Origin of the sequence: Paenibacillus sp. FSL W8-0187 (genome assembly GCF_037969755.1) — a bacterium.
In the GTDB taxonomy this organism is placed as follows: domain Bacteria; phylum Bacillota; class Bacilli; order Paenibacillales; family Paenibacillaceae; genus Paenibacillus_AQ.
The window spans coordinates 4,719,028-5,180,400 of the sequence record NZ_CP150206.1; the positions used below are offsets into that span (position 1 = coordinate 4,719,028).

At 48.5% G+C, this 461,373-nt stretch carries 442 protein-coding genes, 4 pseudogenes and 1 riboswitch (2 of these 447 cut by a window edge); of the genes and pseudogenes, 77 read left to right on the plus strand and 369 right to left on the minus strand.

All coding sequences use genetic code 11. The features are described 5' to 3' along the window. Positions 1-1,712, minus strand: partial view of an ATP-dependent helicase HrpB gene (hrpB, locus tag MKY48_RS21115; RefSeq protein ID WP_339290764.1) — the 5' portion only. Its footprint begins 799 nt before the window's first position; 1,712 of the gene's 2,511 nt are visible here — the first part of the coding sequence; it begins with the start codon at positions 1,710-1,712; its stop codon lies beyond the left edge, outside the window. 182 nt (positions 1,713-1,894) lie between these two features. Here hrpB and gluQRS point away from each other — a divergent pair, with 182 nt between their 5' ends. Continuing rightward, a complete protein-coding gene (gluQRS, locus tag MKY48_RS21120; RefSeq protein WP_339290766.1) occupies positions 1,895-2,872 on the plus strand; it encodes a tRNA glutamyl-Q(34) synthetase GluQRS in 978 nt (325 codons plus the stop codon). A gap of 124 nt (positions 2,873-2,996) precedes the next feature. Here gluQRS and MKY48_RS21125 read toward each other — a convergent pair whose 3' ends face one another. The 10 genes from MKY48_RS21125 to MKY48_RS21170 all read right to left on the minus strand — a co-directional run bounded on the left by MKY48_RS21125 (position 2,997) and on the right by MKY48_RS21170 (position 14,504). Beyond that, entirely contained in the window at positions 2,997-3,377 is a 381-nt protein-coding gene (locus MKY48_RS21125; protein ID WP_076322109.1) for a DnaJ family domain-containing protein, read from the minus strand. Positions 3,378-3,485: 108 nt separating this feature from the next. After that, positions 3,486-4,283: an SDR family NAD(P)-dependent oxidoreductase gene (locus MKY48_RS21130; protein ID WP_076322110.1), complete on the minus strand. Its 798-nt coding sequence runs from the start codon at positions 4,281-4,283 to the stop codon at positions 3,486-3,488. Positions 4,284-4,442: 159 nt separating this feature from the next. After that, positions 4,443-5,285, minus strand: a complete 843-nt coding sequence (locus tag MKY48_RS21135; RefSeq protein WP_339290769.1) for a hypothetical protein — start codon at positions 5,283-5,285, stop codon at positions 4,443-4,445. Between the two features lie 12 nt (positions 5,286-5,297). Further along, complete coding sequence (locus MKY48_RS21140; RefSeq protein ID WP_076322112.1) at positions 5,298-6,050, minus strand: vWA domain-containing protein; 753 nt, start codon at positions 6,048-6,050, stop codon at positions 5,298-5,300. A gap of 44 nt (positions 6,051-6,094) precedes the next feature. Continuing rightward, positions 6,095-8,164 (minus strand): hypothetical protein, encoded by a 2,070-nt coding sequence (locus tag MKY48_RS21145; protein ID WP_339290771.1) that lies wholly within the window; start codon positions 8,162-8,164, stop codon positions 6,095-6,097. A 165-nt stretch (positions 8,165-8,329) separates the two neighbouring features. Continuing rightward, positions 8,330-8,605, minus strand: coding sequence for a WXG100 family type VII secretion target (locus tag MKY48_RS21150; protein WP_006211202.1), 276 nt, complete (start codon positions 8,603-8,605; stop codon positions 8,330-8,332). Positions 8,606-8,762: 157 nt separating this feature from the next. Next, the gene (locus tag MKY48_RS21155; protein ID WP_339290773.1) at positions 8,763-9,275 is read right to left on the minus strand and encodes a hypothetical protein; all 513 of its coding nucleotides are present in this window, start codon (positions 9,273-9,275) and stop codon (positions 8,763-8,765) included. Positions 9,276-9,302: 27 nt separating this feature from the next. Further along, positions 9,303-10,109: a hypothetical protein gene (locus MKY48_RS21160; protein WP_339266123.1), complete on the minus strand. Its 807-nt coding sequence runs from the start codon at positions 10,107-10,109 to the stop codon at positions 9,303-9,305. Positions 10,110-10,125: 16 nt separating this feature from the next. Next, positions 10,126-14,103 (minus strand): type VII secretion protein EssC, encoded by a 3,978-nt coding sequence (gene essC / locus MKY48_RS21165; RefSeq protein WP_339290775.1) that lies wholly within the window; start codon positions 14,101-14,103, stop codon positions 10,126-10,128. An 89-nt stretch (positions 14,104-14,192) separates the two neighbouring features. Beyond that, on the minus strand, positions 14,193-14,504 hold the full coding sequence (locus tag MKY48_RS21170; protein ID WP_076322205.1) for a hypothetical protein: 312 nt from the start codon (positions 14,502-14,504) through the stop codon (positions 14,193-14,195). A gap of 365 nt (positions 14,505-14,869) precedes the next feature. Here MKY48_RS21170 and MKY48_RS21175 point away from each other — a divergent pair, with 365 nt between their 5' ends. From MKY48_RS21175 to MKY48_RS21195, 5 genes are all read left to right on the plus strand, one after another. Beyond that, a complete protein-coding gene (locus tag MKY48_RS21175) occupies positions 14,870-15,109 on the plus strand; it encodes a hypothetical protein (RefSeq protein ID WP_098746871.1) in 240 nt (79 codons plus the stop codon). Between the two features lie 440 nt (positions 15,110-15,549). After that, entirely contained in the window at positions 15,550-15,879 is a 330-nt protein-coding gene (locus MKY48_RS21180; RefSeq protein WP_071220202.1) for a PadR family transcriptional regulator, read from the plus strand. Continuing rightward, positions 15,872-16,432 carry a DUF1700 domain-containing protein gene (locus MKY48_RS21185; protein WP_076322117.1) on the plus strand — a complete coding sequence of 187 codons (561 nt, stop codon included), beginning with the start codon at positions 15,872-15,874 and terminating at the stop codon, positions 16,430-16,432. The genes MKY48_RS21180 and MKY48_RS21185 overlap by 8 nt, the downstream gene beginning before the upstream one ends. Continuing rightward, complete coding sequence (locus MKY48_RS21190; protein ID WP_339290777.1) at positions 16,429-17,277, plus strand: DUF4097 family beta strand repeat-containing protein; 849 nt, start codon at positions 16,429-16,431, stop codon at positions 17,275-17,277. Before MKY48_RS21185 ends, MKY48_RS21190 begins: the two co-directional genes overlap by 4 nt. Before the next feature lie 263 nt (positions 17,278-17,540). Beyond that, the gene (locus tag MKY48_RS21195; RefSeq protein WP_098746877.1) at positions 17,541-18,167 is read left to right on the plus strand and encodes an FMN-dependent NADH-azoreductase; all 627 of its coding nucleotides are present in this window, start codon (positions 17,541-17,543) and stop codon (positions 18,165-18,167) included. 93 nt (positions 18,168-18,260) lie between these two features. Here MKY48_RS21195 and MKY48_RS21200 read toward each other — a convergent pair whose 3' ends face one another. Beyond that, positions 18,261-18,569 (minus strand): DUF2087 domain-containing protein, encoded by a 309-nt coding sequence (locus MKY48_RS21200; RefSeq protein ID WP_339266129.1) that lies wholly within the window; start codon positions 18,567-18,569, stop codon positions 18,261-18,263. Between the two features lie 179 nt (positions 18,570-18,748). Between MKY48_RS21200 and MKY48_RS21205 the strand changes: the two genes are divergently transcribed. The 7 genes from MKY48_RS21205 (at position 18,749) to MKY48_RS21235 (ending at position 23,972) form a co-directional block, all read left to right on the plus strand. Further along, positions 18,749-19,726, plus strand: coding sequence for a YpdA family putative bacillithiol disulfide reductase (locus tag MKY48_RS21205; protein WP_339290780.1), 978 nt, complete (start codon positions 18,749-18,751; stop codon positions 19,724-19,726). A 20-nt stretch (positions 19,727-19,746) separates the two neighbouring features. Next, positions 19,747-20,190, plus strand: coding sequence for a DUF441 domain-containing protein (locus MKY48_RS21210; RefSeq protein WP_215153827.1), 444 nt, complete (start codon positions 19,747-19,749; stop codon positions 20,188-20,190). 223 nt (positions 20,191-20,413) lie between these two features. Then, positions 20,414-21,319 carry a decaprenyl-phosphate phosphoribosyltransferase gene (locus MKY48_RS21215; RefSeq protein ID WP_076322121.1) on the plus strand — a complete coding sequence of 302 codons (906 nt, stop codon included), beginning with the start codon at positions 20,414-20,416 and terminating at the stop codon, positions 21,317-21,319. 28 nt (positions 21,320-21,347) lie between these two features. Beyond that, positions 21,348-21,980: an HAD family hydrolase gene (locus MKY48_RS21220; protein WP_339290784.1), complete on the plus strand. Its 633-nt coding sequence runs from the start codon at positions 21,348-21,350 to the stop codon at positions 21,978-21,980. Further along, positions 21,968-22,309, plus strand: a complete 342-nt coding sequence (locus MKY48_RS21225) for an EamA family transporter (RefSeq protein ID WP_076322123.1) — start codon at positions 21,968-21,970, stop codon at positions 22,307-22,309. The genes MKY48_RS21220 and MKY48_RS21225 overlap by 13 nt, the downstream gene beginning before the upstream one ends. Further along, positions 22,299-22,619: an EamA family transporter gene (locus MKY48_RS21230; RefSeq protein ID WP_076322124.1), complete on the plus strand. Its 321-nt coding sequence runs from the start codon at positions 22,299-22,301 to the stop codon at positions 22,617-22,619. Before MKY48_RS21225 ends, MKY48_RS21230 begins: the two co-directional genes overlap by 11 nt. 60 nt (positions 22,620-22,679) lie before the next feature. Continuing rightward, positions 22,680-23,972 (plus strand): DUF6080 domain-containing protein, encoded by a 1,293-nt coding sequence (locus MKY48_RS21235; RefSeq protein WP_339290785.1) that lies wholly within the window; start codon positions 22,680-22,682, stop codon positions 23,970-23,972. Between the two features lie 97 nt (positions 23,973-24,069). Here the strand turns inward: MKY48_RS21235 and MKY48_RS21240 are convergent, their stop codons facing one another. Beyond that, complete coding sequence (locus MKY48_RS21240; RefSeq protein ID WP_076322126.1) at positions 24,070-25,815, minus strand: ABC transporter ATP-binding protein; 1,746 nt, start codon at positions 25,813-25,815, stop codon at positions 24,070-24,072. Positions 25,816-25,948: 133 nt separating this feature from the next. Here MKY48_RS21240 and MKY48_RS21245 point away from each other — a divergent pair, with 133 nt between their 5' ends. Then, positions 25,949-26,461 (plus strand): ADP-heptose synthase, encoded by a 513-nt coding sequence (locus tag MKY48_RS21245; RefSeq protein WP_098746891.1) that lies wholly within the window; start codon positions 25,949-25,951, stop codon positions 26,459-26,461. Positions 26,462-26,600: 139 nt separating this feature from the next. On the opposite strand, the gene MKY48_RS21250 is transcribed toward MKY48_RS21245, so the two are convergent. Together MKY48_RS21250 and MKY48_RS21255 are read right to left on the minus strand one after the other, a co-directional pair. Further along, positions 26,601-27,050, minus strand: a complete 450-nt coding sequence (locus MKY48_RS21250; RefSeq protein WP_076322128.1) for an NUDIX domain-containing protein — start codon at positions 27,048-27,050, stop codon at positions 26,601-26,603. Positions 27,051-27,096: 46 nt separating this feature from the next. Next, positions 27,097-27,402, minus strand: coding sequence for a HesB/YadR/YfhF family protein (locus MKY48_RS21255; protein ID WP_076322129.1), 306 nt, complete (start codon positions 27,400-27,402; stop codon positions 27,097-27,099). 582 nt (positions 27,403-27,984) lie between these two features. On the opposite strand from MKY48_RS21255, the gene MKY48_RS21260 reads away from it, so the two are divergent. Beyond that, positions 27,985-29,742: an ABC transporter transmembrane domain-containing protein gene (locus MKY48_RS21260; RefSeq protein WP_339293540.1), complete on the plus strand. Its 1,758-nt coding sequence runs from the start codon at positions 27,985-27,987 to the stop codon at positions 29,740-29,742. Continuing rightward, entirely contained in the window at positions 29,743-31,845 is a 2,103-nt protein-coding gene (locus tag MKY48_RS21265) for an ABC transporter ATP-binding protein (protein WP_339290788.1), read from the plus strand. It abuts the gene before it with no gap. A gap of 161 nt (positions 31,846-32,006) precedes the next feature. Here MKY48_RS21265 and MKY48_RS21270 read toward each other — a convergent pair whose 3' ends face one another. The 8 genes from MKY48_RS21270 to MKY48_RS21305 all read right to left on the minus strand — a co-directional run bounded on the left by MKY48_RS21270 (position 32,007) and on the right by MKY48_RS21305 (position 39,191). Next, positions 32,007-32,936: a protease complex subunit PrcB family protein gene (locus MKY48_RS21270; protein ID WP_339290790.1), complete on the minus strand. Its 930-nt coding sequence runs from the start codon at positions 32,934-32,936 to the stop codon at positions 32,007-32,009. 67 nt (positions 32,937-33,003) lie between these two features. Beyond that, a complete protein-coding gene (locus MKY48_RS21275) occupies positions 33,004-33,468 on the minus strand; it encodes a hypothetical protein (RefSeq protein WP_076324908.1) in 465 nt (154 codons plus the stop codon). 79 nt (positions 33,469-33,547) lie between these two features. Beyond that, positions 33,548-34,276 carry a hypothetical protein gene (locus MKY48_RS21280; protein ID WP_339266142.1) on the minus strand — a complete coding sequence of 243 codons (729 nt, stop codon included), beginning with the start codon at positions 34,274-34,276 and terminating at the stop codon, positions 33,548-33,550. After that, positions 34,276-35,166, minus strand: coding sequence for an ABC transporter ATP-binding protein (locus MKY48_RS21285; RefSeq protein WP_339266144.1), 891 nt, complete (start codon positions 35,164-35,166; stop codon positions 34,276-34,278). Before MKY48_RS21285 ends, MKY48_RS21280 begins: the two co-directional genes overlap by 1 nt. 286 nt (positions 35,167-35,452) lie before the next feature. Then, positions 35,453-35,890: a hypothetical protein gene (locus MKY48_RS21290; RefSeq protein WP_339290792.1), complete on the minus strand. Its 438-nt coding sequence runs from the start codon at positions 35,888-35,890 to the stop codon at positions 35,453-35,455. Positions 35,891-36,244: 354 nt separating this feature from the next. Continuing rightward, entirely contained in the window at positions 36,245-37,465 is a 1,221-nt protein-coding gene (locus MKY48_RS21295) for an ROK family protein (RefSeq protein WP_339290794.1), read from the minus strand. 207 nt (positions 37,466-37,672) lie between these two features. Next, positions 37,673-38,011 carry a four-helix bundle copper-binding protein gene (locus MKY48_RS21300; RefSeq protein ID WP_076324913.1) on the minus strand — a complete coding sequence of 113 codons (339 nt, stop codon included), beginning with the start codon at positions 38,009-38,011 and terminating at the stop codon, positions 37,673-37,675. A gap of 127 nt (positions 38,012-38,138) precedes the next feature. Beyond that, the gene (locus MKY48_RS21305) at positions 38,139-39,191 is read right to left on the minus strand and encodes a GTP-binding protein (protein ID WP_339290795.1); all 1,053 of its coding nucleotides are present in this window, start codon (positions 39,189-39,191) and stop codon (positions 38,139-38,141) included. 107 nt (positions 39,192-39,298) lie between these two features. Between MKY48_RS21305 and MKY48_RS21310 the strand changes: the two genes are divergently transcribed. Next, positions 39,299-39,817 (plus strand): molybdenum cofactor biosynthesis protein B, encoded by a 519-nt coding sequence (locus MKY48_RS21310; RefSeq protein WP_339290797.1) that lies wholly within the window; start codon positions 39,299-39,301, stop codon positions 39,815-39,817. A gap of 466 nt (positions 39,818-40,283) precedes the next feature. On the opposite strand, the gene MKY48_RS21315 is transcribed toward MKY48_RS21310, so the two are convergent. Continuing rightward, a complete protein-coding gene (locus tag MKY48_RS21315; protein WP_339290799.1) occupies positions 40,284-41,399 on the minus strand; it encodes an IS110 family transposase in 1,116 nt (371 codons plus the stop codon). 392 nt (positions 41,400-41,791) lie between these two features. Between MKY48_RS21315 and MKY48_RS21320 the strand changes: the two genes are divergently transcribed. Then, positions 41,792-41,896 carry a hypothetical protein gene (locus tag MKY48_RS21320; protein ID WP_339290800.1) on the plus strand — a complete coding sequence of 35 codons (105 nt, stop codon included), beginning with the start codon at positions 41,792-41,794 and terminating at the stop codon, positions 41,894-41,896. Between the two features lie 196 nt (positions 41,897-42,092). Here the strand turns inward: MKY48_RS21320 and MKY48_RS21325 are convergent, their stop codons facing one another. Continuing rightward, the gene (locus MKY48_RS21325) at positions 42,093-42,620 is read right to left on the minus strand and encodes a hypothetical protein (protein ID WP_339290802.1); all 528 of its coding nucleotides are present in this window, start codon (positions 42,618-42,620) and stop codon (positions 42,093-42,095) included. Between the two features lie 92 nt (positions 42,621-42,712). Beyond that, positions 42,713-43,711 carry an acryloyl-CoA reductase gene (locus MKY48_RS21330; RefSeq protein WP_339290804.1) on the minus strand — a complete coding sequence of 333 codons (999 nt, stop codon included), beginning with the start codon at positions 43,709-43,711 and terminating at the stop codon, positions 42,713-42,715. A gap of 212 nt (positions 43,712-43,923) precedes the next feature. Here MKY48_RS21330 and MKY48_RS21335 point away from each other — a divergent pair, with 212 nt between their 5' ends. Continuing rightward, positions 43,924-44,724, plus strand: coding sequence for a hypothetical protein (locus tag MKY48_RS21335; protein ID WP_339290805.1), 801 nt, complete (start codon positions 43,924-43,926; stop codon positions 44,722-44,724). Positions 44,725-44,803: 79 nt separating this feature from the next. Here the strand turns inward: MKY48_RS21335 and MKY48_RS21340 are convergent, their stop codons facing one another. The 27 genes from MKY48_RS21340 to uxaC form a co-directional block, all read right to left on the minus strand. Next, positions 44,804-46,258, minus strand: a complete 1,455-nt coding sequence (locus MKY48_RS21340) for a nicotinate phosphoribosyltransferase (protein WP_339273603.1) — start codon at positions 46,256-46,258, stop codon at positions 44,804-44,806. Between the two features lie 57 nt (positions 46,259-46,315). After that, entirely contained in the window at positions 46,316-46,873 is a 558-nt protein-coding gene (locus tag MKY48_RS21345; protein WP_339290806.1) for an isochorismatase family cysteine hydrolase, read from the minus strand. Between the two features lie 70 nt (positions 46,874-46,943). Continuing rightward, positions 46,944-47,729 carry an NUDIX domain-containing protein gene (locus tag MKY48_RS21350; protein WP_071220157.1) on the minus strand — a complete coding sequence of 262 codons (786 nt, stop codon included), beginning with the start codon at positions 47,727-47,729 and terminating at the stop codon, positions 46,944-46,946. 162 nt (positions 47,730-47,891) lie between these two features. Next, entirely contained in the window at positions 47,892-48,341 is a 450-nt protein-coding gene (locus MKY48_RS21355; RefSeq protein WP_076324921.1) for a YlbF family regulator, read from the minus strand. Positions 48,342-48,441: 100 nt separating this feature from the next. Then, on the minus strand, positions 48,442-50,001 hold the full coding sequence (gene miaB, locus MKY48_RS21360) for a tRNA (N6-isopentenyl adenosine(37)-C2)-methylthiotransferase MiaB (RefSeq protein WP_339290808.1): 1,560 nt from the start codon (positions 49,999-50,001) through the stop codon (positions 48,442-48,444). A gap of 306 nt (positions 50,002-50,307) precedes the next feature. Then, entirely contained in the window at positions 50,308-50,880 is a 573-nt protein-coding gene (locus MKY48_RS21365; RefSeq protein ID WP_076324923.1) for a phosphate propanoyltransferase, read from the minus strand. A gap of 178 nt (positions 50,881-51,058) precedes the next feature. Then, positions 51,059-52,015: a dipeptidase gene (locus tag MKY48_RS21370; protein WP_339266158.1), complete on the minus strand. Its 957-nt coding sequence runs from the start codon at positions 52,013-52,015 to the stop codon at positions 51,059-51,061. Positions 52,016-52,106: 91 nt separating this feature from the next. Further along, on the minus strand, positions 52,107-52,367 hold the full coding sequence (locus tag MKY48_RS21375; RefSeq protein WP_006211249.1) for a stage V sporulation protein S: 261 nt from the start codon (positions 52,365-52,367) through the stop codon (positions 52,107-52,109). 129 nt (positions 52,368-52,496) lie between these two features. Next, positions 52,497-53,291 carry a TIGR00282 family metallophosphoesterase gene (locus MKY48_RS21380; protein ID WP_179090707.1) on the minus strand — a complete coding sequence of 265 codons (795 nt, stop codon included), beginning with the start codon at positions 53,289-53,291 and terminating at the stop codon, positions 52,497-52,499. A 136-nt stretch (positions 53,292-53,427) separates the two neighbouring features. Next, the gene (rny, locus tag MKY48_RS21385; RefSeq protein WP_096774480.1) at positions 53,428-54,969 is read right to left on the minus strand and encodes a ribonuclease Y; all 1,542 of its coding nucleotides are present in this window, start codon (positions 54,967-54,969) and stop codon (positions 53,428-53,430) included. A 359-nt stretch (positions 54,970-55,328) separates the two neighbouring features. Further along, positions 55,329-56,066 carry a RecX family transcriptional regulator gene (locus tag MKY48_RS21390; RefSeq protein ID WP_339290810.1) on the minus strand — a complete coding sequence of 246 codons (738 nt, stop codon included), beginning with the start codon at positions 56,064-56,066 and terminating at the stop codon, positions 55,329-55,331. A 139-nt stretch (positions 56,067-56,205) separates the two neighbouring features. Further along, positions 56,206-57,267 carry a recombinase RecA gene (gene recA / locus MKY48_RS21395; protein WP_076324928.1) on the minus strand — a complete coding sequence of 354 codons (1,062 nt, stop codon included), beginning with the start codon at positions 57,265-57,267 and terminating at the stop codon, positions 56,206-56,208. 289 nt (positions 57,268-57,556) lie between these two features. Beyond that, on the minus strand, positions 57,557-58,819 hold the full coding sequence (locus MKY48_RS21400) for a competence/damage-inducible protein A (RefSeq protein ID WP_339290812.1): 1,263 nt from the start codon (positions 58,817-58,819) through the stop codon (positions 57,557-57,559). Between the two features lie 109 nt (positions 58,820-58,928). Further along, positions 58,929-59,516, minus strand: coding sequence for a CDP-diacylglycerol--glycerol-3-phosphate 3-phosphatidyltransferase (gene pgsA / locus MKY48_RS21405; RefSeq protein WP_076324930.1), 588 nt, complete (start codon positions 59,514-59,516; stop codon positions 58,929-58,931). A 258-nt stretch (positions 59,517-59,774) separates the two neighbouring features. Further along, positions 59,775-60,266 carry a YajQ family cyclic di-GMP-binding protein gene (locus tag MKY48_RS21410; protein WP_076324931.1) on the minus strand — a complete coding sequence of 164 codons (492 nt, stop codon included), beginning with the start codon at positions 60,264-60,266 and terminating at the stop codon, positions 59,775-59,777. A gap of 147 nt (positions 60,267-60,413) precedes the next feature. After that, positions 60,414-60,587, minus strand: coding sequence for a DUF4175 domain-containing protein (locus MKY48_RS21415; protein WP_146746999.1), 174 nt, complete (start codon positions 60,585-60,587; stop codon positions 60,414-60,416). Positions 60,588-60,663: 76 nt separating this feature from the next. After that, complete coding sequence (locus tag MKY48_RS21420) at positions 60,664-61,656, minus strand: helix-turn-helix domain-containing protein (RefSeq protein WP_076324932.1); 993 nt, start codon at positions 61,654-61,656, stop codon at positions 60,664-60,666. Positions 61,657-61,703: 47 nt separating this feature from the next. Beyond that, a complete protein-coding gene (locus MKY48_RS21425; RefSeq protein ID WP_076324933.1) occupies positions 61,704-62,471 on the minus strand; it encodes a DUF3388 domain-containing protein in 768 nt (255 codons plus the stop codon). Between the two features lie 204 nt (positions 62,472-62,675). Beyond that, a complete protein-coding gene (locus tag MKY48_RS21430; RefSeq protein ID WP_076324934.1) occupies positions 62,676-62,930 on the minus strand; it encodes a DUF3243 domain-containing protein in 255 nt (84 codons plus the stop codon). 108 nt (positions 62,931-63,038) lie between these two features. After that, positions 63,039-63,809, minus strand: a complete 771-nt coding sequence (fabG, locus tag MKY48_RS21435) for a 3-oxoacyl-ACP reductase FabG (protein WP_339293541.1) — start codon at positions 63,807-63,809, stop codon at positions 63,039-63,041. Beyond that, the gene (locus MKY48_RS21440; RefSeq protein WP_339290813.1) at positions 63,809-65,089 is read right to left on the minus strand and encodes a pitrilysin family protein; all 1,281 of its coding nucleotides are present in this window, start codon (positions 65,087-65,089) and stop codon (positions 63,809-63,811) included. Before MKY48_RS21440 ends, fabG (MKY48_RS21435) begins: the two co-directional genes overlap by 1 nt. A gap of 3 nt (positions 65,090-65,092) precedes the next feature. Continuing rightward, positions 65,093-66,373: a pitrilysin family protein gene (locus tag MKY48_RS21445; RefSeq protein WP_339290814.1), complete on the minus strand. Its 1,281-nt coding sequence runs from the start codon at positions 66,371-66,373 to the stop codon at positions 65,093-65,095. Between the two features lie 125 nt (positions 66,374-66,498). Then, the gene (gene sleB, locus MKY48_RS21450; RefSeq protein ID WP_339290815.1) at positions 66,499-67,311 is read right to left on the minus strand and encodes a spore cortex-lytic enzyme; all 813 of its coding nucleotides are present in this window, start codon (positions 67,309-67,311) and stop codon (positions 66,499-66,501) included. A 192-nt stretch (positions 67,312-67,503) separates the two neighbouring features. Beyond that, complete coding sequence (locus MKY48_RS21455) at positions 67,504-68,616, minus strand: glycoside hydrolase family 88 protein (RefSeq protein WP_339290817.1); 1,113 nt, start codon at positions 68,614-68,616, stop codon at positions 67,504-67,506. A 45-nt stretch (positions 68,617-68,661) separates the two neighbouring features. Next, the gene (locus tag MKY48_RS21460; RefSeq protein WP_339290819.1) at positions 68,662-70,176 is read right to left on the minus strand and encodes an altronate dehydratase family protein; all 1,515 of its coding nucleotides are present in this window, start codon (positions 70,174-70,176) and stop codon (positions 68,662-68,664) included. Further along, positions 70,173-71,684 carry a tagaturonate reductase gene (locus MKY48_RS21465; RefSeq protein WP_339290821.1) on the minus strand — a complete coding sequence of 504 codons (1,512 nt, stop codon included), beginning with the start codon at positions 71,682-71,684 and terminating at the stop codon, positions 70,173-70,175. The genes MKY48_RS21460 and MKY48_RS21465 overlap by 4 nt, the downstream gene beginning before the upstream one ends. Before the next feature lie 8 nt (positions 71,685-71,692). Continuing rightward, positions 71,693-73,117, minus strand: a complete 1,425-nt coding sequence (uxaC, locus tag MKY48_RS21470) for a glucuronate isomerase (protein WP_339290823.1) — start codon at positions 73,115-73,117, stop codon at positions 71,693-71,695. Between the two features lie 194 nt (positions 73,118-73,311). Here uxaC and MKY48_RS21475 point away from each other — a divergent pair, with 194 nt between their 5' ends. Continuing rightward, the gene (locus MKY48_RS21475; protein ID WP_339290825.1) at positions 73,312-74,172 is read left to right on the plus strand and encodes an AraC family transcriptional regulator; all 861 of its coding nucleotides are present in this window, start codon (positions 73,312-73,314) and stop codon (positions 74,170-74,172) included. 78 nt (positions 74,173-74,250) lie between these two features. On the opposite strand, the gene MKY48_RS21480 is transcribed toward MKY48_RS21475, so the two are convergent. The 77 genes from MKY48_RS21480 to sucC form a co-directional block, all read right to left on the minus strand. Beyond that, complete coding sequence (locus MKY48_RS21480; protein WP_339290826.1) at positions 74,251-76,917, minus strand: DNA translocase FtsK 4TM domain-containing protein; 2,667 nt, start codon at positions 76,915-76,917, stop codon at positions 74,251-74,253. Between the two features lie 40 nt (positions 76,918-76,957). Further along, positions 76,958-77,200 carry a YlzJ-like family protein gene (locus tag MKY48_RS21485; protein WP_076324945.1) on the minus strand — a complete coding sequence of 81 codons (243 nt, stop codon included), beginning with the start codon at positions 77,198-77,200 and terminating at the stop codon, positions 76,958-76,960. Then, positions 77,197-77,973 carry an ATP-dependent Clp protease proteolytic subunit gene (locus tag MKY48_RS21490; protein WP_339290828.1) on the minus strand — a complete coding sequence of 259 codons (777 nt, stop codon included), beginning with the start codon at positions 77,971-77,973 and terminating at the stop codon, positions 77,197-77,199. The genes MKY48_RS21485 and MKY48_RS21490 overlap by 4 nt, the downstream gene beginning before the upstream one ends. Before the next feature lie 267 nt (positions 77,974-78,240). Further along, positions 78,241-79,920 carry a ribonuclease J gene (locus MKY48_RS21495; protein WP_076324947.1) on the minus strand — a complete coding sequence of 560 codons (1,680 nt, stop codon included), beginning with the start codon at positions 79,918-79,920 and terminating at the stop codon, positions 78,241-78,243. A 224-nt stretch (positions 79,921-80,144) separates the two neighbouring features. Further along, complete coding sequence (gene dapA, locus MKY48_RS21500) at positions 80,145-81,026, minus strand: 4-hydroxy-tetrahydrodipicolinate synthase (protein ID WP_076324948.1); 882 nt, start codon at positions 81,024-81,026, stop codon at positions 80,145-80,147. Between the two features lie 103 nt (positions 81,027-81,129). Further along, complete coding sequence (gene dapG, locus MKY48_RS21505; RefSeq protein WP_076324949.1) at positions 81,130-82,344, minus strand: aspartate kinase; 1,215 nt, start codon at positions 82,342-82,344, stop codon at positions 81,130-81,132. A 70-nt stretch (positions 82,345-82,414) separates the two neighbouring features. After that, on the minus strand, positions 82,415-82,609 hold the full coding sequence (locus MKY48_RS21510; protein ID WP_339273758.1) for a hypothetical protein: 195 nt from the start codon (positions 82,607-82,609) through the stop codon (positions 82,415-82,417). An 81-nt stretch (positions 82,610-82,690) separates the two neighbouring features. Next, positions 82,691-83,281, minus strand: coding sequence for a dipicolinate synthase subunit B (locus MKY48_RS21515; RefSeq protein WP_339266184.1), 591 nt, complete (start codon positions 83,279-83,281; stop codon positions 82,691-82,693). Next, positions 83,282-84,178 carry a dipicolinate synthase subunit DpsA gene (dpsA, locus tag MKY48_RS21520; RefSeq protein WP_098746977.1) on the minus strand — a complete coding sequence of 299 codons (897 nt, stop codon included), beginning with the start codon at positions 84,176-84,178 and terminating at the stop codon, positions 83,282-83,284. A 241-nt stretch (positions 84,179-84,419) separates the two neighbouring features. Then, the gene (dut, locus tag MKY48_RS21525) at positions 84,420-84,866 is read right to left on the minus strand and encodes a dUTP diphosphatase (protein ID WP_179090701.1); all 447 of its coding nucleotides are present in this window, start codon (positions 84,864-84,866) and stop codon (positions 84,420-84,422) included. Next, positions 84,841-86,109, minus strand: a complete 1,269-nt coding sequence (locus MKY48_RS21530; protein ID WP_339266186.1) for a pitrilysin family protein — start codon at positions 86,107-86,109, stop codon at positions 84,841-84,843. Before MKY48_RS21530 ends, dut begins: the two co-directional genes overlap by 26 nt. 91 nt (positions 86,110-86,200) lie before the next feature. Then, the gene (locus MKY48_RS21535) at positions 86,201-87,193 is read right to left on the minus strand and encodes a polysaccharide deacetylase family protein (protein WP_339290832.1); all 993 of its coding nucleotides are present in this window, start codon (positions 87,191-87,193) and stop codon (positions 86,201-86,203) included. Between the two features lie 213 nt (positions 87,194-87,406). Beyond that, positions 87,407-89,512: a polyribonucleotide nucleotidyltransferase gene (gene pnp, locus MKY48_RS21540; protein ID WP_339266188.1), complete on the minus strand. Its 2,106-nt coding sequence runs from the start codon at positions 89,510-89,512 to the stop codon at positions 87,407-87,409. A gap of 406 nt (positions 89,513-89,918) precedes the next feature. After that, on the minus strand, positions 89,919-90,188 hold the full coding sequence (rpsO, locus tag MKY48_RS21545; RefSeq protein ID WP_339266190.1) for a 30S ribosomal protein S15: 270 nt from the start codon (positions 90,186-90,188) through the stop codon (positions 89,919-89,921). A gap of 165 nt (positions 90,189-90,353) precedes the next feature. Continuing rightward, a complete protein-coding gene (locus MKY48_RS21550; protein WP_339266192.1) occupies positions 90,354-91,307 on the minus strand; it encodes a bifunctional riboflavin kinase/FAD synthetase in 954 nt (317 codons plus the stop codon). A 35-nt stretch (positions 91,308-91,342) separates the two neighbouring features. Continuing rightward, the gene (truB, locus tag MKY48_RS21555) at positions 91,343-92,254 is read right to left on the minus strand and encodes a tRNA pseudouridine(55) synthase TruB (RefSeq protein WP_339266193.1); all 912 of its coding nucleotides are present in this window, start codon (positions 92,252-92,254) and stop codon (positions 91,343-91,345) included. Continuing rightward, positions 92,251-93,228: a bifunctional oligoribonuclease/PAP phosphatase NrnA gene (locus MKY48_RS21560; protein WP_339290833.1), complete on the minus strand. Its 978-nt coding sequence runs from the start codon at positions 93,226-93,228 to the stop codon at positions 92,251-92,253. Before MKY48_RS21560 ends, truB begins: the two co-directional genes overlap by 4 nt. A 30-nt stretch (positions 93,229-93,258) precedes the next feature. Next, complete coding sequence (gene rbfA / locus MKY48_RS21565; protein WP_076324958.1) at positions 93,259-93,612, minus strand: 30S ribosome-binding factor RbfA; 354 nt, start codon at positions 93,610-93,612, stop codon at positions 93,259-93,261. Positions 93,613-93,631: 19 nt separating this feature from the next. Further along, complete coding sequence (gene infB, locus MKY48_RS21570) at positions 93,632-96,298, minus strand: translation initiation factor IF-2 (protein WP_339266197.1); 2,667 nt, start codon at positions 96,296-96,298, stop codon at positions 93,632-93,634. Then, positions 96,291-96,614, minus strand: a complete 324-nt coding sequence (locus MKY48_RS21575) for a YlxQ family RNA-binding protein (protein WP_179090708.1) — start codon at positions 96,612-96,614, stop codon at positions 96,291-96,293. The genes infB and MKY48_RS21575 overlap by 8 nt, the downstream gene beginning before the upstream one ends. Beyond that, a complete protein-coding gene (locus MKY48_RS21580) occupies positions 96,607-96,918 on the minus strand; it encodes a YlxR family protein (protein WP_053492673.1) in 312 nt (103 codons plus the stop codon). Before MKY48_RS21580 ends, MKY48_RS21575 begins: the two co-directional genes overlap by 8 nt. A gap of 25 nt (positions 96,919-96,943) precedes the next feature. Further along, positions 96,944-98,041: a transcription termination factor NusA gene (nusA, locus tag MKY48_RS21585; protein WP_076324961.1), complete on the minus strand. Its 1,098-nt coding sequence runs from the start codon at positions 98,039-98,041 to the stop codon at positions 96,944-96,946. A 32-nt stretch (positions 98,042-98,073) separates the two neighbouring features. After that, positions 98,074-98,535: a ribosome maturation factor RimP gene (rimP, locus tag MKY48_RS21590; protein ID WP_076324962.1), complete on the minus strand. Its 462-nt coding sequence runs from the start codon at positions 98,533-98,535 to the stop codon at positions 98,074-98,076. 179 nt (positions 98,536-98,714) lie between these two features. After that, positions 98,715-103,031 (minus strand): PolC-type DNA polymerase III, encoded by a 4,317-nt coding sequence (locus MKY48_RS21595; RefSeq protein WP_339266198.1) that lies wholly within the window; start codon positions 103,029-103,031, stop codon positions 98,715-98,717. A 257-nt stretch (positions 103,032-103,288) separates the two neighbouring features. After that, entirely contained in the window at positions 103,289-104,746 is a 1,458-nt protein-coding gene (gene proS / locus MKY48_RS21600; RefSeq protein ID WP_339266199.1) for a proline--tRNA ligase, read from the minus strand. A 216-nt stretch (positions 104,747-104,962) separates the two neighbouring features. Next, positions 104,963-106,237 (minus strand): RIP metalloprotease RseP, encoded by a 1,275-nt coding sequence (gene rseP / locus MKY48_RS21605; RefSeq protein WP_076324965.1) that lies wholly within the window; start codon positions 106,235-106,237, stop codon positions 104,963-104,965. 131 nt (positions 106,238-106,368) lie between these two features. After that, positions 106,369-107,508: a 1-deoxy-D-xylulose-5-phosphate reductoisomerase gene (locus MKY48_RS21610; RefSeq protein WP_339266201.1), complete on the minus strand. Its 1,140-nt coding sequence runs from the start codon at positions 107,506-107,508 to the stop codon at positions 106,369-106,371. 17 nt (positions 107,509-107,525) lie between these two features. Beyond that, positions 107,526-108,326 carry a phosphatidate cytidylyltransferase gene (locus MKY48_RS21615; RefSeq protein ID WP_098747006.1) on the minus strand — a complete coding sequence of 267 codons (801 nt, stop codon included), beginning with the start codon at positions 108,324-108,326 and terminating at the stop codon, positions 107,526-107,528. A 20-nt stretch (positions 108,327-108,346) separates the two neighbouring features. Continuing rightward, positions 108,347-109,114: an isoprenyl transferase gene (locus MKY48_RS21620; protein WP_339266204.1), complete on the minus strand. Its 768-nt coding sequence runs from the start codon at positions 109,112-109,114 to the stop codon at positions 108,347-108,349. Positions 109,115-109,187: 73 nt separating this feature from the next. Next, complete coding sequence (gene frr, locus MKY48_RS21625) at positions 109,188-109,742, minus strand: ribosome recycling factor (RefSeq protein ID WP_071220110.1); 555 nt, start codon at positions 109,740-109,742, stop codon at positions 109,188-109,190. Continuing rightward, positions 109,742-110,470, minus strand: coding sequence for a UMP kinase (gene pyrH, locus MKY48_RS21630; RefSeq protein ID WP_006211297.1), 729 nt, complete (start codon positions 110,468-110,470; stop codon positions 109,742-109,744). Before pyrH ends, frr begins: the two co-directional genes overlap by 1 nt. A 297-nt stretch (positions 110,471-110,767) precedes the next feature. Further along, the gene (gene tsf, locus MKY48_RS21635; protein WP_339266207.1) at positions 110,768-111,418 is read right to left on the minus strand and encodes a translation elongation factor Ts; all 651 of its coding nucleotides are present in this window, start codon (positions 111,416-111,418) and stop codon (positions 110,768-110,770) included. Between the two features lie 246 nt (positions 111,419-111,664). Beyond that, positions 111,665-112,363, minus strand: a complete 699-nt coding sequence (gene rpsB, locus MKY48_RS21640) for a 30S ribosomal protein S2 (protein ID WP_036642081.1) — start codon at positions 112,361-112,363, stop codon at positions 111,665-111,667. Positions 112,364-112,602: 239 nt separating this feature from the next. Then, complete coding sequence (locus MKY48_RS21645; RefSeq protein WP_076324969.1) at positions 112,603-113,211, minus strand: endolytic transglycosylase MltG; 609 nt, start codon at positions 113,209-113,211, stop codon at positions 112,603-112,605. Further along, positions 113,208-113,753, minus strand: a complete 546-nt coding sequence (locus MKY48_RS21650) for a hypothetical protein (RefSeq protein ID WP_339266209.1) — start codon at positions 113,751-113,753, stop codon at positions 113,208-113,210. Before MKY48_RS21650 ends, MKY48_RS21645 begins: the two co-directional genes overlap by 4 nt. A gap of 25 nt (positions 113,754-113,778) precedes the next feature. Continuing rightward, positions 113,779-114,090, minus strand: a complete 312-nt coding sequence (locus MKY48_RS21655; RefSeq protein ID WP_076324971.1) for a hypothetical protein — start codon at positions 114,088-114,090, stop codon at positions 113,779-113,781. Between the two features lie 58 nt (positions 114,091-114,148). Next, on the minus strand, positions 114,149-115,558 hold the full coding sequence (locus tag MKY48_RS21660) for a FapA family protein (RefSeq protein WP_339266212.1): 1,410 nt from the start codon (positions 115,556-115,558) through the stop codon (positions 114,149-114,151). A 30-nt stretch (positions 115,559-115,588) separates the two neighbouring features. Beyond that, positions 115,589-116,377 (minus strand): FliA/WhiG family RNA polymerase sigma factor, encoded by a 789-nt coding sequence (locus MKY48_RS21665; protein ID WP_071220103.1) that lies wholly within the window; start codon positions 116,375-116,377, stop codon positions 115,589-115,591. A gap of 15 nt (positions 116,378-116,392) precedes the next feature. Continuing rightward, a complete protein-coding gene (locus MKY48_RS21670; protein ID WP_098747017.1) occupies positions 116,393-116,794 on the minus strand; it encodes a hypothetical protein in 402 nt (133 codons plus the stop codon). Between the two features lie 3 nt (positions 116,795-116,797). Further along, a complete protein-coding gene (locus MKY48_RS21675; RefSeq protein ID WP_006211305.1) occupies positions 116,798-117,295 on the minus strand; it encodes a chemotaxis protein CheD in 498 nt (165 codons plus the stop codon). Further along, positions 117,288-117,914: a chemotaxis protein CheC gene (locus MKY48_RS21680; protein ID WP_071220100.1), complete on the minus strand. Its 627-nt coding sequence runs from the start codon at positions 117,912-117,914 to the stop codon at positions 117,288-117,290. The genes MKY48_RS21675 and MKY48_RS21680 overlap by 8 nt, the downstream gene beginning before the upstream one ends. 3 nt (positions 117,915-117,917) lie before the next feature. After that, positions 117,918-118,379 carry a chemotaxis protein CheW gene (locus tag MKY48_RS21685; RefSeq protein ID WP_076324974.1) on the minus strand — a complete coding sequence of 154 codons (462 nt, stop codon included), beginning with the start codon at positions 118,377-118,379 and terminating at the stop codon, positions 117,918-117,920. A 53-nt stretch (positions 118,380-118,432) separates the two neighbouring features. After that, positions 118,433-120,502 carry a chemotaxis protein CheA gene (locus MKY48_RS21690; protein ID WP_339266214.1) on the minus strand — a complete coding sequence of 690 codons (2,070 nt, stop codon included), beginning with the start codon at positions 120,500-120,502 and terminating at the stop codon, positions 118,433-118,435. 23 nt (positions 120,503-120,525) lie between these two features. After that, positions 120,526-121,863 (minus strand): chemotaxis response regulator protein-glutamate methylesterase, encoded by a 1,338-nt coding sequence (locus MKY48_RS21695; protein WP_339266216.1) that lies wholly within the window; start codon positions 121,861-121,863, stop codon positions 120,526-120,528. 38 nt (positions 121,864-121,901) lie between these two features. Continuing rightward, positions 121,902-122,792 carry a MinD/ParA family protein gene (locus tag MKY48_RS21700; protein WP_339266217.1) on the minus strand — a complete coding sequence of 297 codons (891 nt, stop codon included), beginning with the start codon at positions 122,790-122,792 and terminating at the stop codon, positions 121,902-121,904. Then, a complete protein-coding gene (gene flhF, locus MKY48_RS21705) occupies positions 122,789-124,237 on the minus strand; it encodes a flagellar biosynthesis protein FlhF (protein WP_339266219.1) in 1,449 nt (482 codons plus the stop codon). Before flhF ends, MKY48_RS21700 begins: the two co-directional genes overlap by 4 nt. Beyond that, a complete protein-coding gene (flhA, locus tag MKY48_RS21710; protein WP_339266221.1) occupies positions 124,234-126,267 on the minus strand; it encodes a flagellar biosynthesis protein FlhA in 2,034 nt (677 codons plus the stop codon). Before flhA ends, flhF begins: the two co-directional genes overlap by 4 nt. A 24-nt stretch (positions 126,268-126,291) precedes the next feature. After that, positions 126,292-127,380 carry a flagellar biosynthesis protein FlhB gene (gene flhB, locus MKY48_RS21715; RefSeq protein ID WP_098747031.1) on the minus strand — a complete coding sequence of 363 codons (1,089 nt, stop codon included), beginning with the start codon at positions 127,378-127,380 and terminating at the stop codon, positions 126,292-126,294. Positions 127,381-127,400: 20 nt separating this feature from the next. Continuing rightward, on the minus strand, positions 127,401-128,189 hold the full coding sequence (gene fliR, locus MKY48_RS21720; protein ID WP_076324980.1) for a flagellar biosynthetic protein FliR: 789 nt from the start codon (positions 128,187-128,189) through the stop codon (positions 127,401-127,403). A gap of 11 nt (positions 128,190-128,200) precedes the next feature. Beyond that, complete coding sequence (gene fliQ / locus MKY48_RS21725) at positions 128,201-128,470, minus strand: flagellar biosynthesis protein FliQ (protein WP_009594725.1); 270 nt, start codon at positions 128,468-128,470, stop codon at positions 128,201-128,203. A gap of 39 nt (positions 128,471-128,509) precedes the next feature. Continuing rightward, entirely contained in the window at positions 128,510-129,262 is a 753-nt protein-coding gene (fliP, locus tag MKY48_RS21730; protein WP_076324981.1) for a flagellar type III secretion system pore protein FliP, read from the minus strand. Continuing rightward, positions 129,259-129,783, minus strand: coding sequence for a flagellar biosynthetic protein FliO (locus MKY48_RS21735; protein ID WP_076324982.1), 525 nt, complete (start codon positions 129,781-129,783; stop codon positions 129,259-129,261). The genes fliP and MKY48_RS21735 overlap by 4 nt, the downstream gene beginning before the upstream one ends. A gap of 11 nt (positions 129,784-129,794) precedes the next feature. Then, positions 129,795-130,160, minus strand: coding sequence for a response regulator (locus MKY48_RS21740; RefSeq protein WP_006211317.1), 366 nt, complete (start codon positions 130,158-130,160; stop codon positions 129,795-129,797). Between the two features lie 29 nt (positions 130,161-130,189). After that, positions 130,190-131,449: a flagellar motor switch phosphatase FliY gene (fliY, locus tag MKY48_RS21745; RefSeq protein WP_339266224.1), complete on the minus strand. Its 1,260-nt coding sequence runs from the start codon at positions 131,447-131,449 to the stop codon at positions 130,190-130,192. Then, positions 131,439-132,437 (minus strand): flagellar motor switch protein FliM, encoded by a 999-nt coding sequence (fliM, locus tag MKY48_RS21750; RefSeq protein ID WP_076324984.1) that lies wholly within the window; start codon positions 132,435-132,437, stop codon positions 131,439-131,441. The genes fliY and fliM overlap by 11 nt, the downstream gene beginning before the upstream one ends. A 35-nt stretch (positions 132,438-132,472) precedes the next feature. Next, entirely contained in the window at positions 132,473-132,937 is a 465-nt protein-coding gene (locus tag MKY48_RS21755; RefSeq protein WP_339266225.1) for a flagellar basal body-associated FliL family protein, read from the minus strand. Beyond that, the gene (locus tag MKY48_RS21760; RefSeq protein WP_009594749.1) at positions 132,934-133,158 is read right to left on the minus strand and encodes a flagellar FlbD family protein; all 225 of its coding nucleotides are present in this window, start codon (positions 133,156-133,158) and stop codon (positions 132,934-132,936) included. The genes MKY48_RS21755 and MKY48_RS21760 overlap by 4 nt, the downstream gene beginning before the upstream one ends. Before the next feature lie 51 nt (positions 133,159-133,209). Next, positions 133,210-134,034, minus strand: coding sequence for a flagellar hook-basal body complex protein (locus MKY48_RS21765; protein ID WP_098747042.1), 825 nt, complete (start codon positions 134,032-134,034; stop codon positions 133,210-133,212). Positions 134,035-134,108: 74 nt separating this feature from the next. Next, complete coding sequence (locus MKY48_RS21770; protein ID WP_098747045.1) at positions 134,109-134,498, minus strand: TIGR02530 family flagellar biosynthesis protein; 390 nt, start codon at positions 134,496-134,498, stop codon at positions 134,109-134,111. After that, positions 134,495-135,148, minus strand: a complete 654-nt coding sequence (locus MKY48_RS21775; protein ID WP_098747047.1) for a flagellar hook capping FlgD N-terminal domain-containing protein — start codon at positions 135,146-135,148, stop codon at positions 134,495-134,497. Before MKY48_RS21775 ends, MKY48_RS21770 begins: the two co-directional genes overlap by 4 nt. A gap of 20 nt (positions 135,149-135,168) precedes the next feature. Beyond that, positions 135,169-136,512, minus strand: a complete 1,344-nt coding sequence (locus tag MKY48_RS21780) for a flagellar hook-length control protein FliK (RefSeq protein WP_339290839.1) — start codon at positions 136,510-136,512, stop codon at positions 135,169-135,171. A 47-nt stretch (positions 136,513-136,559) separates the two neighbouring features. Continuing rightward, positions 136,560-137,492 (minus strand): kinesin, encoded by a 933-nt coding sequence (locus MKY48_RS21785; RefSeq protein ID WP_339266230.1) that lies wholly within the window; start codon positions 137,490-137,492, stop codon positions 136,560-136,562. Between the two features lie 39 nt (positions 137,493-137,531). Continuing rightward, positions 137,532-137,975, minus strand: a complete 444-nt coding sequence (gene fliJ / locus MKY48_RS21790; protein ID WP_339266232.1) for a flagellar export protein FliJ — start codon at positions 137,973-137,975, stop codon at positions 137,532-137,534. Positions 137,976-137,984: 9 nt separating this feature from the next. Continuing rightward, positions 137,985-139,304: a flagellar protein export ATPase FliI gene (gene fliI / locus MKY48_RS21795; protein WP_339266234.1), complete on the minus strand. Its 1,320-nt coding sequence runs from the start codon at positions 139,302-139,304 to the stop codon at positions 137,985-137,987. Then, on the minus strand, positions 139,288-140,142 hold the full coding sequence (locus MKY48_RS21800; RefSeq protein ID WP_339266236.1) for a FliH/SctL family protein: 855 nt from the start codon (positions 140,140-140,142) through the stop codon (positions 139,288-139,290). The genes fliI and MKY48_RS21800 overlap by 17 nt, the downstream gene beginning before the upstream one ends. Then, positions 140,135-141,151 carry a flagellar motor switch protein FliG gene (fliG, locus tag MKY48_RS21805; protein WP_071220479.1) on the minus strand — a complete coding sequence of 339 codons (1,017 nt, stop codon included), beginning with the start codon at positions 141,149-141,151 and terminating at the stop codon, positions 140,135-140,137. Before fliG ends, MKY48_RS21800 begins: the two co-directional genes overlap by 8 nt. Positions 141,152-141,162: 11 nt before the next feature. Continuing rightward, a complete protein-coding gene (gene fliF / locus MKY48_RS21810; protein WP_339290841.1) occupies positions 141,163-142,743 on the minus strand; it encodes a flagellar basal-body MS-ring/collar protein FliF in 1,581 nt (526 codons plus the stop codon). 34 nt (positions 142,744-142,777) lie between these two features. Next, positions 142,778-143,086, minus strand: coding sequence for a flagellar hook-basal body complex protein FliE (gene fliE / locus MKY48_RS21815; RefSeq protein WP_076324995.1), 309 nt, complete (start codon positions 143,084-143,086; stop codon positions 142,778-142,780). 44 nt (positions 143,087-143,130) lie between these two features. Next, positions 143,131-143,580: a flagellar basal body rod protein FlgC gene (gene flgC / locus MKY48_RS21820; RefSeq protein ID WP_339266238.1), complete on the minus strand. Its 450-nt coding sequence runs from the start codon at positions 143,578-143,580 to the stop codon at positions 143,131-143,133. Positions 143,581-143,585: 5 nt separating this feature from the next. Then, positions 143,586-143,993 carry a flagellar basal body rod protein FlgB gene (flgB, locus tag MKY48_RS21825; RefSeq protein ID WP_076324997.1) on the minus strand — a complete coding sequence of 136 codons (408 nt, stop codon included), beginning with the start codon at positions 143,991-143,993 and terminating at the stop codon, positions 143,586-143,588. A gap of 457 nt (positions 143,994-144,450) precedes the next feature. Beyond that, positions 144,451-145,857: an ATP-dependent protease ATPase subunit HslU gene (hslU, locus tag MKY48_RS21830; RefSeq protein ID WP_076324998.1), complete on the minus strand. Its 1,407-nt coding sequence runs from the start codon at positions 145,855-145,857 to the stop codon at positions 144,451-144,453. A gap of 49 nt (positions 145,858-145,906) precedes the next feature. Beyond that, the gene (gene hslV, locus MKY48_RS21835) at positions 145,907-146,449 is read right to left on the minus strand and encodes an ATP-dependent protease subunit HslV (protein WP_006211334.1); all 543 of its coding nucleotides are present in this window, start codon (positions 146,447-146,449) and stop codon (positions 145,907-145,909) included. Positions 146,450-146,478: 29 nt separating this feature from the next. Further along, positions 146,479-147,807, minus strand: a complete 1,329-nt coding sequence (gene trmFO, locus MKY48_RS21840; RefSeq protein WP_076324999.1) for an FADH(2)-oxidizing methylenetetrahydrofolate--tRNA-(uracil(54)-C(5))-methyltransferase TrmFO — start codon at positions 147,805-147,807, stop codon at positions 146,479-146,481. Positions 147,808-147,828: 21 nt separating this feature from the next. Then, complete coding sequence (topA, locus tag MKY48_RS21845) at positions 147,829-149,928, minus strand: type I DNA topoisomerase (protein ID WP_076325000.1); 2,100 nt, start codon at positions 149,926-149,928, stop codon at positions 147,829-147,831. A gap of 36 nt (positions 149,929-149,964) precedes the next feature. Further along, the gene (dprA, locus tag MKY48_RS21850; protein ID WP_339266243.1) at positions 149,965-151,140 is read right to left on the minus strand and encodes a DNA-processing protein DprA; all 1,176 of its coding nucleotides are present in this window, start codon (positions 151,138-151,140) and stop codon (positions 149,965-149,967) included. Positions 151,141-151,271: 131 nt separating this feature from the next. Further along, on the minus strand, positions 151,272-152,201 hold the full coding sequence (gene sucD / locus MKY48_RS21855) for a succinate--CoA ligase subunit alpha (RefSeq protein WP_071220478.1): 930 nt from the start codon (positions 152,199-152,201) through the stop codon (positions 151,272-151,274). Positions 152,202-152,297: 96 nt separating this feature from the next. Continuing rightward, positions 152,298-153,458, minus strand: a complete 1,161-nt coding sequence (gene sucC / locus MKY48_RS21860; protein ID WP_006211339.1) for an ADP-forming succinate--CoA ligase subunit beta — start codon at positions 153,456-153,458, stop codon at positions 152,298-152,300. Between the two features lie 488 nt (positions 153,459-153,946). On the opposite strand from sucC, the gene MKY48_RS21865 reads away from it, so the two are divergent. Next, positions 153,947-156,187 (plus strand): AraC family transcriptional regulator, encoded by a 2,241-nt coding sequence (locus MKY48_RS21865; protein ID WP_339266246.1) that lies wholly within the window; start codon positions 153,947-153,949, stop codon positions 156,185-156,187. A gap of 38 nt (positions 156,188-156,225) precedes the next feature. Here MKY48_RS21865 and MKY48_RS21870 read toward each other — a convergent pair whose 3' ends face one another. From MKY48_RS21870 to MKY48_RS21880, 3 genes are all read right to left on the minus strand, one after another. Continuing rightward, complete coding sequence (locus MKY48_RS21870) at positions 156,226-157,089, minus strand: carbohydrate ABC transporter permease (RefSeq protein WP_339266248.1); 864 nt, start codon at positions 157,087-157,089, stop codon at positions 156,226-156,228. 12 nt (positions 157,090-157,101) lie between these two features. Next, positions 157,102-158,019, minus strand: coding sequence for an ABC transporter permease subunit (locus tag MKY48_RS21875; protein ID WP_339266249.1), 918 nt, complete (start codon positions 158,017-158,019; stop codon positions 157,102-157,104). 141 nt (positions 158,020-158,160) lie between these two features. After that, the gene (locus MKY48_RS21880) at positions 158,161-159,696 is read right to left on the minus strand and encodes an extracellular solute-binding protein (protein WP_339266251.1); all 1,536 of its coding nucleotides are present in this window, start codon (positions 159,694-159,696) and stop codon (positions 158,161-158,163) included. Between the two features lie 374 nt (positions 159,697-160,070). Between MKY48_RS21880 and MKY48_RS21885 the strand changes: the two genes are divergently transcribed. Then, a complete protein-coding gene (locus tag MKY48_RS21885; protein WP_339266253.1) occupies positions 160,071-161,681 on the plus strand; it encodes a YifB family Mg chelatase-like AAA ATPase in 1,611 nt (536 codons plus the stop codon). Positions 161,682-161,833: 152 nt separating this feature from the next. Here the strand turns inward: MKY48_RS21885 and MKY48_RS21890 are convergent, their stop codons facing one another. The 17 genes from MKY48_RS21890 to wecB all read right to left on the minus strand — a co-directional run bounded on the left by MKY48_RS21890 (position 161,834) and on the right by wecB (position 176,065). Further along, entirely contained in the window at positions 161,834-162,217 is a 384-nt protein-coding gene (locus tag MKY48_RS21890; RefSeq protein ID WP_076325009.1) for a YraN family protein, read from the minus strand. After that, a complete protein-coding gene (locus MKY48_RS21895) occupies positions 162,217-162,528 on the minus strand; it encodes an EscU/YscU/HrcU family type III secretion system export apparatus switch protein (protein WP_076325010.1) in 312 nt (103 codons plus the stop codon). The genes MKY48_RS21890 and MKY48_RS21895 overlap by 1 nt, the downstream gene beginning before the upstream one ends. After that, positions 162,525-164,519, minus strand: a complete 1,995-nt coding sequence (locus tag MKY48_RS21900; protein ID WP_339266256.1) for a hypothetical protein — start codon at positions 164,517-164,519, stop codon at positions 162,525-162,527. The genes MKY48_RS21895 and MKY48_RS21900 overlap by 4 nt, the downstream gene beginning before the upstream one ends. Before the next feature lie 80 nt (positions 164,520-164,599). Then, positions 164,600-165,217, minus strand: coding sequence for a ribonuclease HII (locus tag MKY48_RS21905; protein WP_076325012.1), 618 nt, complete (start codon positions 165,215-165,217; stop codon positions 164,600-164,602). A gap of 355 nt (positions 165,218-165,572) precedes the next feature. Continuing rightward, complete coding sequence (gene ylqF / locus MKY48_RS21910; RefSeq protein WP_076325013.1) at positions 165,573-166,439, minus strand: ribosome biogenesis GTPase YlqF; 867 nt, start codon at positions 166,437-166,439, stop codon at positions 165,573-165,575. A gap of 55 nt (positions 166,440-166,494) precedes the next feature. Then, on the minus strand, positions 166,495-167,109 hold the full coding sequence (gene lepB / locus MKY48_RS21915) for a signal peptidase I (protein WP_076325014.1): 615 nt from the start codon (positions 167,107-167,109) through the stop codon (positions 166,495-166,497). Positions 167,110-167,211: 102 nt separating this feature from the next. Further along, positions 167,212-167,556, minus strand: a complete 345-nt coding sequence (rplS, locus tag MKY48_RS21920) for a 50S ribosomal protein L19 (protein ID WP_015736355.1) — start codon at positions 167,554-167,556, stop codon at positions 167,212-167,214. Positions 167,557-167,794: 238 nt separating this feature from the next. Continuing rightward, positions 167,795-167,938, minus strand: coding sequence for a hypothetical protein (locus tag MKY48_RS21925; RefSeq protein WP_213644152.1), 144 nt, complete (start codon positions 167,936-167,938; stop codon positions 167,795-167,797). 111 nt (positions 167,939-168,049) lie between these two features. Next, positions 168,050-170,161 carry a collagen-like repeat preface domain-containing protein gene (locus tag MKY48_RS21930; RefSeq protein WP_339266260.1) on the minus strand — a complete coding sequence of 704 codons (2,112 nt, stop codon included), beginning with the start codon at positions 170,159-170,161 and terminating at the stop codon, positions 168,050-168,052. Positions 170,162-170,348: 187 nt separating this feature from the next. After that, positions 170,349-171,164 (minus strand): tRNA (guanosine(37)-N1)-methyltransferase TrmD, encoded by an 816-nt coding sequence (trmD, locus tag MKY48_RS21935; RefSeq protein WP_339266261.1) that lies wholly within the window; start codon positions 171,162-171,164, stop codon positions 170,349-170,351. A 3-nt stretch (positions 171,165-171,167) separates the two neighbouring features. Further along, a complete protein-coding gene (gene rimM / locus MKY48_RS21940; RefSeq protein WP_076325016.1) occupies positions 171,168-171,689 on the minus strand; it encodes a ribosome maturation factor RimM in 522 nt (173 codons plus the stop codon). A gap of 112 nt (positions 171,690-171,801) precedes the next feature. Beyond that, positions 171,802-172,032 (minus strand): KH domain-containing protein, encoded by a 231-nt coding sequence (locus MKY48_RS21945; protein WP_006211360.1) that lies wholly within the window; start codon positions 172,030-172,032, stop codon positions 171,802-171,804. A 21-nt stretch (positions 172,033-172,053) separates the two neighbouring features. Continuing rightward, the gene (gene rpsP / locus MKY48_RS21950) at positions 172,054-172,326 is read right to left on the minus strand and encodes a 30S ribosomal protein S16 (protein WP_006211361.1); all 273 of its coding nucleotides are present in this window, start codon (positions 172,324-172,326) and stop codon (positions 172,054-172,056) included. Positions 172,327-172,374: 48 nt separating this feature from the next. After that, entirely contained in the window at positions 172,375-173,757 is a 1,383-nt protein-coding gene (gene ffh / locus MKY48_RS21955; protein ID WP_339290844.1) for a signal recognition particle protein, read from the minus strand. Positions 173,758-173,778: 21 nt separating this feature from the next. Beyond that, complete coding sequence (locus MKY48_RS21960) at positions 173,779-174,135, minus strand: putative DNA-binding protein (RefSeq protein WP_076325018.1); 357 nt, start codon at positions 174,133-174,135, stop codon at positions 173,779-173,781. Positions 174,136-174,273: 138 nt separating this feature from the next. Beyond that, positions 174,274-174,921, minus strand: coding sequence for a hemolysin III family protein (locus MKY48_RS21965; protein ID WP_076325253.1), 648 nt, complete (start codon positions 174,919-174,921; stop codon positions 174,274-174,276). A gap of 79 nt (positions 174,922-175,000) precedes the next feature. Beyond that, positions 175,001-176,065, minus strand: coding sequence for a UDP-N-acetylglucosamine 2-epimerase (non-hydrolyzing) (gene wecB / locus MKY48_RS21970; RefSeq protein WP_339273608.1), 1,065 nt, complete (start codon positions 176,063-176,065; stop codon positions 175,001-175,003). Between the two features lie 259 nt (positions 176,066-176,324). On the opposite strand from wecB, the gene MKY48_RS21975 reads away from it, so the two are divergent. From MKY48_RS21975 to MKY48_RS21995, 5 genes are all read left to right on the plus strand, one after another. Beyond that, complete coding sequence (locus tag MKY48_RS21975; protein ID WP_339266264.1) at positions 176,325-177,353, plus strand: glycosyltransferase; 1,029 nt, start codon at positions 176,325-176,327, stop codon at positions 177,351-177,353. Next, positions 177,350-178,522: a glycosyltransferase gene (locus MKY48_RS21980; RefSeq protein WP_339266266.1), complete on the plus strand. Its 1,173-nt coding sequence runs from the start codon at positions 177,350-177,352 to the stop codon at positions 178,520-178,522. Before MKY48_RS21975 ends, MKY48_RS21980 begins: the two co-directional genes overlap by 4 nt. A gap of 29 nt (positions 178,523-178,551) precedes the next feature. Beyond that, entirely contained in the window at positions 178,552-179,562 is a 1,011-nt protein-coding gene (locus MKY48_RS21985) for a polysaccharide pyruvyl transferase family protein (protein ID WP_339266267.1), read from the plus strand. Positions 179,563-179,626: 64 nt separating this feature from the next. After that, on the plus strand, positions 179,627-179,902 hold the full coding sequence (locus MKY48_RS21990) for a hypothetical protein (RefSeq protein ID WP_256720743.1): 276 nt from the start codon (positions 179,627-179,629) through the stop codon (positions 179,900-179,902). A gap of 63 nt (positions 179,903-179,965) precedes the next feature. Beyond that, positions 179,966-180,169, plus strand: a complete 204-nt coding sequence (locus MKY48_RS21995) for a hypothetical protein (RefSeq protein WP_076325023.1) — start codon at positions 179,966-179,968, stop codon at positions 180,167-180,169. Between the two features lie 92 nt (positions 180,170-180,261). On the opposite strand, the gene ftsY is transcribed toward MKY48_RS21995, so the two are convergent. The 12 genes from ftsY to MKY48_RS22055 form a co-directional block, all read right to left on the minus strand. Then, positions 180,262-181,263, minus strand: coding sequence for a signal recognition particle-docking protein FtsY (gene ftsY, locus MKY48_RS22000; RefSeq protein ID WP_098747111.1), 1,002 nt, complete (start codon positions 181,261-181,263; stop codon positions 180,262-180,264). A gap of 27 nt (positions 181,264-181,290) precedes the next feature. Beyond that, a complete protein-coding gene (gene smc / locus MKY48_RS22005) occupies positions 181,291-184,860 on the minus strand; it encodes a chromosome segregation protein SMC (protein ID WP_339266269.1) in 3,570 nt (1,189 codons plus the stop codon). A 204-nt stretch (positions 184,861-185,064) separates the two neighbouring features. Further along, positions 185,065-185,763, minus strand: coding sequence for a ribonuclease III (gene rnc, locus MKY48_RS22010; RefSeq protein ID WP_071220044.1), 699 nt, complete (start codon positions 185,761-185,763; stop codon positions 185,065-185,067). Positions 185,764-185,775: 12 nt separating this feature from the next. Then, on the minus strand, positions 185,776-187,014 hold the full coding sequence (gene fabF / locus MKY48_RS22015; RefSeq protein ID WP_076325026.1) for a beta-ketoacyl-ACP synthase II: 1,239 nt from the start codon (positions 187,012-187,014) through the stop codon (positions 185,776-185,778). Between the two features lie 161 nt (positions 187,015-187,175). Further along, a complete protein-coding gene (gene acpP, locus MKY48_RS22020; RefSeq protein WP_006211375.1) occupies positions 187,176-187,409 on the minus strand; it encodes an acyl carrier protein in 234 nt (77 codons plus the stop codon). A gap of 109 nt (positions 187,410-187,518) precedes the next feature. Further along, positions 187,519-188,268: a 3-oxoacyl-[acyl-carrier-protein] reductase gene (fabG, locus tag MKY48_RS22025; protein ID WP_339266271.1), complete on the minus strand. Its 750-nt coding sequence runs from the start codon at positions 188,266-188,268 to the stop codon at positions 187,519-187,521. Positions 188,269-188,314: 46 nt separating this feature from the next. Continuing rightward, positions 188,315-189,247, minus strand: coding sequence for an ACP S-malonyltransferase (gene fabD, locus MKY48_RS22030; protein WP_339266273.1), 933 nt, complete (start codon positions 189,245-189,247; stop codon positions 188,315-188,317). A 49-nt stretch (positions 189,248-189,296) separates the two neighbouring features. Beyond that, on the minus strand, positions 189,297-190,286 hold the full coding sequence (locus MKY48_RS22035) for a beta-ketoacyl-ACP synthase III (protein WP_339266275.1): 990 nt from the start codon (positions 190,284-190,286) through the stop codon (positions 189,297-189,299). Between the two features lie 8 nt (positions 190,287-190,294). After that, on the minus strand, positions 190,295-191,281 hold the full coding sequence (gene plsX, locus MKY48_RS22040) for a phosphate acyltransferase PlsX (RefSeq protein ID WP_215156350.1): 987 nt from the start codon (positions 191,279-191,281) through the stop codon (positions 190,295-190,297). A 24-nt stretch (positions 191,282-191,305) separates the two neighbouring features. Beyond that, positions 191,306-191,917 carry a transcription factor FapR gene (gene fapR, locus MKY48_RS22045; RefSeq protein WP_179090709.1) on the minus strand — a complete coding sequence of 204 codons (612 nt, stop codon included), beginning with the start codon at positions 191,915-191,917 and terminating at the stop codon, positions 191,306-191,308. Positions 191,918-192,059: 142 nt separating this feature from the next. Continuing rightward, positions 192,060-192,233 carry a 50S ribosomal protein L32 gene (rpmF, locus tag MKY48_RS22050; RefSeq protein WP_006211382.1) on the minus strand — a complete coding sequence of 58 codons (174 nt, stop codon included), beginning with the start codon at positions 192,231-192,233 and terminating at the stop codon, positions 192,060-192,062. Positions 192,234-192,286: 53 nt separating this feature from the next. Further along, positions 192,287-192,796 carry a DUF177 domain-containing protein gene (locus MKY48_RS22055; protein ID WP_339266279.1) on the minus strand — a complete coding sequence of 170 codons (510 nt, stop codon included), beginning with the start codon at positions 192,794-192,796 and terminating at the stop codon, positions 192,287-192,289. 197 nt (positions 192,797-192,993) lie between these two features. On the opposite strand from MKY48_RS22055, the gene MKY48_RS22060 reads away from it, so the two are divergent. Next, the gene (locus MKY48_RS22060; RefSeq protein ID WP_339266281.1) at positions 192,994-194,229 is read left to right on the plus strand and encodes a nucleotidyltransferase; all 1,236 of its coding nucleotides are present in this window, start codon (positions 192,994-192,996) and stop codon (positions 194,227-194,229) included. Here the strand turns inward: MKY48_RS22060 and MKY48_RS22065 are convergent. Beyond that, on the minus strand, positions 194,219-195,259 hold the full coding sequence (locus MKY48_RS22065; RefSeq protein ID WP_076325033.1) for a SepM family pheromone-processing serine protease: 1,041 nt from the start codon (positions 195,257-195,259) through the stop codon (positions 194,219-194,221). The two genes, MKY48_RS22060 and MKY48_RS22065, sit on opposite strands and share 11 nt — an antisense overlap. Positions 195,260-195,372: 113 nt before the next feature. Between MKY48_RS22065 and MKY48_RS22070 the strand changes: the two genes are divergently transcribed. Continuing rightward, the gene (locus MKY48_RS22070) at positions 195,373-196,605 is read left to right on the plus strand and encodes a nucleoside recognition domain-containing protein (RefSeq protein WP_339290850.1); all 1,233 of its coding nucleotides are present in this window, start codon (positions 195,373-195,375) and stop codon (positions 196,603-196,605) included. Here MKY48_RS22070 and coaD read toward each other — a convergent pair. Both coaD and rsmD read right to left on the minus strand, forming a co-directional pair. Beyond that, on the minus strand, positions 196,583-197,098 hold the full coding sequence (gene coaD, locus MKY48_RS22075) for a pantetheine-phosphate adenylyltransferase (protein ID WP_076325035.1): 516 nt from the start codon (positions 197,096-197,098) through the stop codon (positions 196,583-196,585). The genes MKY48_RS22070 and coaD overlap by 23 nt on opposite strands. After that, entirely contained in the window at positions 197,088-197,693 is a 606-nt protein-coding gene (gene rsmD / locus MKY48_RS22080; RefSeq protein ID WP_076325254.1) for a 16S rRNA (guanine(966)-N(2))-methyltransferase RsmD, read from the minus strand. Before rsmD ends, coaD begins: the two co-directional genes overlap by 11 nt. Positions 197,694-198,170: 477 nt before the next feature. Here rsmD and MKY48_RS22085 point away from each other — a divergent pair, with 477 nt between their 5' ends. Both MKY48_RS22085 and MKY48_RS22090 read left to right on the plus strand, forming a co-directional pair. Continuing rightward, entirely contained in the window at positions 198,171-198,377 is a 207-nt protein-coding gene (locus tag MKY48_RS22085; protein ID WP_339266288.1) for a DUF5316 family protein, read from the plus strand. A 393-nt stretch (positions 198,378-198,770) separates the two neighbouring features. Next, complete coding sequence (locus MKY48_RS22090; RefSeq protein WP_339266290.1) at positions 198,771-200,744, plus strand: stalk domain-containing protein; 1,974 nt, start codon at positions 198,771-198,773, stop codon at positions 200,742-200,744. 276 nt (positions 200,745-201,020) lie between these two features. Here the strand turns inward: MKY48_RS22090 and MKY48_RS22095 are convergent, their stop codons facing one another. Together MKY48_RS22095 and MKY48_RS22100 are read right to left on the minus strand one after the other, a co-directional pair. Then, positions 201,021-201,152, minus strand: coding sequence for a sporulation protein YjcZ (locus MKY48_RS22095; protein ID WP_083397613.1), 132 nt, complete (start codon positions 201,150-201,152; stop codon positions 201,021-201,023). Positions 201,153-201,333: 181 nt separating this feature from the next. Further along, entirely contained in the window at positions 201,334-201,588 is a 255-nt protein-coding gene (locus MKY48_RS22100; RefSeq protein ID WP_076325039.1) for a helix-turn-helix domain-containing protein, read from the minus strand. 178 nt (positions 201,589-201,766) lie between these two features. Between MKY48_RS22100 and MKY48_RS22105 the strand changes: the two genes are divergently transcribed. Further along, a complete protein-coding gene (locus MKY48_RS22105; protein WP_339266293.1) occupies positions 201,767-202,438 on the plus strand; it encodes a tetratricopeptide repeat protein in 672 nt (223 codons plus the stop codon). 83 nt (positions 202,439-202,521) lie between these two features. Here the strand turns inward: MKY48_RS22105 and MKY48_RS22110 are convergent, their stop codons facing one another. From MKY48_RS22110 to rpiA, 4 genes are all read right to left on the minus strand, one after another. Further along, positions 202,522-203,157, minus strand: a complete 636-nt coding sequence (locus tag MKY48_RS22110; RefSeq protein ID WP_076325041.1) for a GDSL-type esterase/lipase family protein — start codon at positions 203,155-203,157, stop codon at positions 202,522-202,524. Between the two features lie 128 nt (positions 203,158-203,285). After that, positions 203,286-203,717: a GNAT family N-acetyltransferase gene (locus tag MKY48_RS22115; protein WP_339266296.1), complete on the minus strand. Its 432-nt coding sequence runs from the start codon at positions 203,715-203,717 to the stop codon at positions 203,286-203,288. A 30-nt stretch (positions 203,718-203,747) separates the two neighbouring features. Beyond that, positions 203,748-204,197: a MarR family transcriptional regulator gene (locus MKY48_RS22120; RefSeq protein WP_076325043.1), complete on the minus strand. Its 450-nt coding sequence runs from the start codon at positions 204,195-204,197 to the stop codon at positions 203,748-203,750. A 49-nt stretch (positions 204,198-204,246) separates the two neighbouring features. Next, positions 204,247-204,963 (minus strand): ribose-5-phosphate isomerase RpiA, encoded by a 717-nt coding sequence (gene rpiA / locus MKY48_RS22125; RefSeq protein WP_339266298.1) that lies wholly within the window; start codon positions 204,961-204,963, stop codon positions 204,247-204,249. An 87-nt stretch (positions 204,964-205,050) separates the two neighbouring features. Between rpiA and MKY48_RS22130 the strand changes: the two genes are divergently transcribed. Beyond that, positions 205,051-205,248: a hypothetical protein gene (locus MKY48_RS22130; protein WP_339266300.1), complete on the plus strand. Its 198-nt coding sequence runs from the start codon at positions 205,051-205,053 to the stop codon at positions 205,246-205,248. A gap of 225 nt (positions 205,249-205,473) precedes the next feature. On the opposite strand, the gene MKY48_RS22135 is transcribed toward MKY48_RS22130, so the two are convergent. From MKY48_RS22135 to MKY48_RS22145, 3 genes are all read right to left on the minus strand, one after another. Further along, on the minus strand, positions 205,474-206,049 hold the full coding sequence (locus tag MKY48_RS22135; protein WP_076325045.1) for a macro domain-containing protein: 576 nt from the start codon (positions 206,047-206,049) through the stop codon (positions 205,474-205,476). Between the two features lie 69 nt (positions 206,050-206,118). After that, positions 206,119-206,550 carry a hypothetical protein gene (locus MKY48_RS22140; protein WP_076325046.1) on the minus strand — a complete coding sequence of 144 codons (432 nt, stop codon included), beginning with the start codon at positions 206,548-206,550 and terminating at the stop codon, positions 206,119-206,121. A gap of 56 nt (positions 206,551-206,606) precedes the next feature. Then, a complete protein-coding gene (locus MKY48_RS22145) occupies positions 206,607-207,230 on the minus strand; it encodes a TraX family protein (RefSeq protein WP_339290853.1) in 624 nt (207 codons plus the stop codon). 219 nt (positions 207,231-207,449) lie between these two features. Here MKY48_RS22145 and MKY48_RS22150 point away from each other — a divergent pair, with 219 nt between their 5' ends. After that, on the plus strand, positions 207,450-207,623 hold the full coding sequence (locus MKY48_RS22150) for a hypothetical protein (protein ID WP_179090703.1): 174 nt from the start codon (positions 207,450-207,452) through the stop codon (positions 207,621-207,623). A gap of 71 nt (positions 207,624-207,694) precedes the next feature. On the opposite strand, the gene MKY48_RS22155 is transcribed toward MKY48_RS22150, so the two are convergent. From MKY48_RS22155 to MKY48_RS22170, 4 genes are all read right to left on the minus strand, one after another. Beyond that, complete coding sequence (locus tag MKY48_RS22155) at positions 207,695-210,919, minus strand: cellobiose phosphorylase (RefSeq protein ID WP_339266303.1); 3,225 nt, start codon at positions 210,917-210,919, stop codon at positions 207,695-207,697. Positions 210,920-211,025: 106 nt separating this feature from the next. Then, complete coding sequence (locus MKY48_RS22160) at positions 211,026-212,036, minus strand: LacI family DNA-binding transcriptional regulator (RefSeq protein ID WP_076325049.1); 1,011 nt, start codon at positions 212,034-212,036, stop codon at positions 211,026-211,028. A gap of 153 nt (positions 212,037-212,189) precedes the next feature. Further along, positions 212,190-213,398: an SLC45 family MFS transporter gene (locus tag MKY48_RS22165; RefSeq protein WP_339290856.1), complete on the minus strand. Its 1,209-nt coding sequence runs from the start codon at positions 213,396-213,398 to the stop codon at positions 212,190-212,192. Positions 213,399-213,402: 4 nt separating this feature from the next. Next, the gene (locus MKY48_RS22170; protein WP_339290858.1) at positions 213,403-214,140 is read right to left on the minus strand and encodes a glycerophosphodiester phosphodiesterase; all 738 of its coding nucleotides are present in this window, start codon (positions 214,138-214,140) and stop codon (positions 213,403-213,405) included. A gap of 224 nt (positions 214,141-214,364) precedes the next feature. On the opposite strand from MKY48_RS22170, the gene MKY48_RS22175 reads away from it, so the two are divergent. Further along, positions 214,365-214,829, plus strand: coding sequence for a MarR family transcriptional regulator (locus tag MKY48_RS22175; RefSeq protein WP_076325052.1), 465 nt, complete (start codon positions 214,365-214,367; stop codon positions 214,827-214,829). Continuing rightward, the gene (locus MKY48_RS22180) at positions 214,822-216,060 is read left to right on the plus strand and encodes an MFS transporter (RefSeq protein WP_339266307.1); all 1,239 of its coding nucleotides are present in this window, start codon (positions 214,822-214,824) and stop codon (positions 216,058-216,060) included. The genes MKY48_RS22175 and MKY48_RS22180 overlap by 8 nt, the downstream gene beginning before the upstream one ends. 192 nt (positions 216,061-216,252) lie before the next feature. On the opposite strand, the gene MKY48_RS22185 is transcribed toward MKY48_RS22180, so the two are convergent. The 5 genes from MKY48_RS22185 to MKY48_RS22205 form a co-directional block, all read right to left on the minus strand. Continuing rightward, positions 216,253-217,533: an MFS transporter gene (locus tag MKY48_RS22185; protein WP_339266309.1), complete on the minus strand. Its 1,281-nt coding sequence runs from the start codon at positions 217,531-217,533 to the stop codon at positions 216,253-216,255. 110 nt (positions 217,534-217,643) lie between these two features. Beyond that, positions 217,644-219,347, minus strand: coding sequence for a methyl-accepting chemotaxis protein (locus MKY48_RS22190; protein WP_339266311.1), 1,704 nt, complete (start codon positions 219,345-219,347; stop codon positions 217,644-217,646). Between the two features lie 312 nt (positions 219,348-219,659). Beyond that, positions 219,660-221,990, minus strand: coding sequence for an RNA polymerase recycling motor HelD (gene helD, locus MKY48_RS22195; protein WP_339290861.1), 2,331 nt, complete (start codon positions 221,988-221,990; stop codon positions 219,660-219,662). Between the two features lie 294 nt (positions 221,991-222,284). Further along, positions 222,285-223,343 carry an aromatic acid exporter family protein gene (locus MKY48_RS22200; RefSeq protein WP_339266314.1) on the minus strand — a complete coding sequence of 353 codons (1,059 nt, stop codon included), beginning with the start codon at positions 223,341-223,343 and terminating at the stop codon, positions 222,285-222,287. A gap of 107 nt (positions 223,344-223,450) precedes the next feature. After that, complete coding sequence (locus MKY48_RS22205) at positions 223,451-224,140, minus strand: phosphatase PAP2 family protein (protein ID WP_339266315.1); 690 nt, start codon at positions 224,138-224,140, stop codon at positions 223,451-223,453. Between the two features lie 180 nt (positions 224,141-224,320). On the opposite strand from MKY48_RS22205, the gene MKY48_RS22210 reads away from it, so the two are divergent. Next, entirely contained in the window at positions 224,321-224,965 is a 645-nt protein-coding gene (locus MKY48_RS22210; RefSeq protein ID WP_339266317.1) for an SDR family oxidoreductase, read from the plus strand. A 187-nt stretch (positions 224,966-225,152) separates the two neighbouring features. Here the strand turns inward: MKY48_RS22210 and mnmH are convergent, their stop codons facing one another. Together mnmH and selD are read right to left on the minus strand one after the other, a co-directional pair. After that, positions 225,153-226,205 carry a tRNA 2-selenouridine(34) synthase MnmH gene (gene mnmH, locus MKY48_RS22215; protein ID WP_339290863.1) on the minus strand — a complete coding sequence of 351 codons (1,053 nt, stop codon included), beginning with the start codon at positions 226,203-226,205 and terminating at the stop codon, positions 225,153-225,155. A 39-nt stretch (positions 226,206-226,244) separates the two neighbouring features. Continuing rightward, the gene (gene selD, locus MKY48_RS22220) at positions 226,245-227,297 is read right to left on the minus strand and encodes a selenide, water dikinase SelD (RefSeq protein WP_098747190.1); all 1,053 of its coding nucleotides are present in this window, start codon (positions 227,295-227,297) and stop codon (positions 226,245-226,247) included. Positions 227,298-227,592: 295 nt separating this feature from the next. On the opposite strand from selD, the gene MKY48_RS22225 reads away from it, so the two are divergent. The 3 genes from MKY48_RS22225 to MKY48_RS22235 all read left to right on the plus strand — a co-directional run bounded on the left by MKY48_RS22225 (position 227,593) and on the right by MKY48_RS22235 (position 230,460). Then, a complete protein-coding gene (locus MKY48_RS22225) occupies positions 227,593-228,663 on the plus strand; it encodes a permease (RefSeq protein ID WP_339290866.1) in 1,071 nt (356 codons plus the stop codon). A 134-nt stretch (positions 228,664-228,797) separates the two neighbouring features. After that, positions 228,798-229,982 carry a peptidyl-prolyl cis-trans isomerase gene (locus MKY48_RS22230; RefSeq protein ID WP_339290867.1) on the plus strand — a complete coding sequence of 395 codons (1,185 nt, stop codon included), beginning with the start codon at positions 228,798-228,800 and terminating at the stop codon, positions 229,980-229,982. A 133-nt stretch (positions 229,983-230,115) separates the two neighbouring features. Continuing rightward, positions 230,116-230,460, plus strand: a complete 345-nt coding sequence (locus MKY48_RS22235; protein WP_339290868.1) for a hypothetical protein — start codon at positions 230,116-230,118, stop codon at positions 230,458-230,460. Between the two features lie 85 nt (positions 230,461-230,545). Here the strand turns inward: MKY48_RS22235 and MKY48_RS22240 are convergent, their stop codons facing one another. Continuing rightward, positions 230,546-231,490, minus strand: a complete 945-nt coding sequence (locus MKY48_RS22240; RefSeq protein WP_339290870.1) for a hypothetical protein — start codon at positions 231,488-231,490, stop codon at positions 230,546-230,548. 271 nt (positions 231,491-231,761) lie between these two features. Here MKY48_RS22240 and MKY48_RS22245 point away from each other — a divergent pair, with 271 nt between their 5' ends. Beyond that, the gene (locus tag MKY48_RS22245; RefSeq protein ID WP_339266326.1) at positions 231,762-232,460 is read left to right on the plus strand and encodes a TIGR02206 family membrane protein; all 699 of its coding nucleotides are present in this window, start codon (positions 231,762-231,764) and stop codon (positions 232,458-232,460) included. A gap of 103 nt (positions 232,461-232,563) precedes the next feature. On the opposite strand, the gene MKY48_RS22250 is transcribed toward MKY48_RS22245, so the two are convergent. The 4 genes from MKY48_RS22250 to MKY48_RS22265 form a co-directional block, all read right to left on the minus strand. Beyond that, the gene (locus tag MKY48_RS22250; protein ID WP_339290871.1) at positions 232,564-233,556 is read right to left on the minus strand and encodes an aldose 1-epimerase; all 993 of its coding nucleotides are present in this window, start codon (positions 233,554-233,556) and stop codon (positions 232,564-232,566) included. Positions 233,557-233,691: 135 nt separating this feature from the next. Then, positions 233,692-235,422, minus strand: a complete 1,731-nt coding sequence (locus MKY48_RS22255) for a glycerol-3-phosphate dehydrogenase/oxidase (protein WP_339290873.1) — start codon at positions 235,420-235,422, stop codon at positions 233,692-233,694. Positions 235,423-235,611: 189 nt separating this feature from the next. Beyond that, positions 235,612-237,102, minus strand: a complete 1,491-nt coding sequence (gene glpK, locus MKY48_RS22260) for a glycerol kinase GlpK (RefSeq protein WP_076325066.1) — start codon at positions 237,100-237,102, stop codon at positions 235,612-235,614. A gap of 69 nt (positions 237,103-237,171) precedes the next feature. After that, the gene (locus tag MKY48_RS22265) at positions 237,172-238,374 is read right to left on the minus strand and encodes an ROK family transcriptional regulator (RefSeq protein WP_339293542.1); all 1,203 of its coding nucleotides are present in this window, start codon (positions 238,372-238,374) and stop codon (positions 237,172-237,174) included. A gap of 431 nt (positions 238,375-238,805) precedes the next feature. Between MKY48_RS22265 and MKY48_RS22270 the strand changes: the two genes are divergently transcribed. From MKY48_RS22270 to MKY48_RS22285, 4 genes are all read left to right on the plus strand, one after another. Further along, positions 238,806-240,068, plus strand: a complete 1,263-nt coding sequence (locus tag MKY48_RS22270; protein ID WP_076325067.1) for a sugar ABC transporter substrate-binding protein — start codon at positions 238,806-238,808, stop codon at positions 240,066-240,068. A 47-nt stretch (positions 240,069-240,115) separates the two neighbouring features. After that, positions 240,116-241,057 carry a sugar ABC transporter permease gene (locus tag MKY48_RS22275; RefSeq protein WP_076325068.1) on the plus strand — a complete coding sequence of 314 codons (942 nt, stop codon included), beginning with the start codon at positions 240,116-240,118 and terminating at the stop codon, positions 241,055-241,057. A 16-nt stretch (positions 241,058-241,073) separates the two neighbouring features. Further along, complete coding sequence (locus tag MKY48_RS22280; RefSeq protein ID WP_339290875.1) at positions 241,074-241,910, plus strand: carbohydrate ABC transporter permease; 837 nt, start codon at positions 241,074-241,076, stop codon at positions 241,908-241,910. A gap of 394 nt (positions 241,911-242,304) precedes the next feature. Further along, on the plus strand, positions 242,305-243,267 hold the full coding sequence (locus MKY48_RS22285; protein ID WP_339290877.1) for a Gfo/Idh/MocA family oxidoreductase: 963 nt from the start codon (positions 242,305-242,307) through the stop codon (positions 243,265-243,267). A gap of 138 nt (positions 243,268-243,405) precedes the next feature. Here MKY48_RS22285 and MKY48_RS22290 read toward each other — a convergent pair whose 3' ends face one another. The 5 genes from MKY48_RS22290 to MKY48_RS22310 all read right to left on the minus strand — a co-directional run bounded on the left by MKY48_RS22290 (position 243,406) and on the right by MKY48_RS22310 (position 248,825). After that, complete coding sequence (locus tag MKY48_RS22290) at positions 243,406-244,830, minus strand: NAD-dependent succinate-semialdehyde dehydrogenase (RefSeq protein ID WP_339290879.1); 1,425 nt, start codon at positions 244,828-244,830, stop codon at positions 243,406-243,408. A gap of 176 nt (positions 244,831-245,006) precedes the next feature. Beyond that, positions 245,007-245,978, minus strand: a complete 972-nt coding sequence (locus tag MKY48_RS22295) for a siderophore ABC transporter substrate-binding protein (RefSeq protein WP_339290880.1) — start codon at positions 245,976-245,978, stop codon at positions 245,007-245,009. Positions 245,979-246,179: 201 nt separating this feature from the next. Continuing rightward, complete coding sequence (locus tag MKY48_RS22300) at positions 246,180-246,938, minus strand: ABC transporter ATP-binding protein (protein ID WP_076325073.1); 759 nt, start codon at positions 246,936-246,938, stop codon at positions 246,180-246,182. Continuing rightward, positions 246,935-247,882, minus strand: coding sequence for an iron chelate uptake ABC transporter family permease subunit (locus MKY48_RS22305; RefSeq protein WP_076325074.1), 948 nt, complete (start codon positions 247,880-247,882; stop codon positions 246,935-246,937). The genes MKY48_RS22300 and MKY48_RS22305 overlap by 4 nt, the downstream gene beginning before the upstream one ends. Continuing rightward, on the minus strand, positions 247,872-248,825 hold the full coding sequence (locus tag MKY48_RS22310; protein WP_076325075.1) for an ABC transporter permease: 954 nt from the start codon (positions 248,823-248,825) through the stop codon (positions 247,872-247,874). The genes MKY48_RS22305 and MKY48_RS22310 overlap by 11 nt, the downstream gene beginning before the upstream one ends. A gap of 526 nt (positions 248,826-249,351) precedes the next feature. Here MKY48_RS22310 and MKY48_RS22315 point away from each other — a divergent pair. Together MKY48_RS22315 and MKY48_RS22320 are read left to right on the plus strand one after the other, a co-directional pair. Continuing rightward, positions 249,352-249,954 (plus strand): nitroreductase family protein, encoded by a 603-nt coding sequence (locus MKY48_RS22315; protein WP_339290883.1) that lies wholly within the window; start codon positions 249,352-249,354, stop codon positions 249,952-249,954. A gap of 182 nt (positions 249,955-250,136) precedes the next feature. Then, a riboswitch (TPP riboswitch) is annotated at positions 250,137-250,239 on the plus strand. Positions 250,240-250,324: 85 nt separating this feature from the next. Continuing rightward, positions 250,325-250,930, plus strand: a complete 606-nt coding sequence (locus MKY48_RS22320) for a YkoF family thiamine/hydroxymethylpyrimidine-binding protein (protein WP_339266344.1) — start codon at positions 250,325-250,327, stop codon at positions 250,928-250,930. 71 nt (positions 250,931-251,001) lie between these two features. Here the strand turns inward: MKY48_RS22320 and MKY48_RS22325 are convergent, their stop codons facing one another. Both MKY48_RS22325 and MKY48_RS22330 read right to left on the minus strand, forming a co-directional pair. Further along, positions 251,002-251,100 (minus strand): sporulation protein YjcZ, encoded by a 99-nt coding sequence (locus MKY48_RS22325; protein ID WP_076325078.1) that lies wholly within the window; start codon positions 251,098-251,100, stop codon positions 251,002-251,004. Between the two features lie 117 nt (positions 251,101-251,217). After that, positions 251,218-251,916, minus strand: coding sequence for a nucleotidyltransferase domain-containing protein (locus MKY48_RS22330; RefSeq protein WP_339290886.1), 699 nt, complete (start codon positions 251,914-251,916; stop codon positions 251,218-251,220). A gap of 147 nt (positions 251,917-252,063) precedes the next feature. Here MKY48_RS22330 and MKY48_RS22335 point away from each other — a divergent pair, with 147 nt between their 5' ends. Both MKY48_RS22335 and MKY48_RS22340 read left to right on the plus strand, forming a co-directional pair. Further along, a complete protein-coding gene (locus MKY48_RS22335) occupies positions 252,064-252,786 on the plus strand; it encodes a methyltransferase domain-containing protein (RefSeq protein ID WP_339290888.1) in 723 nt (240 codons plus the stop codon). Between the two features lie 184 nt (positions 252,787-252,970). Beyond that, positions 252,971-254,221 carry a methyl-accepting chemotaxis protein gene (locus MKY48_RS22340; protein ID WP_339266347.1) on the plus strand — a complete coding sequence of 417 codons (1,251 nt, stop codon included), beginning with the start codon at positions 252,971-252,973 and terminating at the stop codon, positions 254,219-254,221. Between the two features lie 200 nt (positions 254,222-254,421). Here MKY48_RS22340 and MKY48_RS22345 read toward each other — a convergent pair whose 3' ends face one another. The 18 genes from MKY48_RS22345 to MKY48_RS22430 form a co-directional block, all read right to left on the minus strand. Then, the gene (locus MKY48_RS22345; RefSeq protein WP_339290891.1) at positions 254,422-254,982 is read right to left on the minus strand and encodes a histidine phosphatase family protein; all 561 of its coding nucleotides are present in this window, start codon (positions 254,980-254,982) and stop codon (positions 254,422-254,424) included. Next, complete coding sequence (locus MKY48_RS22350) at positions 254,979-255,443, minus strand: NUDIX domain-containing protein (RefSeq protein ID WP_339266350.1); 465 nt, start codon at positions 255,441-255,443, stop codon at positions 254,979-254,981. Before MKY48_RS22350 ends, MKY48_RS22345 begins: the two co-directional genes overlap by 4 nt. A 2-nt stretch (positions 255,444-255,445) precedes the next feature. Further along, on the minus strand, positions 255,446-256,153 hold the full coding sequence (locus tag MKY48_RS22355) for a class I SAM-dependent methyltransferase (RefSeq protein WP_339290893.1): 708 nt from the start codon (positions 256,151-256,153) through the stop codon (positions 255,446-255,448). A gap of 102 nt (positions 256,154-256,255) precedes the next feature. Then, the gene (locus MKY48_RS22360; RefSeq protein ID WP_339290895.1) at positions 256,256-256,804 is read right to left on the minus strand and encodes a nucleotidyltransferase family protein; all 549 of its coding nucleotides are present in this window, start codon (positions 256,802-256,804) and stop codon (positions 256,256-256,258) included. Between the two features lie 415 nt (positions 256,805-257,219). Further along, a complete protein-coding gene (locus tag MKY48_RS22365; protein ID WP_074961828.1) occupies positions 257,220-257,405 on the minus strand; it encodes a hypothetical protein in 186 nt (61 codons plus the stop codon). 249 nt (positions 257,406-257,654) lie between these two features. After that, positions 257,655-258,566, minus strand: a complete 912-nt coding sequence (gene rbsK / locus MKY48_RS22370) for a ribokinase (protein ID WP_339290897.1) — start codon at positions 258,564-258,566, stop codon at positions 257,655-257,657. A gap of 20 nt (positions 258,567-258,586) precedes the next feature. Continuing rightward, the gene (locus MKY48_RS22375; RefSeq protein WP_339290899.1) at positions 258,587-260,707 is read right to left on the minus strand and encodes an ADP-ribosylglycohydrolase family protein; all 2,121 of its coding nucleotides are present in this window, start codon (positions 260,705-260,707) and stop codon (positions 258,587-258,589) included. 63 nt (positions 260,708-260,770) lie between these two features. After that, positions 260,771-261,925, minus strand: a complete 1,155-nt coding sequence (locus tag MKY48_RS22380; RefSeq protein ID WP_339266359.1) for an ADP-ribosylglycohydrolase family protein — start codon at positions 261,923-261,925, stop codon at positions 260,771-260,773. Positions 261,926-261,938: 13 nt separating this feature from the next. Further along, positions 261,939-263,432, minus strand: a complete 1,494-nt coding sequence (locus MKY48_RS22385) for an extracellular solute-binding protein (protein WP_339266361.1) — start codon at positions 263,430-263,432, stop codon at positions 261,939-261,941. Positions 263,433-263,502: 70 nt separating this feature from the next. Continuing rightward, the gene (locus MKY48_RS22390; protein WP_215160247.1) at positions 263,503-264,375 is read right to left on the minus strand and encodes a carbohydrate ABC transporter permease; all 873 of its coding nucleotides are present in this window, start codon (positions 264,373-264,375) and stop codon (positions 263,503-263,505) included. Positions 264,376-264,389: 14 nt separating this feature from the next. After that, positions 264,390-265,283 carry an ABC transporter permease subunit gene (locus MKY48_RS22395; RefSeq protein WP_339266363.1) on the minus strand — a complete coding sequence of 298 codons (894 nt, stop codon included), beginning with the start codon at positions 265,281-265,283 and terminating at the stop codon, positions 264,390-264,392. A gap of 3 nt (positions 265,284-265,286) precedes the next feature. Beyond that, positions 265,287-265,613, minus strand: coding sequence for a DUF4387 domain-containing protein (locus MKY48_RS22400; RefSeq protein WP_083659789.1), 327 nt, complete (start codon positions 265,611-265,613; stop codon positions 265,287-265,289). A gap of 13 nt (positions 265,614-265,626) precedes the next feature. Continuing rightward, positions 265,627-266,976 (minus strand): acyclic terpene utilization AtuA family protein, encoded by a 1,350-nt coding sequence (locus MKY48_RS22405; protein WP_339266366.1) that lies wholly within the window; start codon positions 266,974-266,976, stop codon positions 265,627-265,629. 90 nt (positions 266,977-267,066) lie between these two features. Continuing rightward, the gene (locus MKY48_RS22410) at positions 267,067-267,765 is read right to left on the minus strand and encodes a FadR/GntR family transcriptional regulator (RefSeq protein ID WP_076325091.1); all 699 of its coding nucleotides are present in this window, start codon (positions 267,763-267,765) and stop codon (positions 267,067-267,069) included. A gap of 267 nt (positions 267,766-268,032) precedes the next feature. Continuing rightward, positions 268,033-268,326, minus strand: a complete 294-nt coding sequence (locus MKY48_RS22415) for a hypothetical protein (RefSeq protein ID WP_339266367.1) — start codon at positions 268,324-268,326, stop codon at positions 268,033-268,035. Positions 268,327-268,374: 48 nt separating this feature from the next. Next, entirely contained in the window at positions 268,375-269,166 is a 792-nt protein-coding gene (locus MKY48_RS22420; protein WP_076325093.1) for a lipid II flippase Amj family protein, read from the minus strand. A 100-nt stretch (positions 269,167-269,266) separates the two neighbouring features. Beyond that, a complete protein-coding gene (locus tag MKY48_RS22425; RefSeq protein WP_076325094.1) occupies positions 269,267-270,178 on the minus strand; it encodes a xylose isomerase in 912 nt (303 codons plus the stop codon). 27 nt (positions 270,179-270,205) lie between these two features. Continuing rightward, a complete protein-coding gene (locus MKY48_RS22430) occupies positions 270,206-271,288 on the minus strand; it encodes a Gfo/Idh/MocA family oxidoreductase (RefSeq protein WP_339266369.1) in 1,083 nt (360 codons plus the stop codon). Positions 271,289-271,655: 367 nt separating this feature from the next. On the opposite strand from MKY48_RS22430, the gene MKY48_RS22435 reads away from it, so the two are divergent. The 3 genes from MKY48_RS22435 to MKY48_RS22445 are packed head-to-tail and all read left to right on the plus strand — an operon-like array spanning position 271,656 to position 275,517. Further along, the gene (locus MKY48_RS22435) at positions 271,656-273,188 is read left to right on the plus strand and encodes a spore germination protein (protein WP_339266371.1); all 1,533 of its coding nucleotides are present in this window, start codon (positions 271,656-271,658) and stop codon (positions 273,186-273,188) included. Between the two features lie 32 nt (positions 273,189-273,220). Continuing rightward, positions 273,221-274,312 carry a spore germination protein gene (locus MKY48_RS22440; RefSeq protein ID WP_339266373.1) on the plus strand — a complete coding sequence of 364 codons (1,092 nt, stop codon included), beginning with the start codon at positions 273,221-273,223 and terminating at the stop codon, positions 274,310-274,312. Then, on the plus strand, positions 274,309-275,517 hold the full coding sequence (locus MKY48_RS22445; RefSeq protein WP_339266374.1) for a Ger(x)C family spore germination protein: 1,209 nt from the start codon (positions 274,309-274,311) through the stop codon (positions 275,515-275,517). The genes MKY48_RS22440 and MKY48_RS22445 overlap by 4 nt, the downstream gene beginning before the upstream one ends. Here the strand turns inward: MKY48_RS22445 and MKY48_RS22450 are convergent. The 3 genes from MKY48_RS22450 to MKY48_RS22460 all read right to left on the minus strand — a co-directional run bounded on the left by MKY48_RS22450 (position 275,496) and on the right by MKY48_RS22460 (position 276,572). Then, positions 275,496-275,924: a GNAT family N-acetyltransferase gene (locus MKY48_RS22450; RefSeq protein ID WP_339290902.1), complete on the minus strand. Its 429-nt coding sequence runs from the start codon at positions 275,922-275,924 to the stop codon at positions 275,496-275,498. The genes MKY48_RS22445 and MKY48_RS22450 overlap by 22 nt on opposite strands. 13 nt (positions 275,925-275,937) lie before the next feature. Next, positions 275,938-276,312 (minus strand): sensory rhodopsin transducer, encoded by a 375-nt coding sequence (locus MKY48_RS22455; RefSeq protein ID WP_339290903.1) that lies wholly within the window; start codon positions 276,310-276,312, stop codon positions 275,938-275,940. Between the two features lie 101 nt (positions 276,313-276,413). Continuing rightward, a complete protein-coding gene (locus MKY48_RS22460; protein ID WP_339290904.1) occupies positions 276,414-276,572 on the minus strand; it encodes a hypothetical protein in 159 nt (52 codons plus the stop codon). 236 nt (positions 276,573-276,808) lie between these two features. On the opposite strand from MKY48_RS22460, the gene MKY48_RS22465 reads away from it, so the two are divergent. From MKY48_RS22465 to MKY48_RS22490, 6 genes are all read left to right on the plus strand, one after another. Continuing rightward, positions 276,809-278,542 (plus strand): histidine kinase, encoded by a 1,734-nt coding sequence (locus tag MKY48_RS22465; protein ID WP_339290906.1) that lies wholly within the window; start codon positions 276,809-276,811, stop codon positions 278,540-278,542. Between the two features lie 13 nt (positions 278,543-278,555). Next, a complete protein-coding gene (locus MKY48_RS22470; RefSeq protein ID WP_339290908.1) occupies positions 278,556-280,103 on the plus strand; it encodes a response regulator in 1,548 nt (515 codons plus the stop codon). Positions 280,104-280,246: 143 nt separating this feature from the next. After that, the gene (locus MKY48_RS22475; protein ID WP_339290910.1) at positions 280,247-281,587 is read left to right on the plus strand and encodes an ABC transporter substrate-binding protein; all 1,341 of its coding nucleotides are present in this window, start codon (positions 280,247-280,249) and stop codon (positions 281,585-281,587) included. Positions 281,588-281,712: 125 nt separating this feature from the next. After that, positions 281,713-282,612: a sugar ABC transporter permease gene (locus MKY48_RS22480; RefSeq protein ID WP_009589786.1), complete on the plus strand. Its 900-nt coding sequence runs from the start codon at positions 281,713-281,715 to the stop codon at positions 282,610-282,612. Between the two features lie 5 nt (positions 282,613-282,617). Continuing rightward, positions 282,618-283,451, plus strand: coding sequence for a carbohydrate ABC transporter permease (locus MKY48_RS22485; protein ID WP_339290911.1), 834 nt, complete (start codon positions 282,618-282,620; stop codon positions 283,449-283,451). A 43-nt stretch (positions 283,452-283,494) separates the two neighbouring features. Then, positions 283,495-284,526, plus strand: a complete 1,032-nt coding sequence (locus MKY48_RS22490; RefSeq protein WP_339290913.1) for a glycoside hydrolase family 88 protein — start codon at positions 283,495-283,497, stop codon at positions 284,524-284,526. A 102-nt stretch (positions 284,527-284,628) separates the two neighbouring features. Here MKY48_RS22490 and MKY48_RS22495 read toward each other — a convergent pair whose 3' ends face one another. After that, the gene (locus MKY48_RS22495; protein ID WP_339266386.1) at positions 284,629-286,710 is read right to left on the minus strand and encodes a penicillin-binding transpeptidase domain-containing protein; all 2,082 of its coding nucleotides are present in this window, start codon (positions 286,708-286,710) and stop codon (positions 284,629-284,631) included. Between the two features lie 27 nt (positions 286,711-286,737). Continuing rightward, complete coding sequence (locus MKY48_RS22500) at positions 286,738-287,355, minus strand: NUDIX hydrolase (RefSeq protein ID WP_339290915.1); 618 nt, start codon at positions 287,353-287,355, stop codon at positions 286,738-286,740. 144 nt (positions 287,356-287,499) lie between these two features. Here MKY48_RS22500 and MKY48_RS22505 point away from each other — a divergent pair, with 144 nt between their 5' ends. Further along, positions 287,500-287,988 carry a hypothetical protein gene (locus MKY48_RS22505; protein ID WP_339290917.1) on the plus strand — a complete coding sequence of 163 codons (489 nt, stop codon included), beginning with the start codon at positions 287,500-287,502 and terminating at the stop codon, positions 287,986-287,988. A gap of 164 nt (positions 287,989-288,152) precedes the next feature. On the opposite strand, the gene MKY48_RS22510 is transcribed toward MKY48_RS22505, so the two are convergent. The 16 genes from MKY48_RS22510 to MKY48_RS22585 form a co-directional block, all read right to left on the minus strand. Continuing rightward, positions 288,153-288,491, minus strand: coding sequence for a potassium channel family protein (locus MKY48_RS22510; protein ID WP_339290919.1), 339 nt, complete (start codon positions 288,489-288,491; stop codon positions 288,153-288,155). Between the two features lie 101 nt (positions 288,492-288,592). Continuing rightward, on the minus strand, positions 288,593-291,928 hold the full coding sequence (locus MKY48_RS22515) for an SNF2 helicase associated domain-containing protein (protein WP_339290921.1): 3,336 nt from the start codon (positions 291,926-291,928) through the stop codon (positions 288,593-288,595). 210 nt (positions 291,929-292,138) lie between these two features. Beyond that, positions 292,139-292,444: a hypothetical protein gene (locus MKY48_RS22520; protein WP_339290922.1), complete on the minus strand. Its 306-nt coding sequence runs from the start codon at positions 292,442-292,444 to the stop codon at positions 292,139-292,141. Positions 292,445-292,465: 21 nt separating this feature from the next. After that, positions 292,466-292,975, minus strand: a complete 510-nt coding sequence (locus MKY48_RS22525) for a GNAT family N-acetyltransferase (protein ID WP_076325112.1) — start codon at positions 292,973-292,975, stop codon at positions 292,466-292,468. Between the two features lie 108 nt (positions 292,976-293,083). Beyond that, positions 293,084-293,974: a TIGR01777 family oxidoreductase gene (locus MKY48_RS22530; protein WP_339290923.1), complete on the minus strand. Its 891-nt coding sequence runs from the start codon at positions 293,972-293,974 to the stop codon at positions 293,084-293,086. A gap of 191 nt (positions 293,975-294,165) precedes the next feature. After that, entirely contained in the window at positions 294,166-294,735 is a 570-nt protein-coding gene (locus MKY48_RS22535; protein WP_215163152.1) for a methyltransferase domain-containing protein, read from the minus strand. Between the two features lie 157 nt (positions 294,736-294,892). Next, entirely contained in the window at positions 294,893-295,822 is a 930-nt protein-coding gene (locus MKY48_RS22540) for an aminoglycoside phosphotransferase family protein (protein WP_339290925.1), read from the minus strand. Further along, complete coding sequence (locus MKY48_RS22545) at positions 295,819-296,364, minus strand: STM3941 family protein (RefSeq protein WP_339290927.1); 546 nt, start codon at positions 296,362-296,364, stop codon at positions 295,819-295,821. The genes MKY48_RS22540 and MKY48_RS22545 overlap by 4 nt, the downstream gene beginning before the upstream one ends. Positions 296,365-296,425: 61 nt before the next feature. Beyond that, a complete protein-coding gene (locus tag MKY48_RS22550) occupies positions 296,426-297,313 on the minus strand; it encodes a PhzF family phenazine biosynthesis protein (RefSeq protein WP_339290929.1) in 888 nt (295 codons plus the stop codon). A 290-nt stretch (positions 297,314-297,603) separates the two neighbouring features. After that, the gene (locus MKY48_RS22555) at positions 297,604-298,719 is read right to left on the minus strand and encodes a methyltransferase domain-containing protein (protein WP_339290930.1); all 1,116 of its coding nucleotides are present in this window, start codon (positions 298,717-298,719) and stop codon (positions 297,604-297,606) included. A 327-nt stretch (positions 298,720-299,046) separates the two neighbouring features. Then, on the minus strand, positions 299,047-301,182 hold the full coding sequence (locus tag MKY48_RS22560; protein ID WP_339290932.1) for an Ig-like domain-containing protein: 2,136 nt from the start codon (positions 301,180-301,182) through the stop codon (positions 299,047-299,049). A 210-nt stretch (positions 301,183-301,392) separates the two neighbouring features. Then, positions 301,393-301,977 carry a CDP-diacylglycerol--glycerol-3-phosphate 3-phosphatidyltransferase gene (gene pgsA / locus MKY48_RS22565; RefSeq protein WP_076325118.1) on the minus strand — a complete coding sequence of 195 codons (585 nt, stop codon included), beginning with the start codon at positions 301,975-301,977 and terminating at the stop codon, positions 301,393-301,395. A 46-nt stretch (positions 301,978-302,023) separates the two neighbouring features. Then, positions 302,024-302,449 carry a metallothiol transferase FosB gene (gene fosB / locus MKY48_RS22570; protein WP_339266411.1) on the minus strand — a complete coding sequence of 142 codons (426 nt, stop codon included), beginning with the start codon at positions 302,447-302,449 and terminating at the stop codon, positions 302,024-302,026. Further along, on the minus strand, positions 302,446-303,144 hold the full coding sequence (locus tag MKY48_RS22575; RefSeq protein WP_339290935.1) for an HAD family hydrolase: 699 nt from the start codon (positions 303,142-303,144) through the stop codon (positions 302,446-302,448). Before MKY48_RS22575 ends, fosB begins: the two co-directional genes overlap by 4 nt. Before the next feature lie 17 nt (positions 303,145-303,161). After that, entirely contained in the window at positions 303,162-303,641 is a 480-nt protein-coding gene (locus MKY48_RS22580; protein WP_339293543.1) for an 8-oxo-dGTP diphosphatase, read from the minus strand. A 224-nt stretch (positions 303,642-303,865) separates the two neighbouring features. Then, positions 303,866-304,600: a sigma-70 family RNA polymerase sigma factor gene (locus MKY48_RS22585; protein ID WP_339290937.1), complete on the minus strand. Its 735-nt coding sequence runs from the start codon at positions 304,598-304,600 to the stop codon at positions 303,866-303,868. Positions 304,601-304,775: 175 nt separating this feature from the next. Here MKY48_RS22585 and clpP point away from each other — a divergent pair, with 175 nt between their 5' ends. After that, complete coding sequence (clpP, locus tag MKY48_RS22590) at positions 304,776-305,357, plus strand: ATP-dependent Clp endopeptidase proteolytic subunit ClpP (RefSeq protein ID WP_036664303.1); 582 nt, start codon at positions 304,776-304,778, stop codon at positions 305,355-305,357. Between the two features lie 70 nt (positions 305,358-305,427). Beyond that, a complete protein-coding gene (locus MKY48_RS22595; protein ID WP_339290938.1) occupies positions 305,428-305,634 on the plus strand; it encodes a hypothetical protein in 207 nt (68 codons plus the stop codon). 33 nt (positions 305,635-305,667) lie between these two features. Here the strand turns inward: MKY48_RS22595 and MKY48_RS22600 are convergent, their stop codons facing one another. From MKY48_RS22600 to MKY48_RS22615, 4 genes are all read right to left on the minus strand, one after another. Further along, positions 305,668-306,579: an aminoglycoside phosphotransferase family protein gene (locus MKY48_RS22600; RefSeq protein ID WP_339290940.1), complete on the minus strand. Its 912-nt coding sequence runs from the start codon at positions 306,577-306,579 to the stop codon at positions 305,668-305,670. Positions 306,580-306,609: 30 nt separating this feature from the next. Then, a complete protein-coding gene (locus MKY48_RS22605) occupies positions 306,610-306,897 on the minus strand; it encodes an antibiotic biosynthesis monooxygenase (RefSeq protein WP_339290942.1) in 288 nt (95 codons plus the stop codon). 41 nt (positions 306,898-306,938) lie between these two features. Continuing rightward, positions 306,939-307,292 carry a DUF952 domain-containing protein gene (locus MKY48_RS22610; RefSeq protein WP_339290944.1) on the minus strand — a complete coding sequence of 118 codons (354 nt, stop codon included), beginning with the start codon at positions 307,290-307,292 and terminating at the stop codon, positions 306,939-306,941. 537 nt (positions 307,293-307,829) lie between these two features. Further along, positions 307,830-308,945 (minus strand): IS110 family transposase, encoded by a 1,116-nt coding sequence (locus tag MKY48_RS22615; RefSeq protein WP_339267677.1) that lies wholly within the window; start codon positions 308,943-308,945, stop codon positions 307,830-307,832. 289 nt (positions 308,946-309,234) lie between these two features. Between MKY48_RS22615 and MKY48_RS22620 the strand changes: the two genes are divergently transcribed. Then, positions 309,235-310,497 (plus strand): IS110 family transposase, encoded by a 1,263-nt coding sequence (locus MKY48_RS22620; protein ID WP_098748207.1) that lies wholly within the window; start codon positions 309,235-309,237, stop codon positions 310,495-310,497. A 650-nt stretch (positions 310,498-311,147) separates the two neighbouring features. Here MKY48_RS22620 and MKY48_RS22625 read toward each other — a convergent pair. From MKY48_RS22625 to MKY48_RS22675, 11 genes are all read right to left on the minus strand, one after another. Next, positions 311,148-311,585, minus strand: coding sequence for a Type 1 glutamine amidotransferase-like domain-containing protein (locus MKY48_RS22625; protein ID WP_339293544.1), 438 nt, complete (start codon positions 311,583-311,585; stop codon positions 311,148-311,150). 9 nt (positions 311,586-311,594) lie between these two features. After that, positions 311,595-311,846, minus strand: a complete 252-nt coding sequence (locus tag MKY48_RS22630) for a hypothetical protein (RefSeq protein WP_339290947.1) — start codon at positions 311,844-311,846, stop codon at positions 311,595-311,597. Positions 311,847-311,859: 13 nt separating this feature from the next. Beyond that, entirely contained in the window at positions 311,860-312,072 is a 213-nt protein-coding gene (locus MKY48_RS22635; protein ID WP_339290949.1) for a hypothetical protein, read from the minus strand. Positions 312,073-312,111: 39 nt separating this feature from the next. After that, a complete protein-coding gene (locus tag MKY48_RS22640; protein ID WP_339290951.1) occupies positions 312,112-313,122 on the minus strand; it encodes a phosphotransferase in 1,011 nt (336 codons plus the stop codon). 3 nt (positions 313,123-313,125) lie between these two features. Next, on the minus strand, positions 313,126-314,211 hold the full coding sequence (locus MKY48_RS22645; protein ID WP_339290953.1) for a dienelactone hydrolase family protein: 1,086 nt from the start codon (positions 314,209-314,211) through the stop codon (positions 313,126-313,128). Positions 314,212-314,416: 205 nt separating this feature from the next. Then, positions 314,417-315,049: a histidine phosphatase family protein gene (locus tag MKY48_RS22650; RefSeq protein WP_339290955.1), complete on the minus strand. Its 633-nt coding sequence runs from the start codon at positions 315,047-315,049 to the stop codon at positions 314,417-314,419. Between the two features lie 48 nt (positions 315,050-315,097). Beyond that, positions 315,098-315,643 (minus strand): NUDIX hydrolase, encoded by a 546-nt coding sequence (locus tag MKY48_RS22655; protein WP_339290957.1) that lies wholly within the window; start codon positions 315,641-315,643, stop codon positions 315,098-315,100. Between the two features lie 40 nt (positions 315,644-315,683). After that, positions 315,684-316,565 (minus strand): GNAT family N-acetyltransferase, encoded by an 882-nt coding sequence (locus MKY48_RS22660; RefSeq protein WP_339290959.1) that lies wholly within the window; start codon positions 316,563-316,565, stop codon positions 315,684-315,686. Positions 316,566-316,705: 140 nt separating this feature from the next. After that, on the minus strand, positions 316,706-318,400 hold the full coding sequence (locus MKY48_RS22665) for a M3 family oligoendopeptidase (protein WP_339290960.1): 1,695 nt from the start codon (positions 318,398-318,400) through the stop codon (positions 316,706-316,708). A gap of 141 nt (positions 318,401-318,541) precedes the next feature. Beyond that, entirely contained in the window at positions 318,542-318,856 is a 315-nt protein-coding gene (locus MKY48_RS22670; protein ID WP_339290961.1) for a multidrug efflux SMR transporter, read from the minus strand. Continuing rightward, positions 318,856-319,203 carry an SMR family transporter gene (locus MKY48_RS22675; RefSeq protein WP_339290962.1) on the minus strand — a complete coding sequence of 116 codons (348 nt, stop codon included), beginning with the start codon at positions 319,201-319,203 and terminating at the stop codon, positions 318,856-318,858. The genes MKY48_RS22670 and MKY48_RS22675 overlap by 1 nt, the downstream gene beginning before the upstream one ends. A gap of 145 nt (positions 319,204-319,348) precedes the next feature. On the opposite strand from MKY48_RS22675, the gene MKY48_RS22680 reads away from it, so the two are divergent. Further along, positions 319,349-320,215, plus strand: coding sequence for a LysR family transcriptional regulator (locus MKY48_RS22680; RefSeq protein ID WP_339290964.1), 867 nt, complete (start codon positions 319,349-319,351; stop codon positions 320,213-320,215). Positions 320,216-320,232: 17 nt separating this feature from the next. On the opposite strand, the gene MKY48_RS22685 is transcribed toward MKY48_RS22680, so the two are convergent. The 15 genes from MKY48_RS22685 to MKY48_RS22755 form a co-directional block, all read right to left on the minus strand. Next, on the minus strand, positions 320,233-321,114 hold the full coding sequence (locus MKY48_RS22685; RefSeq protein ID WP_339293545.1) for a Cof-type HAD-IIB family hydrolase: 882 nt from the start codon (positions 321,112-321,114) through the stop codon (positions 320,233-320,235). A gap of 181 nt (positions 321,115-321,295) precedes the next feature. Continuing rightward, complete coding sequence (locus tag MKY48_RS22690; protein WP_339290966.1) at positions 321,296-321,556, minus strand: hypothetical protein; 261 nt, start codon at positions 321,554-321,556, stop codon at positions 321,296-321,298. A gap of 20 nt (positions 321,557-321,576) precedes the next feature. Beyond that, positions 321,577-321,768 carry a hypothetical protein gene (locus MKY48_RS22695; protein WP_339290968.1) on the minus strand — a complete coding sequence of 64 codons (192 nt, stop codon included), beginning with the start codon at positions 321,766-321,768 and terminating at the stop codon, positions 321,577-321,579. Between the two features lie 22 nt (positions 321,769-321,790). Beyond that, on the minus strand, positions 321,791-322,423 hold the full coding sequence (locus MKY48_RS22700; RefSeq protein ID WP_339290969.1) for an HAD-IA family hydrolase: 633 nt from the start codon (positions 322,421-322,423) through the stop codon (positions 321,791-321,793). A 406-nt stretch (positions 322,424-322,829) separates the two neighbouring features. Continuing rightward, positions 322,830-323,234 (minus strand): RDD family protein, encoded by a 405-nt coding sequence (locus MKY48_RS22705; protein WP_076325151.1) that lies wholly within the window; start codon positions 323,232-323,234, stop codon positions 322,830-322,832. 36 nt (positions 323,235-323,270) lie between these two features. Further along, positions 323,271-323,558 (minus strand): hypothetical protein, encoded by a 288-nt coding sequence (locus MKY48_RS22710; protein WP_339290972.1) that lies wholly within the window; start codon positions 323,556-323,558, stop codon positions 323,271-323,273. 57 nt (positions 323,559-323,615) lie between these two features. Then, complete coding sequence (gene yqeK / locus MKY48_RS22715; protein ID WP_339290974.1) at positions 323,616-324,227, minus strand: bis(5'-nucleosyl)-tetraphosphatase (symmetrical) YqeK; 612 nt, start codon at positions 324,225-324,227, stop codon at positions 323,616-323,618. Between the two features lie 263 nt (positions 324,228-324,490). Continuing rightward, positions 324,491-324,904: a VanZ family protein gene (locus tag MKY48_RS22720; RefSeq protein ID WP_339290976.1), complete on the minus strand. Its 414-nt coding sequence runs from the start codon at positions 324,902-324,904 to the stop codon at positions 324,491-324,493. A gap of 23 nt (positions 324,905-324,927) precedes the next feature. After that, positions 324,928-325,404, minus strand: a complete 477-nt coding sequence (locus tag MKY48_RS22725; protein ID WP_339290978.1) for an NUDIX domain-containing protein — start codon at positions 325,402-325,404, stop codon at positions 324,928-324,930. Between the two features lie 178 nt (positions 325,405-325,582). Then, on the minus strand, positions 325,583-326,503 hold the full coding sequence (locus MKY48_RS22730; protein WP_339290980.1) for a gfo/Idh/MocA family oxidoreductase: 921 nt from the start codon (positions 326,501-326,503) through the stop codon (positions 325,583-325,585). Between the two features lie 230 nt (positions 326,504-326,733). Beyond that, positions 326,734-327,315 (minus strand): histidine phosphatase family protein, encoded by a 582-nt coding sequence (locus tag MKY48_RS22735; RefSeq protein ID WP_339290982.1) that lies wholly within the window; start codon positions 327,313-327,315, stop codon positions 326,734-326,736. 42 nt (positions 327,316-327,357) lie between these two features. Next, positions 327,358-327,696 (minus strand): YrdB family protein, encoded by a 339-nt coding sequence (locus MKY48_RS22740; protein WP_339290984.1) that lies wholly within the window; start codon positions 327,694-327,696, stop codon positions 327,358-327,360. A gap of 49 nt (positions 327,697-327,745) precedes the next feature. Then, a complete protein-coding gene (locus tag MKY48_RS22745; RefSeq protein WP_339290986.1) occupies positions 327,746-328,189 on the minus strand; it encodes a DinB family protein in 444 nt (147 codons plus the stop codon). Positions 328,190-328,227: 38 nt separating this feature from the next. Then, a complete protein-coding gene (locus MKY48_RS22750; RefSeq protein ID WP_339290988.1) occupies positions 328,228-329,319 on the minus strand; it encodes a winged helix DNA-binding domain-containing protein in 1,092 nt (363 codons plus the stop codon). A gap of 46 nt (positions 329,320-329,365) precedes the next feature. After that, on the minus strand, positions 329,366-330,154 hold the full coding sequence (locus MKY48_RS22755; protein WP_339290990.1) for an ABC transporter ATP-binding protein: 789 nt from the start codon (positions 330,152-330,154) through the stop codon (positions 329,366-329,368). A 325-nt stretch (positions 330,155-330,479) separates the two neighbouring features. Here MKY48_RS22755 and MKY48_RS22760 point away from each other — a divergent pair, with 325 nt between their 5' ends. Then, positions 330,480-331,229: an MBL fold metallo-hydrolase gene (locus MKY48_RS22760; RefSeq protein WP_339290991.1), complete on the plus strand. Its 750-nt coding sequence runs from the start codon at positions 330,480-330,482 to the stop codon at positions 331,227-331,229. 22 nt (positions 331,230-331,251) lie between these two features. Here the strand turns inward: MKY48_RS22760 and MKY48_RS22765 are convergent, their stop codons facing one another. Both MKY48_RS22765 and MKY48_RS22770 read right to left on the minus strand, forming a co-directional pair. Continuing rightward, positions 331,252-332,217, minus strand: a complete 966-nt coding sequence (locus MKY48_RS22765; RefSeq protein ID WP_339290993.1) for a hypothetical protein — start codon at positions 332,215-332,217, stop codon at positions 331,252-331,254. 97 nt (positions 332,218-332,314) lie between these two features. After that, complete coding sequence (locus MKY48_RS22770; protein ID WP_339290994.1) at positions 332,315-335,653, minus strand: DUF5107 domain-containing protein; 3,339 nt, start codon at positions 335,651-335,653, stop codon at positions 332,315-332,317. A 169-nt stretch (positions 335,654-335,822) separates the two neighbouring features. Between MKY48_RS22770 and MKY48_RS22775 the strand changes: the two genes are divergently transcribed. After that, positions 335,823-336,716 carry an AraC family transcriptional regulator gene (locus MKY48_RS22775; protein ID WP_339290996.1) on the plus strand — a complete coding sequence of 298 codons (894 nt, stop codon included), beginning with the start codon at positions 335,823-335,825 and terminating at the stop codon, positions 336,714-336,716. A 350-nt stretch (positions 336,717-337,066) separates the two neighbouring features. On the opposite strand, the pseudogene MKY48_RS22780 reads toward MKY48_RS22775, so the two are convergent. The 7 genes and pseudogenes from MKY48_RS22780 to MKY48_RS22810 form a co-directional block, all read right to left on the minus strand. Next, a pseudogene (locus MKY48_RS22780) lies at positions 337,067-337,249 on the minus strand (hypothetical protein); the annotation flags it as partial. A gap of 40 nt (positions 337,250-337,289) precedes the next feature. After that, positions 337,290-338,165, minus strand: a complete 876-nt coding sequence (locus tag MKY48_RS22785; protein ID WP_090907997.1) for an amidohydrolase family protein — start codon at positions 338,163-338,165, stop codon at positions 337,290-337,292. Beyond that, positions 338,152-341,322, minus strand: coding sequence for a GNAT family N-acetyltransferase (locus MKY48_RS22790; RefSeq protein WP_339290999.1), 3,171 nt, complete (start codon positions 341,320-341,322; stop codon positions 338,152-338,154). The genes MKY48_RS22785 and MKY48_RS22790 overlap by 14 nt, the downstream gene beginning before the upstream one ends. A 1,126-nt stretch (positions 341,323-342,448) precedes the next feature. Then, a complete protein-coding gene (locus MKY48_RS22795) occupies positions 342,449-344,560 on the minus strand; it encodes an alpha-galactosidase (protein WP_339291001.1) in 2,112 nt (703 codons plus the stop codon). Positions 344,561-344,661: 101 nt separating this feature from the next. Further along, the gene (locus tag MKY48_RS22800; RefSeq protein ID WP_339291003.1) at positions 344,662-346,275 is read right to left on the minus strand and encodes an ABC transporter substrate-binding protein; all 1,614 of its coding nucleotides are present in this window, start codon (positions 346,273-346,275) and stop codon (positions 344,662-344,664) included. A 122-nt stretch (positions 346,276-346,397) separates the two neighbouring features. Further along, positions 346,398-348,233: a sensor histidine kinase gene (locus MKY48_RS22805; RefSeq protein WP_339291004.1), complete on the minus strand. Its 1,836-nt coding sequence runs from the start codon at positions 348,231-348,233 to the stop codon at positions 346,398-346,400. Continuing rightward, on the minus strand, positions 348,211-349,752 hold the full coding sequence (locus MKY48_RS22810) for a response regulator (RefSeq protein ID WP_339291005.1): 1,542 nt from the start codon (positions 349,750-349,752) through the stop codon (positions 348,211-348,213). Before MKY48_RS22810 ends, MKY48_RS22805 begins: the two co-directional genes overlap by 23 nt. Positions 349,753-349,926: 174 nt before the next feature. On the opposite strand from MKY48_RS22810, the gene MKY48_RS22815 reads away from it, so the two are divergent. Both MKY48_RS22815 and MKY48_RS22820 read left to right on the plus strand, forming a co-directional pair. Further along, positions 349,927-350,904 carry an ABC transporter permease subunit gene (locus tag MKY48_RS22815; protein ID WP_119847286.1) on the plus strand — a complete coding sequence of 326 codons (978 nt, stop codon included), beginning with the start codon at positions 349,927-349,929 and terminating at the stop codon, positions 350,902-350,904. A 19-nt stretch (positions 350,905-350,923) separates the two neighbouring features. Beyond that, entirely contained in the window at positions 350,924-351,817 is an 894-nt protein-coding gene (locus tag MKY48_RS22820) for a carbohydrate ABC transporter permease (protein ID WP_339291010.1), read from the plus strand. 182 nt (positions 351,818-351,999) lie between these two features. Here MKY48_RS22820 and MKY48_RS22825 read toward each other — a convergent pair whose 3' ends face one another. From MKY48_RS22825 to MKY48_RS22895, 15 genes are all read right to left on the minus strand, one after another. Next, positions 352,000-353,883: a hypothetical protein gene (locus MKY48_RS22825; RefSeq protein ID WP_339291012.1), complete on the minus strand. Its 1,884-nt coding sequence runs from the start codon at positions 353,881-353,883 to the stop codon at positions 352,000-352,002. Positions 353,884-353,940: 57 nt separating this feature from the next. Beyond that, complete coding sequence (locus MKY48_RS22830; RefSeq protein ID WP_339291014.1) at positions 353,941-354,897, minus strand: hypothetical protein; 957 nt, start codon at positions 354,895-354,897, stop codon at positions 353,941-353,943. Positions 354,898-354,999: 102 nt separating this feature from the next. Next, positions 355,000-355,575: a DUF6037 family protein gene (locus MKY48_RS22835; protein WP_339291016.1), complete on the minus strand. Its 576-nt coding sequence runs from the start codon at positions 355,573-355,575 to the stop codon at positions 355,000-355,002. 213 nt (positions 355,576-355,788) lie between these two features. Continuing rightward, complete coding sequence (gene avs4, locus MKY48_RS22840; RefSeq protein WP_339291018.1) at positions 355,789-360,513, minus strand: AVAST type 4 anti-phage nuclease Avs4; 4,725 nt, start codon at positions 360,511-360,513, stop codon at positions 355,789-355,791. A gap of 374 nt (positions 360,514-360,887) precedes the next feature. Further along, a complete protein-coding gene (locus tag MKY48_RS22845) occupies positions 360,888-363,278 on the minus strand; it encodes a glycoside hydrolase family 95 protein (protein ID WP_339291019.1) in 2,391 nt (796 codons plus the stop codon). 143 nt (positions 363,279-363,421) lie between these two features. Beyond that, positions 363,422-364,246, minus strand: a complete 825-nt coding sequence (locus MKY48_RS22850; protein ID WP_339291021.1) for a hypothetical protein — start codon at positions 364,244-364,246, stop codon at positions 363,422-363,424. 3 nt (positions 364,247-364,249) lie between these two features. Then, a complete protein-coding gene (locus MKY48_RS22855) occupies positions 364,250-366,031 on the minus strand; it encodes a hypothetical protein (RefSeq protein ID WP_339291023.1) in 1,782 nt (593 codons plus the stop codon). 20 nt (positions 366,032-366,051) lie between these two features. Beyond that, positions 366,052-368,112 (minus strand): alpha-galactosidase, encoded by a 2,061-nt coding sequence (locus tag MKY48_RS22860; protein WP_339291025.1) that lies wholly within the window; start codon positions 368,110-368,112, stop codon positions 366,052-366,054. Positions 368,113-368,396: 284 nt separating this feature from the next. Next, positions 368,397-368,759, minus strand: coding sequence for a hypothetical protein (locus MKY48_RS22865; protein ID WP_339291027.1), 363 nt, complete (start codon positions 368,757-368,759; stop codon positions 368,397-368,399). A 424-nt stretch (positions 368,760-369,183) separates the two neighbouring features. Beyond that, positions 369,184-370,194: an LCP family protein gene (locus MKY48_RS22870; RefSeq protein WP_339291029.1), complete on the minus strand. Its 1,011-nt coding sequence runs from the start codon at positions 370,192-370,194 to the stop codon at positions 369,184-369,186. A 28-nt stretch (positions 370,195-370,222) separates the two neighbouring features. After that, on the minus strand, positions 370,223-370,837 hold the full coding sequence (locus tag MKY48_RS22875; protein WP_339291031.1) for an undecaprenyl-diphosphatase: 615 nt from the start codon (positions 370,835-370,837) through the stop codon (positions 370,223-370,225). Between the two features lie 47 nt (positions 370,838-370,884). Then, positions 370,885-372,009 carry an FtsW/RodA/SpoVE family cell cycle protein gene (locus tag MKY48_RS22880; RefSeq protein WP_339291032.1) on the minus strand — a complete coding sequence of 375 codons (1,125 nt, stop codon included), beginning with the start codon at positions 372,007-372,009 and terminating at the stop codon, positions 370,885-370,887. A 182-nt stretch (positions 372,010-372,191) separates the two neighbouring features. Next, positions 372,192-372,569 (minus strand): hypothetical protein, encoded by a 378-nt coding sequence (locus tag MKY48_RS22885; protein WP_339291034.1) that lies wholly within the window; start codon positions 372,567-372,569, stop codon positions 372,192-372,194. A gap of 251 nt (positions 372,570-372,820) precedes the next feature. Then, complete coding sequence (locus MKY48_RS22890) at positions 372,821-374,221, minus strand: HAMP domain-containing sensor histidine kinase (RefSeq protein ID WP_339291036.1); 1,401 nt, start codon at positions 374,219-374,221, stop codon at positions 372,821-372,823. A gap of 3 nt (positions 374,222-374,224) precedes the next feature. After that, positions 374,225-374,944, minus strand: a complete 720-nt coding sequence (locus tag MKY48_RS22895; RefSeq protein WP_339291038.1) for a response regulator transcription factor — start codon at positions 374,942-374,944, stop codon at positions 374,225-374,227. Positions 374,945-375,895: 951 nt separating this feature from the next. Between MKY48_RS22895 and MKY48_RS22900 the strand changes: the two genes are divergently transcribed. Both MKY48_RS22900 and MKY48_RS22905 read left to right on the plus strand, forming a co-directional pair. Beyond that, positions 375,896-376,312: an FAD-dependent oxidoreductase gene (locus MKY48_RS22900; RefSeq protein ID WP_339291040.1), complete on the plus strand. Its 417-nt coding sequence runs from the start codon at positions 375,896-375,898 to the stop codon at positions 376,310-376,312. A gap of 57 nt (positions 376,313-376,369) precedes the next feature. Continuing rightward, positions 376,370-376,677: pseudogene (locus tag MKY48_RS22905) on the plus strand (metalloregulator ArsR/SmtB family transcription factor); the annotation flags it as partial. Positions 376,678-376,953: 276 nt separating this feature from the next. Here the strand turns inward: MKY48_RS22905 and MKY48_RS22910 are convergent. The 13 genes from MKY48_RS22910 to MKY48_RS22970 form a co-directional block, all read right to left on the minus strand. Further along, the gene (locus MKY48_RS22910; RefSeq protein WP_339291042.1) at positions 376,954-379,572 is read right to left on the minus strand and encodes a DUF4855 domain-containing protein; all 2,619 of its coding nucleotides are present in this window, start codon (positions 379,570-379,572) and stop codon (positions 376,954-376,956) included. A 528-nt stretch (positions 379,573-380,100) separates the two neighbouring features. After that, positions 380,101-380,787, minus strand: a complete 687-nt coding sequence (locus MKY48_RS22915; protein ID WP_339291044.1) for a class I SAM-dependent methyltransferase — start codon at positions 380,785-380,787, stop codon at positions 380,101-380,103. Positions 380,788-380,816: 29 nt separating this feature from the next. Then, positions 380,817-381,101 carry a hypothetical protein gene (locus MKY48_RS22920; RefSeq protein ID WP_339266522.1) on the minus strand — a complete coding sequence of 95 codons (285 nt, stop codon included), beginning with the start codon at positions 381,099-381,101 and terminating at the stop codon, positions 380,817-380,819. 32 nt (positions 381,102-381,133) lie between these two features. Continuing rightward, a complete protein-coding gene (locus MKY48_RS22925) occupies positions 381,134-381,652 on the minus strand; it encodes a hypothetical protein (RefSeq protein WP_339291046.1) in 519 nt (172 codons plus the stop codon). 16 nt (positions 381,653-381,668) lie between these two features. Beyond that, complete coding sequence (locus MKY48_RS22930; protein WP_339291048.1) at positions 381,669-382,550, minus strand: alpha/beta hydrolase; 882 nt, start codon at positions 382,548-382,550, stop codon at positions 381,669-381,671. A 39-nt stretch (positions 382,551-382,589) separates the two neighbouring features. Then, positions 382,590-383,273, minus strand: coding sequence for an HAD family hydrolase (locus tag MKY48_RS22935; RefSeq protein WP_339291050.1), 684 nt, complete (start codon positions 383,271-383,273; stop codon positions 382,590-382,592). Positions 383,274-383,338: 65 nt separating this feature from the next. Continuing rightward, positions 383,339-383,917: a hypothetical protein gene (locus MKY48_RS22940; RefSeq protein WP_339291052.1), complete on the minus strand. Its 579-nt coding sequence runs from the start codon at positions 383,915-383,917 to the stop codon at positions 383,339-383,341. A gap of 40 nt (positions 383,918-383,957) precedes the next feature. After that, entirely contained in the window at positions 383,958-384,365 is a 408-nt protein-coding gene (locus tag MKY48_RS22945; RefSeq protein WP_339291054.1) for an NUDIX domain-containing protein, read from the minus strand. Between the two features lie 99 nt (positions 384,366-384,464). Further along, complete coding sequence (locus MKY48_RS22950; RefSeq protein ID WP_339291056.1) at positions 384,465-384,905, minus strand: NUDIX hydrolase; 441 nt, start codon at positions 384,903-384,905, stop codon at positions 384,465-384,467. Between the two features lie 6 nt (positions 384,906-384,911). After that, positions 384,912-385,451, minus strand: a complete 540-nt coding sequence (locus tag MKY48_RS22955) for a YfiT family bacillithiol transferase (RefSeq protein ID WP_339291058.1) — start codon at positions 385,449-385,451, stop codon at positions 384,912-384,914. 111 nt (positions 385,452-385,562) lie between these two features. After that, positions 385,563-385,985 carry a hypothetical protein gene (locus MKY48_RS22960; RefSeq protein WP_339291060.1) on the minus strand — a complete coding sequence of 141 codons (423 nt, stop codon included), beginning with the start codon at positions 385,983-385,985 and terminating at the stop codon, positions 385,563-385,565. Positions 385,986-386,030: 45 nt separating this feature from the next. Beyond that, positions 386,031-386,519 carry an NUDIX hydrolase gene (locus tag MKY48_RS22965; protein WP_339291062.1) on the minus strand — a complete coding sequence of 163 codons (489 nt, stop codon included), beginning with the start codon at positions 386,517-386,519 and terminating at the stop codon, positions 386,031-386,033. A gap of 148 nt (positions 386,520-386,667) precedes the next feature. After that, entirely contained in the window at positions 386,668-387,936 is a 1,269-nt protein-coding gene (locus tag MKY48_RS22970; protein WP_339291064.1) for a LamG-like jellyroll fold domain-containing protein, read from the minus strand. Positions 387,937-388,267: 331 nt separating this feature from the next. Between MKY48_RS22970 and MKY48_RS22975 the strand changes: the two genes are divergently transcribed. Then, entirely contained in the window at positions 388,268-389,755 is a 1,488-nt protein-coding gene (locus MKY48_RS22975; RefSeq protein ID WP_339291066.1) for an endonuclease/exonuclease/phosphatase family protein, read from the plus strand. Between the two features lie 281 nt (positions 389,756-390,036). Here the strand turns inward: MKY48_RS22975 and MKY48_RS22980 are convergent, their stop codons facing one another. The 8 genes from MKY48_RS22980 to MKY48_RS23015 all read right to left on the minus strand — a co-directional run bounded on the left by MKY48_RS22980 (position 390,037) and on the right by MKY48_RS23015 (position 399,198). Continuing rightward, positions 390,037-391,068 carry a Gfo/Idh/MocA family oxidoreductase gene (locus MKY48_RS22980; protein WP_339291068.1) on the minus strand — a complete coding sequence of 344 codons (1,032 nt, stop codon included), beginning with the start codon at positions 391,066-391,068 and terminating at the stop codon, positions 390,037-390,039. A gap of 70 nt (positions 391,069-391,138) precedes the next feature. Then, positions 391,139-391,963 carry a carbohydrate ABC transporter permease gene (locus MKY48_RS22985; protein ID WP_339291070.1) on the minus strand — a complete coding sequence of 275 codons (825 nt, stop codon included), beginning with the start codon at positions 391,961-391,963 and terminating at the stop codon, positions 391,139-391,141. Beyond that, on the minus strand, positions 391,960-392,844 hold the full coding sequence (locus MKY48_RS22990; protein WP_339291072.1) for a sugar ABC transporter permease: 885 nt from the start codon (positions 392,842-392,844) through the stop codon (positions 391,960-391,962). The genes MKY48_RS22985 and MKY48_RS22990 overlap by 4 nt, the downstream gene beginning before the upstream one ends. A 78-nt stretch (positions 392,845-392,922) precedes the next feature. After that, a complete protein-coding gene (locus MKY48_RS22995) occupies positions 392,923-394,329 on the minus strand; it encodes a sugar ABC transporter substrate-binding protein (RefSeq protein ID WP_339291074.1) in 1,407 nt (468 codons plus the stop codon). Between the two features lie 431 nt (positions 394,330-394,760). Next, the gene (locus MKY48_RS23000) at positions 394,761-395,807 is read right to left on the minus strand and encodes a response regulator (RefSeq protein ID WP_339291076.1); all 1,047 of its coding nucleotides are present in this window, start codon (positions 395,805-395,807) and stop codon (positions 394,761-394,763) included. Beyond that, complete coding sequence (locus tag MKY48_RS23005) at positions 395,785-397,533, minus strand: histidine kinase (RefSeq protein ID WP_339291078.1); 1,749 nt, start codon at positions 397,531-397,533, stop codon at positions 395,785-395,787. The genes MKY48_RS23000 and MKY48_RS23005 overlap by 23 nt, the downstream gene beginning before the upstream one ends. A gap of 473 nt (positions 397,534-398,006) precedes the next feature. Beyond that, positions 398,007-398,480, minus strand: a complete 474-nt coding sequence (locus tag MKY48_RS23010) for a DinB family protein (RefSeq protein WP_339291080.1) — start codon at positions 398,478-398,480, stop codon at positions 398,007-398,009. Between the two features lie 40 nt (positions 398,481-398,520). After that, a complete protein-coding gene (locus MKY48_RS23015) occupies positions 398,521-399,198 on the minus strand; it encodes a class I SAM-dependent methyltransferase (protein WP_076325200.1) in 678 nt (225 codons plus the stop codon). 302 nt (positions 399,199-399,500) lie between these two features. Here MKY48_RS23015 and MKY48_RS23020 point away from each other — a divergent pair, with 302 nt between their 5' ends. Next, positions 399,501-400,709: an S-layer homology domain-containing protein gene (locus MKY48_RS23020; protein ID WP_339291083.1), complete on the plus strand. Its 1,209-nt coding sequence runs from the start codon at positions 399,501-399,503 to the stop codon at positions 400,707-400,709. A 71-nt stretch (positions 400,710-400,780) separates the two neighbouring features. Here MKY48_RS23020 and MKY48_RS23025 read toward each other — a convergent pair whose 3' ends face one another. From MKY48_RS23025 to MKY48_RS23045, 5 genes and pseudogenes are all read right to left on the minus strand, one after another. Beyond that, entirely contained in the window at positions 400,781-401,239 is a 459-nt protein-coding gene (locus MKY48_RS23025; RefSeq protein WP_339291085.1) for an NUDIX domain-containing protein, read from the minus strand. Positions 401,240-401,278: 39 nt separating this feature from the next. After that, entirely contained in the window at positions 401,279-401,722 is a 444-nt protein-coding gene (locus MKY48_RS23030; RefSeq protein ID WP_339291087.1) for a GNAT family N-acetyltransferase, read from the minus strand. A 27-nt stretch (positions 401,723-401,749) separates the two neighbouring features. Then, complete coding sequence (locus MKY48_RS23035) at positions 401,750-402,631, minus strand: N-acetyltransferase (RefSeq protein ID WP_339291089.1); 882 nt, start codon at positions 402,629-402,631, stop codon at positions 401,750-401,752. A 29-nt stretch (positions 402,632-402,660) separates the two neighbouring features. Continuing rightward, positions 402,661-403,149 (minus strand): GNAT family N-acetyltransferase, encoded by a 489-nt coding sequence (locus MKY48_RS23040; RefSeq protein ID WP_339293546.1) that lies wholly within the window; start codon positions 403,147-403,149, stop codon positions 402,661-402,663. 51 nt (positions 403,150-403,200) lie between these two features. Then, positions 403,201-403,590, minus strand: a pseudogene (locus MKY48_RS23045) (GNAT family N-acetyltransferase); the annotation flags it as partial. Between the two features lie 501 nt (positions 403,591-404,091). On the opposite strand from MKY48_RS23045, the gene MKY48_RS23050 reads away from it, so the two are divergent. After that, positions 404,092-404,355, plus strand: a complete 264-nt coding sequence (locus tag MKY48_RS23050; protein ID WP_339266550.1) for a hypothetical protein — start codon at positions 404,092-404,094, stop codon at positions 404,353-404,355. A gap of 70 nt (positions 404,356-404,425) precedes the next feature. Here MKY48_RS23050 and MKY48_RS23055 read toward each other — a convergent pair whose 3' ends face one another. The 11 genes and pseudogenes from MKY48_RS23055 to MKY48_RS23105 all read right to left on the minus strand — a co-directional run bounded on the left by MKY48_RS23055 (position 404,426) and on the right by MKY48_RS23105 (position 413,640). After that, positions 404,426-405,265 carry an aminoglycoside phosphotransferase family protein gene (locus MKY48_RS23055; RefSeq protein ID WP_339266552.1) on the minus strand — a complete coding sequence of 280 codons (840 nt, stop codon included), beginning with the start codon at positions 405,263-405,265 and terminating at the stop codon, positions 404,426-404,428. Between the two features lie 327 nt (positions 405,266-405,592). Beyond that, entirely contained in the window at positions 405,593-406,282 is a 690-nt protein-coding gene (locus tag MKY48_RS23060; protein ID WP_339266554.1) for a hypothetical protein, read from the minus strand. Between the two features lie 72 nt (positions 406,283-406,354). Next, on the minus strand, positions 406,355-407,563 hold the full coding sequence (locus MKY48_RS23065) for a WD40 repeat domain-containing protein (protein WP_339266556.1): 1,209 nt from the start codon (positions 407,561-407,563) through the stop codon (positions 406,355-406,357). A 178-nt stretch (positions 407,564-407,741) separates the two neighbouring features. Beyond that, entirely contained in the window at positions 407,742-409,277 is a 1,536-nt protein-coding gene (locus tag MKY48_RS23070; RefSeq protein ID WP_339291092.1) for a HAMP domain-containing sensor histidine kinase, read from the minus strand. Beyond that, entirely contained in the window at positions 409,274-409,969 is a 696-nt protein-coding gene (locus MKY48_RS23075) for a response regulator transcription factor (protein ID WP_076325210.1), read from the minus strand. Before MKY48_RS23075 ends, MKY48_RS23070 begins: the two co-directional genes overlap by 4 nt. Before the next feature lie 144 nt (positions 409,970-410,113). Next, positions 410,114-410,599: a histidine phosphatase family protein gene (locus MKY48_RS23080; RefSeq protein WP_339291093.1), complete on the minus strand. Its 486-nt coding sequence runs from the start codon at positions 410,597-410,599 to the stop codon at positions 410,114-410,116. A gap of 74 nt (positions 410,600-410,673) precedes the next feature. Then, positions 410,674-411,555 (minus strand): class I SAM-dependent methyltransferase, encoded by an 882-nt coding sequence (locus tag MKY48_RS23085; protein ID WP_339273627.1) that lies wholly within the window; start codon positions 411,553-411,555, stop codon positions 410,674-410,676. 5 nt (positions 411,556-411,560) lie between these two features. Further along, the gene (locus tag MKY48_RS23090; RefSeq protein WP_339266561.1) at positions 411,561-412,082 is read right to left on the minus strand and encodes a GrpB family protein; all 522 of its coding nucleotides are present in this window, start codon (positions 412,080-412,082) and stop codon (positions 411,561-411,563) included. Between the two features lie 42 nt (positions 412,083-412,124). After that, positions 412,125-412,380: pseudogene (locus MKY48_RS23095) on the minus strand (ADP-ribose pyrophosphatase); the annotation flags it as partial. Positions 412,381-412,403: 23 nt separating this feature from the next. Beyond that, positions 412,404-413,144, minus strand: a complete 741-nt coding sequence (locus MKY48_RS23100) for an SDR family NAD(P)-dependent oxidoreductase (RefSeq protein WP_339266563.1) — start codon at positions 413,142-413,144, stop codon at positions 412,404-412,406. 19 nt (positions 413,145-413,163) lie between these two features. Then, complete coding sequence (locus MKY48_RS23105) at positions 413,164-413,640, minus strand: GNAT family N-acetyltransferase (protein ID WP_339266565.1); 477 nt, start codon at positions 413,638-413,640, stop codon at positions 413,164-413,166. 151 nt (positions 413,641-413,791) lie between these two features. Here MKY48_RS23105 and MKY48_RS23110 point away from each other — a divergent pair, with 151 nt between their 5' ends. After that, complete coding sequence (locus tag MKY48_RS23110; RefSeq protein WP_339266567.1) at positions 413,792-414,265, plus strand: VOC family protein; 474 nt, start codon at positions 413,792-413,794, stop codon at positions 414,263-414,265. Positions 414,266-414,343: 78 nt separating this feature from the next. Here the strand turns inward: MKY48_RS23110 and MKY48_RS23115 are convergent, their stop codons facing one another. From MKY48_RS23115 to MKY48_RS23190, 16 genes are all read right to left on the minus strand, one after another. Beyond that, positions 414,344-414,787, minus strand: a complete 444-nt coding sequence (locus tag MKY48_RS23115) for a GNAT family N-acetyltransferase (RefSeq protein WP_339266568.1) — start codon at positions 414,785-414,787, stop codon at positions 414,344-414,346. A 353-nt stretch (positions 414,788-415,140) separates the two neighbouring features. Beyond that, positions 415,141-415,953 carry a class I SAM-dependent methyltransferase gene (locus MKY48_RS23120; RefSeq protein ID WP_215155446.1) on the minus strand — a complete coding sequence of 271 codons (813 nt, stop codon included), beginning with the start codon at positions 415,951-415,953 and terminating at the stop codon, positions 415,141-415,143. A gap of 25 nt (positions 415,954-415,978) precedes the next feature. After that, positions 415,979-416,377 (minus strand): DUF1801 domain-containing protein, encoded by a 399-nt coding sequence (locus MKY48_RS23125; RefSeq protein WP_076325220.1) that lies wholly within the window; start codon positions 416,375-416,377, stop codon positions 415,979-415,981. Between the two features lie 40 nt (positions 416,378-416,417). Beyond that, positions 416,418-417,215, minus strand: coding sequence for a class I SAM-dependent methyltransferase (locus MKY48_RS23130; RefSeq protein WP_339266571.1), 798 nt, complete (start codon positions 417,213-417,215; stop codon positions 416,418-416,420). 191 nt (positions 417,216-417,406) lie between these two features. Next, positions 417,407-418,300 carry a phosphotransferase gene (locus MKY48_RS23135; RefSeq protein ID WP_339273629.1) on the minus strand — a complete coding sequence of 298 codons (894 nt, stop codon included), beginning with the start codon at positions 418,298-418,300 and terminating at the stop codon, positions 417,407-417,409. A gap of 253 nt (positions 418,301-418,553) precedes the next feature. Further along, positions 418,554-419,099, minus strand: coding sequence for an 8-oxo-dGTP diphosphatase (locus tag MKY48_RS23140; protein WP_339266572.1), 546 nt, complete (start codon positions 419,097-419,099; stop codon positions 418,554-418,556). Between the two features lie 84 nt (positions 419,100-419,183). Then, positions 419,184-419,906: a hypothetical protein gene (locus MKY48_RS23145; RefSeq protein WP_339291098.1), complete on the minus strand. Its 723-nt coding sequence runs from the start codon at positions 419,904-419,906 to the stop codon at positions 419,184-419,186. Positions 419,907-419,951: 45 nt separating this feature from the next. Next, entirely contained in the window at positions 419,952-420,524 is a 573-nt protein-coding gene (locus tag MKY48_RS23150; RefSeq protein WP_339266575.1) for a hypothetical protein, read from the minus strand. 91 nt (positions 420,525-420,615) lie between these two features. After that, complete coding sequence (locus tag MKY48_RS23155) at positions 420,616-420,768, minus strand: hypothetical protein (RefSeq protein ID WP_339266577.1); 153 nt, start codon at positions 420,766-420,768, stop codon at positions 420,616-420,618. 103 nt (positions 420,769-420,871) lie between these two features. Beyond that, positions 420,872-421,357: a DUF4830 domain-containing protein gene (locus MKY48_RS23160; RefSeq protein ID WP_339266579.1), complete on the minus strand. Its 486-nt coding sequence runs from the start codon at positions 421,355-421,357 to the stop codon at positions 420,872-420,874. 59 nt (positions 421,358-421,416) lie between these two features. Beyond that, a complete protein-coding gene (locus MKY48_RS23165) occupies positions 421,417-422,529 on the minus strand; it encodes a Gfo/Idh/MocA family oxidoreductase (protein WP_339266581.1) in 1,113 nt (370 codons plus the stop codon). Continuing rightward, positions 422,516-423,424, minus strand: coding sequence for a serine hydrolase domain-containing protein (locus tag MKY48_RS23170; protein ID WP_339266583.1), 909 nt, complete (start codon positions 423,422-423,424; stop codon positions 422,516-422,518). Before MKY48_RS23170 ends, MKY48_RS23165 begins: the two co-directional genes overlap by 14 nt. Before the next feature lie 78 nt (positions 423,425-423,502). After that, complete coding sequence (locus tag MKY48_RS23175) at positions 423,503-424,303, minus strand: class I SAM-dependent methyltransferase (RefSeq protein ID WP_339266584.1); 801 nt, start codon at positions 424,301-424,303, stop codon at positions 423,503-423,505. A gap of 286 nt (positions 424,304-424,589) precedes the next feature. Continuing rightward, positions 424,590-425,282 carry an AtpZ/AtpI family protein gene (locus MKY48_RS23180; RefSeq protein ID WP_339266586.1) on the minus strand — a complete coding sequence of 231 codons (693 nt, stop codon included), beginning with the start codon at positions 425,280-425,282 and terminating at the stop codon, positions 424,590-424,592. 105 nt (positions 425,283-425,387) lie between these two features. Next, positions 425,388-426,164, minus strand: a complete 777-nt coding sequence (murI, locus tag MKY48_RS23185; RefSeq protein ID WP_339266588.1) for a glutamate racemase — start codon at positions 426,162-426,164, stop codon at positions 425,388-425,390. Between the two features lie 244 nt (positions 426,165-426,408). Continuing rightward, the gene (locus tag MKY48_RS23190) at positions 426,409-427,959 is read right to left on the minus strand and encodes a tetratricopeptide repeat protein (RefSeq protein ID WP_339266589.1); all 1,551 of its coding nucleotides are present in this window, start codon (positions 427,957-427,959) and stop codon (positions 426,409-426,411) included. Positions 427,960-428,202: 243 nt separating this feature from the next. On the opposite strand from MKY48_RS23190, the gene MKY48_RS23195 reads away from it, so the two are divergent. Next, complete coding sequence (locus MKY48_RS23195; RefSeq protein ID WP_339266591.1) at positions 428,203-429,009, plus strand: lipase family protein; 807 nt, start codon at positions 428,203-428,205, stop codon at positions 429,007-429,009. Positions 429,010-429,092: 83 nt separating this feature from the next. On the opposite strand, the gene MKY48_RS23200 is transcribed toward MKY48_RS23195, so the two are convergent. From MKY48_RS23200 to MKY48_RS23270, 15 genes are all read right to left on the minus strand, one after another. Next, positions 429,093-429,929, minus strand: coding sequence for a PIG-L deacetylase family protein (locus MKY48_RS23200; RefSeq protein ID WP_076325230.1), 837 nt, complete (start codon positions 429,927-429,929; stop codon positions 429,093-429,095). A 53-nt stretch (positions 429,930-429,982) separates the two neighbouring features. Beyond that, the gene (locus MKY48_RS23205; protein WP_339266592.1) at positions 429,983-430,405 is read right to left on the minus strand and encodes a VOC family protein; all 423 of its coding nucleotides are present in this window, start codon (positions 430,403-430,405) and stop codon (positions 429,983-429,985) included. Positions 430,406-430,599: 194 nt separating this feature from the next. Beyond that, a complete protein-coding gene (locus MKY48_RS23210) occupies positions 430,600-431,130 on the minus strand; it encodes a hypothetical protein (protein WP_339266594.1) in 531 nt (176 codons plus the stop codon). Positions 431,131-431,227: 97 nt separating this feature from the next. Beyond that, complete coding sequence (locus MKY48_RS23215; protein WP_339266595.1) at positions 431,228-431,827, minus strand: GNAT family N-acetyltransferase; 600 nt, start codon at positions 431,825-431,827, stop codon at positions 431,228-431,230. A gap of 28 nt (positions 431,828-431,855) precedes the next feature. After that, positions 431,856-431,924: a putative holin-like toxin gene (locus tag MKY48_RS23220; RefSeq protein WP_339273631.1), complete on the minus strand. Its 69-nt coding sequence runs from the start codon at positions 431,922-431,924 to the stop codon at positions 431,856-431,858. Between the two features lie 200 nt (positions 431,925-432,124). Further along, positions 432,125-432,523, minus strand: coding sequence for a DUF6508 domain-containing protein (locus MKY48_RS23225; RefSeq protein WP_339266597.1), 399 nt, complete (start codon positions 432,521-432,523; stop codon positions 432,125-432,127). Between the two features lie 82 nt (positions 432,524-432,605). Further along, on the minus strand, positions 432,606-433,373 hold the full coding sequence (locus MKY48_RS23230) for a class I SAM-dependent methyltransferase (protein ID WP_339266599.1): 768 nt from the start codon (positions 433,371-433,373) through the stop codon (positions 432,606-432,608). 62 nt (positions 433,374-433,435) lie between these two features. Beyond that, positions 433,436-434,359 carry a hypothetical protein gene (locus MKY48_RS23235; RefSeq protein WP_339291103.1) on the minus strand — a complete coding sequence of 308 codons (924 nt, stop codon included), beginning with the start codon at positions 434,357-434,359 and terminating at the stop codon, positions 433,436-433,438. A gap of 307 nt (positions 434,360-434,666) precedes the next feature. Further along, positions 434,667-435,092 (minus strand): hypothetical protein, encoded by a 426-nt coding sequence (locus MKY48_RS23240; protein WP_339266603.1) that lies wholly within the window; start codon positions 435,090-435,092, stop codon positions 434,667-434,669. Between the two features lie 136 nt (positions 435,093-435,228). Continuing rightward, positions 435,229-435,705 (minus strand): DinB family protein, encoded by a 477-nt coding sequence (locus MKY48_RS23245; protein ID WP_339266605.1) that lies wholly within the window; start codon positions 435,703-435,705, stop codon positions 435,229-435,231. A 307-nt stretch (positions 435,706-436,012) separates the two neighbouring features. Next, entirely contained in the window at positions 436,013-438,304 is a 2,292-nt protein-coding gene (locus MKY48_RS23250) for a glycoside hydrolase family 3 N-terminal domain-containing protein (protein WP_339266607.1), read from the minus strand. Between the two features lie 284 nt (positions 438,305-438,588). Next, positions 438,589-441,705, minus strand: coding sequence for a glycoside hydrolase (locus MKY48_RS23255; RefSeq protein ID WP_339291104.1), 3,117 nt, complete (start codon positions 441,703-441,705; stop codon positions 438,589-438,591). A gap of 3 nt (positions 441,706-441,708) precedes the next feature. Beyond that, positions 441,709-443,082 (minus strand): alpha-L-fucosidase, encoded by a 1,374-nt coding sequence (locus MKY48_RS23260; RefSeq protein WP_339291105.1) that lies wholly within the window; start codon positions 443,080-443,082, stop codon positions 441,709-441,711. Positions 443,083-443,438: 356 nt separating this feature from the next. After that, the gene (locus tag MKY48_RS23265) at positions 443,439-444,956 is read right to left on the minus strand and encodes a DUF3502 domain-containing protein (RefSeq protein ID WP_339266613.1); all 1,518 of its coding nucleotides are present in this window, start codon (positions 444,954-444,956) and stop codon (positions 443,439-443,441) included. A gap of 125 nt (positions 444,957-445,081) precedes the next feature. Next, positions 445,082-447,361 (minus strand): helix-turn-helix domain-containing protein, encoded by a 2,280-nt coding sequence (locus MKY48_RS23270; protein WP_339291107.1) that lies wholly within the window; start codon positions 447,359-447,361, stop codon positions 445,082-445,084. A gap of 458 nt (positions 447,362-447,819) precedes the next feature. On the opposite strand from MKY48_RS23270, the gene MKY48_RS23275 reads away from it, so the two are divergent. Together MKY48_RS23275 and MKY48_RS23280 are read left to right on the plus strand one after the other, a co-directional pair. Next, positions 447,820-448,746: an ABC transporter permease subunit gene (locus MKY48_RS23275; protein WP_339291109.1), complete on the plus strand. Its 927-nt coding sequence runs from the start codon at positions 447,820-447,822 to the stop codon at positions 448,744-448,746. Positions 448,747-448,783: 37 nt separating this feature from the next. Then, on the plus strand, positions 448,784-449,662 hold the full coding sequence (locus MKY48_RS23280) for a carbohydrate ABC transporter permease (protein ID WP_339291111.1): 879 nt from the start codon (positions 448,784-448,786) through the stop codon (positions 449,660-449,662). Between the two features lie 231 nt (positions 449,663-449,893). On the opposite strand, the gene MKY48_RS23285 is transcribed toward MKY48_RS23280, so the two are convergent. The 8 genes from MKY48_RS23285 to MKY48_RS23320 all read right to left on the minus strand — a co-directional run bounded on the left by MKY48_RS23285 (position 449,894) and on the right by MKY48_RS23320 (position 457,516). Further along, the gene (locus MKY48_RS23285) at positions 449,894-450,298 is read right to left on the minus strand and encodes an NUDIX domain-containing protein (protein WP_339291113.1); all 405 of its coding nucleotides are present in this window, start codon (positions 450,296-450,298) and stop codon (positions 449,894-449,896) included. A 19-nt stretch (positions 450,299-450,317) separates the two neighbouring features. Further along, entirely contained in the window at positions 450,318-450,935 is a 618-nt protein-coding gene (locus MKY48_RS23290; protein WP_339291115.1) for an SUKH-4 family immunity protein, read from the minus strand. Between the two features lie 61 nt (positions 450,936-450,996). Continuing rightward, entirely contained in the window at positions 450,997-451,791 is a 795-nt protein-coding gene (locus tag MKY48_RS23295; RefSeq protein ID WP_339291117.1) for a hypothetical protein, read from the minus strand. 57 nt (positions 451,792-451,848) lie between these two features. Continuing rightward, positions 451,849-452,355 carry a DinB family protein gene (locus MKY48_RS23300; protein ID WP_339293547.1) on the minus strand — a complete coding sequence of 169 codons (507 nt, stop codon included), beginning with the start codon at positions 452,353-452,355 and terminating at the stop codon, positions 451,849-451,851. 346 nt (positions 452,356-452,701) lie between these two features. Beyond that, positions 452,702-453,823: an MFS transporter gene (locus tag MKY48_RS23305; RefSeq protein ID WP_339273635.1), complete on the minus strand. Its 1,122-nt coding sequence runs from the start codon at positions 453,821-453,823 to the stop codon at positions 452,702-452,704. 168 nt (positions 453,824-453,991) lie between these two features. Continuing rightward, positions 453,992-454,303: a metalloregulator ArsR/SmtB family transcription factor gene (locus tag MKY48_RS23310; RefSeq protein WP_076325855.1), complete on the minus strand. Its 312-nt coding sequence runs from the start codon at positions 454,301-454,303 to the stop codon at positions 453,992-453,994. A gap of 314 nt (positions 454,304-454,617) precedes the next feature. Further along, positions 454,618-456,378 carry a dihydroxyacetone kinase subunit DhaK gene (dhaK, locus tag MKY48_RS23315; RefSeq protein ID WP_339291118.1) on the minus strand — a complete coding sequence of 587 codons (1,761 nt, stop codon included), beginning with the start codon at positions 456,376-456,378 and terminating at the stop codon, positions 454,618-454,620. Between the two features lies 1 nt (position 456,379). Continuing rightward, positions 456,380-457,516: a glycerol dehydrogenase gene (locus tag MKY48_RS23320; RefSeq protein WP_076325853.1), complete on the minus strand. Its 1,137-nt coding sequence runs from the start codon at positions 457,514-457,516 to the stop codon at positions 456,380-456,382. Between the two features lie 204 nt (positions 457,517-457,720). Here MKY48_RS23320 and MKY48_RS23325 point away from each other — a divergent pair, with 204 nt between their 5' ends. Next, positions 457,721-458,767 carry a PocR ligand-binding domain-containing protein gene (locus MKY48_RS23325; RefSeq protein ID WP_339291119.1) on the plus strand — a complete coding sequence of 349 codons (1,047 nt, stop codon included), beginning with the start codon at positions 457,721-457,723 and terminating at the stop codon, positions 458,765-458,767. Positions 458,768-458,806: 39 nt separating this feature from the next. Here MKY48_RS23325 and MKY48_RS23330 read toward each other — a convergent pair whose 3' ends face one another. From MKY48_RS23330 to MKY48_RS23340, 3 genes are all read right to left on the minus strand, one after another. Next, positions 458,807-459,382, minus strand: coding sequence for a GNAT family N-acetyltransferase (locus tag MKY48_RS23330; RefSeq protein ID WP_339291121.1), 576 nt, complete (start codon positions 459,380-459,382; stop codon positions 458,807-458,809). 80 nt (positions 459,383-459,462) lie between these two features. Beyond that, a complete protein-coding gene (locus MKY48_RS23335; protein ID WP_339291122.1) occupies positions 459,463-460,221 on the minus strand; it encodes an ABC transporter ATP-binding protein in 759 nt (252 codons plus the stop codon). Positions 460,222-460,225: 4 nt separating this feature from the next. Then, on the minus strand, positions 460,226-461,373 hold the 3' end of the coding sequence (locus MKY48_RS23340; protein WP_339291124.1) for an ABC transporter permease. 1,171 nt of this gene lie beyond the right edge of the window; only the last 1,148 of its 2,319 coding nucleotides appear in the window; its start codon lies beyond the right edge, outside the window — the gene reads right to left on this strand; the stop codon is at positions 460,226-460,228.

Here is a 461,373-nt window from a genome sequence, read left to right on the forward strand (position 1 = left end):
GCGCCTTGATCATCAACTGCAGCGACCACAATATACGGGGCACGGCTCATAGGCTGTACCGACACCAATTTCACACCTCTGCCGCTTCGCATAAGGAACCCGGTTCCTCCCCTGTTCTTTGCGATCCGATCCGGGTAGGCGAATGACAGCAATAGTCCACAGAGGTTCAGATCCCCGCTTACTGTATATGTGATATTTAGCTGTGTATGCAGTTTCCTAATCTCTTGTTTCATCCGCTGCAGTACGGCTTCATTGGACATATCTTGTTCGGCGAACCGCTGCCCACCTTGTTCATACGCGAGAAGCCGCTCCACGCGCGAACGCATATCCTGATCCCTTAAGGCTTCACCTCTGCTCATGATATCACGCTCCTGAAGCAGTACAGCCATTCGGATGGCCAGCGATGCCTCGCCTAGTTCTTGTGCCTTCAGCAGCATGTGGGCCAGCCTTGGATGAAGCCCGAGAAGCGCCATCTCACGGCCATGCTGTGTAATACTGCCCGAATCATCCAAAGCCGACAGCTGCTTCAATAACGTTTGCCCTTGCGTAAGAGCTGGTCGAGGCGGCACATCAAGCCAGGCAAGCTGCTCCGGGTCGCGCGTCCCCCATACTGCCAATTCCAAGGCCAGCGGCGTCAGATCGGATTCACGGATCGCCGGAATGGTGCTTTCCGGCAGATGGCGATGCTCTTCCTCACTCCATAAGCGATAACATACACCAGCAGATACACGTCCAGCCCTTCCCCTCCTCTGATCCGCGGATGCCCGGGATAACCGTCTCGTAATCAATTGCGGCAGTCCCGTTCTCGGCGAGAACACCTCCGTCCGCATATAACCGCTGTCAATAACGGTCATGATCCCCTCAATGGTAATACTGCTCTCGGCAATGCTTGTGGAGAGTACGATTTTACGCCTGCCATTCGAATCGCGTCTAATCGCTTCATCCTGCTTATCTATGGGAAGCGCGCTGTATAACTCTCGAATGACGACATCTTCCCTTAAACCCATTCTTAATAATTCGTTAGCGGTCCTCCTGATTTCGCGGGCGCCCGGCAAAAATACTAGAATATCGCCTTCCTGTTCGGAGAGTGACCGCATGATGGCACTCGCAACACCTTTATGTAACTCTTCGAGAGAGAATGAGCGCAAATAGTGAGTAGACACTGGAAAAGCACGCCCTTCACTAACGATGATTGGTGCATCGCCAAGAAGCTTCGCTACTGGTGCGGCCTCAAGGGTGGCAGACATGACGAGCAGCCTTAAGTCTTCCCGCAGCACCGACTGGGATTCCATCGCAAAAGCCAGGCCGGTATCGCCCTGCAAATTTCGTTCATGAAATTCGTCGAATATAATCATACCAATGCCGGTTAATTCCGGATCATCCTGCAGCATGCGCGTCATGATGCCTTCCGTCACAACTTCGATCCGCGTATTCTGCCCGATCTTGCTGTCCATTCGGACGCGATATCCGATCGTCTCACCAACTGCCTCTCCTAAAGAGGATGCCATGTAACTCGCGGCCGAGCGGGCTGCGATCCTTCTGGGCTCCAACATGATGATCCGCTTGCCTTCCAGCCAGGGTTCATTCAGGAATGCTAAGGGCACCTGGGTCGTCTTGCCTGCACCCGGTTCAGCGATCAAAACCGCATGGGTCCCAGTAGATAAAGCCATTTTCAATTGTGGAAGTATTCGGTGAATCGGTAATTCAGTCATGGATACATCTCCGTTATCCTAATAAATATCAATATAATCCCTTAATTATATAAAACACCCGATGTTCGTCAAGGGGAGCTCCTTGTTCGCCACGGCTGGAAAGTATCGATATAATTGCGCTACAATATGAATATCATTCCCAAGTGAACATCAAGATTCATGGAGTCAAGAAGGTGAACTGTATGGAGCAGCATGCCACATTTCGCGGTCGCTTTGCCCCTACGCCATCAGGCAAAATGCACATCGGCAATGCATTGACCGCTTTACTTGGATGGCTGCAAATAAGGAGTATGAACGGCCAATATATACTCCGAATAGAAGATATCGATGTCCAGCGTTCCCGACAGGAGCTTGCCGTCGAGATTATGAGAGATCTGGAATGGCTCGGTTTGGATTGGGATGAAGGTCCTGGTATGGCCGGTGCCTATGGACCTTATCATCAGGCGGCACGCCAAGCGCTGTACGAGCGGGAAATCAGCAAGCTGAAGGAATCGAATAAACTATACCCCTGCTATTGCAGTCGGGCCGATATCACGGCTGCAGCCAGCGCACCGCACGGCATTGCATCGGAAGGCCTCCGCTACCCGGGAACTTGCAGAGATTTAACTCGGGAGGAAGCGGTGCTTAGAGAGCTTCATAAGAAACCTTCGCTGCGGATGAAGGTACCGCAGACGATCGTTTCCTTTGTTGATGGCATCGCCGGAGAGCAGTCCTATCGGCTATCCGATGGAGGAGACTTTGTGGTTCGCAGGGCAGACGATATTATCTCATATCAACTAGCGGTAGTCGTGGATGATGCCTTAATGGGCATAACCCATGTACTCCGAGGAGCCGATCTACTGGACTCCACCCCACGTCAGCTTCTGTTATACCAAGCATTAGGCTACCACCCGCCACAGTTTGCGCACACCCCGCTGATGGTGGATGCGGAAGGCAGAAGGCTCGCTAAGAGAACCCGCGGACTTAGCCTCTCATTTCTTCGCGGCCAGGGCCTGATGCCCGAACGCATCATCGGCTGGCTGGCTTGGACCGCCGGCCTTCTGGATCATTTGGAATCCGTTCGCCCTGAGGATCTAATTCCTGTTTTTGACTTATCGAAAGTATCCTCTGCCCCGATAAAAATGACGGATCATGTCAAAAATCAGCTGTTTGAATCCTAAGTACAGCTCACCGAAATAAGGGATTCATTGAGCATTATTCAAATTACGTTCCTTCACATCCCGACAAACAATCAGCGCCAGCACTATCATTCTCGAAAAGAGAAGAAAGGCTGGCGCTGTTCTGTTATTCCTCATGGGTTAATCGTTCCCTGACCTTGGACTCATACTGTGTAAACGCGCTATTACCGCTAAGGCCCCGCTGTTCCATCAGCAATTGCAGTCTTAGATGCTTTTCATTCAGCTTGCGTTGAAGCTGCTCCTGCTCACCCTCGTTTTGGGCTGCACCGAGTAGGTCATACAGTTGAACGCATTCCTTGCGAAGTGTAACTTCTTCAGGAACATAACCCGCATTTTTCATGATGCGGTAGGACATTCTCAGATCTTCCGGAATGTGCGAAAGATCGTCGATCGGAAGTTTCTTCCCGGCAAAAGGCAAATGATCGAGCTCCCCGTTACGGATCGCTTCTTCAATCTTCTGCTCAGCCAATCTGGAAAAGATGCTCATTATTATCCAGCCTCCTCCTTTTCCCTTCGTCCTCCTCATCATATAGCAGCGCAGTTTATATTCCAAGTTCTAAATGCAGGGAACCTTTGGGGGTTCAACTGATCTCATTTACAACAGCGATTCGGCTCCATCTATGAATATTTGAGCCCCTGTAATATGTCTCGACTGATCGGAAGCGAGAAACGCCACCAAATCCGCGACCTCTTCAGGCGTACCCGGACCGTCAGACAGCGGCTGGCTCCCCTCCGGATATTCCACCGGAATCACGATCTCCTCCAGATCGCCCTGCTTCTTCGTGCTTTGATCAATGTTGGTAGAAATTGCGCCGGGGCAGATTACATTAACCCTGATCTTGAATTTTGCCAGCTCCAGCGCAGCCATCTTCGCAAAAGCCACCTGTCCCGCTTTGGTTGTGCTGTAAGCGCTCATCCCAAAGTTGGAGAAGGTTCGGGTACCATTGACGGAGCTGGTAATGATAATGCTGCCCTGTCCCCGTTTCTTGAGGTGCGGAATCGCATATTTGACCGTCAGAAACGTACCGTTCAAATTCACGTTCAGCGTCTTGGTCCATTCCTCCAGCTTCATTTCATCAATTGGCGTCATCACGCCATTAATCCCTGCATTGGCAAATACGATATCCACACCGCCAAAAATCTCCACCGTTTCGAGGACCGCCTTCTCCACCCGGTCAGGATCTGTGGTATCCACGTCAAAAGCTCTGGCTGAACCCTCCCGAATCGAGTTGATCTCCGATTCCGCTTTATTCGTTCGGTCATCCAAGAGATCAAATAAGGCAACGTTTGCGCCTTCCTTCGCCAGGTGAATGGCCGCTGCTTTTCCGATGCCTGATCCGGCTCCGGTAATGATCGCTGTTCTCCCATGAAAACGTCCGTGTCCTTCATTCATTATCAACACGCTCCTTTTAATCGTCATCCGTTATGCATTCATCTGTCACAAGATTACCCAAAAGGAGTTGTTTTATAATCATGATTTCTAATTTTTTGCACAAAAAAGCCGGACCCTAGGGTCCGACTCAGCGTTTATCATACCATACTTCTTGGGAACCTACCATACAATCTCCAGAAACGAAGCATCATCTTCCAGACCGTCCGTATGGCGAGCATTCATTAATACTTGCACCTGCTCGTCGGGAATCGGCTCCTTCATCGGGTCCAGATCGTTGAGCCCATCGCTGTATAGCTGAAGCCGATATTCGGTCTCCGGGTCTAATTTGCACGAGAACACATGAGGACTGCCTCCGATCGGTCCACTTCGGGAAGACCAGCGTTCCGACGTTCGGAAACGATCTCCGAATACCGAGGTGATCTCGTCTTCCTTGCGCCACAAGCGTACCCTGGAATCACCCTGCCATGCGAGCCACAGCCTTCCTTTGCGACGAAAACCCGAAGAGAGCTCTATGCGTCCGCAAATATACATGGCTTCGCTTCCCTTGCGCTGCTTCTCCTCCAGTACTTCACGAAGCAGCTTTGGCGTTTCGGAACTCAGCGAATGCGTCCGCATTTCCCGATCGGCTTCATGGGTAAGTTCCTTCAGTTTGCGTTCAAGCGATGCGCTCGTGAGTTCCTCCACCGTTTCCAGCCAGTTCATTAACCCCTGACCCAGCAGACGTGAAGCCACATCGCCTCGATAACTCAATCCGACACCATCACACAGTACAAAATGGCACACATCTTCATTCATCTTTAACGCAATGAAATCCTGACCCATCTCGGAGAGCATGACAGATTCTGCCGCTCTGCCATACGCATAACGACATGTGAACAAATCTTTAATCTTCGTAATCGGTTCTTCCACGGTCTGCTTGCTCTCGTAATAAAACGACGCTGCTTGAGCCTTCTGCTTACGAATTCCCAACGATTCCATGCTTCTCGTGTATGATCGCTTCATCCTTGTGACCTCTTACCTTACCGGCGTGGCAGCTGACATCTGAAACCCGATGGACACCAGCTCAGAGCAAGTGCCTGGAAGCATCATCAAGGCTCCCGGGCTCAGTTGATAATCCGCCTCTAGCAGCATTTCTCGATAGCTTTCGGGAAGAACGGAAGACATCATTTTAAGTTTGCGCGCATGTTCATCCTCAAGCGATGTATCAGCCAAAATCCCCTTCCATCGACGCGGTTCGGATATCGGCTGGCTCATCAGATGATCGGAAATGAAAATATTCTCCACGAGCACGTTGCCGTCCGGAACGCTCATGTTCATGATGCGGCGAGCAATTGGTTCCGGATCCTCTCCCGTGGCTACACCGTCCGTCATATGACACACAAGCGGTGCAGGGCAATCCTGCATATTCGGAATCTCCGATTGCAGAATTTTCTCGGCTTGAAGGAACGCTTTCGCCGAATCGGAGAACCGTTTAGGCGTTAAGTCCGGAAGCGATCCGATCGCCGCAATTTCGTCAATGCCCTTGATCCCGTTTAACAAATCATAGACATCATCGCTGTAAGCAAGAATGGCGATCCGGTACCTCGGCGTCAGCCGATTCCCTTTGGTGGAGCGAAACACCATTTGCCGAATGGCCAAGGATAATGCTTCGTATACGACGTCGATCCGCCTGCGGTCCTCCATCAGCATATTCATAGACGCGCTGATATCAATCAGATATATAATGAGCGCTGGCGTGCGCTGTGATGCTTGAATGGTATAGTTCATCGTGAATTAACATTCACCCCTGCATTTTCGTCATGTTTACTTCTTTATAGTTTTGGTATCCAGTGGCTGTCGTTACTTATGAATTCCTGCAGATTATTAAGGCGGCTGCTCATTTTACCAACCGTCTTATAATAGGCTTTATCGTTGTTATACAGCTCTATGAACTCACGCGCGGCATTCTTAGCGCGGTCTTTATTGCCAGCTACCTGGGCATTATACGCCTTATTATATAGGGCAACCAGTTCTACTACGTTTTGTGAACGCTGCTTCTGAAGCATTGCGGCTTGGGCCTCTTGGGCAGCCCTGGCTTTCGCCTGACGCTCTGCCTCCGCCTTGGCAGCCGCTGCTTCCTGGGCCGCCTTTTTCTTCTTCTCTTCCATTTGGGCTAAGTACGCTTCATACTTGACTTGATTATCATATTTCTCTTGCAATACTTGCTTCTTTTTCTTCTCTTCTAGCGATGCCAGGTAAGCTTCATACTTCGCCTGCTTCTCATACTTTGCCTGAAGCTCGGTTTTCTCCTGTTCCTTCAGCGCCTGCTCAGCTTCTTTAGCCTTCTTGGCCTCTTCTGCCTTCAAGCGCTCCTCTTCCGCTTTCTTAGATTCTGCTTCTTTCTGAGCCGCCTCTTCCTGCTGCTTCCGCGCTTCTTCCTCTTGCTTGCGGGCAGCTGCTTCTTTCTCCTGCGCTTGCTGCTCGGCTAATCGCTGGGCATCCAACTGACGACTCTCTGCCTTCTCCGCCAAAATCTGGTTCACCGTAATCGCAGAACCTGCCAATATGACGATAGCCGCAGCGGCCGAGAGCATGAATTTACGGGATAACAATAGTGCTTTAATGCCTTTGCTGGATGATTCTTCAGCCGGACGAAGCTGCTCCTCGAGCCCCTGTATAGCAGCGGCAAGCTCCACTTCAAGCGGACTATCCTTTTTTACAAAATGATACGCGGAGCGGAATATTTCCAACGCACCGGAAAGATTGCCCGCATCCTCCAGATCACGCGCCTGATGAAACAAACGTCCAACCACACTGTCGTTGACCTCTCGGGTGCCTGGCTCAATTCCAAGCGATGCCATAATCTCAGCCGGCACCTCTTGGGAAGTATCAGAACGGGGTTCATCCGAATGGTCGTCATGGGCAGTTGCAGCGGCTGCAGCGGCTGATACTTCCTCCACCACTTCTTCCTCACTTAATGAGGATAATGCAATCAGCCACTCACCAAAGGTAGGACAGCTGCTCAAATCCTGACTGTCCCAGGTTCTGCCGAACAGATCCGAAATCCGTGTACCCCAACGCTGACCCAGCGACTTTTTCAGTGAAAAATAACGCTCGCACGGAGTCTGCATTTCATGCTGGTCAAAATAACTTTCGCCCCATGCCCGATTAACGATAGCCGGATCGCTCCATCCCAGCATTTCCGCAATGATAACAGCGCCCGCGAAACGGTCGGCATACGCACTCCATAACCCGCTATGTACCGTTCGATGAGCCGCATATCCAGGAGAGCCAGCAAGCAAAACATCAGGTCGATCCATTTTGGGGCTGTACATCTGCTCCACATCGACAAGCTCAACGGCGGCAGCGCCTTCCGGCAGCTTCACTTCCGAAAAAAACGGAAGCATGACATTGGGCGCAGACAGGTCACAGTGTGCTAATCCGCGCTGCTCCATGCTTGAACCGATGGCTGCCAATGCCTTGGCAAGCATCAGACTTTCAGAACGTCCCAGATTACGCTGATCGCTTATTACGTCAAACCAAGTACATCCATGAATCCATGGCATGATGACCGCGTAGAGCAAATCCGGATATTCCGCTATCAAATCTCCGTTTCTTTCGGGAGTGAGCACCTCTCGACTACTTACCTGCAAACCCGGTATCTCGCGATAATTCCCCATATGCTCGGATTGGTACACCATAGCCGGAATTCTGAACTTAGGAAAAAACACCTTTAGTGCTTTGGCTTCATGCAGCTCCCCATCCACAGGAAGCAGCTGATAGACGATTCCCTGCCGCCCAGCTTGGGCGTAGGCTACGCCTGGCGCTGCGGGATGCTGCCCTACTGTATAAGCCGTTCCATTTACAACAATCCCATCGCCCGGGTTTGGCTGAAATGTCATGAACGTCATCCTCTCTTAACTCCGTTACCTAACTATATAACTCTCTACTCTATTAACCAGATTGTTATATTCTAAACATCCAAAATTGCAAGAAAACCGGGTTGTCTTCCACCCGGTTTATTCTGCCTATTAAACTATTATAAAGCAAAAGTCTCCGAATGGGTATTAACGAGATTCGTCAGCCATACGGAATTTCTGAGCGATCGCTTTCAGCTCATTGCTGATGCTGTCAAGCGTTTGTACGAAGGAGTTCATCAAGCGGCTTGCTTCCTGGAATTCTTGGAAAAAGCGCTGCTTCGTCATACCGTCCCATTGACCTTCCATACCGTTGATCGATTGAGTCAGGCTGTTAACGATTTGCTGACTTTGATCACCGCTTTGTTTAAATTGGTTCGCTACTTGCTCGACTTGCTCTGGCGTAATTAAAATACGTCCTGCCATTTATGTAACCTCCTAGAAATTCGTTTTCTGGTGACACTTGACATCTTAGCCCAAGAGTCTCAGTTTATCAAAATGTCCTCAGACCTAATTTCCAGTTACCCTATACGTCCCAATTTGAAACATTTACCATCCTGATTATCCCAAAGGGAATAGGAATTTAGTTGGCAATACCAAATGAAGACGGATCGGTAAAGGTCCAGCTTTGCCCGGCTAATGCGGCTTGTTTAGCCGAATCCCCGTTGTCTCCACTGGCCATACCTACGGCAGCGGCTACCGAACTCGGGTTCGATATTACCGTCGAGGAATTACCATATTCCGGTAATATGGATGAACGTCCCTCCATGCCGGAAGCCGCAAACAGAGCTGTCGGTGATACTGTACTTATGATTGCATGCTCCAAAATCGTATGGTACTGATGATCCGTTTCTTGAAATTCATCGGCTTTGCTTTGAAGATGCTTGCCCAGCTGAGCTAGAAGAGCTCCCAGATGCTCTCCAAGACTCCGGGCAGACTGCCACTCATCAATAACCGCCGCTTTGAGAGACGTCTCCCAAACGAGTGATTCCATAGCTTGGTTGAGCGTTCTCGTAATCGCTAAATATTCATCGCCACTATGCTGCAGCTGACGGCTTAACGTCCGGAGAGACTCCGGCTCGACAGAAATACGCATTGGTCCTCACCTTTCATACAGGCTCTGTTACTGTTTCAGCCACATGAGTAGCATATGACGAAACTGCTCTTTAGTCGCTGGCGCTGCGGTTAACCAGTCCTGGTCTCCCTCCAGGCTCATACGCAGCAGCCAATTCATGGACTCGTTCACTATAAATGCTGCATTTTGACTTTCCCAGCTGATTCCGTTCCATATCGACAGCTGGAGTTCCCCCGAAGACACCTTGTTTTTCATACATTTCGCTAGAGCGATTGAACCCTCCGCATCATCCGTCAACCTGGCCAAGCGATCGCCGATATCGTCACACTTCTGTTCGGAAACGGAGGTGTAAATATCTCCGAATTCCTTCCGGCTAAGGAGTAGTGCCGGTATATCCCCCCAGTTTTGGTCGCTTAGGGCCAGATCCTGCACCAGTTGATCGCAGGTTTGTTCGATAGTACCAAGTTCGCTAAGCAGGTAACATCGGTTGTCTTCGCTGCTTCTGCATACTTGTATTACCCGTTCGTCCGTAACATGCAGATATCCTTCAAACGCCGAATCCTGATTTTCATATTTCAACCAGCACGCACGTTCCGCAAGTCCGGCAATAGCTACTCTTGAGAAGACTTCGGGTGGAATCGACAATTCCCCGCCTTCCTCTTGAATCAAATATTGCTTGCTTAGGAGCGATTGTTTGGTTTTCTCCCACTCAACCGCGATTTCTTCCGTTAAGTATCCTACAAAAGGATCTTCAACACCAAGTAATCGGTCCGATCCGATAATTCCAGCCAAGAAGAAAAATTCCTTGTCGTTCAGCGTGATCGTTTCTTGTTTGGAAGCATGAATTGTCAACATTATGAGCCACCTCCCCTCAAACTACAACATGCCATCGGTCGCGAATTTCTGTGACCCATCTTTGGGCGTTCCATTCGTCATCGAACGGAACTGCGCCTTTTATTCTGGAAAATTTACGTTTTACATAGTACCCCTGTCCTGGCGGAAGTATTTTTAGTCCTCCAGGACTATTGGCAGATTCGGAAAAAGGAATTCTGAAGAACGATAAATCGTTGGAATCCAATGTTCCGAATAAAAATCCGTTTTGTGCAGCCTTGATATCGGTAAACCAATCGACGCCATACGTCGGGAAATCGGCCGGTACACCGGCAATGACAACATGTACCTTGCGGTCTCTTCCCTGTCTGACGATGGCAGACAGCTGGTCTTTCAAGGTGAAATCGGAAAGCTGCTTGCTGAGCACGTCAGCGTCATCAATCATAAGCAGGATAGTCGGATCTTCACTGTCTTTGGACCGGGTCTGAACCCGTTCATAAAGGCCTGAAATGAGCGGAGCCAAATCTTCCTCATTCTCCGCATGCCCACGGACATGCGGAAGATGGTTCATCCGACTCAGACCACTGCTTCCATAGCGCGTATCTACCGTATATAATTCCAGCTCATCCGGCGATGTATGATATGCAAGTGATAACATCCAGCTAAGGAGGAATGATGTTTTACCACCTTCCATCGGACTCGCCACAATAAAATGTGGTCCATCCTCCAGATCGATAGCAAAAGGGGTCAAGTCATCCGTAGCCACCCCGACAGGAACCCGAAACTTCACCATTCCTGCTGATTCATAAGGCTTTTGTACCTTCAGCAGTTGATGGAGCGGAATCTTGTCCGGCAGTGACTCAATCCGTGGTGCTTCTTCCCCGTGCCACGTTGCCCGGTGAGTGCGAATCGTATCGCGGAGCGCTGCGGAACGGTCCCCCTCTTCCTGACCGGAAGCCGGCAAAGCCGTCTGAAATTCAAGCGGCGGCACCTGCCCTTTAACCAATCCTCTTCCTGGAGGAAGCTGGCTGGGAACTCTTGTTGGACGCCCCACTGCATAATAGTAATCAGCAGGATCGGCGAGTTCGTACGATACTGCTTGCGAGATATTGCTTCGGACCTTCTCGAACATATCCGAAATCCGGTTCGCCGTAATGACAAACGTAATCCCCAGACTGCCGCCTTCTCGCAGCAAGTATTCAAGCATATCATTCTCATCCGGATAGGAGTTGCGGAAATTCAAGTAACCGTCAATAACCACGACCAGCTGCGGGACGGGGCCTGTATTGCCCCGGCGGTAGGACGCAACAGTCTTCACACCTGCTTCAGCAATCATATCTTTGCGAGTCGCCGCCGTTTTCGTCAGAAAACGGAACAGGCGCTTGATACGATCCTCTTCCTCCGCCATCATGACTCCTCCGATATGAGGGAGCCCTGCAAAATCCCGCAGCATCCGGCCCATATCCACGATATACCCATGCCAAAAGTCCGGGGTATACCGATTGGCTAACGACATCAGCATCGTTTGAATAAAGGTGGTCTTACCAAGTCCGGGCATGCCGTATACGGCCCAGTGGCCTTGCTCAAGATTGAGCATCAGCGGCTTCTGGCACTGGTTTGGCAGATCATCAACCATCCCAACATAGGACACAAGTGCCGAATCACTGAACAGATCTTGCTTCTGCAGCTCGGTCCCAGACGGTATGCTCTCCAGATCCAGACTCTCCGGAAGCGGTGGAAGCCAAGGTCCCTGGAGCCGTTCGATCCCTTGCTCCTTGGCCACCTCAGCCACATGGTCGATAAACACCTGGAGCTGTTTGGGCACCTCCAGATGCGCTCCCAGGGAGGGATTAGAAGCAAGCAGAGGCTCCGACTTCCCGTTGATTCGCACCTCGCGAATAACCACTGCGCCTGGTGTATCCTTTTCTTCAATATAAGGAGCGCCGCTCCAGGCAAACTGCATTTCTTCAAACACTTCGTCGCTGCCCACCTGAAAATAGCCTCGTCCGGGCTTGTTAATCCAGGCTGCATTCGGAATCTTCAGCATATCACGGCTGTCGCCCTCGCTTTGTACCCGAAGACAGATCCGAAAGCGCGAGTTACTCCAAATCTTATCGTCCACGACACCTGCCGGTTTCTGGGTCGCAAGGATCAGATGGACACCAAGTGTTCGTCCAATAGCGGCAATGCTGATCAATTCATCCATAAACTCCGGTTGATCTTTCTTCAGCTGTGCAAATTCATCAATGATGATAACGAGATGCGGGAGCGGCTCGCCATGGCGATTGCGCAGCAGCTTGTAGTACTCGTCGATATGCTGCAGATTTCCCGCATCGTTCAATATTTTCTGGCGGCGGACCAGCTCGGCTTTCAGCGACACCTTCGCACGTTCAATCAGATTGTTATCCAGGTTCGTTATGGTGCCTACTACGTGCGGCAAGTTAACAAACGTGTTGGACATGCCGCCGCCCTTATAATCAATAAGCATAAATGCTAGATCATGCGGGTGAAACTCGGAGGCCAGGGAGGCCACAATCGATTGAATAACCTCACTTTTCCCGGAACCGGTTGTTCCCGCAATCAGACCGTGCGGTCCATGACCTTGACGCTCTATTTTATCATGAAGATTCAAATTAATCTTCTTTCCGCCCGCCCGGACACCCATCGGAACGGGTAATGAATCCGGATATCGGTTCTGCTGCCAGCGTCTGTGCATATCCAAATCGTTGATTTTTTGTATATCCATCATCTCGAAAAGTGCCAAAACGCTAGGGATATCGGACGCAGAAGATCGCTTCAGCCGGATTGGCGCCATGTATCGAGCCAAGGCTTCAATCTGCTCTCTGCTAATATGATGGGATTGGAAGGTTTGCTTGGAGACCGTGCCGTCCGCTTTCTTAATCGTGTACGCCGCCTGCTCCCGGTCAACCTCAACAATAAGCTGGCAGTGCATCGGCAAGCTTTCCTTGCGGTCGGACAAGATGATGGTAACCGCATCGGTCGCTTCGGCATCTTCCATCAGCAGAGGCAGCAGCGGTTCTTCCTCGATTAATTGGGTAGCAGATAAGATCACCACGTATGCCGGCGTCTCAATCGATTTCTTCCCATGTTCAGAGCGATTATTTTTACGCCGGTACAAGTGAGTAAATATTTCATCGGCAAGTTGATGGGCATTGCTCCGTCGATCCGCAAGATAGCGGCTGGAACGATCATCATCCCACGTATGAGGGAGCCAGCGCAGCCATTGCCACTCGCTCGCTTCTTTCTCTTCGTAGAAAGCGGCGATCTTCACTTCATCGGGTGAGTGCCGCACAGCCGTTTGGGCCATCATCACGCGCAGCATATTTAATACGCGGTCTCTTCCGCCTACGATCCCTATTACCTTGGATTCGAATAACGGCAGCGCAATCGATGCATCGTCGACGGACTGAAATTCGGAAGACAGCAATTCGGCTGCTTCTATCAGAGGGTCCTTGTCATACCCATCCGCACGGGGTGGCTTTACGTTAATGTAGAACGGAACCTCTCCCTTGCCCACGCAAATCTCCAGAAAATCCTTATCTTCCGGGGAACGTTCCCACAAGCTGCTGCTCCGGTTCTTCACAACGTTGTAACACACGTCCGGATCGCCATGGATATCAAACAGAATATGTACCTGATCCTCCTGCCGCTCCTTAAGCTCTTCCCGGTGCAGGTCAAGCTGTGCACGGTACTTCTGATTTCGTTCGGCCAGCTTCTTCTGATAAGTCTTCTTGTTGCTTAAATACATGAAGAACGGCAGCGTGTAGGAAGTCAGCATCATAAAGATGGTGAGTATCATGTAACTGCTCCCCATTTTGCCGTTTGCGCTCATATAGAAATAGAAACCAACCATCGCAGCCGTCATAATAATCGGAATAATGATGGCAATCATCGAAAACGACGGTTTGCTTGGCTCGGACGGCGGTCTCAGAATCTCCATGTCTTCATTGGGTAAAGCCGGTCTAATACGCGGCGAACGTTGGTACAACACGTTCATATGTCACTTCCTCCTAATCCAGAGCGTCTGAAATGTACAATTATGTATTTTGCTGTTTCAATTAAAACCAAAGGGTTACTTACCCAATCTCAGCTTTCTTGAAACAACAATCTTCTGCCATAGACAGGAGCTTCCTCGGTGGTTGTTGAGAATGCCCGCTGTAAACGGATATAGGAGCCTTCTCTAAGTCCTGCTTCAACTAGGTTAGAATGGCCCCCTACCGTAAACCACAAGCCTTCCGGGAACTTTGCTTCCAATATATATTGAATCCCTTCACCCGAGGGTTCACGAAAAAGACGTAGCCCCAGCAGCTCATTCAACCGTTCAATGGAGCACTCATCGGGTACGTCGATATCAAACCAATCATCTTCATTTCGCCCGCTGATCACGGTGAGTATCATCTGGTTAACCTGCCTTTCCAAAAATGGTAATCCTTATGTTTATTCCATAAGCAAAGTCCAATCACCTATTTCAATAGTTGCAAAAAATAGTTACATTATTGTAATAATATCATCCGAGGGTCAGTTCTGTCAATTTGTGTCATATTTCCTATTTCCTATTTTTCACGCGGCATTGTTAGTCCCGAGGGACTATTTATGTATTGATTATAGGTTAAATCCGGGTTTGTAGTCGGGAAAATATCGTCGTTCACAAAAATGTCACGCTCAGAAAAATGATGCTGATTAATTCTATGAATTTAAGGTTATTTTAAGATTGGCAATTTATAATGCAAATATCATGAAAAATCTTTCGTGAGGTGATTGATATGAAAACACTAATCATGTTCCAAAATAAGCCGGTTCCCGTATACTTTACAACGGATAGCAAGCAGCCGGTACAGAAGGTGCTAAAACTGCTAACCAGCGCGCTTGACCATAAAATTCAAACCGGTAAAAACGCGCTGCAAAAATGCCTCAATTCCCTGATCAGCATTGAAATCGAGGGATCCGAGGCAATTCTTCACAGCAAAAGCGAAAACGACTCTCTTGCGCTATCTCTCTTTTAAAGAGGGGTAGCCCTTTTTTTGTTTAACTTCATTATAACCCGTAATGGCGATCCTCGGCTATCTGCGCTCTCTGAATTCGGATTTGAAACAATTTCACGAGATTTCTCCGCGTTGTGATCTCCTGGCATCTGTCCAATTTTTTTAATATAAACCGATCGATGGACATACTGTTCATCCCTCCATTCTTCTTTTGGAAAAACGACCCAATGTTCTGATAACTTCTATTAACCGTGCCTTTTTAAGATTAAACGAGACTTTCTTTCGTTTAACAAAGCTTCTTATGATTCGACGATATTCTGACGACAGCCTATTTTATAATCAGTACCTTGCATTAATCAGTACTAAGTGATATCTTATTCATAGACCACTACTGAATATTAATTACTACCTCATGTTTACAGCATGAACATGGACTTATGAAAGGAGGTATCATCTGCCGTATGAATGTCAGTATTCAATTCAAAAAAGGCGTGCTTGAACTCTGCGTGCTTGTGTTAATCCATCGCAAGGACCAGTATGGCTACGAGTTGGCTCAAGCGGTATCGAGGCATATTGAGGTAGCCGAAGGGGCGTTGTACCCTCTCCTTCGCCGACTTGTTAATGAAGGTTATTGTACGACGTACCTCCAGGAATCGACCGAGGGTCCGCCCCGTAAATATTATAAGCTGACGCCTAGCGGAGTGATTTATATGAGAGCCTTGGTAAAGGAATGGCAAGCTTTTGTGGGCAATGTGACCAATCTGATAGAGGAAGGAAATTTGTATGACTAAAAAACAGTTTATTTCAATTTTGGAATCGCGTCTTGCCGCGCTTCCCCCCGACGAACGGCGGGAATTCATTCATGATGTGGCGTCCCATTTTGTCATTGGCATGCAGAATGGACGAACCGAAGAGGAAATCGCTCGTGAATTGGGAGATCCTTTTGAAATGGCCAAGGAAGCGTTAGGCGACCGGTATGTGGATATGGATATGCCTGTTCCGGCAGCGATCCGAAGACCGTCTTCTTTTGGAAAATATGCGTTAGGAGTCGGTTTGTTCTTCTGTGCATTGGTGGCAGTCCCCTTCCTTGCAGCATTATGGTCCGGAGGGGTCGCCATTGCTCTGGGAGCCCTGGCAACCTTGCTGAGCCCAGTGCTCGTTCTGATTGACTATATCGTAAACGGAACGTTTTATCCGGCCAAATTATTCTTATCCATCTCTTTGATCGGAATCGGCATCTTCCTCGGATATGCCACACGCTCAGCCATGGTTGGATTGTTATCGTTAACCTTGAGGTACTCCAGATGGAATACGCGTTTGTTGAAGGGACGTGACGCACAGTGAACAGAAAATGGTTGTTCAGTTTAGCAATCGCACTTATATTGGTAGGAATCATCGGCATGGCCTTGAACAAGTTTAAATTCGGTGAAGAGCTTGTCAGCTATCAGAATCGATGGGATCTGCAGGATGCCGTAAATTTGAAAAAATTAACTATTGCCAGCAATATTAATATCAGCTTCGCGTTTGAGGACAGCGGCGATTCGAACGGATATATCGCGTTTGACGGCAAATTAAAACCGGAGCATGTCGATATTCTTAAAAACTTTAATCCATCAGGCCCTGAGGTGAAATTGGATCTGACTACACCTTCCACTTTCCAGTTGATGAGTGTGGGCTTTCGTTCACCGAAAGGAAAACTGACCATTGTGCTTCCATCAAGCACAAAACTCGACGAACTCGATTTATCGACGCTCTCAGACAATATCCAGGTAAGCGGAGCTTCCTCCAAGATGATTGACATCTCCGTGAAGTCAGGCGACATTAACATGAGCGGAATACAAGCCGAGCAGTTAAGCGTTGAGAACATTTCAGGAAATATTCGCGGTTCTGACATCCGGGCATCCACCCAGATGGTCAATCATTCGGGAAATGTCGTGCTGAAAAATATGGAAGGTCCCGTCGACGTTGAGGTCACTTCCGGTAACGTAAACGTGGGATTGCTTGGCGTTTCATCGGTTAATATCCTGTGCAGATCCGGCAATGTGAAAGTGCAGCCTGACCCGTCCTTCCGGGGATTCTATGACCTTAAGACACTATCGGGAGACGTTTCAGCGCCGGAGTCACTGAAAGAAACAACCGATACCATCCAAGTGGAAACCTATTCCGGAAATATCGATATCGTACATTAAGAGGTTGTTCAAAAAGTCCGCTTTTGATCACGAAGCGAATAAGGAAGCAGCTCGACATCGAATCTTGAATTCAGCCGGGCCTTCCGGTGCTCACGTACCCAAAACGTACGCTCCGCTCCTGACGTCCCTAGCTTCATCCAACCTTCTCGGTGCTGAAAATCGACCTTTTTGAACACGCACTTTAAGACGTTGTTGACAAACGATCGAAATGAAATATACTATACTTTATAAAGTAAACTACACAACAAGGAGAGTTTTCATACATGTCTAATGTACTATTCATCAAAGCAAACAACAGAGCCATCGAACAATCGGTAAGCGTAAAAATGTACCATGCGTTTTTGGAATCCTTCAAAGCAAGTCATCCGGAAGACCAAATCACGGAGCTTGACCTTTTTGCAGAGAATCTTCCTTATTATGACGGCACAGCCATTAACGGTATGTTCAAAGCTGCTCAAGGATTGGAATCTACCCCCGAAGAGCAGGCAGCTGCTGCGAATGTAAGCAAATATCTTGACCAGTTTCTTGCTGCTGACAAAATCGTGCTCGCTTTCCCATTGTGGAACATGACCGTACCTGCCGTTCTTCATACCTATATCGACTACCTGAACCAAGCAGGCAAAACGTTCAAATATACGCCGCAAGGCGTTGTAGGTCTGGTGACAGGCAAAAAAGTCGTCATCCTGAATGCTCGTGGAGGTAACTATTCGGAGGGACCTATGGCCGCGGCTGAGATGGCCGTTAACTTCGTAATGGGTAATCTTCGTCAATGGGGCGTGCAAGATATCGAAACCCTCATCATTGAAGGCCACAACCAATTCCCTGACGAAGCGGAAATGATCGTTCAGAACGGTCTCGAGCTCGTTAAAAAGGCTGCTGCCGGTTTCTAATCGAACTTTTACCTATGTATACAACGGATAGTTAATACAAAAAGCCACCTTCCACTGCTCAGGCAGTAAAAGGTGGCTTTTGTGTAATCCCGTTTAAACCTTTTCCCATTGGGTCCATAACTCGCGCGGGTTACGTGTATAGATTTCATGATCACGGCTCATATATTGATGAATGATAAATTCCCGCCGAATGGTCGCATAATCCGCATGATAACGCTTGATAAACGCATTGATATCCTTTTCCGGATATTCTTTCCCTGCTTCAAGCTGCTCTACCAGATACTCCAATATGACGAGTTTCTTTTTGTACTGGGCCGGAATGGAACGCAGCGTTCCGTCTTTCGTTATAAAATTCCGGAGAACGGATGCCTTATAGGCTTCACTTGCAATTGGTTCCATCATGGTGTTCTTCCTCCATTCTAAATAAATTTCACAATCATCTAATTTAACGTTAATCTAATTAGATGGTAATCAAATTTGAAATGTTTGTCAATCCCGTCAAATCTGGATTTATCCTTTTATTTGCTGTAGGATTATTATGCAGATCGATTGCGTAAGGTTATTACATAAGGAGGTTCACCATGCTCGACGTCTTAATTATCGGCGCAGGCCCATGTGGTCTCTCAACTGCCATTGAATGCCGCAACCGGGGCCTCAGCTGCGAGATCATTGATAAACACAATGTAGTTCATTCCATTTATCTCTATCCAACGCATATGCAGTTTTTCAGTACGGCTGAAATGCTTGAAATCGGAGAAGTTCCGTTCGCGATATCGAATGATAAACCGTTTCGGCACGAGGCACTGGCTTATTATCGCAGAGTTGCCAGACACTTTAATCTGAAGATCTTCCCATACGAGGAAGCTCTCACCATAACCAAGCAGCCTGACGGCAGCTTTCAGGTAAAGACCCAGCGCCGCGGCGGTGTAGAGTCCATACGAGAAGCCAAACACGTAGTCATTGCTACGGGTTATTTTGATCATCCGAATTATATTGGCATTCCTGGAGAAGACTTGGAGAAAGTTACCCATTATTTCCGGGAAGCCCATCCGTATGCTGGAATGAAAACCGCGATCATTGGCGGCAGTAATTCCGCTGTGGATGCTGCCATGGAGCTCATCCGTGTCGGAGCCGAGGTCACGATGGTATATCGGGGTGAGGAAGTTTCACAGAACATCAAACCTTGGGTACGTCCTCTGTTCGATAGTATGGTGCAAAAGGGACATATCCAGCTTCACCTGAACTCGCGTGTCGTACAAATCGCAGAGTCTTCCATTACCGTCCTTTCGAATCAAGGCCAGGAAACAATCATTGAAAATGATTTTGTACTGGCATTGACCGGATTCCGTCCTGATCGGAAATTGCTTGCCTCCTCCGGCGTTGAACTGGATGAAGACATGGAGAAGCCGCTCTATAATCCGGATACGATGGAGACCAATGTTTCGGGACTCTATGTCGCTGGTGTCATTGCATCCGGTCGTAATGCCAATGAGGTGTTTATTGAGTCAGGGAGACTACACGGTCGTTTGATTGCCGAGCACTTGGTCTCGAACGCTTAACAAAAAAGGAGCGATCCCCCATGGACGTAACTTCACTCATCCTGCTGGCAATGGCGGGAATTGGCATTATCAGCAGCAATTCGGCCGTGACGATTGCGATGCTGGCATTGCTTCTCATCCGTGTAACCGGCTTTCAGCAAGCATTTCCATGGCTGGAGAAATACGGACTGACCCTCGGCATTATCATTCTCACCATAGGTGTCATGTCACCGCTGGCCAGCGGCAAAATGAGCCTGCAAACGATCGGCGAATCCTTCCTGAACTGGAAATCTCTTTTGGCCATCGCCGTCGGCATGCTTGTCGCTTATCTGGGCGGTCGTGGTGCCACGCTTATGGGAAGCAATCCCACCGTGGTTGCCGGTCTTCTTGTTGGCACGGTACTTGGGGTCGCCCTATTTCGCGGCGTGCCCGTCGGGCCGCTCATCGCCGCCGGTCTGTTGTCCCTGCTCATCGGTAAATCGTGAGGAACAGCAACAGATGCAACATTTTTTTATAAATAACATAAAAAGAACAATAACCTCCCTGCCGGTTCGTGAACGCTTGGGGAGGTTTATTTGTTCTATTAACAAGCCTCGTATCGGACGGATCATTACCATATATAGTCTATTTTATGGTATGATAGCTATCGTGTTTTAGCGATTTTTCCGTAATCCCTTATGAAATATGATGTATCAGGAGGTAACACAATTGTCTTCAACGAATACCGAATCGGCGGCTGCTCCGCTTAGGCAGCTTCCCATGCTGCTCTTCAGGCAGCTGAGGCCGAAGCAATGGACCAAAAATCTGCTCATATTTGCAGCCCCCCTCTTCTCGTTTGAAGTGGTAAATCCAGGCGTGCTCTTCGACACCCTGATCGGTTTTTTCCTGTTGTCCTTCGTTTCCGGCTGCGTCTATATTGTGAATGATTATGCCGATCGCGAAGCGGATCGCAACCATCCGGTAAAGAAATACCGTCCCATGGCCTCGGGTGCGCTGCCGCCCAAGCTGGCTATTGCATTCGGCGTGCTGCTGCTAATCGCTTCGCTGGCCGTATCTTATTTCCTAAATCCGCTGTTTACCGTGTTATTGGTGCTCTATTTTGCCATGAACGTAGCCTACTCCTTCCGGCTGAAGCATGTTGTCATCATTGACATCATGATTATCGCGGCCGGGTTCGTGCTGCGAGCCATCGCGGGCGGACTGGTCATCCACGTCCCGTTCACGCCATGGTTCCTTCTCTGTACGATGCTGCTATCGCTCTTCCTGGCGATCGGCAAGAGACGACATGAGCTCCATCTGCTGCAGCATGACAAAGGCTCTCACCGCAAGGTGCTCGATCAATATTCGTTCGATCTGCTGGACCAGATGAGCAGCATTGTCACCACAGCAACCATCATCAGTTATTCACTGTTTACCTTTACGTCAGGCAGAACCGTTCACCTCATGTGGACCATACCGCTTGTCATATATGGGATGTTCCGCTATCTTTATCTGATTCATATCGAGAAAAAAGGCGGGGCTCCGGACCGGGTGCTCCTGGAGGACACACACATCCTGGTCACCGTGATCCTCTATGTCATCAGCGTTATCGGGATTTTAGTATACTTTGAATAATACAGAATTAGTAATTGAGGGAAATGATATGAAACAGAAATTCGCAATCTTTGACATCGACCAAACGGTCATCCATACAGACTCCATGTTTCAGTTTTTAAAATATGGTATTCGCAAAAAACCGTCCACAGCACCCTTCATTCTGAAAGTCGTGCTGCATTCCGTGCTGTACAAGCTCCGTCTTCTGGAGGCTGAGAAGGCAAAGAGCGCTTATTTTCATGCGATGCGCCATATGGATGATGCCGACCTGAAACATTTTTACGAAACGGAATTAAAACCTGCCATCTTTCCGGCTGCGCTGAAGGAAATGCAGCGAAAAAAAAGCGAGGGTTATCATGTGCTGCTTGTAACGGCGTCCCCCGACGCTTACATGAGATACTTTGCAGAGCTTCCTTGCGTCGATACCGTGATCGCTACGAAACTTTCCGTACGGGAAGGACGCTTTACCTCGATAATTGAAGGAAACAATTGTAAGGGGGAGGAAAAAGTGAACCGGATTCAGCAGTACTTGAACGAGCGGCAACTGAGCATTGATTATGCAGCTTCCTGCGCTTACTCCGATTCCTTGTCCGACCTCCCTATGTTCGGGCTCGTCAAATACAAATATTTGATCAATCAGAAATCTGCTCAGGGATGCGAGGGATTAACATGGAACAGATAAAAGCGCAGAGCGCCCCGCGCCACCTGGGCAAGCTGTTCATGGTTCTATCGGCTTTTTTGACGGCTACCGGCCAGCTGTTCTGGAAATGGGGCCACGCCAACTTGATATACATGGGAATCGGTTTTATCTGCTACGGCCTCGGGGCCATTCTCATGATCAAATCGTTTTCATTGGAGAAGCTGTCCGTTGCCTATCCTCTGATGTGTATCAGCTATATTGTGGCTCTGTTTTATGGTGATTTTTTTCTGGATGAACCATTAACCCTGCAAAAACTGGCAGCCGTAGCCCTGCTTGGAATCGGGGTGACATTAACTTCCTATGAAAAATGACGGGTTCCTATACTTGCTTCTGCTCCTGATGACCTTACTCGGCTCACTGGGCAGCGTATTCTTCAAAGGATATACCGCAAACAAACAAATCAAGCTGCTGCTGATCGGTTTTCTTAGTTACGGATTGGGAGCCTTGTTAAACATATACCTTCTAGGAGAGCTTCCTTATACGCTGGTTATGCCGGCGAATGCACTTACGTTCCTGTGGGCGTTACTGTTTGCCAAACTGGTATTCAAGGAAACCATCGGGATCCGAAAAATCGCTGGCGTCGCTTTTATTATTTCCGGATTGCTCCTGCTGATCTGGTAAGCGAATGCCGCTTGGCCTATTTTCAGTACATATAATAGCAAGATGGGGGGAATGAAAAACATGACTTTTTTCAGTTATTTATTTCGACATAAAAAAGATAATTACACGGCGATCGGCCTAAGCGTCTGTCTGGCCCTATGGTATGTGTTCATGAACCTTCCGTTCGTAGCCTACATCAAGGATCATGCAGCCGAGTTGATGCCTCATAGCCCATTCTATGGTGCGCCCTTTACGCTGAATCTGTTCAACTTCGATCCTTCAATGGAATATGGACCGGAAAATATCTCAATTATCCATCCGTTCATTAATTTCCTGACCAGTCCGTTAACAACGATGATCGGGAGCTCCAACCTCCCTTATCTTCTGATTCAATCGGTCCTGAACGCCTTTAGCGCAGCGCTGGTCTATTACATCGTCCGAAGAAGCGGAGCCAGCTGGTTGTTGTCTCTCGTCACGGCGGCTTTCTTCGGTATCAGCTCTTATTCGCTGTTCACGGCATTCATACCGGATTCCTACGCTTATGCGCAGTTTATGATCATCCTATCAGCCGCTTATTTGCACTATGGCCGGCTTACGAATCGATTTGCCGTCATGCCGAATGCCTCCCTGGCCCTGATTAATTTCGGCATCACGTCTACGAATGTAGCTACGTTCGCAGGAGCACTGCTGATCAGCCAGTTCGATAGAAAACAAAAGGACACGTTTAAACGGTTTATCATGACTATGCTGGTTTTCCTGGGGATGGCGGTGATCGTAACTCTGCTTCAACACTTGCTGTTCTCAGGTAAATCGTGGATCGCCAACGTGTTTTCAAGCGTGCAGAACGGTGCGCTCAGCTATGTTTCTCCTTTTTCATTCGAGCACCATTCCCGAGTCTTCTACATGTTATTCGTAAGTCCCATCCTATCGCCTGAGCTTGCCATGATTGATCCGGGGATCGCTGCATTCGTGACGAATTTGGCCAAGCCGTATCCGATTCATGTCCATATCGTCGGTATCGGGATGCTTATCCTTGCGGTTCTATCCTTCATTAAGGGTATCCGCTCCCGCGATACCTGGGCATTTGGCATCTATATTCTGTTCGCGATTCTGCTGCACATCATCGTTGGGTTTGGTTTGGCTACGTATGCTTACGATCTGTACTTGTACGCAGGACATTATCTGTTTGCCCTGTTTGTGCTTGCAGCACTGTTTATTGCCAAAACAAAGAACCTCCGGATTCAACAAGCTCTGACCGGCATCATGGTACTGTTCCTGCTGATCACCTTGGTGAACAATATCGTATTACACGGGCAGACGCTGGACTATATTCAGACGACTTATGACACGGTGTTCAAGAATATCGAGAAATAAGCCTTTAAACACATCAAAAGACCCGTCCCCTGAAGCATGGCCGAACACCATGCCTTAGAAGGACGGGTCTTTCGTTAATCAATGAAATAAGAGAATATTAATTCTCCAAATGCTGCACGTTGTATAGTCTGGCATAACTTCCATCCAGATTCATCAGCTCGCCGTGCGTGCCTTGCTCTGTAATTCTACCATTCTCCAGCACAACGATTTGATCAGCATGCGTAATGGTAGAAAGGCGATGGGCCACGATCAATGTGGTGCGATTGTTGGACAAGGACTGCAGCGCCTGCTGTATCAGATGCTCGGACTCCAGGTCCAGCGCCGAAGTCGCCTCATCCAGCACCAGAATGTCCGGATCCTTGAGGAAGACTCTGGCGATGGCAAGTCTCTGCTTCTGCCCGCCCGAGAGCTTGACGCCCCGTTCCCCCACTTCGGTCTCATAGCCTTGCGGCAACTGGGTGATGAAATCATGCGCATTGGCGGCTTTGGCAGCGGCGACGATTCTCTGCTCATCCGCTTCCGGATTGCCAAACAATATATTTTCACGAACAGATCCGCTAAACAGGAAGTTGTCCTGCAGGACCATCCCCACCGATCCGCGCAGGCTGTCCAGCGTCAAATCCCTGACATCGTGACCGTTAATCTTCACTGCTCCCTGCTGTACATCGTAAAATCTCGGTATCAATCCAATCAGGGATGATTTGCCGCCGCCGCTCATGCCGACGAACGCAACCGTCTGCCCCTGCTTGATGGTCAGGTTAATATCTTGCAGCACCCAGCCTGCGGCATCATTGTACTTGAAGCTTACGCGGTCAAACTCGATCTGTCCTGCTGTCTTGAGCGTTTTGGCACCCGGACGGTCCACGATGTCATATGGCTCGTCCATGAGCTCCTTGACCCGTTCCAGCGAAGCTGAAGCCTGTGTCAGCACCGTTGACGAGTTGATCAAGCGGCGAAGGGGCGCATACAGCCTGTCAAGATAACCAAAGAAGGCAACAAATGTACCTAATGTCAGATCTCCCTGAATCACCCGATATCCTCCATAACCGATAACCAGAATAGGCGCAATATCGGTGAGTGTGTTGATAATGGAGAAGGTGAGCGCGTTCCAGCGGGTCTGCGCCATCGCTTTTTTCAGAAAATTGCCGTTGATGCCTTCGAATTTCTTCTGGTCGTACCGCTCCAGAGTAAAACTTCGGATGACCGAGATCCCTTGAATCCGCTCATGCAGGTACGCTTGGATGCCGGCGAGAGCCTGCGACCGGTCCTTAGTCAAGCGCTTAAGCCGCTTATACAGCAAATTCACCGCTAACCCGTAGAGAGGAAGAATCGAGATGGCAACTAGTGTCAGAACGGGATTCATGAAGAACATGACGATTAATACAAACACCAATGTAAACATATCCAGCCAGATGTTCATCATACCGACTTCTACCAGGTTCTTGGATTGTTCCACATCATTGATAAAGCGCGATATCGCCTCGCCTACCTTGGTATTCTGATAGTAACGAAGGGATAACCGCTGCAGATGGGCATACAGTCGATTACGCATATCGAATAAAATACGACTGGTAATGAACTGGGCAAAATACTGCCGCAAATATTCCACCGGACCACGTACAACGACAAACAGCACCAGGGTCCCGGCGAGAATCCACATCAGATCCTGGATTTTCTGTTCAATGGTCATCTGCTGGTTGATTAGCAGATCATCCACGACATATTTCATGATCATGGGCAGTAACAACGGGATTGCAAATTTGATCATGCCGATAATAAGGGTCAGGATGATCCACTTCATATATGGCTTAACGAACGGATAATAGATTTTCCATGATTTCAAAGGTGATAACAGCCCCTTTCTGAAGTAACATCCACGTGGTTGACAGGCGAAGAGCAGTTGACATTTATGCGCTTCAATGCTTTATTAGTTCTAAACTTATGAATTGTATCATGTCTTGCAGGAGGATTTAGTCATGACCAGAATTTTCGTGACGGAGGCCGTCATGCTGGCCATTTACGGTCAGCTGTTAGTACCACCTAAACCCGTCGAGTACATCATTCCGTACACTACCATTTTGGAATTATATGAGCTTCATACCACCGAGGAACATCTCATGAATAGCAGTGCTGATGACCAGCACGTCAAGATAAAGATTGGCGAATTGATTTCCTATTTTGAAGAACCACTGAACAAAAAGAAAATCGAGCGCGCCCTGCAGGTGCCTTGGTCCAAGAGCCCCACCATTCCCGTTAGTGAAACTACCCGGGTCTCGGTCATGAATACCATGGACACCGCACCCTATGGGGAATCCTTCGATCCTGTGGAAACCGAGCTGCTGCTGGCATCCCAAAGAGCCGCGGCTCCCATACTGACCGATCAATACGAATTGATTCAGCGTATCGTCGAAAGCGCTCTTCCCGTTCAGGTCTATGATATCGACGATTTTGATTTTGCATTGGAGGTCCCGCTGTCCGGGCAGCCATAATGATCCTATGTACACGCCTTCGCATGGCAAAAGGAGTCCCTCCCCCGGTTTGAATGGGGCAGGGACTCCTCATGTTGACCGAAAAAAATTCCCCGTGCGGGGAATTTAAGGCGTACAAACTGCCACCACTAAACGAGCCTCAGCTGTTCTTTTTTATCTTGTCCAGCAAGCGGACCGTGATCTCATCCATAACGGGCAATGCTTGAAAATCAAAATATTTAAGAGATACTTCCGTATTAGGGGACAAATGAATGGCACTGTGCAGGCCGGTTGCCGCATACACACCTATCACATAATACACTTCATCTCCACCTATTTGCTTCTTCATATACTCCGGACCCGACACAAGGTCCAAGAGTCGCATATCATCCGCTGTCTGGCCGCTCTCCTCCCACAGCTCTCTGGACGCTGTGTCTTCAAGAGCTTCGCCGGGCTTCAGGTTTCCGAGTGGAAGTCCCCACTCGTCCTTGTTCTGCCGCTTCAGGAGCAGAATCTCTCCGTTATCGTTCAGCACAAGCACCGCCGCTTTCACACGGACCACCGAGCGTTTGCCGATGTATTGGCGAATATCGCGGTGATATACGCTCATCTTGGGAACCTCCTTTCCCTAGATGGCGCTGCAGTCTCACATCAGGTTAATTCACTGCGCCCTCTTCTTCATAAATATACGAAATGTCATCCAAGGATTCCTCATACTTCACGCGTAGCGTATATCCCTCCAAGTACCACAAATCCTGTTCTTCCATAAAAAATGTTACCTCTTCGGAATGCTCCGTCAGTCCCGCTTCTCTTGGTTCTTCTACCGAAATACCGAGCGAAAATCCGGGATGGAGACCGCCGCCTGAGCTATATCGTGGAAAGAAGCGAACGAACGTGCCTGACTGAAGATCAAGTTCCTTCTTGTACCAACGTGCCGCCTGGTCGCTGACTTGAATTTGCATGTGTCGTACACCCTCCTTAGACGTCATATTATGTTGACCCCTATCTTTTTGCAGACCGGAGATCTTAGGGACGGTATCTTATAAATAGTTGCAATATTATCATAACGCATACGCACGTTAGGATACAAATCATTTTGATAATAAAATAGTGACATAAGGTTCTATCCTACCTTCACTATCGAATATCTTGCTATGATCCTGAAAAATAAGTTTGACACATTCCAGTTCATGGTGATAAAATTCAGTCCATACGAGATCGATTTGAATAAATTGTAAATTACGAAGAAAGGGTGAGTGACATGTTTAAACCGTTTGCGATGGATCAAGATCATCTGGATCATCATTTCCTACAATTAAATATGGATCGACTCCCCAATGGTGCTGTCTCATCATCATCAAGCCTCGTTCATTCGTTGCCAGAATGATCAGAACGAGCAGCTAACCGTTGCGCGGAAGTCATGATCGCCGTGCGAATGATAAGTTCAAAATTAATGAAGCATATCGTCCGTCGTCGGATGATGTGCTTTTTTTGGTTTTTAGGATGATATGATGCCGGAACGACCTACGAAAGGAAGGGATAATGTGTTTGCCGTACTTAAAAATTTAGGCTGGTTTTTCAAGCAAGAGAAAAAGCGTTATTTGATCGGCCTTGCGCTTCTCATCTTTTGCGGACTGGTTGAGCTGCTGCCGCCGCTTCTGCTCGGAAACGCCATTGACGATATCGTCAGCAGTTCCATAACGTGGGCGTCCCTCGTCCAATATCTGCTCATGATTCTCGGCATCGTTGCTGTCGTTTATTGTGCCACTTACATATGGATGCACCGTTTGTTCGGAGGAGCGAACCTCGTGGAACGCCTGCTCCGTACCCGGTACATGAACCATTTGCTGCGGATGCTTCCGCCGTTTTTCGAACGTAACCGTACAGGAGATCTCATGGCAAAAGCTACGAATGACCTTCGCTCCGTGGCAGCAACTACCGGCTTTGGGATGCTCGTCATGACCGACTCCACCATATACTTGATTGTCGTACTGTTCGCCATGGGCTTCATTGTCAGCTGGAAGCTTACATTGGCGGCTATTCTGCCCATGCCGATCATAGCCATTGGTATGGTCATCTACGGAAGAGCCATCCATAAACGCTACACGCTGGCGCAGGATGCCTTCGGAGACATGAACGACCAGGTTCTGGAGTCTGTAGCTGGTGTGCGTGTCGTCCGCGCTTATGTACAGGAACGCGCCGATCAGCAGCGCTTCCAGGACATTACGGATGATGTATATCGTAAAAACCTGGCGGTAGCCAAAGTGGACGCCTTATTCGAACCAACCATCAATTTCTCCATCGGTCTCAGTTACGTCATCGGTTTAGCCTACGGTGTGTATCTGGTGTTCCAGAATCAAATCACGCTCGGAGATCTCGTATCGTTCAACATGTACCTCGGGATGATGATTTGGCCGATGTTTGCCATCGGGGAATTGATCAACATTATGCAGCGCGGAAACGCTTCCCTGGATCGGGTCAACGAAACCTTAAAGACCCCGCCAGATGTTACCGATGCCGCGAATCCTGTAGAGGTGGAGGTTCCGGATACGATTCAATTTAAAGATGTCACGTTCCGTTACCCAACCTCTACAATTGATAATTTGAAACATATTAATTTTACGCTGCAAAAAGGCCAGACGCTCGGCGTCGTAGGACGCACGGGCAGCGGCAAATCGACGCTGCTGAAGCAGCTTCTCCATGAGTACCCTACCGGAACCGGCGAAATCCTCATTTCCGATATACCAATGGAGAAACTGGCGACTGACCGGCTCCATGGCTGGATCGGGTATGTGCCGCAGGAGCAGATTTTGTTCTCCAAGACGGTGCGTCAGAACATCCAATTCGGCAAAAAGGATGCCAGCGACGAATTGATCATGGAGGCCATTACGACCGCTGCGTTTGACCGCGATCTGGTCACCCTGTCCGATGGGCTTGATACCCTTGTAGGCGAAAAAGGCGTGGCGTTGTCCGGTGGGCAAAAACAAAGGGTCTCACTGGCCCGAGCTTTTATCGGCGACCCTGAAATCTTAATATTGGACGACTCCTTGTCCGCTGTAGACGCCCGGACGGAAGCCAGAATCATCGATAATATCCGGAGCAAACGCGCCGGCAAGACGACCCTGATCTCCACGCATCGACTCTCAGCCGTTCAGCATGCCGATGTCATCGTGGTGCTGGAGGACGGTCGAATCACGGAGCAAGGAACCCATGATGAACTGCTGGAGCTCGGTGGCTGGTACCGTGAGCAATTCGAACGCCAGCAGGTAGAAAACAATCTGACCTCGGAGGAGGTGTCTTAATTGACTCCAACCGATACGACCATATCGAATGAATCCGGCATTGCCAAACGACTGTTCCGTTATGCCTTAACAGCCAAGGGCACCTTCATCGCCGCCTTGATTCTGCTGGCCATCGGCGTTGCCGCAGAGCTTGCAGGTCCCTTCATCGCAAAAACGATGATTGACGAGCATATCCTGGGCATTGAACGGCCTTATTATGAGACGACGCAGGCTCAAGATGCCGCATCCTATAACGGGACTTATTATAAACGCGAGGATCGCTTTCTTGAAGGCGAGACGCGAGGACAGGAAGTACGTCTCGTTCAGGCTGGCCGCAGCTTTTACTTCATTAACGAGCCGGTAGCCCGAACCGAAGGAAACCGCTCCTTTCAGGACGGTGTCATGACAATTTCCTACGCCTCAGAGGAGATGCAGTATCCGGCTGTTAAATTGACCAAGGAACAGCTGTTTGAATTTTATAAACCCGAACTTCCCAACATATATAAGCTGGTCGGCCTGTTTCTGATCTGCCTGTTGATCTCCATGATTACGGTGTTCGGCAGAACCTACTGGCTGCAATCGGCAGCCAATCGGGTCATTCAGAAGCTGCGTACCGATGTGTACGCCCATATTCAGCGGCTGCCCGTCAACTTCTTTGATGATTTACCAGCGGGCAAAGTCGTTTCCCGGGTAACCAATGATACCGAAGCGGTAAAGGACCTGTTCGTTGCGGTATTATCCAACTTCAGCTCCGGCGCCGTGTATATCACGGGTGTCTACGTCGCTTTGTTCCTTCTGGATGTACGACTGGGCTTGATCAGTTTGTTTGTTATTCCGATGTTGATTGTATGGACCATTCTGTACCGTAAATTTGCAACCAAATACAATACCGTCATCCGCTCCCGTCTGAGCGAGATCAATGCCATCATTAATGAATCCATTCAAGGTATGGCCATCATTCGTGTATTCCGCCGCCAAAAAGCGACCCAGGACGAGTTCGAGGCGCTGAATGCGGATTATATGGCTCATCAGAACAAAATGCTCAATCTGAACTCCTTCACCACGCACAATCTGGTGAATGTTCTGCGTAACGTTTCCTTTGTAGTCGTACTCTGGTATTTCGGTTCTGCTTCATTAAATGGTGCCGGCATCGTCTCGATCGGCGTCCTCTACGCCTTCGTTGATCTGCTTGGCCGCATGTTCCAGCCGATAACGGGCATGGTTAACCAGCTGGCAGCGCTCGATACCTCCATCGTCTCCGCCAAACGGGTGTTTGAGCTGATGGATGAAACAGGCGAGAAAGTAACGGATGGCAGCATGCCGCGGTATTTAGGAAATGTAGAATTTCAGAACGTGTCGTTTGCGTACAAGAAGGACTATGTCCTTAAGAACATTTCTTTTGAAGCGAAGCAAGGCCAAACCGTGGCGCTTGTAGGTCATACCGGCTCCGGCAAAAGCTCCATCATCAATCTGCTGTTCCGCTTCTATGACCCGCAGAAAGGCACGATTACCATTGATGGCCAGCCCGTTACCGATATTCCAAAGCAATGGCTCCGCAAGCATATGGGGATTGTACTGCAAGACCCGTACCTGTTCACAGGCACCATTGCTTCGAATGTCAGCCTGGGTGATCCGAGCATTACACGGGAACAAGTGGAGCAGGCTCTGCGCGACGTAGGGGCTGATCGGCTGCTCGCTCATCTTCCGCAAGGCTTCGATGAGCCAGTACTGGAGAAAGGCAGCACACTCTCCGCCGGACAACGACAGTTAATCTCTTTTGCCCGGGCTCTTGCGTTCAATCCGGCCATACTGATTCTCGATGAAGCCACCGCTAACATTGATACGGAGACGGAAGCCTTAATCCAGGAAGCCCTGGAGGTCCTGAAGCGAGGGCGCACGACCTTTATCATCGCCCACCGCTTATCCACGATCCGCAGCGCCGATCAGATTCTGGTCCTTCACCGCGGCGAAATTGTGGAACAGGGTTCCCATGACGAGCTGATGGCCCTGGGCGGAAGATACTTTAAAATGTATCAACTCCAGCAAGGCAGCACGGCTCCGATTGCAGAGAGTAAGGAGACGGTACTTGCCTCCAACAGTAAAATGGCTGGTGGTCATGTATAAACCAAGTTAGAAGAGTTTTTTCTTGCGAAATCAGGAAGACCCAGGCTTCGAAGTTTATACCTACAGATATCAATAAAAGAAGGCTGTCCCCTGTCGAATGTTACATTCGCTTGGGAACAGCCTTCTTTATTGCATTGTATGCTGGCGGTACATTACAAGAATTACTTTGCCGGATGATCAAGAGTAGCTTCTGCTTTGACCGTGATTTTGGTGTACTTGGAAGGCACGAGCACGTCATCTGAAGATTTGGAGATGACTTGCGGGTACATTTTGTCCGGATCGGGTTGAAGAACTTTGTAGTAGATCACGGCTTCGGTATCGCCAACATAGTCGACCGACGTAATTTTAATGCCATACCCCGGATTCGGTAGATCTTCCTTGGTTACCGTGACTTTATTCTGCGCATCATCCACCTTAACGACGCTTGTACTTACATCCGGTTCAGATTGTCCCGGCTTCTCGGGTATCATGTTCTTCTGATGCTCCTCAATAAATTGAATGGAATTGTACGCAAGCTCTGCCGCTTCAATACGGGTTAAACTCTTGGCGGGATGGAACTTGGCGTTGGCGTCGAGCTCAGCGATCTTGGTTAACAGCAGGAACTGCACCGCTCCCCGGCTCTCCTCTTTCATCAAATCCTCGTCGGCCACATGCAGATACATCATGACCACGGGATAATTCCCGGTCTTCTGAATCGCTTCCGAGAGCAATGTCGCGAACCCTTCTCGGGTTATCGGTTCATTCCATTTCATGTCTGCGGATACGGACAATCCGTTCTGAGCCGCTATATTCACAGCATCCGCGAACCAGGCATCCTTCGGCACACTGTCAAACGAACGGCCCGTATAGTTCGGTTGTACCTTCAGGTCGGCGACATTCACAATCATCTGCACCGCTTGGGCGGTCGTTATTGTTTTGGCCGGAGCGAATTTATCGGCACTAATCCCTTGGATAATTCCTTTCGCTTGCAGCTCCTTCATCATTTGTAGTGGCTGCTCCTCTTGAATATCGTTGAAAGCAGAGGCGGCGCCGGCACCGAGCAATGACGAAGTGACAAGCATTGCAGTTAACAATTTCGTAGTTTTTTTCATAATTACACCTCCTAATCTATCTGACGCAGAGGTGCTGGAATATGTTTCATCTCAGCCCTAATTTCTTTTATACGCTTTTTTCGCTGTCCAGGCCAAGCTTCACATACATTTCGCGAGAATAGCCCTGCAGCTTTTGCTCTAACGCTTGAGCCTGGTCCTTAAATGCGGTCAGCTCCCGAATCATTCGGGAACGGCCAGCCGGACTGAACGTCTCATGAATCCGTTCTTTGAAATAATCATGAACGATGTAGTTACGCTGCTTCCAGACTTCTTTTAATTGAAGTGTTTCTTCTTCGGAGAATGGAAAGTAATGCTGGATCTCGTGTACCAGTTGGCCCAGAGAGCTGCTTAATTTCCGATGATATAGTTGGGTGAAATCTTCTTCTGAAGGCACATTCCCTTGGGAAAGCTTGATCAGCATCAACAGATTCGCGAGCTGCTGCTCAAGCGCCTGTGAATAATACACCGCTAATCCGAAATAGGCAAACAGCTCTTTGGAGTGGTCACTATCCATCAGTCGAGATTGTTTCATGGTATCCTCCTCTAGTATTGGCTGTCTTTACCGTTTCTATTTGTGTATATCCCTATGGTAAAGGAAGATTCCTCCTACTTCAACCTACTTTTCGGATTATGGTTGCCGCATCCTTACGACAGGCCGTCCATAGATAAACCGCCAGCAAAATAAAGCTGTATATGAACGTGTACGCAATCGTCATGAATAACACGAACTGGGAACGCTCGTCAGCATGAATGAACATGTCAATCATAACAGAGACAGGTGGCAGAACATAAGGAATCAATCTCAAATCAGCAAGATCATCCTGAACGATAGATTGCCCGGCTAAGGAAATAACGATAACGATTAACAGCCATCCTGCCGCTCTTCCCTGATTCTCCATAAAGCCAAACTGAAAAAATACGGACAGAGAAATCCCAAGCAAGGACAATGCCACATGTCCCAGATAACCCAATGCAAACTGGGATAATGTAATCGGCTTATCAAACATTCCAAATACGATTGGATAAAGGACGGCAAATAAACTGAACAGGATAGATAGAAGCGTTACGGTTACATATTGGGCGGCATAATATCGTATGGCCTTCCCGCTGTGAACGATCAGGAGCATCGTTTGACGCCCTTGATCATGATTGAGAAAGTTCAAACCTAGCCAAGCTGAGCCAACAAACAGAAATGCAGCCGTTACGGCATAACTGTCCATGATCGGATTGGGCCGGTAGGAGTATATAAACACCACCGATATCAACATGAAGGCAATCGGAGCGAAATATCGATAGGATCTCGTGTAACTAGCAAGCATGTAACGAATCAATGACCACATTATGCTCCCTCCCCTTCATTTGATTGACCAGAGGTTGGGTACACTTGCTTTGCCATCTCTCCGCTCCAGGGTTCCAGCCGTATCAGCGAACCACCTGACTGTAAAATATCCAGCAGCATATTATCCGCGACTTGCCGCGACACGACCATCGATGCAGGGTTACCTCTCGAAATCCAATAGTGAAACCCTGAACGGCGTTCCAGTTCCAGCATTTTGTCCTGAGAAACACGCGTGAATTCCAGCTTCATCCGTCCCATCTCCGAACCGGCTTCCAGCGTTCCGTCCCGTTCGATCCGCCCCTGGCGGAGCTGCGTTACCCGGTCGGCCAGCGAAGCAATAAGCAGCGGCTCGTGAACGGACATGACAATGGCTGTCCCTTGTCTTTTGATTTCACTTAGAATGCCAATCATCTCCATTTGAGAAGCCTCGTCCAGTCCCGACAGAGGCTCATCCAGAACCAATAGATCGGGCTGACGAAGCAGGGCCTGCATGATGTTGACTTTTTGCAGCATCCCCTTGGAGCATAGGGTCATCTTCATGTCCTGCAGCTGAAACACATTCAGCATCGCACCAATTCGGTTCTCGGCTTCTTGCTTGTTCATACCCTGAATGGCGGCCATATGGCGCAAGTATTCAGAAGGACGAAATCGAAGCGCAGGGAATCGCTCCGGAACATATCCGACGCGAAGGGAGGTTTCATACTCGACCCGGGACCCTCCCGATGGATTAGCAAGTCCGGCTATTACATGTAGTAGGGTGCTCTTTCCAGCGCCGTTGCTTCCTGTAATAGCAACACACTCGGCTCGGGAAATGCACCAGGTAATGTTATGTAAGATTGCAAATTTACCGAAACGCTTGTGTACTCCGTTCAATTCCAGCAGCTCTTGCAAACATTTCAACTCCTGTTCACTTAATCTGGTGTTGTATGTATTGTAGAGCTATTTTACCTGAAAGCACAACACTTCAAGCTCTGTGAACAAAGGTACCGTTATCTCACATGACATGAAAATCCAGCGATTATTCCGGCCACGAGGCCATTATCAAAAAGCATCGGAGGTCACGGGCAGGAAGATAAAATAAGCAAAGGCGGCCTAATGGCCGCCTTGTTAATCATTCTTTCTTAACGTTTACCTTGGTCATAACCCTTTTCTGATTAACCCAACAATATTTACGTCGCTAATTATTTTTCTTATTCTTCAGATCATCGATATTCTGATCGCCTTCATCCTTGATATCGTCATAAACCTGATTTCCACTTTTCGAAACAGCGTCATATAATCGCTTTCCGGTATCACGAGCGTATTTCCACGCGAAACTTTTGCGTTCATTGATTATTTTGACAAGCTCGCTTCTAGGGAAGTCCTGTTCCTTTTTAGTTTCCAGATATTTAAGAGCTTCCAGAAGATGTGCATTTTCTTTGTTCACTAAGCGTTGCATCTCCTCCTGTGCATTGTTGATAGCTCCCTGCTTTTGTTCTTTTTGTATATTGGCCTCCCCTTCCCCTTTCTCTTTCCACCTCGTCCACTCGCCTTGTAATTCTTCCCTCCTTAATCTAATTGTTGTTATAAGGACCCGGATCTCCTGTGTCTTTCCAAAATCATACACGACAATCAAGTAATTAACACCTAATAATGGATAATCAAATAAATATTAGACTTTCTTCCCATAACCATGGGACCATGAAGAGGACCCACCAGCACATACCGTGATCCTTCTTAATAAATGCCGGATAGCCCGGTACAGTCCGCAATGCCTAGACTTTGGTAAGGATGAATATACTTCGGCAGCAAAAATAGATTAAAAAAGCAAAAACAGCCCGTTTATCGTTGGATAAACGGGCTGTTTTTGCTCCCCTGCTAAACTCACGGATTTGCCTTGCCAAAATCAATACTTGAGCATAGCCAAGAACATTCAGGAATTTATTAAACCTTATTTAATATTAATAAAGGTGAAGAAGTCCTTTTCCCTCTAATCGCTCACTTCATTCAGATATTTTTCAAACATAATCGTACCTGCACCAATGATGCCCGCATGTTCTCCAAGCTCTGAGGGCTGCAGCACCATCTGATTATGGAAGCTGGACGAGCTTCTGTTAAAGGATGTTTCATTAACATGATTGTAGAAATCCGGGTAACGATTAGCCAGTACTCCGCCAAGGATGATAGTTTCCGGTGTAAGCACATTTATCATATTGGCCAGGGATATACCGACATAACATGCCGATTCATGCAGGATATTGGCAGCTAGTGGATCTCCAGCCAGCCCGGCATGGATTACATCGACTACATCCAGATTCTGATTCTCACCATTTAGATAAGAACAAAGAGAACTTTCAGTCCCACGTCCTATCTCCTCACACACTCTACGGACGATGGCAATCCCCGACGCCATTGCTTCAAGGCAGCCGTCATTACCGCAAGTGCAGCGCGGACCGTTGATATCTATCGTACAATGCCCAATCTCACCAGCTCCAAAGGGGAAACCCTGATATATTTTCTGGTTGATGATCAGGCCGCTCCCAATCCCGATATCCGCATCCACGTACACTAGATTGTTGAAATGGCGACCGTTTCCATACCATAGCTCACCGAGTGCCATTACGTTAGCGTCCTTCTCTACATGGGTTGGGAGCTCCGTATTCTCCTCGATTAGTTCCTTTAAACGTACTTGATACAGACCGGGTAAGTTGGGCGGAGACAGAATTTTGCCTTGAAACGGATCAAGCGGTCCGGGAGCCCCTACGCCGATGCCGATAATTTCGGACTCCAAGCCTGACTTGTCCAGTACAGCTTGTATCGTGGATATAATAATATTCACTACACTGCCGCGATTAGCGCTATCTTCAAAGGAGCAATGTTTCGTGAACAACATGTCTCCCTGCAAATTAATGACCGCTGCCCGCACGGAGGCTGCGCTAATATGGACGCCGACCGAATACTTATCGGCGGGATTCAACGAGATGAGCTTGGGCTTCCTGCCACGGCTGGAGTCATCATATAACCCGGCTTCAATGATCAATCGCTCCTTCATCAGCTCTTCCACCAGATTGTTAACCGCCGTAAACGTCAAGTCCATCTTGGCTGCGATTTCCGCTTTCGTTAAACTGCCATAATCGCGAAGCAGCCCGATAATGCCGATACGATTCATATTTCGGACATACCGATTGTTTTTTCCAACTGAATTATTCATGTTACAACCTCATTCTTTACCATTCATTATACTTACCTTCCTCGCACATCTATCATAGGGGAAAATACGAAGTTAGTAAAATTCCTCCAGTTGATCTCGTGGAGAAAAGTCAGTTCACCGAACCTGAAGACACTCAACTTACAACTAAAAAGCCTAATTTCCCGCTTCGGAAATCAGGCTTTGTTATATCGTACTACGATAGTTAACTTACATGTGCTTTAGCATTTCGCGGCATGCGTCGGCACATTTCCGGCACGCGTCGGCACATTGTTTGCAGTGCTCGTGATCATGCTTCCCGCATTCTTCCGCACAAGCCAGGCATGCCTTGATGCATAGTTCGCAAATTTCCTTAACGTAAGGACTTTTCCGTGACATGGCTTGAGCCGCAAACGCGCATATGTCGGCACACTCTCTGTCGAGCGTTATACAATCGCGAAGCATGGCCAGTTCGTATTCTTTCAGACAGGATACATAGCATACATTGCAAGCGTTCATACATTGGAGACATGCTTCAATACATTCTTTATATTTGAGTTCATTTAACATTGGGTAGATCCTCCTTGTAGTTATTACGCTATGCCTTTGTATTAAACTTTGAACTGCCCCCTGAATCAAACATGGGCCAGAAAGACCCCAGTACAATTGCCCAAAAATGATCAGGCAAGTCTGTGACTTATGCCCGACTTATCTTCCCTTCCAGCATTTCAAGCTGCTCTCGCAGCAGCGACTTCTGGAAGTGCTCCCCGATAAATACCACCACATCCGGTACTTGACCCTGAGGCGTAATTTTCATAAAATCGGATTCCCGGAAGGCGTACTGAAATAGAAACCGGCTGTTGGTATCATTGAAGGTGAGGATGCCTTTAGCCCGGTACACATCCCTTGGCAGCCCAGCTATGAATCGCTCGAATTCCACACTGTTTACCGCATGGCTGAAATAGTAGGTGTAGGACATCACATGATCATGAGAATCGTGAGCATGACCATGGTCGTGGTTGTCGGCATGGTCACGATTGCGCACATGTTCATGGCTGTTGGTGTGCTCTTGCTTGTATGTATATTCATGGACATCCCTATCCTCTCGACCATGTACATGCGAATGCTCATTCTGTCCATGTGAACCGCCCTGCAGCAGATCTTCAAAATTCAAGTCGCAGCGTACCGCAGGGATAATCGGAGCATACGGGTTCCAACGCTCAACCAGCTGCTCAATCGTCTCTTTGTCCTGATCGTTCACCAGGTCTATCTTATTGAGGACGAGCGCCGAGGCGGCGCGAATCTGCTCCTGCATCAAACGATAGGTCTTCCCCTTCTGCTCCATATTCAAATGCAGCAGATGCGCGGCATCCACGACAGTGATCAGCTTTTTCACATCGATTCTCATGTATAAAGAAGCTTCTGCTGCTGCGTCCAGGATTTCCATCGGATTGGCGATCCCCGTCGCTTCAATGACGATGACATCCGGCTGTTCCCGCTGGATCAGCATCGCAATTTCAGATGATAAATCGGATCGAATGGTACAACAAATACAGCCACTTAGCATCTCTGCCGTTGGTACCTCTTCACCGGCGACAAGCCCTTCAATGTTGACCTCGCCGATTTCGTTCATGACAATGGCCGGCCGCAAACCCTGCTGCTTGAAGCAGGTAATGAGACGGCTAAGCAATGTCGTTTTTCCACTGCCAAGAAAACCTGATAAAATATAAATGGGTGTTACATGCTCCACGTTCCATACTCCTTTGCGTGCATCATGATTATGCTAGCGAGTGTACTACATTTCATCCGACTACTGCAAGTTCACCACCATTAACTACTACAGGAGATGTCATTTCTATGAATTCAACGCAAGAGCATAAACAGCAATCCCCCGCTTCCGTGAACTGTAAGGTGATTACGGTCTCGGACACGCGGACCAAGGACACGGACAAGAGCGGTAAACTGATGATCGGCTTGCTTGAAGAAGCCGGGCATGCCGTTATATCTTACAGCATTGTCCAAGACGACTATGAAATAATCCGTGAAACGATCTATTCTGCGGTCAGCAATTCGGAGATTGATGTCGTCCTATTAACCGGCGGTACAGGCATATCGAGCCGGGATACCACCTATGAAGCCGTATCTTCACTGCTAGATAAGGAACTCCCCGGATTCGGCGAGATCTTCCGCTTCCTAAGCTTTACGGAGGATATTGGGTCTGCGGCCATTTTGAGCCGTGCGATCGGCGGCACGTTAAGCCACACGGCTGTCTTCTCGATGCCAGGTTCGACCGGAGCTGTCAAGCTTGCGATGAACCGGATTTTATTGCCTGAGCTGCGGCACATCAAATATGAGCTGGATAAACACAAATCATAATAACAGCGAATTTAACATGCTAAAGAGGGTGTCCCAAAAGTTCTTAAATCTGGCGGGATGCCCCCTTTTTCTGTTAGGAGACGCTCCATGTACGAATCGTTCCTCCCATCGCTGATATGAACGAGACCTGTCAAATAGCAGTTTGTAACTCCCTTGTTTTTCCCAATCCCCCTTTATACAAGAGAGGGTGTAAAAACTGAACTAGAAGGCAAAAGCTATCAACGGTGAGCAGTCTGATATCCGCGGGTTTTGTATACCGCATGTTTTCTCTCCGTCTGCAGAGAGTGCACCACGAACTGTTGTCGTGCGTCGTTTCCTTTGGAGGGATGGCACATAGCGATGGACGTGGATTCTCTCTTACGGCTTTTCCCTTTGCCTTCTAACTCAGTTTTTCATCTTCCACCTGTTTTTGGGGGAACGGGATCACCTTGAATACAATACGACTAGATTCCAATAGGAATGGTGATCACCTATTTATCTCTTTCTCTTCAAGTTCTCGGGCAATCGACCAAATAAATCCACTTAGTTCACGCGCCACGGCCACAACTGCTTTGCCACTAGGCTTACCCTTTGACAGCATTTTCGTGTATTTTCGATGTAGTCGATGCTGTGCCTTCCAGGATATGGCCTGAATTTCAGGAGATTTTCCTTGTTGACGTTTCTTTAACTCTCCTTGTAGCGCAGGTTTATAGCGGTAACTCCAAGCGGATTCGACCAATAAACGACGAAGGTGGGTATTCCCCGATTTCGTAATGTTTCCCTGCCATCGGCTTTGGCCACTTGAGTATTCCCTCGGCACCAAACCTGTGTACCCCATGAAAGCCTTCGCATTACCAAACCGGGTAAATGAACACACTTCCGCTACGATTCCTGTTGCTGTCGTTTCAGCTACTCCACGTAAGGTTTGAAGGGCTTGTATTAAGGGGGCGTGGTGCCCTTCCGTGGCTTCTTCGTGAATGGCTGCTTCCATACGCTTCAGACGTTCTTCATTTTCATCCATCTGATGCAGCATTTCCTGCAGAACCAAACGTTGAGAAGCGGACTCGAATGGAATACGTCCTAACCATAACCGGTATTTAGCCGTCCAGCGGCGAAGTGGCTCTTTAGGTGCAATCTGATGACGAAGGAGAAACTTCCCGATCCGCTGCCGGATTCGAGCTCGATCTTCCTTAACATCTTCACGCATTCGTACCAAATCACGAAGCGCTTCTTCCTCTGGAGTAGGTACATGCACACGTGTTAATTCACCTGCTCGAAGTAATTGTGCCAGACGCATCGAATCCCTACGATCCGTTTTTACCCGTTCTCCTGGACGACTAGGCATAAGTGATGGGGCGATAACAATGCAGTCATATCCATGTGCAGTTAGCAAACGAACTAAAGGATATCCTGTTGGACCTGCCTCGTAACAAACGCTTAATTCATTGGGTTGGCCTAACTTCCTCAATACTTTCAAGATGTGATACTCGGTATGAGGAATCGTGCCCAAATACCGAGCGCCTTCTCTTCCTGGATCAGCTACAGATACAGCAATATTTTCCTTCGACACGTCTAAGCCTACGTATTTTATGGTATCCTTCATAGTACAGACTCTCCTTTGCAATTTAGCTCTGATTTTGGTTTTGGTTTAGCTTCTACTACACCATTATTCCCAAAATTAACCTAAGATGTTGCAATTACGGGGAGTCTGTCTCGTTCATGATAACTGTTGCCCCCAAATTTCTTGGAACGGTTCTAAGCAAGGATGAAATTCGGGGACAAAGGCGACCGCTCTCGCTTGTCCGGAATCGTTTCGTCCTCTCCGCTAAGTTGTGCAGATCCCCTACATTAGACATACGAAAAGAAACTGGACTTGGAGGACGACATTCCACCTCATCATCTTGTTTGCATCATTCATGAAGCGGTCAACCGCTTGGATGACCGCATCTTTCGGTCGCCTATCCCGGTGGCGGGCGAGACAGCTACCATCCCAAGATGCTCACCAAAGTCATCATTTACGCCTACACACAGCGAATCTATTTCTCTCGTCAGATCGCCAAACTGGAACACTATTATTTGTATTTCTGCTTCGAGGACTGACGAAAGTGAGCCTATGTCGGATGGCTTTCGCTTGCCCATAATCTACTCAAGCAAGCGACAAAGACCGAAAAGGAAGAAATGGCGGTGCAAGGATAACATCCTGAGCACCGCCATTTCTTCATTTAACACATTTTTTATCTGACGAACCGCCCGTCAAGTGAGCAAACCTACTTATGGACAGCTACTTCTCTCCACTCTAACTGCTGGCGCGTTGTTGATGTTTGGCAAGCAGGGAGGGCGCTATTTTTTTGACCTGGTCATAATAGTTATCCGTTTTGTCGCCCGTCGACGTATATACGATGGACGTTTCCTTGTCGCTCATGATCAGGTTATGCCCGCCGGCCGCATTGGCATCCCCTTCTGTAACGCCGTATATCTCCTTGATTCCTTTTTCCCTGGCCGCTTGATCCTGATAGACATACACGGTAATAAACTGGCTTGCATCATAATTGATCCGGTATTGATACGTGATGTTGCCTACGTTGTCCTCCGCATAGGTTTCATTGGTCAGCGGCATACCCACCTGATTGAATGAGGCCTGGAGATCCTCAAGGAATTTTCCATTCAAACCCCGTCCCGATATCCGGGCCTCCCTGGAACCTTCCTCGTAAGCCCTCATGTTATATAAGCGCGCCTCGTCCCTGGCCACCTGCCTGGAACAACCGACCGATATGGCAAGAATGGAACAAAGCAATAAAGCGGTAACGATTCTGCGGTAATTCATGTTCACTCACCCTTCCTTAGGTGTCAGAGGTTGCCTTCCCTTAGCATGCCTGAGGATGAGGAACATTATGCGTATGAGAAATCAAGGTAATATTATAGAGCGATGACGCTTCTTCCAACCGCCCTGCCCTGCAGAATGGTGTTCAGCACTTCAGGCAGATCGTGTAGACCGTATTCTGTAATTCCTTCTTGAAGAACAGATGCCGGCTTCCATTCATCGGCCAGCTTCGACCATACCAATCGGCGGAAGGCCATAGGACAATACACCGAATCGATTCCGAGAAGATTGATCCCCCTAAGGATAAACGGAAACACCGTCGAATCAAAAGCACCGCCGCCCGTCATGCCGGAAACGGCGACGCTCCCGCCGTATTTCACGCCTTTCAGCAGTGAACCCAATTGGTTTCCACCGACCGGATCCACCACCGCTGCCCATCGCTCGGCAGAGATGGCCCCCTTGGAGGATGCCGCAGCCTCTTCCCTGGATATCACTTCATGGGCTCCCAGCTTTAAGAGCCAGTCCCTCTGACTTGATTTGCCTGTGGATGCCGTTACGCTATAGCCTAATTGACTGAGGATGGAGACCGCGAAGCTGCCCACGCCCCCTGTTGCCCCCGTAACTAGAACAGCCCCCTGTTCCTGTCGCAGTCCATTCCGTATCAAGGCCTCTATCGATAATGCAGCCGTAAAACCTGCGGTTCCGATAGCCATCGCATCACGCGGGGACAAACCCTGCGGCAACGGGACGAGCCATTCGCCCTTAACCCGTGCGTACTGGCTGAACCCACCTTCATGAGATACCCCTAATTCATAACCGGTACAGAGAACGCCATCGCCTTCCTTGTAATCAGCATGAGCGGAATGCACAACCGTCCCTGCCAGATCAATACCCGGAATGAACGGGTACCGGCGGACAATTTTCCCCTCCGGTATGCTGGCTAGACCGTCTTTATAGTTGACCCCGCTGTATAATACCCGCACAATAACGTCACCTTCGGGCAGCTGCTTCAAACTCATGTTCTCCACACTGCCGCGAACCCCTTGCTCATCTTGACGCAGCACGTAGGCCTGAAATTCGGTTTCGTTGTCCACATATATCACTCCTTGGGTTAGTTTAGGTGCTGTAAAGCAATTTGGATCTGCACTATGAATATGTCGAAGCTTCATCCGTACACTCGGAATATGGCGACTTATGCGCTTTCTCGAGAAATGATCCAGTATCGTCCTTTATAATCAGAATTATGTTATTATGGAAAAAGAATACTTTCATAAATAAATTATCAGCAGGAGTTGAAATCCACGTTATGACTCATTTTGATCATGGATCTAAACGTAGATCCTACCGCTTCTCGTTCTTGCTCACTCTGGTGACACTACTTCTGTTACCGGTCATCTATAAACCGATCAGCCAGGTTTTTGGATTCCTTGGTATACATACACAATCAGGGGGCATTGCCGGCTCGTTTCTCGTGTTCTTCCTGAGCTTGGGGCTCATTCTAACACTGTATCGGCTAATCTTCAGAGTATTCCCCATCATTACCCGGCCTGGTCTCAAAGTATACGTATTAATCGGTCTACTCTTCCTATTGTTTACCGGGATCTACGAATACAGGAGCACACACCGCACAGTTGAAGCGGCCGTGTTCAATGGGGAGCATGCTTTTCTTGAGGCATCTTTTAGGGTTGATCATGCTGAAATCATAAAACCAGAATCATCGCCGAACAAGGCGTATGCTTTCTTGGTTACACCTGGAACAGGATTGCATTTATCAACCTATACCAAGGGATGGTTCGGATGGAACACTTCATTTGCAACAATATTGTACCCTCCTGCTGAAGATTCCTCTTCTCCCTCCGTATTCTCGAAGACAGACAAGTATTCATCACTCGTCCTTGGCATATATAGAAGCCAGGAACCCTTTCAGGTCCAAGTAAATGGTCAGCCGGTCCATACCATACCTTATCAGCAACTCAAGCCAGATGTCAGTGAAGATTTGTACATGTGGTATTACGAACGCCAGCCCGACATGCTAGAGAACAAGGACAAGGTTCATCTCACCGCGCGTGACGTCAACGGAAGTATAGTGGATCGACTTGACCTATAGCCGAGTACAAAAAGACGCCCCTTCTCCTGCCAAGCGGCAAGATTGGGAAAGCGTCTTTTTCATTGCTGTATTTTATAACCTACTCTTCATGCTGTTCCATGAACTCGGCCATCATCCGATGTTTCACTTCCCAGACCTCTTCACTCAGATTAACGCGGTATATTTCCGGATTAAGCTTCCGCAGATACTCCGGCCAGAACTGATCCAGCTGAGCATCATGATAGCTGCGAATCTCTTCAAGCTTCGGCAGCTCATACACCAGTTCGCCATTCAGGAACACCGGTTCAAGCATGGACACCGCTTCAAAATTCTTTACATTCTTGCGCATGTAAGGATGCAGCGGATTAAACAGCTTTAATTTCCCGTTTTCCGGCGGCATCTCTTCTTCCGGGAAGCAGATGTAATCGGCTATCGCTTTGCCACTTCCCTTGGATATGATGCGGTATACTTCTTTTTTGCCTGGTGTGGATACTTTTTCGGGGTTGCCCGAGATTTTGAGAGTCGGCACCATCTTGCCGTCAACTTCCCGCTCCACGAGCTTATAGACGCCTCCAAGCGCAGGCTGGTCCGCTGCCGTGATCAATTGGGTACCAACGCCCCAAGTATCCACTTTAGCTCCCTGTGCCTTGAGATCCAGAATCGTTCCTTCATCCAGATCATTGGACGCCACAATGCCAACATAATGAAGACCAGCCTCATCCAGCATCTTCCGTGCCTGAATCGACAGATAGGCCAAATCCCCGCTGTCCAGACGAATAGCATTCATCCGCTTCCCTTGAGCCTCCAGCTTCTTCGCTGTTACAATGGCATGGGGAATCCCGCTCTTTAACGTATCAAAGGTATCCACCAGCAGCGTCACTTGATCCGGCATCACCTCGGCAAATATATCAAAGGCCTCCTGCTCACTCCGGAAGGTCTGCACCCAGGAATGTGCATGCGTACCTTTCGTCGGGATTCCGAACTTCTCGCCAGCCAGCATATTCGATGTGGCATGGAAACCGGCCAGATACGCAGCACGCGCGCCCCAAACCGCCGCATCCGCTTCCTGTGCACGTCTTGTGCCAAACTCCAGCAAGGTATCGCCGCTGGCAACCTGACGGATACGGGACGCCTTGGTGGCGATCAAGGTTTGAAAGTTCATGAAGTTCAAGAGTGCCGTTTCAACCAGCTGTGTTTCAAAAATGGTCCCTTCAACTCGAATGAGCGGCTCATTCGGGAATACCAGCGCCCCCTCTTTCATGGAATGAATATTCCCTTGAAAACGGAACCGGCGAAGCTCCTCCAGAAATTCAGGTTTATACTTCTCTTCCTGTTTGGCCAAATACGCGATATCATCCTCCGTGAAACGCAAGGATTCAATATAATGTACAATCCGTTCAAGACCGGCAAAAACCGCGTATCCGTTACCGAATGGCAGCTTGCGGAAATACGCCTCAAACACCGCACGCGTACGATGAGAGCCATTAATCCAGTGAGCGTACATCATGTTGATCTGGTATTTGTCCGTATGTAGTGCTAATCCTGCTGTCAGCATCACGATCATCCTCCACTGTTACCCGGTTCAACTAGGCTTCCGGGTGGTTCAAGCTGTCTATTGATTAAGAAGTTCCTTACTTCGCACGACCGATGCCCCGAGACTGCCTTGAAAGTGACTTAAAGCCCACTTGTGTCCCTCCGGATTAAAGCTCGCGACGGCATCTTCATAAATCGTAATCCGGTATCCGTAATTATAAGCATCCACTGCAGTATGCAGAACGCAAATATCGGTGCATACTCCGACGAGATCGACTTCGGTAATCCCGCGTTCCCGCAGCTTCTGGTTCAGATCCGTACCGCAAAATGCGCTGTATCTCGTTTTGTCCATCCAATAAATGGCGTCCTTGCGTTCCTCATATACCTGCTGAAGTTCACCGTACAATTCCCGCCCCCGGGTTCCCCGAATGTTATGCGGAGGAAACAGCTTGGTTTCGGGATGATAAGCATCATTGTGCTCATGCAGGTCCACGGCCATTACAACAAAATCACCACGATCACTGTATGACTTGGTTAGCTCCGCGATTGTGTTCTGAATGTTGATGGCGGGTTCGCCTACAGGCAGATTGCCATCCACGAAATCATTCGTGAAATCTATCACGATCAAGGCTTTCATCTGACACACACTCCTCTTCAACATGATTAATGTGATCGATAAAATAACAGCGGGTGAATCCATTCCATTCCTACGTATAAATCGATAGCAGTGGTGCATGATCCGTAAAACGATACAATTGGGCCGGCCGTTGGGAATATTGATTGGAATTTAGCGGCTTGCCGTTCTCATCACGGGCTTCTTCCAGTATCCCCTGCCTGCTGCGGGTCGATGTGATTTTGCGGATGAAATTGGGCTCGTTGAACTCGGGCACGACGGTCTGAATGACCTGGTACAACTCACTCAGTGTAAAATGCTCCGGTAAAAACTGCCGTGCAATTGTCGTTTGCAGCATTTGCTGCTGAATCTTGCGGTACGCATCCATAATGATATCCCTGTGGTCAAAAGCAAGCTCCAGCTCCTCCAGAGCTTCCGCTACAGTAAACAGACCCACCTCTTCCGCATCATCGGCAGCCTGGCGGTGCTCCAGCATCCATTCTTCTACCAACGCATAGAATGCATGGCTGATGATCCAGCCCCTTGGATCCCGTCCCGGTGCGCTGTACACGCCCAAGTACTCCAAGTGACCGCCGTCCACCCCGGTCTCTTCTTTCAGTTCCCGTTTGGCGGCATCGTAAATAGACTCACTCTCACGGCAAAATCCACCGGGGAGTGCCCACATCCCCGCACATGGCCATGATCTGCGCCTGATCAGCATCACCTTAAGCTCACGTATGGGCAATGTCTTGGTGAAGGTTTTCCGTTCCCGCTTCGTCAAGGTAAACATCACGATATCGGCGGGTACACCATCCGGTGTTCTGTATTTCTTGGCACTGCTCTTTGGCGCCTGTTCGCGATCCGTCATTTCCATCACCATAACTATTATTTTGATAATTTCATTATGACATATTTAAAGATGATGTCAAGGATTTCCTGACCTTATCCTCTTTATAAGTGTACTATGCCCTATTCATTCTCATTCTGTGCATAATGCAGCAAGAATAGAAAAGGTGCGGAACCATTCCGCACCTCGTTTCATCTATCCGCAGCTGCTTGGCGGCGTATCTTTTCCTGTTTCCACATTCACTTTTTCCGAAACGGTATCATGAATCACGGACACAACCAGCTGAAGAAGATAATTAATATCGCTTTGACTTTGCTGGAATTCCATCACGAGCGGAATACCGTCAATTTCCTCTTGCAGTTCCTCGATCTCCCGTTCGATTTTGGCAACCATATCCTTGTTCTGGAACGATTCAAAGGCTACGATTTCTTTTTGCTTTTTCTTAATGGTTTTAATCAGGTTTTGAACCCGTTCGTGGTTCTGGATCTTCTCTTCGGCCTGCTTAAACATCTGAACTTCTTCACTGGTGGATATTAATTCAGCCAGCTCGCCGGCTTTTGCTAAAATATCGTCACGTATAATCAATTCACGCGTGTTGTAAGTTGACATACCGTATGTGTTCGTACGAACATGATCATGTGCCAAGGTTCATCGCTCCAATTCTTCATCATCTATATGGGAATATGCAGCACCAGCCGCATTCTGCTCGCAGCCCAATGCTGCATTTGAATGCTGTGCTTCTCTATTATACCGCATCCGAGGCAGGAATCGTGTTCGGGATCATATCCCCTTTGATATACCAGGTCTTCGTATCCGTAATTCGTACATTCACGAAGCTGCCTATGAGATTCGCTGAGCCTTCGAAATGAACCAGCTTATTCGTGCGTGTGCGTCCCGACAGCATGGAATCATTGTTCTTGCTGACACCTTCTACAAGGACCTCCACCGTAGCGCCAAGCAGCCTATCATTGCTCTGGCGGCTGTACTCACTAATGGCTGCATTCAAACGTTGAAGCCGCTCGCTCTTGACCTCCATCGGTACATTATCCTCCATCACTGCAGCCGGTGTTCCTTGGCGAGGAGAATAGATGAACGTATAAGCAGCATCATAACCTACTTCTCGCACAAGAGACAGCGTCTCCTCAAACTGCTCATCGGTCTCACCAGGGAACCCGACAATAATGTCGGTGGTAAACGCTACATTGGGAATTGCCTTCTTAATTTTATGGGCCAGTTCCAAATACATCTCGCGTGTATATTTGCGGCTCATTTTTTTGAGCACTTCGGAGCTGCCCGACTGTACCGGCAGATGAATATGCTCGACCAGGTTGCCACCCTTCGCCAGCACTTCGATCAGATGATCGTCGAAATCCCTTGGATGGGATGTCGTGAAGCGAATACGTGGGATATCGATCTTGTGAATATCATCCATCAGATCGCCGAAACGGTACTCGATATCTTCAAAATCCTTGCCGTAGGCGTTCACGTTCTGACCGAGCAGCGTAATTTCCTTATACCCTTGCCGGGCCAATTCACGAACCTCAGCAATGACATCCTCCGGACGCCGGCTGCGTTCCTTGCCGCGGGTGTATGGAACGATACAATATGTACAGAATTTATCACAGCCGTACATAATGTTGACCCAGCCGCGGAGACCTTCTCTCTTCTTCGGAAGATTCTCAACAATGTCGCCCTCCTTGGACCACACTTCAACCACCATTTCCTTGCTGAAGAGCGCTTCCTGAATAAGGTGAGGCAGACGATGTACGTTGTGCGTACCAAAGATCAAGTCCACGAAGCCATGCTTCTGGAGAATTCGATTAACAACCGATTCTTCCTGCGACATACAGCCGCAAACCCCAAGCAGCATATCCGGCTTTTCGATCTTCAAATGCTTCAGGTGGCCGAGTTCGCCAAACACTTTGTCCTCCGCATTTTCACGAATGGCACATGTATTGAGCAAAATGATGTCCGCCTGCTTCCGATCCTCGGTTGCCTGGTAGCCCATCTGCTCCAGCAATCCCTTAATCGTCTCGGAATCATGCTCATTCATCTGACATCCGAACGTATACACAATATAATGCTTGCCAGCTCCGATGCTTCGGAACTCTTCCGGCAGCTCGGTATCATACAATACTTCGACACTCTGCTTGCCGCGCTGTTTTTCCTGTCTATGATTAGGCTCCGAAAGGATGTTGATTTCCCGGCCATTGATGCGAATTCTCTTCCCGTGTTCATCTTCCGAGAGAACTTTGGCTCCTGAAAAATCAAAATACTTGGAGTAGTCCTTACTTTCTTTGGACATGCTTGGTCACTCCTTAGATCCGCAAAATCTTTGGTTTACATGACAAAATATCTTAAATAGGCACTGTTTTAAATTATATCATGATCTTATTGCCTAAGCTACCACCCTGGCGTTATTGAGGCTAAACCTTAACAGATGAACTTTTTCCTTCAAATTGGCTTCCAGAAACATTAAACCCTTGGGAAATTTCAAAAAAGAGCCTGAAATCGAAGTGAATCGACTCAGGCTCTTCCAGCTGTGATCGCTTAACAGCAGCACATGCGTGACACATACAGTATGTTCATAAAGGTTTACTGAAGCTATGGATTAATCAATAATTTCAGCAGTGTCTCCGGTTTTGGCGCCAGCAGCGTTAGCTTCATCGGTATCGATGTGCATGTCGAGCGCAAAATTATCGGATACGCGGGCAATGACATTCTCCAGTACAAGACCGCGTTCGCCGCCTAAGCGTACCTTCAGCAGATCCTTGTCTTTAATCCCCCATTGATCCGCAACGGACGTATGGAAGTGAATGTGACGAGCAGCTACGATAACACCTTCGTCCACCGTTACTTCACCTGCCGGGCCTTTAATCGTGATACCCGGGGTACCGGCGATGTTTCCGGATTCGCGTACGGGTGCTTTCACACCGATGGCGAAGGAATCCGTGCGGGAAATTTCCAGCTGGGTTGCAGGACGTGCAGGTCCCAAAATTCTTACTTTATCGAATTGTCCCTTCGTTCCAATGACCGCTACCGTTTCGTTGGCTGCGAATTGTCCTGGTTGGGACAATGGTTTGAACTCTGTAAGCTGATATCCAGGGCCGAACAATGCCTCAATATGCTCTTGGGTTAAATGAATATGGCGGGCGGATACACCCACAGGTACAGTTTTACTCATCTGTCTCACTCCTTGTTTTTCTCTATATGCTGTACATGCCATCACCTATTATACTCTCTATTACCCAAAAATAAAAAGGCAACCCGGGTGATTCAGGCCGCCTTCTTCCGTTTCATGAGCAATCTGCAACAGGATTGTCAAAGTTATCCTCGAATCATGGTCGTTATGCGAAAGGTTACTATGCTTGAGTTGACAATGAAGGTAAATTCTGCTCAAGAAAACGGAGGGCATACTCCGACATCCAGCCCTTGACCATCGATTCAGGATAATGTTTAAGCAGCAGCTCCTGAAAATCCGAATACTGGCCCGGATGCTCAAGTCCGGCTACCCATTGATCAATCCCGTCGAAATCCGAACCAAACATGATGTGCTTCTCTCCGCCCATCTCACAAATTTTCTCGATGTGCGGCAATACGTCCTCCGGCTTGACACGCTCTACACCGCTGCGGATAAACCAGGGCACAAACGTGATTCCGATCATCCCGTTTAGCGCGATTAATGCCCTTATCTGTTCATCATTCAAATTCCGGGGATGCTGGCAGACGGAGTACGCATTGGAATGCGAGGCGATAATGGGTCGCTTGGTCAGCTCCGCGAGCTCCCAGAAGCCAGCTTGGGACAGATGGGACACATCCAGAATAATACCTGTCGAATTGCATAGCTCTACCAGTTGACGCCCCCGTTCTGTGAATCCCCCATTTCGCTGCTCCAATGCTCCATCTGCAGCCCAGTTCGCATAATTCCAGGTAATCCCCATAAAACGAACGCCCATCTCATACAAGAGCTGGACGTAATACAGATTCCCCTCCAGCCCGTCAACGCCTTCCAGCGACAGAACGCCGTATCGTCCATTCTTCCGTTGTCCGAACTCCTGGACTTGTTCTCGCCAGAGCAGTGGCTTCAGATGACCCGGTTTAACAATGCGTCTGCGGTAAGTATCTATTTGTCCCAGCACCCGTTCAAAGGAAGGTCTCCCCCATTTCTCCGATAAAAAAACAGCGAACACCTGAAGGGCCAGATCGCCCTCCTCCATGCGCTGCAGCGTTACATCCAAATGCGGGTCATCCACAAAGGAGGCTTGGGAATCTTCCCACATTTTGCTCAAAACATCACAGTGAAAATCAACCGTCCGCATCGCGCCATTCATCTCCCTTCTAAACTTATCACAGCAAAAAGCCTGTTTACACCAAGGAGAGTAAACAGGCTAATACCTCAACATTCGAAATTTATCTAGGTTCTACGATCAATTTAATTGCCGTCCGGTCTTCGCCATCAATCACAATATCCGTAAAAGCAGGGATACAAATCAAATCCACCCCGCTCGGTGCTACAAATCCCCGGGCAATCGCTACCGCTTTAATGGCCTGGTTCAGTGCTCCCGCCCCAATCGCTTGCAGTTCCGCCCCGCCTCGCTCCCTAAGAACTCCAGCGAGCGCCCCTGCAACTGAATTAGGATTGGATTTTGCTGAAACTTTTAATACTTCCATGGTAAGTACCTCCCCTGGGAATGTTGAGTGATGGTTTGCTTCCGCTTACTAGATGTTATTCGTGAGAGGGGAAAAAATTCCTGCTTTTTACCATCCGTTCCTAATTTAATTAAACGGATTCCGCCTTTTTTAATCCATCCGCCATTCGTCTTCGTACATGCGGATTTTCTGTATCTTCCGGGCTCTTCCCGTTTCCTCATCCATATCCACGCATACGGCATGGAACTGCCATTTGCCTTCGTCGACCTGGAAACGAGCAGGAAGCTGGGTCTTGAACTTATACATTACCGCATCGCGCTGCATGCCGAGGATGCCTTCCTTGGAGCCGACCATGCCGGTATCCGTAATATAAGCTGTTCCTCCAGGCAGTATGGTGTCGTCATTGCTTTGCACGTGGGTGTGCGTTCCAACCACCATCGAGGCGCGGCCTTCCAGATGCCATCCCATGGCAATCTTCTCCGAGGTTGCCTCTGCATGGAAGTCCACCAGAATGCACTTCGTCTTCTGGAGAAGTTCATCCACAATGTCATCGGCTGCACGAAACGGGCAATCGATCGCTGGCAGGAATGTTCGTCCCTGTAAATTCACAATCGCTAGCTGTTTGCCGTTCGCTTTGATGATCGTGTATCCGCGGCCCGGTGTGCCGGGCGGAAAGTTTGCCGGACGAATCATGCGAGGCTCATCATCGATAAACTCAAAAATATCCTTGTTATCCCACGTGTGGTTTCCCAAGGTGATGCCATGAATGCCCCAATTAAAAAATTCATTGGCTATGGCCGAGGTAATGCCGCGTCCTGAAGCTGCATTCTCCCCATTGGCAATAATGATGTGCGGATTATATTTGGACTTCAGCTCCGGAAGGGAAGCCTTCAAAGCTTTACGACCTGTACTGCCGACAATGTCTCCGATGAATAATACGTTGATGTCAATCACTCCTTCAGGGATGCTTGTCCTGATTCCCGGCAAGACCGTTCCCGATTCATAAATGTCCGAACTGTATTTTCGGAAATTTCAAAGATAAAAAGTGGCCGGATTGCGGCCACTTTTTAAGGTCCAAACTCTATTTTGCGTAATCCACCGCTCGGGTTTCCCGGATAACGGTGACTTTGATATGACCCGGATAATCCAGTTCATTCTCAATCGTTTTGGTAATGTCGCGTGCCAAGCGGAATGCTTCGGCATCGTCGATTTTCTCAGGCTGTACCATGACACGAACTTCACGTCCTGCTTGAATGGCATAGGATTTCTCAACGCCTTCAAAGGATTCGGAAATTTCTTCGAGCTTCTCAAGACGACGGATATACGTCTCAAGCGTCTCTCTGCGTGCTCCCGGTCTGGCAGCAGACAATGCGTCAGCTGCGCCAACCAGCATGGCAATAACCGAAGTTGCTTCACAATCACCGTGATGAGAGGCAATGCTGTTGATAACCACCGGATGTTCCTTATACTTCTTCGCCAGCTCCACGCCGATTTCAACGTGCGATCCTTCCACTTCATGATCCAGCGCTTTACCGATGTCATGCAACAGTCCTGCCCGTTTCGCAAGCACGATGTCTTCGCCCAATTCGCCGGCCATCAGGCCAGTCAAATAGGCCACTTCCATGGAGTGTTTCAACACATTTTGTCCATAGCTTGTACGGAATTTCAGTCGACCCAGAATTTTGATCAAATCTGGATGCAAACCGTGAACGCCAACCTCGAAAGTGGCTTGTTCTCCGTACTCGCGAATGCGTTCGTCCACTTCCTTGCGGGATTTCTCCACCATTTCTTCGATACGAGCCGGATGAATCCGTCCGTCTGCCACGAGCTTTTCCAAAGCTGTACGGGCAATTTCACGGCGAATCGGATCAAAACCGGAGAGAATAACAGCTTCCGGAGTATCATCGATAATAAGGTCAATCCCTGTAAGGGTCTCAAGCGCACGAATGTTTCGGCCTTCACGTCCGATAATCCGGCCCTTCATTTCTTCATTCGGCAAGGTGACTACAGATACCGTGGTCTCAGCTACGTGATCAGCCGCACAGCGTTGAATAGCCAGCGTGATGATCTCGCGTGATTTCTTATCTGCCTCTTCCTTCGCCTGCTGCTCGATTTCTTTAATCATCTGAGCGGTTTCATGACGAACTTCCTGCTCAACATTACTGAGAATGATGCTGCGGGCATCCTCCATCGTGAGGTTGGAGATGCGCTCCAGTTCTGTCGTTTGTTTCTTGTAAATGGCATCGATTTGCTGCTGGGTCTCTTCTATTCGTTTCTCTTTGTTCGCCACTTGTTCTTCTTTACGTTCCAAAGATTCTATTTTTTTATCCAGCGACTCTTCCTTTTGCAACAATCTGCGCTCCTGCCGTTGAATTTCATTCCGGCGCTCACGAGTGTCTTTTTCAGCTTCGGCTCTGATTTTATGAACTTCGTCTTTAGCTTCAAGAACCGTTTCTTTCTTCAATGCTTCTGCTTCCTTCTTCGCACTTTCTACGATCTGCAAAGCGGCATGCTCGGCACTGGAAATTTTAGCTTCTGCAAGGGATTTGCGAATAAAATAACCGAACCCAAAGAATATAGCGGCTACAACGAGAACGATTATGATCCACCAAATTGGATGCATCTGATCACCTCCTCGTTGGTTCCTCCAAGGCATTCCTTGGGAAATGTGCAATTGTCAGGTTACTCATTCATACATAAAATTTTCCGGCAGTGGAAGCTGCCGTCCATACTGCGAACGCCGTATCACGTACGCAAATTCCGCCTTAACCAGCGGAATACATTTCACTATGAATTGGCGATTTAAGAATCTTTCACAAAGTAGTCACTTTTTTGGAAGGAAAAAGGATTCTAATTTATGATAAAAAGATTCATATTTATTTTAGTATTTATAAAAAGATATTGTCAAGGGAAAGCAATGGGTAAACGTCAGTTTCATCCAACGAAACCATTTCTTTCACGAAAAAGTGCCCAATTTGCCCTTTATTCGAAATCTTCCAGCCCGTCGTCCCACTCGCCCTGTTGCTGATCCTCATCGACCAGACGTTTGAGTACCTGACGCACCTGGTCCCCGCCGAAGCCCCTACGCATTAAATATGCTCCCGTTTTACGTTTGCGATCCAGCATCTCCCCATGGGTTTGCTGCCATTTTTTCCGTCCCACGGCGAGCGCGCTCTCCAATTCGGCATCTGCACTGATCTCGCCCAATGCCTCGGAGATCAGCTCCGTGCCGATTCCCTTCTGTCTCAGTTCCTGCTTGACCCACAGCCGTCCCTTCTTATGGCTGGTCATTCGCTGCTCTGTCCACATCTTGGCGTATAACGCGTCATCAATCAGCTTGTCCTTCTCCAGGCGCTCCAGCGTCGTCTCCACGCTGCTCGGCTCGAAACCTTTTTGCTGCAGTCGCTGGGTGATCTCCTTGGCTGTTCTTGGCTTCCTAGCCAGATGATTCAACGCCTCTACGTAAGCCCGCTGTCGCTCGTCGGCCACGATAATATCTTCCAACTCTTCCTTACGAAAAACATTTCCCTTGAACATCCGGTATTTCAGCATTACATCTTCATGAACGGTCATGAGGTATGGACCAAACGCGATTCGGTATCGATGTTTGGGCTTCTTCAGCATTTCGACTGAAGTTACAACCAAATCCTCGTGAGCCGGAAAATGCTCAATACCTGATGATTCTGCCTGCTCCGACATTTCTTTATTCTCTTCTTCCATATGTCGCTCCTCTCACTACCGCGCCATCCTGAGTAAAATAACCAAGACTGATTCTCAATTCTGGATAAATGCAAAGAAGACCGTCTGGCGTTACAAACACCGGACAGTCCTCAACACTTAATCATTAACCAGCAATTTACTATTCTACTTTAAACAACTCTTGCTCTTCTATTTCCTCTTGTTCCTTATCCTTCTCGGAAGGCTCAGGAACAGCCGTAGTCAGATTGCTCGCTTCACGGATTTTGTTCTCGATAACACTAGCAATCTCCGGATTCTCCTTCAAGAATTGCTTCGCATTCTCACGTCCTTGGCCAAGACGGTCACCTGCATAAGAATACCATGCACCACTCTTATCCACGATATCGAGGTCCGTTCCGATATCGATTAGGCTTCCCTCTCTAGAGATGCCTTCACCGTACATAATATCAAGCTCAGCCTGTTTGAAAGGTGGCGCTACCTTGTTCTTAACAACCTTAATCCGTGTGCGGTTACCCACCACATCGTTCCCCATCTTGATGCTCTCAATTCGACGCACATCCAAACGAACCGTCGAGTAGAACTTCAGAGCACGTCCGCCTGGAGTCGTCTCAGGGTTACCAAACATAACACCAACCTTCTCACGAAGCTGGTTGATAAAGATGGCAATCGTTTTCGATTTATTAATAGCACCCGACAATTTACGAAGAGCCTGGGACATCAGACGAGCTTGCAGACCCACGTGGGAGTCCCCCATGTCGCCTTCAATTTCAGCTTTTGGAACAAGCGCAGCAACCGAGTCAATAACGATGACATCCACTGCACCACTGCGTACCAGAGCTTCCGCAATTTCCAACGCCTGCTCACCCGTGTCCGGTTGGGAGAGCAGCAATTCATCAATATTAACGCCCAGTTTACTTGCATACGATGGATCCAGAGCATGCTCGGCATCGATAAATGCAGCCTGTCCACCAGCCCTCTGAACTTCCGCAATAGCATGGAGGGCTACTGTTGTTTTACCGGAGGATTCCGGTCCATACACTTCAATAATCCGGCCTCTAGGCAAGCCGCCGGTTCCTAAAGCTATATCCAATGCCAACGATCCGCTCGGCACAATCTCAACTTGCATGTGGGTGGATTCACCCAGTTTCATGATGGAACCTTTTCCGAACTGTTTCTCTATCTGACGAAGCGCCATTTCCAGCGCAGCACGACGATCTGACAATTGTTCCACAACCCTTCACTGTTGATAGTCATATCATACCTTGTTTTGACACGTTTGCCAAGCTTTTTTTCGAACATACATTCGTTTTTTTTTATTCAACGCCCCTTCCGGTATATGCTCCATCCCCTATGTATAAAGAACAAGAACCGTGGCAACATCATTCGATATGCCACGGTTCTTCCGTATTTCCCATTATACTTGGAACTGTTCGTTAATTCAAGAAGAGGTACCAAGCAAGGTGTAAATTATTTACTTTTTTTGAAAAGCGGATATCTCTATTTTTGCAAAATTAATCTTGTTTGGAGGCAACAAGACGCTGCCAAAGCCGGCAGAGCAGCGCCTTTGTCGCACGGAGCCGGATCGTCTCACGGTTACCCTGGAGGTGCAGCTCATGCACTTCTGTTGCTTTTCCCCGTTGAGACAATCCGATGTAAACAAGACCTATAGGCTTGCGTTCAGCGTACCCTGGACCTGCTACGCCCGTTACCGATAAACCAAAGTCGCTGTCGGTTACCATTCGAACATGATCTGCAAGCGCTTCGGCAACCTCCGCACTGACGGCTCCCGGCGCATCATCCCCCTCGAGCAGCGCATGCGGGATATGCACAAGCTTCTCCTTGATCTGGTTAGTGTAACAGACGATCCCGCCAAGGAACATCGATGCGCTGCCGGGGATGGAGGTCAGCGTCTCTGCTACAAGGCCTCCCGTGCAGCTCTCCGCGGCGCTCAGCGTCCAGCTATGATCTGCCATCATATCCACGATAACCTTCTCAATGGGCACATCCTCGTTAGCATACATAAACTCAGGGCCTCTCTCTTGGATCCGGGCTTCCAGTTCATTCAACCGGACCATCGCCTCAGCCTCGCTGGAGGCCTTCGTGGAGATTCGGACGGTGACCTCCCCTTCCTTGGCATACAATGCAATCGTCGGATCGGTCTGGGCCGTAATCAGGTCTTCCAGGCGCTTATCAAGCGCGGACTCCCCGATGCCTGCGAATTTGAGCATCTTCGAATAGATGGGAAGCTCTCCCGTAAGCACATGCTGCAGAAGCCAAGGCTTGGCCTCCTGTTCAAACATCGGCATCAGTTCTTTCGGCGGTCCCGGCAACACAATATAATGAGTGCCTTCATACGATACCGCGTTCCCGACGGCGAGGCCTGTTTCGTTCGGAAGCGGAGTCCCTCCCTCGATAGCCAGGGCCTGGCGCCGATTGTTCTCGGTCATTACGGATCCCCGTTCTTGGAAGAAACGTTCGATCCGGTCCATAGCCATCCGATCAATATGCAATGAACGATTCAGAAAGGATGCGAGCGCATCCTTTGTCAGGTCATCCTGTGTGGGGCCCAGGCCGCCGGACAGAAGCACGATATCGGCTCTGCTGCTGGACAGCCGCAAGGTCTCCTTGAGCCTCTCCATGTTATCCCCAACAACGGTTTGATAGTACACATCGATTCCCATTGAGGCAAGCTGTCTGGACAAATACTGTGCATTGGTATTCACAATCTGTCCAAGGAGAAGTTCGGTTCCAACTGCAATGATTTCTGCTTTCATGATTCGTCGATCCTCCTGTATCTTCTATCTCTTCACAATACTCGCCACTCGCCGTCACAAATTTATTACCCTGCGGAAGAAAAAAGCAATAGGATAGCTCCTATTGCCGTTATGCCCCGGTACCTTTAAGAAGATGCCTGTTCTGGACAAAATATTCGATTCCCGAATAGATCGTAATTATCGCGGCAGCCCAGATTGCAATGACATCAAACGGAATTCCCAAGAATACAAACGGGAAATTATTGATCAGAAGCGCGACAATTGCCACAATCTGAATCACCGTCTTGATTTTTCCTGATTGACCTGCTGCAACGACGGAACCTTCCAGGAGCGCAATTTGTCTCAAGCCAGTAACCGCGAATTCTCTGCTGATAATGACAACAGCAATCCATGATTCACATTTCCCCATCTCCACAAGCGATATGAGGATAGCTGCCACCAGCAGTTTGTCCGCGAGCGGATCCATAAGTTTACCCAGGTTTGTCACCATATTGTTTTTCCGGGCCAAATACCCGTCAATCCCATCCGTGCTTGCAGCAAGTATGAATATCAAAGCCGCAATCAATTGGTTATAGGGCAGGACAAAATCATTCCATACAATAGGAGCCGGATAAAAATCGAAATCCACCAGCAGAAAAATCATCATGACAGGGATCAAGCAAATGCGGGCCAACGTGATACGATTGGGTAAATTCATGGGGCAACCTCCCTTGCAACGGGTTGTCTTGAAATTTTCGCAGACCCCGCGACTGTTAACCATCTGTACTTCAATAGGGTCGCTCTTCCCAAGAGCCTAAAGGGTTTGAAGCGTGAAGCGCTGTCTGTCATATTCATCCCCCAGTGATCTATGTATACGTTAATCCTTATATATCGTTTTTTAGTATAATATTTCCGTTGACGCCCTGTCAAAAGAAACAACCTGTCCATCCAATCCTACGTGAGCCTGTGACGGCGTTTATTTGAAATTGGTGAACTGCAGGTCCAGAGAAAGATCCGCTTTGCGAAGCAGCTGCATGATCTGTTGAAGATCGTCCTTGTTTTTTCCGGTTACCCGAATTTGGTCACCTTGAATCTGACTCTTGACCTTCAGCTTGGAATCACGGATCAATATATTGATCTTTTTCGAATTTTCCTGATCGATTCCTTGCTTTAAGGTCAAACGCTGGCGAACGGTACCCATGGAAGCCGGCTCGATCTTGCTGTACTCCACATTTTTCAGCGACAAGCCCCGTTTCACCATCTTGGTTTGCAAAATATCAATAACGGCGTTGAGTTTATACTCATCATCGGATGCAATGACCAGTGCGTCCTTGTCCAGCTTCAAGCTGCTCTTGCTGCCCTTGAAGTCAAAACGGTTCTCAATCTCCCGCTCCGCCTGATTAACCGCATTACTAAGTTCCTGCATATCCATTTTGGATACGATATCAAATGAATTTTCTGAAGCCATGGTGAATCCTTCCTTTCATTAACGATAATGCTTCTATTATAGGTAAAACATAGAGACAAGTCTAATCCCATTAAGGATCAGCGGGTGACCTGGAACGAAAAAGACTCCGCTTATCGCCAACACCCGGCGAAAACGAAGTCTGCTCCTTCAACTGCTAGCTTTCTCATCATGCACCGGACGGCGGAACATGCTCAATATACCAAGCAAAATATGTGCCAGTCCAAAGCCTAATATGCCATATCCCCAGTCGCTTGGAATCAAATAATAGCCCAAGAGGCTGACGATGACGCCTAATCCGAATATAATCCAGTTGACCGTCACAGAGCAACACCTCTTCCATAAAGCGAAATAACAGCATGCAGCTGCATGCTGTTATGATGGCCTGGAGGTGAGACAATTATTCTACATCCGTAGTGCCTGTAGAGTCAGTAGTACTGGTATCCGTAGTCCCTGTGGAACCATCTGCCGGCTCCAGCAAGATACGCGACGTTGATTTCCCATCTGTTACGGGCTGGCCGCCAACCGTAATGGTGGTTGCAGCGGAATTCCCCGATTTCACGTAGAGTCCCTGGCTATCCAGGTCAAAGCTGAGCGCAGCACCATTCTCAAGCATTTGGAAAGCCAGCTTCTCCCCGGAGGTATTGTAACCACGATACACTTCTACCCAGCTCTTTCCTTCACTTGTTGCCACAATTTCAACCTTCACAGACGAGCCTGATACCTTAAATACGGTGTTCTTGCCTTCCGTCCGGTCCTGCGTCACCGTAGTTGCTCCAGGCGTTGTATTCCCTGGTTCATCGATGTCCGTGCCATCTGTTCCATCCGTTGCGTCTGTTCCTTCACCGTCTGTGCCTTCGTTACCTGTACCGTCCGTGGCGTTATCGCCGCCCTGCGCTCCGTCACCTGGCGTGGCGGGATCCGTATTGCCAGAATCTTCCGGCTTTTGCGCTTGATCCGTCTGCGTCTGGTCATTATTGCTTACCTGAGGTTCATCCTTAGGCTCATTCGAATTGATTGCCACCAAATAAATGACGACAACGATCAGAATCGGGAATGTCCACATCAGCAGAGTAGGCAGCCACTTCATGTTCCGTTCGGCTGAAGGTCTGGTGGCACGCTTTTGAATAACCGGCTCCATGGTCGCTTCCGGTTCGGATTTAGGCACATCCTGTTTATGGCCTTCAAGCAGTTCGTCCGGGTCAATCCCCACCGCTTCCGCATAGGTTTTGATGAATGCCCGCACGTAAAAACTGCCGGGAAGTACTTTGTAATCCCCTGCCTCGATGGCTTCCAAGTATCGCTTGCGTATTTTTGTCATTTCCTGCACATCATCAAGGCTCATCCCTTTTTGTAGACGCGCCTCCCTCAATTGCTGTCCCAGTTCGGACATGCCATCACCTCCTACTTTAGAATTTCGTGGTCAAAGTCAAAAAAATATTATAAATCGTCACTATAAGAGCCCGTGAACGTATCATAAACGATTTCCTCTTCCGGATTGTTTCGCAATTCGATTATAATGTCGAAATCATCATAGGAATATTCGGATTCGCGAACAAAAATATCCGGATGCTCGATCACCTTCGTGCTCCCCATCCCCATAATATCCTGCAGGAGTTGATAGTGGCGCTCATTCGATCGGATCGTGCTGACAATCCCGTCAATGATGAAAACGTTGTTCGAGTTCATCTCGTCCTCAGAGAGTTGACTGCGAATGGTTTGGCGGAGCAGCGTAGAGGAGACAAACGTCCAGCGCTTCATCGCGCAGACACTGCCAGCGATAATGGACTCGGTTTTGCCGACGCGAGGCATTCCGCGAAGACCGATGACCTGATTACCTTCCCTTTTGAACAATTCACCCAAAAAATCAACAAGTAAACCGAGCTCATCACGCGTAAAACGAAACGTTTTACGATCATCCGAGTCCCGGTCAATATATCGTCCATGTCGGACAGCCAAAATATCCACCAGTTTTGGGGGTCTCAAGGCTGTTACCGTAATATTTTTCATTTTGTTTAACATTTTGCCCATCAGGATAATTTTTTCTTCATCATCCGTTTCCAGCAGCATTCCGCGAGTTTGGCCTTCAACGCCGTTAATTGTCAGGATGTTGACCTCGAGCATACCTAACACGGATGCAATGTCACCGAGCAAACCAGGTCGGTTCTTATGTATCTTGTATTCCATGTACCATTGATTCGATTCCACAAAGACACCTCTTTGCACTTCTTTTCCATCAATATTCGACAAATTTCAGCGAAAATCGCACGCAAAAACAGGTCAAATGAAAAATGGGTCACGTTAATGATATATAAAATAAAAATGAAAGGCAAGTATTAACGATGACATGAAAATTACATTCTTTTTTCTTGACAAAAAGCCCCCGTTGGCGGGGGGCTCTTTGCAAGAGGGTTATGCGTTGTTCTTGGCCAGTTTCACCATCAGACGCGCGATAACGTGGCGTTCTTCCTCGTTACCTACATCCCACAATTCTTTCAGTGCCCGGTTGGATGAGTTTTGCGGATCAACCTTCTCATCAAGGAAATCACCAATCTCATAAGCCAGCTGAGAAATGGTGTCTTCACTCATACCCGCTTTCTCGGCTTGAACGACACGATCGCCCAGGAATTTCTTCCAAGAATCAAAGTTTTTGATTACGGATGACATGAGTTAAATCCTCCTTTTGCGTGGTGGCAATTCAGATTTAAAGTAACAATAGTAATATGTCCCCGTAACCAATACCTTATGAGTGGTGAATTGCACCACGAACGACGATCAGGTCACCCAGCCGCCATTCGGGCTGATCACTTGCCCGGTAATGTATCCCGACTCGGGCAGCGCCAGAAAATACACCAGTGATGAAATCTCATCCGGCTGTGCCAATCTGCCGACCGGAATCTCATCCTCCAGCATGCGGATTTCATCCGATTCCAGATGCCCCAGCATGGACGTATCCACCGCGCCGGGTGCAACGGCGTTCACCGTCACGCCTGATGGGGCAAGCTCCTTCGCAAGGGCCTTCGTAAAGGAGTTAACGCCGCCCTTGCTTGTTGAATACAATACCTCGCAGGAGGCACCCGATAAACCCCAGATCGAGGACACATTGATAATCCTGCCAAAACGCTGAGAGATCATACGCCCCATAAACGCCTGGGAACACAGAAACATCCCTCTCAGGTTAATGGACATCAAAGTGTCCCACTCTTCTTCCGTCACGTCAGACAGAAGCCCATAATGGGATACCCCGGCGTTGTTTACCAGGATATCGGGCTCCATATCATGACTCTGTAGCTTCTCTTTCATGCGCAATATCTGCTCTTTGTCGCGAAGGTCCGCAGATACGGTTAATACCTTAGCTCCATAGCCCATACAGCGACGGGCAACTTCATTGGCCGCTTCATGCGAATTCATATAGTGAATAACCACATTCATGCGTACCGAGGCAAAGCGCTCGGCAACAGCCGCACCAATGCCTCTGCTCGCACCGGTGATCAGCACCGTCATTTCCCCGATCGGTTTCAGTTCTCTTCCCATGTCTTGCTTCATTACGGACTCACAACGATTGATACGGCCAATTGATCCCAATCGACATGCTCCTGCAGGCGGCGGTTTACATCATCAATGGTAATGGATTCATAAACCGAAAGAACCTTGAAGAAATCCACCCCGCGGAATTGATAGCGAGTGAATTCATGAGCAATGTTTTCCGGGGAATTGAGCATACGCAAGTATCCGCCCATTTTCTTTTTGCGGGCACGTTCAAAGTCGGAGACCTGAAATCCGGTTGCCTTTAGCTTATCCACCTCTGTGCGGATGCGCTCCAGCAGGTGATCCGGATCCTTTGTATCTCCGCCAACCGCAGAGAACGCATACTGGGGTGAACTGTTATACTCATGGCCGAAGCTGTCGGAAATCAAATCTTCGTCATATAACTGCTGATACAATTCCGTACTGGATCCGAACAGGAGATCCATCATCAGCTTCGTTGTCAAATCGCGTCGCAGCTGCTCCTCGGCCGTTAAACCGACCTGCTTCTCCTTGAAGCCGAACAGGCATTTCGGAAGTGATACAGCCAGGCGGCTCTCTCTCCGCTTCTCTTCAACTCCCTGCGGCTCCGGGTCGAATAAACGCTCAATGGAGCCTTGCTTCTCATACGATTTCGCGGCTTGATTCGAACGGATCAGGTTCATCGTTTCTACAGGATCTACGCCACCCACCACGAACAGCAGCATGTTGCTCGGGTGATAAAACGCATTGTAGCACGTATACAGATCTTCCTTTGTAATCGTCCCGATGGATTCAACCGTACCGGCAATATCAATATGCACCGGATGCACCTTATACATCGCTTCGATCAGACCGAAGTATACGCGCCAATCCGGATTGTCCTGGTACATGTTGATTTCCTGTCCGATAATCCCTTTTTCCTTCTCCACGTTCTGATCGGTAAAATAAGGGTTCTGCACGAAATTGATCAGTGTCTCCAAATTTTCATGGATGTTCTCCGTGGCAGAGAAGAGATACACGGTCTGGTCAAAGCTTGTAAATGCATTCGCCGAGGCACCGTTCGAGGCAAACTTGGCAAAAATGTCGCCTTCCGGCTCCTCAAACATTTTGTGCTCGAGAAAATGCGCAATGCCATCAGGAACGCGAGTTTCGGACTCGCCTTCGACCTTGAAATGGTTATCCACCGAACCGTATTTGGTTGCGAAGGTCGCATAAGTTTTCTGGAAGCCGGGTTTAGGCAGCACGTACACGTGCAGCCCGTTATCCATCACTTCGTAATACAGCGTTTCCTGCAGGTTGTCATAATGAATGCTCTCCACCGGCTATTCCTCCTTTTGACCTTTCAGGAAATAGATCGTATCCAGCGAAAATGCCGCAGCCGCCTGCTTCACATCATCCACTGTAATGCCTTCCACCTGCTGCAGCAGCTCATCCGGCGTACGTTCCCGGCCTGACAGCGTTCGATTGAAGTCATAGGCAATCATCTCAAAGGCCGAATCCTGCATTTCCTTAATTACGTTGCGAATCATCGCTTTCGTTTGGGTCATTTCGATATCCGTAATGGCACCCTTAGCCATGTCATCAAGCTGTTGGCGAATAATTTGGACGGCCTTCTCGAAATTTTGAACTTCGATGCCGGACTGAATGGTAGCAATCCCTTTATGACCGTCATATCGGGACGACGCGTAATACGCCAGACTTTCCTTCTCCCTCACGTTAACGAATAGCTTTGAATGCGGGTAACTTCCCAAAATCCCGTTATACATGAGCGCAGCGGCATACTCATCATCGCCGTAAGTAATCGTGCTTCTCAGGCCCATGTTGAGCTTGCCTTGATTAATGTCCAGCTTCTCCACAACCGTCTGCGTCTCGCTCGCGACCGTTCGTGTGGTGGAAGGGACATAATCCTTACTTCCGGTTCGGTTCAGTTTAAAATGCTCCTCTACGAGCTTCTTCACCTCATCCAAATTCGTATCGCCAACTACATACAGATCAAGAACAGATTCATTAAGCCAATTCTGATAGGACTCATACAAGCCTTCCGGCGTGATACCATCAAGATCCTTCCGTTCTCCTAACGGATGCAATCGATACGGTTCGTTCTTGCACATGACCTCAATGCAGCGTTCCGCGGCGTAACGAATCTTATCATTGACGATGGACTCCAGCTTCTTGCGGACCGTGTCACGCTCGGTCTGTACATAAGATTTGCGGAATGCGCCATTCTCTAACACAGGCTGGGTGAAAGCTTCACCCAAAAAAGCAAATGAAGAGCGCAGCAGGCTCTCCGGACTCTTAACAAAAGAGTCATTGATCGTATCCATGCGAAAGTGCACGATCTGATAATCGCCACGCTTATACACGTCAAATCCAAATCCGGCGCCATATAACTGCTCCAACTGCTCTCGGAATGCTCTTGTTTCCGGGTATGAAACGGTTCCTCTGCGCAGCACAAAAGGTGTAAGCGCGGTCGAGGTCACGGTTTCTTCTGCTAATGGACTTCCGGCGTAAAGCGATATCGCAAATGTCTTGAATCGGTTGGTCGGCAACACGTGAATTCGTATTCCTCCGGCCATACCGTGTTCAAATTCCGTTTTCGTCAAGGTCCATATCCCCTTACATCATGGATTGTCGTTGCCATAATTTACTTCATAGATAACTTTCATTCTAACCCATTGCAAAGTGAAGAAGCAACCGAAGACAGGCCCCGGTTGCTGTTGTTTGCGGCTTACATACAGAAGATATGTTGACCGATGGTTTTGACTTGAGGGCGGGTCCATATCCATGGCGAGGTCGCTGTTTTCGGATTAAAGTAATACAGACAGCCCCCTGTCGGATCCCAGCCATTTAGCGCCTGCTCTACGGCTTTCCGCGCCTGCTCGTTCGGCTCAAGCCATATTTGACCGTCAGCTACAGCGGTAAAGGCTCTCGGCTCAAATATAACCCCATGCGGCGAGTTAGGGAAGCTTGGAGATTTCACTCGATTGAGAATAACCGCCGCTACGGCAACCTGGCCTTCGAACGGTTCTCCGCGCGCTTCACCATAAACGGCATTCGCCATGATCCTTAAATCGTTGTCTGAAAGTCCCATGGTATTCGAAGAGGCTAAGTTGTTATTGCCGCCTTCCTTGTTGGAGGCACCGCCGCCCGCACCGGCCGCTGCTCCGCCCCCACCTTCATGAAGCTTCGGAGCGGTCGGACGGAAATCCTTGGTTGCATTATACAGTTTAAGCTTGACCTTCGGACCTACGATACCGTCAACCTTCATGCCAAACTCCGATTGGAACCATTTAACGGATCCTTGGGTTTTGGAACCGAATACGCTATCGATTTTGCCATGATAAAAGCCCAGGTATTTCAGACGGCCTTGCAGCTCATACACATCTTCGCCGGTAGAACCAAATTTGATGGTCTGCTGGCTAAAGGTTGGCAAAGCTTCCTGAAGATTTGAATGATCTGCTTTAAGGCCTCCCTGAGCGAAGACAACGGCAGATAACAGGATCGCAATGCTGATCAGAATCCAGATTCTTGAGTTTTTCATGCTGCGCTCTACCTTTCTCTTGTGGTTTAACAAGCCTCGCTACCGTTATTATGACAAGCCTGCCAGTTTCCTATGCACCTGTTCGGCGAGAGGAGCGAACGAAGACGGCACATCATTGAAACACAAAGAGAGCTGTTCCTCTAAGGAACAGCTCCTTGTCGTTCGGAGTAGAGTTAACGATCCTGCACCGATTTATTCAGATGTTCTGCCAAGTTCTACACACGCCATGACCAACGCTCCGACCCCATGAAGATCATTCTCGCATTGCTGCCTTTCCACATAGTGCTTATAATCGCCGACACCTGTGCCGATGCAGATTTTAGGCATAACCAGATGCCCCTGATCATTCATATATACGGATTGGGCCAGGCCAGTATATCCGTGTCTTGCGTGCGAGATCAGGGAAGAATCCAGGTAACCGAGACGGATTCCTTTGGCTAAGGTATATATGAAGAGACTGGAGCATGAGGTTTCCAGCCAATTGTCCTCCCGGCCCCCTTTATCTATAACCTGATACCACAGCCCGGTCAGTGGATCCTGATAACGCACCAGCGCCTCACTTAATTCGCGGAGCACGACAGCCAGTTCTTCCCTCGCCGGATGATCCTCAGGCAGTAAATCAAGGAATTCCACGATCGACAGCGCGTACCAGCCTAACGCGCGTCCCCAAAATTCCGGGGATTGTCCGCTAACCGGATCTGCCCAAGGCATCGTTCTGCTCTCGTCCCAAGCATGATAAAATAACCCGGTTGCCTGATCCTTGGTATGGGAACGCATCAGCCTCTCCTGGAACAGCACCTCGTCAAATAAATGCGGCTCGTTATACTGCTGCGCATATTTCATTGTGAACACGCCACCCATATACAAGCCGTCCAGCCACATCTGGTAAGGATAGCGATCCTTATGCCAGTATCCTCCATCCGTGGTCCGATTCAGCGTAGATAACAGACGGAGCAGTTTATCTGCGGCAGCCCTGTACCGATGTTCGGGACATACAGCATCCAGCTCCATCAGGAGTTGGCCCGCTTGAACGGAATCCAGCTCCCCCCGCTCCAGCAGCAGATTCCCGTTGGAGTCCACCAGATGATCGACATAACCCTTTACGTAATCCAAAAACTTTGACTCACCGCTAATTTTCCACAATTGTGACATGCCAACCAGAAATACGCCCTGGTGGTAATGCCACCGCCCTGCAGGCGGCAGCTGCTCCGGCGAATACGTTCCCATGATCGATTGACAAGCCTTGGTGCCAAGTTGTAGGGGTGATAAGGTTAACGGTCCTTGCTGCTGAATAGGATTGGACATATGTGCTCCTCCTCTTTTTTCTAACCATCGTTCCAACAACTCACGCTATAAAATGACGCCATCCTTAAAAATGGATATTTCCCGGAAGCCATTGCGTTCATTTCTCGTCTGTTCAACACCCGAGGCTAATTGGACCATACGATTCATGAGTTCCTCATGGAGATCCTCCATGCTTTTGCCTTCCAGCAAAGCACCTGCATTAAAATCAATCCAATGCTTTTTACGAGCGGCCAGTTCGGAATTAGTCGCGATTTTGACGGTGGGGACCGGGCCGCCAAACGGCGTCCCCCTGCCCGTTGTGAACAGGACGAGATGGGCGCCCGCTGCAGCCAAGGCCGTAACCGATACGAGATCATTGCCTGGCGCTTCGATCAGGTTTAACCCCGGCTTCGTTGATCTCACGCCGTAACGGAGTACATCGGACACCGTGGCATTTCCCCCTTTTTGAGTACACCCCAGTGATTTCTCCTCCAGGGTTGTGATGCCACCGTCTTTATTCCCTGGAGAAGGATTTTCATAGATTTCCTGTCCGTGCGATACGAAATATTGCTTAAAATTGTTAATCAGCACCGTAATATCCTTAAACACCTGTTCGTCGGCTGCCCGGTCCATCAGGATCGTTTCGGCTCCGAACATCTCCGGCACCTCCGTCAGCAGAGCTGTGCCACCGTGAGCGGTGATGGTATCTGCAATGCGGCCCGCCAGCGGATTGGCTGTAATGCCCGACAGACCGTCCGAACCCCCACATTTCAGTCCGACCTTCAGTTTGGAGAGAGGAACATCCGTTCGTTTGAAAGTCTCGGCATATTCCACAAGCTCGGATATGAGGGACATGCCCTCCTCCAATTCATCCTCCATATCCTGAGCACGCATATACTTGATCCGTTTCCCGTCCTGCTCGCCAATCATGGCCTGCATTTGATCGATCTGATTATTCTCGCAGCCGAGCCCGATAATAAGCACGCCTGCCGCATTGCCATGCTGGGCCAGGGACGAGAGCAGACGCTGGGTATGGCTTAGATCATCTCCAAGCTGCGAGCAGCCGTAGGGATGCGGGAAGTGATAAACTCCATCAATGCCTCTCCCTTGAAACTGCTGGCCAGCCATACGCGCTAACAGCTCGCAGGTTTTGTTAATGCAGCCGACGGTATTGATGATCCAAATTTCGTTGCGGATCCCAACCTCACCGCTTGATCTGATATACCCTTGGAACATCGAGGATTCCATAACAGTTGGTGAATCTTGAGGCACTGCTTTTGCACTAGGATTATACTGGTACTCCACTTCACCGGATAGTCCGGTTTTCAAATTGTGAGTATGGATCCATCGTCCCGGCAAAATGACTTCCTTCGCCAGTCCGATCGAATAACCGAATTTTAAAACATGGCTGCCCGGCTCTATCAATCGAAGAGCCACCTTGTGACCTTTTGGCACGCTCTCGGTTACCTCGATCGCATGCTCCTTCCCGTTCAGAAACCCGATGGCATGTTCTCCTGCTGACAAAGGACGAAGCGCGATGCCTACATCATCCTTGTTGTGAAGTATGACGATGTCGCTCATGTCTCGATCAGCTCCATTTCTTCGATATAGCTGCTTACAACTTCATGAAGATGGGATATCCGGTTCAAATCCTCGCCCCATAAAGCCTGATTGCCAAGAATGGATGCCACAAGCTGACGTATACTCCATTCCCCGTCTTCTACCTTTTGCCACGCTTGGTAAAATGTCATCAGGCTGTCCGGATCATCTCTTAACAGCATCTGTTTACCATCAAGACACGTTCCGTACCACTGCCCCTCGACCGATTTGGCATGATACAGACGGATCAAGGAGGCCAATCCCCGAGTCATGAGGCTTGGGAGCGTGTTGTGCGAACTGACATATTCCTTTAAGCTTGGCAAAAGCCTCACCTTGAACTTGGAGATGCTGTTCATGGCAATATCCTGGAGCTTGTGCCGAAGAAAGGGATTGCGGAATCGCTCCCATACAGATATGGCATATGCCGTAACCTCTTCCAACGGGAGAGGCACCAAGGGGACGATCTCTTGCAGCATTGCGTCGCGAATGTCTTTTCCCCATTCCGTGCTTTCTGCGATCTCTTTCACTTCAGTGAAACCATGAAGCAAACCGATGGAAGCCATCAGCGTATGCGTTCCATTCAATATTCTTACCTTTCTCACTTGATACGGGGTCAGATCGGGTACCCATCTTGCCTGGAGACCCGCTGACTGCAGGGGCAGCCTGGACTCCAATGACGAGTCGCCCTCAATAGCCCAGAAATAATAGGGCTCCGCCGTGTTCAACAATCGGTCTTCATAACCCCATTGGTCAAAATATCGCTCAGCCTCTTCCGGATAACCGGTTACGATCCGGTCCACAAGTGAGTTCAAAAACAGGTTGCACTCCTCGACCCAGCTCTGAAAAGCCGGCGAAAGGCCCCAATCCTCTGCATGCCGCAGCACAACCGAGCGCAAGACGTCCCCGTTTCGTTCCAGCAGCTCGCACGGGAGGATCAACAGGCCCTTGTCCGGCGAGCCTTCATAACACTCATAACGCCGATATAAGAGCATAGTCAGCTTTGCGGGGAATGACATCGGTGGTTCCGACGGATTCCAGTCACTGAGCTGATAATCGAGACCAGCTTCCGTTGTATTGGAGACTACGATCTCCAGGGAATCCAGCTCGGCGATCCTTAAGAAATTCTCCCATTCCGCATAAGGATCTATGATCTTTGAGAACACCGGGATCCACCGTTCTTCTTCTATCTTCCGTCCATCCTGGATACCTCGGGTCAGCAAACCGTAAATCCCTTCCTGCTCTCGAAGCTGCTCCAGCTTGCGTCGTCCCCTTGGTCTTGGCTGACTGACGGCAACGCTCCCTTGAAATAACCCCTGCCGGTTGCATTCATAGATCATCCAATCGAAGAATCCCCTTAGAAAATTGCCCTCGCCTATTTGAAGCACCTTAACAGGGTAATTCAACATTTCCAAGTGGTTCTGCTGTTGTAATTGTAAAAAATCCCGTCCTATCAACTTCAGCGCTCGCCCACGGTCTGTCTTTGCATCCATGATCTGATCTATCTCCCTTCCATCCCGCCAAATCGGAAGTAACTCTCTGCGTTGTTGTAACAAATATCCTGTACAATTCCCCCGAGCCATGGAATATCTTCCGGCGCTTCTCCCCGTGTAACCCAATCTCCGAAGAGATTGCACAGAATCCGCCGGAAATACTCATGCCGGGTATAGGATAAGAAACTTCTGGAGTCGGTCAGCATGCCGACAAATCGGCTTAACAGCCCCATATTGCCGAGTTTGCTCATCTGGTCGACCATACCGTCCTTGGTATCGTTGAACCACCACGCGGATCCGAACTGAATTTTACCCGGAATGCCGTCGCCTTGAAAACTGCCGATCAGTGCTGCGAGAATATCGTTATCGCTTGGGTTAAGTGAATAGAGAATCGTTCTCGGAAGTGCCCGCTCTTGATCAAGCCGATCCATCAACTTCACGAGCGGTACCGCGATTGGACTATCGTGAATCGAATCATAACCGGTATCCGGGCCCAATTCTCGGAACATCCGGGTGTTATTGTTGCGCTGGGCATTCATATGAAATTGCATGACCCAGCCGAGTTTTGCGTAGATTTGGCCGAGATAAAGCAGCGTATACGTTTTGAATTGTTCCTCCTCCTGACGGGAAACCCGTTCCCCTTTAAGCGCTTTCAGGAATATGTCAGCCGCTTGCTTCTCCGTAACCTCTTGATAGGGCACATAATCCAGCGCATGATCGGATACCCGGCCGCCAACCGAATGGAAAAACTCAGCCCGCTGCTCAAGTGCCTTCAGAAATACCGAATAATCCGTAATCTCCATCCGGCTTCGGTCCGCCAACAATTTTACCCAGGGCAGGAACGTCTCCCGGTTAATCTCCAGTCCCTTATCCGGACGGAATGAGGGGAGCATCTGAAATCCGGTATCACCTTCCTCCGCCAACTTGATATGATAATCCAGGTTATCCGTCGGATCATCTGTCGTACAGACGACTTTCACACGGCTTGAAACGATCAATCCCCGGGTTGTCAAATCATGTTCCTGCAGTCGCTTGTTTGCCGCTTCCCATATCTGCGGAGCATTCTGTTCATGAATGATATCCCTAATGCCAAACAGTCTTTGCAGCTCCAGATGAGACCAATGGAATAACGGATTGCCGATCGTCATCGGAACGGTGCGCGTCCAAGCCAAGAAGCGGTCATAATCGCTCACTCCCGGGCCGCCCGTGACGTATGCCTCTTCCACTCCAGCGGCTCGCATTGCCCTCCATTTATAGTGATCGCCGTTAATCCACGCTTCGGTCACGTTCTCAAACCGGTGATTGTCATAGATCATTTTCGGACTCAGATGACAGTGGTAGTCGATGATTGGCATGTCTTTTGCATAATCGTGGTATAAGGTACGCGCAGTCTCGTTGTTGAGCAAAAAATGTTCATCCATAAAAGATCTCATCATAACACCGCCCATTTCTGTAGATTATCTACTATGTTACGGCATCATCAGTTGGATTTCTTCACGTTTATTGCGAAATTGAAGGATTATTCAACATATCTTGCTTTGTTTTGGTCAATAGAAGTTGCTACAATATAACTGAAGAACTGGAATAGACCTGATCATGAAGGAATTGAAACGAAGCGGGGGCGATTATGATATCCAGCGATACCCATACCGTAACCTACGGAGAAGAAGAAGGGGAATTTTACTACCATCGCATTCATCGCACAAAGCCCTTTGAACGAAATAACCATTATCATGGAACCTATGAAGTCTACTATCTGGTTTCAGGCGAGCGCAATTATTTTATCAAAGAAAAATTGTACACCATTCGGGCGGGAGACCTCATTCTCATCAATAAATTCGACGTTCATAAAACCTCGGGTCAAGGCGATCCTGAGCATGAACGTATCGTCATAAATTTTAGCGATTCTTTTCTGGGGAAAGGCCACCCCTTGCTGGCATCCGGATTGCTGAGCATGTTTAATCAGGATACGCCGCTGCTGCGTTTAACCGTTCCAGAGCAAGCAATCATCATGCAAATTTTGAATAAAATGGCCGATGAGATCAGAGAAGGCTCTGCTTCGTACGAATACATGCTGCAGGTACTGCTTACCGAGTTATTAATTAAAACCTCTCGGTTAACCCATTCCGCCTCGCTGCCTGCTCACACCTCCATGAACCCGCTCCATCAGAAAATCACGGACGTCGTTAAGTTTATTCACGCCCATTACGCAGACAAAATCACGCTGCAGCAATTATCTGAAACCTTCTACATCAGCCCGTTCTACCTGTCCCGGATATTCAAAGAAATTACGGGCTTTACGATCATTAACTATCTGAACCTCACCCGCATTCGCGAGGCACAGCGCCTTCTGACGGATACGGACCTGAAAATCGTGGACATCGCCGAATCGATCGGCTTTGAAAGCCTGACGCATTTTGACCGAACCTTTAAAAAACTTATGAAAATGACGGCAAGCAAATACCGCAAAAGGCACAGCATCCCGTAAACCAACAAAAAAGGAAGCGAACAACCCAAAATTCTGGGTTGTTCGCTTCCTTTTTCTGAAGTTAAGGGATTGACTCCCTTAACTGATTCGATTCTGCTGTTGTTGGTATTGCTCCATAGACATCAGCACTTCCCGCGGTTTGCTTCCCTCGTAAGGTCCGATAATCCCGCGTGCCTCCATGGAATCAATAAGACGCGCTGCACGGGTATAGCCTACGCGCATTCTCCGCTGCAGCAGCGATACGGACGCTTGCTTCGCTTCCAGTACGATGGTCACCGCCTGCTCATACAGCTCATCCAATTCTTCTTCATCCGAATTCGACGATTCCTCTATCTCAGGCACTAACGACTCATCATATTCCGCCTGCCCTTGATCCCGGACAAAATCCACAATGTTCTCGACCTCATGATCACTCATGAAGGCTCCCTGCACCCGAATCGGCTTGGAGGAGCCCATCGGCATAAACAGCATATCCCCGCGGCCAAGCAGCTTCTCTGCTCCCGCCATATCCAGAATCGTTCGAGAATCGACCTGCGAAGACACGCCAAAGGCAATACGCGACGGAATGTTTGCTTTAATGACCCCCGTAATAACGTCGACCGACGGACGCTGCGTCGCGATGATCAAGTGAATCCCGGCGGCACGGGCCATTTGGGCCAGACGCGTGATCGCGTCTTCCACATCGTTGGCTGCAACCATCATCAAATCGGCCAGCTCGTCCACGATCACGACGATATAAGGCAATACTGCCGGCAGATTATCCTTCATCAGATTGTTGTAACCTTCAATATTTCGCGTCCCGGATTTGGAGAACAGCTCATACCGTTTCTCCATCTCTACTACGATTTTCTTAAGTGCCAAGGATGCCCGCTTCGGATCCGTTACCACTGGTGCCATCAAATGCGGAATTCCGTTGTAGACATTGAGCTCGACCATCTTCGGATCGACCATCAGGAACTTAACCTCATCCGGCTTCGCTTTATACAGAATGCTGGTAATGATGCCGTTGATACATACGGATTTACCCGAACCCGTTGCACCTGCAACAAGGAGATGGGGCATGCGTGCCAAATTACCGACAATCGTCTGACCTGAAATATCACGGCCAAATGCAATTGACAGCTTCGATTCCGCTTCCTGGAACGTCGGCGTCTCCATAACCTCTCTCATCGTAACCAGTGATACTTCGTTGTTCGGCACTTCGATCCCGATGGCTGATTTGCCAGGAATCGGCGCTTCCATCCGAATATCCTTGGCCGCAAGTGCGAGTGCAATATCATCGGTCAGATTGACGATCCGGCTGACCTTAACCCCAATGTCCGGCTGAATTTCATAGCGGGTTACTGACGGCCCCCGGACCACCTCCAGCACCTTGGCCCGAACGCCGAAACTTTCCAGCGTCGCCTCCAGCTTACGCGCTGTCTGCATATAATCATTCTGGTCTCCACCCTTACCGCCGTTATTCGGTTTGGATAGCAGCCGGAATGGCGGCAGCTTGTACGGCTTGGGCGGCGGAGCCGGAGGTGCTGCCGGTGCCGTTCCCTCCTGCCCCTCATTACCTGCAGTAGCAGCTCCATTCAACTCGCCATTCGACGCTTCAAGGCCACCCATGGGCTCAGGACTTGCTGCCGTGTTCCCCGAAGGGTCCTCTTGTGCCGAAGGTATCACCGCTTCGTGATCGTCGTACTCGTCATCCAGACGTCCTTCTTGTTTCACTTGCTCGAAGAAATCACGAATAATCGGCGAGGAAGGCACGGATTCTGCTGCAGGAGTGATAACATCGGCTCCCTCCTCCGGTTGAACCGGACTGTTGAACAGGACGACCTCCCCTTTCTCCTTAGCACCATGCCCGTTGCCAACGGTAAATACCGGAGCCGCCTCATCCGCAGCATCCCCAGCCTCTTCCACTGCTTCGTTCCGTTTGTTGCCTTTGGAACCGAACAACTGGAAGAATTGCGGCGTTTTGCGGCGCGGCAGTCTCATGCTCTCCATATCATCCAGATCATCATCTTCATCCAGATCTTCCGGCAGCTGGATGCGTTGTTCCTTCGCGCTTGATTTCGCCGCAGCTCTTGATTTGGTCTGCTGGCTGTTCACTTTTTTCTGAATCCGTTCTCCAGCCTTTACAACCCTCACGCGGAACATCCGCATTAAATCCACATAGGACAGATTGGTAATCAGCATGAAGCTGATCACTAGCATGACAATCACAATCAACTTTGCCCCTATGCTGCCAAACAGCATTAACAGAAAGGCAAACTGCAACGCTCCAATGTAACCACCGCTGATGTCTCTGCCCATGACGGGATGATGTCCATCATCTGCCCCGGCATGAAGGAGCTCGCCTTGCAAATCACTATGTATCTGGCTCATCGCATTTGACGCATTCAATTGTCCAATCGGGGCCAGCTTCGACTCCAAACCTGCAATGCTGCTCATTAAAGTTAGCGATAATACCAAGAGAAGGACACCGGTGCGTCTGCTGTTCCACCGTTTGGGCCATTTCCGGTGAATCATCACCATTAACCCGTAATAGATGCCGATTAGGGGGATGATAAAATAATACTTGCCCAGCAGATATCCCGACATCTTGGACAGGGAACGCCCCACCGGTGCTTCTCCGGATAATGCGATGACCGAAAGTGTCATCAATACAATCCCATAAATTTCATACTTCAATACGGCTGCAAAGGCTGCCTTCTTCTTTCTTTTCCGCTTTGCCAAAAGTGTCACCCCCGAATCCATATTATAGCATAATATTCGGTGGCGTACCTATGTTCTGTTTTCAGCCTTTAGCCTCATTTTCAACCGTCGGAATATAGCGAATCATTGCCCCCGGAGCGTAGCGTGGATTCAAGTAATCTTGAAGCCCGCAATCGAGTAAACGGACAATTTTCGCCTGATCCTCTGCCATAGGTTCAACTTCCATTAGTATTCCTTCAACCCGAACTTCCCTGGACGTGACGGCTGCCTGTTCCCCTTGCAGCATCCCGATCGGATCCAATGGCATGACGCTGTACCATATCATTGCGTAATCCCTCCAGGGTTTATCGTTTTACGTTCTTCAATCATGCTATTCAAACGGCTTAATGCCTGCCCAATGCCCCCCACCTCGTTCATAAGGCCATATTTGACGGCGTCTGTACCTGAAACCGCGGTACCGATATCCCTGTTCAATTCACCGGTTTTGAACATCAGATCCTTAAACAGTTCCTCTGTTATCCTCGAATGACTCGTTACAAAACGTACGACACGTTCCTGCATTTTCTCCATGTATTCAAAGGTTTGCGGTACGCCAATGACTAACCCGCTCATGCGTATCGGGTGAATGGTCATCGTCGCGCTCTCCGCGATGATCGAGTGATCTGCTGCTACAGCGATAGGGACGCCGATACTGTGCCCCCCTCCAATGACTACCGTTACGGTCGGTTTGCTGAGCGATGCAATCATCTCGGCTATGGCAAGTCCGGCTTCAACGTCGCCGCCAACGGTATTGAGTATGATCAAGAGTCCTTCGATCCGCGGATTTTGCTCAGCTGCCACAAGCTGTGGAATCATATGCTCATATTTTGTGGTTTTATTTTGCGGTGGAAGCACGATATGTCCCTCGATTTGTCCAATGATGGTCATGCAAAAAACGTTGGATTCCCCGCCGCTCGGCAGTCCCGTCTGTCCCAGCTGCTGTATCGTTTCCGTTACGGCCGCTTTTTTGCCTTCCTCAGTGGGGACGACCGGAGGCGCTTCCGTCTCGCCAGTCCATCCTGCTCTTCTGTTGCCGGTAGTCCATTGATCTTTCTCCATCGCGCATCCCTGCCTTTATCTTAATGTCTAGCTGCTGCAATCAACACATAGCTAACCCTTAGTATGGCAAATGACGGGATCATTTTATGCTTATATGGGTACATTCAGCTTGGCAGCGGAATAGCAGCAACCAAAAAAACTCCTGCCGAAATCTTTCGGGAGAAGTTTAAGGATCAACCTATAAAAAGCCCCTCTTTCGCGGGAACCGTCCAATTATTACCTGCGAAAAAGGGGCGACTGTGTGCCTGATTATTTTATTATCTTGTATCAGACTTCCATAATGATCGGCAAGATCATCGGTCTGCGACGTGTTTGTTCATACAAGAAGCGTCCCAAAGCGTCTTTTACGCTGGTTTTCAGTGACGCCCACTCATTCACGTTTTCACTCATCAGCTTCTGAAGCGTGCTGGAAACGATACGGTTCGCTTCATCCAGAAGCCCTTCGGATTCCCGTACGTATACGAATCCACGCGAAATAATATCAGGACCGGATACGATGGAACCGTTTTGCTTGCTCAAGGTAACGACAACGACCAGAATTCCGTCCTGGGACAGAAGCTTGCGGTCGCGCAATACGATGTTTCCTACGTCACCAACGCCAAGTCCGTCAATCAGAACATTTCCAGCAGTTACTTTGCCGGCTTTGCGGGCCGAGCCACCTTGGATTTCCACAATTTCACCGATATCGGTAATAAAAATGTTGTCCGGATCAACACCAACGGACTCTGCAAGCAGAGCGTGACGGCGCTGCATCCGGTATTCTCCATGGACAGGGATGAAAAATTGCGGTTTCATCAGATTCAGCATCAACTTGAGTTCTTCCTGGCTGCCATGACCCGATACGTGGACACCCGAATTGGATCCACTATAAATCACGTCTGCTCCAAGGCGGAACAACTCATCAATCGTACGTCCCACATATTTTTCATTACCTGGAACCGGAGTTGCTGCAATGATAACCGTATCCCCTGGCAGAATGTCCACCTTGCGGTGAGTGGAACGTGCCATGCGTGTGAGCGCTGACATCGGCTCTCCCTGACTGCCTGTACACAATACGACAACCCGGTCAGCTGCCATTTTGTTAACCTCTTCAGGTTCGATCAGCATGCCGTCCGGAATGTGCAAATATCCAAGCTCAGCGGCAATGGACACCACATTGACCATGCTTCTTCCGATAACCGTTATTTTGCGGCCCGTGGATTCGGCTGCATTAACAACCTGCTGAATCCGGTGCACATTCGATGCAAACGTTGCAACAACCACCCGCTGCTCGGCTTTGCGGAAAATATCTTCCAGCACGATGCCCACGTTTTTCTCGGAAGGCGTGAAGCCTGGTCTCTCTGCGTTCGTACTATCTGACAGAAGAGCCAATACTCCCTTGCTTCCGATCTCAGCCATACGCTGCAGATCCGCATATTGGTCGTTTACCGGAGTATGGTCGAACTTAAAGTCACCCGTATGCACAACATTGCCTTCCGGTGTTTCGATACAGATCCCTACGGAATCCGGGATACTGTGATTGGTCTTGAAGAAGGTCGCTTTCAGTGTGTTTCCGAGTTGTACTTCCGAATCCGCATGGATCAGAATCCGTTTCGTCTCACCCAGCAAATTCGCTTCTCTGAGCTTGTTTTCCACTAATCCGAGCGTCAATTTCGTTCCGTACACAGGAACATTCAAGTGTTTCAATACGTAAGGGAGGCCGCCGATATGGTCCTCGTGACCGTGAGTCAGCAAAATCGCTCTCACTTTGTCGCGATTCTCCGTTAAATAGCTAATATCAGGAATAACAATATCAATCCCAAGCATATCTTCTTCTGGGAACTTCAATCCCGCATCCACGACAACGATGTCATTGGCATATTGAATGACATACATGTTCTTCCCGATCTCACCGACGCCGCCCAAGGCAAAAATCGATAGTTTATCGTTGCTTATTTTCTTAGACAAATGTATCTAACCCTCCTATAGTTTTGGACGTCGTACCATTGTTATATTAAATTTCAAAAAAATACCGCACCCAGTCACTTGAATTCATTATACATGATGAAAAAGTGAAAACACAAGTCAACCACCTTCGTGAGCCATAGGATACCCAGAAACAGAAGGGTTTAAAACGAAGAAAGCCACTGCCTTCATTGAAGGCAATGGCTTAGGTTTGGTAGGTGCGCAGCTTACAAGGATGACAGCATATTACGGATAAATGCAGCCTCGTTCTCACTAGGAGAAACGAGCGGCAGACGAACGCCGCCGACCTGATAGCCCCGCTCATGCAGAGCGAATTTAACCGCCGCCGGGTTTGGAAGCGGGTCAGGACATTCAAACAGGCCCTTGAACAACGTGAACAAGGATTGATGCAGCTTGGCGGCTTCCTTCACGTTTCCTTCCACATAGGCGTGGATCATATCCTTCATGCGGGCGCCAGCGATATGGCTGGCCACGCTTACGATTCCGTAAGCACCTACCGCCAGAGCAGGCAGGGCTGAGGAATCGTCGCCGGAATAAACGATGAAGCCGTCCGGAGCACCTGCGGCAATGGCGGTGACCTGATCAATCGAAGCACATTCCTTCGTCGCAACGATGTTCGGTAATTGAGCCAGACGCAGGGTGGTAGCCGCGCTCAGGCTGATGCCCGTCCGTCCCGGCACATTGTACAGCATGATAGGTAAGGAAGTTGCCTCAGCGATCGCCTTAAAATGCTGGTAGAGCCCTTCCTGGTTCGGCTTATTGTAGTACGGAGCGACAAGCAAAATGCCATCGACGCCGCAGCTTTCCGCTTTTTTCGTCAATTCTGCAGAATGTGCCGTATCGTTGCTGCCGGTACCTGCGATAATCTTGCTTCGTCCACCTGCCTGCTTCACTGCGAACTTAAACAATTCAAGCTTCTCGTCTTCGCTAAGCGTCGGGGATTCGCCCGTCGTTCCTGCAATGACCAGAGAGTCCGACTTCTGTTCGACAATCAGGTACTCAATCAATCTCGCAGTCTCGTCCCAATTGATCTCGTTATTCTGATCAAATGGGGTTACCATAGCCGTAATCAATCTTCCGAAATCCACAATGATTCCTCCTTAAAGCTCTCCCGAACAGGCAAGCTTCCTTCGTAAGTAATCTTATATATAGTATTTCCTATCAAACGATTAACGAACAGACTCTAAGGTATTATCGGTGAAGTTCAAATTTGTGATGCAATGCGCGCAGCGCTTGAGCCATATCTTCCTTCTTCACAAGCACCCAGATCGTAGTGTTCGAATCTGCCGATTGCAGAATCGGAATATCGTGCTCGCTCAAGGATTCTACGATTTTGGCCATGATGCCAGGAACCCCGTTGATGCCGCCGCCAATAACGGATACCTTTGCACAGCCGGACAAGCTTTTTGGTTTCAAATCCAGGCTCTGCAGCACTTCAATCGCCTTCTCCGAGTCGCTGTCAAACACTGTATAAAGGACTCCCGTAGGGGTAACATTAATAAAGTCCACGCTAATGGAATGCTCCGCCATCGATTTGAAAACCTTCAGTTGAAGACCTTCCGTGCGATCGCATTCCACTGAGATTTGCGTAATATTGCTTACATAAGCAACTCCCGTCACAAAGCGGTCCACAATTCCGGATTGTATATCTCTGAAGCCCTCCGGCTGGGTGACCAGTGTTCCCTCATTATCCGAGAAGGTTGACCGCACTCTGACCGGAATTTGGGATTGCATGGCAATCTCAACTGCTCTAGGATGAATGACCTTGGCACCTTGATGAGCCATATTGCAAATCTCTGTATAACTTACATAGCTGAGTGGCTTCGCATCCTCGACGATGCGGGGATCTGCCGTAAGAATGCCGTTGACATCCGTGTAGATATCAACCATTTCGGCGCGAAGCGCGGCTCCAAGCGCGGTGGCCGAGGTATCGCTTCCGCCCCTGCCCAGCGTCGTGAAGTCACCCGAATCGGTCTGCCCCTGGAAACCAGTGACGATAACAACTTGGTGAGACTCCAACTCTTTCAAAACCCGTTCAGGTTTTACGTCCTTAATGCGTGCATTTCCGAAGTGATCGTCTGTAAGAAATCCGGCTTGGGCACCCGTCAGCACCGTTGCGGTTATCCCTTCATGCTGAAGCAGACTGCATAGCGTTGTGGCTGAGATAATCTCACCGCAGCAGAGCAGCATATCCCGCTCTCTGTCTGGAAGCGCGTTTCCGCTCTGACCGATCCAATCCAGAAGAGTATCTGTAGCGTAAGGCTCCCCGCGGCGTCCCATAGCCGATACGACCACGACCAATTGGTAGTGATTAGCCAGTTCGCGCTGGATGTGCCCAATAACATGGGTTCTTGCTTGCGGTGTAGACAACGAGGTTCCGCCGAATTTTTGAACTAAGATGCGCATAAAATATTCCTCCGTTTATATATGCCCAGGAGACGTAAATTTCGGGCCGACCGATTGAAACGGCCGGCTACTAAGCCAGGCCGTTCCGTTTGTTGACGATGATTTCTGCGATTAGCACGGCATTCCATGCTGCACCCTTCAGAAAATGATCTGAAACGATCCACATGTTAAGTCCGCACTGATGTCCCTCCAACAGTTTGAGGATCTTTTGCCCGACTGCGCCAGTTGCTCCAACAACGGCCACATTATAATAATGCTCGGTCATATGGCTAAATTCCCCTTCATGAATGAAACTGCAGCTGTAACTTTCTATGTTGCCCTTATTGATCAAAAGGCTTTATCGCGGTTAACGCGAATATTCAACGATCATCGGCTGCAGCTGCTTCCCTTCTAGGGCCGCATAACACGCTTCCGGAATCAAATCCATTTTGGCGACAAGCGAGTTAGGCTTCTGCTGCGGATTATCCTGTCCGTAAGGAACAAAATAAATATTTTTCGTTACAAGCAGCTTCGCGATATTCGCCGCATTCAGTCCAAGGCCATCATTCGTTGAAATCGCCAGAACCAGGGGTCTGCAATTTCTCATCTGCGCCTTGGCTGCCATTAACACAGGGCTGTCAGTCATCGCATTGGCCAGCTTGCTGGTCGTGTTTCCCGTACATGGGGCGATAACCAAAACGTCAAGAAGCTTGGATGGGCCTAGCGGTTCCGCCTCCACAATTGTAGAAATAATATCATTCCCGGTTATTTCTTTCAACTGTTTCTGCCAATTCTCCGATGTGCCGAATCGGGTATCCGTTGTCATAATAGTGCTGGACACAATCGGCACCACATTCGCTCCACCATCTTTGAACCGCTGGATCTGCGGCATCACTTCTTCAAGCGTGCAGTGCGATCCTGTCAGGGCATAACCCACTGTTATTCCATTCCAATTCATCTACGCATCCCCCCGAATCTTGATTTCTTCAGAAATCAGCTCCACCAGCGTATTGGCCATAATGATGCCGGCTGTTTTAGGAGCCACGATTCCGGGTAGTCCGGGTGCGAGCATGGCTTTGATACCCCGTTTTTCAGCATAGCGAAAATCGCATCCACCGGGTGCGGAGGCAAGGTCGATGATGACAGCCTCCCGAGGCATTTTCGAGATGATTTGTGCTGTGACTATCATAGTTGGAATCGTGTTAAAAAGCAAGTCAATATCCGACACATAAGAACTCAGATCCCTTACCAGGAAGGGCTTCCAGCCCATTTCCTCCGCTCTGGCATAGTGCTCCGATTTACGTACGCCCATCCGAATTTTGGCACCCAGGCCTTGCAGGCTGCGCGCCATGGTGAATCCTGTCCGTCCCATGCCAAGCACCATGCTGGTTGATCCGTGAATCGTAAAATCCGTGTTTTGGATCGCCATCATCAGTGCACCTTCCGCTGTCGGAATGGAATTATAGATGGCTACATCGTCCCTCTCCAAAATCTCTACCAGCTTGATCTTATATTTGTCACATAGCGAGCGCAAATAGGGCTTCGCCATGCCTGTATAGATCACTCCATGTCCAGGCATCGCTGCGATATGCTCCTCCTGCAGTCGCAATGGCCCCTCTGAGAACAGCGCGCTGACACGTCCCTCATCATCACATCCCACGACAGGCAGGATCAGAGCATCAGCATTCGATAACAGCTCTGGCGTGAGCGGCTCGCGAGTCACTCCCTGAAAAGAATCCTGCAGTTTCTCAAACCCGGCGATCATGACGGAGGCATCCATCTCAGCGCATTTTCGTATGACTTCAATTTGCCTTGCGTCTCCACCTACAAAGACGGTCCGGACTCCAGTCAGCATGGAAGGCCTCGCTCCTTTCTTCTAACCAACGTATAAACCATCTTATGCCGTCGCCTATAGGGTGGTGAGCGCATTTCAATTAAACTACCGCCTTAACGCAATAAACAACACTATAGATGGAGAGTCGGATCCGAAGCCATTTTGCATGGACGCTAACGCAAAAAACACCGCCCGGCTAGGCCGGAGCGGTGTGCTTGATAAAACCATGATGATGATATCCATAAATTATCTATAATATAGATTACTTGCCGGTATGACCGAATCCGCCTGCACCCCGTACGGTATCGGACAACTCGTCAACTTCCATGAATTCTACCGCCGGGACGGTTTTGAACACCATCTGGGCAATGCGTTCATTACGCTCAATTGCAAACGGCTCTTGTCCTAAATTCACCAGCAGCACCTTCACTTCCCCGCGATAATCAGCATCAATCGTGCCTGGAGAATTCAAGCAGGTAATACCATGTTTGTAGGCCAGTCCGCTGCGCGGACGGATTTGAGCTTCAAGCTCGGCCGGCATGGCAATCGCAAAACCGGTCGGGATTAATTTGCGTTCGCCCGGGTTCAATACCACCGGCTCATGAACCGCTGCGTGCAGATCAAAACCTGCGGCTAGTTCGGACATTTTCACGGGAAGTTTCACATCTTCATTACCTGGCAATCTATTGATTTGAACGTAGTGCAACAAATTCATTCCTCCTAAGTACATTCAGCGCTTTATCTGAAGTTCCTACCATCGCTAGTGCATATGGAGTCCCGAACATGCGGTCAAGAACCGCGTCGACATCCTTCATGTCCACCTGCTCAATCCGCTTAATAATTTCATCCAGGCTAAAATGGCGACCCAGCATTAATTCGTTCTTACCCAAGCGATTCATGCGGCTGCTCGTGCTCTCCAGACTCAGAATGAGACTGCCCTTCAGTTGTTCCTTCCCTTTGCGCAGCTCTTCCTCTGTCATACCGTTCTGTGCCAGATCCTGCAGCATTTCCGTGGTCAGTTGAAGGACTTCCTTTGTCTGTTTAGGCGCTGTGCCCGCATAAATGGTGAACATTCCGTTATCTGCGTGCGAACTATGATATGAGTATACCGAATAAGCCAGTCCGCGCTTCTCCCGGATTTCCTGAAACAAGCGTGAACTCATGCCGCCACCAATGGCGTTATTCAAGAGTACCATTGCATACTGAAGCTCGTCTCCGATGGAGCAGCCGGGAAACGACATGCAGATATGATTCTGCTCTGTTTTCTTCTTACGGAACTGAACACCATCCAAAAAGGCAGGCACGGCCAGCAGTTCGGAGCTGCCGTGATTGGCAAAGCCGCCAAAATGACGCTCCAATAACTCAATCGCATCCTCATTAATGTTGCCTGCCAGAGCGATCACTGTATTCTCAATGGTATAGTGTTTGTCCATGTAATTTCTCAGCGCTTGCGAATCCATCGATTCCAGCCGTTCCTTTGTGCCAAGAATCGGATAAGCCAGCGGATGATCGCCGTATGCCGATAACGACATCAGGTCATGCACCAGATCATCCGGTGTATCCTCATACATCGCGATCTCTTCCAGAATGACATTCTTCTCTTTGGCTAACTCGCCCGCATCCAGCTTGGAGTTGAAGAACATGTCGGACAGCACGTCAACCGCAATCGGAAAATGCTCATCCAGCACCTTGGCGTAATAACACGTATATTCCTTGGACGTAAAAGCGTTGACGTTGCCGCCGATAGCATCAAATTCTTCAGCAATGGCACGGGCGTCAAAGCGATCGGTCCCTTTGAACATCATGTGCTCTATAAAATGCGTTATCCCGTTGATGTCCTCCGATTCATTGCGGGATCCGGTCTTCACCCAAATACCGAATGAAACCGAACGACTTGTCGGGATTTGCTCCATAACCACTCTTAGGCCGTTAGACAATTGTATTTTTTTCACGAGGGCCCCCCTAACTGTTCCATCCAGGCTCACTTTGGCTGATTACCAGCCTCATGCCATCCATTCATTCTATCAAACTTTACCATGCCGCTCAACTTCCCTTCGGCATAATTCGCTCAGGAGAAAGCGTCTGGCTCACGGTTCCGATTTCCAGCCCTTTGGCCCGTATTCCGTCAATCATTCCCTTTAACGCCCGGGACGAGGAATCCGTGGGATGCATCAAAATCAGGAAACCAGGCTCCACCTTCGTGGAGATTTTCTGAACGACAGCATCCGGTGCAGGATGCTTCCAATCGACCGTATCGAGCGTCCACAGGACCGTCTTCAATCCCCTTGCCTGGGCGATGGATACGGTCTGCTGATTAAAATCGCCAGAAGGCGGCGCAAACCATTTGTTCTCCACACCGAGGCTTTCTTTGAGCAGATCCTGCGTCTTCGCGATTTCCAGTTCCGCCCGATCTCTGCTGAGACGGCTCATATTCGGATGCGTATAGGCATGATTCTCCACCTCATGACCTCGTTTCAGAATTTCGCCGGCAAGCTCCGGGTTCTTCTTCAACCAGCTCCCATCCAGGAAAAAGGTCGTCTTCACTTTCTCCGCATCCAGCGTGTTCAGCATCGGTACCAGAAATTCATTCCCCCAGGCCACGTTAATCATCAGCGATACCATCGGCTTGTTGGGGTTGCCCCGATAAATCGGTTGCTCTCCAAGATCATTAAGCGTTACTTTGGCCGGAATTTGCCGGTATACGTAAGGAATGGCCTCTCCAGCTTTTCGCTTTTTCGACGATGCTGCTTGGTATGTAGCTTCAATATCGATCTCAAGTCCACTATAACCGGGAATCGCTTTCCACACGGAGTCCACCCTGGCATCCACTGGCTCAATGCGTGATTTTGCCGCAGCGGCTTCGATTTGACTCAATAAATTCAGATCTACTGCATTCTCTGAACCGCTAACGAGTTGCCCCTCGGGTTTAATCTGCAGTCCCGAAACATATCCCCAGGCCCCGCTGAACACGGCAACAGCCGACACCATTGCGGCACCGGTTAGCAGCACAACCATCTTTTTTCCATTCATGGGCATATCCACCCTCCCCTTGAGAAGCTTTGTCCCATTTTATGTAGGTTCAGGAGGAAATATGTGCCTCAAAGTGGGCCTATGCCGTGAAGCCTATTGTAGATGCTTGTTCAAGACTAGAGGAATCCCATGGGCCGAAAAGATTAAAAAAAGAGCCAGAATGATAGGTTCTGCCTCTTTTCCTTGTATCTATATGCTGTTAAACAAACAAAGCGCGGATTAAGATCCGCTCTTGTTTGTTTCCGCAGTCAAAACCGCTTTGCGAGACAGGTTAATCCGTCCCTGCTGGTCGATTTCGGTAACCTTCACAGTAATGACATCACCGATGGCAACCACGTCCTCTACCTTCGCTACGCGCTCAGTCGAGAGCTGGGAGATATGAACAAGCCCGTCTTTGTTAGGCAGAATTTCAACGAATGCACCGAATTTCTCAATCCGTTTGACAGTACCTGTATAGATTTCGCCAACAGCTACCTCACGGACGATGCCTTCGATAATCGAAAGAGCTTTTTTGTTCATCTCATCGTTGGCAGATGCAATGAACACGCGGCCGTCTTGTTCGATATCGATCTTCACGCCGGTTTCCTCGATGATTTTGTTAATGATCTTGCCGCCGGCACCGATCACATCGCGAATTTTGTCCGGATTGATCTGCATCGTAATAATCTTTGGCGCATATTGGGACAACGTTTCTCTTGGCTTTTGAATGGCTTCTGCCATTTTTCCAAGGATATGCATGCGTCCTTCTTTTGCTTGCTGCAGTGCTTCCTGCAAAATCGCGCGGTCAATACCGTCAATTTTGATATCCATTTGAATGGCGGTAACCCCGTCAGGTGTCCCTGCCACTTTGAAGTCCATGTCGCCGAGATGATCTTCCATCCCTTGAATATCTGTCAAGATGGAAACATGATCTCCGTCTTTAATCAAGCCCATCGCCACGCCGGCTACAGGTGCTTTGATCGGCACCCCTGCATCCATCATAGCAAGTGTGCTTGCACAAATACTCGCTTGGGAAGTCGAACCATTTGACTCAATTACTTCGGACACGAGGCGAATCGTGTACGGGAATTCCACTTCATTCGGAATAACCTTCGACAATGCACGTTCACCAAGTGCACCATGACCAATTTCACGACGGCCCGGAGCGCGAAGCGGACGAGCTTCCCCTACGCTGAACGGCGGGAAGTTGTAATGGTGCATGAAACGCTTGGTCTCTTCCAGATCGATTCCATCGAGAATCTGTACATCACCTAGAGCACCTAGTGTACATACGCTAAGAGCCTGGGTTTGTCCACGTGTGAACAGACCGGAACCATGCGTTCTAGGCAGCAGACTGGTATCGCAATCGATAGGACGGATCTCAGACAGACCACGACCGTCCGGACGAACTTTGTCATGCGTGATCAAACGTCGAACTTCTTCCTTCACGATATCGTGAAGCACTTCTTTAACATCCTTCAACAACTCAGGTGTCTCGATATACTTCTCTTCAAATACGGTGTATGCTTCATCATTGATAGCGTCAATCGCATCCTGGCGAGCATGTTTCTCCTCAATGCGAACGGCTTCAACAAGACGGGCTTCGGCGAAATCACGCACTTCACGATTCACCGTTTCATTGACCGCATGAAGTTTAACTGCCATTTTCTCTTTACCGCAAGCGGCTACGAGTTCTTCGATCTTAGCTACGATTTTCTTGATTTCCTCATGCCCGAACATAATCGCTTCCAGCATGACTTCCTCAGGAACTTCGTTCGCTTCGGCTTCAACCATCATGATTGCATCTTTGGTACCTGAAACAACAAGATAGATGTCGCTTGCTTCCTGCTGTGCAATATTCGGATTCACCACAAATTCGCCATCAACACGCCCTACGGCTACGCCGCCGATCGGACCGTTAAAAGGCACATCCGAGATGCTCAAGGCAGCGGAAGTACCGATCATGGCCGCGATTTCCGGCTCGCAATCCTGATCTACGCTCATCACGAGATTTAGAACCTGTACATCATTACGGAATCCTTCAGGGAACAACGGACGAATCGGACGGTCTGTCAGACGGCTGGCAAGAATCGCTTTCTCGCTTGGTCTGCCTTCGCGTTTGATGAATCCACCCGGAATTTTACCGACTGCGTACAAACGCTCCTCATAGTTAACCGTCAATGGAAAGAAATCCAAATCCTTCGGTTCACTGGAAGCTGTCACTGTACACAGGACTGCCGTTTCGCCGTAACGAACCATCACAGCCGCATTTGCCTGCTTCGCAAGGCGCCCTGTTTCGAATACGAGGGGTCTTCCGCCAAGCTGCATTTCAACACGTGTTTCCATGTAATCCCTCCTCATGGGGATAAATTTTTTTGAAATCTTCTTCTACCATCAGCATGTCTTTTGCAAAACACTGTCCACATTTCCTAACCAGAGCCATCCAAACGGTCGAAATCGCAAACCTATGTACAGGAACAACCCGAACCGTATAGAACATTCTCCGTATAGATTGCCCCTGGTTATACCATTAAGCGAAATTTAGCGAACAGACCACGCCTACAATCTATAAGAATCTATATTAAGATAACCCCACAAAGTGGAGTTTAGGCTATGAAGCGTACGCAGTACTTTGTGGGGAAGCTCGAAAACGGTAAATTGTACAATACTTAGAAAAGAGCCCGGCTGTGCCGCTGTCGTTCCAAGAAGGACAGTGGACAACCAGGCTGTTTTCGGCACATCTTATGGATGATTAGCGACGCAATCCAAGCTTCTCGATCAAAGCACCGTAACGTTTAACATCCTTGTTTTTCAAGTATGCAAGCAACTTACGGCGTTGGCCGACCATTTTCAACAATCCACGACGGGAATGATGATCCTTCTTGTGTGTACGCAAGTGGTCAGTCAAGTTCGTAATGTTTTCCGTTAGGATAGCGATTTGCACCTCTGGAGATCCTGTATCGGACTCATGAGTTTTGTGCTCGTCAATCAGTTGCTGTTTACGTTCTTGAGTTAATGCCATCCTGTTCACCTCCCTCATTATAATCGCCGTTGGCCCAGGTACCGACGGTGAGATCGAACATCCAAGCCAAGGTTAAAATCGCCCAATCTTCAGGCGACCTCTAAGAGTATAGCATACTTTACCTGAAAAAGAAAATCCGTTTGCGAACAATTTGTCCCAAAACGTTTATTCACTAATTTCTAATATTTTGCGAGCCTCGACGGCATCTCGCTGAATCCACTCCACAAGCTCCTGAACCGATTCGAATTTATGCTCCTTGCGGATATATTGAACGATATCCACCGTCATGGTCTGATCATACAGATCCCCTTCAAAATCAAACAGATGCACCTCAAAAACAGGCTCTGTGATCCCTTCATGGAACGTTGGCTTCACGCCGATGTTCATCACGCCCGGAATCCAGTCGCGATGCTTATCCGTGCGTGCCCGAACGGCATAGACGCCTAATGCAGGTACCACGAACGGATCCGTCAATTCCAGGTTAGCGGTAGGAAAACCGATCTTTCTTCCCCGCTTCTCCCCATGAATGACCGTGCCGCGGATATGATAATTCCGTCCGAACCAGCGGTTTGCATCCGACAGCTGCCCCGTTTTCAAGGCAATCCGTATGGATGAACTTCCTACCTTCTCGCCATCAACCAAGAATGGCGGAACCGTAACGACAGACATCCGGTCTTCACCGAGTTCCTGAAGTTTGACTGCGTCACCGGCGCCTTTATGGCCGAAACGGAAATCAAACCCGACCACCGCTGTTTGAAGATTCAAGGGAAACAGCATCTCTTCAACAAATGTTTCCGGACTCACCTGGGAGAATTCCTTATTGAACTCGACAACGTACAAAATATCGATGCCCATCTCCTCAAGCAACTGCTGCTTGTCAGGCTGAGGCGTCAGATATCCCTCGTAGCTTCCTTTACCAATCACGTCTTTCGGATGAGGATAAAAGGTAATAACGGCGGCCGGCACTCCATTCTCCCGCGCAATATTGACTGCGGTTGAAAGCACGCTGGCATGTCCCAGGTGAAGACCGTCGAACTGGCCGATTGCAGCTACCTTCGGCTCGGCAGCTTCTCGTACAATATCAGAAGATACAGGATAAGATAAAGAAACAATCCTCATGATTACTCACCTCCACTCACTAAATCCAGTCATGCTTAGGAAAATACTTTCACAGGAACGATAGCCCCTGTCTCCTCTTGCTGCTGATAGATTCCCAGAAAGTTTTCCTTTATATCATACAAGCGAATAGGCTCCGAGCTGTCAACAGGTGGTTCTACCGCTCTCGAGGACAAGCGCTGTCCCTGCAGGGCAGCATCCGTTTTCTCTTCAGAAACCGTATGCTTCGGCAGATAATCAATCGCTTGATCCACGGGAATAAGCCGGGTGTGCAGCGTTTCATCCTTCATGAACTGCTCAATTTGCTCCAGGGTTAAGCACTGCTCCTCCGTGATTCCCGCCGATACTGTGCGTACCAGCTTAACCATGACAGACGGCACGCCGAGTTTCCTCCCGATATCCACGCAAAGCGTGCGGATGTATGTACCTTTGGAGCACAATACTCGAAAAGAAATTTCCGTATACTCCCCTTCAGCATCAAAATCCGTCATTTCGATTTCATGAATCGTTACGGTCCGGCTCTTGCGCTCCACGGTCTTACCTTCTCTGGCAAGCTCGTATAATCGTTTACCATTGATTTTGACAGCGGAAAACATGGGTGGGATCTGAGAAATCTGGCCTGTAAAAGATTGCAGCGCTTCAAGCGCCTCTTCTCTGGTCACATGAACATCATCTGCCGTCTCTACTACTTGCCCAGTGATATCCTCGGTATCCGTCGAATATCCAAGACGGAGGACCGCGTGATACTCTTTAGGCAGTTCCTGAAGGTATTCCACTACTCGCGTGGCCCTCCCCAGGCATAACGGAAGCACGCCTGTTACTTCGGGGTCCAGCGTACCCGTATGTCCAATTCGCTTCAAACGAACCATTCCACGAACCTTCGCCACCACATCGTGGGATGTCCAGCCTGCCGGTTTGTGAACGGCCAAGATGCCTTCTAATTGCGTCATAGCTTTAATCTCACCTGCTCTACTACTCTAGGGATGATGTCATGAAGGGAGCCTTCAATGCTGCAACCGGCTGCCCGAACATGGCCGCCTCCTCCAAATAACTGGGCTAATGCCGCAACATCCACTTTTCCGGCTGAACGCAAACTCGCCTTGACCATTCCGGATTTCAGTGACTTGAATAGAATCCCGACTTCAACTCCTTGAATGTTTCGGGGGTAATTCACAATCCCTTCCAGATCCTCGCTAACGGCGCCGCATGATTCCATAAACTCAGGCGTTACGTATACCCAGGCTATTTTACCATCATCCGACACACTTAACGTATTTAATGCCTGAACCAGCACTTTCATCTGTGGAAGCGTCATTTCCTCTAGTAACGTTTCCGCAATTTCAGGTCCGTTCACGCCATAGGACAACAGATCGGAAGCGATGCTCATAACCTTGGGCGATGTATTCGAGTACCGAAAACCGCCGGTATCCGTTAGCAATCCCGTATAAATCGCTGTTGCAATATCGGCATCCCAGTCCACTTCAAACAAATTCAGCAAATCATAAAGGATTTCTGCGGTTGCTGCCGCATCCGGCACGACCAGGTTGACGGCTCCATAACGATCATTTGTTGGATGATGGTCAATATTAACGATGCTTGCCTGATCGGCAAATACCTGTTTCGTATAGCCTACTCTAGCAAAATCCGCACAATCCACACAAATGACGTGAGAGAACGTTCTTCCTGGCTGCTCTTCAGACAGATTGAGAATGTCTTCTGCATGCCACAACATTTTCATGCGTTTTTGAATGGGCCCCTCATTAATCATCGTGAATTTCTTGCCCAGACATGAGAGAAGCCAGCCCACCGCAAGGGTGGAACTGACTGCATCTCCATCGGGCTGAACATGCGACACAACCAAATAATCATCGTGCTCCAGCAGGAACGATTTCACCTGCTGCAGCTCTTGTTCATAGGTCTGCATTCGCCCTCTCCTTTATAAAAACGAACTACTCTATTTCTCTTCGCGATCCACGATTTCGGTCAGCAGCTTCTCAATATGGCTGCCATATGCAATGGAATCATCGAATTTGAAGATCAGCTCCGGCACATGCCGAAGTCGGATCCGCTTGCCCAGCTCGGAGCGGAGAAAGCCGCTTGCCTTCTCCAACCCTTTTAAGGAAGCTGCCTTCTGCTCGTCGTCGCCGAGCACGCTCAGGTATACCTTCGCTTGAGACAGGTCATTTGTAACATCAACACCGGTCACAGTAATGAAACCGATTCTTGGGTCTTTCATCTCCGATTGGATCAGTTGGCTGAGCTCTTTTTTAATCTGCTCGCCTACGCGCCCAGTTCTGATTTTTGCCATGGTCTGATCACCTCATTCGTTAGCGCTCTACTGTCTCCATGATGAAGGCTTCGATTACGTCTCCTTCTTTGACGTCGCTATAGCTTACCAAGGTAATACCACACTCATAACCTTGTGCCACTTCTTTAGCGTCATCTTTAAAGCGCTTGAGGGAATCGATCTTGCCTTCATGAACGACAATGCCGTCACGGATCAAGCGAGCTTCTGCGTTACGCGTAATTTTACCGGATGTCACCATACATCCTGCAATCGTACCCACTTTGCTCACTTTAAAGGTGCTGCGGACTTCCGCATGACCGATCACGGTTTCTTTGTACTCCGGATCGAGCATCCCCTTCATAGCTTGCTCAATTTCCTCGATTACATTATATATTACACGGTGCAGACGAATATCAACCTTTTCCTGCTCGGCGGTTTGTTTCGCTTGGACGTCCGGACGAACGTTAAAGCCGATAACAATCGCGTTGGAGGCAGCTGCCAAAATAATATCGGACTCCGTGATCGCCCCGGCACCGCTGTGGAGAATTTTGACGCGAACGCCTTCCACTTCGATTTTGTTCAAGGAACCTTTCAGTGCCTCAACAGAACCTTGTACGTCACCTTTGATAATCACGTTAAGATCTTTGATCTCGCCGTCCTTAATGTGTTGGAACAGGTCATCCAGCGTCACGCGAGTATTCGTGTTCAACTCGGATTGACGATGGGTAATCGCACGCTTATCAGCGATATTACGCGCTTTACGCTCATCCTCAAACACCATAAACGGATCGCCGGCACCTGGAACTTCAGTCAAACCGGTAATTTCAACTGGTGTTGAAGGACCCGCTTCTTTTAATCGACGGCCTTTATCGTTCACCATCGCACGAATACGTCCAAAGCAGTTGCCCGCTACGAAGGCGTCGCCCACTTTCAATGTACCATGCTGAACGAGAATGCGTGCTACCGGACCTCTGCCTTTATCCAGCTCAGCCTCAATAACGGTACCGCGTGCGCGTTTGTCAGGATTTGCTTTGTATTCATTCACTTCTGCTACCAGAAGAATCATTTCAAGCAAGTCTTCCAGACCCATCCGCTGTTTCGCCGAAACGTTAACAAAGATGGTATCTCCGCCCCACTCTTCAGGCACTAACTCGTATTCCGTCAATTCTTGTTTAACTTTATCCGGGTTAGCATCCGGTTTATCGATTTTGTTCACGGCAACGATGATCGGCAAACCTGCTGCTTTCGCATGGTTAATCGCTTCGACTGTCTGTGGCATTACGCCGTCGTCAGCCGCAACCACGATGATCGTCATGTCCGTTACTTGTGCACCACGGGCACGCATGGCTGTAAACGCTTCGTGACCCGGTGTATCCAGGAACGTAATCTTCTTGTTATTGATCTCGACTTGGTAAGCACCGATATGCTGCGTAATACCGCCAGCTTCGCCACTTGATACGTTCGCGGAACGGATCGCATCAAGCAGCGTCGTTTTACCGTGGTCGACGTGACCCATAATAGTAACAACTGGTGGACGCTCTTTCAGTTCTTCAGGAGCATCGTTTTCTTCAACGGTCTCAAAACGATCTTCCTCTACCGGAATTTTCACTTCGACTTCTACACCGAATTCACCAGCGAGCAATAGAATCGTATCGATATCCAGCTCCTGGTTGATGGTGGCCATCACGCCGAGGAAAATCAGCTTCTTGATGACTTCGGAAGCGTCCTTATGAAGCAGCTTCGCCGTTTCACCGACGGTCATGTTGCCACGGACGATAATTTTCTTCGGCGTGTTGTCGATTTTCTCGCGAGGCGGCTGCTGATTATATTGATTCCGGCCGCGGTTGTTCTTTCCACCGCGATTGTTGCCACGGAATCCTCCCTGACGGTTGTCATCAAAACGTTTGGAGTCTGAACGATTGTTATTGTTGTTTCTGGAATTGCGGTTCTGGCCGTTGCTGTTATTGCTATTGTTATTGTTGGATCCTGAGAAACCGCCTCCGGTTCCACCCGGCTTGCTCTGTGGACGCGCTCCGCCTTGGTTGTTGCTGCCCTGCGGACGCGTTCCACCTTGATTATTGCCTTGCGGACGTGCGCCGCCTTGACCTCCGCCCTGAGGACGTGATCCGGTCTGCGTGCTGCCGCCTGGTCTGGATGATTGGCTACGATTGTTCTGCTGACTTCCTTGTGCGGAGCCAGACTGAGTTCTTCGGGTATCCTGCCCTCCTTGGGGGCGCTGGGAACCTGAAGTGTTCTGAGTGTTTTGATTCGTTCTACTATTCATACCTACCTGCTTTTCCTGTTGTTTTTTGGGCTGGCTTTGACCTTGTTGTCCTGGTGCTCTCTGTCCTGAATTACGCATACCGTCCTGCCCATTACGGTTGCCTTCGGCACTTACACTAGCGGAAGTGCCTTCTGTTTTTGCATTGGATACAGTTGCAGCCGCATTGGCTCCGGAAACCGCTGGTTTACGGTTCTCGGTTCGGGAAGCGTCACCACTATCCCGTTTGGCTGCTGCATTGGATTTGATATCTTTGAAAAACTGCTCTACCTTGGACACCGTATCGTTCTCCATTACGCTCATATGGTTATTGACCGGAATGTTCAAACGTTTGAGGATCGTGATGATTTCTTTACTGCTCATGTTCAACGATTTAGCATATTCGTATACTCGAAGTTTATTGTCTTTGTTTTCCTGTTTACTCAATATACTCCACCTCCGACATTGTCTCCATTTTCTTGGAGATCATTTCTGCGAATCCTTGATCCGTAACTGCCAGCACAACCCGCTCGGGTTTACCTACACTTGTGCCCAGACTTTCCCGGTCAAATCCGATTACCAGAGGGATATTGTAAGTACCGCATTTATCGCGGAACTTCTTTGTTGTATTAACTGAGGCGTCACCCGCCAGAATAACCAATTTTGCATCAGAAGACCGGATGGCTTTGAGCACGATCTCATCCCCGGTAACCACCTTACCTGCCCTCATGGCCAGGCCGAGCTGAGAAAGCGCCCTATTCATCATCGGCAGCACTCTCTTTTGCAGCCAGGAATTCATCTTCCACCTTGATGAAATCCTGTGCCAACTGTTCATAGATCTCAGGTTTCACATGTTGTTTCAACGCTCGATCCAGTGCTTTATTTTTGTGTGCCAGCTTGAAGCAGGAAACTTTGCCGCATAAATACGCTCCCCGTCCCGATTTTTTGCCGGTGAGATCGATCAGGACAGCATCCTCGGGCGTCCTAACAATCCGGATAAGCTCTTTCTTCGGCATCATTTCCTGACACGCTACACATTTACGCAGCGGTATCTTTCTCTGTTTCAAGACGACAACCCCCTGTCATTTGGAATTAATCGACAGAGACGGAATCCTGGTGCATTTCACCTGATTGGGACTTCGGTCTGCCAAATTCCTGCTCCGCCTGACTTTCGCTCTTAATATCAATCTTCCAGCCTGTCAGCTTCGCCGCGAGACGAGCATTCTGGCCTTTGATCCCAATCGCAAGCGAGAGTTGATAATCCGGAACAATTACACGCGCCATCTTCTCATCTTCAAATACTTGAACTTCAAGTACTTTGGATGGGCTGAGCGCATTGGCCACGTATTCTTCAACCTGATCGGAATAACGCACGATGTCAATTTTTTCGCCGCGAAGCTCATTGACAATCGTCTGTACGCGCATACCCTTAGGTCCTACGCAAGAACCAACCGGATCGACTTCATCGTTGCGGGAAAATACCGCAATTTTGGAGCGGAATCCAGCTTCACGCGCAACCGAGCGAATTTCAACGACGCCATCAAAGATTTCCGGCACTTCAAGCTCGAACAGGCGCTTCAAGAGGCCCGGATGCGTACGGGACAGCATAATCTGCGGCCCCTTGGTTGTGTTCTCAACCTTGGTAATGTAAGCTTTGATCCGGTCGCCATGCTTGAACTTCTCGTTAGGCATAAGCTCGGTAAGCGGCAAGGCCGCCTCGATCTTGCCAAGGTCGATATAGATGTTGCGTAAATCTTGGCGCTGCAGCGTACCCGTTACGATATCATCTTCCTTGTCAATAAAAGCGCTGTAGATCAGGCCTCGTTCGGCTTCTCTAATGCGCTGGGTAACAACTTGCTTTGCCGTTTGAGCTGCGATCCGTCCGAAATCACGCGGCGTAACCTCGATTTCCGCTATATCTTCAATCTGAAAATGCGGATTGATTTCCCGGGCCGCATGCAGCGAAATTTCAGTCCGCGGATCCAGCACCTCGTCCACAATCAGCTTCCGCGCGAACACCTTGATGACACCCGTATTGCGATTCATGTCTACCCGTACATTTTGCGCCGTGTTAAAATTGCGCTTGTAACTCGAGATCAGTGCCGCTTCAATGGCTTCAAACAGCACATCTTTGCTGATGCCCTTTTCTCTTTCCAACTCATTCATCGCTTCAATAAAATCCATACTCATTGAAAATCGGTTCCCCCTTTCAAAACTTCCGTTTAAAAAATGATGGCCAATCTGGCACTGGCTACTTTTGCATATGGAATCACGTGCTGCTTCTTGACGGTTTGAATGACTAGCTCCTCGTTATCGAAGGATTCCAGCTTGCCTTCAAACTCTTTCAACCCGTTAATCGGCTCGTATACCGTAACAAACACGTTCTTGCCGACTGACTTCGCAACATCCTCTTTTTTCTTCAGGGGACGTTCCGCGCCAGGAGAAGAGACTTCAAGAAAATAAGCTGTCGGAATAGGATCGTTCTCGTCCAGCTTCTGGCTCAGGTATTCACTGATTAAACCGCAATCGTCAATGTCAATGCCGCCGTCTTTATCAACAAACACGCGCAAGAACCAGTTGCTTCCTTCCTTAACGTATTCCACATCTACCAGTTCAAAGCCGTGTTCGTCCAAATACGGCTGCACCATTTCTTCCACAGTCGTTTTAATCTTTGATGTGCTCAAAGAACATAACCTCCAAGTTGATTTCCTATATACCAAAGAGTAAAGAGTGGGTTGCCCCACTCTTTACACAACGGTTTTATCTCCATGATTACCAAAAAAATTATAACATAGTCTGGTAATAGTGACAAGTATGACTCCTTGACTGTCAAGGCGTCACGGCCATGAAAGGATGACAAGAATCAGAACAATGACAACTGATTGCTCTCCGGCAGACCGCGGAAGCATCCCATTTGGGTCAACAGTTCCACGGCGGTTTTGCTTGCCTTCGATTTTTGCTGGAAATCCTCTATGGAGAGGAATTCACCGAATTCACGTGCGGCAGCAATATTGCGGGCGGCATTATCACCGATGCCCTGCAGTGCAGAGAACGGCGGAATGAGCGAATTTCCATCCACCTTAAATCGGAGCGCATCCGATTCATACAGATCGATGTTCTTAAACGAGAAGCCCCTTGCCGTCATCTCCAGCGCCATCTCCAGAATTGGCAGCATCCCTTTTTCCTTCGGGCTTGCTCCGAAGCCCAGCTGCTCAATCTCTTCAATTCGGCGATAAATCGCCTCATAGCCCTGACAGCATAATTCGATATCGAAGTCCTCGGCTCGAACCGAGAAGTACGTTGCATAATATTCTATCGGATAATAAAGCTTGAAGTAAGCCGTCCGCACCGCTGAGATAACATACGCAGCGGCGTGGGCTTTCGGGAACATGTACTGGATTTTGAGACAGGAATCAATGTACCACTGCGGCACTTTGCATTTCTTCATCTCGTCAATCCATTCCTGTGACAACCCCCGGCCTTTACGCACACTTTCTGTTATCTTAAATGCGAGGCTAGCATCCATGCCTGCCTTATAAATCAGGAACAACATGATATCGTCGCGGCAACCAATAACGGTTTTGATGTTGCATGTACCATTCTTGATGAGCTCTTGAGCATTGCCGAGCCAAACGCCGGTTCCATGTGATAGACCTGAGATTTGCAACAAGTCGGCAAAACTCGACGGCTGCGATTCCACCAGCATCTGGCGTACAAATTTGGTTCCCATCTCCGGAACGCCGAAGGTGGCCACCGGTGAGCGTATTTGCTCCGGCTTGACGCCCAGCGCTTCCGTTGAGTTAAACATGCTCATCACTTTCGGATCGTTCATCGGAATGGTCGTTGGATCCACGCCGGTCAAATCCTGAAGCATTCTCATCATGGTTGGATCATCGTGCCCGAGTATATCAAGCTTGAGCAAATTCGCTTCAAAGGCATGATAATCGAAATGCGTCGTTTTCCACTCGGCGTTGACATCGTCCGCAGGGAATTGCACCGGCGTAATCTCTTCCACTTCGATGTAATCCGGCACAACGACAATACCGCCGGGATGCTGGCCCGTGCTTCGCTTGACGCCGGTACAGCCTGACGCAAGCCGATTCAACTCCGCGCCCCGCCAGCGCTTGTTGTTGTGTTCCTCGTATTTTTTAGCGAAACCAAACGCCGTCTTCTCTGCCACGGTACCGATGGTTCCGGCACGGAATACATTCTCCTCGCCAAACATCTCTTTGGTGAAATTATGGGCATGCGGCTGATATTCACCGGAGAAGTTCAAGTCAATATCCGGAACCTTATCCCCTTTAAAACCCAGGAAGGTTTCAAAAGGTATATCCTGTCCCTCGCCTTTCATCATGTTTCCGCATTCCGGACAAGCTTTGTCCGGCAAGTCAAATCCACTCGGCACGCTGCCGTCCAGGAACCATTCGCTGTGCTTGCAGTCGCTGTTCAAGCAAATGTAATGGGCGGGAAGCGGGTTAACCTCGGATATGCCGAGGAATGTGGCAACGACGGATGAGCCTACGGAACCCCGTGAACCAACCAAATAGCCGTCCCGGTTCGATTTCTTCACCAGTTTCTCGGAAATCAAATAGTTCGCTGAGAAACCGTATTTAATGATCGGCTCAAGCTCTTTCTCCAACCGGGCCACTACGACTTCCGGCAAGTTCTCGCCATAAATGGACTTGGCCGTGTCGTAGCAGGTGTTGCGGATTTCTTCATCCGCGCCATCCAGAATCGGCGTAAACAGCTTATCCGGGAACAATTCCAACTCTTCAAAGCGGTCGGCCAGCTCGCTAGTGTTCGTTACAACAACTTCATAACATTTGTTTTGTCCCAAAAACTCGAACTCTTCGAGCATTTCTTCCGTAGTCCGAAAATGCGCGTCAGGCTTGCGCATATCCTTGAGCGGGCTGAAACCGGTAATCCCATGGATGGTAATGTCCCGGAACAGCTTATCCCGCGGTTCAAGATAGTGCACGTTTCCTGTGGCGATGACTGGCTTCTTCAGCTTTTCGCCGATGCGCACGACTTTGGAAATTGCGGTTTTGATCTCTTCGGGACTGCCCACCAAGCCTTTGTCCACCAAATGCATATACATCGTCAATGGCTGAATCTCTAGAACATCGTAGAAGTCCGCAATCTCTTCGGCTTCCTCCTCCGTTTTGTTCAGCACCGTTTCGAAGAACTCCCCTTTTTCGCAGCCGGATAGCACCAGTAACCCATCTCGCATCTCTTGAAGCTTGGATTTAGGAATACACGGCACTCGCTTGAAATATTCGGTATGTGACATGGAGATCAGTTTGTACAAGTTTTTCTTGCCCGTCATATTCAAAGCATAAATGCCGCAGTGGAAAGGACGGGTATTGGACAGATCCTTACCGACGTAATCATTGAGGCGGTCCAGCATCTTGACGCCTTTGGTTTTGTCCACATCGCTAAGGAGCCCGTTCAGGATTCCAGCCAGTGCAATCGTATCGTCAATCGCGCGGTGATGGCTTTCGAGCAGTACCTTATACTTATCTGCCAATGTGTTAAGACGATGATTTTTAAGTCCCGGATGCACCAGACGTGCAAGCTCCAGCGTATCCAGGTAGGGATTGTCGAGCGTATCCATCCCGGCATTCTTGAGTGCTGCCTGAATGAACCCCATGTCAAATCGAGCGTTGTGAGCCACAAGTACGGCATCCCCAACGAATTCAACAAACTCTTTCAATACCGGCTCCAATTCAGGGGCATCCTTAACCATATCGTCATTGATATTGGTCAATTGCTGGATATGATATGGAATTCGCTCATGCGGGTTAACGAAGGTTGCGTATCGATCAATCTCCTTGCCATCGTTCATCTTCACGGCAGCAAGCTCGATGATTTTGTTTGCGGTAATGGACAAACCTGTGGTTTCAATATCGAATACCACATAAGTGGCACTGCTGAGTTCAATCGACTGTGCCTGTTCCACGATGTTGACGGCATCATTCACGACATTGGCCTCAACGCCGTACATCATTTTAATCCCATGCTTCTTGGCGTTCTTTGCTGCATCAGGATAACACTGTACACCACCATGATCACTTACGGCGATGGCTTTATGTCCCCAGCTCGCCGCTGTTTTGATATAACGGTCGATCGGCGTGACCGCGTCCATCGTGCTCATGGTCGTATGCAGATGGAATTCCACCCGCTTCTCGGCCGCGTTATCCTTGCGCGAAGGAGGCGACGGTACTTCGTTGAGATCAGACGGGATCATCACCAGCTCAGGCACCTGCATAAACCGGTCGTATTCAACCCGTCCGCGAGCCTTCACCCACTTGCCGTTTTCAAGCAGGCTCAATACCTTAAGATCGTCCTTCGTCTTGCCAAACATTTTCATTTGCAAGGAATCGCTGAAATCCGTCAGATAGAATGTAAATAACGTACTGCCGTTACGAAGCTCCTTACGATCCAATCCGAAGATGGTTCCCTGAATCGTAATTTTCTTCTCTTCGTCTTGGATCTCCTGAAGCGGAACCGGCTGTTCCTTGATATCATACCCAACCTGCAGTCGAACCGCGCCCTCTTCCTCATCTTCCGCGTCCAGCTCAGCTTCCATGCTGCTCATGATCTGCTCGATGACCTCACGCTCTTCTTCTCGTTTCCTCTGCTCGAACTCCTCATAAGCCGCCTGGCCATTATCGCCGACCTGCATTTTCACGCGCAGCGTCAGATCAAAATATTGTCCGAAAAAACGGGTAATGGCGGCATCGATCTGTTTCTTTCGGGCAAGCTCAAGCGACATGCCATCCGACATGGAGAGAAGGACTTGCCCATCCTCCACCTCGTATTTGGCCCTTGCCATCCATCCATTAACCGAAGGGATCTCCCGATGTGCCCACTCTAGGAACAAGCCCCAGTATTCTTGCACGATATCTGTTTCGGGAACGCCGCTTCCATATCGGAACACAAATTTAATCTTCGCGATATGCCCCATCTTCTCCTGAATTCTCAGACAAAATGTGCGATAGACCTCAGCTGGAACCAAGGTCTCCTTCAGGACGGTTATTCTCCAGTCCTTACTGGCCTTGCTTGTCTCTACCTGCTCAATCACGCCGTCCAAAAAATAGGGTTCCACCAGATTGGCCGGAACTTCTCCCTGCTTGATCAGCAGTTCAAATCGCTTCCTTTTATCTTCTGTTGTGCCCATGGTTCCCTCCCCCTGCAATGCATAAAGCTATAAGAAAAAAATTCTATCGACGTACATCCACAGAAGACAGACTGCGTTTAGTCGATGTAAAAAAATAGAATAAAGCCTCCGCTGGCAGCACCCATTCGTCCTGCCCCAATAAAGAAGAGCGTCCGCCATACTGCCATCCGGAAGCTTACTCCAGATGATGAATCCCGGTTTTGGACGAAGGACTCCTCCCTCACCCAAACTTGCCGGGAACTCATAATATCGATTTACTAGTACGCTCTCGCGAACAGCACCGTATGTTTCGCATCATCACCGCATACGAGACACTTGGTTTTCTTCTCAGACGGTTCAAACGGAATGTTTCTGCTCGTAGCACCGGTTTCTTGCTTGACAGTATCTTCACAAGCTTCCGAACCGCACCATCCTGCCAAGGTAAACCCGCGTTTTTCTTCCATGCTTTCCTTCATTTCATCCAGCGATTCCACGGAATAGAAATGATCCTCACGGAACTGCTTCGCGCGCTCGAACATTTCCTGGTGCACCTGCTCCAGCATATTCTGTACTTCCTGTGTCAGATTAGCCTGTTCTACGATTTTCTTCTCACCTGTTATGCGGGAGACAAGCACGCACACGCCATTCTCCATGTCACGTGGCCCGATCTCCAGACGCACCGGAACTCCGCGCATTTCATACTCATTGAATTTCCAGCCTGGACGCACATCCGGATTATCGTCAACGCGTACGCGGATGCCTGCTGATTTCAGTTCACGGAACAGCTCGTCCGTACGACCCACAACCGCATCTCTTGTCTTCGGTGGACCGATTGGAATCATGATCACTTGCGTTGGCGCGACTTTAGGAGGAAGCACCAATCCGCGGTCATCCCCGTGAACCATAATCAAGGAACCAATGAGACGCGTGCTGACGCCCCAGGATGTTGTATGAGCGTATTCCAGCGTATTTTCACGGTTCAAATATTGAATGTCAAAAGCTTGTGAGAAGTTGGTACCCATATAATGCGAAGTACCTGCCTGTACAGCTCGTCCGTCTTTCATCATCGCTTCGATCGAGAATGTATCCACGGCGCCTGCGAATTTCTCCGAAGGTGTCTTCTGTCCTTTGATTACCGGAATCGCGAGATAGTCCTCTACGAATTGCTGATAGATATCCAGCATTTGCATGGTTTCCCCTCTTGCCTCAACTTCCGTTTCATGAGCAGTATGGCCTTCTTGCCATAGAAACTCGCTCGTGCGAAGGAATGGCAGCGTGCGTTTTTCCCAGCGTACCACGTTGGCCCACTGGTTGATCAGCACAGGGAGATCACGATAGGATTGAATCCATTTGGAATACATATGCCCGAACATCGTTTCAGAAGTCGGACGGATTGCCAGACGCTCTTCCAGCTTCTCTCCTGCCGCTTCCGTTACCCATGGCAGCTCCGGATTAAATCCTTCGACATGCTCCTTCTCCTTCTGGAAAAAGCTCTCGGGAATGAACAGCGGGAAATACGCATTCCGATGGCCCGTCGCCTTAAAGCGCCGATCCAACTCCTCCTGGATATGCTCCCAAATTTCATAACCGTCCGGTTTGAAGACGATGCAGCCTCTGACTGGAGAATAATCCATCAGGTCCGCTTTTTTGATGACATCGATATACCAGCGCGAGAAATCTTCCGCTTGCGGCGTAATCTCCGTCACGAATTGTTTATCCTTCGATTCCTTAGACATATAAATCGTGTGCCTCCCATTAATAAAACGCATGGTCAAAGCTCCTGATTCAGGCGGCTCGACTGGCGTTATTGGCGATATGTGTGAACGAGCTGCGGCTATAAAGCCAGCCCTTATAGTAACTCCATTTGCTAGATAGTGAAGCGTCATAATCTGCTAACAATAGAAAAGGTACGGCATTCGTTGCGGCTGGCGCACCGAGCCGTACCTTAGGGTTTATCCGTTGATCAAACGTAAAATATCGTTATAGGTTACGGCTATCATTAACAGGAACAGCATTGCAAACCCGATAAAATGAACCATGCCTTCTCGGTTCGGGTCAACTGGCTTGCCCCTTAAAGCTTCGATCCCTAAGAATACGAGCCGGCTTCCATCCAATGCCGGTATCGGCAGCAGATTGAATATGCCCAGATACAAGCTTAGAATGGCTGCCCAATAGGTCAGCTGTGCGATACCCTGTTTGGCGATTTGTCCCGTCACTTCGAACGTCCGTACAGGACCGCCAAGATCATCCATGGAGAACTTCTGAATCAACTGTCTGAAGCCCTGGAAAATAATATTCGTTGTATCTACCATCGCGGTCCCGGAACTGGTAATTGTCTCCCCAATCCCTGCGGATCGGGTAGGAAGCTTGGGAACAATCCCGACCTTGCCGCCTTCCTGACCCTCCATGGTCCGCGGAGTTAAGGTCAGATCAAATGACTCTTCACCCCGGCGTACCGTCCATTCCATCGGCTTGTCCTTGGAAGCCGCAATCAATTCGATCATCTTCTGATAATCGGCACCAATAGCGGTTCCGTTAATGCTCTCAATGATGTCTCCCTCTTTCAGATTGGCTTCATCGGCAGGCATGCCTTTGGTAATCTCGCCAATCTGTACATAGGTTGGATTCTCAACCGGTATACCGGCCATTTGGATGTGAAGAGCAAACAGCACGAAGGCCAGAATGAAGTTCATGACAGGACCTGCAAAAATCGCAAGCGCTCTTTGGCCCACGGTTTTGCTGCCGAATTGGCGGTCTCTCGGTGCGATCTGCGTCTCTACACCTTTGGCTACCGTTAAGGCTTGCGGATGGATTTCAAATTGCTGGAATTCACCATCCACATCAAGCCTAACCGACAAACGATCCACCATATCCATAAACTGGACTTCGCCGCGAATAACATTCTTACGGTTGTCGAGTTGATCCAGATAAATCTTTTTCACTTGATTCTCTGCATTCAATCGAACCGCAATCGTCTGACCGGGTTGAATCTCGACAAGTTCCGGATCTTCTCCGGCCATGCGGGCATATCCGCCGAATGGAAGAAGACGAAGCGTAAACTGCGTTTCATTGCGTTTATATGAGAACAGCTTTGGACCAAATCCAATCGCGAACTCGCGTACCAAGATTCCGGCACGCCGGGCAAAATAATAGTGACCCCATTCGTGCACGGTAACGATCACAAAAAACATGAGCACCGTTAAAAAAACGACCCGAACCATTTCCAATTCTTTACATCCCCCTTTTCCTCTGAGAACGCAGTATGTCCCTATAGATTATCATTATTCTCCTGTCGTCCACAAGAGAATCACAAGCTGTCCGCTTTTTTTCAAGGGAGATTTCAAAAACACTTCAAATCCTATAGTCGGGAAGCTAATTCACGTGCGATTCGATCATTCTCTTCAATCGTCTCCAGTGCCGGTTCCGGCACAGCATGATGGCTTTGCAGCACTTCCTCAATGATCTCTTCTATCCGCAGAAAAGAGATTTCGCCGCGGAGAAACCGGGCAACCGCAATTTCATTGGCAGCATTGAATACCGTTGGCGCTGTCCCACCTATTTTACCACATTCATAAGCAAGCCTTAAACAAGGAAAACGTTCAAGGTCCATCTCCCGGAAATGCAGCTTGCCCGCTTCTGCCAAAGATAGCCTTGGCGCAGGCGAAGACCAACGCTCCGGATAAGTAAGCGCATATTGAATCGGAACCCGCATATCCGGGTTGCCGAGCTGGGCAATAATACTCGAATCACGGAATTCCACAAAAGAGTGAATGATGCTTTCCGGATGAAGAAGCACGGAAATATTGTCATAAGGAATATCATACAACCAGTGGGCCTCCATCACCTCAAGCCCTTTATTGACCATGGTGGCCGAATCAATCGTGATTTTGGCACCCATGGACCAGTTTGGATGTTTAAGCGCATCCTCCACCGTAACGTTAACCAGTTGTTCACGGGTATAATCCCGGAATGAGCCTCCGGAAGCCGTCAGCGTGATCCGTTCAATATCTTCATGCCGCTCTCCGTTGAGGCATTGGAATATGGCGGAATGCTCACTATCAATCGGCAAGAGTTTTACCCCTTTTGCAGCCGCTCGAGCCGTAACCAGATGACCAGCAGTTACCAATGTTTCCTTATTGGCAAGCCCGATTGTCTTCCCCTCATCGATGGCTGCAAGCGTAGAGGACAGCCCCATGCTTCCAACGACCGCTGTAACCACCATTTCCGCATCCGTCGCTGCCGCAATCTCGATCAAGCCTTCATGACCATGGAACACTTCGGTTCCGGCAGGAAGATCATGCCTGATGCTGTCAGCAAGCTCTTTTGTGGCAACGGACACTTTACGCGGAGAAAACTCCTTGACCTGCTGAAGCAGTAATTCCTTATTACTCCCTGCTGCAAGGCCCTCAATCTGAAAATGTTCCCGGTGTTTCCTCACGACATCCAAGGTCTGGGTACCTATGGAGCCAGTGGAGCCGAGTACGCTGATCTTCTTCATGCACATCTTTCCTTTCATCAGTAAGGCAGGAGACTCAATATATGTACAAACGGAAATACGACGATCCAACTGTCACATCGATCCAGTATCCCTCCATGGCCCGGCAGCAGTTTGCCCGAATCCTTGATGTCATACACCCGTTTATAAGCGGATTGCACCAAATCTCCGAGTTGACCGATAACAGCGCAGGAAAGTCCAATCAGAATCGCTTGTCCAGCCGTCAGGAATCCATCTGAGAAGAATGAAAAGAGCAGTGATGTGAACACGGCAATGACCACACCGCCGAGCGCACCCTCAACCGTTTTGTTCGGGCTTATGGAAGGCCATAATTTATGGCGCCCCATGGCGCGTCCGACAAAATACGCTCCCGCATCACTTGCCCAGATCGAGGCCAGAAGCAGAAAAGTCCAGAATACGCCATGGCCGTCAGGAGCATGTCGTGATTCGGCGATAAAGGAAAATCCGATTCCGATATACGCTGATGCCAAAAATAATAATGAAACCCGTTTGATATCAATTACATTCTTCGTCGTTACGGTCGCCAGCAAAAATAAAAGCAGCAGGAGCCAAAGTACATGTTCCCACGGGATCTGAATATTCAAATTAAGCGGTCCCCATGGAAATACAAGCAGCAGCACCCCCGCGTACCCAATCCATGCCGTTCCCCCGAACGGTGCCGTATTGGTCATGCGCACAAACTCATAATAACCGATTAGCGCCATCGCCAGAATAAGAAGATGGTACCATAGACCGCCTATGAAACATAATCCTAAAAAGACCGCTCCCGCTATAATTCCGGTAATCAATCGCTGTTTCAAAACGTTCCATCCTCCATCGGCTACGAAAGTCCACCGTAGCGCCTTGTTCTTTGTTGATAATCGGCTATGGCCTCCACCAAATGATCTTTGGTGAACTCCGGCCAATAGGCATCCGTAAACCATAGCTCACTATACGCTAACTGCCACAGCATGAAATTACTCAGCCGCAGCTCGCCGCTTGTGCGGATCAGCAAATCCGGATCCGGCAATTCGCCTGTGAGGAGCCGCTGGCCAATCAGTTCCTCTGTAATATCCTCAGGACGAAGAATTCCATCTCGCACTTCTCGTCCGAGCGCCTTGACACTTTCGGTGATCTCTTTCCGGCTGCCGTAATTGAGCGCAAAGTTAAGCACAAGCCCGTCATTGCCGGCTGTCTTCGCAACTGCTTCTTCCATCGCAGACACGGTATGGGACGGAAGGTCTTCCGGATGCCCCATCATGCGGACCTGGACATTTTTCTCGATCAGCTCCTCCAGCTCAATAGCCAGGAACTCCTGAGGAAGCTTCATCAGAAAATCGACCTCATCCTTCGGACGCGTCCAATTTTCTGTCGAAAAGGCATACATCGTCAATATTTTGATTCCCAAATCATCGGCAGCAATGGCCGCTCTTTTGACAGCCTTCATGCCATTCTGATGGCCAACGATTCGCGGCATACCGCGCCGTTTTGCCCAGCGTCCATTACCATCCATGATGATGGCGACATGATGTGGGATGTTGTCCGGAGAGAGCTGATGCGTCTGCTGACTGTCCTCCTGATTCAACCACGATCGAACCCGTTTGATCATTCCATTTCCTCCAGGCATCTTTCTGCAAAAAAAGAGACAAACCCCACCATTGACAGGAGGGGCCACAAGTCTCTTATACTTCCATAATCTCTTTTTCTTTAGCAACGAGGACTTTGTCGACTTCTGCGATAAATTTATCCGTCGCTTTTTGGATATCTTCCTGATGTCTCCGGGACTCGTCCTCGGAAATATCTGTTTTCTCCAATTTTTTGATGTCGTCGTTGGCATCACGGCGAATGTTGCGGATGGCCACTTTCGCTTCCTCGCCGAATTTCTTCGTCATTTTCACCAGCTCGGTTCTGCGCTCTTCTGTCAGTGCAGGTACGACGAGGCGAATTTGATTACCATCATTCGCCGGCGTCAATCCGACATCCGATTTCATGATCGCTTTCTCGATATCGGCCAAGGACGACTTGTCCCAAGGCTGGATCATGAGCGTTCTGGAGTCCGGCGTGCTGATGTTAGCCAGCTGATTCAGCGGGGTTGGTGCTCCGTAGTATTCCACCGTGATCCGGTCGAGTAGCGCTGGTGCTGCCCGTCCTGCGCGCAGCGTTGCCAGGTCACGCTTCAAAGACAGGATCGCTTTTTCCATGCGTTCTTCTGCATTCTTTTTCACCGATTGCGGCATTAATCTACACTCCCTTTGACGATCGTTCCGATTTTCTCGCCCAGAACGACGCGCTTGATATTACCTTGCTCCGTAATAGCGAAGACGATGAGCGGGATGTTGTTGTCCATACATAACGATGAAGCTGTAGAGTCCATTACCCCAAGGTTTTTGTTCAATACGTCTAGATACGTCAGCTGCTCGTACTTCTCGGCAGTTTCATCCTTAAATGGATCAGCGGAGTACACTCCGTCCACCTTGTTCTTCGCCATGAGAATCACTTCTGCTTCGATTTCCGCTGCGCGAAGCGCTGCAGTCGTATCGGTGGAGAAGTAGGGGTTACCTGTTCCTGCCGCGAAAATAACGACACGGCCTTTTTCCAAATGCCGAATGGCTCTACGGCGAATATACGGCTCCGCAATTTGCTGCATGGAGATAGAGGTTTGCACCCGAGTCGGCACGTCGATCTGCTCCAAAGCATCTTGCAATGCCAAAGAGTTCATCACCGTTGCCAACATCCCCATATAATCTGCTGTTGCACGGTCTATTCCGTTCGCGCTGCCAGCAATACCGCGCCAGATGTTTCCGCCGCCGCACACGATCGCGACCTCCACACCAAGCTCGACAACCTCACGAACCTGCTCAGCGATCGATGAGATCGTCTCAGCATCAATACCATATCCATTCTGCCCTGAAAGGGATTCCCCACTGACTTTCAATATCACTCGTTTATATACAGGCTGTTCCAAATGATAACCCTCCACTTTAAGACGGCGCCTAAGTATACGACGCCCGTTTGAAAAACGACAGACAGACACACCGGCACACTGCTTGACGGTTTATAAAAATCGGGTACACACATCCGTCTCAAGTAGAAACTTCTGGTCGTCTAATCAAGACTTAAATCCATACTTTCTTGTGAGATAAGGGTGCCTTTACTCCGAATTTATAACAATCTTATCTCTCTTATGCCTTTATATCTCTTAAAAAAGAAGGAACACAGGTGTGTTCCACTCTTTTCTATAACTTATATTAGCCTATTCGGCTTATTTATTCACCTGGGACATAACTTCTTCAGCGAAGTTTTCTTGTTTTTTCTCCAAGCCTTCGCCAAGTTCAAAACGAGCAAAACGACGGATGGAGATGTTCTCACCGATCGTGCTGATTTTTTCGTTAAGCAGCGTGTTGATCGTTTTGTCAGGATCTTTGATGAAGGATTGCTCAAGCAAGCAATACTCTTCATAGTATTTGTTGATGCGGCCTTCAACCATTTTTTCAACGATTTTTTCAGGCTTGCCTTCGTTCAGGGCTTGGTTTTTCAAAATTTCTTTTTCTTTCTCAAGCTCTTCCGTTGGCACTTCTTCGCGACGAACATATTTAGGGTTTGCAGCGGCAATATGCATCGCGATATCGCGAGCAAACTCTTTGAATTGATCTGTTTTACCTACGAAGTCGGTTTCACAGTTGATTTCAACGAGAACGCCGATTCGTCCGCCGCCGTGAATATAAGACTCGACAACGCCTTCAGTTGCAATACGTCCAGCTTTGTTAGCTGCTGCAGACAAACCTTTTTCGCGAAGTACTGCGACCGCTTTGTCGATATCACCATTTGTTTCATCCAGCGCTTTTTTGCAATCCAGCATGCCCGCGCCTGTTCTTTCGCGAAGTTCTTTTACCGCACTAGCTGTTACTGCCATTAGAATTCCCTCCAAATTGGTATGATGAAGTTTGCGTTTGAACCTCTCGAAAACCGTCATACGATTGTTCTCTCCAAGATTCAGACCGCGTTAAGTAGTTGTTCTTCCCCTGCGATGCCAGGCTCCAGATTCCACGCGTTATTCGCACGTCACCCGTTCTAACATCTTAAAAAAAGGGCAGTGAGAGGTTATACACCTACCAACCACCCTTTTCATTTAATTCATGATTTATACGTTTAATCCTGATTACGCAGTTGTTTCTTCGCCTTGGTGAGCTTCAACAACAGCATCGGCCATTTTACCAGTCAACAATTTAACAGCGCGAATCGCGTCATCGTTACCTGGGATTACATAGTCGATTTCATCCGGATCACAGTTCGTATCAACGATACCAACGATTGGGATACCCAATTTGCGAGCTTCCGCTACGGCGATACGCTCTTTGCGAGGATCGATAACGAACAATGCGCTTGGAAGACCCTTCATGTTCTTGATACCACCCAAGAATTTCTCAAGACGATCTTTCTCTTTGCGGAGAAGGATAACCTCTTTCTTAGGCAATACTTGGAACGTGCCGTCCTCTTCCCAAGCTTCGAGCTGCTTCAAGCGGTTAATACGCTTTTGGATCGTTTCGAAGTTAGTCAAAGTTCCGCCGAGCCAACGTTGGTTGATGTAGTACATACCGCAACGCTCTGCTTCTTCCTTCACGGAATCTTGAGCTTGTTTTTTCGTGCCGACGAACAGGATTGTACCGTTCTCTCCAGCTACGTTTTTCACGAAGTTGAATGCTTCTTCAACTTTCTTGACCGTTTTTTGCAGGTCGATGATGTAGATACCGTTTCTTTCAGTGAAGATAAATTTATCCATTTTCGGGTTCCAGCGACGAGTCTGGTGACCGAAGTGTACGCCAGCTTCCAAAAGCTGTTTCATGGAAATTACTGCCATCTTCACGCACCTCCTAGGTTTGGTTTTTGTGTGTCCCTCCGCCAAGATCATTTTTCATTAAGACTCCCAATCCTGGAAGCACCCTCAACGAAATCACTCTAGCGTGTGTTTTAACACCGTCAATTACTATAACATAACCATGGGCAGGTTGCAATGTCTTTTGTGTACTTGATCAGGTCCATTCCATCAACGGCTGCAACCAGATCCTGTAAAGAAAAAAACCACTCTCAACCGAAGAGCTAGTTGGAGGGTTTTGCTGTGATTTTGGTTATGATCGAATTGTAGCTCTCGCCTGCTGTGAACGAATATGTACCGCTTTGGATCATGGTATTGATCTTTTTCTCGGTTGCCTTATTAATGAATGCTTGTTTGTTATCAATGACGCCAGCACGCAAAAGACTGTTTGCCACATCACTGAGATTATTTCCAGCTGGAATATTCACTTTGATAGGCGCTTCCGCTTTGGCTGGCGTTTTCGGCTTCGCCGGATCCGTCACTTTGAGAGTAGATTCCTGTTTCTTATCCACGCCCGCTTCAGGCTTCTCCGGCTGCTGCGGTGCTTCCGGCTTGTCCGTTCCCGTCTTCCGTGCAGGATCGGCCCCTTCTTCGGACTCACCAGCGCTCTCACCAAGCCTCTTCTCTTCCCACTGCTCCGCCGTCATCAGCTCGTCCGAACCTTCGACAACTTGCATGTCCAAAGCTTCCGCTGCAGCCATCAGCTGCTCCTTCGTTAACTCCTGCGTCTCCGATGCGGCTGTGCCTTGACCGATCCACATCAGCTGAAGCAGTACCGCGCCGATCACGAGACCGCTCCCCAGGCCCATCATAAATGTACGGTTCTTGATCACACGGATTCCTCCTGTTTGGCCAACTGGATAATAAGTTGAACTTCGCCTCGCTGAAGACCCGTGGTCTTGGCAATCATATCGATGGACTTTCCTTGTTCATATAGATCAAACAGCTCCGCGTATCTGGATTTGATGGAATGGACAAGTGGTGCAGGCTCAGCTTCGGAAGCCGCTGCAGCCTCTCCTGCAGACAAAGAAGCGGCCGCAGTCGTTTGCGCCAGCTTCTCTTCCGCTGTTCGAAGACGCGTTTGCGATTCGGTCATTTTCTGCTCCATGGCCAGCATGCGCTGCCGCAAATCACTGACCTGCTCTTGATGTGCTTGCTGCTTGGCATCAAGATCTTTCTTCATCTGACCAACCAGTTCCAGCAGCTGTTCGTTCTCGTGCTGGATTTCCGCCATATATCCTTCAAGCGTGTTCTCCACTTCTTTTACAACCCGCTCGCTGGACACGGCCTCTTCACGACGTTTCGGCAGCATAAAAGCATACAGCACGGCGGCAATGCCAAGCAGCACGATATATATCCATGGTTTCAAATCCATTAACTCCTTTGTGCCTATAAATTATCTAGAGCGAAACATCGAAATTTTTGCCTTTATAGGGATGCTCTGCCGGCTGCTCCAATGTCTCGCCCGTTTCCGCCGTTCCCCGACCTTGTTGCTGCCCAGAGGATTGACGGCTCCCGTCATCGCGCACGGCTGTTTCCGCCGTCTCACTCACTTCAGTACTTCGCTGGGCTTCCGCACGGCTGTTCTTGGATAACTCACCCGCAAGCAGCGTCTGATCATTCATCGGGCGCTGCTGGGATTCATTATGCATCTTACCCGCTTCATTGGTTCTGGGGACCGCAATTTGCATCTCAACCGATTTCAAACTCAATGGAATCACCTCATGATATAGGATCATGTCCACAAGCATTTAAAACGTCTGTTCTGTCCTACAAGAGCGGTACCATAGTGATATCCCCTTCATGATAGTAAAAAGAAACCCGCTGCGTGGGATCCTTAACAAAGCGGGTATACCGCCCTATAACAATTTTGGCACCGCCGTAGATCGTCTTTACCACATTCACTCTTGCTTTGCCGGTATCCTCAAGCATCTTCTCGATTTCCAGCATTCGGTCCTTAATATCGGATTGTTCTGCCATGTTTGATTTTTTGGTGGCATTCAGTTTGATTCGCAGCGCCAGCTTGTCTGGCGACAAATGACCCGAGGAAGCTAACTGATTCAGAAGATAAAGCGCTTTATCGGTTTTATCCATACTTTCCAATGACTGTTTCAATTGGGCTCTAAGATCCGACAGTTCATTCCGCAGCTCGGGGAGAACACCAACTTCAATTACGGTAGCTGTCGACATGCTGTTTCCGATCGTTCGGGCAACCACTTTTTCACCCGCCTGCAAAATGCCGCCTACCACAAGGCCCTTCATACCGTTGCATTCGATATTCCGGACCGCCCGGATATTGGAGTGCATGATGCTCTGCGAGACAAATACGCTAGCGCCGGCTATGACGTTTCCATCCTGGATGAACGAGCTTTTGACATCCTGACCCGCCTTGACATAACCCTTGTTATAACCGATGATTCCGCCGGATATATCGATCGAGCCTTCAGCCTCCAGCTCGGCTCCTTCCACAAAGCCAGTGACTCGGATGTCCCCTGCTGCCTTGATTCTGAATCCAGTCAGCACATTGCCGCGAATGACCACCGTGCCGACAAAGTCGATATTGCCTATACTGTAATCAACATCTCCGTTAATCTCATATACCGGAAACACATTGATTTTTCCCTTTTCGGTTTTGGTGAGGAGTCCGTCAATTGCAGCGTACATGGCGGTTTTCTCGGCGTTAACAACGACGTTCTTCCCAACCTTGAAATGAGCTTCCTTTCCCGGTTTGCTCGGAATCTCCTCTCCGGTCACCGCCGTTCCAGGGACTCCCTTCGTTGGCGGGATTCGGGTGGCAAGCAGCTGCCCCTTCTTTACATTATTTAAACGAATCACTTCTTTATAATCCACTTTGCCATCTTCGATCTCAAGCGGCTTCAGATTCGTCTCATTCCCAAAATTAACGGTAAATTCGATTCTGCCGTTCTGTCCGTGCATAGGTTCCGTTCCCATTGCAATCGGCGTTCTACTATATTGATATTCCTCCGCATGATCTGCGATTCGCCGCAACGTATCATGTTGAAGTCCATATCGTATCTGGTGACTTCTCAGAAATTGTTCAAGAGCTTCTACAGAACAAGAGAAATCCTTCTCCCATTTGGTGAACTGTATATAGGCGACGACCTTGTCATCCGATAGCGTAACGCTAAAGTACTGATCCAATGCATAATCTACAGACAATCCAGGAACCCCCTTCATATATGGCAAGCGTCAATCGTTTTGCATCAGCAAATCCCGATCTTTATCGAGCGCGCCCCGAAGTCTCAAAATCGCTTTGGAATGAAGCTGAGATATTCGTGAAGGTGATAGCGACATCACTTCAGCAATTTCGCTGAGTGATAAATCCTCATAATATAATAAGGAAACTACGGTCCGCTCTTTCGGGGTTAATTTACCGATACCCTTCATCAGGGCTTCTCGCAGGTAAAATTCATGGACCTTGTGATCCGGATTTTTCGCTTTCTCATCAACCAGGAGCGACATTCGGGTCTCAGACTCCTCCTCGCGGATCGGATCCTCCAGAGATGTCAATGTCATGACTGCTACTTCCTGCAGCATGTGCCGGAATTCCTTCTCGGTCACGTCAAGGTAATCACTCATCTCGGAATCACTGACGCTGCGTAAATACTTCTGTTCCAACTGCTGATATGCAGTTTCAATCTTCTTCGCCTTCTCGCGGACAGAGCGCGGCACCCAGTCCCCCTGGCGCAGCGAGTCCAGAATAGCCCCACGCACACGCCAAGAAGCATAGGTTTCGAATTGCAGGCCTCGTTTGTAATCAAACTTCTCGATGGCGTCAATCAGACCCATTACCCCATTGCTGGCCAAATCTCCCTTAGAAACGTTCTTCGGAAGACCGATGGCCAAACGGCTTGAAACATAGTCAACGATGTGCAAATGATATTCGATTAGTTTCTTCTTCGCTTCATGGTCTCCATCTTCCTTCCATGCGCTCCATAAATCCGCATGGTTTAGCACAGAAGCTTTACGTTCGTCCAATTGCCTTCACCCTCCTTATTTTTCCGTAAGGTGACGAACGGCCTTGGCCAGTTCTTCGGGTTCTTTCGTTGAAACCAGCTTAGGAGGATTTAGCGGTACAAAGTCTCCATTCTCTTTGCTGCTGGATTCGGAATGGATTAAATCCATCAATTCCCGATCCTCATCAGGCGTGGATAAATCAAGAACAGTTCCTCGGTCTTGCTCCCGCTGCGTGTCGGCGTCCCCTTGAACAGTGGCTCGCGGACCCGTAATGGCAGCAAACATCCAATTCAACAGGAACGCCAGAAGAAACCAAATCGCACATGCAAGGAGAGCCCGATACATGCTAGTCATCCACAGATTGTTACGTATGGAGAAAATAAATGTGAACACAAACCCGGCAATTCCAGTCATCAGATAAAAACGAAGTTTTCCCATTAGCTACAATTCCTTTATGCCCTTTTGTACGCTTCGTATTGTAAACTTACCCGTTGCACAGTCCAACTCAACGGTTCTTCCGTAATTTCCTCCGGTATCCTCGGCAATTAGCGTTATCCCCATCTGCTCGAGCCCAGCCTTGCAGGACTCCACATTACGAGGACCAATGCGCATGGTGTCACCGGAGCCGGCAAAAGCAAACATTTGGGCTCCCCCCGCCATTTTGGCTACCATACGTGCCGGGGAAGCACCCAAATTCCTCATCTTGTTCAACAGGATCGGAAGAGCCGTATCGGCGTATTTTGCCAGGTTTAGCTGCCCTTCTCTGGCAATCGCTGAAGATGGAAGCATCACATGCGCCATTCCACCAATCTTCGTCACCGGATCATACAACGTCAGTCCGACGCACGAGCCGAGTCCCGTTGTACGTAAAATACCGTTTGGACCTGCGACGTTCAGATCCGCCATGGCTACTTTCACTATGCTTTGTTCTTCAATCATGCTCTAAGGGCACTCCTAAAGCTTCGAAAATTTGAGCAAATGATTGTGGATCAGGTATGAGGAAGAACTGGCCTTCCACCTCGTTCTGCCCTTCTAGGAACGTCGTGTTGATTAAGAGGGCATCGTCTCCCATTTCTCCGAACTGCAGCAGTCCATAACTTAAGATGGCACCTGCCATATCCATCGCGAGAGCTGGCACCGTAGGTGTCATGGACAGATTGGTCAAATCAGCGAGCGACGATAAGTACGAGCCTGACAATATATTTCCGATCTCACATAATGCGGACTGCTCCATCTCGGAGAATTGCTCCTCATCCGACACTTCAAAGCCCGCCAGATTCTGCAGCAAATTCTTCCCGGCTTCCGGACTCATAATAAAGAAGAGATTTCCCGGCGCACTGCCTTCTACCCGTAAAAATACGGCAAGAACGAGTTGTTCGCTCCCTCCTACACTTTCGGCAATCTGTTCAAAAGGCAGGAGTTGAACTTTGGGAACAGCCATATCAATCGGTTTGTTAAGCAAGCGGGAGAGGGCGGTTGCCGCATTGCCCGCTCCGATGTTTCCAACTTCCTTCAAAACATCCATTTTGATTTCCTTGCCATGCTTAAACAGCTCCACTGTCTACTCCTCAAGGCCTTCCAGCTGAATAATCTCACTTTTGTTCAGCACTTCGGACAGATTCAGCATGACGAGAAGGCGCTCCTCTCCTACCTTCGCGACACCGCGAAGATATTTCGCTTTTATTCCGCCGACAACCTCAGGTGGATTGTCAATGCTGTCCGTATTCAAATCGATGACATCACTTGCGGAATCCACGATAAAACCTACCTGCATGTCATTGACCGCCACGATGATAACCCGCGTTTGATCGGTTGCTTCAACCTCTTCCAATCCAAAGCGGCCGCGCAGATTGATTACAGGAATGACGACGCCGCGTAGATTAATAACCCCTTTTACGAAAGCATAGGTCTTGGGAACACGCGTAATGGGCATCATTCGCTCAATGGTCTGAACCTTGTCTACCTCGATGCCGTATTCTTCCTCGCCAAGTCTAAAGACAATAACCTTGATTTCTTCTCCCATGAATAAGTCCTCCTTCAAAATGTGTGGCCTGCCGCCTGAGTTATAGCAACCTGTTATTTGATAAATGCATTTGCGTCAATAATGAGAGCGACTTGTCCATCCCCTAGAATGGTTGCTCCGGATACTCCCTGAATGGCAGGCAGATATTTACCCAAATTCTTAATGACGATTTCACTCTGTCCGATAAAATCATCGATGGTAAGTGCCGCCAGACGATCCCCTTTGCGGATTACAACGATCTCTGTTTCTTCTTCCAGCTCCTCATCAAAATCCGGAATTTCAAACAAGCGGCTGAGCGAGATGACCGGAATCAGCGATTCTCGGAACTGGATCATGCGACTGCCGTGAACATGTTTGATTTGGCCACGCTTGATGATGCCCGTTTCAACAATGGAGGAAAGCGGAATCGCATATTTTTCAGATCCCATCCGGATTAACATAGCTGCAATGATAGACAGCGTTAATGGAAGCTGAACGGAAAAGTTCGTGCCTTTCCCCGGTGTCGAGTAGATGGTGACGTTACCGCCCAGGGCAACTATTTTGGATTTAACAACGTCGAGCCCAACACCTCGGCCGGATACATCCGAAATTTTCTCTGCGGTGCTGAATCCCGGTGCGAACAGCAGTTGATTGACCTCGTCATCGGTCATGGTCGCTGCTTCGGCCTCTGTCACAACGCCTTTTGCCAGCGCGTTCTTTAGAATTTTGTCACGGTAAATGCCGCGTCCGTCATCTTCAATCTCAATGAAAACATTGTTGCCGCTATGAAACGCACGCAGATGCACGGTACCGGTCTCCGGTTTACCAGCAGCGATGCGGTCGGCAACAGGTTCGACACCATGGTCAGCCGAGTTGCGCAGCAAGTGGACCAGCGGGTCACCAATCTCATCAATAACCGTACGATCCAGCTCCGTCTCTGCTCCGGTAATAATCAAATCAATCTTCTTGTCCAGTGTTTTAGCAAGGTCACGCACCATCCTTGGGAAACGATTAAACACCGTATCTACAGGAACCATGCGCAGCTTCAGGACGATATTCTGCAAATCGCTGCTCACGCGGCTCATATGCTCAACGGTGTCCGTCAGCTCCTGATTCTTGGACTCACTGGCCAATTGCTCTAGCCGTACCCGGTCAATCAGCAGCTCACTGAACAGATTCATTAATACATCCAGCCGCTCAATATCAACCCGGATCGTTCTCGAAGGATTACCTCCCCCTGCATTTCGGGCAGGTGCCTTGGACTCTTTGGCAGGCGCTGAAGGACTCTTGGCTTCCGGTGAAGCCACAGCCGCTGGAGCTGCCTCTGAAACTTGCGGTTTGACAGCTTCTGCTGTTGCCGCACTCTCCTGAACCATTTGCTGCAAAGATTCATGATCGAGCGCCACAACCGTAGTAGTCTCGATCTCCGAAACGCCCAGAATCTGGCTTTCAATGTCTTGCGTTTCTCTTTGCGTTATGTAATATAACGAAAATACGCGATCGAATTCACCTTGTTCAATCTCTTGAACGTCCGGATACGTTTTGACGATTTCCCCGGATCTTTCCAGCGTTTCGAATACCATGTAGGCACGAACCGCCTTGAGTTGGCAATCCTCTCGCAATGTCACTTGTATATATAAAACCTTATGTCCTTCCGAAATTGATTGATCAAGCACGGAAAATTGAAACTCATCCAATTCAATTCCTTGGACGGCCACAGCGGAGTTATCTCCTTCGGCAGCTGCCCCTCCAGACGAAGCTCCTTCACCACGTACAATCGACTGCAAGGAAGCCACGATTGAGGAAACATCCGCTTTCCCGTCTCCGCCTTCGGTAATATCCTGCACCATCGATTCAAGAGCGTCCAAGCTTTTGAAGAGCGTGTCAAAGATAAAATCCTGCATCTTTAGCTTTTCGTTCCGGACAAGATCCAGCACGTTTTCCATCTGGTGGGTAAGTGAAGCCAGATCTTCGTATCCCATCGTTGCTGCCATACCCTTCAACGTATGAGCCGATCGGAAAATAATCTGTACGATCCCGATATCGTCCGGGTTGCTTTCTAATTGAAGCATGTTTTCATTTAATGATTGCAGATGATCATTTGACTCATCAATAAACATTGTCAAATATTGATTCATGTCCATTGAGAGACACCTCCTCTTCAAGTTCACTTTCCGTTATTTACAGCTTGAACCATTCTAGGTGCAATATCATGAAGTGGCAGAACGTGGCTTACGCAACCGAGCTCAACAGCTGATCTTGGCATCCCGTATACGACGCAGGTTTGCTCGCTCTCCGCATAGGTGGATGTCACTCCTGAATCGTAAAGCTTCTTCATCATTCTCGCTCCATCGCTTCCCATGCCGGTCATCAGCACCGCATGACGTTTGATCATGGTCAACGGCAGTAGGGATTCGAACAGCACATCTACAGACGGACGGTGACCATTGCGAGTCTCATCCTGACTGATCCTGATTTGGTAAGCGCCGCTGTCCGAGCGGTAAACCCTCATATGGCTGCCCCCCGGTGCAATGTAGGCTTTCCCCGGTTCCAATACCATCCCTTGTTCTGCTTCCATGACCTCCAGCTGACTGAATGAATTCAAGCGCTGTGCAAGCGATCTGGTAAAACTCGGCGGCATATGTTGAACGATGACAATCGGGGCACAGAAGTCGCCGGGAATGGGCTCGAGAAAAGCTTTCAATGCTCTTGGCCCGCCGGTGGAGCAGCCCACCGCAACCAAATCCGTCAATTCCGTTGTCTGCGGTATCTTGGCTTCACGGAGCTGATGACCCTCGTTCTCTGGAAGCACGACTGGAGCTAAGTCTGCAACAGGCTTACGATCTGCCCGTTTTCTCTTTGAACCAGAGGGCTCGGCGCCGTCCGTAACAGTAGGCATCTTCTTCTCAACAGTCCGAGCTGACGGCAAACGAGGCGAATCCATTCGCTTGCTCCGTTGGTCAGTCTCGCGGACCGTCGTTCGCGTCTCATTCAGCTGCGGCTTCTTGTTCAGCGTTTTGTCAGAAGGCTTTGGCGAAAGAGGAACCGTTATGTCCGCACTCCGTCGTCTCTGCTCTTCTTCTTCCCACAATGCCCTCCGCTGTTTAGCCTGCATCGCCGCATTCAGTTGCTTCATTAGTTCTGAACGCACCTGCTCAATATCAAGCGCATTAGAAATGGAAGGCTTTCGTATAAAATCAAATGCTCCTGCCTCAAGGGCAAGAATGGTCTCTTTCATGCCTTGCTCATTAATGCCGGACAACATAATGACCGGACGGGGGCCCGATTCCATAATGAACTTCAGAGCATCCAGGCCGTTCATTTCCGGCATTTCTACATCCAGTGTAATGACATCCGGATTCAATTCCTTTACTTTCCGAACGGCGTCAAGCCCGTTATCAGCTGTTCCGACAACCTGAAAAGATGGGTCACGCTCGATGAAATCGGAAAAGATTTTCCTCATAAATGCGGAATCGTCAACGACAAGCACACGAAAAGGCTTCATAGATGTCCACCTCAGTTTCCATTAATCCAAGCAAAGAATCATTTCGTACGTTTGAGCCACCGATGCATAAATCCTTTGATTCCCTTCGGAGCTTTCGGCTCTGTGGCAGCAGGAACGGTCATGTAGCGAAGCGCGATCCGTCTGATATCACTAGAGGCATTACATCGCGGATAAGCTGCTGTAAATGGGACCTGCCGCTTAACCGCCTGAACAACATGCGTATCATCGGCAATCGAGCCGAGCAGCTTGATGTCAATATCAAGGAAACGCTGGGCCGTCAAAATAATTTTGTTTGCTGCCTCCCGAGCCTCCTGTTCATCACCCGCACGATTGACAATTAGGCTGAACGGAACCTGGTTTTCCGTGCCGTGCACCACCTTGATTAAGGCATAAGCATCCGTAATGGATGTCGGTTCCGGCGTCGTGACGACAAGGCATTGATCAGCGGACGTAATAAACCTCATATTTTCCTTGGACAAGCCAGCTCCCGTGTCAAAAATGATATAGTCCATTTCCGAGGAAATAATTTCAATCTGTGAAATAAAATAATTCATTTCCTCTTCAGACAGGGACATCATGTCAGCCAAACCGGAACCTCCGGCAATGTAAGGAAGCTTGTCCGGTCCATATTGAATTACTTCTTCAATGCTCTTCTCCCGGCGAATGAGATGATACAAGCTGTACCGAGAGCTCACGCCCATAAGAACGTCAATGTTTGCCATCCCGATATCGGCATCAAACACCAATACCTTTTTGCCCATCGACTGTAAAGTCAGCGCAAAATTCAGTGTGAAATTGGATTTCCCAACCCCGCCTTTACCGCTGCTGACCGTAATAATCTTGGCCGTTCTTGGAGATGCTGCCTTATCGCTGTTCCCTGATTGCTGAGAAGAAACAAGCTGGCGGAGCGATTGAGCTTGATCCGTCATGTACGAATCTCTCCCAGCAGTAGATGGCATAACCGCTCGCTGTCGGCCATCAACAGATCATCCGGCACATTTTGACCATTGGTCATATAGGACAAGCGAAGGTTATGGGCATCTATCAGATTAAACAAGGAGCCGTAACTGCCGGTCTCATCCATCTTCGTGAAGATGACCTTATCGAGTTCGTATTTGCTGAAATGATCCGCGATTTCTATCATATCGCTGCTCTTGGAGGTCAGGCTGAGCACAAGATAGGTTTCGCTTTGATCGGAATGGGAGAACAGGCTTTGAAGCTCGGAAACGAGCAGCTCGTTCCGATAGTTCCGGCCTGCTGTATCCATCAACACCAAATCACAATCCTGCAGCTTCTGAAGGGCTCGCTGCATATCACCAGGCGATTGCACGACTTCCATCGGCACATTGAGAATGGATGCATAAGTACGCAGCTGTTCAACGGCAGATATCCGATACGTATCGGAAGTAATAAAACCTACCTTGCGTTGGTTACGGAACAGCTGCTCTGCAGCGATCTTCGCGATCGTGGTAGTCTTACCGACCCCTGTCGGTCCAGCGATATATACAATCCGCGTCTCGGGTTGAACGCCGCCGCCGATACGCCCCTCAAGGAACGCCTCAGCTTGCTTGTAAATCACGTTCTGCAGCTCGGCCTCACTCATCTGCATATGATTAGCTTTCCAGGCTTCCTCCGCAGCTGTAAGCCACTCTTCCGTCAGTTTGGCCGAAAGATCCTGCTTGAGCAGTTGATCCCGAATGAAATGCAGCGGCTCAGGAAGATGCTGCGCTTCAAGATTTTGCCTGGATAATCGCGCAATCCATTCCTTCATTTCCTTAAGTTCTTCAAGGACTCTTTGTTCGGATTCGCTAATTCCTAGACGGGAACTTAAAGACTCCTCCTGTCCACCACGGGATGATTGAACCGATTGAACAGATTCAACGGAAGCTGCTGTTTCCGTTTGATCGTTTCGCATCGCTGCTTGTGCAGCTGCTGCAGGCTGTTGCACATGGCCCACTTCGTTCTTTTGCCTGTTAACTTCCTCCTCGGAAGCTGCAACCTGGCTCAGAATCTCGGCAAAACGACTATAGTCATCCTCATGCTGTACGCCGGAAGCTGTATCCGTGTTACTCGCAGAGTTCGTGGAGGTCTGTGTACCGGGCTTCGAGATTTCAGCCGTTCGTTGATAAGCCTTGGGTACAGCACCAGAAGGTACAGCAGGCAGAACTTTGGACTTCATCGGAGCAGAACCTTTGGATTTCTCCGCTTGCTCTACTGCCGCGATCACCTCGATCTTCTTACGGGTAAACATCCCCAGGAATCCGCCTACCTTGGTTTCCTTCGTACTCAGTATGACGGCATCCGCACCCAAATCCGTACGAATGTGCTGCATCGCCTCAGGCATCGTGTCGACGATATACCTCTTCACTCTCATAAGTTCACCACTCCGACACTTTGAATTTCGACGTTCGGCTCCAGCTCACTATAGGACAACACCGGAATATCCTGCATGCTTCGTTCAATGACCTGCCTTAAATACATTCTTATGGCCGGTGAGGTAAGCAGAACAGGCTGCTGTCCCATCTGAATGATCCGGTTAACCTGTTCACTGAGCTTCTGAAACACACTCTGTGTCGATGCCGGGTCCATAGCGAGATAGCTTCCTTGGTCACTCTGCTGGATGCTTTCGGCGATCTTCTTCTCCAGCTGCGGTCCAACCGTGATAACCCGCATGGCCTCGCCCTCTTGAGCATATTGCTGTGTAATTTGGCGAGAGAGGGCTTGTCTAACATATTCGGTAAGGACATCGGGATCTTTCGAATAATGTCCGTAATCCGCAAGGGTCTCGAGAATTGTGACCATGTCCCGGATTGAGATTTTTTCGCGGAGCAGCTTAGCCAATACCTTCTGTACTTCTCCAATGGTCAGCACAGAAGGAATAAGCTCGTCCACAAGGACCGGATAGCTTTCTCTAATATTGTCAACCAATGCCTTGGTCTCCTGGCGCCCAATCAGCTCATGGGCATGTCTCTTAATTAACTCAGTCAAATGGGTAGCCACAACAGATGGTGGATCGACAACCGTATAGCCGGCAAGATCCGCTCGCTCTTTCATGGCTTCATCTATCCAAAGAGCAGGAAGCCCGAATGCCGGTTCGGTCGTTTCGATCCCCGTTACGGAATCATCCTCGTACCCAGGGCTCATGGCGAGATAGTGATTTAATAATAATTCACCACCGCCGACAGCATTCCCTTTTATTTTTATGACATATTCATTCGGTTTTAGTTGAATATTGTCGCGAATTCGGATAACCGGTACGACGAGTCCCAGCTCAAGTGCGCATTGTCTCCGAATCATAATGATCCGGTCCAATAAATCTCCACCTTGCTGCGCGTCTGCGAGCGGAATCAACCCATACCCGAATTCGAATTCGATCGGGTCCACCTGAAGCAGGTTGATCACACTTTCCGGACTTCGAACCTCTTCGATTTGCTGTTCCTCCTCCAACTGCTCCACTTCGACCTGCTTGCGATCCAGATTGTTTTGCATCCTCCGTGCCGCAATGAATAAGATGAGAGCAATCGGTGCGGTCGTAATCAGATGAATGGGTGTGAAAATCCCTAGCAACAGAACGGTACCTGAAACAATGTACAATAGATGAGGGTAGGAGAAGAGTTGCCCTGTTAGATCCTCCGCCAGGTTCCCTTCCGAAGAGGCTCTTGTAACAATCAAGCCCGCTGCAGTGGAAATCAGAAGCGCCGGAATCTGACTGACCAATCCGTCCCCGATCGTCAGGATGGAGTAAGTGCTCATCGCGTCTCCGAATGACATTCCATGAATAGAGATCCCGATGATAAACCCGCCGATCAGGTTGATCAGCATGATGACAATCGTGGCGATGGCATCACCCTTAACGAATTTACTTGCACCATCCATAGCCCCGTAAAAATCGGCTTCCCGCTCGATTTTTCTTCTGCGCTCCCTGGCTTGCTGCTCATTGATCAAACCTGCGTTCAAATCCGCATCGATACTCATCTGTTTACCAGGCATCGCATCGAGCGTAAATCTTGCCGCAACCTCGGCTACCCGCTCCGAGCCTTTGGTAATGACGATGAACTGTACGACAACGAGAATCAAAAAGACGATGAAGCCAACCGCAATTTCACCATTCGCTATCCACTTACCAAACGTGGCTACAACCTCACCTGCGCTAGCTTCCGACAGGATCAGCTTCGTTGTCGAAATGTTAAGCGCTACACGAAACAGTGTCGTGATGAGCAATAAGGAAGGGAAAATGGAGAAGTCCAGGGCTTCCTTCGTATTCATGGCCACCAGCAAAATAATAAGCGCCAGCGAGACATTGATAATCAGGAGTACATCGAGCAGCCATACCGGGATCGGAAGAATCATCATGAGTACGATGCCAATGACACCCGCAAGGACAGATAGATCTTTTATTTTCACTGCACTGACGCCTCCGGTCCCTAATTATTTCACTTTACCTTTTAGTTTATATACATAGGCCAGCACTTCCGCTACGGCCTGGAACAGGTCTCCCGGAATCGAATCCCCGATTTCCGACCGTTGGTACAAAGCGCGTGCCAGCGGCTTGTTTTCCATCGTTATAATTCCGTGTTCCTTCGCTATTTCTTTAATCCGCAAGGCCATGAAATCCTGGCCCTTCGCAATGATCTGCGGAGCTTCCATCATGGACCCGTCATATTTGATCGCCACTGCAAAGTGGGTCGGGTTTGTGATGATAACGTCGGCATTCGGAACTTCCTGCATCATCCGCTGAAGTGCCATCCGACGCTGGCGTTCCCTGATCTTTCCCTTAATCAGCGGATCGCCCTCCATCTTCTTGTACTCGTCTTTGATGTCCTGTTTGGACATTCGAATGTTTTTTTCGTAATCATATTTCTGATACATATAATCCAGAATGGCTAGAATAATCAGCCCGATGGCAATCTTGAAACCCAGTGACATGGTGATATCGGCCACGAAATGAAAAATGGTGTCGGGTCCCATCGTTGACAAGGAAGATAGTCCTTCCCTCGCAGCCCACAAGGTGGTGTACACGAGGTAACCGATGATGGTCAATTTAATGACCGATTTCAAAAATTCGACCAAGGAACGCATCGAGAATATGTTCTTGAACCCTTTGATGGGATCGATTTTACTGAACTTCATTTTCAAAGTCTCGCCCGTCAGCATAAACCCGACCTGCAAATAATTAGCCACCAGCGCAATAACGAACACCGAGATAAACAACGGAGCCAGCAGAAGCAAGATTTGGACACCGTACTCCCCAAATAACTGCATCACATTGTCTTTCGTAACGTCCATGGAGAGCCGATTAATATAAATGTCGGTGAATAATCGAACGATGCGGTCTCTCATATACCCGCCGAAAATTAACAAGCAAAAGAATGCGGCCAGCAAAACCGATGCACCCGATACCTCCATACTCTTGGCAACTTGGCCTTTCTTACGCGTATCCTGGCGTTTCTTCGGTGTGGCTTTCTCCGTCTTTTCACCAGCGAAAAGCTGTAAGTCGACCGGATACCGGTATGACATCCGCTTCACCTCCATCCTCCTTAAGTCGGCCCGTCTCCAATAACGCCGAGCAACTGCCGGAGTGCTTCAAACATTTTGGCAAACAGATGATCAAATAGTGATACCAGCATCGGCATGAGCAGCATCAGCAGCACGAGTCCAACGATGATTTTGATGATAATACCTATAACAAATACATTGAACTGCGGTGCCGTCCTTGCAAGAAAGCCAAGCCCGACATCGGTCAGGAACAGGGCTGCTACCAGTGGAGCGGCCATTTGAAGTGCCAATACAAAAGAGTGCGAGAATGTCCGTACGAGAAAATCCGTTACATTGCCGTCATGGATCTTCCCAAACACATCACCCGTAATCGGAATCCAATCATAGCTGTACATGATCGCATCGAGCAGATAATGGTGACCATTCATGCTCAGGAATACCAGTAGAGCCAGATAATACTTGAAGGTACCGATTAATGGGGTTGAAGTCCCTGTAAATGGATCGATGACATTGGCCATGCTGAACCCGATCTGAATATCAATTAATGCTCCTGCCGTTTGGACGACGGTCATAATAAGATAAGCAGTGAAACCAAGAAGCAGTCCCACCAATACTTCCTGGACAATCAATATGACATAAGACAGATCTTGCGGAACCACTTCTCCGAGCCCGAACGAAAAATATACGATCAGGGCAATGATGGCCGAAAGGCCTATTTTGTAAGAAGCAGGTATCCCACGTGAAGTAAACACTGGCGATATTACAAAAAAAGCTGTTATTCGACAAAAAATAAGCATGAAAACAGGTAAACTTTGCTGTAACCATTCCATGGACACTCAGCCTATCCGATATATTTGTAGAGATTGTCCAAAATCCCGTGGGTAAAATCCACTAACGTCGTTAATATCCAAGGACCAAACAGCAGTAATGCTACAAGAACAATAATAATTTTTGGTACGAAAGCCAGCGTCTGTTCCTGGATTTGTGTTGTCGCTTGAAAAATACTGATGATAAGTCCGACAACCAGTGCGAGAACCAGCATCGGTGCGCTCACCTGGAGCACAATATAGACCGCTTGTCCTGCCAGACCGATAATAAATTCAGCGCTCACGGCGAGTCCCCCTGTATTCGAATTACTTGCCGCTTATTGCTACGTGTTAAAGCTCATCAGCATGGATTTCACGACCAGATACCAGCCGTCTACCAAAACGAAGAGCAAAATCTTGAATGGCAGCGAGATCATAACTGGCGGCAGCATCATCATACCCATCGCCATCAGCACGCTGGCAACCACGATATCGATGACCAGAAACGGAATGAAGATCATAAAGCCCATTTGAAAGCCAGTCTTCAGCTCACTAATGGCAAATGCCGGTACCAAAACCGTTAACGGAATATCCTCGTAAGATTCGGGTTTCTCTGCGCCTGTGTAATTCATGAACAACAACAGATCCTTTTCCCGTGTGTGCGCGAACATGAACTTCTTCATTGGATCTTGAGCCTTATCCAGCGCTTCCGCTTGAGTAATCTCACCTTTTAGGTAGGGCTGGAGCGCTACATCATTCATCGACGACAACGTTGGAGCCATTACGAATAAGGTAAGAAACAGGGCCAGGCCGATCAACACTTGGTTTGGCGGTGTTTGCTGTGTGCCGAGCGAAGTGCGTACAAAGCCAAGCACGATAACAATCCTTGTAAAACTAGTCATCAGCACCAGTATCGCCGGTGCAATGCTAAGAATGGTGATCAGGAGTATCAAGGACAAGGAGCTTGTCCCCGGTGTGTCTCCCTCATTGCCGATTTGAATATCGATGTTTGGAATCGGATCCGCAAATGCCGTATGGGAAAACAGAAATCCAAACAATATGAAAATCGCGATAGCGTACGAGATCTTTTTATTCATGAATCTTTTTGATCCTCCCGCAGCAATTCTTCGACCTTTTCTTTCCGGTTCGGTACGCTGCGCAGCTTGGATTCGAACACTTCATGGAAAGAAGATGTATCGTCCAATTCCATTTCTTCCGGTGGTTTGCCTTTACGGAGTTTTGCCGCCAATTTCGTTATGAAAGGCGGCAGTGCCCCATTATGTATTCCAGAATCCTGTTCAAATGCAGCTTGGATAAGCGCAACTTCAGCTGGATCAGAAATTTTGTCCACCAACCGGACGTCTTCGCCAACTCCGATCACATAGATGATGCCCCCAATTTCGACGAGCTGAAGGGACTTGTTAGGGCCCATCCCAACCGCACCCAAAGTACGAATGGAGCGGCCCTGCATCCAGCTCTGATTCTTTCTGCTGAGAAAGCGAATCAGGAACACGATCAACGCAACGATGATGGCAAGTACGATAAAGACATAAAATAACTGTAAATAATACCCGGTAGTACTACTTGAGCTTAATCCATCAGAAGCTGCCATCATCATAAGAAGAATCCTTATACGCCAAGCGTCTTATTGATGGCTTCAATGACTCTGTCCGATTGGAACGGTTTAACAATAAAGTCCTTGGCTCCAGCTTGAATCGCATCAATAACCATCGCTTGTTGGCCCATGGCAGAGCACATAATCACTTTTGCGTTCGCATCGACTTTTTTAATCTCTTTCAGCGCTGCGATACCATCCATTTCCGGCATCGTAATATCCATCGTAATCAGATCTGGACGAAGTTCTTTAAATTTCTCGATTGCTTGCGCACCGTCCTGTGCTTCTCCCACAACCTCGAATCCGTTCTTGACCAATATGTCACGGATCATCATTCTCATAAATGCAGCATCGTCCACAATCAGAATTCGGTTAGCCATTGATAAAAATCCTCCCTAAAATGTTTGTGCTATTGTAATTTTTGAATCCGGTCCCATTGGCTTACGATATCCGTCACGCGTACACCAAAGTTCTCATCGATGACAACGACCTCGCCTTTGGCAATCAGTTTATGATTGACAAGGATGTCTACAGGCTCACCGGCAAGCTTGTCCAACTCGATGATCGAACCTTGTGACATTTCCAGGATATCCTTAATTTGCTTTTGAGTCCTCCCTAATTCTACGGTGACTTTAAGGGGAATGTCCATCAGTAAGTTCAGATTGTTTTCATCCACCTGGGTGTATGGCGCAGATTGCAGATTAGCGAACTGTACGGGCTGTACATTCACATTGCGATTTGGCATGCCGCCATACTGTTGCGGCTGCCCTTGGTAAGGCATCTGCGGCTGTCCATATGGCATGGATTGCGGGATCTGTCCTCCCTGTCCTTGCACTGGCTGGCCGTAGCCTTGTCCGTAGTCGAATCCTTGGCCCATGTCATTGCCATTAACAGGGTTAGCCGGTGCTTGAGCCGGTTCCTGTGTACTGACAGGCGCTTCCACCGTCGGCGCGGCTTCCTGCTTCGCAGGCTGCGGCTCTTCCGTCCCGTTGATAAGCATGTGAACCATATCCTTGGAAAAATGAACGGGAAGCAGCTGCATAATGGTTGAATCAATAAGGTCACCGATAATTAATCGGAATGAAATCTTAATCAATGTCTCATCCGGCGGAAGGTTGTTAACCCCTTCACCATTGGCCATGTTCAGAATGTCAATGCCTGGCGGCGATATATTGACAAACCGGTTAAAAATCGTTGACATGCTCGTTGCGGAAGAGCCCATCATCTGGTTCATCGCTTCCTGAACGGCACTGATATGAATCTCGTTGAGTTCCTCTTCCACGGGGTTGCCTTCCCCGCCTAACATCAGATCAGCAATGACCTGAGCATCACGTGTTTTAATGACTAGAGAGTTAATTCCTTCAAATCCATCCACATAAGTAACATGTACCGCTACATGCGGCTTCGGAAATTCTTCCTCAAACTCGCTTCGCTTAATGATCGACACTTTGGGTGTCGTGATATCCACTTTTTTGCCCAGCAAGGTAGACAGAGCGGTTGCAGCACTTCCAAAGGTAATGTTACCAATCTCACCAAGCGCGTCCTGCTCTAGAGGTGTTAATACATCATCGACAGTCGCCGCCGAAGGAATTGATGCTGGTGATGCCATTTCCGACTGTTTTAACAAAGCGTCGATTTCTTCCTGGGATAAATAGTCTTTACTCGTCAAATTCTTCAGCTCCTTCGATGACAATTTCATCGATTTGTACAGCAACCCGGTCTTTTATCGTTCCGGGACTGCCAATAAACTTTAATCTGTCCCCAACCTTTATGGAAAGTCCATCATGCATCGGTTTGTTTAATGAGATGACGTCGCCGACACTCAGTCCTAAAAATTCGGACACCGTAAGCTGTGAAACACCCAGCTCGGCAACAATCGGAAGCTTGGCTTTACTTACACGCTGCTTAAGAGCATCTACTTCCTCTGGAACACTCGCTTTTTTCTCCGAGATAAACCACTGATGCGCCGATAGCTTGGACATGATCGGTTCCAGCACCACATGCGGGATACACAGATTAATCATCCCCGTGGTATCGCCGATTTTGGTGCTAAGGGAAATTAGCGCAATGGTTTCGTTCGGAGAAACGATCTGCATAAATTGCGGATTCGTTTCCAATGCCTCAAGGCGCGGTGAGATGTCCAGCACCGTTTTCCACGCTTCCTGCAGACTATCGAATGCCCGGCTGAAAATGCGCTCCATGATGATTGTCTCGATTTCGGTCATCGAGCTGACGGAAGAAGGAGCAATACCCGTTCCTCCCAGCAAACGGTCCAGCATCGCGTAAGCAATGTTCGGATGGACCTCAAGCACCATGCGCCCGACAAGCGGTTCCGCCTCGAATATATTAAGAACTGTCATTTTGGGTATGGAGCGAATAAATTCATCATATGGAAGCTGTTCAACCTGCACCACATTGATTTGCACAAAAGTACGTAATTGCGCTGAGAAATAAGTAGTCAGATATCGTGCAAAATTCTCGTGAATGCGGGTCAAGCTCCGAATATGATCCTTGGAAAACCGGAGTGCCCTCTTAAAATCATAAGAACGAATTTTCTTTTGCGTTTCCTCTTTTTTCAGTTCTTCAGCATCCATTTCCCCTGAAGAGAGAGCGGCCAATAAGGCATCGATCTCATTCTGCGATAAAACATCAACCATCTACTCACCCCCTTACAGGTCGTCCGACGAACAGTCTAGATACCTACGATCATTACTTCTGTCATTTCGATTTGAATTAACTGCCCGGACGTTAACGACTTATTGATCAGGTTCTGCAGCTTGCCAATAAACTGTTCGCGCCCTTTGGAGTCATTAAGCAACTCGGGTTTCGTGTCGGCCAACGTTTTGATAATAATCGGTTTGATTTTAATCTCCTTGATTTTATCGAATTCTTCCTTTGCTTTTTTGTCATTAAGCTGAAAAGCAAAGGCCATCTGGGCAATATGTTCAGGATCAGCGAGATTCGTCTTGATCCCGGTGATTTCCGAGGTCATCTTGACGATCTCATCGGCTGACAACTTGGATAAAGCCGCTGCATTAGCCGAAGCCTGACTTTTACTGTTATCGCCAAGCAGTTTGTCCGACAACAGGAAGATCGCCACAACGATCAGCGTAATGGATAACAGGATCGTAATTAACCAGGGGAGCATCTTTTTCATGAAGGTTCCTCCAATTGCTGCACTTTAATGGTAGCTTGATGAATGCCTACCTCGTGATGATACGCCTTAACGGAAGCGATGATTTCATTTGCACTTTCAAGCACAATCATGCGCTTTCCATTAATCAATGTAATGTAGGTGTCAGGAGTCTCCTCAACCATTTCTATCAACAGCGCGTTAAGCCACAACTGCGAACCATTTAACCTCGTTACCGATATCATGGACAGCCTCCTTGTTTAATGAGGGAGGGGGCTCCCCCTCCCTCTCCATCCTTATCGTTTCAGATTGACAACTTCTTGAAGCACTTCGTCCGAAGTAGTGATAATCCGGGAGTTGGCTTGGAAGCCGCGCTGAGCAACGATCATTTCAGAGAATTCGCCTGTCAGGTCAACGTTGGACATTTCGAGCTGACCGGCAATAATCGCACCAGTTCCTTCTTCAGCATTATTCCCTTCAAACATAACGGCATCCAGATCGCCATCAGGAACTGCATTCAGGGTCACGCGATACATATTGCCGCCGATTTTCTCAAGACCTTCCGGATTCGGTACTTTCGCAACGCCAATGATGGCTCCCTCTTCCGTTGATCCGTCACTCATCTTCTGAATAATGGCGCCGTTTTGCGCAATCGTGAATGCTGTTACATCATCGCCCAACTGGATAGGCTCACCTGTCGCATCGAGAACAAGCATACCGTCAGACGTTACCAGGTTGCGTGCCACGTCCACATGGAAATCGCCTGCACGGGTCAAGAAAGGCACATCTTGATCCTCACTAAGCTTCACCATGAAAAAACCGTCTCCGTCGATTCTCAGGTCCGTTGGATTCGGAGACATCATCGCGCTGCCTGGGGTATGCATGGTATCAATCGAACCGATCGATACACCAAGACCAACCTGCTTTGCGTTTACACCACCGGATGGATCGTCGGTTCCCGGCGTGACACCGGACATCGTTTGACTTAGTACGTCTTTAAACATCACTCGTCCCGCTTTAAACCCAACCGTGTTTACGTTGGCAATGTTATTACCAATGACATCAAGCTTGGTTTGGAAACCTCTCATTCCGGAAATACCGGAATACATGGATCTTAACATCGATTTTCCTCCTTTTGTTATGGACCGCTTCTGTCGATCAGCGGCCGCCTGGCTTCCTCACGGGCCAGCCAGATTTATGAAATAATAACTGCACTATCAATTTGCGTAAATACGTTATCCTTCATCGCTTTGCCATCCATTGCAGTGACCACGGTCCGATTCGGAATATTCACAATCAGAGCCATATCTTTCATCAAAATGAGAGATTCCTTGCTCCCCTTCGCTGCAGCTTTGTCCACAGCGCTCTGGATCTGCGCAAGCTGATCACTCTTCAATTCAATGCCGCGCTGCTGAAGTCTCTTCGCCGCATGGTTGCTGATTTTAAGAAGATTCTCACTTAAGAGTTCCTGAAACGTGCCCGCGGGTGGATTTACCAGAGCTTGTGCTGGTTTTCGTTCATTGTGAAGCGCTGCGGGATGTATTTTTCCAGGGTATAAATGGCCTATCATCATGCGGTCACTCATGGCGCTGTTCCCCCAGGCTCTTCTCCCCCTTGTCCGGGATCTCCGGCTTCAGGAACTGACGGATCGGGATTGCCTGTTTCGGGTACGGAAGGATCCGGATTGTTTGTTACAGGATCTGTTGGGCCCTGATTACTGGTGTCAGGTACAGAAGGACCCGGATTGTTTATTTCAGGATCTGTCGGACCTGAATTCAATGCATCTGGATCATTCTCGGTTACAGCGTTCTCGATTTTCACAATCTGGTCAAGCGATACTTCACTGTCACCGACTTTGGCATAATGGACGCCTTCACGAACAATGATGGAATCTACGATACCGCTCTTCATGACGGACTCCGAACCATCCTCCGGCTTGAACATCCAGCTGATCTGTTTACCGATCAAACTTGAAGCAGCGCCCAGAGACTGACTCATTGCCGTTAATTGAGTATTGATATTCATCAGCTGCTCCAGGGAAGTAAACTGGGCCATTTGGGCAATAAACTCCCGGTCCTGCATCGGCTGAAGCGGATCCTGGTGCCTTAATTGCGTAATCAGGATGCTCAGGAACTGATCCTTTCCAAGCTCCTGGCCGTTTCCGTTTTTACTGCTGACATTCCCTTTAGCATAGTTGGGCCACATATTTTTCGTAGATACCGGATTAGTTGCCATCCAAGCTCACCTCCTCACTGTTAGGCTTTCGCGGTAAATGTTCCTGCTTGTACAAGTTCATCGTCGGCTTGATGCTCAGCAATCCAATCGTTCAATTCTTCCGTCAGATTTGCGGCCAGCACGGCATCATCGGAAGGACTATCCTTCTCCTTTGAGCGGTGCTGCGGCTGCTGCTGGCCTGATCCAGGCTGACGGCCGTCTTGATAAAGATTCGCATTGGAAGGCTGGCTGCTCTGCGTAACTTCAATTTTCTCGATCTGCAGCCCTTGAGCTTGCAATGCGCTTCGAAGCTGTGCCATTTGCTGGTCAATCAGCTCTTTAGCATCCGTCGAACGTGTCATGAACTGGGCGATTAATTGGCCATTCTGCATCGTAAGTTTGATATCTACTTGACCCAGATGTTCCGGATTCAAGGAGATTCTCGCTTCCGTAAAACCGGTTTGTTTCACGATTTCGAGCTTATTAATAATGAAGGAAGTCATTTCGCTTCCGAAGTTCTCAACAGGCACCGGCGGAGCTGCAGGCTTTACTGCAATTTGCGTACCTGAACGCAGGGCTAGCTGACCGGCAGTGACCGTTCCTTGCTCCAACAGCGAATCGCCTTCGTTAATCACGAACTCAGTTGCTGTACCATCAACGTCGGTACTTGTCGTCAGCGATGACCACTTGGCATTCGCTTGGCCCGTTGTTTGTGATGAAGCCGACTGTCCTGAAGTATTCGTCGATATGTTAGACTGAACGGCATCCGGTTGCTTTTGGGCCAGGATGTTATCAAAACTGCCGCTTGCCTTACTCTCCCCGGTCCCTGTTCCTTGACCAAGCAGACTATGGAAAGATTGGACAAGCTGTTTTACAGCAGCTTCGGTAGTCAGATCCACCTGACCAGATTTGGACAGCATCGATGCCAGCTGGCTGATCGTATCCTGTACTGCAAATCGAATGGTCTCTGGTCTGGAAGCCAATGGAGATATCTCATTCCCATCCGAATTTTCTTGTGCTTGAGGAGAAGCTCCGCTCAGCATAAGATTCGCTTGCGTTAGCCAGTTCTGCAGCTCTTGCAATAAGGATGGATCCTCCATTAATGCCTGATCCATGGTGTCCAGCTCCTGCAGCAAACCTTGGAGCAATTCCATCAAACCTTCAAGTGATGCATCGGTTTCCGAAGAATACTGCGCAAGCAAGGATTCCAGCTTGGCAGCGACTTCCGTCGAAGTTGTTGAAGCGCTGTTACCGCTGCTGTTCATCTGGTAAGCCAGTGTCGCATCAAAGGAAACAGCCGCTGTCGTTTGACCCGCCGCGCTTGTCTTTCCGCTTCCCGAGGGACTGCTCACGGATGAAGACATGTTTTGTACCGTTATTGTCATCGTCTTATTTCACCTCCTTTCCTGGGGATGGAGATTCATTTCAGAGCTTATTTAGAGCCCATCAGGCGATTCAATATCTTTGCTGCCAGCTCCGCATCTTTCGAGGACATCGCATTTAAAATCCGTGAACGAGTAGCATCATCCACTGTATTTAAAATGGTCATGGTCTTAGCGGGACTGATCTTGTACGTTTGCATCAGCAGTTCGGCAGCGTTGGCGGGTGTCATTCCGGCAAAGGTCTGATTCAACTGGTTTTTATCCAGATTGTCGGATGACTTCTTCTGCGCTGCCTCCGTTTCGTTCTTCTTGAGTCTGGATTGCAAAGCCGCGATGGCCAAATCTTCAGAAGTCTCAGCATCTTTAAGCATCATGGTTGCATCCGCTGCCGTTTTCGGATCCATTTTCTGCAGAATGGCAACCCGGTTGCTGCTCTTCATCTGGCTAAGCATAAGCACCATTTCTTCCTGCGTAAGGTTTTGCATAATCGGTGCGGCTTTGCTTGGACTCATGTCGGCGTAGAGCTTGGACAGTTCACGAATCTGCTTGGTATACGCGTCTTCCTCTTCTGTCTCACCGCTTGTCGGTGTGCTCTGCATCGAATCAATCTGGGTTTCCAGCTCTTTCACCTTGTTTTCCTGTGCTGCCTTTTGCTCTGATACTTCATTTAATGTTTCTTCGCGTTCGGCAAGCTGCTTCTTGAGTTCAACAATCGTTGCTTCCGCGCTTTCTTCCTGCTGCTTCGCTTCTTTGAGTTTCTGCTCTTCCGGGGTCAGCACCGGATCCGGGACCCAGTTCTTGATAACCGGAATTTTATTAGCTACATCGATTAGTCCATCCCGAACATCGGCTCTAAAAAATACGGCAAGCGCCCCGAGCAGAACAATCGTGAATATAGCAGGTACCAAAATCAACAGTATCCGTTCAAATCCTCCGCCTGATTCTTCCTTATCAAGCGGCATGTCTTTTCGTGCCACTCTCATTCCTCCTTCGCGGTCATAACCCTTCGGTGTTTGCAAACCTTATCGGGCTTTGATCGCAAAACGTACCGTCGCCATTTCGTCCAGCTCGTTTTGTTCCCGAAGGAGACTTTCATGCCGGAACTTTTCTTGGGATTTATCTCTTGCCTTTAACCACACTTTTTCGTCAAGCATCTTATCAGACAATGCCTTTTGTTTCTTCGTTACATTGACATGAGCGATTCGTATGTCATCCCGTTTCCGCTCAATGCATTCTTCCAAGTACTCTGCATATACCTGAATGTTTCGGATCTCAGCAACCGGCACGCATCGCGATGCCACCTCCTGCTGAGCACGATACATTTGATCCCGCATCTCATACAGCTCATTCAGACTTTTCTCTTCTGCCTGCAGCTTCCCGATGGCACTTGACAGCATCCATTCGGCTTGCGTTTTCTCGTTGCTTTTCAGGTCTACGATTTTCTGGAATGCATAATGAAATTTCATTCTTCAAAGTCATCTCCTTGAAAACTCGGAAATCAAACGTTCCTGAACCTCATTCAATGTTGTCTTCTCATTCACTTTTTGCTTCGTGAAATCCCATATTTGGCTGATATATTCAATCGATTCATCGATATCAGCATTCGAGCCCTGTTGATATGCCCCAATATTGATCAAATCCTCCGAGTCTTTGTATATCGCCATCAGCCGCTTTACGTTCTCGGAAGCATCGATTTGTTCCTCCGGCGAAATATCTTTCATGACTCGGCTAATGCTAGCCAGCACATCGATAGCCGGGAAATGCCCTTTGTTCGCTATATTCCGGTTTAAAACGATATGACCATCGAGGATCCCCCTGACCGCATCCGCGATCGGTTCGTTCATGTCATCACCGTCTACCAGCACCGTGTAAAAAGCGGTAATCGAGCCCGTTGGCCCTGTGCCTGCGCGTTCCAGAAGCTTCGGCAGACTTGCAAAAACAGACGGAGTATAACCACGCATGGCCGGCGGTTCTCCTACAGCAAGGCCTACTTCACGCTGCGCCATCGCATAGCGGGTAACGGAATCCATCATCAGCATCACATTCAGGCCGCGATCCCGGAAATATTCAGCGATCGTTGTAGCGATCAAGGCCCCCTTAATACGGATGAGTGCCGGTTGATCCGAGGTCGCTACAATCACGACGGACCGCTTTAACCCTTCGGGACCCAAGTCCCGTTCAATGAAGTCCAGCACCTCGCGTCCACGTTCCCCGATCAAGGCAATGACATTGACATCGGCAGAAGTATTTCGGGCGATCATTCCCATCAAGGTACTCTTCCCGACCCCGGATCCGGCGAATATGCCGACCCGTTGGCCTTTGCCGATAGATAACAATCCGTCAATCGCGCGGACGCCGATGCTGATCGGCTCCTGAACCCTCGGCCTATTGAGCGGGTTCTGGGGGACATTATGGGTTGAATAATGCGGCATACGCGCCGGAATGATAGATCCGTCCAGTGGTTGTCCCAATCCGTCGAGCACTTTGCCCAGCAGTTCCGAACCTACCTGCACGCTCAGGGGTTTGCCGGTACCGACTACATCACAGCCGGGACCAATAGAGTGAAGCTCGCCGAGAGGCATCAGCAACACTTTGTTGTCTCTAAAACCCACAACCTCCGCTTTGAGCGGCTTGGATTGCTTCGTGGGATAGATGTAACAAACATCGCCGATGCTTGCATCCGGACCTTCGGACTCCACCATCAGCCCGATAACCTGCGTAACTTTGCCGTTGATGCGAACGGGGTCCAGATGTTTCAGATAATCCATATAACGCGCACTATTCAGCTTCTTCATCTTGATTTCTCCGTTCCTCATCATCAAGAGCGAACCGCACGAGTTCTTTTTTGATCTCGGCTAGCTGTGTATCGATGCGGGCATCCACGCTTCCGAAGGAAGACCTGATCACGCACCCGCGATCTTTAACCGTGGAATCCGGCAAAATTTGAAGTTCTGCCTGAGAATCGATCGATAATCCGAGCTCTTCCCGTGCCGCGTATACAAATTCGAATTGCTCAGGAGCTACGCAAAGGGAGATGACTCCTTTTTCCCGCTTGCGTGCCAGGTTCTTTCGAATCAACTCCAGCGTGAAATCAGGTTCAATCGCAAGCTGACGATCCAGTACTTTTTCCGCTATGCTGCAGCTGAGCTCCACCAAGAACGGCTCCGCTTCCTGAATTAAATCATCCTTAGCTTGATGGGCGAGCTGAAGCAATTCACTCGCTTGTAAAGTCGCTTGCTCCATCAGTTCCTTCATCTCAAGTTCTGCCTTGGCTGAGCCCTCGGCGTATCCTTGGTTAAATCCTTCCATTTTCAGCGTCTCAGACAAATCCTCGTCCTGAAGCCTTCTTTCGCTCCACCACGCTTCAATCTGCTGCTGCGCTTCACTCAACAGCCGCTCCGCCTCTTCCGAAGCCTCACGGATTTGCCTTTCGGCAAACTCTTGAGCATCCTTCAGCATCTCATGCTTTAAGCGTTCAGCTTCAGCCAGTGTCAGTACAACAGCCGGCTCGGCAGTCGGGGGAGTATACTCCTCGACCGTTTCCTGGGTTGGTGACGCGTAACGACGAGCAAGATCCAACTCTTTCAACACATCCATCGGTTTATAGTGGGACGATTTGATCAAGTTAGACAATGATGTCATCTCCTCCGCCGCGAGCAATAATGACCTCGCCCGCTTCTTCGAGTCTTCGGATCGTGCTTACAATCCGCGTCTGAGCTTCCTCTACATCACGCAGCCGCACCGGTCCCATGTATTCCATTTCTTCGCGGAAGGTTTCGGCCATACGCTTGGACATGTTGCGGAAAATGACATCCCGTACTTCTTCGCTTGCCACCTTGAGTGCAAGTTGTAAATCGGCGTTCTCGACATCGCGGATAATACGCTGTATCGAACGGTTGTCCACGTTGACGATATCTTCGAATACGAACATCCGCTTCTTGATTTCTTCTGCGAGCTCAGGATCCTGGATTTCCAGGGAGTCGAGGATTGTTCGTTCCGTTCCTCGGTCAACGCCGTTCAAAATTTGAACGATGGATTCAATGCCACCCGCACTGGTGTAATCCTGCGTAACCGTCGCCGACAGCTTCTGTTCCAGCACGCGTTCCACCTGAGCAATGACTTCTGGTGAAGTACTGTCCATGACTGCAACCCTACGCGCTACTTCGGCCTGCTTCTCTTGCGGAAGCGAAGATAGGATCGCGGATGCCTGCTCGTATTGAAGATAGGACAAGACGAGTGCAATGGTCTGTGCATTTTCGTTCTGTATAAAGTTCAGGATTTGGCTTGGGTCCGCTTTGCGGGCAAAATCAAACGGTCTTACTTGAAGCGTTGCTGTCAGTCTGTTGATCACTTCCATCGCTTTTTGCTGTCCAAGTGCCTTCTCCAAAATCTCTTTAGCGTAATTAATACCGCCTTGCGAGATGTATTCCTGGGCTAGACAAATTTGATGGAATTCCTGAATAATGCTATCTTTCTCATCACTGTCGACTTTGCGAACATTCGCAATCTCCAGCGTTAATTGTTCAATCTCTTCATCTCGAAGATGCTTAAATATTTGAGCGGACACTTCCGGGCCAAGTGTAATGAGCAGTATAGCCGCTTTTTGACGTCCGCTTAACATTTGGTTATTTCCCTTAGCCAATGCTTCCACCTCTATTCCTCAGCTAGCCATGTGCGAAGTAAATTCACGAATTCATCTGGCTTCTTCTTCGCCAAGGTTTCGAGCTGCTTACGAACCTGGCTTTCATTGGTTATACTTTCGAGATTAATCGATGGGAATTCCGTAACTGGCGGAAGCTGAATGTCGTCTTCAAATTCTTCCTGCTGCTGTCTGCGTCTGCGGATGATGAAATAGGTTCCTCCAGCAATTAACGCTAACGCAGCGATACCAATCCCCCATAATACAGGTTTTGAAAGAACGGTTTTCGGATTTTCATCCGCATTTACATTAAATACCTGTGAAATAACTGAAACTTTTTTGGACAAATCAGCGTCTGTATAAGTAGAGTCTGTATCCGAGAGCGACGCTCGTACAATATTAACCAGAATGTTCTGTATTGCCGTTCTTGTTGCATCATCCAAAGTTTGTTGTCCGGCAGGTGGTTCAACCGAGACATTAATGGTTAAATCTTTAACAGTATATGGACTTGCTATGATATCCTTCGTAATCCGGTTAACTTCATAGTTAACGGTTTTGGAGAGCTCTTCCGAGTTCGTTTCTCCACTTCCAGAATCGCTAGGATATCCCGGAACAGCTTCTTCGCCTACACCGGCCACTCCGCCGGTTGGACTACTGGTTCCCGAATAGTTCTTCTGGATCTCCTGAACACTGAGCTCAATCCCCTTCATTTCTTCTTCATCAACAGGGGTTACGATGTTTTCTTTGCTCTGCACCTGATCAAAGTTCAGTTTCGAGGCAACCAGAACATTAACTTTATTCGATCCCATGTATTGCGAGAGAAACTGCTGAACATTTTGCCTAACATCGCTTTCGAATTTTTTCTGAAGCGCGAAGTTTTCTTCCACCTTGCCCATCAATCCACCTTGACCGCCTTTAGCTGTTGCGAGCAGCTCGACTTCGTCATTGGTGATTGTAATGTTCTCAACCGGCAAGTTTGGAATGGCTGTCTTCACCAGGTTGTAGTACCCGTCAATGACTTCTTGATTAGGACGATAGCCCGGTTTGAATTGCACAACTACGGAAGCGCTGGCTTGATCTTCGTTTCCGTTCTTGGCAAATACACTTTCTTTTGGCAGATTTAATAATACCGTTGCATCTTGGACGCCCTGCATTTTCTCAAGCAGTCGTTCTACTTCGCCATTCAGTGCATTTACATATTTCACTTCGAATTCGTTATCTGTCATCCCGATGGCCGATGCGTTCTTCTCGAAGGTTTCGAATCCGATCGTACCATTCTGTACAAGTCCTTGAGACCCTACATCAATCTGGACTTTAGCTGCGCTCGTACTCGGAACCAGGATGCTTCTGCCATCCTCGCTCAGCTTGTAGGAAATCCCTTGAGTCTCCAGGTGGCTGATGATTCCTGCGGCATCGCTGGAATTTAGATCCCGGAATGCTACTTCGTACTTCGTCTTAGAGAACTGCATCGTTAGTACGATTAGAGCAATCAAAACAAATGCTATTGTAGCGATTAACATTATTTTTTGTTTGTTGCTGAATTGGTTCCAATACTGGGTCATTCTCTCCCTATATTGGGTAATTCTCTCGTTCACATTGTCACCCCATCCGAAACTTTGCTAGAAACATTTAGATTTGCGTGCGCATGATCTCTTGATAGGCTTCTACCACTTTGTTTCGGACCTGTGTTGTGAGCTGAATGCTCAACAGAGCCTGTTGGGCGGATATCATCGCCTGATCTACGTTTACTTGTCCAATCATTAATTTATCGCTCATGACATGAGCATTTTGTTCCTGTGCTGCCACAGAGTTCAGTGCTTCATTCAGGTAAGAGCCAAAATCGCGAATCGATTCGGAAGGAGTCGCTCCATTTTTCACTTGCTCCTGCAGTTGAAGCGGCTGTACGCCCTGAACACTGAACATTGCATTTTGAATCATCTCTTTCTCTCCTCCTACAATATGGGCTTATGTATTTTCACTTGTTATCTACCGATCTCCAATGCCTTCATAATCATCGCTTTCGAAGCATTTATCGCAGTAACGTTAGCTTCGTAAGAACGTGTAGCTGCTAGCATATCCACCATTTCCTTCGTAATGTCCACGTTAGGCATAAAGACATAGCCTGCCGCATTCGCATCAGGATGTGTAGGGTTATATACCTGTTTCAGCGGGGTTTGATCTTCCCGTACCTGGGCAACCTTTACCCCTTGTCCCACATTCTGTCCATCCATCTGTGCTCTAAGAAGCCCTTCAAACGATTCCTGCTGCGGCTGGAACACAACTGTTTTTCGGCGATACGGAACGGCTTGGCCATTCTCGATTCGTGCGCGTGTAGTTTCTGCATTGGCTATGTTGGAGGAGATGACATCCATTCGAAGCCGTTGTGCTGTTAGAGCTGATGCATTAATACCGAAACTATTGCTAATATTCATGAACCCTATCTCCCTTCAATAGCTGTACGCATCATTCGAATCTGCTCATTTACAGCTTGTATGTATGAATTATAACGGAGCTGATTCTCTGCAAGCAGCGACATTTCTCTGTCTGCATCGACATTATTCTGGTTGTTATTCATGGAGCTGCTGCCATCCTTCATGACCGAAGCATCAGGAATCCCCCCGGTTGGACCAATGACAAAATGCCTGGGATCTGTTCTTCTGCCCTGAAGTGACAATTGGGCCCCATCCATTTCTTTTTTCAGAAGACTCTCAAAGGATACCTCGGATCTCTTAAAATGAGGAGTATCCACGTTGGCGATGTTGTTTGCAATCACATTGTTTCTGAGATTTGCTGCATCCAACCCGCTTTGAAGCCGTTGAAAAGAACTATTATTCAACAGGTTCACTAGCTCATTCCTCCTGACTGGACTTTGCAGAAAGGTATTCCACTCTTCCTAGCTAAATCCTCTTTTTTCGACAAATCATATAATCCGTATGAACTAACCTAGGTCTTAAGTAGAAAAAGACAACATGATGTCACATAAACTAAGTTTCTTAAAGATTGGGACTTTTTACAATAAGAAAAAAGCCCTATCTTTTACCAAAAAGAAGGGCTTTGTGTTCATTTTTATCCGGTTTTTTTCTATATTATTGCAAATCGTACCACTAAATCTGTAAAATTTAAGCGATTTTTCCCGAAGGGTAGGTCCTGCTACGACCCATAAAATTCACAAAAAATTACGAAATCCGTCCCGATCCCTTCCAACATGCGAAAGCGCTTCGACAACTTGCTAGTAGGGTCATGATGAATATCGACAATTATTTCCTTTCGCATACCCGGAAGATAGACCTATATGCATGCAACTACAGAATATACTGGCTCAGATCCCGGTCCTGGGCGATGCCGGCAAGTTTCTCCCGGACATACTGCGGCGTGATCACCATGCGGTCCAGCGTCAACTCAGGCGCTTCAAATGACAGGTCTTCGAGGAGCTTCTCCAATATCGTATGAAGCCTCCGCGCGCCTATATTCTCCGTGTTCTGGTTAACCGAAGCCGCGATTTGGGCGATCTCCCGTATTGCTTCTGGGGAAAACTCAACCTCAAGATCTTCAGTACGCAGCAGATTGACGTATTGCTTGGTTAGTGCATTTTTCGGCTCGGTCAAAATGGATACAAAATCGTCGAGTGACAAGCTGCTGAGCTCCACCCGAATCGGAAAACGCCCCTGAAGCTCGGGTATCAAATCCGATGGCTTCGCAATATGAAAAGCACCGGCAGCGATAAAGAGGACAAAGTCCGTTTTTACCGGCCCGTATTTCGTCATAATCGTGGAGCCTTCCACGATAGGCAAAATATCGCGCTGCACACCTTCTCTGGACACATCTGGACCTGATTGACGGCCCTGGCTGGCAACCTTGTCGATCTCGTCGATAAAGATAATACCGGATTGCTCTGCCCGACGAATAGACTCCTGAATGACATCATCCATATCGATAAGCTTGCCAGCTTCCTCTTGCGTCAGCACTTTCCTGGCTTCCTTGACGGACAGCTTGCGGCGCTTTGTGCGCTTTGGCATCAGATTACCGAACATTTCCTGCATGTTCATCCCCATCTGATCATTGCCCTGCCCCGCAAACATATCAAACATGTTCGGAGCAGCATCCTCGACATCAATCTCAATCGTTTCATCTTCAAGCTTGCCGGACAGCAGGTTAAAACGAACTTGTCTCCGTTTCTCTTTGAGACTAACGTCCTTATCGTCCGCATCCTCATCTTCGGCCTGGGTATCGTTATTGGCACCGCCAAACAGCATCTCAAAGGGATTGCGCTGACTTTTCTGTCCTTTGGTTGAAGGTGCCAACAGCTGAACGATCCGCTCGTTCGCCATTTCCTCGGCTTTGTCCTTTACCTTCTCGGTACGTTCCAGCTTCACCATCCGGATCGCGGTTTCCACAAGATCACGTACCATGGATTCCACATCACGCCCAACATAACCAACCTCGGTAAACTTTGTCGCCTCGACCTTGACGAACGGTGCATGGACCAGCTTGGCAAGCCTTCTTGCAATCTCCGTTTTGCCGACGCCGGTAGGACCGATCATCAGAATGTTCTTCGGTACGATTTCATCCCGCTCGTCATCTGTAAGCAAACTCCGGCGATAGCGGTTCCGAAGGGCTACAGCGACCGATTTTTTAGCGTCCTTCTGCCCTACGATGTATTTATCCAGCTCGGATACAATCTGTCTTGGCGTCATCGATTCTTTACTCATCGCGAATACCTCCACCCCTGATATGGCTATATGTTACTGTATGGCATCCTTACAGCTCTTCGACAATAATGTTGCTGTTGGTATAGACACACACCTCAGAAGCGATCTGAAGCGCCTCTCTGGCTATATCCTTTGCTTCCATATGTCCGGCATGTCGCTTAAGCGCCCGACCTGCCGACAAGGCAAAATTGCCGCCTGACCCTATGGCCAGCACATCATCATCGGGCTCGATGATTTCGCCGCCGCCTGAAATCAGGAGCATTCCTGTTTTATCCATAACAATCATCAAAGCCTCAAGTTTGCGAAGCACACGGTCTTGACGCCAGTCCTTCGCGAGCTCAACAGCGGCACGCTGCAGGTTTCCATGGTGCTCTTCCAGCTTGCCTTCGAATTTCTCAAATAACGTAATTGCATCCGCCACAGAACCGGCAAAACCGGCGACAACTTGTCCCCGGTAAAGACGGCGCACTTTCTTGGCGGTCTGCTTCATGACTACACTTTCACCAAATGTAACTTGGCCATCGCCGGCAATAGCTGCTGTGCCATTATGCCGTACTGCGCAAATCGTCGTGGCGTGAAAAGTCATTTCCATGATGGCAAGACCTCCCTAAGAAAATAAGATTAGATTGTATTTAGTTCGTTAGCATTAATAAATATTCGTACTCCGTCAAGAGCTCGGCTCGCAAGCGCTTCGTTTTTTTCCTTTTTGTTGCGAATGCGCTTCTCGAGACTCGGAAGAAGACCGAAGTTCGCATTCATCGGCTGGAAGTTATCGGGATCTGCATGGGTGATGTAGTAGGCCATACTTCCGATGGTTGATTCCTGAGGGAATACAATCCCCTCCTGCCCCTGAGCTGCTCTTGCTGCATTGATTCCAGCAATCAATCCGGATGCCGCCGATTCAACATATCCTTCAACACCTGTCATTTGTCCCGCCAGATACAGATTAGGCCGTGTTTTCACCTGATAGGTTTGTTCCAGCAGTCTAGGCGAATTAACAAACGTATTGCGGTGCATAACGCCGTAACGCACAATTTCGGCGTTCTCGAGTCCCGGAATCATGGAAATGATCCGCTTCTGTTCGCCCCACTTCAAATGAGTCTGGAAACCGACAAGGTTGTAGAGAGTACCTGCCGCATTATCCTGACGGAGCTGCACCACAGCGTGTGGCAGCTTGCCTGTATGCGGGTTCACCAATCCAACAGGTTTCATGGGGCCAAACAAGGCCGTTTGTTTACCACGCTTCATCATAATCTCGATCGGCATACAGCCTTCGAAATAAATCTCCTTCTCAAACTCTTTCAATTGAGCGACTTCGGCATTGATAAGAGCGTCATAGAAAGCGTCAAACTCCTCTTCCGTCATGGGACAATTCAGATATGCCGCTTCGCCTTTATCGTAACGGGATGCCAGATAGACCTTGCTCATATCGATGGAATCCTTTTCCACGATCGGAGCAGCCGCATCGTAAAAATAGAAATAGTCCTCACCCATCAGCTCACGAATCTGTGATGACAATGCGGGCGAAGTCAGAGGCCCTGTGGCAATAACAACGATGCCTTCTTCAGGTATATGCTGAATTTCTTCATTTACAACCTCAATTAAAGGATGCTGATGCAGGGTTTCCGTAATTTCTCCCGAAAAACCGTCACGGTCAACAGCCAATGCGCCGCCAGCCGGGACGGAATTGCGGTCTGCCGAACCGATGACAAGCGAGTTCAGCATCCGCATTTCTTCCTTCAATACCCCGACTGCGTTGGTTAAACCGTTCGCGCGAAGCGAATTACTGCATACAAGCTCAGCGAACTTGTCCGTATGATGAGCCGGCGTCTTCACGACCGGCCGCATCTCATATAATGTAACGGGTACGCCGCGGCTAGCGATCTGCCAAGCAGCTTCACTGCCTGCAAGCCCTGCACCGATAACCGTAACCCTCTGTGAATCTGTCAAAGTCATTCCCCCCTGTATGCCTTACAAATCTGCTGCATCGTCCTGTTCCTCGACCATTTCGGAATAATCACAAGAAGTACATTGAAGCTTGATGCCTTGCTTGCTTTTCTTCTCTACCATCAAACTACTGCAATTCGGACATGGCTTCGTTGACGGTTTATCCCATGATACAAAATCACATTCGGGATAACGATCACACCCAAAGAAGACGCGCCCCTTCTTGCTCCGGCGTTCCACGACATGACCTTCCTTGCATTTCGGGCACGCCACGCCGATATCTTTCACGATCGGCTTGGTATTCCGGCAATCCGGGAAGCCTGAGCATGCAAGAAACTTACCAAACCTGCCCAGCTTATACACCAATGGCTTACCGCATTTTTCGCAGATCTCATCGGAAACCTCATCTTCGATTTCGATTTCCTTCATTTCTTCCTCTGCTACTTCAAGCCGCTTTTCAAAGGATTCATAGAACTCTGCCAATACTTTGACCCAATCTTCGGAGCCCTCCTCCACATGGTCGAGGTCTTCTTCCATGTTCGCCGTAAACTCCACATTGAGAATTTCCGGGAAGAACTGCTCCATCTGTTCGATGACAAGTTCACCGAGCTCGGTTGGCATGAATTTTTTCTCTTCGATGGCAACGTAGCCTCTCTTCTGGATCGTTTCCAGCGTCGGGGCATACGTACTAGGACGCCCTATACCAAGCTCCTCCAGCGTTCGGACAAGACGTGCTTCTGTATAACGCGGAGGCGGCTGAGTGAAGTGCTGTTTCGGCTCAATATCCTGCTTCTCCAGAATGTCGCCACTATGAAGCTCTGGCAGGTATTTATCTTCCTCTGTCGTCCCGTCGTCGTTGCCTTCAACGTAGACCTTCATGAAACCAGGGAAACGAACCTTCGAACCCGTTGCGCGGAAAACGGTCTTGCCCGCGGTAATATCCACAGAAAGCGTATCCAGCACAGCAGATGACATCTGACTCGCCACAAATCGCTCCCAAACCAGTTTATACAGGCGAAGCTGATCACGACTCATGAACGGCTTCACGGATTCAGGATCCCGCAGCACCGATGTAGGTCGAATCGCTTCATGCGCGTCCTGAGCGTTGGCCGCTTTTTTCGAGTATTGTCTCGGGCTCTCCGGAACGAACGGATCACCATACTTCTCGGTGATGTATTCTTTCGCTTCTTCTTGAGCCGTGCCTGAAATGCGCGTGGAATCCGTACGCATATAGGTAATCAAACCGACGGTGCCTTCCTTGCCAAGCTCGACGCCCTCGTATAACTGCTGGGCAACGGACATGGTCTTGGCAGCCCGGAAACCAAGTTTACGTGCAGCTTCCTGCTGCAAGGAACTCGTCGTAAACGGTGGAGACGGGTGGCGCTGACGTTCGCGTTCTTTTACTTCGCCGACTTGGAAGGAAGCATCCCGAATCGCTTCGAGAATTTCATTGACTTCCTGTTCATTGGTCAGCTCCTTCTTCGCGCCGTTAAGCTGGGTGAATTTGGCTTCGAATGCGGATCCTTTAATGGCCAGCTTAGCCGTAATGGTCCAATATTCTTCCGGAACGAAAGCGCTTATCTCATTCTCACGGTCGAGAATGATTTTGACGGCTACGGATTGAACGCGGCCGGCAGAGAGTCCCTTTTTTACTTTCTTCCATAGAATAGGGCTGATCTTATAACCAACCAAACGGTCGAGGATACGTCTTGCCTGCTGCGCGTTAACCAAATCCATGTTAATTTTGCGCGGCGTCTTGAAGGCGTCCTTCACGGCCGTTTTCGTTATTTCATTAAATACAACCCGCAGGCTTTGAGTATCATCCAGCTCCAATGCATGCGCAAGATGCCATGCAATGGCTTCCCCTTCGCGATCGGGGTCAGCTGCGAGGTACACTTTTTTCACCTTTTTGCTAGCATCCTTAAGTTCCTTTAAGACAGAACCTTTTCCGCGGATCGTAATGTATTTCGGATTGAAGTCGTTTTCCACTTCAACCCCGATCTGGCTCTTCGGCAAATCGCGAACATGACCCATCGAAGCCTTCACGATATACTTGCTGCCGAGATATTTGCCAATCGTTTTCGCCTTAGCAGGCGACTCTACGATGACGAGTGAATCCGCCACAGGTTCATCCTCCTCTCCAACATTCAAACTTTCCCATTAAATGATCTTATATATAGCACCGGGTAATTGGGTAATCTGCTTTTTTATGATTAAAGATAACAGAACTGAATGCAAATGTCCAAAATCCCACCGGGTGCGCTCGATCATCTCATCCAGCGACCCGGGACCCTGTTCGAGCATATGGTATATTTGTCGTTCGTCATTTGTCAACCCGGCTAGTTCATCCGGATACTCCTGACGAGGGGCCCGCCGCTCCTTATTGTATGTATCCGAAGCCACTTTTGGCAACCAGGAATCATATTCTTCTATTATATCACTAGCTTGCGTGACCATCTTGGCCCCTTGCTTGATCAAATCCAAGGTCCCTCTACTCTTGGGTGAAGTGAGAGGTCCCGGAACGGAGAACACGTCCCTTCCTGCCTCCAGGGCTAAATCCGCCGTAATCAACGATCCGCTGCGGGCATCCGCCTCTACCACCACGGTACCTAGCGTGAGTCCCGCAATAATCCGGTTTCGCTGCGGGAAGAATCCCGGGAGCACCTTGGTGCCAGGCGGGTATTCGGAAATGATAAGTCCCTTTGCCGCGATTTCTTCATACAGCGATCGGTTCTCCGGTGGATATATCACGTCAATGCCGGCTCCGAGAACCGCTACTGTCGGTCCCCCGCTTCGCAAAGCCGTATCATGGACTACGCTATCAATGCCTCTGGCCATGCCGCTGACAACCATGAACCCTGCCCCTGCCAACTCCTCGGATAGCATCGTTGCAATCTTGCGCCCATATGCAGTAGGCATTCTTGTACCTACCATCGCAATCCCCGGCCTCGACAGCAGATGAGGATCGCCTATGCAATACAATACCCAGGGTGCCTGTGGTGAAGATTTTAACATGTCCGGGTAGATATCATCGAGGGCTGTTATAGTACGTATTTTTGAACGGTTTGTCAAATTCCATACCCCGGCTTCATGTTGTCCAAACCCGACATCATCCGCACTCGAAAGATCAATCTGCTTTCTTTCGACAACGGAAGAAAAATCTTTGGCCAGTTTATTCGCTTTTTCGACAGATAAACCACAGGCTCTCCAATCATTTGCATCATATGACAGCAGCCCCTGATGCAGTTCACCGTTCAATATGATTCGATTAATGGTCTTCCATCCGATACCTTCGCTTTCATGCAATGCGATGAGCAGTAAGCTATCCAGCTTCATAAACGGGACCTCCTTAAAATATAAAATCAAAAGCAAAAAAGCAACCCTTCATTTCCTATTCAGGAAATAAAAGGTTGCTTACCTTAAATTATAACCATAGGCTTAGCCTAGGATTGCATAAGAATCTAGTTCTAGTGAGTCGTGCAAGACTCCAAAAGACCTTTCTCCTCAAGCACGCTAACCAGGGTTGAGCCCATTTCAGCAGGTGTAGGAGCTACCTTGATACCGCAAGCTTCAAGTACAGAGATTTTCTCCTTGGCTGTTCCTTTGCCGCCAGAAATAATCGCGCCTGCGTGGCCCATACGTTTTCCTGGAGGCGCCGTCGCGCCGCCAATGAAGCCTACCACTGGTTTAGTCATGTTCGCTTTGATCCATTCAGCCGCTTCTTCCTCTGCGGTACCGCCGATCTCACCGATCATAATAACCGCTTTGGTGTTAGGATCTTCATTAAAGAGTCTCAATACATCGATAAACTCCGTCCCTTTAACCGGGTCGCCGCCAATCCCTACGGCGGAGGATTGTCCGATGCCGCGAGCTGTCAGCTGATGAACGGCTTCATATGTCAGGGTACCACTGCGCGATACAACGCCGACGTGTCCTGGCGTATGGATGTAGCCAGGCATGATGCCGATTTTGCATTCACCCGGTGTAATGACACCAGGACAGTTAGGACCGATCAGACGAGTTTTCTTGCCTTCCATATAGCGGGATACTTTTACCATATCCAGCACCGGAATGCCTTCCGTAATACAAATAACCAGATCCATCTCGGCATCAACAGCTTCCAGAATGGAATCGGCTGCAAAAGCCGGAGGCACATAAATTACGCTAGCGGTTGCGCCTGTTTTGGCTTTGGCTTCCTCAACGGTGTTGTAAACCGGCAATTTGACGGTTTCGCCGTTCTCAAGCGTAATTTCAACTTCGGTTCCACCTTTGCCGGGTGAAGTTCCCCCGACCATCTGTGTACCGTAATCCAGGGCCCCTTTTGCATGGAAAAGGGCTGTTTTACCTGTAATCCCTTGCGTGATAACTTTTGTATTTTTATCGATCAAAATACTCACGATTGATTCACATCCCCTATTGTTATTTGAAAATGAAAGCAACCGCACGGCAGGGCTAAAGAGCCCATCGTGCCATGCCCCTTCAGGAATGAAATATTACTGAACGAGGGAGACGATCTTCTGTGCTCCGTCGGCCATGGAATCAGCAGGTACGATATTAAGACCGGACTCAGCCAGAATCTGCTTGCCGAGGTCTACGTTCGTTCCTTCCAAGCGTACAACAAGCGGACGAGTTAAGCCCAGCTGTTTTGCAGCTTCGACAACACCGGTAGCGATAACGTCGCAACGCATAATACCGCCGAAAATGTTGACAAAAATTCCTTTTACTTGAGGATCGGACAAAATAATCTTGAAGGCTTCCGTTACCTTCTCCGTTGTTGCACCGCCCCCAACATCAAGGAAGTTAGCAGGGTCGCCGCCATAATACTTGATGATGTCCATCGTAGCCATGGCAAGACCTGCGCCGTTAACCATACAGCCGATGTTGCCATCGAGAGCTATGTAACTCAAATCGTATTTGGATGCTTCGATTTCCTTCTCATCTTCTTCGTCCAGGTCGCGCAGCTCAAGGATGTCTTTATGACGGAACAACGCATTGGAATCGAAATTGAGTTTGGCATCGAGAGCCATGACGTTTCCGTCACCAGTTACGACTAGCGGATTGATTTCAGCGATAGAGCAATCCTTCTCTACAAATGCCTTATACAAGGCCAGCATGAACTGAACGGCTTTACCTACCAGTTCATTCGGAATATTAATGGAATACGCTAATTTCCGCGCTTGGAATGTTTGAAGTCCGATCGCTGGATCTACAACCTCTTTAAAAATCTTCTCAGGAGTTGCTGCTGCAACTTCTTCAATCTCGGTACCGCCTTCTTCGGACGCCATCAAAACGACACGACCGGTAGCACGGTCAACGACCACACCGATATAATACTCTTTGCGAATATCGCAGCCCTCTTCAATGAGGAGACGCTTGACTTCCTTGCCTTCCGGACCTGTTTGGTGAGTCACCAACACCTTGCCCAGAATTTCTTCAGCATAAGCACGAACCTCATCCAGGTTCTTCGCCACTTTAACGCCGCCGGCTTTACCCCGACCGCCTGCGTGAATCTGTGCTTTGACAACGGTTACGGGACTGCCCAAAGATTGTGCAGCTTCAACTGCTTCTTCTACCGTAAACGCTACCTTGCCGTTCGGAACAGCTACTCCATATTGCTTCAGTACTTGTTTTCCTTGATATTCATGGATATTCATTCTCGAATCCTCCTATCAACATGACTGGAACAAGGCTGGCTAACACGGAACTAATCTATGAAAGATTACCCTGTCAACCTTTATATATTAAACCCAAGCTATTGTAACATGTTTTTAAAACGCTTACCTTAAAAAGTTCACAGTTTATCCACTCTATTTGGCATGGGTATGATTCCTTCCAGATATAAATTGGAGAAATATGTAAAAATCATTTGTTTTTCCGTGCAAAGTGTATCAATCCAATGATCCCCAATGCGACAACGGCAATACCTAACAATCCTGCTAGCATAATCATAATATTTCCCCATAATATGGTCATCACGCTTCCCTCTCCTATCCGAAATAATTAGTATATCGATTACTATTATACCATTAAATCCCTTTTCATTTAAGTTAAACTGTGACGCAAAATAAAACTCTTTATCCTTTTTCCGCTATCCGTTAGAATGATTGAAAGATTAGTGAACGCATTCATAAGGAGATTCAGCATGAGTTGGTTGAAGTCATTTTTTCCACTGCATTCATTATTTGTCAAAATGCTGGTGTATTTTCTCATCGTGATTTTCCTGCTCTCCTCCTACAACCTATGGTCGATGACATTCTACTCCCGTAATGTAAACAATGAAATTGTCAAATATAATCTGACCCTGATTCGAAATACCGTAGATCAATTTGAGAAACAATACTCCACTTGGAAGAATCTCCTCCTCAACCTTCAGCACGATGAATTTGTCGGCAATATCAGCAGGCAGGCCGATTCCGGCGGAAAGAAGGGCATCAATTATCTGCAGGTGGATATGGTGATGGATCAGATCCGGACCTTGGTAAGCCAGCCCTACTATCACTTGAACAATGTCATGATCTACTACCAAAATTATTCCTTCCTGCTTGAACGGGATGGCATCGTTGACGATGACCGCATGTTTAAGCATTACTACATAAGCGACTCCTATCCATACGAGTTCTGGAAACGGAGAGATCACGCAACCGGTTTTCTGCATATGCTCCCCAGCAGCACTTTCTCCATCGGGACAGAGAAGAGCGAGTTACAGCTGATGCCTCTAATTACAAACGTACAGAGCAGTCCCTGGAAGATCATAGCTCTCGTAAATATGAAAAGCTGGTATGAATCCTATAAAGGAATGACCGGTTCCCGTTTTCTGCTGATGGACTCGGAGGGAGAAATTCTGTTCGAATCAGCCCCGGATGTGAACACCCAGCCACTGCCGGAATGGGACGGCCAATCGGAATGGATGATGGAGAAGGGATCTTATTACTTTTTCGAAAAGGGCACCCGCTCCGGCCTCACCTACGTCTCCATTATCCCGCATAACGAACTCAACCAAAGCATCAGCCGCATGAACTGGATTGCCGTGCTGTTATTTGCAGCTACCCTGCTCATCGGGATTCTGGCATCTTGGGTATTTTCCCGCAAAATCAATCGGCCGCTCAAGAGAATGGTTACAGGACTGGGCCAGGCGGAGATGGAGCTATATCAAGGGAGCATTGCCGAATTCAGCGCCATTTCCAACCACCTGAAGGGTTTGCAGCATGAACGAAAGAGCATCAAGGAATGGATGGACCATACCAAACCGCTCTTAACCAGCTACCATTATTTGGCCCATTTCAAAAACTTTGCACTTGATACCGCCGCTGCCAAAGAGCTTTGGGTCAGCGAGGGTGCATTCATGGTTATCGTTTATCAGTTGAGGTACCGGCACGTCCCTTCGCGTCAGCTTGATGCCTTAATGACAAGAGCAACCGGCAAGATCAAAGATATGATCACGCTGCAAATACAAGAATCGTTTCCCCTATCCCACACCCTTCAGATGGAGGGCAAGCAAATCTTGTCCATTGTGTATACTCAAGAAAAATCTGATATGCTGCAGCAGTGTCTGAGTCAGCTCAAACAGATTTTTGATCAAGATCAAAGCACTTATCTCGTGAATATTGCGGTTTCGTCCGTGTTCCAGCAAACCTCTGATTTTGACCGGGCTTATGCAGAAGCCATGTCGCTCCTGCAACAAGCCATGCCGATTGAGGAAACCCAGATCATCTGGGAGAAGGAACGCCGTGAAGATGTAACAGGATTCACTGCCGAGCAAGAGCACGAGTTTTACGTGAATTTACAGGCCGGCAACGAGAGCAGCTGCCAATCGCTTATTGAGCGCGCCCTGGATCGATTGCAGCGGCAAGAGGCCACGGCCGATCAACTAAGCCACTTTGCCAAATCGGTCTCGGTCCGCATGAGAAGGACAGTAGAACTGCTGAAAATCAATATCGACGCACTTCCGGACTACGCAGAAAAGCTTGCATACAGCGTGACCCCTGAGCAATACCGCGACATCCTTCTCGACGAGCTCGCCCATGCAGCCCATGCGATCCGTCTGAAACGAGAGGAACATTACGATATCATTCAATATGTCTTTCATTATCTGGAGTCGCATTACGCTGAAGAAATATCGCTCGAACAGCTTGCTTCTAAACTCAACATGTCGCCTACTTATCTGTCAGGGTATATTAAAGAGAAAACGGGGAACAACTTCAGCGACCAATTGAATGCGATTCGAATAACAAAAGCGAAAGAACTACTGCAGACAACAAATATGCCGATTCAGGAAGTAGGCAACCGGATCGGCTACCGCAATGTCACTTCCTTTATCCGCATGTTCAAAAAAGTAACCGGCCAAACACCAGGTGATTACCGGAAAACCTACTGGATCCGATAACACACAGGTGAGCGGCCGGCCGCTTTAACCTGCAACCTTTAACCTTTTACTGAGCCAATCAAAGCCCCTTTTACAAAATACTTCTGTATAAACGGATAGACAAGCAGGATCGGCAAGGTGGACACCATAATGGTAGCGAATTTCAAGCCATCCTCCACCACCACGATATCGCCTACAACCGGACCATCCGTTCCCGTCAATTGCCCCGACAGCACGATGTTTCTTAAAATCACCTGGAGCGGCTGCATATCAGCATCCCGCAGATACAGCAGCGGTCCCATGAAATTATTCCACATCCCGACGGCATAATACAATCCGATGGTAGCCAGCACCGGCTTGGAGAGCGGGAGCACAATCCGGAAGAAGATTCCGATTTCGGACAACCCGTCTATTTTTCCGGATTCCTCTAGCTCTTGAGGCATACCCATGAAGAAAGTTCGCATGATGAGCAGATTCCAGGTGCCTACCGCTCCGGGCAGCACCATCCCCCATATCGTATTGACAAAGCCAAGCTCCTTCACGACCAGAAACGTTGGAATCATCCCACCGTTAAAAAACATCGTAAAGACGATTAGCATCAAGATCGGTTTGCCCATGACCATCTTGGTCTTGGACAGCGCATAAGCCCCAAGTGCCGTTACAATCATAGAAATGGCAGTTCCTGAAATCACATAAATCAACGTGTTCTTATATCCTTTCAGCACCCGTCCGTCTTCGAACACATACTGATACATATCCAGGTTGAAGCCCCTCGGCCATAGCCATACTTCCCCGGAGGCGATGGATGCGGAATCACTGAGGGACACGGCCAGCATATAAACAAACGGGTATAGACACGCCATCACAATCCCGGACAAAATCAAGGCATTGAGCGCGTCAAACCAGTTCCATTTGGGTTTCATCACGTTCCTCCTTTACCAGATGCTGCTTCCGCTGACTCGTCGGCTGAACGAATTGGCCGCGACAATGAAGATAAAGCTGATGATGCCGGTAAACAGATCAATTGCCGTGGCATAACTGTAATTGCCTTGCGTTAATCCGACCCTGTACACATAGGTGGATATAATATCGGCTGTCTCATAAGTGGCCGGAGTCGAGAGCAGGTATACTTTCTCAAAGCCGATCTCCAGTATTTTTCCGATATCAAGTATCAAGATAATCACGATCGCCGGCGCGATGCCGGGAAGTGTAATGTTCAGCGTCTGCTTCCACCGATTAGCCCCATCCATCCGTGCCGCCTCATATAATTGCGGATCGATTGCCGTCAAAGCAGCCAAATAGATGATGGTGCCCCATCCAATATGCTGCCATACGTCAGTCGTTACATAAATCGATCTAAACCAGGAGGCCTCAACCAGAAAGTTGATCCGGTCGACTCCAATTGCGCTGAGCAACTGGTTGACCACTCCACCTGTCGGGGACAGAAACATGACCGCGATTCCTGCTACAACCACGTTGGATATGAAATGCGGAAGATAACTGACCGTCTGGACAAACCGCTTCAAAAAGGATTTGCTCACCTCATTGATGAGTAACGCAAGAATAATAGGAGCCGGAAAACCGAAAATCAGCTTATATAACCCTAATAGAAATGTATTTCTGAGAACAGGCCAGAAGTCAGGCGTATTAAAAAACATGCTGAAATATTTGAACCCCACCCAGTCGCTCTCCGTGATCCCCTTAAATAAGTTGTAGTCCATAAAGGCGATCGAAATGCCGAATATGGGAACATACTTAAAAATGATGTAATACAGAGCACAGGGAAGAAGAAGCAGCAGCAGGTATTTGTCCCGCTTCACTTTCGTCAAGAAACTCGAATTCTGTTCTTGCAAAAAACGTACCCTCCTTAGCGAAATCAAAACTGACCTACAGGCCCCTTCCCATAAGGACCGGGACCAGCCTATACTTCCGAAAGCCGGTCCGGGAAAGGAAAGCAGTGCGCTCATCTGGCAACATCCGTGCAGGTATAATTTTTACTTGGCTTCGTTTAGGAACTTTTGCGTCCGCTCATAAGCGCTCCTATGAACATCCAGCACCTGCTGCACGCCAAGCTTGTTCACTTCGTTCACGTAAGCATCCCAATCATCCATCGGTTTCTGTCCTAGAATGAACTTGGCAATCTGCTCCTCATGGAACTTTTTCACGGTTTCGCCGACCATGCTCAGCACTTCATTTTCTTCATTTGTATAGGCGAGCCTTGGCTGCGGCTTCGTTTCATGGTCAGGCGCGATTTTCATCGCTTCCCGCATTTTTGGAGAATACATGGACTCGTAAGCCGTCATATCCAATACCGTATGTGCCCCGATTGTTGCGATGCCCGTCTTGGTTCTCAAGTCGCCGAACTCTTTGTAATCCACGTTGAATTTGCGAGCCCCGTTCTCGGTTGTGAATGTCTCCCCTTCCCTACCCCAAGTTGCCAATTCAATTCCTTCGGGGGAGAACAAGAAATCGAGGTACTGAAGAAGCCGATCCCGCTCCTTGGAATTTGCCGCCACCGCAAAGCCGTCGGACTGCAATCCGGCGAATACATTGTGGGACTTGCCATCCGGAGTTCCAACAGGAGGAACCATATAATCGAGACTGAACTCGGATGCCTTATCCCCAAGCATTAACGGAAGTTCATCCATGATGCCGATATAGTCGCTGGCGATAAACGATTTGTTCTGAAGCAGCAGATCGTTAAATTGCTTGCGTTTATGCGCCATAAAGTCAGGTGCTACCAATCCTTCCGCATAAAACTTATTCATGTACTCAACCATTTTCTTGTAATTGTCCTCTGTCGGGCCGTAGCGCCATTCGTCCTTCTCATCATCGTAATAATAGCTGCTATTGGTGTTAAACGCCGGTGCCATATTAACCAGAGGACTCAAACCGTTAAACACGGCAATCGGAAAGCTGTCCGGATATATTTCCTTCAATCTTTTCGCAACCGTGTACAATTCGTCGTAGGTGGTCGGCGGCGTCAGATTGTGTTTCTCGAATACGTCGTCCCGGTAAAGCCATGACCGCCTGGATTGCTGCTCAAGTCCATACAACGGCATAAAATAGTTCTTCCCCTCGGGAGACAGAATAGCTGCCTTTACTTCCGGATGGTCCTCGAGAAACTTCCTGTAGTTCGGCATCTGGTCCAAGTGCTCGAAATAGTCGACAAACGCTCCGCTTACCCCGTGCGTGTTGGCGGCATTCAGGCTGTTGACCATCATAAGATCCGGTATCTCGCCCGAGGATATCGCCAGGTTCATCGTTGTGGTGTAATCACTCATCACAGGTTGTACCTTGAAGGAGATGCCGGTTTCTTCTTTCAAGTACTTATAAATCGGCCAATTTTCCTTATACGGCCAGTTCGTATGAGAGAAAGTCATCATCTCTAGTGTGACTTCCTTACCTAAGGCGACGTTTTCATGATTCTCCTCCTTTACCGCGTTTTCTTTTGAGCATCCGCTCAATAACGTGCCGGTTATAATGGCAGCTAATGCCAGCAACCCGAGCTTTCGGTTCCAAATTTTCACACGAGCCCTCTCCCTTATGTATGATGATGTAACGCCAGCCGCTCTTAAGGCAGCATGTCGTTTATGATTTTGATTCTACTTGCGAACCCGTGCGTTGACTATTGACATTCCTTCCCGTTATTGCCTGTAGCTACGATTCTGAAAAAGTGGCAACTTTCTGAACTACGGTACATTCACCGCTCAGATCCCGCACCATGGATGGGCCCTTGCCTATTGAATGGAGTTTCTTGCATAGTGCGAATTGACAGTCGGGAAGGGAAATTTTACAATACGGACTAGAGTCACCCAACGAAAATGAGGAAGCACCCTTTTCGAATCTTGGATGTTCTATTACGATTCAATCCACTGATATCAGAAATGAGGTGCTTTCATTTATGTACGGAAAACTTCATAGCGCTTGCTTGCACGGCATTGACGGCGTTGTCATCCAGGTGGAGGTGGACCTGGCGAACGGGCTGCCCCAAACTTCTATCATCGGTCTGCCTGATTCCTCCATTCGCGAATCTATTGAGCGGGTTCGGGCATCGATTAAAAACTGCGGTTTTACCTATCCCTTAAAACGGATAACCGTCAATCTTGCACCGGCAGATCTGCGCAAAGAGGGCTCTTCCTTCGATCTGGCGATCGCCGTCGGCATATTGCTAACAAGCGAGCAATGGACCTTTTCGAATGCCGGGCAAATGTTGATCCTGGGCGAACTTGCACTGGATGGTACACTTAGGCCCATCACAGGGGTATTGCCGATGGTAGAGCAAGCGAAAAAGGAAGGGTATGCCGGGGTTATTCTCCCGCGCGAAAATGCTCCGGAAGCTGCATTGATCGGGGGAATCGAGGTCTATGGGCTTCAGCATTTAAAGGAGCTTGTTCAGGAAGGACCCGATGAAAACATCCATCGTAGTGAAACTGGGGGAACTACAAGCTTTACCGTTTCGCTGTCAATGCTCAGATATGATCGGTCGACGACTCAAAGCGGAACTCAAGTGGACAGCCTACGGGGCAAGCAGCTTGAAGACTATCGAGATGTGATCGGTCAGCAGCATATCAAACGTGCCTTGACCATTGCTGCCGCAGGCATGCACAATATTCTGCTCATTGGGCCCCCGGGTACTGGAAAAACGATGCTCATGAAACGCCTCCCCACCATACTGCCGCCGCTGGCGGACCAAGAAGCGTTGACTACAACGAAAATCTTCAGCGCTGCCGGAAAGCTAAAGCCATCCGACGGGTTGATGACAAGACGCCCCTTTCGGTCCCCTCACCATACCATCTCGGCTGGCGGGCTCATCGGAGGCGGCACCATTCCGAAGCCGGGGGAAGTCAGTCTGGCCCATAAAGGCATTCTCTTCCTGGATGAGCTTCCCGAGTTCTCGAGGCATGTGCTGGAGGTGCTGCGACAGCCCCTGGAGGATCGCGAAGTAACCATCAGCCGGGCACGAGCGGTATTTACCTTCCCTGCGCACTTCATGCTCGCTTGTTCGATGAATCCCTGTCCGTGCGGTTATTACGGCAGTGATCACCCCCATCAACGCTGCACGTGCAGCGTTACCCGAATCGCTCAATACCGCGCTAGAATATCGGGGCCCTTGATGGATCGGATCGACCTTCAAGTAGACGTGCCTCGGCCTAAGGAATGGCCGGGAAGCGCAATACCTATATCATCCGAGCAAATGCGGGATCAAGTCTATGCGGCACAAACGATTCAATTGGAACGCTATAAACAGCTCCCGTTCAGCTGGAACAGCGAACTGTTCGGCAGCTTCCTGAGGAAACATGCGGTGCTGGACAAGGACTCGGCAGAGCTCCTGCAAGCGACAATCGATACGCTGGGCCTGAGCATGCGCGCTTATGACCGAATCCTGAAGCTGGCCAGAACCATTGCCGATCTGGAGGCATCCGATGCAATACAAAGCCAACATATCGCTGAAGCGATTCAATACCGTCAGCTGGATCGACAATATATCACTGCCGAAGAAACAACTCGTTGATGAAAGACAATAACCCATGGTCATCAGGCCGATGACTCATGAAGACTGGAAGTTTGCTCCTATTGCATAAAATAAACCTGTCATACGCAAAGAAGGTGATGGAGCTCAGCTCCTATCACCTTCTTTGTTATGGCTGCTTCGGCTCGTACCCATCAAAATGCATTCTCGATATGATCCATCGAGACAGACGTCAGATCCGCGCGAAGCATAACGGAGATAACATCAAAACGGATTGGCCGGTCATAATAACGCTTATGATGAACGTACTGCTGGGCCGTGTTTCGGACCTGCATCACTTTGCGAGCATTCACGGACTCGGCAGGCGTGCCGAAGCTATTCGTTCCGCTTCGGCTTCTGACCTCAATTACCACAAGGGTCTCCCCTGTTTCAGCGACGATGTCCAGTTCTCCAAAGCGGCAGCGCCAATTGCGGTCCAAAATCCGGTAACCTTTTTCAATCAGGGAAGCGGCCGCCAGCTCTTCGGCAGCGGCTCCTTTTTGCTTGCGGCTGTCCTTTTTACCGGATGGCGAGTTCATTAGGGCATCATCCCTCCATCCTTCGCTTCACGATCTGCACGATAAACATATGTCAACACTTCCGCTACAAGCTGGTATAGCACCTCCGGAATCTGCTGATCCAGATCCAGCTTAGAGAGAATCTCCACCAAAGCTGCATCTTCTTGGACAGGGACGCCATGCTCTTTGGCTTTGTCTAATATAGACTCCGCCAATTTCCCTTGCCCTTTGGCAACCACAATCGGTGCTTCACTCTCGCCAGGCGTATATTTAAGGGCTACCGCCTTTTTCATGGCCGTTATTTGTCCTTGCTCTTTCTCTTCCTTGCTCATATCCGCATATCCACCCCTTTATAGGTTTGCGGGGTGTATTCTGCCGCCGTTCCCTGCACGGACGCGTCTGAAGTAAGCGGTGCAACTAAGGGTAGCGGTTCTGTTTTTACGCTAAGCAATTGATAGCCGATAGATGAAACTGCCTGAGCCAACTCTTGCTTTTTCCCCTCAAACAGCTCCGCGGCGTAACTCTGATCATTCCGAAAGCTGAGGCTGACAATCCGGTCAACGACCTGCACATCGATCAAGGTCGGGCCTAGAAATTTCATGTCCAAGTCGAACAACAGCCTGCAGTTGGTTGCATCCAGCTCGCCTTTTCGGCCTCTGCGGGATTGAATATGTACGGATGCCGTCTGTTCCCCGTCGACCCCATGCAGAGGTATGAACATGGTAACCTGTGCGAAAGGTGCTGTTCGATCGGTGTTTAGCAAGAGCTGCTGGCCCGTTAAATGCTGAACGACTTGCTGTGCCGCTTCCTTTAGCGCAGGCGGCGCATCCTGGCTGGACAACACCTGAAGCAACACTCCCTTCAGTGTGTCTTGCAGGGCAAGCGCCGATTCACCCGATGGCGTTGAAGCCATAACGGCTTGCTGTACGCCTTGGGCGATATTCTGCTGCCCGGATGGCACAACTGGCTGCGTCGAGCCCTGTTGATTCACAGCACCGGCCTGCGCATTCGCAGCAGCTTGCTGGCTCGTATTCGCCGCATTCCCTGGCGTGCCAAGAGCCCCAGGTGTAGTCGCTGCTGCGCCACTGCTGCTAGAGGCAGGTGCTGCTGACTGGGAAGCTGCTTGTCCGCCTGCTTGGCCTGCTTGGCCTGCTTGGCCTGCCGCGGCAGCGCTTGGCTCAGCTGCGGCGGGCAGCGGTGCAGCAGCACTCGCAGCTGGAGCAGGAGTGTGTGCTGGCACGGCCGCATTCGCTCCTGGAGCCGCGCCCGCGGCCGTGTTGCTGCCGGGCTGCGCGGCTGCCTGCTGCCCGGCAGGTGGTGCGGCGCTACCCGTGCGCGCCGCTTCGCCCGCGGGGCCCGTACCGGCCCCTCGCAGGGCTTGCTGCTCGTGCTCTGCACCGAGCAGCTTCAAGAGCCGCCCCACCCACGGCTCCGCGCTGGGGGTGGACGGCTTTGGCGAAGGGCCTGCGGCACCTTCGCCTGGAGCTGCCGCTGGGCCCATGGCCACGGCGGCGGGTTGACCGGCGGCAGGCGTTGCCGTGCCGCCGCTGGCCCATGGCTGCGCGAGCTCGCCGCGCAGCTGCTGCAGCAGGCCTTGCAGCTTGGTCAGCAGCGCTTGCTGACCTGAGCCGGCCTGCGTGATACTGCCAGCGGAGGCCTCACCGCCAACCGTGGGAGGTGCTCCGGATGCTGCTTGTTTCCCCGCATCCACCAAACCTCCACTACCTGCGCTTAAAGTAGACGCCAGCTGCTGCTCCAACGACTGCAGTAGTTGATGCAGTTGGGGCCCGAATACCGCTTGATGCAGTCCCTTCACGCTTTCGGGGGTAATCGGCAGTCCGCGGTGAAACGCAATCGCAGCCGACTCCGCCCATTCCGCCGCGGGAATCTGCGGAGGCTTCACGGCCAATGCCTCGCGGAACATGGCAATATTGTCCTTCGTTAGCGGAACTCCCGCGTTCTGCATACCCCGGATCATTTCGCGGTTTTCCTTCGTATCCGGAAGACCGGCAAAATCCAGCACCTCAGCCATGGAAGACGGGGACAGCGGTTGTCCCGGCGTTTGACTAAGCGGCTTGAGAACGGCCGTCCCTCCCTCTCCCGGCGGCTGAACTTGCAGAAGGGCAGTTTCCCCGGCTCGAAGCGGCGTTTCCAGCTTCGCCTTCACTTGAACGCCCTGGATCTGCACCACGGCTTCTTGTCCGTCTTCCGATACGTTCATAACAACACCGCGAACGACCTGACCCGGTTTTAATTCCAACGTCTTGGCGTCTCCCGGCTTTTGCTCTCCCAGGAGGCCGCGAATCAACGATCCGATGTTCACGATAGTTCCTCCCACACCTTCTGTTTACCTTATATATCGGCAGCAGCCCGCCTTTTGACGAGGGCGGGCTGCATCGAAATCTAGAATAAGGACAATTGCTCAATCTCCATATTTTTCAGAAAGCTTCTTCTATGCATAGCGGTAGGTCCGTGCAGCTGCAGCTGTTCACGGTGAAACTTGGTAGCGTAGCCTTTATGTACGGCGATTCCGTATTCCGGATAACGCGTCTCCCATTCCCCTTCGCACAATCTGTCGCGAGTGACCTTGGCAATAATGGAGGCCGCAGCAATGGACTGGCTGTTAGCGTCGCCTTTAATGATGGCACGCTGGGGAATATCGCAATCCACCTTCTCGGCATCAACAAGCAGAAACTGGGGAGTAACAGCCAATTGCTCCATAGCCATCTTCATGGCAAGCCTTGCGGCTTGTTTGATGTTAATTCGGTCAATCGTTTCCGCATCCACCAAACCAACGCCAACCGCCAGCGCCTGTTCCATGATGAGATCATAGAGGGTTTCCCGCTTCTTGGCACTGAGTTTCTTCGAATCATTGATCCCTTCAATCACTAACCCCTCCGGCAAAACAACCGCCGCAGCGACCACATCGCCGAACAAACAGCCGCGGCCTACTTCGTCAATACCTGCAATATGTATATAACGGCTCCAGTACTCACGCTCGTACATTAATAAATCTGTCATAGGTTTAACCCCTTTGGTTCCGAATTACCGCTTGTTTGATGTCTGTACATACGGTGTTTCAAACACGTTCTATCAATCTAGTAACTCTTCTAGATTATCACACTCGCCACAGAGCGTCACCCTTTAACCTCCCCTTTCCTGCTGGAGCTGAGGCGAAAATGCCGGTCCAAACAAGGCACGCACATCAAACGAAGTCGATCTTCAGAGCATCTACCGAGTTAAACTAGATAGAATCAATGCAGTCTAATCTCCTCCTGATCTGATCCAGAAAAAATAACCATTCCGCCGTTAACCGGCAGAATGGTTATTTTTTGGTTTAAACTAGTGGAGGATAGCTCTCGTTCACCCTATTGAATCAATAAGGGGATTCCATCGAATAACGCCCAAGCTTGCCTGCGCGTAGTTCACGTAGGAAAATGCTCGAGGCTTTTTCCAGATCGACTCTTCCTCCGCTGACGATGCAGCCTCGTTTTCTTCCGATCGCTTCCATTATCGCCACAATTTCATCCGGGTTATCCAGATCTGTTGGGCGCTCCTTAAGATCAAAACGTTCGCTCATCGATTCCCAATAATAGTTGGAGAAATATTTGATCGCAAAAAAGGCAATATCCTCTACGTTCAATATTTCCTCTTTGATGGCGCCGGTTACCGCAAGACGATACCCTACATTCTGATCCTCGAATTTTGGCCACAGGATGCCGGGTGTATCCAGCAATTCCATCTCACCACCAGCAACCTTAATCCACTGTTGTCCTTTCGTGACACCCGGACGGTCACCCGTCTCTGCAATGTTGCGGCCGGCAAGACGGTTAATCAGCGTGGATTTGCCTACATTCGGTATACCTACAATCAACACACGCATAGCTCGCGGGTTCATGCCCTTGGCTATTTGTTTATCGATCTTCTCTTTCAGCAGCAGCTTAATCTGGTTCGGAATATCCTTAACACCTGTCCCTGTGGATGCATCTACAGGAAAGGCGGTTAGGCCATTTTCCTTGAAGTGGGCTTGCCATTGCCTTGTGACCTCAGGATCTGCCAAATCGGCTTTATTCATAATAATGAGCCGCGGCTTGCCCTGCAAAATCTCGTCAATCATCGGATTTCTGCTTGAGAGCGGAAGCCTCGCATCGGTCAGTTCAATTACAGCATCGATCAGCTTCAGCTTCTCCTGAATTTGGCGGCGCGCTTTGGTCATATGTCCGGGAAACCATTGTATTGTCAAACGTCGTCACCTCTACTTTGCACTGCAAACTTTCATCGTTTCTTTAGCGCCTTGGCTAATGGTTGATGAGCCCTATGTCTTTAATCGGCCAGAAGATCAAGTCTGCTCGCCCAATAATATCCCCCAAAGGAACATATCCTATCATACGGCTGTCCGTGCTGTTGGAGCGGTTATCTCCCATCACAAACACATGACCATCTGGCACAACACCATCCTGAACGAACGAGTTCGGGAAATCTGTGTTATTGTATAATCTGTTTTCAGCATGGGCTTGATCAATCGCTTCCTGTATGTAGGTTTCATTCACAGGCTCCCCATTGACAAGCACTTTATCGCCTTCAACTTTAACCGTATCACCAGCAACTGCGATCACGCGTTTAATGAAATCCCTGCCCTCATCAGGAACATGGAATACGATAACTTCTCCACGCTCGGGTTTACGGATATCATATAAAATCTCATTGACGATCAGCTTCTGATTGGATACAAAGTTAGGTTCCATGGATGGACCCTGCACAATAAACGGTTTAAAGAGAAGCCAGCGAATGAGAACGACGAGAACCAGAGCAATGAGAAGAGCCTTCAGCCATTCTACAAGCTCGTTCTTAGCCTTTTTGGCCGGTTTCCCCACGTTGGTTTCAATTGCCTCCTGGTGTTGATCTTTCTCCATAACCCACCGTCCTTCTCTATAGATCGCTTTCGCATTATAGCGATTTTTGGATATACAAAAGGGGCTTGTATATACGCACAAGCCCCTTTTACCGCCTTGTAATTAACGACGAATTTCTTTAATTCTCGCTGCTTTACCGCGCAGTTCACGAAGATAATAAAGCTTCGCACGACGCACTTTACCACGGCGAGCCACTTCGATTTTATCGATTTTAGGCGAGTTGATTGGGAAAGTTCTTTCCACACCAACACCGTAAGAAATTTTACGAACGGTAAAAGTCTCACTGATTCCGCCACCGCGACGTTTAATTACTACACCTTCAAACAACTGGATACGCTCACGAGTTCCCTCGATAACCTTAACGTGTACTTTTAAAGTATCACCAGGACGAAAGCTCGGAATATCTTTACGAAGTTGTTCTTGAGTAATCGCTTGAACGATATTCATCTATGACTCCCTCCTCTCACACAGGTGTTCTTGCATCTTCCGGAAACTCTATGTATTTCCTTCATTATCCGCAGCGGACCACCGTATTCACAACAAAAGAAATGATAACATATTTTGTAGACCGAATCAAGTGTTTTATCTTTACACCCTCATGCCTAAACCAGCTTTTTCTCCTAGCTCTGGTCCATAAAAAACCACTTCCAGCATGAAAATCATGCCGAAAGCGGTTAGCCTCACCTTAATTTACGGTTTCTTTCGAGTCGTGCATGCCCTTATGACGCTTGCCATAGTATTCAAGGATGTCATCTACCGTTTGAAATTGAACTTCTGTATTTGTTGTTTCTTCTATTTTCGCTTCATGTTGTTGTCGATGTTCTGTCATGACAAGATGCCTCCCAGTTCTCAAGTGATACTCCAGTTACATATTACCCATCAACGCAGGAGTTGTATCAGCAATATTAAAAAATATGACACTGAAGTATACAAATCTGGGCTAAGAGCCAATTCTAAAGATGGAAATCCTTGCGCCGGTTTGAGGAGCATTAATCGCTTTGCTGACTGGCGATAAATTATAGAGCCCTACGGTGTTACCGGCACTTAAATTGATGACCGCAGATCCTGATACCTCGGCAGTGGCTGAATTCGAGTTCATGTTCGCCGTACTGGTTATATTCCCGTTCACGACGATTCCGAACGTGTTGGGAGCGGTTTGGCCATTTTCGAGCGATATCTGCCAATCAAAATAGTAAAAACCCGCTGTCACAATGGTCAACGTCGTTGTACCATTATATGTTACACCTTGAAGTATGCTCGTCGAGAATGTTACAGGTGAATTAGTAGCCACATTTTGAGTGACTCCATTACTGGCATACAACACGCTGCCGCCGATAAGCGTATTCGCCTCCGTCGGACCGGTTGGACCGGTTGGACCTGTAACTCCCGTTGGCCCAGTTCCACCAGTTGCTCCGGCAACGCCAGTCGGACCTGTTACTCCCGTCGCTCCTGCTGCTCCTGTGGTTCCTGTGGTTCCCGTCGCTCCTATGACGCCTGTTGCTCCGGTTGCTCCTGTAACTCCTGTTGCACCCGTGGCTCCAGTTACACCTGTAACGCCCGTTGGCCCAGTACTGCCAGTTGCTCCGGCAACGCCAGTCGGACCTGTTACTCCCGTCGCTCCTGTTGCTCCTGCTGCTCCTGTTGCTCCTGTGGTTCCCGTGACGCCCGTTGCAGCTGTTGCCCCTGCCGGACCTGTTGCTCCCGTGACTCCTGTTACTCCCGTCGCTCCTGTTGCTCCAGTAGCACCTGTAACCCCTGTTGCACCAATTTCTCCGGTTGCTCCTGTCAGACCTGTCACCCCGGTTACTCCTGTGGCACCTACTTCTCCCGTTGCTCCTGTTGCTCCTGTCGATCCGGTCACTCCTGTGACACCAGTAGCTCCGGTTATGCCTGTTGCTCCTATCGGACCTACTGCTCCTGTTTCTCCCGTTGCTCCAGTTGCGCCTGTTATTCCAGTTGCACCCGTAGCACCGGTCTCGCCTACTGCTCCAGTCGCACCGGTTTCACCAGTCGGTCCGGTCGCTCCTGTTATCCCGCCAGGTGCCCCTGGCGGTCCTTCCGGACCTGTTGGACCTGTAGCACCCACCGCACCCGTCAGGCCAGTTGCTCCCGGCACGCCGTCCAATCCGGGCCCTCCTGTAGCACCTGCAGTGCCTGTCGGGCCAGTCACACCCATGGCTCCTGTCGCTCCAATCACGCCCGGCTGATCGTTACCTGGCACGCCTTCCAACGTTTCCTGGATCGTGAGACCTTGAACAGTTTCAGCGCTCGTCCTTGCTACAGCTGGCAGAGATTGCAGAGCAGCATCTTGGACAGCCACCGGAACGCTTAATGTCGCTATCGTTCCTGAAAGAGCATTCGTATAGTTGATCAACTGTTCATTCAAATGTTCAGGCGACGCCCCATTCTGCAACGATGCATTAATTCCATCCGTTGCTGCTTGCAGCCTGCCCAGCTGTTGTCCGGAACACCCTAATCTCGCAGCCTGCTGGTTAATTCCCTGAAGTACTTCAGTAAGCTGCTGACGAGACCCGGCCACTCGATTCGTCGTTGCATTCATAATGTAAAAATGCAGATTGTTCATTAAATCGATTAGAGGGACAGCATCCGCACTCGGAAACGCATTATCCAGCCTTGATTGAATACCATTTTGCAAAGCAGCGATATCCGGACCGATCTCGCCGCCGACCCCAATTCGTTCTCCATACATTTGAAACAACGTCATGACTTCATTCAATCTTGTTAAAATCCCTTCCAGATTGTCCGAATTGGAAATCCTTGCAATTTGCTGTACAACCTGCCTAAGATCCCGCCGTTCCCGCAGCGAGAACCTCATTTCCGAGACCAGATCGTTAAGGCTCTGCAATTGTATTTTGATAAGTGTGAAATCCTCGTTAACCGGCTGTTCCACAAATGCGCGTAACAGTGATGTTAATTGACGGATCAATGTAACGAATCGAGTGGCTTGGGTCCTTCCGACACGGATTCGTTCTGGCGTAAGTCCCTGAATTACAGCCTTATTGCCGCTGCCCTTCCTTCTTCCTTGCTTCAATCGATTTCACCCCTTACGATTAATGCATCCGCAAACGCCTATTTATCACACTATTCAATTCATACGAATTTTGTTCTCAGGTGCAAACATGAAACGTGCATATTACTACATACTAGCCACATTCAAGAAATAAAAAAACGAACAGACCTGTGCTTACAGATCTGTTCGTGAGATTAAACAAAAAAGCTTATGAGGATCCCGCTTCTCGCTGAAGCTTGTCTAAATATGCCCGATCCTGCTTGGACAACTCCAGCTTGTCTAACAACTCAGGGCGACGCTCCCATGTCCGCTTAAGCGCCTGTTCCCGACGCCACACGTCAATATTTGCATGATGACCGCTTAACAAAATATCCGGCACTTTCCAGCCGCGAAACTCAGCCGGACGGGTATAGTGCGGATATTCCAGCAGGCCAGTACTGAATGAATCCGTCACCGCTGACGTTTCATTGCCTAGTACACCCGGCAGCAATCGGACCACAGAATCGATGGCAACCATCGCTGGCAGCTCTCCACCGGTAAGCACGTAATCCCCGATGGATAACTCATCGGTAACAAGAAACTCGCGAATCCGTTCATCATAACCTTCGTAATGCCCGCATATAAACACCAGATGGTCTTCCTGAGACAACTCTTCGGCCTTTTTCTGCGTAAAGGTCTCTCCTTGCGGACACATCAGAATGACTCGCGGAGGCTTGGCTGTTCCGGAAATTTCCACTGGAATCTCTCCGGCAGGATTAGCCCCATCCTCATGATTCGAAATTTCATCCGTATCAGAAGCAAGGATATCCTCTACCGCAGCAAAAATCGGGTCCGGCTTTAACACCATCCCCCCACCGCCGCCATATGGAGTATCATCAACCTGACTGTGCTTATTTCCGGCATACTGGCGGAAGTTGATGGCATTCAAGTTCACAATTTGTTTTTCGGCTGCTTTACCCAGAATACTCGAATGAAACACACCATCGAACATCTCGGGGAACAGCGTCAGCACATCGATCCGCATGGACTATAACAACCCTTCCATGAGATGCACCCGAACAAGCTTCGATTCCTTGTCTACATCAAGTACGACATCCGGTATGGCCGGAAGGAGAACTTCTTTTCCCTCAGGTGTCTTGACAACCCACACATCATTCGCGCCTGGGGTCAAAATTTCGGTGATCAAGCCAAGCTCCTCGGCAGGGTCTTCGTCGGTCATCACCTTGCAGCCAATGATCTCATGGAAATAGTACTCGTTCTCTGGAAGCTCTTCCTGAAGATCTGCTGTGATCTTCAGCAGCGAGCCCTTATATTTTTCAGCATCATTGATGCCATGCAGCTCCTTGAATTTAACGATATACATGTTTTTATGAAAACGAGATGTATCCACCGTTACTTCAATCTTGCTCCCCTTGTCCGGGACAATATACAACTGGCTCTTTGGAGCAAATCGCTGGTCGGCAAAATCCGTATGCGGCATGACTTTAACTTCCCCGCGGATGCCGTGCGTATTCACGATTTTCCCTACAGTTAACAACTTTTCAGACATGGTCTTCCTCCTGCATCACTTAATAAACGTTCTAAGCTGGTTTGACCGGCTGATTTCTTCAGCATGTACGAAAAAGGGCTAGGACATGCATCCTAACCCCCTTTCGTATATTTTAAGAAATGATATCAACGGTCACCCGTTTATCCATTTTAACCGCCGCCGATGTTACGACTGTACGCAATGATTTGGCGATACGCCCTTGTTTGCCTATGACCTTCCCGACATCGTCAGGATGCACGTACAGCTCATATACAATCAAGTGCTCCTTCTCAACGGTTTTCACAGTCACATCTTCTGGATGATCCACTAAAGCCTTAGCAATAACGCGAACTAATTCTTCCATAGATAACCCTCGCGATCAGTCTTATTTCTGATGCTTCAGCTCATGAAACTTCTTCATTACGCCCGCTTTGCTAAGCAAGTTGCGAACCGTGTCAGATGCTTGCGCACCATTTTGAAGCCAGTTCAGTGCTTTCTCTTCATCGATTTTAACTTCAGCCGGTTGAGCAACCGGATTGTAATAACCGATTTCCTCGATAAAACGGCCATCACGTGGGGAACGGGAATCAGAAACCACCACGCGGTAGAAAGGAGCCTTGTGAGCACCCATGCGTTTCAGACGAATACGTACTGCCATTTGAAAATTCACCTCCTTCAAAAAATGTCCATTCGATATGACCGAGACTTAACGGAATGGAAACTTCATGCCTTTCCCACCAGTCAAGCCTTTTAGCTGTTTCATCGCTTTGTTCTTGCCGCCTTTAGGACCCATCATATCCGAGAACTGCTTCATCACGCGGCGCATTTCGTCAAACTGCTTGATGAGCCGGTTCACTTCAGCCAGCGAGGTTCCGCTGCCTGCCGCAATCCGTTTACGACGGTTGTGATTGATGATATCAGGCTGCTGCTTCTCCGCCGTTGTCATGGAGTGGACAATTGCCTCGATGCGTCCCATCTGCTTCTCGTCAACCTTGAGATCCTTGGCTTGCTTCATCTTGCCCATGCCCGGAATCATATCCATCAGCTGATCCAGAGGACCGAGCTTCTTGACCTGATCCATCTGCTCCAGGAAATCCTCGAACGTAAATTCGGCATTACGCATTTTACGTTCCATTTCCTTGGCCTTGTCTGCATCAATGTTCGATTGTGCTTTCTCGATAAGAGACAGCATATCGCCCATTCCGAGAATCCGCGATGCCATCCGTTCTGGATGGAACGGCTCCAGCGCATCAATCTTCTCGCCAAGCGCCGCGAATTTGATCGGACATCCGGTAACCGCCTTAACCGAGAGGGCGGCACCGCCTCGGGTATCCCCGTCCAGCTTCGTGAGTACGACACCTGTCAGCGTCAATTGCTGGTTGAAGCTTTCCGCGACGTTCACCGCATCCTGACCCGTCATTGCGTCAACGACAAGCAGAACTTCGTCAGGATTTACGACGCTATGAATCTGCTTCAATTCTTCCATCAGCTCTTCATCGACATGAAGGCGACCAGCAGTATCGATAATGACATAATCGTGACCATTATCTTTGGCATGCTGGAGGCCTTGCTTCGCGATTTCCACTGGGCTTGTCTTATCTCCCAGGGAGAACACCGGCACGTTGATCTGATCACCGAGTACTTCGAGCTGCTTGATCGCAGCAGGACGATAGATATCGTCGGCAACAAGCAGCGGTCGGCTGTTCTGCTTCTGAAGCAGCTTGGCCAGCTTGCCCGAAGTCGTTGTCTTACCGGCACCTTGCAAACCAGCCATCATAATGACCGTTGGCGGCTTATTGCTCTTCGCCAGTTTGGCTTGGCTTCCTCCCATCAACTCCGTCAGCTCTTTATTAACGATGTCAATGATCACCATGCCGGGCGTAAAGCTGTCCATCACTTCCTTGCCGATGGCCTTCTCTTTTACTTTGGATACGAAATCCTTAACCACTTTGAAGTTAACGTCAGCTTCGAGAAGCGCGAGCCTGACTTCACGCATGGCGGCTGTTACATCTTCTTCGGACACCTTGCCTTTACCACGAAGCTTGCTGAACACATTCTGTAGTCTGCTGGTCAATCCTTCAAACGCCATATCCGCCACCTCCGTTCATACTTAATCCCATACTTTTAATCGCTCAACCATATCGGTCATTACATTCTTATCATGTTCACCCAGGTCGCTACTCTCCACCATTTCCCGAAACTTATCCAGCTCCCGGATGCGCGTCTCATGCTTGCTCAGGAGCCCCAACTTCTCTTCATAGGACTCGAGCACCTGCTCTGCACGCTTGATATGTTCATAGACGGCCTGACGACTAATCTCAAATTCACCTGCGATTTCTCCAAGGGAAAAATCATCATGGAAATAATATTTCAAAAAGGTCTGCTGTTTCTCTGTCAGCAGCTGCTCATAGAAATCGAACAGCAAATTGATCCGGTTCGTCTTCTCGAGCCGATTCTCCTGACTCATTTAAGGGCACCCCCCTCGTCAAGGAAAAACACTTTACAGTTCGCTTAACGAACCTTATCATACAAAAAACAAAGAAGGATGTCAAGCCATTTCCCTTGTCATCCTTCTTCATGTTCAGGAAGCCTTCATCCTCCCCGTTCAACCGATAGGAAGAAGGTAGATCAGTATCGCAAAAAAGTGGAGAATCGAACCCGCCAGCACAAACAAATGCCAGATGGCATGATGGTAAGGAAAACCCCGCCATACATAGAATATAGTGCCCAGCGTGTACAGCACGCCCCCAATGGCAAGTAAATTCATACCTTGCGGCGCTACAACCGCCGTTAACGGATTCCAGGCAATGACGATCAACCAGCCCATCGCAATGTAAAATACCGTGGAGAGGAACAGAAACTTCTTGACGAAGAATGCTTTAAATACGACACCAAACAGCGCAACGCCCCATACAATCCCGAAGAGACTCCAGCCCAGCGTTCCCCGGATGGCAACCAGCAGGAAAGGCGTATACGTCCCTGCGATAAACAAGTAAATGGAGGAGTGGTCCATAAACTCAAAGAAATCCTTAGCTTTCCCGTCTCTCAAGCCGTGTACGAGCGTTGAGCTCAAATACAGCAGGAGCATCGTCGATCCGTAGATCGTAAAGCTAACCACATGCCAGGCAGTGCCCTTCAAACTTGAAAAAACAATCAGGAGCACCAGTGCTGCAACGCTTAATGCCGCTCCTATGCCATGTGTTATTGCATTCGCTATCTCTTCTCTGCGTGGATATGTGTAAGTATTGGCCATAACAGGTATCCTTTCGCTTAAAATCTTATACTTCATTATACGCCCTGCGGGCATGCAAAATCAAAGCCGCCCCCCTATATCAGCCTCCCTGCGATTGGAAAAATTGCTGAATGGCGCTGACGATTTGGCGGGACGCAGTGCCGTCGCCAAACGGATTATGGGCTCTTGCCATGCTGTGGTACGCTTCCTTATCCGTCAGCAGCTGCTCTATTCCAGCCTGAACCGCTTCACACTTCGTACCGACGCATTTTAGAGTACCGGCCGTGACTCCTTCCGGGCGCTCGGTTTTATCCCTCAGTACCAGAACCGGCTTCCCTAGTGACGGCGCTTCCTCCTGTATGCCGCCGGAATCCGTCAAGACCAGATAGGAACGCTGCATGATATGATGCAGATCTACCACATCGAGCGGTTCGGTCAAGTGAATTCGCTCGTGCCCCTCAAGCTCTTGCGCGACCGCCTCCTGCAGCACAGGGTTTGGATGGACCGGATATATCACTTCAATATCAGGGTGCTTTTGGATCACCCGCTTCACTGCCTCAAATACCCCTTTCATCGGTTCTCCCCAGTTTTCCCTGCGATGCATGGTCATCAGTATTAATCGGCTATTTTTCCGTAACTTGCTCTGTATCGGATGCTCAAAAGGAGCCTGAAGCGTCCACTTCATCGCATCGATTCCCGTGTTTCCCGTTACATATACGTGAGCCGAACGGTTCTCAGCTTTGAGATTTGATGCGGACAGCGCCGTCGGGGCAAAGTGCATATCAGCCACTCTGCCGATCCACTCGCGGTTCATCTCCTCTGGAAACGGCGCGTATTTATCATACGTCCGCAGCCCTGCTTCCACATGTCCCACCGGAATCTTCGCGTAATAAGCTGCTAAAGCACCGATAAATGCTGTCGTTGTATCCCCGTGGACCAGCACAAGATCATATTTTCTCGCTTGGAATACCTTCTCCATCCCTTTTAGCAGATCAGCGCTCAGACTGTATAAGGATTGCCCTTCCTTCATGATATTCAGATCCGTTTGCGTCTGGATTTCAAAAAAACGAAGCACCTGATCCAACATCGCCCGGTGCTGTGCGGTTACGCATACGATTGGAGTTAAACCCGGGGCTGACTCCAATTCCTTGACCAAAGGTGCCATTTTGATCGCTTCCGGACGCGTTCCGAATATAACAAGAACATTTTTCTGTCTCACGAACCTTCACTCCCCCTCGTTTTATATGAAAAGATAGATCTGAATCCTCATATCTTAAACATTATATGGCAAGTTGATAGATTCGTTCCGGTCAGTTGCATCCTTGTAGAAATCAACCATTTTTCGGCCTTTCGCTCATTCGTCCAATTCTATGAAGCTAGCAATGCATATATTATCCCGAGTACAAAAGAAAGGAGGAAACCTCTTGGCTGTTATCATTTATCCGAGAACGATGAACTGGTCGTATATGAAACAGAGACCGCAGCAGCTTATGACTCAATTGGGGGCGCTTGGTCATCAGGTTTTCTTCGAAAACCTGGCACCGCTGGATAAGGAGTTCAAAGAAGTGGAACCGAATGTGTTCCTATTCACAGATACCAAAACATTTCTGCACAAAAAACTGCCTGCCCTTCGCAAAGAACATCCGATTGTCGTCTGGACGACGTGGTCTAAACTCCGGACTCGCATTTCCACTCTCTTTAAGCCCGACATTACGATCTACGACTGCTGCGATGAATTTCCGCATTGGGCTAAGTATGAACCCAAAATGATTGACGAGGCGGACCATGTCGTATGTACCGCAGAGGTGATTCACACCCGGTTGTCCCTGGCTTATCCGGACAAACCGCTCACCCTGATCCCGAATGGCGCTGACTCCTCATTTTTTCATATTCCATTCAGTGAAAGGCCCGCCGATCTCCCTCCGGGTCCTGTTGTCGCTTATATCGGCGCCTGGGCGTATTGGGTAGATCATGAGCTGTTTGCTAAGGCGGCCCTTCGTTTTCCAAACGTCCAATTCGTTTCCATTGGAGCTCCTTACGGCAGCTCCGGCGATTATTCGAAGCTTCCCAATGTGCATATACTCGGTGAAAAGCCGCACCAGGAGCTCAAACGTTATCTGACTCATATTGACGTTGCTTTGATCCCCTTCCAATACCATCCGATTACGCTGGCAACCAATCCAGTCAAGGCGTACGAGTATATGGCATCCGGTGTTCGCGTACTATCAACAGCTCTGCCGGAATGCATTGCCATGGAGCCGCATGTTACCACAGCGACAACCCATGATGATTTCTTGGGCAAGCTGTCCTCCATGCTGCATCACCCGGATACAGCAGAGCATAAGCTGGCACGCATTGCCTACGCCAGAGAGAATCGCTGGGTTGAACGCGGATTGAAAGCCGATCAAGTGATTCGGCAGGCCATCCTGGACAAAGGCATGAGCTCCCATTGAAACCTTATGCCAAACTATGTACGCAGCCATTCGGCTACAGAGCCACCGATACGTTTGCCTATCGCAAACAAATTATTCAGGAAATCTCACAAATAGACCGTGAGTGGATTCTATGGGGCGGTAACTTGTCCTTTTCCAATAAGAGCGCACAGACTTCCATTCCGATGCCAACCCCAATTCCAGATCATATTGTCTGTATATGCATGAACGGTGCCCCGCTGTATTGGAGAAAATCCTGGCTGCTTGCTGCTCTTACCTACTGGAATAACAGGCTTCCGGCTGCCAAATTTCTGCCTTACGACCTGCTGCCTGAAGACCCAAGCCTTACGATGCATCTGGACCCAACGCAAAATCCTCCGTATCAAAAGGATCTGGAGTATATTCTCCCTATTCTGTCCGCAACAAGGATGCGAAATAACACCACCAGCTCCAAAGGGTCTTTATCCCCTGAAATTCCTCAGCAGCCTGTCGTCTCCATTCTGATGAGCATCCACAATATGAAGAACACTTTAGGCTGGAGCATCCGTTCCGTGTTGGCACAATCAAGCGATAACTGGGAGCTGCTAATAGGTGATGACGGCTCTGAAGACGATAGTCTGGAGGAAGCCTGTGCTTATCTTGACAGCAGAATTCGGGTTCTGTCTCAATCGCGTAACCGCGGAAAGGCGATCATGATGAATCGGCTGCTTTTCGAAGCAAATGGTCAATATATTCTGGAATTGGATGGCGATGACTGGCTGGCTCCCGATGCGGCCGCACTCCTGTCCAAAGCGCTTGACAACAATCCGGACAGCAGGATGGCCACGGGCCGGTATGGATGCTGGGAACGCACCCGGCAGTTCGGTCCTCTATGGAGAAGAAACGTTGATTCGGGCAAGCTTTATTCGGCGTGGTCTACTTCCTTAAATCGAACGAATCTACACGGCCACCCGCTCGTCCCCCGTATGTATCGAAAGTCATCCCTAATCGACATTGGCGGCTGGTGGGATCGGGAGGATCGCTTCGGACGTATCTTCGAAGATATCGATGTCATTGCCAGGCTTCTTAAGCACAGCTCACCGATTCAGGTCGATGCCGTATTGTATCATCGCGTCATTTATGGCAGCAGTACCAGCCAACGTAACCGCAACCTCTTCGAAGCCTGGTGTCAGCAAGCACACAAGAGTTAGACAGCGCATGAAAAGGAGGTGATACGTACATGCATATTGCCGCTTCCGGGTACTATGGAATGGGAAACTTCGGTGATGATTTATTTCTTCACACCCTTCGCCAAGTATTCCATGATCATCACGTCTATCCCTGGAACTCCCGATTGGATCCCCGTCAGACGGATGCCTTCATCATCGGTGGCGGAGATTTAATTACACCCTACTCGTTCAGTCCCTATTACTTCCCCCCTCAGCTCGTAGGACAGCCCACTTGGGTCTATGGCGTCGGCATTGTGGATGCCTACCCCGAACACACCTGGCCTGAAGAGCAGGTATCCGCCTATCGGGATATCATTTCCAAGGCAAACCGCGCGGTGTTCCGGGATGAACGATCGTCGGCCATCGCCAAGCGGGCAGGCTTCCACCGGAATGTCGAAACAGCCCCTGACATGGTATTCGGCTATCGTCAGCCCGATATCCCGGTGAAACGTTTCTCTAAACGTCCAACGATTGGCGTCGTTGTGTTTTCCTATGCATCATTTCCGATGGACAACATGACCAAACTGCTGGCACATCTTATCGCCAAAGGCTATCATGCCGTCCTTATCCCGGTCATTCATCATCCGGGCAACGCGTACTCCGATTACAACACATGTCTGCAATTGCAGCAAAAGGTAAAGGAGTCTACACCCGCTGCTTCCATTGAGACGCTGCCGTTTCTTATGGACATTGAGCTCACTTACCGGTTCATTCAATCTGTCGACTATTTGATATCTTTTAAGCTTCACCCGTCGCTAGCCGCTTTACGTGGCGGCAAGCCTGTACTGGCGCTTAGCACCATGAGCAAAGTGCATAGCCTGCTGAGCTCTTTTCATCTCGGTCAGTACTTTACGGATTATCGTCAGCCGCTTGATGTTCTGGTCGATAAAACCGAAACCTTCCTTAAATACGGCCCTGGTCATGTGCAGCAGATTATGCCCCTGATCCGCGCAGCGGAGGAAGAAAGCACCGCTTCGCTTTTAGAATTAAAGAGGCATATCGAAGAGCACAACCGTTGGTAATACAGAAAGGAGAATGACTATGTGTTGCTTCCTGTTCTGCAGAAGACTTGCAAGGCGAGTCAAGATGTTAACACGGCAGGTCGAACTTCTAAGCCAGGAAACCAGTCAATTAACCGAACGGGTAGAATCATTGGAAAGTCAGGTCCTCACCGGTTTAACGATTAATCCGGAGCTGACTCAATTTTTCGAAGTCCGTACCGGCCAACAAGTCCGGGTCAGCACAACGTTTGTCACGTTGGAAGGGGTCGTTTTGGCTACTGCTGAAGATGGTGTTCAGCTCCGTGAGGCATCTGGTGACCTTGTGCTGATTCCATTCGCCAATATTACTTCCGTTCAGTAATTCCATCGAATGATGCTGGATCCTCAGCTTCAAACTTTCATTACGGCAAGGAGGTTAACCGATATGCGCTACGTGGATTGGCTGCAAGGATTTATCGGCTCGGAAACCGAAGTAATGGTGCCCGGAGATGTGATCATTGGCACGCTGACCAAAGTGGGCGAAGGAACCATCACCTTAAAAGTACCGCCCATTATCTATGGTCCTCCTACAGATACGGCCATCATCCCGCTTCGTTCAATTGAATTCGTTCGGATCGTCTCTTCATAAGAAGCATGTGCCCGCAGATCGAGCCGAACATGAAGAAGGACCGAAAGTATATCTTTCGGTCCTTCTATATACATATTCGATTAGACCAGTGTCTAGTCTTGTTGTTCTACAGCATTCTCTTCTTCTTTAATCAAACCCGCGAAGAGGGCATGAACGAACTGCTCGGAGTCAAAGGTCTGGAGGTCGCCCATTTTCTCTCCCAAGCCTACCAGTTTCACCGGAAGATTCAACTCTTGACGAATCGCGATCACGATGCCGCCCTTAGCCGTGCCATCCAGCTTGGTTAATACGAGGCCGGTCACGCCGCTCTTCTCCCCAAACAGCTTCGCTTGGCTCAACGCATTCTGTCCTGTCGTCGCATCAAGGACCATCAGTACCTCATGCGGGGCACTCGGAATTTCGCGTTGAATGACGCGGAAGATTTTATTCAACTCTTCCATCAGATTCGTTTTGTTCTGAAGGCGTCCCGCCGTATCACAGAGCAGAACATCCGCTTGCCGCTGCTTGGCTGCTTGAACGGCATCGAACATAACAGCTGCCGGGTCTGAGCCGGGCTGCTGTTTAATGACTTCAACGCCAACCCGTTCTCCCCATACTTCCAGCTGTTCAATCGCACCTGCACGGAACGTGTCGCCCGCTGCGAGCAAAACCTTCTTGCCCTCCTGCTTGTAACGATGCGCCAGCTTGCCAATCGTAGTTGTTTTACCGACTCCGTTAACGCCGACAAACAGAATGACCGTAATGCCATCCGGATTCTCCCGCAGTTCATTGCTGCTGTCATCACGAAGGAGTCCCATCAGCTTCTCTGACAATACTGGCTGCAGATCGGCAGCGTCTTCAATCCGCCGTTTCTTCACTTCGGCACGAAGATCGTCCATCAGATCCATCACGGTATTCACGCCGACATCAGCACCAATCAGAATCTCTTCCAATTCCTCGTAGAATTCTTCATCGATTTTTTTTCGGCGAATCACCAGGTCCGACACTTTCTCGATAAAACCCTTCCGGGTTTTCTCGAGTCCGTCGCGGAACTGTTTTGTTACATTTTCCGTTTTGCTGGAAATGCTCTCTTTTAACTTCTTAAAAAAGCTCATACGTACCCTCCATGTCGTTATGTTAAATTAGGCAATCTCCGCTTCCTCATTCTCAAGTTTGACAGACACCAGCTTCGACACGCCGCCTTCTTCCATTGTGACGCCGTATAGCACATCCGCCTCTTCCATCGTCCCTTTGCGGTGGGTGACCACAATAAACTGCGTTTGTTCAGAGAACTCCCGCAAATATTGGGCAAATCGGACCACGTTCGCTTCATCCAGCGCCGCTTCGACCTCATCCAGTACGCAGAACGGAACCGGCTTCACCTGCAAAATGGCAAATAGCAGCGCCATAGCGGTTAATGCACGCTCTCCGCCGGAGAGCAGCTGCAGATTTTGCAGCTTCTTGCCAGGGGGCTGTGCGACGATATCGATCCCCGTCTCAAGCAATCGATCCGGATCGATCAGGACCAGGTCGGCTCGTCCGCCTCCGAACAACTTCGTAAATACCGTGCCGAACTCGCGCCGGATCGCATCGAACGTCAGCTTGAAGCGCTTGGACATTTCATCGTCCATTTCCTTAATGACCTGGTACAGCGTTGTCTTCGCTTCAACCAGATCCGCCTTTTGCTCACTCAAGAACAGATATCTCTCATTGACACGCTGATACTCTTCAATGGCCCCAAGATTCACATCTCCGAGGGAAGTTATCGACCTCTTCAAATCACGCACTTCGTTCTGAGCGGCCGTGATGTCTTCCGGAATCGGATACCGCTGCTTGGCAAGCTCATAACTCAGCTCATAGTCCTCGCTTAATTTCTTCAATATATTCTCAAGCTCAACATCGAGCCGGTTTACCCCAATCTCGGTCTGGCGAAGCTGATCATCCACGGACCGCAGCTGCGTGCGCTGTTCCTTGGTTTCGCTCTCTTCCAGCTCCAGCTTCCGGCTTAGCGCGGTGCGTGCAGCCCGTTTGAATTCAAGCTGCTGCGTCGCCTCTTCCTTCTTCAGCTTGTACTGGTTCAGATCCTCGATCTGCTTCACGCTTTCGCTTTCGTTCTGATTCAGGTCGGCTTGAACGGAGGCCAGCATCGTGCGGTTCTGCTTCTGCTCCTTCTCATGGTTGTCGACATCCGACTGAAGGCGCTTGAGCTGTTCCTCCAGTGAGAAGGTTTCCTGATCCAGCTTTCCTTCGCGAACCTTGAGGTTCGTCAACTGACTTTGAAGCTCTTCCTTCGCCGATTCATTTGCTTTCCGGGCAAACTCTGCAGCTTGGATGGCCAGATGGGTCGATTTCTCTTCTTCCTCCAGCTCGGACAACAGCTTCTGCGCGCGTTCACGGCTTGCCTGAATCTCTTTGGCTTCCTTCTCTTGACTGCTCTTCTCTTCGCCTGCCAGCTCGGCTTGTTCGAGTACGTGGCGCAGCTCATGCTCAAGCTGCTTGCGGTCCCCTGCAGCCTGCTGTTCCTCAATCCGCTTATCGTCTCCGGCTTTACGGAGCTCGTCCAGCTTATTCTGAGATTCAATCATTTGATTCCGGACGCTTTCAATGCCCTGCTGCAGCTTCTCCAGCTGCTTCTCGGTTTCCGAAATTTCCTGATCGAGCTGATCCAATTGACGCTTGCGACCCAGCAGACTGTTCGTTTTCTTGTGCTGACTACCGCCTGTCATGGATCCGCCTGCATTGACCACGTCTCCCTCGAGCGTGACTACACGGAAGCGATAGGAGAATCTGGCGGCAATTTTGTTCGCTTGCTCCAAGGTCTCGGCGATGACGACATTGCCCAAAAGGCTGCCGACGATGTTGCTATATCTGGGATCATACTTCACCAACTCGGAGCCAAAACCTACAAACCCGGCTTCCCCTTCTGCCAAATGCCGGTCGGATGCGGATACATTCCGCGGACGAATGACGTCCAGAGGCAGAAAGGTCGCCCGACCTAACTGGCGCTGCTTCAGGAAGGCAATCGCCTGCCTGGATACGGATTCGTTCTCCATGACGATATGCTGAACTGATGCGCCAAGGGCGGTCTCCATCGCAAGCTCAAGCTTTTCCGGTACACGAATAAGCTCGGCCACAGCACCATGAACGCCATGGAGCACGGATTTGCGGGATGCCTTCAGCACTTCCTTAACACCTAGCATAAATCCGTCAAAATCGTCCTGAAGCTCTTTCATGGTATCGCGGCGGGAAATTTGCGCTTCTCGCTTCTGCTCCCATTTCCGAAGGGCTCCCTGCGTCTCTTCCTGTAATTTCTGCAGGGATTGATATCGCTCGCTCTCGCTGATATAACCGCTGCGAAGGTCGGCAATCTCTTTACCGAAGCGTTCAATGCTTCGATCGATACTCTCTTTGCGGCGGAGCAAATCCTCTTTCAGGGCTTCCCACTTACCTGACTCTTCTTGTGCTCGATTCATCCGCCGGTCCAGCGCCTCCTGCTGCTGGTCCGCATACCGGATTTCATTCCGCGCTTGAGCCATTTGGTTCATAAGCTCCAGCAAATTCCCCTTCAAGCTCTCTTCCTGCTGCTGACTGATTCCGCCGGTTACGCCCACCAGCTTCGCTTCTTCCGCTGACAGCTGATCCCGCACCTGGGTTAATTCCTGCTGGAGCTCTTGCAGCTTGCTCTTCATGCTCGCAAGCTCGCTTACGCGCTCTCCCAAACGATGATCGCCTGATTGCAAACTTTCTTCCAACTGCTCGCGCGTACGTTCCAGGTTACGGCGGCGCTCCTTAAGCACCTCGCCATAGCCTTCGCTCTTCTCAAACAGCTCGCTGAATTGGAGCAGCTGGCTCTGCAGATCCTCAACTTCCTGCTCCAGCTGGCGCAGTGCCGATCGGTCACTCTCTAGCTTGGCATCATGCGCGGATACAACGGTGGACAGAGCAAGCTGCTCTTCCTTCAGCTGCTCCAGCTTGGCATTGGCCTCGCTCCATGAGGTATGTATCTGTTCGATCTGATACACATACAGAGAGATTTCCTTGTGCTTCAGCTCTTCCCGAAGTTCCTTGTAGCGAATAGCCTTCTCGGACTGCTCTTTCAGCGGTCCGATCTGATCCTCAAGCTCTGTAACCAAGTCGTGGATACGAAGCAGGTTTTGCTCCGTTTCATCCAGCTTGCGCACAGACTCTTTTTTACGAGATTTATATTTAACGATCCCGGATGCTTCCTCAAAAATCCCCCGGCGATCTTCTGAACGTGTACTCAAAATTTCCTCAATACGGCCTTGTCCGATGATAGAATAGGCTTCTTTACCGATTCCGGTATCCATGAACAGCTCCGTAATATCCTTGAGTCGGCACGATTGCCGATTAATGAAATACTCGCTGTCCCCGCTGCGGTGCACCCGTCTGGTTACGGTTACCTCATTAAAATCCAGCGGCAGCACATGGTCCTCGTTGTCCAGCGTAAGGGAGACCTCTCCATAATTAACCGCTTTGCGCGCATCACTCCCGGCAAAGATAATATCCTCCATCTTGCCGCCGCGAAGCGATTTGGCACTTTGCTCGCCGAGCACCCAGCGGATCCCATCGGAAATGTTGCTCTTACCGCTGCCATTCGGACCTACAACGGCTGTAATTCCCCGGACAAATTCCATCTCCGTCTTGTCGGCAAACGATTTAAATCCTGCTAACTCGATCCGTTTCAAAAACATATTCGATCTATCACCTCTCCTGCTATTGTACCACAAGTAGAATCGGCTTCACCGCCGTCTTTGGACGAGGTCCATTAACGTAATAAGCAGCTGTCCCTTTATAAAGACAGACAACGAAAAGAGCAAAAAACAGTCATCCTATCCGGGTCCGGTTATCCGCTTGACTGCTCTTTGCTCTTTGTTTGTCATCACATCAGCGAAGCTTTAGGCATCCGCACGTTTCAGCTGCTTTAGGGCTACTGCCGCTGCCTGCTGCTCGGCTTCTTTCTTGGATCTGCCGCTTCCACGTCCAAGACATTCGCTTCCCATGTAAACCTCCGAGACAAACTCCCGCTCATGTGCCGGTCCTCGCTCTTCTACGATACGATATTCCAGTGCGCCCATGCCGTGATGCTGGGTCAGTTCCTGAAGCTCGGTCTTATAATCGCTCATCTGCGGACGACCGTTGACGGTCACCGTGGGAAAGACATGGTCGCTTAAAAACCGGCGAACCGCTTCCAATCCCTGATCCAGATAAAGCGCCCCCACAAATGACTCAAATACGTCTGCCAGAAGAGCCGGGCGGGTTCGACCGCCCGTCATTTCCTCTCCTTTGCCTAGCAGAACGTAACGTCCAAAATCCAGACCTACAGCGAATTGAACCAAGGAAGGCTCGCATACGATAGCGGCCCGCAGCTTGGTTAACTCACCTTCCGGACGGTCCGGAAATAGGTTGTATAAGAATTCGCTCACCGTCAGCTCCAGAACAGCATCCCCGAGAAATTCAAGACGCTCGTTGTCCTGGCTCTGACTGAAGCGATGTTCGTTTACATAAGATGCGTGGGTAAAGGCCTGCTTCAGCAGCATTGCATTGCGAAACTGGATTTGAAGTTTATGCTGTAACTGCTTCAGATCTCCACTCAACACACTGTCCCCTTACTCGGCGTATTTTTTCAGGATAATCGTAGCATTATGCCCGCCAAATCCAAACGAATTGGACATGACGATATCCAAATCGGCTTTACGCGGGTGATTCGGTACATAGTCAAGATCACACTCCGGATCTTGATCCTCCAGGTTAATCGTTGGTGCAATGATTTGGTTCTTCAAGCTCAGTCCGCAGATAACGGCCTCAACGCCGCCAGCAGCCCCAAGCAAATGACCTGTCATCGACTTGGTTGAACTAACGGCCACTTTATAGGCATGGTCACCGAGAGCCATCTTAACGGCCTTCGTTTCCGAGCGGTCACCCACCGGCGTTGAAGTCCCGTGAGCATTAATGTAATCCACTTCCTCCGGCGCAATGCCTGCGTCACGGATCGCCATCTTCATGCAGCGGGCTGCTCCATCCGGATCCGGCTCGGTAATATGATGGGCATCGGCACTAAGGCCATAGCCAACCACCTCGGCATAAATGTTGGCACCGCGTTTCAACGCATGCTCCAGGGATTCGATCACAAGTACGCCAGCGCCTTCACCCATTACAAAACCGTCGCGGCCGGTATCGAATGGCCGACTGGCTTTCTCCGGCTCGTCATTGCGGGTTGACATTGCACGCATAGCGCAGAAACCAGCCATCCCTGTTGGACGAATGGTTGCCTCCGCCCCGCCGCAGATCATGACATCCGCATCACCACGCTGAATCAGACGATATGAATCGCCGATCGAATGTGTTCCGGTAGCACAAGCCGTAACCTGTGTGGTGTTCGGACCCTTGGCTCCCAGATTGATCGACATCTGGCCTGAGGCCATGTTTGCGATCATCATCGGAATAAAGAATGGGCTTACACGTTTCGGGCCCTTCTCGAGCAGGATATTATGCTGATCCTCCCAAGTTCCCAAACCGCCGATACCCGATCCGATCGATACGCCAACACGCTCTGCATCGGCATTCACTCCAATTTCAAGACCACTGTCCTCAAGCGCCTTCGAACCGGCTGCAACCGCAAGCTGTACAAATCGGTCCATCCTGCGGGCTTCTTTGCGATCCATGTAATCCTCAGGATTAAAATCCTTCATGGATGCTGCAATTTGCGTTGTGTAATCACTCACATCAAATGCTTCGATGCGGGATACGCCAGACTTGCCTTCCATCAAACTGTTCCAGAATGTATCCAGGTCTTGACCAATCGAAGTCATGACTCCCATTCCTGTTACAACGACTCTATGTTTCAAACAGACTCACCTCTATGTGGACTGCCCGTCCATCTATGAGGCCGCACACGCAGACTCATGATAACGAAGGCAGTAATAATCTATCACTTGTTCGTGCTAAAGCTTGGATTGAATGTGGAGAAGTCCCGTCTTGCTAAAGAACGGGACTTAACTGTAATGACTTAGGTATGAGATTGTATGTAATTTACAACTTCACCTACGGTCGTAATTTTCTCCGCATCTTCATCAGAGATCTCCATATCAAACTCATCTTCCAACTCCATCACCAATTCAACTACATCGAGAGAATCAGCTCCAAGGTCGTCTTTGAAAGATGCTTCTAATGTTACGTCGGCTTCGTCAACACCCAGGCGGTCGATAACGATGCGTTTCACGCGTTCCAATACATCGGACATCCGGCTCACCTCCTCTTGGTAATTATACGAGATATGACTTCAAATTGCCATAGAAGGCATTTGAAAACGTTTTAATGCCCGGCGGCCAGCGCCGGAACAGTAGCGGCGTCTACATATACATGCCGCCATCCACATGCAGGACTTGTCCAGTCATATAGGATGCACTGGAAGATGCTAGAAAAGCAACCACGCCGGCAATCTCCTCCGGCTGACCCAGTCGGGCGAGCGGAATTCCGCCAAGCAGGCCTTCCCGCATGTCCTCAGGAAGTTCCCGGGTCATATCGGTATCGATAAAACCAGGAGCCACAGCGTTCACCGTAATCCCGCGGGAAGCCAATTCCCGCGCGGCTGATTTGGTCAGACCGATGACTCCGGCTTTGGCCGCAACATAGTTGGCTTGCCCCGGATTACCAAGCGCTCCGACAACGGAGGATATATTGATAATGCGTCCATAACGTTGTTTCATCATGGGACGCGTCACCGCCTTAAGACAATTGAATACCCCTTTAAGATTCGTTTCGATCACCTGATCGAACTCCTCTTCCTTCATCCGCATGATTAGATTATCTCTAGTAATCCCTGCATTATTCACCAGGATATCAATTCGACCAAAAGTCTCCATCACCTGCTTTACCATGGCATCGGCTTCTTCAGTCCGTCCAACGTTGGATTTAACCGCGATGGCCGATACGCCCTTTGCGCGAATCGCCTCCACAACCTCGGTTGCGGCCGCTTCGCTTCCTGCATAATTGACAGCAACGTTAGCGCCCAGATCAGCAAGTCCAAGAGCAATGCTCCGGCCAATGCCGCGGGAAGCACCCGTAACAAGCGCAGTCTGTCCTTTTAGAGCTTCACTCATACCTATTCCTCCTTTCCAGAGTGATCTGGTTTTTATCCATCGTTATTTATACTACGGTCTCCAAACTGCTGACGCTGTCCAGACTATTTACATTAATGACTTTGACGGATTTGTCAATCTTCTTGATCAAACCGCTGAGCACGCTGCCAGGACCAATCTCGACGAAGGTATCCACGCCTTGAGCGATCATCCATTCCACGCTGTCATGCCAAAGCACGGGGGAGTATACCTGTTCCACCAGCAAACCGCGGATGGCAGCGGCATCTTCTACCGAACGCGCCGTCACATTGGCAACTACCGGCACGGAAGGGGTATTAAACGCAGCCTGCTCCAGTTTACCAGCCAGCCGGTCAGCCGCCTCCTTCATCAAGGTCGAATGGAAGGGTCCGCTAACCTCCAGGGGGATAGCCCGCTTGCCGCCAGCTTCCTTCACTCTTTCTGCAGCAGCTGCGACGCCTTGAGCTGAACCCGAGATGACGATTTGCCCCGGACAGTTCATGTTCGCAAGTTCTACAACATGTCCCTCTGCCGAAATGCGCTTGCACAGCTCGGACAAAGCCTCACGATCTGCGCCAAGCACGGCTGCCATTGCGCCTTGACCTCCGGGAACGGCTGCCTCCATGTATTCTCCGCGGGCTCTAACGATCGACACAGCTTCTTCGAACGAAAGCACGCCTGCACATACAAGTGCACTGTATTCGCCGAGGGAATGGCCCGCAACGTAATCCGGTTCGATCCCCTTTCCACGAATGGCTTCCAGGTAAGCCATGCTGGTTGCGAGTAGAGCTGGCTGAGTGTTTACCGTTTGTTTCAAATCTTCATCAGGACCATTAAAAATAATGGAGCTGAGCGGAAATCCAAGCTGATCATCCGCGGCTAGAAAAAGATCCCTTGCAGCAGGAACCGCATCATAGGCATCCTTACCCATTCCGACGGACTGAGCGCCTTGACCAGGAAATATAAATGCTGTTTTACCCAAAATCGTGAGCTCCCTTCTCTTATTTCACTAGGCCTAAAAGCTGTTATGTTTACCAGATAAGTACGGAGGAACCCCATGTTAATCCGCCACCAAACCCAACCATCAACACCTTGTCTCCTTCTTTCAGGCGGCCGGACTCCTGTGCTTCGACAAGAGCTAACGGCACGGAAGCGGCTGAGGTATTGGCGTATTTATCAACATTGATCATGACTTTCTCTTCCGGAAGCTCCAAACGCTCCATGGCAGATTTAATAATCCGGATGTTGGCTTGATGAGGAATGAATAAGTCGATATCCTTTTTGTCGATGCCTGCTTTGGATAATACAGCTTCCGTGGCAGATCCCATTACCCGTACCGCAAATTTGAACACTTCGCGGCCGTTCATATAAATAAAGTGTTTATTCGTGTTAATTGTTTCAGCAGAAGCCGGTAATCTCGAACCGCCTGCCTCAATGTACAGATGCGCTCCGCCTGCACCTTCCGCACCAAGATCAAAGGCTTGGAACCCGCGGCCTTCCGGCACTTCGCCGACAATCGCCGCTCCGGCACCGTCGCCAAATAGAACGCAGGTATTACGGTCGGTATAGTCCGTAATGCGGGACAAGCAGTCCACTCCGATCACCAAAGCATTGTTGTACATGCCCGTCTTCACGAAATTTGTAGCTGTAGCCAGGCCGTATACAAATCCCGAGCAAGCAGCCGACAGGTCAAATGCCGCCGCCTTTTTGGCTCCAAGCCGATCCTGAAGCAAACATGCGGTCGATGGAAAGAACATATCCGGCGTAATGGTCGCCACAATAATCAAGTCCAGATCCTCGGCGTTCATTCCGGCTGATTTCAACGCGTTCACAGCAGCGTGGTAAGCCAAATCCGACGTCGCTTCATTTGGAGCGGCAATATGCCGTTCCCGGATTCCCGTCATCGAGACAATCCATTCATCGCTTGTATCTACCATTTTCTCTAAATCATGATTTGACAATATTTTTTCAGGTACGTATTTGCCTGTGCCAATAATACCGACTGGACGCAAATTGTTCATTTCCTCACTCACTTCCCGCTGATTTCATTCGAAATACTCTCTACCAATCGGTTCTGCAGCGCCGTCCGCGCTTGGCGAACCCCATTCTTGATGGCGTTCGCATCCGATGAACCATGGCTCTTAACGACCAGACCGCCCAGACCAAGCAGAGGCGCTCCGCCATGCTCCTTATAATCAAGCGTCGATTTCAGGCTGCGAAGCTCTGGCATCATCAAGGCGGCAGCCATCTTGGTCTTAAGAGACTTGCTGAACTGCTCCTTCAACAGCGAAAAGAGTGCGCCAGCTGTTCCTTCAATCGATTTCAACAAAATATTGCCCGAGAACCCATCACATACGAGTACATCACAAACACCGTTCATGACATCGCGGGACTCAACATTGCCAACAAAATGAATGGGCAGCTCCTCCAGCAACGGATAAGCATGCTTCGTCAGTTCATTGCCCTTGCCCGGCTCGGTACCGACATTTAACAGCCCGACCCGAGGTTTGGTGATTCCATGCACCTTCTCGCGATACAGGCTGCCCATTAATGCGTACTGCTGCAGATGCTCAGGCTTCGAATCCATATTCGCTCCAAGATCCAAGGCGAGCATCCCCTTGCCATCGAGAGTAGGAATCATTGGCGCAAGCGCAGGCCGCTCAATCCCCTTCATCCTGCCCACGACGAGTAGTCCGGTTGTCATGAGGGCCCCCGTATTGCCTGCCGAGATCATGGCATCGGCTTCGCCTTCGCGAATCATGCGCCCCGCCACAACCATTGAAGCATCCTTCTTCCGGCGGACAGCCTTTACCGGCTCATCCTCCGCTTCTATGACTTCACTTGCATGAACCACCTTCAGATTGGACGGTTTGTCCTTCAACAGTGCTCCAATCTGCGCTTCATCCCCTACGAGAATGATCTCGGTATCGCTCCATTCCTGTGCAGCAATGAGCGCGCCTTCGACGTTACTCTGGGGAGCGTTGTCGCCGCCCATCGCATCAATCGCAATTCTCATGCCAAACTTCCTCCTTTACTTATGTCATTCTCCTGCAGATCGGTAGATTACGAAATTCCCCTGAAACACCATTTCATCAGCGACATAAGTAAACACTTCCACCTTGGCCTTTCCCTTCTGGCCGGCAATGGACCTAACGTAGGCTTTGGCAATGCATTTCTCGCCGAGACGCACCTGTCTCAAAAACCGTATATCCGCTGAAGACGTCAACGCGATTTCTTCATTGATTACGGCAATGGCAAGTGAATTGGCTTGAGCGAACACGTAATGCCCGCGGGCAATTCGCGTTTTGCTGAATACATGTTCCTCACGGATTTCAAATATCGATATTCCGCTCTTGTCCAACTGCAAGTCAACGACATCCCCGATCACCTCTTCGAGTGACAAGGAACGAACCTGGTCATAAGAATGCTCCGCCATCTGCTTCATTCGCTCACGAAGCTCCGGGATGCCAAGTTCCATACGGTCAAGGCGTATCGTCTGAATGCTCACTTTAAGCTGGCGAGTCAACTCGCGGTCTGTAACAAAGGGATTCTCGTCGATCAGCTGAATCAGCCGCTGGTGACGGTCTTTCTTGGATAAACGATCGATGACGAAACAACTCCTTCTGCCGCTATGAAAGCCGCCATTCTTCAAACATACATATATGTAAATTAGTCGCAAATATTAGAACCTGGTACTAATGTTAAGTATAAATCATGTCACGTTAAAAAGAAAGGGGGACTTCAGACAAAAAAAATAGCACCTCACCAAAGATGAAGTACTACTTATTTAAAAATTATTGTTTGATGATCTCTCTTGCCTTATACGTTCCGCATACTTTACATACGCGATGAGCAAGTTTCAATTCTCCGCATTGCTCGCATTTCACCATGCCTGGCACAGCCAGCTTAAAATGAGTACGACGCTTGTCACGACGTGTTTTGGACGTTCTACGTTGAGGTACTGCCATGTTCCCACCTCCTTATCAATTCAACCCGCTGAACACGGGTGCCAAATCCATCATCATTTAAAGAAGTCCTTCAGTCCGGCTAGCCTAGGATCGATCACTTCCGTATCGCAGTTGCACGTGCTTTCATTCAGGTCCTTGCCGCAATTCGGGCAGAGTCCCTTGCAGTCGGCTTTGCACACCGGAGCTAGCGGCAGGTGGAGCAAAAATGCTTCTTCTACATAGGGAGTGAGATCCACACTCTCACCTTGCACGTATGTAGTGTCATCATTCTCATCCTGAATCGATTCAGGATCTACCACCGGCTGGAATACTTCATGAAAAGGGATGTGCACATGTTCACTGATCGGCCTCAGACAGCGGGAGCAATTCATCTCCAGCTCGCCTTGCAACCTTCCATGAACATCCACCGTACCAGAAATCGATGAGGCTGCTGTCAAATCCACGTCTAATGGCTGAACAGCAATAATGTCCTTCCGATCCTTAACGGCATTGCTTACATCCACGGTTTGATGGAACTGTAACGGTTGATCGCTGGTTGTCAATTTACGAAATTGAATTAGCATATCCATCACTCCAAACAAACAAAGATTATTATACCGATTCCCAAAGACTTTTGTCAACAGGATAACCCTAAAGAACCATGATTGTTCCCCGATATTTCTCACGCTACAACGAGATTATCACCCATATATGGCGATGAGCTTATTGTTGCAGGAACGTCCTGTAATTATGTTATATTCTTATCAAGGAGTTGAAACTAATGAAGACGGTTGGCATTGTCGTTGAATATAATCCCTTACATAACGGTCATGTTCTGCATTATCGTAAATCCAAAGAAGTAACAGGGGCGGATGCCGTTGTTGCAGTGATGAGCGGTCCTTTTCTCCAACGCGGCGAACCTGCTATTGCAGGCAAACGCGCACGCGCCGAAATGGCCCTTGCCATGGGAGTAGATCTGTGCATCGAGCTGCCGGTAACCTATGCCGTGCAGCCTGCAGAATGGTTTGCATACGGTGCGATAGCTATTCTGGAAGCTACCGGGGTGGTGGACTGTCTTTCCTTCGGATCGGAGAGCGGTACGCTGGAGCAGCTTCTACCGCTGTCCCGTTCGCTTGCCAGCGAATCCGGCGAGCTCCAATCCGAAATTGAAAGGCATCTCCGGGAAGGCATGAACTTCCCGTCCGCTTACGGTGCTGCCGCTGCAGCCCTATTCGGCGAGTCCGGACAAGCAATTGCCCATTTGCAAGAGCTGCTCACGCAGCCGAACAATTCCTTGGGCCTGCACTATCTGATTGCCCTCCACCGCCTTGGCAGCCGCATTACACCCTACACCATTCCAAGAGAAAACGCGCACTACCACGATCCCTTGCCGGGAGACTCGTCCATTGCCAGTGCAACCGCCATCCGTAACATCATTCTTTCACAGGGCTTGGAAGCAGCCAGACCCTACATCCCCGAATTCACGCACAACATCATGGAGCGGGAAATGGAAAGCGGACTAGCTCCCGTCCACTGGGAACAGTTTCGTCAGCCGCTGTTTCAATCCCTACTCACGCATACACCCGCGCAGCTTGAAGGCTTCCTTGAAGTTACCGAAGGCTTGGAATATCGTGTTCAGCGCATGCTTGCGCAGTTGAAGCAGCCCACGGTTGGGTCTCTCCTCGAAGCGTTGAAGACCAAACGCTATACCCGCACCAAACTTCAGCGTATGCTCCTGCACATCATGCTCAATCATGACAAGGCATCCATGAATCGCGAGGAGCTGGCCAAAGGTCCGGGATATATCAGGGTCCTTGGCTTCAGCGACACAGGGCGTTCCTTGCTGAAACGAATGAAGCAGAGCGCCTCGCTACCTGTTATCCAGAAGCCGACAACGCTGGAGCATCCTCAGCTGGAGAGGGACCTGATGGCAGCCGCCGTATACGCCAACGGACACCCTAAGCCGGATATCCGCCATTACTACAGCGATTACCTGCTGCCGCCACTCACCCCTTAGGCGGCAGCTGCTCCAGATAATCTACTGCATCCTGCAGATCGTCAACCGGGACCAACTTCATATCCGTTTTGATTCGGTCCGCCCGCTTCTTGGCTTCATCGTAATTTTTTTGCGGCACAAAAAAGATATCGGCTTCCTTCCGGTCAGCCGCCACGATCTTGTGTTTCACGCCGCCAATAGGACCTACGGCGCCTGATTTGTCAATGGTACCCGTTCCCGCTACCCGATAACCTCTGCTTAAATCACCTTCGGTGAGCTGGTTATAGATTTCAAGGGTAAAAATCAGTCCGGCTGAAGGTCCACCGATATTGGTATCCGCAAAATGAATCGTGTGATCGGGATTCGCCGGCTCTACGCTTTGCATCGTCGCAATCATGACGCCAAGACCCGGACGCTCCGCTCCGGTCTTCTCATCCTTAATGCTAACAAGCTGAACCTGTTCCTTAACGGTTTTCCCCTTGCGTTCAAGCTCCACGGACACCACTTCCCCGATCGTTTTCTCGCTTAACAGGCTGGCAATTTTCTCATTATCCTCTGCCGGCTGCCCATCAATCTTGATCAATTTATCGCCAGGCCGGAAATGCTCGGCATTAGCAGATTTTTCGGAGATCGACATCACGAATACATAAGCAGGCTCGATACTGTAGTCAATACCAGCTTCTTGATAAGCGGCTTCCATTGCAGCGGACTGGGAAGAATTCATGTAATACACTTGTGTGGCTGCATATTCGTCCTTACTCTGATCTCCCATTTTCTCGGCCTTTTTCACAACCTCCGAATTGGGATTAAACGCAGACATCATTAACAAAACCATATTGGCATAGCTTGCCGAAACGGTTGTCATCATAAATGTGCCCTCTTCCGCCGGATCGCTCTTCTCGACATTGATCATGGGGCGAACCTCCTCGGCGCTCCCCGGCTGGTATACAAGATAAGGGGTCGGCATATAAACGACAACGTACAGCATGACCCCAACCATTAATAAATACAGCGCAATTTTTAAGCCATTCGGTTTTACAGACTTCTTCATGTAGTTTCCTTCCCTCCGCCTTATATATCCAGCCTTCCACCAAGTTTGGTCTGACGGTTGTCTCCTTTGCATAAAGTTGTACTAGCCATGTTTACGCTGAAAGGAGATTCCTTATGAATAAAGACAACGCCGTCAAGTCATCAAACGGGCTGTGGAACACCATCCTGCTGGGTGCTGCCGCTTTCCTGCTTGTACTGGCTGTCGTCAGCGCGCCCGAACCTGCCTTCCAAGCCACCCTGCAAGCACTAAAGCTATGGTGGAATATCGTATTTCCCGCTTTGCTGCCGTTTCTCGTTCTGGTGGAAATACTCATCGCCTATGGCTGGGCCCATGGAGTTGGCGTACTGCTGGACCCTTTGATGAAAAAAATATTCAAACTTCCCGGTGCTGGCGGCTGGGTTCTTATAACAGGAATGACAGCCGGGTTCCCGGCAGGAGCGCAGGCCGCCTCCGGAATGTATAGACAAGGCGAGCTTCGTGCCGATGAGGCCGGAAGGCTCGCCGCTTTATCCCACTTCTGCAATCCAATGACCATTCTCGTTGTCATCGGAACTGGTCTGCTCCATCAACCGGAAACTGGTTATCTGCTGCTGATCGTTCATTGGATTTCCGGACTGCTGGCCGCTTGGATATTCGGGCTTTTCCATAAACCGGCTTCCTCAGAAGGAACACGGCAGTTTACAGCATCGTTAAATAAAGTCCGATCAAGCAAATTTACCCAACGTCCCCTTTTAAAAAGGGCAGCGACTGCTGCTCTGGAGGCCCATCAGCGGGATGGACGGAGCTTTGGCAAGTTACTGGGCGACTCCGTTACCCGTTCGGTTCAAACTTTAATGATGACAGGCGGCTTTATCTTGTTCTTCGCCGTCCTGACAAGAGTATTGACCGGTCACCTGCTGCCGCAGCTTCCGCCCTATCTTGTATCTGGACTATTGGAGGCCCATCTGGCAGCCCAATCCATCAGCTCATCGGCATTCCAAGCAGGCATATTGCAGCTGGCTGTACTGTCCGCCGCACTGGCATGGAGCGGAATCAGCGCTCAACTGCAAAGCCTGTCGCTGATGCAGGAGACTGGTCTCTCTTGGCGTTACTTTATGGTGAAGCGAGCCTTGCATTCGGTGCTCGCCTTTGCGATTACACTGGCCATGTGGAAACCGTTCAGCGCCCTATCAGCAGGCATCGTACCAGCCTTCCGAACGGAACCGCTGGATCACGCCAACGCTGATCAGCACTTCAACTTTTGGAGTGGATTGCCTTCATTCTTGCAGGTTCAAGGCGTAATCTGCTTATTATTGATAGCGGCGTTCTGGCTGTGTTCCCGTCTTATTGACCGTTATCGCCACTAAATTTACGGCGCATCGCGGCATGGACCTCGGGGCTGACCAGATCCGTTGTATCTCCATTAAAATGCGCGATTTCCTTAACAAGACTTGAGCTCAGGAACGAATATTTCGGGTGTGTCATCATAAAGATCGTCTCCGCATCCGGATTCAACTTATGATTGGTGGATGCTAATTGAAGTTCATATTCAAAGTCGGTCACCGTGCGGATCCCCCGTACAATGACCTGGGCATTCTTCTGGCGGATATAATTCGCCAGAAGGTCACGGAAGCTGTCGATTTCCACATTCGGAAGATGTGCTGTTTCCTGTCTCAAGAGGTCCTTGCGCTCTTCAATCGTGAACAGCGGGTTCTTGCTTAGATTATTCAACACGGCCACAATAAGCAGATCAAACTGCTTGGAAGCGCGTGTGATAATATCCATATGTCCCATGGTGACCGGATCAAAACTTCCCGGGTATACGGCAACACGGTATGTACTAGTATTCTCATTTCTCATCCTGTAATTCCTCCTCATCAAGCTCTGACGCTTGATCTTGCGCTGTGTCGTAACGGTATATCGATATGGCGGCTTCTCCGTACTTCGCAGTCCGGAAACAACAAAAGTCACCAAATTTCTCAGGATAATTGTAGCTTGATTCGTATTCCAATACCACCACAGCTGAATCTTGCAGCAAACCTCGCTCTGCCATGTCCAGCATCAGCTCATCACCATTCTTAAACCTGTATGGCGGGTCCAAAAAGACCAGATCGAAGCTGTAGCCGCGCTTTTCTAGCGCTTTTAGCGCTCGTGCCGCATCATTGCGGTACACCTCGGCGCCTTCTTCAAGCCTGGTTGCCTTCAAATTATCCTTGATCGTACTGATGCTCTTCGGCTCCACATCAATAAAAACAGCACGTTCCATCCCCCGGCTTAATGCCTCAATGCCAAGGCCTCCCGTGCCTGCGAACAGGTCAAGCAGGACGCCCCCCTCAAAGTAAGGACCGATCATACTGAATATGGATTCTTTCACTTTATCCGTCGTCGGACGGGTGCTTGTACCAGGCACACTTTTGAGCGGCCGGCCCTTTGCACTTCCGGATACTACTCTCACTGCTTCATTCACCCGTTTCATTATCTATAAATTCATTGCCAAGACAACGCCATTGACAGTAATTATCGTAACACAATCATCCCATATATGAAAAACGAAACATAACGTCTCTCCATTTTTTTTCAAAGTCAGGTATATTTCTACCGCAGCCGGGCATCCTTGAAATATCGACATCAATGAATGTCGTAGACAACCGCGGAGAAGACTTACGTTTCCCCATAAGCTCTTCGTCCGGTTTCTCCTCTCCCATGAGGGAATCTCTTCGGAGGTTCCCGAACTAAATCCCTGTAACGGCAATGTCTATTACAGGGATTTAGTTCTTTTTTTATGTTGAGCCGCTCACCTCGTTGAGCGGCTTTTTTCCATATCAATCCTCACCTTCTAGTCAGACGGTTCACCTAACCTTATATGAAAAGCATAACCAATCCCTCTCAGCCAACGTTCTAACGATAAAGGGCATGATGGGAGGAACACGTGATGAACCTGTTTTTATATGCAGGATTGGCTTGCTTGTTGATTGCAGCGCTTCTATCCGGAGCGTTTATTACGGGATACCAACAAAGAGCCAACTTCTATGCTGAATCCAAGGACGACCGCGCATCCAGAGAGAGAGTAGCCAACTGGTTCTTATTAGCCGGTTTCGTATTTCTTGCGGTCGCCGGCATTGTGTATTTGTTCCGCTAAGTTGGCACTTTGAACATTTACTTGCTCCCCGCAGCGCAGAATAAAAGCACAGAAGCACCGTTCAGGAAATTCGCCAAAATCGAAACGATGAAGAATGATTTATACGAGGCTTTATTGATATTGAGGGGGAACCGATATTACTTAATCAGGTTTCTGCTACCGATGATCCCCTTGGCAATCCCCTTAACTTAACACCGTTAGGCCGACGCAGTTCATCATACAATCGCGAGCTTAACTGGCAAGACGCCCCCGGATATCCGGCGAGCGTTTTTTTGTTCCCCTCTTTAAGGTCATAACGCCACGCAACCTTTGCAGGAATAACACCGATTTTGTCGAATCAATAAATCTGTTTGAAAAATATTCCTAATGTTACAGTGAAGAGAGGTCATGTAAGTGAGAAGAACGTTGTATGTTCTCGTATTGTTCAGCATGCTGGTGGGACTTGGCTTTGCGGGCACGACGCACGGGATCGCTGCTGCCGAAGAGTCCAGGCTCCAGATCAGCGATATTGCGGGAAGAAACACCTACCTGATGAGCGATGGCTCCATGTGGTCCCTGATTGACGGACGACATGCCATACGGACGCCGGGTAAAGTTGCAGCCATCAGCGGTTATGAATACGAAGGCATTGGTATGACGCAGGATGGGCGATTAGTGGAATGGGATATCGGCAAGGGACCCCAGGTCGTTCCGGGAACAAGCGGCGTGAAGCAGATAGCGGGTTACTACTGGCTGAAGTCAGACGGTACCGTATGGGGCGGCTCGGAAAAAGCAAAAAACCTCAGCGGCATTTTGCTCATCGCCAATGCCGATCAAGAATTTGCCGCCTTGTCCTCCAACGGGGAGCTGTTACTGCAGGATAACTACAAAAATGGACAATTCAAGAAGCTCGGCATCGTGGAAAACCCTTCAGGGGTTAAATCCATGACGGTTCACAGCGGGCGTGTAGCCCTTTTGCGTGACAACGGTGACGTGGTTGTATACGAAACGTCCAACTTTGACGATAACGGGCGCATCATACCAGTTACCGTCGCTCAGAATGCAGCTCATATCGTTTATGCTTCCAATGAGCCGACGGATCTTCTGATTGTGACGCTCCAAGACGGAACCGTATGGACAACCGGAGTGTATAAAGACCGCTGGAAGCTCAAGGAGCAGGTCTCCGGACTGAGCGGGATCGTAAAAACCTCCATTTACGGAAATGCAAAGGATCTATCGGAGGGATTCTATGCGCAGCGCTCTGACGGAAGCTGGATCCATCACCAGGATGGACAGAACAAATCGGTTGATGTGCCTGTCGTTAAGGCCGTATCGGTTTCGGTATCCGATGCCAAGCCTTATGTAGGGGATGTCCTGGAAGTCAGTATCCAGGAGACTTACACGAACGGGGCCAAGATCAAAGTACCGATTAAAGATGCCCAGATCGATATAGAGAAGCCTTATTTGATGAACATGCAGAAGAATGGAACCCTTAAGTCTGCGGGCGTTGGCAAGACACAGATTACGGTAACCTCGGGTGGTCTGTCCAAATCGATAACGGTATCGTCCAGCCTGCGCAACAATTTGAAATATGCAAAACAGATCAACGGGAATATCATGGTGCCGGCGAAATCCGTCATTCAGGCACTGGGCGGCGCCTACTCGACCAAAAACGGAGCCGTGGAGGCCAAGTTCGAAGAGACCGTGCTCTCGCTTACAGCAGGCAGCAACCAGGCCAAGCTGAATGATAGTCCGCTGCGCCTAAAAGCAGCACCGATCAAAGACAAAGGCGAGCTGCTGATTCCGGCCGCCGTGTTATCCGATGTTCTGGGTGCGAAAATCAGCTGGGATACCAAGTGGAAACAAGCGAATATCTCCTTCGGAAGCGATGCAGAGATGACTATTGTCTCTAACGAAACGGCTGGCTTGATCAAAAAAGCCATGCAAGGCAGCTTGGTTAAATTCATCGGCCGAACGTATTGGGTGAATGATTTCGAAGACCTGGAACGCTTCTCGAAATTATCGGTAACCGACATTTTGCCGGACGACAAAGGCGAATTCAACGTGATCTTCAAAACGGCATCAGGAAAAACAGTGAAAAGCTATCCTATGCGCTCTTCGGAAGTGCTGCAGCTGTTTGCAGACCGTTCTTCTTTATTAAATTACGATCCTTATCAAAAATACAAATGGTCCGCATCGGTCTGGAAACAGATTAAAGCAGGCCAGGTTTCCCTCGGCATGACAAAAGAACAGGTGCAGCTTTCATGGGGGAACCCGGCAGCCAAGGACATTACCACTGGCGGCGGTAAAACCATTGAAACCTGGGGGTACTCGAATTTCGATATCGTATCTTTCGTAAACGGTAAAGTTATACTGATTATGATGTAACATGAGTAACAGGCCGGGGCCAGACCTCTGACCGGATAATATTCGTTCTCCCAAGAACAGACCGCTCTTCTCGAGCGGTCTGTTTTTATTAGTGATGCTCTGATAGACGGTTAAAACGATGATTCATGACAAGTCATGAAAGCCGATTCTCGCTTCAAAAAAACAGGACCGCCCTAAAAAGAGGCCATGCCTCTTTAGGACGGTCTGTCGTTGTGACTGCTCATGGTGCTCGGTATCACTTATTGATTCAATTGGTTTGTTCACTCAAGAGATGGATTAGATAAATGCGCGAGTAATGATCACCAACAAGATGAATAATACCAAAATAGCACCTACAGAAGAGCCATATCCATAGCCACCATAACCTTCTCCTACTCCGCTCACATGAATCCCTCCTTTTTTGAACATACCACATGTTATGTTGGTTCCGCTCAAATGAACTGGGCTGCCGCCTGTTCGGGTTAAGAATAATGAATCAGCCCATGCTTTGGAATCTGCCGGATTTGGATTGAACATTTCCTTTGATTCCGATATGAAAAAGGCGTGGTTTAACCGTCGTTCCACCACGCCTCATGCGATCACTAATTGTCTATACCTGCGAAAGTTGTTCTTTTTCATCCCGATCGGTCTCAGGATCTGAATATACAATTTTTCTGCGGCGATCGACCAAACCTTCCTCGCCCAACTCACGGTATTTGCGCATCCACACTTTCAGCCGTCCGATATCTGATATTTGTAAGGCGGATGCCACTTCTTTCTTAGTCATACCTTCCAGCCGCATGGCGACTGCCTTTTTCTTCGTTTCGAAACTGTAATGATGGAATGTCTGTCCCTTTTTCGCCATGATTATCACCTCTTTACTACCTTTATCGGCTATCATCGACCTTCTTTCAATACCTAGGGCCTATTCCGACATGCGCATGCTTTCAAGGTCTATAGAACCGATGGTATTTCTACCTAAATAAATCCATGTTATGGTATAATTTGTGTTACAACTTTACATAGAAATTGAGGGATCTCTTTTGTTTAAACTCATCATTTTTGGATTTCTGTTCTACATCTTCGGTAATCCGATTACGGCGATCCTGGTGCTGCTTCTCATCGTGTATGTGCTGGATCGCCGTTTTGTCGGGGTATTTCCCAGTTTGACAAAGCCAATCAAACGTGCACGGAATATTTCCAAGCTGCGCAGACAGATTGCAGTTAGTCCCAGCGACGTTTCATCAAGACACGAGCTTGCCAGATTACTCTTGGAGCGCCGTAAGTATGGGGAAGCCCTGAAGCTGTTGGAATCCATAGCATCCAGTCTAGAGGACTCCGCCGAATTCTGGGACGATATTGGAAATGCACGCCTGCATACCGGCAGCATCACACAAGGGGAAGCGAATATTATGCGTGCCCTTGAGATTAATCCGAGGGTCAAATATGGCCGGCCTTTTCTTCGGCTTGCTGATGCATTTCGGGATTCGGATCGGGAGAAGGCGTTCCATTATTTGGAACAGTTCCATTCCATTCACTCTTCCTCCAGCGAAGCCTTTTATTTGCTTGGTTATATGTATCAATCGCTTGGAAGGACTGAGGATGCCAAAAAGTCCTATCAGGAATCGCTGGATGTGTATCGGTCACTGCCGAAATACAAAAAACGGCAAGAACGTAAATGGGCGGTGCGAAGTTTTTTTAGGAAATTATTATAAATCATAAGTGATTATATATAAACCAAAGGGCGTCCACGCGGTCAAGAGACCATGGGACACCCTTTTTTTGATCATTCGGTTTTCTATGCAAGTGGCTTGTACCCAAGTCGATTTAATTGTTCCGCGATCACCCGGTACCCTCGGCCATTCGGGTGTAAACCGTCCACCGACATCAGTTCTTTCTCTCGGCCAGAAAATTGTGTGTAAATATCAGCTACGCGAAAATAGCCGTCGCTTAACCCCATCAAATGCCGATTGAACCGAATCACGTATTCCGTCGCCTCCGTCCAGGCCGGATATGGATTATACAGACCGATAGCGCGAATATAATAAGGTTTGCTGACTGGTGACTTTATTTTTCGGATATGTTTGACGATATTAGCCACATGATTCTGACATCGATACAAGGCAGCGTCCAGCACCTCCCGATTCGGTCGACCTCCCGTGGACTTTACCGCACGTATCAAGTCATTGCCTCCGATCGATATCGTGATGATCTGGGCCTGCTGCAGATGATAGCGAAACGTAGGAAGCTGAACTACCCGATCGTATAACTCATCCGAGGTTAATCCGTTGACCCCGAGATTCTCATGGGCCACGAACTGGCGAAGCTTCTCCTCCGCCATCCGACGGTATAACGGAACAAAACCGCTGCCAGGCATCGCCCCAAACCCAAAGGTCAAGGAATCGCCGACAGCGGTATAATGGTACACCAACATGTTCACCCCCTGCCCCGCTCGTTACGACATTATATGAGGAATGCCGCCATTGCGAAACGGGTTTATTGTCTTGAATGGCAATTTTAATTACACTCCAAGACGGCAAACATGCTTGTAATCTGAATAGCTTATTCTTCGGACTCCTCCACCTCGTAGATGCAGCGGAATCTTTCAACGCCCGGATACTTCTCTCCCAAGCTGTATACCTCAAAGCCGATACTGCGATAGAAGTTTACGGCTTCTTCGTCCGTTTCCGCAATCACTCGGGCCGGTTTAGGCTGAACCTCAAGGAGCAGCTCCAAAATCAATCCGCGACCATATCCCTTTCCCCGATTCTCCGGAAGAACGGCAAGATGCCGAATGGTAAGCTCGTCCTGATCGATATCAAAACCGATGACTCCTAAGAGAAGCCCATCCTCTTCATATCCAAACAACCGGCTGCGGCCCGTCTGATAAGAAGCTGCAGCCTGATCCACCGCTTCCGGATCCGGAAATACCGAGTAACTGAGCAGTTCCTTTACTTCGGGTTGTATCGCTTGCACCGTTATATCTTTAAGCATACTTATCTCCAATCTAAAACTTGTATAGGTCTACAACATCTTCTCTGCACTGATTCCCAGCTTGCGCAGCAGCATCGCCGCCTGCGCTCTCTCGTCCTCCGACAAACCGCTAAGCACCTTAACCATCAATTCCTGATGCTGAGGAAAAATGGCTTCGAAGAATTCTTGTCCCTCTGCGGTAAGCTCAGCATAAATAACGCGGCGGTCCTCAGCGGAAGCCCGGCGAACCAGCAGGTTTTTCTTTTGAAGCTTATCCACCACATATGTAATGTTACCGCTGGAGATGAGCACCTTCTCCCCAATTTTCTGCAGCGGCTGCGGTCCTTTGTGATAGAGTACGTCCAATACACCGAATTCGGTGGAGTTCAATCCGTGACTATTGATGCTGCGATTCGAATGTGTCATAACTGCGTTATAAGCTCTGGCAAGGACAACCAGCAAATGTAACGGGGTATCCTCGTGTTCTTGAATATCCGACATATTTCACCCTCCGAGAGATATCATGTTATTAAGGTTAATGAACGCCGGATCAACTGTCAAATGTATTCTTTGCTTCTATGCTCCCGGAATGCAGTATCCGTACCGTTCCATCCTGGCAGCCTATGATCGCTTGGTCGGCCATACCGATAAACAGCCCATGTTCAACCACGCCCGGAATGACGCCTAGCTGGGAGCTCAATTCCTCTGGGTGGGCAATATGCTGAAACCGGCAATCAGCAATATAATTCCCGTTATCCGTAACATAAAACCCTTCATCTTGCTTACAACGGATTTGCACCGTACAGCCAAGCTGGGCCAGTGACCGAACTGTCCACTCATAAGCAAAAGGGACAATCTCAACCGGCAGCGGAAAAGCGCCGAGTTGAGCTACGGCTTTCGCTTCATCTGCTACAATCACAAGCCGTTCGCTGTGAAAAGCAGTGATCTTCTCGCGGAGAAGCGCTCCGCCCCCTCCCTTGATTAACCGCAGCTGGTCGTCCAGCTCATCAGCCCCGTCAATCGTCAGATCCAAGCGATCGATCTGATGTATGGGCGTCAGGGATATTCCTTGTTCCATCGCCAGCTTCTCCGAAGCTTCAGAGGTAGCCACGGCCTGGATCGAGAGTCCGGATCGGACCATCTCGCCGATTTTGAGAATGGCGTAATAAGCGGTTGAGCCTGTGCCCAGCCCAATCTTCATTCCATCCTGCACATACTTGGCGGCATGCTCTGCCGCCATTTTCTTCATATAATATTCACTCGTCATGTGAACCCCTCTTTCGTCTTAAGCTGAATCAAATGCTATAATATGGGGTAAATTGATGGATTTCATACCAAACGAAAGGATTATACCATGCGAACAGAGAACCAGATCAAATCCAAGATCAATGAACTTACGATGCAGAAGAAAAAGCTGCAAACCCGCTTGGCTGCTCTCGAAGAGAACAGTCCGGAGCGAGCCTCCCTTCTCAATCAGGAAGCCCGCCTCGACGATATGATCACGTTGCTGGAATGGGTACTGTTTGAGCCAAGCGGATCCTATCATATGTAAAGCCGACTGACAAACGTCAGGGGCGCTAACTGCGCCCCTGACTTTCATTAAGATTACAGAATTTATAATTTTTCAGCGGAGCTGAACAATTCTATAATCGCAAAAACCTACCTTTGAATCCGGTCGCTCATCCTTGAAAGGCCTCGATAGAGGTTTGTTTTTGGGGGTCCCTGCAAAGTATTTGGAATAAGCATCGAAGCATAGGCTCCACTTTGTGGGGTTATTTTATATTTGCGCCTCCTTCTCCTGTGTGTACTGCTCAAGCCAATGGACATAGAGCTCTTCATTATCAGGAGAAAAACAAACGAAGTCAATCCGATCCAGGCGGTTATCCGGCAAATCTTCCTCAAGCAGCTTCGTAACCGCCTTTAACGCAACATCACATGCCGGAGCCTTAGGATACTCATAGATACCCGTGCTTATATTAGGAAAGGCGATGCTTCTGGCACCCACCTCGATTGCAAGCAAGAGACTGTTGCGGTAGCATTCCGCCAGCGTATGCTCCTCCCGCCGTCCACCGCCCTCCCATATCGGGCCGACCGTATGAATGATATGCTGGGCAGGCAGCCGACCTGCACCGGTAATCACGGCATTGCCTGGCGGGCAGCCGCCTTGCTGCTTGCGAATTTCCATGCACTGCTCCATGATCTCCGGGCCGCCGGCGCTGTGAATTGCGCCGTCCACGCCTTTTCCACCCAGCAGTCCCGAATTTGCAGCATTGACGATAATGTCGCCCGTCCATGTCGTAATATCGCCTATAAAGACGGAGACCGATGTCCTTCCGATTATAAATGTTTTCATTTCGGAAAATCTCCTTTCGGTCTTTTATTTCTCTATTACCCCGCAAGTGGGTGGATTGACCCTGTTTGCCTATTCTGTTCTGGGCTTTTTTTTCGCAGCTGCAGACAGTCGATCGGTCAAACTCTTCTCTTCCGCTCCTTGCAGCGCTTCCTCCACCGTACGGTAGAACATCAGCGTGCCGGTATCCCTGGCCTTCGTCAAATGATGAAGAAACACATTGCCAGCTTGCTCCAGCTTCAAATCCTCCGACTCATTCTTGACCCGGCAAAGATATACCTTCATCATGCCTTGTGGATCGCGAAATTCCATGACGCCGATGGGACTCATCGATCTTTTGTCCTCCTCCGTGAACTGAGGCGTCATATAAACGGTATATTCCGAAGCAGGCGGAGGAATGTATGCTTCCCGTTTTTTATCCGCAATTAATTTGGAATTCATGAATGCGATGTAACCCGCCGCCGCGAACAATAGAATGCAGGCAGCAATTGCGATATTGAACATGTATGTCTCTCCTTGTATATAATCATCCATCAGGCATTAACCTAAAGAGTTCTTCTCTATAAAAACACCCGTAATAACGCAATAATCAGCAAATGCAGAGGATAAAATGAACGCCATACCCAGCGGCTCACCCGGATAGACTCCAGCTTCCTCCATATATGCGGGCCATAGGCTATCGCAGCCGTCGGGATGACACTCCACATCTGCAGCTCCCAGTTATTAAGGAACCAGAATAACAGGTTCAACACAATATGAAGCGGAACAAGCCAGCTGGCCTGGGCATATCGGAAAATCAAGATCAACAGCAGGCCGTAAGCTCCGTAATCAAACGGAAATTCGCTCATTAGCGCACAGGCGGCAACAACAATCATCCATGATAACAGCTGGGAATCCGATCGTTCCAGCACATACAAAACGATGGCTCCAGCTACCAGGGTAATGACTACATTCAACCCTTTAAGATCCAGCGCAAGCTGATAGGGAATTTGGGAGATTGCCGCAATGACGGCCAGTCGAATGATATACTTGGGTCTCGAAGAAGTGTAGCGGTGCCCCTGAACGAGAGCATAGACGTAGATTGGGAAAGCAATGCGGCCGATGATTCTCCAAATCTCCTGATGCGGAAAAAACACAAGTCCTACATGATCAATCAGCATCGTCAGCATGGCGATCCACTGCATGATAACCCCCTCCTCGCACTCGAAGATGTTGAATCTATATGTACTTGAAATCGATATATCTATTATGGGTTGCAACACTGGGACTTGCAAGCGAAGAAACATGAAAGAACTGGATATCCGGCATCCATGTCCAATATCCTCTATAATAAGAACAACAGCAACTTGAGAAGGAAAAGCGCTTGTTTGGATCAACATGATACAGATGGAGGTGACGGCCGTATGGAAAAGAAAAAGAACAACATGGCCCTTGGGATAAGCATGGGGATCGGCGTTGGCGTAGCCCTTGGCGTTGCCATGGATAATATCGCTATCGGCATAACGATCGGTGCCGCCATCGGCATTTCGTTTGGCTCAACCATGTCAAGCGATAACAAGAAGCCCCCTAATGAATAAACAGAACTTCAAATAACAGTAAATAGACCACCCGATTCTTGCCGGGTGGCCTGTTTGGCGTTCGTTTCCCTCTATTTCAATACAGCATGAATTTCTCGGATGTTCCCGTTACGAACTTCATGAGCCAACGTTCCTGTAAGGAGGGGTCCATCCACCTTGATCGAATCCCCTCCCACCGTGATGAGAGTTAATCGCTGAATCGTAACGCCGTCCTGGCCATACGTATTTGCTGCGCGCTCGCTGCGATACGTCACCTTGACGGAACCAAGAAAGGTGAACGACACTTCTTGATTCTCGTCAAACAGCCAAGCCGGAAGCAGTGGGTTCAGATGCAGCTGAAGCTGGCCGCCTTCGTAACGGAATACCTTCTTCCCTGCCATCATCGTAATCCACATGCTTAGGAATTCGGCCGTCGATCCGCTAAGCCTTGCCACAAAACCTCGTCCATGCACGTGAGGATCCGGATTGACGCTGCTGGCAATGAACGAGGAATTCTCCAGCGTGCTGCGTCCATAAACCGCCGGGTCCAGAAAAGGGACAAGGGATGTTTTGATTTCCGAGAAAAACTCGTCATACAATCCGGCTTTTAATAATGAAAGCAAGTATTTATAGGTCATATGCAAAAATACGGATTCCCGCTCCAGCCACCCGGCTGTAAATGCACGGATGCGTCCGATTTCATCGGTTTCGCCTCCCAGGCTGACGGACGTTTTATACATCCCCAGCGCGGGATCATACAGATCGGAAGCCTTGATCCGATCATACATCGTTCTCGCCTGGCCTTCATCAGCGAGCTTCATTCCGCGGGCCGGTGCCTCCAGAAAATGCGGGAGCGCATATGCCTTGAATTCAAGCACTTTTGCCGCGGGCAAACCATAGCGGGTGATCACCGGGTTCCCCGCTGCATCCCGAACCTCTTCAAAGCGCTCGGCTTCAAAGCGGAAATACGTTGGCACGATTCCGCCTCCCATCTGCTCGGCACGCTGAATCCCTTCTTCGATTTTGTCCAAGAATGCCGCGTACATGACCTTCACGTTTTTCACCGACATCTCAACCTCCAGACCGCTGATCCCGTACCGGACCGATGCACGATAGGATTCACGCTGCCCCGCTACCAAGTCCCAGTAACCGAATGAATCCAATGAGCCGGACTGATATTGCTGTACGGCTTCGTATACACTACCTAAATAAGACGCGATCTCCTCCGGTACCTGAATCACTTGATGGCCACACCGCTCGGCCGCATCCACGATAAATGCGACCAAACGCTTCAATTCCATCGTTTCGCTCATACCCGATCCAAACAGTCCCGGCAAGCCGTTCATTGCGTCATTCCAGCCCGGCTTGTTCGCCTCCATCTCTACCCCCATCCCGTAAGGATCGAGTGTCGCCATTTTATTGAGGGACAATGAGATCATTTTGACAAACAGATTCGTGCGGTACATGCCGCCTAATCCGCCATCTACCCGCAGCCATTCCGCCGCGTTCCGTTTTCTGCCGAGCTTATTCAGCTTCTCCTCGTCCTCCAGCAGAGCACCATATTGCCGAACCTTGCCTCCTTGACTGATCACAACCTTCTCACTCCGCGGAAGGACGTACACCGGGCTGTCAAAGAACGTATACGTATTCTCCTCAAACAATAGTTCCTCATAACGGTCGGGATAAATATTCAAGTAGGTATCAACTAAATCCATATTATACGTCCAATGATCCGACCAGAACCCTTCCCCGAACGAAGCTGCAAAATACTGATCGGATATCGTCAACAGCCCGGATAAGAACTGTTCCTCGCTAATCTCCAACCTGATGGCTTGATCCGAAATCGCGTTGATGATTTTTCCTGGCGTATAGTCCCCGGCGCATGCCTTTGTCAGCTTCTCATAATCTTCCTCAGCCGCGGAAACGCGCAGCAGCTTTTGCAGCTCCTCCTCCTTCCCTTCACTCACGCGAAATTTCGTCCCTTCTACGCTAAGCGGGTTATAACCGTCGGCTTGAATGAGACTGAAAAACATCCGGATATTGAACGTGCCCACCTTCGGGTTAAAAAACACGTCATTTCGTCGATTCTGATTCATATCCCGGAAATTGCCATTCCCTTGTGAATAGTACTCCGGCGCAAGAGAGAAGAAGTTATAATCCCGCTCCAGATCCCCATGCTTGCGGGAGTATAGATGGACAACGGCCCCTTCCTTCCCGTTATCGAATAGGAATGGATATCCGCCCCGCAGAAAATTGTCCAGATAGGACTGACGGCTATATTCGTCAAATAGGGGTAATCCCGTTTTGGTGGCCACATCCGCGGTTAATTTCCGGGTCAACGCCGAGGCCTCCTCGCGTTTACGGAGGATATAGGCAGGAGAACACAAATCTTTGGAACGTTTATTGATTTTACCGATATCGTTCACATGACCAACCAGTGTATAAACGGTCGCCGTCTCCCCAGGCTTAAGCTGAGTCGATAATCCGCTGAATCCGCATGGTACTTTGTTCACGGCATAAGGCGTGGCGTTCATCAAAGATTCCACCGAGCTCACAGCAAATCGATCAGGGTGGATCAAGGAAGTGTTTCCGCCAAAGATCAGCTCAAAGTCTACAAGGGGTTGGAGCAGCTTCCCATGCTGATTAAACGACAGATAGAAGTGACCGCTCGTAACTTCGCTGACTTCCGCCTCGTCGTGCGTACTGGAGCGAACTTTATAGAACGGGATCCCCTGATCCAAGTTCTCCACTTCCATCCAGCTCCGCAGTAGATTGCCGACCTCCTTGTACCCGCTATTCTCGACACCGTAAGGCAGAATCTCCGGCATGCCGTCCAGCAGTTCAAGCGATACAGTCCCGGCTCCGATATTCGTTACGCTGACCTCGCGAACAAGGGCGGCAAAATCCTCACCGGGCAGCTGAAAATACGACACCGAAGTGCGAAGTCCTTTACCGGCATGCTCCTCCTCAATGACCAGCTCATTCTGACGAATCAGCATCGTTCTCTTCGCTTTGGAATCCGGCTGAAAGGATTGGAACGGCTCATAAACGGGCGCTGTCCCCGCCATCTTGATAAACGTGCGGAAACCGGTAGTCGAAACATTCTTATACGAGATATTCGCAGGGGAAAATTCCATGATTGGCGAGTTCTTATCGCGTATGCCGAAGCTGCATATCCCCTGCCCCCGATTCACATAAAAGGTCCACATCGGAATCCCTTTCAGGCCTGCAATTCCGGGCAGAAAGCTGGAAAACGGTTTGGCAAGATCATACTGCTCGATAACAAAGGTATCCTTCTCAAAACGATAATTTGACATGTTAGATCCTCCTTTAATGGGTCATAATCGACTCAACTCTAGAGTCCGATTACTTTCGAAACCGGTTTCGAAAAATGGTAAAAATGATTCCTGCCTTATATTTCACCTAGGTGACCGGGTGGCAGGATTCCCGGATAATCAATTGAACTGGCAGCATAACCGACTTTACTGTTGCGTCTTGCTCTTCGATGGAAGAAAGAAGGAGCTCCGCCGCAACGGTGCCCAGTTGCTCCGTATCCTGGCGTATGGTCGTTAACGCAGGGGTGATGTAACGGGACATTTCAATATCATCAAAACCAATGATGGACACATCTCCCGGTACATGCAGGCCATGTTCCTGAACGGCACGTATCGCTCCAAGTGCGAGTAGATCACCTGCCGCATAAACAGCAGTCGGCCTCTCTCTAAGCCCCAGCAGCTTCTTCATGGCTTCGTATCCGCTCTCGGTGGAGAAAAAATCGCTGCCGGTTATGTACTCTCCCCTTAGATCCAGGTCAAGCTCCCGAAGGGCTTGCTCATAGCCTTGTTGGCGCTGTTCGCCTGCAAACGTATTCAATCCGCCCGATATATGGGCAATTCTGCGATGTCCGAGCGAATGCAAATATCGAAGTGCCTGCATGCTCCCTCCGATATTGTCGGAGTAAACCGAATGCACATGTTCCGGTGACGAATCCAGAATGACGCACGGAATGCCGCTATCCAGCAGCTCCTGGAAATCGGGATCCTCGCTGCTCGACAGAATGACGACCACACCGTCGACGCCTCGGATTTTGCAATGCTCCACATAACTGCTTCTTCGGCCGCCGACATCCTTGGAGATGAACATCAGATCATACCCTTTGGATACGGCAATTTTCTTAAAGCTTTCGATAACAGCTCCAAAATAGGGGTGACGAATCCCTGCTCCAGTGGCTTCTACAAAAAGAATACCAATGGTCCAGGATCGTTTCGTTGTAAGCGATCTGGCGTTTGCGTTTGGAAGATAGCCCATTTCCTTCGCGGTTGCCAGGATCTTGGCTCTCGTCTTCTCCCGGACATCCGGATAGTTGTTGAAGACTTTGGACACCGTCGTAGGCGAATAGCCTGTTTTCTTGGCAATATCATAAATCGTAGTCAACCTTGGAATCAGCTCCTGCACCTTCGCCGGCATATTCTAATTCAAATCTATCTGATATTAGATTCTACCTGTCCTGGCAGGCTCTCGTCAATGTTATTCCGCACGGACGGACTAGCAGGAGCCGAACCTTCGGTTATCCAAAAAACAAATCTTCTAGGACAAGCTGGCAGATGCGGTCTGCGGTTTTGCAGGACTTGCCGTTTCCTTATGGCGAATCATCAGAACGCAGATCAGCGCGAGCAGCATGCTGCCAGCGGCACAATAAAACAGAATCGAATATCCCATGCCATCAATGAGCTTGCCCAGCAGAGGCGGTGACGAGATCGCCGCCAGCGAGGATACCAAATAGTACATTCCTGTCCGCGTCCCAATGCTGTCCTCCGATCCGGTAGATACGATAAACGGATAGGAGTTAATATTGATGCAAGCCCAGAATAACCCGCCAACAGTCAGCAATACACGGAGCAACAGCATTGATTCAACCCATGGTACAAGCGCAAAGACAATCAACAGCCCGCTGACGCCGATCAGAATCATCCGTTTCTTGCCGAATTTACCGCCGAGCCATCCGCTTGGAATGGCGAACAGAACAAAGGCGAGTGAAAAAAACGTTAAGGAAAAGGAAGCCTGCGATTCCGTTAGCCCCATCTCGTTCTTCCCGTACAGAGTAAACAGCGTCTCAACTCCCTGATAAGCGACAAACCAGAAAAATATAGCCGCCAAGAGCAGCACCGTCGTCCGATTGAGCTGACTCTTAAAGGAAACTTTAGTTTTGGCTTCCGTCTGAGCCTGATAGCCTGGAGCGTCGCGCTTCTCCTGGATAAATGTTCTCAAAATGAACAACGACGCCAGCGTTATGCCGGCCGCTGCAATAAAAGGTAGGGAGCGATGAGCGCTATACAGTACCGAGCCCACGCCAAAAGCCAGTATAGACCCTATGCCGCCCATAAAGTTAATGATGCCGTTGGCCCTCGTGCGTCGTTTCTCCTCCGTAATATCCGGCATTAGTGAAACGGTAGGCGAACGATACAGGCTCATAGCCAGATTCATGAGGACCATGAACAGTATCAATGTTACCATTCCGGTGTGAAACGGAATGATTGCGGTAAACAGAGCGCCAAGCGGCATTCCGATGAGCAGGTAAGGCATTCTTCTGCCATACCGGGTATGAGTACGGTCGCTTCGACTTCCAATCCATGGCTGCAAGAACAAGGCAAAGTAATTGTCGATCGTCATAAAAAAACCGATCAGTGCGACACTGGATATGTAATCCTCCAGAAAATAGGGCACAAACGCATTGTAGAGCGCCCAGGTAATGCTAATGCTGAAAAAGCCAAAGCCCAGCAGCCATGTTTTTTTCACAAAGTCACGCTCCCTTGGTTTGTAGCAATCCCCCGAGTACATCCGGATAATCCGTAATAATGCCAGCCACGTCTGCATCGATCAAGGCTTTCATCTGTTCCTCGTCATTGACAGTCCACGGGTGATAGACAACACCATGCTGCTTCGCTTCCGCTACCCATTCCGGTAGAACTGCGCGATGGTATGCATGAAGCGCATCCGCTTTAGCCAATTTGGCATACTCCCACGGTTTGTATAACCCTTCTCCATACAGCAGGCCGGTACGGATTTCAGGATCAATATGTTTGCACTCCACCAGGGAATAATGATTGAAACTTGAGATGACGATTTGCTCTGATATTTTGTAGTGTCTTACGGTCTCGATCACGCGCTTTTCCAGCTCAGGATATTGAATCGACCCGTTCTTCAGCTCAATGTTCACGATCGTGCCACGGTTTTTCGTTAATTCCAGCAGTTCTTCCAGCAGCGGAATCCGTTCCCCTTGAAAAGCCGCTCCAAACCATGAGCCTGCGTCCAACTTGGCCAGTTCGTTGTATGTATAATCTTTGACTAGCCCCTCAGCCCCCGTGGTACGGGCAACACTCTCATCATGGATCAGAACCAGCCTTCCATCCTTCGTCATCTGAACATCGGTTTCAATCCCGGTAGCTCCCTGCTCCAAGCCTTTGGCAAAGGCAGCCATCGTATTCTCGGGGCATATAGCCGATGACCCGCGGTGTGCAAAATTAATCAATTGTGACATTTGTACTTCCTCCTGAGTGGTTAGAAATTGGTTTGTACTATAAATATAGCTCGCAATTGTTAGAGCTATGTTATCATTCCATTTTTCATATTCCACATCGTTTTACGAAACCCTGTCATGCAGACAATTAATTTTTTGAATGGTTTGACTGATTTGCATGTCAGGCATATAATTGTTTAGACAACTATTTTTGAAAACTTGAAATGAAAGGTGTGACTTGTTTCTTGAAAGTACCTAAACGCAACCCCTCCATCGGTTTTCATCTGGGTTACACCTACCGCCGCGCATCCCATTTGTTTGCTAACGCCTTGAAGCCCTATGATATCACCCCTGAGCAATGGCTGGTGCTGTACCACATCGGAGAGCACGAAGGGTTAAATCAAAAGGAAGTTGCCGCCAAAGCGGACAAGGACCAACCGACCACTACCCGCATTTTGGATCTGCTCGAGAAAAAAGGATACACCCGCAAATCCGTTTCGGTAAACGACCGAAGAGCTTTCCAGCTCTATTTGACGGATACAGGCAAACAATTGATCGAGAAAACCACAACGATCGAAAGTCAGTGCGGAAGCCAGTTAATCGAAGGCATTGACGATCATCAATTAGAGATGTTCTGGGACACACTCTCACGCATCAATACCAACATACACAACTTAGAGAATAACAGGAGTGATGTTTCACATGAATGAAATAAATTCGAAACAACGATTATGGACCAAAGAATTCATCACCTTGATGGTCAGCAACCTGTTTCTGTTCCTGACCCTGCAGATGATGCTGACCACGCTGCCCGCATACGCCAAAGAGGCGTTTATGGCAAGCCCGCTTCAGGTCAGCCTGATCACCAGCTTGTTCGCCTTCAGTGCGATCGCTTCCCGCTTCGTGTCAAGCAAAGCGCTGGAAAAAGGAAAACTGCGCCTGCTTCTGTACGTCGGGCTGTTGATATCGCTGGCAGCCACGCTCGGCTATTACTGGGCATCCGGCATCGCCTTTCTGCTGCTGATGCGCGTTTTGTTTGGCATCGGCTTTGGCATGACAAGCACCTCGTTTCCTACGATGGCTTCAGACGTCATTCCTATCAAACGACTGGGCGAGGGCATGGGGTATTTCGGATTATCCACTACCCTCGCCATGTCGATCGGCCCGATGATCGGCTTGACGCTCCTGCAAGACGGGGGTTTTACACCGCTTGTGGTCATCACCGTCATCATCAATGTACTTATCTTCCCACTCGCCTACGTTCTGACGTTAAAATCGGCAAAACGAAACACGGAGCGCCCCTCAGCAGTTAAACCTCGAGTGGAGGAACAACCGAAGGGCTCATTCAATAAAAAGCTGATTCTACCCAGCGTCCTTAATTTTTTGATGTCCATTACGTACGGCGGGCTGCTGAGCTTCATGGCGTTGTTCGGCACCGAGGCTCACCTCCGGAATCCCCAGTATTTCTTCTTGTTCAATGCCATTGCCATCATTCTGGTAAGGCCGTTCTCCGGCAGAATCTATGACCGCTATGGACACAAGGCGCTGGTTATACCCGCTGCTGTTCTGATGGTCACCGGTTTGTTGTTGCTGACCTTCGCCTCATCGACGGGAATTATGCTGTTATCGGCATTATGTTATGGCCTTGGCTTCGGTGCGATGCAGCCGTCCATCCAGACCTGGATGATCCAGGAGGTTCATCCGCTCCAGCGCGGCATGGCCAACGGCATGTTCTTCAACTCCCTGGATTTCGGTGTCGCTATCGGCTCTATCGCGCTCGGCTCCATCGCCAAATCCACTTCGTACACGATCATGTACCGATATTCAGCCATTGCGTTAGTGCTGTTGATCCTGATTTATATCGTCATGCAGGCAACCGGCAAATCGCGCACTAAAGCTACATCAAAGCTTGAGGATACCGAACCCACCGTTGCAGGATAACGGGGGTTCGAAAGCGAATCCAATTTTTTGGCATCTCTTTGATTTCATCCGAATATTTTGCATGCATCAAGCTCTGACCTACCGGATCGGACCCGGATGGATCATGCGGAGCCGTTTACTCGATTATACGAGTGGACCTTCGTTCCCTATGCTCCCGATCCGTACCCGAATATGAGAGAAAGGTCTTGTCCATTATTTATGGACAAGACCTTTCTTTTTCAAGCCCTGCGGTTTCTTGAAATCCACTCGGTATGAATTCCCTCCGGTATCGTCTTCCTTCGCCTCCGGCTTCACGGCGAATAATGTAAGCAGGCCACCTACAGCCGCGACGGCTGCCAACGTGCCGAACAGCACCCAATGATTCGCCCCGAGCAGCAGTGAAACAACTGGCGGACCGAGCGATACGCCGATAAAACGCATACTGCTATATAGGGAGGTAATGGTACCGCGCTGCTCCTTCTCAACACCTTCCGTCAGCAGCGTGTCCATGCATGGCAGTACCATCCCGATCCCGATGCCACCAAGCGTCATCATGCCGACTACAAAATAGATCTGTGCACTAAATCCGGTTACGATCAAGGAAGCCGTCAAAATGGCCATGCCCGCGAAACCGGTCCACTTCTTAGCCGCTTTATTTTTGCCCGTAAATTTACCGGCTAAGTAAGATGAAAGACATAACAAAGCTAGCGGAATCGCAAGCACCAGCCCTTTCACCACACCGTGTAAATGGTAAGTGCTTTCGAGCGTTTCCGACAAATAGAAAAGAACGCCGAACACGCCAAACATCGCGATGCCGCCGATGGCAAATATCGCATACAGCCATCTTCCCTTCTCGTGCAAAACCTGCTTGGTTGTTTTTAAAAACTCGCGAATGGATTGTTTGTCGTTGTCGTTCGACTTCGGTGTCTTCACAAGAAAAATGACAAGCACGATAGAGATCAAGCATAGAATCGGAATAGCTATAAAGGGCAAGAACCAAATAAAACTTCCGAGCAGGGCACCCAGTATCGGGCTAATTACCTTGCCAAACGTATTGGAGGTTTCGATAATACCCAAACTCTTACTAACCTCTTCTTCCTCTTTAAACATGTCACCGACAAGCGGAATGACAATGGGGAATGCCCCGGCAGCACCAATTCCCTGCAGAAACCGACCCGCCAAAATAACGTAATATGCCGCTGTCCCGCTCAGCATCCAAGCTGCTACAGCCGAGACTGCTCCGCCTAACGCCGCAATAATTAAGCTTGGGATGATGATTTTCTTTCGTCCATAACGATCCGATAAATAACCGGCAATCGGAATCAGTAAGATGGCTACAACAGCATATACCGTTATAAGCATACTGACTTTGAAGGAACTGATCCCCAGAGCTTTTGAAATCGACGGCAAAATGGGAATCAGCATGGAATTTCCCAACGTCATGATAAGTGGTATGGATGCAAGGGCAACCAGATCCCATTTTTTGTTTTCCATGAGAGAAAGACCACCTTTGCGTTATCTGTCATCCATATTGTAGGTTCTTTTACCCGGAATATGCATGATTGCAAGGTGGCCGTTTTTTCCCATATGCAATTTTTCCTTATTTATACTTTAAAGCCGGACATCAACTGCCGCAGCTTGCTGGACATTACGTTCAAATCCTCAACGGAATTTGTAATTTCCTCCATAGAGGCCAGCTGCTCTTCCGTGGCTGCACTGACGCTTTGGGTTCCACCTGCCGTTGTCTCCGTGACCTCCTGAATTCTGCGGATGGCATGAACAAGCTCTCCTGCTCCGGAGTCCATCTGTTCAGTTGCAACAGTGACACTCTGAATTTGTTCGTTCAATTCGCCGACGGATTGCTCAATATCCTTAAAGGCTCTCTCAGCTCCTTGTGCCACGTTCATTCCCTCGGTCACTTCGCGGGTGCCCTGCTCCATGACGCCGGCCAATTCAACAATATCCTGCTGAAGCTCATGGACGAATTGTCTGATTTCGACGGAAGAGTTTGAGGCCTGATCAGCCAATTTTCGGACCTCAGCCGCTACAACCGCAAAACCTCTGCCATGCTCACCTGCCCGAGCGGCCTCAATGGAGGCATTCAAGGCAAGTAGTGATGTCTGCTCTGCAATTTCGATTATGATCTGTCCCATCGCTCCAATGTTGGAGGCCTTTTCGCCGAGCGCCCGCACCGATTGCGCAGATTGATCCACACTGGTGCGTATGCCTTCCATCTGAGCCAGCGTATGTATAAGTGCCTGTTCCCCTTCAGCCGCAAGTTGGTTCGTCGTTGCTGCCAATCCGGAGACGTCTTGGGCGGCATGCGCGATATGTTTCATGCCTTCCGCCATGTCCGTTACCGTAGCTGTCGTTTCCTCCGTATCCTGAAGCTGGTTTTCTACCCCGGCCGCCAGCTCTTCCATAATCCCAGAGGTTTGCTGAGAAGCTTGACGGATTTCCTCGGTCGTGGAGTGCAGCGTCGAAGCTGCGACACCAACTTTGCCAGCCGTATCCTGCACCTGTACGACAAGCACCCTGAATCCATCAACCAGTTTATTGTAGGCGTCGGCTACCGCCCTGATCTCATCTTTCGTAGTAATCTGTAATCGGGTAACCAGATCACCACCGCCCTCGGCAATCTTCAAAAGTTGTTCGCTCATCTGATTCAAAGGACGAATCGAGCGAATAAGAAGATATCCCTGTATCGCAAAATAAGCGATACCTGCTATACCGATCAACATGATCACCATGTTCTGAAATCTGCTGCTGTCCGCAATCTGGTCAGCCTGCTTAGCCAAGGCTTCATTTTTATGCACCGTAAATTGGGCGATAAGCGTACTGAAGGAATTACGCACTTCCCGTTCCTTGCTAAACGCAGCCTCATATACCCGGAACGGCACAGCCTTGTAAAAACCGGTATCGTACCCCAATTTGCTCAATACCTCGTTAACGGCTTCAGAATAAATGACATATCCGGTTTCAATCTCGTTAAACACCTTAAGGTCTTCCTCAGCCGTCATCAAGCCTTTGGTTTCAGCCATAAGTTTGGCAACGGACTCCTGTTTCGCTTTCAATGAATCTGCAAAGGTCGAATCTCCGGTCAATAGGTAGCCCCGCTCATCATTAGAGACACCAGTCAATAGGGTCTCCAATTGCGTCAGGTTATAAATGACCTTCTGATCCACTTCAATAATTTCGCTGAACCTCTTCTCCGTCATGTTCGAAGTGATGAACGCGATGATTACGATAACCACCGTAACCGTTGCAAGAATCGTAGACGAAAGAATTAATTTTGTTTTTATCTTCATCCGCAAGCACCCGACCTTTGATATAAGTAATAGACCCCCAATCCTTTTTTCGTCAAATTTGTGTCCAAAATGAATAGACTCGGCGGTCGAGAAAACACTTTTCCCGAAAATAATTGAAAAAAATTATTAATCACCGGTCAAATCATCATAAATATTGGATAACTCCCTCCTTATGGTATAAAGCATACTCCCTATCTCACCCTAAATAGGTTTCCGTTTTTTTCCTTTTCCATGAAACATGTTTGGATTTCATATAACAATCATGAAAAAAAAGGCCTGCCTAAGCCGTGGCTCAGACAGACCTTTATTCATTTAATATTCATCCGGGATAAAGTGGCTTTTTTCCCCGATATGATACACATGAAGTTTGTGCATGGCACGCGTACATGCGGTGTAGAACAGCTTGCGGTCGCTTTCGCGATGGTACACATCCTCAGAGCCGTTGTATATGATCACCGCGTCGAATTCCACGCCCTTGGCCAAATAGGCAGGAACGACAAGCGTTCCTTTCTCAAAAGCCGGAGTGGTTTTGGCAATTAATCGTGTTTGTATATCTGCTGACAACTGCTCGTGTACGCGTCTACTCTCCTCTTCTGTCCGGCAGATCACCGCGACGTACTGGAATCCCTGTTCATGAAGTTCACGGATATCAGAGACAATCGCTGCATGCAGGTGTTCTTCATCGTTCACCGCAACCACACGCGGAGCTTCGCCGCTTCGATTAAATGGAACGATCCGCTCCCCGCCCGGTATCATCTGCCGCGTGAAATCAACGATTTCATACGTGGACCGGTAGCTTTGCGTCAGATTGATAACCTCCGTATCCTCCTTGCCGTACAGACTTACCAGATTTTCGAGATTGCCGAGTGCCTCTCCATGTGCATAAATCGCTTGATTAAGGTCTCCCAGCACCGTCATTTTCGCTCGTGGGAACAATCGCTTCAGGAATTCCAGCTGGAATCCGGAATAGTCCTGTACTTCATCAACAATGACGTGTCGAATCGACGTGTTCGTGCGGAAACCTTGAAGCAGCTCCTTCAGATAGAGGAACGGAGTCGCATCCTCATACAACAGCGATTTGTTGTCCAGTGACGCAACGGTAAGATTGCAGATTTCTTCCCAATAATCCGGGAGCATCTCCAAATTTCCGGCCGCCCGGCGAAATAACGATTCATCCGTATATAGTTTTCGATACATGCCCTTCACATCCACATAACGGAACCGCTTGATCCAGCGTCTGACCGGCTTGAGCCGATTGCTGATGACCATTTTGGCAAGGACGTCCCTTTCCTTATCGAAATCGTCAAACGTGTCTGCCTTCCGGTTTTGCTTACGTCTCATCGTTTGAAAGGCCCGTTGGTAATCCTCCGTATCCAGCAGCTGGATTTGCTCCTCCACCCACGGGGCGTCTTTTTCGCTCTGAGCAAACTCCGACAGGCGTTTCAGCATCCACTCTTTCATGAGGTCGATACGGCCAGCAAGCTTAACCGCCGCATCATAACCATAGAACTGCGCGGACATTTCGTCGGAGCTAACGATAACCTTACCTTGGAATACGACCGGCTTAAAGAGCATCCCGTCCTGTTCCAGCAGCTCCTTATATCGTCTGATGGTGTCCAGATAAGCACCCGAGGATTTATAGGATATACTCTGAAGCCGTGCCCGATAACGCGGCGAATCGTCCGCATTCAGCAGGGTTTCCGTCTGCGTGAACACGTCTTCGAGCTCAAACTCTTTGCCGAGCCGATGCTCCAGATAGGACTGAAAGGTCGTCTGCTGCATATTGTCCTCGCCAAGCTCCGGAAGCACCGTGGATACATAACTGTTGAACAGCGGGTTCGGTGAGAACAGAATCATCTGATCGGCCCGAAGCGTCTCCCGGTACTTATACAACAGATAGGCCACTCGCTGCAGTGCCGCTGAGGTTTTGCCGCTGCCAGCAGCCCCCTGAACGATCAGCATGCGGGTTTTGTCGTTTCGGATGACGGCATTCTGTTCCTTTTGAATTGTAGCTACGATGCTCTTCATCCGATCATCCGCGCTATGGCTGAGCACCTGCTGGAGCAGCTCATCCCCGATCGTTACACCGGTATCAAACAATACCTTGATCTCGCCGTCATGGATGACGAATTGGCGCTTAAGCAGCATTTCGCCTTTGACCGTACCCGAAGGCGTTTCATATTGGGTCGGACCGGGTGCCCCGTCATAATACAAGCTTGATATCGGAGCCCGCCAGTCGTAAACCAGAAACGTCTCCATATGTTCATCCAAAAAAGATCCTGTCCCCAAATAAATGGTTTCCGTCTCCGTGGTTCCATCCTCTTGAAAATCAATGCGTCCAAAGTAAGGGGATTCCACAAGTTTTCTATACTTTTTAAGCAGCTTGCTGGATTGCAGATGAGCATGCTCACGTTCCGCGAGCACCTGCGACTGCTGTCTCAGGTTGGTGGACGTTTCACCCAAATCGTCCGGGTTGCTGAAGTTGACCGTTACTTCGTCCCAAAAGTCTTTCCGCATATCAATAACGACTTCACGGATATCTCCAACGCTCGCTTCCAGCTGAGATATTTTATTACCGATTTTCGTTGTCACTTCCGTTACCCGTGCCTGTTCTTCTTTCCAATCCTGTTCGCTGATAGCCATTTGTTCATCCCCCTAATATACTGGTTGACAGCGCAAGTTGCCTGTGTTATAATACAATTGTGATATTCTAACCACGAATCCTAATTTTAATGACAAATCATTGCTAATTATAACAATGAGCCCCGTATAATTCAACATCGAATTTCAGAACCGACCCACCGGGCGGTTTTTTTTGCGTTTATATACAATACCATTCCCAAAGCTCACTGCCAAGAGAAATCATCATAAATCTGGTGCATGAAAACAGCCGATCAAATATGGCATCTTGATCGGCACCCTCATGGTGAACTTCACTTATTTACGCAGCCACGAGAACAAGACTTCATCCTGCTCTTTATCATCCGTAACGCGGCTGATATGATCCGCCACACGGTTCAGCCGGTCAAGCTGATATCCGTAATCATACATGGAGGCAGCCACCACTGACAGCCGAAGCCCCCCGGCATTGGCGCCTGGCCCGCACATCACCTGCTCCATAAACGCTTCATTGTTCTCCGCCATGGTCTCAGCTTCGTCCTCATTCGGTTTCAGTTTATCTTCGAATTTCCACAAGATATGCTCATGGTACTTCATTAACCGCTCTAGATTATGATCAAACTTCTCGTCGATTTCTTCGGATCGTTCCGCCTGAAAATAGTGGTTCTCCACCGCATCCAGCACTTCATACCCCTTACGAAGGGATTGGAGCAATTGCTTATACACCACTAGCTGCCTTGCTTGACTGTACTTGGCCCGCTTTAGCTTCCTCTGCTCTTCCTCAAACAAATTGTATTTGTCGGACAACGATTTGATCGCCGATTCCAGCTCCTTCTTCTCCGCACGATACACCGAATCCTTCATTTCATGAGAGATGGCCGTGCGCAGCAGAAGTGACATTTTGCCAAATACAATATGAATCCGCGTGATGTACTGTTCCTTGGGTTTCGGGGGAAACACAAGAATATTGATAAGAAATGCAGATATGATACCGATAATCGTCAGAATAAAGCGATTGAGTGCAAAATCCCATTGACCTGAAGCTTCCATCACAGATATTACCGTGACGAGCGTAAGTCCGATGGTCTCACCCATATTCAGCTTCATACAAATCATAATCACTAAAACACACACCAAACCGACGGAAATAGGCTGATTCGATAAAAAGTATCCTCCGAGCATCGCCAGAATCGCACCGAGCGTACTGGTCTGCAGCTGGTCCAGGAAATATCTCCACGACCTATATATGGATGGCTGCATCGCAAAAATCGCGGCTATGGCGGCAACAACAGGGGATTTAAAGTCAAAGAGCATGGCTAAATAAAGAGCCAGCGTCACGGCTAAGCCGGTTTTGAACATTCTTGCTCCAAACGCCACAGACAGCCCTCCTTACCGAACCCAATTTCACATCTATGGATACACACCATGATACATACTCCTCCGTTTGAACCGCTATTACATGAATTACCCTTGCGCTTCCAATGTTATGCAGTTTCTGATCCAATCCTATCTTCCGGGTTGGCCCGCTTCCCCATCCTCTTCTCGTAAGATCGGACCAGAAAGCCAAGCCAAGCGCAAGCAGCCAAATATCCGCCAAGAATATCGCTTGGATAATGGACCCCAAGATAGACTCTGCTTAGTCCGATGCCCAGAATCATGACGACGGAGATGGATATTAAAGTCCCTCTCCCCGCCCTGCTGTCGATATGTCTCCACAGCAAGTAAGCCAACACGCTGTAGAACGAGAAGGCAGCCATGGAATGTCCGCTGGGATAACTATATCCCGTAATTTCAATTAAGCGGTGGATGTCAGGCCTTGCCCGTTGAAAGACCCATTTTAATAATACATTCAGAATAGATGAACCGAAGACGACCACAATAAGGAGAAGGATCTCCGCGCGGTGCCCCAGTACCCAATATAGCACGGCGATTACAATCAGACATAACATAATCACCGGTCCGATAGAACCTATAAACGACAGCCCGATGGCGATATCCGTGATAAGCGGCTGCTCCCAGGCTTGTACCGTTGTTATGATCGCCATGTCAAACGTTTCCAGGCCTTGCCGCTTTACCAAAGCTGCCAGCGTGACAAATCCTATGAGGCTGATCATCGATATGAGAAAAATCCAACGTTGCCTTCCTGAAGTCGGGTGTAGCTTCTGTCCGCTCAACTCTCTTTTCTCCTTTGCCTTTGTTTCGAACCCGTGTCAATTGGTGAAAACAAGATAATATCATTTTCCCGAGATAAAGGAAAGTACATTTGGGATATACATGAAATATCCCGTAGTCTATGTCAAAATCGCAATGATTACTCTTTCAAGGAAATTTTTACCGCAAAGGAGCATGTCCACATGAAGATTCTCGTTGTCGGTGCCAACGGCCAAATCGGCAAACAGCTTACACATCTGTTGCAAGACCATGAAAGATATACCGTGAGAGCAATGGTACGAAAAGAGGAACAGGCCGCCCCATATCAAGCCGCCGGAATAGAGTGTGTTCTTGCGAACCTGGAAGGATCGGTCGAGGAGCTTGCTGATGCGGCGAAGAATTGCCAGGCGGTGGTATTCGCTGCCGGCTCAGGCGGAGCTACCGGATACGACAAAACCCTGTTAATCGATCTGGACGGAGCCGCAAAAATGATCGAAGCCGCCGAGCAGGCATCTGTTTCGCGTTTTGTGATGGTAAGTGCGCTTCAAGCCCATCATCGGGAATTTTGGAATGAGGAGATCAAACCGTATTATGCCGCCAAGCATTACGCGGATCGCATGCTTCGTCAGAGCAGCCTCACGTACACCATCATTCGTCCAGGAGGACTTACAAATAGACCCGGTACCGGTCGTATTACCGCTGCGGAGGATATCCAGGGCGGATCAATTCCGCGCGAGGATGTAGCACGAACGATTCTGTTATCCTTGGATGAAGAAAATACCTTCCGTCGTTCCTTCGATCTGATTTCAGGAGATACTCCTATATCCGAAGCTTTATCCTCTATTTAAAGAGAATGCCTTTGCCAAAAAAAAATCGCCCCTTAGTATAAGCGGTACGGTTGTATCCGCTCATACTTCAGGGGCGATCTTTCAGTTCTGGTTGAATAATATAACCAGCTCACAATAAAAGCAGTCCATGCCAACGCAGCGCATAGATCGTGAATTGCTTCGTCAAATTAGCTTTTGTTTTGTTATCTTACGCGCCTGTCTTCTGCAGCATTTGATTCCGCAATATATCTTTTACCGCATCCACAGCTTCTTCCACCCGGTCCACCGCCACAACGATAGGCGTGCCTCCCTCATATTGACTGAAAGAGTGATTATACTTGGGATCATAATAATGCTCGAGCAGCAGCTGTATTCCCTGAGCAAATCGACCCTCTTCCAACGACTTGCCGATTTCCGCAGCGATCGGTGTGTGGATCCTGCTTTTGATTAACTGGAAGGCTGCTAAATATTGCTCTTTAAAAGCAGCAGGGTTGTAATCCTCCAGAATCTGACGAACACGCTCGGCCATCGGCAGTTCTAACACGATGGCTACCCCAGACTCCTTCTTCTTCATGAGGAAATCGGGAACGGCAATTTTGCCGATCCGTTTGCTCTCCGCCTCAAACAACAAATACGGCGCAGATTCCAGTTGCTTCAGCCGCTCAACCAATCCCGAATCAAACGTCTTCTGATTATTCGCCTGGAGACCGATATGTCCAAAGATCGAGCCGCGATGTCCTGCCAGCCCTTCCAGGTCCACGACCGGGTAGCCTTCCTGCTGGAGCTGTCTAAGCACTGCGGTCTTGCCTGTGCCTGTCAATCCATGAAGGACAAATGCTTCTGCGTCCAGACTCTTATGCTCCAGCGTATCCAGCACATACTTCCGGTAAGCCTTAATCCCGCCCGTAATTCGGTTGACATGGATATCCATTAAAGAGAGAACGGTTGCGGCGGTCCGGCTGCGCATGCCGCCCCGCCAGCAATAGACCGCCTTATCCCCTTCGATCTCCTTGAATTGCTTCACAAAGCTCGGGAGCTTGGCCGACATTATGGCAAGTCCACGCTCTTTAGCCGCATCCACGCTCACCTGTTTATAAATCGTCCCGATCTCCGCCCGTTCTTCATCATTGAAGACCGGAATGTTCAGACTTCCCGGAATGGTGGAATCCCTGTACTCCGAAGGGGAACGGACATCAATCAAAGTAATCTTCTTCTTGCTTTGCAGTTCCATTAATTCTTTTACGGTGATGTCTTGAAACATGTCTGTTCGCTCCTTTATTGATACAAAACCCGATTCCCTTTATAACTCAACGACAATGCGATTCGGATGGTTATCCACGACCTCACCGATTCTTCCTGCTTCCAGACCTGCATGGCGAAGCTCTGACAGAAGCTGATCGGCCTGCGAGCCATCAACCGCAATAAGGAGTCCTCCTGAAGTAACGGCATCGCACAATATCCACTTATCAATCTGGTCCATGCTGTCCGGGAAATCCACGTCATCCTTCACGTGATCATAGTTGTTTTTTGTACCGCCTGGAATAACACCACCATCGGCCATCTCTCGAACCCGCTCCAGAATGGGAACGGAAGATTTAGAAATTCGGATCCCCGTGCCACTTCCTTTCGCCATTTCAAGCGCATGGCCAAGGAGACCGAAACCAGTCACATCCGTGCACGCATGCACCTCATAAGGTTCCATGAGCTCGGCTGCCGTTTTGTTCAATGCCGCCATCACGGCGGTAACTCGGCGAATCTCCTCATCGCTTAACAGATCTTTCTTGATGGAACTCGTCAGGATACCCACGCCGATTGGCTTGGTCAAAATCAATGCATCGCCTGGCTTAGCACCGGCATTGGTTCTTACTCTGTCCGGATGGACAGTACCTGTAACGGCAAGGCCAAATTTTGGTTCTTTATCATCGATGGAGTGCCCTCCAACCAGGGTTACCCCCGCTTCCTTCAATTTATCCCCCGCACCTCTCAAAATATCCGTCAATACCTGCTTGTCCAGCGTTGAGATCGGAAATGCCACGATATTCAAGGCAGTCAACGGCTTGCCTCCCATGGCATAAATATCGCTGATGGCATTTGCTGCAGCCACTTGTCCAAAATCATAGGGATCATCCACAATCGGCGTAAAGAAATCGACGGTCTGAACCATAGCCAACTCATCCGTGAGGCGGTATACGCCAGCATCATCACTTGTATCCAAACCAACCAATAAATTGGGATTCGGCTCGGCTTGCGGGAGCTTGCGAATGACCTGTGCCAGGTCCGCTGGTCCGATCTTGCATCCGCATCCTCCTTTAGAGGAATACGAGGTTAATTTTATTTTCTCCGATTGACTCATCACGGGTCTTCCCTTCGTCTTAAGAGTTAATTTTAACAAAACACATGCAACAACCCCGGCGTGGATGCATAAAAAACGTCTCATCTACCCCGGGGATAATCTGATATTTGTCCGTTTACTAACACTTGTGATCACACACAATATCTATATTATAAGAAATCGGCTGCTCCAAGTCTAATGGTCTTCCTATTTCTTGCAATTACCGGGAATATCTTTCTTCTGTCTGTCCACAATGTGATATACTAATTGATTGGATATGTAAATCATTTCACAACACATCGGGGGAGTATAGATCATGAATCACTCAAGCGACGGCAGAATGGCCTTTGATCATTCGGATCGCAGAAGAACCATCTGGTTCATCACCATCTTCATCATCATTGCAGCAACAGGGCTAACCTACGTAAAATGGTGGCCTTATTACGATAAAGCGCTCAAAGCTATTATGGAGCACAGCATTGGCTCTTCCATATTAGGTCTGGACCCGGGCAATGCCGTGCCTTCTTGGCAAGCAGCCTGGGAATATGCGGTCACGTATTTTAAAGCAGTTTGGAAAGCGGCGGTGCTCGGTATCCTGCTCGGGACCTTGATCCAGTCGCTGCTGCCCTCCCAGTGGCTGCTCCGCGTACTTGGCAAAACCACCTTCGGCAGCACGGCGATTGGAGGAATCGCCTCCATTCCGGGCATGATGTGTTCCTGCTGCGCAGCACCGATCGCGATCGGTCTGCGTAAGAAAAAGGTGTCCGTAGGCTCCGCCCTCGCGTTCTGGATCGGTAACCCGACCATCAATCCGGCGACACTCGTGTTTATGACGTTTGTTTTGTCATGGAAATTCACCGCGCTGCGTTTGATCTTCGGCATCATTCTGACCTTTGGCGTCAGTTATCTGGCTAACCGCTTTGCCAAAGAGGCGAATCCAGTAGAGATTGACGCGCCAGAGAGCACTGAACAACTCGATGAACGTCCACTGTGGAAACGCTGGTTCGCCAGCATCGGTCATATGATTATTCGGGTGGTACCGGCTTATTTTATCGCTGTGCTTCTCCTTGGCGCCCTGCAAGTGTGGATGTTCCCTCATTTGGGAGCTGCTGCTGGAAACACGCTGCTGGCCGTCATTTTCTTCTCCGTGATGGGAATGCTGTTTGTCATTCCAACCGCAGCGGAAATCCCGATCATTCAGGCCTTTATGGCCGCGGGCCTCGGAGCGGGCCCGGCCGCAGCGCTGCTTCTGACCCTGCCGGCCATCAGTCTTCCATCTCTTCTCATGGTGAGACGCTCATTTCCGAGGAACGTCATGTGGTTTGTTGTTGCTGCCGTGGTCCTGCTTGGAATTATATGCGGTATAGCGGGAATGCTGATCCTGTAGGCCCAGCTCCAACTTTTTCGATTATCTTTTCAATTTTTATTTTTTCTTAAGGTAAACCCTTGGCTTATCTGGTAAAGTGATTAAAGAATGAACCAACTCATTATTACATGCAGTCGAAGGGAGTCAATCATTAAATGAAAGATAACGATTTGCAGCCAAACCATCCGGGGCAACCCGAGGATGAACAAGGACAAGCCCAAGAGAAAGAGAATAACCAACAAGATCCGGGCAGCTTGTCTAATGAAGAAGAAAGAATAGATTCAACCCATCCTGAGTCGATCGAGCTTCACAAGGATGAGAACGAACAGCCTGCACTCATGCATCCAACAGGGGATCAACCGCTTAACGATGAACAGTCCCCTGCAGGTGGCGGCGGCAACGGAAGCAAAGGTTGGATGATCGCTTCGCTGGTATTGGCGGCAGCGTTAATCGTCGTCCTGATTGTCCCTCCGTTTGCCAAGGGATCCGGCAATGAAGCTATAGCTAAAGTCAATGACGTTAACATTACCAAGGATAATCTATACAACGAGCTTGTCAGCGCAGGCGGCAAACAAACACTCAATTCCATGATCACAGAGGAATTGATTCAGCAGGAGTTGAAGAAGAAATCCATTACGGTGACCGATGCTGACGTCAATAAAGAAGTGGATACCTTGAAGGGAAGTTTCCCGTCCGAGGATCAATTCAATAGTGCTCTTCAGCAAAGCGGCATGACGCTCGATGACCTGAAAGAGCAAACCAAAACCCAGGTCGAGCTCAAAAAACTGATGGCCGACAAAATCAAAGTCACCGATGAAGAAATTAAAGAAATTTACGACCAAAACAAAGAAAGCTTCGCTACGCCTGAGCAAGTTCGCGCATCCCACATCCTGGTCGAGACCAAGGAAGAAGCCGAAGCCATCGAGAAGCAGCTGAAGGAAGGCGCCGACTTTGCAGCGATTGCCAAAGAGAAGAACCAAGATGCTACGAAAGAAACCGGCGGCGACCTGAACTTCTTCGGACGCGGCCAGATGGACCCTGCATTTGAAGAAGCAGCGTTCAAATTGAAGAAGGGCGAAATCAGCGACCCGGTGAAGAGCTCCTTCGGTTACCACATCATCAAGGTTACCGATCGTAAAGCAGCCACGAACCCTACCCTTGAAGATAAGAAGGAAGAGATCCGCAGTCAGCTTGAGAACCAGAAGGTTTATTCCGAATCCCCAGCCTATATTCAAGAGCTGAAGGATAAAGCAACCATCACCAATACGCTGGAAGAAACTCCGGCTGAAACGCCAGCAGATCCTGCAAAGGAAACACCGGAAGCACCTGCTGCACCATAAATATTAGTCCAAGCCCCTACCCTTGAGGTATGGGCTTTTTTTAATGCGAAATAAAAAGTTCTTTAAACCCCAGGGAAAACATGTTAGAATGTAAGCGTTATCAAATGTTGATCTTGGAAAAGGGGGAAGCAGAATGATGAAGCACGTATCGGAATCCCGCAACATGTATGAGGACTTCGTGGTGGAGACAGACATTCTGTTCTTTAAAACCGGATCGCACGGTTTGGTCAGCTTTCACGGCAGAAACTATAACATTAAAAAGAGAATGACTGCCGAAAAAATCGCATCCCTGCTCTCCGGTAAACAGTTCTATCATGTCGGCGGAAACTGCTACGTTAACGTAGACAAAATCACGACGGTGGAACAAGGCATCGTTTACTTTGGGGAGAAGGCACCTTCTGCCAAACATCTTCGGATTCCGAGATGGAAGCAAGAGGCACTCAAGCGCCTTGTCGCTGAAGTAAAACAGCCTGTTTGAGAGCAGCGCTCTCTTCAGAATCAGGCGTCAAACACAGAAGATCCCGTATCCGTTAACCGGAAGCGGGATCTTTTGGTTTACAGGGTTAAAGCTTCAGTTTTTTAGCATTGAGTATGTACAGATGCTTCAGCGGCATTGCACCGTTTCTGTACTTCCGGGCACCGGATTCAAACAGAACGTACAGATCATTACCCCTCATGGCAATATTCTCGGACATCGGAGGCATCGTCAGCGGCGTAGCCGCAGCCTTTCCCTTTGCTCCACGAGTATATATGAGCAATTTGCTTGCATTATTGCGGCCGCAGGATTGGCTGTACACAACGCGTGATTTCGTCACCACCGCCCCTTGTATACGGTCAGGTGTACTCCATATATAGGTCGCCTTCCGATTCGACGGGAAACCGTCGCTGGACGTCAATGGATAACCTCGCAGTTTGCCCTTAGGTCCCGGCGCACACTGTTTGCCTCCTTGATCCTCACCATCCATATATTCGCCAATCCATAGAATGCCGTCTGAATACGTGGCATAGGATGCTTTATGGCCGAGCGCATATGGAGTCATGACAATATTGCTGTAATCTTTCTTGCTGCTAATTGTACTCAGCGGAATTTTGTACACATTTTTGCCGGACGCTACCCACAGATGATTTTTGCTAACCGCAAGCCCTCCGACATGCCCGGTATGCTTTTTGCTGCCGCTCTCATACAAATAGAGTGTTTTGATACGTTTGCTGGTTTTACTGCTTGTAATCGAGATGCTGCTGGCTTGATTGCTGTCCTTATTGCCCCAATAATGCGAGATAATAATCCAGTTCTTGCTCGGAACGAGAGTCAGTCCTTGAGGAATCCACTCCTTGGTCCCGGAGTAACCAGGAATGGGAGCGCCCTTTTTGCTGATATCGAAAAACTTTTTGTACTTCGAGCTGGCTGCTTCGACCTCTCCGGGATGAACAAGCCAGCTTAAGCTGAAGATCAGCACTAAGCTAAGCAGGAGAAATGCATAACGTTTGGCTCCCTGTCGTTTACTCACAATCAATACACCTCTCTTCCATCGTCATAATCTATAACGGTATGATTTTCACCTTGCTTACCTACTTAAATGTATGTATTCTGGTCTGGTTGTACCTGATGATCGATAGGGATGCAATGGTATGATCCTACCCCTAACTTGCCCCATATTATGGTAATATCAAATTAAAGGCTTATGAACATAGAGAGGATGATTGCGCATCAGTCCCTATTTTGATCCGAAATATCCGAAAGTTTTTACTGCTTTCTCCATTGAACATTGGATAGCCATTATGGTATTTATCGCCCTTGGCTCGCTGTTGTACCTGTTCAGGACTACAATCGCCTCCAAGCCTTCTTTGCAAAAGACCGTGAGATGGGGGCTGCTTGCTGCACTTTCGTTACCCGAAGCCTCCCTTCATATCTGGTATGCGTCAACGGGAATATGGGACCCTGCCACTTCGCTTCCATTGGAATTGTGCAGCTTGACCCTGTTTCTCTCCATCGCCATCCTGCTTACGGATGAACGCCGTCTATATCCGTTAGTTTACTTTGCCGGAATTGGAGGGGCCTTGCAAGCTATATTAACCCCCAATCTGGGTTACCCTTTTCCCCACTTCCGGTTCTTTCATTTCTTCGTTGTCCATATCGCGATCATATTGACGGCGTTGTACATGACATGGGTTCGAGGATACCGTCCAACCTGGAAATCCATTGCCTGGACGATGGTCTTCCTGAACGTATCCGCAGTCGTTGTCGGTCTGGTCAACCTCGCTGTCGGCTCGAATTATATGTTCCTGATGCACAAGCCGGACACGGCTTCGCTGCTAGACCTGCTGGGACCGCATCCCGTATACATCCTCGTTGAGGAGCTCATCGCACTCGCGCTGTTTATCCTTATGTATGCCGCCTTTTTTGTCATTCCGGATCGCTTGAAACGCAGTCGCCGCCGTAAACAAGAACAAACACCTTTTTCTTCGGCTGGCAGTTGAAGAAGGAGTCCTATAAATATAAAGCGTATGGATTGTAAACGCCCTGTGTATTCGGGTGCGGCAATCCATACGCTTTTTTTCAGGGAAAAGCCTAGACTAATCCTTAATCCTTAAGATACAGCCTGGAGGTTGCTTCCCAAATTTCGCCCGGAGCCAAACCGAACAAGCCGATATCGTCAGCCGGCAAGTCCACGTTCGGTGCATTCACCAGGTTGATCTGTGGCTCGGGACAGAAGAACTTCCGGGATGCCTTGTTGTTCCATACCATCCACTGCTTATACGAATTGCCGACATCATAAACGAACGTTTTACCAAGCTTGGTATCCGTCAATTCCATGCGGTTTCTGCCATTTTGCGGAACGGCCGTGTAATGGTTGTCCATCGAATCGAAATAAGGATTTACGCCGCTTGTCCGAAGCAGTTCTTCTTCTGGCGTCAGAGTCTGGAACTTGCCAGTCGGCAGCATCCGCTCACTCATTTCCCACCGCTCGCCCATGGTAATTCTCACGACGCAGTCATCCGCCGTGCTCCCGGGTGCAAACGGAGCGTTGATCGCCGTGTGGAAGGCTAGCAGGCACGGCATGCTGCCGGTACCCAGATTACGGATAAACACATGCTGGGCCAATCCATCCTGATTCAGTGTATAGCGAAGCCGGAAGGTGAACTGGTGCGGAAGCATGGCATACACGGGATGATTCTCATCAATGGTGACCGAAACTACCACGTAGCTTTCAGCCTCGCTGCTGCCATACTCCTCCACACTCCAGGGAATCGTATGTAAAAAGCCATGGAGGTGGTTGCCCGTCTCTTCTTCATTGATTGGGAACTGATAGGTTTGTCCATTCCATGGAAACCGGCCGTCCTCATAACGATTAGGCGGAAAGAGAACAGGAATGCCGTGAACGCCAGGATTGGATTTGAATGCTTCCATCTCGCCTGCTTCCGGTTCGCGGAGGAACCGGTAACCGCTTTCGTTATCCCTAAAAGCGATGAGATTGCCTCCGATTTCGGGCAATATCGCCGCTTCGTAAGGGCCGTGCTGGAGCCAAACCGCGCGCTCTCCGTGATATGATCCTTCATACGCTTGGTGGTTCATCGGGTCATCTCTCCTCTCAAGTGTGAACGTATATAGATTATCATACCAATGCCCTTAACTTCTATATTTGAGGAGGGATAGTCATTAGAGTCATCCGCTCCCCCCTCACCCCGTTTGTTTAAAATTAGATGCCGGTTAAGACGTAAGTTTCGTTTTAGAAGAGTTTTGCAAAATTGGAGCCGGGGCCGATTGATCGCTTGCTGCAGGCTGTGTGGCCGAGACCAACTCCTCATCCAGTTCTTTCGTGTATTCGAGTGTCTGCTGCTCGCTCCAACCCAGTACCGCAGCCATATAATCGATCACAGGCAGCTTCCATTTTCTCGTCCAATCGATATGAAATAATAGGGAACCCGTGCGACGGATAAAAAAGTCAGCCGGCTTCACTGCCATCTCATGCTGAATCGCATACATCAGAGGAACCAGCACCGATACCGGAAGCGCCGCTGCTTCCGCCTGTTCGGAGCCCTCCTTGGCCAAGCGGAACAATTCCGACACGTTGGAGCCGTACGTTCGCGCCCACTGCTCGGCGAGCTTACGGTCAATTCCTTGCGCGGTGCCGATCTCCGCCTGCTTGCGGACAAAATCAGGGAATTGGGCCGAGCCGCCAACCTCACCGCCGGAAATAGGCAGATTCTTCGTTACGCAGGCACCATACGCTTTCCCGCCGCTTTCTTGGATCCGTCTCGCAACCAGGTCGACGACGGTGCCGGCCATTTTGCGATAGCCGGTCAGCTTCCCTCCGGCAATGGTAATCAGGCCAGACGGGGACTCCCAAATTTCATCCTTTCGTGAAATTTCGGACGGGCTTTTGCCTTCCTCCAGAATCAGGGGCCGGACTCCCGCCCATCCCGATTCAACGTCTGCCGGGTTTAGCTTCACACCAGGGAACATGTAATGAATGGCTTTCAATATATAATCCCGGTCCTCCACCGTGATCAAGGGACGTACGGGATCGGCCTTGTAGACCGTGTCGGTGGTGCCTACGTAGGTCTTCCCGTCGCGGGGAATAGCAAACACCATTCGGCCGTCAGGTGTATCGAAGTACACCGCTTGACGAAGCGGAAACTTGGATTGATCGATGACCAGATGAACCCCTTTGGTCAGCTGAAGCATTTTCCCCTTCTTGGACTTATCCATTTCGCGCACCTGATCCACCCAGGGCCCTGCGGCATTTACGATTTTGGCTCCGGTTACGGACTTGGTCCCGCCACCCAGCATATCCCGCACGGTGATACCGATGATTCGTCCATTCGCATCATAATTCAATGATTCGGCCTTCGCGTAATTGAACAGAACCGCCCCTCTGGCGGCTGCCTCCTTCATGACCTCCAACGTCAGCCTGGCATCATCCGTCCGGTATTCCACATAATAACCGCCGCCCTTAAGGCCCTCCTGCTTCAGAAGCGGCTCCCGCTTCAGTGTCTCGGATGCAGACAGCATGGAACGCCGTTCTCCCCGCTTTACGCCGGCCAGGAAATCATACACCATCAGCCCGATAGAGGTGCTGAACCTCCCAAAGGTGCCACCCCGGTGTATCGGCAGGAGCATCCACTCCGGCGTGGTAACATGCGGCCCATTCTCATACACAACGGCCCGTTCTTTGCCAACCTCAGCCACCATGCCAACTTCAAACTGCTTCAGGTACCGCAGGCCGCCATGCACCAGCTTGGTCGAACGACTGCTCGTTCCTGCGGCAAAATCCTGCATCTCGACCAACAAAACTGACATCCCGCGCGTGACCGCATCCAGCGCAATCCCTGCACCGGTTATGCCCCCTCCGATAACAATCAGATCGAAGGTTCCCTCTGCCATTTCTTGAAATCGATGCCTGCGGTCCAAACTTGAAAACGACTGTGCCTGCTTCACAATGAATCCCTCCCAGTATGATTTACCCTGTTTTTATCTATCGTTACCCTTCCAATGCAAAAAGACAGCAAAAAAGAGACCACGAAACGCGCAGTAACAAACCCCATATCATGAGGTATTCCGCGCCTAGTGGTCTCTCCAAGTCTCCAGACATGTATTCACTTAATGATCATTATACCATAGAAAATGCTAATGAAAAGCCATTGCCGCATAAACGGCTTTTTTCCAGCCGCTGTATAATTGCTCCCTTACGTCTTCCTCCATGGTTGGCTTGAAGCTTTGCCCCATGCTCCATTTGCTGCAGATTTCCTCCTGATCCTTCCAGAAGCCGACAGCGAGCCCCGCCAGGTAAGCGGCACCGAGTGCCGTTGTCTCCGTAATGTTCGGCTGTTCCACCGGAACATTCAGGATGTCGCTTTGGAATTCCATGAGAAACGTGTTGGATACAGCCCCTCCATCCACCCGCAGGGATGTGATGCCATAGCCGGAATCTTCTTCCATCACGGATAGGACATCCCGAGTTTGATACGCAAGCGACTCCAGGGTTGCCCGGATGAAATGCTCCTTCGACGTGCCTCGCGTCAGGCCGAATACGGCCCCTCGGACATCGCTGTTCCAGTATGGACTGCCGAGTCCGACAAAAGCTGGCACCACGTACACGCCATCTGTTGAGTTGACCCGACGCGCATAGGGCTCACTGTCCTTCGCCTCGCGGAACATCCGAAGACCGTCGCGCAGCCACTGTATCGCCGAGCCGGCCACGAACACACTGCCCTCAAGCGCATACTGTACACCGCCATCCAGTCCCCAGGCGATCGTGGTGATCAGCCCATGCTCGGATTTTACGGGCTGGTCGCCGGTGTTCATCAGCATAAAGCTGCCGGTTCCGTAGGTCGTCTTCACCATGCCTTCCGAGAAGCAGGTCTGCCCAAATAGCGCCGCCTGCTGATCGCCGGCTGCTCCGGCAATTGGAACCTCGCGACCGAAGAAATGATAGGAAACGGTATTGGAATATACCTCGGAAGAAGGCCTGACTTCGGGCAGCATGGCCATAGGGATATCTAGGAGTTGCAGGAGCTCCTCATCCCATTTCAATTCATGAATGTTGTAGAGCATCGTTCGCGATGCGTTAGAATAATCGGTCACGTGCGCCTGGCCTCCGGACAGCTTCCAGATCAGCCAGGTATCGATGGTCCCGAATATAATGTCTCCGCGCTCGGCCCGCTCACGGGCACCGTCTACATGATCGAGGATCCATTTGATCTTCGTTCCCGAGAAATAAGGATCAATCAAAAGTCCGGTCTTCTCCCGAACCATCCCGTCATGTCCGGCGGCAATCAGCTCCTCGCAGATGCCCGCCGTCTGGCGGGATTGCCAGACAATGGCGTGGTATATCGGTTCGCCACTATTCCTATCCCAAACCACGGCCGTCTCCCGCTGATTCGTAATTCCGATTCCGGCAATCTGATCCGCCTTCACGCCCGCTTCGGATAAGCATGTCGCAATGACCGCAAGAATGGAGCCCCATATTTCATTGGCATTCTGCTCCACCCAGCCCGGCTTGGGAAAATACTGCGGAAACTCCTTATGAGCCGAGTGTACGATTTCTCCTTCCTTGTTGAACAGGATCGCGCGCGAGCTTGTTGTTCCTTGGTCAAGTGCCAGAATATACTGCTCCAATCAACTTCTCCCCTTCCGCATATGCATTTAACCAAAGATAACGTGCAGGTGGAAACGTTGTCAAATCCATTATTCCGTCAGGGAGAAGCCTAGCAAGTCCTGCAGCAGGACTGAGGCCGCACCCATTAACTTGTCTTCCTCGCCAAGGGAGGCCAAACCGAATACCATGTCCTCCTTCAGAATCGGCAGCGCATGCCGGTCTATATAGCTGCGCACCATTTCCAGCAAATTCGGATTTCCATGCGCCATATCCCCGCCCAGGATTAGCGCTTCGGGATTAAACATATTGACCAGATTGACGATGGCTGCTCCCAGAAGCTCAGCCACCTCCTCATTCAGATCCTTTGCCAGCTTGTCCCCTCTGCGAAGAGCTTCCTTGAATACGGACGGAACAATTTTACTGTAATCTCCCCCGCTGAGCTCCTGGATTAGCGTCGGTCTCCCCGTTGCGATTGCCGTAATAATTCGCGAATACACGGCCATCCAGCTGATGTAACTGTCGAGGCAGCCTACATTGCCGCATTCGCAGCGGATGCCGCTGCGGTTTACGCTCGTATGCCCGAATTCGCCGGCACCGCCATGCTTGCCCCTTAGGAGATGATCGTTAATCAAAATACCGGAACCAAGCCCGTCGCCAATGGAGATATAAATCAGGTTCGCAAATGCGTAATCGCCAAATCGGCGTTCAGCCAGTACAACGGAATTCATATCGTTCTCCACCCAGGTGCGCAGTCCATAGCGTTCTTCAATAATCCGTTTCAACGGAACATCGGTCATGCGAAGTTTCGTGTTATAGTGCACCATGCCCTGACTATCACTCACAATACCCGGCACGGTAACGGAAATCCCGACACACCGCTCTAAGTCTTCTTGGCCTGTCATGAAATTGTCCATCAGGCTCAGCAGCCGCTCGATAACGGCTTCTCCTTGGAGCCCGGCTAGAGGATGCGTTTCCTTCTGGAGCACCTTCGCCTCCAGATTCATGCGGGCCAGCATCATAACCGAATTCGTTATCGCTACAGCGAACAAATAATGATTATCCGGATTGAATTTAAGCAGAATGGGTTTTCTCCCTCCGCTGGAGGAGCCCGTTCCAATCTCGGAAACGTAGCCTTCCTTGATGAGTTCCTGTACGGCTGAGGCGACCGTGGAGGGACTCAGCTTGTTTTTTTTGGCCAGATCGATTCTGGATATGGGTCCCTCTGTGCGGATCTTGTTCAGCACCATGGACCGGTTTAATGCCTGAATCAGCTTATGGTCACCTTTTTTCATATTGTTCAAGCAAGCTCAACCTCTCTATCGTTTCTTCGCATAGTGCGACTTTCTGTATCGGAAAAATGAGGATAGAATCACTATAACATGTTCCAGAACTGAATAAAAACTTATTCCATTACTCGAAATAAGATGTAATGTTAGATCTCATGCTGATTCTCTCATATTGTGAAAAAAAGAATTTAAATGGATTTGAAATCGCTATCTTGAAAAATAATCGAGGGGATTATATAATCTTTCGCAATAGAAGCTGGTTATTCTGTCAAGAAAGATAGCATATCGATGTTAACTTTTTTCGACTTATGGAATAACTTTCGCTTTTTACATCACTTACATAAAGGAGGCGCATATGGGGTCCGCTTCACTTCGAACAAGCCGTACGACCAACCACGCTTGATCAAAAACCATGTGAATTCAAGGAGGGTTATCTGATGAAAAAAAGAATGTCTGTCCTGATTTCGGTATTATTCGTGTTCACCGCGTTACTCTCTGCTTGCGGAGGCGGCAATGCCTCTGGAGGAGAAAACGGCAAGAAGGTCATCAGCGTCGCTCTATGGGACGAAAATGTGCGGGACACGCTGGACAAGTCCATTAAAATTTTCAATGAGAAGCACCCGAATGTTGAAGTGAAAGTGACTTACACCCCATGGGCCGATTATTGGACCAAGCTGAAAACCAGCCTCGCCGGCAACAGCGGTCCTGACGTCTACTGGATGAACGGTCCTAACTTTCATTCCTATGCCTCCTCCGGTCTGATCAAAGACCTGTCTCCCCTAATTGAGCAAAGCGGTCTGGACACCTCGGTTTATACCGAAGCGCTCGTCGATATGTACACCTATCAGGGTAAACTTCACGGACTCCCTTACTTCCAGGATTCCGTTGGACTTTTTTACAATAAAGAATTGTTTGACCAAGCAGGTCTGCCTTATCCCGACAAGAGCTGGACCTGGCAAACCGTCGAGGAGAACGCAGCCAAACTGACGGATAAATCGAACGGCATTTATGGCTTCATCGCGCCGATCGACAGCCAGATCGGATACTACAACTTCATTGCTCAAGCAGGCGGATACGTCATCTCGGACGATAAGAAATCATCTGGATTTGATACACCCGAAGCGCTATCGGCCTTCCAGTGGGAGCAGAGCTTGATTGAGAAGGGTTATTCCCCAAGCGCCCAGCAGCAGCTTGAAACGAAGTCCCGCCAATTGTTCGGCTCCGGCAAGGCCGCTATGTTCCCCGGGATTTCGGTTAACTCCCCCGAGTTGTACAAGCTTCTCGGCGATAAACTCGGTGTCGCTGAACTTCCTGCCGGCAAGGAAAAGGCATCGATCGTTCATGGACTCAGCTGGGCCATCAACGGCAAGACGAAGGTCGAGCAGGAATCCTGGGAGCTGATTCAGATTCTTTCCGGCAAGGAAGGTCAGGAATTACTCGCCGAATCTGGATTCTCGATGCCTGCATACAAAGGCACGGAGGGCGGCTGGCTGAAGTCCATCCCATCTCTTGATCTACAGGTGTTCGTGGACAGCCTGGAGTTCGCCGTACCTTATCCCGTATCCCAGAAAACAGCAGAGTGGCAAGACGCTGAAGTCAAGGAAATTCAGGCGGCTTTTCTCGGAAAGAAATCGTTTGAAGAAGCACTGAAAAATGCCGGCGAACAGATGAATGCGATCCTTGCGACAGAAACGAAATGACAAGCGGCCACGCCCAATACGGAAATTAAGAAAGGACGGTGCAGCCTGTGAGCTCTCCCATCACCGTGACCACAGAACCTCCTAAAACAACAACCAAGCGAAAAGTTGGGAAACTTGCCGTACACGAAGCTGTCTGGGGGTATATCTTCATTCTTCCTGTTGTGCTGGGCCTCGGTCTGTTCTATATGGCACCTTCCGCAGCATCTCTGTTCCTGTCGTTTACGTCGTGGGATGGATTAACTTCACCTCAATTCATCGGATTCGATAACTTCGCAAATTTGATGAAGGACGACAAATTCACCGGTTCCTTGCTCAACACGATGCTGTATACGGTCGGTACGGTGCCATTATCCGTTGCACTCGCAACGGTGCTGGCCGTGCTCTTGAACCAGAAGATCAAAGGCATGGTCTTCTACCGCACCCTCTATTTCATTCCCGTGATCACCATGCCGATCGCGGTCGGCATGGTATGGAAATGGTTATACAACTCCGAATTCGGATTGATCAACCATGTGCTGGGCGTCATGAACCTGCCACAGCCCAACTGGCTGTTCGATGAGCGATTCGCCTTGTTCTCCATCGTGCTTGTCAGTGTCTGGAGCAGCATCGGATACAATGCCGTCATTCTGCTGTCCGGTCTGCAGGGCATCTCCGGCAGCTATTATGAAGCGGCTTCGCTTGACGGAGCGGGGACGTTGTATAAGTTTTTCCGAATTACACTTCCTCTGCTCACGCCCAGCTTGTTCTTTGTCTTGGTCATGTCTTTCATCAATTCGTTCCAGGTGTTTGACCTGATCTTCATCATGATGGATCAACAGACCACGATGCTGGAATCCACCCGAACGGTTGTATACAGCATCTGGGAAGATGGCTTCAAATACTTCAACATGGGTTACGCTTCAGCGCAGGCCTTCATTCTCTTTATCGTTATTCTGATCATCACCATGGTCCAGATGTATATTCAGAAGCGCTGGGTCCACTACCAATAACAGGAGGTGTGTAGATGTGAATACTTCAACCAATAAGGGAAAAGCAAGCCGTCTAGCGGTCCACATCCTGTTAGCTGTCGGGGCGCTGCTCATGATTATGCCGTTTCTGTGGATGATATCCACATCCTTCAAGTCCTTTGCGGACTCCATGTCCGTTCCGCCCCAATGGCTGCCTGTGGAATGGCACCCGGACAACTACCTGCGGGTCATCCAAACCATCGACTTCGGTACCTATTACTTGAACACCATAATCGTGACGGTGGGACGGACGGCTGGCCAACTCATTCTGTGCTCCCTTGCAGCCTATGCATTTGCCAGCTTGAGATTCCCTTTCAAGAACGCCATCTTTCTCGCGCTCCTGGCCGTGTTGATGGTCCCTTCCCAGGTCGTTATGATTCCGAGCTTTGTCATCATGCGCGAGTTCAATTGGCTGGACACATTCTATGTGCTGATCGTACCCGGCATATTCAGCGCCTTCGGTACATTCTTACTGAGACAGTTCTTTATGACGCTGCCGAAGGATCTGGAGGAAGCCGCCAAAATTGACGGCTGCAGTTACTTCCGGATTTACTGGAATATTTACTTGCCTTTATCCAAGGCGGCTCTCGTCTCCCTGGCGATCTTCACCATATTAGCCTCATGGAACGATCTGCTGTGGCCGCTCATCATGACGAGCTCCGAGGAGATGCGCGTCCTTTCCATCGGGATATCCAGCTTCCAGGGACAGCATTCCACCGATTACCCGCTGCTGATGGCAGGCGCCTTAATGGCTACCCTTCCCATCATCATCCTGTTTATCTTCCTTCAACGTTACTTTATTGAAGGGATCGCCATGAACGGGATTAAAGGATAACACTCGGATCGCTCGAACCACGCAGAAAAAGAGTGGACGGAAATGTTACAGGGTTAGTTATTGGAGCAGGCACCATGGGAAGAACCCATGGTGCCGCCTATGCTTTGATCCCGGGCGTTAAGCTTGCTGGTATTGCGGGTATCCGGGTGGAGGAAGCGCAGCAGATTTAGCGGACAGACATGGCGTACAGACCTATGCTTCATTTGAAGCAGCGGCACAGAAGGCGTCGTGGTATTTGAGAGGGTCTTCTGTGCTTTTTATCATTGCGCATCCGTCAATCTAGGTTCAAATGAGTGCTTGAATAATATGGATAGCGGGGCTATAATCACGTGTGAGTAATCGAGTTACCGGAATATGTAACCAACATCTTATACGATCAGGAGTGAGGCAACCTATGATTAAAGCAGGCGTGCTAGGAGCGGGAGGCATGGGCGCCGTCCATATCAAAAACCTTCACGGGAACGAACACGTTCAGCTGGCTGCAATATGCGATACCAATGAAACGTTAGCGCAGCAGCAGGCCGAACTGTACGGCACAGCTTACTATACGGACGGCAGCACGATGCTGGAGCAAGAGCATCTGGATGTGCTGTATGTGTGCATTCCACCATTTTGCCATGGGGATATCGAAGAACAGGCAGCCGCAAAGGGCATTCACCTCATGGTGGAGAAGCCGCTGGGACTGGACGCCCAGTCCGTCCGCCACAAAGCCAAGGTCATTGCTGAAAGCGGAATCATTGCAGCTTCCGGCTACTGTCTGCGGTACCTGGACACGGTTGCGATTGCCAAAGACTTTCTCAAGGACAAAAAAATCGGCATGGTTCGCGCCCACTACATTACAACACCTGTACCCACTCCTTGGTGGCGCAAAAAGGAATTATCCGGCGGACAGCTAGTTGAGCAATCCACGCACACCATGGACTTGGTTCGCTACCTGTGCGGCGATATCACCCGCCTGTATGCTGATATGAAGCTGCTGCTGGTAGACGACATCCCAGACCTCGATATTCCGGATGTGGGCGCCATCCAATTCGTGTTGGATTCCGGAGCCGTCGGCCATATGCAAACTGGATTTATCCAGTTCGATCACCGCAGCGGAATCGAGATCATGGGCCGCGACTTCCGCGTCGTTCTGGACGGAACCACGCTCTCCATTGTAGAGAAGGAGAAAGAGATCGTGTATCGGAGCAAAACGGACTTCTACAAAAATCTTACCAACGCCTTGATCGACGCCATTCGTAACAACGACCCAAGCCTTGTGCTGGCATCTTATGAAGACGGCTTCAAGACGCTGGAAGTGACGCTCGCGGCCAATGAATCTGCGGAAACTGGAAAACCCGTTATCCTACAAGCATAATAATATGGGGCATGCTCATGGTCTGAAAACCTTGAGCATACCCCTTAATTTTGAATTGGCATGGAGTAGCGCAGTAACATGTATGCTTGTCAATCCACCCGTTTCGCATTCTTGTGCAAAGATATACTCCCCCCGCTCTTATAAACCAAGCGAAATATACTTCACCTCCAGGAACTCATCCATTCCGTAGTGCCCGCCTTCCCGGCCCAATCCACTCTCTTTGAATCCACCGAATGGTGCTTGCGCCGTCGAAGGTACGGGATCATTCACGCCCACAATCCCGTAGTCCAGCGATTCCGCAATGTTGACCGCTTCGCCTAGATTCTGCGTGAATACATAGGCGGCTAAGCCATAAGGACTGTTATTGGCTCGCTGCACCGCTTCGTCTATCGTCCGGAAAGTGGTAATCGGCGCAAGGGGGCCGAAGGTTTCCTCATTCATACACTCCATGTCATCGGTTGCGTTCATGATGACCGTCGGCTCAACATAATTGCGACCCAGCTCAGATAATGCTTGACCTCCTGCCAGAATGACGCCGCCCTTCTCTTCCGCGTCCTTGATCTGTCTAACGACTTTATCCACAGCGTCTCGGTTAATCAAAGGACCAATATCGACGCCGTTCTCCAGTCCATTTCCTACCTTCAATTGCTTGACAAGCTCAGCAAACTTCGCGGCAAACGCCTGCGCAATGCCTTCCTGAACATATACCCGGTTGGCACACACGCAGGTTTGTCCCCCATTGCGGAATTTAGAGGAGATTAATCCGGCAGCCGCTTGGTTCAGGTCAGCCTGATCCGTCACAATAAACGGCGCATGACCGCCAAGCTCCAGCGATATTTTCTTGACGTTAGCGGCAGCTCCGGCCATCAGCTGTTTCCCCACCTCGGTTGATCCTGTAAAAGACAGCTTTCTTACACGGCTGTCCGCCTGCCACACGCCGGAAATGTCGCTTGAAGATCCAGTTACGATGTTAATGACCCCGGCAGGAATACCAGCCTGATCGGCAAGCTCTACCAGCTTGATGGCCGTAAACGGCGTCTCACCAGATGGCTTGATCACCACCGTGCATCCGGCTGCTAGAGCGGGCGCCACCTTACGGGTAATCATGGATGCCGGAAAGTTCCACGGCGTAATCGCTGCTACCACGCCAACGGGCTGCTTCGTTACGATGATGCGTTGGCGGCTGGATGATCCGGGTATGGTCTCACCGTAGATTCGTTTGCCTTCCTCCGCATACCAGGCCACAAAGCTGTTGGCATATTGTATCTCGCCTGCTGCTTCCTTCAGCGGTTTCCCCTGCTCTGTGGTCATAATCCGCGCCAATTCATCCGTATGCTCCGCTATGAGCTGATGCCAGCGGCGCAGCAGTTCCCCTCGCTCATTCGCCGTTCTGCGAGACCACGCCGGAAAAGCATCGGCTGCCGCATCGACGGCCAGGGCGGCTTCCTTCTTGCCAGCCTTGGACACGGTACCTATCACCTTGTCATCCGCCGGATTATATACATCCATCTGTTCTTCGGTCTGAATCCATTGTCCAGCAATATAGATTTTATTTCGAAACATAGTAAAGACCTCCTCATCGTCTCTTCAGGCTGCAAGTGTCTATTGATCATCATCTTCTAGGTCACGATTCGTCCTTCTTATTATCCGTTACCCACTTACCCTAATGCAAAAAAATAAAACACCGGAGCTCATGTGAAAGCTCCAGTGTTTTCTATATTCATAACGACTTCACTATCTTATTTAATCGCTGCGTCTACTTCCGTGATCATTTCGGATACGGACGTCAGGCCGCCACCGGAAAGATACCAGAAATCCGGATTCAAGTAAACGATATTACCCTCTTTCGCCGCGTTCGTTGTATTCACAAGCTCGTTCTCAACGACCGCTTTAGCGCCTGAATCCCCTTCGCCTGTGGCAACCGCTGCACCGCGATCGACAACAAAGAGATAATCCGGGTTCATCTCAACGATGTACTCATTCGAAATGTCTTTACCATGTGTGCTGACTTCGATGTTAGGATCTACAGCTCCGAAACCGAACACGTCATGCAGAATGCCGAAGCGGGAACCTGGTCCGTATGCACTGATTTTGCCTTCGTTAGCCAGGATGATCAATGCCTTCTTGCCGGTTGCTGTAGCTTTCTCATTCAAAGCTTTGATGTTCTCGTCAATTGTAGCAAGCTCTTTTTCAACTTCTGCTTCTTTACCAAAGATTTGACCCAGCGTGTTCATGTTTGCTTTAAAGGATTCCATGTATTTGCTTGTATCCACACCCAGGAAGATGGTTGGGGCAATTTTGCTGAGTTCATCATACGCATCTTGCTGTCTGCCGGAAATGATGATCAGATCCGGGTTGATGCTGTTGATTTTCTCGAAGTCCGGCTCTTTCAAGCTGCCCACATTCTCATATTTCTTGTCTTCGAATTTGGACAGGTAGGCCGGGACATTCGCTTGGGGTACGCCCAGAACCTCAACGCCCAGTTTATCGACAGAGTCCAGAATACCAAAATCGAAAACAACGACGCGGGAAGGATTCTTCTTCACTGGTGTTTTACCCAGTTGATGGGTAATCGTGATTTCATCGGTTGCAGCCGGTGTATCTCCAACTGCATCTCCGCCGCCTGCGCCGCTTGTTTTATTATCTTGACCACAAGCCGCAAGTACAAGCGTGAACATTGCTACCATAAATAAAGCTAACCATTTTTTCATTATTTCACACCCCATTTTTATATTTAAACGCTTTAACAATCCAACATATATTTGAACTCATGGTTGAATATGTAATTTAATATGAACAGACTAAACCATGCCGTCCTGTATCCAAGGCAGCCCTGTCCTTGTTTATGATTAAGGATTCCGTGCTTCTGTTCCCCCAGAATCCTTATCCTCTACTCTCTACTACCATGTCGCTTAGCCGTAGTAGACGCATACCCGATTGTCATTAATCTCTTCGATCTCAATGTCCATGTCATAGATTCCGCGAAGCACATTGCTCTGAATGATGTTCTCGGTCTTCCCTTCGCTTTCAATGGCTCCATCCTTCAATGCCACGATGTAATCCGAATAGAAGGAAGCGAAGTTGATGTCATGAATCACGATGACAATCGTCTTGTTCAGATCAGCGACAAGCTTTCTGAGAATCTTCATAATCTGTACGGAGTGTTTCATGTCCAGATTGTTCAGAGGCTCATCCAGCAGGATATACTCTGTATTCTGGGCGATAACCATCGCAATGTAGGCACGCTGGGTCTGACCGCCGCTGAGCTGATGAAGATATTTATGCTGCATATCCCCAAGCTCCATATAAGAGATCGCCTCATCTACGTATTTCTCATCTTCCGCGTTCAATCTGCCCTGAGAGTAAGGAAAACGACCGAAGGATACAAGCTCACGCACCGTCAGACGGAGGCTGATATGGTTGGATTGTTTCAGGATGGAAACCTTCTTCGCCAGATCGCCGCTCTTCCATTGGCTAACCTCTTTACCGTCCACCGTAATTTGTCCGCTGTCCTTGCCTGTTAATCTGCTAATCATGGACAGCAAGGTACTCTTGCCGGCACCATTCGGGCCGATAAAGGAAGTGATTTGACCTTTTGGGATCGTAACCGACACGTTATCAACGACTTTTTTGCCGCCATAGACTTTCGATACGTTCGTAACCTGGATCATGCTTTACTCTCCTTTAGTAGCAGGTATATGAAGTAGACACCGCCGATGAAATTGATGATGACGCTGAGCGTTGTAGAGAACGTAAACACCCGTTCTACAACCAATTGACCGCCGACCAGTGCAATAATGCTAATCAGTACGGATGCTGCAATTAAATACGAATGCCTGTACGTCTTCATAACTTCGTACGCAACATTGACAACCAGGAGCCCGAGGAATGTGATCGGACCTACCAAAGCGGTAGCCACCGAGATCAGAACTGCAACCACAATCAGAAGCCGCTTCACAACATAATCATAATTCACGCCGAGGTTGATCGCCTGCTCACGGCCAAGCGCCAGCACGTTCAGGTACTTGGCAAATCGGGCAAAGTACAGCAAGGTCAGCACAACGACAATGACCGACAGGACCAGAAGCTCGGTCTTCACATTGTTAAAGCTGGCAAACATTTTGTCGGCCACAAACTGGAACTCGTTCGGGTCAATCAACACTTCCATAAAAGAAGACATGCTCGAGAACAGGGTTCCAAAAATCATGCCGATCAGCAGCAGGAAGTAAATGTTGTTTCCTTCCCTTTTGAACAGAATCTTATATAAGACTCCGGCGAATAGGATCATCCCGCCGACGTTGATCAGAAAGTTAACGTTGCTGCCCAGTTTGTACAGCGTGAAGGATCCGAAGACGAAGATGACGGTGGTCTGGATCAGTACATATAAGGAATCTAATCCCATAACGCTTGGCGTCAGTATCCGGTTATTCGTGACCGTTTGAAACACCGTGGTAGACAGAGCGATCGCTCCGCCGGTCAGAATGATGGCAAGCACCTTCTTGATTCTTCTTGGAAGCGCGTAATCCCAATTGCCGCCAAGATCAATGAACAGAAAGACTGCCACCAGGATGATTGCCGCTGCGGCCAACAGGCCGAGTTTGGCTTTATAAGTCATAAGCCTTTCTCCTCATCAGTAAGAAAATGAATATACCGCTTCCGAGTACGCCCACGGTTAGACTAATCGGAATTTCATAGGGATAAATAATGATCCGGCCCAGGATGTCACAGAACAGTACGAACCCGGCCCCCAGCAGCGCGGTATGCGAAAGGCTTTTTTTTAAGTGGTCTCCTAAGTACAAACTGACAATATTAGGTATGATCAGACCAAGAAACGGAATCACGCCGACCGTCAGCACAACAGATGCCGTAACCAGCGCCACGATGACCAATCCCAGATTCACAACTCTCCGGTAGTGAAGACCCAGGTTGGTTGCAAACTCCTCTCCCATTCCGGCCACCGTAAACTTGTTGGCAAACAGATACGCCAGAATCAAAAGCGGGATACTAATATAGAGCATTTCATACTGGCCCTTCATGATCATGGAAAAATCACCCTGAAGCCATGCGGACATATTCTGAATAAGATCATATTTGTATGCAAAGAAGGTGGCTATCGAACTGACGATATTACCAAACATCAGCCCTACGAGCGGGATGAAGATCGCATCCTTGAACTTAATCCGATCCAGTATCTTCATGAAGATAAAGGTTCCTGCCAGAGCGAATACAAATGCCACGAGCATTTTGATAAGCGGACCGCTTGTCGTGAAGACGAGCATGGCTACCAAAATCCCCAGTCTGGCAGAGTCCATCGTACCTGCTGTGGTCGGCGATACGAACTTATTGCGGCTGAGCTGCTGCATGATCAATCCGCAGATACTCATGCTGACACCCGCCAATATAAGACTGACAAGCCTAGGAATCCGGCTTACAAGCATAATATGCTGTTGTTGTTCTGTCATCGAGAATAGTTGCAGTGGCGAGATATCTTTAACTCCAATAAATAATGAAATTATCGAGAGTACCACAACGGCTGCAAATAAGTATCTAATCTTCATGGCTCTTCCTTCTATGCGTATGTCTCTAAAATATCCGGGATCTCGCAATTTCCAACGCCATTCTCATTGAGATTGATTATCAATCGCGCTCTGATATGCATTATATCATCCTCATTCTGGCTCGACAAGTGTAATTGAGAATCAAAATCAATTAATTTGTTCATACTTGTATATTTTGTTCATGAATTGTTCATAATATGAAGTTTCGAGAAGACATAGCTAATATCCTCAGGTAGGAAGCACTCCTTTCGTTAAGCCTCCATATAATGAAGCTTCTCAAAAAGCCAAACGGATTCAATTCATATTTAATAGATAAGGGAAATTATATTTAATCAAAAGTCGTTGACAATTACTCTAAGTTATATTAATATACTAACATAAATATTATTCCTAACTAAACGTAAGTTAATATGGAATGATAATTAAAAATATTGCTAAATAAGCAACATGCATATTTGCTTGAAGTAAAGGACATCTTCTTATCAGGCGTATGCAAATTCGATTACACCAGGAGGTTTTTTTTTCAATGTCTAAAGATTTTTCAACTGCACTCAAAAGTCGCCGTTCTTATTATGGGATTAGCAAAGAATCCGTTATCTCGGACGAGCGTATTCAGGAAATCGTAAACGAAGCGGTTAAGTATACCCCGTCTTCTTTCAACTCTCAAAGTGCACGCGTCGTTGTATTGCTTGGCGAACAGCATGATAAACTGTGGAACATCACGGAAGGCATCCTGAAGGAAGTCGTTGGCGATGAAGAAGCATTCAAATCCACTGCCGAAAAAATGGGCGCATTCCGCGCTGGTTACGGTACGGTATTGTTCTTCGAGGACAACAACGTCATTGCCGGGCTGCAACAGAACTTTGCCGCTTATGCCGACAACTTCCCGATTTGGTCCAACCAATCCAACGGCATGCTGCAATTTGTAGTATGGACATCCCTTGAAGCAGAAGGTCTGGGTGCATCCCTGCAGCACTACAACCCGCTGATCGACGAAAAAGTAAAATCCGAATGGAACATCCCGGAAAGCTGGAAGCTGCTTGCTCAAATGCCTTTCGGTAAGCCGGTTGCTGAACCAGGCGAGAAAGAATTTGCACCGCTTGAAGATCGCGTAAAAGTATACAACTAATTAAATAGATGAAAAAAGGCCGCCTTCCTAAGTTTCCGCAACTTGGATAGGCGGTCCTTTTATAATGGACAAAGATTGAAAAACCGATCACTAAGCGATACAATTAGTCAAGTAAGAACCCTCGAACTTCTAAGATAACAGAAGCTCCGGGCAAACTTACGATAACCAACTACATAGGATGTTGGCTGTACTAGGGGTGCCATGTGCTGAGAGACGGCGGTTTGCCGTTAACCCTTAACACCCGATCTAGGTCATACTAGCGTGGGGAAGTGTAGCATTTATGTTTATTTCTTTTCGTAGGCATAACTGCACTTTCTTCACGGGGTGCGGTTTTTTTTGCGTGGACTTATATCATGGGGAGGAAATAACAATGAATGAGCTTGTATGCGGAACCAGTCGGATCGTCGGGTGCCGGTTCTCGGTATTTCCCATGACGGACCGGTTTGTGGAGGTCATCATGGGCGCACTACATTCCGTGGATACGGGGAAGGTATGGATTCAGACAGATGATGTGAGCACCTGTATTCGTGGACGTGCAGAGCATGTCTTTGATGTGACAAGGGCGATATTCGCCTATGCTGCAGCGAGTGGCGTGCATACCGTTTTTAATGGTACTTATTCCATCGGTTGCCCCGGAGATACGGACGCCGATGTATATATGACTGAGGATTCGACTCTCTTAAACAACGACATCGGGGAACATGCCGATATTGAGACTGCTTGCCAATTCGCTCTATACCCCATGGGTACCGATGACTACATGGATGTCATCTACGGTGAAGTTAATCGTACGAAGGCAGCCGGGACATTCGCCGGAAGCGTTCATTACGCCAGCCGATTGGATGGGTCACTGGCCCAGGTGTTTGGATCCCTTGAAGAGGCGTTTTTACATGCGATTCAATCCGACAGCAGCCATTTGGTCATGACTGCGGTTGTGTCCGCACACAGCCCTTCGGTCAAAGCCGCATCGAATTGAGCTTTATTGAGGCAGACAAAAGCCCGGCAAGCGCCGGGCTTCCTGTCACTACTGCCAAGAATCTTGACGGTTTAAACCCAAGCACTCAAGATAATTACGAGCAGGATAAAGAGAACCAAAATAATTCCTACTGAATTGTTCCATCCACCGCCGCCATATACTCCGCTCATGAAGATCCCCTCCTGGATTTAAAGAATGACGTGATGTAATCACACTATTATAGTATTTCCCGTCTCGTGCTAGTGTCACGGCTAATGTACGCCTCTTTTTATATTGGCAAGGAAATTCTATTCCTCATAACCAATGAGAAGCTTGCCTCCGTACGGATGGAGCATTTCCTCGGTGAATGCCATAAGAACTGAAGGATCATCCTGGCGATACATCGCCGTGAGCGCTGCTTCCAATCGTTCTCCCAAGATCGAGTCATAGCGGTTGAACAGACGGAACAGCGTTTTCCCTTCACCCGTCCACTCCCGGTTCACCCTAAGTACAAAATCACAGAGAATCGCCGCTATTTTGTGCACCGTAAACCACTTTTCGGCATCCCTTCGGGGACTCTGCAAATCCAGCAGGTACTCGGTTAGCATATAACGGTATTCGTTAATGTCGGTTAGCATCAAGGGCATGGGTCCGTAATTCAAGTCGCTTCGAGCTTCCGCCTGCACCTCTTCCCCCTCAGGCAGCGCGTGCAGCACCGTCCCTTCTACGACCATCCGCTGCAATGAAGGATTCGCCGCGATCACTCCCTCATCGAAATATTCGCGATAGGAGGATAAAGACAATATAAATATTTCCGCGATCCACCCATGTGCCTCTATCGTCTTCCTGCTGAAATCATGACCATCCCGTTCAATGACTATGATGTCCAAATCGGATTGTTCATTATATTCACCTCTGCTCGCGCTGCCGCCAAGCACAGCAAGCAAACAGTCGGGATAATCGTATTGTATGATGCGTTCCGCTGCCTCTACCGGTTCCATCCTCATGACGTTTCCTCCAGTATGATTCTGATCCTCCCGAAAAAAGGGCTCAAAATATCTAATTCAGCTAAAACCCTAAACGTACCTGAATCATATGGTAAATAAATAAACGATTACCCTCATGTTGATGACAAGGAAGAAGGGATAGATGAGATGAACTATATTCATATGCTCTCCAAATTAGGTATGGGCAGTGCCCACCCGGGAGGATTCGAGGCAACCCTCCGAATGCTGAAGAATTATCCCATTCAACCGGGCAGCCGCATTCTGGAGGTCGGGTGTGGAACGGGCAGAACCGCATGCCATCTTTCGGAGATGGGGTATCAAGTAACGGCCATTGACCTGAACGAAAATATGATCAAAAAAGCCCGTGCAAGAGCCGAAGCGATGGAAATCGACGTGCAGTTCCAACAAGCGGATGTATGCGCATTGCCTTTCGAGGACAACCAATTCGACCTAATCATGGCCGAATCCGTTACCGTATTTACGGATACTACGAAATCACTGCCCGAATATTACCGCGTTCTGGATCATGGAGGCGTCCTACAGGACAGAGAGTTGCTGCTTGATAAACCCATGCCGGAGGCAAAACTTCAGGAACTGCTCGAATTCTTCGGAATTCCTAATCTCATGATGAGGGAAGAATGGGCGGACTCCCTCTTGGCTTGCGGGTTTAAACAGCAAGAAATTCTGGAGTACAACCACTTCAATGACCAGTTAAAGGAAGAGCAAACACGTCATCTGGATACATTTGAACAGCGCGATAAAGGACTCCTGTTCGATGTGGCGCTCTGGGAAACGTTGTTCAAGCATGACCGCATGATCCTGGATAATACCGATTATCTCGCTTCCGCCTTATTCCGGGCTGTAAAATAAAATCACTTCATATCTGTGCATCAAGTGGGGATTCGCATATTTGCTGCGCATCCCCTCTCCCTCCTCAATTTCAGTCCTTTCGACCTAATCCAACACTTTTTGTCAATTCGTTATATCTAGTTTTGCCTGTCGATGCTATAATCATGGTAAATATATCCTATGTTGTTGAGGAGGACTCATTCTTATGGCATGGTTCAACAGACTCCCTATCTCGCGAAAAATTACCGCAGCCTGTTTTCTCATTGCCGCTTTGTTTGCGGTTCCAATGCTGCTTGCATTTATTCTAATGGGTAAAGCAATCATTGGCGTGGTCATCGTCGTGGCACTAACCGGTTTTACTTTTCCTCTTTCTCGTCTTATTGAGAAAACGCTTACCAATTCCTTTGCGGAGATCTCCAGCGTTTCCGCCAAAATCGCCAAAGGCGACTTCACCTTCCAGGTAGAAGAGGTTGGGGGCATGAACGATCTCAGCCGAACGTTCAACAGCATGGTGGACAAGCTTCGAAAAATATTGCAGGAAACCTCGGATATCACCCGCCAGGTCATGTCGTCAAGCTCCAACATCTCGATTAAAAACCAGGAGCTCATTCAAGTGATGAATCAAGTCTCCTTATCTTCCAATGAGCTGGCCGTCGGCGCGAACGAAATATCGGAAGACGTAGCCGAAATGACGCATTCCATCGGTGAGATCGAAGAGAAGGTCAGCAATTATACGCATTCAACCCAGGAAATGAATACCCGTTCGATCGAAACGCTGGGACTGGTTGAGCAAGGAAGGGACTCCGTTGCCAAGCAGTCTGCAGGGATGCAGCGTAATATTGACGCAACAGCCAAGGTCTCGGAATCCATTGATGCGCTGGCTAAGAGCGCCAGGGGAATTACGCAGATCACGGAGACGATCTCGGAACTTGCCGATCAGACCAACTTGTTATCCTTGAACGCATCCATTGAAGCGGCAAGGGCAGGCGAGCATGGCGCTGGCTTTGCCGTTGTCGCCCAAGAGGTGCGTAAATTGGCTGAGGAATCCACATCATCGACTAGAGAAGTATTCAATCTCGTACGGAGCATCGAATCGGACGTCAAACATGCAACTCAGAACATAAAAATTAATGAAGAGGTCGTCAGGCAGCAAACCGAAATGATCCGTGAAGCTGAGCTGGTGTTCATGGAGATTGTAAACAGTGTGCAGTATATTTCGGAACAGATCTCCGCTTTCTCCAAGGAGAGCGAATCCATGCTGGAAAGTGCGAAGAGCATTTCTTCCGCAATTCAGAATATATCGGCGATTACGCAGCAATCCGCCGCAGGCACGGAGCAGGTGTCGGCATCCATGAATGAGGGCATCTCATCGATCCAGAAGATGGCCGAGGAAGCAGAAGCGATGAATAATGCCGTCTTCCGGCTGCAAAAAACGATCAACATTTTCAAATTTTAAGTAGGGTACAGCCTACATCATGTCTATTACTTTCGAAGCAGCAAACGAACCGAAAATGCGAAAAATGGCTGTGCAAGGATACCATCCTGAGCACAGCCATTTCTTCATTGGACACATTTTTTTAATCTGACGAACCATCCGTGTGAGCAGACCCTTCATATGGGACAGCTCCCTTTTATATCATGTCAAGTACACCTGAATTATTGCTCGCTCCATAACCGCGCGATATTCACAAGCCGCCCTTCTTCAAACTCGACTCGATATATATCCGGCAGCGTCATTCCTTGCCAGAAATGATAATCGAATCGTTGATCATAATGCTGCAGCATAAGTGTCATAATGTCGCCGTGCGTGCCAATCACGACACGCTTTCCTAAATGCGTATTCAAGATTCCCTCTAGCACCTGGACTGCTCGGCTTTGTGCGGCTTTGCTGGATTCCCCTCCGGGAAAGGACGTGGTTGGATCCTGAAACAGCATCTTTTTGGCATCGAGGAAGGAATGCCCCTGAAAATCTCCGACTTTCCGTTCCCTTAAGTCCTCTTGCTCCGCAATCGGGAGTCCTAAAGCATCTGCCAATGGTTGGACCGTGTCCCTGGCTCGCTGATAAGGGCTTGAAATAATAGCGTCAATCCCTTCACCCAGGAGCAATTCCTTGACTCGAACCGCAGCGAGGGAGCCCTCCGCGGACAATCCCCGCGACCTTTCCTTCCCATCGATAAAGGGAGATTCCGCATGTCTTACAAAATAGATAGTCGTCATCCTTCGACCTCTGCTTCTTTATGAGCCTCACCCTTTAATACGGGCTCCATCATCATCTCTACAAACGGTGTTAACGGTAACACCCCCAATGACTCCAAGGGAATCCATTTGGCTCCTAATGAGTCTTGGCCGTCACCGTCCGTTTTGATAACAGCTTGAAGATCCAACAACTCGACATCATACATGATACCGATGTGATGCAGCTCTTCCATCTGATTCGCCTCATACTGATATACGATCGTGTAAGATACAGCCGTCCGAATGCTCCCCTTAATCGGAGAAAGCCCGGTTTCCTCTAAAAATTCGCGCTGCAGCGTATGCTCCGGCTCTTCTCCAAACTCAATGGAGCCGCCCGGTAAATCCCACTTCCCCTTGTGCGGTCCTCTCGCTTTCTGGATCAACAGGATATGATCATGCTGAATCAGTATTCCATAAACACCGAGATGCGTATGTTTCACCACGGTCAACAACCTCCTTTTCTTGCAGTGAAGGTAATCCATTGACTTCGGAAAAGTACGTCTCTCCCATCCTTCACTTCCTGAATATCCTGCTGCACCTGCCGCCTCGTTAAGATCTCCCATTCCGAATATAGCTCATCAAGGATGGAAAAGGCTTTGTCGGCGGATAGATTCAACTCGATTAAGCCTGCCTCCTCCAAACCCGTTTCCTGATCGATTTCCTTTACCTCGGTGCTCATCAATATGCAATGTACGCCCTGCTCCACGGTTCCAGCCTGCATCTGTTTGATCTTGGATACTAAGGCTTCCTCGGAGCTCATATGCTCCAGACATGAGCATGCGATGACGTAATGATAAGTATCCTCGGTAATTTCATAGTGTTCTACGTCTGCCACAAGTGCCTCAAGATTTGAGCTTACGCCATGCAAATCGGCATACTGCCGCAGCTTGTCAACTGCCGATGGCAGCAGATCCACGCAGATGACCTTCCCGTTAACCGCTTGGATCCGCTGCGCAACCGGGATGCTGTTACGCCCGACGCCACAGCCTAGATCCAGTACCCGCATCTCATGAAACGGCAATAATTCCAAATGATCCAGGACCGTCTGAACGGGCTTGGCTAACCAGCTCCCAGGTTGAAACAGTACGGCTTCTTCGTACAATGTCTCGTGATACGATATTTCCTTTTCACGTGCGCGGTTGAATATGTCCATGCTATATCCCCTTGTTCTGGCCGTTATAAGGTCACTCTATAAATTCCATACGAACAAAGCTCATTTCCTTGCTCACTGCAACTCCTGCTAGGATACCTTTTTCTAATCTTCGCTTATCGTTAGCAGCGGCCACTGATCCTGCCATTGTTTCTTTCCTACCCGCTCCAAATAATAGCGTCGCTTATGAAAGTTAGGGCATCTGCGAACCCGAAGCGCAAATAAATCCTCCAGTCCGTAAGGACAGCAAAGCTCAAGCTCTCCTTCGGCGTTCAGCCTTGCCCCGACCGCGGTAGCCGTCTCCGTCCAATGAGCTAACGCATCATGGGTCGAATGATAGGGTTCATCTCCATTCTTCACATGCATTCTGGCCTGATTCTTGACCGACCATTTCGGGTTCCCCGTGGTTGTTCTTAGAAGCTCTTCCAATCGAATATCCCGCGCTTCAGACACATCTTCCGGATCGAAATACACCACATCGATATCCGTATGCCGATCCGTCCCTTCTAACCCATGAAGCAAGTCCCACACATAATTTCGGATGTAGCCTGCAGCAATATAGCATTGCGGCAGCCCTAAGTCACGAACGATGTCCAAATCCGTCATCAATTGCTGATGCTGGCTTATGTACTCCTTTAACCGTTTCTCTAACATACCATCCACCGCCAATGACCTAAATTCTTCTCAGCCCTCTTACCATTCAGCTGCCACATGTTCTTATATTAGTTAGCTGCAACTTGAATAAGAGCGTACCCTAAAATCCTGTATTCGTGTAAAAAAGCATAGACCGCTTCACGAAGAGAAGGAAACGGTCTACGCACACTCATAGATATAACTATTATATTCCAGATAATCCCTGAACGGCAAGAGAGAGCAGGGATTATGGGACGCAGCGGGTGATACCCGAGCTGCATGTTGGACAGAAATGTGAGCATGCATGCGCCATAACTGCTTCAACTTGAGCCAGATTGACTTCGGTATGCTCTTGTGAGAGAGCTTATAAGCCGGATTTCGGACAGCCATGCACGAAATAATCCCACTACCGAACAATCAAGTCCAGTGGTGCTAGCTACACAGCCGCGTCCACCCGCTCCTGCGAAGCGCCGTCGCAGCGCTTGCACACTTTCAGGGCAGTCCCGTCCGATTTGGTTCGGGGATACAACAATTTCGTTCGGGTACTCTTGCACACCGGACACGTACCGCGCGCGCGAGTTGGTAGGTTCCACAAGGATTTGCCTCTTTTTTGTTTTGCCATTAGTCAGATACCCCATTTCATAGATTCATTATTATCACTCTTACTTATATGAAAGGGTTCAGCAGAACATGTCGGGCAGCTCCATTTAGATCTCACATACCATCGCTCACAACCATTGCAACCTCATATGATCCGGAATAGATGGTGGATCGCCCTCATGGTACGCCTCCGTCGCACATTAGAAAAACGCGTGGGTAAGATAACAAAAGCGAGAAGGCAATGAAGACGCCCTCCCGCTTGTGCAACGAATTACTTATTTATAAAAGCCACAATCTCTTCCTTGGACGGTATGGAGGCTTGCGCGCCTGGCCGGGTCACCGTCAGTGCAGCCGCTGCAGTTGCAAACTGAAGCGCTTCTTCCGTTTCCAGTCCGTCCGTGCAAGCTGCCGCATAAGCACCGATGAACGTATCTCCTGCCGCCGTGGTATCCACGGGTCTGACGCGGAAAGCCGGAACGGTGAAACGCTCACCTTGTGCATTCCCATAGAAGCAGCCTTGCTCGCCAAGGGTGATGATCACGTTGGAGGTGCCTCTGCCGATAATCGACGCTGCAGCCGCATCCGCTGAAGCAGTGTCCTCCACCTTTAGGCCGCTCACCACTTCGGCTTCCGTCTCGTTCACAATCAAGGTATCGATCAGCGGCAACACGTTATGAGGGATCTTTCGCGCAGGTGCCGGATTCAGCCAGACGCGAACGCCTGCCTTGTTGGCCGATTGGATAACATACTGCGTCGTCTGCCACGGAATTTCATTTTGCAGCAGTACAGCATATACTCCATCCCACTTCACCTCAGTCGCAACATCTTCTTCAGTCAACCGCCCATTGGCTCCTTCCGACAACACGATATAATTCTCGCCCGCCTCATTAACCGTGATGATCGCCATCCCCGAGGTGCCTGTCTTGGAGAGGACGGATGTAACGCCAACCCCGCGCTCCTCCAAGGAAGCAACCAGGGTATTCCCAAAAGGATCAAGACCGACCGCGCCGACCATGACACAATCCGCACCTGCTGAGGCTGCAGCCACAGCCTGATTCGCTCCTTTACCCCCAGGAAAAAAAGATGTGCCGCTGCTATGAATCGTTTCTCCCGGCCGGGGAAACTGCTCTACATTACTCACAACATCCATATTAATGCTTCCAATGACAACTAGCTTGCGCAAAGATAACCTGCTCCCTTCTCTTAAACCAACTTCGGCTCTGATGTACGGACGTGAACATCCCTGATCTCATTCTCGCCATCCTCCAAGCAGCCAAAGCCGAACATGCCATGACCATAGGCGGTTTCCTTGCATTCTAGCACATGGTCTCCATTAATATACAAGATGAACCGATCCTTCTCGGACACCAGCTTCAGGCGGTATTCTTTCCCCCATTCCCAATCGTATCTTGCCGTAATCAGACGCTTGATCCCGAAGTCCTGTTTGATAAACGATACGGAATTCGGACCGTCGAACCCGGCCAGATAATGCCGCATGACCCCCTGCGCCCTCGTAATCAGACAATGGCTGGTGCCTGATATTGGTCTAATGGTTGCTTCAATCTCCATATCTCCTGCATAGTAATTGCCGGAATAGGACGAGGTATCTCCTTCAGATATACAATGCAGTGCTCCCTCACGCAGCTCCCAGTTTCCTCGATGATGCGAGAATGGAGTGACAGAAGCGAACTCTTTGGCCTGCTTGGCAAAATCGATCGTATAATCCGCAGCTCCCGTGATGCTGAATTGACCGACGAACAAACTACCGATAGCGCGGTTCAAGAGCGGCGACGGGCTCTCGAGTATCCAGCCGATCTCATCGATCATGGCGCCTTCGGTATCCGGAATGACGAATTCAACCGCGTTCCACTCTCCGCACTCTGGAGTATACGTTGCCAAACGCACTTCCTCCTGCGTATAAGTATTTCGCACATACGGAGTCAAGGTTACTGGTTCGCCTTCCCACTGATCCACATAAATTTGGGCGGATACGGTCTGCCCGCTATAGGCCAAGGGGGCAAAGGTCGGCTTATATTTCTCATCGTTAAACTCCGCCCGCCGATAGAACGGTTTATAGTAGATTTTGCTGCTGTCGCCTTCTACCAGTCGGTCAAAGACCACTTCCAAGGATCCTCTGCTATCATACGTATTCTTGGTTGAATGGCGCAAGACAGGCGTCTTGAACGAATTGCTTGTCCGAAAGCCGTGCGTGGACCCCGGCAGGTCGAAATCGAAATACACCTCGCCTTGCTTCACCCGCGACACCAACGCTTCGGGGGCCTTCTCTCCATTGAGGCGATAGCCAAGCAATGCAAGCTCTTTGGCAAATGTCGGGAAATCCACCAGATTCAAATAACCGGATACACTCGAAGCCACGATGAAGTCATTGATCGGCTTGCGATAATGATCCGGAATCCCCGCCAGGCCGCCGTAAACGCCTAGGATCGTGCCCACGTTTCCGGCGTTGCAATCGGTGTCCCAGCCACACATCGATGCGATCTCGACCGTGCGCGCAAAATCCCCCTCGCCATACAGAAGGGCAAGCACGCACACGCCCGCATTCGGGATAATGTGGCATACGCCAGTATACTTATCGTATCCCCAGTGATCCTCCAAATATTGACGGCAAGCGCGGAAATCCGATGGATGCTCCCGGTGGAAGTCCATCACCACGTGGACCACGCGCGCATAAGTGGAGTCATCCGGAATCATGCGAAGTCCTTCCGCAATAATCTCATCCATGGATGAAGCATCAAAGGCTTTGGCTATGCAAGCAGCCATGAAGCGGGCGCCGTACAGCCCGTTGCCGTCGTGCGAAACACTGGCGGCTTTTTCCGCATAATCCGCCGCTTTCTCCGCCTGACCCGGGAACAGCAGGCCCCAGGAATCGATGAAGATCTGGCCGCCGATCTGCTCCGCCATCTCCGTGCCGTTGACCTCAATCGAACCGGAGCGCGGGGCTGAAATGCCTTTGCGCAGATTAACATAAGCACGGTGCTCCGTACTGATATCCTCGCCGCCCCACCAAAACATGCCAATCCCTTCCCTTGCGTAGTTGAGCCATGCCTTGCCCACATCCTCAGGCTCAAGCTCGCGGTCCGTCGCATCGTCATACAGCGCGCGAATAAAGAATACCGGTCCGTTCGCGTCATCGTCGGCGGCAAAGGTTTTGTACGGCTTCACGTAATCCCGGATATCGCCGTATACGTCCCGAATGCGTTCATACGTCCAAGCTACCGGTTCGATGGGAGCACCGAGTCTGATGCCAATGTTCATACCGATGAATCCCGCATATACCGTCTCTACATAATGTTTAGGTATCATTTGCTCTCCCTCCTGTATCAACCATTCCTCTACATCCGCTAAGCTGCAATAGCTTGTGAAAAACTATGGACTCACAATATTCTTCCGAGATTCATTGATGCGAAGATCATCCTCAATGATCTGCACAGCAATGGCGCTGAACCTGTCCGCGATGGCACACAGGTCCAAGCGGTTCACCTTATTCAACTGCTCGATATCTTCTTCGCGGATAACCTCACAACCATACATGGCGCCCAGGATGACCCCGGCCATAACGCCGATCGAGTCTGTGTCACGCCCGGAGTTAACCCCGTCCAGAATCGAACGATAGTAATCGCCGTCGTTGAGAACGATAAACGCTAGTGCCATCGGCAGCTCTTCAATCGACCATAGGCGGCTTGGCGTATAATGGTTGCTCGGGATGCCGACCTTGTCGATATGGCGACTCACGTCATCGCCCATCGGCGAATATTTGAGCATGATCGCTTGCAATACCTCGATCACTTTGTCCATGTCATCCCGCTGATGCCGCAATTCGCGGGCGGCTTGCGTCATTTCCACAATGGCTGCTTTCGTGCCGTCTTTTGCCAGGCTGATCGCGGTGCGGACAATATCGTCCACACTCACCCCCGGCTCAAAGGCCTTCGCCACGCAAGCAGCCAGAACGCCTGCGGCTTCCAGACCGTAGCTGCTCTGATGACCCATCGCAAACAGGATGGCCTCATCATAGGCCGCCTTGGGATTACCGGCATTGACGATCCCGATCGGGGCGATGTACATCGCCGCCCCGCAGTTCACCATATTCCCGATGCCCCCTTCTCTCGGATCGCAATTGGCCAACACATGACGCATGAAGATGTATTTTTCCGGATAGAACAACCGGTCAATGATCAACGTCTCCTCATTCAGCTCCGGGACAAACGTCTTGCGGAACGCAATCTCCTTCACGAATTCATTGCCCATATCATAGGCATCCAGATGCCGGCCTTCAGTAAGATAAACATTCATGAGCGCAATGGTCATCAGCGTATCGTCCGTGACAATCCCGTCGCCCCTTACCCGTCCAAGCCGGACGTCGGCGGGCAGATCCATCTTATGCCATCTTGTCATAAGAGATTCCACGCGTCCGTATTTGGACTTAATCTCCTCGTACGTCAATTTCTCGATTGGAGCTCCCATTGCGTCTCCGAGCGCGGTGGATATCACCACGCCCCTCACCCGGTCACGAAACGAAGTCATAGTCATAGGCTCCTTACTTGATGTTTTCGTTGGCATATTTCGTAATTTCTGCACCGCCTGCAGCATTCCAGGCTTCAACGAATTGGTCGAATTGGGACAAGTCTTTCTTGCCCGTAATAAAGTCCGTCGAGTATTCCTTGTACAGATTGTTCATTGCATCCCAATTCGCAATGAATTGCTCAGGAATGATGAAATTGTTGTCTTCCGTGTAGAATTCGGTAGCCATTTTCAACGATTCGGTTCCAGGCTCACCCAATAGCGGCGTTTTCAAAGGCGTTTCGGACTTGATCTCGGTCGGCTCCCAGAAACGCGCATACCATTCGCTGTAGTATTTCTCGTTCAGCTCGATCTCGCCGTCAACGACCTTATAATGCTCGTCTTCGAAACCGAGGCGGTCCAGCATTTGCCCCTTCGGACTTGCAAGGTAATCAAAGACCTTGAACGCTACGTCTTTATGCGGTGACTGCGAAGAGATCGCAAGCCCTCTGGATTCCTTCGTCACGTCGGTTGCCCCGAAGCCCTGCGCTTCGCCCTTAGCCGGCGGCAGGACGATCAGATTGGCGTCATCTCCGCCCAGTTCCTGCATTCTTCCATCATACAAATCGATGATTTTACCGGCTGTGCCCGTGATAACGGCAGCTTCCCCTTTATAGAAGGCGTCCTCCTTGGTATCCCATTGCTTTGTAATGAATTGCGGGTCCAGCAGCCCTTCCTTGTAGAGCTTATTGTAGAACGTCAGCTTTTCTTTTTCTTTCTGAGAAACCTTGGAATACTCATAAGTTCCGTCTTCCTTCTTGAGCCAGGTCGTATCCAAACCGAAAGCCGTATTGAAAATAAAGTTGATCTCGGCAATATCGCCTGCTGCCGTCAGCGCGTAGCTCGGCTTGCCTTCACCCGGCTTCTTCTCCACCAATTCCTTGAAGAAGGCATAATAATTGTCGACACTTGGGTTCTCCATCAAGGCCTTGGAGCTCTCCATGGCATTAAACCAATCCGCCCGGATGACCGGTGTTTTAGGTGCGAGCGGTTTGATCCACAGCAGATACGGATAACTTGCCATCCGGGTCTTGTTGTGCGGCTCCATGATATTTTTGATGTAGGTTGAATTTTCAATATAAGGTGTCAGATCTTCCAACAGACCTTGATCGGCAATTTGCTGGTCACCGCCCTGGAAATAGATGATATCCGGAATGGTTCCGCCCAGCAGCAGCAGATTGAGGTTCTCGGCATAACTGCCTTGTGCCAGATCCACAAGCTCGAATTTCACGTTCAAGCCTTCATCTTCAGCCAGGGATTTCTCCAAGGTCTCGAAGAATTTAACCGAAACGGGGTTTGCCGTTCCTTCATCCTTGTACACGATCTTCAGCGTAACCGGATCCCCGGTCCCGTCAGACTGGGCGGTTCCGGGTTCAGTTTGACCTGCTCCCGGCGTGTTTGACTTCGATGTACATGCCGACATGACCATAACCAGCATGGCAACGATGAATAACAGGCTTAATTTTTTCATGTTCATCTTTCTCCCCTTTTTTGAATTTGAACATTCATGCCTTATAAGTTAGCTGCCTTCGCCTTCCCGCTTAATCCTTCACTCCGCCCTCCAGTTCGCCTTTCGCGTAATATTTAAGAATGAACGGATATAGGAATAACAGCGGTACAATCGCAATCATGATCGTACCTGCCTGCAGGGAAGCAAAATCAAAGTTGATCGAGCTGTCGAACATGTTTTGGTTGCCGATCAAGGACGTATTATCCTTGCGGACAACAAATTGTCTGAGTACAACCTGCAGCGGCCATTTGGTTGGATCCGAAATGTAGAGCGTGGCTCTGAAATATTCGTTCCAGTGATATACCCCGTAGAACAAACCCAATGTCGCCAGCCCCGGTTTGGACAGCGGCAGTATGATCTGACTATATAAGCGAAAATGACCTGCGCCGTCGATTCGGGAAGCCTCCAGAATCTCCTCCGGAATGTCCTGAATGAACCGCATAAGAATAAAGAGATAGTACACGTTGACCGCTTTGTACAGGATCAGTGATGTTAGCGTATTCATCAGTCCGAGATCCTTTACCAGCAGGTATTCGGGAATCATGCCCGGCTCGAACACCATAATGACGATCAGAAAGAACAACACGACTTTTTTACCGATAAACTCGGTTCTGGCCAGCACGTACGCTGCCATGGAGGTCAGCAGCAGATTCAGGAATGTACCCGCTACGGTAATCCATACCGAATTCAGAATACTGCCCGTAATCAAGGGATTGGACAATAACAGTTGGTAATTGATCGTTGAGAATCCCTTCGGAAAAATGTCCAGTCCGCCCATCAAATGGGCTTTGCCGGGATCGGTTAAGGATAGCGCCAGCAGATTCAGGAGAGGAACCAATACCATGAGCGTAAACACAAACAACATGAGATAAATAACGATTTTCGAAACTTCCAGTCGTCTCATCGTAAATCCCTCCTTTACCAGACGCCCTTGCCCGAGAAGCGCTTCGAGATGAAATGCGTGCCCAGGATGAGGATGATACCGATAACGCCCTTGAACAAACTCGCTGCGGTTGCATAAGCAAATTGTCCGTTCCCGATACCGATTCGGTACACATACGTGTCCAAAATATCCACCACACTGATGATGGAATCGTTCATAAAGTTAAACACTTGATCGAAACCAGCATTCATGAAGAAGCCCAGATTCAGAATGAAGACGGTTACAACTGTGCTGTATAAATGAGGAAGCGTAATGAACCTCATCTGCTGCAGGCGGGTCGCCCCGTCAATCTTGGCTGCTTCATACAATCCTGGGCTGATCTTCATGATGGCTGCCAGATAGATGATGGAGTCCCAGCCGGCGCTTCGCCAGATTTCGGAGAATACAAGCACCCAACGAATATGCTCTTTGCTGGTCATGTAATCAATGGATGGCAGTTGAAAGAAATTCGCAATCAGATTGACTCCGCCTTCGGCAGGATTCAAGAGGCTGATCCAGATCCCGGCAATAACGACCCAGGATAGAAAATGCGGCAAATAAACCACGGATTGCACGTATTTGCGGTATTTCGAGCTTCGAACTTCATTAATAAGCAGTGATAACATGATTGGAATCGGGAATACAAATACGATTTTCATCAAACTGATAATGATGGTATTCTCCAGTACGCTTGTGAAGGCGGGCGAACTGAATAGCGTCTTAAAGTGCTTCCACCCGACCCACACATGATCCCCCAGAATCCGGTAATCCTGAAAGGCAAGCTTCATGCCGTATAGCGGAATGATGTGAAAGATAAAAAAGTAGAGCAGAGGCAGCGACAGCATCGCGTATAGTACCCAATCCTGCCTTAAGCGTCTCAACACCTTCATGGCTTACCCCTCCTCCAGATGTTCAATGGATAATTTCATGAGGGGAGCATGCTGCTGGGCTCCGTACACGTCGCGGTCGCCGACACTGCCGGACGATATATCCCGCGACATCGTGATTTTGAAACCCAGCGCCTGGTCGAAAAATACCAGGTGATGAATCTGCTCCTCCCGTATCTGATACAGCTCACATATCGTCCGTTTTGTAATGATGCCGGACTGTTTCACTTTGTCATATTGCTCTTTGGAATCAAACAACACGTCTAAAGTAATTTCGAAGGGGCCTGAATTTTTGCTTCGCAGCACCTTCGCCAAATCGCCGAGTTGAGTCATGGTTTGATCCTCCTTATCGATGCTCTATCCGAAAAGCATTATTGTTCATTTCCATCAGATGGTAGACGGAGAATTCATAGACAGGACCGAACTCGATATCGCTTGGCGCGAAGGGAAAAGCCAGATTGCCTGCCGTTGATTTACGGCCTTCGTATCCATAATGCAGGAAGGTGGAACGCACCGTGGCGCAGATGCTGTTCGCTAACTCCTGCGTCTTGGCCACCACTTCGAACATAACGCCGACCTCGTGTCCGACGAACGACTCCGGCTCCTTGCTTCCGAGAACACCGTTCTTGCCGTAGTTGTAAAATTGAATCTGATAATCCGATTCCGGAATTTCCCGGTAATATTCCCGTGCCTGATTGCGAACATATTCCTCAACCTCTTCCAGCTTCCCGATCAGGATCGGATCCCGGATCCCCGCCACCACGAAGGTCCGATAAGCGACGCGCCTAGCGCCTTCCAGCTTAATGAAATATTTCTCTGCCGGAAGGAACCGGCTGCCGGTTACGCGAACGATGCCTTTCTCCTCTTCCTCGAAGCGGCAATTCTCCAAATCGAGCGTAAATCCGGGACCATGCAGAATATAAGGGTGTTCCTTCTCATAAAAGGTATGGGCCGCAACGCTGGTCGGGCTGCACGTCCGGTCCGGGTTAAGCGACTGAACGGTAAACGAATCGTCGCTGATCGTGCCAAGAATGCTGTCTTTGGTTGTTCCCGGTTCCGCGCACAATGCGCCGCATTCCAATATTTTGCCCAGATGATAGGATAGCCCCGGGTCCTTGCCGTGGTAGATCCCGATCGCCGCGAAAGGCGAAGGATCATACGCCCTGCCGCAGACGATGATGTCCACGCCCTGTTGAAGCGCTTCCACAATAGGTTCATGTCCCATCTGGGCAACGATGCTGTTGGTGGAGTCAATCAACTCACTGGTGAGTGGCGGAATATTTGGACTTAATGCCTTAATCCGCCCTTCTTCCTTCGCCTGATGGATTTCCTCCCGGGTGAAGTCGGCCCATATGACGGACACCTTGGCCTGAAGTCCCCGCTCATCCAAAATTTCATCAATGATGTCGAGTGTCCATTTCACATGGGTCCGTGCGCCCGAGCCGCCGGCCGAGCCGATGATGATCGGAATTTTACGGGGCAAACCGTTCGTGAGCATAATATCCAGGTCTTTCTTAACCGCCCGCTTGCTGACGATCGATACGCCGGCACCCAACTTATGCGGTCCCCCGTCCGTTGAGCCCGCATCAACAACGATGCCGTGCAGCTCGAACTTCAGTCCGTTCATGAAGGATTGTTCAGGAAATCCATATCCCAGCATGCCGCAGGGGGATAGAATTCGAATGTCTGTATTCATCTGCAGTCCCTCTTTACCAAAATATTCACCCATGACCATTGGATAATTGGATTATCCAATTTGTGCTAAAAGGGGTATGTTTCTCCCCTCTTAAACATGAATGTAGTTTTTCTGTATGTTTTCTTTAACCCGGCTGAGATGGTTCAGCAAAGCGAGCTTTGCTTTTACCGGATCGCGTTCCTTAATAGCTTGCAAAATAAGTAAATGTTCTTCGTAGACCTCGCTCTTGCGACCCGGAATCTGGGCTGTTTTGCTCAGCGTCCGCTGAAGCAAATCCATATGCAATTCAATCATATTGACGAGGACCACGTTATGCGTGGCTTTAGCAATTGACAGGTGAAACGCCTGATCCGGCTTCGATCGATCCTCCGCATTCTGATCAATCTCCCCCCACGTCGCGAAGGCTGCCTCAATCTCGGCGATATCCTCATCGGTTGCCCGCTTGGCCGCTAGCTCCACGATTCCTGTCTCGAACAATTCACGCGCTTCTAACAACTCAATGATAGTCGCACGTTCGATATTATCCAGGATGCGGCTTCGATCCTCGGCAACATCCAGTGCCTTGCTCAGGAAGCGCCCGCCGCCGGGTCTGGCTTCAATCAGTCCTTCGCGCTCCAGAATGCGGAATGCTTCCCGCAATGTCCCGCGGCTAATGCCAAACGATTGGGCCAGCTCCCTTTCAGTCGGAAGAACATCACCCGGAGCCAGATTTCCTTCCAGAATCAGATTCTTGATCTGTTCGATAACATCCTCGTACACCCGATGATATTTAATCTTCTTAATGGTCATATGACTACCCTCTCTATCCCTACTTGCGCAAACGATAATTGGGTGATCCAATTAACCGCATGTTTAGCATAAACGCATCGTAAAAGGCTGTCAAGCATAAAAATAGCGCTTACATTATCTTTTTGAAGGTGTTTATTGCCTGATTGAAGACATATGCCGGGTAATTGGGTGACCCAATCATCTTCGGATTTTTCTTTTTCAAAACAAATAACCCTGGCTTTGGACGGAAATCCATAACAGGGTTTATGCTCTCTAGAAAATCCAATATTAAGGTTGCGGTCTTCGTTTTGCCAACATCCATCGAACACATCCATATAAGCCGCCCAATACAATAAAGCCTCCAATTGCAGCCACGGTAAGCCATTCGCTATTCCGCTCGATCATGCCAAAAGTTACTTGAGCCTGGAGGGATTCCGCCCGTTCATATTGCCTGGTCAAATCCAGATCCCGCACATGTCTCTGTGTTAGCACCAGGCCTTGCAGGATCATAAATACAAAATAACCTATGTATATCGCTGCAGCAAACAGCACGGATTCCATAACTACACGTTTACGAGTCATTACGATTCTTCCTCTCTCCTTCTGACTTTCTAACCACAACCATAGTCCTTATATCCACTTCACAATCTCACTGATCACATAAGCGGCCGGAATGATCACGAGCTGTGCCAGCATGGTCCCAAAAAACCTTGAAACCATCAGCATCGTATACACTTTGCCAAGCTGGTCCCTCGCTTCCTCGTTCCGAGTCGCCTTGTCGGTAATCAAACCAAGCTGGGGATCGATAAATATCGTTAAAATAATCGTTGCAATTCCGTTAATCAGTCCCGATGCTTGGGATGCCGTGGTGCTGTACTGAGGAACGAGATGTGCTGCGTACAGAGATGACAGGACACCTACTGTGTAAAAAGCGGTGACCACAATATTCAGCATAATAAACCGTTTAGGTATTCCTAAGTAACGAAACTGACTCCATTTCAAATTGGGCTTTCTTATGTAATGCCTTGTGTTCTTGAGCTGCCCGATGGTCACGCTTGATACAAGTTTCGGAATGGATCCGGCAACCTCCAGCTTGCTGATGACTCTGCTGAACAGATTGACGAAAGTAGGAAATAACGCGATTGCGACAATCGTTCCGATCGAGGCCGCTAACAAAATCGCCCTGAAATAGGAAAGCACGTCAAACGAAGGATCCACCTTCGCATAATCAACAAACTTGGCCGTCAGCGGGGCTTGAACTAAGTTGGATGTTCGGGAAACCAGTACAATGATCCCCGTCAACGATAAGGCAACAGCAATCTTGTTTAGCTTCACCCCGGCATATCTTGCGGAGTATGATAAGGTTTCCGCCGTATGAATAATCATCGTCAGGACAAACACAACGATCAAGCTCTGTATCATAGAGGGCTCCTCCCCACCTGATGTTCAGTTCAAACGCCGTACCCTGTATTGTCGCCAATTGAGTCTGTAAGCTCTAGCCCACTCTTTATATCTATCCGATTTACGATCGAATTAGTACATGCCCTCCCTGCTCTTCCAGCGTCAACGCCGTCCGACTATATATCTGATGCAGCTGCTGTTGAGTGATGAGACTGGCTTTGTGTTCAAATGTTACATGAAACCGTGAATTGCGTTCTGCAAGATACCGCAAATAGGCGTAGGCATCTCCATAGTTCACATCATGATCCTGCTCCGGCAGGACAGGCAGATGATGCGTGAACTTGTCCTCATCATAAAATACGTTACTGTAATGGACCAAATAAACCTGGGATGCCATCCGATCAAGAAAATGATACGGATCGAACCCGTGAAAGGCCCTGCGGGTAATATCAAGCCTGGCCGTGTCCAGCACAAACCCAATTTCAGGATAAGCGTGAAAGCTATCCACAAAAACATCCTCGTAATCACCAAAAAAATCATGCTCCAGCACAATGCGCTGCCCATAACGGAGCTGCAGCTCACAGAGGAACTCAAATAACCGCTTGGAAATTTCCCGGAATTTTGTTTTGCTCAATTGGTTGTAACTATAACGATGTGCAGGATCGGGAAGTCTCGGATATGGGGTAAAGGGCTCCTGGAAGACCGGATAAAATGGATAATGGAACAGCATATAATCTGCGCCCACACTGGATGCTAACTGAACCTCGGCCGAGATTTGTTCTAGTGCTTCCTGAAAGTCCCCGGACTCGGGAGCATTAACTTGAGGCAATCGAAATCCAGCGTCGCCGAGAATCGGGGCATGCACACCGAAAGCGATCCGCTGGCTGCAGCAATAATCGCTGACCTGCAATAATGCCTCCCGATTCGGAAAGCTGCATATTTCCATCCCGCTGATATGCTGGTCAGCAAGCTCATCCCATCGTTCTTCCGTAAAGTGATCCCACATCCCTACCTGTAAACGCCTCGGAATCATGCCTTTGCCCCTCCTTTGACTTTCCTCTTATCCATGCCGAATCATGGATCCATAATCAACGCTGACCCGGCTGTGCGTCTCGGACGACAGACGAATTGCATCCAGAACAGCTTGTACCCTGTGGCCATCCACGAAATACGGCATGTTCAACGTCGGTTTATTTGCAGTTATGCTGTGGTACATGCCATCTATCATCTGATAGAAGCCGTTATAATAGTGCACTGCCGGAGCCTCCAGGTTAGCCGGAGGGTCAAACGGATCAATCGGGATAGATTCAAATGCCCCGCCAAAGCTGCATTCGAGGGTATGGTCATCTCGCATCCTCAGCGTCCCCTTCGTTCCGTAGATCTCTAGCGTCCAACCGACTCCGCCAATTCCCGGGAAAAACACATCCGCAAGGACAGAGGTTCCACCCTTAAAACGACCCGAAAAGGTAAAGGCATCCTCAGCATCCCTGAACTCAAGCCCTGCATCTCCCTTATAGGCAGGGATCTGGGTTCTCAGGTCACCGTACACTTCCGTAATCTCTTCGTCCATCCACCATAGGAGTGAATCTATCATATGCGAACCGATCGCAAACAGGAATCCACCGCCATCCTCGCTGCGGGCTTCCCATCCCCGGTAAGAATTAGCCAGTACAGAGTATCCGGAGAAGCTCCCTGTATATTTGATATGCTGAATATCTCCCAGCTTTTTATCTTGCAGCATCTGTTTTATTCGTTGCCGAATCGGCGTCCATCTCCATTGAAAATTAACGAAAGCATGTCGGTCCAGCCGTTCCGACTCTCTCAGCATTCGTAACGTTTGCTCCGTATTCATGCCCAGAGGTTTCTCTGTCAGGACATGGTGGCCGGACTGCAAGGCGAGCATCGTCATTTCATAATGATGGACGGGTGCCGATACGATCGATACCAAATCCAACGGCTCACTCTCCAGCATGTCACGCCAATTCCTGTAATACGGAATTCCATTCCACAAGCGGTCCTCCGTGCGTTGTCGATGGACACTAGCAATGGATTTCACTTCTATCCCCGGGTGCAGCTGAAGAATGGGAGCATGAACGGTACCGCCAAATCCGGTCCCTATAATTCCTACTGACAATGTCTTCATCTTATGAAACCTCCTAACATCAAGCTACCCGCCTGATGTTATTTTAACATTATTTCCCTCTCCCGTACCCTGTGACTTTGGCCAAGCCTAACTTTTCAATGGTCTAATGTACCCCCGCATCGTCGATGTTTTAAGTTTAAACGGTTGTTGCTTAGATCATAATGGAATTATAGAGGTTTATGTTTAAACGACGCTAATGTTGACTTAGCAGGGGGATCAACATGTGGAAAATGGTGCTTTCCTACCTTCCGGATTGGAAGGTTTTTATGCAGGGTTTCATCGCATTGGTAATTCCGTATATGATCTCAAGGTTTTTTAAATGGATTCATAACTCAAAGGAAGACTGAGGAAATGGCGGGTATCAACAATGAAACAACATGAGAATGAAAAAAGCAAAACATTGAGTTCTGCTCAAGCCTCATTAGAGCATTTTACGGGGAATTTCGCCTTGGATCTTGAACTGGTAAGAGAAGCAATCGGCCATAACTCGGATGTACACTTTAGGGAGTTTCATATTGGAGGCACTGGCATTTGTGCGGCCCTCATTTTCGTAGATGGACTGTCGGATAAAGAACTCATCGACAAACACATCATGAAATCTCTTATGGTGAGCTTCTCCGAAAAAAATAATGAGGATCCATCTTTTGGGCAAGGGACCGTTTCTAAAGAGTTTATTAAAAATCAAGTTCTTACCATTAGTGAAGTAACCGAAGCACATCATGTAAAAGATTTAGTGTCCAAGATATTGACAGGTTCGACCGCACTGTTAGTGGATGGCGTGCAGAATGTGCTCATTCTCGGTACAACCAAAGGGAAATCGCGCAGTATTGAAGAACCTTCCTCGGAACCACTGGTTAGAGGCCCACGTGTAGGCTTCACAGAATCGTTAAGTGATAATACTGCCCTTTTACGACAGCATGGTGACAACTACAACTTGTCCATCATCAAGTTTCAAGTAGGACTACGTTCAAAAAAAGAACTTGTCATCGCCTATATCAAAGATATGGCGGACCCTGCTTTGGTGGAAGAGGTCCAGGAAAGAATCAAAAAAATAAAGATAGATGATGTACCGGAATCAGGATACGTAGAGCAGCTGATCGAGGATAATTACCTCAGTCCTTTTACACAAGTACAGAATACAGAGCGTCCCGACCGCGTTTACAGTGCCTTGATGGAAGGACGAGTTGCGATCTTGTTAGATGGGACGCCTTTCGCATTAATCGTTCCGGTTTCATTTAGTATGATGCTGCACTCACCAGAGGACTATTATGATCGTTGGTTACCGAGTTTTCTCATCCGCCTATTGCGTTATTTCGCGGCCCTTATATCGCTTTTGGGACCCTCCTTGTATATTTCGTTTGTCTCGTTTCACCAGGGAATGATCCCAACCAAACTGGCCTTGTCTATTATGGGCACGAGAGAAGGCGTCCCGTTTCCCGCAATAATTGAAGCACTGATCATGGAAATAGCCATCGAGATTCTGCGGGAGGGCGGACTTCGATTGCCTAAACCCATTGGTCCGGCCATGGGTATCGTCGGCGGATTGGTCATTGGAGAAGCCGCCGTACAAGCGGGGATTGTCAGTCCAATTTTGGTGATCGTGGTGGCGTTAACTGCCATTTCTTCCTTTACCGTCCCTCAATACAGTGCCGGAATTACGTTTCGCATGCTTCGTTTTGTAGCCATGTTTTTCGCTGCTGTGTTTGGATTGTATGGGGTCGTTCTCTTTTTCCTTTTCCTTTGCAGCCATTTAGTGAGGTTGAAGAGTTTTGGTGTTCCCTATATCACTCCGATCGTTCCTTATCGAGCAAGTGATTGGAAAGACTTTATGATTCGTATGCCACTTTTGAAGATGAAACGCCTTCGGAAGGCGATACATAAGAAAGATTCCATCCGCTAATGATAGCTCTCTATGAAAGGAAATACACCAACATGATAGGTAGTTCAAAAGACCAAATTACGACTTCGCAAGCAGTTGTTATCCTCGTCAATTATATTCTTGCAGCCGGGATCCTCACCCTCCCCCGCACATCTGTGGAGAAGGTGAAAACACCCGATGTGTGGATCACCGTTATTTTGGGCGGGATGATCGCAATGATCGTAGGGGTGATCATCGTGAAATTAAACAAGCGATTCCCCGAAAAAACCTTTTATCAATATAACCAAGAAATTGTAGGAAAATGGGTGGGCGGGTTCCTCAGTTTACTTGTGATCGGCTACTTTTTTACCATTTCTGCATATGAAGTCAGAACAATGGCAGAAGTAACCGGCCTTTTTTTGCTGGAAGGTACCCCCACCTGGGCCATCATCCTGCCTTTTATGTGGATAGGTCTCTATCTGATCATAGGTGGAATAAACACGATCGCCCGTTTGTTTGAAATCATATTCCCAATTACGATCGTCATTTTTTTATTGGTTGCCTTTTTGAGCTTAGGCATATTTGAGATTGATAATCTCCGTCCCGTGTTAGGATTGGGAATTGCCCCCATGCTAAAAGGAATAAGGACAACGGCTCTTGCATTTTTAGGTTCTGAAATTATGCTGCTCCTTGTAGCCTTTATGAAACAGCCGGACAAAGCCGTAAAAGTTGTTCTAGTTGGAGTATTCATCCCCTTGCTCTTTTACGGCATAACCGTTGTCATGGTCATAGGAGCCCTATCGATCGATGGAGTGGTCACGAGCACATGGCCTACACTTGAGCTTATGCGAAGTTTTGAAATCCCCGGTTTGATCTTTGAACGGTTTGAATCTTTGCTGCTTGTGATATGGATTATGCAAATATTCACTACCTTTACCATTACCTATTATGCGGCTGCTTTAGGGCTGGCTCAGTTGTTCAAAAAGAAGATCCATCCATTTATATATGGCTTGATTCCGATTATTTACATCATTGCCATGATTCCCAAAAATATCAATGACCTCTTTAAACTTGGGGATACCATCGGTAATGTCGCGTTATTATTATTTGCTGTACTACCATTAATCTTACTTCTAGTATCGAGACTGAGAGGTGGAAAAGCTTGAAGCACATCACGATACGGATCCTCTTGAATGCGCTGTTGGTTCTTATCCTCCTACCTCTTACTGGATGCTGGAGCAATAAAGAAATTGAAGATCTAGGCCTTATTGTAGGCACTTCATTGGATTTGGAAAAACAGGAGGAGGCACAGGAAGAGTCAGCGGGACAAACAGGCAGGTATCCTAACCGGGATCAAATTACGATAACCAATCAATTTCTCACCGCAGAGACAACAGGTAAAACAGGTAAAGGAACAAAAACAGGTTCATCACAAAAAGCTTACAACAACGTTTCTGAAACAGGAGATGCTATCCTGCCGACTTTACGCAATATGGTATTAAGAATCGACAAACGTGCCTTTGCCGAACATTCAAAAGTGATTATCATTGGAGAGGATCTTGCGCGTACTTTGGATTTGCAAAAGTTGTTGGATTTTTTTATTAGAGAACAAGAGATGAGACCAAGCGGCCTCCTTCTAATTGCTCAAAACCGTGCGAGTAAAACACTAGAATCGAAAAAACCGATGGATATCCCAGCATTCCGGCTCGTTGAAATGACACACGGTCACGGAAGAACCACCAAAATTTTGCCTCCAACTACACTTACCAAAATAGAGGGGAAGCTGCATTCCGGAGCCAGCTTTCTTTTGCAAAATGTCGTCTCGTCGTCGAATGGAGAAATAAAATTTGCAGGAGCTGCCGTCATTGAAGGGAAAACTAAAAAACTGCGTGGTTTTTTGAATGAACAGGAAATAGAGGGCTTAACGTGGATAACCGGAAAGGGGAAAGGCGGTTTGGTTAAAAGCGTTGATAAAAAGACAGGTCAGCCTATTGTATACGAAATGCTGTCTATGAAAAGTAAAATTAAACCTCATGTTGATGGAAACAATATCTCGTTTAATATAGAAGTCGAGTCCGAAGGAAGAATCGCCGAGCATTGGGTGGTTTCGGAGAAACCCATTGAAACTGAATTTTTGAAAAGAGTGGAAAAAGCTATTGAAGAAGAGGTTGAGCGTTTGGTAAAGAATGTACTCGATAAAATTCAACATGAATACAAGACAGACGTTTCCGGTTTCGGAAACAAATTGAGAATTAAGTATCCTCATATATGGAAGACAGCCAAAAAAGATTGGGATCAAACATTTAGTGAGGTTCCGATCCAGTATGAGGTCAAAATAACGATCAAAGATTATGGGACATCCGATGAATGAGTTCGCTGTATATCCTTCTTCATCCCAATGGTGAATCGCTGAAAACCCAGCTTCTCATAATACGGCTCCAGCTCTTCCTCACACATCAGCTGCGGGAAGACCCCGAACTTCTCGCAATGTTCAACCAATCGATGGAGGATCTCGCGGCCTATCCCTCTGGACTGATAACCCGGATGTACGCCTAATCCGCATATAACGCCGGTAATAACCCCATCGGAAACCAAACGTCCCATGCCTACCAATTTATGCCCTTCATATGCATAGATGGCATACCAGCTCTGCAAGCACATGGTTTTCAATTCGGTAACGGATAGATGAATAGAGTTCCAACCAAGCGAAGCGTACAAAGCTTCTAATTGACGAAAATCCTCAGGCGCCTCTGAGGTATATATTACGGTCTGTACCATACAATCACCTTCCTTAGGATCTGGTTACCGGATACGCCATAACACTCATCAAGGCATTCTCGGCCTGTGTGGAATCGAGACGGCTGTATTGAACAAATACGGGTGCACTGCTCGTAACTTCCATAGCATAGGGAATACCTGGAGGAATACCGTGCCCGCCGTCCGTTTGAAGCGAGTTGGTTCGTATGTGCTTGGTTCTTCTTGCTGGTACGATGGTTTCCATTCCTAGCAATGGATCACGATCCTCGAAGTAAGCATGAATCGTAACCACAACGTCCTGCTCGGTTAAGTTCAACACACAGACGGATTCATGACTGGTTAGTTCTCCGCTGCTTTCAGGAGGGATATACCCGTCGGGAATAATCCAATGTTTTTCGCCTTTTGACATGCGTTTCACTCCTCGCAACTCATGGATTTAGGCTGCATAAATAAAAATACATTCGCTATCGACACCGAAAATTCCTTTAATCCTCGTTCCGACCCATCACGCTAGCGCAAAAACAGAGACAACGGCTGGAGTCCAAGCGCCTTCAAACGGCGAGCCACCATGTCGGCCAACCTGGCCGCACCGCGCTCTTGAAAATGAGCGTTATCCATGACGCCCTGCGGAAACAGAAGAAACTCCCCTAGCCTCCCCCACATAAACACGGATTTAGTCCCTTCGGGACCCAGCTGGTTAAAATTTTGTCTAAATCCATTATGGATTGGGAGCCTCCGAACATAAATTCAAATAACCGTTCTCCTTGTTCAAATAACCGACTACATAAGCAAAGTCTCATCAATTATTCCAGGTGCTAGAATAACAGCGCTTGTATTGACAGCGTTTACAACCCGGTACATAATGTGTACACAACATTTTAGGACCAGCGCAAGGAGACGTTGCTGTGCAAAAATGGATAACGATTTATAAAAACATGAAAATCAAAAACAAGCTTTCCCTTCTTATCAGCTTAATCGTTGTAATGGCATTTACCTTCGCCGTCATCGTCCAACAATATGCCTTCTCCATCTACGACGAGCAGCTGTACCTCAAATCATCTCAGGTCTTACACCTGTCCTCCTCTGCGATTGAGTCAGAGCTCGAGCGGATCGAACAGCTATCCTTCAACATCATTACCGATACCCAGATTCAAAATATGTTACGTTCCATCGCCGGGAGCGACTCCGATTATGATCGCCTCATCCTGCGACAGCATCTGGTGGACCGCCTCCTGAATTATATAGGCTCCGAGCCGATGCTCTATTCGATCCACCTGATCGATTCCTACGACAAACAGCAGGACGTCGGCAGTGTCGTCCCGATTCCCCCCACCAAAAAGGAGTTTATTCTACAGCTTGCCGGAGAGGCGGATGGAGAAGAACGCTGGGTATACCCGGACGAAACGGATTCGGCTCTTCTACTTTCCCGGGAAATAAGATCCTACTCTGGAACCTTATTCGATCTTAACTACTTGGGAACCATCATTATTCGTATCAATATGGACAAAATCGTCCGAAAATCCACCGGTGGGGAAGGCGACCTAATCGTGACTTCGGGTACGGATATCATCTATCCCGCAACCCCGCACTTCGATCCGGCTGTCATTCAATCCTCCCTATCATCTGGTAACGGGTATCTTACCCGTGAAATGGATGGTCATACCTACTTCATCGCACATAACCGATCAGGCAATACCGGATGGACGTATATGAATGTCACGCCCTTTAATCAATCCTTCAAGCAAATCATATTCATCAAAGAGCTTGTCATTATCGTGTTTACCGTTATTTTCGCAGTTGCGATCCTGCTCGGCATCCGGTTCAGCCGAGGCCTGACACATCCCATCGAGAGTCTCATCACCCGGATGAAGCTCGCGGAAAAAGGAAACTTTGCCGAAGCCAACGTGCTGCCTCAGGATGCTGCCCCTGTCGCCATGAACGAGTTGGGACTGCTGCATCGGACATTCCGCCTCATGATCGAGAGAATCAACGCACTGATTACCGAGAACTATTCGAACCGGCTGTTAATCAAAGAGACCGAGTTCAAAGCGCTGCAAGCGCAAATCAACCCCCACTTTCTGTATAACACGCTGGAATCCGTGAACTGGCTGGCGAAGATGAACAAGCAAACCCAAATCTCCGACATGGTGCAAGCCTTAGCCTTCCTTCTTCGGAATTCCGTCAGCTTGAAGGAGCCGATTCTGACACTGGGAGAGGAACTGGAGATTGTTAGGAACTACGTCATTATTCAGAAATTCCGATTTGAAGACCGCCTAGATTTCACGATGGATGTGAAGGAGCAGGATTTGCAGCGCAAAATTCCAAAGCTGTCCCTTCAGCCCCTGCTCGAAAATGCGATTCATTATGCGCTGGAGCCTTCCGTTAACCCTTGCCGAATTACGTTGTCCTGCAAGGAGACCCCTTCCGCGTTCTGCGTCATCGTGGAGGATGACGGCCCCGGCATGTCGCCGGATACGTTGACGCGATTACGAAGCGGCGAAATAGCCACGAGCGGTAACGGGATCGGACTGTTAAACATCGATGAACGGATCAAGCTGGCTTTTGGCGAGCACCACGGGTTAACCATCGACAGCGGATCGGGGCTTGGAACCCGGGTGATGCTGTCATTACCCAAATAATGGAGGGATTCGGATGTATAAAGTTCTGCTTGTGGACGATGAACGAATTATTCTAGACGGCATATCACAGATGGTGGATTGGTCGGCATACCGAACCGAGCTGGCCGGTACCGCCCAGAACGGAATTCAGGCATATGAAAAAATCGTCAGGGAGAGCCCGGATATCGTCGTATGCGATATTCGCATGCCCGGACTGGATGGGCTTGAGCTCGTAGCCAAAACCTATGCCTCCCACCCTCACATTAAATTCGTGCTGCTGTCCGGCTTCGGCGAATTTGAGTATGCAAACCGTGCCATGCAGTACGGAGTCAAGCATTACCTGCTCAAGCCGACCGACGAGGTCAAGATCGGAGGAGCTCTGAAAGAGGTCACTGAAGAGCTGACCCTGAACCAAAACAAGGACTCATTTATCCAGGAAATGAAAGGCCGTCTTCGCAAGGTGCTTCCTCATGTCAAAGAACAGGTGCTCAAAGAGTTTGTCACCAACAAAACCTATGGACGCCATGACCTGGAGGAATACCGCAGCCTGTTCGAAACTAATTTCGATCAGCCCGTCCGTCTGCTGTTGTTCCAACTGGAGGGCATTGTCGAATACGAGCATCAATTCGCCGTGAAGAACATCGCCGAGGATCTGTTGGACACCACGCTGCTGAGTACGACGATCGGGCAGCATGTTCTGGTGCTAATCGAGAACCACCATGATCAGCAGCGGCTCCATCAACAGCTGCAGGATATCCGCTGTACTTTTAAACAGTATTACAAGATGGACGTCACAATCACGATCAGCGATCCCGGACCTGTAACCCTGGCGCGGAAGCTGTACCGGGATACGCTGCAATGCCTGAACTACCGTTTCTATCTGGATGAGAGCGGAATGATCACCACGGAAGATACGCTTCATGCCGGCGGCTTGGAAGGAACGTTTGTCCTCGATGAGGAGCGCCTGTGCATGCCGGTCCGATCCGGCCACCGCAACGAAGCGGAGCTTGCCCTGGCCGAATTCATTCAGGAGCTGAAGCGTGCGCAGCTTAGTATCGACATGACCAAATCCTATGTCATTCAGCAGTATGTATCCCTTATCCGTCTAACCGACCCGGATCAGATGCAAGAACGCTATGCACGGATTCCGGAAATCGCCGAGATGAGTACGCTTCAAGCCATTCAAGCCTTTTTGGAAGAAACGGTTCGGGAAATCACGCTGCGAAACTTCGAGCAGAACAAAGTCAAATATAATGCCATCGTCCGCAAGGTGGTTGAGATTATCGAGGAGCAGCTGGGGAACTCGGAGCTTACGCTCAATTTGGTGGCAAACGACATGCTGTATATGAACGCCGACTATCTCGGCAAGCTGTTCAAGAAAGAGACCGGCGAGAAATTCTCAAATTACGTAATGAAACTACGGATGAAGCGCGCAACCGAAATGATGGCAAGCGATCCCGATATCAAGATTTTTGAAATGGCCGAGCTGCTCGGTTTCGGCGATAATCCCCAATATTTCAGCCAGGTGTTCAAAAAACAGATCGGGTGCACCCCCTCCGAATATATGAAAAAGAGTGATTAACTTGTACGTACATCTCTGCTTTTTAAACAAATTACACGGTTTTTTTCCTTACTCTTTCCCCGCCAAAACAAGATAATTGGGAATGTAAGCACTAACATTTGAAACGATATGAAGTGGTTTATCAACAAAGGGGAGGAAATGGAATGAAAAAAGTGTTAAACGCGGTTCTGATGTTTTCCCTGATCGGAAGCTTGATTGGTTGTTCGGGCGGCGGCGCTGCAGAACCGCCAGCCAGCGGCGGAACCGGAACGGAGACACCGCCGGCGGCTGCAAGCGATAGCAAGGATCCGGTCAAACTCCGCATTGCTTGGTGGGGCGGACAGTCCCGGCATGATTATACCTTGAAGGTCATTGAAATGTATGAGTCCCAGAATCCGCATGTCACCATTGAGCCGGAGTATGCTCCATTCGATGACTACTGGAAAAAGCTTGCTCCCCAAGCGGTGGCTGGCGGACTCCCGGACATTATTCAAATGGACATCTCCTATCTGAATCAATATGCCGGCCGGAATCAGCTGGCGGATTTGAAGCCGTTCACCGAGAGCGGCGAGCTGGATGTCGCCGATGTCAGCGAGAATGCACTGAGCGGCGGTGAGGTCAACGGCAAGCTCGTTGCCATGAACCTCGGCGTGAACGCACTTCAGACCACCTTCGACGTTGAGACGATGAAGAAGAACGGCATCGATATTCCATCCAAAGAATGGACTTGGGACGACATGGACAAAATGGGCGCCCAAGCCAAGGAAAAAGGCCTGCAGATCGGAGGTTTTGCTTACCGGCATGACGTCTTCTTCCCTTACTACCTAAGAACTATCGGCCAGAAAATGTACAGCGCTGACGGTAAAACGATCGGATACAGTGACGACCAGCTCTTTATCGATTATTTCACACGCTATCAGAAATGGTACGACAACGGATATATCCTCTCTCTGGACAAGGAAGCCCAGAAAAAAGGCGTAGCGGAAGAGGATGAAATTGTCCTTGGCAACTCCATATCGGGCACCGGCTGGTCCAACCAATTCCTTGCAGTGGCCAATCTGGTCACCGATCGTCCGTTGGAGCTGAATCCAATGCCTGGGCCTGGAACGAAGGACGGTCTTTTCCTGAAACCTTCGATGTACTTCTCGGTCACCGAAACGTCCAAGCATAAAGAGGAAGCCGCTAAATTCATCAGCTTCTTCATTAACGACATCGAGGCCAACAAGCTGATTAAGGGCGAGCGCGGCGTTCCCGTATCCGCCAAGGTGAAGGAAGCGCTCAAGCCGCTCCTCTCGGAGAACGAAGCCAAAATTTTCGACTATGTTACTTGGGCTGAGGCCAACAGCACGCCAGGCGATCCGCCTAACCCGATTGGCGCGGTGGAGATCGAGAAGCTGCTGCGAGATCTCAGTGAACGTATTCTGTTCAAGAAAATCTCGATCGAAGATGCCGCGGCTGAGTTCCGCAAGGAAGCGAACGCCATCTTGGCCAGATCTCAGCAATAACCAGGACATGGTCAGACAAGGGCATCTCCCGCACGTCTTTCCCGTGTGCGCAAGAGATGCCCTTTTTGACATCCGTGACCCCTGCACGGGGCGCAACCAAATCTAAATCGTAGGGGTTGAAGTCTATGAAGAGGCTCCGTGAGAACGAGCATATCACCGGTTATGTTTTTTCTGCACCGTTCGTTCTTGGTTTTCTCATCTTTACCTTATATCCAATCCTGTCGTCACTGTATTATTCGTTCACCAATTACAATCTGATGGAAGCGCCAAGATGGCTGGGCCTCGGGAATTATGAGCGGTTGTTCCTGGAGGACGACAAGATCGGCAAGTCATTTCAGGTCACGTTCACCTATGTATTTGCCAGCGTCCCCCTCCGCCTCATCTTCGCTCTATTTGTTGCCATGATTCTGAATACCGCGACCAAGGCGGTGGGACTGTACCGCTCGGCCTTCTACCTGCCTTCTCTTATTGGCGGAAGTGTGGCCGTGGCTATCATGTGGCAGCAGATCTTCGGTGACAAGGGTCTTGTGAACTCTGCCCTGTCCCTCTTCGGGATTCATTCCACGACCTCCTGGATCGGGAATCCAAGCACAGCGCTGTGGACGCTGATCGCGTTATCGATCTGGCAGTTCGGTTCCTCGATGATCATTTTTCTGGCCGGCTTGAAAAATATCCCGAAGGATTACTATGAAGCTGCCAGCGTGGACGGCGCCAACGCAGTCCATCGCTTTTTCAAAATTACGCTGCCTATGCTCAGTCCGATTATTTTGTTCAATCTGACGCTTCAGACGATTTCTGCGTTCCTGACCTTCACCCCCGCCTACATCATTTCGCGCGGAGAAGGCGGACCACTCGATCAAACGCTGCTCTATTCGCTTTATTTGTACCGCAAGGCGTTCTCGCATTTTGAAATGGGTTACGCGTCAGCGCTTGCCTGGATCATGCTCATTATTGTCGGTGTCCTGACCCTGCTCATCTTCAGATCATCCACCCGCTGGGTTCATTACGAGTCGAAAGGAGATTGACGATTATGACCAAATCCAGACGTGTTCTCTACCATACCCTGGTCGGATTGTTCGCCCTCGGCATGACCTATCCGATTCTGTGGCTGGTGGCAAGCTCGCTTAAACCGAACCATGAAATATTCACGACGGCTTACAGCCTGATTCCGAGTCGGCTGGAATTCTCGAATTATGCTACGGGCTGGAAGGGATTCGCCGGGACCACCTTCGGTACCTTCTTCAAGAACTCGTTCATCATTGTCATCATTTCCACCATCGGTGCCGTCGCTTCCTCTGCGCTTGTCGCCTTCGGCCTGGTTCGGACCAAGTTCTTCGGCCAGCAATTCTGGTTTGCCTGCATGATGATTACGATGATGCTGCCCCATGATGTCGTGATCGTCCCGCAGTATGTCATGTTTGCCAAATTCGGCTGGCTGTCTTCCTTCAAGCCGTTAATCGTTCCCCAATTCTTCGGCATTCCGTTCTTCATCTTTCTGATCATGCAGTTTATCCGCACGATTCCGAAGGAGCTGGATGAAGCGGCCAAAATTGACGGATGCAGCAAGTACGGGATATTCTTCCGGGTCGTTGTGCCGTTGATCGTGCCCGCTCTGATCACGTGTTCGATCTTCTCCTTCTACTGGAGATGGGATGACTTTATCAATCCGCTTATTTACTTGAACAATCCGGAGAAATACCCGGTATCACTCGCCTTGAAGCTATTCCTTGACGGGGAGTCGCTCAATAACTGGGGCGGCATGTTTGCCATGGCTAGCTTATCGCTGCTGCCGGTCGTCATCGTCTTCTTTATCTTCCAGAAATACATAGTGGAAGGGATCAGCACAACGGGATTGAAAGGGTAATTTAATAGAATAAATTCAATGGAATATGAAGGGAGCTCATACGATGCCTGCACTTGTATTTGATGATCAACAGATTGAGTTTGTCATAGACCGCGTGGTCGACCGGACCTTTCGTATGGATTTCAGCTGGGATTGGCCGGGCGGGGTCGCCTTTTACGGAGTATGCGAAGCCTATAAGGCCACCGGCAAGAAGGAGTGTCTGGAACGGCTGAAAGCCTGGGTCGACGAAAACATGGAGGAGGGGTTGCCGAAGCTGTCCGTCAACGGCGTCTCCATCGGCCACTCCTTGTTAACGTTGTACGAAGTTTATGAGGATGAGCGGTATATCGAAACGGCCAAGGAAATGGCCGAGTATCTCACGCATGATGCGCTGCGTTTCGGCAACGGCATCTTTCAGCATACGGTGAACTCCGAAACGTATAACTTTCCGGAGCAGGCGTGGGTTGATACGATGTTCATGGCAGGCTACTTCCTGCTTCGGATTGGCGTGATGCTGGACCGGGAGGATTATTTCGAGGATGGCCTGAAGCAGTATCATGGCCATGAGGATTGCCTGCAGGATCCCGTTACAAATCTGTATTACCACGGCTGGGACAATATCGCCGGCAACCATATGTCCGGCGTCTTCTGGTGCCGGGGCAACGCCTGGGCTGCCCTTACGATGGCCCGTGCCCTGGAGCTCGTCCCGGTGACGCATCCCTCCTTCATGATTATCGAAGGCTCGCTGCGCGACCAGCTCAGCGCCCTGGTCCGGCTGCAGCATGAATCCGGCCTGTGGCATACAATCACGACCGATCCGCAGTCTCCGCTGGAAACATCCGGGTCGGCCGGTATCGCTGCTGCCCTGCTGACCAAAGGACGCATCTACAATAAATACACGCAGAAATCAATTGACGGGATCTTGTCCAAGATCACCGAGGATGGCACCGTAACCGGCGTATCTGCGGGAACGGCGGTCATGAAGGATACCGCAGGGTACAGAGGCGTGCCCGATAAGCGAATCCAGGGCTGGGGCCAAGGTCTGGCCTTGACCTTTCTCGCGGAAGTGCTGAAGATCAGGAACAATCCTTATTGATTAAATAAGATACAAAAAAGGCAGGATGGAGAGGATCAAGTTCGCCTCTACAGCCTGCCTTTTTGTTATATGCAATTTAACGCGATTCTGCGACTACGGTTCTTATCTATTGTCCTCTGTCTCGTCCTCACTGCTTTCCTTCTTCTGCTCTTCAGTCTTCTTCGGATGCGGCGTTCCGTCAAGTCCGTAGACTTCATCATAAGCGTCGAATATTTTCCTCGCAATCGGCGCAGCGCTTTGCGATCCGAAGCCGCCTTCCGGTACAACGACGGCAACCGCCAGCTTCGGATTATCCCGCGGAGCAAAGGCGATGAAGACGCCGTTATCAATCTTCTTCCACGTTCCATTCACTTTAGCTTCCTGCTCGGAGGTTCCCGTTTTTCGGGCAAAATCATATTTAAAATCTTCGAATGCTGCCAGCCCCTGCGTATTCATCCCACGCTTGACGGTCTGCCAATACGCTTTGGGGAATTCGACCTCGTTCAGGATCTCGCGACCGAACTCCTTGACCACGTTGCCCTCCTGATCCGTGATTTTGCTGACCAGTTGCGGCTTGATCCGCTTGCCTTCATTCGCCAGCATAACGGTGTATTGGGCTAGCTGGAGCGGCGTGTATTTCCCCATCTGACCGAAGGAAGCATAGGCTAAAGCTGCCAGATTACTCCCCGCTGCCTTTGTATTCGTATACTCCCCACGGCCCTTAAATTCCCCGGGCAAGCCGCTCCCCGTGGCAACACCAAGACCAAACTGCATCATATACTCATCCCACTTTTTGACGCCTTTCTCCCCGCCGTACTTGCCAACTAACTCCTTGCCGATCATATCGATCATAAAAGCATTCGAGGATTGCTGGATTGCTTGCTGCGGCTTAATGGGTCCATTTCGATGTCCGCTCGAGTTGGAGATAGCCTTCTCATATCCTTCCCGGCCGATTAAAGCGTACCCTTTATCGTCATACGTTTCGTTCAAGCCAAATAACCCCTCATTCAGCCCGATCAACACGGTCAGCGGTTTAATGACAGAACCAAGATAGATCGTGGATTCAAACCCGTTTCCCGATCTGCCCGATCCGTAGATTGTAATCGTGCCGTTTCCCGACGAATCCACGATATCCGGCGTAATCTTGCCTCCGTTTACACGTACATTCGAGTCGTAATCCGGCATACTGGCCATCGCGACTACATTACCGGTGTCCACCTCCATAGCGACCGCGTATCCGGTCAAGGCATCCTTATGAAGCTTGCCCGATACGGGATGGGTATGAAGATATTGAAGCTGATCCGTAATGGCCTGCTCTGTCGAAAGCTGAATGTCTTTATGAATCGTGGTGTGAATATTATGGCCTTTTTCAGGAGCGACCATCGTCGGTACGCCGTCCACCATATTCTGCGGATTGATCGGAATGCTGAGATACCCGCTCTTGCCGCGCAGTTCTTCCTGAAACATCCGCTCCAATCCGTCATAGCCAATCCACTCTTCTTCCGTGTAGATCAAGCCGGGATTCTTCTGATCCTTGTTGCTCTGATCAATAGCCTCATAATCCTTAAGGTCTTTAGAGCCACTGAACTTCTTTAGAAATCCGATCGTCTGAACCGCCACCGTATCCGGATCATAGTGCCTTACATTCTCCTCCACGATCTGGATGCCGGGAAACTTGGCTCGGTTCTCCATGAAATAAGCGATCTCTTCCTTCGTCAAATCGGATTTGATTCGTCTGGGTTCATAACCATGCTGCTTGTTATATTCCAAATCCAGGTCGTCAATCACTGTTTTGACGGTCATCGGTTCCGCCTTGGGGTCCCCATACTTGTTAAACGCCTGGACAAGCCGCTTCGCCAACTCTTCCGCTTCCGGCCTGTTTTCTTTTCCTTTGTCCGTCTTTTTGCTGTAATCCTTCATGAGCGTGATATATAAAGAGTTTGAAGCCGTAGAGTAAGCAAGCTTCGTGCCGGATGCATCGATGATGGACCCCCGGATCGGCTGCAGCGGGAAGTGCTTCTGCTCTCCGCCGATTTCCTGACTCGCAAGCTCCGGTCCCTCTACGAACTGCAATATGGCCATGCGAATGATAATGACGCAAAAGATAAGAAATGCACTAAAAAAGAAAATATTAATCCGTCCGTTATATCTGCGTTTCATTTCCGCTTCATCCGGTGCGTCCTTATAAATTTTAAAACCCTTCACATTGTCTACGCTCCTTTGTTATCTGGTTTAATCCAGCCAAGTTGGCAGATGAGGCTGTTTCTCGAATTCAAAGATTCGCTGCAGCTGTTCCTTGGTATTCCGTTCTTCAGACAGCGGAGGGAGTTCGTCCAACCGGAAAAAACCGACCGCAGATGTCTCCGTTCCCACGCCTGCAGCTCCGCCTGTAATGTCGCACTGAATGAACATTTTGTACACATGGAAGGCCGAAGGCGGATGGTTATGAAACTTCTTATCCAATACAGCCAGTAATCTCGTTGCGCGTACCTCATAACCCGCTTCTTCCTTCACTTCCTTCACAACAACCTCGGCAGGCGATAGACCGATGTCCGCCCATCCTCCCGGCAATGCCCAAGCTCCGTCGGCCTTTTCCTTTACCAGCAGCAGCTTTCCGTCTTGAAAAATAACGCCACGGACATCAACCTTCGGCGTTTGGTATCCGGTTTCACTCGCAAACAGCGTACGGATCTTCTCGTCGCCTGCTTCGGTATACTCCTGCATGATCTTGATGCTGAGCTCCCTTAGCTGCTCAAACCGTTCCTTGTCATAGACATCCCTCGTATATTCCAGTCCGGCCTGGCTGATCGCCTGTATCTCTTTTGCCCAATCCAACCATTTTAGTGTCATAGATTCATCCCTCTTCGATTTCTTCTCATATATATAACGCCTGCTACCCACGATTGGTTTATAATGGAAGTGTTTGATTTCAAAATTATAACATATTTTCCGCCTGATTATGAGACGAGTGATATATTAAGGGGGCTTTATTACATGAAGAAAACCCGATCGGTTCTATATGTAATCCTGCTAATCGTTGTGTTCGGTACGGGCTATTATGTCGGATCGAGGTCAGAGAATTCAAAACCGATCTCAAAGGAAAATGCCCGCAAAGCCATCCAAACCCTGTGGGTAAAATCCGCCGAACCTCCGTTGCCCAAGGTTACAATCGACGGCACCGAAATCGCGGTGCAGCGAGGCTGGTACCTTTATTCATGGTGCAACGGGGATAAGTGTTCGATGACGGATGCAGTCCGACCGGAGCTGAAGGATATAACACCCGTTGTAGTCCAAGGCGGCGTGGATATTAAAACAACGCCACCCGAAGGAATAGATGGCTTCACCATCCTAAACCTGACGGAGCCTGATATCGACGGATATACCGTACCGACAGAACCCGGCTCGTACCTGTACGAAATTCATTGTACATGGCCTCTGGAGCAGGGACGCGCCAGCTTTTATTTTGCGGTAACGGTCCAATAGGGTAAGCAGCTCAACTAAAGCGATATCAGTGTTCATAAAAAAGATGACCTCGACGAATTCGAGGTCATCTGCTTGCTAGTTAAGTCCAGGACGGTTTTCTCTGAACCTTCCCCAATCGGTTCACAGTTCAAACGCCTGGAATGTTCCCTTTTTCCATTAGGAATTCAGTCCTTTTCATCCCTTCGATTCGTTCGGATTAAGGCATACGCCAATTGTCCGGCCATCCCAAGGAATAAACCCGTACCGACGACAATATAGACCATCGTGAATGTTTTACCGAGCGGCGTCTGTGGCACGAAATCTGGATGACCTACCGTGCTCAAGGTCACTACGCAGAAATATAGAGCATCCAGCACCGATAACCCTTCCTGCCTGGTATAAAACATCGTACCCGATATCAGCATAATGACGATCAATACAAACAGCGCTACAAAATACCGCTGCTTAAACGCTCGAAACAGACCGCTGAAGAGACGTTTTAACGTTAGTAAAAAAGATATCATCCCGAAAACCGTCCTGTTCTATGACTGGAGTATACGATACATAAATCACATACAGCTATTATATCAGCGTTTATCCCCTGGGCCCATCCACACTTAGAGGCTCAACCCTGAAGCGTCAGCAGCTCCCGGATTTCCGCCTCGGTCCAGCTTGGAAGCGACTCTCCTCCCGGTTGAACCAGTTCCTCGATCAGATCCTTCTTCTTCTGTTGCAGGGCGACCATTTTATCCTCGATGGTATCCTGAGCCACCAGCCGTATCACCTGCACAACCTTCTTCTGTCCGATGCGATGTGCCCTGTCCGTCGCCTGCTGCTCTACAGCAGGGTTCCACCACAGATCATACAAGATCACCGTATCGGCCCCGGTCAGGTTTAGCCCCGTTCCGCCTGCCTTCAGTGATATGAGGAACACTTCCCGTTCTCCTTCGTTGAAGCGTTCGCACAGCTTCACTCGCTCCGATGCCGGAGTCTGTCCATCCAAGTAGAAAAACGGGATCCCCCGATATCCGAGCTCCCCGGCGATCAGATTCAGCATCCCCGTAAACTGGGAGAATACCAGCATCCGTCTTCCCGCAAGCCGACATTCCTCAATGGTTTCCAGAAGCTGCTCAAACTTGGCCGAACTACCCTCATAGCCCTCCACGAATAGGGCCGGGTGACAGCAGATCTGGCGCAGACGAGTAATGCCCGCTAAGATGCGAATCCGACTCTTCTGAAAGCCATCCTGCGCCAAATGCTTGAGCGTCTCTTGCCTTAACTTCGCAAGATAGGCGGTATAGAGCTTCTTCTGTTCGACCAGCAGGCCCGATGCCTGAACCGTCTCGATCTTCTCCGGCAGCTCCTTGAGCACATCCGATTTCAGCCTGCGAAGCAGGAAGGGACGCACTCGCCTCACCACGGTTTCTTTCGGCAATTCCTGAAACGTTTTTCGATCTCCAAAGAGTGCCGGGAAAACGGCATCATATATGGACCATAGTTCCTCAAGTCGGTTCTCGACCGGGGTACCTGTCAGAGCAAACCGATAACGGGCATGCAGCGTTTTGACTACCTGAGCCGTTTGCGTTGTGTAATTTTTGAAGAATTGGGCTTCATCCAGAATTAACGTTAAGAACGGCAGCTTCGCATAGCGCTCAACGTCCCTGCGGAGCAGCGGGTAAGAAGTAATGATGACATCTGCGTTCCCCGCATTCTGTATGATTTTAGCCCGTTCGGTCTGCGTACCATCGGCAATGACGGCCTTGATCTCGGGCGCAAACTTCTGGAGCTCATTATGCCAGTTATAGAGCAGAGAAGCCGGCGCCACGATCAGCGCAGGTTCGTTACGTTCTCTGATCTCCGGAAGTACTGACAGAATGAATGCAATGCTCTGAATCGTTTTACCAAGGCCCATATCATCGGCCAAGATGCCGCCGAAGCGGTAGTGGGCCATCGTCTTCATCCATTGGAAACCAAACTTCTGATAATCCCGGAGGACCGTTTCAAGGCTCGGCGGCACGGCAAAATCCAAATGATCCGGATTCTTCACATGCTGCAGCATTTGGCGCAAGGATCGGCCAAGCTGGACCGTTGATCCCGAATCTTCCCAATCCAGCAGCTGAAGTCCTTGGACTGCCGGCATTTTGAACTGCGTGCCCTCCCCTTCGTATAACCAAGGCCCTACCCGGTTCATTAAAGCAACCATTGCCTGGAACTCGGCGCTTTCCAGCGGAAGCAGCGCGCCGTTTCGCAACCGGTGATATTTGCGTTTTTCTTCAAGCGATTTGACGATCTCCCGAATTTCGGCTTCCCGAATCCCCTCCATATCAAACTTCAATTCAAGCCAATCCGTCCGTTCGTCGACCTCCACCCGCACCTTGGCACCCATCGGTTCAATAAGCACCCGTTCCTTCACGGCCGTCGTTGCATAAACAACCAGCAGCTTCTCCAGCTGCGGGATCGTATGATACAGAAAATCGTATTCGGCATCCTCATCGTTCATGAAGAAACCGCCATCGGTCTTGGCAAAGGAGGCGTTCTCCATGAGCTCAAGAATCCGCTGCTCCTGCTCTCCGTCGCGAACGAGGATCGAGCTGCTGCTGCGTATGGCGCGATGCCCCTCCAACGGATTAATGGTGATTTCTCCATATTGAAATTCGAGTCCGGCCAAAAGCCGGCCACGCACCCGGTCCAGATAGAGCTTCGCTTTTAAAGGCGTTTTGACAATGCGGTCAGATACGGTCTGTGCCACATGGACACTTCCAAGCTTCATCAGTCCCGGAACCACCCGCTCCATAATGGACTCCATCATCTCAGGTTGAATCCGGATATGCGGTTTATTCGCATTCTCAAGCAACTGCTTCATCTCGGAGAGTCTTCTGCAAGCATCCAATTCAAGCTGAATAAGCTTACCGTCCACAATGACGAGTCCGTAACTTTCCAGAACGATCATTCGCTCCAGTCCCTCGATCTTCATCAGGTATTGATCATTCCCGGCTTCATCAAACTCGAATTGAAGGGGGATCGGATCTTGAACGAATTCCAGCTTATCCGTGAGGATCCCATCCAAAGACAACAGGGAATGGTTCGAATGGGATAATCGTTCCCTTACTTGGGGCCAAAAAGTGGGAGGAATAATCAGCATTCGGTCACCGCTTCCGTGTTTGCCATGCGGAGCATACATGTCCAGTGACTGTTTAAACATGCTTTCATGCTCGTATACACGAATCAGCTCCTGGAGAATATCATCATCCTCCTTTTTAAAACTGTGCAGCTCCGGATCGTACGTGAAATTCTTCGTGAACATGCAGGTTTTGCCGTATTTTACACACGCCAGAAACTCTCGAATCCGCTGCACGATATACAATCGTTTCTTCCCTATTCGCAGCTCTACGCCGAACAAGTATTTCCGATTTCCGTAAGGATATAACTTGAAGATGAACTCCATCTCCAGAACTTCTCGGGTGTCAAACCTGGATGCTGCCGTGGCCCTCCGGCCTTCGGAATAAGAGAACAATCCGAGCAGCTGGCTGCTAAGCAGCGCATCCTGTTCCCCTTCATCCGAGCTTCTGTCATGCTCCGGAGAATACCGAGGCGTTAATTGCCCGTCTTCTGTATTTCCGCTACCAGAAGGATGTAATAACGATGGATAAGGGCGTATCGGAGCTTCCACCGTTTGCTCAATATCACGGATGTTCAGGAGCAGCGCCGCAATATGTCTGCACCGCTTCCGGGAGAATCCATAATCGATGCAGCTGCATTCGGTGAATACATCCCCGTTCGAGTCAATCTCAGCATAGGCGATACCCAACTCCTGATCCGTCACTTCTGCCTCGTATTTTCGAGTGTCCGGATCTTGTTTCAGCATCGTTACATGTCCATCTCTATATAAAACCCCGCCACGATCATAGGAGGTCTTTCCGCATAATAGTTTGATCACCCGTTCGGTCAGTTGGTAACCCATAACCACAATCCCTTCTCTATTTACTGTTAAAAAACAGTATACCATTTTGTGCGGGAAGGCTAGTAATGCCGACGGCCGATATTCGAAAACGTCTATCGACGTACATTCTCAGAAAACTGACCGCATTTACTGGGATATTTTTCGTGCCATATCAGGAAGGCCCATACTTTGAAGTTTATCCTTACTGATATCAAAAAAAAGAACTCGCCGCTACGGCAAGTTCTCCTTCCGCTGTTTCTCATAATAACGGGTCAAATTGTCATAGCGGGTGTTTTGGCCTCTCCATGCTCCGATAGAAATAATGAAACCGACAATCATATAGATAAGAAAATAATAATAATACCGTGTTATAAAAAAATCAGGATCAAACTTGTCCTTGTCAAGAAACCAGGTGGCTGCAGCCCACACAATATATAATAAAAAGCCATGTAAAAGGCCCCGTGAAAGCACAAACCTGCCTTTTCCCTTCGCCCGAATCGCCGTCCATTTGCGATAGAATCGCTCATCTCGATTCATCCAATCCCTCCGCTTCGTGGCTTAGATACGTTTGTAATACAGCACCGTCCCGTCCAGTTGGCCGTTAGAGGATATGGCATAATCGGGTATGACTCCAGCTTGGATGTAACCCAGAGACTGATACAGCTTGTTGGAGGGGTCCCCCTCCCGGGTATCTAAGACCAGCAAGGTTCTACCCTCTTGCTTGGCTTTCGGCTCCAGATGCAGCATCAACGCTCTGCCGATGCCGCCGCGACGGGATGCAGGATCCACCATCAGTTTTGCTACCTCGGCCCGGTGTCTACCATTCGCCTTCATGGCGCACTGCAGTTGAACCGTGCCGATCATCTGCCCATCCTGCACGGCAACCCACAGGGTAACCCCTGGGCCAAGCACATCCTCCCAGTAAGCGAAAGCTTCATCGTAAGACAGCGGAGCTAAGAATCCTACCGATGCCCCATTTTCAACTACCCGAATCAATAATTCCGTTAATTGATGATGCATGTCGGTTTCTAATGGATCGACCTCTATTATGGAAAACGCAGGGTTCATTATAGGACACTCCCTCTCTCTCATCTAATAAAATTATTCTATCCGTTCCGTTGGCATATGCAATCATTTTTTACGATGCGAAAACCACGACGCGCGGTCAGAATCCTCTTATCGCTTCAAGATGTCAGCCAGTGCTTTATTCAGCGTATCGTATGTAAAATGGAACCCTGCCTTGCAGAGTCTGTCCGGAATAACCCAGCGGCTCTTCAGCACCAGTTCCGTTTCGGTTTGAATAAGCCGGGCGCCCAGCTCAAGCAGCCATTTAGGTGACGGCAATCCCAATCTGCGATTCAATGAAAGCCGAAGTTGCTCCATCAGTTCCTTATTCGTAACCGGATAGGGAGACGCACAATTGAAAACCCCGCTCAGCTCTGCCCTCTCTTGCAAAAACAGAACAATACGATACAAATCCTCCACATGAATCCAGCTGAACTTTTGCTTGCCCGTACCTTGAACGCCACCAAGTCCGTATTTTACCAGGTTAACATAAGGAGTCATGACGCCGCCGCCCGGTCCCAGTACGATGGCAATACGCAAAGCGATTTGTCTTGTTTGAGGCAGCGAGAATGAGAAGAAAGCGCGCTCCCATTCCTTGGCAACCTCGACGGAGAAGCCCGAGCCGATTTCGCCCTGCTCCTCCGTCATCGGCTTATCTTCCGCATGGCGATAAATCGTAGCCGTACTGGAATTAAACCATGTACGCGGAGGAGTATGGCATGCCTCGATGGCACTGCCGAGTATATACGTTGTATCTATTCTTGATTTCAGTATAAGCTCCTTATTTTTCTCATCGTAACGGCAATTGACCGATTTACCTGCTAAATTAATCAGCATATCCGCCCCCTCCAGGGCAGCAACGATAGCTTCTTGATCGTTCCATGCGAGATGACCCTTCCGTCGGGATATCATAAGTACTTGTGTTTGCTGTTCATTCGTGAATTTTTTCGTAAGATAAGTTCCGATAAAGCCAGTTCCACCGGCCAAAACGATCTTTTTCATAGAATAGAATCAGCTCATTTCTCTTTGTTTTATCCACATAATAAACTTCCATGATATCTATTGTTTCTTACAATATACCATTTCCTCAATAGAGAACAAAAAAGAAAACACCTTCCTCATAGAAGATGTTCCATTCCAATTCCATATATCTCCGCCAAATTTATTAAGATGATTTCTGAAAATGATCGCACCTACTTGCCTGTCATCGAAAACAAATATGTGGAAAAATCACGGTTAATGTAATCCTTAAAATGCCTCTTGTCAGCTACGGGAAACAGATCCAGCTCCTCCGTTGTCCATATGCTTAAATGGGTCTCGAATTCGTTCCCGTATTCGGCTCCCTGGGGCCAATCCGTTCCAATCGGAATATTAAGCAAAACAAAACGGGATTTTTGGATACAGGTTTGCAGCAGGATAAGCGCCCGCTCTTTTGTAAAGTGCTCCAGAACGTCACCCAGGATGATCAGATCGAATTGTCCCGGCTGAACACCAGTTTGTATATGGTCGTATGCATCCACAACATGAATATCGTTATAGAAACTGGAATGATAGGAATCGATATTAGCCGGATAGATTTCAATCCCCTCGATGCGCGTGTTCCAATTTGCGCGAAATACGCGCCCTCCCCATACGTCCAAATATTCACGGCAGATCATACCCCAGCGACCAAAACCAACGCCGACATCAAGGACGGACTTAGGAGATACATATCGGATCAGATCCACACAGTAAGATAAATTCTGCCAGTTTGATGTTCCCATTCCCATACCTCCATTCGATCTCTCTACGCCATGATTCAAGTCGATCCCGCACTTCAACTCAACCTAGTCCAGTATATTCTTGGCCAATTATTCTGGACTCGTCAGTTAACTATTCCGTTTCACACATTTCCCCATAAAAAAAGATCCCCGTAGGGATCTATCGATTTAATAGAGACATGATTTGGTTTTTCATGAACTGATAGCTGTGGGGATCATCCTTTTTCGCATAAAAACGGAGTCCGTCCAGCGCTTTGAACAGTTGATGGCCTAACAGCCTCTCTTCAAAATAAGGAATACTTACGCCTTGCTGCTCCATCGCTTGCTGCAGCTTTTGGGGAAACTCCAGCATCGGGTACCACATATGAAGAACAGAGACATCCAGCATGAAGTCGCCAAACATGGCCATCTCCCAATCCACGATCCCCGTTACGTTCTCGTTCTCTCCCAGCATATTGCCCAAATGGAAATCTCCATGTACAAGATATCGCTCCGGAGGCGAATAACGAACCAGTTCGATCATCGTTTGGTAGATTTCTTCAAAGAACTCTTTTTCCAGAAAACTATTCTCATACAGGCTCTGCCATCCATGGTAGAAACCTTCTTGCTCCTCATCAAAAACAGACGTCAGGTAGGCCAGCCATGAACCATGAGCAGCCTTGCCTTGCGGAGTAATCCACCCGAAGCCTTCATAGGACTCTCCGATATGTATCTGACGGATCCGCATGAATTGTTGGACAATGTCGGGGATGATTCCTCGGATTTGGATCGGCTCAAGAGCACTTATCGGCGTGCCGGATACTTTATCCGAAATGGAGAAGTGAATATTCTCCACCTTCCCTATCTTGTGGATACGGGGAATGGGCAAGGATTGCGTGCCGTACATATCGTAGATTTTGAGCACTTTATGAAGGCTGTCCCCATTATCCTTAAAATGAATGACATAATCGGCATCTCCCTTGCGGTAACTGAACACCTTGCTCAGTTCCCCCATCTCGATGGGGGTGACATTCATTACCGCTTCCCCTTCAATAAACTTCAGATGACTTACCGCCATATCCAAAGTCATCTCCGGCTTAAATGTTTTCATAACATGATCTCCTCCTTCATCATCTGATCCGGGTTCGATTTGGACGCATTCCATCTTCGATATAACAAGGGGAATAATTCATATAAATTAGCGGAGATACTCGATGCAGAAATATGAATAGTAGAACCCGTCATGCCTTTGTTCATGTTCATAAGCTTCCGCTTCCAGGCAGGGTGCCGGGACATCAGATGAGCAGGATCATAAACCTCAATTCCTATGAACTTCTCATTCTTTATCTGATAGATATGAATATTTTTAATTTCGTTCCACGCGACAGCTCCAGCGCTCACATAGGAGGATTTATCGACGATCCCCTCCTTATTGATCAAGAGTGCCGGGTCTGATTGGAAAAGCTTTGTGATGGCAAACGCCAGTCCCGCGCCAAAAAACAACGCGCAGATAATTCCGACAATGGCAATAACCATGTTGTCCGACGTCACCCCGCCGTATACTAATCCACTACCTAGCAGCACAAACGCCAGAGAGCCTATTAGCATTTTTGTCACCTTGGAATAAATCTTTATCTCTTCTTGTTCCTGCATGAGTCGTACTCCTTGTTTGTATTAACTTATGTAGACGATTCTATCATTCGTTGGTCATCCATCAATAGCTAACCTGGAACTCCTTGACGAACACCGCCGTACCGGATATATAGACATCCATGGTCTCTTTCCAGCGATTCACTTGAACATGCACTCTCCCGTCTTTCCCCATTTCCTGGCCTTGTTCAATATTAAATTGAGCGGAGGATACCTCAGGGTTCAGGTAAGTCATATAATAAGCTCCCATTACCCCCGATGCAGTTCCAGTTACCGGGTCTTCAACGGTGCCAGAGTATGGCGAAGAGAAATGTCTCGCGTGCATGAACGAAGACGCATCCATCGTTTCTAGGCAAAAAGGATGCAGCGAGGCTTTAGGATTTTCTGTTAAAACGTCCGGAAACACTGCATTATCAGGCACCATACGGTCAAAATGCTCCAACCCTTTTATCGGCACCAACAATGTCCAGATCCCCGTGCTTCCATACACGATGGGCATACTTAAGTCCAAATCGTCACGTTTAAGACCTATAGATGATGCCAGGCGGTCAACATCTCCCTTATAAGTTATGAATTGAGGATGATCCTGCTTCATCTTCATGGTTAACTGGCCCTCGGCATTTTGAAATTCTATGGGCAACATGCCCACTTTGGTCTCAATCCACACGGTTTCTTTTTCCGGCAGCAGTCCCTTGGTTTTCAAGGCATACATGGATGCCATAGTGGCATGGCCGCACAAATTCATTTCATGGCCGGGAGTAAAATATCTCAGTCTGATATCTGCTTGCTCTGACTTTAAGATAAAGGTGGTTTCATTGAATCCAACGCTGCGGGCGATGGATTGCATCTCTTCCTCCGTCAGTTCATCCGCATTCAAGACCACACCAGCAGGATTTCCCTTGTTAGGCTGCACCGAGAATGCATCATAATGAAGTACGTTTATGGATTTCATATTCCTCTGATCCTTCCTCCTGCATCGTCTAGAATTTGCGATCGAAATTTGAGACGATTTTACCATTGGATTATTGTTAAATCCAGACCATTTTACGAACGGTTCTCTTCATACGATAAACTTGATTTCATCCCATCAACCGTTATCGATATGTAAGCAATCTAAAAACCGGCCGGGACGACCGGTTTTTAGATTGCTTTAGGAGGGCAAGACCATCGTCTCTTATTGATCGTTTGGCTATTGCGAACACATCCTAAGCTGAGAAGATGTCATTGCCATTCACGCTCACATTAACCTTTCGATTTCCGAAATACCCCGAGCTCTCTCGTTTTACCTGTACCTGTCGTTATACCAAGCTTCTCATAATGCTCAAAATGCGTGCTGCCCAGTAAAATTGCCTTTTCAAGCTCCGGTTGATCTCCGGATTCCCAAAACAACATTTCCTCAACGGTCTGGTTAATTTTACGTAAGAATGCATCACGAGCATTCACGTCTTTCATCATATGATAAAATACGGTTAACAACAGGCCAATATCGTATCGTTCGATCAGATTGGATGTCTCAAATCGCTCTTTCCGCAAATCAAAATAAACTCTTTCCAGATGATTCAGTCGTTGAGCCAGTTCATAATGCTCGGTCAAAGCCTCTACTCCCGTTACAATTGCCCCTTCTCTTGTAAAGTGACGGGCATAATACCCGATATTGCAGCCGATATCGATTACCTTTTTCCCAGCAACTGAAGTTGCATTCAGATATTCAAGAATCAAGTCAAGTCTCGTCGGATAGATGTCATCCCGTTCGCTTTCTAGATCCATGAACGAGGGGTGCAGAATGGGAGTATATATGAGAGTTCGTTGTTGCTGCTGAAAAACTTCCAATACAGACCCGAGCACCTCTGCGTTTTTCCATTGATCATAATCCTGCTGAGTCATGCTAACCCATACCTGTTTGACGCCATGACAATGAAGAAATGCAGTGCGATGATGACCGTCCTTAAGATTAAAGTAACCACCATTTCCGTTGTATTTAACCAATGGCGGATCCTGCTGAAAATAGGAGGTTTGTTTCTTCGAAAGGGCTCCCTTCATTATGTTATATTGAACAAAACGCTGATCTATGATCTGAGTATCAGATAGAGGAGGAACAAGGTTTCTGGAAGAAAAGATGGTATGATACCAATCCAAATACATGCTTGGAAAATCGGCCCGCTTCATAAAATAATGATACAGTTGTTTATGCGGGGAAAAGCGAATAACGGGCTTATTGGCAAAGCGTTTGTGGTGCTCATACCAACGCTCCGTAAAATAGGGAATATCCCTAGTGCCTCCTTCTGGTATGAAATCCGTAAACAACAATTCAATTGGTACTTTCGTATTCACAAGTTGATTCTCATGGTTTACAGACATTGTCTCATCCTCCATTAAGGCAACTTTACTTCGCTCGGGCGAGGAATATAAATATGTGGAACAATCCTTGTTGACGTAATCTCGGTTTTCTTAAATCCCCCGTGTACGAATATGCCTAGTGGCAGTATATTCCTCTGATTATGATGCGGACTCGTCAGTCATCTATATCCATTCACCTATTTACAAACTGAGTCCTTCATCCGGGATTCACGGTTTCAATAAGCTGATAGCGTAAGAACCTTACTTTAAACTCCTAAAGAAAAGCTATCCCGGAACAGACACAGCCCGGCTCTTCTAAAGAGCCGGGCTGCTGCTAGTCTATTGGATCTATTTGATAGAAACGGTGATGGATACGGTCTTGGAATTGTACTGCCCTTTAATGCGGGCGGTTCCCTTCGCGATCGCTTCAATACGTCCGTTTGTTACTTTGGCAACGCTGGAGTTGCTGGTTGTCCAAACGGCGGTGTCTCCAACATTTGTTTTCGCGCCGGTATCGAATTCAGCTGTAACCGTTACAGTCTTAACGTCTCCGGGCTTCAGATTCAGTTTCTTCTCGCTTACCGTCAATTTCTTCAATTTCGGAACTACGTTTACCTTAACTGTAGCCTCTTTGCCTTGGTAAGAACCCGTAATCGTAGCCGTACCTTCGGCAACCGCTTTAACAGACGTTTTGGATACCGTCACAATCGCGCTGTCCGACGAGCTCCAATTCATCTTGGAGGAGAGAGAAACTGTCTTGCCGTTGCTGTAGTAGCCTGTAACTTTAATCGATTTGGATTTCTTGATATTGAGATCGATTTTCTCGGGCTCTACAACGATTTTTACAACTTCCTGTTCAACCACTACCGGAATCTTGATGTCTTTATTCAAGTAAGTTCCTTTCAGTGTCGTCGAACCTTTGGTTAATCCCTTAAGCGTACCGTCCTTGATGACAGCTGCCGAACCCGTCAGCGACCATTCAACGGAGGAGGTCACATCGCTCTCCTTGCCATCTTCAAATACAGCATTTACTTTCGGCAGCGCAATGCTTCTGCCCATAACCAGCTGATACTCTTCTACATCCGGCAGCAGCACCAGCACTTTTTCATTGACGGTAACCGGCACCGTCGCTACCTCTCTGGAACCAATCTTACCGGTGATTGTTGCTGTACCGGCGTCAATGGCTTTGATTTTGCCGTCTTCGGTCGTTACCACTTTCTCATCGCTGGAAGTCCAGATAACCGCACTACTGAAATCCTCTTTCTCGTCGTCCAGAAGCGTTCCCGTCACTTTAGGGAAAGATTTGGATTCGCCTTTGAGCACTTCCACTTCCGTATCGGCTGCCTCAAACTTGGTCACGGTCGGATAAACCTTTACCGTGAATTCTTTGCTGATTCCCAAGTAACTCACCTTGATGTTGGAGGTTCCCGAAGCTCTAGCTGTAATCACACCTCCATTAACGGATACGGCCAGCGGGTTGGATGAGGTCCATTCCCCGGCCACGTCAATGGATTGCGAAGCCGCGTTGCGAACCTTGGCTTGTACCGTAATCGAATCATTCATAAACAGCACCGGATTCTTGACGAAATCCGTCTGATCCAGAATTAAAGCTTCATATGGATTGCGCACATACACATCCAGTTTGGCCGTTGAACCCAGATAGCTCACGCTGATCGTAGATTTACCCAACGCAACCGGCTTTAGCTTGCCATCCTCTATTGCAGCTACGGAAGAATTGGACGATTTCAGCTCGATCTTATCCGTTACATCCATACCTGCATCGGTCTCCGACTGCTTGGCGAATACTTTCAGCTCAACAGGTGCATCGCCAACTAAGAGCTCCAGATCTTCACCCGGGACGATCGCAAGCTTTTGGTAAGGTGCCGTGACTTTGACCGTAAAGGAAGCCTTACGTGCTTTGTATTCCGCAGTCACGGTTGCGCTTCCCAAACCTACAAGGGTCAGTTCGCCTTTACTTACTTTTACTACGCTGTCATCGGAAGTGGTCCACTTCGCTTCTGTTGTTACGTCGTTCGTTCCGTCAGCCAACGCTTTGACGGTTAGACCTTCCGTTCCAAGCTTATGCTCCACTTTATCCGGCTGATCCAGTTTAAACTCGTCAATGGCAAATTTGACATCAACATCAATCGTTTTGATCGCGCCTTTGAATTTTGCCGTAATTCGAGCCGTACCTTTCTCCAGTGGAATAATGAGTCCACCGTCAACCTTTACGATTCTTGTGTTGGACGAAGTCCACGTCGATTCATTGGTTACATCCTTCTTCGTAGAAGAGCCTTCAATGTTAGCCAATACTCGAAGTTGTTCCGTTGTTTCATTAACGGTTAAGTAAATTTTGCTCTCGTTCGTATCAAATTCAATCGACGTTACGTCCCCGGAGGCGGCGAATACGCTGGTTGGAAAAACCATCGCCAACATCATCACAACGACAAGAAACATCTTCGTTGTCTTTCTGTTTAAGCTCATTTATTTCTCTCCTTTGTACCTTCTGTCTCTCAGGCTTTTTTTCAGTCTATCTCTATATCGACAGTCCCGGATTAAATCGTTACCTTCTGACACCAAAATAGGCACAAAGTAGGATAATTTCCCAGCGCCAAATTCGAAAAAAATCCCGACGTGATGAAATGAACAGCTGCCCCAATTAGCTCAAGCCGGAGTGACGGTCATCTTACTCCATCAGTTCAATTTAATGAGTTTATAATTGTTCAACAGATAATGAATGCCCGAGTATATCGTCAAGGCTACTGCGGCTAGCATGAGAAATTCGTCCACTTGAATCATAGTGATGAGCTGAAACGGATAATTGTCCAGCAATACCGCTGCAATGGCTATCACCTGAAGCACCATTTTCAATTTCCCGAGACTGTCAGCGGACAATGCGATTCCCTGCTCGGATGCGACCATCCTAAGCCCTGTGATAACAAATTCCCGCGCAATGATGACAACGGCTATCCATGTCGCAACCATCCCTGATTGAACCATCATGATTAAGGCGACCGATATGAGCAGTTTATCCGCGAGCGGGTCCAGTAATTTTCCGAGATTCGTAATTTGATTGTATTTCCTCGCGATATAACCGTCCAGCTTGTCCGTAGCCGAAGCAAGAAGGAATATACCCAGCGCGATGTTGGTTCCATAAACATGAATGAATCCGAAAAAGCCGCTTTTCTCGGTCAACCATAATGGGTATTCTGCAAAAAAAAGAATAAATAATGGAATCAACAGCATTCTGGCTATCGTAATACGGTTGGCAAGGTTCATCGGCTCATCTCCTCGATCTGCAATTGGAATCGTTCGTTTCTGCTAACTATTCGGCATCGTAAAAGATCATATGCTCTTTATCCGCGCGGTAATAATCCAGCCTGTCTTCCAAGCTGCCCGTATGAAACTCGAACATATGCCCATCCGGGTCCAGGAAGTAGATCGACTTCTTGTCCTTCTCATCCCTTGACCTCCCCGGCAGAATCTCCACCTGGAGCGCTTGCAGACGAAGCAGCGTTGTTTCATAATCCTCCTCTTCCAAGGTAAAGGCAATATGCGTATACGTTCTTTTCGCGGTGCTTCTATCGACATCTTCTTCATTTAAAGCAATCCACAGTCCGTTCAGATCGAAATAAGCCAGCTTTCTCCCCTTGACCAGAAGCTTGGCCTCAAACACGTCCCTGTAAAAAGCGATGGACCGTTCCAATTCCGAAACGGAAAAACAAAGATGGTTAATGGCTTGCAGTTTCATGGCTCCCGCGACTCCATTTCTGTCGAAATTTCGATAAGATCCAGAACATGCAGCGGTTGATGGATCTTCTCGTACTCGCTCTCAATAAACGTATTGTACCAGTAAGCATGATACGGCCTTAAACCGGCGCTGCGAGCCCCTCTCAGCTCATCCGATCCGCCATCTCCGATAAACAAGGAATCCTGTGGTGTTACAGATAAGCGATCACATGCCAATTGATAGATTTCATCATTTGGCTTGGCTACCCCTACCTTATAAGAGAAGATGACGTCATCGAAGTAGGGTGCCAATTCGCTCTGCCAAAAAGAAATTACCTCTTCTTCCGAGCAATTGCTGATCAAGCCCAGCTTCAGACCCCTTTTACGCAAAAGTTCCAGCATTCTGCATATCTCATTCGATATCCTATTGAAAGGGATTTTCTTCTCGCTGACTCTCGACTGATAAAGGAACTCCACGTGTTCCTGAGGATAGAGCAAACTCCGCGAAACCAGAATGTCACGGATTACCGAATGATAGTCGGGAAAATGCCCATTCATTCTTCGCTCAAAACGGGTTCCCCACTCCTGTTTAAACTCCGCTTCCGATAGCCCGAGGCTATTCATATAATCATAGGACCTCTTAGATATCCGCTTGGCCTTTTCGAACTCCGTGATTAACGTCTCGTACAAATCGAAGAACACCGCTCTGACCGCCATGAACACAGCTCCCTTCGTTATTCAACGATACCTGCTGCCTGAGGTGTTTTCGCCGGATACCGCTTGACCGTTTCATCCAGAACCATCCCTGCCTTCTCGTCCCAAATCTCGCTTAATTCAAACGTGCCTTCTTCAAAAAATAACGGAAACCGGCGTTTAAACCAATCCTGCATGGGCAGTTTCAATGCCTCTTCCCTGTCCACCCATAATAGCTCCCCTTCAGGTGGATGCTCCAGCAACTCCCCTTCAAAGGAAGTGGCCAAATAATTAAACACCATATACCGCAGCCCTGTATTCGGCTCACACGATTCCTCGAGACCTTTATAGATGATGTCCTTTACAATCAAGCCGGTTTCTTCCCGTACCTCCCGAATGGCTCCGTTGACAATGCTTTCCGGAAAATCCACTTTGCCACCGGGCGCAATATAACCGGGAAATCCTTTGGCATCCGGTCTATTCATCAGCAGGATTTGGCTTCCGTCTTGGATCATGCACATGGTGTACAACTTCACTTCGGTCTGCAACCTAATCCCTCATTCCTAACAATTCTACTTGGTTATAGTATACAACCGGAAGCACTGGATGACGATATGATGAACGGATATCCATACCCGTTTTTTTCATGCTCAAGATTGTTAATCTGCATCAAAAAAAGGCCTGAGCAACTTCTGCTCCGGCCTTCCAAGATAAAGTGTATGATCAGCCTGCTTGAATCTTCGCTTTACGCGGCCATTCTCATATCGGACGAATATCCGCCGTACATTATATAACTTGCGCTCGGGGTTTGAACCTGCATCGGAACCATGCAACCGATGGCAGATGCTTCACTGCTATTCCATTGAATAAGTCTAACGACCGCTTCAACATCCCCGGATTGGTATGCCTCTGCCAATGCCCGAAGATTCAGGGTCATCTCCTCCTCTTCCGGCATAGCCAATGCAAGTTCCTCTTCCTCTGGATCCAGCGATTGCAGCACTTTGTGGGCACGATGAAGGGCCGCTTTCACCGCGCCCTCCGTTGTTTTCAGTTTCATTGCGGTTTCCGAAACCGAATATTCATACACTTCACGAAGCAGCAGCACTGTTCGCTGCAGGGGCGACAAGTGTTCCTGCAGCCATTGAAAAGCGAACTCGATGTTCAGTTTGCTGTCCTCGTTCGACGTTTCTTCCCTAGGCAAAACTTGTTCCAGCTTCTCATCCAGAATTCGTCTATAGGTCTGATCCCGGCGGACCCGATCAATCCATGTATTCTTGGCAATCCGAAGCAGCAGCGCTTCGGGATTGACATGGCTCCGCTGCTTCATATGCTCCAATGCCTTAATCCAAGTGTCCTGCACCAGATCATCGGAATCCCATGAGGAGTTTGTAAGGGAGAGACAATATCTGTGCAGGGTAGCATTCAATTCCTCCAGACTCAGATCAGCCGAAGGGGAGACGCTCGGTCGATATATCGTCATCGGAAGCCAACTCCTTTCCTCATCTCGGTAAGATATCTTATAGGTAAACGAACGAACTCATCATTTCGTTACTTTCGTTTTCGATTTTTATTTCGTGGTTTCTCCGTATCTTTTGCGGCTTCCTCTTCGTTTACTTGCTGAAACCAGAAAACCTAACGAATATGGAGGATGAAACATGAATATTGTTCCTTATGTTGTTGAACAAACCAACCGGGGCGAACGATCTTACGATATTTATTCCCGATTGCTGAAGGATCGGATCGTGTTTGTGGGTGCAGCCATCGATGACGCCATCGCTAACAGTATTATCGCACAGCTGTTGTTTCTGGCGGCTGAGGATCCTGAGAAGGACATCCACATGTACATCAATAGTCCGGGTGGCTCTGTTTCTGCGGGCTTTGGCATTTACGATACCATGCAGATTATCAAACCTCAAGTCAACACCATCTGCACGGGCTTCGCCGCTTCTTACGGCGCGATTCTCCTGCTGGCCGGGGCCAAAGGCAAACGTCTTGCGCTGCCGAACAGCGAGATCATGATCCATCAGCCGCTGGGTGGTGTACAGGGGCAGGCCACCGATATTGCCATTACGGCCAAACGCATCTTGAAAACCCGCGAGAAACTGGCGCACATTATATCCGAACGTACAGGTCAGTCGGTCGAGCGTGTCGAAAAAGATATGGAGCGGGATTATTTTATGTCAGCAGAAGAAGCGAAGGAATACGGGATCATTGACGATATCGTCACTAAACTATGACGCTATTCGAAATCATGTCCAACACCGCTAGCCCCGATACTTTATTTTATTCACAAGGAGTGGACTGTATATGCTGAAAAGTTTGCTGAATCAGGAAGTAAGTATTTATTTTACAGATGGAAGTTATGTGCGGAGCGGCACGCTTGAAGAAGTAGGTGAACAATTCATCCGGTATAAAGATGAATACGAGATGCTGTATGTACCGTTAACCGCCATTCGTTACGTTTCGGTGAATACCAAGGAACGAGATAAACCGAGAGTCGGATTTGCACCATGATTGGATAACAAGAACCGCATGAGCTCCTTAAGCTCATGCGGTTCTGTTTGTATCGCTGTTTATTTTGTCTAATATGAATGAGACCATTCGCTGTTTACAGGCATCGTTCTGCTCCCTCTGATGAAAGCCGATAAATTGCAGGGCATGAATAACGGAGTAGAAATCAATCAGCTCCCGCTGCTTTCGGTTCGCTCCCCACTGCCTGCATAACGCCTCCACGTAGGCCATTCCCTGATCTCCAATATCGGAGACCACCGCCGTCTGGGTGAGGGCGATCATGTACAGCGGGTCCCCGTAGCAGACCCAATCGAAATCAACGATGCCCTGAAGCTTGCCTTCGGCTACAATTACATTCTTGATTGTAAGATCATCAAGGAAACAGACAGGCTCTACTTGGTCGAAATAAGGCGTGTAACGCTGCTTCATCGTTTGTAATTGGACGATAGTCTCCGGAGTAACATCATCGATAATGTTATCTATGTGATTGCGGATATCACGATCAATGATCTGTGTCCAGGATGAAAAAGGCCCCTGCTCCCCGATCGGAACCCAACCGAATCCGGTGCCCCGGGGAAGCTCTGACACTGTGCGTTGGTATGAAATGATCAGTTCGGCAAGTTCGGCCATTTGTTCATGCGTCATTCCCTCAAGCTCATATCGGAGGTCCCGTCCTGGAAAGTGCTCCAGTATCATATAAGCAAAGGGAACCTGTTCCAAGGATACATCCGTTCGGATCACGTTCGGTACCGGCAAACCTAATGAAGAGAGAATCGCAATATTGTCCGCTGTATGCTTCAGGACGCCGGGCTTGTGATTGGTTCTGAGAATGATTTGTTCGTCTGATAATGTCACACGATATACCTGATTGGTATGACCAAACGACATGAATTCGATCTTTAGCGGCGGACTGCCGTAAACCTCCTTTATAAGATCTTCCAGGCTCATCTCCAACACCTGCCTTAACGGCTGCTTTATTTATACATCTTCAAAATGTTCAACGACGGGGAATGGATCGTAAAAGTGGTGCAGCAATTCCTTCCATTCCTGATATTCGGCCGATCCCCTAAACCCTATCGTGTGATCCTCCAGAGTCTCCCATTTCACCAATAGAACGTATTTGTGCGGATCCTCGAGACACCGCTTCAACTCATGCTGAATATATCCCTTCATCTTGGAAATGATCCCTGAGGCGACTTGGAAATTCCGTTCAAAATCTGCCGTTAGTCCTGGTCTCACCTGCAGCATGGCCACTTCGAGTATCATTGTTTTCCCTCCTTGGTATCTCAGCTAATATTCATAACACTTTATCCTCTATATTCAAGCTCGGTAGAAGCCTGAAACGTGAATAACCCTTCTTCATCCGGCTCAAGACGATACACCTTCTGGACGGCATTCAGGTTCAGCCCTCCATATATATGCGGGTACAACTGGTTCATCTCATATAAGTCCTCATATACAATCTCCGCATCCACCTGATCTTCTTGAATAACCAGCACCAATAGATCCGTCCTACCTGTATAGAACATATTGGCTACCCCGCTGACTTGCTCCTCTGTGGAGCAGTGGATAAATCCATCCGTCTGTAAGCTCGGCGGCTCGTACAATCTATTCTCTAGTGCTACCCTCCAGGCTTCCTTAGAAATCATATGATAGATCATGCCCTACGTTCCCCCAGTCGCTTATTTTTCGTATATCTTGACACACTTGAAATAAAAAAACCATTCTTTTCTTATTGTTTTCATAAAGGCATCCTTCTCATTAGCGAGATCTGGCGGAATGCCCCTTTTTCCTGTTAGGAGACGCTCCGTGTACGAATCGTTCCTCCCATCGCTGATATGAACGAGACCTGTCAAATAGCAGTTTGTAACTCCCTTGTTTTCCCAATCCCCTTTATACAAGAGAGGGTGTAAAAACTGAACTAGAAGGCAAAAGCTATCAACGGTGAGCAGTCTGATATCCGCGGGTTTTGTATACCGCATGTTTTCTCTCCGTCTGCAGAGAGTGCACCACGAACTGTTGTCGTGCGTCGTTTCCTTTGGAGGGATGGCACATAGCGATGGACGTGGATTCTCTCTTACGGCTTTTCCCTTTGCCTTCTAACTCAGTTTTTCATCTTCCACCTGTTTTTTTGGGGAACGGGATCACCTTGAATCAACCATTCTCACAATACGACTAGATTCCAATAGGAATGGTGATCACCTATTTATCCTTTTCTCTTCAAGTTCTCGGGCAATCGACCAAATAAATCCACTTAGTTCACGCGCCACGGCCACAACTGCTTTGCCACTAGGCTTACCCTTTGACAGCATTTTCGTGTATTTTCGATGTAGTCGATGCTGTGCCTTCCAGGATATGGCCTGAATTTCAGGAGATTTTCCTTGTTGACGTTTCTTTAACTCTCCTTGTAGCGCAGGTTTATAGCGGTAACTCCAAGCGGATTCGACCAATAAACGACGAAGGTGGGTATTCCCCGATTTCGTAATGTTTCCCTGCCATCGGCTTTGGCCACTTGAGTATTCCCTCGGCACCAAACCTGTGTACCCCATGAAAGCCTTCGCATTACCAAACCGGGTAAATGAACACACTTCCGCTACGATTCCTGTTGCTGTCGTTTCAGCTACTCCACGTAAGGTTTGAAGGGCTTGTATTAAGGGGGCGTGGTGCCCTTCCGTGGCTTCTTCGTGAATGGCTGCTTCCAAACGCTTCAGACGTTCTTCATTTTCATCCATCTGATGCAGCATTTCCTGCAGAACCAAACGTTGAGAAGCGGACTCGAATGGAATACGTCCTAACCATAACCGGTATTTAGCCGTCCAACGGCGAAGTGGCTCTTTAGGTGCAATCTGATGACGAAGGAGAAACTTCCCGATCCGCTGCCGGATTCGAGCTCGATCTTCCTTAACATCTTCACGCATTCGTACCAAATCACGAAGCGCTTCTTCCTCTGGAGTAGGTACATGCACACGTGTTAATTCACCTGCTCGAAGTAATTGTGCCAGACGCATCGAATCCCTACGATCCGTTTTTACCCGTTCTCCTGGACGACTAGGCATAAGTGATGGGGCGATAACAATGCAGTCATATCCATGTGCAGTTAGCAAACGAACTAAAGGATATCCTGTTGGACCTGCCTCGTAACAAACGCTTAATTCATTGGGTTGGCCTAACTTCCTCAATACTTTCAAGATGTGATACTCGGTATGAGGAATCGTGCCCAAATACCGAGCGCCTTCTCTTCCTGGATCAGCTACAGATACAGCAATATTTTCCTTCGACACGTCTAAGCCTACGTATTTTATGGTATCCTTCATAGTACAGACTCTCCTTTGCAATTTAGCTCTGATTTTGGTTTTGGTTTAGCTTCTACTACACCATTATTCCCAAAATTAACCTAAGATGTTGCAATTACGGGGAGTCTGTCTCGTTCATGATAACTGTTGCCCCCACATTTCTTGGATTGGTTCTGAGCAAGGACGAAATGTGGGGGCATAGCATTCCTGTATGCTCTTAAATTTCGGCTTTGAAATTGAACGAGCACCTCCTTATGATGAAAGGTGTCCACTACGACAACCACAACATCATAAGGAAGGTGCTCTTATTATGAAGTTTAAACAATCAGTTAAACAAAATCAACGAATTGAACGTATAACCAACCATCATCTCATCATTGGCATCGACATTGCAAAATTTAAACATGTCGCACGTGCGACAGACTATCGTGGCATTGAACGAGGTTCCTACCTTGTGTTCTCTAACGATCTCGAAGGATATGAAAAGTTATATCAGTGGATGCAAGCTCTAATGCTTCAGTTTAACAAGACCGATGTCATCTTCGGCGTTGAGCCAACCGGTCACTACTGGTTCAACCTAGCGTTCTGGCTTAAAGAGAGGCTGCTCGAGCTCGTTCTCGTTAACCCGTTTCAAGTGAAGCGTAACAAAGAAAACCGGGACAACTCTCCAACTAAAAACGATGTCAAAGATGCCTTGGTCATTGCCGACATGGTGAAGAATGGATACTATTCTGAAACTCATATTCACGCCGAGCCGTATCGGGCGCTTAGGCAGCTTGTGGGCACCAGAGACTTTGTGACCAAGCAAGTCTCCAGTGTCGTCAACCAGATGTATCGGTGGACTGACATGTACTTCCCTGAGTTTCAGCAGGTATTTAAGGACATCACCTCGAAGACGGCACTCGCAACGTTGGCCGAATTTGCGCATCCATCCGATCTTCGCCACTTAACGGTTGAAGACGTTATCGCCGGGTGGAGAAAACGACTGAAGCGCGCAGGCAGCCGTAAGGTATCCGCTGCCCTCATCCATGCGGCGCAACGGACAGCTGCCATTCCGAATTGTGTAGAGGAAGCAAAACTTAGTATATCGTTACTGCTGCAACAACTGCAGATGTATAACGACCAATTGAATCAACTGGAAGAAAAGATGAGTCAACTCCTTCGAAGCATTCCCACAGCAAAGCTCCTTCGTACCATTAAAGGCATGAATGATATTACGCTGGCTACGTTATACAGTGAAGCGGGTGATTTGGGCGGCTTTACTCATGGTAACCAAGTCCTTCGGTTAGCTGGCTTACATCTGTCCGAAAACAGCTCAGGTACCTACAAGGGCGAAGTGAAAATCACGAAGCGAGGGCGACCTGGACTGCGAAAACTTCTTTTCATGACGGTCTTTCATATGGTTTCCATTAATCCAGAATTTCGGGCGCTGCATCAGTACAACAAACAAGTGAAGAACATGAAAGGTATGAAGTCGATCATGAAGCTGTGCGGGAAGCTTGCTCGTATGCTTGTAGCTATGGCGAAGAAGCATTCCGTTTACGACATCAACAAAGTAACGGTCGCCGCTTAATAACCGACCACTTGCCTACTGGCTCATTCGCAGGATTCACAAGAAGCATGAAGAACCGATACGCTCGCCTAAAGGGCTCAGACCCGTGGACAAAGCAGTAACGGACTCCATCTCCTTGATAGGTGTAACGAAGGAATGAAAGGGCATAGACCCGTTGAGACATGGGAGGGCAAACCTCAAGGACGAAGATGGAGCATGCGAATAAAGGAAAACTATGGGAATTTCGCACTTCCCCTTATTTCGTTATGCCCACATTCGCCATACGGTCCCCCCTTTTGTCGCCTTCGTTGTCACATTTGTTTTCATAACGAATGAAATCCTGCGAATTAGCGAGCTAGCGCAAGAAAATTGAATCATAAGGAGGGAGGCAACCGCTCTCGCTTGTCCGGAACCGTCTCGTCCTCTCCGCTACGTTGTGCGAAAACATACGTTAGACATACGAAAAGAAACCGTTTCTTGATTTCTGATTGAGGACTGACGAAAGTGAGTCTAGAGGTCAAATGGCTTTCGTTTGCCCATAATCTTCGTCAAGCAAGCAGCAACGGACCGAAGAGCAAGAAATAGCGGTGCAAGGATAACATCCTGAGCACCGCTATTTCCTCATTTGACACATTTTTTAATCTGACGAATCGTCAGCCAAGTGAGTAAACCTACTTATGGGACTGCCCCTTCACAATCGTATATTGATCCGGGTCAAAATCCTCGAAGATTACTTCATGGACGGATTCGCCCAAAGCATACGCCAGCTGCCCATTGATAAAAACGGCACATGCCTGCTCATCAATGCCGATCCCACGCTTCACCTTCTTAGTTCTCATACCCTCCAGCAGATTGGACTGGTCGCTCCACTCCGTATAGTGAACGCTGATCAATACATTCGAAAGTAACCCTACCCCTTGCTTAAACAGCATTACACTCTGTTCATTATCCAGCGGCGATATGAGGCAGATCTCCGGAAGAATCAAGGCACCTGCCGAATTCCCCGCAATGGGAACACCGTTCTCATAACAGTTGATCAGCAGATCTTTAAAACGACCGGTCGCGTAATAGTGATGGTATTTCTCCGTGTTGCCCCCGCCAATAAATATCCCCGTGGCCTATGACAACACCTGTTCGGCCTGTTCCATGTCCAGGATCCCATCCTCATCAGGAACGATCACCTGCATATCCTGGGCACCTGATTCTGTCCACATCTGCTGAAACAGGGGAACATACTCCTCCCAGCCCGGTCTGTTCATGATGCATAAAACGATTCTAGCGTTGGAACCGCCCGCTTGCTCTACAAAATGTCTATTTGTCTCTGTTTGAAAGGAATGTCCTCCAAGCAAATATAGATATCGATCCCTCAAGATAACGCCCCCCTTATTTCTTCTTTTTCGGACCTCGTTTGTAAACATAGAACAGCAGCACGGATATAAAATAAATCGGAAGCAGGATAATGCCAATCACAGCGCTCAACAGGACGATGGGGAGCTGACCCCGGTCTGCCATAACATCGTAATTCACATACCCGTACACAATCCAAACCACCCATACCAATGTAACGGCATATCCTATTTTATAAGGTAATCTCACAGCATTGTTCACATCCTAGAAGTTGTTTGCGTTAAACATTCATAGACATTTCGAATACAACAATTCAGTTAACTCATGTTGGTTCCGTTCCATCCATTCTCTTCTGATCAGAAGTTGCTTCAACATCAGGTGAAAATAAGAGGCGATGTTCCTTCCGGCCAAATGCTGTCCGATATAGATGCTTAATAATGAAACATAATATAACTGCATGAGATAGGGAATCCACTGGATCTCTACATGAGTTAACCTCATATATTTGCGATATTCATCTAAAAACAACTCGACCTTCGTCAAGGTCAGGTCCTCATGATGAAGAAGATGGTTCAGACAGATGGATAGTTCCCATATCCGTAAATCCATGGCCGCAAAATCAAAATCCAAAACACCGCTCATCTCCCTGGACTGGGGATCGATCAAGAGATTAAAAACTAAAATATCATGATGGACCATTTGCTTAGGCAGTACATTCAGTTCAGATGCATGGTTCAACCCAGATTCATAGTATCCTTGCAATACAGCTATCTGTTCGGCATCAATCTCGAAAGGAGGACATGCCAAAAACTCATTGATTTTCGTCTGATTGGATAGAGAATGGAGGTTGTAAACATCATGGAACGCAATCTCAGGACACACCACATCAACGGAATTCGATTCGAATTGCTGAAGAGCAAATGATATTTCCCCAACTGTCCGTCCATAACTAAGCACATCGGACATGCAGGATAGATCAGGGACCTCTCCTTGGATAAACCGTGTCAGGGAGCCCAGGGAACCGTTCGACAGAACCACGTACTTCGCATCATCCTTACTGGGGACGAAACATGGAACATCAAACGATAAGGAACAATGCTCCAGATAAGCTGTTAGTCCAATCTCAAACTGCAACCTCTCTTCATTCTTCGTATGACGATTGTATATTCTTGCAACATATTTTTTTTGGTTCATTACGACAATTCGGGAGTCATTCGTCATTCCGAAAGGCACGGTCTCGACCGAATGCACAGGGCCTTGAAAATAATGCTTCAACAGTTCCTGAAATAAGTGTTCCAATGTTTACACCTCTTTTCTGTTCAGCGCGTTCCCCCTATGATCAATCTTATAAACCCCATCCTGATTCATGGTCTCACTCAGCAATAACCCCTGATATTCGTGTACCTCATTCGACACATACTCACGAAGGAATGATGTCACGTATCGACTAATGGTCCTTTGAACTTGCGATACTTCACCCTCTTTAAACAGTAGGGGAACATCACTGAAGGTCATGTGATTGGCGCCCACTACCTTTAAACAGGACATATACCCAGACAAATAATAATACAACCCTTCATACCCATCGACAAATGGATTCAAGATCGCTTCTGAAAATTGGGGTTGGAGTTCCTTATGGGTACATTTTTCTTGCCGCATCACCAAAAACGGAGTTGCGATATCACCTCTATCCTGCAGATGGAGAAGATGAAAGCTGGGATCCAGCAAAATCGCTGCCCTGAAATCCGCTTTTCTCTTCACGGCTTCAAATACAGCTGCCCCGCCCAAGGAATGTCCAACCAGACCGATCCGTTCCATGTCCATCAATGGGGATGAAAAACAAGACTCTAGCTCTTGCAAATGAGCGGCCGCATACAAAATATCCTCCACTCTTGCCTGCAACAGCTCGTCCCACAGAACAGTATCAGTACTTTCGATGGATGACATCTTTTCCGCTTGTCTGATAAAGCGACCATCAGGATAAATAGAAAACATGGATTCGTCAGTCGCTCCAATCGTTACCACGATAAATCCCTGCTTGACTAAATTTTCGATTTGAAACATGTACATATCTCTTACAATCCCAAAGGCAGGAACATAGAGAATAACCGGGCGTTTCTCAGCTGTATACATGGGCTCGGCTTGATTCACCACCGGAATCCCTATCGATTTAATATGCTCCTCATCCGCACCCATCTCTTTGAGACTAGCGAGTGCCATTTCAGCACAGGGATCAAACAATCGAGCGTACGATGAGACCGTGGGACTCTCTGCATTAGTCTCTGCCGGATAAAATAGACTAATTATGATACTCCTACCCATATCGCTAGAGTCAAAATCCCCCCTTGAGCGATCGTAAAACACATGTACAAACCTTCCTATGTTCATTCACTTCACTCCAGAATAAGGCAGTTATTAACGTTGCGAATATTATCAAGGCCAGAAGGAACATATGATTCATCTGTGCTACTTACATAAGTGGATCTAAGGCCGACCCGGATTAACCTCCGGCAGCTGGCAATCCCATGAATAAATTGATAAAGAGTCATGACACAGCTCCTTCATCAAATGTCGGCGAGCCAGCGAACGATCCTTACACACCCTGTTCTTCCCTATAATGACTGACATCCCCATGCAGGAGGATGGAAGGCACCTCATCCGTCAGTTCAATCTTGCTCAGGCATGTCGGGTGGATATATGGCAGATCCCACAGCCGGTCCATGCTTCTCCCTTCAAAATAAGCCATTAACAGCTTGACCACCACGGTATGCGTGACCAGCAAAATGCTGGCGCCTGGATTCGATGCGGCAATATCGACAAGCTTGTTCACCGCTCGTTCTCTGACCTCATGAAAAGTCTCGCTGCCCGGGACGCCGAACAGCTCCGGATGATTCCAGAAATGATCCAACTGCTGAGGATATAATTCGCCGATCCGTTCCTGTATCTGTCCTTCCCATACGCCCAAATTAATTTCTTTGAATTCATCGCAAGCCATAACCGACACATCTCGGTTCCCTCTAATAATCTCGGCTGTATGGAATGCTCTGTTACTGGTACTCGAGTAAATGAGGTCGATAGGGTCATGCTGCAAGGCTTCGCCGAGCCATTCCGCTTGCTGAATGCCTAGCTTCGTCAGCGGCGAATCCAGATGTCCTTGAAATCGGTGTTGCACATTCCACTCCGTCTGTCCATGTCTCACGAGGTAGATCGTGGTTGTTTCTTTCATTAATTGTTCCCTCCCTACCTTAGTATGTTAATCATGGTTCGTCGTTTGTTAAATCGAACGGTCTGCTTGACGTATGGCATAAGCCAGCTTGTACAGATCAGCAATATCCTGCCTGCCCGTCTCTTCAAATCGCTTAACAGCTTCCTCCAAATCAACCGCCTCTACCGCGATGACCTGCTCGCCATCTTCGGGATTTAGCGGCTCTCCGACGATGCGTACATCCCCGTAACCTACCAATCGGACAAAATGAGGATGGGGAATATGCGGCCGATAGGGAGTCTTGCAGCAGGATTCACAACGAAACTGGCCGAAGATCCGATATGACTCGAGTTCTGCACCCAGCTCCTCTTTAACTTCCCGTCTAAGTCCATCCATATAGGACTCTCCGGGTTCCAGGGTTCCTCCAGGGAGCTCCCAGCTTCCGTCCTCTACCTGAAAAATAATGCAGCGATCCCCGTCAAATGGAAGAATGGTGACATTGCTGACCGTCGATTCTTCGAAATCTTCGCCAAGGGCAAACCTGGCTCGCACTACACCCCAATGGATATCATTCGAGAGAGCCGGGAACAGGCTCAAATCCGTATTTTTTCTCATGAACACAATTCCTTTCGAGCTTTACAAATAATCATTCAACCTATGGAGTGCTGTATTCATGAACCATTAGCACCTGCTCCATCGAGCTCGTAAATCCAAGCTCCTGCAGCACGTTTACCAGTTCCTGATGCGAAGCCCGGATGTTGAATGCGGATCGCTTGCAGGCATAACCGGGTTGTACCATCTCCAGTACCGCCGTCTTCATCACAGCTTCTGCATCGGGGTGTCCTGGAGCGGCCTCACAGCGAAACAGCGTAATTGCTGTCAAACGACCTTTGGCATCGAACACCCGCTTAAACAAACCAAAGCCTACCTGTTCTTCCCCTTCATATACAATAACGCATTCGCCGTCCTTGATACTGGAAGCGTCTGTCTGCCAGACTTCACCGGATCGATAGAAGTCTACGGAGGCAGTCTCCGCGGCTAGGCCTCTGACCAGCTTATATGGTGAACGCGTATTCTGCGCACGCTGTTGCTCCATGGGCTGTTCATTCGTCATGATGAGAAGCCGGTCGATGATTTCATATCCAACGCTTTCGTAGAGACGGATCGCTGCCGCATTCGTGCTGATCGCCTCTAAATAGGCACGACGGACGCCTTGTTCTACGTAGAGCTCGGCGTTTTTCTCCATCATGTTTTTGCCGATTCCTTTCCCCCGGAAATCGGGAGCTATCGCCGTCCCGCCGTTACGTGCAATCTTAACGCCATCTTCCTCCCGAAAACTGTTCATCACGATGCCGGCCGGTACGCCATCCATGTAACAAGCGAGTGATCTCTCCATGCACAGACCATCATTTCCGATACGGGCAATGAAGCGGTCCAGCGGCATCGAGGCGTTAACCATGTACCCTTCAAATGAGTGATTCCAGAGCTCCGATACTTCCCGAATCGGAAGCTCGCTTAACGGTTTGTATGTAATCATATTCAAATCCTCCTAATCCATGAGCCACGAGTGAGTAAGGCATATTTAGAGATGCTCTCTATTAAAAACATGCAGGAAAAACACCTGAGTAAAGTACTCATCGTGTTACCCTGCATGTCTTAGCCATGCTTATTTACGATTTAAAGAGCTGCATCGTCTACGCTGTCCAGCCAAGCTTCGATGCTGCCAATGACGGAAGTGACACAGCCATCCTCGAATGGGGAGATCAAGCCTGCCACCTTCACCAATTCGGTGAACGACTTGCTTCCGCCTTGGCGGCACAGGTGCAGATAATCTGCCCATGCAGCGGATTGATCCTCATGCATCTTCTTCCAGAACTGGAATGCACAGATTTGAGCCAGCGTATAGTCGATATAATAGAACGGCGAATTAAAGATATGACCTTGTTTATGCCAGAAACCGCCTTGCTCCAGATACGCATTATCATCATAGTTCCGGTGCGGCAGATATTTCCGCTCAATCTCGCGCCATGCCTGTTTCCGTTCGGCCGGCGTTGCATCCGGATTTTCATAAACAAAATGCTGGAATTCATCAACCGTAACCCCGTAAGGAATGAAGATGAGTCCGCTCGCGAGATGGTCGAAGCGGTATTTATCCGCCTCATCCTCGAAGAAGCGGTCCATCCACGGCCAAGTGAAGAATTCCATGCTCATGGAATGAATTTCACACGCCTCATAGGTAGGAAATCCATACTCCGGTACCTCGAACCCTCTGCTCTCGTACACTTGGAACGCATGACCGGCTTCGTGCGTCAGCACATCAATATCGCCGGAAGTCCCGTTAAAATTGGAGAAAATAAACGGTGCGCCGTACTCGCTAATATAGGTACAGTATCCGCCGCTCTGCTTACCTTTTTTGGCAACCAGATCCATCAGGCAGTTCTCCTGCATGAAGGTAAAGAACTCGTGAGTTTCCGGAGACAATTCTTCATACATCTTCGCACCATGGTTTACGATCCAATCCGGGTCACCCTTAGGTGTTGCATTCCCCGATTTGAATGAGAAGTTCTCATCGTAGTACAGCAGTTGGTCCACATCGATTCGTTTCTGCTGACGTTCTTTCAGCTTGGTCGCAACGGGAACGATATGCTCCAGCACCTGGTTGCGGAAATTAGCAACCATCTCCGCGTTATAATCCGTACGGGCCATGCGGGCATAACCAAGCTCTACATAGTTGTTAAAGCCTAGCTTCTTGGCAATCTTGGTTCTCACCTTAACCAGATCATCATAGATACGGTCGAAGTTTGCTTCGTTCTCAGCCATGAAGCCGCTGGACGCCTCCATAGCACGCTTACGCATATTGCGGTCCGTCGATTGCTGGAAAGGAATCAATTGCGACAGGGTACGCTCTTCACCTTCGAACTGAATTTTGGCGGAAGCGATCAGCTTCGAATATTCAGTCGTCAGTTTGTTCTCCTGCTGCAAATCCTCAATGATCTCAGGGCTGAAGGTTTTGAGTGATAGCTCTGCCAGCTGGAACAGCTGCCGCCCCCATTTGTCCTCAAGCTGAGCTCTAAATTTCGAATCCACGAGGGCCCGATAATAATCCGTTATGTATTCCTGGATGACCGGTCCGTTCTCGTCAAAGAAATCCTGCTCTGCCTTATAGAACTCGTCGTTCGTATCAATCGAGTGACGGATGTACACCAGTTGACTCAGGGTATCCATCTCGCTGCGGAGTTTGTTAATACGGGTCATCGCCTCATCCTGTTCCTCGTACGTGCTGGCGGAGGTGAAGGCGTTCAGTTGTTCCTTAAACTTTTGCTCAAAAGCTTTTACGTCGGGGCGTTCATAGCGATACTCGCTGAATTTCATAAGATACACCTGTCCTTTCCCATGTAAAAATGCATCCTGGCGTCTGATCTCATGGATTCAAAACACCAAACTATATCTAAATTCTATATGCTAATCACAATATCCTTCACAGTATCTATGAAATTCTACACACCTGATTGATTAGGTGATGATCTTAAGACCAATCGCTGAAGCCAGGATTAAAGCAATAAAGAAAACCCGCCGCGCTTCCTTCGGTTCACCGAACACAAACATCCCCAGCAGGGTGCTGCCGGCCGTCCCCATTCCCGTCCAAATTGCATAAGCGGTTCCCATGGAAATAAAGGCCATCGCGTACGTCAGCAGCAGAAAACTCGAACCGAGCGAACAGGCTAAAAAGATGTAGGAGCCCAAGCTTCGAGTCAGGCTCACCCTTCTTAATGCGATCACACCCAACACTTCACATAACCCTGCGGCGATCAGAGCGATCCATTCCATTACGCACCACTCTCCTTCGCCTGATTATCCGTATCTTTCGTGACCAGTTTGAGTCCCAACACCCCTGCAGCCAACATGCCAATTAGCAGCAGCTTGATGGGATTCGCCTGCTCGCCAAACACGAGGATCTCCACAAGCACCGTACCGGCTGTCCCGAGTCCTGTGAAAATCACATAGACCGTACCGATGGGAAGTTTAGCCGCAGAGTCCAGAAAAACTTTAAAGCTGAATATAATCGAAGCGAGGGTAATGATCCACTGCCACCAGGTATCGGAATGCTTCAAACCGGATACCCATACAACCTCCAGTGCCCCCGCCAATAATAAGAGCCACCATGCCTTTTTCATCCTCCAACATCCTTCCACTCTATATTTGCATGAAAATATTTATGATGTAGTTGTGATTGTAATCTAAAAACGGCATACCGTATAATGATAAATAATAATGATGTCATCATTTTTAGTGATGCCTGAAGGAGAGAGGAAGGTTTAGATGGAGCTTACCGATCTGAAGGTTTTTCTGAGGATTGCTGATGAAGGGAATATCACCCGCGCCGCAGAGCAACTTGGGTATGTGCAGTCCAATGTTACGGCCCGGGTCAAAAAGCTCGAGAATGAACTGGGGGTTCCCTTATTCAACAGACACTCCAATGGAGTGACTTTGACGGAAAAAGGACGCATGTTCCGGGACTATGCGTGTACCATTCTCAATCTGTCGGAAGAAGCGGTGCGGGCTGTACAGGAAACGCCTTATCCAAGCGGTTCTTTAACCATTGGCGTCGTGGATACGGTGCATTGCGGACATTTCATTAAATCCTTGTCGGACTATCAAACCATGTACCCGGACGTCACGCTATCGCTCTTGACCGGCAGCTCTTCGGAGCTGATTGCACAAGTATTAAACTACCAGCTGGACGGTGCATTTGTGACAGGAAACATTCCGCCGAAACTGGTTGCCGATTATGTAGAAGAGGACGAGGTCAAGCTGCTGATCAAATCGAAGGAACAGCCCTTTCCCGACCTGGCGGTGACCAAATGGGCCGTTGCTCCAGCAGGATGCCCATTTCGAAGCATTCTCGAAAGATGGCTGTTAAGCGAAGGAATTCCGCTAACCAATATGATCGAAGTCTCATCGTTAGAGACCCAATTAGGCATCGTACAATCAGGTCTTGCCGCTACGCTGCTCCCCACCTCCGTCTTGAGCGGAGAATTTGCGGATATGGGCAGCTTCTCGATCCCGGAAGCCTTCCGGCATACCTCGACAAGCCTGATCCGGCGCAACGACCGGTTCAGGAACAAGGCATTTTCCGCTTTTGCCGAGCTGGTTAAAGTTAATTTCGATAAGACAGAAGGTTTATGAACTGTGATGTCTCAACATCATAGTTGTCCTCCCAGAGTGGATATGATGGTATTCTCTCCCGACAGTTCCATCTGTTGCTGGATATAATGGGCGACGCCATCAAGTTCATTCGAGTCGATAATTTGGTCAGCCAGCTGCCGTATCCTTTCATGCGCGTTTCGCACCGCGATCCGGGTGCCTCCGGCTTCAAACAGCCCCATATCATTGATGTGGTCACCGAAAACCACCGTGCTCTCCAGATCAATACCCATATGGGAGGACCATAATTGCAGTCCGTCTCTTTTGTTTGCTTTAGCATGACTGAATTCCAGAAAAAAATGGTTATGGATGTAGTAATCCGGCATCATATGCGCGTGAATCACATCACCGAATAATTCCATGACCTCGCACCGTATCGGCTCCAATTCCTCAAAAAGTCCAATGTATGTAAGAGCTAGCGTCCGGTAATCCGGCGGACAGATCAGGGTCTTCACTTCCATAAATCGCGGATCATGGGGCCGACTATGATAAAAAGCCTTCTCTCCCTCTCTCCGCAGCACCTCATGCAAAACACGCTCACGATGATCCACATCCAATGAAAAATAGTAAGGAGTAATACCAAACTTCCTCCCCACGTCGATAATCTCATTCGAGATCTCCCGTTCAAGCCAGGAACCATCGATTACAGTTTGATTCACCCCGTCATATATCAAAGCGCCGTTATATAGAATCAGCGGGTACTTCCAGGAGATTTCCGAGACGACGCTTTGAGCGCTAATATAGCCGCGGGCAGTAGCAAACGTGACGACCACGTCCTGCTCCAGCGCATTCGCGATAACATCCCTAGTATAGGGTGAGAGTGTCTGATCTGATCGTAGAAGCGTTCCATCCAGGTCGGTAATATATGCTTTTTTCTTCATCATGAAGCAATGCCTCCTTCGCCGTCCAGTATGTGACAAAACCCAGCCATAGAGTAGCTCTTTCTAAGACTGGGCCTTTATTATGATTTAGACATCTTCCATGATTATACAACTTCTAAGTTGGAGAGGGTAAAGGAATTCTATAGAGTCATCAATATGGCATAACTTGTCCCGCGGTATCCTATACACCGAAAATCAGGTATCCCAGTGTCATATATAGAAACAGAAATAGCAGTAACACGGAATGGCCTACCATTGCTGTAATATGGATTATCGTGAGTTTACCTCGATATCTGCTAATGATTGCTAACAGAATCCCCACGGGTGACAACAGAAGAATCGACGCATACGACAGTCCCTGCAAGGGACTGCCTGCCTTAGGCGGAAACATGAAACTGTACAGCGTGAACAGGGTGATGCAGACAAATAAAGTCAGAGACACATGGGACAAATATCCTCTCATCATGTAACCTCAGCCAACATACCTGATAGAATACCGGCTCTACGAATGACCTCAATCCGTTCCTCGCGGCCTTCAATCGCCTTTATCATTTCGATAACCGTATCAAAATTCATCCTGACGTATCCGGTTGTTTCATAACCTTCCGGTCTCTCCACGAAACGCTTCACGCCTACCGTTATAAAACTCAGCATAGGGAAATGGCACCTCCGAGATTTATTTAGTGATACGCGGCTGAAGATAATCTATAACTTTTTCTATATGCTGAATCTCGGCAAGCGGAAAAACACCCATGCTGTTCATTCTGGCGGTGTCCCCGCGATAGGCGATAAATGGAATTCCGGCGCTCTCGGAGGCCTTGCCGTCCACCCAGGCATCTCCGACAGACAACCATTCCTTCGGTGATGTATGAGGGAAATGCTTCAGTACCTCCAAATAACCATCGGGTGCCGGCTTTAACAAGCCCATGGCTTCTCTGCCAATAATGAGATCAAAATATTGCGCAATCCGGTTCTCTTCCAATGCGGCCATCGCTGCTTCCACCGCATTATTCGTCACAATGGCCAGATGCATCTGCCCATGCAAGTGCTGAACAAGCTCGCTTGCGCCCGCTTCTAGTTCTGCACCCATCATCCCTCTCATCTCATGTTCCTTGGCAATATTCCACATCGCCTGACGAAGATCTTCCGACAGCAGCCCTGTATTCATGGCTTCAGCAATAATGGTTGAGGTCGTATGGGTGTCCATAGACAGACCTTGGGGCAAGATTCTGTGATGGCATAGAAAGGCGTAGATGTCCCTCTTCATCGCGCCAAAATCAATGCTGGAATGCAGCAGCGTATTATCCATATCAAAAATAATCCCTTTTATCGTGAACCCGATATCTAATCAACTCCAGTCATGGAAACGCCTTGAATTGCGGCTCCAGCAGGTAAGCCTGATTTGGGTATTCGGATCAATGATGTGACGCTTGCCTGGCCAGGGTAATCCTCCGTCCCATCATCTGCTTGTGAAGCTAAAGTGATATATAGATGATTCTTTGGATCCCCTATCTGTTCTCGGGTCATCTTCATGGATGCGATCCGAAAACCTTTTGCCGACGGAAGCTGTCCTCCGCTAATCAACATATAAATTTCCTGACTCGTTTCCTTAAGCACCCACCCGCCGGGAGCCCTATTTATGCTGTCATCATAAAGCTGTTGAATACCCGGATCAAGATGCTCTACCGAACGGGACTGCCAAGTAAATTCATCTCCTAATCATACACAACTTCCGTACCGGCGATAAAATCGTGAAGGGAACGCTTATCCTCGCGCATCGCAACCATAAAGATACTCACGATGAGACCAATTCCAAACGTTAGCGTATACACAATTCCCGCTACGAGGTTGCGGAGCAGCATCGTTCCTATGCCCGGCGGCTCAAGAAAATCGAATTTGCGTATGCGAATTCCGCATAAACGCTTGCCGATGGTATAACCATTCCAATACACGGGCACCAAAATGGCATACAGACCATAAATCAAATTATTGATCGGCTCATTCTCAAAATTCCCAGTGATCAAACCTGCAATGAACCATAACGGAAGGCTCACGATGATTCCATCCAGAAGATTGGCGCCTAGCCGGATCCAAAAGCCGGCAACTTGGTTTTCGCCCATCAATATACCTCCTTAAAAAATCAAGATAGCATTCAATTATGGACTCCTATCGGCGCTGTCTGTCTGATCAAACTCCTCCCAGTTATGCTTGATCTTGTTCAGGTCATCCTCTAGCCATTTACGAATGATTGGGACGATGAAGCATAAGATACCAATAATCAAACTGATGATGCTGAATATCAACGGTCCTTTTCCAAATTCCGATAACAAATCCTCAAACATCCTAGGACTGTATATCCCCGCGATCGCTGCCGTTAAATACCGGATACCGTACAAAAAAGCCGAAATACAGATGAAAATAATGCCCATCGCTTTATTGTTCATAGGGTATCTAGTCCTTCCTATTATCAGTTACTTCATCAAGCAATCAGCGGCAAATGATTATACTCTTTGGCTAATTAGCTCACTTCTGGCTGCGATTAACCACGGATGCACCAATTTCATTTTGTCACGTTGATTCCATACATGGTCCAAATATACAAGCGCCGCTCCGTCTAAATCCAGTTCGTCCAGTTTAGTGCGCATGTCCGTTTGATAGGTGTGATCGCCTTCAAGTTCCCAAGAGATCTTATCCGCAACGAATAATACCTTATCCAATTGGCTTGCCCCGGCTTTTAACGTTGTATGGCATTCAATAGCGTTCAATATGTCCGGAGAAGTGCAGCCGAAGATACGCTGAGCCATTTCCATGGAAAGCTTCTGATGAATGATCCTGATATATCGGTGTTCCTCTTCCATAATAGGTAGAGACCATTCTTCCGCGGCCTCCTTCATTTCACTTACCGAAATAGCATTGCTGATATCGTGCAGCAGCGCCGCCTGCCGGGCTGCATCTGGGTTTACATCAAATAACGGCGCAATGGCTAACGCCTCTCGAACTACATTCATGATATGCTCAAACGTTTCCTGCTCTCCATGCTTGATGAGAAAAGCTTCTACATCATCCCTTAGGTTATATGTAAACTCTATGCCATGAGTCAACTTACTAAACACGGAATCCCTCATCCTAGACACACACCTTTCCACACAATATTTTCCAATCCCTCATATCATTGTAAGCTTCGGTTCCTGATCGAACAATAGTTTTCCCCACATTTCCCCATATTGGCGTCATCCAGCTCATGTTGAGAATGTAACTTCTACACAACAAAATCAGCCACAAATAAAAAAACAGAATGACTTTCCTACATCGTAGTTAAGTCATTCTGCTGCCTGTTATACACTATTTTATGTATGATCGAAATATGCGGTTACGGTTATCTGCGCCTCGATTTCATAATGACCCCAAGCAAACCATAACCAATCGTAACACCTACCGAGTTCAAAATAAAATCGTCCACATCCAGGCTTCCCCGCCGGGAGATCAGCTGTGCCATTTCGAGCACGAATAACCCGACTAAAAAGAAACCCAACATCTTAACGTATCGAATTCGAAATACAACTGGAATCAACACCCCGAAAGGCACAAACACAGCGATATTCCCAACGATATTGATCAATGAAGCCAAGCTTCGAATGGGGAAATAACTTGCCATCGTCGAAAATGGCACCAGATTATAACTGAATTCCGATTGTGTGGTCCTCCCGAATCCCCAGATCATCCAGTAAGTTAGCAACATGGTGTATCCAATGAGGAAGATCAAGGCGATCATTTTATAATGCGATTTCATTGAGGTCTCCTGTGAAAATGAATTCAAACATATTTATCCAATACGTAATCTTCGATTATTTCAATATTTCTGCGTTCCTGTGCATACTGTTTAATGTGCTTCTTAATATTCGGATACAAAATAATGTCGTCCAGCTGCTCGAGCGGAATCCATTTCACATCGGTTTGATTCGGATCTGGCGCAGCCGGAAGTTTCGGGGATGATCCTTCATGTGGATAACATTCAAACACGATGTATAGCGTGTGAATGTCCGTTATGTTATTTCCTGGCTGCTTATGAGGAGCATTGTCGTACACAAATGCGACAGGTCCAGCCTCTGCTTCCAGCGTGGTTTCCTCGTACAATTCTCTCAAAGCGCCCTCTATAATCGACTCTCCTGGCTCGGCCCCGCCTCCAGGCAAATTGTAATGCATTCCGTTCTCATCTACATACTCGACCAATAACACATGCTCATTTTGAAAAACCAATGCTGTCGGTCTCACCCGAATATGATACGTCATAAAAACCACCTCTCCACACGGCTAATGAATAGCTGCTGAATTTTCTTAATCTGTCTATCATACAATTAACGAAGTCAAAATGGGAATATTGTGTATAATTGCAGGTCAAAAAGGCTATCGGGTGATCGCAGCAACCTCCCAGATAACCTCCATCCATTAACACATATCGTTAATTCTTTTAACTTCCTGTTCGATCGTTATCATCCAGTCTCACGGTTTCTCCCGTCTCGCGAGAGACATTTGCAGCCTCCAGAAAACGAATGATCTCCAGCGTCTCAGATAAAGGAACATCCGAGACACCTGTCGAGAACATCTTCATGACCTGTTCCAGCAGACTCGCATAATAGGGTTTCGGATGCGCCATAATGTCTACAAAACTGCTAGCCTCCGTGCGATGAATGGTCATCCCAAAGCGATCATTACCTGCGCGATTGCCCCGAATCGTCCCGATTCTCCCATCATTCCAAACCGCTGTTAATACCTCATGCAACTCCGTCGCGGCGACATGTACGCTTACGCATCCAGGTCCGAGAACGCGGTAAAGCATCTCCGCCGCGTGGATTCCATACCAGAAAAATCCCGGCTGTGTCGGTTGAAGGGGAAGCGGTCCGGCGCAGTCCACGCCAATGATATCATCTACACCGCCGCGAGCCAGTTCATCCTGAAGTCCTTGCGCATATCGAAGTGACGAGCTGCTCATAACGGTAACCTGAAACTGCTCCGCCAGTTCGGCAATTTCTATTGCGTCCTTACTGCTCACCGCAAACGGCTTATCAATAAATACCATTTGGCAATGAGGAGCAATCGCGCGAAACAAGGACAGATGCGACCTTCCGTCGACCGCTTCGAGCATGACGGCATCGACCTGTTTGGCCACGTCTCCCGGAGAATCCAATATTTCGGTTCCCCACGCAACAAGTTCCTTGGTATACCCGTCCACCCGGTTTATACTAAGCTCGAAGTCCGGTGATCCTCCGGGAAATGCCGCTGTAACCCTTGCGTCGGGTACATAATAGGGATGCGTCTTGTCATGCAGCATTTTCGAGAAAATGGAGACATGCGATGTATCCAAACCAATCATACCGATCTTCAAAGTCATAAGTTCATTCTCCTTTACCTGCAGGATTTTAGATGATCACACTGGCATTTCCATTCGCTACGTTATTGAGGATATCCAGCAGCCGGAACATAGGCTTTTCTTACAATCATCATATCACCCTGAACGACTAAAGGACGTGACTTTAATTCGTCTTTTAAATTAAACCTGAATCCACTGCAAAAAGACCGCCTCCATCTGATTCTCAGACGTAGGCAGCCTTTTTAGAGGATTTATAAATGCTCCGTGCAGTTGAATAAGGGGCAATTCCATTCACCGTTGGACTTGGTTAGAAGAGTTAAGGAGGCATTATTCATATAGGTTGTTGTAAAACGCTGGGGTAGCAGTTTTTGCAGGGATAATCCAATGACGGCACCATGACTCACGACGAGAATATTCTTATTCCCATAGGTTTGCATTACTTCCTCCAAAAACTGAGCTCCCCGCTCAGCAACATCCTCATAACGTTCCATACCTAAGTCCAGTTCTCGCCAGGAGTGCCCCCAAGACACCAGTCTCTCTTCCTCTGTAGTTCCTTCAATATGACCGCAATCGATCTCGCAAATCCGTTGATCTTCCATGATATCAAGCACAGAGATCTCTTTAGCAATGATCCGCGCAGTAGCTCTGGCACGGATCAAGGGACTTGAGATGATGATCTCCCAAGACTCTTTCTTTAAGCGCTCAGCGATTCGTTGAGCCTGTTGCCTCCCCTCAGCATTAAGAGGAATATCGCTCCGTCCCTGAGCCCTATTCTGAACATTCCAATCCGTTATTCCGTGTCTAATAAGGCCGATGGTAGCCGTATCATCCACCTCCCACTAGGTACATCTCCATGTAAATCTGCACTATACGCTCTACGGCTGCATTCTCCATTTTATCACGATGAGGCGGTTCACCAGAGCCACAAATGCAAACACAATGGCAAACGTTATTAAGCCCGAGGATACCTGGCATGCCACCGCGGTTGCAAATATAAGAAATTCGATGAGCAACACCACGGCAAGCGGCAGCTTGATCCTTGCTTTTGGAGAGATGGTCATGCCCCAGATGACGGCTGCAAGCAGCGGAAGCCCAATACCGAGTACGACCTGTGCCACGAGCCCGGAACCAAAATGGAAGCCCCAGTAACCTATCGAAAACAACAGAATCAATTCCAATATAAATCGGAGGGCGAGATTCAGTACTTTGAACATCGAGGAACACCTTCCGTTTCATGTCATGCACCTATTTATACTACAGGCATTAAAGCTCGATTTGCTCCAGGTGATGGATCATATGATCGACATAATCGTTAAATAACCACTCCAGCGTGACCTCCGTTTTATCAGGCAGCACGCATTTTTTCTGAAAATCTGATGAATCGGCTTTTTGCATGACACGCAGAATCATCCGGTTCATCTGCTGCCACAGTGACAACACTTCCGATTGATCATATTGATCCTGGTAATTGTTCACCCGAACCCAATCATTCTGCGCGTACCCCTGAATGGCAATCGGATAATCGGACAGCAAAATTTTTACAAACCGGATATGGTTATTTACCGCTGAATCGCAAAGGTGACCCAGGATCTCCTTCTTGGACCATTTATCGGGCGCAAGCTTCAGATTGAACTCCACCTCATTAGTCGCCGTTACAATCTCTGTCATTTCGGTAATCAATGATTCCAGCTTCATGATTGACTCCATACGCTATTCCTCCTAAGAGCTCCTCTCAGCCAATAAGCTTAGAGAGCTTGGTTCCATTCTATTCGTGCAATTGGCATTCCCATGAAATCGCTATACTGCTTGGCAGCTTCCATAAACTCCTCTTCTCGATCATTCCTTGGCAAAAACGGACTAAATGCGATTTCGATGCCGCTGCGCTTGATCTCCCGCTTCCAGACACCGACCACTTCCCCGCCTGCCACCATCATCGGTTGAAAAACCCCGTTGCGATGGGGAGCGATCTTCGCATCGTGCTCTGTCTCTATGATCGCGCTGCGATCCTTGTAACCCAAGTAATATTCATCAAAACCCGGAAGCAGAACCACCGAATCCGTATCAGCGGACACGGCCGGTGTTGTGACAGAGCTCCAGTATTCCGTGCCGTTGACAAAATCTAAACGAAGGTTTGATTTTACGGCCTCAAAGCCTCGTTTAGCTTCTGTCAGCGTTAATCCGACCCACCACGCAAAATCCTGAATCGTAGCGGGCCCGTGGCCTGTAAAATAACGAAGCGCCAGCTCCGCCAGCGATTCTTCAAGCGTTAGCTCCCTCGAATTCGGGACCCATTCATCCAGCAGCACGAAACTCTGCTGTTTACCTTCATGCGGGCCGAAACAGATCATGCCTGTCCGTCCCAAATACCCGAGAATGAAATAACCGCGGCCATTCTTGGTGCTGATCCCCGCTTCCTCCAGCAGCTCCATCAGTCTGGGACGGGATACGCGGGTACAGCCACTCAGCGCGTTGCGAATGATCGTGCGGCATCGATGGAGCGTATCTTCGTCAAGCTCAAGTTCGGCCTGCTTCTTCTTATCATGCGTGTGAAAGCGCGATGCCGTCAGCTTCAGCATCCACTTGGCATCCTCCGCAGGCACGAAGAATATCGTCCCTCGCATCGGCCAGGTCAGCACGATCTTGCGATCGATCATGGCCTGCTCCACATCGGACAGTTTGGCAGATTGTGTACGGAGACCGATTCCCCATACCGCTTGATGAAAATCCTGGGCCTGCACAGCGCCGAGCCCTCTTACGACTTGCTCTGGACTCTCAGGCTTCATACCTGTTATTCCTTGATTGAACAGCCTTCGATTCGCTATGATTCGACTTGGCACAATGGTCACTCTCCTAAGACATGAATATCTCGCGAGCCTTGAGCCTTCATTTTAAATCCGGAATGGACATCCAGGCGCGATCGTTCTGCCAACTCACCTCAACCGGCGTCTCAAAAAACGAGGTCAAATTCCCGCTTGTCAGCATATCCTTGGAGCTCCCCTGTCCGAATACTGTGCCCCGGCGGATGAGCAACGAGTGCGAGAAGATCGGCAGTATTTCTTCGATATGGTGCGTAACGAATAGCAGGGTCGGCGCATCGGGCTTTGAAGCCAGTGCCGTAATGCTGGACAGCAACGCTTCCCTCGACAGAAAATCCAGTCCGTTACAGGCCTCATCCAGTATCAACAGCCTTGGAGAAGCCATAAGCGCCCTAGCGATCAGCAGCTTCTGCTTCTCCCCTTGCGAACAGGTTTCATATGTACGACCCAGCAGATGAATGCAATTAAAATCCTTCATAAGCTGCTCAGCCTGTTCCCGATCTGCTTCATCCACCTTCTGATAAAGGCCGATCGAGGCATGTTTGCCGCTAATCACGACATCCAGCGTGGACTCATTCGGACGGATTCTTTCCTGCAACGAGGAGCTGACCCAGCCTATCGATTTACGCAATTCTCTTAAATCCACCCTGCCAAAACGATGCCCGAGCACCGAAACCGTACCGCTGGTCGGCCAGATATAACCGTTAATCATATTCAAAATGGTTGTCTTTCCGGAGCCGTTCAGCCCAAGAACCGCCCAATGCTCTCCTTGCTGTACGGTCCAATCCACGCCTGTAAGAACGGTCTTCTGCTCCCGTTGCCAGGTTACGTTATTCAGTTCAATCGTCGTGTTCATTGCTGATCCCTCTCCTTCTCTACTTCGTCTCTCTTTTCCTCTTTTCAAGGATTATACCAGCAATTACATATTCCTCAATAGCGAGATGAGATCCAGCCTTGTGAGCAGTCTACGTCTTGGAGTCAAGCTATGTATACCGAGCCGGACATTTCATATATTAAAGAGGTTTTGATCAACGAATTAAATGTTGACAAATAATTATTTTTATGTTATGATATAAAATTTTACTATTTACATAAGTTTGCTGATTTGATAATCTACTTCTACTCATCTCTCCCGGAAAGATAAACACGGGAAGAACCCTTTATACGTGGAGGTATGTAACATGCAAATCGATCAAGGCATTGCCATGCTGGAAATTTCCGCAGCCATGATGGGACGAATCGAAACGATCCATCCAACTTTCATATGGGATCATCAGAACCGGGTGCTTATCGATACCGGCTATCCCGGCCAGTTCCCGATTATTCAGGAGCAGCTGTCGGACATCGGGGTTTCCGTCCAGGATGTAAGCAAAATTATTATAACACACCAGGATTTGGATCATATTGGCAGTTTACCGGCCATGATCCAGCACAGCAACCACGCCCCGGAAGTGTTCGCCAGCGAAATTGAAAAGCCTTATATCGAAGGAGATACAAGGCTTGTCAAATTATCGCCCGAGGCCATTACACAAGCGCTGGCTTCGATGCCGGATCATGTTCCGCCGGAGTGGAGGAATGCGTTTAAGCAAACGCTGGAGAATCCTCCCACAGCCCCAGTGAACAGCATTTTGCGCGACGGCGAGGAACTGCCGTTTGGCGGCGGTATCATCGTGATCCATACGCCGGGCCACACCACGGGCCATACCAGCTTATATCATATGCCGAGCAAAACCCTGATTGCCGCAGATGCCCTGAACGTGATCAATGGACGGTTGGTCGGGCCGGATCCGGCAACTACATATGACATGGCGTCAGCCAAGCTTTCGTTGCAAAAGCTCACTCATTATGACATCCATAAGGTGATCTGTTATCATGGGGGACTATTTACGGACAATCCCAACCAGCGCATTCGTGAATTGGCTTATGCTTAAGCGTTTGTCGGTTCACTTTCCATCAAGTAGACTTCACTTCGTTCTTCTGTCCGTCGATCCAGCTAATCTCAAGGTACCACGTATACGTGCCGCCGGCCGGCACTTCGGCCGCTGCCTGACGATGCATGGCATACGAGAGATCATCGAGCAGCCCCGTCGCTGGTTCCAGCGCAAGATGATACTGTCCCTGATAGCCGCCGTAATTCGCCCATATCCCTAAATAAGGCACCTGCTCTTTAGGAAATGTCATGCGGAGTCCTTCTCCCGCAACCGGATCGTAAATGGAAGCTTGCCCCTCAGGCAGCTCGCCTGCAAAATAAAACTTCTCCGCCGATGCTTCAAGCCTGCTGCCTGTTCGATTCAAGCTGATATTGGGGTTTTCATCCCATGGCTGCGGCCATTTCCGAATATCGCCGAATTCTCCCAATCGACCGTTCGCCGAGTACGATACGATGATCTCCCTCAGCTCGTTGGGAACGATAATCTCTGCGCCTTCATCGATTTGAAACAACGGATGTGCTGCCCACAGGAAAGAAAATGGGAACGGACTCGAATTATGAACGGCATAATCGATCCGCAGGGTATCTTCACGAGGGAAGGAGTAGGTTTTGCGCAGCTGATAGGGAATTCGGATTCCCTGCACGCTGCAGTGAAGCTGATCCTGCTCGATGTGCGCCTTCCATGGAATGGACCATACCTCGCCATGATCCGGAAGCTCCGTTCCTTCCCATGGATACGCAGGATACCGGCAGACATTGATCGTTGGAAACATTTCGTCCCAGCCGCTGCCGTCCCGCTGTCCGAAAGAGCTTGCATACCCGTTCGTTTCCAGAACTCCTGCAGGCTGCGCTAGCCATTCCCGGCCTGTTATGCGATTGCGAAGCGAGATGACCCTGCTTCCGAGTTCAGGCACCAGAACCATCTCCATAACCTCCGTGCACCCGGTCCAAACCTCATATCCATCCAGCATCCCTTTGCTCCAGATCATCATCGTCATCTCCTCCGTTGTAGTCAACGCAACACACAGAATGCACAAATGCTCAAGGACCGTTCATAACGGCCCTTGAGAATAAAGTGTCAACCTTTTACATCAACGTCTTGCAAAGCGCCAAATGCAACGCAGCTCCTTGATGGTGAGACTCCAGTTGCAGCACCTCGCGGAACAGCTTCTCCGCGGACTGCCGGTCACCGAGACCAAGATGCCCAAGTCCCATCATGTAGCGGCAATGATTTTCGTTTCTTCGGTCTAGATCTTCATCAAACACCAGAAAGTCCGGCAGCGAGACGGCAAAGTAATCAATGCTCTGAGGCTCGAATATATGCTTCTCCCCGTAATCGATCAGCTTGTTAAACCGGCTTCGGGCTTCATTCTCTCGGCCCAGTCTCCGCAGCGCAGCCCCTTGATAAAAAATCATGTGCGGCGGCTGATCGTTGTAATACATCGCGCTGGTCGGCTCATCCAGTCCCTCGGAAGCTTTCAGGAAGTACGCCTCCTCCTCATCAGACCGACCGAGCCCTTCGTATGCGCAGCCCAGGTAATAATCGATGTTGTTCTCCTGCGCTCCCGTGAGTTTCCCTTCATTGATGTTGAGCGGATATTGCTTGGCAGCAAGCAGCTGCTCTACGGCATCCTCGTAGCGATGCTCCTGAAGCAGCTGCTTCGCTAGCTCCACCCGGGCCAACACATACTGGGCCGGTACCTTTCCCTCGCCGCCTTCCCATGGGTGAAAGTTGCGTTTCAGAATCAATGCCAATGCCTCCTCATAACGATTCAGCGCATTATGCAGCGTCAAATATTCCAGATATAAATCATCTCGCTGCTCGACCAGCTCCATGTGCTCCTCCATCGCTTTCAAGCGATCGGCCGGAGCATGACCAAGCTTTTTATACAGCTGGTCCAGCTCGTAGAAGACCCTGGCGTCCGCCGGATTGAGCGAGAAGGCGGTTTGCAGGGATGCCAATGCTTGGTCGTGGTCCTGCATCTTGTTATAGTAAGCGAGCGCCAGATTCCGATGCGGCGTAGCGAAGCTGCCATCCAGAGCGACCGAAGCTTCCCAGCTGCTTGTGGCTTCATCGTAGCGCTTCTTGTCGTACAGCAGATTCCCCAAGTAGTACAAAGCCTTCGCATCCTGAGGGTGTAGGGCGAGCGCCTGCTTCAGCGTCGCGTAATCATGCAGGGAATTCGGGAAACAGTACGACGGATCGGCCGCTGTGGCCAATCGGTAACAAGCAGCTGCCTCCTCCGCTCGGTTCATCTTCATTAAATAACTGCCCTGATAGTAATAAACCATCGGATATACGGTAGGCCCTGTAAGGCGTTCGATGCGCTGCAACACATCCAAAGCGTCGGCATATTGGCCTGCTTCCGCATAGTCCTGAGCCAAGGCGATATAATTGTGCGGATCATCGCGCAGGAGCTGGGCAAGCGATTCATAAGCCCGCCGGCTTTTATCCTCTTGCTTCTGTTCTTGATATACGGCTGCCAGCTCGTTCATCGCGCCCGCATCCATGGGATCCAGCTTGAGCGTTTCCTCAAGCCATGACTCCGCATCCGCCAAGCGTCCCAGCTTTCTTAAGACGAAACTCTTGAGATGCCGCGCCTTATAATTCCGATACTGGGCAGCCAGTGATCGTTCGATCAGCTCGAACGCTTCCTCATATTCCCGCTTCTCGCAGGCAATCTGGGCCAAAGCCAGATATCCGGCGCCTTGCCAAGCCCCCGACCAGACCGACTTGTACAGATAAGCGTACGCTTCATCCGAACGGCCCTGCCACTTCAAGACTTTGCCTAAATGATAGAACGGTTCGCTGTCATAGGGCCGGGCATTGTGGCGGGTCAAGGTTTCAATGGCTTTTTTAAAATAAGTCTCACTCTGCGTAAAGCACCCTCTGCGCAGCAGGAGCAAACCATAGGCATTGTTCAGCCTGACGTCTCCGGCATCGCGCCGAAGACCTTCTATATAATAGGCTTCCGGTTCATAGGTTGCGTGCCTGTACTGTTCCAGATGCTGCCCTGCCAAGAACAGCGCTTCGGTATTCTTCAGGTCCTCCGGCTTGCCAATCGCCGTGGCCGGGTCCGGTGTCCGCTCCAAGGTACGCGGCTTGGGCTGGTAAGCGACCAACTCCTTGCCGTCCGCAGCGAATACCGCGACCCGCAAATCTTTTTCCCTCATACCCGCGTCCAGTTCGATCTCTGCCTGAAAGGTATCGGCTGGCGACAGCTTGACCTTTCGATCCAAGTAGGTACTTCCCGCTCTGGTCACCAAAATGCGAGCCTCTTCGATAACCGAGGTTGCATAAGCATGTACTACGGCCTTGCGGCCGTGGACTTCGAGATTTACGGCGGCGTCAATGGACGCATTCTTCACGAGCCCGATGTCTTTATAGGGCATGAAGTACTGCTTGAAGCTTTTCTCCTCATATGGCGCCAGCCAGGTGAAGTCAGGCTGGTTATCGGTATACACGCCAGTCATGAGCTCGATGTACGGGCCGTCTTCGTCAGTCAGGTTGCGATCCCAGGCCTGGCCGAATTCGCCGTGCCCCCATGTCCACTGTTTTTTGCCGGGAGATATATGTTTATTGGCGACATGCAGAATCCCCGCTTTCAAGCCATGGTCATATCCGCCGACGAAATCATAATCCGAATGATAGGCCATATAGGATGTCGGAACGGGAATGTTGCGGTACATGGAAATATCGACGCCCGCCGAATAGTCCTGCTTATAATACGTGCCGGTTGCGATCGGAAATTTGGACACGTCCCGTTTCCCATGATCGAACACCGCGTGAACATCCGGCGGAAATACGGACTGGGTATGATCATTGACCGCTACGGCCGGATTCGCCCACCACAGAAAAGTCTGCGGCTCTGAGGTCCGATTGTACATCTGCGCATGAATTTCCAGATACGCCTTGCCTGGATGCAGCGTGAAGCCGGTAGACACCTTTGTGCCGTACATCCGGTCGATCTCGCCAACCCATACCGTCTTGCTGCCATTCGGACGATCCTCAAGTCTCCACTCTACTTCGCCAAAGGTGTTCGGACGGTGATGCTGCGGCCAGTTAAACTCGATTCCCCCGGATATCCAAGGTCCTGCGAGGCCAACCAAAGCCGGCTTGATCACTTGATTGTGGTATACAAAATCATAGTTGTTGGTTTTATCGATGGCCCGGTAGATGCGGCCGCCTATCTGCGGCATGATCTGAATCTGCACGTACTCATTTTCAAGGAAAATGATCCGGTAGGGCTTTACTACTTTCTCATCGTAAATTTTATCGATGACCGGCAGCGGATAGACACGCCCAGAGCTCCCCTGATACACGCGTTTCTCCAAAAACATCGGGTTCAGGTCCGGCTTCCCCACTTCATACGTGGGAATCTCTACGGTCTCTTCCCGTACGCTCACTTGCAGCTGTTTTGTCATGATTCGGCATCCCTCCATTGGTATCAGCATTGGCTGCTTCATGTCTCTATTTTATAAGCACGTCTGCACGCAGAGCCATTGACGATATCATGTTCAGGATGGATTATATTCTGTTTTTCTAGCGTTCAATCAGGTTGACAACGTTTCCGTTCCGATTCATAGTAAAGCTATGGATACCATACGAAAACCAGACGGATTCGAATCCCAGAAAATCATCGTCCTCCCGGATCATATTATGAAAGAAGCGGCCCGGCATCCGCTTGTGGAACCGCTGCACGTAACCGACATCGGGTACTTTCCGCGTGCGCTTCATCACTACCGGGAACGCCCGGAGGGCAGCGGCGCGTACATCTTGATCTACTGCGTGGAGGGGGAAGGCTGGTACCGATTGAACGGCGGCAAAACCTATTCTCTGCTCAAGGGGCAGGCGGTCGTCATCCCGCCGGATACGCCGCATGAATATGCATCAACGGAGTTTCATCCCTGGAGCATTTACTGGTGGCATATGAAGGGAAAGCATGCAGGTTTATTGTTCGAGGGCTTTACCGACGCAGCCGAACCCGCCGTCCTTCCGGTCGACCAGTCAAGGAGCATCGTGGAGCTGTTTCAGGAAAGTTACGAGCTGCTGCAAAAAGGGTATACGCTGAACCATATCATCCATGTCTCGCAGCTCGCCGGCCACTTGGCGGCCGTCATCCGCCTCGCCCGGCTCCAACCGCAGCGGGGGCTGGATCAGCATAACAAGCATGACATGGAGCAGACGCTTCGGTTCATGACCGAGCATCTGGAGGGCCATGTGAGCCTGAAGGAGCTGGCGGCCTACGCCAATCTGTCCATCCCGCACTTCACCTTCCGGTTTAAGGAAGCGACGGGCTACTCCCCCATCGATTACTATCTGCGGCTCAAAATTCAGCGGGCCTGCCAGCATCTGGACCTGACCGGCCAGAGCGTCAAGGAGATCAGCCACCGTCTCGGCTTCCAAGATCCCTACTACTTTTCGCGGCTGTTCAAAAAAATCATGGGAAAATCCCCTTCCAAGTACCGAGATACCCGGAAGGGGTAGGTTTCTCCTCTTTATGTGTTGTGAGACGCTCCACGTACGAATCGTTCCTACCATCGGTGTTGTCCCCAATTTCTTGAATTGGTTCTCGTCAAGGAAGAAATTCGGGGACAAAGGCGACCGCATTCGCTTCTCGGGAATCGTTTCATCCTTTCCACTGCTTCGTGCTGATGCCATAATTAAAAAAAATGTTGCAGAAAAAGAAATCATCGTTTGGAATTATGGCCTGCGACCTTTGTGGTTACAGTTAAACATAAATCGAGGCTATCCCCAGTATATAAACTATCTTCTTTCCAAACAAAAAACTACCCTGACGGTAAAAGTTCCTAGAACAATTGATTCACATGAAGTTTTCAAGTACCGTAAATCGTCCGGTAAGGATGGGGTGATAATGCAGGTAGTGTGGAGCAATCAACCTGTTCTTGAGAGTGTGCGTAGGGGCTAGAAAGAACAAGAAGAAGGCGCTCCATCACGCTGTAGTCTCCATGTTTCACTGCACTTTCTAGAGCGGCCTCTACCCGGTAGTTTCGAGAAATTTCGCGCTGTAGGACGGTCTAACTGCCGTCGCCGATGCTTTCAGAGCGCCGCGATCCGCTGCCTGATACGCGGAAATAGTCCAATGGCATTCTGGTAGAATACCTTCTCATGATGCTGCTCAGGCACGAGCCTGCGAACGAATTCCGCATACAGGTCGATCGGTGCGAGCGGCCAGTCGGTTCCGAACAACATTTTCTCGTAATGATCACAGTACACCAGCGCCCGGCGAAAATGGTCCATGAACAGCGGTTCGTTCATGAACCGTTCAAAATGGGGCCGATCTCCGACGACAAGTCCGGACAAATCGGCGTAGACGTTCGGGTTCTTAGCCACCACTTCGGCGGCATCCATCACCCAGGGATCACCCAAATGGCAAATCATGAAGTTCACGCCGCGCTGCTGGTAGGCCAATTCATCTACGGTAAGCGGATGCGAATACTTCAGCAATCCGTTCATCGAGTAAGTATCGCCGGTATGAATCACCACGGGCATGCCGTACTTGGCAGCCAACTCATAAATCGGCGTGTAGATTTTGTCATAGACGTAATGATGGTAGTACCCAGCATATAGCTTAATTCCCGCCACCTCGGGAACTTGCAGACGAGCTTCAATCCTATCGAGCTCCTCTAGGGCGTGCTTGCCGGTGAGCATGTTCGGATTGATGCCGACGCATTCCATTAGGAACGGTGGAACGCTTTCTTGCAGGTCAAGACCCATCGGATTAGGTGAATTGGAATCAGGAAAGGCTCCCTTGGTCTGCTCCGTGACGCCCATTCCAATACCGAGAATGACGTCGTTCTTGTCAAACTCCGCCTTAAGTCCGGCAGTGGTGTAATCGACTTTGGACTGATCAATCGCTGTTTGATGAAAGCTGTCGATGTCCGACAGATGAATATGAATGTCAATGATCGGCATGTAAGATCTCCTTTTCGTCGGCAGGATTGGTAAAGGTCAGCTTCTGAAGGTCACGGACATCCTCCGAATTCAGATCGATTCGACCCAAGATCAGAAAAGTCGGCTGTGTCCAGGCGGTTTTCCCATTCAGAAGTGAAAGATGGTGATTCACATCGTGACTAAACACCTTGTTGTTCACATACGCTGATGAACTCTGATTGTGATAACTATTCACTATATGCAGCATGTTCTGTCGAGAAACAGCGCCTATTCGCAAGAGTCCCTTGAAATGAAGCTCGGCTTCCAGCTTCCCGAGAAGGAACTTTCCTTCCCCGGGGATTTCCATCCATCCTTCGGAGAAGACTGGTGAAGGCTTGAAGAAATTATCATCCCTGAGCGAATAATGCGGCAAAACCAGGCCACTTTCGTTGGTCACCGAATGCAGCACGCAGAGAACAGGGACACCAGGCAGCATAAGGTAATGCTGGTCGATCGTGATCCCCCGATTCGCTTCCTGCTTCTCGATGACAGTGGTCATTCGGAGTCCCTTCCAGACGTTGCCGTGCACATCCATCCGCTCCGCCCATGTCGCACTTCTCGGCTCCTGCTGTCGACTGAAGCCACTCATGCCGGGAATGTCCACGCCGAGTCCGCCGTACCAGGGATTCCACCAGGAACGCGGGGCAGCTTCCGGATACGAACTGTCCAACCATTCTTCGCCTTGGTGCTTCAGGGAATGCACGACGCTGCCGAAGCCAGGGGAAGCCGCTATGGAGAGAATCCCGTTGCTCACTGTGTACACGGGACCTGCCGCTCCTTCCTCCAGCCCGCAAACGACGGCTGCTTCCGTTTGGGGAAGCCAGAGAGCCGACCGCTCCTGAACCCAATCCTCGCCGCGATAGACGGCACGGGCCTTCCAACCGGATTCGCCATTTTCCGGGTCTTGCTTTTCCCCAGGGGAGTACTCAAAGCTCGCAGAACGAAGGTCCTGCTCCTTTTGCAACTTCATGTCGGCAACCTTCCGCTCCGGTTCCTCACCGTTTTGCACATACAGTTCCAAGCTACCGGCGAGCGGAACCATCTTTCTTTCGATAAGTTCTGCATTCAGCGGCCCAGCCAAGAACGGATTTCCGCCGCCAAGCGCCAGTTCGAGATGATCGTCCAGCATCGGTACGACCGGGTTCCGCAGCTTCCGGGCGAAGCAGCGGAAATCCCACCACTTGGCGAAGGTGTTTAGAGCAAACACGGTCGTCTTCGTCCGCACGACGGCTCCGCCAGAAATTCGGCCAAGATCATGCTCCAGACCAAGCGGGTATTCCGGGCGAAGCAGCTTCAGGGAAGGGTCCCAACAGATGCCGCAACCGACGTTCTCTTCCTTGCTGAACAGCCAGTTCTCCGTGATCTGGGCGCTGTCCCAATGATCCGGATCGCTGGAGTAAGCATCGCCCATGTCCACATAATGGCCCTGGTATGGCAGGATGAGCCTGTTGCCGAAGAAACCGAAATTCGTCAGCAGATACATGTTCTCTTCCAGCCCTTTGCTGCTGGTGTTGCAGATTTCGTGATAAAACTCGGCGATGCCGCTTGCGAACAGCTTGGCCACCGACTTTATCTCCAGGCCGGGGAAGTCTTCCGACTCGTAAAGGGCTTCAAGTACCTGACTCTCCCCTTCTGAGTAAATCTTCACTTCTTTGGCCTGCTTCTTGGAGAATTCTTCTGCAAACGGCTTACCCAGCTTCGGATAGTTCCACCAGAAACTGTGGTGGGATCCTGGATAATCGATCCACATGTTATTATCATGCTTGCTCAGATGGAGGGAGAATGCACCGTTCACGGCGACCCACTGTTCACCATCTTCCCCACCGAAACGGCCGTGTGTTCCCTTCATCAGGACGGACAGCTTGCTTGTGAAGGAAACCGCCTTTTGATCAACCGGAACTGCCGTCACCCCAACCTCTCGCGAGTAGAGTCCGTAGGACCGCAAGATGAAGGATACCGGGACAGAGGCTTTTCCTTTAGCTGGAAGTGTGAAGCGTACGATACGATCGGCCCATTCCACGCATTCATCCTCTGGCCATTCAAAAGCGAACTCCGCTTCCGAGGCAAAATGGTTTTCCACGTTCAGATACAGCTCGGCCGGAATGCCCGGATAAAGCTCCTTGACTGGCAGCGCCGTCTTCATCTTGACCGGGAATTTCGGAGCGATGCCTATTCGGAACTCGGCTCGCTTGCCACCGATAACCCATTGGCTCTTGACAACGGGATGGGTCTTCTTGTCATTCAGTTCTTCCCGGACCGGGTTAATCTCGAATTCCCCCTCCACGATGACCGTCTCTCCCGGAGCGATCGTTTGTGCAGCAGTCAGCGCAAAACGGATATTCTTGTCGTCCTGGCCATTGATCTCAATCGCCAGCTCGGAAGCCGAGCGGTTCTTGATTCGATAGCGAACCTTGTAGGCAGAACCGAACACAAGATCGTGATCGTCGATTTCGGTGGAGATTGCATAATCAGGCGTGTCGAGAGCGGTCAGCCCGCGACCGGACTTTTCGAATTCCGCTCGCACGGAGAGATCTCCCTTACCCCAGGTGTATTCAAAGAAATCGAAGCCGCGCTCCCGGCGGCCATCCGGCTCGATGACGAGCTCGCGGGTGCTGTCTGCATACCAATCCAGCTCCTCAAAATAAGGAGCGAGCGCTTCGGTTTGCAAGATGGTCGGAATGAAGTTCATCAGGTGGACGTAATCATCATTTTTTTCCCAGAAGAACCCGCATTTCTTGTACATCGGCACGGCTTTGGTGTTGCCTGCCCAGGTAAACAGATCTAGGCGTGGCCACCCCGCTTCAACTGTCTTGCGGACGGCATTCAAGATCAGATTACGGCCGACCTTGTAGCCGTGATAATCGGGCCGAACATTCAACAGCGGCACATACAGGGCCCCTTCGTCATGGCGGTAGTGGGCGAAACTACAGAAGCCGACAACCTCCTTACCATCGACGGCGAGAAACGCATGAAGATTGGACGAAATCTCCATCTCCCGGCGAACAGCGTCCTCCGTTCTCTGCCTGGTGCCGCCTCCCCAACTTTCGTTGCTGCGGTTCCACATATCAGTGAGCGCCCCAGCGTAGGAAGGGTCATATTCGATAATTCGGATTTGTTCCGCGGTGGTGTTTGTTGTCATGCTCTCATCTCCTTATCATCATCTAGAAGTATGTAGTGAATATAGCTGCACCAAATTACTTTATCTGCATTAGCTTCAAAATTTGATATTTCATTAGAATTCATTAACATATTTATTTTATCGCCACCAATATGTTCGTCATTATCAGCATTATAGAATTGCAAATTCCCAATCTTCATCTACAAATGTCTTACATTTATCTGCATTGACTAGCGCAATAAAATTAGTGTCACCAAGAGGAAGACAAAACTTCATTTTTAAACCTCCTCAAAAAATAAAGTGCTATTTCATGCCATAGGTTATATTCTTGAACACACCCTGATAAGCCCTATGAGCTATAACTTATCATACTACAAAATGGAAGTATTTAGGCATACAACTAATCCACTACTTCAAAATAAAAACTCCTACCTAGGGGTCGCTTTCGATACTTTCAGCATGTTTTAGATTCTCATTTTTAATATTGAAATTACTACTCGTCTATGTAGTTTAATGCTATACATTTGTTATTCTGGAAATTAGAAACTTTTTAAATTAATTGGAGGTTTTTTCTGTGTATGGTATGTATATATTGTTTATTATCTTAATTATTATTGGAGTTACCCCAACTTTTTATAGATTCAACAAACGGATAAATCTATTAGAAGAGCGCATTAGCAAACTTGAAAACAAAGATTGAATATCAGAGCGTAAAAAAAAACGGCCTAATCCACAAGGAAAAGGCTGTTTGCTTTATTATCTGCAATCTTCTTTTTTGAACGTTCCAGCATCGTCTGTACCACACTTTTTGTAATCCCTATCTCTAGGTCCACCACAGACAGCTGGCTGCGAGTACGACTGGATATGTAGTGGATCTACTGTAACGGTGCGCTGTAGTCCTAATATATGGTGTATGCCCCTCCTCGCTCCTCCATAGGGCGAATATGGAGCCATTCGATACTGTACATTGGTTAGCATACTCAAGACTAACCCCATAATGGTGATCTACATTTCGTTCCTCCCTTAAGTCCATGATGTAATCTAATATCAGTCATAACATTGAGGTTAACGTGGAAGTCGACGGCAAAAAAAACGCCGCATTGCCTATAAGACAATGCGGCGCGCTCCGTTCCGGGGGATATACGAACTATTTTTGGATCTGAATGTGATACACCAAGCTGTCAAAATCCCCGCGCAGCGGCAGCTCGATCCCGATGTTCATGAGTGCCCTGCCGCTCCATGTACCTTCAAGCCCCTCGATGCCATACGACTGATCGGCTTGCAGTCCGGTCAGCCGCAGTCTCGGCAGTGGTTCGCCCAGATTCTGGCTGTGCAGGAACGCAAACAGCACGTTATCGCTGCCGTCTTCGCTGCCGTACTGCACGGCCGTTACGCCTTTATGCCGAAGCGAGTCTAGGCGATACTGGCTGCCGAACTGAACCAGATGACGAATGGATTTATACTGCGCGACAAATTCGGCTGATTCCGCAATCAGCTCGTCGCTCCACTCATTCAGGTTGGAGCCGATGCCCAGCGTTCCCATCATGGCGCTGTGGAAGCGGTATTTCAGGGATACCTGCCTGCGGTTCATCCCTGTCGGCGATTCCGTTACCCAGCAGGTCATCATCCGCGGAGCATACGTGTACGAGAAGCCCTCCTGAATGCTGAGGCGGTCAAAGGCATCCGTATTATCGCTCGGCCAGGATTGGTCGGCATACCGGAAGATGCCAAGATCGATGCGCGCTCCACCGCCGGCGCAGGTTTCAAACGCCACATGCGGGAATTTGCGCCGCAGCTCCGCCCAAATCTCGTACAGGCTCTGAACGTGGCGAATCCAGATTTCCTTCTGACGGTGAAGCGGATGATCCTTCATGCCGGGTTCGGTCACCGTCCGGTTCATGTCCCATTTAATGAACTTGATGTCATGCTGCTCCAGCAGGTCGGTCATAAACTGCAAAATGTAAGCCTTAACCTCCGGCTTCGAAATGTTCAGCAGCAGCTGATTGCGAAGCTCCGAGCGCTCCCGCGTCTCGAAATGGTACACCCAATCCGGGTGCTCCCGGTACAGGTCGCTGTCCGGATTGACGGCCTCCGGCTCCACCCAGATGCCGAAATCCATGCCGAGCTCATGCACCTTGTCAATCAGCTCGCCGAGACCGTTCGGGAACTTCTCCCGGTTCACGAACCAATCGCCTAGCCCGGCGCGATCATGGTTGCGCCCTCCGAACCACCCGTCGTCCACAACGAACAATTCCACACCCAAACGCGCGGCTCTTTCGGCCAAAGCCATTTGATCCTTGGCATTGACATCGAAGTATGTTGCCTCCCAAGAGTTATACAGGACAGGTCTCGCTTCGCGGCCCGGCAGAACATCCGAATATTGATAGCGATGCAGCTGCTGGCTCATCCCGCCAAAGCCCCCGCTGCTGTATCCCCCGACGAAGCTTGGCGTATCGAAGGCTTCTCCCGCTCCCAGCACCCACTCGCTGTCGAAATCGTTGATGCCTCCGGTCACCCGAACATGCTCGAACACCGTCCGCTCGGCCGTGATCTTCCAGTTCCCGCTCCAGGCCAGCGCGCCGAACCATACCTGTCCAGCCGACTCCGTGGCATGTCCGTCATCCATCGCAAACCAAGGGTTAGCGTGGCTGTCCGTAAAGCCCCTGCGGGATTCCAGCACCTTCTTTCCTTCGGTGAGAAAGGTGCTGCGCAGCTGAAATTCGCCGGACCATTTCCCCGTCACGTGTGTGAGACGGTAATCCGCCAGATAGGGGATGACCCATGCCGCGGATTGCACATTTTCCAGCACGATATCCGCCTCGCCGCGGTTGACGATCCGGGCCGAACGTTCAATTAAGTCGCACTCGGGAATCGCCCGGTAGGACAACTCCACTTCCAGCGGATACGCTTCATCCTTCATGACGATGACCAGCGTCTCCCTGCCTTCCGTCTGCAGCGTGCGGTGCCCGGCATAACGAACCGCCAAGTCGCGCACGCCATCCGGCATGCGGACCTTCAGGCTGGGCTCGCTGTATTTGACGCCGCCCCAGAAGCTGTATTCCTCCACCTCCGAATGGACTTCCGCGTCAAACGAGCTGTGCGATCTGGGCTTGAGCAGCGGCGCCGCGTCTTCGATCGCGACGGACTCCCCCCAGTAGAGATGCTGCAGGTTGCCGCTGTCGTTGATTCCGAACAGATAGGAGCTGTTATCGGTTTGTATCGCAAACACGCGAAACTGTTCTTGGTATTGAATGGTCACAGAATATCATCCTTCCGATTCGTGTTGATCTGGTTTATGCCTGCGCAAGAAAAAAAGGAGGAGTCAAAAGACGAAGCATCTTTTGACTCCCCTTGGTCAGATTATTTGCCCCACAGCTCTTGACGTTTGTTGAAGTTGTCCGTATAGATCTTTTCCAGCTTGGCCAGGCCAGCCGCCTCGATCTCGGCCATCATCTGGTTATAGGATTCCACCACTTGGTCCTCGGACGGCGACAGAGCCATCTTCAGGAAATATTTATTGATGGTGTCGTTCACCTTCGTTTCCATAATGGCTTCCGGCGTTCCGCCAGCAGGACCCAGGTTGTCATACGGTGCCGTATCGAACGACGTATCGGCCAGGTTCTTGATCGCCAGATCCGTGACCGGATCGGTCTGGTAACGGCCCATCAGGTCATACGGGGTTCCGTCCTCGCCGGGACCGTTCTTGATCATCCAGGTCCACTTGCGGATGCCCGTCGTACGGGAAGCTTCGTCCCAATTCTTCTTGAAAGCGTCCAGCACTTCTTGTCTTGGCACATGCTTGCCGTCCTTCATGTCCCAATGCTCGCCCTCTACTCCCCACATCAGCAGATACTGGCCTTCCTCGCTGGCCAGGAAATCCAACAGCTTCATCGTCCGGACCGGATCCTTGTTGGAGCGGCTGATGGCGACGCCGTCCCATCCCAGGGAGCTCTTCGGTCCGTAAGTGGCCTCTTCCGGCTTCACGCCCGGAGCCAGCACTTTATATTGGTAGAACTGACGCTCTTCCTCTGTGGCCTTATCGGCTGCTTCGGTTTTGAGCAGCGCATTCGCATTGCCTACATTCCAAAGCGCTTCCGCCGTGGCAAATACGTTGCCGTTGCCGAGCTTCTGCTCGAACTGCTTGGTCTTCATCGTCGCCCATTCCTTATCGAGCAGGCCTTTGCGGTACAGGGAGTTCAGGAATTTAACCATTTCCAGATAGCGCGGATCGCGGACGTCCTTCTTCAGCTCTCCGTTCGTTTCATAATACGGCATCATGCCGTACATGCCCTTGAAGCTGCCGGTCACCGCTCCGACATTCTCGCCGTTGAGCGTCATCGGAATGCTTTCTTTTCCATCGATCGTTGGATATTTCTCCTTGAACTTAACCAGCAGCTCCTCGAATTCCTCCGCGGTAAACGGCTCGCCGTTATTCACCTTATCGCCGACGCCAAGCTCCTTCATGATGTCCATGCGCATCATGAAGCCGAACACCGGGTACTGCTCCAAGCCGTACCAGTTGGAGAAATAATAATTGTTGCCGTCCTCGCTTCGGGTTTTGGCAAGCGTGTCGCCGTACATTTTTTGGATATTCGGTCCGTGCTCTTCGATCAGATCATTCAGCGGGACGACCGCGCCAGAGGTAATATACTTGTTCATGATATCGCTTCCACGACTCATCAAAATAACGTCGGGAAGATCGCCGCTGGCCAGCATCAGATTCAGCTTCTCGACCGGATTGCCCGTAGGCTGCTGGATCTCGACGGTGACGCCTGTCTTTTCCGTTATCACTTTAGCGACCGGATTCGTAAAGGCATCCCCCGTGTTTTGGTCAAACCAGGTTAACGTGATCGGCGCGTTGCTGTCCGTCTCCGTGCCGCTGTCTCCGCCCGATGCCGCCTTCTGGTTGCCGCCGCAAGCCGAAAGCGTTGTCATAACGAGCGCTGCTGCCAGAATCAATTTAAGTTTCTTCATTCCCTGAACCCCTTTCTAAGGTCGTCATATTCATATGCTCGAATATATCTATCATTGTAAAAATCGGGAGTTCATTGATCTATAACGCAATCTTACAATCCATGATGCAAAATGTCTTTCATTCAGGGTAACGCCTGCTGCGAGTCCCGTTCGTTTGCAGGATGCCTATCGGAGATTACAGGTATCCGAATGGTCACCGCGGTTCCGATGCCGAGCCGGCTGAAGATGCTGACGCCATATTCTTCCCCGTAGGTGAGTTTGATCCGGTCATCCACATTTTTCACGCCGTAGCCCGACAGATTATCTGATTTGTTCAGCGCATGATCGAGTTGTTCCGGCGTCATCCCGATGCCGTCATCGATGACCTGGAGCAAGATGTCATCCCCCTCCTGCCTCAGCTTCACGTTAATGTTGATTCCCGATTCGTCCCCAATGGCATGATTGATGCAGTTTTCGATGAAGGGCTGCAGAATCAGCTTGATCGTCGTGTTCCCGAACAGCTGCTCATCCAGGTCGTAATGCATATGAAGCTTATCCCGGAACCGGATCTTCTGAATCGCGACATAATTCTTCACCAGGTTGATTTCCTGCTCCAGCAGAATGATGCGCTTCCCTTTATTCAGCGACACCCGGTAATACTTGGCCAAATAATTGACCATTTGATACACCTGCATAGCCCCTTCCTTAATCGCCAGGGAAGAGATGGAGGACAAGGTATTGTACAGAAAATGGGGGTTGATCTGGGCCTGGAGCGTATTCAGCTCCGACTCCTTCCTTGCGATCTCCTTCACGTATACGTCATGGATTAGGGATTGTATGGTCGAGGCCATCTTATTAAACGCAAAGGACACCTGACCGATCTCGTCATGCCCCATCGGCTTAATCGACAGCCGGAAATCCCCGCGCTCCACCTTCCGGATCTGCTGCAGCAGCACCTCGATGCGCTTGGTCATGACCTTGGTCGTAAAATAGAGCAGCAGGATGGCCATGCCAATCGCCAGCGCGGAGAACCAGATGACGTTCTTGGTCGCCTGATTCGCATTGGCCAGCAGCTCGTCGTAGGGCACGGTGATGACCGTGGACCAGCCGTTACTGAGCTTTTTATACGTAAAAAAACGCTCCTGGCCGTTAATCTTCATATCGAATGAGCCCGCATCCTGAGTCATCCGATCCTGAATTGGGAACACGTCGAACAGCTGGTTTGATTGGAGGTTCTGATCCCCCGTGCTGATCACGCCGCCAAATTCGTCGATAATATAGACGCTTTTGTTGTCGTTCTCCATTTTGATCAAGGAATAGAATTCATTCGCGTTAATGTCCATAGTCAAAATCCCGTACGGATGCTGTAAGCTGAAATAACTTAATGAACGCGCAATGGTGATATGTGCATCATTGGCCTTGAAATCCTCGGAATGGAAGTACACCGTATTGCCGGCGGCATCCAGCACCTGCCCCTCCATCGCCGTGGGCAGCTCTTCCGTATATTTGACATATTGGCCGTCCGAATAAAGGGTATGGTTCCCCGTATAAATCGAAATGCCCAGAATGTTGGCATTCAGGGTCATCAGGGACGGCAGTGTCCGGTTGATATATTGGAAAGCATCCAGATAATAGTACGCCTGCTCATAATCGGTAGACAGATAATTGCGGAGCTGCGCATCCATGTAAAGGATGTTCGACAGCTGATTGTAATACTCCAGCCGTTTCTCCACGTTGGTGTTAATCTGTGCCAGCGATCCGCCCAAGGCCGTATAGGTATGCTCCGTAATCGTGCTGCGCGTCGAAGAATACGAATAATAGATCAGCAGCGAGAACGGCAGGATGATCACGATCAGAAAGATGAAAAAGAACTTGTGCCGGAGCCGCCAGTTGGTGTATGCGCGTAAGTGCGCGAATGGGAAAGCCCCTGCCAGACGGCTCCACGGGCCGGAAGGGTTAGATGTTTTTGCGGTATTCATTCGGCGTGACTCCTTGGCTTTTTAAGAATAAGGAAATGAAGTAGGATGTGCTCTCATAACCAACCCTTTGGGCGATGTCCTGCACTTTGAGCGAATCGTCGGCCAGCAGCTCCTTGGCTTTGTTCAGCCGGATTTTCGTTAGGTAATCATGGATCGTCATGCCGGTTTTCTCCTTAAAGATGGAACGCAGGTAGTTGGGAGACAGATACACCTGATCGGACAAGCTGTTGATCGTGATGGCCTGATGATAGGTCTGGTCGATCGTCGTGCGCACCTGGTGCACCAGCCTGGCGTTTTTGTCCATGAACCGGTGTTCCAGCGTCCGAATCGCATACCCGGCGAAATCCATGATGATCGCTTCGATTTCAATCATGGTTCGGCACTGATAGATGGAATGGTAAAGCTCCGCCCGCTTGTGGCTCTCCGTGATCGGTTCGTGGATCCCCTCCAGCAGACGCTCCACCAGTCCGATGGCAAAATCGCATACTTCGGTTTTTCGGATCCTCAGCATAACCAGCCGATTGAAGTAATCCCGCAGCTTCTGCGCGGCCTGCTCGGACGCCAGCTGATGAATGTCCTCGAAATAGGCCGTCTCTTGGAAAGGAGGAATTTGCCGGCTCTCCAGTTGCCGCTGCACATCCTTGGCATAGATGACTCTCCCGTTCCCGACGTAAAACATCTCCTCCAGCATCAGCCGCGTCTCCCGGTATAACTCCTGGATGCGGGACAGCTCTTCCGGCTCCTCGTTCACGGCCGCGGTTATCGTAAAGCCCAGCGCTTCCTGCATCTGCTTCAGCAAATCCTCCCACGTAAAGCGGCTCAGATGGCTGGCGGCATCCATGAAGATGCCCAGCTCGCCTTCCCGGCAGATGATTAGATCCGCCTCCAGCTTCTTGTTCGCAAGCCACACCTCCATATGGGTCTGCAGACGCGCCATGCCATCCTCAAGGGACACCCCCGGCTGTGCAGCATGCGGAGCATCGAGGCCGAGCAGCGTAAGGGTATACGTTCTGGGCTCCGTACGGCGGGACAGCTTATGGTAGCTGGCAGCGAGGTTTCGGAATCGCTCCTCGTTCTGCTCGAACATCATCTCTCGTACGATATTGGATTTGGTCACGCGAATGGAGCGGTTCTTCATCCGCACTTCCTCGCAGCGCCGTTTCACTTTATCGATAACGCTTACAATTTCGCTCAGATCCAGCGGCTTCAATAAATAGCCGACGGCTCCCACGTTTAAGGCTGATTTCACATAATTGAATTCATCGTGTCCGGTCAGGAAAACGAACTGTATCCAGTCGAATTGCTCACTCACCCGTTTAGCCATATCGAGCCCGTTCATGACGGGCATCTGGACATCCGTCAGTACGATATCGGGCTGAATCACCTCGATCTTCTCCAGGGCATCCCTGCCGTTCAGGGCTGTTCCGGCCACATATATCCCCATCTCTTCCCAACGAATATAATCTCGGATCATCTCTAGCTCTAGCTCTTCGTCATCAACGAGAAAAATGCTATACATGCTCATACCCCCTGTGTCGGCTTTATCCCTTCATATTATAGCGATTTCGTTATTTTAACTATGGGAACAAGCAATGTAAGTTATTTTCAAGCATCTTTCGTTACATTGTCATATCGACACTCTTTTTTTCGGAGTCTTATAATTTGAGTTAACTTGAGATGCGAGGTGCCCCATATGAAACCTGCTACAACCTTACAGACGCGGAGTGACTTGAACTTAAGTCCTCATCGAAAAAGCCGCTGGGCCATGCTGAAGCAGCAGAAGTATTTATTCCTGATGATGCTGCCTGGACTGATCTGGGCCATTGTGTTTGCGTATACGCCCATGGTTGGTCTATACATGTCCTTCGTCAATTACCAGCCGACGCTCGGCGGCTTCTGGTCGACCCTGTTTTCGAGCGAGTTCGTCGGCCTGGAGTGGTTCCGTTACTTTTTCAACAACGGCGACTTCTGGATCGTCATGCGAAATACGCTGGCCTCCACGCTGATCACGCTTCTCTTCTCCTTCCCGATGCCGATCCTGATCGCCATCGCGATTAATGAGATCAAGAATGTGAAATTCAAAAAGACGGTGCAAACCGCCTCCTATCTTCCCTATTTCATATCCTGGGTTATCGCGGCCAACATCATCGTGACCCTGCTCTCCTCGGACGGCGCGATTAACGGCATTTTGAAATTCCTCCACATTACCGATGAAAGCGTTCTATTCCTTCAGAACGGCAAGTACTTCTGGTGGATCGTCGCGCTCGGCAATACGTGGAAGGATATGGGCTACAGCTCGATCATGTATTTGGCGGCCATCTCGTCCATCAACCAGGAGCTCTATGAAGCGGCCAAGGTCGACGGCGCCAACCGTTTTAAGCAGATCCGGTACATCACCCTGCCCCACCTGAAGCCAACGATTGTCATTCTGCTGATTCTGGCGCTTGGCGGCATCCTGAACGCGGGCTTCGACCAGCACTTCCTGCTCGGCAATGACCTGACGCGGGATTACTCCGACGTCCTGTCCACCTATTCGTTCCGCTATGGTATCCAGAACGGCATGTTCTCCTATGCGGCTGCCGTCGGCATGTTCAGCTCCGTAGTCGCTTTCATTATCGTGGTCATCGTCAACTATACGGCGAAGAAGCTGAACGGGCAGTCCCTATTCTAAACCATAAGGAGGTACATCCATGTTAAGCAAAAAAACCGTGCCCGAGCGTATCTTCGATGCCTCTTTATATCTGTTCCTGACCGGCATCTTTATCGTTACCTTCTATCCGTTCTGGAACATCCTGGTCATCTCCTTGAACGATGCGACCGATACGATGCGGGGCAATCTGTACTTCTGGCCGCGCGTGCCAACGATCGAGAGCTATCTGACCATCTTCCGGAACCCGGAAATCTGGAGCGCCATTAAGATTACCGTGCTTCGGACCATCGTCGGGACGGCGGCATCCATCTTCTTCATCACGCTGCTCGCCTATCCGCTCAGCAAGCGCAATCTGCTCGGATGGAAATACTTCTCCTTCTTCTTTGTGTTCACGATGTATTTCGGCGGCGGGCTCATCCCGACGTATATGATCATCAAATCCCTGGGGCTGATCGACTCCTTCTGGGTCTACATCTTCCCTGGCTTAATCGGCATGTTCCTGATGATTCTGGTGCGCACCTTCATGGAGCAGATTCCCGGCGAGATCGAGGAATCCTCCAAAATCGACGGCGCAAACGACCTGCAGACGTTCTTCCGCATCATCATGCCGCTATGCGTGCCGGTGCTCGCCACGATCGGCCTGTTCCTGGCCATCGGCCACTGGAACTCCTGGTATGACTCCTATGTGTATACCTACAAGCCGGAGCTCAAGACGCTGCAGGCCGTCTTGGTCAAAATCCTCAACCAGTTCCAGACCGCCGGCATGATGTCCGATGCCCAGCAGCTGGCGCAGGGCTCCAAGCGGATCCCGGTCTCCAGCGAAAGCATCCGGATGGCAGTGACCATGGTCGCTACGCTGCCGATCATTATGGTGTATCCTTTTGTGCAAAGATATTTTGTGAAGGGGATTATGATGGGGGCTATTAAGAGTTAGGGTTTTGTTGTGAAATGAAGAGAGCCCTTACCCGGGAGGGGTAAGGGCTTGTGATCTTTATTTCTAAAATCATTATTTGTGAGTTATCTTCTTTTGACTTTAGCTCCGATTTTTCACTTCTTGTTTTGGACATCAAATTTAGAATAATTGTTACTATCCTATAGATACGATCTCAATTGTTTCTAGAAAAACTCAATAAATTGCCCCTTATTGGCCTTATGTTTCCACTCTTTAAATATCTTGATTGCATATTCGTAGTTCCAAACTTCGTTTTTATCCTCATCAATTAATACAGCGGCATTTAAAATTAAAACAACACAGTATCTGAGCCATTCAACATATATACTAATATCGTTTTTTCCAGTAAGTGCACTATGCATTAATCCATTTCTGATACGATACAATCTGCTAACAAGCAACTGGTATTTCTCTTCCAGTTGCTTGATTGTGTTTTTTTGAAATTTGATATCAGAATTTAATTTATTTAAAAAATCAATTTTATGCTTGATAAAATCATCATCAGTATGGTTGTTAAATATTAATATGTTTTTAATAAGCAGATTAGGATCGAGTTTAGTATGGAACTCATTAAACCCACTAATATTAGCTAATTCAGTTGGAAATTTCATGACACTATCAATACCAAAAAATCTGTTTCTGAAATATGTATAGAGCCCCCTTAATTCATTTCTGAATGTCACCTGAGATAAAACACACACCAAGTCATTAAGCATCTTTGTTTTAATATTGTTAGAATTTTGCCCCACCAAATATTCTAGAGCTATCCAATAGTTAACAAATTTAACGTGGCTATCCGACTCATCTTGACCCCTGTTATACCAATAAATTACTTTCATTAAATTCTCTTTAGAATCAGAATTATTAACCATTAAAATATTATTTAATGGGCTATTTCTATTAGTTAAATCGTTCAATATTCTATCTGTTAACCCTTTAGGGTAATAGTCTACCTCAGTTAACTTTAATTTCCTATTTGTCCTTCCATTAGTTGTCACAGAATCTAAATGTTGATTGCCATTGATATGGTCATAAACCAAGTACAAATCACTAATCTTCACATTACTAATTGAGTAATTAAACTTAAGAATTTGTAATAAGTTATCAAGTTTATTCTTTGCTCGTAATAATCCTTGGTTGATACCTGAAGCATTGACTTTGACTCGTGCATGGCAATCAGTATACTCAATTTCATAATAATCTTGGTCGCTCGTCCTGATTTCACTACGATAACCATTCAATAGTTCTTGATCTTCAGGATTCATAATGTATATTTCATCTGAAAAGATTTCTTCCTTGTCTCTCCAACGCAATAAATCTTCTCTAATTGGATTGTAAAATAACACATCATCAATTTTGATTGATTTAACATATAGTTTTAAACCTATAATTTTAAAAACAAATGTATAGGTACTACTTTCATTATCAATAGGCAACCAGATAAAATCTCTAAATAACTCCTCACTTTTATCAATGACTGCACCTGACTCATGTTTAAAGGTTGATTTTGTAAGCACCTCTCTTAGTTCTTCATACTCAAACCCTCGTAGTAAGAGCTCACAAATATAGTCACTTGCAAGTGATTTAACTTTGTTATAACATTCATCTACCTTCTGAGAATTATTAATAAGGGCTGTAATCTCATGAACAAGGTCATTCAAACTATGTGAACTACTTACCTTTGCTAGTATCATCTCTACGATCCTCAACACATCAGCTTTTGTTGATAAGTATGTTTGTTCATTAGATTGCTCAAACGCTGAAAAACTACTTTTTAATTGCATAATTTCTTTAGATACTGTTTTCTTATAAAAGTAGTTAGCGTCCAAATATTTCTTGATTTCCTTTAAAAAATATGTCATTCCCCCGAGACGACGTTGCTTGTCATATTTGTGATTTACTAATTCGCTTTTTAACTCGATGATCAAACTTCTAAGATTCACAAGATAGTAATCAGAGTAAATATCAATTCCATTTGATAAAAGGTGGTGACAGTAAAACTTAAAAAAATTAATCTTGGCATATATATCTTCTCTGCTATTTTTCATAATTTATCTCCAAATCATATTATTCAAAAAGTCAAGATTTGATAAACTATAAATTTTTTATTCATTTAACAGCATACTTACGCTTAAAAATGGCTCTGACTCAATGTTAAATCTAGCAATTTTCTTTTGTAGTAAGTCAATTAGAGGGATGTTCTGAGTTAATACCATTCTTAAATCAAAACCATCCATAAGAAAAATTGATTTGTCCGGTTGTTGTTTCATTAAAGGGACTACATGTGGAGACCATCCACCGATTGAAAGAAAGAGCCCCATAGTTTGTTTGCCAGAGCGAGCAATTTTCCCGTACAATGAATCCAATTGTTTCATATCTGATAGTTGACTTGTCCATTTCATTTCCACGAGGTAATGCCATCCATCCAGTTTGAATGCTCCGTCGATTTGCTCACCACCTTCGTTACGTCGAAAACTTTGCATCAGTGCAATATCATATACATTAAAGAGCATATTCATTAATTGTTCTAACATTAAACCTCGCTTTTGAGGATTATCTTTCATCATAACAAGTTCGTCATACATCATTAACAGAAGTTTTGACTGATTATGGATTTCATGTTCCATTGCTACAGTTGCTAGCCGTCTTTCTTCATCCAATCTCTTTCGTTCCTTTTCCTTTTCTTCTCTTAGAAGTTGCTTCTCTTTTTCTTCCATTATCTCTATTACATTTAGAACTTCTCTGGCTTTCTGAACAGTAGCTCTTGCAAGCATTTCATTATCAGTTAAGTGAAATTGATTCCAGTTAGCTGCAATTTTTATAATCGAGTTGATATTGTTCATGTATTCGGGTTTCTTTTCCAGTTCCTGAACAATTATGGTCCCCATATCTCGTTTAGTGAGTGGTTTTCCATCTACATTTCGTTTTTTCATTAGACTCGCAAAGAACTTTTCGCTAATTCCAGCTGGTCTAAGTATAAGTTCGTACATTTGAGTCTTTTTGTATACTAAACATGCGATTATATCTATAATAAGCCTTTTAATATCAGTATTTGCGTGCATAAACATTACTCCTATTCGGAACTAACTCAATAATTTTAACTCTGCTAAACCATGTTAATTCTACTGCAAAAAAATTGTACCTCAATCACTATTGAGCGTTAGTTAGAAATCAAGGGTAACTTCTTGAGCTTTTGTGATATCATCAGTCCATCTGCTGCTCACATTTTTGGCATTACACCGTTTATAAGCATCATTCCCCAATAATAACCTTGACTTTTCAAGATTTTTGGGAGTGACTTTGTTACCGTTAGTTGTGTTATCTAGCCACCCCATAAAATATATTTTATCAGCTTCTTCCACATCTTTTCGATAACCCGCTATTTCATGGGGTTTGGGAGCATTCTTCCTATCAGCTTTTTGTGGAATGTTCTTATTAAACTCGCAGAAGAAATAGATGGGCTTAAATTTATTTGTGGGGTCATATTGCAAACCAAGAATTCGGCATAATTCAGAATATTTTTCGTGGGACAGGGTTGAATCAATAACAAATCCTTTTTTAACATCCACTTCAAAATAGAAGTTTTCAGCTTTCACACCAAACATTAATTTGTAAGGACTTTCATCAATAAAGAAAAATACATCGAAAGCAACGTTATTGTATCTGAAACCAAATCTATACCTCTTAAGGCTTAGTTGCCGCATATCATTGTATAAAGAAATGATTCCGTCTAGTTTCATGTTCTATCCACCTCCTCCTTGCATTTCTCACGGCAAGACAACACATTCTGTAGTGATCAAACCATTTTATTTCAATTCCTTGTTTGCATAGAAAAAACATTTGTCGCGAGGGAAAATACCAGGAAATCCATGTTGGACAAAGCTATGCGTTCGAGAAAGCCGCGGCGCTCAGAAAAGAAAAATGTGCACACAAAACAGACCTCAATTATGGTCCTATAAAATTCTCTCTCTCAACATGTAACCAACAACAGATCCTTGTTCCACAAGGAAATTTAATATTACTAGAGCTTCCTGTTTTTGTTTTTTTACTTTTCTGATATCTTCTCGTAGTATATAAATATATTTTTTAATAATAGATTCTAAATAATATACAGTGTTGGTATCTAGTTTCGAATTCCATAATACCTCATTTCTATTTAACATCTCTGAAATCCATACCACTCCTGTTATCAAATAGCCACTACCAAAACTATCTAATAGCTTGGACAGTGAGTATAAAGTAGAAGGGCAGTGGCCTATTTTTTTTGAAATTTCCTTGAAAAATCTTTTGTTTTCTTCACTAAAGGTTCGCCACTCCGTAGCTGTTTCTTTCCATGGGACTTTTGCGAATAGATAGCTTTTTATTATTTCGCCTACATACCAGGACTGTTCTCCCTCGTTAGCGAGTAAAATTACTTTTTCAAAGAAGATATCCCATACTTTCCAAAACTTATTGTTAGTATTAAACGTATCCTCAGTGATAATAAATTGATCAAACAATTCTGAGAAAATCTTTGATCTATTAAAATTTTCAATAAATGGTTTCAAATACGATGGTATATACTTTTCAGCAGAGCCTAAAACCAACTTTGAGAATTTGACCAAAAACTCATGTTTAACAGAGTAATCAATTCTATCTTCTTTTCTGTCTGATGCTAAATCAGTAGCAAATTTCGATATTATATTTTGTCCAATTTGTATATGCACAGGATTCTCAGTTCCTAAAGGAATCAACTGAAAGGCTACTAATAAGGAACTTAAATCTAATTCATAAATTGCTTCCAAATCCTTTAATGTAATTTCATTCGCTATAATTTTTTGTATATCATTTTCATAATCACGAGCCAAAGTCTCGATTACTTCATTTTCACTTAAGCGATAACTACTTGGTCGTCTTTCTTCCCAGAGTTTTTCACGAGTCGATTTATATTTGGGTATTAAAAATAGATACCCCATGAAAATAGCATTAGCATCTTCAAAACTCAAACCCCACAGATACTTTTGAATTGCATTAACGGAGAAGTCTGAAAAGTCAGCATACATACCAATACTATTTGGGTCAAAAAGTATCATCAGCAATATTAATTTTATTATGTCCTTTTCATCGGGGAATTCTTGCATTAAAATTGGCAATACTGAAATCGCAGATTCCACTCCATCTGATATCTGGTAATGGTAATTTGCTCTAAACGATGAAGTAGCTGCTTCCAGTATATTCTCTTTACAAAAATGTTTATCTTCAACAGTAAGCAGATTGCGAAAGTCCCTAATTAATACAGCTGAAACCTCTGAAGGAATTGAGCGATTCATTAGAAAGAAATCTTCATATTCATTATGTTCGTTAAGTGTTTCCATTTGAGCGAGTCGTTCAAAATCTTTAACAATTTCCCGTACTTCCTTAAGTGCAAGTTTAGGATCATCCTCATAATTAATGTACTGCTTATACTGTTCCTCATTTTTAATTCTATAGTTTGCCCAAATCTTTAACGAGGTATATTTCATCTTTTCAGAATTTTGTCTTAATGAAGTTTTACTATATTCACGAACCTCTGGTTCTAACTCAGGATTAAAGCTTATAAGAATATTCCCATCCTTTTCTTCAAAAGTAGGGCTCATCTTTCTTCGATCCATTCTTGCCAAATAAAGCTTCCACGTTTTTATTTGCTCGTCTTCAACGGACACTTCTGACAAATCCTCGTAGTATGTGTCTAGAACATCCCAAATAGCCTTTTGCCTCTGCTCTGCCTCTTCCTGATTAATGTCATTAGTTCTAAAAAATTGATAATCGCGCACAATATGTTCAAGGGTCTTGGTTCTATGCTTATCATTACAAGTCTCGATACGCTCGTCTTCATAAAACTTAGTGTTAAAATTTATTCCATATCCGATGGAGTATTGAAGTTTTGCATTTTGATCAAGTACCATTCTAGTGGTGTCATAAAAGAATAAATCCTTAGTTTTAAATAAATTGATTGCAACATTAAATGTTTTTTCGGGGTAAGCCAGCACAATACTCACTACAATTGCAGTTATCGAAGCTGATTTGGAGTTTTTTAATAAATACAAAAGCCAGCATTCTAATGTACTAGTATCAGTATTTTTTGCAACCTCAAGAAGCACCTTTTCCAAAGCCATATGAATTGATTCCAAAACATATGGTGCACCTTGTGTTCCTCTATAGATATTCCATAACCTATTACAGATATATTGTTTGTAACTTTTATCTTCAACATAAAGCTGCGTTGTTTCAACTTCATCTTGTCCTAACTCCGATTTAAAAAAGCACTCTACTGTTTTATTAGTAAAATCTAGAATAAAATTAATTGTCTGTGCGAATTTAGTTTTCAATAGCCAGTAAATTGGAGTTTGGTACGCGCTTGCAGGAAAGTAGTTACCTATTTGTTCATCAATGCAAAAATCTTCTTCAACACCTAAACTCGAATGAATTCTATCCCGTTGTTCATCTGAACGAAACCAAAATAAACCGCCTAATTTTAACACATATTCTGGTAGCGCTTTGACAATCTCAGTATTCACAAATATTTTCGTCAGTAACATTTCAATCAAATCATAGTAAATTGACCTATGATCTTTTGAATTGTTGTTTAATACCTCATCAAAAATAGCTGCTAGTTCTAATTTAATTTCTCCCGCACCATACAAGATTGTCTCTAATACTTTCCTCATTAAATCTTCGTTACGAGAAATATATATTTTTTCTTGCTTTATCCATTGAAAATATTTAAGAGCGAGTAAGCTTGAAAATCTTGTAGTTTCTCCTTCTTTGAATTTCGAGTTCCAATCATGAATAATAGGCAGAAGATAATTCGCATTTTTCAATCCAATTTCATCCATATTATTATGTACAAATTGTATGAGGCTGTTCCAACCACTACCTTTTGGTTTTGTAAAGATATAATTAATAGACAAGAGATCGATTTTCTTAGATTCCACCTGCCAAACATCATCTACTTCTTTACAAGAAATTCTTAATAAAAATGATATCCTCTGTAATAATTCTCTATTTTTACTCAAAAAGATTCTTTTAAAAGAACTAAAAAAATACTGGGAGTAATCACAAAGCAACACAGCAATCATTACTTCGTCCTTCCAATAACCGCTCAAATACTCATCTTCAATTATTTCTTCAATAAATTCTTTGACAGATGCAATCTCAAGAAAAAGCTGTTCTGATATCCAATTTCTAAAACTTCTTCGAACTGCAATCGAATCTCCAATTTTCTCAAAAAAATCCATATTGCTTTCTTTTTTAACATATTCAGCCTCTATTATTTTTTCTAAAGCCCATTCTTCATAAATATCATGAGTAATAAAGTATCCTGTAATTTCATAACCAAGTACGCCCTCTTGTACAAAGGCTTCCAAATTGATATCATGAGAATCCAAAGTTAAAAAGAATTGATTTTCATTTGCTCTTTTTAACGCAATTTTCAAGAAACACTGTTCCCTAGATGGCCTTCCTTTTTTAATTATTTTATTCCACAACAATTTTTTGAATTTTAAATATCCCACATTGCTACCTTCAGTATAGAACTTCAAATACTCACTTAAATAAAAAGGATTTGTAATTAATTCCAATAACCTGTAATCATTTGGAAGATCAAAACTATGATTTTCCGCTAAGTTACCGAGCTCATCCTGACGTAATTTACTTACATTAATTCTTGAAGGTCTTAGATTAAAATGATCAATAAAATGAATATCAAGATCTGTTAAATATTGACTTCTTGCAGTGAAAACAACATTCCATCCAGTTCGGAGTACTTCTGAAAGGAATTCTTTAAAAGGATTATGATTATTTAAATCCATTAGCTTTTCGGCAGAATCTATTACGAATATCTTTTTGCTATCACTGTTATGAACATCAATAAAATCTTTAAAATTGGCATCTCCAAATAAAAGATCAACATTGTTTACCTCAAATTCATTCGCCTTCATTATATAGAAAGGGATACTATTCCCAAGAACATTGTATAAATTTTTAACAACTGCTGTTTTCCCAACTCCTCCTTCTCCACCTAATATTATTATTGAATTCCTCTCCAAATCAGTATTCAAGTTTAGTAAAAGCTCTCTTCTATCCAACTCTATTTTGTACTCATTGAAAGTAATTGATGTTTGAACTTCCAATAATAAGGATTCTGTATGCCTTCTCATATCAATTATCGAATCCATAATGTTCTTTTTTAAGCCGAAGAAGTACTGAGAAATTAATTTATTCTCTATTATCACAAAAGGCGATTCAAAATAACTAGCGGTTCTCCACTCTATTTGAATCTTGAGTTTGTCAGCTTCTTTCTCAACTGCAAGTTTTGCCTCAGAGTCATTTTGAAGTCTCCCTTGTCCCCATTCTTGGTTTGTAAAAAAAATAATTTTTGTTAAGTTGGGATAGTTACCTTTGCTTTTTTTCAACATCTCCATCAGATCAATTTTATGTCCCGATAATGTAGTCTCATAGAATTTGGCCTGCCATCCGACTACTTCATTTTCATGAGTTACAGGATTGGTTTCAATACCAGATTGATTCTTGTAACGAAAAGTACCTAAAGGCAATCCAAATTCAATACAAAAGAGTAAATAACAGAACCATTCAAAATAACTTTGTGGATTATCACTAAACTTGGCTTTAAATATATTCCAATCTGGCTTAGTTATCACAAAATCGCCTCCAAAAAATGCGGTGTCATTCACCCATGAAATAATGACACTTAATCAGAACGAACTATACATTTAATAAAAAATTCGACTTTTTCCTTCATTTCCCTTCTTCTTGATTGGTGGATTCAGGACTATTAATCTACAAAAAACTCGCAATCTCGAGAGAAAGAACCTCTATCCAAGAACCTGACCATTTCAATTATTAGCAAACAACAATGCGCTGTCTTTAAGATGCATTGGTTACATTCAACTTAAATTTCCTTTCGTATGATAATGCGAACTTTTAATCTACAATAGGATTATTTTACCATAAAAAAGTGGCATCTTATTTGAGTAAGATGCCATCACTAAAGGTTAGTAATCCTTTCCTTATCTTACCTCTGCCTTAAGTGGAATAATTCAATTCCCAATTTTCTTGATTTCTTAGGCTCTCCCTGTGTCCATCTCTCGCAGTCCCCCGTCTCAAGACCTACCTCCATCTCCCTCCCCCCATAAAACACCCGCACACTCCCACTCTCATTCCCCTTCACCCTCGCCTCAACCAGCTTCCCATCTTCCCAGCTCATATCCACCTCAATATTCCCTTTCGCCTTCAGCCCTTTTACACTGCCTGTCGGCCACATGGCCGGCAGTGCGGGCAGAAGATGAATCTCGCCTTCGTGGCTCTGCAGCAGCATTTCCGCAATGGCGGCGGTGCCGCCGAAGTTGCCGTCGATGACAAAGATGTTGGACTCGGCTCCGGCTACGCCGGGTTTAGAGTAGGTGAGCATGTTGTCGAAGCACAGCTCCCCGATCAGGTGGGCGATATGCTGCACGGCTTGATCCCCGTCATGCAATCGGGCGTAGAAGAGTCCGAACAGCGCTGCGGTAAATTCGATATCCTCCAGGTCGGCCCGGCTGTTCCGGTTCTCCAATGTCACACGGGCTGCCGCAGCGAGTTCCGGCGTTTGATGCGGCGTGATTTGGCTGCCGGGATACAGGGCATACAGATGCGACAGATGGCGGTGCTCCGGCTGCGCCTCCTCATAGTCCTCCAGCCATTCCTGCAGCTGCCCCTTCTTGCCGATCATCAGCGGAGGCAATTGATCCAGCGCCGTCTGCCACTTCTGCTGAAGTTCTTCATCCACGCCCAGCGTCTGTGCTGCCTTCACGCAGAACGCCAGCAGCTCCCGAACCAGGACGTGATCCATGGTCGGGCCCATGGACAGCTGCTGATGACCATCCTCCGGATTGCCGGTATAAAAGCTGTTCTCCGGCGAATTCGACGGACCTGTCACCAACCAGCCATACTTTGGATGTACCGTCATGTAATCCATGAAAAAGGCTGCGGCCTCCTTCAAGACAGGATAAGCCAGCTCTTCCAAAAAAGCCTGATCGCGGTTGTACGCGTAGTGCTCCATCATATGCGTCGCGATCCACAGTCCGCCCGTCACGTTGAGCCCCCAGGAGGTTCCCCACCCCGGCGACGCAAATCCCCAGGCATTGGAGAATACATGGGCCACCCAACCGTCGGCATCGTAATAATGGCGCGCCGCCGAGCGACCGGCCACCGATAGCTGCTGGATATACCGCATGAGCGGCTCATGGCTCTCGCTCAGGTTCGCGGCCTCCGTCGGAAAATAATTCATCTGGGTGTTCACATCCAGGTGATAATCGCAGCTCCAGGCCATCTTGTTAGCTTCGCCGTCATTCCATATGCCTTGCAAATGCATGGGCAGGATGGAGTCTTGTCGTGACCCGCTAATCGTCAAGTACCGGCCGTATTGATAAAACAACGCAAACAACGCCGGATCATCCTGCTTGCCCTGTTTAAACCTGCCGATCCGCTCGTCCGTAGGCAGACTGGAATGCTCGGAGCTTCCCAGATCCAATCGTACGCGGGCATACAGCGGCTGATAATCCGCCAGATGCTTGGCTTTCAGCGCGTCATACCCTAGCAAAAGGGCCTGATCCAACTGCAGCACGCTTTTCTCACGCCAGCCCTCACCTTCTTGACGGTAATCCGTGTTCACGGCAAAATAAATCGCCGCCTCATCCGCCCCGGCTACGGTTATGGTGTCATCAGTGCAACTCACCTGCCCGCCTTCCGCTACAACACGCAGCAGACCTAGGCAGGACACCCCGCACTCCCCATTGCTATGTATGCCTTCCAGCGCCTGTCCCTGGAATTTGATCGTGTCCTTCCCAGTAACGGCAGCATGAAAAGGGCCGTTCTCGCCTCGAATCGAAATGCGGAATGACACGCCTAACGAGCCAATGCTGCTGCGGATCCGCGAAACGATGACCTGATCAGCATGGGAAGCAAATACCTCTCGCGTCATCTCCGCTCCATCGATCTCGCAAAAAGAACGCGCCATTGCCTCCTGTAGATCCAGTTCCCGATGGAACAGCAGTTCAGCTGCTGCATTTTGTCTCCCGCCCTCGGATGGCTTCACGTTATGGTCAAACTCCAGAACGACTTGGCATAGTCCCAGATTGGTGCCAAAATTCAATTTTTCCGGCTCCAAGTGCTTCTTGGCCAGCCGATCGCCTTCGCGATAATCGCCCTGGAAGAAATGCTGCCGCATCCGCTCCAAATCCGCTTTGCTGTTGCATCGCCCTTGAGCTGGCTCCGGCTGGCCGGACCAATAGGTGGTTTCGGTGATATGCCATATCTCTCTGTCAGGGGTGGATACCACCACATTCCCCATTCGGCCATTGCCGATCGGCAGCCCTTGCGACCAGCCCTGGGCCGGGTTCGTATACCAAAGCTTCATATCTGTCATGTTGTTTTCTCCTCTTCAATTGATTTTCCAGTATGGATACAAGCGCTATCCCTTTCAGCAAAAAGCAAGAAATCGCGATTCCCGGATGGAGCCGAGAACCGCGATGAACTTGCAGATGTACATAATTAATCTATGACTTCTTGTTATGGATTAGGGACGATTTTATAAAGCTTGGATTCGGCCGCTTTTAGCGTCACATCCAACGAAGAGCCAGACACCGTCTGAGATTGGCCGCTCCATACATCCGTCACCGTATAGGACGCCGCCCCTTCCGAAGCGATACCGGCCCGAACGAGATCCACGGTGCGCTGCGCCGCATTTTGCGAATAGTTAAACACAGCTACATAGCGGGTTCCCTGATCATCCAGCACGAATACGTTCGCTGCCTGCGTGCCCGTGTTGCCTTCTACCGGCCGGAACGCCTTGCCCTTCATGGCAAGCCCGTTCACTTCCGGGTTGGTCAGCAGCGTTTCCATGTACTGCCGTGCCGTCGCATCCGTTACGTCATCCGAATTCAGGAAGACCGTGCCGGAGATCGCGGCCGCATTGACACGAGACTGCGCGCCTTCCATCGATCCGCCTTTGGTTAAGTGCATATAGTCCGGATCGGTATAATGGTAGATCGTTCCGTTCTGCCACCAGCCGTACGTGAGATTGTTCAGCTGGTATTCCGTGCTGCCGATGCTGCCGTCGATATCGCAGGAGATGCGGCGGCTGTGCGCATATTGGCTAGGGAACAGCGGCGCGATGGAAGCGCTGATGAACATGGAGCCGTCCAGCACTTCATTCACGTAAGCCATTCCTTGGTTATAGGCCTGGATCCCGGTTTGAACGCTAGGGTCATCATGCTTGCCTTCCATTGCCCCATGGCTCAGAAAATCGATTTTGATATATTCAAAGCCCCTGCTCTTGAACTTATTCATGTAATAATCGATCCGCTGCTTCACGCCGGGATGCGTCGGATCCACGGCTTAAGCGCCGTCCAGCGTTGGCAGCACGTTGCCCTCCAAATCGCGCAGCACGATATCGCCGTATTTATACTTCCCGTTGGTCCCTTCGACCTCCTGCTCCATATTATTGCCCCAGTACACGAACGGCGAATAATAGATGCCGGCCTTCTGTCCATTGCTATGAATGAGCTGAACCAGATCCGTCAGCTGCTGATCCGTCATGTTATCCCAATAGGAATCGAGATTGATATAGATATTGCCTTCATTGTTGAAGGAATGGTTCTGAATATGGTCTTTAAAATAATTCGAGACGGAAACCGCCTTGTCAAAGCTTAAATCGCTGGCATAAGCTCCCCAGCTGTTCCAGCCGACCGGAACGCCTTCAGGAATGTCCTCGCCAAAGGCTAACGGAGGCTGGATGGCTGCATTCACCTGGCCAAACGCCTCCAGCCCGGTCCGGTAATCCTCGAAAAAGCCGACCATGATTTTCGGCGAAGCAATCTGCTTGCCTGTTACTATTCCATGCGGGATCGTGTCCCACGTGGAGGTGGATGACGTAAATCCGCCATATACGCGCAGTTTGTTCAATTTGTCATTCGAGCCGCTCCAATAGATGCCGGTTTTCCACGTGTCATGCGTCACCGATCCGATGACGAGGCCGTTCCGGCTCGTATTGTCATAGATGGCCGTCAGCTCCGAGCTGATATACAGACCATTGTTGAGGCCGGTATTCATCGACTTCGCCTGGTATCTGGACCAAGCATCATTATCAAAAGGAACGACGAGGACCCGGTTATCGTCATAGCTGCCGATGTCGATGCCGCCTCTCGCTTCCATCGCGATCGGTGCTATATTCCCCGTAGATATGGCGGAAGGATGGGAAGCGACTGTTTCCGTAAGCAGATACGGCCCGTCTTCATAGACGTAATAGATTTGGCTGAGCGATGGCTTTCCCCCATCCTCATTCACGACCGTCACCTTGATGCCCTTGCCGGTTGCATCCTGGAATGGGACCACTTGATTTTTATAGAATTTATGATGTTTATATTCCTTGCTTGCAACCATCCGGTCGAGCTGGATCTCGCTGTATAACCCCTTGGCAACCGCTTTGCCGTTCCAATTGTATTGCGACAATCCGGTCGAGGTGTTGTACAGCAGCTCATACGTCGGATTGGATACCTTGAAGCCGTTGGCATACTCGGTTAGGGTGATGGAGCCATAGCTCGAGGCTTTCTTTTGCTTGCCTAAATCGCCAATGCTGCCATCTGGGCCTGATCCGTCATCGCCGGCTGAATCAAAGGTCAGCTCAATCTTGTCAAAATCGGGCGAGTATCCGCCTGCGTCATCGAACAGAATCGTGTTGCTGCCCTGATTCAAGTAAATTTGAATCTGATAGGTGCCGATCGTGTTCCAATCCGCTGTTTTTGGAAAACTGAAGTTCTCCTTCTCCGCTCCGTTTACGGAGATCGAAGCCGCGCGGGAATCCCCGGAGATGTAGAACATGTTCATATTGTATATACCGGCCTTATCGGTTTGAATCCCGTTGAACGTCAGCGTGGAGCCGCCGTACAGATTGCCGGCTTTTTGCCCGCCTGAACAGAAGCCGCAATCGACCGCTCCTGCATGGCCGGTAAACGTGTTCTGAGATGCCTCGGCCTCGTAGGAAAGGATGCCTCCGGCCGTTTGACTCGGCTGCTGCGGTTCTGCCGAAGCAAAGGAGCTGCCTAGCACAGACCCCACTAACAGAATCGATAAGAATAACATGAATGGCTTTTGGAAGAATTTGAACGGATGAATACTCACTGAACCTCTCCTCCTTCTATTCATTGATTTCGGCTTAATTTCAGAATTTTCGATTCAGCTGGTGCCAGCTCGACCGTGAGTGTGCCATTCACTTGACCTGTCGTGCCTTCCCACACATCCAGGACCGTGTAAGAAGCGTGCGCCTCGAGTCCGCACCGCTCCAAGGAAACCGGCTTCTGTACAGACTCGGCCCCGTCAAAGTTAAATACGGCAATATACGTGGTTCCCGCTTCGCTTGGATGTGTCAGGACAAACGTATCCGCAGCCTGTTTCCCGAGATTCCCCTCTACGGGCACAAAGGTTCTGCCCAGTCTCGCAATCTCGATGATTGCCTCATTTCCCAGCCAGGTCTTGGCGCGCCATGCCGCTTCCTCATGCCGGAAGTCATCGCTCAGCAGCAGCACTGTTCCCGAGATCACGGACGCGGTCAGACGGCTTCGCCCTTCATGGCGGGTCGTCGAATCCTGGTTGAAGCTTTTATAGATCACGGCATGGTCCGGATCGTTAAAACGGTACAGATTATCGTTCATCCACCACCCGTGCGTCAGCGAGTTCAGCAAATATTCCGTATCCTGGATCGTTCCGAACACATCGCAGGAAATTCTGCGGCTGTGCGCATAGGAATAAGGGAACAGCGGGGCAATCGACAGGTTGATGAAGAACGGTCTGCCGATCCGCTCCGGGGAGAGTTTATCCGTCAGATACGAGAGGCCGTAGTTGTATGCAGCGATCCCCGTCGTAATATCCGGGTTATAATGCTTGCCTTCCAGCGCCCCGTGAGCCATGAAGTCCAGCTTGATATACTCAAATCCTTCGGAGACGAATTTATCCATGAACCAATCGATCCGCGCCAGGTTCCCGGGATGCGTAGGATCAATCGCAAGTCCGCCGTCAACATCCGGTAAAATCTCGCCATCCTGGTCGCGAAGCAGGATATCGCCATAGGTGTACTTCCCATCGGTGCCCTCCACGGGGTTCCCGAACCCAGCCGGACTTCCCCAGAAAGCAAACGGCGTCCAGTATGTACCGGGTTTATGCCCGTTCTCGCGGACCCTTTTCAAGGCATCCTCCATCTCGGCAGGCGTCAGGCGATCCCAGAACGCATCGAAATTCATGTACAGGGTATTCTCGTTATGAAAGCCCTGCGGCTGAACCTCCCGCTTCAGAAAATCGCTCGTCACCACATAGAGGTCGTAATCCAACGTGCTCATCGCGGCCGACCAGCTGTTCCAGCCGATCGGGACGCCGCCGTCCCAGTTCAGTGCAGGCGCTATCTTCGCATTCGCTTTCCCATACGCTTCGAGTCCTGTCCGGTAATCGTCGTAATCCCCTACCAGAACCAGCGGAGATGCGACGCGCGTTCCTCTTACGTAGCCATGCGGCTGGGAATCTCGGGTCATGGTGTCGGCCGCGCCAGCGTACAGTTCCAGTTCATCCAGCTTGCCTGCGGTTTCCCCTTTGACGCGAATGCCGGTCTTCCACACGTCATGACTGATCGATCCCAGAATCAACCCATTGCGGCTATCTGGCTGGAACAAGGCCGTCACTTCGTAACTTTCTGTCTCCAGCGGGGCCGTCTCCGTCAGGTAGCGCACCCATTTGTCATTATCATAAGGTACGCGGAGCACATGCAGAGCTTCTCCCGGAACCGTCTCGCTTCCGCCCGATACGCTATCGGTTTTCACCACCGCGATGCGGTTTACCTTTAAGTCCTCCTGACCGACTATGACGACTCTTGTGATGAAAGATGAAGCTCCCTCATAGACGTAAAAATGCTGTTCCAGTCCTGGGAGCAGATCGGATTCATGCTTAATCACGGCATGGATTCCGGTTCCGAACCGATCTTGGATCTTCTCCGGCTGCCCTATCATATAATGGCGGTCGTAATGTCCCGTATGGTATTCCCGGCCCTGCCATCGAAAGCCGCTTCGTACTTCTTGCAGAGCGAATCCCCTGCTGCCTTCGTAGGCGTAACCGCCTTTTTCCAAATCCACCTCAATGGCCACCAGACCATTCGCCAAGCGAATGTGAGTTTCGGCATTCACCCCCACGTTCACCGCCGTATCACTGCTTCCTAACATCTGTGGATTGCCTCCTTCTGCGTGCATCTGTGCTGCATTCAGGCTGTTATAGCATCAAGCGCCTTTTACAGCTTGCTACCATTATAGAAGCGTAGATAAAGCGCTTTCTATACAACGATCTTCCGATCCATATCGGGATGTAACGCATCTGGAGCGACCAATTTGTTAAAATGCAATATGGCCACTTTTCGCTATGAAATCACCTAATTAAAAAGGTTACCCGAGGACAAACGAATCGCCCGGATAACCTCCGTAAATACATAAGCTATATTGAAATAAAGCACCTACTCGCGAGCCATGATGAAACACTTGATACCATCAGGACCCGTGAAACTGGCAAATCGACCAATCCCAGGCTTATCCTGAGTCTCAATGATGGAATGCGCACCAAGCCTCCGAGCATTGATTAAACTTCGTTCACAGTCTTGAATGGTGTAATAAACATTCCATTCAGACCAAGCTGCTCCATTATCGGAAACAACCATACTCAGGCCGCATTCATATTGGCTACGATTCTGAAACACAATCGTTGCATCCTCATTTCGATTTTCAAGTTTCCAATCGAACAGCTTCGAATAGAATTCTCCCGGTACTACTGCATTAGTTGATGTAAGTACCAGCCAGCACGGCAGCCCTTCTGTTGTCATATCCGATATCTCGTTATGGGCATCCTTAGTGATTGCATAGTGATCACGGCGCCCATCGGATCCTGAATGGTAGATAAACGCAAATTCATGACGTCAAAAGGTTCTCCAATAATTCATCTGATATCAGTCGGAGGCGGGGTCTTAGCCCTAAAGCCGCCAGTATAGCAAGCATGTTGACTTCTAATTTCCACTGTCGGACCGGCGATTTCGCGATCTGGTCTACCAGATTGCGCTCCAGCAACTCATGACTTCATTTTTGCTAAAGCGTAGAACCAGAAGAATCAAACATCTGTTTTATGTCAACTGCAGGATTGGATCTCTAGTTTACCTAGTTACATCAAGGGTTTGTTTAATTGTTTTTTAATAGCGAAAGTTGAGATGAAGTTAAATCAGGTCTGACCAACTAAAGGACTCCATGCACGGATCACTCCAGTACACCAATAGTTTCCCATTTAAACGAAATTTCTGAACGGATACCTGCTTCATCAGCTAGATCTATCAACGCTTGTTGCAAATCCTCTTTGTTTACGTAAACATAGGGACTTTTCCAACTGGATTCCAACTGCAATGAACGAATCTGATTCGGTTTGATTTTCGGGAAATTATAGACCCATTGTTGAAGATCAGATTCATGAATATCAGACTTCACATTTTCACCGATAATGTCCAATATGTTTCCCCATTGGGAAATCCCTTGAAAATCCCCCAATTTCTCAATGATCTGCTTGATCACTTGCTGCTGTCGATCGTTACGTGCGAAATCGGAGGACTCCCGAGTCCCTTGATTTGATTTACGATACCTGACATAGTCGAGCACTTGTTGACCATTAAGAGTCTGCAAGCCCTTTTTTAAATCGATATGCGTTCCGTCTGCGGAATCGTTATATTTCATATCCATGTCGACATCGATTTGCAGTCCGCCAAGTGCGTCCACGGTCTGCCGTAAGGCATCAAAATTCAACACGACCATATGATCAATCGGAAAACCTAGCAAATCAGAGAAAAAACGTTTTGTATTAGGAATAGCCTCTGACTTATCCTTTATATAGTAATAAGCATAATAATAATTGGATTTATGAGCAGGCAACGATTTAGGTTTTAGCAGCAAATCACGCGGCAGGGACAACAAACTAGCAGATTGGGTTTGTGGATTGAAACTGACAAGCATAAGAACATCTGTATTCATCACCCCACCACCACCATCCCGACTATCTACACCCGCCAAAAGAAATGTCATAGGTTGAATCGATTCCTTCTTTACATAATCAATCGGATCATCAGCCAGCTTTGGAGCTGCCACACGTTGAATCGCAGCATCCGCCTTATAATATATATACCCTGCATAGATTCCAACTCCAAGTATCAGGGCGCTTATAACAAGGTAAATGCTCATCATAACTTTACGAATTGCTTTTCTCTTCGGTTTGATAGACATAATTTCCTCCACTCAATTCTAATAACATTCAATTTTTGAGTTTAGAAGCTTTTTTATAACTTTTCCAAATATTATTCTCGATTTTTTCATAAAGATTGATGCCAGCGTTCAAACATTTATGAGCTACAGACCATCGATGAACCATTTGATAAACCATAAATGCACTAATTACACCAATAAATGCTCCCGTGATGACATCAGAAGGATAATGAACACCATTCCAAATTCGGGAGAATGAAATCAAACCTGCCAATATAAGCCAAATTACGCCATCTTTCTTACAAAACAACCATATACCTGTTGCGATTACAAAGGCCCCAATCGAATGATTACTTGGAAATGAAGCGTTAGCGGAATGTTCAATTAATTGGTTAACCGTATGATGAACAAAAGGCCTATCCCTATAAAAAAAGTGAGAAAGTATACTACCAACACTAAATCCAACACAAGCTGACAAGAGAGTTGTTATCACCATTTGCCTGTTCTTATGGATGCGAGTAAACCAATAAACAATAATCCCCAGGTAAAAGAGGTATTCCGCTTTTTCTGATAAAAAACGCATAAATGGATTTAATGCAGAGAATGTTACTGCCATTTGATTGATGAATTGAAATACGAGATCATCCGTTTGAGAAATGCCCAATTTCTTAACCTGCTTTCTATTCCTGTAATAATAAGGTTGTCTTCAGTTCATTCTATATAGATATCGTTTTTATGAAATTTGACACTTAACACCAAACCAATTGCAATCATATTACTAAGTAGTGAGCTGCCTCCATAACTTATGAACGGTAAGGAAATACCCGTCAGGGGTACCAAACCGATATGCATGCCTATATTTACGAAAATTTGAAAGACTAACATTCCTATAAGCCCGGTAACAAGATATGCCCCTGCAAGTTCTCTACTATCTTTGACGATATGAACCATGCGATATATGAGAAGGAAATATAACAGCAACAGCACCGCAGAACCCAAAAAACCATATTCCTCGCCTATGACCACATAGATCGAATCGGAATACGCATAAGGAACAAACCCTCTACGTAAAAAAGATACGTCACTTCCAGTCAACCCTCCCAAAGCTATCGCATATTGTGCGTTTTTAACATGCCATGATTTATCGGGATCGCTGGCTGGGTCAAGAAAAGTCTGAATTCTTGACATTTGATGAGGCTCTACCATCTTGGATAACAATTCGAAATTGGCATAATATAGCCATAATATTATGCCTACCGTAATGATCATAATACTGATGAACAGAATCATATATAATGAACGGATGTTACCCATCCACAGCATACTAAGCAGTGCACCCACAAAAACTAGAGAAGTGCCTAAATCCGGCTGCTGCATAATTAAGATGATAGGAATCATAAAAATGATACAAATCGGTAATATATCTTGAACAATACGAAGCTGAGCTCCCTCTCGCTTGCCTAATAAATGAGCAATCAGAAGCACTGTAAATAATTTAGCTAATTCAGAAGGTTGAAGCTGAAAATTTCCAATACTTAGCCAACGAACAGCACCGTTAATATTCTCTCCGGTAAACTTGACAAGAACCAGCATCCCTATGCCAATTACATAGAGAACGTAGGATAGCTTACCAAACAGAACTCTATAATCTAACCATGCGAGAGCCAGCATAGGAATGCAGAATGCACCGAATAGATATAAATAACTAATGTGAAGGCCTTCTAAATTCGTATCCACTGTGGCTCCATAAATAGCAATCGTACCAATGGCAACAAGACACAATATAATGAACAGCATGGTTTTATCCAGTTTTGAAATTATGTGGGTGATAAACATGATGGCTACCTCTATTTTGTTGAATTTCTGTAGGAATCCGCCTAAAAATGAACATCACAAATAATCCGATGAGCGCAAATACTCCTTGTTTCATGACGTAATGCCACGGACTACTGTGTTTTATGATTCAGGTCGGTCCCTTATTTTAACGTTCAAATCATAGGACACCTTCCCAATTTTAACTACAATCCTTGGGAAGGATACTCAAGATCGATCTTACCGTGATACTCCTCCTTGGATAACAGCTTCAATTTATCTTCACTCAAGCCATAAATGTCCAGACCATTCCCTGCGGCCCCTAGCGACCAGCCAAGCACGAGCTCGGATCGACCGTCCTGATCGATATCTGGAAATCCAGCATACTCCAAGCCGTAACCAAAGCCCTTGACTTCCGAAACGATTCGCCACTCCTCATTATCTTGCTTAAATAGCGCCGCTTTCAACATTTTACCTGTCGCTTTATTCTCTTCATATACAACGACGGCTTCATCGATACCGTCCCCATCCATATCTCCGAACGAGATATCATTACCGTCTTTTCCCAGCGTAGGAACTAACAATTGAACCTCGTCAGGTAGTAATTTAATAAGTTCATGGTTGATTTTATCTCGCTGAATACTTGCTTCTGATAATGGAGGCTTAATCATATCTACTGGTGTTGCGGGAATCCCACATCCTCCGAGCAACAATAACGTAGTTGATATGAAACCTATTCTAATGAGTTTGTTGAGCATTCTGATTACCAACTCCTCGATTGTCAAGGTTATTGACTATTCTATCTTTGAAAGGGAACGAAGTGGTTATGAAAAAGTTAAATTTTATAATTTTCTTCTATCGGCAAGTAGATCTGGACTTTCGTACCCTTACCTACCTCACTAATTATGCGTAATTCTCCATGATGTAACTTAATGATCTCATTTGATATGGATAGACCCAGACCACTGCCAGGTGCTTGTGGATCTACTTTGTAGAATTTTTGCAGCACATTCTCTAGATTCTCCTCTGAGATTCCTGACCCAGTGTCCTCAACGGTAATAACAACTTGTTCTAGAGCTGTATGAGCGTGTATAAAAATTCGACCATTGGCATCTGTAAATTTGAGTGAATTATCAATTAAATTTATTAGTACTTGCTTCAAGCGATTCTCGTCCGCATGAATGGTAGGGAGAATCTCCTCAGTTTGTATTTCGAGTGAGACTCCTTGCCGAGCTGCTCTTGGGGCAAGTTGTCTACCCACATGATGCAATAATTCTGATAGATGAACAGGTGCTGAGTGTAAGGCAATTCTTCCATTATCCAGTTTAGAGAAATCTAACAGTTCTTCCACCATACGAGATAACCTGTCGCTTTCTGATTCAATAATATCCAATCCTTCTTTAAGGATTTGCTCGTTGTGATTCCCATTCGATTTCAGCGTGATGGCCCAGCCTTTAATTGACGTTAATGGCGTTCGCAGTTCATGGGACACGGATGAAATAAAATCATTTTTAAGCTGTTCGCTCTTCAAAATTCTACCTGCCATCATATTTAACGTATCAGCCAAAGAACCCAGCTCATCCTGATAGCGTTTATGTACTCTTATCCTGAAGTCTCCTTCTGTCATCTGATCTGCCGCCTGTTTAAGATCCTTAATTGATCTCGTGATGGTCCGAGACAACAATAGTCCAAGAACGGTAACAATCGCAAGAACAAACAGACCTACACAGATCAGTACGATTGAAATACGATGAACTGTCTGTAGTGTTTCAGTCAAGGAAGTGACAAATCTGACTTCTCCCACGATGATATCATTGGCTCGTAAGGGAAAAGATACCGCTAATATCGCTTCTTGGGTGGAAGGGTCCTTGCCTCTCCATGTGCCGGGTTGTCCTTGGAGTGCAGTCCGTACATCTAAATACGTAGTCATGTCATTGCAGCCTGGAAGTCCGGTAGAGTCCTGCAAAAGTCGGCCTGATGAATTAATAATCTGTACTTGCGCATCCGAGTTATGTGCAAACCCCTTTAATAATCGATACGATTGTTTCTCCAGATCTTCATCGGCAAAATATTGCTGAAAAAAAGAAGCAGACAGCTCCGCTTGATTCATCAGAATCCGCTCAACATTATGAAGATAATAATATCTCACGTAAACCATGAGAAAAATCTCAAGAATGAGAACAGTGATACAGATGACCACAAAATAACTTCCTACTAATCTTTTCTGAATACCCACTTCTTAACCGTCCTTCCTGAAGCGATATCCTACTCCCCATACCGTTTCAATCCAATGTGGCTTGGAGCCATCATCTTCAATCTTTTCCCGTAACTTTCGCACATGAACATCTACTGTTTTAGGATCTCCAACATAATCCTCTCCCCATACGAGATTTAATAATTCATTCCGGGATAGTGCTGTATCGGGATGTTCTAGAAAGGTTCTAACTAGTTGAAATTCCTTCGGCGTTAATTCAATAAAGAAGTCATGTTTGTACACTTTATTCGAATTCAGATCCATCCGAATTGGACCGGATTGAATCACGGATCTTTGCGGTTTTAGAACAGTTTCTGTTCGGCGCAATATCGCATTAATTCGTGCTACAAGCTCTAACGGATTAAATGGTTTGACAATATAATCATCAGCTCCGATTTCTAATCCTTTGATCTTGTCCAGATCTTGTCCGCGGGCAGTTAAAAAGACGATGATGACCGCAGGCTCTATCTCTCTTAACTGTCGGCAGATTTCAAATCCATCAGCATCTGGCAGCATAATATCCAGAACGACTACATCGGGTCGATTTGCAGTGAAAAGTTGTATCGCTTCTCCTCCAAATGCAGCCTCACTCACCACAAATCCGTTATTTATTAAATTAATCGATACAAAACGTCTAATATGTGCATCATCTTCAACAATAAGTACTTGATTACGATCAGCGGTATTTATAGCTTCCACCCCCATAACTCGATTCCTAACACGTAAAACGCAAAAAAAGCCCCCCCTGTAAAGAGACAGCCTTGTACTCAGATCCTTATTCTTACCTGTGTAATTATTACATGTGGATATTACTCTAAATTGATTAACTTGTCAAAAGCTTCTACTGACCAAGGAATCCTGTCAACTGGATTAGTGTGCGTGTTGCAGCAAATACAGTGACCTTTCCTTGGTAAATCAATTGAGATATATTATTCGTTGTCATTGGGCATATTGCTCCGTAATAAACCTGCACAAGTTCTTGAAATTTTATTTAGGCCATTTCCAGCGAGGAAGATCAAAGCCGTATCTTAGCAACGGGGCTCCAATGAGAACGGCAATGGTCTTTTAAGAGAATTTATTCCCAAAGGTCATGGCTTTGCTGGTATCTCGGATGAAGTGTTAGCTGAGGCCGCTGGCTCATCAAAACCGCCCCCGTAAATGCTTGAGGTGGAGATCTGCTCACGAAGCCTTTTTGGAAGAGTTGTCGTACTCAGCTTGACAATCCATCGCAGAATAGCCTGAACGTCGGCAGCCGAATGAATAGTAATTACTGCTTGCTACCATTATAGAAGCGAGGGTAAAGCGCTTACTATACAACGATCTTCCGATCCATATCGGGATATAACGCTGTTTTAATCTAAACAACCGTAGACCGTGTTCATATGGAGTTTAAAAATGTTATTGACACGACACCAAATGGTGTCCAATTAGAAAGAATCGGAGGATGTATATTCTTTTCTATTTGAAAGAGAGAAGGATTTAACCTGGAAGGCAGGGCAATATGGTTTGTTTAGCATTACGCATAAGACCATAAAAAACCCTACAAAACCATTCAGTTTGGCAGCTGCTCCTACAGAGAATATGGTTAAAATCACCACGTGAATCAGTGATAACCCAAGTGATTTTACAAAAGCTTTATTAGAATTAAAGCAGGGTATGAAAGTTAAAATGAGTGGCCCTGTCGGTTCTTTTTATTTCCAAGATAATAGTCCTTCGCTTCTGATTGCGGGCGGAATTGGAATCACACCATTTCGGTCGATCCTTAAACAATTAGAGGCAGAAGGGAATAGTGACGAGAAACATAAAAAGCTGCTCTATTTGGATAGTAAAAAGTCTTATATCTACAAGAATGAGCTAAATGAAATGGCTAACAATACTTCATTAACTGTAACTTATCTTGATTCAAAGGAAGACTTACATCAGGAAATTGAATCGTTTAACGCCTTATATAAAAACAATGGGAAATACTTTATTGCGGGTCCGAAGTCATTGGTAGATTCTATTTCTAGCCATTTGCTACATAATCAGATTTTTAAGCGGAATATCAAAAAGGATGCCTTTTTTGGGTATTAGTTAAGAATAAACATTAGAGATTAACACTAAATCTCTAAGACTTTTAGGAGGGTTGTCGTGATTGAGAATAATCCGTCCCGCGATGTATTTGACGCAATTGCAGATCCCACTAGGCGTCAACTGATTCATCTGTTATCACAAACAGAGGAGAAACCACTTCATGAACTAAAGGCACAATTTTCAATGGGCCGTACAGCGGTATCCAAACATTTGACCATCCTTAAAGAGGCCGGCTGGTGCTCGACCGGAAAGTAGGCAGAGAAACGCGATTTAGGCTAAACGCCGAGCCGCTTAAAGAAGTTCAAGATTGGGTGGCTTTCTACAGCAAATACTGGACTACAAATATGTTGCGCTTGAGCCAACTGTGTTGGATCAATAACCGCGTTGAACCCTGCTTGACCCGAATCAACATAAACCGGCTGCATGATTGCAGCCGGTTTATACTATTCTGTAAAGTTTGGCAAACTCTTTCCATTTCGGATCAAGAAGGCAATCAACTTCCCATGCTCCCGCCTCATATCCACCTGGATATTTCCTTTCGCCTTAAGCCTTGTCACGCTGCCCATTGACCACATGGCTGGCAGTGCAGGCAGGAGATGAATCTTTCCTTCGTCGCTTTTGCAGCAGCATTTCCACATGGTTCAGTTCTCGGCATAGAATTCATAGCTGCCCTGCCATGCGAACTTCTCTCCTTGTTTCAGTTCCGGTGTCATCCCTTTGATCTGCAAGAAATAGGTCTTTCCGTATTCCTGCGTAAAGATGACAGGCATATGGTCAGCGAGATTCGCTAAAGCCCCTAAACCATATTGCCGATTCAACCTTACACGCAGTTTGTGCTGGAATCCTCCCTGATCGGTTGAGCTGAGTAGATAGCTGTCGACATTCGGATTCACGGCTTTCGTGCCTGAATCGCTGTATCTATTCGCAGGGCTTGAAGCAACTTCCTGATCGCCTGCGAAGTAGCGAACCGTATCGTTCCATGCGCCATTCACCGACTGAAGTCCGTAATACGTATCGAACGTGATGTCTTCCAGCGCCTCGATTTCATTATGGACCTGTACATGACCGCCCGAGATCTCGTACGTGACAGTCTCCCTAAGAACGGGTCTTCCAGAACCATCCACCTCTTTCGTGTTATAGGCTTGGATCAGATTGACCACTACGATCTTGGTATAAACGCTCGTCGTCACGGTACCATCCGCTACTTCCATACCGTCCGCCCACACGCGGAACGAATCCGTCCTTCCTGTATGCGAGCTGGTGCTGCCGCCATCGTAGTTGTGGTTGCCCCCTGTGAAATCCCACGGATTGCCGTTGCCGTTCGCATTCGCTCTCACCACGTAAGGCCCGATCCAGTCCGATACATCCGCCTGAAGAAGCGTCGATGGTCGAGACATATCCGGATTCACCGTCGTTCCCGTATTCTCGGCCAGTCGCCATTCCTTGAGACCTTCCAACTTATTCGCACCAAAACGATCGAATACGATCCACATATCGCTTTGGTCATTGTATTTATGGGCGATCGTAATTTCAGTGCCGCATTTCACCACGAATTGCGTCGCATCCGAAGCCACGGGGTCTTCTGGCTGCTTGGAGCAAGGTCTTGGCTTCGCATACGTCCCTGTCACGAACTGAGCCATGAGGTCATAATTCTGACGAACCAAGGGGTCGCTAGACTCGGCACTCTGAAGCAAGGATGCCGTATTGCCTTGATCGAATGCCATAAATGCTTGGTTCATATAGCCATAGTCAATGCCTCCGTTCAGCAGATCGACATATCGCGCCTGCTTATCGGTGTCGGTATTCATCTGTTCATCGAACTCCAGCTCGATTCCCATCTGATATTGCTTCGCTAAACCTGCGGCATCCTCTACGCGCTGCGGAACAGCGGAAGCGTAAGCACCCGGCTCCAGCAGCGCGGCGTCAAATCCTAAAGCCTTCCAGTCATAATTCCGGTTACCTTGGAAGGTTGGAATCCAGTAGAAGTTCACACCCTTCTCATGCACTTGCTTGCTCGTTCCTTGGATTATTTTCGCTTCGTTCAGATCGGTCATACTGATGCTTTTACCGCCCCAATATATGCCGTTCAGCTTCAGATTCGGGTACTTCTCTTCTTTCCACCGTTGCTTGATCTGCTGCATCCACCAGGTAACCGCCTTTTGCTTATTGGCGGAAGCCGCTTCGACTCCGATAACGGAAGAATTAAAATTCTCAGTCACGCCATCGCCATCCACATCCCCGAAATCCGACACGGTATCACCTGGGTTTGGCATCATGAGCACAACGTTCACCTTATGACCTTGTTCTCCCAGCTTTCGACCCGCTTCAGTTACCGCTTCATTCAAATGCTGCAGATCGCCCTGATCCGTGAACATCTTGTCTAAATACCCCTTCCAATCGCCGAAGGTAGCGGTTCCCTTCGTGAAATCCTGTCCACTCGGCGATTGCTCGCTGTGGAACAGCACCCCGTCGAACAACCAATCCACCGGCTCACCTTGTCCATTGACATAACTCACGTATGGCATAAGGTTGTCTTTCGTCCAGGTATCAGCCCTACCCGGACCGTTCCCGTTATTCAACAGCACGAGATTACGCATGCCACCAGTTGCCTTCCCCGGTTCCTGATAAGCAAGCCGATCCGCAGATACCTGCTTGGCTTTGTTCAATTTGCCATCCGTGCCCCAGATCTCGATCTCATCCAAAAATACGAACACATCGGTGGTAAATGTGACTTTGACATATTGGGCATAGGCCATTGTCGCATTGGGGTGATGCTGAGCTAATCCATCCTCATTGCCGTCCCAGATATAGCCTTGGGTGCTCGGAGGAACATCTGCCCATCTCACTTCGCGGCTAGGGATGTGCGCGAGGGTTCCCCACTGTGAGCCATCGTTGGACGCATACATGGATACCGTGTTCGGATAGGCAATACCGACCGAAGAATCTTGGAGGAAATGCGCCTGAATCCGAGCGATCGATTTCTTCTCCCCTAGGTCGAAGATGACGCTGCGCGTGGACTTGCGGAGATGTCCTGTCCATGCCGAATCCGTGAAGATCGTCGAACCGTACTTCCCGTCCGTTAACTTATTCCCCGCATCCCCATAGCTTGGTTCCGGCTGCTCCGACCATGTGTACCCGATACCTGCAGCGAGGTTTCGCAATTCAGGCTGATCTTGGGCCGCTTCGGCTGTCGGCAGCCATAACAGTACTATCCATACTGCAATAGCTGCAGCAATCCCTTGTCGCCTGTTTCGTTTCATTCATTTCCCTCCCGATTCGATGAAATAAGATTAATGAATACGGTTTCATAAGTAGCTTGGTAATACTGTGCCACAAACGCCTTAATTCTCACCATCGGCCATTGGAACCAAGTAAAAATTTTAGATTACCATCGAATAGTGTGGGTATATGCTGAATTATAGCGAATTAAAAAAGGGCACCTGCGAAAGGCGCCCTTCGTTAGACCTGTTCTTACCTAGGGACACCCAGTCATCGGCACTATAAATGAAAGATCATGTCGACCACCCAGGTCACAACTACGCATTCTATGACAAAGATTCCTAAACAACAAAAATAGAAAACGGACAGCTTCAGCTCCCCGAACTGATCCTTCCAAAAACGTCTACGGAACAAGGAGATGAGATCCGGCGTAAACGAATACTTCACCGACTGCTTCAGATCATCCACATTTTAAAAAATCCGTCTAAACATCCACTTGTATATCGGTATGTTAAGAATAAACAAGATCACATACATTAGAAGTTCCATGAGGCCGCGTCACCTCCTAGTTAAACATGCTTCCACCAGATCCCGGCGCACTCCGGCACCGTTGACCATTGGTTCGCCTGGATCTTGTTCGTTAACTCTTCACCGAAAAAGAATCCCGTGTTTTGCAGTGCCTCTTCTACTGTATCAAACACATAATCCGTTCGAATCCACTGATGGCTAAATTCGTATCGATGCTCCAATTGAGCGTAATAGCCGGTCAGGAAACCCGGAGGATTCGGTGTCTCCGTGCCCGTTCCCATCGTTTCCAGAATTAAGATCGTCCCGCCTGGTCTCAAAACTCGCTGCAGTTCATCCATGACACGTCCGAGATTGTCACTCCATTGTTCTTGGCTTGAATCAGCGAGATAACTAATACTCCAACCCGATACGATCAGATCTACACTTGAGGAATCAACCGGCAGGCTGCGATGATCAGCGACTACGGTAGTCCAATTACGCGAATCATACGCTTCAGATAATTTGTCATCTAAAATATTCAGCATCGGCTCGGATATATCGGTACAAATCAAGGATCTGGCATCACGGGCAAGCAGCATAGATAACCGGCCAGATCCTGCCCCCAAATCAAGTACATCCAGCCCCTCATATGACCTGATTCCATGAATGATTTCGGATAAATCGGGCTGTCTGCTAACCATCGACTCATAGGCTTCTGCCTGTTTTCCGTATATTTCTTCAATAACCATTTGATATTCACTCCCCTGAATTGGTACGATCAATCTCTCTTTTCCAAGTCGCGCAACAGCTTGTCAATCCGATAAAAGTCTTCCTTCGCATCCTTAAACATCGCCCTCATCGCTATGCCAACAACCAGCAGTATAATGGAGATTAACAGGAAAATAACCGTAAGCAAGCTGCCTCTCAAGTCATTTGTAAAGTTGTATGCCAGAATCTCGGGGAACTCGCTGTTAAAAAACGTAATTACCGTCACAATGAAAAAAAATGCGCTCAGGGTTAGGAATACGATGGAGCACTTTCTCGTCCTATCGAAGTATGGCACATCATTCCCTCCTATCCACCCAGCTGTCAGTTTTATTTTTTCGCTGATGTTCCGTCATATCTCCGGTTTGCAAGTCCTTGTATCCACTTGTATATGAAGCACAGCAGCAGCGAGAAGGCGATCATCATGAAGTACGTATTCCAGTTGAAAAATTGATTGTTCAAATGTATCGAAAGGAGGCCGCCGGTCGTAATGGATTCAATATGTTGCCAGTCCGCTGTCCCCCACCTCAATTCGAACGCCTCGGCTAGGACTTCTCTATAGGCTTCGAGTCGATGAAGCTGATATACATAACCCGCTACGATATAGCCGGCCAGAGCTAAGATCAGCATGCTTAACTTGCTGAGGGACATCTTAAGATCCTTGAACATACGAATCCATTGAAGAACAAGCACCAGGAAAAGAATACTCAGAGGGATTAACAGCAGGATGACTGGATTTCCGTTTCCAGAACTAGTGCCAGGCTTCGGGGTCATGGCATTCCCCAGTAGAACCAATATTAGACAGACCAGAGCATTGATGAACAGACCGGTGAGATGTTTAATCTTCATTGTCATTACACTTCCCTCACGCTTCCCTGCAAAAGCCTATAATCTCTTCATGAACAAGCTCCGGCATCTCATGATTGATCGCATGGCCCGCGCCCGGAACGATCCGGTAACGCATCCCATTTGTCTCCAGTCTGGCAACCGCCTTCGGATAATAACTAAGCAAATCCTGCTCACCGATAACAAACAAGGACTTGCTGCGAATAACCTGAATGTCGGCAGACGAATGGATCGTAATGGTATGCTTCATCATGGAGCGATTGTTAAAGTACTTCAGCAAGTAGAACCAGTGCTGCATAAGCTCCGGGGTGTTCTCGAATGCATCTGCATGGGCACCGCACAGCTTGCGAAGCAGTGTACGCACACTCCGTTCTGAAGGGAACAGTGCTTCCGGCAGAAAAGCCCTCATCATTTTGCTCATCACTTCAAGCTGACTTCCGGCAATGCCGCCAGCCAAGCATACAATCTTTCTTACTCTATTCGGTCTGACGATGGCGTAATGGTAGGCCAGATAAGCTCCATAGGATACACCGGCGATATAGACAGCATCTACTTTCATAGCCTCAAGGATTTCGTCCAACCATTTTGCCTGATTGAAATCATGAGCATACTTGTCGTTTGGCTCGCTCTTCCCCGAACCTCCGACATTATCCACGGCGATGATATAGAAATTGCGGGATAACTCCGACACGTTATAAATCCACATCATGGCGACGTTGTCGCCCGTTCCATGCAATAACAGCAGCGGGGGGAGGTCCGATGAACCTGCCGTTATTACGTGAGTTATCCCGTACGAGGTAGATATTTCATGCTGCTCGTAAGGTACCGTCCATCCCGCCATCAGGCGGTCATAGGATTCATAGACGAGCTTTTGTCCATTATCGCTTTTAAAACGCTTCAATTCCTGCACCTCCAGTGACACTGGACTCTACCTTCATTGCTAGCTTTCATAATGTTCATTATAAATACGAATCAATTCTTCCAGCCTATGTATGGTCCGATATGGCTTTACTTCTTCGGAGTAATCCCAATTGCCATCTCGCGTAAACCATATGGGTTTGATACCGCTTTGCGCTGCTCCGATGATATCGTTATGCGGGTGGTCGCCAACAAACCACGTCTCTGATGGCAGAACATTAAGCAGATCTAAAGCCCTGATATAGATCCTTGGATCCGGTTTTTTAACGCCAGCCTCTTCGGAAATCACGATGGAATCAAAATACTCGCGTATGCCCAGTTGACGGATCTTCCCCTCTTGTACTTGGACGGTTCCATTGGTAATGATGCCAAGCTTAAGTCCCATAGACTTCAACTCGTGCAACACGGGGGACAGCTGATCCATCGGCTGGATACAAAGCGGGATTGCTTCCCTGAAAAATGTTAGGTATTCATTAGCCATAGGCGGATTCACCCACTGAAGATGCTCGACCAGCATCTTATACACTTCATGCTTATCCCGGTAGCCGTTATGATCCGCTTCCTTAAACCGCTTAGCTATCATGAACTGAGTATCTTCATCGGAGTCCGGAAAATATCGGGCAATCAATCGCTCGATGAACGAGTTAATCGCTGCCCTTCTGTCCGTTAATGTCTCATCAAGATCGAAGATTATCGCTTTTAACATCATAGGGGACCTGCTTTCTATTGTCTTGTCTAGGAAAGAGAATCCATCTGTATTTCCTATCTTTCCTATCTCGGTAAGATCTCATAGTTTTTGACATAACCACGGTCGTCAAAATAAATAAAGAGACCCTCTCTCTTGTAATCGGCCCTTCGCCGTGCTCCAAGATCATACACAGCTATATCGTCTGTGGCATTTGCCCATTTGGCATTGTCGTTGGCACCCAGAAGGTCCATCACTTCCCCTTGGGTTAAACCGATCAAATCATGTTTCTGTAAAAAATCGTCCACCATGATCAATCTTTGTTCAGGATAACCAACCCAACGGTTGTAATCGAAGTGCTGCTGTGATTGGTTGTAACTTAAGGCGTAGATTGAAAAAGATAAGAGAATCACCCCGATAATGCCAGTTGACCAATAATGTGTGGAATGTAACTTGCTCCACGGTTTTTTGGATATCAGATACAGAATGAGTAGCAGCAATAGCACAGGAAAAGAAATCAATACTACCGATACGTAAGACAACACAACATTATAGTGGTAAATCAACCGGATGATTACTCTGGCGTAGACCACAACGTATATGCCTACAATCAAACCAAGAACGGCAGCATGCGGATTCCATCTTGCTTCCTTTCTCTCCGACATTAAACGCCGCCACCTCCATAGATTCAGTCGGTCATGCACTTCAGAAATGAGCCCGCTCTCCATTGGCTTTGGTGAAAATATGCTCCGGATATTTTAAAGCCGTGGGTGGCAGCTGATCCTCCGGAAAGAACACGAGTTCCGCAAACTCTTCATTTTCACGATCCAACTCACCCGAGATGACGCGGCACTCGAACACAATGGTGAGGTACTCCACTTGATGTCCGTTGCTGTACGTATATCGGCGTTCTTTTCCACCATATACCCCAATGATTCGTTCAGGCACGATATCAAGCCCGGTTTCTTCCTTCGCTTCGCGGGTCATCGCCTCTGCCGGGGATTCTCCCAGCTCAATGGCGCCGGCCACAAGCCCCCATAATTCTTCGTGATGCTTCCTTCCAAATAAAATAAAATCCTGATCATTGCGGATAATGCCCGCAACGGACGGCATAAATATTAACTGGTCTCCTATCTTTTCTCTTAGATCCTTATATTAATCTGACATTCCCATGATTTGATGGCTCCTTTGGATTCCTAATAAAATTAATAACTAGAATCTGTTCTCTATTATTAATGCCCTCATCGTATGTATCGCACTGATTAATGCATCTGTATCGCGTTGTCTACCTTTTGGGGTTGATGTCATTTCTATCATTTCAAAGGCCTGCTCCACGCCAACCCACTTGATTTCCTGCGTTTCCTCATCATACTTAGCACTCCAACCTTCCGGACTCATCAAAAAATATTTCGTCACGCATGTATCCGATTCATATTCACCCGGAATGGCCGCGATAATGCTGCATTTATAACCTGTCTCCTCCAACACTTCCCGGGTTGCGGTTTCTTCCGGGGAGCTATCGCTTAATTCAGCACCGCCTTTGGCGAAGGTCCAAACATAGCCGCCCCAATGGCCGCTCGGACTTCTCATCAGGACCTGTTGATTTTGATTGAACACAATGCCTCCAAAAGCATACTTGGATCTCCAGCTCAATTGGGCTCACTCCTTATGTAACTTCGCGTTTTCACGGTTCAATATGGATGTAATCTGCGCGATATGATGCTGGTTGTGCCACACAAATCGCTGCAGCGCGATATCCAGGGTAATGCTGCCGAGCACTTGGGTTCTCATGGTTCTTTTGAAATCCTCGGGCTGTAAGTCCTTCAGCAGTATTAGAAAACGAAAATGAAGTGTTTCCAGGAGCGTAAGCGAGTTCTCAATGGGAACCTCCGTGTAATCAGTCAGTTCTGCCCATAAATCCTCCCGGTATGAGTTTGCCACCGGCTCCTCCTCGGTCAATGCACGTTTAAATCGCAGATATGCGTTCATATCGTTATCAGCCAGATGGTGCACAATTTGCTGAATACTCCACCCCTCTTCACGATAAGGCCTATGCAGCTGGGAAAGGGGACATTTCATTATGATTTGCCGGAGCGTCGGTACGATTGAAGGTATCTGTTGTATAAACCTCTGCCTCTCCTCCAATGTAGGCTCCACCTTTGGTTCAAAGGAACCCAGGGGAAAACGGATGCTGACCACTTCCTTACCTCCTCGATACATCAATCGTATCCTTCACATACGAAAACATATGAACGGTGTTCCACAGCATCAGAGAACCATCATGCTTCTCATCCTATTACTAGTTCCCATCTATGGGTTAGACCTATGTTTGTTGTTGCAGATAGATCGTATAAACAATACACCGGAGAACACGGAAAGCAGCATGTGAATTTCCGGTTTCCCTAATATCTCTATAACAAACAGCCTTCTGAGTCCAAACCACTCGGGCCAATAAATACTAGGAGTGAAGATGATGACCGTAAGTATAGCAGCAGGCAATAACAGCCAGCTTATTCGAACATGCCCCTTAATTAAATCCCCAAGTGCTCTCCATTCTATTAAAATTCCGAACAGAAATCCCAATAAACTCATCTTTAATAGCAAGAATTGCTGGGGAGATAAATCATAATACGCTCTTTGAATTTCATCATGAGTTTCTGTCATCAGGTACAGTAATATGAACATACCGATGACAACGAATCCGCCAAAAGCGATTTTTTTAGGTTGGATCATCCCTCTTTCGCTCCTTTATTCAAAAAAATAATACGAAATAATCCGCTAAGAATTATGAATATGCGATGACCCCAAAGTTAGAAGCAAAGACGGATGAAACAATGCAAGCGAGTGCTGCACGCCATTCTTGAGATTCTCAACGATCTGTCTCATGACTTCGACATCCCGGAAATTCATGCTGTCATCTGCCAAGATATCAGGCAGCATAACCCACCGGCTATCCTTAATCTCGCCAGCTCCCAATTGAAGCGAGCCTCCCACCACTTCCCCGGTAAAATGAAACATGATGACATGGTTATTCAAACTGCTGAGGAATTGATAAACCCCTGTAGTGCCTGTCAATTGGACATCATATCCTGTCTCTTCCTTCACTTCTCTTATAGCCGCCTCAAGCAAAGCTTCCCCAGGCTCGATGCGCCCTCCCGGGAAGTTCCAGGTATCCCGCACCGAAGGTTTATTTTCCTGGATAATAAGCACTTGATCCCCTTGAACAAGGGTCACGCTGACCACAAGTACAATTCCATTTTTCGTCATATCCACATTCCTTTACGCATGATTATAAACAGACAGAACCCACCTTTGGCGTTAACCACGAGGAGGGTTCTTGGATGAAATATTTGCTGATTAACATCATTCTACCGTTAACGCACATTACGTGCAATCCAACCATGTCGTTGAAACTTCAAAACGGATGACTACCCTTCTCGCGCATAATGATCCAGGCTTGTCCAAAAGGATCCGAAAAATCCAGAAACCATGCGAAGCCTTCGTCCCGAATCTGCTCAACTCTCGCGCCAACCGCAGATAAATAGGAACGCAGTTCTTCAATGTCCCGATTGGTTTTGAATATAAACGAGGCCTCTTGTCCAGATTCCGGCTCCCTTGCTTTCACGCATTCCAACAACAAATTCGGGCTGTTATACAACGTCAACATATAGAAGCCCTCTTCCTGCATTAATATCTTGAATCCTAAATTCCGGGTATACCAGTCAGCCGCTGCCTCAATTGTATCTTTTGTAAAGATCATACGGATGTCGTCCAATCCCTCCAGAACCGGAATGGGTTCCTCCACAGATTCCACCTGTGGCATTGGAGCCGGCTTATAACCACCTTCAACATGGAGAGCTTCAATCTCGCAACCCTGAAGGGCACGATTATAGATCCGCAGGTCGTCGATACGTCCCTGGAAAAAGAAGTACGGTTCATCGGTTGATTTTCTTCCTATATACATCGGTTCTTCATTGTGTGGTGTAAAACTGCCTGAACGCTCGGCAACGGGACGGCCATTCACGTACATTCGGTAACGGGATTCCTCGTAAGTCATGGTCACATGATACCAGTGTTCCTTCACGATCTTGGCGTTCATCGATAGATCCGGTTCTCTCAGGAAACCATGGAGCGTAATATACTCATCCTTCGTGCTAAGCTGCAACGCCCGGTTCTGGTTGTGGCCATCTTGCGAAACTATTGCGCTATGCCATCCTCGGAGGATCTTGTGCGTATCATAATAACACCATACGGATATTGAAAAGGCATCATTAGAAAGAATAGGCGGTTGGTCGATCCGGACATAATGATGTCTGCCATCCAACGCTAAAGCCCCGCCCTTCCGTCCAAAGCGGTCGATGCCATATTTTCCGCCTTCAAGCCGTCCATGTCGTCCCTCTCCGCTGCTGTCTCGTACATCACCATCGAACAAATACTCCAGTACGAGGTCTTTCCGTAAATCGAAGTTATGGATAGTCCTGCCAAAAATCTCATCGATTGTGACTCCAAATACATCTGCCAGCATCGGAATTAGTAAGATATCCGGGCAGGATTGCCCGTTCTCCCATTTACTCACGGCCTGATAGCTGACACCCAATCTGTTAGCCAATTGCTCTTGTGTGATGCCCAGCTGTTTTCGCAGCCTGCCGATATTTCCGTTAATCACGTTATTCGCCTGAATCATAGGTCAAGACCACCACTTTTCCATGAGATGCCTCTACTATAAACAACACTGTAACGAAAAAACATAACGCGGAAGTAGAGTATCGCTATCCGGAATTCAACCTCTGGTTGAGTTTCTTTTATTGTCCGGCTATGGGTATATTCCTGATACGCTCATCCATTTCCTCCACGAATATCCAAAACGAAAGCAAAAACCTAAAAAATTGTAAATACGCAACCAGCTAAAAATAAGATATGATATGGGCAAATCAGGAAGGGAGGACAGGATAAACCTACTTAATTACCCGCTATAGAAGAAACATCATCTTGCACATGACGAAGGAGGAATTTTAATGAGAATCCCCAAAATCACCAGTCTGTTCATGATGCTTACATTTCTGACGACGGCGCCGCTATCCGCTTCCGGCGAACTGGCAAGCGCGGCTGAAGCATCGTCGGGACCTTTACGCGTGATGAGCTTCAACCTGCGTTATGCCGCCAATGACAGTCAACCTTGGGAGAACCGCCGCCCTGTTACGAAGAACCTGATTCTGGAGCATAAACCGGACGTCATCGGGACGCAGGAAGGACTTCACCGGCAAATCGTCGATCTGGAGAACGATCTGCCAGGATATGATCGGATTGGAGTCGGGCGTGAAGGCGGGAACTTAGGGGAGTACATGGCGATTTTTTATAATACGGAGCGATTGAAGCCCTTGGAACAGTCTCACTTCTGGCTGTCCGATACGCCGCAGACGATCAGCTCCGCCAGTTGGGGGAACCAGATTCCGCGGATGGCAACCTGGGTTCGCTTTCAAGATCTTCAGAACGGCAAAACCTTTTATATGGTCAACACGCATCTTGATCACCAATCCGAGGTTTCCCGGCAGAAGAGCGCAGCACTCATCGTCGACAAAATGAAGGCCTTTGCCTCGGATATCCCCATAGTTGTGACCGGCGATTTCAATACTGTTCCGGGAAGCGATACGTATTCGATTTTTGCAAGCAACGGGGTGTCGGATGCACATGTCACCGCCAAGAAGCGAACCAACGATGACTTGGGAACCTTCCATAATTACAAGGACCCTACCGGCGGCGGCAGCGGAAACCGGATCGACTGGATTCTGCACAGCCAGGGCTGGAATGTCCTGCACAGTGAAATTATCAACTACAATGAAGATGGCCAATACCCTAGCGATCATTACCCCGTCCTGATGGAAGGTACCCTGCAAAAATCCAACAAAACCACCGAAGAAACGGTTCCTAGGCTGCCCTTGACCACGGCTCTGCACATCACTGAAGTGGTCGCTAACTCGAACGAGCAAGGAAATTACAATTATGTGGAGATCTACAACCCGAATGACCGGGAAATCGACCTGGAAGGATATCAAATCTACTACTATTACGATCCTGCCCTCCCATTCGATAAATCCAAGTCCAATCGCTGGACCATTACAAAGGATCGCTTCAGCACCGAAACCATCATCCGCCCAAATGAAACCAAGGTGATTTGGATCAAGAAGCAGCCCTGCTGTTATGACCTGAGTATGGAGCAGTTCCTTGCCAACTATAACGTCGCCTCCGGAGATAAGCTCTCGCCTTCTCAACTGCTGGCCGTCTTCACGCCGGGCAACAATGAGGGCCTGAACGGAACCTCCACCAACGGACGCGCTTTGGGTATTTCATCGCCTTCCGGCACGCATATTATAGGTGTCCAGTTCAATAACGGACAGTTGGATGCGGAAATCAATGAATCGATCACATATCAGGAGCCCGAGCCGCTGACGAGCATTATGCAGAAAAAAGAGACTCACCAGGTCCCTTCTCCAGGTCAACCGTAAGTTCAAACTCCAGGATTAAGCATTCACTTGAATGCACAGCTCCCGCTTGTTCAAGCATTTGCAGCGATGATCCCCCATTCATGCAAAAAGACGTATCCGGATGGCTTTTTATGACCATGGATACGTCTTTGTTAACATCGATTCATCAACTGCAAAATTCATCAAGAAGCATCAGCTTACATAATCGCCGAACCCAGAATAAGCGCATGGAAAATCAGTAAGGTCGCGGGTTATTTTAGAAACGATAAGCGATTATACGACTCCCCTGTCACACCCTACAGTTAGTATTGGACGCGTACCGGCGTTCTTGTTTTCGCAGATTCCATAATAGCCAGAATAACCATTGTCGTATTGTAGGCGTCTTCCATCGTTACCAGGAAAGGCTTGCCGCTAATCAACTGATCGACGAAATGCCGAATGCTTTCGTAAGCGAATCCTTTTGGTTTGCCGTGGATGAAATGCCGCACCAGCATATCCGGCCGATCTGCCTTCGTTTCCGTAAACCGCTCTAACATCTGGCTGTGTGTCGGGTCGATATTAAACATTCCTTTCGTCCCCGTAATGTTCAGCTTCATGTCGTTGACATTCGGGTTTGTATTCGGCGTAATCCAGCCGTTTTCCATTGTCGCGATTCCGCCCTTGCGGAATTCCAGAATCGTCTGATAGACATCAACCGTATCGACGCCAGCTTCCTGAAGGACTCCAGCTCGGGAAACCGAATAAACGCGCTCCACCTCATCGTCGAACAACCAACGCAACACATCGACGCTGTGATAACCAAGGAACCATAAAATAGACGATTTGGCCGCCCAGGGCAGAAGGTCTGTCGCCACCCATTTAATATCGTTCAGCCGATAATAAGCACTGTAAGGCTCCCCGATTTCGCCGTCCTCGATCGATTGCTTCGGAATCGCAAACAATGGACTCCAACGGCTATGCAGATCCACCATCATCCGGACGTTGTTCTTTTTCACCGCTTCCACGATCGCGACCGCTTCCTCCCGGCTCGTTGTTAGCGGCTTCTCAATTATGAAATGCTTGCCCGCCTCGGCGCAATCCATCGCCACTTGTGTATGGGCAAAGTCCGGTGTGACAATAGCGACAGCATCAATGCCTGCCTTAGCCAGCATTTCCCTATGATCGCTGAAAACCTGGGATTCCGGCAAATTAAATTTTTGCGCCAGCGCACGGGCACGCTCGATATTCAAGTCGCAGATGGCCGTGAATTCCGCGTTCGGATGGTCATGATAAATAAAAGCATGCGTCTCTCCCCAGGTTCCCGCGCCTACAATTCCCATTTTTATTGTCGCCATAACGTACAACTTCCTCTCCATTTAACTAGTTCATTGCTTTAAGCATGTTACCGAGTTGCGCGGCTTACTGCTATTTCACGCCGCCAAACGTCAAGCCGCGAATCATATACTTCTGTACGATCATTGCAAATACGAGCACCGGAAGAATCGTCACAATCCCAATTGCCGACATTTCACCCCACACGACCCCGGTAACCGATAAGAACAGTGTGACGGTCGTAGGCAGCGTGCTGGCATCCGCACTAGTCAGGAACAAGGCGAATACGAACTCGTTCCAAGAATTGATCAAACAGAAAATCGCAGTCGCGATCAGTCCCGGCATCGCTAGGGGCAAGATGATCTTTATGAACACTTTAAACCGGGATGCCCCGTCCACGAAGGCCGCCTCTTCCAGTGCGACCGGAATTTCTTCGAAGAAGCTGCGCATCATCCAGATCGTAAACGGAATATTAAAAAGCATATAACACACAATAAGTACGATATGAGTATCCAGAACCCCCAGAAGACTCGCCATAACGAATATCGGGATGACCGATGCCATCGGCGGCAGCATCCGAAGGCTGAGCACCCAGAACGCTCGGTTTTCCTTCTTCTTGAATTCGAATCTGGCAAAGCCGTAAGCTGCCAGACCGCCGATGAAGATCGAGAATACCGTCGTCAGCACAACTACAATAGAGCTATTCTTCAAATAATCGACCGCATTGCGGTTCTCAAATATCATTCTGTAATTTTCAAAGGTGGGCGAGAAAAACCAAACGCTCGGATCATACGTTAACGTCTTTGTCTTCAGGCTGATCATGATCATCCACAACAGCGGAAATACGCATACCGCACATACGATCAGCAGCGTAACCGCAGTGGAAAAGCCAATTTTTTTCGTTCCATACGGATTCATCCTCTGTTGTCCACTCCCCTTCTGTAGGCTTTGATCAGCAACCAGCTAATGACGGTAGTCAAAAGCAACAAAATCACGGAAACTGCTGCCGATCGTCCGACCCAGCCAGTCTGTGCAAAACCCAGACGGTATACATGTAAGCTTAGAAACTCCGTACTGCTGCCGGGGCCGCCTTGTGTCAGCGAATACGGAATATCAAATGTCTTCAAGGAATCGATAGCGCGAAAAACCACGGCAAGCAAAATCATCGGCTTGAGCAGCGGCATGGTCACACTTCGGAAAATTTGCCATTTGTTCGCCCCGTCGATCGCGGCCGCTTCATACGGATCTGTAGGCAATGATCGGATACCGGCATAAATAATTAAGGCTACAAAAGGCGTATTTTGCCAAACATCCACCAAGACGATCGACCAGAATGCATTCTCAGCTGACAGCCAGATGACTTTCCCGCCGAAAAATTGCAGGAAATAGTTAACGACTCCATATTCGGCATTAAGCATTAGCTTCCAAATCTGTCCCGTAATACTTGGCGTCATTGCGATCGGTACGATCAAACAAGCGAATGCAAGAAATTTCAATTTGAATTCGCGGTCAAGCAGCGTCGCCAGCCAGAAACCGAGCACCAGTTCGACGGCTGTAACGATGACCATGAATACTATGCTGATCCAAAACGAATGCCAGAATTCCGGATCGCCACCGGAGAAGAGCCGTATAAAATTGTCCAGCCCTACGAACTTGAACGATTCATATCCCAGTTCGTAATTCGTAACACTGAGCACATAGAGAAAGATCGTCGGGATCAGGGTCAGCAGGCCAAGAATCAGAATTGCCGGCACAATATAAATCAAATGCGGTCTCTGCTGAAAATAAGAACGCAGCACTCAGGTTCACCTTCTTTGTATGTTGATTGGACGAGACCACCGCTATATGTGCGGCGGTCCCGCATGAATGATACATGCTTATTTGCCTACAATATCTTCGACTTCCTTCTGCGCCTTCTCGGACGCTTGGTCCACTGTCATTTCCCCGGACATGGCCGAGCTTACGTAATAGCCGACGCGGTCAAGAATCTGACCGAGCTTCTCGTGCGGCGGAATCCAGGAGATGCCTTGCTCGACCAGCACATTGGCATCGTTCAACGCCTCAAGCTGGATCGGATACGAGCTGTCCTTTGCTACAAGCTCCTCATCCTTATAGATCGATGTCCGGACTGGAACTCCCCCGCCTGTCACATAATCCTTCGCTTTCTCCTTGCTGTTCATATATACAATAAAAGCCCATGCCGCTTCTTTGTTCTTCGACAGCGAGGAAATCGACATATTCCAGCCCGCTAACGCACTCGCCTTGCCAGCCGGCCCTTCCGGCGTTGGTGCGAAGCCGACTTTATCCGCGACTTGCGATCCGCTCGGATCGAGAATCCGGGTGGCCAGAGCGGTTGCGTCAAGCCACATCGCCGCCTTGCCTGTCGTGAATGCCGACAGCGCCTCTTCATGTGTGTAGGAAGCGACGTCTTTCGGCGCGTTCTTCAGCAAATCGACATAAAACTGCATCGCCTGCTTCGTCTTCGAATCGGTCATCGTTACATCACCGGTCTTCTGGTCAATAAAGCCGCCGCCAAAGTTGTACATGACGGTCATTAAGCCGGATGCGGCATGAATACCGCGCTGGGCGCGCATGGAGACGCCGTACAGCCCGTCTTCCTTGCCATTGAAAAATTTAGCCAGCCCCAGAAATTCATCCATCGTCTTCGGCGGCTGCTTACCGTACTTCTCGAACAGGTCTTTACGGTAAGCAATAAACCTTGTCTCGCCCGCAGTCGGGATGCCATAAGCCTTGCCGTCGTATTTGCTAATGCCGTTCCGGTATGCCGGAACGATGTCCTCATAGTCGAACCATGCAGGCGTCAGCGCAGAATTTGCGATATAATCGTCGAGCGGTTCGACGACTTTCTTCGCGCCGTATTCACTCATCCAGAAACCGTCAACCATCAGTACGTCGTATGTTCCCGTCTTCCCGGTAAAATCGAGGAGTTGCTTGTTTTTCAGATACGTCTCCTCCATCACTTCCCACCGAACTTTAATGCCCGTTAACGCTTCGAAGTCTTTTGTCATCTTCTGAAACGATTCGGTAGACGGATGGCTCGCGAAGGCCAGGTTGATTTCCGCTCCGTTGTAACGCTCTTTCATCGCCTTGCCCCATGCCTCCAACGTAGCCGTCGAGGCGGCATCGACCGGAGGCTTGTCTCCTCCTTGAGATCCTTCCCCATTACCGCCCGTCTTCGTGGCATTGCCATTTCCACTGGAGCAGGCCGCAAGCGATAGGACCAGCAACAGGAGAACAAATAACCGAACTGCATTTCTTACCATTTCAGACACTCCTTTTTAGTCTGTTTGTAACTACCAGCTATGGAATACAACAAACATTTGATTCGTTCCACAGTGCTCATTTTAGATTGTAAAAGCGTTTTCAACCATGGCGTGTATCGTCTTCTCTTGTCCTGTAAAAACTGAATTCGCATTTTATTATTTCCTGAAACCCGATAGCCTCAGTTATGTTAAAATAGCCCCATAAAGTGGAGCCTATGATTCGATGCATATTCCAAATACTTTGCGGGGACCCCAAAACATATAAATGCGAATACAGAATTGCTTACGCTTCGCTGAAAATTTATAAATTCTATAATCTTAAAAACGCGGGCCGTCTCTTATTGGGCGGCTCGCGTCTCTTTTCATCAACTCACCTCTTTCTTGCATCAGTTACTGCAGCAAATCCCGCCCCGGTTCAACAGGCTCAGGAGCTACCTGCTTTTCTCACGAAATTCAAGTGGCGATATGCCAAAAGACTTCTTGAATACTTTGGAGAAGTAGGGGTAATCCTGAAACCCACATCGTTCGGCGACTACATTAATTTTGGCCGCTTCATCTTCCTTCAGCAGCCTTCTAGCCTGCTCCAGCCGGAACTCGCCAATATATTGGGTGATCGGCTTACGCATCACTTCCCGGAATATTTTGCTCAAATATGCGGTGGATACGCCAGCTCTATTAGCAAGTACCGACAGTCCCAGCCCTGTATCATGATAATGCTGCTCGATGTATTGCAGCACATCGTCTACAATCCGTTTATTGCGCGGGGCCCGATTCTTCGCTACCATCGCCATTTGTACGAGCAGGTACTCCCGCCATTTGGCAAGCAGTTCCTCTGTGGACATCGAGCTTTGGTTCATCGCCGACGATTCGTCCGGCGCCGCCAACTTGACATTCAGAAACAGCTCCGAACGAAACAGCAATTGGAGATGCCCCATCATCTGCTTGATTTGGATCAAAGGAAAATCACGCTCTTTGCAATAGACCCTCCACTTGTCCAGCTGCAGGTCCAGTTCCGTCCCTTTCTCGGAAATAACGGCTTTGACAAGCGATGTGGCGATATCCTTCATTATGTTAATACCCTCTATATCCATCTGGGACGTCCACTTGGCAGGGTCCTTCAACAACACTTTCGAGATGACCTCGTTCAGATTGTCCTGCGTAACCGGTTTTAGCAAATAGTCCGACACTTGATGACGCAGTGCTTGCTGGACATATTCAAATTCCGCAAATCCGGTCAAAATAACCCATTCAATGTCCGGATAAGAGTCTCGCAACGCTCCAATCAACTCCAGTCCGTTCATGACTGGCATCTGAATATCCGTTATGATCAGATCGGGCTTCTGTTCTATCACTCTCTGCATCGCTTCTTCGCCATTGCGAGCCTCATCAACCGATGTGCCGGTTTGGTACAATGTCTCGAGCAGTTTCAAAATGCCTTTACGAATAACAACCTCATCATCCACGACTAATATCCGCATTCGCATCTCCCTCCTTCGGCAGCGTAATCCGAACGGCGACGCCTCCTGCCATCGATTCCCCAACAAGCAGACCGTAACCATCTCCGTACCGAAGCCGTATCCGGTGATGTACGTTTAACAACCCGATCCCCCGCCTGGAACCGGCAGCAGACTGCGCCATTGAGTCCAGATCGTCCGTCAGCAGCTTGTTCAAATTATCGATATCCGCTTCCGGCATCCCTTGTCCGTTATCTTCAATATAGATTGCGTAAGCGTCACCGCCGCAATCCTCCGCATAAATTTTCAAATAATAATCCCGCTCGCCTGTAAACGCATACAGAAATGCATTTTCCACAATAGGCTGAAGCGTCAGCTTTACAATCGGGTAATGATAGAACGGCTCGAGCCCGTCCAAACCGAGTTCGATGTCCGGATACCGCTCCTGCTGGATTTGCAAATAGGTCTCGACATGCGATAACTCGATTCGTAACGTGACTTCCGTCCGCTGATTATCAACAGGGTAACGGAAGAAATCGGCCAACGCCTTGCTCATCCGGCTGATACTCGGCACTTCATTCAGTATGGCCTGGCAGTTGATCACTTCAAGTGTATTATACAAGAAATGAGGATTGATCTGATTTTGCATGGCGAGCAGTGTCGCGTCCTTCTGCTTCATCTCGGCTTGGAACTTCTCTGTCTGCACGGTGTATACCTTGTCGATCATTTCGGACAAATTAACCAGCATCTTGTTGAAATTACGACCAAGCAAGCCGATTTCGTCTGTATATTTTCCGGTAAACCGAACCTCAAGGTCGCCCAATTCGACACGTTTCATCAATCGGACCAGCTTGCGCATCGGCCGGACCAGCGTGTAGGACAGCACGAACGAGATGATCAGCGTTATAAACAAGATCAGAACAATTACGTAGGGCTGGACACTTTGAATTTTGCGCACTTCGTTCTTAATGGATGCTGTGCTAATATACGCCTGAACACGAAATCCGCTGTAACTGAGCTGAGAATTCGTCTCCAAATAATGCGAACGTTCCGCTTCAGGAACCTCCGGGAATGACGTGTAGACTGCTCGTCCGGCAGAATCCTTCAACTCAATGGACAGAGTTTCGGTAGCCAAAAGTCGGAACGCGTCGCTGAACATCTTACCATTCAAGCGAACGACCAGCATTCCGTTTCGGCCGCCCACTTCATATTTGCCCAATGTCAAATAAATCGTGTGCAGCGAGCGGTCCTGATAAAACATCAGTTGATCTGTCGGCTCTGACCACAACGTTGTTTGTTTGCTGATAAATTTCTGATACCAGCTCTGCTGGCGGTAATCGATCCCCGTGACCGGATCAAGCCCAGAATCGTACAATAGCGTCTCTTCGTCCCCAGCGGACTCATCTCGAATGATAAAGAAAGCCGAATCGAGTTCACTTGAATACTGTAGACGGAACGCCGCAAGTGCCGCTTTCGCTTTTTCTTTGTCATTGGTCTCAAGCAATTCCGCACCCATATCCGTATAGTAAAAAAAGTAAAATACATTATTGACGATCCGGTTCAACTGGTTGTCCAGATTGAGCCCCGCCTGATTGATCGAGCGCTGCACCCGGTCTGTCTCACTCGCCGTCAAAATCCGTTGCGTATATTGCTGATAAACCACAGCGAGAAAAAATAGTCCCGTAAATGAAACGATACAAATCGAAACAAAAATTTTGACGAACAGCTTCCGGTTCATCAGCCATGTCATGATATATTTGCCCATATTCGCGAGTAAACAACTCCTTCCCGGTCAATCTCCGTTTCAGTATAGCATTCGACGCAACTCTGGAGCGCTTGTTTTTGTTCCCAGTATTTACACCAATTGTCTACGGAAAAAGCACCAACTACAGGGAAGGCAGAACTTACAATCTTGCAAATTGAAGATTATCAGAGAAAGACGAAAACGCGAATCACCCAATCGGGCGATTCGCGTTTCCTTTAATCAACTCACGTATTATTGGATTGGGCGTTAACTGCAATAATCTAATTCTGATTAATTTCAATTGCGTCTCCAGCTGCACCTGAAGCGCAGCCGTTGTTTTTCATCCTCTGACAATGGATCTATTTCTGGCGGCCACATGGAGCTGTTGACGGAGGAACTCAAGGAAACCTATTTTAGAACGGTAATTGAAGAAGTCCCCCTTGATCGCTGAAAGCGCCATCTAAGGGGGACTTACTTTATTAGATCGATGTGGATTTATATTGAACCGCCAAACACTGCTTCGCGATGTAAAAAATCTGACCCATGTGCTCCGAATAATGCGTGGCGCATTGATGCAGTATGTCGAGGTTGCTGCGTTCTTTTCCGCGTACCGATTGAACCTGTTCAAAGTCCTCGCCAGGCATGGATTTTACCGTATCGATCAGGAACTGAAACCGATTCTTCACGATCTGAATCAGATCGTCCCGGCTGACAAAAACCTGTGCCAACTCTTCCTCCCGGTTCCGCGTAACATCTTGATGCAGAATCCCCTTCATGACCCGCTCTTGGATGTTGCCTTCGATGTGCCTGATCAACGTCGATATACTCAGACTGGAATGGTTGGGCCGCCAATTGACTTGCTCATCGTTTAACTGCACTACCACTTTTAAGGTACGGCTGCGGATGTTTTCAAATTTTTCCTCCAGCCACTTCCGGTTGAACTCATGATCCATATCGCAACACTCCTTTTTGGGTATGATAAACGATTTGATGTCACGCCTTCATCGCTTTCCAGATGTATTTATGTTCACGAACCCCAAGCTGTCCGTCGATCTGATTCTCTCGTATCTTGGCGTCCAGCTCTCCCTTCATCTCCGGCAAGGTGAAATCGGGATTCCCTGGCGTATCCGACAGATTTAATGCAAATTCGTGGGCATTCGGGAAGTAAGTAATCGCTTCATTATACTCCTCAATCTCGACATTCATGTAGCCATTCTCCGACAATCGCCTTCGAACGTCAGTCACATCCGTATGGATCCCGATGATGGTGCCGCCTGAAGCTAATATCCTGGGATGTTCCAGGATCGAGGTGGGCCCTCTGCGGTCATAGATGAGGTCAAACTGACCATCTTGAAAGGGCATCTCGGTCTTCGTTGTGGCATACACAAATTCCACATTCCGGGTTCCGCTGCTCTCGAGTAAGGATTGGGAGATTCGGATCATCTCCGCGGAGTTGTCAAATCCAATGATGTTCTCAGCATGCCTGGACATCCGGAGCGTGAACTCGCCATGCCCGCAGCCTGCATCCAGCACCGAATGAAACTGCGGCAGCATCTCCACTAACCGCTCCTCAAACACCTCTTCCGCCGATCTCCCGACTACGGTACACACCGCTCTTCCTTTGTAGCCGCCATTCCTGCGTGCGACCATGTCATACCAAGCGATTCCCATACGTTTCCTCCTCCGTGATAGGCTGCATTGCATTCACCATCCAAGATAGCAGAAACCTGTTGTAATATGATCTGGTACAAGCCGATAGGTACTGAAATCAACCGGTATATCTAATGAATTAAAATATTACCATTTTGTTCCGTAATGTCAACGGTTACATTCAAAAAAATTCCATCAAAATCATACCTTTATCTTTCAAAGTCCCCGATAGCATTCAGAAAAAACAATTGCTTTTGTCATAATTTGTCGTCTACAATGATGGGATATAAATCCAATACATAACTACATACAGGGGGATTCAAATGTTTCTAAGAAGGTGGAGTCGATTATTATCTTTAACTCTTATTCTATCGTTGTGCATGACAACCATGGCAAGCGCGGCGGAATCCAGTCCATCCAAATATGCCTGGGCCAATGAATCCGTTGATTTCCTGAGATCCCATGGGGTCTTTAAGAACATGGAGAATCGAACAAATACCTTAGGCAAGATGGTGACCAAATCTGATCTTACCCTCATGGTTCATCGGTTGTTTACCGATTTACGGGTCGAAAGCGATAAGAACATCAAAATACCCGGCGTACCTAGTGAGCATTCATCTTACCAGATATTCAAGGATGTTTACGGCAGCATACCGTCGGCGCCGAGCGGTTTAATTGCGGCCGCCGACAAAATCAATTATCATGACGAAACCTTCAAGTTTATACCGGAGAAAGTGCTAACACGCTGGGACTTGTTAATTACGCTGAATGCGCTGTTCGATGATATTGGATATTCCCTGGAGTTATCGGACGGTGAGTATATTGCGAGACTGCGGGATATCAAAGATCTTCCCAAAAGGTATTTCAATTCCTACAGCCAATATGAAAAATGGAAGTATGCCTATCAGCCGTTGGCACCCGAAATCGGATTGATGCAAGACAAAAAATGGGGGCCTTCCTTAGCCTCCGATCTGGATTACGTCAAAGCTTATGCACTGCTCGGCTTTGCCGAGGCGGGCATCATGAAACCCGACGCGAAAGGGTATTTTCGCCCGAACCAAAAGGTAACATTAGCCGAAACCGCAGTCGTCCTGCATCGTATTTACGACTATTATGATAGCAGCGACTATGTCCAGGAACCATCAGCAGATGATCTCATTCCGAATGGCACAAGAAACTTTATCTATGCGGGTTCCCCATCAGGGCACGGAGAAAGTCCGGTTTCTGACTTTGCTTTGGTGAATCCCGATTCCATACCGGAATTCTATTTGGCCGTGAAGGCTTCAGAGAAAATCGACTTGCAAATCAACGTGAACGGGGAGCCATCCTTTTATACTTACGAACAATTGAGCAACCCTAAGCAGCCTGTTCGAATAGCCATGAATGGCGCATCCTATGCGGAGTTCATTCCCATTATACGAAGTAAGGGCCAAAAAGCCACCGATGACAATAATAACATTGAAGTTATGTATTATTACGCTGATACATTCCAGGACTTCACCAAATTATTAGGGTATGAAACCAATTTCTAGTTAGACTAACAAAGGGAGTGCACAACTGTTACAAGCAGTAGGCACTCCCTTTTATCGTGGCATAAGACATATCAAGTTCTTAGAGTGCCCTCCAACCCGCTTTGCAGATCCTCAAATACCGGTCTTTGAACAGAGCTAATCTCCTCTAATTCAATCTCATGCAATGCCTTGAATTCCAACTGCAACGACTCGTTGTTCACATCGTGATGAATAAGTACCCTGTCTTGTTCCTCTGTCTCCCCTTCCAAATCCACCATGGCATTAAAAATAAACATCACAAACACGACTTCATTTCCGTCCGGATATCGATACTGCATTCTGGGTCCGCTATAGACCGCATAAAGTTCACTATCGCGGACGACCAGCCCCGTTTCTTCGAGCACTTCTCGTCTCATCGTCTCTTCCACGGATTCGCCGGCCTCCATACCGCCACCGGGAAGCCCCCAGTTGCCATAGTCTGAGCGTCGCTGGAGCAATATTCGCCCTTGATGATCCCGGATGATGGCGCCGCCAGTCACTATGATTTTCATATCAGCATAATCCTCTCCACATACGTATAGACTGAGGGTTTACAGCATAAGCTTCGCTACGGATTCACCCTCCGACCACGGCATGACGCCGATTTCCTCAAAACCCGCTTTGACGTAAAGCTGACTGGCCCGTTCGTTCTTCGGATCAAAACTTATCATAAGGACATCCGTCCGGTCAGGTTTGTTTCGGATTTCTTCAACTATGTATCGCAAAGCCGCTTTACCGTAACCTTTCCCTTGAAAATTCCCGTCGATCATCAAACGGTAAATCCAGTAGTTGCCGTCATCGGAGTCCAAGCCATACAACGCGAATCCGACCATCGTCTGCTCATCATAAATGGCCATCGCTTCAAAATGTTCAAGAAATTGAAACTGGGCAATCGAATACAGATTGGAAGCAATAAATCCTTCTTGCTCCGGCTTGGCTTTCAGTTTAATGCATTCGGTCCAATTATCCTTATCAACTGGTTGCAGTCTAATCATCTTAAGCTCCTTCGATGGTTGTTGGTTTTATTCGTTGGTATAGATCATGCTCGTCAGTTCATCTCCTGGTAAGAACCCCAGCTTCGTATATAAAAGCTCAGCTCTATTCCCCGTAGTTACAAACAATCGTAGGACGTCATAATAGCGGTCTAATTTGCGTATGGCTTTTCGTAACATATACTCGGCCAATCCCTTCCCCCTATAGGCATGAGCAACAGCAATTTCATAAATTAACGGTAGGTCCTCCCAAAGGGATACGAAACATACACCCACGATTTCATTGGATTGTTGATCGACTATAGTTGAAGAAGCATCTAATAGAATATCAATTGAATTATTCTCAAAATAATAAAGTATATCCTGGGTAAAAGCCTCACCATCACGGTCATCGATACTATTACGATAGGCATCCATCATCAGTCGGGTTATTTGCACCAATTCACCTGGTTCTGGTTGTTCACACCTAAATTGATCGACAAGTAAGGGGCTGTGTGTATCCACTGCGGGTCGAATCATGCATTTTCTTGCTTGCTCGGGTTTAAAGCCTTCTGCCGCGAATGCTGCCATATGTTCAGGTAGAACGTTGTGCGCATGTATTCTAGTGATTCCAGCTATATTCTCCAAGATATATTTCTTCAAATAAGCTGCAATCGGTTGCGAAAAACCAAAGGGAGGAATAACAAACAGGGATCCCAGCGTATTCTCCGATATTGATATTCCTGCTATTCTTATACCGCCAGACATGATCCAGTAGCATTCGTCCGCATCCGCCATCATCTGCTGCACATGCTTCCAACTCGGTCTGAACCAAACATTCTTCCGATATGTTGCAAAATACCTGGAATATAGGACAGGCTCTGCTTTAACTAATGAATATACCGGATGGAAATGCTGCTGCGCCTCTCCCATTATCTATAGCTCCCTTCCTCGACTAAGACTTAACTTTCCATGACCAATCTTTTCAGTAAGTAATAATGCTGATGCCCCCTTGGGGCATCGTCGATACGTGCAATCTCTTGAAATCCATGTTTTTGATAGAAAAGCGGCGCTTGGAAGCTGAAAGTATTGAGTTTGATGAAGGTGCATTTCTTTTCTCTGGCTATCCTCTCGATTTCCTGTAATAATCTCGAGCCGTAGCCCCGCCCCCGGAACCGATCATCCACCCACAGAATATCGACCTCAATCCAATTCCAGCAAAACACGCTATTGATTCCGCCTACGATATCACCATTCTCATCTTTTATATGTAAGTTGATCTCCTCATAATTCTGCTGTAAATCTTCTGCGATATGCTGTGCATTAAATTTGATCAGGTTCGTCCCTACCGAATGCGCTTCTTCAGGACTGCTTTGATTGATGTTAATCTGTGACAATTGGTCACTCCCCTTTCTCTTTACTTGTAGGTTAAATTGAACATTCAGCTTCATAACTTCCTCATCGCCAAACCAGATTCCCGTTTCCACAAAACCTAGATTGCTATACAAAGTTTTCGCTATTTGGTTATCCTTATGCACGGTCAGGCGTATTTCTTTACATTGCGGAAATTGGCCTTGGATCCATGTAATCATCTGGAGTAAAGCTGCTCTGCCATATCCTTTGCCCTGTTCTCTTGCATCTATTAAAAAGCCGTTAATCCAATAACCATCGGCTGTATTCACTTCATAAGCATGCATGATAAATCCGACCATTCGGTTCCCGTCATATATCGCAAAAGGAATGTATTCTACTTGTTCACCATCCGGTTTGATGTAGATCTTGGCTAGAGATACAGCTACCGCTGGCACAAACCCCTGCTGTTGGTCCAAAACCTGCAGTGCCAATGCTTCTTCCCAGTTCTTTCGATTGACCGGCATTAACTCTATGTCCATGTCATTGTCCTCCCTAGCGAGATCCCGAGTGAATCCTAGATTTCTTTCATTTAAAAATCCAGTACAGTGATGTACTCCTTTATCATGGACACCGATTCTCCGCGCTTCACCCAGTATGAATAATACAAGCCGCTTTGACGATACTGGTATACCTTATTTTCCATATCGGTATGGATTGACGCAACTTAACCAAATAGTACCATATGGAAGTGAAATATTCCTGGAATTAAACGACTTTAGATAAACTCTTCCAATCCTTTCGATCGAATGGTATGAGCTTGTTGATGTTTGGAAGTGTTCACGCCGGTGTACCTCTCAACTATAATCCTCTATCACCGCTATCTTTTCGTCCCTAATTTTCATAAGATCCACACTACATTTCCCCTTCGTCAATTTGGGTTGTAACCATGATTTTGTAAAACTCCGCCCTTTGCTTTGCACACTTCTCATCAGCTTATCATTTAATATACTGGCTCTACTATAATAAAAGAGGTGAATCGAATGGGTCGTGTCACTGCTGTTCCTCAACCGGATTTAGTATTAATCAGCTGGTCAAGAAACCCTCTTGTTGCGGGCTCCGCGCGTAGAATCGTTGCTGCCCGTGTCATTGGCAATGCTTCTCCCTGCCGAGCTGATTTGACGCCGAATGCATTGCTAAGAACTGCATTAGCCTGCTTACTAGATAATGATGTAGGTTTCAAAATCGTATTCCGCCAAAGAACATCCAACATTAGCGGTTACCTGTTATTGCAGCGTAATGCATAACCTATGATGAAGAGCAGCGTTATCGCTGCTCTTTTTTGTCTCTGTTCTAGTCGTCATCTTATATACTCATCTAGTAAGTCGTTATTCTCTTTAATTCATCAAGATTTTCATTTAAAAATGCCTTGTGTTTATCCATCCCTCGTTTTGCACACCATGCCACCCCACAAAATGAATCATATAATGAATAAAAGGGCAGTGTTCGCTCAAGATCAATTAACGTTTTAATGCTGTTATAACCTTCTTCAAATATTTCTCTTGTTGCTGGATTCCTCTCCCAGATATATCGATTCACTTTCGTAAAATCAATTTCTGATGAACCTCCCCTGGAACTCTCAAAGTCAATAATACCTGTAATTTTATCATCTTGAACCAATAGGTTTCCCGGTCTAAAATCTAAATGAACAACACATGGAGAATCCGGTTCTGGAAGAGTTGAATACGCTTTATCAAAAAATGCGACGCATCTTTCATATAGCCCCGGTTCTAATATTCCCCTGCATACTGGTTTACAATTATCAAAATTCCTACGTATATAGGTCCGCCAATTATTTTCGGGTAAAACATGAAATCCGTCAGGGCTATCGTAACCGTACCCCGGCATGTTTACTGAATGCATTTGCGCTTGCAAACTTCCGATTTCATAGGCAAGTTTACCATGGATAACGCCTGTTATAGGTAGTCCGGGTATGGATTCTAACAACAATGCACCGGTGACTTCATCATCTCCTTCCCAATAATGATGAACTCTTGGGACAGGCAGCTTCCCAGCCAATCGTTGCAACATAGCAAATTCACGATATAATTTCACCTTATTGAATGGGATCTTTAAATAGACTTGTTGTTGATTCGACAGGGTTAACCGGTAGACTTCCGAGCTATAAGACTCCGGAACTCCATCAATATGAATCACATTCAATTTAAATCTTTTAATGAATTCTTGTATGTTATTTATGGTGGTTCCCTCTTTTCACATCATCCAATATTTCATATAACATCGATTTCAAGTAAACCTATCATAATAAGATTAATGAATTACGTACATCCCTAATTTTCTTTCCCCTTCTGATTTCCCATCTTTTTGCCAGATTAGATTGCCCAGGAAATATCTTTTCTCGAATAGCCTTTTGTAATGAAAAAAGCTTGCAGGTATTCCTTCCCCCTGCAAGCTTCCTCGTAAGAACCTCTATTTGCCTTTTTCATATCTAAACCATATCTCTATAATCTTTTGTCTCTATATTTATTTCAAAAGGGCAACACTTACGGCAACCTTCTCCAGCTGTGCTTTGCTTAAGGAATGATCCGGAGAGCTGATCGTCACGAAGCGGTCATTGATCTGAAATCCCAGCATGTCCGTATCATCCGGTGTATACCATTTCGCTTTAACCCCATTGGACAAAGTAACCGGTTTGCTGTCATATCCGTGAGCGTAGTCTCTTGGGGAAATGTATACCGTCATATGCTTGAAGACCATGTTGACGCCATCTCCCGAAGCACCCGTCTTTTGATACACATCGCCTTTTACCATCTGACTTGGAGCATACGGTGCTTGGAAACCATCAAATTTAGAGAATGCATTTTTGATTTCTTTTAATTGAGCATCGTTATATTTCACTGTAGTTAACTCGATCGTCTGACCGTTTCCAGGATTACTTCCGACCAGCACCTGATGATTCTTCGCATCGTATTGCACGGGTACATTCAGTACATCAGCAATCGCGCGAACCGGCAAGTACGTTGTGTTTTGATATGTGATCGGTGTCAATTTTTTGCCCGTGTTATATACGGTTCCATCCACTTTGATACCGATGCTGTGATTCAGGTAAGCCGAGATTTTCTCCAGGTTTGCCCCCGCATAGACGCCCGCGGCTCCCGTTAACGTCATTCCCAGCACAGCAACTGCCACGATTGATTTTTTTAATGATTTCATTTTATCCATTCCTCTCGTTGTCTCACCAACATCACTAAGTCGATGAGTAATATGATGAAGCTCGATATAAACCTATTTAAAATCCATCACATACGTCGCAATTAAAGCTTCTTTATCATCAATCGTAATTCCCAGTCTTTTTCCAGATGGGCTCCAAGTCAGAGGATAGACAGGATGGGCGGCAGGATGCACTGCAGAATAATAGGGCGCCATCCAGCTTACCTTCCCCGAAGAGGTATCAAATACGTACACTCCGTTCATCCCGCTCTCATTCTCCGAATACACATCGAAGGCTATTCTGGCGGAATCCGGCGACCAGGACAAGTACGAGATCAGATTGCCTTTTCCGATAAGTGAACCTTGCAAACTTCCGGCAGCGTCATAGATCAGCAGTTTGCTGCTCTCGTCCCCTCCTGTGTTGGTCGCTGTCGCAACGGCAATGTACTCGCTGTCCGGAGAAATCGCAAAGTTCCATACATTTTCAATGAGATGTATCGGCTTCGACTGTCCGGGTTCAACGACCTTCAGCACCTGGTTCACATCGGTATAATAGATCCGGCCCTTACTCGCTCCGAATTGGTTGTAAAATTCAACATCCTCATCCTCAATGGCTATGGTGGTATAAGTGCCGTCCGTGGAAATGAGTCGAATATCGCCTTTGCCGCTCATGGAGCCTGCTGCGAGAACATAGGTGTCGGAATCCAGCCATCCCCCAATCTCCATGTAATTGTCACCCTTAACCGGGATGCTCTTGCCAGTACTCAAATCCTTCAGAAAATTGTCAGCCGTGTACTTATCCCTCCATTTCTGAATAAAGCTATATTTACCGTCTGGCGAGATCTCTTCTTTGACAAGCTGTTCGCCTGGATGCGACTCTTCATGCTTCGTGAGCTCACGCCGCTCACCTGTACTTACGTTCACTGCTTCTGTGGTATAAGCATATTGCGGTTCTTCCGTTTCGGTCGCTTCCTTGATCAGTTTGGTTGTTAGCACCTTGACCTCATTCTCCGACAGCCATGCCTCAATGTTGGACGAGGCGATCCGGTGCGTCTGATTCACGATCACTTCCCGACTGTATTGCCCACTCGCCCCTTCTACAACCGTGAGTTTGCGCTCCCCCGATGCCGTCTCTCCAGCATTCGATACAGGAGGCTGACCAGTTGCACTGTTGCCTGGCTCCACGATCGTCAACCGATCCTGGGACTGGCAGGCCGCAAGGGCTGCAGCCACAGCAATAACAGACAGCAACTTGACCCCATGCTTCCCAAATCTATGTTTCATAACAGGTTTCCTCCTATGCATATCCCCAAGGAGCTTCGGCAGCTGCAACTAATGTGTCATAACATGCCGCCTCTTTCCCTGTTGAACTCAGTATAGAATGCGAATATCTCGATACGATATCGAGCTTGTAACGAACTTGTAAACAAATAGATAAGCTTGAAAAAAGAAAGCCCAGACCTTATTCCAAGTCTGAACTTTCTTCTGTCGAAATAACCTCTGTCGATTGTGGCCGATTCATCGGCAGGACAATCACAAACGTAGAACCGCCGGGACCCGATTCCGCAAGCTGAACGGAACCATGCTGTTTCTCCGCCAGATTGCGTACCAGAGATAACCCTAAGCCAGTTCCTCCGTGAACCCTGGAGCGGTCGCTGCTCACCGTATAAAACGGATCGAAGATCCGTTCTCTGGCATCGTCCGGGATTCCGATTCCGGTATCACTTACCTTGATGATCATCCGATCATGGCCATGCTCATCCTGCTTCACTTCGTTCGTGAGCATGACAGTTCCTCCGGGCCGATTGTATTTAATTCCGTTATCCAACAGATTCAGAACCATGTGCATCAGATTCTCCGGATCGGCCCATACCTTACCATCCGTTAGGGAGGGCTGAATCGCAATGTTAGTTTGCTCTGCCTTAGCTTCCAGTCGGGCTGCCGCCTCTTGCAGAATCGGCAGAAGTTCTACGTGCTCCGCATGGGTTTCGAATTCGTAAATATCCATGGACGATAACTGAAGCGCCTTCTCCACCAATCGATATAGACGCTGTGCTTCCTTGCTGATCTGTCCCCTGGCTTCCTCAAGCAGGGCTGGATCATCGCGATACATTTCAAGCAAATCCGCATAGGCCAATATGGAAGTCAGCGGCGTTTTCAATTCATGGCTGATATTCCCGATAAACTGCTTCTGCTGCTGTTCCAGCTCCTGCAGCCGTTCGATGGCATCCAGCAGCTTCAGCTTCTCCTCCGTGAGCTGGCTCACCGAGGAGGAAATTCGCCCGCTCATCTCATATATGCCTTGCGCCAGCTCACCGAGCTCATCATTTCGCTTAACCGTCGGCTCACTAAGATAGACTCCTTCGCCAATCTTCTGCGCAGCCTGGTTCAATCTGCTGATGACATGAACCTGCCGCCAGACGTATAGAAAACCGATTAAGAAGCCCGCGGCCAATACGGCAAGACCCGTCACGATAAACAGGTTCTGGATCCGATCATAGAAAGCATGCTGCTCAGCTAGCGATGCGTGGAATTGAATCGTTCCGATCGGTTTATCCATATTCCGAAGCGGAGCGAGATAGAGCAGCTGGTCCCCCTCGGTAATGTAGGCGGAACGCCCTTGCGCTGTGTGTGCAAGGGCGTCTTGTACATCCATTTTCGGCTGAAACGGAAGGGAAGTCCCTGTGAATGTACCATCCAGCTTATACAGGGTCACCGGCATGCCGCTCTGGGTTCCAAGATCAACCGCTAGCCGTTGACCGACATTTTCCATAAAATCATCCGGCTGGGTTTGAGGATTCGTCAAAAATTCCTGATGAACCCTGAGATTGGCCGCTTCGGCTTCATGGGCGAAGGATTGCTCCAGGCGCACCCGCTGATCCTCCCGTATCCCAGCAAGAACCAATGTGCTAAGAACAACAACAACGGCGATCAACAGCAAGGCGAGAAGAAGTGCGACTTTCCACTTTAAGCCGAAACGGACCTTTCTTTTGCTCATGATGGAATCTCCGTGCTTTTATATCCAATGCCATATACGGTCTGAATCACTTCGTGCTGGTTTCCCAGCTTCTTACGCAATCTCTGGACGTGAATATCGACCGTACGCGTGCCGCCGGCAAAATCCATATCCCATACTTGTTCAAGCAAGGCCTCGCGCGAATATACCCGTTCCGGATTCCGAGCCAGGAGAGCCATAAGGTCAAACTCCTTCGGTGTGAGCTCAAGAGGTTTGCCTTCAGCATGAATGGTGCGATTCAACAGGTTAATGGTAAGCCCGGATATTCTGATGACATGCTGTTCCGGGGCTTGCTGCCCAACTGTCTCAGGGGTGCGGCTTCTTCGGGACAATGCCTTTACCCTGGCGATGATCTCCCGCATGTCAAAGGGCTTTGTCATATAATCATCCGCACCAAGCTCAAGTCCTAGCACCTTATCCACAATATCGTCCTTCACCGTCAAGAGCAGAATGGCAGGACGCTGCCGATCCTCGAGCTTGCGACAAACATCGTACCCGCTAAGCTTCGGCATCATAACATCGAGCACCATCACGTCAGGATCAAACGATTCCACACGCTCCAGCGCTTCCTGCCCATCCCCTGCCGTCTCCACCGTATGTCCTTCTCTTCGCAGCGCATAAGCGACTGCGCTTGAGATACTAATCTCATCATCCACTACAAGTACCTTGGTCATTGCAGATACGACTCCTTTACTGGCCGATTACAACATTTACTAGTGCAATGATGGTACCGTATCCGGCATCATAATTCAACCTGGATGGGCTGCAGTACACTTGAACAGAAAAAGAGAACCCAAGGCTCTCTTTGATTTACCCGCTTATTTTTCAAAAATATACATGGCACCATTCCTGGGTTGTACAAATCCCTTTCCTCGGTAACCTCTTTTGGACAATTCCTGAGTCAGCACTTTCATGAATGCACCGTGACTAACCACTAATACGTTGCGATTATCGTAACGTTCTTCAATCCAATCGATGATATGCCCAGCTCGCTCCAGTGTCTCGCTTCTCCGTTCAGCTTGTGAGCCGTGAGACAAATACCAAGCCAAACGCCCCATCAGCAACCACATATGGTAATGAAGCTTTAGATTTCCCAAAGGATGAATCGATTGGACCTCAATCTCTCTTAACCGATTCGTTGCGATGATAGGGCCTGTATATATCGTTTCTGCCGTCTGAATGGCTCGGGATAAATCACTGGATATACATACGTTCCACTCCGAAAAACCATAGTCCAGGTCCGATTGTTCAATTTCAGCGTTATTGTAAGCTTCCACCCAAGCATTAAACTGATTGGACGTCATCCATTTTCTATCGAGTTCATGTATAACTTTAAAATGTCTTACCAATCCAATTTTCATAGGGCTCCTTAGGTCGTTTATTCTCGACTAACCGTGCCAAAAGAAATCTTCATATTCGGCGCGTAAGTTAACCACGAATCGCTATCAAACACCTGAAACAGCTTAAGTTCGGCGGCATATTGGGCTTGTGCTTCTTCCACTGATAAACCTCTCTGTACCAACTGCTCCACTACCTTAATCGAATCCTCGAGTTCCTGCCCAATGCCTTCTTCCTTCAAGGACTGAAAAAGCCGATCTTTCTCTGCAGCGTCCATATTCTGGTCCAAAAAATTCACTTTGTCACTGACTCGGCACTCCACATTCCGTAATCCCAGCTGACTTAGGAATATCGGCAGCTTCATGCCGATGTTTCCGTCTTTTCCGCTATCTTTGGCGCTCTCTTCGTACAATTTCTGTAATATGCCTAGAGGGACAACTTCAGAATGCTGGATTTCATCAAAGCCATAATTTGCCGTATTAGCAATCCAATGGGGCTCAAAACAAATGACTCGGCCACCGTACAGTACACTATCGATCATTTTTTGAAGAATCATCCGAGGGTTTGCCATATGTAATAAAAATGCATGGCAGATCGCAACGTCATACTGACGATGCACAAACATGTCCTCAATATCTCCTTGAATGAATTCAGCGGAATAGGGCAGCTTATCAAACACCTCTCTTGCTTCCTTGATCAAATCTTCACCTTTGTCTATCCCTGTATAGGTTGACCCTTCGGGTAATAGCGGGAGAAGCTTCAGTCCAAGATACCCATATCCACAACCATAATCCAGGATGTTAACGGGGGCATTCAATTTCCAGACGTTCTTCACTAGAAACTCCAGGTAGTCATCGTTGTAATATAACCATCTGGTATTTCTCAAATATTCGATTTTAGAATCCCAGTAATATTCGGACATCATCTTTACTTCCTTCCAGCATCAAGCCTTGCCTTATGGATCACTTCACGAATGAAATCAGCCTTGCCGTTGGTATAGGCCACGCGGTCATGTTTATATTGACTCTCAAGAACTTTTTTTAAGGTACAATACTGATCCCTTGTATCCGGATGGTTCATTAAATACTCCCTGAATAAAATTTGGTCGTTCCACTGTTGGCCTTGATACTTATAAATATGAAGATGATGCGTCCCCGCCCGCCATTGCCCTCTTCTAAAGAACAGTCGTTCCGGAAACTCCGGTTTAAACACATATTCATACCCGATCCTGGCCAGATTCTCTATATATTGTTCATTTACTAGAGTTAAACTCAAAACACCAGCCATCATATCAATGGTCGGTTTCGATCCTAAACCCATCACAGACGTGCTCCCGATATGTTCGATATGGAAATCAAGTCCCTTCAGTGCTGACTCAATTTTAGCTTTTTCCCGTTCGAACTCGTCTTTCCAGTCCGGATTGTACGGTGTTACAATAACTTCTTCCATGCGAATATTCCTTTCGATACATGATAAACCAATACGAAGTCCTTATATATTCCGTCTCAGCTTAATTTCAAACTCCGGCTTCGTGATATATTCCATATAGACGACCTCTCGATTAAAATCCAGATACGCCTGAAACCGCGTACGAATGGCCGGGGGCTGTAATGTATTGGAGTACTTCATCCTTAGCGATCCAACGACTATCCGTCGTTTCTTCCGAAATCCTCAGCTCTCCACCCGTAGGTTTACACACAAAATCCATCATCACCTTCGTTGGAACCTCAGCAACTCCGCTGTGTCCCGATTTTCACAAGACAAGGCCCCTTAGATATCGTTATAATTTACAGTGCTTCCGGATTCAAAATCCTTGTCGATGATATGTAGCAGATGCGCCCCGATTTCCTCTGTAGATAGCAGCTGTCCAGACTCATGCGCATGGGCGAAGGCTTTGGCCATTTCAAATTCCTGCTCATTTTTCCCTCTGGCCATTCTTTGCATATCCGTGTCCACCATTCCAGGATTGACCGCAATGATCTCCACCGGGTTCTGCCGATTCCTTTGCTCGGTCCCAACACTCTGCGTAAACATATTGATCCCGGCCTTCGCTGTGCAGTATACGCTCATCGTAGGTGCTGGATATGTTCCGGAGCCAGAAGAGATGTTGATGATTTTCTTTCGAATGGAGAGCCCCTCCGTTTTCTTGATGAAGCTGGACGTTAAGATCATCGGCGCAATCAGACTGATTTGCACATTCATATGAATATCTATCGCATCGCATAGTTCAATGGCCTTCAGTGGTTCAAGCATGGACGCATTATTGATAAGGCAGATCATATCCGCATGATCGGCATCAATCTCGTCAAACACTCTATCCACAAGCTCCTCCAGACCCAACGTATCGCTCAGATTATATACATGGTGACTGTATTTTGGATAGCTGCTCAATCTCTCGGACGTTCCTCTCGCGACCCCATGCACGACATGGCCCTTCTCTAGAAGCATATGGGCCAACTGCTCGCCGATTCCTCTCGAGGTTCCCGTGATTATGAAATGACATCCACTCAATGTTTTAACCTCCGTTATTCTAAAAAGATAGCTTCATAATATATTCTTCCACTTCTTCACCACGAGCATGGGCATAGCCCTTATCTTCCCCCCAGATGATGAAGCCGTTTTTTCCCAGGATCCGGATCGAGGCGATATGATCTTTAACTGCGCGTGCATACAATGGACGGGTTTTGATATCTCTGATAAATAACGAAAGGGCTCTCGTCGCTATGCCTTTCCCCCAATATTCGCGCCCTATCCAGTAGCTAACTTCGGGCTGACCCATATGTTCGAAGAATAAAATCTGCCCGGCTACTTGTCCCTCATATAAAACGGTTTTCTTGATGATGGTCTCATCGCCTAAGATTTTGGCCCAGTGCGCATCAAAAGCTGCCTTATCCGAAGGATCTTTCGCTGTAAAAGCCGCCATGTAGTTTGCCTCAGGGTCCCGTTGATGCTCGAAAAATATATCAAGATCCTCTTCGAATACATCTCGCAAAAGCACATCGCTCATCACTAGTCACCCCAGTCGCCTATTGTTTTCTTCCATCGTCTATACCTAATGGATTTCACATGAGACATCCGTTATCCTGCAACCATCGCACAATTTCCTAACTGCATTGTTATGCGAACCCAAAAGTGGCAGGAATAAATTTCTTGAAATTATGAAGAATAGGGTCCAGAAGATTTCTCCAAACTTGTGGTTTGATCACCAAGCCGAGGAAGCAGCCCAGCATTATGTCTCTATTTTTAAAAATTCGCAGATCGAACGAATCACGCGTTACGGTGCAGAGAAGAATGACAATCATGAGTTTGCCGAAGGTGCGATCATGACTGTGGATTTCCTGCTGGAAGGCCAACATTTTGTTGCCTTAAATGGCGGTCCGCATTTCAAATTCAACGAAGCCATTTCATTTATTGTTCATTGCGAGGCACAAGAAGAACTGGACTATTATTGGGAGAAGCTGTCTGAGGACGGTGACGAGAGAGCACAAGTATGCGGTTGGTTGAAAGACAAGTTTGGCGTATCGTGGCAAATCGTCCCGGCTAATTTAAGCGAAATGATAACCGACCCCGATCCGGCAAAATCGAAATCAAAAATCGATATGCAGACGTTGCAACAAGCATACGAGGGGTAAGGAAGGCTGCCTTTAGGGTAGCCTTTCATAACCGTTGAAAGCTCTCTATCAGATCGAGACGGGACATTAGTGATTACATCATAACTCCAGTTCATGCGTGACTAGTTCATCATCCGCATTTTCCTTAAAACCTAAATTCTTATAAAATTCAGCTGCCTTGGGATTGTCCGTTTTCAAGACGAGTTTAGTATAATGGCTGCTCGCCATATGAATTACCGCTTCAACCAACTTTCTCCCGGCTCCATGACGCCGAAATTCCTTTAACACATACAATCTGCGGATCCTGCCGATGCTTCCGTCAGAATGCGGATCACGATTTAACCCGCAAATGCCAATGACTCTATGACCAACTCGACATTCAAACAAGGCTTCAGCTTCATGCTGAAACGTATTGATACCCTCTTTATATTCATTCACTAGCCTATGGATATTCCTGAATCCTTCTTCCTTGCTTTCAGTCAGGAGCTCGGTGATGTCTACTGCACCCAGGTCGGAAACTTCGTGAACGATCATGTTGTTCATGGTATGTCATTATCCCCTGTTTCCCTGCAATTTTTATTATTTGTGTAGAGTCTAGTATTTAAAAAAAGTATTCAGAATGCCAATCGCTCGTAATTGATAATCCTTGTTATCTTCCGTATATATTTGTTCGACTCCCATATAAATGGCAGCATGTTTTATATGCCCTGACTTAAACCGGATGTCCTTCCCGGATTTACTACATTTATTCTCTATCCCTGTGTTTACGCACGTAATTCCATATTCCTTCGACAACCATCTGTTGTAATCGGCCTCATTGGGGCAGGTAACTGCTAAAATGATGAGAACCAGTACCAATATTGCAACCATTCTTCTGATTACTTTGTTCATAACCCTTATCGTTTCTGCCCAATATACAATAAATGAGATGAGACCCCCAAAATGCTTGGGTTCTCCGCTTCCTGGTAGATCAGGTTCATGACTTCTTGGAATTCCTCTTCCCCACGGGACCGCCAATAATCGAACTGCTCTGCCTTGAAGGAGCCTGCTATACTTGACGAACCTATCAATTTAATCGTCTCGAAGCCATGCGATTCCATGAACGGCTTAACGTCCTCCAAGTTATAATAATACGCACCGGTAAATCTTCCTTCATCGTTATGATTGAATATACCGGTCCTAACAAATTCCTTAATGCTGCTGATATTATCATTCGGTTTCCATTGTTCCGGAAATGATAATGATGTCATCAGATGCCGAATTCGAGTCATGAATGCCACAAATACATAACCGCCTGCTCGGGTAACACGATTCAATTCTCGGACAGCCGTAGACCGATCTGATTCTGTCTGTAAATGGTATAACGGTCCCATCATAAGTGCACCGTCAAACAACTCATCTTGAAATAGGCTAAGATCGTTGGCATTGGCACGGTGAAACCCCTTGAACTGGCCTGTTAACTTGAATTCTTCGGCTTTAGCAGCCGCTATCTCGACTAATCTTGGCGTAAGGTCTGTTAAGGTCACATCGTAACCGTTCTTCGCTAATTCCATCGAATACTTCCCAGGTCCCGCACCGTTATCCAGCACATGACCTTTCTCAGGCAGCATACTCAAGATATGATGCAAATTGACGATAAATTCAATGGGCTCCCTATCCAAGCGCCCCCATTCATCGAAGGCATTATAATAATCTATCACTTTGTTCAACTGATTCACCCCTTCACTTACCTGATTAACCCTTACTCGTCACTTCAATCCATCTAACGATGACTTCTTTTAATTGTTCTTTCTTCTCCTCCAGATCGTTTAAATTATAAATCTTCACGATTGCCCGATCATTAGAGGCCCATTCCAATAGAGTATCCTCAGGCATGGCTCCCTTGATGTCATGAGTTTGAACTTTTGGCCCACAATGAAAAATGATGCGAAAGAAGCCTTTCCCTTGTAAATTCAATGTGATTCGGTCTTCGCCCTGAACGCAGAAGCTGGGTGCATTCCATTTGATCTGCTCGGTTATCTGATCATCGACGCTTAATATGAAGCTTCTTACTTCCTCAATTTCAGCCTTTAATGGATGCTCAAGATGGTGAAGATACTCCACGACTTGTTCGTGACCTGTTAATTTTGCCATCCATAACTCCTCCTCATATACTAAGGCAATTGAAAGGAACTCATTTTACCCAGGTGGAATTCATACATAATTTCCTTGCCGTCAAGATCGGCTGATAGAAACCCGATTCCGAAGGCATATGCCATCTGATATCGGTGAATCCCGCTTCTTCCAATAGTCCACTTAATTCCGTTCTCAATAAAGCTCTATAGGATGTGCTGTTGACTTGAGTATTCCATGACCCATCAAGCTCTTGCATAATAAATTGGTTGGTTATATAGTGATTGCCAGCTTCAGCCCAATCCCAGACTTGAAAAACGATACGTTCTCCTTCATCCATAACTCGGGGCAACGTGGAGCGCTGTCGATTCTGCAAAATCTCGTCATAGTCCCTCATCGATATAATCAGTAGCCCCTTGTCTCTAAGCTTCTCATAGAAGTTCCGGCAAGCCACGCTTAATTCTTGGTCGTCCAGTAGGTGGGGAACAGCATTGTCAGCAGACAAAACGACATCGAATTGTCCAGGAACATCCTTATCCAGCGTCCTGAAATCCGCGACTCCAAAACGAACATGTACCCCAAACTTGTCAGCTTCCCTCTTCGCTCGCTCAACCGAATTAGGGCTAATATCTGTTGCCGTTACAGTAAAATCATGCTGCGCTAATCCCAAAGCCTGTGTTCCTATCCCACATGATGCATCCAGGAGATCGATCGGATCCTCATGGCCCTCTGTATATAACGAACGAATAAACTTATCGAAGAAAGCCCCCTGCCATTGAACGGTTTCATGCCAATTCTTAAATATCAGGTGATATGTTTCCGATAGCTCATTGTAAAAATACAAGCTTGTGTCCTTCAACCTTATCCCCTCCTATGAACAATGCATGTTTTTATACGAGTATTGTTAATAATGTGGAACCAAATCTTAAACCGTCTTTGGGAGCAAGCAAGAGTCCAAAAAATATGGGGACTAACGCCTTTTCAATAAATTTGCCCATTATGCTGATAATCTCCTTGGATTTCAGAATCCTTTATCAAGCTTCGTCTGACTTAAGGCCCCTTACAAATATGTTCCACACGGTAGATGAACTCCCCTGCAAGTTCCAATTGTGAACAGGCGAATTCCATATCCCCATGACCTGCAATGGCGTAATCCACGTTGCCAAGTGTAGACATTAATATGCGGGCGGACAGTGCAAATCCAAAGGCATCCCGGTCTGCCACAATGTCGGGACGGCTTATCATAAACCGGAATGTTGGCTCCTGCTCCCCTTTAAATAAAGCCAGATTTGCCACAAATGAAGCCAGATCCCAGTAACGAGGCATCAAGGATACATCTTCAAAATCCATCCAGAGCCAGCCCCTTGGGCTCGGCATTAAATTGCGGGCATGAGCATCGCCATGGCTGGGAGCTAACAGTTGGGATTCTGCGCGCATCTGTTGATCTATTTCATAAAATTTGTGGATTAATCGCTGTATCCGATCATCTGGATGATCGGATAATCGCGTAACCGATTGATAGATCCTGTCCCACACACCCAGAATAGGGAGTTCTCCGGTATATTGCTCCATGGCAAGGGTTAATGTATTCACTATGTTGACCGCTTCACTCGGTGAAGGGAATGGGAGTGCTGTTTGAGGAATGTACTCCCAGAACGTCATCCAGTGCCCATCCAGCGCAAATGGTCCTTCTTGCGAGAAATGCACAGGCAGCAGCACTGGAACTCCCTCCTCGTGAAGATGAGAAGCTACGCGCAGCTCTTGTTCAAGTTTCTTGCCTATTTGGGGATCTTGTTCGGGGGTAAACGCAGCAACCCGGGCAACGATCGGATGAGGGGCCAAGTGAATGATGATATTTCCTCCGCAGCTTAAGATCTTTGGCATAACTTCAGTCAGGCCGAAATTCGCTGCAGCAGTTTGCAAGTGGGAACAAAGACTGTCCATGGCTGACAAGGCAGCACCTCCTTTAAACGGTAATAGCATCATCTTAAAGTTCTCATCGTCTACTTCATTCTAATACGTCTACGACAATGATTATTGGGGTAACAACCTTTTTCAATCCGTTCAACACCTTCAGGATTCTATTTCACTCTGCCAGTGAGTTCCAGAGCTCCTCATACTGAAAGCAAAACCCGGCCTAAGATATTTCCTATCTAAGTCGGGTCATGTGGTGTTTGAGTATTTTTTTCTAATGAGATTAAATCGTAACTCCCTCTTCCCGATACGGATTCAACAACGCCTCTCTCATCGCTTCATCCGTTTCAATCAAGGCACTGATCTGAATCGGGGTTTGTTCGACGAGCTTACCGTCCTTATATGTACAGCGATGATCATAGCAATTGGGATCATGCAAGATAAGTTCGAGCGAACCCGGTATATTGGCTGCAATTCCAACATTCGCATCGTCCGTTATCCATTTAACGGGTTTCCAATCCAATATGCCTTCAGCTGTCGTGATTGGAGTATGGTAGATGTAATCCTCAGGCACCTCTGCTAGATATAAATACATACCACCCGTAATAGAACCGTTGACGGACCAAGTCACTACGCCTTTAAAGGTTAGACTATAGTCTTGTAGATGTGTCTCTTCTTCCAGTTCACGTAACATCGAGTCTCGTGGGGTTTCGTTCGCCTCCAGCTTGCCTCCCACGCCATTCCAGCACCCCATCCAGGGCGGGGATTTACGATTCAACAATAAAACCTCATCACCGCGCCGAACAAAACAAATATTGTATTTAATCATTTGAAATGGATCCCCCTTCTGCATCGGTTGCTCTTATGTTAAGCTTCTGGTCTAATCTTCGATTGGCTTCTGTGCATCTTTATGTCAGTTTACTTTGACAAAACTCCATTTCTTGTTCGAGTAAGTTAACCAAACCTGGTACTCAGTGATTTCATCTCTAAATTCATATACCTTATCCAAATCCAAGTAATGCCCTACGGCAGTAACAGGTACGCTTATACTCGCTTTGCTTTTAACGATTTTCGAGAAATCGATGAATAAGCCTTCCTTAGTCGATTCCAGAAGCATGGCGGCTATGTCATCTGGAAGGTCTTCCATTTTCCGACGTGTTAATCTATGTAATTTGGACACGATGACCCTAGACAACAGAGTCTTATAATCCTCAAGGTCAGATACATACAGCTTATTGAACCATCCATCATCATGCGCGTAGTAAGCAAACCTAGCTTTCGGTATTTCATGTAAGGGCTCGGCAAAATGAGCGAAGGTTAATAATTCCGCAATTTGGAGTTTGGTTAATTTGACCAGATCTTCTTCCCTATCAAAATCAACCCAGCAAAAATCTCCATAATCGTATACGCTATCTTCCACTAATCGATCAAGTTCTTGAGATGTCACATAATCTAATCTGGAATGGATACTCCACTGGGCATCTTCGAACTTGTGTTTAAGGAGAATCAAATTCTCCGGTCGGTTACTTACACATGACATAAATTTATAAAATTCAATGCCATAGGAATAAAAGTACAGGTTATGTTGTTCCTTCCCATTCACATAGATCAAATCTCTAAGATTTTGTTTAGACATGATGACCTCTCTCTAATGCTATCAATGTATAGTCTCTCCAAGCAACTACTCCCTCGAGTACAAGAGCGCACCACCAGACCCAAGAATAACGAAATGTTGACCAGACGGGGAAAAACCGCATTTTATTTTCCCATCCAGCCGGTTCAAATCGATTATCGCGGCATGTTTGAGATATTCATAGTTAGGGACAAACACCCGATCCAAGACTACGGAAGCCCTTGGCCACCAGGGGTAAATGACTTCCAGCATCCAGCCATCGTTCGTAATATGAATCCCGTCTCCAGACTCAAATCCAAAAATAGAAATGTCCTGTCCGTCCTGCGGAATACGAAAACTCAAGTAGTTATCGCTAATATGATCATCCGTTACATTAGGATCCTGGTCTCTGTGCAGTCGGTTCCCGGACCTGGCCTGTGTAATGCTGTAACCGGAGCTGCTGATCAGAACAAGGTTCTCATCGGCATCCCATCCGCACGCAATGCACCCCGCAGCTGGTATGATAACCTCGTGACGCCAAGGATGGGGTGGTTTCGTAGGTTCTTTGGCTTGTGCCTGGTGCAGCAAATCGATCTCAAACTTCGTTCTGATTTCTTTTTTTGAATGTTTAAAAGGGGTCATATCATACTCCCACATTGATCTGAATTAAGGCGAATACGCTCATTCCTTCTCTGCTGGTTAGCAAGACTATCCTCGCTAATTAAAAACAATATCACGGTTTAGGATGATGATTCATCTCCTGTAGTCTTATGTTAAGCTCATCCAGTGATCGCTGCATGTGCTCCATCCTTCTCAGAGCAGAATACTGATTGCTAATAATCCCGGCCAAGCCGACTATCATAACGATAATAATCAAACCGATCATGTAGAATGCATCCTTTCCGTTCTTAGATTGATCTCTAATAATATTTGTTATCGGGTAACATCGATGGTACGTCCCCGGTTTATCTAATAAAGAAAATAAAAAATCATCCCGATCGCATTGTCTTGCTATGCGAAGGCGGATCATCACTACCCAACTCCTTGCGATGAAGAATAGGATCCATATTACTTTGATCGATGTTCAATGTTCCATCAGCTTGTTTTGCCTCATGATTAAATACCAAATACCCTCCAATGATTTCATTGCCTGACTCCAGTATATATCCCACAATCTGATTGTAAGTCATTGTTTTTTCTTGCAGAATATACCCTGTTTCGATAACCTCTTTATCCAAAAATGGTTTCAGGTCCACATGACCCAATTCTTTAATATCTTTCACATGCGACTTAAAGGATTGTAAAGTATGAGCAGCGTATTTTGTTTCGGACGCAAATCTATCAATGCTCCATCCGTAATCCTCCAAGTAATTAATATGCTGTTCTTTATGGATTTCTATGACGACCCCATCATCCTCTTTATTACAACCAACAAGGATAACTAACATTAGAATGAAAAATAATTTTAATTTCAATTCTCCAGTCCTTTCTTGCATCCGGATTATATATCCGAATGAGAAGCCTTTAATTCCTTCTACACAAAACGGCTACGAGTATCCCATATGTTCGGGTCCAATTTTACCGCTGGCGTAAAAGTTGTCGTCAATGCGTACCGCCCACCGGATTCCGCAGATTGATAGGCACCGAACAGAATCTCGTGCACATGTAGCTGCTGTTTCGCAGACTGGACGGGCTGTTCACCCGTACGAAGGCAGCGAACAAAATGGGCAATAACACTCTCATCACGTTGTTCCGCAATTTGACGATACGGCACATAACAGCTCTCATTCCCCCGCCAATTGACTGGCTCCGCATCTGGAACAGCGTCTCCCAACGTGTGAACAACCAAAGGATATCCACCGTCATTCATAGCTATAGTGCCTTTTCGTCCGTAGATCAGCGTATTATTCTGCTTGAAGGACATTCCCCATAACGAGCGAATAACGGCATGCTGCCCACCTGCAAATTGAAGGATGAGGGTGGCATTATCATCCACATCGCTGTTCACCTTCTTACCATCGCCAACGATGCGATTGGGAATTAGCGTGTTGACTTCAGCCATCACACTTGTAGCGGGGCCTAACAAACCGATCAGGCGGCTAACAGGATAAGCCAGGCAATCCAGTACCGCACCTCCATGCGCTACGGATTTATCATAATACCAGTTATCGCGCCATGGGCCGGGAAGGGAGAGTTGTGCTTCCGCGCCTGTGATTTTTCCAATGTAACGCTCATCAATAAAATCGGCAGCAGCTAGAAAGACGGGGTTCAAGTCAAAAGGCAGGCTCATGAAAATCAGCCCCTTCCCCTCTGCGAGCGTAACCATACGCTTACAGTCTTCAAATGTGCTCGCCATCGGTTTCTCGTTCAGAACAGGCAATCCCTGTTCCAGCGCAGCCAGCACGGGCTCAGCATGCATGGAATGAGGAGTCGTAACCACTACACCATCCAAATCTTCTCGTTCCAGCATGAGTCGATAATCATCATACCACCCAGGAATTCCATATGCCGCTGCCTTCTTCTTCGCATTCTCCAAAAGTCTGGAGTATGTTGCTACAATCTGCACACCTTCAAGCATTGCCGCCTGTTCAAAATAACGATTGCTGACATGACCGCTACCGATCATGCCAAGCTTAATCTTTTTCATGGAAATATAACCCCAAACACTCGTAAAATGTTTCATTAAACATGGTCTGATCTTCACTATAATTCTCTGTATATTTGTTCAGCATCCGAACCCCTACCGCATTGAATTCAGGAATAACTACGCAATGACACCCGGCGGCTCCGGAAGCATAAAACCATTTTTCTTGAAAATACCATCCAAAAATCCGGTGCTGATCTTGAGTTTCAGCTCTTAATTGGTTAATCAAACGAAATACTTCATTAGATAGGAGTTGTTGGTCATGAACGGCTCCCTGAAGTAGATGCAGGTATCCCCACATCGCCAAATCTTTGGCGCTCGCGTACAAATTCCGGTCGTGGCCTTCATCGGACTCTATTCGAATGGATGCATACCCATCCGCAGCCTGAAAATCACATACTAAATTGGAGTATGGAACAGACACCCACTCCGAATGGTTCAGCTCCAGTGGTTTAAATACGCGTTCTGTTATTAATTGAGAGATCGTCTTGCCTGTTATCGTTTTTATTAGTTTTCCCGCGACTTCCTCGCGTTCGATTCGCTGGGGACCAAAGTATTTGGCATTGGTTTTGGTTGCTAAATCGCGGATGGTCACTCCTTTTAAATCGCTGGTTGGCATATCTTTCACAATATCAGAGACAACCGTATCGATGGAGATGTTCCCTTCTGTAACCGCAATGGCCGTTGCCATGCCAACGTATGACTTTCTGATTGAATATAGATTAAACATTGAATCCCGGGTTACCGGCAATGCACCACTCTTAAAATGATGCTGTCCAGAATACCATTCCCTTATGGCATGACCATCTTGAATGATGAACAAAGCGGAGGCAGAAGCACCATACTTTTCCTGAGAGGCTTGAGTATATGAAACTAGTTGCTGGAACGGATCGCTCATAAAAAGTCCCTTCTAACGACATAACCCGTCCTTTAGATCTTGCTCTTCTTAGGTCGGGTCAAACGTCGTCTTATTATTTTATTTCGTAGCATAAATCGATAGCCACTGAGGAAGCGCTGCAAGCGGGTTCAGTTGCCAGTTGCGGAAATCTTCCAACTCTTGATCTGACAAACGGCTAGCCTCGTCTTTGGATTCATCCACCCAGAATCTGCCGTCCACTGCGAACATTTCTTCCATATGTTTTACGTTCAAACCGGATGACATCATGGCGTTCAATATATCTTGAATACGCCACTTATACGTCGGTATTTCTCCAAAAGGTCCCGTAGAATCATATGGATTCACCACTTGGATCTTCTCTGTAGAGCTGGTTCCAAATGGACGCATAAACGGATGAATGTCAAACATCATGTACGTCCCTTCTAGTTTAAGAATTCGATGGATCTGGGTATACATCGAATTCAAATCATGAATCCATACATGGACCCCATTCGAGGTGTAGACGAAATCATATTCATCACTCTTGATGCAGCTCAGCTTCATGGTATCGTCACAGATGAACTCAATATTCCATCCGTATTTCTCTGCTATAACCGAACTATTCTCCAGCTGTCGTTCCGAAATGTCACACGAAGTAACCTTAGCCCCCATGAGATGAAAAGCAAACACAGCATGACTGTCTCCGCTTGAAGGAACACATATCCTTTTGCCCCCCAGGTCTGGGAAAGCCTTCATGATCATGGAGAACGCTGTAGGATGAAATGCGGATTCCGGTTGTTTAATGATGTTGGCTATGACCTCTTCGGTCCGATATCCTACATACCACGAGTCTGACCATTCATCCCAAGATCTTTTAATGATATCCTCTTGTTCTTTCATCTTGCAACCTCCTTGCCTGCCAAACACAAGCGTTCATAATTAAACGTATATCGGCTATTATGCTACAACCAAGCCTGACAGGATATGGAGAATTTATATGTAATTGAACTCTACCGACGAATTTAGGAAACGAGTAAACTAATGAATGCAAGATAGATGTCACTACAAGGCTCCGATCGCCAACAGCCTGCTCTGAATCACTCTATTTTGCTCTCGTTTCCCGTCCATTTATGCAGCACAAGCGCTGCACTGAAGATGATGAAAATGGCTAGAATCCTTCCATATGCTAAGGCTGCCGCTCGCGTTCCATCGCCTCAAGCGCCTCGAGTTTTTGCCTATACTGACGTATTAGATCTGGATCGGGCCCATCACGGTGCTTTTCGATGAACGCCTGAAGTGCCAAGCGGTATTCTGAAATGAATGTCGGATTGGTGGGGCTTGTTGCAAGCTGGGCTTCGGCTTTTGCAACTGGTTTCAGGTCTTTATTGAGTACCCATTTCTTCCCATAATCTGACTTGTCGCTCATGATGAGGATATTACCCTCGAAACCTGGAACATATTTGGCAACGAAAACTTCACCCTTGGGCGGAATAAGAATGACATTGCGCAGTGGATAGATGCTGGCAGACATGGTAGTAAAATTCGTCACCACATCTTCCCCCTCGGAGGTTTTAAGGACTGCTTCGTACTCCCAAACATATTGATCATTGTACAGGGAGTTTGTTTCCTCTGCATAAACAACGACTGCAGTACCTTCCGTGCCAACGGCGTTAAGAAATAAGGCATTTAGGTGATGCGTGAAGAAGATGTTGAACATTGCTGCCAGAAAGCCTAAAATCGGCAAGATAAAAAACCACTTTCCGTGGTTACGCCATATCGATAGGAGGATACCCATGGCAAAGCTGAGGAATAAGATTATCAAAAATGACCAGATCGGGTGATGCGTGAGGAAATACAAGACGGCCGAGATCATATACATATATATCACTCACTTCCTCTCATGACGCTCCTTATATCTGGAACCTTTTGACCACGACCTCGTCCTTGAAATGATTGGGTAGAAAGCGAATCTCCACCGGTTGCCCTACCCCTCTATTTCTCTATAAATGCTCAGTGCCTTCTTCATCTTCTCTGTGTACTCCATGGAGTGGCTCGAATTTAATAGCTTAACATCCTGACGCCCGCTGGAGCTGAGCAGATCCTTGTCACTTAATACCTGAATGAGCCTGTTCACGGTTCCTTTACTGCCATCTATAATGCGAATGTGATCCGGCAGCAGATCCGTTAAGATTCTTTTGTAAAAAGGATAGTGGGTACAGCCCAAGACGATGGTTCCATACTCATTCATATCGAAGGATTCGAATTGCTTGGTAAAGTAAGCATTCATGACCTTTTGATCGAAATTCAAAGCCTCACAGTGCTCTACCAACTCCGGCAGAGGCAGGGAGTCCACGATATGCATGCTATCGACTCGTCGAACCAAATCCCTGTACTTCGATTCCTTTAAGGTCAGCGGCGTAGCAAGCACCAAGATTCGCTTCCCGCTGGAACGATTGATTTCGACGGCCGGCTTTACGGCCGGCTCCATCCCGATGACTGGGACCGGATAAGCCTTCCTTAGATCGGAAATCGCCATACTTGTAGCCGTGTTGCATGCAACGACGATGGCTTTGACTTCTTCCTTCATGATCGTTTCCATCGCATGATGGATGTAAGATTTCACGTCTTCCTTGTCTTTGGTACCATATGGCACATGTAGGGTGTCCGCATAAAACAAAAAGTCTTCATGCGGCAGCTCCTTCATAGCCGCCGATAACACCGTTAAACCGCCTAAACCTGAATCAAAAAAAGCTATTCTCATGTTTTTCACCTATCGTTGTATGTTTTTCTGTCAGCATCCTTACGTAAATATCCTTATACATTATACTCCACTACTACAATCTTCGCAGGGCCATCTGTACGATTGGGATCGTAAGTGGATCAGGTTCAAAATACAGAACGACCCAGCCTTATTGTAATCTCAGAGGCCGGGTCGCGTGCGTCGTTTCTATGCAATTCTGAGAAAAACATGTAACTTCCTTCGCAAACATTAAGAAATGCGTGTTTTACTCAAAACATTTCAACAGTGCCAAGGCCTCTTCATGATCGGGTTCCAGAACAAGCGCCTCACGCGTGTATTCCAAAGCCTCCTCGTCAAGACCAAGCTCATAGCAGCAGATCGCCAAGCAATATAAAACCGTTGACACCGGCTCATCTTCATCCGTCTCCACGGATTCCTTCAGGAAGAACCTCGCATCCTCGTACATATCCATCTCGAACAGCACCAGCCCCGCGTCCAATGCCAGATCATAACGCTGCTCCATCACATAGTACGATGACCACATCTTATATATGCCTGTTCGGATATCCAGTATTTCTTCGTCATTTGCATCCGGCAGCAGATTCGATATGCGTTTCGCGCTTTGAATGAAGAACTCGGCGTCATACCCGCCCAATCGCCAAAAAGACAAAATTTGCTGCATGCCCATGCTCTCAATATTCCGGTCGATCCATTCCTTCATACTGAAGAATTCATCCGGTCCGAAGCGTTCGATAAATTGGCGGTAAGCGATCCGAGTATTGGCATAACTCGTGGGTGCTTCCAGCATGAGGATACAGCCGATGTTAATATTTTTATAATGCTGCGTGGGGAAAATCGCCTCTGCGCCCCTTTGCTCAAACACATACTGAAACGCATGATAATTTGCTGTTAGAGAGAAGCTGCCATGGAAAATTAATTGCGGCGGTTCGGCGAACTTCCAATTATCGAGATGATGATCTCCTTTATCCGCTGTGAGAAGCATGAAACCCGACGTTGATAACTGATTCAGACGCTCCATGCAGGTCAAACCCACCTCTGGAAACAGGATATGCGAATCCTCCAGTTCTTGCTGGTAGTGGGCAATCACATCGCGGTACCGGTAGGTGTCCTCCTCGTATCTGGGTTCACGGCGATGCTCGTATGCCAGTTTCATTCGTTCCAGCACTTCAGCTGGCTTGAGCTTGTTGTGCTGCTCCGGAAATTCGATGACAACATCACTCTCGTAAATCTTGCCTTCCCCCACATAGATCAGTTCTTGCGGAATGCCGTCAAAAAAGTAGTTAGCGACAACCAGCAGCGGCTGCTTCAGATCTCCCGGACGTATCGTTGTCTTCGATACCACCAGGTTCAATTCCGTGTCATGCACGGCATCGAACCTCGCGAAGTCCAGCAGTCCCTGTTCAATATAGGATTGCATGGCAGGATGTTGATTCCATGCTGTAACATTTTTAATCGGCAGATCGGTCATGACATAGCGGAAAGGGGGCAGTGCTATACCCGCAAAATCTCTCAGCTCGCACAGCTTGTGCAGCACATGATAACCGAGGCGCCCAGCTCCGGCTCCCAATTCAAGAATTGTTACAGTTTCGGTGAGATCAGCTTGATCGGCGCGGTCCCGAAGGAATCCGAATATAATTTCGGCGTAAGCTGTAGCAATCATAGGGTTGCTCGTAATATACTGTGGAACCTGATCATTATTCCAGGCTTTCATCCCCAGTTCTTCGTAATAATTCCGCTGTAGTTCCCAAATGGGTGCTTCACTGTAACGGAAGCGTTGTTGAATATTGTCCGTCATTCTATATAACCCTGCTCTCTGTATCATTAAAGTACACTCTGATGATGTGCATGCTCATATGCACCGGTCGACCAAGAACGTCTATTGAATCGTACCATATAACTTGGTTCTACCCAAACCTTCTAATGATAAAATCCTGTGTATAGGCTTGAGCTTGATGGCAAATATGCCATTCTTAGGCGTATAGGCACCTTTCCTTCCACACCCTAATATAGTGTAGGAGAACAGAAGGGCGGGATGTGCATGGGTACGAGCATGGAACGAGAACAATGGGCCATTTTCTTGGCAGCGATCTGCGGACAGACCTATACACAATTCACCAATACGGACGGCTCATTTGTCCTTCCGCTAAATTATTCGCTTTATGACACCATTGAGGCGAACTCCTTAATCAGCGTGTCCGAGCGCTTTGGGTTTATTCTAGAGTCACCGGATGAAATTATTATCGCCTTTCGGGGCACCAGTTCCACGACAAACTGGATCTCAGATGCCATCGCCTCCCAAAAAAACTTCAAATATATTAAGGACTCTTCTCTCACACACCGCGGTTTCACTAACATATACGCCTCTGCTCGCGGCCAGATTATGTCGGCACTTAACCAACTTCCTACCCACAAGACACTGTTCATTACCGGCCACAGCCTTGGAGGAGCGCTCGCAACCTTATGCGCAGTCGATGTGGCCGCCAACACGGACCACCAATCCCCTTATGTGTTTACCTATGGGTCCCCTCGTGTGGGAGATCCCGATTTTGCCAAGGTCTTTGCCAAATATGTTCGAAGCAGCTGCCGCATTGCTAACCTGTTTGACGTCGTAACGCACGCCCCGCCTCATATCTACAAGATGCCAAAACGAGAGAAGAAATTCTATTACAGCCATGTGCATACCCAATGGCCCTTGACCTTCCAGAATGGGTCGGTGAGCGGAAACCACGTGATCGGAAGTTATTATACGGAGCTTGCCAAGCTCCAGCCGCAATTTGCCGAACGCTTAAGTTCGACGAATCCCGAGTTCTGTCCGGTTGTAGAATCACCTTTGGAGAAGGTGTAAGCCTATTTTTCGGATCATAAAAGAAAGCGGATTTCCCTGAGAAAGGAATCCGCTCTTTTATTTCTGATCTAACCAAGAATAGATTACACATGAGTACCGGTTAACATCGGGAACAAAACCTTCATTTCAGCTTCATTCGGTCTTCTGCCATAATCAGCAATTTCGAAAGGCTCTGCATATTGTACGCTGGCTGCATGGTCTTGGCCATATTGCTTCGCAAGTGAAGGCAGCATTTCGTTCGAGACGCTCAGGAACCGATCCCAATACTTCAGAATAAAGTCCCGCTTCTCTTCCCAGGTATTCGGTACCGCATCCAAGAAACCGCCCTGCCAAGGTGCAAACTCATAGAATTGGGAAGCGTGGGCATCACAGGCCAGCAATTTCTTCTCGATGACGCTTCCTGCATCGAAGACAATATCCGATTGATACGTCGCCCGTGCTGCATAATCCGGCATCAGCAGAAATATCGGCGATTTCTTCAATGACGGCACTTCAGGGACGGCATTAGGTACGTTCGCAACAAAATCTGCCGCATCCCGCACTACCTTCCCGACATTGCGGTTATCCACATGACCGGGACCGTCCGGATGGAACGTAATGACGATATCAGCCTCCCAGCCACGAATTTGACGGATCACTTCCTTGCGTACTTCGGGCGTTGGCATCAATTCGCCATCGGGAATAGGTAGAACGACGTATTCCAGTACCCCAAGACATTTTGCTGCCTCTTGCGCTTCTTGAATCCGACGTTCGACCAGCTGCTGCCCGCTCATTTCATGATGACCACAGCATCCATCGGTTAACGTTACGAACTTCACCCGATGCCCCATCTCCGCGTAAGCTGCCGAGATCGCGCCAGCATAGATTTCAGGTTCATCCGGATGCGCTGCAATGACAATCACATTGAGAATTTTAGACATCTGCTGCTTCCTCCTTGTAGTTTCTTGAATATACGATCGATATGATATACCGATTACTTCGTCCGTTTCATCAATGGATGATCTTCCTTCAACTCCAGCAAATCCCACAGGTTCCCGTATAAATCCTTGAATACCGCCACCATGCCGTAATCCGCTTCTTTGGGCTCTCTTACAAACTCAATTCCCCGCGATACCATTTCACGGTAATCTCTCCAGAAATCATCCGTGTTTAAGAATAGGAACACCCTGCCGCCCGACTGGTTGCCTATAAATGGCTCTTGCTCCGGCTTGGACGCCTTGGCAAGCAATATTGTCGTGCCAGCCGATCCGGGAGGTGCTACGACCACCCAACGTTTATCTTGTTCAGGCTGGTATGTATCTTCAATCAAGGTGAAATTCAGCTTTTCGGTATAAAATGCGATAGCCTCATCATAGTCCTTCACGACTAAGGCGATATGGACAATGGATTGGATCATGTTCTCTCCCCCTCCGATATGATTGTTCAATTCTTGTACGATCCTCATGAAGTTCCCGTCCGGGAGCTGTACATCTCCCATAAGGACCGAATCCGAAAGGTACACTCAGAAGCCTCGTATACCACCATTCTACCGCTTTTTCCATATGGTTAACATGAATAAAAACGGAAGCTATCTTTTTCTGAATTAACGGGTCAATTAGGTTGAAGCTGCTCAACCGAGTTAGCGGACTGAATTAATTCTTGCTTATCTAACTTAGGCTGGCCTTCATTAAGAAAATATACAAATCTATACGTTAAGCCGTTATTTCTCCACCACAATGATTGATCATCATCATCTTCTTCATAATATCCTTGAATGCCATGATCCAGAGCGTGGCTTACTTTCCCTCTCGCAATGGATTGTTCACTGTATATCTGGTCAGTCTCATCATAAGTAATGATTAAATTATAAAGCTGCTGTTTATTAGTATTCCTATGGTGATATACCACTTCCTGAAATTTCCCTTGCTTGGTTTCATACGATTCCAAAGAAGCGGTTTCTTCTGTTACATCAATTGGGATGTATGTTGGAATCTCCGGGGTAAATTCCAGTTTGGATTCAATAAGCTCAACCGGCTGCTCAGTTAAATACATATAATTTGTAGTTGAACCTTCAGAGTTGGTCTTACATGATGTAATAACAATCAACACAAAAAAGATTAGAACGCGTTTTGCTACTTTCATGAGCCCCTCCAGATTGAGATTGGCATTAACGATTCATTAAACCGGCTCCTAGAACGGAACGCATGGTTGCTATTAGTTTCAGCTCAACTAGTCTTTCCTACAACTGTTTACCTTCAAAGAACTCTTTTTCAAGAATGGAGTAATAGAACTGATCCGTCCACTCTCCCTTCCAAAAAAGCTCTTCTTTAAAAACAGCTTCTTGGGTCATACCGATATGCTCCATAAGAGCTGCAGATCGAGCATTTTGCGAATTGCACATACCAACCACTTTATGCGCGTGCAGTTGTTCAAAAGCAAATTTCAAAAGGAGCTTAGCAGCCTCACTTCCGTATCCCTGTCCGCAATGTTGAGGAAGGATCGCAAATCCCAATTCCCAACTCTTCCTGTAGTCGATATAACTCCACACTTGAGCAAGTCCGATTGGAGTTCTATTCCGATCATTCACTAAACGAACGATAAAATCATAGCTTGTTGTTTCGCTTCCCTCATTGATTTTGTCCAGATAGTTGCTTCGAACAACTTGTTCGTCGGACGGTACTGATTCTTCAAACTGCCATAAATCTCGATCGCATTCAATCCTGCATATAAAATCCAAGTCATCGTTTGTGATTCTAGATAAGATTACGTGTTCTCCATAGATCTCCATTGGCTTGGATGGTTTATTCCCTTCTAAGTCATTCAGGAACGAAAAACCCACCTTCGGCGCTTAACCTTTGGGTGGGTTTTTACTTTTTCTTGTTGTTATTATTAATGTATGTTAAAAGAGCAAGAATGAACGATCCAAACAGAAACATCGAGCGTTGGAGTCAGCTTCACAGCTGCAAAGCCCTCCTCTGTTTCGATCAATTCCCCAACGAAATAGGCATGCATTTTATATTCGGCCAGAAGTAACCTTTTATCATCACTTAAATTGAATTGAATAAGTGTTCCTGCGCATCTTGCTCTGTTTTATATTGCTCTACCAACATGCCGACGATGACAAGTATGCGTATGATCATGATAACGTGCCCTTTAATTCTCTCAGTCTTAACAAAATTTGAGCTGCATGCCCTTTTATACATACGCTGATAAATAACCCTTCGTTAAATCGATCCCCGCGAATATAACTGGTCATTAATTTTCTAAGGGTTTCCAGATCGGCGTTCATGATGCTGGTATCCATATTGTTATCTAAGTTCCTATAGATCTCGTTCTCCATTAACCAGTCGCTCCAGTTAAATACCATTAAGAAGCCGACATCATCTAACGCTTTACGAAAACTTCCAATTTTCTCACTTTCGCACATGTATCCATTTACTTCATGGTAAAAAACGGACCCAGGATCCTGGAAATATTCGAGGAATTGGAGTAATCGATCCACGTCTGCGGAGGTTAAGTCTGCGTCATACGGCATTCAATCACCTCACTGATTCTAATTAATCCCTGCACAGGGTTCCCACGCACCTATGGATCCCCCCCTGAGAGCACTAGTTCTACTAGCGCCCTATCGGAGCTTTCCTAGCCTCGAATGTAATCATCTGATCCGCTTTAACGGGTTTATTCAACCATGCATAGTCAGCCGATTTCGTGATCTCTTCATAACCCTGCTTCTCTAGCATGAGTTCAAATTCGTGATATCCATACCAACTTAGAGGAAACCGTTGCAGCTCGGTCTGAATCAGATTCCCTTCCTTCCACTTTTCATATTTCATAATCGACACAGTATTCTGCTCCAGCAGATTCATTTCCGTGATTCTTTCTTCTAATATGATCACTTCATGATCAGAAGTTTCCCAAGTTCTAGTAGAGGCATGATTCGCTTCGATATCAGTAGGAATAAACAAATCCATAATTAATCTGCCACCAGGTTTCAGATGAGAATAAAAATGATGCAGTGCCGCGACTGCCTGCTCCCGACCCTCCACTAATTGGAAAGATCCGGCGGGAATGATAATGGCTTCATATGAATCCGTCAATGCAAAGTTATGCATTTCGTCTTCATACAGTTTAGTTGCAAGACCCAATTCCTCGACTCGTCTTCTGCAAGAATCCAGCATGGCTGCTGAGTTATCGACACCTTCCATATCGATCCCCGCTTGAAGCAACGGAATTAACACCCTGCCTGATCCACAGCCGACTTCCAGGACTTTTCCTTTTACGTCCTTCAGACGCTCTAAATAATACTCCACGTCGCCAAACGAGAAACCTAATGGTTTACTCAGATCATACACTTCCGTACACAGCTCTCCGTACAAACTATACATAGGATAAAACTCTCCAATCTATATGTATTTTTTCGCTGTTAATGCCCTCTAAATCAGTATCATTACACTTCTCTTTTCTCATCCGGTCGATAGAGGATTCTTTGGTAATCCCAATCTTTAGTATCCATATCGCCTAGATACATTCTCTCATGCTCAGGTACTCGTTCATATTTCTCTCTAAGTTTTTCTCTGTAAAACTCGATGGGATTTTCTAAATATGAATAATAAGCATCCCTGCATTCTTCGAGCGCTGTTTTCTCTCCATTCAGTTTCTTGTGAAGATCCATGAATTCCTTATGTTTCTCCTCGATCTCTGCCGCATACAGCGGTTCAGATAATGTAACCTCTCCAAGTCCGGCCATGCGAATAGGCAATTCCCTATCAAAGGTAGTAAACAAAGTCCCGTCCTGAAACCAAACGTTTGCTTCGTCAAGATGGCACTGGACGTCTTGAGGCAGGTTGTAGATCATGACTTGACCGTCCTGGTAAACATTCAGATGAACTAAATAGTTCGCACCTTCGTATTTCATGAAAATGTTGAAGCCGTCACCCTCCACCGTCTGATAGAACAGTTCGCTTTTTACATAAAAATCAGTGGGACGGGGGGAATGGGCCACTCTTCTGGCTTCCCATTGCTTCTGCTCCCGCTCTGAAATTTCATATATATTCACGAATTCCGGATTCAAGAGCCGAATGGTCTGCTCAATGTGCTCATAGTAGCTTTCTTGATTAAATCTCCAGTTCGCTTCCTTCACTTGGAACGCACCCAGGCCATGTATAGACAGATTTTGGCCAACCGGTACGACAGGCGTCAGCCAGTTGGAGTCGATCTTGTTTTTTAAGCCTTTAAGGTCAACAAGTTCCCAGCAATTCGTCATGCCATCATCATAAATATCTACATCAATATAAAAGTACTGCCCTCCGTTGCAAATCATCCCCGGGATGGTTGTACCTTCAACGATTTTGGATCTTCTAATTGTTTTCATAGCAATCACCTTTTCGATTATAGTTAATGATGCTTCCGTCTATTGCGAGCCTGGTGGCTAAACAGGATCGTAAAGTTTGAACCTGTAATCCGCATGTTAGGTGAAGCGATTAGAATCTATTTCTTTAGAGGCATTCCTTACATCATATAAGAGAGCCACAGGAAGAACTATACCATTTATATTTATAAACAATCTCTACCTAAAACGATTCCCAAGGCACATTCAAGACCCTGTTGTTCTTCTTCGCATCGTAGCGAATGGAGTCATATTTAACGCTTGGGTTTTTAATCGATAATGATTGATTGATCTATATACCTAATATGCTAATGACCTTGTGATTCTGCAGTTGAAGCGCGATCCAGTCCACGAATTCCTGCATGAGCCGGATTAATTGATCCATATTCTCTTCCAGGGCCTCGATAAAATCCGTTTCAGACGAAGTAAATATGAAGCCAATATGCTCCTTCAACTCCTCCGCTTGGGGACTGCCTTTCAAGAAAATCAGGGTTTCTTCAAGTCTGTTCACGATCCGCCTCCATCTTTCTGCATCCAATTCATTGAATGCATAGTGGTCGTACGGTTCATATTCTTTTTCAACGGCGCTTTCCAGGTAACCGAAAGTCTCTTCATCCATATAGATCGAATCCACGTTCCAGCACCGATTCCGGTAAGGCCCCGGCAATACCTCTATGTAACATGAACCTTCCAGCTCATCCAGCCTGTATATTTTCATAATACCATCCTTCTTGTTCCTAACATTCTCATTCTATATTACATCCTCATTTCCGTTTGGTAAAAATAGCAAAAGGACTCCCCCGGCTCATGAAAATCATGGCAACAGGAAGTCCCCTATGTGTAGTGCGTTTAAGCTACGCTCTTAAAAAGGCAATGTAATCCGTTATGATCCCCTTGTGTCCTAGATGCCGGAGCATTGTAGTGATATTGCCTCTATGATATGTTCCATGATTTACGACCTGCTGGAGAATCTCCGAAATCGAATTTTGAAATGCTTCCCCCGCAGTGTTGTGATAAGTCACAACCTTCCCCATATCGTGAGCCGACGTTAAATATTCACGATGCTCGGTTTGGAGCTGGCTCATGTATTGACGAGCTGCTTCCATATTTGCAAATGGTCTCGCGACAAGCGACGGAGGACTTTCCTCCTTGATTCGGGCAAACCAAACTTCCTCCGCAGCTGCAAGGTGACCGAGGACTTCCGCGATGGAGTTGAAGCCCAGATTCACTTCCTGGAGAAACACGCCTTCCGGCAAGGATTGCAAATGATTCAAAACTCTTTCGTTCGCCCACATGTGATAGTCGTACAATTGAAGATACGGTTTGTTCATTCTGCTCTCTCCTCTCTTGATCGCTTTATCGGTCGATTGGAATGCACGATATCCTAATACAACATCGATCCCGTCGAAAAAGCCCCCGGATTCTACACACGATATGAGCACAGCAATTGGCTTATATATGGGTATTCTCCATTGGATTCGGTTATCCTTTTTTCAACGCGTTCAGCACCCCATCCACCTCTCATTCTGCAGGTTGGTGGTGCTGCAGGCTTCCCCTCCGTCGAAGCCGCCAAGAGAGTCTGCGGTCGAGGGGCTGGTTGGGAAGCCCGTTGTCCAGCCCCATTGGACCTTGTGATTCTTAGCCTTTCACCTGCAAACTCGCGATCTCTCCTCTTGTCGAGTCGGGGCCGACCTGAATGCGGAACTCGCCGGGCTCCACCACGGGCTTCATGTCAAGGCCGATTAGTTCCAACTGCTCGCTGCCGATGGTGAACGTCACTTCCTGCGTCTCCCCTGCCTTCAAGAATACTTTTCGGAACCCTTTCAGAGCCTTCTCCGGCCGGGTCACGGAGGCGGACAAATCCGAGACGTACAACTGAACGACTTCCACGCCGTCCCGAGCTCCCGAGTTGGTCACGTCGATCCGGACCGTGGCTTCGCCACCTATTGGGATGAACTCCGGCTCGACCGTCAGGTGGCCGTAACGGAATTCCGTATAACTTAACCCGTAGCCGAACGGATATTGGGGCTCCAAATCCGTCTCCAGGTAACGCTTGCCCCGGGTCCGTCTTGCATTATAAGGAATCGGCAGCTGACCGACCTCCTTCGGAATGGACAGCGGCAGCCGACCGGAGGGATTGACGTCGCCGAACAGTACGTCCGCGATCGCGTTGCCTCCCTCCTGGCCGGGATACCAAGCTTCTACGATCGCCGGAATAAACTCGTCGATCCACGGCTCCGTAATCGGCCGTCCGTTAATATAGACGACGACCACCGGCTTGCCAAGCTTATGGATCTCCTTCAGCAACTCCAACTGCACGCCCATCAGCGTCAGGGTCGAGCGGTCAATCCCTTCCCCGCATTCCATATCGCTCTCGGCATGCCCGGTCACGACCGAGGCGCCGGTTCTCAGATCGATGGTGCCCTCCCCGAAATCCCGTGCGCTAGAGCCGCCAAGCACCATCACGATGACATCGGCTTGCTCGGCGCACGCCAGCGCCCGAGGAAACCCTTCCCTTGAATCGCCTTGAATGCGGCAGCCCGGCGCATACAGAACGCGGCTGTCTCCCAGCCGTCGGCGGATGCCGTCCAGCACCGTCACGATCTCCCCCGACGGCTGAGGGGAGGTATAATCGCCAAGCTGATTATACGGCGCATGGGCGTTGGGGCCAATGACGGCAATCGTTCCGACACTCGGACCCAGAGGCAGCATGTTCCCCTCGTTCTTCAGGAGCACGATTCCTTCAGCCGCTGCTTGGTAGGCCAGTGCGATATGCTCTTTGCAGCCTATGACCTGCTCTGCCCAGGCTGGATCCATATAAGGCCGATCAAAGAGACCCAGCCGAAACTTCAGTTCCAACACGCGGCCGGCTGCCTTATTCAGATCGTCTTCGGTGATCAGCCCTTGCTCCAGCGCTTGGTGAAGATGTGCCCTGAACATGGTCCCGGACATCTCCATGTCGACACCAGCTTTTAGCGACTGGGCTGCCGCTTCCACGCCATTTCCGGCCGTATTATGACCGCATGCCAACATATGGATAGCGCCGCAATCGGTAATGACGAAGCCGTCGAAGTTCCATGCCTCGCGGAGCACGTCTTGCAGCAGGTACCGGCTGGACGTGCAAGGTACTCCGTCGATTTCGTTGTAGGCCGTCATGACCGACAAGGCTCCCGCTTCAACGGCCTTGCGAAACGGCAGCAGATCGACTTCGTGGAGCTCCCGGAGCCCGATATGCACCGGTGCCCCATTGCGCCCTCCTTCGGAAGCGCCGTAGCCTGCGAAATGCTTCAGCGTAGCCAGCAGGCTGGTATGCGAATCAAGGCGCTCTCCTTGCAGTCCCTGCACGGCGGCAACCGCAAATTCGGCCACCAAATGGGGGTCCTCGCCAAAGGTTTCTTCGGTACGGCCCCAGCGGGGATCCCGTACCACGTCCAGCACCGGCGAATAGGTGGCTGCTCCCCCCTGAGCCCTTGTCTCGGCGGCAACGGCGCGGCTTATGCTGCGGAACAGCTCCGTGTTCCAGGTGCTCCCGATCGTGAGCGGTACGGGGAACACCGTCGCCCCGATCGCCATATGTCCGTGGGAGCATTCTTCCCCGAACAGAATCGGAATCCCCAGTCGAGAGTGCTCCATCGCGTAACGCTGAATCGCATTAACCGCTTCCGCCCCTTCCCGCGGGGACAGTCCGTTCGCCAGCGTCACCCCGGTCCAGGGATCGGCCCGCAGCGTACCGTACAAAGAACCGATTCCTCCCTCCGCAAGCTGCGACTTGAACTCCTCGGTAAGCTTGATCGTACCGTCGTCGTTCTTTATGTAAGCTTTCCAGCCGAACGGCTGGATCAGCTGTCCGATTTTCTCCGCCGCCGTCATCCGCTCCAGCAAGTCCTCGACCCGCCGCGAAACTGGCCATGCAGCGTCCTTGTAGTCCATGGCGCACACCCTTCCTTTTTCCAGTTAAAATCATTCAAAATGATTACATGCAATCGTTCGTTGAATGTTCCCCCATCCTATAGGGGTTCGGGTTTAGGCTCTTTCCCATCGGATTCAACGCCACACCGCCCAAGCAGCAGCCCTTCCGACGTTCCCGATTGAAGAAAAAGGCCCTCCGGCACGATCCGCTCGGCCGGAGAACCTCCCTCTATGTGTATCGTGCAGAAGGCCGCGCCGTGACTATCCAGGAACCCTCTTCCAACCGTTTAAGGGGCGAGTACGCCTCAAGATGATTGGCTCTGCCGGATCCGTACCTCCTCCGGCCGGTATACGGTCCGCACTTGTCCCCCGGCATCGGTCATGAACATCACGGTCCGCTCCCGTTCCAATTCGAAGGCATAAACCGCCTCGGTTACCGGATCCCTTACCTCAACTTCTGCGCTTGCCCCATGCTCGGAGACGAAGACGTACAAGCTTCCATGCCCGAATGCCAGCTTGCGGCCGTAGATTCCGGGCAGCTCGCCTCCCTTCAGCCATTCCAGCTCAGGCGAAACGGCTGCGGAGCGGATAGCTTCCGCGTACAACGCTTGGATCGGCTCCCAGCGCTCGTTCATCTCGACCGGGAGCGGGCACCAGATGAACCGTCCCGCGCCCAAGATAACCGTGATGGGCTCTAGCGTCCCATCCAACCGGCCCGCCGGGCGATCCACCGCCAGCGCGTTAATCTTCCGTTCGCCGAACGAAACGGCGAAATGCTCTCCCGCCAGCTCCAGCGTTTCTTCCCGAAGAACGTTAGCATGGACGGTTTCGCCGATCTCCTGCTGCAGGCGGTGCGTCGCCGGCCCCCAATACGCATCGGTGCGCAGCGGGCCTGTCCACAGGACCGTGCTCCCTTCCCTTGCCAGGTCGAGGAGCTGATCAAACGCGGCATCGTCGAAATTGTGCGCGCTCGGCACAATAATCAGCTTGGCCGGATAGCGCTTCAGGTCCTCCAACTGGTATTCGCCGATGCCTCGCGGATGGACGTTCATGCCGAACGTCAACGCGCGCATGGCCCTCGTCGTCGCTTCATAGGCCAGCTTCCGGCTGGAAAAATCATTCGAATATGGGTAAACGACGGCGATGTCCTCAAGCTGTCGTTCATCGTCGAACAGACTGGCTGCTTCCTTCATGAAGCGGCCGAAGTCATAGGACACATCGGCTTCGGGCTTCTGCGTTCCGTCCGCCCGAAGCGCTCCGATGTTGGATTCGTTGGCATTATCCATGAAGTAGTTAATATTCCAAATCCACTGCACGGCACCCGCGCCCCCGGTCGAAAACGAATACGCATACTTCCGCTCCAGGATGCTGCGAAGCTCTTCCTCCGTCCGCTTGGCGATGCCGTCCGGACGTTGCACGTGCATGATGCCGGTCTCCTGGATCAGATTCGGCTTGTCCGGCGTTTTCGTAAATATACCGTCCCAAGCCAGGTGATCGTTCTGCCACCAGGAGTGGACCGTCGTGTAATCGACGGCAGGCCCGTAGAACGAAGGCGACGGGCGCTGGGAGCAGATGCCCTCATCCTGCCCGACCGTTACCAGTTGGCGGGGATCGGAGCGGCGAATGGTGCCGATGAGCTCGGATGCCCACCGATTGTGCATATCCATGGTGAACAGCGTGAAATCGATCCACGGTCCCCACTTCTTCGGCTGCAGCACGCTGTTGAACAGCTTGTCGTCCGGACTCGGCGCCGGCGCCGAGTCGAAGGACGGAAGCTCGCCAGGCGTCATGTTCCAGCGCTCCTGAAGCAGCGCGAGATCATCCCTGTGGCGCTCCCGGAGCCACTCGGACCAAGCTTGCCGCTCGAACCGGTCCCCTATCGATACCGGCCCCTCGAAGATTCGCTTCGGATCGAACAGCGAAGGCTCATTGATCAGGTCCCAATGCACGTTGGTCGTGCCCCTGTGACGTCCCACGATGGAGGCGACAAAGCGCTTTTGCGCCTCCACCGATCGCGGATCCAGGTACGGGTTCACGCCTTCCCAGGCTTCGGGCGCAAACGAGAAGAACGTAAACGTCACTTCCAGCTCATGCCGCTTGGCTGTCAGGATAAAGGCATCGATCGCCCGCATAACGTCCTCGGCAGCATGACCGTCGGCGTACATGATCATCCGGTATCCTGTCCATATACCCGTCCGAATCAGGTTGATCCCCGCCCGCTTCATCTCCGCCATATCCGCATCCCATCGCTGCACGTTCGGCAGATGGAGAAATTTGCGTGCGACGTCGGAGGTCATGTACGTCATGCCAACGATCGGAACCGTCCGCCCGCCGCGGTGGAAGTAATCTCGCCCGCATTCCAGCCGCTCTCCCGCCTGCAGCAGCGGACGATCAACGCCCCATACCGCCTGGGTCAGGGTGCGGCGCTCCCCGGAATCGGACTCGGCTTCGCAAACGATCCGGTACAAGCCCGCTTCCAGCCGTACGGGTACGGACAAGCGAAGCTGCTGCAGATCCCGTTGTTCCATGCCGGCTTCCGACTTCTCGTGTCCGGTCCAGACGGTCTCGCCGTCGTCTTCCTTGATAAGACTCACATCAAAATGCCAGGTCTGCGCCGGGGCGGACGTCCGGGACAGCGTCTGCAGTTGGATCGTCAACCGCATCTGCTCGCCCGGCTCGTAAGAGGCATAGTTCGGCTTCAGCCACAGCTCTGTCACGCCTGTTCCCGCGTATTCGGCCAGATCCTTCAGGATGTCCATCCCTTTCGTATCCCAGAACGATGCCCTCAGCTGCTGGTTGATCAGAATCCAGCGGCCCCCCGCGTAATCGCCCTTATGCTGTTCCAGCATGACGACCGGAGCGGACCGCTCTCGTCGATCACGGTCCATGCCGATCAGCAGCGGCGAGATGACGGCGTCCATCGGACCGCATGCCCCCATCTCGGCCGGGATGTCGCTCGCTTTGGTCGGATGCAGCGTCAAGCCCCAGGTCGGCTCGATGCCGAACAGCTCCTCGCGTCCGTGCAGAATCGGAAATTCGGCAGAAGCCTTCAGCTCCCGGACGCGCGATACGTCAACCGCCAGCACATCATGGATATCCATTCGCTGATGATAAGCCAGCTGCTCACGTTCGGCATGCCAGCTTCCGTTCAGCTCGCGGACCGGCCTGCGGAAAGGCACACCTCCTGCATGTACCAGGCCGCCGCCAACCTTCAGGTGGCCTTCGATAGCGGTCCAAGCCGCCTTCGGGAAGTACGGTCCATGCAGGTGAATCAGGGCATCCCAGCCCCCTTCCGTCAAACGCTCGACCACATCCGCAGCACTGGCGATCTCCGCCCATTCCCGCACTCGCTCCAGTGCCTCTGCAGACGGACGTTCGCCTTCGTAAGGAAAATGCTCGTCGTAAAATACCAGCGTTCTCATCGCTTACTCCTTTCTCGTCCGCGGCTGGCCGTCGACGTATACGGATGTTCCGCGCGTTCGGGCCCAGTCGGCGATCCGGGAAGGGTCGCCGGTCCAGAGACGGTTCACTCCCCATTGATTCGTCTGCGGCCGCTCCTCGCATTCAATGCGGATGACCGGGAACAGCTCGGTCGGACGTTCCCGCGGCAGCCCTTCGATCCACAGCACGTCGCCCTCCTGTCGGAACGACAGCTCCTGCCCCGTTGTCAGCAGCGTAACCCGTGATACCGGTGTCACCAAGTCCGACAGCCTCAGCACCGGCCTCCCATCCCAGAAGCGGATGATGAGATACAGCTTGTTGTCTTTCATCGTCTGCCGCCCGTAGGTGATGAACTCCGTGAGGTTCCCGCCGTCGGAGCCGTAGATGGCCTCGCCGTGAACGTCCAGCCACTCCCCGATCTTCAGCGCCCGCTCTACGAAGGCCGGCGGAAGCTGTCCGTCGGGCTGCGGTCCGACGTTAAGCAGCAAATTCCCGCCCACGGTGCCCCCTTTCTCCGCACACTCGCACAGCATGTCGAGCAGAACGTCGGCCGGACGCCATCGTTCGCCGTTCGTATACCCCCACAACCGCCACGTTGTTACCTGGCTGGATTCCCACAGCCGCTTCTGATCTGGAACGATGGCATGCTCCGGCGAGCCGAAATCGCCCAGCACCTCAGAATCGCCCGAGCCGCCGCCGCCGTCCGCATGCAGTTTCTCCTCCTCGGACAACCCAAGGCGGTTGTTGACCAGGATGTCCGGCTGAATCGACTTCATCCGTTCCACCAGCTTGATGCTGTCCAGGTCCTCCGCGGTTCGCGGCCAGACCCCGTCAAAAAAGAAATGATCGATGCGCCCGTATTTCGTGACCAGCTCTTCCACTTGGGCATGCAAATACTGCTTCATTGTCTCCCAGCCCTCGGGATCCTTCTCCGGTCCGTCGAAGTAAGCCGGGATCCGCCAATCGATCCAGGAGTAATATAAGCCGACCCGAAGCCCCTGGGCTCGGAACGCATCGGTAAATTCGCGCACCAGATCCCGGCCGGGCGCCTGCTTCGCGCTGGAATAATCCGTCGTGGCCGTATCCCACAAGCAATATCCGTCATGATGCCGCGTTGTTAAGCAAGCATATCTCATCCCCGCCTTGCGCGCGGTGTACGCCCAAAGCTCGGCGTCAAAGAACTCCGGATTCCACTCGCAGGCCTTCTGCGCGTATTCGGCCTGGTCCAAATGCTCCCGGAACAGAACCTGCTCGCCGCGCCCGTATTGGGCATAAGGCCCGAAATGAATAAACATGCCGTACCGGCTTTCCGTAAACCATTGCCAGCCTTCCCGGATGGCTTGTGTTTGCTTGGTCATGAACTACGTCCTCCTTATTCTGCACGGCTCTTGCCGTGCGGCCAGCCTTAATAAAGACTTTCGCTTCTAACTCTTTGAGCAGTCTCAAGGCTTCTTATGACCTTTACTCTAGCCCGGGAATCCCTGTCTTGAACACTTTACTTTTGAGAGAAAACTTTGATTTTGGCCAATATCGGAGAATTGAAGCCGTAAGGCGGCGCCCATGATCACTCCCGAATCCCCTTAGACTCGACTCGAAATTCCTCACGGCCTGCTTCATGGTTCATGCACGAAAAAAAGCAATTCCTCCCCGGCACTAACCGGGAGGAATTGCCCTGTTTAAAAATCATGTTCATTGCCGCCGATCGCGTCTGCACTTACGACTGACCGGCTCTCCACTCATCGAATTGCCGTTTATATTCATCCACGACTTCATCGAGACCGGCGGACTTCATCGCGGCCAGCATTTTATCGTAGGCGTCCTCGTACTTAACGACCCCATGCATGACCGGATAGACGCTGGTCTTCAGCTCTGCGATGCAATTCGCGTACTGGGAAGCGACGTTTGTCGGATCGAAGGTGAAGCCGATCGTGATGCTGTTCACGGCATCGTCCGCAACTGTCGTACGGCGCTCCAGCCGCGCAGGATCTGTATTCGTCGGGTAACGGTTCATCTCGACGTGGCCGAGCAGCCAGTACGGAAGCTCATAAGCCGGGGAACCGTTCTCGTTCTTGGCCAGATAATCCTTCGTATTCTTACCGGTATCCTTCCAATGGACGTCCTTCACGCCACTCTGTACGAGATCCATGTTCTCCTGACTGCTGTACACCCAATTCAAAAATTGAATGCCGGCCTCCGGATGCGGAGACGTGGCCGAGATCCCGTTGGAATTCCGGATCGCGTAGGATCTGAATTTCGGCTGGTCCGCCAAATAGTAAATATCCAGCTTCGCGTCCGGGAATGTTTGAAGAATGGCGTCGCTCAAACCGACGTCGCCCGGTCGATACAGATAACGCCCGGCAAGCTCCTCCTGATTGATGACCTCCGTCGGTGTCGTAAGCAGATCACTCATGATCAGCCCGCGCTTGTATGCCTCGTTCATGTACAACACGTCTTTTTTGAACTCCTCGGTTTCAAACCAGGACTTCACGTTCCCCTGCTGATCGATGTAAATCATGTTGTCGGCAACGGTAAACGGATAGGTGTCGTAGGTTGTATGCAGGAAGTAGGCTGGCTCCTCGAGCATCTTGATATACACGTTCTTGTTGTCCTGCGGCCAGTTCTTCTGCAGCGTCTCCGCCGCATCCAGCAGCTCCCCCGGTGATGTCGGTGGCTTCAGACCGTTTTTCTCGAGCAGATCGGTGCGGATCGTGAACATGCCATCGTTATAAGCGGTATCCGCCCAGAAATTCGGCACGTACGTGATCTTGCCGTTGATTTTCGACGACTCCCAGATCCAGTCCGGCATGGAAGCTTTCAGCTCGCTGCCATACTGATCCAGCAGATCGTCGATCGGAATGATTCCGCCGCTGCCGGCAAGCACCGTCGGTCCTTTTGTATCGTGCATGATGGCAATCAGCTCGAACTCCTCGCCCGTCGACATCATGAGGTTGGTCTTCTGATCCCATACGTCCCACGCGATGTAAGTCGGTTCATACGTGAGGTTCAGACCGTCGGCCTCCAGCTTCTCGTTGATCGCTTTAACCGCCGTTTCCAAATCCTGCGGCGCGGAGCCCGGAAGCAGATACCGGACCGGCAGCTTGTCCCCTCCGCCGTTCTCGCCGCTCGCCGATTCGTTCTGGCCGCCGGCATCACCCCCGCCGGAGCAGCCTGCGATTACGGATACCATAAATATCGCGGCTAGCCATAATGCTAGCGCTTTCCTTTTTTTCATGTGTGTCTCCCCCTGTCTTCATTTGGTTTGGTCATGCGGTACGATTCCTATCTTAAGGAGACATTAGGGAAAACGTATACTTCAAAATGATGATTTTCGCCATTTTAAAACACTGAAACCGCCCGTCACTGCGCTTTTTTCGTCTCGATCGCATGCTGGCTTCGGAACTGTGCCGGGGAGATCTGGTAGTGCTTTTTAAACAGCGTATAAAAATAGGTCGTATTCAGAATGCCCACCTGCTCGCTGATCGATTGAACCGACTCCTCGGTGCTTGCGAGGAGCTCTCGGGCCTTTTCCAGTCGAACGGCATTCAGGTAATCGTTGAACGACAGCTCGCAATGCGCCTTGAAGAGCTTGCCGACATAGCTGCGGGACAGCTTCACCTCGCCCGCGACCTGCTCGAGCGACATATCCGGCCTTGCATAATGCTTGCGTACGTACATCTGGATAAAATCAACCACCTCCGCATGCCGGACTGCTCCCGATTCCTCGGACAGGCTGCAGAGCCTAAGGGCAAGATCCTTCAGGGCATCCGCGGTTTCCTGCAGCGTCTGAAAACGGGTAATCCGCCGGGTAAAGTCAAGGAAGAGATCCGCGCTTTCCCGATTTTTCACCGTATGGACATTGAGCTGCTTGTACAGGCCCCCGATGAACTGGTTGATGAAAAACATGACTTCATGATAGTTGTAATCGCGAATTTCCTTAATCCACTGATCGATTTCCTTCTCTAATTTATCCCGCTGCTGCAGCTTGATGGCCTCGATGATGCGCTTCTCCCGCTTGTCCGGATACTGCGCCTCGGTATGCTCCGACTCCGCGGCGATGACCGGATCGCCATGGAACATCCTGCCCTTGCCTGCGAAGAAGCGCTGCTGGAAGCAGGACTGCGCGCAATCGAACGATTCGCGCAGCTCCTCGTACGTCTGCGCGGCAGTTCCGATGCCGACGGTGACGGACACGCGGAGCGTGCGGAGCATCTCGCCCTGCAACTCCTCCAGCATGCCCAATACATGGAGCGGAAGTCGGCTCTGCTTCATGGGGAGAATGATCGCAATGGTCCCGTCCCCCACCGTTGCCACGCTCGCTCCCTCCGGTTCCAGCATCTGCTGGGCCGCCTGGGCGACGGCTGCGCAGGTATAGGACTGCAGCTCCTCGTCCTCGCCCCCGGGCGAGCCGTCTAAGCTGTCGAGCAAAAGGACAGCCGCCAAGAAATAGGGCCCCTTGCCTTCCCGGGCCAAACGGCGGAATGCCGTCTCGTCGCCGCCTTTCAGCAGCTGCAGCACGTGCGCCTGCCTGGCGACGGAAGCCTCGGACTCCATCGACTTCATTTTCTCCGTCATTTCGGCATAGGTTGTATCCAATATGGCAAATTCGTTGATTTGCCGCCGGTTTTCCTTCATTTTCGGTATGGCGCTCATTTTCTCCAGCAGGTGGCGGATCGGGTTGTACGCATGATGCGTCAGCCAGATCGACAAGAACATGCTGACGACGAAGCATGCCAAAGCGAGAACCAGCGCCGACGTTCGGAGGGCCTGCATGTTGAACAACAGATTTTGATATTGGCTTACGCTGATAAACGTCCAGTTCATATCCCTGGATTTGACGTAGGTAACGAGGCTTTTGCGGCCGTCGATGGAGCGGGTGAAGTAACCGCTTTCCGCGTCCGTTCCCAGAATGGACTGGACATAGGATTCCTGCGATACATCCTCCATGAACCGGGACCGATCCGAATGGGTGATGATGGTTCCCTTGTCGTCAATGACGTGCAGCGAATCCACCGCTTCGTTGCGGTAGCCTCCGATCAGATCCTGGATGGTGTCGGTGCTCATATTGATCACGATCGCGCCCTTGGAGCTTAACGGCGAATAATAGCTCGGAAGGAGGACGAAAGTAAGGACATCTTCGCTCCGGTTCGCCGAAGTGGCGGAAGAAATCTTGCGCGGAAACAGGTGAAAATAAGATGTATTCTTGCTGTTGATCTCCTCCAGCAGCGCCTTCTCCTGCTCCTTGGTAATCCCCTTCGTATTCAGATACGTGTTATTCGAGCCGTTATAGATCCCGATTGAATGGATGAACGGATAGGTGGACTGAACTCGGTTAAGGGTGCCGAACACGCCATACTGTTTCACCGGATCGGCCTCTTTGTCCAAAAGGGCATTCACGATCTCCTTGTCGCTGAGCAAAAGGTTGCCCACGTTATACACCTGGTCGCGGATGACGCTGGATACAGCGCTGTTCTGCTTCAGCATCGACTCGGATATTTTCCCTACCTCCTTCGCGGTGCTCCAGGAGAACATCATGTACAGGACGACGGTTACGAGGGCAATCATCGCTGCCGTGAGCAAAACAAAGCTGAGAAACATATTTCGATACACTGCATAACGGAATAATCGCTGCCGGATCATATTCTCCCTCCTTATCATTCGGTCTGTATAGTCAACTGAGATCTTATCATTCATGAAAATTACTAACATTATATGTAATATACATGTTAATTTAATAGGGTTGCCTAGCCATCCGATCGCTTGGAACGGATCGATATTTTATTCTCATCTTACATTTGCTCAGGGCATACATCAATATGAAAACGCATTCTTTATTTTCCTCCCCAAACTCCCCTTCATAGACTTCATCGGCTAAACCCCTTATAAAACCAAGCTTTTCAGGTTATTATTCAATCCTGGCGACACTGTGCGAAATACTCAAATTCGAAGTTTTTGCCGTTTTTTAAAGCAGGCGTTCCCCCTTTCAATCCGCTCAAACTCCATTTTCATAGTTTACTGCATGCGGCAACTCTCTTTACACTCGAATCAGAACTGCTACGCTTGCAGCCCCCATCACTTACGAAAGGACGTGCCTACCTATGAAAAAAAGCCGCTCCGGCTTCCTGAGCGAAATCCGCTCGAACGGATCCGCCTACCTGCTCGTCGTACCGGCTGCCATCTATACGCTGGTCTTCGGTTATTTCACGCTTCCGTACATGCTCATTGCGTTTCAGAAATTCAACTTCAAGACAGGACTCTTCAATTCCGCCTGGGTCGGCTTTGACAATTTCAAGTTCTTCTTCTCGTCGCCCCGGGCGTGGGAGGTCACCTTCAACACCTTGAAGCTCAATTTTCTATTCATCATCGTCGGCACGCTCGGAGCCATGGCGCTGGCCATTCTGTTCAATGAACTGCGCAGCCGCTGGTTCTCGAGGGTGACGCAATCCACCATTCTGTTCCCGCATTTCTTGTCCTGGGTCATCGTCAGCTACATCATCTATAGCTTGCTGTCGACCGATTACGGCATCCTGAACCGGATCCTGGCGTTCTTCCATATGGATCCCGTCAACTGGTACGCCTCGCCACAGTACTGGACGTGGATCCTTACGACCGCGGCGGTCTGGAAGGACCTCGGGATGAACCTCGTCATCTATCTGGCGGCCATTACGGGGATCGATGACAGTTATTACGAAGCCGGCCGGATCGACGGCGCTACCCGCTGGCAGCTCATCCGCCATATCACCATTCCGCTCATGCTGCCGACCATATCCATCCTGACCCTGCTAGCCTTGGGCAAAATCATGTACGGTAGCTTCGACATGATCTACGCCATCGTGAAGGACAACGGGCTGCTCTATCCGACCGTCGACGTCATCGACACATATGTGTTCCGTTCCCTCCGCACCATCGGGAATCCGGCACAGGCCATGGCCGTCGGACTGTATCAATCCGTGGTCGGCTTTATTCTCGTATGGGGCAGCAACAAAATCGTGAAAAAGGTGAATCCGGACCATGCCTTGTTCTAAAGCGTGCCGGAACCACTCGGAAAGGAGCGAAACTTAGATGACGTCCAGACCCAAATTTTTCGATGCCGTAAACACCGCCCTGATCGGCATCATCTCCATCCTCTGCATCCTACCGATGCTGCTTGTGCTCATGGTGTCCTTTACCGACGAAGCCAGCATTAAACAATTCGGCTACCAGCTGTTTCCGAGCGAGTTGTCGCTTGATGCTTACAAGCTGCTTCTGTTCGGCAGTACGCCGCTGTACCGAAGTTATATGATCTCGATCCTCGTGACGGTGGTCGGCACGATCCTTGCGGTCACCATTACGTCCATGGCCGGATATACGCTGGCCGCCAAGCATATCCGTTACCGCAACGGGCTCGGACTATTCTTTTTCATTACGATGGTATTTAACACGGGTTTGGTGCCCTGGTACCTGATCAACCTCAATCTCGGCATGAACAACACGATCTGGGCCCTGATCATTCCATCCTTGGTGTTTAACCCGTTCAACCTGTTTCTCGTGCGCAACTACATGTCCCAAATTCCGCCATCCCTTACGGAGGCGGCCAAGATCGACGGCGCGAGCGATTTCTATATCGCGTTCCGGATCTACTTCCCGCTGTGCATGCCCGTCCTTGCAACGATCACGCTGTTCTACGGCATTGCCTACTGGAACAACTGGTTCAACGCCATCATGCTGGTGGACAACGAGAAGCTGTATCCCCTTCAGTATCTGCTGTTTAAGCTGAACTCCGAGATCAGCATGATCCAACAAATGCAGAGCAGCGGAGCCATTCTCGGCACCCAGACGCTTCCTCAGGAATCGGTGAAGATGGCCACCGCCATTCTCACGATCGGCCCGGTGGTGCTGTTCTATCCGTTCCTGCAGCGATATTTTATTAAAGGGCTGTTGATTGGCTCTTTGAAGGAGTAAGAGGTTTCATCCACATGCCATGGTCTTGGAAAAAACTGTGAATCAGCTTTAACCGAAATCAAAGAGGCTAGCCGCTCACACGGTTAGCCTCTTTTTTATATGATGGATGTCTTTATGGATACAAAGTCTGCCGCTTCGGATGGAGCATCGTCAACGGGGATGTTAGCGTAACCCTGATGTTGTGCATTGGGTCAGTAACGGTAATCCGCTCTTTGAAGAACAGGAAGAATGCTAAAACGCTCGGCTTTTAACTTCTCCTTGATAAGCCAATGCATCCTGGGCCCTTAACCGCTGAACTTCGCTCAGCTCCGACAACTCGGCCCATTTATACTCAGAGTGCTCCGAACTAAGGATAATTTCCTCATGAAGCGGGATCGAACAGCGGAATATGCCGACCTGCGCGTTGATATGACTGTGATAATAAAATCCGGTCAAAACCGCATCTTGCAGGGTAAGGCCCAGTTCTTCGCGGCATTCGCGGAAAATGGCTCCATGGATCGTTTCGCCGGGGTCGACCCCACCTCCGGGCAAACTCCATCCCTTGTTCCCATAGGTCCGTTTTAATAAGAGCAGCTTGCCGTCGGCGTTCGATATGATGGCATGCACACCAAATCTGTACGTATCATGAAAGCTCAAATTCCATCCTCCCATCCCGTTAACGCAAGCCATCCTTCATTTCCTCCAACATAATTCCCCACCATGAAGAGGAACGGACGGCTGGTTGATCCATATCTTTCAGCTCCCGCTTCATTTGTTCGAAGGCGCTCTTCCACTCGCGCTGAGTCTGCGAGGCGTCCGGACGGGTTCCCGGTTTGATCTCTCCTCTACTGAACTTCTCAAGTTTCTCGCGAAATTGTTCTGCCGTCAAAATCATGGGAGGTGGATCGGGCTGCAAGTGCTCCGTTTGCTGCTTGAATCGAAGCACACGGTCCATAAAGGCGAGCAGGCTGTCGATGGAGGCGTTTATGTAGGTCGGTTTCTGTGTACCGCCCTCCGTTACTGCCCACACTCCCCCTGTATCCTTTTGGATCGCGACATGCAGCCCTTCGCTCCAGATCTCCCTTCCGATCGCGATATAGGCTCCATGAATATCCTGTAGCGGTAACGCTTGGTGAAACAGAAGACCCAAAGGAGGCTCTCGTAGCTCAAAGTTCGGCATTCCCCAATGCACGAGCATTTCCGCCGTCTTCTCGGGCATTCCCAGGCGATCCAAGCTTTCCCTCGTATAAGACAGCACTCCATGATCATACAACGTGTGAAATTGCTGCTCCACTCTATCCCTCCCCTAAAGTTCTAAACTGGTACGCAGTCTTTAGCATATGGTGAGAAATGGTCTACAGATATTCGCCGAAATAGAACTGCAGCGCTTCCCGGGAATACCCATCGCTTCCTTGCCACTCCGACATCGAGAAGAAATCGTCGTCTCTCCTCGGGCGCGTGCGAGGCGTGTCCTTCGGAACCAACACGCCGGCATATCCCCAAACTTCCATGAGCACGTCTCGTTCATGCTTGCTTGAAGGCAGAATATCCTTCCATCGCTTCTCCAAGTGACGTGGGCTTTCTTGTTCGGTACAGTCTTCAACGGCTTCAATCAGGCCCCGCAGGATGCCGATATCTTCATCACCCACCGTTAAGGTCTCCTCATGGCTCAACAGCTCCAGATCGAGCCAGCAGTAGATCAGATGATTCAAGCGGACGCCGCCCCATTTGACCCGTTCGAAATTCAGCACGTTCAGGTCGAGCTGCACATAATCACGATCCGACTGAATCCCGGCGTGATTGCAATCCCCGCAGCTGCTGTAATTCGGCACGGCCGAGCGCCGTTCTTCGTGCGTATGAAGTGGCAGGCGCGAGGTCAGCGCCCAGCTGGAGAGCGCGCTTCGCAAATGCACCTGTTTCGTAGACAAGCTGTGCAGAAAAGCAGCCGCAACCTTTTCTTTTGTAACGCTCTGATGCAGGCTTTGCAGCCGCTGGATCAGCTCATCATGGCCGATGGAGATGGGATCAAACATCAGCCCCATGCTTTTCGCGTATTCAAAATCCTCCCCAGCAAATGGCATTGGGTTGTTCTTCCAGCCGCTGGATGACCAGAACGTTTGCAATAATATCTTTTTTGCCTTTTTGTCCACAGCTTCTCACTTCCCATTTTTTTTCTTGCTCCTATCATATCAAAATAAGCAAAAAATTTATTTAAATCCTTCGATAATTTCATTTATTTGTTTAATATGTCTTTGTTCATGCAAGTACAGTGATTTAACCCATTCAATTAATAACATCTCTTTAAAGACAGGGTGGGTGAAATGTCTTCTGCTTAGCACGGAAGGGTCTTCTAATGAATGGAGCAGTTCCGTTAGCTTCTCTCTAGAATGATGCAGTTTCTCGACAATTTCTTGATATTCTATAATTTCATCGGTTGGTTTAGCAATGTCAGGAGCTTCTAACTTTCTACTTCTGTCCAGCAGAAATTCCAAAGGTTTATTCTCAATAATTGAATCTTCCTTGCCCTTCAATCCTCTTTTAATAGCAACCACATACAATTCTTCTGTCTTATATAGGTGTTGACATACCTGGCTGATACTCCAACTGTTTGAGTCGTGCCGCCTGTTCAGCTGCTCTCCGCTCAATCCATTGAGGACTGTAAGCAATACCTCCCTTGTTTCCTTTAATCTCTGATTGATTTCTTGAAGTTCCAGGGTAAACACTCCCTTCCAATGGTTTTTAAGATGCCGTTCCTTTTCCGGATTGCTGACGATCTTCATTTCTAAAATAGTCAATATAAAATGCCCCAGCCCTAGATAGCTGTTATCTTAGGCTGGAGCATGATCTGTCTGCTACTTCCATGATTATACATCTGATAGCCGAGGCGTGTAAGCCCTGCGTGACAAATATGGTAACAAAAAAATTGTTTCTTCCCGCTGCAAATCCATTATAGGAGGTCTTTCAGTTTTACAAATATAACGGTTGGACGGGCATTTGAGAACAACGAATCAAGCATGGAAAGCCTGCGGCACATTACCTTGCGCTAGGCTGGCTTCCGATTTATTTAGGAACATATTTTATTTTGAGCAAAATCGAAGCCAGGGCAAGGATCGCAAACACGATTCCGCTCCAGATTAACTGATGGATACCCGCAACGGCTATCAACCAGCCCCCTACCGTGGTGCCAAGTGTAATGCCCAGGTTGGAAAACGATACAAACAAGCTGTTGCCAAACGCCGGTGCATCTTCAGTCACCGTTGTCAGCCATGTTTGGCTGACGATTAATCCTCCGGAATGGACCATCCCCCATAAAACCACAACGATCATAGCCGGAATCCAGTATGGCGCCAGGCTGTACAGCAGTACGTAAACCGCAATATACAGGATAGGGAACAGCATCACGGTCACCCGTATGTTTTTTTGCAGCATGGCGCCAAAAACGAAATTGCCGAAAATCATGATGATTCCAAAACCCATCAGCATCACACTGATCACCGATCCGTTCATAGGTGTAACCTGGCTGAGGTATTCCGCAAAATAACTGTACACCGAAAACATCGCCGCAAAAATAAAAATGACCGACGTTATATTTAACCACAATGCGGGTTTCCGCAATATCCCCAGCTGTTTGCCGAATGACATTTTGTTCTTAACCGGCATGGACGGGAGCCAGACCAATATACCAGCAAAGGCAATCGCGCTAACAGCCGCTCCAAACAAAAATGCGGTTTCCAGTGAAACCTTTTCCGCCAGGTAAGAAGTCAAAGGCACACCAAATGCAAATCCGACGGTAATCCCGGCAAATACCTTCGTGACCGCTTTACTGCTCTTCTCAGGTGGAACCAGCTGGGCCGCAGTGACCAAAGCCACGGAAAAAAAGACCGGATGAAAGCAGGCCGGAATGATCCGGAACGCCAGCATCACTTCGAATTTCGATGTCATGGCGTACACGATATTGGACACCGCAAACATGAATACTGCGATAAGAAGAATCACTTTCCGGTTGATACCGGATGCCAATAATGTCAGAAAGGGCCCCGAGATGGCGACCACAAGGGCAAACACACTGACGAGCGTACCCGCCTGTGATGCCGTGATATTAAATTTCCGGGCCACTTGGGGCAGAACGCCAACGATACCCATTTCTGTCGTAATAATGCCAAAAACACCTAAAGCCAACATGATAATAAGTAAAGGGTTCACTTGTTTCTGTCTCAAAGAAATGATGCTCCTATTCTGTCATTTGTATTTTCATATCTGTATATGTAGATATGTTAGTCCGCAGTTTCACCATCTATATTCAATTATATATCTATATATCTAGATGGATTTAAACAAAAAAACACCTCCTTATAGTTTGTTTTGAATATACTCGGAAAATTCCTTGATGGTCTGTTCATTCCGGCGATAATAGGTCCACTTTCCGATACGCTCGGACTCAAGCAGTCCCGCTCTTTGAAGTGTCAGCAGATAATTGGAAATGACGGATTGCGCCAGCCCGCTCTTCTTTTGAATATCGGCTACACAAATTCCGGTCCGGAAGCTGATGCCGTATTCCATATATTTTTTCTCCTCAAAATGATGCTCCGGGTTTTTCAGCCAATCCATGATTTGACAACGGGTCTCATTGGATAACGCTTTGTAAATTAAAATAGGTTCCATACAGATCATTATATCTATTTATATAGATTTGTAAATGTTTTTTTGAATACTGGTCACTGGATTAAATAGATAATCTAGAGTAAAAGACTTTCTAGACAAAGGATTGCCAAGTTCCAAAGAGTGCATCGAGGAAATCTACTGACATTACAAATATACAGAACAAAAACAGACACGCTGAATAGTGTGTCTGTTTTTTCTTTTTCGGATAAATTCATTTGGAAACGAAGGTTTGATGTTGGTAATAGCTGTGCGACTCAGCTGAAATCAATGATGATTGATTGGATTGATTAATGTATAAATGGAATATTTATACATTACCTCATCACTTTAGCAAGCTCCGTGAAAATAACCCCGAGCGCGTGTGCGCCCGCATCCGGGTATCCAATGCTGCGTTCGCCTACCGTGCCCGCTCTACCCATTCGGGCAACGATGTCTGCCGTCTTCTGCGCTCCGAGCACCGCCGCTTCAGCCGCCTTAATCGCTGCTGGCTTCATCTCTTCACCTTGCTCTGCACTCTGCGTCCAGGAATCCGCGAACGGGACGAGTGCGTCGATCAATGTCTTGTCGCCGACGACAGCTCCTCTTCCGAACGATCTTTCGCCCGTATCCTGGATTCCTTTCACAACGGCCTGCATCATATCTGCGACCTCTTGAGCGGACAATTCCTGCTTCTGACCGGCAGATTTACTCGCTGCACGGAATGCGGATCCCCAGATCGGTCCGGAAGCCCCGCCGCAATGCTCCATGATGATCAACGAGCAGGCGTCGAGGAAATCGCCGATATCGCTGAGATGGTGGGTCAGAATATCGTCCCACTCCCCCTTGAGCTGCTTGAAGCCCTTGGCGACACTCATGCCGAAATCGCCGTCTCCGGCATGGGCGTCGAGCTCGCAGAACGGCACCTCGTTCTCGATGATGACCTCGCTCATTTGATCGATCAGATATACGATATTTTGCAAGGATAGCCGGTTGTTCTTAATCACCGCAGCGTCAGCATCCGTATTGTTTTTATACGAAACTGCCCTCTCTGACTTCTCTTCTTGAATAACCTCGGTATAGTTCACGGGCTCAAAAGATCCCTTAACCGACAGTGCCGGCGTATCGCATGGCGCAGACAGCCACTTCTTAAGCGTCTCGTCCAGCTTCATGATTGTCACCGATGCGCCTGCCATATCGATGCTGGTCATATAGTTGCCGACGAATACTTTGAATACCCGCTTGTTTCGGGACGCTAATTCGCGCATCACCGAATTGTTCAGCAAGTACAGCTCCTGCAGCGGCGTGCCGCCAAACCCATTGATTAATACGGCAACTTCATGCTCCGCAGAATCATTCATCTGCAAGTTGTCCAGCAAAGACGTGACCATCCGCTGCGCCAGCTCATCTGCAGGAACAACTTTCTCCCTGCGGATTCCCGGTTCGCCGTGAATGCCGACGCCGTATTCCATCTCGTTATCTTCGATATGAAAGGTCGGAGTTCCCTTGGCGGGCACGGTGCAAGAGGTAAACGCAAAGCCGATGCTGCGAACATGGTTAATCGCATGCTGCGCCGCTTCTTTCACTTCCGGCAGGGACAGTCCCGCTTCTGCGGCTGCTCCGGCTACCTTATGAACGAGCACTGTTCCGGCAACCCCTCTTCTCCCTACCGTATAGAGACTGTCTTCAACGGCGATGTCATCGTCGACCTTCACATAATCCACTTGGATACCGTCCTCGCTCGCAAGGTGGGCCGCATTTTTGAAGTTCATGATGTCGCCGCTGTAATTTTTGATAATAAGCAGCGTTCCCTTATTACTCGCAGAGCTGCGGACCGCTTGATACACCTGGATTTGGGACGGGGAAGCAAACACATCGCCGCACACGGCCGCATCCAGCATGCCACTTCCAACGAATCCGGCATGAGCTGGTTCGTGGCCGCTTCCGCCGCCGCTGATCAGCGTAACTTTATCTTGGTTGATCTCTTTTTTGGAAATCACTTTGAATTTAGGGCTGAACGCTAACTCAGGATGCGCCAGCACAAGCCCATTGCACATTTCCCGAACCAAGGTTTCCGGTTTATTCATGATTTTCTTCATCTTATATCTCCTTACTTAATTTGTATTGACGACCCAACTGGTCAGCGGCCATAATCGCGGATGCTACCGCTTCCTCCGAAATCGGGAATGGCATCGAATGGATGGATTCCTCGGCAATACATGCCTTCTTGGCCACTTCAAGCAGCTCCTCGTAGGTCACACGCTCTACGCCGATATCCTCTAGGCATACAGGAAGACCGATCGACAGGCAGAAGTCCAGCACTTCCTTCATTTCGTCCCGGTCGGCATTCTCAAGCACCAATTGAGCAATCGTACTAAAGGCTACCTTCTCGCCGTGATAATAATGATGCGTTCCTTCAAGAGCCGTCAAGCCATTGTGAATCGCGTGAATCGCTGCCAAACCGCCGCTCTCGAAGCCTAGTCCCGATAACAGAATATTCGTCTCGACGATATTCTCCAAGGCTGGCGTCACAATATTTTGATCACAGGCCAGTTTTGCTCTGTACCCGTTCTCAAGCAGTGTTTCATAACATAGCTTGGCAAGTCCCAGCGCTGTAATCGTCCCTTTGGCGTCACCGCATACGCCTTCGCGAACACCGCACGGCAGACCGGCATTGACATTGGAGTAAGATTGAGCCGTCGCTCTTGCTTCGAAATAGGTAGAGAGCGCATCCCCCATACCAGCAACAAGGAATCTAGTCGGCGCTTTGGCAATAACCGTCGTATCAATCATGACGACACTAGGACTTTGTTTGAAATAAGCATAATCATCGAATTCGCCTTCCGGAGTATAGAGTACCGCCGAATGGCTTGTCGGTGCATCGGTTGCCGCAATTGTCGGGACAACAATCAGGGCCTCACCTTCGGCTACGCATTTTGCCGTATCAATCGCTTTGCCTCCGCCGAGGCCAATCGTGCAGGCACATTGATGCTCCTTCGCCAAAGCTTGCAATCTGGCAACCTCCTGCCGGGAGCATTCCCCACGGAAGCCGCTTTCAACTAGCGTTATATTAAATTTCAGTTTCGTTGACTCCAGCTTGTCTTTCACCCGTGCAACATCATCGGGATGGGCAATCAGCAGAGCGGATTCACCGAATGTCTTCACAAAATAACCTAAATTCAACAGTTCGTTCTCACCTTGCACATATTTTGTCGGACTGATAAACGCTCTTCTCATGTTCATTCCTCCTAAGTAATCTATACTTATTATTATAGGTTGTACTTAATCGGGAAGCATGAAACAATGAGATCGGAATAAAGCGTTTTCTTATCGTGTTTTTTTGTCATCTCTATGGAAAATTGTATTATCTTGTTCTTCAGTAGAAGCATTCGCTATAATATTCAGTAGAGTTTCTATAACTTTTCATAGGAGAATGTTGTCATGTCCAAATCCCGATATGATTTAGAAGAAATCATTGATTTGGAGAAATGGGAGAAGCTGCAGGATTCCTTATCGCTTGTGACCCAAATGGCGATCCTTACGGTCGATTACAAGGGCGTTCCCGTCACCAAGCACAGCTACTGTCAGCCTTTCTGCCAAGGCGTGCGCCAGGATTCCCATCTCTCTCCATATTGTCAAAAATGCGACGCGCGTGCCGGCATTGAAGCGGTTCGCCAAAACAAGCCATACATCTATTTATGTCATTTCAACATTATCGATATCGCCATCCCGATCATTATTGATAACCAATATCTTGGTGCGATCATGGCGGGACAGCTCAAGCTCCGAGAAACTGACGCGCCGATGCTGGAACAGATCGTATCTCGGCCGCCCAATGTGGAGTCAAACCGAAAGTTTAAGGAACTCGAAGGGGATTATGATGCACTACCCGTCTTATCCTATGATGAGGTGACGAAATGCGTGGATCTGCTGCTGCAATTAAGCACCTATATCGTTGAGGAAGCGATTCAGAAGCATACCACGATCGATTTATACAAAAAAGTGCTCACATCCAACATGGATGCGCCAGCTTCTATGGAAGCTTATAACGAGTCGGATCGTGCGGTCCGCAGCATCCAATCGATGCAGCAGGAGCTGTCAGGAGCACTGATCGATACCAAATTGAAGAATGGCGCTGGGCGGTTCGTCTCATCGAATGCCGTGCTTCAGCCTGCGTTTGACTACATTTTTACGCACAAGCATGAGAATTTCACCCTGAAGGAAATGGCCAAGCTTTGCCATATTAGTCCCAGCTATTTCAGCCGCATATTTACGAAAGAAACGGGAGAGAATTTCTCCGTCTTCATCGCCCGACTCAAGATTGAATGGGCCAAGCAGCTGTTGGAGTCCACCGATTCGCCGATCCATCAAGTGAGTGATGATTTGGGCTTCTGCGATACGGGCTATTTTATCAAAACATTTAAAAAGTTCGAGCACCTCACCCCGGCCGTGTACCGGAACATGTATGCCGGGCTATCGGCTAAGTGATCGGTTTACCAACCGATTATTACAAGTAAACCCCTTCGTTCATGAACGAAAGGGTTTTTGCACATCATCCATAATAATCGAATACAATTTTAAATCTTCATGTGACCCTTTTACCCAAATCGCTTTTCTTAATAAACCTTCATAGGACATGCCGGCCTTTTCCATCACTCTGGCTGACCCTACGTTTAATGGGTGACAACTGGCTTCGATTCTGACTAATCCCATTCTTTCAAATCCAAAAGAGATGATGGTCCTGATCACTTCGGTCATGTAACCACGATTCCAATAATCCTTGGAGAGGGCATAACCCAATTCAGCTTTAGCATGGTGAACATTCCAAGACATAAATCCTGAGGTCCCGATGATCTTTCCTGTTTCTTTGTCCACGATTCCCCAAGGGCCAACAACATGACGGTCGTATTTTTGCAGCACTTTGTTTAGATAGATACGGGTATCTCCAATCGTTCGATGCGTCGGCCAGACCGTATATCTCGATACGTCATCATCCGAGCCGTAATGAAATATATCCTGTTCGTCTTCGCTCCTCAGTTTTCTTAATATCGTTCTGTCTGTTTCTAACGTTGGGAGATCCGAAAAGACATCTTCGATCCGCATATCATTCACCCTCCAAAGCGATCACGATTGATTTGAAAAGAGACAGATAACATCTGCATAAACAGAAATCCATTATTAATTTATATTCCGATCTCCTGCATTTTCACCATAACTTTCTTGACCCTGCCATCCAAATCCGTTCCCCCAAACTTTGGAAGCTTGAGTTCGCCGACAATCTTCCCATCGCGCATAAACATAATGCGCTCGGTCCGTGCCGCAACTTGTGCATCGTGAGTGACAAGCACGACCGCAGTACCGTCTGCATTGATTTCAGAGAATATGTCCATCGTTTCCTGAGCGGATATGGAGTTGAGTGCGCCCGTAGGCTCGTCGCCGAAAATAATGCTCGGGTTGTTCATCAGCGCCCGGCATATTCCCGCACGCTGAAGCTGACCACCCGAAACCTGGGTGATGCTGCGTTTTTCAAGCTCTGCAATGCCTACCCTTTTCATAAGCTCTCTTGCCTTCACCGAAATGTTCGCGGCGTTTTTTCGGTTATCCCGCATGGATGGAAGAATGATATTGTCGAGGATATTCAGGTTTTTCAGCATCGTCGGCTGTTGGAACACAAAACCCATTTTGGTTCTGCGCATATCTGCAAGCTCATTCTCCCCAAGCGTCGATAAATCCTTACCCTCAAAAACGACTTTTCCGCCATTCACGCCATCCGTCCCGCTCAGTGCAAACAATAGCGTTGATTTCCCCGAGCCTGATGGTCCCATAACAGCTACGAACTCGCCCTCGTGAATATAGGCGGACACCCCGTCCAGAACATTGTGCTGTTCGCCGCCTTCACCGAAAGATTTTACGATATCATCACCGATAATCATCTTTTTCATCTGCCTACTCCTTCATATTTTCGGATATTGTTATTTGTCCTGCGCCCGATGTGCCGATCATGGTAGCGATTAGTATCGAGGCTATCATCATAAGCGGGCTGTACAGATACGCCGAAAGCGGATTGACCGCAAAATGGAACGCCGACGCTCCAAACGAAGAGATAACCGCACCCGCAAGCATTTCTCCGAGCGTGTTTGCCAGAAGGGTTCCGAGAACAATGCCGACAATCAGAACAAATGCAGAACGCGAAGCATATTGCACCTTAATGTCCGTGTTCGTAAATCCGAGAGCTTTCATAACAGCAATGGAATATCGGTCCTTAGCAACAAGCATTTTCATAAACAACAGGGTAATCAGTACCGATATTATCAGCGCAACAGCCATTGCGGCGTGTGAAGCCTTCTTGACGGAATTTATCGTTGAGCCGAATGTCTGTGTAACAAATTCATCAATATCTGAAATCTTGGCAAAATCAAACCTGTCCGCGTAATCTGAAATCATAACGCCGATAAGAGATTTATCCGAAAGTTCAGCGCAGATGATGCTCCACATCATATCCGCCGAATTGTCGGTGAATACCGCCTTTGCGGTCTTGCCGCCGTTGGTAATGTCGGAATATATTCCGCTTACCGTTAGTTCCTTCTCCTGTCCCTCCATCACCAGCGAAATGACATCACCGACCTTCTTGCTCAGCTCATCAGCATTCATAGCCGAAAGTGCAATTTCATCCTCTGCGGCGGGTGCTCTGCCTATGGAATAGGCAATTGGGAATATGGAATGGTCACCGAGTTCGATTTTTATGTTTTCCTCAGAACCGTCTTCTGTTTTGATGTTAAATGCTTTTGTTGTAAGGACGGCAACCTTGGATATGGCACGGTCGCTGCTCATCGCATTTCGTAGTTCAGCCGTTTTCTCTGAAATGTTATCGGTCTGCTGTATGTCAGCACGTATATCATAGTTTCCGATCCCCATATATTGGATGAAGCTTGTAGAGGAGATGGTGTTGTACAAATTCTGTGGAACAATCATGATAAAAGCTGCAATCACCAACACCGTTAGGCTTGTAGCGTAAAGCCTTTTCCTTGCGAGAACATCTTGGATACCGAGGAAAACATTCGTATTCAACAGCCTGTTTCCACTTAGATTAAAAC

Excerpts from the sequence above, each read along its gene's own strand:
- MKY48_RS22450 (WP_339290902.1), bottom strand. The coding sequence starts at position 275,924 with ATGGTACAGACCGTAATATATACCTCAGAGGCGCCTGAGGATTTTCGT.
- MKY48_RS23255 (WP_339291104.1), bottom strand. The coding sequence starts at position 441,705 with ATGAGAACGCTGGTATTTTACGACGAGCATTTTCCTTACGAAGGCGAA.
- MKY48_RS21475 (WP_339290825.1), top strand. The coding sequence starts at position 73,312 with ATGATATCCAGCGATACCCATACCGTAACCTACGGAGAAGAAGAAGGG.
- MKY48_RS21235 (WP_339290785.1), top strand. The coding sequence starts at position 22,680 with ATGACTTTTTTCAGTTATTTATTTCGACATAAAAAAGATAATTACACG.
- MKY48_RS22100 (WP_076325039.1), bottom strand. The coding sequence starts at position 201,588 with ATGGCGAAAAAGGGACAGACATTCCATCATTACAGTTTCGAAACGAAG.
- ftsY (WP_098747111.1), bottom strand. The coding sequence starts at position 181,263 with ATGAGCTTTTTTAAGAAGTTAAAAGAGAGCATTTCCAGCAAAACGGAA.
- MKY48_RS21780 (WP_339290839.1), bottom strand. The coding sequence starts at position 136,512 with ATGACAATAACGGTACAAAACATGTCTTCATCCGTGAGCAGTCCCTCG.
- fosB (WP_339266411.1), bottom strand. The coding sequence starts at position 302,449 with ATGAAACTGCAAGCCATTAACCATCTTTGTTTTTCCGTTTCGGAATTG.
- MKY48_RS21295 (WP_339290794.1), bottom strand. The coding sequence starts at position 37,465 with ATGAATAATTCAGTTGGAAAAAACAATCGGTATGTCCGAAATATGAAT.
- MKY48_RS22365 (WP_074961828.1), bottom strand. The coding sequence starts at position 257,405 with ATGGCAAAACAAAAAAGAGGCAAATCCTTGTGGAACCTACCAACTCGC.
- MKY48_RS22600 (WP_339290940.1), bottom strand. The coding sequence starts at position 306,579 with ATGAGCCTGGAAGATCTTATAAAGGAGGTTTACGGCAGTCCGCCGCTA.
- MKY48_RS22710 (WP_339290972.1), bottom strand. The coding sequence starts at position 323,558 with ATGAACAATAAAGCGATGGGCATTATTTTCATCTGTATTTCGGCTTTT.
- pgsA (WP_076324930.1), bottom strand. The coding sequence starts at position 59,516 with ATGAATTTACCCAATCGTATCACGTTGGCCCGCATTTGCTTGATCCCT.
- MKY48_RS22835 (WP_339291016.1), bottom strand. The coding sequence starts at position 355,575 with ATGAAACTAGACGGAATCATTTCTTTATACAATGATATGCGGCAACTA.
- MKY48_RS22245 (WP_339266326.1), top strand. The coding sequence starts at position 231,762 with ATGGTATTTATCGCCCTTGGCTCGCTGTTGTACCTGTTCAGGACTACA.
- MKY48_RS22115 (WP_339266296.1), bottom strand. The coding sequence starts at position 203,717 with ATGCTTAAAGATATAACGGTGCAAGCGATACAACCCGAAGTAAAGGAA.
- dpsA (WP_098746977.1), bottom strand. The coding sequence starts at position 84,178 with ATGCTGACTGGAGTCCGGACCGTCTTTGTAGGTGGAGACGCAAGGCAA.
- MKY48_RS21280 (WP_339266142.1), bottom strand. The coding sequence starts at position 34,276 with ATGTGGTCATTGATTCGTTACATGCTTGCTAGTTACACGAGATCCTAT.
- truB (WP_339266193.1), bottom strand. The coding sequence starts at position 92,254 with ATGACGCAATTAGAAGGCATCTTGGCCGTTCACAAACCGGCAGGCTGG.
- MKY48_RS22760 (WP_339290991.1), top strand. The coding sequence starts at position 330,480 with ATGCAAATCGATCAAGGCATTGCCATGCTGGAAATTTCCGCAGCCATG.
- MKY48_RS22380 (WP_339266359.1), bottom strand. The coding sequence starts at position 261,925 with ATGACTTCGTTTCGTGACCGGGTGAGGGGCGTGGTGATATCCACCGCG.
- fabG (WP_339293541.1), bottom strand. The coding sequence starts at position 63,809 with ATGAAGCAAGACATGGGAAGAGAACTGAAACCGATCGGGGAAATGACG.
- MKY48_RS22400 (WP_083659789.1), bottom strand. The coding sequence starts at position 265,613 with ATGACTCAACTCGGCGATTTGGCGAAGGTGCTGCGAAGCAAAAATTCA.
- MKY48_RS22995 (WP_339291074.1), bottom strand. The coding sequence starts at position 394,329 with ATGGTAAGAAATGCAGTTCGGTTATTTGTTCTCCTGTTGCTGGTCCTA.
- MKY48_RS23320 (WP_076325853.1), bottom strand. The coding sequence starts at position 457,516 with ATGAGAAGAGCGTTTATCAGTCCGACAAAATATGTGCAAGGTGAGAAC.
- MKY48_RS23040 (WP_339293546.1), bottom strand. The coding sequence starts at position 403,149 with ATGAAGCTGAATGTTCAATTTAACCTACAAGTAAAGAGAAAGGGGAGT.
- MKY48_RS22805 (WP_339291004.1), bottom strand. The coding sequence starts at position 348,233 with ATGAATACCGCAAAAACATCTAACCCTTCCGGCCCGTGGAGCCGTCTG.
- uxaC (WP_339290823.1), bottom strand. The coding sequence starts at position 73,117 with ATGAGATCTTTTATGGATGAACATTTTTTGCTCAACAACGAGACTGCG.
- dhaK (WP_339291118.1), bottom strand. The coding sequence starts at position 456,378 with ATGAAGAAAATCATGAATAAACCGGAAACCTTGGTTCGGGAAATGTGC.
- MKY48_RS23225 (WP_339266597.1), bottom strand. The coding sequence starts at position 432,523 with ATGCCGTATGACGCAGACTTAACCTCCGCAGACGTGGATCGATTACTC.
- MKY48_RS23205 (WP_339266592.1), bottom strand. The coding sequence starts at position 430,405 with ATGATCCAATCCATTGTCCATATCGCCTTAGTCGTGAAGGACTATGAT.
- rbfA (WP_076324958.1), bottom strand. The coding sequence starts at position 93,612 with ATGGCAAAAATCAGAACTGGGCGCGTAGGCGAGCAGATTAAAAAAGAG.
- MKY48_RS22360 (WP_339290895.1), bottom strand. The coding sequence starts at position 256,804 with ATGTTAGAGAAACGGTTAAAGGAGTACATAAGCCAGCATCAGCAATTG.
- MKY48_RS22130 (WP_339266300.1), top strand. The coding sequence starts at position 205,051 with ATGCGAACAGAGAACCAGATCAAATCCAAGATCAATGAACTTACGATG.
- rpsB (WP_036642081.1), bottom strand. The coding sequence starts at position 112,363 with ATGGCAGTAATTTCCATGAAACAGCTTTTGGAAGCTGGCGTACACTTC.
- proS (WP_339266199.1), bottom strand. The coding sequence starts at position 104,746 with ATGTCTAAGGAATCGAAGGATAAACAATTCGTGACGGAGATTACGCCG.
- clpP (WP_036664303.1), top strand. The coding sequence starts at position 304,776 with ATGAATATTGTTCCTTATGTTGTTGAACAAACCAACCGGGGCGAACGA.
- MKY48_RS23005 (WP_339291078.1), bottom strand. The coding sequence starts at position 397,533 with ATGACATGGCTGATGAACCGGAAGCTGTTCGTCAAAATTTTTGTTTCG.
- dprA (WP_339266243.1), bottom strand. The coding sequence starts at position 151,140 with ATGAAGCTGGATAGCTTACTGCTCATCGCATTGCATGAAAGCGAAGGT.
- nusA (WP_076324961.1), bottom strand. The coding sequence starts at position 98,041 with ATGAGTATGGATTTTATTGAAGCGATGAATGAGTTGGAAAGAGAAAAG.
- MKY48_RS22720 (WP_339290976.1), bottom strand. The coding sequence starts at position 324,904 with ATGAAATCGCATTATAAAATGATCGCCTTGATCTTCCTCATTGGATAC.
- MKY48_RS22315 (WP_339290883.1), top strand. The coding sequence starts at position 249,352 with ATGTCTAAAGATTTTTCAACTGCACTCAAAAGTCGCCGTTCTTATTAT.
- MKY48_RS21895 (WP_076325010.1), bottom strand. The coding sequence starts at position 162,528 with ATGAGCAAGGAAGAGAAAGAGCAAGGACAAATAACGGCCATGAAAAAG.
- MKY48_RS21610 (WP_339266201.1), bottom strand. The coding sequence starts at position 107,508 with ATGAAGAAGATCAGCGTACTCGGCTCCACTGGCTCCATAGGTACCCAG.
- MKY48_RS22140 (WP_076325046.1), bottom strand. The coding sequence starts at position 206,550 with ATGTTCAATATCGCAATTGCTGCCTGCATTCTATTGTTCGCGGCGGCG.
- rimM (WP_076325016.1), bottom strand. The coding sequence starts at position 171,689 with ATGTCTGAAAAGTTGTTAACTGTAGGGAAAATCGTGAATACGCACGGC.
- MKY48_RS23035 (WP_339291089.1), bottom strand. The coding sequence starts at position 402,631 with ATGGGAGAGGCGCAGCAGCATTTCCATCCGGTATATTCATTAGTTAAA.
- MKY48_RS22325 (WP_076325078.1), bottom strand. The coding sequence starts at position 251,100 with ATGAGCGGAGTATATGGCGGCGGTGGATGGAACAATTCAGTAGGAATT.
- frr (WP_071220110.1), bottom strand. The coding sequence starts at position 109,742 with ATGCCGCAATCGGTGAAAAAGAATGCAGAAGAACGCATGGAAAAAGCG.
- MKY48_RS22355 (WP_339290893.1), bottom strand. The coding sequence starts at position 256,153 with ATGGACATATTCAACCGCGCACGTGAAAAGGAAATATCGTATCACGAG.
- MKY48_RS22655 (WP_339290957.1), bottom strand. The coding sequence starts at position 315,643 with ATGAGAAAAAATACGGATTTGAGCCTGTTCCCGGCTCTCTCGAATGAT.
- MKY48_RS21150 (WP_006211202.1), bottom strand. The coding sequence starts at position 8,605 with ATGGCAGGACGTATTTTAATTACGCCAGAGCAAGTCGAGCAAGTAGCG.
- MKY48_RS22985 (WP_339291070.1), bottom strand. The coding sequence starts at position 391,963 with ATGAATCCGTATGGAACGAAAAAAATTGGCTTTTCCACTGCGGTTACG.
- MKY48_RS22705 (WP_076325151.1), bottom strand. The coding sequence starts at position 323,234 with ATGGGCGAAAACCAAGTTGCCGGCTTTTGGATCCGGCTAGGCGCCAAT.
- MKY48_RS22860 (WP_339291025.1), bottom strand. The coding sequence starts at position 368,112 with ATGTTAGGAAGCAGTGATACGGCGGTGAACGTGGGGGTGAATGCCGAA.
- MKY48_RS21420 (WP_076324932.1), bottom strand. The coding sequence starts at position 61,656 with ATGTCCGAACTGGGACAGCAATTGAGGGAGGCGCGTCTACAAAAAGGG.
- MKY48_RS23150 (WP_339266575.1), bottom strand. The coding sequence starts at position 420,524 with ATGACCCCTTTTAAACATTCAAAAAAAGAAATCAGAACGAAGTTTGAG.
- MKY48_RS21185 (WP_076322117.1), top strand. The coding sequence starts at position 15,872 with ATGACTAAAAAACAGTTTATTTCAATTTTGGAATCGCGTCTTGCCGCG.
- fabG (WP_339266271.1), bottom strand. The coding sequence starts at position 188,268 with ATGAGTGAAGCTCTAAAAGGACAGACTGCGCTTGTTACGGGTGCTTCC.
- MKY48_RS22345 (WP_339290891.1), bottom strand. The coding sequence starts at position 254,982 with ATGACGACTATCTATTTTGTAAGACATGCGGAATCTCCCTTTATCGAT.
- MKY48_RS23265 (WP_339266613.1), bottom strand. The coding sequence starts at position 444,956 with ATGAAAAAAAGGAAAGCGCTAGCATTATGGCTAGCCGCGATATTTATG.
- MKY48_RS23180 (WP_339266586.1), bottom strand. The coding sequence starts at position 425,282 with ATGTATATGATCTCGGCCGTCTTGTATTTCCTCACGCATCACCCGATC.
- MKY48_RS23090 (WP_339266561.1), bottom strand. The coding sequence starts at position 412,082 with ATGGAAGAAGTTATTGTAACACCGTACAATCCGGACTGGAAAGACGAG.
- MKY48_RS22820 (WP_339291010.1), top strand. The coding sequence starts at position 350,924 with ATGTTAAGCAAAAAAACCGTGCCCGAGCGTATCTTCGATGCCTCTTTA.
- MKY48_RS22915 (WP_339291044.1), bottom strand. The coding sequence starts at position 380,787 with ATGGTTATTGAAGAAATATACGGAAAACAGGCAGAAGCCTATGAGTCG.
- MKY48_RS21945 (WP_006211360.1), bottom strand. The coding sequence starts at position 172,032 with ATGGAAGAATTAGTTCGCGTTATTGCTAAGGCTTTAGTGGATCATCCA.
- sleB (WP_339290815.1), bottom strand. The coding sequence starts at position 67,311 with ATGAAAAACTCAAGAATCTGGATTCTGATCAGCATTGCGATCCTGTTA.
- MKY48_RS22900 (WP_339291040.1), top strand. The coding sequence starts at position 375,896 with ATGAAAGTTAAAATGAGTGGCCCTGTCGGTTCTTTTTATTTCCAAGAT.
- MKY48_RS22420 (WP_076325093.1), bottom strand. The coding sequence starts at position 269,166 with ATGATACAGAGCTTGATCGTTGTGTTTGTCCTGACGATGATTATTCAT.
- essC (WP_339290775.1), bottom strand. The coding sequence starts at position 14,103 with ATGAACGTGTTGTACCAACGTTCGCCGCGTATTAGACCGGCTTTACCC.
- MKY48_RS23115 (WP_339266568.1), bottom strand. The coding sequence starts at position 414,787 with ATGAACAACATGATCGTTCACGAAGTTTCCGACCTGGGTGCAGTAGAC.
- MKY48_RS21180 (WP_071220202.1), top strand. The coding sequence starts at position 15,550 with ATGAATGTCAGTATTCAATTCAAAAAAGGCGTGCTTGAACTCTGCGTG.
- MKY48_RS21345 (WP_339290806.1), bottom strand. The coding sequence starts at position 46,873 with ATGAAAGCCTTGATCGTGATAGATTTCACGAATGATTTCGTGGATGGC.
- MKY48_RS21220 (WP_339290784.1), top strand. The coding sequence starts at position 21,348 with ATGAAACAGAAATTCGCAATCTTTGACATCGACCAAACGGTCATCCAT.
- MKY48_RS22540 (WP_339290925.1), bottom strand. The coding sequence starts at position 295,822 with ATGAAAACATTTAAGCCGGAGATGACTTTGGATATGGCGGTAAGTCAT.
- MKY48_RS22585 (WP_339290937.1), bottom strand. The coding sequence starts at position 304,600 with ATGACGATATATCGACCGAGCGTCTCCCCTTCGGCTGATCTGAGTCTG.
- MKY48_RS21595 (WP_339266198.1), bottom strand. The coding sequence starts at position 103,031 with ATGGGCACAACAGAAGATAAAAGGAAGCGATTTGAACTGCTGATCAAG.
- MKY48_RS22665 (WP_339290960.1), bottom strand. The coding sequence starts at position 318,400 with ATGAAATTCAGCGAGTATCGCTATGAACGCCCCGACGTAAAAGCTTTT.
- MKY48_RS21465 (WP_339290821.1), bottom strand. The coding sequence starts at position 71,684 with ATGGATGCAAAGACAGACCGTGGGCGAGCGCTGAAGTTGATAGGACGG.
- fliJ (WP_339266232.1), bottom strand. The coding sequence starts at position 137,975 with ATGAAATTTCATTATGCATTCCAGAAAATCGTAGACCTGAAAAGCAAC.
- MKY48_RS22615 (WP_339267677.1), bottom strand. The coding sequence starts at position 308,945 with ATGAAGGATACCATAAAATACGTAGGCTTAGACGTGTCGAAGGAAAAT.
- MKY48_RS21675 (WP_006211305.1), bottom strand. The coding sequence starts at position 117,295 with ATGATTGAAGAACAAAGCATAGTGAAAGTAGCCATGGCGGATCTGAAC.
- MKY48_RS21315 (WP_339290799.1), bottom strand. The coding sequence starts at position 41,399 with ATGAAGGATACCATAAAATACGTAGGCTTAGACGTGTCGAAGGAAAAT.
- MKY48_RS21650 (WP_339266209.1), bottom strand. The coding sequence starts at position 113,753 with ATGGATTTGAAACCATGGATATATATCGTGCTGCTTGGCATTGCCGCC.
- MKY48_RS22755 (WP_339290990.1), bottom strand. The coding sequence starts at position 330,154 with ATGAACACGACGATTGAACTGAATAACGTAACCTGGCAACGGGAGCAG.
- MKY48_RS21225 (WP_076322123.1), top strand. The coding sequence starts at position 21,968 with ATGGAACAGATAAAAGCGCAGAGCGCCCCGCGCCACCTGGGCAAGCTG.
- MKY48_RS22295 (WP_339290880.1), bottom strand. The coding sequence starts at position 245,978 with ATGAAAAAATGGTTAGCTTTATTTATGGTAGCAATGTTCACGCTTGTA.
- MKY48_RS22305 (WP_076325074.1), bottom strand. The coding sequence starts at position 247,882 with ATGACTTATAAAGCCAAACTCGGCCTGTTGGCCGCAGCGGCAATCATC.
- MKY48_RS23070 (WP_339291092.1), bottom strand. The coding sequence starts at position 409,277 with ATGAGCAAAAGAAAGGTCCGTTTCGGCTTAAAGTGGAAAGTCGCACTT.
- MKY48_RS22830 (WP_339291014.1), bottom strand. The coding sequence starts at position 354,897 with ATGCACGCAAATACTGATATTAAAAGGCTTATTATAGATATAATCGCA.
- MKY48_RS23110 (WP_339266567.1), top strand. The coding sequence starts at position 413,792 with ATGAAGAATAGGGTCCAGAAGATTTCTCCAAACTTGTGGTTTGATCAC.
- fliI (WP_339266234.1), bottom strand. The coding sequence starts at position 139,304 with ATGAAGAAGCTGAATAGTGCGCGTTATATGGATTATCTGAAACATCTG.
- MKY48_RS21300 (WP_076324913.1), bottom strand. The coding sequence starts at position 38,011 with ATGTTAAATGAACTCAAATATAAAGAATGTATTGAAGCATGTCTCCAA.
- fliE (WP_076324995.1), bottom strand. The coding sequence starts at position 143,086 with ATGATTCAAAATGCAATGTTCAGTGTTCAGGGCGTACAGCCGCTTCAA.
- MKY48_RS22935 (WP_339291050.1), bottom strand. The coding sequence starts at position 383,273 with ATGTTAAAAGCGATAATCTTCGATCTTGATGAGACATTAACGGACAGA.
- MKY48_RS21770 (WP_098747045.1), bottom strand. The coding sequence starts at position 134,498 with ATGAGTGACCGCATGATGATAGGCCATTTATACCCTGGAAAAATACAT.
- MKY48_RS23015 (WP_076325200.1), bottom strand. The coding sequence starts at position 399,198 with ATGGGAATCGCTTGGTATGACATGGTCGCACGCAGGAATGGCGGCTAC.
- MKY48_RS22170 (WP_339290858.1), bottom strand. The coding sequence starts at position 214,140 with ATGTCACAATTGATTAATTTTGCACACCGCGGGTCATCGGCTATATGC.
- MKY48_RS22785 (WP_090907997.1), bottom strand. The coding sequence starts at position 338,165 with ATGCCGATCATTGACATTCATATTCATCTGTCGGACATCGACAGCTTT.
- MKY48_RS22265 (WP_339293542.1), bottom strand. The coding sequence starts at position 238,374 with ATGAAAAAAGGTGACCATAAGCTGATTCAGGCATTAAACCGGTCCATG.
- fliP (WP_076324981.1), bottom strand. The coding sequence starts at position 129,262 with ATGAATAAAAAGATCTCGTACGCTATCGCGATTTTCATATTGTTTGGA.
- MKY48_RS21490 (WP_339290828.1), bottom strand. The coding sequence starts at position 77,973 with ATGGAGAAAGATCAATGGACTACCGGCAACAGAAGAGCAGGATGGACT.
- MKY48_RS22685 (WP_339293545.1), bottom strand. The coding sequence starts at position 321,114 with ATGAAGAAAAAAGCATATATTACCGACCTGGATGGAACGCTTCTACGA.
- MKY48_RS22285 (WP_339290877.1), top strand. The coding sequence starts at position 242,305 with ATGATTAAAGCAGGCGTGCTAGGAGCGGGAGGCATGGGCGCCGTCCAT.
- MKY48_RS22290 (WP_339290879.1), bottom strand. The coding sequence starts at position 244,830 with ATGTTTCGAAATAAAATCTATATTGCTGGACAATGGATTCAGACCGAA.
- MKY48_RS21375 (WP_006211249.1), bottom strand. The coding sequence starts at position 52,367 with ATGGAAGTATTAAAAGTTTCAGCAAAATCCAATCCTAATTCAGTTGCA.
- MKY48_RS23135 (WP_339273629.1), bottom strand. The coding sequence starts at position 418,300 with ATGGACAGTCTTTGTTCCCACTTGCAAACTGCTGCAGCGAATTTCGGC.
- MKY48_RS21350 (WP_071220157.1), bottom strand. The coding sequence starts at position 47,729 with ATGGTGATGGAAATGACGGATCGCGAACAGGCGCCAAAGAGCAGTGCC.
- MKY48_RS22940 (WP_339291052.1), bottom strand. The coding sequence starts at position 383,917 with ATGTCGGAGAGAAAGGAAGCAAGATGGAATCCGCATGCTGCCGTTCTT.
- MKY48_RS23240 (WP_339266603.1), bottom strand. The coding sequence starts at position 435,092 with ATGAAAATATACAGGCTGGATGAGCTGGAAGGTTCATGTTACATAGAG.
- MKY48_RS22335 (WP_339290888.1), top strand. The coding sequence starts at position 252,064 with ATGAACTATATTCATATGCTCTCCAAATTAGGTATGGGCAGTGCCCAC.
- MKY48_RS22660 (WP_339290959.1), bottom strand. The coding sequence starts at position 316,565 with ATGATTACATACAAACCGTTAAGCGAGCTTCCGATTCGGGAAGTATCG.
- MKY48_RS23310 (WP_076325855.1), bottom strand. The coding sequence starts at position 454,303 with ATGGAACCTATTTTAATTTACAAAGCGTTATCCAATGAGACCCGTTGT.
- MKY48_RS21985 (WP_339266267.1), top strand. The coding sequence starts at position 178,552 with ATGCATATTGCCGCTTCCGGGTACTATGGAATGGGAAACTTCGGTGAT.
- MKY48_RS21455 (WP_339290817.1), bottom strand. The coding sequence starts at position 68,616 with ATGTCCAATCCTATTCAGCAGCAAGGACCGTTAACCTTATCACCCCTA.
- MKY48_RS22330 (WP_339290886.1), bottom strand. The coding sequence starts at position 251,916 with ATGAGGATGGAACCGGTAGAGGCAGCGGAACGCATCATACAATACGAT.
- MKY48_RS21270 (WP_339290790.1), bottom strand. The coding sequence starts at position 32,936 with ATGAAAAAAACTACGAAATTGTTAACTGCAATGCTTGTCACTTCGTCA.
- MKY48_RS22815 (WP_119847286.1), top strand. The coding sequence starts at position 349,927 with ATGAAACCTGCTACAACCTTACAGACGCGGAGTGACTTGAACTTAAGT.
- MKY48_RS22845 (WP_339291019.1), bottom strand. The coding sequence starts at position 363,278 with ATGACAGATATGAAGCTTTGGTATACGAACCCGGCCCAGGGCTGGTCG.
- MKY48_RS22965 (WP_339291062.1), bottom strand. The coding sequence starts at position 386,519 with ATGACGAAAAATGGAATTGTACTTGTGGTCAGCGTGACCCTTGTTCAA.
- MKY48_RS22375 (WP_339290899.1), bottom strand. The coding sequence starts at position 260,707 with ATGATACCTAAACATTATGTAGAGACGGTATATGCGGGATTCATCGGT.
- MKY48_RS23080 (WP_339291093.1), bottom strand. The coding sequence starts at position 410,599 with ATGACGTCCAATCAGTTTAATGCTTGGGTGGAAGCTTACAATAACGCT.
- MKY48_RS21140 (WP_076322112.1), bottom strand. The coding sequence starts at position 6,050 with ATGAACTATACCATTCAAGCATCACAGCGCACGCCAGCGCTCATTATA.
- fliM (WP_076324984.1), bottom strand. The coding sequence starts at position 132,437 with ATGGTTGATGTTTTATCGCAGAATGAGATCGATGCCTTATTGGCCGCT.
- MKY48_RS22535 (WP_215163152.1), bottom strand. The coding sequence starts at position 294,735 with ATGGGAACATCAAACTGGCAGAATTTATCTTACTGTGTGGATCTGATC.
- MKY48_RS21515 (WP_339266184.1), bottom strand. The coding sequence starts at position 83,281 with ATGAATTGGAATGGAATAACAGTGGGTTATGCCCTGACAGGATCGCAC.
- miaB (WP_339290808.1), bottom strand. The coding sequence starts at position 50,001 with ATGTCCAAAGAAAGTAAGGACTACTCCAAGTATTTTGATTTTTCAGGA.
- MKY48_RS21925 (WP_213644152.1), bottom strand. The coding sequence starts at position 167,938 with ATGACAGAACATCGACAACAACATGAAGCGAAAATAGAAGAAACAACA.
- MKY48_RS23030 (WP_339291087.1), bottom strand. The coding sequence starts at position 401,722 with ATGATTAGACTGCAACCAGTTGATAAGGATAATTGGACCGAATGCATT.
- MKY48_RS21205 (WP_339290780.1), top strand. The coding sequence starts at position 18,749 with ATGCTCGACGTCTTAATTATCGGCGCAGGCCCATGTGGTCTCTCAACT.
- MKY48_RS23060 (WP_339266554.1), bottom strand. The coding sequence starts at position 406,282 with ATGAAATCATTAAAAAAATCAATCGTGGCAGTTGCTGTGCTGGGAATG.
- MKY48_RS23195 (WP_339266591.1), top strand. The coding sequence starts at position 428,203 with ATGGGTACGAGCATGGAACGAGAACAATGGGCCATTTTCTTGGCAGCG.
- MKY48_RS22895 (WP_339291038.1), bottom strand. The coding sequence starts at position 374,944 with ATGGGGGTGGAAGCTATAAATACCGCTGATCGTAATCAAGTACTTATT.
- MKY48_RS22790 (WP_339290999.1), bottom strand. The coding sequence starts at position 341,322 with ATGACAACAAACACCACCGCGGAACAAATCCGAATTATCGAATATGAC.
- MKY48_RS21175 (WP_098746871.1), top strand. The coding sequence starts at position 14,870 with ATGAAAACACTAATCATGTTCCAAAATAAGCCGGTTCCCGTATACTTT.
- MKY48_RS21575 (WP_179090708.1), bottom strand. The coding sequence starts at position 96,614 with ATGAATAGGGCGCTTTCTCAGCTCGGCCTGGCCATGAGGGCAGGTAAG.
- smc (WP_339266269.1), bottom strand. The coding sequence starts at position 184,860 with ATGTTTTTGAAACGGATCGAGTTAGCAGGATTTAAATCGTTTGCCGAC.
- wecB (WP_339273608.1), bottom strand. The coding sequence starts at position 176,065 with ATGGCACCTTTGGTCAAGGAATTGGAGTCAGCCCCGGGTTTAACTCCA.
- MKY48_RS21320 (WP_339290800.1), top strand. The coding sequence starts at position 41,792 with ATGCTCACCAAAGTCATCATTTACGCCTACACACAGCGAATCTATTTC.
- MKY48_RS21990 (WP_256720743.1), top strand. The coding sequence starts at position 179,627 with ATGTTAACACGGCAGGTCGAACTTCTAAGCCAGGAAACCAGTCAATTA.
- MKY48_RS21400 (WP_339290812.1), bottom strand. The coding sequence starts at position 58,819 with ATGAAAGCAGAAATCATTGCAGTTGGAACCGAACTTCTCCTTGGACAG.
- flhF (WP_339266219.1), bottom strand. The coding sequence starts at position 124,237 with ATGAGAGTGAAGAGGTATATCGTCGACACGATGCCTGAGGCGATGCAG.
- MKY48_RS22960 (WP_339291060.1), bottom strand. The coding sequence starts at position 385,985 with ATGATCCAACCTAAAAAAATCGCTTTTGGCGGATTCGTTGTCATCGGT.
- MKY48_RS22770 (WP_339290994.1), bottom strand. The coding sequence starts at position 335,653 with ATGACAAAACAGCTGCAAGTGAGCGTACGGGAAGAGACCGTAGAGATT.
- dapG (WP_076324949.1), bottom strand. The coding sequence starts at position 82,344 with ATGCGCATCTTAGTTCAAAAATTCGGCGGAACCTCGTTGTCTACACCG.
- MKY48_RS21755 (WP_339266225.1), bottom strand. The coding sequence starts at position 132,937 with ATGAAAAAGATGCTCCCCTGGTTAATTACGATCCTGTTATCCATTACG.
- MKY48_RS23105 (WP_339266565.1), bottom strand. The coding sequence starts at position 413,640 with ATGAGCGATGTGCTTTTGCGAGATGTATTCGAAGAGGATCTTGATATA.
- MKY48_RS23140 (WP_339266572.1), bottom strand. The coding sequence starts at position 419,099 with ATGATTAAATACAATATTTGTTTTGTTCGGCGCGGTGATGAGGTTTTA.
- MKY48_RS22145 (WP_339290853.1), bottom strand. The coding sequence starts at position 207,230 with ATGCAGTGGATCGCCATGCTGACGATGCTGATTGATCATGTAGGACTT.
- MKY48_RS21995 (WP_076325023.1), top strand. The coding sequence starts at position 179,966 with ATGCGCTACGTGGATTGGCTGCAAGGATTTATCGGCTCGGAAACCGAA.
- MKY48_RS22425 (WP_076325094.1), bottom strand. The coding sequence starts at position 270,178 with ATGATTCCGAGGCGTTTACAGGTAGGGATGTGGGATCACTTTACGGAA.
- MKY48_RS22620 (WP_098748207.1), top strand. The coding sequence starts at position 309,235 with ATGAAGTTTAAACAATCAGTTAAACAAAATCAACGAATTGAACGTATA.
- MKY48_RS22545 (WP_339290927.1), bottom strand. The coding sequence starts at position 296,364 with ATGCAGGAACAAGAAGAGATAAAGATTTATTCCAAGGTGACAAAAATG.
- MKY48_RS21890 (WP_076325009.1), bottom strand. The coding sequence starts at position 162,217 with ATGAACTCGCCATCCGGTAAAAAGGACAGCCGCAAGCAAAAAGGAGCC.
- MKY48_RS22880 (WP_339291032.1), bottom strand. The coding sequence starts at position 372,009 with ATGTTTATCACCCACATAATTTCAAAACTGGATAAAACCATGCTGTTC.
- MKY48_RS21485 (WP_076324945.1), bottom strand. The coding sequence starts at position 77,200 with ATGATATGGTACAGCGTCATGCCATTGGATCCGATCGGGATGCTGCAA.
- selD (WP_098747190.1), bottom strand. The coding sequence starts at position 227,297 with ATGAGTCAATCGGAGAAAATAAAATTAACCTCGTATTCCTCTAAAGGA.
- MKY48_RS22310 (WP_076325075.1), bottom strand. The coding sequence starts at position 248,825 with ATGAAGATTAGATACTTATTTGCAGCCGTTGTGGTACTCTCGATAATT.
- MKY48_RS22825 (WP_339291012.1), bottom strand. The coding sequence starts at position 353,883 with ATGAAAAATAGCAGAGAAGATATATATGCCAAGATTAATTTTTTTAAG.
- MKY48_RS21275 (WP_076324908.1), bottom strand. The coding sequence starts at position 33,468 with ATGAAACAATCTCGACTGATGGATAGTGACCACTCCAAAGAGCTGTTT.
- MKY48_RS23025 (WP_339291085.1), bottom strand. The coding sequence starts at position 401,239 with ATGAAAATCATAGTGACTGGCGGCGCCATCATCCGGGATCATCAAGGG.
- MKY48_RS22700 (WP_339290969.1), bottom strand. The coding sequence starts at position 322,423 with ATGGATAATACGCTGCTGCATTCCAGCATTGATTTTGGCGCGATGAAG.
- MKY48_RS22730 (WP_339290980.1), bottom strand. The coding sequence starts at position 326,503 with ATGACTTTGAAGATCGGTATGATTGGTTTGGATACATCGCATGTCTCC.
- MKY48_RS22405 (WP_339266366.1), bottom strand. The coding sequence starts at position 266,976 with ATGAATACAGACATTCGAATTCTATCCCCCTGCGGCATGCTGGGATAT.
- MKY48_RS22230 (WP_339290867.1), top strand. The coding sequence starts at position 228,798 with ATGAAAGATAACGATTTGCAGCCAAACCATCCGGGGCAACCCGAGGAT.
- MKY48_RS22180 (WP_339266307.1), top strand. The coding sequence starts at position 214,822 with ATGAATGAAATAAATTCGAAACAACGATTATGGACCAAAGAATTCATC.
- rpiA (WP_339266298.1), bottom strand. The coding sequence starts at position 204,963 with ATGACGAGTGAATATTATATGAAGAAAATGGCGGCAGAGCATGCCGCC.
- MKY48_RS23050 (WP_339266550.1), top strand. The coding sequence starts at position 404,092 with ATGGGTCGTGTCACTGCTGTTCCTCAACCGGATTTAGTATTAATCAGC.
- MKY48_RS23155 (WP_339266577.1), bottom strand. The coding sequence starts at position 420,768 with ATGATCGGTTTGATTATTATCGTTATGATAGTCGGCTTGGCCGGGATT.
- MKY48_RS22550 (WP_339290929.1), bottom strand. The coding sequence starts at position 297,313 with ATGAAATCCATAAACGTACTTCATTATGATGCATTCTCGGTGCAGCCT.
- rny (WP_096774480.1), bottom strand. The coding sequence starts at position 54,969 with ATGCATCCAATTTGGTGGATCATAATCGTTCTCGTTGTAGCCGCTATA.
- MKY48_RS21365 (WP_076324923.1), bottom strand. The coding sequence starts at position 50,880 with ATGAGTAAAACTGTACCTGTGGGTGTATCCGCCCGCCATATTCATTTA.
- MKY48_RS21335 (WP_339290805.1), top strand. The coding sequence starts at position 43,924 with ATGACTCATTTTGATCATGGATCTAAACGTAGATCCTACCGCTTCTCG.
- MKY48_RS22800 (WP_339291003.1), bottom strand. The coding sequence starts at position 346,275 with ATGAAGAAACTTAAATTGATTCTGGCAGCAGCGCTCGTTATGACAACG.
- gluQRS (WP_339290766.1), top strand. The coding sequence starts at position 1,895 with ATGGAGCAGCATGCCACATTTCGCGGTCGCTTTGCCCCTACGCCATCA.
- MKY48_RS21200 (WP_339266129.1), bottom strand. The coding sequence starts at position 18,569 with ATGATGGAACCAATTGCAAGTGAAGCCTATAAGGCATCCGTTCTCCGG.
- MKY48_RS22975 (WP_339291066.1), top strand. The coding sequence starts at position 388,268 with ATGAGAATCCCCAAAATCACCAGTCTGTTCATGATGCTTACATTTCTG.
- MKY48_RS22190 (WP_339266311.1), bottom strand. The coding sequence starts at position 219,347 with ATGAAGATAAAAACAAAATTAATTCTTTCGTCTACGATTCTTGCAACG.
- MKY48_RS21740 (WP_006211317.1), bottom strand. The coding sequence starts at position 130,160 with ATGGCTAACCGAATTCTGATTGTGGACGATGCTGCATTTATGAGAATG.
- MKY48_RS21460 (WP_339290819.1), bottom strand. The coding sequence starts at position 70,176 with ATGAGCGACATCGTCATACTTCACAACAAGGATGATGTAGGCATCGCG.
- MKY48_RS22060 (WP_339266281.1), top strand. The coding sequence starts at position 192,994 with ATGAAGACGGTTGGCATTGTCGTTGAATATAATCCCTTACATAACGGT.
- MKY48_RS22110 (WP_076325041.1), bottom strand. The coding sequence starts at position 203,157 with ATGTTGGTGTACCATTATACCGCTGTCGGCGATTCCTTGACCTTTGGG.
- MKY48_RS23305 (WP_339273635.1), bottom strand. The coding sequence starts at position 453,823 with ATGTTGGCTTTAGGTGTTTTTGGCATTATTACGACAGAAATGGGTATC.
- trmD (WP_339266261.1), bottom strand. The coding sequence starts at position 171,164 with ATGCGGATCGATGTGCTGACGCTGTTCCCCGAGATGTTCGATGGTGTG.
- MKY48_RS23085 (WP_339273627.1), bottom strand. The coding sequence starts at position 411,555 with ATGTCCGAATATTACTGGGATTCTAAAATCGAATATTTGAGAAATACC.
- MKY48_RS21775 (WP_098747047.1), bottom strand. The coding sequence starts at position 135,148 with ATGGCAACTAATCCGGTATCTACGAAAAATATGTGGCCCAACTATGCT.
- plsX (WP_215156350.1), bottom strand. The coding sequence starts at position 191,281 with ATGAGAATTGCGATTGATGCGATGGGCGGCGACAACGCTCCCCAGAGT.
- MKY48_RS22525 (WP_076325112.1), bottom strand. The coding sequence starts at position 292,975 with ATGAACCCTGCGTTTTCCATAATAGAGGTCGATCCATTAGAAACCGAC.
- MKY48_RS21535 (WP_339290832.1), bottom strand. The coding sequence starts at position 87,193 with ATGCCCATGAATGGAAAAAAGATGGTTGTGCTGCTAACCGGTGCCGCA.
- MKY48_RS22575 (WP_339290935.1), bottom strand. The coding sequence starts at position 303,144 with ATGGCGGTCAGAGCGGTGTTCTTCGATTTGTACGAGACGTTAATCACG.
- MKY48_RS22270 (WP_076325067.1), top strand. The coding sequence starts at position 238,806 with ATGAAAAAAAGAATGTCTGTCCTGATTTCGGTATTATTCGTGTTCACC.
- MKY48_RS21340 (WP_339273603.1), bottom strand. The coding sequence starts at position 46,258 with ATGCTGACAGCAGGATTAGCACTACATACGGACAAATACCAGATCAAC.
- MKY48_RS21690 (WP_339266214.1), bottom strand. The coding sequence starts at position 120,502 with ATGGACATGAATCAATATTTGACAATGTTTATTGATGAGTCAAATGAT.
- MKY48_RS21255 (WP_076322129.1), bottom strand. The coding sequence starts at position 27,402 with ATGCAAATTCAAGTCAGCGACCAGGCGGCACGTTGGTACAAGAAGGAA.
- MKY48_RS21765 (WP_098747042.1), bottom strand. The coding sequence starts at position 134,034 with ATGTTAAGATCCATGTATTCCGGTATTTCCGGAATGAGAGGTTTCCAA.
- rpsO (WP_339266190.1), bottom strand. The coding sequence starts at position 90,188 with ATGGCATTAACTCAAGAACGTAAACAGCAACTGATTGACGAGCACAAA.
- MKY48_RS22300 (WP_076325073.1), bottom strand. The coding sequence starts at position 246,938 with ATGATCCAGGTTACGAACGTATCGAAAGTCTATGGCGGCAAAAAAGTC.
- MKY48_RS21735 (WP_076324982.1), bottom strand. The coding sequence starts at position 129,783 with ATGATGATGGCAGCTTCTGATGGATTAAGCTCAAGTAGTACTACCGGG.
- MKY48_RS22395 (WP_339266363.1), bottom strand. The coding sequence starts at position 265,283 with ATGAAGGTGTTGAGACGCTTAAGGCAGGATTGGGTACTATACGCGATG.
- MKY48_RS21370 (WP_339266158.1), bottom strand. The coding sequence starts at position 52,015 with ATGCGGACGGTTGATTTTCACTGTGATGTTTTGAGCAAAATGTGGGAA.
- MKY48_RS22510 (WP_339290919.1), bottom strand. The coding sequence starts at position 288,491 with ATGATATCTTTTTTACTAACGTTAAAACGTCTCTTCAGCGGTCTGTTT.
- MKY48_RS23260 (WP_339291105.1), bottom strand. The coding sequence starts at position 443,082 with ATGACCAAGCAAACACAAGCCATCCGGGAAGGCTGGCAATGGTTTACG.
- murI (WP_339266588.1), bottom strand. The coding sequence starts at position 426,164 with ATGAGAATAGCTTTTTTTGATTCAGGTTTAGGCGGTTTAACGGTGTTA.
- acpP (WP_006211375.1), bottom strand. The coding sequence starts at position 187,409 with ATGTCCGATGTATTGGAACGCGTGAAACGCATCGTTATCGACCGCCTG.
- lepB (WP_076325014.1), bottom strand. The coding sequence starts at position 167,109 with ATGGAGAAAGATCAACACCAGGAGGCAATTGAAACCAACGTGGGGAAA.
- MKY48_RS22670 (WP_339290961.1), bottom strand. The coding sequence starts at position 318,856 with ATGGAATGGATCGCTCTGATCGCCGCAGGGTTATGTGAAGTGTTGGGT.
- MKY48_RS21390 (WP_339290810.1), bottom strand. The coding sequence starts at position 56,066 with ATGGAAGAAGAGAATAAAGAAATGTCGGAGCAGGCAGAATCATCAGGT.
- MKY48_RS21130 (WP_076322110.1), bottom strand. The coding sequence starts at position 4,283 with ATGAATGAAGGACACGGACGTTTTCATGGGAGAACAGCGATCATTACC.
- MKY48_RS23275 (WP_339291109.1), top strand. The coding sequence starts at position 447,820 with ATGAAAAAAAGCCGCTCCGGCTTCCTGAGCGAAATCCGCTCGAACGGA.
- MKY48_RS22085 (WP_339266288.1), top strand. The coding sequence starts at position 198,171 with ATGAACCTGTTTTTATATGCAGGATTGGCTTGCTTGTTGATTGCAGCG.
- MKY48_RS23165 (WP_339266581.1), bottom strand. The coding sequence starts at position 422,529 with ATGAAAAAGATTAAGCTTGGCATGATCGGTAGCGGTCATGTCAGCAAT.
- MKY48_RS22155 (WP_339266303.1), bottom strand. The coding sequence starts at position 210,919 with ATGTCAAATTATCGTTTTGAGAAGGATACCTTTGTTATCGAGCAGTAT.
- MKY48_RS22435 (WP_339266371.1), top strand. The coding sequence starts at position 271,656 with ATGAAACAACATGAGAATGAAAAAAGCAAAACATTGAGTTCTGCTCAA.
- MKY48_RS23170 (WP_339266583.1), bottom strand. The coding sequence starts at position 423,424 with ATGAGCGATCCGTTCCAGCAACTAGTTTCATATACTCAAGCCTCTCAG.
- MKY48_RS21230 (WP_076322124.1), top strand. The coding sequence starts at position 22,299 with ATGAAAAATGACGGGTTCCTATACTTGCTTCTGCTCCTGATGACCTTA.
- MKY48_RS21195 (WP_098746877.1), top strand. The coding sequence starts at position 17,541 with ATGTCTAATGTACTATTCATCAAAGCAAACAACAGAGCCATCGAACAA.
- MKY48_RS22480 (WP_009589786.1), top strand. The coding sequence starts at position 281,713 with ATGAAGAGGCTCCGTGAGAACGAGCATATCACCGGTTATGTTTTTTCT.
- MKY48_RS21160 (WP_339266123.1), bottom strand. The coding sequence starts at position 10,109 with ATGTTGACAATTCATGCTTCCAAACAAGAAACGATCACGCTGAACGAC.
- pnp (WP_339266188.1), bottom strand. The coding sequence starts at position 89,512 with ATGGAAACACGTGTTGAAATGCAGCTTGGCGGAAGACCCCTCGTATTC.
- MKY48_RS22135 (WP_076325045.1), bottom strand. The coding sequence starts at position 206,049 with ATGAAAACATTTATAATCGGAAGGACATCGGTCTCCGTCTTTATAGGC.
- MKY48_RS21135 (WP_339290769.1), bottom strand. The coding sequence starts at position 5,285 with ATGAAGCGATCATACACGAGAAGCATGGAATCGTTGGGAATTCGTAAG.
- MKY48_RS22485 (WP_339290911.1), top strand. The coding sequence starts at position 282,618 with ATGACCAAATCCAGACGTGTTCTCTACCATACCCTGGTCGGATTGTTC.
- MKY48_RS22410 (WP_076325091.1), bottom strand. The coding sequence starts at position 267,765 with ATGACCATTAAGAAGATTAAATATCATCGGGTGTACGAGGATGTTATC.
- MKY48_RS23075 (WP_076325210.1), bottom strand. The coding sequence starts at position 409,969 with ATGACCAAGGTACTTGTAGTGGATGATGAGATTAGTATCTCAAGCGCA.
- MKY48_RS21245 (WP_098746891.1), top strand. The coding sequence starts at position 25,949 with ATGACCAGAATTTTCGTGACGGAGGCCGTCATGCTGGCCATTTACGGT.
- MKY48_RS22470 (WP_339290908.1), top strand. The coding sequence starts at position 278,556 with ATGTATAAAGTTCTGCTTGTGGACGATGAACGAATTATTCTAGACGGC.
- pgsA (WP_076325118.1), bottom strand. The coding sequence starts at position 301,977 with ATGAACCTTGCCAACCGTATTACGATAGCCAGAATGCTGTTGATTCCA.
- MKY48_RS22865 (WP_339291027.1), bottom strand. The coding sequence starts at position 368,759 with ATGACAACAGAAGGGCTGCCGTGCTGGCTGGTACTTACATCAACTAAT.
- MKY48_RS22500 (WP_339290915.1), bottom strand. The coding sequence starts at position 287,355 with ATGACACTAAAATGGTTGGATTGGGCAAAAGAGATACAGGCGATCAGC.
- MKY48_RS23335 (WP_339291122.1), bottom strand. The coding sequence starts at position 460,221 with ATGAAAAAGATGATTATCGGTGATGATATCGTAAAATCTTTCGGTGAA.
- fliR (WP_076324980.1), bottom strand. The coding sequence starts at position 128,189 with ATGGAATGGTTACAGCAAAGTTTACCTGTTTTCATGCTTATTTTTTGT.
- MKY48_RS22980 (WP_339291068.1), bottom strand. The coding sequence starts at position 391,068 with ATGGCGACAATAAAAATGGGAATTGTAGGCGCGGGAACCTGGGGAGAG.
- flhB (WP_098747031.1), bottom strand. The coding sequence starts at position 127,380 with ATGTCATACCGGTATCCGGTCGACTTACAGCTTTTCGCTGGTGAAAAG.
- MKY48_RS21885 (WP_339266253.1), top strand. The coding sequence starts at position 160,071 with ATGTACGGAAAACTTCATAGCGCTTGCTTGCACGGCATTGACGGCGTT.
- MKY48_RS23020 (WP_339291083.1), top strand. The coding sequence starts at position 399,501 with ATGTTTCTAAGAAGGTGGAGTCGATTATTATCTTTAACTCTTATTCTA.
- MKY48_RS22250 (WP_339290871.1), bottom strand. The coding sequence starts at position 233,556 with ATGAACCACCAAGCGTATGAAGGATCATATCACGGAGAGCGCGCGGTT.
- MKY48_RS23325 (WP_339291119.1), top strand. The coding sequence starts at position 457,721 with ATGTCCAAATCCCGATATGATTTAGAAGAAATCATTGATTTGGAGAAA.
- MKY48_RS21410 (WP_076324931.1), bottom strand. The coding sequence starts at position 60,266 with ATGGCTTCAGAAAATTCATTTGATATCGTATCCAAAATGGATATGCAG.
- MKY48_RS22475 (WP_339290910.1), top strand. The coding sequence starts at position 280,247 with ATGAAAAAAGTGTTAAACGCGGTTCTGATGTTTTCCCTGATCGGAAGC.
- MKY48_RS22610 (WP_339290944.1), bottom strand. The coding sequence starts at position 307,292 with ATGATCTATCATATGATTTCTAAGGAAGCCTGGAGGGTAGCACTAGAG.
- hslV (WP_006211334.1), bottom strand. The coding sequence starts at position 146,449 with ATGGAAATGACTTTTCACGCCACGACGATTTGCGCAGTACGGCATAAT.
- MKY48_RS22035 (WP_339266275.1), bottom strand. The coding sequence starts at position 190,286 with ATGAACAATTTGCGTCCAGTCGGTATTATTGGCACAGGCAAATACGTA.
- rplS (WP_015736355.1), bottom strand. The coding sequence starts at position 167,556 with ATGAATATCGTTCAAGCGATTACTCAAGAACAACTTCGTAAAGATATT.
- MKY48_RS22505 (WP_339290917.1), top strand. The coding sequence starts at position 287,500 with ATGAAGAAAACCCGATCGGTTCTATATGTAATCCTGCTAATCGTTGTG.
- MKY48_RS21960 (WP_076325018.1), bottom strand. The coding sequence starts at position 174,135 with ATGAGTCAGGAGAATCGGCTCGAGAAGACGAACCGGATCAATTTGCTG.
- helD (WP_339290861.1), bottom strand. The coding sequence starts at position 221,990 with ATGGCTATCAGCGAACAGGATTGGAAAGAAGAACAGGCACGGGTAACG.
- MKY48_RS22970 (WP_339291064.1), bottom strand. The coding sequence starts at position 387,936 with ATGATTCAGGCGAATAACGTGATTAACGGAAATATCGGCAGGCTGCGA.
- rpsP (WP_006211361.1), bottom strand. The coding sequence starts at position 172,326 with ATGGCAGTACGTATTCGTCTGAAACGCATGGGTGCTCACAAGGCTCCT.
- MKY48_RS22070 (WP_339290850.1), top strand. The coding sequence starts at position 195,373 with ATGAATAAAGACAACGCCGTCAAGTCATCAAACGGGCTGTGGAACACC.
- MKY48_RS21865 (WP_339266246.1), top strand. The coding sequence starts at position 153,947 with ATGAGTTGGTTGAAGTCATTTTTTCCACTGCATTCATTATTTGTCAAA.
- MKY48_RS22605 (WP_339290942.1), bottom strand. The coding sequence starts at position 306,897 with ATGATACTCGAAGTGGCCATGCTGCAGGTGAGACCAGGACTAACGGCA.
- MKY48_RS22645 (WP_339290953.1), bottom strand. The coding sequence starts at position 314,211 with ATGAACATAGGAAGGTTTGTACATGTGTTTTACGATCGCTCAAGGGGG.
- MKY48_RS21620 (WP_339266204.1), bottom strand. The coding sequence starts at position 109,114 with ATGATCAAACGGGTTCGATCGTGGTTGAATCAGGAGGACAGTCAGCAG.
- MKY48_RS22520 (WP_339290922.1), bottom strand. The coding sequence starts at position 292,444 with ATGAATCGAGATGAGCGATTCTATCGCAAATGGACGGCGATTCGGGCG.
- MKY48_RS21145 (WP_339290771.1), bottom strand. The coding sequence starts at position 8,164 with ATGACATTTCAGCCAAACCCGGGCGATGGGATTGTTGTAAATGGAACG.
- MKY48_RS22235 (WP_339290868.1), top strand. The coding sequence starts at position 230,116 with ATGATGAAGCACGTATCGGAATCCCGCAACATGTATGAGGACTTCGTG.
- MKY48_RS21905 (WP_076325012.1), bottom strand. The coding sequence starts at position 165,217 with ATGACAGATTTATTAATGTACGAGCGTGAGTACTGGAGCCGTTATATA.
- MKY48_RS23145 (WP_339291098.1), bottom strand. The coding sequence starts at position 419,906 with ATGTCTAAACAAAATCTTAGAGATTTGATCTATGTGAATGGGAAGGAA.
- MKY48_RS23190 (WP_339266589.1), bottom strand. The coding sequence starts at position 427,959 with ATGACGGACAATATTCAACAACGCTTCCGTTACAGTGAAGCACCCATT.
- ffh (WP_339290844.1), bottom strand. The coding sequence starts at position 173,757 with ATGGCGTTTGAAGGATTGACCAGCAGACTACAGAATGTGTTCAGCAAG.
- MKY48_RS22440 (WP_339266373.1), top strand. The coding sequence starts at position 273,221 with ATGATAGGTAGTTCAAAAGACCAAATTACGACTTCGCAAGCAGTTGTT.
- MKY48_RS22810 (WP_339291005.1), bottom strand. The coding sequence starts at position 349,752 with ATGTATAGCATTTTTCTCGTTGATGACGAAGAGCTAGAGCTAGAGATG.
- coaD (WP_076325035.1), bottom strand. The coding sequence starts at position 197,098 with ATGAGAAATGAGAATACTAGTACATACCGTGTTGCCGTATACCCGGGA.
- MKY48_RS23230 (WP_339266599.1), bottom strand. The coding sequence starts at position 433,373 with ATGTATAGTTTGTACGGAGAGCTGTGTACGGAAGTGTATGATCTGAGT.
- MKY48_RS21965 (WP_076325253.1), bottom strand. The coding sequence starts at position 174,921 with ATGGCCAATACTTACACATATCCACGCAGAGAAGAGATAGCGAATGCA.
- hslU (WP_076324998.1), bottom strand. The coding sequence starts at position 145,857 with ATGAGTAAAGAATCGATGACGCCAAGACAGATTGTATCCGAGCTGGAT.
- MKY48_RS22120 (WP_076325043.1), bottom strand. The coding sequence starts at position 204,197 with ATGTCGGATATTCAAGAACACGAGGATACCCCGTTACATTTGCTGGTT.
- sucC (WP_006211339.1), bottom strand. The coding sequence starts at position 153,458 with ATGAATATCCATGAATATCAAGGAAAACAAGTACTGAAGCAATATGGA.
- MKY48_RS22185 (WP_339266309.1), bottom strand. The coding sequence starts at position 217,533 with ATGGAAAACAAAAAATGGGATCTGGTTGCCCTTGCATCCATACCACTT.
- MKY48_RS23210 (WP_339266594.1), bottom strand. The coding sequence starts at position 431,130 with ATGAAAGTAGCAAAACGCGTTCTAATCTTTTTTGTGTTGATTGTTATT.
- MKY48_RS23065 (WP_339266556.1), bottom strand. The coding sequence starts at position 407,563 with ATGAAACATAGATTTGGGAAGCATGGGGTCAAGTTGCTGTCTGTTATT.
- MKY48_RS22430 (WP_339266369.1), bottom strand. The coding sequence starts at position 271,288 with ATGAAGACATTGTCAGTAGGAATTATAGGGACCGGATTTGGCGGTACC.
- MKY48_RS22150 (WP_179090703.1), top strand. The coding sequence starts at position 207,450 with ATGGAAAAGAAAAAGAACAACATGGCCCTTGGGATAAGCATGGGGATC.
- MKY48_RS22415 (WP_339266367.1), bottom strand. The coding sequence starts at position 268,326 with ATGACTCGTAAACGTGTAGTTATGGAATCCGTGCTGTTTGCTGCAGCG.
- MKY48_RS22065 (WP_076325033.1), bottom strand. The coding sequence starts at position 195,259 with ATGAAGAAGTCTGTAAAACCGAATGGCTTAAAAATTGCGCTGTATTTA.
- MKY48_RS22870 (WP_339291029.1), bottom strand. The coding sequence starts at position 370,194 with ATGTCTATCAAACCGAAGAGAAAAGCAATTCGTAAAGTTATGATGAGC.
- MKY48_RS23000 (WP_339291076.1), bottom strand. The coding sequence starts at position 395,807 with ATGCGGATATTAGTCGTGGATGATGAGGTTGTTATTCGTAAAGGCATT.
- MKY48_RS22910 (WP_339291042.1), bottom strand. The coding sequence starts at position 379,572 with ATGAAACGAAACAGGCGACAAGGGATTGCTGCAGCTATTGCAGTATGG.
- MKY48_RS22765 (WP_339290993.1), bottom strand. The coding sequence starts at position 332,217 with ATGATCTGGAGCAAAGGGATGCTGGATGGATATGAGGTTTGGACCGGG.
- MKY48_RS22560 (WP_339290932.1), bottom strand. The coding sequence starts at position 301,182 with ATGAGCTTAAACAGAAAGACAACGAAGATGTTTCTTGTCGTTGTGATG.
- rpmF (WP_006211382.1), bottom strand. The coding sequence starts at position 192,233 with ATGGCAGTACCTCAACGTAGAACGTCCAAAACACGTCGTGACAAGCGT.
- MKY48_RS22775 (WP_339290996.1), top strand. The coding sequence starts at position 335,823 with ATGGATACCATACGAAAACCAGACGGATTCGAATCCCAGAAAATCATC.
- MKY48_RS21695 (WP_339266216.1), bottom strand. The coding sequence starts at position 121,863 with ATGAAGCCTTTTCGTGTGCTTGTCGTTGACGATTCCGCATTTATGAGG.
- MKY48_RS22725 (WP_339290978.1), bottom strand. The coding sequence starts at position 325,404 with ATGACGTATCATATTCGGGTGAGACCGACAGCATTGGTTTTTCAAAAT.
- MKY48_RS21510 (WP_339273758.1), bottom strand. The coding sequence starts at position 82,609 with ATGACCGAGCATTATTATAATGTGGCCGTTGTTGGAGCAACTGGCGCA.
- MKY48_RS23235 (WP_339291103.1), bottom strand. The coding sequence starts at position 434,359 with ATGAAAACAATTAGAAGATCCAAAATCGTTGAAGGTACAACCATCCCG.
- MKY48_RS22555 (WP_339290930.1), bottom strand. The coding sequence starts at position 298,719 with ATGTCTGTAAACCATGAGAATCAACTTGTGAATACGAAAGTACCAATT.
- MKY48_RS22650 (WP_339290955.1), bottom strand. The coding sequence starts at position 315,049 with ATGAAAGAAACAACCACGATCTACCTCGTGAGACATGGACAGACGGAG.
- MKY48_RS23175 (WP_339266584.1), bottom strand. The coding sequence starts at position 424,303 with ATGAAAGAACAAGAGGATATCATTAAAAGATCTTGGGATGAATGGTCA.
- MKY48_RS21685 (WP_076324974.1), bottom strand. The coding sequence starts at position 118,379 with ATGGGAGAAGAAATCAAGGTTATTGTCTTTAGACTTGGCGAGGAAGAA.
- MKY48_RS21125 (WP_076322109.1), bottom strand. The coding sequence starts at position 3,377 with ATGAGCATCTTTTCCAGATTGGCTGAGCAGAAGATTGAAGAAGCGATC.
- tsf (WP_339266207.1), bottom strand. The coding sequence starts at position 111,418 with ATGGCAGTAACAGCTAGTGCGGTAAAAGAACTTCGCGAAAGAACAGGC.
- MKY48_RS21760 (WP_009594749.1), bottom strand. The coding sequence starts at position 133,158 with ATGATATCGGTAACGAGGTTAAATGGTTCGCAGTTGTGGCTTAACGCG.
- MKY48_RS21170 (WP_076322205.1), bottom strand. The coding sequence starts at position 14,504 with ATGATACTCACCGTGATCAGCGGGCGAAATGAAGATGATTGGTTTGAT.
- MKY48_RS22210 (WP_339266317.1), top strand. The coding sequence starts at position 224,321 with ATGAAGATTCTCGTTGTCGGTGCCAACGGCCAAATCGGCAAACAGCTT.
- MKY48_RS22320 (WP_339266344.1), top strand. The coding sequence starts at position 250,325 with ATGAATGAGCTTGTATGCGGAACCAGTCGGATCGTCGGGTGCCGGTTC.
- MKY48_RS21430 (WP_076324934.1), bottom strand. The coding sequence starts at position 62,930 with ATGTCATCCGTAATCAAAAACTTTGATTCTTGGAAGAAATTCCTGGGC.
- MKY48_RS23010 (WP_339291080.1), bottom strand. The coding sequence starts at position 398,480 with ATGGATCATGAGTTCAACCGGAAGTGGCTGGAGGAAAAATTTGAAAAC.
- MKY48_RS21325 (WP_339290802.1), bottom strand. The coding sequence starts at position 42,620 with ATGAATTACCGCAGAATCGTTACCGCTTTATTGCTTTGTTCCATTCTT.
- MKY48_RS22515 (WP_339290921.1), bottom strand. The coding sequence starts at position 291,928 with ATGGGTTACCAACTGACCGAACGGGTGATCAAACTATTATGCGGAAAG.
- MKY48_RS23125 (WP_076325220.1), bottom strand. The coding sequence starts at position 416,377 with ATGGCAAAATTAACAGGTCACGAACAAGTCGTGGAGTATCTTCACCAT.
- MKY48_RS21670 (WP_098747017.1), bottom strand. The coding sequence starts at position 116,794 with ATGGGAAAACTTCGTTTTTATCTGATGACTGGAATTGCCGGGTTTGTG.
- MKY48_RS22095 (WP_083397613.1), bottom strand. The coding sequence starts at position 201,152 with ATGTTCAAAAAAGGAGGGATTCATGTGAGCGGAGTAGGAGAAGGTTAT.
- MKY48_RS23245 (WP_339266605.1), bottom strand. The coding sequence starts at position 435,705 with ATGAACAAACCGTATCTTCAATTGTACGACTATCACATGTGGGCGAAC.
- MKY48_RS21560 (WP_339290833.1), bottom strand. The coding sequence starts at position 93,228 with ATGCAGACCTATGAACAAGAGCTGCAGCAGGTGAAATCGTTCCTGCTG.
- MKY48_RS23280 (WP_339291111.1), top strand. The coding sequence starts at position 448,784 with ATGACGTCCAGACCCAAATTTTTCGATGCCGTAAACACCGCCCTGATC.
- MKY48_RS22695 (WP_339290968.1), bottom strand. The coding sequence starts at position 321,768 with ATGCTGAGTTTTATAACGGTAGGCGTGAAGCGTTTCGTGGAGAGACCG.
- MKY48_RS21480 (WP_339290826.1), bottom strand. The coding sequence starts at position 76,917 with ATGGATTCGGGGGTGACACTTTTGGCAAAGCGGAAAAGAAAGAAGAAG.
- MKY48_RS22390 (WP_215160247.1), bottom strand. The coding sequence starts at position 264,375 with ATGAGACGACTGGAAGTTTCGAAAATCGTTATTTATCTCATGTTGTTT.
- MKY48_RS21550 (WP_339266192.1), bottom strand. The coding sequence starts at position 91,307 with ATGAGGATTGTTTCTTTATCTTATCCTGTATCTTCTGATATTGTACGA.
- MKY48_RS22745 (WP_339290986.1), bottom strand. The coding sequence starts at position 328,189 with ATGGAGTCAATCATGAAGCTGGAATCATTGATTACCGAAATGACAGAG.
- MKY48_RS22455 (WP_339290903.1), bottom strand. The coding sequence starts at position 276,312 with ATGTCAAAAGGCGAAAAACATTGGATTATTCCCGACGGGTATATCCCT.
- MKY48_RS21700 (WP_339266217.1), bottom strand. The coding sequence starts at position 122,792 with ATGACGGATCAAGCTCAATCGCTCCGCCAGCTTGTTTCTTCTCAGCAA.
- MKY48_RS21870 (WP_339266248.1), bottom strand. The coding sequence starts at position 157,089 with ATGAAACCCAAATGGAACTGGTTTGACGCGCTCAATGCCTTGATTTTG.
- MKY48_RS21785 (WP_339266230.1), bottom strand. The coding sequence starts at position 137,492 with ATGAGAGTGGCACGAAAAGACATGCCGCTTGATAAGGAAGAATCAGGC.
- MKY48_RS23250 (WP_339266607.1), bottom strand. The coding sequence starts at position 438,304 with ATGGACTACAAGGACGCTGCATGGCCAGTTTCGCGGCGGGTCGAGGAC.
- MKY48_RS22595 (WP_339290938.1), top strand. The coding sequence starts at position 305,428 with ATGCTGAAAAGTTTGCTGAATCAGGAAGTAAGTATTTATTTTACAGAT.
- MKY48_RS22680 (WP_339290964.1), top strand. The coding sequence starts at position 319,349 with ATGGAGCTTACCGATCTGAAGGTTTTTCTGAGGATTGCTGATGAAGGG.
- MKY48_RS22225 (WP_339290866.1), top strand. The coding sequence starts at position 227,593 with ATGAATCACTCAAGCGACGGCAGAATGGCCTTTGATCATTCGGATCGC.
- MKY48_RS22675 (WP_339290962.1), bottom strand. The coding sequence starts at position 319,203 with ATGAAAAAGGCATGGTGGCTCTTATTATTGGCGGGGGCACTGGAGGTT.
- flgC (WP_339266238.1), bottom strand. The coding sequence starts at position 143,580 with ATGAATATTAGCAATAGTTTCGGTATTAATGCATCAGCTCTAACAGCA.
- MKY48_RS23200 (WP_076325230.1), bottom strand. The coding sequence starts at position 429,929 with ATGTCTAAAATTCTCAATGTGATTGTCATTGCAGCGCATCCGGATGAA.
- MKY48_RS23270 (WP_339291107.1), bottom strand. The coding sequence starts at position 447,361 with ATGATCCGGCAGCGATTATTCCGTTATGCAGTGTATCGAAATATGTTT.
- MKY48_RS21210 (WP_215153827.1), top strand. The coding sequence starts at position 19,747 with ATGGACGTAACTTCACTCATCCTGCTGGCAATGGCGGGAATTGGCATT.
- MKY48_RS22580 (WP_339293543.1), bottom strand. The coding sequence starts at position 303,641 with ATGTGCATGATCCAAGACGGAAGCCAAATCCTGCTGATGAATAGACCG.
- mnmH (WP_339290863.1), bottom strand. The coding sequence starts at position 226,205 with ATGTTTCAAGACATCACCGTAAAAGAATTAATGGAACTGCAAAGCAAG.
- MKY48_RS22945 (WP_339291054.1), bottom strand. The coding sequence starts at position 384,365 with ATGCCGTCCGTTGCGGGCATTATCCGCAATGATCAGGATTTTATTTTA.
- MKY48_RS23330 (WP_339291121.1), bottom strand. The coding sequence starts at position 459,382 with ATGCGGATCGAAGATGTCTTTTCGGATCTCCCAACGTTAGAAACAGAC.
- MKY48_RS22055 (WP_339266279.1), bottom strand. The coding sequence starts at position 192,796 with ATGCTAATTCAATTTCGTAAATTGACAACCAGCGATCAACCGTTACAG.
- MKY48_RS22740 (WP_339290984.1), bottom strand. The coding sequence starts at position 327,696 with ATGTTCAAAGTACTGAATCTCGCCCTCCGATTTATATTGGAATTGATT.
- MKY48_RS22340 (WP_339266347.1), top strand. The coding sequence starts at position 252,971 with ATGGCATGGTTCAACAGACTCCCTATCTCGCGAAAAATTACCGCAGCC.
- MKY48_RS22925 (WP_339291046.1), bottom strand. The coding sequence starts at position 381,652 with ATGAAGATTAAACATCTCACCGGTCTGTTCATCAATGCTCTGGTCTGT.
- MKY48_RS22490 (WP_339290913.1), top strand. The coding sequence starts at position 283,495 with ATGCCTGCACTTGTATTTGATGATCAACAGATTGAGTTTGTCATAGAC.
- MKY48_RS21155 (WP_339290773.1), bottom strand. The coding sequence starts at position 9,275 with ATGCGTATTTCTGTCGAGCCGGAGTCTCTCCGGACGTTAAGCCGTCAG.
- MKY48_RS21250 (WP_076322128.1), bottom strand. The coding sequence starts at position 27,050 with ATGAGCGTATATCACCGCGATATTCGCCAATACATCGGCAAACGCTCG.
- MKY48_RS21310 (WP_339290797.1), top strand. The coding sequence starts at position 39,299 with ATGAATTCAACGCAAGAGCATAAACAGCAATCCCCCGCTTCCGTGAAC.
- MKY48_RS22385 (WP_339266361.1), bottom strand. The coding sequence starts at position 263,432 with ATGAAAAAATTAAGCCTGTTATTCATCGTTGCCATGCTGGTTATGGTC.
- MKY48_RS22530 (WP_339290923.1), bottom strand. The coding sequence starts at position 293,974 with ATGAAAAAGATCGTTTTGGCCGGTGGAACTGGCTTTATCGGAACTTAT.